The organism is Roseateles sp. GW823-FHT07B05 (assembly GCF_058794515.1).
Genome location: NZ_JBXAGX010000005.1, coordinates 1 through 441,216, shown reverse-complemented (window position 1 = coordinate 441,216; position 441,216 = coordinate 1). Strand labels below are relative to the sequence as shown.

Genomic DNA, 441,216 nt, shown 5'->3' with positions numbered 1-441,216 from the left:
GCAGTCCTCTTGCGAGGGCGGCGCCGTCGCGCCGCGGGACCAACTGTGCATAACTGCGTGCTGTGCATAACGCTGCTGAGCTGCCGTTCGCATGAGGGCAAAACCAGCGCCTTGGTCAATGCTGGCCAGCGCCCACAGTCAGGCCTTCACGCCGCCAGCCTTGGTGGCTGCGATCGCCTTGCTCTCCTTGCGAAGCTTCGTCGACACCGGGCAGACCTGCTGAACGAAGCTGGTGAGGGTGTTGGCGAGGCTGTCCTTCTGCAGGCTGTAGAACACGAAGCTGCCGCGCTTGTCCGCCTTGACCAAGCCTGCGGCTTCAAGAATCTTCAGGTGCTTTGACAGCGACGGCTTGGTCATGTCGAAGCGGCTCGCGATGTCGCCGGCCGACAGCTCGGTCTCGGAGAGGTACGCCAGGATCTTGCGCCGCGGCGTTGAGGCGAGCGCTTCGAAGATCTTTTCCATGGCGTGATGGTAGCAGGTGGATGTCGTCTTTTGCTAATTCGCCATTTCGCTATTTAGCTAATGCCGATGCACAATCGGGCTGAAGCCTCTGGGAGCCTGCGTGTCCGACACATTGCCACCCGTTGTTCATCAGCCAGCCGACAAGTCGGCGCCGAAACCTCACGTCGTCTACTACAACAGCGCCTGTCCGGTCTGCGACGCGGGCGTGTGTGCCATGCGTGATCGCATCGCCGAACAGGACGTGGAGTGGGTCGATGTGCACCGCAATCCGGAGCGCCTCACCCCCTTGGGGCTCGATCTGGAAGACGTGAGAGAGCGCTTGCACGTTGTCGGTCCGAGCGGCCAACTTCAAGTCGGAGCGCCGGCGCTGTTGACCACGTGGTCGCTTCAGCCTCGTTGGGGCTGGCTGCTCAAGCCGCTCGGCTGGCCCGGCATTCGCCGAGTGACATCTTGGGCTTACGTCGTGTTTGCCCGCCAGCTTTACCGCTGGAACCGCCGCCAGGGTCACTGGTGATCCACCCACAGAAGGAAGTCCATGGTCACGCATACCAACTTCGATGCCGCCGAGCTCGCCAAGTTTCAGGCGCTTGCCTCACGCTGGTGGGATCCCACGTCGGAGTTCTGGCCGCTCCACGCCATCAACCCGCGCCGCCTGGAATGGATCGACAGCCTGGCCTCGTTGCGCGGGAAGCGGGTGCTGGACGTTGGCTGCGGCGGCGGCATCCTTGCGGAGTCGATGGCACATCGCGGCGCCGACGTGCTGGGCATTGATCTGGCGGACAAAGGGCTGAAGGTGGCAGCGCTGCATGCGGCCGGCAGCAAGGCTTCGGTGACGTACCGGCATATCGCCGCGGAGGAGCTTGCGGGCGAGATGCCTGGTTCGTTCGACGTCGTGACCTGCATGGAGATGCTTGAGCACGTGCCCGATCCGGCACAAGTCGTGGCTGCATGCTCAACTTTGGTCAAGCCGGGCGGCTGGGTCCTTTTCTCGACGATCAACCGCTCCCCGTTGAGCTGGCTGGTCGCCGTCTTCGGCGCTGAACGCGTGCTCAAGGTGCTTCCGCGCGGTACGCACGACTACGCAAAGTTCATCAAGCCGGCGGAACTGAAGGCGACGGCTGCCAGCTTTGGGCTGACGCTTTGCGATGAGAAAGGTCTGCGCTACAACCCCATCAGCAAGTCCTTCGGGCTCGGCCGCTGGATGGGCGTCAACTACCTGCTTGCGATGAGAAGGGCCCAGGCTGGCAGCCTTCGCGCTACTCGCTGAGCCGCTGCTTGGCTAACGCCGCTTCCATCCATTGAACTACGGGGTAGACGGCGAAGACTGTCATCAAATGTCCAGATGAGCCGGAAGGGTTGGAGGCCGCTGGTCTACGCGTCGAACCATGAACTGCGTTCGCGGGACCAACTTGAACCCCAACTGGGCGTAGTAGCGCCGCAACTTGGCACGCGCCTGTGTGTGGTGCGTCGGGAAGCTGCTCAACGCCATCAGATCGGGCTCGTCACTCCTGCGGCTGCTGGCCTCAGACTGCAATGGAAACGGCTTCATCACAACCAAGCCGGCGCCGGCCTGGAACCAATGCATCATGCCAATCAATGCTTGAAGGCCATAGCCCCGGCGCCGATACGCTGGAAGGATCTCAAGACGGTCGAGGATGAGCAGGTTGGGCTCGTACAGCCAGTCAGTCTGGTGGCATGAGAGCGTCTGCAGTGGGGGCGCAGCGCGCTTGCTGCCTCAAAATGGCCGAACCACTCGGCATGAGCAGGGCAAAAAGGCGTCTGTTCAAACAGGTAAGGCGTCCGCGCGAAGCAGCGTCGAAATCGCCTACTTGATCAGCGTTGCCCTAAGTCTTCGTTTTCACACGGCCTCTGCCCGAAGCAGACGTCGGCTTGGCGGCCACTGCCATCTCATGCGCCCGGCCACGATCGGCTGCTTCACAGCGTCACGCCGACCTGGTAATAGTGGAATATGTCGCCATGCTCGACCGGAAAGACGACTCCGGAGCGTTGGAGTAGCCTGAAATAGCCGCCGAGGTGCTCAAGATGCTCGGCAAAGCCTACGCCCAGCCGTCGGTAAACCGTCCTGGCGTGGACGACGAATCCGCGGCTCTTCAGTGCGGCGGCGACATCATCCGCGATAGATGTCTGTTCGCTCACCGCGTAGAGCGCCTTCAGCGGAACGGTTCTCACCTTCCGCACTGCCATCATCGCCGCGCCGATGTCGGTAAGCGCGGTGGACTGCTTGTCCAGCGCTGCGCGGGTGTACGGCGCCATGGCGTTTGCCAGCGTCAAAAAGTGAATCAGATACTCCTTCTCATGCCAGCGATGATCAAGCAACACAGCGAACGAGTTCTTGAGTTCTGCCGTTCGGTGCCGTCGCTCCTCCGCCTGCATGACGTGTACTAGGCGATTCCGCGCACGAGCTGAAATGTGCCGGGACACAGTGCGGAGTACGACGTCCGCCAGGGGGGCTTCATAGCTCGCATCGTCCAGGTGCATCATGCCCCTGGCAAAGAACCGAAACATCTCGAACTCGCATAAAGACCCTGCGCGAAGGGTCACCTCGACGGTCGGGGCGACTTCGGCACTCGTGGTGCTGAACTTTGCTGCAGGGACGATGCCGCTCGCAGCAAGCCAGGCAAAGATGTCGAGCGGGGCGTCCGGAAAGTCGATCGCCATTGATCGCTCCAGCAGACGATGGCGTACGGTGGCTGGAGCAGAGCGGTATCCGTCGAGCAAGGATAGAGCGAGTGTCAGAGCCGCCTCGCCATCGCCAAGGTCATTGCCCGTGTCGGCAAAGGCGACGAGCAGGGCAGCTACCAGATTCTGCCTGTATTGGTACACCTTCCTATAGAGGCCTGGGTCAATGCTTGCATGCATCGACCACTTGCCATCGGGCATCCACGCAACTAAGTCATCAAAGCTGTCCGCGAGGTAGACCTCCAGTAGGCAAAGCACCCTGTGGTGCATTCGCGTTGCCCTGGCGCCGGTCAAGCCGTAGTTGGCGATGGCGGCGCAGATGTCCGAAGAGATACGTCGCAACCACAACCGGTCGTCGTCGTCCATGACGAGGTGGACGAGGATCTGGTTTCGATAGAGGCGGTCTAGCAAGTCCATGCCGGCCGCCTTCGCATGCGTGGTTCTAGCCATCTTTGCTATGCCGCCATCCTATGGCTCAACATTCCCCCGCGGTAGTTTCGCCCCGCTTGGCATCTCCACGCTTTTGGGCCGGCGTGCGGTCGTTGCCCTTGTTATAGCGGTGGTCATGAGAACCGTCCGACTTATTGCGGCCGTATGGCATTACGCCGACCGTCGCAAGGGGAAGTGGCGTGCCCTGCGGGAGACGGAGAAACTGCGCCAGTGCCTTCATTTGGCGACCTCGGTGGAGCCGGAGGGGCGGCCGGAGGCGGCCGAATCGCAACGGTCGGTCGCGACGTCGTAGATGTCCGACGCGACGCGAGCCGCCACCGTCGTCACGACGACGGTGCCGACCAATTCAAGGATGGCTGTGATGGCCGAAGGAACAAAGAAGAACGGGATCATTTGAGGTCCTAGGTTGAGCAGCCGGGAATCCGACTGGACTATGGAATAGATCCTAGGACGCCCCCCAATGCGGCGTCATTGGTCGTGTTTGATGTACCGATTCGTACACAAAACTGGGAAAACGGCGAAGCGGCCTTGCATCCGTTGCCAAGTGCCTTCGACGGTCGCCTGCCGTGAGTGCTAGGAACGCACCTTCCGCTTTCGGCACAACGCTGCCACTCGCGGCGAAGCGTCGAACCGGGGAAGCTGGGCGGTAGCTTCGACGACCCCTGGTACCACCATAGCAGCCGTCGCAGGCGGCCGATCCGCCCTGGCCAGAATCGGCCGCCGGCTGCTTCTCAAATCTCCGTCTACTCCGAAATCTCTAGCGCGTCATCTACCTCGATGCCAAGGTACCTGTACGCGAGGCCGCTTGGATGCAATGCGCTTGCGTGAGCGCTTGCCGCAGTAGTTGCAGATCACCTTGCGATCAGCGGCCCGCGGCGGTGGCGGCCCGACAGGCCGCCCCTCGGCCTCGCGGATCCGTTTCAGGCATGCCAACAGGCTGGTCATACTGATGCCACTGGCAGGACCATCCGGGCCGTCGACCACCGTCTGCCAAGCCTGCGTGCCTGGCCAGAAGTCGACCCGGTCATCCATCCGCAGGCGCTTGCCACCGTCAAGCGACACGACGTTCCCCGCACCGAGTCCGCCAAGCCCGGCCTGGCTGGCGGCAGCTTGCTTGTACTTGCCCATCCCGCGCCTGCGCTGCCTGCCTACGCGGCCTGCCGGTGCTCGTAGAACGCCGGCGTCCGGTCATCGAAGATGTCGTAAAGCGCCTTGAGGTTGCTCGGATCCGGGTTCAGCCAAGCATCGACATGCTCAGGTCTGATGCGGACGATCATGCGATCGTGGCCAGCGGCTGCGACCTCTGGCGGTGGCTCATCCGTGATCGCAGCAAACGACAGCAGGTCTGGCTCGCCGTCCTTCTTCCAGTGCGACCACAGGCAGGCGATGTACATCAGCTCCGGCGGGTTGGGGTTGAACTGCAGGACCACGTTCTCCGGCTTCTCGTCCGGCGCCAGCGGCCGGTGCTCCATGTCGTGGCGCTTGACGTTCTCGAAGAAGGTGTCGACGAGCAGGATGCCGTGCGTGTGGCCGAACTGGCCCCGCCAGAACCCCTCGAGGTTGTCCCTGCGGGCGTTGTAAGTGCCGGGGAACTTGACGTCGTAGTCGGCAGGCTTCCCGGCCGGCCGGCATTGATAGCGCATGGGCAGCACGACGCGTTGGCCGTCACGCACGACCATCACCGGCGCGTAGACGCCTGGGAAGATGCGCGAGTCGCGGTCCAGCAGTTCGGTCCGGCGCAGGTCGTCCAGGTCGAGCCGAGCCTTGGAAATCTTCGACGGCGCGATGCGCAGGCTGTCCAGCGCGGCCTTCGTCTGCTTGGTCTGCAAGGACCGCTCGGCGTCGGCCAGGCGCTTGCGCTGGGCAAACAGCTCCTGCTCCAGCGCCATGGCCCGGTCCGCCTTGTAAGCATCGATTAGCTCCTTGATCTCCAGTTCCTCTGGCGTCGTGGCGTCCCGCTCGAACGCCTCTTCCAGGGCCTTGGGGATCTTGAGCTTGGCCACCTGGCGGCCGTAGAAGACCCGCACGAATTCCTTGATGCTGAGATGGGCGCCGAACAGGCGCGTGTAGTCCCGGTAGTCGGCACGGATCTGGGCGGAGTAGCACATGGGCGAACGTCCCTGCGAGTCGATGGGCCAGTTATCGCACGCCGGCGCACACAACTCCAGCGGCCGCCAACTCCTCCCGCAAGTCAGCGTCATGCCCGACTAGACGCCGAACACGGCTGCATATACTGTATGCACATACAGTATTTTGCCTACTCCGATGTTGCCCGTCTCCGCCGGGCTGGACGGGGCGTCGCCGCCTCACAGCCTGCCCTCTCCCACTCAAAACGCCGGCGTCACTGCGCCTGGGTCGCTCCCTCACGATGTCGAGGCGGCGCTGTGGCGCGGCGATCAGCTGGGCGGGCCGGTGGCAGAGGTGCTGCCGACTGGATTTGCAACGCTGGACGTCGAGCTCCCCGGGGGCGGCTGGCCTTGCGGATCGTTGACCGAGGTGCTGGTTCGCCAGTTCTCCATCGTTGAGCTGCGCCTGCTGTCGCATGCCATCGCGCAGCAAACCTCCGCCGGCCGGAGCGTCGCGCTGGTGGGCCCGCCGCTCGCGCCGCATGCCCCTGGACTGCGCCACGAGGGTATCGACGAGCGCCAGCTCGTCTGGATCGACGTGGACGCGCCGCGCGACCGACTGTGGGCCACCGATCAGCTCGTCAAGGGTGGCAGCTTCGGCGCCGTCATTGCCTGGTTGCCCCTGGTGCGCGCCGAGCAGATCCGGCGCCTCCAGGTCCTGGCCAGTCGCTGCAAGGGGCCGGTCTTCCTGTGCCGCCCCGAAGTCGTCGCGCAAGACGCCTCTGCGGCACCACTCCGTGTTCTGGTGCGCGTGGACACGGACTGGCAGATCACCGTCGACGTGCTCAAGCGCAAGGGCGTGCCGCTGGAGCAGACGCTGCGCCTGACCTCCATGCCCGGTGGCCTCAGCAAGATCATGACCCCGAGGCTGCGCTACCCCAGCCGCCTCATGCCCATCGAGCCCAGCCATGTTGTGGTCAGCCCTGCTGTTGCCGCCGTGCGCCAACGACCCGAGTTCGCCGAGTCCTCCAAGCCCTGACGCCCTCCAGGCCGTGGCCACCTGGGCGTTGCAGTTCACGCCCCGTGTCGCCATCGTCGAGGATGCCGTCTTGATGGAGGTCGAAAGCAGCACACGCCTGTTCGGTGGCAAGCGTGCGCTACGTGACCGTGTGGTCGCCGAAGCCGCCGAGCTCTCGGTACAGAAAGTTGCCTGGGCGCCCACGAGCCTGGCCGCCCTGGCGCTGGCGCGCAACAACCGGGAGGACGGCATCCGCCGGCCGCTCCAGGACATCCTGGACGCACTGCCCATGGAAAGCCTGAGTGCGATCTGCCCGCACGCGACGACGCTGGCGCAGACCGGCTGTCGCACGCTGGGCCAGGTGCGCGCCCTGCCGCGCGCCGGCCTGGCCCGGCGCTTCGGCAAGGAGCTGCGTCAGGCGCTGGACCGCGCCTACGGGTACGAGCCCGACGGCTATGCGTGGGAGGTGCTGCCCGAGCAGTTCAAAGGCCGGCTGGAGCTGCCCTTCCGCGTCGAGCATGCTCCGGCGCTGCTGCAGGGCGCACGACGACTGCTGGTGCAGATGTGCGGCTGGCTGGCAGCCCGGCATGCCGGAGCGACCGCGTTGACGCTGCATTGGTGGCACGACACGATGCGATCCCGCGAAGCCGGCACGGGCGGCCAGCTCACGATCGGGACGGCCGAACCGAGCCGTGACGTCGAGCATCTGTGCCGGCTGCTCGCCGAGCACCTGGCCAAGGTCGAACTCCTCGCGCCGGTCGGCGACCTTGAGCTGACCGCGAACGAAGTCCACGAACAGGCGGGCAGCAATGGCTCCCTGCTGCTGGACGACACCGACGTCACCGAGTCACCGCAGCTGGTGCTGGAGCGCATGGCAGCGAGGCTGGGGCCCGAGGCGGTGCGTCGCTGTGTCGTGCATGCCGACCACCGCCAGGAATGGATGGCGCACTGGCAGCCCGCCGCCGAGCCCCTGCCGCGCCAGGCCGAGGTCAGCACCGAACTCCCTCAACCCACCTGGACGCTTCGCGAGCCGCTGAAGCTTGCTGTGCGCAACAACCGGCCGGTCTACCAGGGCGAGCTGCAGCTGCTCGCGGGACCGCAATGCGTTGAAGGCGGCTGGTGGGACCGCGACGAGGTGGCTGGCTCCGGGCGACTCGTGATGCGGGACTACTGGCTAGCCGAATCCCGGCATGCCGGTCTGCTGTGGATCTTCCAGGCCAAGCTCGACGACGGCACTGGCTGGTTCTTGCACGGCATCTTCGGTTGAGGCGCCACCGTGATTCCGCCCTATGCCGAGCTGCGCTGCGTATCGAACTTCACGTTCCTGCGCGGCGCCAGCAAACCTGAAGAGCTGGTGCAGCGCGCCAAGGCGCTGGGCTACAGCGCCATCGCGATCGCCGACGAATGCAGCATGGCCGGCATCGTGCGAGCGCACACGGCCGCCAAAGAGGTGGGTATCAAGCTGCTGGTCGGGTCGCAGTTCGAGGTTCGCTCGGACACACCGTTCAGCTTCGTCGTGCTGGCCACCAACCGCAACGGCTACGGCAACCTCTGCGAGTTCATCACTCACCTGCGCCGGCGCTCCGAGAAGGGCAGCTACTTCCTGGACCTGGACGAGATCGACAGCAGGACGCTGGCCGACTGCGTCGTCATTGCGGTGCCGGACCGCCGCTGCGACCAGGCACAGATGGAGGTCATCGCGCGGTGGTTGCTGCGGCACTGGACCGGCTGTTGCTGGCTCGGTTGGGAGCAGCTGCGCCGCCTGGACGACGAGGTGCAGCTCCACAAGCTGCGCGAATGCAGCGAACTGACGGCCGTGCCCATCGTTGCGGTCGGCGACGTCCACATGCACGTGCGCTCTCGCAAGCCGCTGCAGGACGTGCTGACGGCAACGCGGCTGCGCATGCCCATCACGGCATGCGGCCTGAAGCTGCGCCAGAACGCCGAGCAGCACCTGCGCACACGACGGCGCATTGCCGAGCGCTGCCCGCCCGAGCTGATGCTGGAGACGCAACGCGTCGCCAACCGCTGCGACTTCAGCCTCGACGAGCTGAAGTACCAGTACCCCGACGAAGTAGTGCCGGCGGGCGAGACACCGCAGAGCTATCTGCGTCGCATCGTCTACGAGGGTGCAGGCCGGCGCTGGCCGACCGGCATTCCCGCGGAGGCCCAGACCCAGATCGAGCATGAACTGTCCCTGATCGCCGAGCTGCGCTACGAGCACTACTTCCTGACGGTCTACGACATCGTCGCGTTTGCGCGCAGCAAAGGCATCCTGTGCCAGGGCCGGGGTTCAGCCGCGAACTCCGTCGTCTGCTACTGCACCGGCGTCACCGAAGTTGACCCACTGCGCAGCTCCATGCTGTTCGAGCGTTTCATCAGCAAGGAGCGCGGCGAGCCGCCGGACATCGACGTGGATTTCGAGCACGAGCGGCGTGAGGAGGTTATCCAGTACCTGTACGGCAAGTACGGCCGGGACCGTGCCGCGCTGACGTCCACCGTCGCGAGCTATCGCCCTCGCAGCACGCTGCGCGACGTGGGCAAAGCGCTGGGTATCTCGGATGAAGCTATGGAGGTGCTGCGCAAGGGCACCAGCGCCTGGGAGCTGGCGCTGACGGACGAGCTGGTTGCGGAGGCTGGCCTCGACAAAGACAGTCTGCTTGTGCGCCAACTGCGCGACCTGACGGGCCAGCTGCTGTCGTTCCCCAGACACCTGGGCCAGCACACCGGCGGCTTCGTGCTGACCAGCGGACCGCTCAGCCGCCTAGTGCCCATCGAAAACGCGGCCATGCCAGACCGCAGCATCATCCAGTGGGACAAGGACGATCTGGACCTGATGGGCTTGCTGAAGGTCGACGTGCTGGCTCTGGGCGCGCTGACGATGCTGCGCAAGGCGCTAGACCTGATCGGCGAGCGCCGCGGTCACGTGATGGAGATGCAGGACATCCCGCCCGAAGACCCGGCCACCTACGACATGGTCTGCAGGGCCGACACCGTAGGCACCTTCCAGGTGGAGAGCCGCGCTCAGATGAGCATGCTGCCGCGCCACCTGCCACGGCGCTTCTACGACCTCGTGGTCCAGGTGGCCATCGTCCGGCCGGGCCCGATCCAGGGCGGCTCTGTTCATCCTTACCTGGACCGCCGCAGTGGGCGTGTTGCCGTGACCTACCCCAGTCCGGAGATCGAGAAGGCATTGGGACGCACGCTGGGGGTGCCACTGTTCCAGGAGCAGTGCATGCAGCTCGCCATCCTGTGTGCGGGGTTCACACCGGGCGAGGCAGATGGCTTGCGTCGCGCCATGGCGGCCTGGCGGCGCACCGGCAGCCTGGACAAGTACGAACCCAAGATCATCGGCGGCATGATGGCCAGCGGCTACACCGAGGCCTTCGCTCGCAACGTGTTCGAGCAGATGAAGGGCTTTAGTAGCTACGGGTTCCCCGAGAGCCATGCGGCCAGTTTCGCCATCATCGTGTACGCCACCTGCTGGGTGAAGTGCCACTATCCGGCCGAGTTCTTGTGCGCGATCCTGAACTCGCAACCCATGGGCTTCTATTCGCCGAGCCAGCTCGTGCAGGACGCCAAGCGCCATGGTGTCGACGTGCGCCCGATCGACGTGCTGCACAGCGACTGGGACTGCACGCTGGAGAACATCGAACACGAGCCGGCGGTGCGGCTGGGCCTGCGCCTCGTGAAGGGCTTCAAGGAAACCTCAGCACAGCGCATCAAGGCAGCGCGCGCCAGCACCTACTTCGAGAGTGCGGAGGAGCTGGCACGGTTGGCGAGGCTGGAGCACCTGGACATGCAGCAGCTCGCGGCAAGCGATGCGCTGCGCAGTCTCAGCGGTCACCGGCGACAGCAAGTGTGGGACGCTGCTGCACTTCGCAGGCTACCCGAGTTGCTGCGCGACGCGCCTGTGAACGAGCCTGTGCTGGAACTTCCAGCAGCCGCCGAGGGCGAAGAAGTGATCTGGGACTACCGCACCTTTGGACTGACGCTGCGAAGCCACCCGCTGCAGTTGCTCCGCCCGAAGCTCGACGAGCGTCGGTTCGCCACCGCCAAGGAACTGATGAACACGGACGACGGTCAGGCCGTGGAGTACTGCGGGATCGTGACGCTGCGACAGCAGCCGGAAACCGCGAAGGGTGTGGTCTTCGTCAGCCTGGAGGACGAGACTGGCAACGTGCAGGTCATCGTGTGGCCCAGCGTTCGCGAAGCGCAACCTCAGGAACTGCTGCAGTCGCGATTGCTGGGCGTCAAGGGACGCTGGCAAAGGCAAGGCGACGCTTGCAGCCTGATCGCGAGGCACATCGAGGATCTCACCTCATTGCTCGGCGAACTGGAGACGAGCAGCAGGGATTTTCGTTAGTCCCGGATTTCGGTGGCGCTCTGGGGGCGCCGTACAGGTGCGACGCCGGCGCCTTCAGTAGTCACGGATCGCCGCATGCCAGGCCAGACTAGCGGCCTCTGCGGCAACCTTCTCCAACAGCACGGCCAGGGGAATTGACGTACAGGCGCGCCGATGCCGTCATCGCACCCTTGAATACGTGCTCGGCTGGAGGCGCTGAGTCAGCAAGATGCCGCTGCCCACCTGTTCCCGCACCACCTTGGTTCTGTTTGAATGTGTCACAGCAAATCACCAAAGCCCATGCGAATCCTGTTCTCCGCCAATGTCTTGCTGCTTTCGCTGCTTGCGTCGTCCTCCGCTCACGCCTGGGGCGCGGAGGGACACCGCCTCATCGGCGAGATGGCTGAAGCCCAACTGACGCCAGCGGCCCGCGCCGAGGTCACTCGGCTGCTTGCTGCCGAGCCCGGCGCCACCATGGCGTCGGTTTCCACCTGGGCCGACCAGATCCGGTCGCCTGAGACGGCCCCGTGGCACTACGTCAATCCGCCGCCGGGTGACTGCTCTTACGAACGCGGTCGCGACTGTGAAGACGGTCAATGCGCAGTCGAAGCTGTCCGCGAGCAAGTCACCATACTTAAGTCCGGGGCTTCAGATGCGCAGCGTCTGACCGCGCTCAAGTGGATCATCCACCTTGCCGGCGACATCCACCAACCGCTGCATGCCGGGTTTAAGGGAGACAAGGGTGGCAACCTGTACCAAGTCCAAGCCTTCGGCAGGGGCACTAACCTGCACTCGCTCTGGGACGGCGCGCTGATCCGCAATCGTGCCGGTGGCATCGACGCGCTGCGCGTAGATGCATCAACTTATGGCGCCGCAGCGCCGGCCGCCCCCCAACCTGCCGCGTGGGCCATCGAGTCCTGCAAGGTCGTCAGCAGTCCGGGCTTCTACCCAGGCGGACGCTTCATCGAGCAGAGCTACATCGACCAGTGGGATCCCGTCCTGGTGGCCCGGCTAAAGAGCGCCGCGCAGCGCCTGGCCGCCACGCTCAACGACGCCCTGCGTTGACGCCTACCGCATTCGCCCATCAGTCATAGTCGGCTGTAGGCTGGGTGCAGTCATGCGCCGGTCGGTCCCTGATCGACCGCTCGTCGAGCAAGCGGTCATTGGCTTCGGTGCCGCAGCCAACCTCGCGCGAGGGTTAGGGCTACGCTGAATAAGCGGGCGATTTCGACGCGGTTTCGTGCCGACTTTTTGCTTGCTCGAATCGACGTCGTTTTGCCCGCCCCACGCCGAGTTCTTCGGCCCTTTTGAGGCAGTAGGCGCGTCGCGCGCGCACTGCGGACGCACTCATGCCGCCAGGCGCTTGCGCGCCAGGTAGATGTTGGCCAAACCCAGCGCCACAAAGGCTCGCGTGGCATTCTTGGCCAGCCCTTTGTAGCGAACCTTGGCGAAGCCGAACTGGCGCTTCACGACTGCAAACACGTGCTCCACCCGCGAGCGCGTCTTGGACTTGATGCGGTTGACGATGCGCTCCAAGTCAGCCACATGCCCCGTGCCCCGGACCCTCTGATTCGTTCGGTCCGTGGCCTTCGGTACCTTGGCCGCGATCAACTCCTGCTGGGAGGCGTAGGCGCTGTCGCCGAAGACTTCCAGCTCCTCGCCGTGCAGCAGCTTGGGCAACGGGTGCTTGTCATGCACGTTGGCCGCCGTCACCACCGCGCTGTGCGCAAGGCCCGTCTCGCTGTCCACGCCGATGTGCAGCTTCATGCCGAAGAAGTACTGCTGCCCCTTCTTGGTCTGGTGCATCTCCGGATCGCGCGCGCCCTTGTCGTTCTTGGTCGAGCTCGGCGCCGCGATGATGGTGGCATCCACGATGGTGCCTGTGCCGACCTTCATGCCCTTGCTCTGCAGCACTTCACCGACCCTGGCGAACAGGGCAGCACCCAGCTTGTGCTTGTCGTCCTCCAGCAAGCGGCGGAACTTCAGCAAGGTGGTGCCGTCGGGCACGCGCTCTCGGCCCAGGTCGATCCCCACGAAGCGGCGCAGCGCCGTGCTGTCCAGCAGCGCTTCTTCGCAGGCCTCGTCGGCGAGGTTGAACCAGTGCTGCACGAAGTACATGCGCAGCATGCGCTCCAGTCCGATGGGCGGTCGCCCCTTGCCGGCCTTCGGGTAGTGGGGCTCGATGACCGTGCACAGCTCGGCCCACGGCACGATGGTGTCCATCGTTTGCAGGAACACGTCGCGCCGGGTCGGCCGGCGAAACCGCTCGAATTCCGCCCCCTGATCGGCAGCCGCTGCGAGTGTTGCTTGCTTCATGCGAGCATCATCCCCGCGCAGCGCTCGCCTTGCCACCTGAGCAACCCGCAAGGCGAAACTTAATCAGCGTAGCCTTAGACCGCAGCTACTGCGCTCGACGGACGGGCGAACCATCGACGTTGATGCATTTGAATGTCGTCAGCGTTGCCCTCGCGTTGACGTACATCCCGCAAGCGCAACGTCCTAGCGATTACCAACGCCAGAACTAAGACGACGGCAGAAGCGTGGCCACGACTCTCGCCTCGATCGCTGCGGCGGCAGGGATGCCGCAACGCACCAGTGTGTCCACCATCGCCGTAAAGTGGGCCGCGAGGTGCGCAACGTGTGCGCCTTCGACTTTATCGAGTGACCGATCGATCCAAGTGCAGGCGCGCGTGCCGATACCGTGGTCGATCCAGAACTCGGTGCCTGATCCATGCTTGTCCCACCAGGCAGAGATTGCACGCGCCAGGAACGCGACTGGGCCGGCGCGCGGCTCGAGATCGATCAGGTTCATGAACGCCAGCGCAACGAACGTTGAGCCCGCAGCCTGTTCCGCAAGTTCGGTGAGCATTGGCATCACTGGATCAGTTGCCAGCGCCCTCTCAGAAGGTACATAGCATCTCGGGCCTCGGCCCCAGTCATGGCGAGCAACGAAGAACGCCGCGACTGCGCCAGCCAAGTGGATTTCGGTGCTCGCCGAGGGTCTCGATACGAGGCGCATCCAAGCTCGAGTGGTGACCAGGCGCTCTGCCAGTTGCTCCCGGACCGCGACCACGGTCGTCGGTGAAACCGCGGCGTCGTCCAGCCACAGCACGTCAAGCTTGCGCAGGGCCGATCCGGTGGCGTCGAAGAAACGCTCCTCTGGTAGCTGTGCGAGTGGCTGGAAGAGGAACTCGGTCAGTCCGTCGTCATTGCCCTTTGAGATTGCCGCAACAACCGAGGCACCAAAGTACGCCTCGTTCCACTCGGAAGGCCGCTCGCCGGGTTCCTCATCAGGGTCGGCGCCGACGCCGTTGGCACCGGCCGTCCAGGTCCAGTAGTGACGCAGCATTGCGCCGAGCAGGTCGGCGTGGGCCTTGCCCCACTGCATCTCGGCCAGCGACACCCAAGCCGCAGCGCCTCCCGAGTCAAAGCAGCGCGTCGATGCGGGCGGCCGCGGACGTGCCTCGTCGGGAGACTCCATCTCCCCCAGAACGATCCGATGTCCAGGCTTGGGCGGGGGCGGCGAAGGGAGGTCGGGCCACTTGGGCTCCTCTGCGCCGTATAGCAACCATGCAAGCTCGAGGGCGACCGCGGCCTGACGCCTCGCCAACTCGTCCGCCTTGCGCGCGTCTTCGCGAGCCTGATGGCGCGCCTTAAAGTCCACTGCGCTGCCCCCGAAGCCATCGTCGTCGTACGAGAGCCGGGTGTATGTGCAGGCAACCATGCCTAGCCGCGCCAGGGACCGGACAAGTTCGCTGCGTACTTGGCGACCTGCATCCAACTCCCGGCGCAGGACCGATGCCATGACGCTGTCGGGGCGAGCACCGAGTTCCAGGAGTCGCGGAAGCTCTCCCTGCCCGGGATCGTCGCGAAGCGACGCGAGCAAGCCCATGGCGGCGATCGCGGCAGGGTTGTAGTGCAGCTGTTTGTAGGGCTCGCCACGTTCCCGTACTGCTTCGCTTGCCACCTGAAGCTGCCGGTGAGCCCACGCGCGATGTGCAGCCTTCAACTCGACGCTGCCGTCGCGAAGTAGCAACGTGGCCACGGAGAAGCGTGTGAGGTCGTCCCACTTGGTGTCGTCCGTTTCGGCTTCCATGGCAGCTGGGCTCTCGACCGCCCATGCCAAGCCTCGGGCAAGCAACTCCTGCGAGCACGCTGCTTGGTCCAGCGCTTGGGAAACCTGGCCTCGCAAAACGATCGCCTCGCTCCCCCGAGCGGCTTTCGCTTGCATCGTCGCCACGAGTTGCCTTTCGGCCTCTGGCATGACGTACTCGATCACGCTTCGACCATCGCCGTCCGTGCTTTCGCGGTAGTTCGCTAGATCGAGACAATTCAGGGCGCTCATCGCGGCAAGCCGGGGATCCGTATAGCCTTGCGAATCATCGTCTGGCTGCCCGATGCGCCCAGCCTCGGCTCGGAGCGCTTGCTGCATTGCAGCGCGTACCTCGGAAGGGCCGCGGTACCCGTACTCGTTAAGCACCCTATCCAGCGAGATACCGCGCGAGGGTCGTCGGCGTAGGCTGTCCAGAGTCGCTGTGCCCTTGGGCTCCGGGTGAACCCATGCGGCCGGAGTCCTCAAGTTCACTAGGTCGAATCCGTGGCGCTGTCGGTCAAGCGCGAGCAGCTTCGCGGAAGCGGCGAAGGGCCAGAGCGAGTCGCGCGACTTCGGCCAATGCGACAGCATGACGTCGATTGCAACAAGCAAGAACGCCGCGGGGGCAGGTGCTGGTCCCAAAACATCCGCGACAACGGCGACCATCGCTTCGCCACGCTCGATGCGTTGATGTGCCCAGGCTTCGAGGGCCATGAGAGCCGAGCCTGCGACGTGGCTGTCCTGATCTCGAGCCCAGGTGTAGGACCGCAGCCACGGAAACTCGCGCGGGCCGTCAGGAAAGGGGACCGCGACTTGGTCGTCGCCAGGATTGCGGCCACGACTTCGCCACCTGACCGCGTGCGCAACGACACCGCGCACGAGCCGCAGTCCATGCTCGGGGTTTGCCGAGAGCAGGTCCAAGAAGGGCCCGCGTGCAGGCGACGCCGGGAAATAGTCCAGGTGCCATTGCGAGAAGGGTTCGCGCGCTGAATCTCTATGCCGATCGTCGCCCTCAGGCAGCGCGTCCAGAAACAGGTCAGCAAGGGCCGCTGGTGCAGCCTGAGCTGCGGTGCCGACGAACGACAGCAGCTCACGGAACAACATGTGCCGATGCCGGTGGGCGCGAACCGCATTCAGGTAGGCCTCCGCGAGACTGGGGCGCAGCCTGCACCAGGCCAAAAATACAATGCGAAGGTCGCTCTCCTGCGATCCGGTCATGGGCAGGTTCGACTCCTGCTGAGCAGCCTGCCACGCCTCGGCAAGTCCGGAGACCTCTGGATGGTTGTTCGCCTCGACTTTACGGAGCCATGCATAGAGCTGCTCGACCACCTGTCCGGACAGCGGCGCGTTCCCCAGGAAGGCAAAACACCAGCGACCGTAGAGGTCCACCAGCTGCGGCACTGCACCAGCGGGCACTTGGGCCGCCCTCTCGAGCGACCAGTCGATGAGATTGCCCCATGAAGGCTCGCTCGGCGCGACGACGTTGCCGGGCAACTGGTCGGCGTGCAATCCCATGGCACGCCATAGCGGTGCCGCCGGCTGAGAGTCGACGGCGATGGCGGTGCGAACGAGCTCGCCCAGCATGGCCCCATCACTGGCGAACAGTACCGCCATGTGTGCATCAAGGAGGCTGTGAGCACGCTCGGAGCGGGCGAGGGCAAGGAGGACGCTGCGCCGCCACGAGCCGTGCACGTCGGCTGCGCTGACTTGTTCGAGCAGCGATCTCCAGGCATCTGCCTGGCCGGCGTCCTCCGCGAGGAGCCGCGCGGCCATTTCAAGGCCGCGAACCAGGCGCGCAGGAGCTGGCGCGCGAAGCGGCAATGCGGCTAGATGCGTTCGTTCGTCTTGAAGCAGGGATCCGATCGCCCAATCCCGCAGGACGTCATGAGCGAACTCAACATGGACTGCGGTCACCTCGCGCAGCGCGCCGCTAGTGATCAGCGCATCGACTGTCTCACCCGGCGTTTCGCCGATGTCCAACCGCGAAGTGGACGTCAAGGACTGGATGGCAAGCGACCGCAGAAGGCGCCGGCGATCGCGGCGGCCGGCCTCTGGCCCGTCACCACTGCGCCACCACTGCGCCGCCATCTGTGCTTCGCTGTGCGGCGAGACCGCATCTGCGCCTTCCAATCGCGCCAACCGATCAAGCCGGTACAGGTTCCGCACGAGCTTCTCGGCAGGGTGCCCCGGCCGCAGCAGCACCGCCAACGCAGGGTCGGTAGCCCGCAATTCCGAGACTTCGTCGTCGACAAGGTCGGTGATCACCAGCGGGGGAGCTTGGCCGAGCGCATCCAACGCCTCCTGCGGCAACCAATCTCGCGCTTCAGTTGTGAAATCGATGCGCGCGGTGGCCACGACCCGGAAGCCCTTCACGGCGGCCGCGGCGCGCAGCAGGTCCAACACCGTTGCGCGCTGGTCCGGACTTTCGAAGCGGTCGATCCCGTCGATGAAGAGAGTCCCCCCGCCGTCACCGGCAAGGTCGGCTAGAAGCTCAGATGCACTGGCGTCGCAGCCCAGCAAGCTCTGCAGCGCTACCCAGCCGCCGCCTGGCAGGCGACTTTGCGAGACAACGATGACGCGCGACTCGGTGGCGATGCGCTGGGCGATGTCCTTCAGCACCCCAGACTTGCCAACGCCGGGTGCACCAAGAATCTCCAGGTACCGGCCATGTCCGAGCGCTGCGTCGGCAGCCTCGGCATATCCGCTGCGATCGAGTGACACGCCGCACACATCGAGCTTGATCCCCGACAGAACCCCATCGGCCATTGCAGCCAAGCGCTCTCGCGCAACGTGCATACGCCTGTCGCCTGAAAGCCGAAAGTCGCGCTCGCTGGTGAGCTTGACGCGCAGCGTGCTCGCATCGATGTCGCCTCCGGCCGCGTCGACCTCCAGCGCGATCTGCTGCAGCGCGTCCCACAGCTCGCTCGCGCGGCTGCGTTGCAGCGGGACGAGCAGTGCGGCGCTGCGCTCGCGCGCGTAGAGCGCGCACATGGATCCCGCTTGCTCGAAATCAAAGGCCAGGACCTGGAAACGCCGCAAGAGCCGCCAGACCGCACGGTCATCGGTGGGCTCGTCAACCTTAGCCATGTTGCCGCGGAAGGCCTCGACGAACTCCCGCATCGAGCGGTGCGAGACCCGGGGCAGGTTCAGTCGCGCAAAGAACTCAGCCGGGTCCTGATAGTCGCGGGCCCACTTCAGCACCTCCTGGATGTGCTGGTCGATCTTGGCGGTGGTGCGGGCGATCGCGACCGCCAGCTCGTAGCGCTGGGTGTCGAAGGCAGCCTTGCGAGCCGCACGGACTGCGAAGGCGACGACGTCGGTGAACACCGCGTCGCTGGCCGTGAAGTCAATGGTGCGCTTTGCCTGAACCTCCAGGGCGGCCGGCTGGCCGCCGGAGTCGATGCCGGTGACGATGACGTCGTCCATAGGGTGATCGAGTGCCGCACGCTGGAAGGCCACACGCGTGACGACAACACCGGGGAGGCCGCGGGCCTCGCCTCCTGACAACAGCGGCAGCAGGTACTGCGCGCCCACGTGCGACTCCAGCCGCGCGCCTGCAGGGCCAGCGGCAGCGGGGCTTGCCGGTGCTGGTTCAGAACCCGGATCGCGGCGCTGACGCGACTGCTTGGCGGTCGCTGCCTTGGGTCTGCTGGACGGTGCCCCGGTGGGGCTAGATCGTGCGCTCTTACGCGAAGTTGCCATGGTTATCGCCAGTGCGGTTTTTTGCCGCCAGTTCAAGTTCTTGGCTGCACGACTGCTAAGGGCATTATTGGGGTTGAAGGGCAGCACAAGACGGAAGCTGATGCCGATTCCCCTCCGCTAGCTGACGGCGAGTCAGACTGATGGCGGTACCTCGGCAGCCTGCCCCAGGCTGATGGGCAGTGACCCAAGCCGGATGACCGTTAGCCTCCGTTTGGTGTGAGGACAGCAGCCAGCACCGAAGGTCGGAAGACCCTGCATCTGGGTGGCTAGGTCAAGTCGGCGCGTCTGCGACGGCAATAGACCGTTGAGCGGTCGTCGAGCAGGCCGACGCGACGGACTGCAACCGCTGCAGAGCTAGGGGGCACCTCGTCGCTGGCAACGCTAGCGCATCGCGATAACGTCGCGCCCCGACGGAGCAGCCAAGGACCGACGAATACATGCCGCCCATTTCGATAAACGCGCTCGCAGACCTGCGCGGTCGCAGTCTCGAAGTGCTCTGGTACGCCGATGCCCGCGTCTATGCTGGCCAGGGGAAGCCGCGTTCGGCCGTCGGCGTTGCCCTGCGGTTGGGAGATGGTGTTGGGAGTCGATTGGTACGGTACGTCCCCGCCGCCATGATGACGTTCGTGAGGCTCGGCGATGTCTGGCTGGGCGGCAAGCGTGTCGGATCGGTGCCGCTTGACCAGGCTGTCTTCAACAGACTATCCGTCACCGATGAGACGACAGCCATCGCCCCCGCAGGGGCATCGTCGTCGATCCCTGGAGGGGCGCCGTCCTTCGACCTAGCCTTTGACAAGTTCGATGCGCATCGAGGTCATACCAAGTCCTGGGTGGTTCGTGTCGATATCGACGAATCGACCTCTCTTGTCGTGCCATGCATGGAGTTGTTCCGCTTCTATTTCGCCGCCAGTGGCTCACTAGCTGCCCAACTGCTGTCAGGGGTGAACGCCGCCGACAAGCTGTTCGTCGAATGGCATCTATCTGCGAAGACTGGCATAGCCAACATCACTCTGGGCAAGGACATCCATGGCTTTGCTGCAGCGACGGTTGCACGGATCGCCAGTGGTGGTCCCGCTCGGCGGGCCGTCAGGGACCTGGTGAAGTCCGGAGTCTCCGCCTATTCAGATCGCAGACCCTGGTATCCGCGCCTTGGATTTCCGTTCGTGGGCCTCACTGACCTCACCGCGGAGGGTGTGTGGCTGGATCACCCTGAGAAACGGGTGTTTGTCGTGCACCGAATCCTGCAATGCACTCATCCCTTCCCATTCAGGCAGCTCTTCTACCGGCTGTTCGACGGCACCCAGGGCAACACCCGATCCGTCGGCATCACGCAGCCAGCCGCGGCTAGCGACGCACCAAAGGTTCCATCCAATGCACCTGCTCCGCCGGATCTCACATCGAGCGAGGCACGGGATGCCCACAAGGGCACGTACGAAGTACCCACTGGACAAACTGAGTTCGAAGCATTCCCGGACCTTGCCAGCAAAAAGCTCGTGAAGGTCACCAGACCAGCATTACGTGCAGCAGCCGCTCGCAATAGTGACGAGGCGCCTGGCGAGACCACCGAAGTAGCTCCTGTCGGCTCAGATGGAGGCGAACTCTCGGGCATCGAGCCAGTTCCCGAAGCGAGGCACGGACACGAGCGCGAGCCCGGCGCCCTGACATTGCTCAGTCAAAAGATCCTCACCGCAGCTGGCGCAGGCTCGCGTGTGCGCTCCCCCCTGGGCGGCTCGACGCCACTGCGCTTGCTGGTTCCAGACCCAGACTCTGATGATTCAGAGGGGCTGACGCCTGTTTGGCTGATGGTCGCCTGCATGGACACCGGCATCTCGCAAAACAGTTTTGAGGATCAGGTATTGATCTCCTACAGCGACACAAATGCCGACGGTCCCGGCTTCAGCTTCAGGCTCATGGCGATCCATCACGGCGGCGCACTCACCGCCGGATTCTGCGAAACCGTTGCCAACGATCACGTTTTTGCCGGCGCTGTGCACGACCCGCTCTACGGCCATTCGCTCCTCGAAGCTCGGTCGGGGCAGCTTGACGACGTCGGCGACGTCATAGAGTCGCTATCTCAGTCAGTTGCGGTCGTCCTCTCCACGACATGATTCTCGTGCCCAGACGATCGAGCAGATCGCTTGAAGATTCGCTGACCTCAGACACGCTCAGCTGACCAACGCGCTAGCGTTCTAAGCCGACCTGAAGTTGCGAGAACGAGCACTTCGGCCCATCTGGTATTGCGACGAGTACATGGACTCAAGGTGCGTCGAAAACCAGCTAGGCAGCCTTTGCTGATCAACGGCAAACCGGCATGGAGCAGTTCCAGATTCTCGGACCGCACGTTCAAATCGGCCTGGCCAGTCCATCAGCAGCCACACTGCCATGCCAAACAACAAGTGCCGCTCCCGAACACTACGCCGCTCGTAGGACAGACGGCCTGGCGTCAGTTCCGTCGCCGTGCGCGGGAAGACGGCTTCGGAGACCAAGTCCAAGAGGCCCCGCCCAAATCTTTCGTTCGACAGCACCTTCACAACAGCCCGCAGGGCAAGGAACAGCTCGTACGCCGGCGTATGCAAGCGGCCTTCAAGCGGTGCGCATCCGAGATCAATCGTGGCCTGCAGAGTGCGTACCGCGACGGTCAGCTGCCAGTCCGCCCATTCAATCCTCGCGACGCGGGCGTATGCCAAGTCGAAGCCACATTCAGTGCAGATCGACAATGCCGGCGGGTTCACCTTGAATCGCGAGCCCAACTCGCCGCGGAAGAATGCAAACGGGGCACTGCACTTGGGACAGCGGTCCTGCATCAGCGTGTGGTGCACCTCGCACTCGGTGTAGAACGCCAGCCGCCACGACCGCCGAACGTATGGCCTGCGATCCGTACGCAGACATATGGGGCAAAACTGAAGACCGTATGCGGTGCGCTTTCTATGCCAGATGCCAAGCGGCAGCAGCCACGTGGCATTGCCGTTGGGATGGTGGTCAATGTCAATCTGCTGTGCAACGTTCTTCAGCGTTGTTCGCTCGATTCGCTCAAAGGCGATACCGGTCAGATCGACCAACTCTCTGATCACCACCTCCGGCGCCATACGATCGACGTCGCGGTTCCAGACATTGTTGCAATTGCCGCCAAAGCTCTGGCAAAGGGTATGGACCTTCGTGCGGTTCGCACGGGCCAGTGCAACGATCCAACCGCTCAGGATCTCGTCGTACAGGAGCTGTGGATGCGATGGCAGCGTTTTGGGTCCCATGCCTCTCGGACGCATGCCAACTCCCTCAATCCTCGCTGGTCTTCGTGGCGCCGCCGGACTTCTCGCCCGCTCTTGGCGCCTTAGCGGGGGCGCCACGCTCCTTCGGCTTGGCTGTTTTCTTTGCAGGCGCTGCTTTGCCAGACTTCGCCGCGGCGTCATCCAGGCTCTTCAGGGCCTTGGTCAGTCCCGCGCTCTCGATGCCACCCTCGTGAAGAAGCGTGATGTGCCGGATCAAGCCCTTGTAAGTCAAGCGCTCTTCCCCGGTCTCAATGGCATCCACAGCCATCTCTTGAAGGTGCCAAATCAGATCGCCCGTGTTCTGCGCATGAAGCTTCTTGAATAGTTCGAAGAAGTCCTTCCCGATCTCGCTCTTTCGACGCAGAGGCTGAAGGTAGATCCACCCCGTGACGAGTTGACCGAGATCATCTCCTTGAGGCATCTTCAACCTGATTCTGATGAACCTGTTCTTGATCTGCTCGTCATGTTGAATCGCCTGGTAGGCCTCCTCCGTCACTCCCAACACGACCGGCCGCTTGTGCTCGTTCATGATGAACTTGATCTGATTCATGCTCGTAGCTTTGGCCGGCGCCCGCCGGGTCAGGACATTGGCGATCTCGTCGATCACCAGGACCTTCATGTCGACGCGGTCGATCACGTCCATCGTCGCGGCCCGTAGCTGGTAGGGCGTCGGCTTGTTCGGCGTCTTGACAATCAGAGTCCGACAGATTTCCCCGTAGACGCCCTCGCCGCCGGAATCAGGAAACTGGATCACCAGTACCGGAACTTTCGCATGCTCCCCTTCCACGTTGTCGTCGGCAGGGAACTCTCGGTGAAATTCCGAGATCAACGCCGACTTTCCCATCTGGGAGTTGCCGATCAGCACGATGCCCTTGGGGCTACCGCGGTTGGGCGTCTTCACCAAGGTGCGCATGCGCGCCAGGATTGTGGGAAGTTTGCCGAACGGGATGAACTGGTCCGAACGCACATAGGCGATGCGATCCTGGGCCTCCTCATGCAATCGAGCTCTGGAGCCTTCATGCACATGGTCGTCGGTCCAATCTTGCTTGTCAGGATCCGACATTCGCCTATCTCGGCTTCAAGCTGGCAAGGAACTTCGGGTCCGGCGTGTAGCTCGTGATGCTGTCTTCTTTGGTGGGCTTGGGCTTCTTCTTTGGGATGACCGCATGCCCGTCTTGTCGAGCAGCTTCCTCCTTCCGCTTGCGCTGCGCCTTGGTCTTCTTGGCGGTGGCGTCACTGATGGTCGCGGCGATGCGCCCCCGACTTTCCACACGAGCTGTCTCGTCTTCATCCATGGGCTGGTGCAAACGCCTGCGGTACTCAAGCAGTTCCCACAGGGACCGATCCTCCCAATCCTTCTCCTGTACCTTGGCCTGCAAGTATTTCTTCGTTTGCGGCACGTGAACCCAGATATAGGTGAGGTTGTTTGGGTCGAAGTGAATCTGGAACTTCCTGGTCTCCTTGCCGTGGGCGGCAGAGTAGGACGGCAGCGTCGCGCTCAACTTCTCAAGTTCGATGCTGTAGTAGGTCAGCGTCTTGATACCGATGGTGCCCTGATTGACCGTCCTGTACTCGATGGGCAGCAGCGATATCCGCAGGTCCTCAGGATGCCGAGGGACGGGGGGCAGCCCGATTGGCAGGATGTCCTTGCCACCGACGAGCACGCCGTCATGCCAGGCCCGCAGCGGAGTACGGCGCTCCATACCGACGCCGGAGTGCGGGCTGCGGTGATACTGATTCACAAGCCACTCAGTGAAGCAGGCTTCGAACTCCCTGATCGACAGCACTGCGTTGCCTTCAGAGTCGTACTCTCCTTTGAAGAACGGGTTGCTGAACTTTGTCCCAGGCAGCGTGTTCGCGAACTGCTTCATGTAGGTTGAAAAAGCACTTTCCACGTGCCCCCCAAACTGCGGCTGCCCTCTTGGACGGTTGCGCAAATTGAAGCGGCGCGTCCGCTTCACAGCATGCATGAAATGACCGTTCATGTCGGTGCCGCCGTCGACGTGGATGATGCCGGGGATGCCATAGCAAGGCCATTCGCCCGGAACGCCCAACTTCTTTAGAAAGTCAGCTTTAGGGAGGAAGGCGCGTCCCATGAGCAAACCGACAGTTGCAGCCGATGGCGCATTGAAAGACAGGACGAAAGCCAACACCATGCGGGTGCACGAATCGATCATGATCGACAGGTGGGCATCGCCGATCGGTTGCCGGTGTTCCTCGTCAACCAACACCACCTGAGTCGGCGTATGGTCGATCTGGACTATTCGAAGCGGCGCATTGGCGCCCGGAAGGTGCCCAACCTTCGGACGAAACTCATTTCGCGCCTGATCCTTCCGGCCGCGAGCCTCCAACACTTCCTGCGGCGTCTTCAAGGACGCAGCGAACTTCCGCAGCGTCCCCTCCGATACCGTCGGTTCGTTCATGCGCCTGAGTTCCATGTTGATGTCCTCGCAGATCACGCGAAACGGAGACGGGGTGGCTATGAACCTCTTCTGGTCCAAATGCCTGACGACGACCGCTTGCTTCGACTCGCTGAAACGGAACTTGCCTTTGTCAGATCTCTCAGCGTGCTCAAGCGCCGCAACCGTGCCGGATATCTGCAGTTCCTTCAGATGCGTGTAGACCGTGGATATCCCGAAGTCAAACCGATTCGCATACGCCTCTATCGCCGTCTTCTTGTCGGCCCCGCGGGGGAGCTTGAGGATCAGGGTGAGCGCTTCGAATCTTTCGGACCGCTCGACAGTTCGCGAAGCCTCCTTGATTCGCGGATTACCTGCCGCGTCGTCCTTCGAAATTTCGATGCCGCGAAGGCGACGCCCCGCCAGCTTCCGCGTCCAACGTCCGGGCCCGTCATCTTCAACGTCGGCGTCTTCGCCCACTCTTTGGTCAGTCGGAGGCGGCGGCTCGCCTATCTGGTCGACCGTCAGGAACTCGCGCCGACCAGTGGCGACGTTGCGCACCAAGACACGATTCGCGTCTTCCTGCTTTTCGATGATCCAAGCTTCGCCGCCGTGACCGATGCGCGAGCCCACGTCCAGCGATATTTCGTCAGAGAGTTCCATGCTCGAGTCGTAGCATCGATTCGAAATGCAGAAGCTGATCAAGCTCAGCGTGGATACGGCGTTTGGCGATCAAGTAGTAGCAACTGCGCAGGATCTCGGCCCGACGCGCCAAAGTGTCAGCCAGCGTGTTGGCCAACTGGCGCAGGGTGATGGGGCCTGATCGCTCGAGGACGTTAAGCACCAGATTGACCTCCTTCTGCGGTGGCCGCTCCTCGGGACGCTCGATAAAGGGAAGCAGCAAGAGCGCGTTTTGGAGGCGCGGAGTGCGAATCTGAGACTCCCTGTGTACCTCGAACCTCTTCCCCGATCGACGAAGGTGCGTCTCCGCCGCCTTCCACATGATGTCCTCGTGCGGCTGAGGCTTTCTCGGAAGGTTGGCCGTCCGATTGAAGGGGTCTGGGTCTTCCTCGAAGTCAGGCTTGACCTCGACAACAAGCGGTTCGGGGGTCCTACCTGTCGCGTCCGGATGGAACTCCACCTCAAAGTCAGGGGTGTAGGTGCGTTCAATCCCGTCTGGGTCGGTCCACTTGATCGGACCTACGAACCGCCTGTAGGCCTTGACCCTGTGATCGAAGCGCACCAAGAAGAGAAAGTCTTCTTCGAGCACCGACTCGAACATAACGTCGTCCGGCGTCGAGCCGACGATCTTGACCGCACTCGACTTGATTTCACGCGGGATCATTCCAGCCAATGATACCGATTTTCTCATTTAACGATACTCTGCCCAGCGGGGGCTCGCCGCCGCGGCCCGGCGAGATCTCGCTGGCGCAGCATGGAGTCCTGTTCCTGGACGAGCTCCCGGAGTTTCCAAGGGCCGCCCTCGAAGCGCTGCGCGAGCCGCTGGAGACCGGCCGCATCCTGATCTCGCGCGCCGCGCGGCAGGCCGAGTTCCCGGCGCGCTTCCAGCTCGTCGCGGCGATGAACCCCTGCCCCTGCGGCCACCTCGGCAATCCGCTGAAGGCCTGCCGCTGCACGCCGGACCAGGTGTCGCGCTACCAGGGCCGGCTCAGCGGCCCCTTCCTGGACCGCATCGACCTGCTCGTCGAAGTGCCCGTCATCCCGCCGCGCGAACTGCAGGACCTGGCGGCTGGCGAAGCCAGTGCCGTCGTCGCCGGCCGCGTGGCCGTGGCGCGCGAACGCGCGCTGGCGCGACAGGGGGTCGCCAACGCGCAGCTGCAGGCGCAGGACCTGAGCGGCCATGCCGCGCTGGACACGGCCGCGAAGGCGCTGCTGGAGCGCTCGGCCGAGAAGCTGGGCTGGTCGGCCCGCAGCTTCCACCGCGTGCTGCGCGTGGCGCGCACGGTGGCCGACCTGGCCGCCGCCGACGCCATCGCGCCGGCGCATGTGGCGGAGGCCATCCAGCTGCGCCGGGCGCTGCCCGGCTGAGCGGCGACCTCAGGCCGAGGGACGCCGGCGGATGCCCCGAAACACCACGTAAGCCGCCAGCATCACGAGCGGCAGCGCCGCCAGCAACGCCGGGGTCTGCCAGTCGGACGCGCGCCGGTGCTGGTCGAGCACTTCGACCCAGGTGAAGGGCCCGCAGGTCCTGGCGCACCAGCGGGCATAGGACCAGCGCTGCAGCGCCTGCCAGGCGAAGCCGCCCGTCCAGGCAGCGGCCATCATCAACACGACGAGACGGGCTGGGACTGGCATGGCCGCGAGTATGCGGCCGGCCCGCGTCGCGTCAGCTGCGGGTGAAGCCGTTCTCCGTCAGGCGCACTTCGTCGCCGACGCGCAGGCCCGGGTCGGTGCGGCGCTCGAAGCGGCGGGTGCGGCCGTCGCGCTCCTCGATCTGCACCACCCAGACGGTGTAGCCCTTCTGGTTCTTCTCGATCTCGTTGCCGGCGTAGCCGCCGCCCACGGCGCCGGCCACGGTGGCCAGCTTCTTGCCGTTGCCGCCGCCCACCATGTTGCCCAGCAGGCCGCCCACGACGGCGCCACCCACCGCGCCCACGCCGCTGGACTCGCCGCGGCGCGCCTCGGTGTGCACGTCGGTCACGCGGCCACAGCCCTGGCACAGCGCCGGTGCCGTCACAGGCTTCACCACGGCCGGTCGCACCGCCTCGCGAGGCGCCTCACGCGGCGTGTCGGCAGCGGCCAGGCGCTGCGGCTCCACGCGGGCCGGCTCCACGGCCGCGTCCATGGGCGGCGGGCTGCTGGGGGTTTGCGAGCGGCCCACCGCATAGGCGCCGCCGAGCAGCGCCAGCACGACGGCGACGCCGGCAACGATCTGGGTGGACTTGACGCTGGGGGTGGTGGACATGGGGAACTCCGTCATTGTTGTTGGACACCCCATGTTCACGCGCCCGACGGGCCGCCGCTTGTAGGACAAGCGGCTGACCGCGCGCCGGCGTCGTATCCAAACGTTGCGTTCGTATCAGCCCAGCAGCGGCGCCAGCGCGCGGCGCGCGTCGGTCTCGCTGAGGCCGCAGCGGGCGGCCCAGTCGGCCAGCTGGTCGTCGCCGATGCGGCCGACGTTGAAATACGCCGCGTCGGGGTGGGCCAGGTAAAAGCCGCTGACGCTGGCAGCCGGCGTCATGGCCATGCTGTCGGTCAGGCCCATGCCGATCTCGTCGGGGGCCAGCACCTTGAACAGGTCGGCCTTGGCGAGGTGGTCCGGGCAGGCCGGGTAGCCCGGCGCGGGGCGGATGCCGCTGTACTTCTCGGCCACCAGCTCCTCGTTGCTCAGCGCCTCGTCCGCGGCATAGCCCCAGAACTCGCGGCGCACACGCTCATGCAGCCATTCGGCGGCGGCCTCGGCCAGGCGGTCGGCCAGCGCCTTCAGCATGATGGCCGAGTAGTCGTCGTGCGTGGCGAGGAACTCGGCCTCCTTCTTGTCGACGCCCAGGCCGGCCGTCACGGCGAACAGGCCGATGTGGTCGCCCTGCGGAGCGACGAAGTCGGACAGGCAGCGGTTGGGGCGCTTCACGCCGTCGACGACGGGGCGCTCGCTCTGCATGCGCAGGCCGTGCCACGTCATCGGCGGCTCGCTGTGGATGGCGATGTCGTCGTAGACGCGCGCGGCCGGGTACAGGCCGAACACGGCGTGCGCCTGCAGCCAGCGGCCGTCGATGATCTTCTTCAGCATGGCCTGCGCGTCGGCAAACACCTTGCGCGCCTCGGTGCCCACCACCTCGTCGTCGAGGATGGCGGGGTAGGGGCCGGCCAGGTCCCAGGTTTGGAAGAACGGGCCCCAGTCGATGTACTTCGCCAGCTCGGCCAGGTCCAGGTTCTTCAGCACGCGGCGGCCGGTGAACTTGGGCGCGGGCGGCACGCGGGCCAGGTCCAGCGGCGCGGCGTTGGCGCGCGCGGCGGCCAGCGTCACCAGCGGCGTCTGCTTCTTGCTGGCATGCAGCGCGCGGGTCTTCTCGATGTCGGCCTTCAGGTCCGCGATGTAGGCGGCGGCGCGCTCGTCGCTGAGCAGCTCGGAGCACACGCCCACGGCGCGCGACGCGTCGGGCACGTAGACGACCGGGCCTTCGTAGTGCGGCGAGATCTTCACGGCCGTGTGCACGCGGCTGGTGGTGGCGCCGCCGATCAGCAGCGGCATGTGGCGCGATGCGAAGTAGTCGTCGCGCTGCATCTCGGCCGCGACGTGCTGCATCTCTTCCAGCGACGGCGTGATGAGGCCGGACAGGCCGATGATGTCCGCGCCCTCCTCCTTGGCCTTCTTGAGGATCTCCTGGGCCGGCACCATGACGCCCATGTTGACGACCTCGTAGTTGTTGCACTGCAGGACCACCGTGACGATGTTCTTGCCGATGTCGTGCACGTCGCCCTTGACGGTGGCCATGACGATCTTGCCCTTGGGCTTGACGTCGCCACCGGCGGCCTCCAGCTGGCGTTTCTCTTCCTCGATGTAGGGCACGAGGTGAGCCACGGCACTCTTCATGACGCGAGCGCTCTTCACCACCTGCGGCAGGAACATCTTGCCCTGGCCGAACAGGTCGCCGACGACGTTCATGCCGGCCATCAGCGGGCCTTCGATGACATGCAGCGGCCGGCCGCCGCCGGCCGAGATGGCCTGCCAGGCCTCTTCCGTGTCCTCGACGATGAAGTCGGTGATGCCGTGCACCAGCGCGTGGCTCAGCCGCTGGTTGACGTCGCCGGCCCGCCAGGCCAGGCGCGCCGAGTCGTCCTTGCCGGCGCTCTTGGCGCGGTCGGCGATCTCGATGAGGCGCTCACCCGCATCGGGCCGGCGGTTCAGCACCACGTCCTCGACGCGCTCGCGCAGCTCGGCGTCGAGGTCGTCGTAGACGCCCACCATGCCGGCGTTGACGATGCCCATGTCCATGCCCGCCTGGATGGCGTGGTACAGGAACACGGTGTGGATGGCCTCGCGCACCGGCTCGTTGCCGCGGAAGCTGAACGACACGTTGCTCACGCCGCCCGACACCTTGGCGCCGGGCAGGTTCTGCTTGATCCAGCGCGTGGCCTCGATGAAGTCCACCGCGTAGTTGTCATGCTCCTCGATGCCCGTCGCGATCGCGAAGATGTTGGGGTCGAAGATGATGTCCTCGGGCGGGAAGTCCACCTCGTCCACCAGCATGCGGTAGGCGCGCGTGCAGATCTCGGTCTTGCGCGCGAAGGTGTCGGCCTGGCCTTGTTCGTCGAAGGCCATGACGACCGCCGCGGCGCCGTAGCGCTTCACGAGCCGCGCCTGGCGCTTGAACTCCGCCTCGCCTTCCTTCAGCGAGATGGAGTTGACGATGCCCTTGCCCTGGATGCACTTCAGGCCGGCCTCGATGACGCTCCACTTGGACGAGTCGATCATCACCGGCACGCGGGCGATCTCGGGTTCGCCGGCCATCAGGTTCAGGAAGCGCACCATGGCGGCCTGGCTGTCCAGCATGGCCTCGTCCATGTTCACGTCGATGACCTGGGCGCCGTTCTCGACCTGCTGGCGAGCCACGGCCAGCGCCTGCTCGAACTGGCCGGCCAGGATCATGCGGGCGAAGGCCTTGGAGCCGGTCACGTTGGTGCGCTCGCCGATGTTGACGAACAGCGTGCCGGCGCCGATGGCGACGGGCTCCAGGCCGGAGAGCTTCAGGGGGGGCGGGGCGATGGTCATCGACGGACTCGTGCAGAGGTTCGATGAGCGCCGTTGGAGAGGAATCCGAGCCTGGCAGGTGAGACCCCGTCGCAGCGCTCCTCGGATGAAGGCGGGAATTCTACGCAGCCACCCCTTCGCCGTGGCTCAAGATCGGCTTGCACCTGCCGAAGCCCCTTCAGAATTCCGCGCTTCATGGCCCTCGACCTCATTCCCCTCCCCGCGCGCACGCTGCGCGTGGGCATGACGCTGCCCTACGACCTGTACGACGCCGGCGGCCAGCTGCTGTTCGCGCGCGGGCAGACGCTGCGCGACTCGCCGCAGGTGCGTGGCCTCGTCGACGGCGGCGCGTGGGTCAACTCGGCCGACACGATGGCCTACCAGCGCGCCCGCGCGCACCGGCTGGACACGCTGGTCATGCAGGACGTGCCACTGGCCGACATCGCCAAGGCCGATGCCAGCTTCCGGCTCGACCCGTCCGCCCCCGCCAAGGTGGAGCTGGGGCCGCGCGAGGCCTGGTCGGACCTGCTGCTGCACACCCACACGCTGCTGCGCGAGGCCGCCCCGGCGGACCTGCCCGGCCGCGTGGCCCAGCTGCGCGACGCCGCCTTGAAGCGGCTGCATGCCCAGCCCGACGCGACGCTGATGCTGCTGGTGTTCGAGAGCAGCCAGGCCTTCGAGGACTACAGCGCCCGCCATGCGCTGCTGACGCTGCTGCTGTGCGACCTGGTGGCCCAGCAGCTGCAGCTGCCGGCACCGCTGCGCGAGGCGCTGCAAGGCGCCGCGCTGACGATGAACTACGGCGCCAGCGACGTGCACGACCGCATGGCCAACCAGACCGGCCCGGCCAGCCCGGCGCAGCGCCAGTCCCTGCAGGCCCATGGCGACCGCGCCGCGGCCCGGCTGGTCCAGGCCGGCGTCATCGACGACGCCTGGCTGACCGCCGTGCGGCTGCACCACGACGCCGGCCCCGGCCCGCTGGCGCCGCGCGGCGACGGCGAGAAGCTGGCGCGGCTGCTGCGCCGCATCGACATCTTCGGCGCCCGGCTGTCGCCGCGCCGCAGCCGCCAGGCCATGAGCGGCGCCGCCGCCGCGCGGGCCGTGTTCCTGGACGAGCTGGGCCAGCCCGACGAGGCCGGCGCCGCCCTCATCAAGGCCGTGGGCCTGTACCCGCCCGGCAGCCTCGTGCGGCTGGCCAACGGCGAGGTGGGCATGGTCGTGAAGCGGGGCTTCAGCGCCAACGAGCCGCTGGTGGCGGCGCTGATCGGCAAGAGCGGCAACCCGCTGTCCAACCCGGTGCCGCGCGACACGCGGCTGGCCTCGCAGGCCATTGCCGCCAGCCTGGCACCGGCGGAGCTGAAGCTGCGCATCAACCTGGACGCGCTGCTGAGGCTCTGAGCGGGCGACACCCACACGAACAGGCGGCCTGAGGGCCGCCCTTGTCATTCGGCACTTGCACGCCGCCGACTGTGCATATATTCTGTGTATATACATTATGCACAGCAGTCTTTTCATCTCGCAGACCGACGCGCGGCCGATGTATCTGCAGATCGTCGAGCAGATCCGCCAGCGCGTCGCCGCCGGGGACTGGCCGGCGGGGCAGGAGCTGCCGTCCATCCGCGCGCTGGCGGCGGACCTGCGCGTCAGCGTCATCACGGTGAAGCGCGCCTACCAGGAGCTGGAATCGGAGGGCGTCATCGTGACCCGCCATGGCAAGGGCTCCTTCATTGCCGACGCGCAGGAAGCCGCCCAGGCCGTGCACCGCGCAGCGCTGGACGCGCACCTCGCCGCCGCCGGCCGCATCGCCCGCACGCTGGGCATCGCGGAACCCGAACTGGTTGAACGCCTGCGCAACGCGCTGAACGACAAGGAGGCCGCCGAATGAAGGCCATCGAAATGAACGGCGTGCGCAAGGCGTTCCGCTTCTTCACGCTGGAAGACGTGTCGCTGGAGCTGGCGCCCGGCCAGATCATGGGTCTCGTGGGGCCCAACGGCGCCGGCAAGAGCACCACCATCCGGCTGCTGATGGGCCTGCTGACGCCCGACGCCGGCCGCATCCGCCTGCTGGGCCACGACATGCCGCGCGACCAGGCCGCCGCCAAGGCCGATGTCGGCTTCGTCAGCGACGACATGAAGCTGCTGCCGCAGGCCACGCTGGCCTGGCACATGGACTTCGTCGCCGCCATCTACCCCGGCTGGGACGCCGCCTACGCCGCGACGCTGCTGAAGCGCTTCGGCCTGCACGCGGGGCAGGCGGCCAGGAGCCTGTCCAGCGGCGAACAGGCCAAGGCGCTGCTGCTGCTGGCGCTGGCCCGCCGCCCGCGCCTGCTGGTGCTGGACGAACCCACGTCGGGCATGGACCCCGTCGCCCGCCACGAGCTGCTGGCCGAGTTCATGGACGTGCTGCGCGACGACGAGCGCGCCATCCTGTTCTCGTCGCACAACACGCTGGACGTGGAGCGCATCTCCGACCGGCTGACCTTCATCGACCGCGGCCGCGTCGTCGCGGCCAGCGACAAGGAAGACTTCCTGGAGCGCTGGCGGCGCGTGCAGCTGCGGATGCCGGAACCCGCACAGGCGCTGCCCGACCTGCCCGAGATCGTCGGCTGCGAGCGCGACGGCGCGCAGGCCACGCTGACCGTCGACGGTTTCTCGGACGACTTCGTCGCCCGCCTGGGCCTGCCGCTGCAGGCCACGCACCGCATGAACCTGGAGGAGATCTTCGTCGCCACCGTCATGCACAGCCGGCGCGTGCAGGAGGCCCGTCCGTCATGAACCTGCTCACACGCAAGCTCGTCGCCAAGGAGCTCCACGTCTACCGCTGGCTGATGGCCGGCGCCACCGCCGCCGGCTTCGCGGGCCTGCTGGCCGCGGGCACCGGCGAGGTGGGCTTCAACATCGGCTTCATCGTCTGGCTGACGGCCGTCATCGCGCTGGGCGTCATGCTGGCCATCTTCGGCGTGTCGCAGGAGCGCAAGGAACGCTCGCTGCTGTTCCTGCTCAGCCTGCCGCTGTCGCCGGCCGACTACGTGCGCGCCAAGCTGCTGGGGCTGCTCGCCTGCTTCCTGCTGCCGTGGGCGCTGCTGAGCGCCGGCGCGCTGGGGCTCATTGCCGCCACGCCCGGCATCGCCGACGGCCTGCTGCCCTACGGTGTGCTGCTGTGCGGCTTCCTGCTGCTGAACTTCTCGCTGGTGCTGTGCGGCGCGCTGCACATCACGTCGGAAGCCGGTGTCGGCGGTCTCATCATCCTGACGAACATGTCGGTCTCGCTCTTCATGATGGGCGTGGGCCGCATGCCGGGGCTGGGCGAACACATGCTCAAGCCCGAACCGGTCTGGAGCACGCCGTTCTGGTGGCTGCTGGCCGCCGAACTGGCCGCCACGCTGCTGGCGCTGTGCCTGCCCCTGCTCTTCGCCGCGCGACGGCGAGACGTTCTGTGAGAAGGCATGAACGAACTCCTCACACCCGCTCGTTCCGCCGCAACGCCGCCACTCGGCGTTGCAAATGCTCGCCGTGGGAACCACCACGGCTCCGCTTTGCGCCTTGATTGGCGCCGCCGCGACGGCCCGCTCGGCTGCGCGGAGTCCGTCCACGCCTTCTAGGAGACCCCCATGTCCACGCAACCCAACGGCGAGAGGCTGCACGCCCTCGACGCAGTGCGGAGCTTTGCCCTGTTGCTGGGCGTGGCCTTCCACGCGGCGCTGTCCTTCATCCCCGGCATGCCGCCGGGCCTGTGGGCGATGAACGACCACTCCCCCAGCCCGTTCCTCGCGGACACGAGCTTCGTCGTGCACAGCTTCCGCATGACGCTGTTCTTCTTCATCGCCGGCTACTTCGCGCGGCAGTTGCACCAGCGGCTGGGCACGCGCGGCTTCTGGGCCAACCGCGGCCAGCGCATCGCGGTGCCGCTGGTCGTTGGCTGGCTGCTGCTGTTCCCCGCCATCGCGTTCGTCTGGCACCTGGGCCTGCAGAAGGTCTTCCACGGCGCGCCGCCGGCGATGCCCGAGATGCCCAAGGCGGCCGGCGCATTCCCGCTGACGCACCTGTGGTTCCTGTACCAGCTGCTGTGGCTGTACGCCGTCGCGCTGCTGCTGCGCGGCGCCGTGGCGCGGTTGGACCGGGGCCAGGTGTTGCGTGGCCTCGTCGACCGCTTAGCGACCGGCGCCGTGCGCTGGCCGGCCGGCGCGCTGACGTTGGGCCTGCCGCTGGCGGCCGTGCTGCTGGCCAGGCCGGCATGGTTCCCGCCGGGCGGCATCCCGACGCCCGACCAGTCGCTGCTGCCGCAGCTGCCCGCCACCGTCGGCTTCGGCACGGCGTTCGCGTTCGGCTGGCTGCTGCAGCGCGCGCCGGATGCGCTGGCCGCGCTGCGCGCCCGCTGGCTGCTGCACGGGCTGCTGGCCATCGCGTCGTCCGCCACCTGCCTGTACGTGCTGAAGACGCAGCCGCCGTTCGGCATGCCCGAGACGCCCAAGCTGATGTTCACGCTGGCCCTTGTCGCGTCCGCCTGGTGCTGGACGTTCGCCATCACCGGCGGGGCGCTGCGCTTCCTGGCGGGGCACCACCCGGCCATCCGCTACGTGGCCGATGCGTCGTACTGGATCTACCTCGTGCACCTGCCGCTGGTGTGCGCGCTGCAGGTGTGGGTCGGCGACTGGCCGCTGCACTGGGGCCTGAAGTACCCGTTCATCGTCGCGGCGAGCCTGGCGCTGCTGTTCCTCAGCTACCACTGGCTGGTGCGCCCGACGCCGATCGGCCGGCTGCTCAACGGCCGCACCTACCCGCGCCGCGGGACCGCCACACCGGCCACGCCGGCCGAGGAGCCCGCCCGCAACGACGACGTCGTCGCCTCGCTGTGCGGCGTGTCCAGGCGCTACGGCTCGCTGCAGGCGCTGAGCAATGTCGACCTGCAGCTCAAGCGCGGAGAGCTGCTCGCACTGCTCGGCCCCAACGGCGCCGGCAAGTCCACGGCCATCGCGCTGTGGCTAGGGCTGCAGGATGCCGACGCCGGCACCGTGACGCTGCTGGGCGGCTCGCCGCAGGACATCGAAAGGCGCCAGGGGCTGGGCGTCATGATGCAGGACGTCGAGCTGCCGAAGGACCTCAAGGTCCACGAGCTGGTGGCCCTGTCCTGCAGCTACTACCCGCAGCCGCTGACCGTGCAGCAGACGCTGGAGCGCGCCGGCATCGTCGCGCTGGCCCACCGCCCCTACGGCCAGCTCTCCGGCGGGCAGAAGCGCCAGGTGCAGTTCGCGCTGGCCCTCTGCGGCCGGCCGCAGCTGCTGTTCCTGGACGAGCCCACCGTGGGCCTGGACCTGCAGGCGCGCGAGGCCATGTGGGCCCACATCCGCACGCTGCTGCACGAGGGCTGCTCCATCCTGCTGACCACGCACTACCTCGAAGAAGCCGAGGCGCTGGCCACGCGCGTGGCCGTGCTGGCCAAGGGCCGCGTCATCGCGCAGGGCAGCGTGGGCGAGATGCGCGCGCTGGTGTCGCGCCGGCACATCCGCTGCGCGACGACGCTGCCCGGCGTCGAGGTACGGCGCTGGCCCGGCGTGCTGGACGTGAGCGGCGACCACGACCAGCTCGCCATCGTCGCCACCGACGCCGAATCGGTGGTGCGCCGGCTGCTCGCCGCCGACCCGCAGCTCTCGCGCCTGGAAGTGAAGCAGGCCGGGCTCAACGACGCGTTCCACGAACTGACACGGGAGGCCGCATGAACACACGGACCCACACCCTCGCGGCGCCCGCCCGCCGCGCGTCGCCCTATGCCGTCGAGATGCGGCTGGAGCTCGTGCGCCTGCTGCGCACGCCTGCCTTCGCGCTGCCGATGTTCCTGCTGCCGGTGGCGCTGTACGCACTGTTCGCGTTCGCCGTGGCCGGCGAGATGACGGCCCGCGACCCCGACGCCGCGCGCTTCATGTTCGCCGGCTTCTCGCTGCTGGCGGTGACGATGTCGGCCGTGTTCGCCACCTGCCCGTCGCTGGCGCTGGAGCGCGAGCAAGGGCTGCTGACGCTCAAGCGCGCCCAGCCCGCGCCGCCCGGCGCCTGGCTGCTGGCCAAGATCGTGGCGGGCGTGGTGTGCGGCCTGTTGGCCTACCTGCCCCTCCTGCTGCTCACCGCCGCGGGCGGCCAGACCCAGCTGAGCCCCGCCCAGCTCGCAGCGATGAGCGCGGTGCTGGTGGCCGGCGCCATCCCGTTCTGCGCGCTGGGGCTGATGGTGGGGTCGCTGGCCAGCGGCTCGGCGGCACCGGCCTACGCCAACCTGCTGTACCTGCCGGGCATGTACCTGTCGGGCCTGTTCTTCCCGCTGCCGCCGTCGCTGCATTTCCAGGCCCCGTTCTGGCCGCAGTTCCATCTGAACCAGCTCGTCTTCGCCGCCGGCGGCGTCGCCAAGTTCCGCTGGATCTCCGTGGAGATGGCATTCGCGGTGCTGCTGGGCTTCACGGTGCTGTGCAGCGGCGTGACGCTGTGGCGGCTCAGGCGCCGGGGCTGACTCAGCACGCCACCGCGGCCGCTGCGGCACCCACGGCCAGCAGCGCAGCGTTCACCAGCACCGTGCAGACACGCGCCCGGTTCCACACCACGTCGGCCAGCGCCGCGATGGCCGCGGCCAGCCACGGCGCGTAGGCCCAGCCGACGTAGTCGCTGAGCAGCACCGTCTGCAGCCAGTTCTGCGAGAACAGATAGCCGCAGGCCACCAACACCGCCGCGCCCAGCAACACGAGGGTGGGGGCCAGCAGCTGCAGCGTGGCGCGCCGACGCATGAAGGCGACGACGCCCAGCAGCGCGAACACCGCCGCGTTGCAGGCCGAGAAGATGCGCAGCTCGCGCAGCAGCGCGGCGGACACCTCGGCGTACTTGGCCTGCGCCAGCTGACGCAGCTTCTCGGTGACGCTGCCCAGCCGGGCTATCCGATCCTCCAGCGCGCCGCGCGTGAACTCCCGCAGCTTGCGGCGGCAGGGGCAGTCAGGGTCCTGCATCTCGGCCACGGTCAGCGCCACCAGCGCACGGCGGGCGCGGTCCACCTCCTCGGCGTGCTCGCGCAGCTGCCGCTCGGCGGCCTGCAGCAGCGCCGGCTGCTGCAGGCTCTGCCAGCGCGCCTCGACCCGGCGCTGCACGTCGTGCTCGATGGCTTCGCGCGCCCAGCGCTCCACCTGCAGCGGCGCGAACCACGACAGCGCCAGCAGCCCGGCACACAGCGCGAAGCCCAGGGCGGAGACGGCAAGGATCAGCGTTCGCATGCGGCCGATGTTGCAGGCCGCCCGCCGGCCTGCCAAAAGACAGGGCGGCCCGCAGGCCGCCCGGTTCGGTCGATGCGCGAAGGGATCAGCGCTTGGCCGTGCCGTTGGCCGACGCGTCCAGCGCCACGGCGTTGTCGGTGCGCGATGCCTTGGCCGTCGCGCTGCCCGCGGCCTGGCTGTTGCGACCGGCGGTCTGGCCGCTGACGTTGGTGCCGACGCCCTGCTTGCTGGCACTGCCGCCGGCCGTGCCGCCCAGCGTCAGCGGCGCGGGCTGAGCCGGCGTGGCGGACGTCGTCGGCGTGGCCGGTGCGGCGGGTGTCGCCGGGGCCGCGGCGGTCGGCGTTGCCGGAGCCGCCGGGGTGATCAGCATGGCGCCCTGGCTGAGCGCACCGCTGACGCTGCCGTCGGCGCTGCCCGAGGCGTTGGCGGCGGTGCTACCGACCTGGTCCTTCACGCCCTGGGCCGTGGTCTTCACGTCGCCGAGCTGGTTGGTGGCGGAGGTCTTCACGTCAGCGGCGGCGGACCTGGCGGCGTCGGCCTGGCCTTGCACGGCGGTCTTCACGTCGCCGACCTTGCCGGTGGTCGTGTCCTTCACGCCGCCGACGGCGCCTTTGGTCTTGTCCAACGTGCCCTTGACGAGCGAGCCGTCGGCGCTGGCCGAGCCGTTCGCGCTGCCGGTCAGCGCGCCGGTGGCGCTGAGCGGGCGGGACAGCGTGCCGTTCAGGCCACCCGTGAGGCCGCCACCGGCACCGCCGCCGAGCAGGCCGGCGGCGTGGACGTTGGCGGCCAGCAAGCCGGCGGCGATGGCAGCGGCGTTACAGGCGGTGCGGAGGGTGCGGCGGGTTGCAAACATGATGGATCTCCAGGGTGGTTGTCTTGGAAGAGCCAGCCTTTCCGGCCCTTTCACCGAGTACAACGACCGCCGGTTCGAGATCCTTCCCGGCGCAGATGCAACCTTGTGTTTCAACCCGGCGTCATCACCGTTGGCGCGCCTGCAGCTGCTCGGGCAGCACGCGCAGGTCCTCGGCGACGAGGCCGCGGCCGTAGACCGGGTCGCGGCCCGGCGCGCCCAGGTCCACGGCCGATCCCGCCAGCGTCTCCACGGCCGCCGCCGCAGCGGCCACATCGGGCTCGCGCAGCTGGGCGGCCAGCAGGCCCGCCACCAGCGGCGCCGCGAACGACGTACCGCGCGCCACGCCGTAGCCACTGCCGCTGCGCGCGACGGCCATGTCGGCGCCGGGGGCGGCCCACATCACCTGCGGCCCCTGCGCCGCCTCGGGCAGCACGCGGCGCGACGCGTTCACGCCGGTCACGCCGATGACGCCGGCATAGGCCGCCGGGTACAGCGGCGGCGCCGCCGGGCCGTCGTTGCCCACGGCCGCCACGAGCAGGTGCCCGCGCTTCACGAGCGCCGCCACGCCCTGCGCCAGCAGCCGGTTGGGCGGCCCGACGAGGCTGACGTTGACGACGGCCACGCGCTCGCGCGCCATCCACGCCAGTGCACGCACGACCTCTTCGGCCGAGCCGCCATCGGGCTGGTCGCAGTAGACGTCGGCGGCGAACAGCTCGGCCTTCTGCGCCGCGCCGGCAAAGCCGCGGTCGCGCCCCACCAGCAGCGACGCGACCGCCGTGCCGTGCTCGCTGGGCACCACGCTGCCGCCGCAACCGAAGCTGCCACCCGCCGCGTGCCGCAGCGCGGCATGCCGGCGGTCCACGCCGCCATCGATGAGGCCCACGCGGACGGCGCCGGTCGGCCGGGCCGCCGCCGCGCCGGCGCCGGCTGCCACATCGCCGCTGCGCGAGTAGAGATGGTTGAAGTCCGCCTGCAGGTCGGGCTGGGCGGCGCGCAGTTTCTCCAGCGCGTCGGCCGTGCCAAGACCCGCGGGCACGCGCAGCACGACGTGGCGCAGGTCCAGCTCGGGCCAGGCCTCCTCGCGCAGCGTGACGAGGCCCAGACCGGCGGCAGCGGCAAGTGCCGCGTCACTGGGCGACACCAGCAGCAGTTCGCGGCGGCGGATGAGCTCGCCGCGCGGGTCGACCTCGACGACGTCGGGGTGGCGGCGCAGCAGGTCGCGCACCATCGTCACGCGCAGATCCACCAGTGGCGTCGTCGACGACAGCAGCTCGGGCAGCGGTTGCACCACGCGGTCCACCACGCGGTCGACGACACCCGGCAGACGCTGCACGCCAGGCAGCTGCGGCAGGCGCAGCTGGGCGTGGGCGGTCGCCGCGACGGCGGCCAACAGGGACAGGACGAGGACAGGTTTCATGGTTCTCAAGGCGCTTTTATGAGGATAACGAGCGAGGCAGGGAAGAAAATCCGCGCCTCGCCCGTTGTCCGTGCATCGATGCCTGAAACGCCTTCCGAACTTCGCCAGGAGATCGCCGCCCTGCTGCCGCGGCTGCGCCGCTTCGGCCGCACGCTGGCGCGCTCCCCCGAGGACGCCGACGACCTCGTGCAGGTCGCCATCGAGAAGGCGCTGAACCGCACCGACCAGTGGGCGCCTGGAACGCGCCTGGACAGCTGGATGTTTCGCATCATGCAGAACGCGTGGATCGATGAACTGCGGGCCCGCGAGCGGCGCGGCCAGACCTTCCTGCCCGAGGAGGACGGCGAGCACGTCGGCGATGGCGCCGCATCGGGCGCCCCGCTGGACGCCATCCTCGTGCGCAAGGCCGTGGCGAAACTGAGCGAGGAGCACCGCGTGGTGGTGGGCCTCGTGCTCGTCGAAGGCCTGAGCTACCAGGAGGCCGCGGACACGCTGGGCGTGCCGGTGGGCACCGTCACCAGCCGCGTGGCGCGCGCCCGCGAGGCGTTGCAGGAGTTGCTGGGGGAATGGCCATGAACCTGAATGAAGACCAGCTGAGGGCGGAGCGCCGCCGGCTGTCCGCCGCGTTTGATGGCGTGCTGGACGAGCCGGTGCCCGACCGATTCAAGGCGCTGCTGGCCGAGCCGGCACCGCAGGTCGTGGACCTCGGCGCGGTGCGGGCGCAGCGCCGGGCGATGCCGAGCTGGGCCGCCTGGGGCGGCATGGCGGCGACGCTGGTGCTGGGCACGCTGATCGGCACGCGGCTGGCGCCGTCGGGTGGCGACGACCGGCTGGTGGCGCGCGGCGAGATCGCCCGCGCGCTGGACACGCAGCTCGCCAGCGCGCCGGCGGGTGCGGTGGCCGTGCAAATCAGCTTCAAGGCCCGGGACGGCCGCTGGTGCCGCAGCTTCTCGACGGCGGCCTCGGCGGGCCTGGCCTGCCGCGAGGCGGACGGCGCCTGGGCGCTGCAGCAGCTCGCGGCCCTCACCGCGTCAGGCCCGGGCATGCGCCAGGCCGCCAGCAGCCTGCCGCCGTCGGTGCTGGCCGCGGTGGACGCGGCGATGGCCGGCGAGGCGCTGAACGCCGATCAGGAAAAGGCGGCGCGCGACGCGGGTTGGCGCTGAGCGGTCAGGCGACGGTCTGGAAGTGCTCCACCACCGGCGGGCCGGCGAAGAAGCTGCCGATGTGGCTGCGCCAGACGGCGAACAGCGGGCCGTTGCGGAAACCCTCCGTGTGGTCCTCCAGCGTCTGCCACTCGATGAGCAGCACGTAGCGCTCGGGCGACTCGATGCCGTGCTGCACGCTGATGCGCAGGAAGCCCGGCGACTTCGACAACGCGTTGGCAATGCCCTCGCGCAGCGCGGCTTCAAAGGCGGCCTGCTGGCCGGGCTGGATGCGGAGGTCGGCAATTTCGAGAATCATGGTCGCGACTCTGCCACGCGACGCGTGCCCTCGCGGCCCGCAGGGCTTGCGCCGGCTCAGTCCTTGATCGGGCTGATCTGCACGCTGACGATCTTCCACGCGCCGCCGCGCTTCACGTAGACGTCGATGTAGCGGTAGTGCGTGCTGAACGGCTTGCCGGCGTAGCGGCCGGTCATGCGCGTGCGGCCGCTGAGCAGCGCCGTGTCGCCGTAGACGCGCACCTCGAAGTCCTCGACGGTGTACGGGTCCAGCGCGAGGTCGGGCGTGACGAGGCCGTCGATGAAGCTGGCCTTGCTCTCGACGTTGCCGTGCGCGTCGATCTGCCGGAAGTCGTCGGCCATGTTGGCCGCGATGGCCGCGCGGTCCTTGGCGACGATGGCGCGGTCCCAGGCGTCGGCCTGGGCCTTCAGGCGCGCCACGAGCGGGTCGGGTGCCGCGTGCGCTGCACCGCCGGCGGCCAGGGCCACCGCCAGCAGCAGCGCCCGGCGCCTCACTCGGCCACCTTCAGGCTGCGCCAGATGAGGTCGGTGATGAGCCGGCGGGCGCGGTCGAAATCGTCGTCGTCCAGCTGCGGCTTGCCCATGTAGAGCGAGAACTGCGGGCCCAGGTCGGCGTAGGCCTGCGTGGACGACCAGATCAGGAACATCAGGTGCGTGAAGTCCAGCCGGCGGATCAGGCCCTGGTCGGCCCAGTGCTCGAAGCGCTCCACGTCGGCGTGCAGCAGCGGCATGACCTGGGCCTTCAGCACGTCTTCATAGCGCGGCGCGCCGGCCATGATCTCGCGCGTGAACACGGCGTTGCCACTGGGCCGCTCGCGGCTGAAGCGCAGCTTCACGTCCACGTAGGTGTGGATGGCGGCCTCGGGCTCGTCGGCGTCGGCGATGGCCGACATGTTGGCCATCCACTCGCCCATGACGCTGTCCAGCACGGCGCGGTAGAGCTCCTCCTTGCTGGGCCAGTGGTACAGCAGGTTCTGCCGTGACAGGTCCAGCGCGGCGGCGATGCTGTCGAGGCTGACGCCTTCAAATCCGAATCGGGCAAATTGGCGTTCGGCTTCGGTGAGGATGGCCTCCTGCTTGCGCAGGGTGGCGGCACGCGGCGTGCGCGTCGCGGGAACAGTCACGGTCATGCACCGGATTTTGACGTTACGCACCAAGCGCTTGCTGCGGGTTTTTACGCCTGCGTCAATTTTTACGGGGTAGTAATGTTTGGCGGTTTTCCCCTCGGAGATTCCCGTGGACCCTGCCGATCTGAAGCCCGGCCGCCTGGCCGCTGACGACTACGCGCGCAACTTCGCCGATGCGCATCCGCCGCTGAACCGCACGCAAGCCTTGATCGAGGCCGAGCGCTGCTACTACTGCTACGCCGCGCCCTGCCAGACGGCCTGCCCCACGGGCATCGACATCCCGGCGTTCATCCAGCGCGTGGCGCAGGACAACGTGCGTGGCGCGGCCGAGGCCATCCTGACGGCCAACCCGCTGGGCGGCCTATGCGCCCGTGTCTGCCCGACCGAGGTGCTGTGCGAACAGGCCTGCGTGCGCAACACCAACGAGAGCAAGCCGGTGGAGATCGGGCTGCTGCAGCGCTTCGCGGTTGAGGGTCACTTCGCCACTCCCGGAGCCCGGCCGCTGTTCGAGCGCGGCCAGCCGACCGGCAAACGGGTCGCCGTCGTCGGTGCCGGCCCCGCCGGGCTGGCCGCGGCGCATGGCCTGGCGTGGCGCGGACACGACGTTGTGCTGTTCGACGCCGCACCAAAGCTGGGCGGCCTCAACGAATACGGCCTCGCGACCTACAAGGTCGCCGGCGGTTTTGCACAGCGCGAGATCGACTGGCTGCTGTCCATCGGCGGCATCACGCCGCGGCTGAACTGCCGGCTGGGCCGCGACATCACGCTGGACGGCCTGCTGGCCGAGTACGACGCGGTGTTCCTGGGCCTGGGCCTGGCGGGCGTCAACGCGCTGGGCATCGCCGAACCCGAACTGCCAGGCCTTCGTGATGCGGTGGACTTCATCGCCGAGCTGCGCCAGAGCGACCCGGCCCAGGTGCCGGTGGGCCGCAAGGTGGTCGTCATCGGCGGCGGCATGACGGCCGTGGACGCGGCCGTGCAGAGCAAGCTGCTGGGTGCCGAGCAGGTGACGATGGTCTACCGCCGCGGGCCGGACGGCCTGTCGGCCTCGACGCACGAGCAGCACTGGGCGCAGACGCATGGCGTGACGATCCGCTGCTGGGCCCGGCCGCTGGCCGTGGAGGCCGAAAGCGGCCGCCTGCGCGGCATGCGCTTCGCGGCCACCCGGCTGGAAGGCGGCAAGCTCGTCGACACCGGCGAACAGTTCGTCATCGAGGCCGACCTGGTGCTGCGCGCCATCGGCCAGACCTTCGACGCCCAACCCCTCGGCGCCGCCATCGAACTGCAGGGCGGTCGCATCAGGACCGACGCCGACGGCAAGACCAGCCTGGCCCGCGTGTGGGCCGGCGGCGACTGCCGCGCGGGTGGGCGAGACCTGACCGTGGAGGCCGTGGAGCACGGCAAGCGCGCCGCCGCCAGCATCGACCACGCGCTGCAGCACGCCAGCGCCCGCCATCTCGACAAGGAGGCCGCCCATGGCTGACCTGAGCACCGACTTCCTCGGCATCAAGAGCCCCAACCCGTTCTGGCTCGCGTCCGCGCCGCCGACCGACAAGGAGATCAACGTGCGCCGCGCCTTCGAGGCGGGCTGGGGCGGCGTCGTCTGGAAGACGCTGGGCGAGGACCCGCCGGTCGTCAACGTCAACGGCCCACGCTACGCGACGCTGTGGAGCCAGGACCGCCGCGTGATCGGCTTCAACAACATCGAGCTCATCTCTGACCGGCCGCTGCAGACCAACCTCGACGAGATCGCCCGCGTGAAGCGCGACTTCCCGGACCGGGCGATGGTGGTGAGCCTGATGGTGCCGGTCAACGAGCTGGCCTGGCGCAACATCCTCGCGCGCGTGGCCGACACCGGCGCCGACGGCGTGGAGCTGAACTTCGGCTGCCCGCACGGCATGAGCGAGCGCGGCATGGGCTCGGCCGTGGGCCAGGTGCCGGAGTACATCCAGCAGGTCACCGAGTGGTGCAAGAAGCACACGAAGATGCCCGTCATCGTGAAGCTCACGCCCAACATCACCGACGTGCGCCACCCGGCGCGCGCGGCCAAGGCGGGCGGCGCCGATGCGGTGAGCCTCATCAACACGATCAACTCGGTCATGGGTGTGGACCTGGACCGCATGACCATGAGCCCCGTCACCGACGGCTGGGGCTCGCACGGCGGCTACTGCGGCCCGGCCGTCAAGCCCATCGCGCTGAACATGGTGGCCGAGATCGCGCGCGACGCGGCCACGGCCGGCATGCCGCTGAGCGGCATCGGCGGCATCAGCACCTGGCGCGACGCGGCCGAGTTCATCGCGATGGGCTGCGGCACCGTGCAGGTCTGCACGGCGGCCATGGTCTACGGCTTCAAGATCGTGCAGGACATGTGCTCGGGCCTGTCCAACTTCATGGACGAGAAGGGCTACCGCACGCTGGACGACTTCCGCGGCCGGGCGGTGCCCACCGTGAAGAACTGGAACCAGCTCAACCTGAATTACGTCGAGAAAGCCGTCATAGCCCAGGACAGCTGCATCCAGTGCGGCCGCTGCCATGTCGTCTGCGAGGACACCTCGCACCAGGCCATCTGGGCCACCAAGGACGGCCAACGCCACTTCCACGTCAACGACGCCGAATGCGTCGGCTGCAACTTGTGCGTGTCGATCTGCCCCGTCCCTGGCACCATCTCGATGCGCAAGTTGCAAGTCGGCGAGACCGATGCCCGCACCGGTCGCGTCATCGACGGCAGCTCCCTGAACTGGACCGAGCACCCCAACAACCCCATGGCATCGAGCCCGGGGGCCGGGTGCGCCTGAAGGATTCGTCATGAGCCACTACGAAGTCGGCCACTGGATTGCCGGCGCCGCCCATCGCGGCAGCGGTGAACGCCAGCAAGCCATCCACAACCCCGCCACCGGACAGGTGCAAGGCCAGCTGCTGCTGGGCAGCGTGGCCGACCTGGACGCCGCCGTGGCCAGCGCCACGCAGGCCGCCAGGAGCTGGAGCCAGACGCCGCCGCTGGCCCGCGCCCGCGTGCTGTTCAAGTTCCTCACGCTGCTGCAGGACCGCAAGGAGTTGCTGGCCGAAGCCATCGTGCGCGAACACGGCAAGACGCTGCCCGACGCGCTGGGCGAGGTGGCGCGCGGCATCGAGGTGGTGGAGTTCGCCACCGCCATGCCGCAGCTGCTGAAGGGCGAGTACACCGAGCAGATCGCGCGCGGCATGGACGCCTGGAGCCTGCGCCAGCCGCTGGGCGTGGTGGCCGGCATCACGCCGTTCAACTTCCCGGCGATGGTGCCGATGTGGATGTACCCCATCGCCATCGGCTGCGGCAACGCCTTCATCCTGAAGCCCAGCGAACGCGACCCGTCGTCGTCGCTGCTGATGGCCCAGTGGCTGAAGGAAGCCGGCCTGCCGGACGGCGTGTTCAGCGTCGTGCAGGGTGACAAGGACATCGTGGACGCCATCCTGGCCCACCCCGGCATCGCGGCGGTCAGCTTCGTCGGCTCCACGCCGGTGGCAGAGCACATCTACAAGGTCGGCTGCGCCCACGGCAAGCGGGTGCAGGCGCTCGGCGGTGCGAAGAACCACATGGTCGTCATGCCCGACGCCGACCTCGACGGCGCCGTGGACGCGCTGATGGGTGCGGCCTACGGTTCGGCCGGCGAGCGCTGCATGGCGATCTCGGTCTGCGTGGCCGTGGGCGACGTGGGCGACAAGCTCGTCGCGGCCCTCGCGCCCAAGGTGCAGGCGCTGAAGATCGGCGAAGGCCACCAGGCCGGCGCCGAGATGGGCCCGCTGATCACGCGGGCGTCTCAGCAGCGCGTGGAGCGGCTGATCGGCGAAGGCGTGGCGGCCGGCGCGCAGGCCGTCGTCGACGGCCGCGGCCTGCGCGTGCCGGGGCACGAGGACGGCTTCTTCGTCGGCGGCACCCTCCTCGACGGCGTCAGCGCCGACATGAGCTGCTACACGGAGGAGATCTTCGGCCCCGTGCTGTGCGTCGTGCGCGTGCCGGACCTGGCTGCAGCCATCGCGCTCATCGAGGCCAACGAGTACGCCAACGGCGTGGCCATCTTCACGCGCGACGGCCATGTGGCGCGCGAGTTCGTGCACCACATCCAGGTCGGCATGGTGGGCGTCAACGTGCCGCTGCCGGTGCCCATGGCCTTCAACAGCTTCGGCGGCTGGAAGCGCAGCCTGTTCGGCGACCACCATGCCTACGGGCCGGAGGCGGTTCGGTTCTACACGAAGCACAAGGCCGTCATGCAGCGCTGGCCGGACTCGACCCCCAAGGGCCCGCAATTTGCTTTCCCGCAGAACACCTGACTTCCACGGAAACGCCCATGACTGACCCGACGCTGAGCAACCACGATCTCGTACCGACGACGGCGGCTCAGCGAACGTGGCGCTGGCAGGACTTCGCGGCGCTGTGGGTGGGCATGGTGGTGTGCGTGCCAACCTACACGATGGCCAGCTCCATGCTGGACCAGGGCTTCAGCTGGCAACAGGCGGTCGGGCTCGTGCTGCTGGCCAACCTCATCGTGCTGGTGCCGATGATCCTCATCGGCCGCGTCGGCCCCAAGCACGGCATCCCGTTCCCGGTGCTGGCGCGCGCATCCTTCGGCGTGAAGGGCGCCAGCCTGCCGGCCGTGCTGCGCGGGCTGGTGGCCTGCGGCTGGTTCTCCATCAACTGCTACTTCGGCGCGCTGGCGCTGCACAGCTTCCTGAACGTGCTGGGCCTGGGCCTCGCCGCGCCTGCACCGGGCGAGACCATCAGCAGCTCGCAGCTCGCCTGCTTCATCGCGTTCTGGGCGGTGCACATCGTCTTCATCTGGAAGGGCACCGAGTCCATCCGGCTGCTGGAGGTCATCGCGGCGCCGCTGATGATCGGTGCGTCGATCGCGCTGGTCGTGGCCCTCGTGATGATGGTGCCCAGCGCACAGCTCTTCGGCCTGCCGGCCAAGGAGGTGCCGGGTGGCCCCAAGGTCTGGGCGGCGCTGACCGGCCTCGTCGGCTTCTGGGCCACGCTGGCGCTGAACATCCCCGACTTCACCCGCTTCGCCCGCAGCCAGCGCGACCAGACCGTGGGCCAGGCCCTGGGCCTGCCGCTGCCGATGGCGCTGTTCTCGATGGTGGGCGTCATCGGCTTCTCGGCCAGTGCCATCCTGTACGGCAAGGCCGAGCTGTTCCCCGACGCGCTGCTGGCCAAGATGGGCCCCGTCGCCGCAGGCCTCGGCCTGCTCGTCATCCTGCTGGCCAACCTGACCACCAACGTGGCGGCCAATCTCGTGTCGCCCAGCTACGACTTCTCGCAGCTCGCGCCCGCCAAGATCAGCTTCCGCATGGGCGGGCTGATCGCGGCCGTCATTGGCCTGCTGTTCATGCCGTGGAAGCTGCTCGCCACCTCCGGCGGCTACCTCTTCACCTGGCTGGGCGGCTACGGCACGCTGCTGGGCGCCATCGCCGGCATCCTGCTCAGCGACTACTACCTGCTGCGCCGCACCGAGCTGCGCCACGACGACCTCTACCGCCGCGGCGGCGCCTACGAGTACAGCAACGGCTGGAACCTGCGCGCCATCGTGGCGCTTCTGGTCGGCGTGCTGCCCTGTCTGCCGGGCTATCTCGCCGTGTCCGGCGTCGTCGACAAGGCCTCGGTGCCTGGCGGCCTCGTCACGCTGTTCGACTTCGGCTGGTTCTTCAGCCTCGCCGTGGCCGGCACCGTCTACATCCTCAGCATGCCGCGCCGGTCCGCGGCCCAAGGAGTTCCTGCATGATCGCCCCCCTCCTGATCCGCGGCGCCGTCGTCGTCAACGCCGACGCTGAAAGCCGCACCGATGTGCTGTGCATCGACGGCCGCATTGCCGCCCTCGGCGAGCGCGCCGTGAAGGAAGCGCCCGCCGGCACCACCACGCTCGACGGCACCGGCCAGTACCTGCTGCCCGGCGGCATCGACCCGCACACGCACATGCAGCTGCCCTTCATGGGCACGGTGACGCAGGACGACTTCTTCACCGGCACCGCTGCCGCGCTGGCCGGCGGCACGACCAGCATCATCGACTTCGTCATCCCCAACCCGCAGCAGCCGCTGATGGACGCCTACCGCACCTGGCGCGGCTGGGCCGAGAAAGCCGCGGGCGACTACGCCTTCCATGTGGCCGTGACCTGGTGGGACCAGTCCGTCAGCGAGGACATGGGCACGCTGGTGCGCGACGAAGGCGTGAACAGCTTCAAGCACTTCATGGCCTACAAGAACGCCATCATGTGCGACGACGAGACGCTGGTGAACAGCTTCAAGCGTGCGCTCGAACTGGGCGCCATGCCGACCGTGCACGCCGAGAACGGCGAGCTGGTCTACCTGCTGCAGGCCGAGGTCGCCAAGATGGGCATCACCGGCCCCGAGGGCCACCCGATGAGCCGCCCGCCCATGGTGGAGGGCGAGGCCGCCAACCGCGCCATTGCCATTGCCGACGTGCTGGGTGTGCCCATCTACATCGTGCACGTGAGCTGCATCGAAAGCGCCGAGGCCATCGCCCGCGCGCGGGCCCGCGGCCAGCGCGTCTACGGCGAGGTGCTGGCGGGCCATCTGCTGATCGACGACAGCGTCTACCGCGACCCCGACTTCGCCACCGCCGCGGCCTACGTGATGAGCCCGCCGTTCCGGCCCAAGATCCACCAGGAGTTCCTATGGCGCGGCCTGCAGAGCGGCCAGCTGCACACGACCGCCACCGACCACTGCACGTTCTGCGCGAGCCAGAAGGCCGCAGGCATCGACAACTTCGCCAAGATCCCCAACGGCTGCGGCGGCGTCGAGGAACGCATGGCCGTGCTGTGGGATGCCGGCGTGAACTCCGGGCGCCTGACGCCCAGCGAGTTCGTCGCCATCACGTCGGCCAACGCGGCCAAGCTGTTCAACATGTACCCGCGCAAGGGCGTCATCACGGAGGGCGCCGACGCCGACCTCGTGCTGTGGGACCCGGCCGGCATCAAGACGCTGAGCGCCAGGACACAGTTCTCGAAGAACGACTTCAACATCTTCGAGGGCCGCACCGTGCGCGGCATTCCCAGCCACACGATCGCGCAGGGCCGCGTCGTGTTCGCCCGCGGCGACCTGCGCGCCGAGCCCGGCACCGGCCGCTACCTGAAGCGCCCGCCGTTCGGCCCGCAGTTCGATGCGGCCATCAAGCGCGCCGCCGACCTGCAGCCGACCGCCGTCGCCCGCTGAAAGGACCCGCCATGGACATGCCCACCAAGACCGTCGACACGAAGAACCTCCGCATCAACGGCCAGCGCCTCTGGGACTCGCTGATGGAACTGGCCCGGATCGGCGCCACCGACAAGGGCGGCGTCTGCCGCCTGACGCTGACCGACCTGGACAAGCAGGGCCGCGACCTCGTCACGCGCTGGGCGCGCGAGGCCGGCATGACGGTGACGATCGACAAGATCGGCAACGGCTTCATGCGCCGCCCGGGCCGCAACAACAGCCTGCCGCCCGTCATGACCGGCAGCCACATCGATACCCAGCCCACCGGCGGCAAGTTCGATGGCAACTACGGCGTGCTGGCCGGCATCGAGGTCGTGCGCACGCTGAACGACCATGGCATAGCGACCGAAGCGCCCATCGAGGTCGCGTTCTGGACCAACGAGGAAGGCTCGCGCTTCGTGCCCGTCATGATGGGCTCCGGCGTGTTCGCGAAGGCCTTCACGCTGGAGCACGCCTACGCGGCCACCGACACGGCAGGCTTGACGGTCAAGGGCGAGCTGGAACGCATCGGCTACATCGGCGACCAGGAGCCCGGCGACCACCCCATCGGTGCCTACTTCGAGACGCACATCGAGCAAGGCCCGGTGCTGGAGGATCACGACAAGACCATCGGCGTCGTCACCGGCGTGCTGGGCATCCGCTGGTACGACTGCGTCGTCACCGGCATGGAGGCCCACGCCGGCCCCACGCCGATGGCGCTGCGCAAGGACGCGCTGCAGGTGGCCACGAAGCTGATGCAGGAGGTGGTGGCCTGCGCCCACCGCCACCCGCCGCACGGGCGCGGCACGGTCGGCATGGTGCAGGTGCACCCCAACAGCCGCAACGTCATCCCGGGTCGCGTGAAATTCAGCATCGACCTGCGCAACGCGACCGATGCGCTGTGCGACGCGATGGACGCCGACATCCGCGGCGTGGCTGCCAAGCTCGCGGCCGACTCGGGGCTGAACATCGAGATCACGCCGGTCAGCAACTACCCCGCGCAGCCCTTCCACCCGGACTGCATCGCCGCCGTGCAGAAGGCCGCCGACGCGCTGGGCTACTCCAACATGCCCGCCGTCTCCGGCGCCGGCCACGACGCCGTCTACATGGCCCGCCTGGCGCCGGCCGGCATGATCTTCATCCCCTGCAAGGACGGCATCAGCCACAACGAGATCGAGGACGCCAAGCCCGAGCACATCGAGGCCGGCTGCAACGTGCTGCTGCAGGCGATGCTGGGCGTCGCCGGCACGGCGGCCTGACGCAAGGGCCAGGCACGCCGCGCGGCCCCGGCCGCCGAATGTCCGATCCATACCAGCGCGCCCGGCGGTTTGTCGCCACGCTGGCGGCTCCCGACAAACCGGAGCGCACCATGCACGACACCCCGACCTCCGCCGCCACCCTCGTCCCCGCCGGCCATAGCCATGCCGGCCCGCCGCTGCAGGTCGGGCCGGACCGATGGATGCTCAACGTGCCCGGCGCCGCCACGGGCGAGGCCCTCAGCGTCATGAGCTGGCAGGGCCACGCCCCCGGCGGGCCGCCGCTGCACCTGCACCCGGACCAGGACGAGGTCTTCCTCGTCGAGGACGGCGAGTACCGCTTCCAGTGCGACGGCGAGCAGTTCCTGCTGCGCGCCGGCGACAGCCTGTTCCTGCCGCGCGGCCTGCCGCACACCTTCCGCCAGCTCAGCCCCACCGGCCGGCTGCGCTTTCTCTACACGCCGGCCGGCCGCATGGAGGACTTCTTCGCCGCGCTGGCGCGGCTGGATGGCCCGCCGACGCCCGAAGCGGCGCACACTCTGTTCGCGGCCCACGGCATGCGTGTCGTCGGCCCGCCGCTGGCGTCCTGACCCCTGCCCTGCCCGCATGACCCCGGTCTTCCAGTTCCTTCCACCGACGCCGGCCCTGCGGGGCTGGGTGCGGCAGCACCAGGTGATCCGCCTGCGCTTCGACGCGGGCACACCCGTGCCGGTCAAGCCCTACTGGCCCCGCCCGGCAGCGGCGCTGGCCTTCTACCTGCGCGACGCCGAGCAGGTCGCCGCCGCGCCCGGCGCCCCGGCGCAACGCAAGCCCCGCGCCGCGCTGATCGGCCAGCCCACGGTGGCCACGCTGCGCCAGGGCGGGCTGGACTTCTCGGTCTACCAGATCGAGTTCGAGCCCGGCGCGCTGTACCGGCTGACCGGCCTGCCGCTGGACGAACTGACCGACGCCTGGGTGGATGCCGAGCAGGTGTTCCCGCCCGGCTTCCGCGCGCTGGTGGACCGCCTGGCCCAGCACGACGACCCCGCCGCGCTGATCGCGCTGGCCGAGGCCTGGCTGCTGCCGCAGACGCTGGCCCCGCACCGGGCCGCCGCCGCGGCCGACCGCATCGCCCGGCTGCTGCTGGCCGATGCCGGCGGCGCTGGGCTGGAGGCGCTCGCGCTGACGCATGGGCTGGACGTGCGCCAACTGCGCCGCCAGTTCGCCACGCGCACCGGCGTGAACCCGCGCCTGTTCGGCCGCGTGGCCCGCTTCGACCGCCTGGTGCGCCTGGCCAACCTCAGCCCGCAGGCCCGCTGGCTGGACCTGGCGCTGGACGCCGGCTATCACGACCACCAGCACCTGGCGCGGGACTTCCGCGAGTTCACCGGCATGGCGCCATCGGCCTTCCGCGCGCTGGAGCTGCAGGCGCCGGAGCGCCGGTTCGGCTTCCAGGAGTGAGGGGCGGCCCGCGGCGCAGCGTCAGCGCCGGTACTCGGCCAGCAGCGCGGCCGCGGCGCTCGCCGGCACCGCGTAGCTGATGCCCGTCGGCGCGCTCAGCGCCGCCTCCTTGGTGCCCTTGATGACACCGCCCTGCAGCACGCCCACGACCTCACCGGTCTCGATGTCCAGCACCGGGCCGCCGCTGTTGCCGGGGTAGGCGATGGCGTCCAGCTGCATGACCCTGAAGGCGCCGTCGCGCAGCTGGCGCACGGTGCGCGCATTCAGGCCAGCCGGGCTGCCGGCCGGCGTGGCGATGGCCGTCCAGGCCGACACGATGCCGCGGTGCGTGGCGTGCACCTGGCCCAGCGCATTGCCGATGGGAAAGCCCATCAGCGCAATCGCCGTGCCCTCCGGCGCGTCCTGCGCCGCCAACTTCAGGGCCGGCACGGCCGGCCCGTCGATGGCCAGCAGCGCGAGGTCGTTGCGCAGGTCCCGGCCCAGCAGCGTCGCGCTGCGCAGCTGCCACTGGTCGTCGCCCAGCCACACCTGCACCGCAATGCTGCGGTCGATGCGCTCCGGTGTTTCCTCGGGCACGACATGCGCGTTGGTCAGCACATGCAGGCCGTCGCCGACGGCGAAGCCCGCCGCGCGAAAGCCAAAGCGCGGCGTGTCCATCAGCCCGTAGCTGCCCACCGCGACAACGGAGCGCTTGACCCGCGCGATCAGTGCCGGCAGGGGCTCGGCGACGGCCGCCGAGCTGCCCGCCAGCAGGCCCGCCGCCATCGCCAACAGGTGGCGCCGCGACGACTGGCAGGAGGACGGGTCGGGCAGGGTGCGCGGCGCGACATGCATGGTGGAAAGGCCGAGACAACAACAGGTGGGCGAGCCTACTGCAAGTGCTGCCGCCCGGCGGCTGCCCGCCTGGGGGTGCGCCCCTGCAACACCCCACCCCGCGCCTGCGGGGTGGGGCATGCCGGCCTTCGGCATGGCGGCGCTTACCCTCGCGCCCCTGCCCAATCTCCCCTGCTCTACAGCCATGACGTTTACCAAGAAGGCCGCCGCGCTGAGCGCGCTGCTCCTGATCGCCGGCCACGCCGCCGCAGCGGGCCTGACGGCCACCATGTCCAACCTGCAGATCCAGGTGTTCGACCTGACACCGGACGACGGCATCGCCGCCAGCTTCACGCTGGTGGGGCCACAGATCGGCTCGGCCACCACCTACACGGCATCGGGCCTGCTCGACAGCCTGGGCGGCCTGACAGCCCAGGCCTCGCTGAGCGGCGCGGGCTTGTCGGCCCTGGCCTCGGTGTCCGGCGTCGCCGGCTCGCCCACCAGCTTCAGCCTGATGGCCAGCCTGAACAGCGCCCTGCCCTCACCCTACGGCGACGCCGGCGCGCAGGCCCTGGCGGGCTTCAGCGTCCTCGTCAGCCCAGGCACGCTGATCCTGATGAGCGCCAACACGCACGTGGCCGTCAACGGCAGCGACATCGTGGACAACACCGACCTGATGAGCCAGGCCAGCCTGCGCTTCCTGCAAACCACGGACGGGGCGAGTGTGGGCAGCACCGGCACGCGCCAGGCCTTTGCCAGCTTCGGCGCCGGCACCCTGACGCCCAGCTCCTCGGGCCTGCTGTCGGCCAGCTTCGCCAACTACAGCGCCGAGACCACCCAGCTGCAGGCACGCCTGTCCGTGTCCACGGGCCTGGCCACGCCCATCGCCGCCGTGCCCGAGCCCAACTCGCTGGCCCTGCTGGCCGCCGGCGGCGCGCTGGTGTTCGGCGCCGCTCGCCGCCGCAAGGCCGCCTGAGCAGCCGCGCCTGCGCCATGAAAAAGCCGCCCCTCGGGGCGGCTTTTTGCTGCCTGGCGCCAGCGCGCGAGGTCAGCCTTCCAGCTGGCCCAGGTCGCGCACGGCGCCCTTGTTGGCGGACGTCGCCAGCAGCGCATAGGCCTTGAGCGCAGCGCTGACCTTGCGCGGACGCGCCTCGACCGGCTTCCAGCCCTTGGCGTCCTGCTCGGCGCGGCGCTTGGCCAGCTCTTCGTCGCTGACCAGCACGTCGATCGTGCGGTTGGGGATGTCGATGCGGATGCGGTCGCCGTTGCGCACCAGGCCGATCGCGCCGCCGGCCGCCGCCTCGGGCGAGCAGTGGCCGATGGACAGGCCCGAGGTGCCGCCGGAGAAACGGCCGTCGGTCAGCAGCGCGCAGGCCTTGCCCAGGCCCTTGCTCTTGATGTAGCTGGTCGGGTAGAGCATTTCCTGCATGCCCGGGCCGCCCTTGGGGCCCTCGTAGCGCACCACCACGACATCGCCCGCCTTGACCTTGTCGTCCAGGATGTTGGCCACGGCTTCGTCCTGGCTCTCGACGACGTGCGCCGGGCCTTCGAACACCATCAGGCTGTCGTCCACACCGGCCGTCTTCACGACGCAACCGTCCAGCGCGATGTTGCCGCGCAGCACGGCCAGGCCGCCTTCCTTGCTGAAGGCGTGGTCGTAGGAGCGGATGCAGCCCTCGGCGCGGTCGGTGTCCAGGCTGGGCCAGCGGGTGTTCTGGCTGAAGGCCGTCTGCGTCGGGATGCCGGCCGGGCCGGCCATGTAGAAGGTCTTCACCGCGTCGCTGGGGTTGCGGGCGATGTCCCACTGGTCCAGCGCATCCTTCATCGTCTTGGCGTGCACGGTGGGCGCGCCGGTGTGCAGCTTGCCGGCACGGTCCAGCTCACCCAGGATGGCCATGATGCCGCCGGCGCGGTGCACGTCCTCGATGTGGTACTTGTTGGTGTTGGGTGCCACCTTGCACAGCTGCGGCACGTCGCGCGACAGGCGGTCGATGTCCGTCATGTCGAAGGCGATGCCGGCCTCCTGCGCCGCGGCCAGGATGTGCAGGATGGTGTTGGTGGAGCCGCCCATCGCGATGTCCAGCGTCATCGCGTTCTCGAAGGCCGGCTTGCCGATGGCGCGCGGCAGCACGCTCGCGTCATCCTGCTCGTAGAAGCGGCGGCACAGCTCGACGACCGTGCGGCCGGCCTGCTTGAACAGCTCTTCGCGGTCAGCGTGCGTGGCCACCACGGTGCCGTTGCCCGGCAGCGAAAGGCCGAGCGCCTCGGTCAGGCAGTTCATCGAGTTGGCGGTGAACATGCCCGAGCAGCTGCCGCAGGTGGGGCAGGCCGAGCGCTCGACTTCCGCCAGGTCGGCATCGCTGACCTTGCTGTCGGCGGCCATGACCATCGCGTCGATGAGGTCCAGCTTCTTGATCTCGATCTTGGCCGTGCCGGGCACCGCCAGGCGCACCTTGCCGGCTTCCATCGGGCCGCCGGAGACGAAGACGACGGGGATGTTGAGCCGCATCGCGGCCATCAGCATGCCGGGGGTGATCTTGTCGCAGTTGGAGATGCACACCAGCGCGTCGGCGCAGTGGGCGTTGACCATGTACTCCACCGAGTCGGCAATGATGTCGCGGCTGGGCAGCGAATACAGCATGCCGTCGTGGCCCATCGCGATGCCGTCGTCCACGGCGATGGTGTTGAACTCCTTGGCCACGCCGCCCACGCGCTCGATCTCGCGGGCCACCAGCTGGCCCAGGTCCTTCAGGTGCACGTGGCCGGGCACGAACTGGGTGAAGGAATTCGCGATGGCGATGATGGGCTTCGCGAAGTCGTCGTCCTTCATGCCGGTGGCGCGCCACAGCGAACGGGCACCCGCCATGTTGCGGCCGGCGGTGGAGGTCTTGGAACGGTAGGGGGTGGGCATGGCGGGGCGTTCGAAGCGGATGCGGGAAACCGCGATTGTCCGGCGGAGCCGGCGCCAGGGTTATTCCGAAACCCCGCCGAAAGCTCGGTTGCCCCTTGCCGAATGCTCCGCGCCGGCGACGCGCCAGGCCTGCACCACCGCCCAGCTCGCCTCGGGCAGCAGGAACAGCAGCAGCACCGGCTCGCCCGTCTGCGACCAGGCCCAGGCCATCCACAGGCTGAACAGCGCGCGCGCCGCCGCGTCGTGGCGGCCCAGCAGCGTCGTCGGCCCGCGCAGCCGCAGCACGCTCCACACCATCACCACGCTGCCCATCAGCAGCGCGAACAGCATCTGCAGTGGGGCGAAGCCGGGCAGCGGCTGCCCGCCCAGCGCCTGGTTGGCGGCGCTGAGGTGGCCGAAGGCGATGGCGAAGGTCCACGGCGTGGCGAACGGCGCGGTGACGACGAGGTCGTAGGCGGCGCTGGCCTGCACGACGCGGCGGAACTGGGCGGGGCTGAATGACGGCATGGGCGCTGGTCGAAGTGACGAAGCTGCGCAGCGTCGACCCTGGACTACGCTCCAGGGTCAAGCAATTTCGGCACACCATGCAGATCGGCACCCTGAGCGAACGCACCGGCCTCACCCGCGACAGCCTGCGCTTCTACGAGAAGCGCGGCCTGCTGCAGGCGCGCCGCAGCGCCAACGGCTACCGCGACTACCCCGAGGAAGCCGTGCAATGGCTGGGCTATGTGCGCACCGCGCAGCAGCTGGGCTTCACGCTGGCCGAGATCGCCGCCGACCTGCCGCTGCTCACGCAGGGCGAGGACGCCGGCCCCGCGCTGCGGGCCACGCTGGCACGCAAGCTGGCCGACATCGACGCCCGCATCGCCGCGCTGCAGGGGCTGCGCGGCGAACTGGCCACGCGGCTGGCCGAGACACCCCAGACCGGCGCGAGCTGCCCGCTGCGACCGGTGGGCTGAGATCAGGCCACGGCGCTGCGCACCGCTTCGCGCACCAGGCCGTCGAGCCGGCCGGTGATGCTGGTCAGCTCGCCGGACACGACCGCGAACTCGCGGCCCGACGTGCCGGCCCGCGCCGCCACCACCTGCGCGTTGAACGACACGATGCGCGCGTGCTTGGCGATCTGCTCGATGTCGCCCATGACGCTGGTGAGCTGCCGCTTGGCGGCCGCGGCGTGCTGGCGCGCCAGGTCCTCGTAGAGCTGCGTGAGCCGGTTCAGCGTCGCCAGCAACGGCGTGGCGGCTTCCACCAGCTCCTCCAGCAGCGTCGCGGCGTTGAAGGCACCGGCCGCGATGGCGTCCAGCGTGCGGCGGGCCTGGTCAATGAAGGCCGTGATGCGCTCGTTGGCGCGCTCGGCGCCGAAGTAGGCCTCGGTCAGCGCCGCGCCCAGCGCCTGCGGCGCCAGCTCGCCGGCCAGCAGCGCGCCGTGGGCCTCGCCGAAGGTCGCCAGCGCCTCGCGGGCCGTGGCCAGCGCGCCGTCGCGGCCCTGCGCAGCCAGCACGGCGTACAGCACCACGCGCTGCGACGTGAAGCGGCGCCGGCCGGACAGGTTGATGGTCTTGCCGAACAGCTCGCCGGCCGTCTGCGCGCGGGCGGCAGGCAACGCTCGCTTTGGTGCATCGGCGGGGGCACGCGACTGGTGCAGCATGGTGGGTCTCCGTGATCTGGTTCACGACTGGCGACAGCCCCGCAAGGCCCGCCGCCGTCTTGTGATCAGGGTTAGCACGGGGCATGCCAGCGAGCCGGCCCCGCGGCCGCGGCGCTGCAGCTGGTGCCCCCCGTCGTGCAGCGCGTCGCAACCCGCTCGCCGTCGGCCCCGGGCCGCCGCAGCATCGCGCCCCACGCCCTCTTCTCCTGGAGACCCCATGCTGTCCCTGCTTCTGGCCGCCCTGGCTGCCGCGGCGCCCGCCCCGCCGCTGGACGCGCTGCCGCAGACCACGCTAGCCCCCGAGCTGCGCTGCCTGCTCGGCGCCTACGCACTGCCTGGCGGCCGGGTACTGACCATCACCGGCGACGACGGCCGCCCCCGCGCGCTGCGCTACACGGCGGCGGACGGCCGTTTCGGCGCGCTGCAGGAGGGGCCCGACGGCCGGTTCCGAGGCGATGACGTCGAGATCCGCTTCGCCGCGTGCGCGGACGGCCGGCTGACGCTGGGCCGCGGCGAGCACGCCTTGACCGGCACGCGCCTCGACACGGTCGAGCAGGAGACCGACTTCGTCAGCGACGGCCTGCGCCTGCACGGCAAGCTGGTGCTGCCGCCGGGCGGCCGGCCGCGTGCGCTGGCGGTGTGGATCGAAGGCTCCAACAACGACCCGTCCACGGACGACAGCGTCTGGCCCCACGAACTCGCGCGCCGCGGCGTGGCGGTGTTCGCGTACGACAAGCGCGGCACCGGTCGCTCGGCCGGGGCGCCGTCGTCGGACTTTCACGTTCGCGCGCGCGACACGCTGGCCGCGCTGCAGGCCGCCCGGCGGCTGGTGCAGGGGCAGCCACGGCTGGGGGTCATCGGCGCCAGCCAGGGCGGCTGGGTGGCGCCCATCGTCGCGTCGCAAGCGCCGCTGGACTTCGTCGTCGCGGCGTTCGCGATGGCCGAGGGGCCCATCGCGCAGGACCGCGAACTGGTCGACCAGCAGCTCCGCAACGCCGGCTTCGATGACGCTGCCCGGCAGCAGGCCCGCACGCTCACCGCGCTGACCGAGCGCATCGTGCGCTCCGGGTTGCAGGACGGTTATGCGGAGCTGGACGCGTTCAAGGCCGCGCATGCCGGCGCGCCGTGGCTGGCGGCACTGCAGCCGCGCTCCTACACCGGCGTGTTCCTGAAGTTCAACAGCGACGAGCTGCGCCAGCATGGCGCCGCGATGGCGCAGGGGCTGAGCTTCGAGCACGACCCGCGGCCGCTGCTCGCATCGCTGCGCACACGCCAGTTGTGGCTGCTGGGCGGCAGCGACCGCCAGGCACCCAACGCCGGCACGCAAGACGTGCTGCGCGGGCTGCAGCGCCAGGGCCGCGACGTGTCGGTCGTCGTCTTCCCGCGGGCCGACCACGGCCTCATCGAGCCCCTGCCGCTGCCCGACGGCCGCCGCGTGCCCGCTTACTCGCCCGGCCTGTTCGACATCACGGCCGACTGGCTGCTGCACGGCCGCATGCCGGGCAGCGGTACGTTCGTGGTCCTGCCCTAGCCGAGCCGGGACAACCGGCGCGCGGCCTCGGCCAGCGTCTCGTCGCGCTTCGCGAAGCAGAAGCGCACATGCCGGCGCTCCTGCGGCTGCTGGTAGAAGACCGACAGCGGGATGGCCGCGACGCCGATCTCGGTGGTCAGCCAGCGGGCGAAGTCCAGCTCGCTCAGGTCCGACACGGCGCTGTAGTCCACCGTCTGGAAGTACGTGCCCTCGCAGGGCAGCAGCTTCAGCGGCGTGGCCACCAGCGCCGCGCGGAAGGCGTCGCGCTTGGCCTGGTAGAAGCCGCTCAAGCCCTGCCACGGCGCCGGGTCGGCCAGGTAGGCCGCCAGTGCGTGCTGCGTCGGCGTGTGCACCGTGAACACGGTGTACTGGTGCAGCCGGCGGAAGGCGGCGGACAGCGCCGGCGGCGCGGCGACGAAGCCGACCTTCCAGCCCGTCACATGGAAGGTCTTGCCGAAGCTGCTGACGAGGAAGCTGCGCTCGCGCAACGCCGGGTGGCGCGCCACGCTCTCGTGCGGCGCGCCGTCGAACACCATGTGCTCGTAGACCTCGTCGCTGATGACGAACAGGTCGTGCGCTTCGGCGATGCGTTCCAGTTCCTGCAGGTCCTCGCGCGTGGCGACGCGGCCGCTGGGGTTGTGCGGCGTGTTGATGACGATGGCCCGCGTGCGCGCCGTGACGGCGGCGCGCACGGCGGCCCAGTCGATGCGGTAGTCCACCGTCATCGGCACGCCCACCGGCACGGCGCCGGCCAGGCGGATGGCGGGGTCATAGCTGTCGTAGGCCGGCTCGATGATAAGGACTTCGTCACCCGCACCAACGCAGGCGTGCAGCGCGGTGATCAGGCCCTGCGTGCCGCCGGCGGTGATGGTGATGTCGCTGCCGGCGTCGTAGGCGGCGCCGTACAGCGTGTCGAGCTTGGCGGCCACGGCCTCGCGCAGCGCCGGCACGCCGGTCATCGGCGGGTACTGGTTGTGGCCCGCGGCCATCGCGTTGGTGACGGCCTGCAGCAGCGCCGGATCGGCACCGAAGTCCGGGAAGCCCTGGCCGAGGTTGACGGCACCATGCTCGGCGGCCAGCGCCGACATGACGGTGAAGATGGTGGTGCCGGTGTTGGGCAGCTTCGGTGGCAGTGCGGGCATGGACGGGCGCGGGCATCAACGCGAGTAAGCCCCCGATTGTGGCGGGGGCCTTCGTGTCGTGCCGCGGTCAGGCCCGCTGCTGCAGACGCGCGATGCGCGCCTCCATCGGCGGGTGGCTGGAGAACCAGGCCATCCAGCCGTTCGGCCGGGCGCTGATGCCCATGGCCTTCAGCGCCTGCGGCATCTCGCCGGGGTCCAGGCCGTGCAGGCGGGCCAGCGCGTTGATCATGGGCTGCGTGCGCCCCATGAGCCGGGCAGCATCGGCATCGGCACGGAACTCGCGCTGGCGCGAGAACCAGGCCACCACCATTGCCGCCACCACGCCCAGCAGCAGGTCCAGCACCACGGTCGTCACGTAGTAGCCGACACCGGGGCCGTCCTGGTTGTTGCGCAGCACCAGCTTGTCCACGACGTAGCCGATGACGCGAGACAGGAACACGACGAAGGTGTTCATGACGCCCTGGATCAGCGCCAGCGTCACCATGTCGCCATTGGCCACGTGGGCCACCTCGTGGCCGATGACGGCCTCCACCTCCTCGCGGCTCATGGACTGCAGCAGGCCGGTGGAGACGGCCACCAGCGCCGAGTCCTTGAACGCGCCCGTGGCGAAGGCGTTGGGCGGACCGTCGTAGATGCCGACCTCCGGCGCGCGGATGCCGGCCGCCGCCGAGAAGCGCGCGACGGTGGCCACCAGCCAGCGGTGGGTCGGGTCCGGCGAGCCGTCGATGACCTGCACGCCGGTGGTCCACTTGGCCATGGGCTTGCTGATCAGCAACGAGATGAACGCGCCACCAAAGCCCATCACCGCGGCAAAGGTGAGCAGCCCGCCCACGCTCAGGCCGTTGGCGGTGAGGAACTGGTTCAGCCCCAGCAGGTGCACGGCGAGACCCAGCACCAGCATGACGCCGAGGTTGGTGAGGAGGAACAGCAGCACGCGTTTCATGGACTGACCTTTCTATGCGGGACGGGTAGCGGTGCGGCTCAGTCGAAGATGTCGCTGAGCCAGGATTTGCGGCGATAGCCCGGGTGGCGGCCGTAGTCCGAGTCGACGAAATCGGGTCGGCGCTGGCCGTGTGCAGCGGGCGGCGGTGCGGCCACCGGGGCCGCCTGCACGGTGGAGCGCTCGATCAGCTTGTCCAGCTCGCCGCGGTCCAGCCAGACGCCGCGGCAGCTGGGGCAGTAGTCGATCTCGACGCCCTGACGCTCGGTCATGACCAGCGTGGCATCGGGGCAGGTGGGGCATTTCATGGAGAACCTCGTTCAGCGGATCAGGGGGTTGGCAGGCGTCAGGTATCGGCCACCAGGCGGCGCAGCGGCGTGGCGCGGCGGGAGTCCCGGTGCAGCAGGCGCGCCAGCAGGTGCAGGGCGCGGCTGAGCGCCTCGTCGAAGGCGGTGCGCCAGCGCGGCGCCACGGCGCTGACGATGACCGTGCCGGCCCCAGCGGTGTGCAGGGTCAGCTGGCAGCGCTTGTCCACGCCGCCCCTCGGGCCGTTGACGTCGGACAGCTGGACGGTGACGCGGGGCACGCGCGGCGACAGGCGCTGCAGCGCCGCCTTCAGCCGGGACTGGGCCAACTCACGAACATCACCGGCATGCGGCGCACGACTCTTGAAAAGGACTTGCATCACGGAACTCCAGCGGTTGAAGGAGCCCGTAACTTAATGGCGCGCCCCCGCAGCTCACAGCAAGCAATCCGTGAACGTCCCTTCCAAGGCTTGGAAGCTGAGGGCTCTGCCCGCCGGCACCGCCGGCGACGGGGTCAGGCGGGCCTGGCGAGTCCCTCGCCGCCGAACTGTTCAAAGGCATCCAGCGCGCGCGCCGCATACATCAGCGATGGCCCGCCGCCCATGTAGACGCAGACGGCCAGCGCCTCCTCCAGCTCGGCGCGCGTGCAGCCCAGTTTGACGAGCGCCTGCGCGTGGAAGGCCAGGCAGGCGTCGCAGTGCGCGGCCACGCCCAGCGCCATGGCGATCAGCTCCTTGGCCTTGGCGTCCAGCACGCCGGGGCGCATGGCCGCCTGCGACAGCGCGCCGAAGCCACGCATCACATCGGGCACGTCGGCCCGCAACTGCGCCAGCGTGGAGGAAGTGTCGGCGGCCAGGGCGCGGTATCCGGTGCTCATGCGGAGCTCCATCGAAACGTGTGATGGCGCCATCGTGGCGCTCCGGGCTGCGCCTCGCCTTGACCTGCCGCAAGCCGCGGTGGCGACCTACAGGAATCGTTCCAGCAGCCGCTTGGAGGCCTTGTCCAGCGCCCAGCGGTCGGGCACCTGCAGCTGCACGCCGTGCGTGGACGTGATGAGCAGCCGCCCGTCCTCCAGCCGGCGGATGTCTTCCTCGCTCTTCAGCACGAAGTCCACCTCGCCGCGGTCGGTCTCGACGCGCCAGGTGCTGGGCGTGGCGAAGGTGTTCACCGAGATCAGCCGCTTGAGCACGGGGTGGAACTCGCGGGCCGCCAGCTCGGCCTCCAGCACGCGGCGATGCGCGTCGGGCAGCGCGGACAGGCGGGGCACCCAGGCCAGCTCGTGGCCGTGCACGCCGATGAGCGACACGCCCTCGTCCGGCGCCGAGATAGGGTGGGCGCGCACCGGCGTCACGCCGCCATGTTCTGCGCCGTTCAGGTCGGTCAGCACGAGGCGGCCCAGTTCGTCCAGCCGCAGGTCGCGGAAAGGCAGTGTGCTCATGCGTTCACCGTGTGTGCGTTCGGGTTGGGCGCAACGACCATCAGGCCGGCATCGTCGGCCTCCTCGGCATCGACACGCCGGGCCTGCGCCTCCCACAGCCGCCAGTAATGGCCCTGCTTGGCGATCAGCTCGTCATGCGGGCCCAGCTCGACGATCTCGCCGCGGTCCATGACGACGAGGCGGTCGGCCTTGCGCAGCGTGGACAGCCGGTGGGCGATGGCGATGGTGGTGCGGCCCTTGACGAGGTTGTCCAGCGCGCGCTGGATTTCCTTCTCGGTCTCGGTGTCGACCGCGCTGGTGGCCTCGTCGAGGATGAGGATGGCTGGGTCGATCAGCAGCGCGCGCGCGATGGAGATGCGCTGGCGCTCGCCGCCGGACAGGCCCTGGCCGCGCTCGCCGACGAGGCTGTCGTAGCCGTGCGGCAGGCGCAGGATGAACTCGTGCGCATGGGCCGCGCGGGCGGCGGCGACGATCTCGTCGCGCGTCGCGTCGGGTTTGCCGTAGGCGATGTTCTCCGCGATGGTGCCGAAGAACAGGAAGGGTTCCTGCAGCACCAGGCCGATGTGGCTGCGGTAGTCGGCCACCTTGATGCGGCGCAGGTCCACGCCGTCCACCTTGATGGCGCCCTCGGTCACGTCGTAGAAGCGGCAGATCAGGTTCACCAGCGTGCTCTTGCCCGAGCCGCTGTGGCCCACCAGGCCCACCATCTCGCCGGGGCGGATGTCCAGGTTCAGCGTGCGGATGACCGAACGCGAGCCGTAGCGGAAGTTGACGCCCTGCATGGCGATGGCGCCGGTGACGTTCTCGAACGGCTGCGGATTGACCGGGTCGGGCACGTTCGACACATGGTCCAGGATGTCGAAGATGCGCTTGGCACCGGCCGCGGCCTTCTGCGTGACCGACACGATGCGGCTCATCGAGTCCAGCCGTGCGTAGAAGCGGCCGATGTAGGCCAGGAAGGCCGTCAGCACGCCGACCGTGATGCTCTGGTGGGCAATCAGCCAGATGCCGATGCCCCAGACGACGAGCAGGCCCATCTCGGTCAGCAGCGCGACGGTGGGCGTGAACAGGCTCCAGGTCTTGTTCAGCCGGTCGTTGACCTGCAGGTTCTTCGCATTGGCTTCCTTGAAGCGCGACGCCTCGCGCCGCTCCTGCGCGAAGGCCTTGACGACGCGGATGCCGGGGATGGTGTCGGCCAGGATGTTGGTGACCTCGCCCCAGACGCGGTCGATCTTCTCGAAGCCGGTGCGCAGCCGGTCGCGCACGAGGTGGATCAGCCACGCGATGAAGGGCAGCGGCACCAGCGTCGCCAACGCCAGGCCGGGGTGGATGCTGAACAGGATCACCGACGTCATGCCCAGCATCAGCACGTCGGTGATGAAGTCCAGCGCGTGCAGGCTGAGGAACACGCTGATGCGGTCGGTCTCGGAGCCGATGCGGGCCATCAGATCACCGGTGCGCTTGCTGCCGAAGTACTCCAGCGACAGCCCCAGCAGGTGCTCGAAGGTGGCCGTGCGCAGGTCGGCCGCGATGCGCTCGGACACCAGCGACAGCAGGTAGGTCTTGGCCCAGCCCAGCGCCCACGACACCAGCGCCGCGCCCAGCAGGCCGCTGAGCAGCAGCATCACCAGGTGCGGGTCGATGGCCTGGCCGTTCTGGAACGGGATCAGCACCCGGTCCATCAGCGGCATCGTCAGGTAGGGCGACACCAGCGTCGCCCCCGTGGCGCCCAGCATCAGCGCGAAGCCGAGCAGCAGCTGGCCCTGGTAGGGCCGCGCGAAGCGCCACAGCCGCAGCAGCACCCAGGTGCTGGGCGGCGCGCTGGACTCGCCGAAGTCGAAGTCGTCGACCTCCTCTTCCGGCTCCGGCGCCGGCCGGCCGGCCAGGCGCTGCAGCTCGCGGTCGAAGGCGTCCACCAGCTTCACGGCGGCCGGGTTGCTGGCCAGCGTGAAGCGCCAGCGCGCGATGCGGCGCCGGGCGTCGAACAGCTCCAGGAAGGCCAGGCCGCCGTGATCGCTGAGCTTGAGCGTCTGGCCCGGCGACAGCGCGTGCTCGCTCCAGGCCCCGCTGGCCGGCTCGAAGGCGCGCAGGTGTGAATTCGTCAACGCCACCAGGCCCTGGGCGAAGCGACCCTGGGCGTCCAGGTCAACCTCCAGCGTGGCCACCACGTTCTCGCCAGCAAGGAGTCGCCCCTGCAGGGCGGCCGTTTGAGGATGAGGTGATGGGACGGGAGTTGGATCTGACATGTTGTTCTTCGCTCTTGAAGGCCGAGGAGATTCTCCCCGATGACTTCGGCGCACAATTCCAAGCGCAAGCCGCACCTGCCCTCTACCCCATGACCCAAAAAGAAGACATTCGCCTGCTGCGCGTCAACTACCTGCGCGGGCCCAACATGTGGACCTACCGGCCGGTGCTGGAAGTCTGGCTGGACCTGGGCGAGCTGGAAGACTTCCCGTCCAACCTGCTGCCCGGCTTCAACGACCGCCTGACGGCCGCGCTGCCCGCCCTCATCGAGCACCACTGCGGCGTCGGTGAGCGCGGCGGCTTCATCGAGCGGCTGCGCGAAGGCACCTGGTGCGGCCACGTGCTGGAGCACATCGTCATCGAACTGCTGAACCTGGCCGGCATGCCCACCGGCTTCGGCCAGACGCGCAGCACCAGCCAGCGCGGCGTCTACCGCATGGTGTTCCGGGCGCGTGACGAGCAGGTCGCCCGCGCGGCGCTGGCCGAGGGCCATGCGCTCATCATGGCCATGATCAACGACACGCCGTTCGACGTGCCCGCCGCCGTGGCCCGCGTGCGCGACAAGCTGGACGACTGCTACCTGGGCCCGTCCACCGCGGCCATCGTCGCCGCGGCCACCGACCGCCGCATCCCGCACATCCGCCTGAACGACGGCAACCTCGTGCAGCTGGGCCATGGCGCGCGCCAGCGCCGCATCTGGACGGCCGAGACCGACATGACCAGCGCCATCGCCGAAGGCATCGCCGGCGACAAGGACCTGACCAAGACGCTGCTGAAGGCCGTGGGCGTGCCGGTGCCGGCCGGCGAGGAGGTCAAGACGGCCGCCGCCGCCTGGGCGGCCGCGCAGGACATCGGCCTGCCGGTCGTCATCAAGCCCAGCGACGGCAACCATGGCCGCGGCGTCACGCTGGACATCGCCAACGAGGCCGACTGCGAGGCCGCCTTCAAGCTGGCCGACGCCGAAGGCTCCTCGGTGCTCGTGGAGAGCTACATCCGCGGCAACGAGCACCGCGTGCTGGTCGTCGGCGGCCAGGTGGTGGCCGCCGCGCGTGGCGAGGCCGCCTGGGTTCACGGTGACGGCAAGCAGACCATCGCCGAACTCATCGACAGCCAGATCAACACCGACCCGCGCCGCGGCCTGACCGAGGACTTCCCGCTCAACCGCATCACGCTGGGCGAAGACCCCGTCGTGCTGCTGGACCTGCAGCGCCAGGGCTTCGCGCCCGACGCCGTGCCGCCCGCCGGCAAGGGTGTGCTGATCCAGCGCAACGGCAACGTCGCCATCGACTGCACGGCCGAGGTGCACCCCGAGGTGGCGCATGCCGTGTCGCTGGCCGCGCGCACCGTGGGGCTGGACATCGCCGGCGTGGACCTCGTCACCGAGGACATCTCCAAGCCGCTGTCGCAGACCGGCGGCGCCATCGTCGAGGTGAACGCCGGCCCCGGCCTGCTGATGCACCTGAAGCCCGCCGGCGGCGCACCGCAGCCCGTGGGTCAGGCCATCATCGACCACCTCTTTGCCGAGGACGAGTCCGGCCGCATCCCCATCGTCGGCGTGGCCGGCTCGGTGGGCGGGCGCCAGATCACGCGCCTCGTCGCCTGGCTGCTGCACCTGAACGGCCGCCACGTGGGCCTGGCCTGCAAAGACGGCCTGTTCCTGGGCACGCGCCGCGTCGAGAAGCGCGACAGCGCCCGCTGGGACGCCGCGCACCGCCTGCTGATGAACCGCGGCGTCAACGCCGTCGTCGTCGAGAACAGCCCCGCCTCCATCCTGCGCGACGGCCTGGCCTACGACCGCGCCACGGTCGGCGTCGTCACCGACATGGACGGCATCGAGGCGCTCGCCGAGTTCGACGTGCAGGACGGCGACCAGCTCTACAAGGTGCTGCGCACGCAGGTCGACGTGGTGCTCAGCGACGGCGCCAGCGTGCTGCACGCCGCGCACCCGCGCCTCGTGGACATGGCCGAGCTCAGCGACGGCGAGGTCGTGTTCTACGCCGAGGACGGCGGCCTGGACGCCATCCGGCACCACCGCGAGCGCGGTGGCCGCGCCGTCTTCCTGCGCGGCGGTGCCGCCGTGCTGGCGCAAGGCCCGGCCGAAACGCCCGGCGCCAACATCGACGCGCTGCTGCGCCGCTTCGGCAGCGAGACGACCGACGCCGCGACGCTGCTGGCCGCCGTCGCCGCGGCGTGGGCGCTGGGCATCTCGCCCGAACTGATCGCCGCCGGCCTGGACACCTTCGTCCCCGAACTCCACCTCGCCTGAAGCCATGAATCAACCTACTGCGCGGACGCATGGCGGGCCTGTGCTGCTCGCCGTACGGGTGTACGGCTGTGCTGCTCGACCCACCCTGCGCCCGCTCGCTACGGTTGCTTCACGGCTTCAGTGGGTCTAAACACCGAAACAAAGATCGCCACACGACCATGGACGTTTCCCGCACCCGCGCGCTGCGCGGCCCCAACATGTGGAGCCGCCACACGACCATCGAGGCCGTCGTGCATTGCAGCGAGGCCGAGCGCTCGCTGGAGCGCCTGCCTGGCTTCGAGCCGCGCCTGCGCCAGCTCTTCCCCACCATCGGCGAGCTGCGCGCCGACGCGTCGCTGGCCCAGGTGCTGGAGCAGGCCACGCTGGCGCTGCAGGCCCAGGCCGGCTGCCCGGTCACCTTCAGCCAGACCCACGTGACCCCCGAGGCGGGCACGTACCAGATCGTCATCGAGTACAGCGAGGAGGACGTCGGCCGCCTCGCCTTCGAGCAGGCGGTCAAGCTGGTCACCGCCGCGCTGGAGGGGGGTGAGTTCGACGCCGACGCCGTGCTCGGCGCCTTGCGCGAGCTGGACGAGGACATCCGCCTCGGCCCCTCCACCGGCTCCATCGTCAACGCGGCCATCGCCCGCGGCATCCCCTTCCGCCGCCTGACGCAGGGCAGCCTGGTGCAGTTCGGCTGGGGCGCCAAGCAGCGCCGCATCTGGGCCGCCGAGGTCGACGCGACCAGCGCCGTCAGCGAATCCATCGCGCAGGACAAGGACCTCTGCAAGCGCCTGCTGCAGGCCGCCGGCGTGCCGGTGCCCATCGGCCGCCCAGTCGAGTCCGTGGACGACGCCTGGGCCGTGGCCCAGGAGATCGGCCTGCCGGTCGTCGTCAAGCCGCAGGACGGCAACCAGGGCAAGGGCGTCACCGTCAACGTGACCACCCGCGAAGGCATCGAGGCCGCCTACAAGGCTGCCGACGAGATCGGCCAGGTCATGGTCGAGAAGTTCCTGCCCGGCGGCGACTACCGGCTGCTCGTCATCGGCGACAAGCTGATTGCCGCCGCCCGCCGCGACCCGCCGCACGTCATCGGCGACGGTGTGCACACCGTCAAGCAGCTGGTCGACAAGGTCAACGCCGACCCGCGCCGCGGCGACGGCCATGCCACGTCGCTCACCAAGATCCGCTTCGACGACATCGCCGTCGCGCGGCTCACGCAGCAGGGCCTCACGCCCGAGTCGGTGCCCGAGAAGGGCCAGCGCGTCATCCTGCGCAACAACGCCAACCTGTCCACCGGCGGCACCGCCACCGACGTGACGGACGACGTGCACCCCGAGGTGGCCGCGCGCGCCATCGCGGCGGCGCAGGTCGTGGGCCTGCACGTGTGCGGCGTGGACGTGGTGGCCGAGAGCGTGCTGCGGCCGCTGGAGGAGATCAACGGCGGCATCGTCGAGGTCAACGCCGCGCCGGGCCTGCGCATGCACCTGAGCCCCAGCTTCGGCAAGGGCCGCAACGTCGGCGAGGCCATCATCGGCCACCTGTTCGGCACGGGGAACAAGGCCGAGGACGGCCGCATCCCCGTCGTCGCCGTCACCGGCACGAACGGCAAGACCACCGTCACGCGCCTGATCGCGCACATGTTCGCCAGCTGCGGCCTGAAGGTGGGCATGACGAACACCGACGGCGTCTACGTCGACGGCCGCCAGATCGACAGCGGCGACTGCTCTGGCCCCAAGAGTGCCCGCAACGTGCTGATGCACCCCGACGTGGAAGCCGCCGTGCTGGAGACCGCCCGCGGCGGCATCCTGCGCGAAGGCCTGGGTTTCGACCGCTGCCAGGTGGCCGTCGTCACCAACGTCGGCGCGGGCGACCACCTGGGCATGAACTTCCTGCACACGGCGGAAGACCTGGTGCTGGTCAAGCGCGTCATCGTGCAGAACGTGGCGCCCACCGGCTACGCGGTGCTGAACGCGACCGACCCGCTGACCGCGCAGATGGCAGCCATCTGCCCCGGCCAGGTCATCTACTTCGCCGCCGACCGCCACCACCCGCTGATGGCGACGCACCGCGCCCAGGGCAAGCGCTGCGTCTACGTGGACGGCGACCAGCTCGTCGCCGCGCAGGGCGTGTGGCGCGAGAGCATCCCGCTGCGCGACATTCCGCTGACACGCGGCGGCGTCATCGGCTTCCAGGTCGAGAACGCGATGGCCGCCGTGGCCGCCGCCTGGGGCGTGGGGCTGGACTGGGACACCATCCGCCGCGGCGTCGGCAGCTTCGCCAACGATGCCGACAACGCCCCCGGCCGCTTCAACGTCATGGACTACCGCGGCGCCACCGTCATCGCCGACTACGGCCACAACGGCGACGCGATGAAGGCGCTTGTCGGCGCGGTCGCCGCGATGCCAGCGAACAAGCGCGTCGTCGTCATCAGCGGCGCAGGCGACCGGCGTGACGAGGACATCCGCGTGCAGACCGAGATCCTCGGCGCCGCGTTCGACGAGGTCGTGCTGTACGAAGACGCCTGCCAGCGCGGCCGCCAGGCCGGCGAGGTGGTGGCGCTGCTGCGCGCCGGCCTGGAAGGCGCGTCGCGCACGACGCACATCGAGGAGATCGTCGGCGAGTTCACGGCCATCGACCGCGCGCTATCGCGCCTGCAGCCAGGCGACCTGTGCCTGGTGCTGGTGGACCAGGTGGAAGAGGCGCTGGCCCATCTGGCCAAGCGCATCGCCGAGGGCTGAGGCGCCGCCGGCCGGCGGGCGCTAGCGGTACTTGTTGAGCAGGCGGTTCAGCTCGCCGTCGGCCACCAGCCCGCGGATGGCGGCGTTCAGCACGTCCAGCTTCACCGGGCTGGACGGTGACAGCGCGCACTGCGCCAGCACCTCCGACACCACCAGCGGCGGGTGCAGTGCCAGCTTGAACTCGCCGATGCGCTGCTGGTAGGACAGCACGCGCCGGCCGGTCAGCGCATGCTGCGTGCGGCCGCGCTCCAGCTTGCGCAGGTTGGTCACCGCGTCCGGCGCGTCGTCGCGCACGAAGCTGCCGCCCAGCAGCTGGGTCATCTCCGGGTAGACATAGCCGCGCACCGTGCCCACCGGCTGCCCGCTCAGCGCCGTCAGCATGGCCGGCGCCGGCGCCGAAGCGGCGCTGACCAGCAGCGCCTGGTCGGGCAGGAACGGGCGGCTCCACGCGAAGTCGCCGGGCAGCCAGTCGCTCTGGTAGTCGCACAGCAGGTCACCCTCGCCGCGCTGCAAGGCCTCGGCCAGCCGCTTGCGCGGCACCGGCTGCGCCACGATCTCGCGGCCCAGCCGGCGGCCCAGCGCCTGGGCCAGGTCCAGCTGCAGCCCCTCGACGACACGGTCGTCCTCGATGCGGGCATGCGGCATCAGCCCGCTGGTCTCCACCAGCAGCACCAGCGGCCGTGGCGGCTCGGCAGGCGCGTGCGCAGCCGCCAGCAGGCCACCCAGGCCGGCCAGCAGGCGCCGTATCCACCCTCTGCATCCCCATGTCATGCCGACATCATGCCGGGTCGCGGCCGGCGCGCCGCTAGACTGGCCCAATGAAGCTACTGCTCGCCATGGCATTCGTGCTGGCCGCCCCGCTGGCCGCCGCCCAGCCCGGGCCCCGCACCGTTGTGCCCGGCGCGGCGCCGCTGCCGGCCGACGACACGCTCTACCAGGCGCTGGGCGGCCGCGACGCCATCCAGGCCTTCACGAACGACTTCTACGCCAGCATGCTGGCGGACCCGCGCCTGGCGCCGTTCTTCGACGGCATCAACGTGAAGCACCTGCAGCGCGCGCTGGCCGACTACTTCTGCGTCGTGGCCGGCGGCCCCTGCGTCTACGAGGGTGTCGGCATGAAGGACGCGCACGCGCACCTGGGGCTCTCCAAGGGCGACTTCAACGCGCTGGTGGAGCACCTGCAGCGCGCGATGGACCGTGCCGGCGTGCCGTTCGCAACGCAGAACCGGCTGCTGGCACGGCTGGCACCGGCGCACCGCGACATCGTCACCCGGTGAGCCGCCCCGCCCACCACCGCAACGGCGGCTTCCAGAACAACCACGGCGACTTCGAACCCAAGTCGCTGGCCGACGTGCTGCGCTGGCGCTGGAACGCCGCGCGCCAGGGCCTGCCGCGGCGGCCGGTCGACCCCATCCCCACGCAGCCGGCGGACCTCGCCTTCGTCCATGCGAACCGAGGCGCCGCTCAGCAGCCGGCGGTGACGTGGATCGGCCACGCCACCGTGCTGGCCCAGCTGGGCGGCCTGAACCTGCTGACCGACCCGATCTTCTCGGAGCGCGCGTCACCGGTGTCGTTCGCCGGCCCGCGGCGCGAGCAGCCGCCCGGCGTCGCGCTGGCCGACCTGCCGCGCATCGACGCCGTGCTGGTGTCGCACAACCATTACGACCACCTGGACCTGGCCTCCTGCCGCGCATTGGCGGCGCAGCCCGACGGCAGCCCGCTGTTCGTCGTGCCGCTGGGGCTGGCCGACTGGTTCCGCCGCCGCGGCGTCGAGCGCGTCGTCGAGCTGGACTGGTGGCAGCAGCACACGCTGGACGGCGTGGACATCGAGCTGGTGCCGGCGCAGCACTGGTCGGCGCGCGGCCTGGCCGACCGCATGAAGACGCTGTGGGGCGGCTTCGCCGTGTTCGCGCCGGACTGCCAACTGTTCTTCGCCGGTGACACCGGCTACTCGCGCGACTTCGCCGACATCCGCGAGCGCTTCGCCGAGCGGCAGCGCGACGGCGGCTTCGACATCGCGCTGATCCCCATCGGCGCCTACGAGCCGCGCTGGTTCATGAAGGAGCAGCATGTCAACGTCGAGGAGGCGCTGAAGATCCACGCCGACCTCGGCGCCCGGCGCTCGCTGGGCGTGCACTGGGGCACCTTCGAGCTGACCGACGAGGCGCTGGACGAACCGCCGCGCCAGCTGGCCCGCCAGCGCGCCGCGCTGGGGCTGGCGGAGGACGACTTCTTTACGCTCGCCATTGGCGCCACGCGGCGCCTCCCGGCGCGCAACGGTTCTTGACACAGCTCCGGGCAAGCCGCGCGACACGTCCCGCGCAGCTTGCCCCGCTAGGCTGTCGCGATGCTCAACCGCTTCCGCCTCTCCCTGCGCCAGCTCGGCCCCGGACTCATCACCGGCGCGGCGGACGACGACCCCAGCGGCATCGCCACCTACTCGCAGGCCGGCGCGCAGTTCGGCTTCTCCATGCTGTGGAGCCTGGTGCTGACACTGCCGCTGATGACGGCCATCCAGATCGTCAGCGCCCGCATCGGCTACGTCACGGGCCAGGGGCTGGCCGCCAACTTCAAGCGCGCCTTCCCGCGACCGCTGCTGCTGGCGCTGGTGGGCCTGCTGCTGGCGGCCAACACGCTGAACATCGCCGCCGACATCGCCGCGATGGCCGAGGCCGTGAAGCTGCTGCTGGGCGGCTCGGCCCATGTCTACGCGCTGACCTTCGGCCTGGCCAGCGCCGTCATGCAGGTGTTCCTGCCCTACCAAAGCTATGTGCGCTGGCTCAAGTGGCTGACGCTGGCGCTGCTGGCCTACGTGGGCGTCATCGTCGTCATCGGGCTGGACTGGCGCGAAGTGCTGGCGCGCACGCTGCACCCCGACCTGCAATGGAATCGCGACACGCTGCTGATGCTGGTGGCCGTGTTCGGCACCACGATCAGCCCCTACCTGTTCTTCTGGCAGGCCAGCCAGGAGGTGGAGGACCGCGCCACCGGCGCCGGCGAGCCGCACACGCCGCAGGAGGTGAAGCAGCACCTGCGCCGCATCAAGATCGACACCAACATCGGCATGGGGTTCTCCAACCTCATCGCCTTCTTCATCATGCTGTCCACGGCCGCGACGCTGCATGCGGCCGGCGTCACGGACATCCAGACCTCGGCCCAGGCCGTGGAAGCGCTGCGGCCGGTGGCCGGCGAGCACGCGGCGCTGCTGTTCGCCTTGGGCATCATCGGCACCGGCCTGCTGGCCGTGCCGGTGCTGGCGGGCTCGGCCGCCTACGCGGTGGCCGAGGTGGCCGGCTGGCGCGGCTCGCTGAGCCTGAAGCTGGAGCGCGGCGAGGGCCGCGGCTTCTACGGCGTCATCGCCGCGGCCACGCTGGGCGGCGTGGTGCTCTGCTTCACACCGATGGACCCGGTCAAGGAGCTGTTCTGGTCCGCCGTGTTCAACGGCGTGACGGCCGTGCCCATCATGGTGGCGATGATGGTGCTGGCGTCGCGGCCCGACATCATGGGCGGCCATGCCATCGGACGGCGGCTGCAGCTGATGGGCTGGCTGGCCACGGCCGTCATGGCGCTGACCGTGCTGGCGCTGGCCATCGCCTGAGCCGCCCGCGCAGCCGGGGCCACAATGCCCGCATGCGCATCGGGGAACTCGCCCGCCTGACCGGCACGGCCGTCGACACCATCCGCCACTACGAGCGCGAGGGCCTGCTCGCGGCGCCACCGCGCACCGACGCCGGCTACCGCATCTACGGCCCGGCGGACGCCGAGCGGCTGCACTTCATCCGCCGCTGCCGCTCGCTGGACATGAACCTGGCCGAGGTGCGCGCGCTGCTGGCGCTGCAGGGCGGCGCGCACGGCGCTGCGGTGCATGCGCTGCTGGACGAGCACATCGGCCATGTGGCCGCCCGCATCACGGCGCTGCAGCAGTTGCAGCAGGAGCTGCTGGCCTTGAAGGCCCGCTGCCACGGCGATGGACCGGCCTGCGGCATCCTGGAGGGCTTGGCCCAGCCCCGTGCAGAAATGTCACCCCGCAGCCATGTGGGTGATAGTCACCAAGACCGCAAGACCTGACTCCACCCACAATCCGCGCCGAATCAACGGGGAGGTTTGGGATGAGATTGCTCTGCGTACTGCTCGCGGCGTTGGCGAGCCAGCATGCCGCCGCGGCAGCGTTCGACTGCTTCACGGTCGTCGACCCGAAAGGCGAGGTCGTCTACAAGTCGCACCGCACGCCGATCGACTTGTCGAAGAACATCTCAGACGCCATGGCCGCGGCCTTCCCCGGCCATCACCTGATCTGGTCGCAGACGGCGACGGTCTGCGTCGGCGTTGACAAACTGCCGTCGCGCGACCCGGCCGCCGGCGCACAGCCGGACGCGGACGCCGTCGCGAAGCCGGGCCAGAAGTCTGCGGGTGCCCGCATCAGCGCGGCACGTCGCCGCCAGGCCGCCGGCTGAGGCATGCGGCGGCCGTGAGCCGCCGCCCTGCCCGATCAGCCCACCCGGCAGACCTTCAGCATGTTCGTGCCGCCCGGGTAGCCCATCGGCTCGCCGCAGGTGATGGCATAGGTGTCGCCCGGCATCAGCACGCCGCGCTCGACGAGGATCTTCTCGGCCGCGGCCAGTGCCTCGTCGCGGTCCTCGAACTCGGGCATCAGCAGCGGCGTGACGTTGCGGTACAGCCCCATGCGGCGCTGGCTGACGAGCTGGCTGGTGAGGCCGAAGATGGGCACGTTGATGCGGTGGCGGCTCATCCACAGCGCGGTGGAGCCCGACTCGGTCAGCGCCAGGATGGCCTTGCAGCCCAGGTGGTGCGCCGTGAACAACGCGCCCATGGCGATGGACTGGTCGATGCGGCCGAACTGGCGGCCGGCGAAGTCGGTGTCCAGCGTGACGAACTCGGCGCGCTCGGCCTCCAGCGCGATGTTGGCCATCTGCTCGACGGTCTCGACCGGGTACTTACCGGCGGCCGTCTCGGCGGACAGCATGACGGCGTCGGTACCGTCCAGCACCGCGTTCGCCACGTCGCTGACCTCGGCGCGCGTGGGCACCGGGTTGACGATCATGGACTCCATCATCTGCGTGGCCGTGATGGACACCTTGTCCAGCTCGCGGGCCATCTTGATCATGCGTTTCTGAAGCGCGGGCACGGCGGCGTTGCCCACTTCCACAGCCAGGTCGCCGCGGGCGACCATGATGCCGTCGGACGCCTTCAGGATGGCTTCCAGGTGAGGGATGGCCTCGTAGCGCTCGATCTTGGCGATCATGGCCGGCTTGTGGCGGTAGGGCTCACCGGCCACGTTGGCCAGCTGGCGGGCCATTTCCATGTCGGTGGCGTTCTTCGGGAAGCTCACCGCGAGGTATTCGCACTGGAACGACATCGCGGTCTTGATGTCCTCCATGTCCTTGCCGGTCAGCGCCGGCGCGGTGAGGCCGCCGCCCTGCTTGTTGATGCCCTTGTTGTTGGACAGCTCGCCGCCCAGCTTGACGGTGGTGTGCACCTGCGCGCCGCGCACGTGGTCCACGGTCAGCACCAGCAGGCCGTCGTTCAGCAGCAGCGTGTCGCCCGGCTTCACGTCGCGCGGCAGTTCCTTGTAGTCCAGGCTGGCGATGTCCTGGTTGCCGAGTTCGGTGCGGTCGGCGTCCAGCACGAACTTCGCGCCGGGGATCAGCTCGATCTTGCCGCCATCGAACTTGCCGACGCGGATCTTGGGGCCCTGCAGGTCGGCCATGATGGCCACCGACTTGCCGACGCGCGCCGCGGCTTCGCGGACCATGGTCGCGCGGTCGATGTGGTCCTGGGCCTTGCCGTGCGAGAAGTTCAGGCGCACGACGTCGACGCCGGCGCGGATCATCTTCTCCAAGACCTCCGGCGTGTTGGATGCGGGGCCGAGGGTGGCGACGATCTTGGTGGCGCGGGTCATGGCTTGTCTCAACTTGTCAGGGGGCGCGGAATTATGGTCCGCCGGACCTGCAGGAAGTTTCGCCGTGTTTCGGTGCGCGGCGGGCTACAGCGCCCGCTCGAAGAAAACACTCAACGGGTCGAGCGCGTAGCCGCCGAACGGGCCGCGCTCGACATAGCCCAGGCGCCGGTACAACCCCAGCGCCTCGGGTTGGTGGATGCCCGTTTCCAGCCGCGCCAGGCGCACGCCGCGGCCGGTGAGCTCGGCCTCCAGCTGGGCCATCAGCTGCCTGGCGACGCCGCGGCCGCGCGCGCTGTCCAGCACGAACAGGCGCTTGATCTCGCCATAGGCCGGCTCTCCCGGCGGGGCGTGGTGCTTGACGCCGCCGCAGCCGACGAGCGTGTCGCCGAGCCACAGCCCCCAGAACGCGCCGTGCGGCGGGCGCAGGCCGTCGGCCGGCTCGAAGTGGTTGCTCTCGGCCGGGTAGAGCGCGCTCATCAGCGCCTCGGACTGCGCGATGAGCGCCTGCGCGTCGGGGTGGCCGGGGTCCAGCGGCGCCAGGCGTGGGGTCAGGTCTGAAGGCATGGTGGTTAGATACCAGTTACAGCGAAGGCACCGTCATCGCGAGCAGGTAGCGCGCCGGCCGCGCCCCCGGGTTGGCGAAGACGCTGCGACCGAGACAGCGGAAGCTGAGCGAGTCGCCGGCCGCCAGCTCGAAGGCCTGGCCCTGCAGCGTCAGCCGCAGCGCACCTTCGAGCAGGCACAGGTGGTGCTCCAGCCGCGCGACGGTGGGCTCGTCGTAGGCCAGCTCGGCGCCGGGCGCCAGCACCGCCTCGATGACCTCGGTCGCAAAGCCGGCCAGCGGCGGGCAGCGCATGCGGCGCTCGAAGCCGCTCTGCTGGTCGTGCCAGCGCGGCTGGTCCGCCGCGCGCAGCAGCCGCACGGGCAGCGCTTCGGCCTCGGCCAGCAGCCGGCTCAGCGGCAGCCCGTGCGCGCGGGCCAGGCGCGACAGCAGCGTCGCCGTGGGGCTGGTCTCGGCGCGCTCCAGCCGGCTCAGCGTCGCGCGGCTGACGCCGCTGCGCGTGGCCAGCTCGTCCAGCGACCAGCCGGCCGCCATGCGCAGCGCGGCCAGGCGCTCCGCCAACTGGCGCTCGAACTGGCCCTCTTCGCTCACTTCAGAGAATTCTTCTCTCATATGAGAAGATGCTACCGCAATGACCGACCGCCAGACCGCCCCCTTCGCCGCCGCGCTGGCCGTCGTGCTCGTTTGGGGCCTGAACTTTCCGCTGTCCAAGGCCTTGTTCCAGCAAGTCGGGCCGGCCGGCTTCCTGGGCCTGCGCTACCTGCTGGTGCCGCTGTGCGCGACCGCCCTTCTCTGCTGGCGGTTCGGCACCCGCTGGCCGCGGCTGGACCGGGGTGAGGTGTGGCCGCTGGTGCGGCTGACGCTGGTGGGCCAGGGCCTGCACCTGATGCTGTCGAACTACGGCATGCAGGGCTCCACCGCCTTCAGCGCCAGCGTGCTGCTGGCCTGCGGGCCGGTGTTCACGCTGCTGATTCTGCGGTTCAGCGGCGTGGAGCGGCTGTCGCCGGGCCAGATGGCCGGGGTCGCTGCCGCGGCGGCGGGGGCGCTACTGTTCATGGCTGACAAGCTGCTGGCCGCCGACTGGCACGCCGGCCTGGGCGACCTGATGCTGCTGGCCGCCGCGGCGCTTTTTAGCTACTACACGGTGGCCAGCAAACCACTGATCCAGCACCACGGCGGCGTCACCGTGCTGGGCTATGGCAGCCTGGTGTGCACGCTGCCCATGCTGGCCTGGTGCGCCCCGGCGCTGCTGGCGATGGACTGGGCCACACAGCCCGCCTGGGTGTGGAGCGGCACCGTCTGGCAGGTGGCCGGCGGCGGCTTCATCGGCTGGCTGGCTTGGGGCTGGGCCAACGAGCAGCGCGGCGTGGCGCGCACGGCGCCGCTGATCTACCTGATGCCGCTGGTGGCGGGGCTGGCGGCCTGGCTGTGGGGTGGCGAGCAGTTCAGCGCCCACAAGCTGCTGGGCGCTGGCGTCATCCTGGCCGGCGTGGCGCTGGCGCAGTTCAGCCCGTCGCTGCCGACCCGCCCAGCGGGGATCAAGGCGCCGCGAGGCGCTTGACCAGCCGGTACTGGAACTCCGCCCCCTCCAGCAGCGACTGCACGCGCAGCCGCTCGTTGAGGCCATGGGCGTTGGAGCCGCCCGGCGGGTGGAACAGGCCCGTGACGCCGTACGTCCAGATGCCGCTCTGGTTCAGGAAGCGGCCGTCCGTGGCGCCGGCCGTCAGGCTCAGCACCACCGGCACGCCGGGCCAGAGCTCCTCGTTGACGGCCTGGATGGCCGCCAGCAGCGGCTCTTTCATCGGCGGCATCGGCGCCTCCGTGGCCTGGCCGATGGGCGTGATGCGGATGCGCGCATCGGCCACCACGCGTTCCAGCGTCGCCTGCACCTCGTCAACGCGCTCGCCAGGCAGGATGCGGCAGTTCACCATCGCCTTGGCGCGCTGCGGTAGCGCGTTGACGGCATGCCCGGCCTCCAGCTGCGTGGCGACACAGGTGGTGCGCACGCTGGCGTTGTAGGCCGCGCTGAACTGCCACAGCCGCGCCTGCGCGTCGGGGTCGGGCGGGTCGCGCAGGATGGCGCGGATGTCGGCGGCCACCTCGGGTTTCTCGGTCTTCGACAAGTGCTCGAAGTAGGCCCGCGTCACCGGCGACAGCTTGAACGGAAAGCTGAAGCGCGCCAGCCGCGCCAGCCCGTCGGCGAGGCGGTAGATGGCGTTGTCGGGCTCGGGCACCGAGCTGTGGCCGCCCTTGTTGACGACCTCCAGCTGGAAGCTCTGGAACACCTTCTCGCCGGCCTGCACACGGTGGAACAGCGGGCGCCCCTCGGCGGTCAGCGCCCCGCCGCCGCCTTCGTTGAGCGCCAGCTCCGCGTCGATCAGCGCGCGGTGGTGCTGCAGCAGGTACTCGACGCCGTTGAAGGGCCCCGGCACCGTCTCCTCGCCGCAGGTGAGCGCGAGGATGAGGTCGCGCGCGGGCCGGAAGCCCTCCTTGCGAAAGCGCACCATGTTGGCCACGTAGATGGCCGCCATGGACTTGTCGTCCGAACTGCCGCGGGCGTAGAAGTAGCCGCCCTCCTCGACGAGCTTGAAGGGGTCGCGCGTCCAGTCCTCGCGCCGCGCCTCGACCACGTCGACATGCGCGAGCTGCAGCAGCGGCCGCTGCGCGCCGGTGCCCTTGAGCCGCGCGACGAGGTTGCCGTGCTTCTCGCCGCCCGGCGGCACGATGAGCTGCATCTCGTCATCGCGGAAGCCGCCGGCCTTGAGCCGTGCGGCCATGGCCCTGACGGCCACCGTGCAGTCGCCCGCCGACGGCGTGGTGTTGATCTCCACCAGTTCCCGGTAGACGCCGCGCAGCAGCGGCTCGTCAGCCTGGGCCCAGGCCGCGACGTGAAGCGCCGACAGCAGCGCGAGGGCGGATCGTTTCATGGGCACTCCCTGCGTGAGCAGATCGCCGGTCTGCGCCGGCGGCCCTGCATGCTGTCGCAGCGCGGGAGCGCTCGCCAGCCGGGACTACCCGCGCGCCTCGCGCACGTCCGCCACCGCCAGCGCCGTCATGTTGACGATGCGGCGCACCGTGGCCGACGGCGTCAGGATGTGCACGGGCTTGGCGGCGCCCAGCAGCATGGGGCCGATGGTGACGCCCTGGCTGGCGCTGATCTTCAGCACGTTGAACAGGATGTTGGCGGCATCCAGCGTCGGCAGCACCAGCAGGTTGGCCGCGCCGGTCAGCTTGCTGTCCGGCAGGAAGGCCCGGCGCACGCTTTCCGACAGCGCCGCGTCGCCGTGCATCTCGCCGTCGCATTCCACCTCGGGGTGGGCAGCCGAGAACAGCTCGTGCGCACGGCGCATCTTCAGCGCCGACGGCCGCGTGCTGGAGCCGAACATCGAGTGGCTGACGAACGCCAGCTTGGGCGGCAGGCCGAAACGACGCACCTCCTCGGCGGCCATTGCGGCGATGTCGGCGAGCTCCTCGGCGGTCGGGTCGTCGTTGACGAAGGTGTCGGTGATGAACAGCGTCATCTGGTCGAGGATGAGCGCGTTCATCGCGGCGAACTGGCGCGCCCCTGGTGCCAGGCCGACGAGGTCGCGCACCTGCTCCAGGTGGCGGTCGAACTTGCCGACCAGGCCGCAGATCATCGCGTCCGCGTCACCCAGCTCGATGGCCAGCGCGCCGATGGCGGTGTTGCTGCGCCGCACGGCCGACTTGGCCATCTCCGGCGTCACGCCGTTGCGCTTCATGCGCGCGTGGTACGCCTCCCAGTACTGGCGGAAGCGCGGATCGTCCTCGGGGTCGATGACGGCCACGTCGTCGCCCAGCTTCAGGCGCAGGCCGGCGCGCTGGATGCGCGCTTCCAGCACCGCGGGGCGGCCGATCAGCGTGGGCTTGGCCAGCCCCTCGTCCAGCGCCACCTGCACGGCGCGCAGCACGCGCTCGTCCTCGCCTTCGGCGTAGATAACCCGCGCTGGTGCGGCCTTGGCGGCCGAGAACACCGGCCGCATGAACATGCCAGTCTGGTAGACGAAGCGCTCCAGCGACTGGCGGTAGGCGGCCAGGTCTTGCACCGGCCTCGTGGCCACGCCATCGGCCGCGGCGGCGGCGGCCACGGCGGGCGCGATGCGCAGGATCAGCCGCGCGTCGAAGGGCTTGGGGATCAGGTAGTCGGGCCCGAATGCCAGTTCCTGGCCGGCGTAGGCAGCGGCCACTTCATCCGAGGTCTCGGCCTTGGCCAGTGCGGCGATCTCGCGCACGCAGGCCAGCTTCATGCCTTCGGTGATCTTGGTGGCGCCGCAGTCCAGCGCGCCGCGGAAGATGTACGGGAAGCACAGGACGTTGTTGACCTGGTTGGGGTAGTCCGACCGGCCGGTGGCCACGATGCAGTCCGGCCGCACGGCCTTGGCCAGCTCGGGGCGGATCTCTGGCTCGGGGTTGGCCAGCGCCAGGATGATGGGCTGCGTGCCCATGGTCTTGACCATCTCGGCGGTAAGCACACCGGCCGCCGAGCAGCCCAGGAACACGTCGGCGCCGTTGACGACGTCCGCCAGCGTGCGGGCGGTGGTGACCTGGCAGTAGCGCTGCTTGGACTCGTCCAGCTTGCCGGCCTTGGCATCTTCACGCTCGCTCTGGATGACGCCGCGCGAGTCGCAGACGAACACGTGTTCGCGCTTCACGCCCAGGCCCACCATCACGTCCAGGCAGGCGATGGCCGCAGCCCCGGCGCCCGACACGGCCACCTTGACCGCGCCGATGTCCTTGCCTACCAGCTCCAGCCCGTTCAGCAGCGCGGCCGACGAGATGATGGCCGTACCGTGCTGGTCGTCGTGGAAGACAGGGATGTTCATCCGCTTGGACAGCTCGCGCTCGATGTAGAAGCACTCGGGCGCCTTGATGTCTTCAAGGTTGATGCCGCCCAGCGTGGGCTCCATCGCGGCAATGATGTCGATGAGCTTGTCCGGGTCGCGCTCGGCCAGCTCGATGTCGAAGACGTCGATGCCGGCGAACTTCTTGAACAGGCAGCCCTTGCCTTCCATGACCGGCTTGGCGGCCAGCGGGCCGATGTCGCCCAGCCCCAGCACGGCCGTGCCGTTGGTGATGACGCCGACGAGGTTGCCGCGCGAGGTGTACTCGGCGGCCAGCGCCGGGTCTTGCTCGATGTCCAGGCAGGGATAGGCCACGCCCGGCGAGTAGGCCAGCGACAGGTCGCGCTGGTTGCTCAAGGCCTTGGTCGGGGTGACCGAGATCTTGCCGCGCGTCGGGGCGCGGTGGTACTCACGGGCGGCGTCGCGCAGCGCGGCTTCGGCAGGCGACAAGGGAGCGTTGTTCTTTTCCATGGCGGTGTGGTTCGCGGAGGGAACCCATGAGGTTACGCCGCGTTTCAGCGCCGCTTGATGCCGGTTTCTTGGCGATCTATGCCGAAGCCGATATCACCCGGTCGCGCCCGGCGTGCTTGGCGCGGTACATGGCCTGGTCGGCCTCGCGCATGGCGGCCTCCAGCCCGGCCTCGTCGCGCGCCTCGGCCACGCCCCAGCTGGCGGTCACCGCCAGGCCCGCCGGCCAGGCCGTGCGGGCCAGCACCGCACGCAGCCGCTCGGCCACGGCCACCGCCTCCTCGGCCGGCGTCTGCGGCATCACCAGCACGAACTCCTCGCCGCCCCAGCGCGCCACGAGGTCGTCGCGCGGCAGGTTGGCGCGCAGCGTCTGCGCCAGCAGCGTCAGCACCTGGTCGCCGACGTCGTGGCCATGCTCGTCGTTGATGCGCTTGAAGTGGTCCGCATCAACGAACACCACCGACATCGGGAAGCTCAGTTCACCCTGCGCGCGGGTCAGCAGCTCCAGCGCGCGGCTCAGGCCCTCACGGTTGGCCACCTGCGTCAGCGGGTCGCGCAGCGCCATCTTCTCCAGCGCCTGGGAGCGCCGCATGGAACGCCGCAGCCGCCCGCGCACCGCCCAGCTCTCCCAGACCAGGTAGCCCAGCAGGCTGAACATCCACAGCCCCACCAGCCCCAGCCGGAAGGTCTCGGGCGCCACCCAGTTGCCGATGAGCTCGGCCCGCTGCAGCCGGATGACATGCGTACCCGGCAACACCTGGCCGCCGGTGCTGAAGCTGATGGCGCGCACGCGGTCCAGCTGCGGGCCCATCAGCGGCACGGGCAGCGGGTGGGTCTGCGCCCACCAGGAACTGACCATGAACTGCGACAGCCGCAGCTCCACCGGCATGGCCAGCCCGGCCGGCGCGAAGATGACTTCGTGGGGCTTCAGGTCCTTGCCCTCCCCGTGGCCGGGATAGCCGGGGTGGAAGCTGCGCAGGAAAACGCGCAGCTGGGCCGGCGCGCCGCCCTGCTGCGGCCCGTCCACGCTGACCCACAGCCGCAGGCTGCTGAAGCGGGTCAGGTCCAGGTCGCCCTCGGCGGACTCGATCTGCAGATCGCAGAACGGCCATTCGAAGCCCGGCTTGATCTGGCAATGCAGCGTGTGCGTGCCGTCCGGCGCGGTGGTCAGCTGGGCGTGGCTGGCGCCGCCGCTGCCGCTGTCGTCCACCACCTCCAGCCGCTGGTCGGGGCCGCGCCCGTCCAGCACCAGGCGGCGGGTCATCCAGTGCTCGTTGGCAAACAGGCCCAGCAACGTCGCAGCGACGAGCAGGGCGAGCAGCCAGCGCAGAACCATCCGGCCATTGTGGCCGCCGCGCCGGCCGGGCGTCCATGCCGCGCCACCACCCGCCGGCAACTTCGTCACACGCCGGGCCGCCGGCCCGATACTGGGTGCCTCTGAGGAGAAACGCGATGGCTGAATATCGCCTTCCCGGCCCGCTGTGCACCGTGCTGGGCAGCTTCAAGATCGACACGGGCACGATGTGCCTGGGCGCCTCCAAGCCGCCCGGGCCGGCGAACAATGCGCGCCCGGTCCAGACGCCCAAGCGCAACAAGCCCCACCGCCCCAAGGTCAAGGCCCAGCCGGCCCGCAAGTCGACGCTGACGGCACAGGACTTCGAAGAGGCCGCCAAGTTGCTCAGCCCGGACATCTCCGTCGCGCTGGTGCACGCGTTCGCCGACGTAGAGTCGGGCGGCCGCAGCGGCATGGGCCCGGCGGGCCTGCCCGTCATCGCCTACGAGGGGCATGTGTTCCGCAAGCTGACGAACAAGGCCTACGACGCGGACCACCCGCTGCTGTCCTACAAGTACGTGAAGAAGGCCGGCCCCGAATGGCAGCAGAACAACAAGGACCAGGCCACCGCCTGGGCCACGCTGGAGGCCGCCATCGCGCTGGACCGCGACGCCGCGCTGCAGGCCTGCTCCTGGGGCATGTTCCAGGTCATGGGCTTCAACTTCAAGAGCTGCGGCTATGCGACGGCCGAGGCCTTCGTCGCGGCGATGAAGGCAGGCGAGAAGGGCCAGCTGATGGCCTTCGTCGGCTACTGCAAGAAGAGCCCGGGCATGGTGAAGGCCATGCTGGACAAGGACTACGCCGGCATGGCGAGCCGCTACAACGGCAAGGACTATGGTGACTACGACAAACGCATCGAGAAGGCCTACCGCAAGCATGGCGGCACCTGAGCCCGGGCGGCTGCGCCGCGGCGCGCTCGCGCTGGGGCTGGCACTGCTGCCGCTGCTGGGCGCGGCCCAGGCCGGCAAACCCGTGGCCGGCCAGTACGAAGGGCTGATGGTGGCCGTGTCGCCGCAGGGTGCGGTGACGGGGCACTACGTCGAGGAGCAGGGCGAGGGCGTCGTCAAGCGCTGCGCGTTCTCGCTCAGCGGCCAGCTGTCGGCCGGCGGCGAGGCGGCCATCCGCAGCTGGAGCAGCGTGCAGCTGCCGGGGCGGCTGAAGTTCGACAAGGAGGGCGTCACGCTGACGCTGCCCGAGGGCACGCAGCACGACGGCTGCGGGCTGGTGCTGATGCCGCAGATCGCCACCGGGCTGGTGCTGGACCTGGTGGCGCCGGCCGGCTGGACGGCGCTGCGCACCATCACCGCGGACAAGGCGCCGTTCTTCGACACGCCCCAGTCCGCCAAGCCGCGCCGCGCCTACGTCGTCAAGGGCGACGTCGTGGGCGTGCTGGCCGAGCAGGACGGCTGGGTGCGCGTGGAGTACCCGGCGAAGGGCAAGCGCGTCGCGGGCTGGCTGCAGCCCGGCACGACGGCGGCGCTGACGGCGCCGCGCTGAGCGCGGCTCGGATCAGCCAGCGGCGCGCTGGCTGAGGATCTCGAACGCCGGCAGCGTCTTGCCTTCCAGCACTTCCAGGAAGGCGCCGCCGCCAGTGGAGATGTAGCCCACGTCCTTGTCGATGCCGTACTTGGCGATGGCCGCCAGCGTGTCGCCACCGCCAGCGATGCTGAAGGCGCTGCTGTCGGCGATGGCGCGGGCCAGCGTCTCGGTGCCGTGGGCGAAGGCGTCGAACTCGAACACGCCGACCGGGCCGTTCCAGACGATGGTGCCGGCGGCCTTCAGCTGCTCGGCCAGCTTGGCGGCGGTCTTGGGGCCGATGTCCAGGATCAGGTCGTCGTCGGCCACGTCGGCGGCGCCCTTGACGGTGGCTTCGGCATCGGCGGCAAAGCGCTTGGCGGTGACGACGTCTTCAGGAATCGGCACGGCGGCGCCGCGGGCGGCCATCGCGGCGATGACGGCCTTGGCCTGGTCGATCAGGTCCGGCTCGGCCAGCGATTTGCCGATCTTCAGGCCGGCGGCCAGCATGAAGGTGTTGGCGATGCCGCCACCGACGATGAGGCCGTCCACCTTGCCGGCCAGCGCCTGCAGGATGGTCAGCTTGGTCGACACCTTGGAGCCGGCCACGATGGCCACCAGCGGGCGCTTCGGGTTGGCCAGCGCCTTGGAGATGGCGTCGATCTCGGCGGCCAGCAGCGGGCCGGCGCACGCGATCTTGGCGAACTTGGCGATGCCGTACGTCGTGGCCTCGGCGCGGTGGGCGGTGCCGAAGGCGTCGTGCACGAAGATGTCGCACAGCGCGGCCAGCTTCTTCGACAGGGCCTCGTCGCACTTCTTCTCGCCCTTGTTGACGCGGCAGTTCTCCAGCAGCACCAGCTCGCCGGGGGCCACGTCGACGCCGTCGACCCAGTTGGCCTTCAGCGGCACGGGGCGGCCCAGCAGCTCGGCCATGCGCTCGGCCACGGGGGCCAGCGAATCCTCGGGCTTGAACTCACCCTCGGTCGGGCGGCCCAGGTGGGACGTGACCATGACGGCGGCGCCGGCGTCCAACGCGGCCTTGATGGCGGGCAGCGACGCGCGGATGCGGGTGTCCTCGGTGATCTTGCCGTGGTCGTCCTGCGGCACGTTCAGGTCGGCGCGGATGAAGACGCGCTGGCCGGCCACCTTGCCGGCGGCGATCAGGTCGGAGAAGCGGATGACGTTCATGATGGGGCGGGGCAGTTGGTGAAAAACTGCCGGCATTCTCTCCGCCCCGCGTTCCGGCGCGGTTACCAGCCGAGGCCGAGCTTCAACGGCAGCATGACCGCCATGCCGACGAGGATGGTGCCGAGGATGTCGCGGCGCCAGAAGTAGTAGGCCGTCGCGGCCAGCGCGCCAGGCCAGCGGGCGTCCTGCCAGGTCGTGATGACATGGCCCTGCGACATGAAGATCTCGGGCGCCACCACTGCGACGAGCGCTGCCAGCGGGGCAACCTTCAGCAGTTCGCGCAGCCAGTCGGGGATGGGCAGCGGCTGGTCGCTGATCATGAAGAAGCCACGCGTCAGCGCCGTGATGGCGCCCAGCCCGAACAAGGCCACCCAGGTCATGGCTTCGCTCATCGGCGGCTCCTGCGGCTGTCCAGCCACCAGCCGACGGCGCCCGCCGCGACGATGGCGCACAGGATGTTCAGCTTCAGCGGCAGCGAGTACGTCGCGATCGACACGGCGCCGGCCGTGATCGCCACCCACCACAGCGACTTCTCGGTCAGCAGCGAGTACGACAGCCCCAGCAGCGCCATGACGCCGGCAAAGCCGATGCCCCACTGCGGCGGGATGCGGTCAGCCAGCAGGATGCCCGTGAAGGCGGTGAGCTGCCAGGTCGGCCAGTTGACCGCCACGCCGCCCCAGAAGTAACGCTGCTGGGCCGGCGTGGGCACCGGGTCCGGGTAGCGCTTCACGAAGTAGACGAAGTTCAGGTCGGCCGCGAAGTAGGTCGTCATCAGCCGGCGCGCGCGCGGCAGGTGGCCGAAGTAGTGGCGCCACTGCGCGCTGAAGATGACGAAGCGCAGGTTCACGCAGAACGCCGTGGCCAGCAGCACCCACAACGGCGCGCCGGACGCGATCAGCGGCAGCGCCGTCAACTGCGCGCTGCCGGCGAACACCAGCAGCGACATGCCCATGGCCAGCGGCACGCTGAGCCCGCTCTTCACCATCGTGACGCCGGTCACCAGCCCCCAGGCGGCCAACCCCAGCGACGGGGAGGCCATATCGCGCACGCCCTGCCTGAAGTCGGCATCGCCGACCAGCGCGCGCAGCTTTTCAGTCCACTGCATGCCGCCATTGTCGGCGGCTTAGGGCCTGTTCACCCGATAGCCATGGGTGAACAGGCCCTCAGTCACTTATCGAAAGTCACTTCTCGAAACGCCGGACCTTGCCGCTGCCGGCGATGGACGACGAGATCTCCGGCGAGCCGACGTACTTCACGTCGCCCGAGCCGGCGATGGACACGCTGAGCTTTCTCGTCGCGTTGACCTGCGCGTCGCCGCTGCCGGCGATGCTGACCTTGACCTCGTCGGCGGCAAAGTCCGCGGCCTTCACGTCGCCGCTGCCGGCGATGCTGACCGACGCCGTGCCGGCGCGGCCGGCCACGACGATGTCGCCGCTGCCGCTCACCTTCATGGCGAGCTTCTCCGCGTCCAGGTTCGTGAAGCGGATGTCGCCCGAGCCGGCGATGGCCGCCTCGACGCCGCCGGTCTTCATCGCCTCGACCTTGATGTTGCCGGAGCCGGCCACCGACAGCGCACGCAGCGTGGGCATCTCGATGGTGAAGCTGGGCGTCGTCGATGTGGACAGGCTGAAACCCTTCTTCGGCTGGATGCGCAGCGTGCGGCCGTCCACCTCGGTCTCGATGTAGGGCAGCAGGTTGCGGTCAGCCTTGACCTCCAGCTTGTTGCCCGAGCCCTGGCGGATCTGCACGTTGAAGTCGCCGCTGACCGACACGCCGTCGAAGCTGCCGACCGGGCGCGCCTCGGTCGTGACGTCGCCGCTGCCGGTGACCCGTTCGCCCTTGTTCCAGCTCCAGGCGTGGGCGGAGCCGCACAGCGCGGCGGCGACGAGACCCAGGGCGAAGAAACGGCGGGTGGTGACGGTGTTCATGGCGGGCTCCATCAGGGTTGCGATGGACGGCATGTTGCCCAGCCGCCCGGCCCCTGCCCTGCCCGGCGCGACGACCCGCAGGATTGACGGCCTGAGATGCGACTGCGCGCGCTGGTCAGTGCGCGGCGGCCTTGGCCTTGTCGGTCTTGTCGGCCGGCTTGGCCTCTTCCTCGTCGGCCGGCTGCGCCGGCTTGGCGCCAGGGCGCGGCACGACGGGCGCAATGCCTTCGAGCTTGTTCTCGCGCATGTACTCGTCCATCTCGCGCCAGCCGGTGTAGACGGCCGCCTTCTGCGCCTTGGGATTGAGCACGTAGCAGTCCTCGATGGCGCGCATCGCGTGCCGGCAGGCGCTGCCGATGGCCTTGCCCTCGGCCTCCTTGGCGGCGGCCACCTTGGCGGGGTCGTCGATGCCCAGCTGCTCGCAGGCACTCAGGGCGGCGAGCAGGGGCAGGGCAAGCAGAAGGCGCTTCATGAGTTCAGGTATCGGCGCGCGCGGCGGCAACTTGAGTCAGCGCCGGGCCATGGCCAGCAGCCGCGCGACGCGTTCCTCGGTGGACGGGTGCGTGGAGAACAGGCCGCGCAGGCCGCCGCCGGACAGCGGGTTCATGATCATCATCTGCGCCGTCTCGGGGTGGGCCTCGGCCGGCGCCATCGGGATACCCTGGGCGTAGCGGTGGATCTTGTCCAGCGCCGACGCCAGCGCGGCCGGGTCGCCGGAGATTTCGGCGCCGCCGCGGTCGGCCTCGAACTCGCGCGCGCGGCTGATGGCCATCTGGATCAGGCTGGCGGCCAGCGGCGCGAGGATGGCGACGGCGATGCCAGCCAGCGGGTTGGCGGGCCGGCCATGCTCGTCGCGGCCACCGAAGAAGGTCGCGAAGTTCGCCAGCATCGAGATCGCACCGGCCATCGTCGCGCTGACGGTGCTGATGAGGATGTCGCGGTGCGCCACGTGCGCCAGTTCGTGCGCCATGACGCCGCGCAGCTCGCGCTCAGACAGCACGCGCAGGATGCCCGTCGTCGCGGCGACGGCCGCGTGCTCGGGGTTGCGGCCGGTGGCGAAGGCGTTGGGCGCCGCCTCGTCGATGAGGTAGACGCGCGGCATGGGCAGGTTGGCGCGCTGCGCCAACTCCGCCACCATGCCGTAGAACTGCGGTGCCGACGCCGCGTCGACCTCGCGGGCGTTGTACATCTTCAGCACCATGTCCGCCGAGAACCAGTAGCTGAAGAAGTTCATGCCGACGGCGATGACCAGCGCGATCAGCATGCCGGTCTGGCCGCCGACCATGGCGCCGACGGCCATGAACAGCGCCGTGATGGCGGCCATCAGCACGGCGGTCTTCACGAGGTTGAACATGCAGCGGGCTCCGGGAGGGTGGGCAACGGCGTGGCAGATGGTGCCATGCCGGCCGTTTTTCAAGCGCTCAGGCGTCGAAGCGCTCGCCCACGGCGATGGGCCGGGCCTGCAGGAAGGCCGCCGCCGGGCCGCGCTTGCCACCGGCGCGCTGCAGCTCGGTCAGGCGCAGTGCACCCTCGCCGCAGGCGACCACCGGGCCCGGCGCGATGACCTCGCCCGGCGTGCCGCGGCCCTCGGCCAGCTCAGCGCGCCAGACCTTGACCGCCTCGCCGGCCAGCGTCGCCACACCGCCCGGGAAGGGGTCGAACGCCCGCAGCCGCCGCTCGATCTCGGCGGCCGGCTGCGTCCAGACGATCGCGCTCTCGGCCTTCTCGATCTTGTGTGCGTAGGTGACGCCCTCGGCCGGCTGCGGCGTGCGCGTCAGCTGGGCGGCCTGCAGCGCCTCCACGATGAGGCGACCGCCCTGCGCAGCCAGCCGGTCGTGCAGCACGGCCGTCGTGTCATCGGAACGGATGGCCTCGCGGCCGATGAGCAGCATGTCGCCCGTGTCCAGCCCGGCGTCCATCTGCATGATGGTGATGCCGGTCTCGGCGTCGCCAGCCTCGATGGCGCGATGAATGGGCGCCGCGCCGCGCCAGCGTGGCAGCAGCGACGCGTGGATGTTGAGGCACCCCTTGCGCGGCAGGTCCAAGACCCACTGCGGCAGGATCAGGCCGTAGGCGGCGACCACCATCACGTCGGCATCCGCAGCGAGCAGTACCTCGCGGGCCGCCGCCGCGTCCGCGGCGTACTTGCCGTCCAGCTTCAGGCCCTGCGGCTGCGCCACGGGGATGCCGGCCGCCACGGCGCGCTGCTTCACGGCGGAGGCCTGCAGCTTCATGCCGCGGCCAGCTGGGCGGTCGGGCTGGGTCAGCACCATCGGCACGGTGAAGCCGGCGGCGAGCAACGCGTCGAGCGCGACGGCGGCGAATTCCGGCGTGCCGGCGAAGACGACTCTCATGGATGGCGCGCCGGCGGTCAGAAGCGCGACGGGCGGCGGCGCGCCTCGGCCTCTTCCTCGCGCGTCTTCTTGATCATCTTGGTCTTGATGCGGTCGCGCTTCATCAGGCTCAGGTACTCCACGAACACCTTGCCCATCAGGTGGTCCATCTCGTGCTGCACGCACACGGCCAGCAGGCCGTCGGCGTCGAACTCGTAGACCTCGCCGTCGCGGTTGGTCGCGCGCACGGTCACCTCGGCATGGCGGGGCACCTTGTCGTAGATCTGCGGCACAGACAGGCAGCCCTCCTCGCCTTCCACCATGCGCTCGCTGGTTTTGACGATCTCGGGGTTGATCAGCACGCGCGGCGTGTCGCGCTCCTGCGACGTGTCGATGACGATGACGCGCTCGTGCACGTCCACCTGCGTGGCGGCCAGGCCCACGCCGTCGGCGGCGTACATGGTCTCCAGCATGTCGTCGACGAGCTGGCGGATGCGGGCGTCGACCTCGGCCACAGGCTTGGCGACCGTGTGCAGGCGCGGATCGGGATAGCGGAGGATGTGCAGTTGGGCCATGGCACCTTGTAAGCACTCGCAAACGAGCGCTGGCGGTTGTTGGTTGCCCCCGGGGAATGCGGGCAGAATCACCCGGATTTTCGCCGATCCGGCAATCCCTTCGGAGACCGCGCCTGATGCCCGCTGCCCGCCCCGCCCAACTCGCTGTCCTTGCGGCCTGCCTGACCCTTGCGACGAGCTCGGCGTGGGCCCAAGCCAGCCAGCTTCCCGTCACCGCCGAACAGCGCCGCGTGGCCGACCAGGTCGCCAGCGCCGGCGTGCCGCTGTCCGAGCTGGCGCCCGACGCGCCCGACAGCCACACCGTCGTCGCCGGCGACACGCTATGGGACATCTCCAAGCTGTTCCTGAAGAGCCCGTGGCGCTGGCCCGAGCTGTGGGGCATGAACCGCGATCAGGTCCGCAACCCGCACCTGATCTACCCCGGCCAGATCCTGCACCTCGTCAAGATGGACGGCCGCGCGCGGCTGCAGTTCGGCCAGCGCGTCGGCGGCGATGCGGCGGGCGACACCGTCAAGCTGCGCCCGCAGATGCGCATTTCGGCGCTGGACAGCACCCCCATCCCGACCATCCCGCTGCACCTGATCCAGCCCTTCCTGACCGACGCCGTCGTCTTCGACACCGACGTGCTGGCCACCGCGCCGCGCATCGTCGCCACGCAGGAAGGCCATGTGCTGTTGGGCAAGGGCGACACGGCCTACGCCCGCGGCGACTTCCGCGGCGCGACGGACTTCCGCATCTTCCGCACCTCGCGCGTGCTGCGCGACCCGGCCACCAACGAGATCCTGGGCTACGAGGCACCCTACGTCGGCACCGCCGACCTGGTGCGCCCGGGCGAGGACCGCAAGAGCGCCGATGGCAAGAGCACGGAGATCGTGCCCGCCACGCTGCAGGTCAGGCAGGTGAAGCAGGAAGTGGGCGTGGGCGACCGCCTGGCCCCCGCGCCGCAGCGCAACCTGGAGCGCTACGTGCCGCACGCGCCCGAGCGGCCGATGGCGGGTCAGATCGCAGCCATCTATGGCGAGGCCATCAACGCCGGCCAGAACCAGATCGTCGCGCTGAACCGCGGCAAGCGCGACGGCGTCGAGCGCGGCCATGTCTTCGCACTGTGGCGCGACGGCGTCGCGATGAAGGACAAGACGCAGGACCGCCCGCAGGACATCAAGCTGCCCGACGAGCGCCACGGCATCCTGTTCGTGTTCGAGGTCTACGAACGCGTGTCCTACGCCCTCATCATTTCCGTGAAAGAGCCCGTCAAACCGGGCGACCGCTTCACGCAGCCCTGATGCTCTCCCCGGCCGAGCTGGCCGCCTGGCTGCGGCTGACCGAAAGCGTCGGCCCCGGCGCCGCGCGGCGGCTGCTGGCCATGGCGGGCAGCGCGGAGGCCGTGTTCCAGCTGCCGGCCGCCGCGCTGGACCAGGCGCTGCCGCCCAAGCAGCGCGAAGCCCTCAACCGGCCGCCTGAACACCTGGCCGAGCTCATCCCCAAGGCCGAAGCCTGGCTGGCCGAACCGGGCCACGCGCTGCTGACGCTGGGCGACCCCGACTACCCGGCGCAACTGCTCGCCACCGCCGACCCGCCGCTGCTGCTGTGGCTGCAGGGCCGGCGCGAGCTGCTGAGCACCCCGTCGCTGGCCATCGTCGGCAGCCGCAACCCCACCGCCCAGGGCGGTGACAACGCCCGCGCCTTCGCCCGCGCGCTGGCCCGGGCCGGGTACACCATCGTGTCGGGCCTGGCGCTGGGCGTGGACGCCGCCGCGCACGAGGGCGCGCTGGACGCCGGCGGTGCCACCGTCGCGGTCGTCGGCACCGGGCTGGACCAGGTCTACCCGCGCCGCAACGAGAAGCTCGCCGCCCGGCTGCTGGCCGGCGGCGGCCTCATCGTCAGCGAGTACTCGCTGGGCACGCCGGTGCTGCCGGCCAACTTCCCCAAGCGCAACCGCATCATTGCCGGGCTCACGCGAGGCTGTCTGGTCGTGGAGGCGGCCGTGCAGTCGGGCTCGCTGATCACGGCGCGGCAGGCCGCCGAGGCCGGCCGCGAGGTGTTCGCCATCCCCGGCTCCATCCATTCGCCGCAGGCGCGCGGCTGCCATGCGCTGATCCGCCAGGGCGCCAAGCTCGTCGAGTCGGCCGAGGACGTGCTGGAGGAACTGCCGCCACTGGGAGCCCCGGTCGCCGCGGCGCCGGAGGCGGTGGAAACGCCGCACGAGCAGCAGGCGCTGCTGGATGCGATGGGCTTCGACCCCGTCAGCCTGGACGCCTTGATGGCCCGCAGCGGCTGGCCGGCGGCCGAGCTGAGCGCGGCGCTGCTGGAGCTGGAACTGGACGGCGAGATCGCCCGGCTGGCGGGCCAGCTGTTCCAGCGCCGCGGCAAGGGATAGCGAGCTTAACTGCGGACATGAGGGACCGATCCGGGGGGTTATTCGCAGCCGGACGGGCCGAAACGCTGGGCTATCATCCCCTCACGATGTTCGATGTCCTGGTTTATCTCTACGAGACCTACTGGCGTCCCGACGCCTGCCCCGACACGGCGCAACTGACGCGCAAGCTGACGGCGGTGGGTTTCGAGAACGACGAGATCCAGGAGGCGCTGAACTGGCTCGAAGGCCTGGCCGTGGCGGGCGACGCCTACCACGGCGAGCAGAGCGAGCACGCGCTGCGCGTCTACTCCGCCGCCGAGGTGGAACACCTGGGCGAAGCGTCCATCGGCTTTGTCAGCTTCCTGGAATCCGCCGGCGTGCTGCCCGGGCCCATGCGCGAGATGGTCATCGACCGCGCCATGGCCATTTCCGGCGCGCCGATGGACCTGGAAGACCTGAAGATCATCGTGCTGATGGTGTTCTGGAGCCTGGGGGAGGAGCCCGATGCGCTCATCCTCGACGAGTTGTTCGTCGCCCCCGAGGATCGGTTGATCCACTGAGAAAAAACGGCGCCCCTGGCGCCGTTTTCATTTCAGCAGCTGGTTCGGGTCGGCGTCCAGCTTGGCCAGCGCCTTGCGCGTGGCCTGCACGGTCAGCGCCTCGTCCTGAGCCGGCAGCAGCAGGCCGGCCTGCAGGAAGGCGGCCATGCGGTTCAGCGAGAACAGCACGCCGCGGCCCTTGGGCGTGACGAACAGCGCCAGCTGCTTGCGCAGGCCGCGCCAGGCCAGCTGCACCTGCTCGTTGCGGCCGCGGTAGTCCAGCATGAACCAGCCGCCCACCTGCAGCTCGCGCGCCCAGGCAACCATGGCCGGCGTCGGCGCGGAGCCACCCTCGGCGACGACTTCCATGCCGTCGGACTCGTGGCCGGACAGGTCGCGCACCAGCATCTCGTCGACGTGGCTGTCGCCTTCCAGGTCCTCGGGCAGCATGGCCTCCAGCGTTTCCAGCTGGTCCATCAACTCGTCCAGGCGCTCGCGCGGGATGGCGGCCGTCTTGGCCGTGAAGGCCGCGGCCAGCGCATTGTTGAGCTGGCGCACGTGCTCGTCCTGCTTGTCGACGGGCAGGCCGGCGTGGCTCATGCCGTCGCGCAGCGTCTTCAGCAGCGGCGGCAGGCGGCGGATGACGTCGGCGCGCTCCTCGCGGGACGACTTGGCGCTGGCGCTCCAGATCAGGTCGGCCGCGGCGCGCTTCATGGACTTGGTCACGTCGGCCTGCGCACCCGAGCGCACGGCGGTGACGGCCAGCACGTCGGCCCAGACGTGGAACAGGAAGTCGCGCACGCCGTCCTGCACCGGCACCTCGGACAGCATCTTGCGCAGCTCGATGGTGTACTGGATGGCCAGCGTCTCGCGCTGCTCGACCTGCTGGGCCAGCGACACGCCGCGCTTGGAGGCCTGGTTCTCGTTCTCGAAGTAGTGGTCGAGGAACTTCTCGAACTCGGTCAGCACGGTGGTGAACACGCGCCGGCCGGTGTCCGGGTAGGCCTCGACGACCTGCACGACGCGCTTGATCTCGCGCTCCAGCGCGTCACCGCTGGCGCGCTCGGCGCCAGGCCCGGTGTTCTGCGCGGCGTTGAAGCCCATCACGCAGGCACCCATGCGGTCGATGAGGCGGCGCGCCGGGTGGTCGGCGGCGGCGAAGAAGTCGGGCTCGGAGACGGCCACGCGCAGCACCGGCATCTGCAGCCGCGCGAACCAGACCCGCACCGAGGCCGGGATGCGCTCCTCGGTCAGGATGCTCTGGAACATCATCGCGACGATCTCGATGGTGGCGCGCTCGGCCGGCGTGTTGGCGGCCTGCTTGAGGACCTGCTTGAAGGCCTGGTTGCGGGCGCCGATCTCTTCCAGCTGGCGCGGGGCGCTCTGCGCGCTGTCGCCCATGCTGCCGGCGCCGCTGCCGCTGCCGCTGACGGCCGGGGCGGGGCGGCGCTGGAAGGAGTCCTGCGCATGCTTGATGGCGCCCATCAGCCGCGGCGAGGCGGGGTTCACCGGCGGAGCGGCGTCGGCCAGCGACGGCCTGGCGGCCGCGGCGTCGCCGGCTGCAGCGGGCATGGCAGCGCCGCCGCCCAGGCCGGCCAGGCTGGGCTTGCCGCCACCCGGGCGGGCCGGCACCTGGCTCTTGGTGACCGGGAAGCCCGGCACGTGGCGGGCCAGCACGCGCTGCAACTGGGCCATGACCTCGTCGGCCTGCGAGCTGGCGCGGCTGCGCGGCAGTTCGCCGCTACCGGAGGGCACGGTCAGCGGCGCCAGGCCCGATGCGGTCGCCGCCGGGGCGGGCGCGGGCGCCACGGCCGGCGTGCCACCTGCCGCCGCGACGGCATCCTTGGCGGCCTGGGCCGTGCGGCGGATGAAAGGCCGCAGGTCGACCTCGGGCAGCACCTTCTGCGCGATCAGCCAGCGGTTGGTCTCGTGGTAGGCCTCGCTGATGAGCTGGGCGAATTCCTCGTGCAGCTCGTGGTGCAGCAGCTGCCAGATGTTGGCGTCCAGGCCCACGCGGGTCCAGGCGTCCAGCGCGATGCGGGCAACGACGTGGGCACGCAGCAGGTCCAGCGGCTCGAGGTCGTCGTGGGCCTCCAGCGCCTGCATGCGGGTGCGCAGGTCGGTGAACTCCCAGGTGGCGCGGTCCATCATGACCAGCGCCAGCCGCGAGCTGGTGATCTCGCGCTCGATGGTCGAGTCGTCGACCAGGCTCATCTTCTGCGACTGCGCCTGCACGGTGGGCTCGTGCTCTCGCGAGTTGTCGGAGACGCCGTGCTGCGCCGCGTGGCGCAGCGCGCCGACGATGGCCATCTGCCAGTTGGGGCCCAGCTTCTGCCAGGCCTGCACCGCATCGCGGCGCGCCATCATGACGGCATGCGGCGCGCCCTGCGCCAGCAGGTTGCCGGCACCCTGACCCACCGCAGCCACCAGCGGCGTCATGCCGCGCACCAGGGCTTCGAGGTAGACGCGCCGTGCCTGCGTGGCCAGGGCCTGGTTGCGGGCGGCGGTCATGGGAGCGTCAGGGCTGCGCGGCGAGAGTGGACGTTGAAGGTCACTCTACACGACGGCCCCGGCATTCGGGTCGTTGGGGTCGTCCCGGTTTGCGGTGGCAGCCGTCTTCACCAGGTCTTCGCGCTTGACGCCCAGCCACATCGCGAGGGCCGCGGCGACGAATACCGACGAGTAGATGCCGAACAGGATGCCGATGGTCAGCGCGACGGCGAAGTAATGCAGCGTCGGGCCGCCAAACAGCAGCATGGATACCACCATCAGCTGCGTGGAGCCGTGGGTGATGATGGTGCGACTCATCGTCGACGTGATCGCGTGGTCGATGACCTCGTGCGTGTTCATCTTGCGGTACTTGCGGAAGGCCTCCCGCACCCGGTCGAAGATGACGACGGACTCGTTCACCGAGTAGCCCAGCACCGCCAGGATGGCCGCCAACACCGCCAGCGAGAACTCCCACTGGAAGAAGGCGAAGAAGCCCAGGATGATGACCACGTCGTGCAGATTGGCGATGATGCCGGCCAGCGCGAACTTCCACTCGAAGCGGATCGCCAGGTAGATGACGATGCCGACGATGGTCATGGCCAGCGCCTTGGCGGCGTCCACGGCCAGCTCGGCGCCGACGGCCGGGCCGACGACCTCGGAGCGCGACAGCGTGACCGGCTCGGCGCCGGCGGCGGTCTTGCAGATCTGCTTGCTGACCTGCTCACCCTGGGCCGTCACTTCCTGGTGCTCGCTGACCGTGCCGGCGTCCGCCTTGCACAGCTCGCCAAAGACCTTGCCGACCACCTCGGTCTGCTTCTCGCCGGGGCGCACCGGCAGGCGGATCATCACGTCGCGCGACGAGCCGAAGTTCTGCACCTGCACCTCGCCGTAGCCCATCTTCTCGATGGTGTGGCGGGTCTTCTCGATCTCGGCCGCCTGCGGGTAGGCCACCTCGATGACGGTGCCGCCGGTGAACTCGATGGAGAAATGCAGCCCGCGCGTGACCAGGAAGAACACGGCGGCGGCAAAGGTGATGAAGGAGATGACGTTGAAGATCAACGCATGCTTCATCAGCGGCAGGTCGCGCTTGATGCGAAAGAGTTCCATGGTCTAGCTTTCTCAGGCTTTCGCAGCGACGTCGGTCGTGTCGGCTTCGGGCTTCCAGATCTGCCCGATGGACACGCTCTTGAGCTTCTTCTGGCGGCCGTACCAGAGGTTCACGAGGCCGCGCGAGAACACGACGGACGAGAACATCGAGGTCAGGATGCCCAGGCAGTGCACGACGGCAAAGCCCTTGATGGGGCCGGAGCCGAACACCAGCAGCGCGACGCCGGCGATCAGCGTCGTCACGTTGGAGTCAAGGATGGTGGCGAAGGCGCGCTCGTAACCGAGGTGGATGGCCTGCTGCGGCGAGGCACCGCCGCGCAGTTCCTCGCGGATGCGCTCGTTGATCAGCACGTTGGAGTCGATGGCCATGCCCAGCGCCAGCGCCATGGCGGCGATGCCCGGCAGGCTCAGCGTGGCCTGCATCAGCGACAGCGCAGCCACCAGCAGCAGCACGTTGAAGCCCAGCGCCAGCGACGAGAACATGCCGAACAGCAGGTAGTACACGCACATGAACGCGGCCACGGCGACGAAGCCCCAGGTCACGCTGGCGATGCCCTTCTCGATGTTTTCCTTGCCGAGGCTCGGGCCGATGGTGCGCGACTCGATGATCTCCATCGGCGCGGCCAGCGAGCCGGCGCGCAGCAGCAGCGCCGTGTCGCTGGCTTCCTGCGTGGTCATCGCGCCGGAGATCTGGAAGCGGTTGCCCAGCTCGGAGTTGATCTTGGGCGCCGTGACGACCTCGCCCTTGCCCTTCTCGAACAGCAGGATGGCCATGCGCTTGCCGACGTTCTCGCGCGAGGTCTCCTTCATGATCCGCGCGCCCTTGGCGTCCACGGTCAGGTGCACGGCCGGGTTGTGGTTCTCGTCGAAGCCGGACTGCGCATCGTTCAGGCTGTCACCGGTCAGGATGACCTGGCGCTTGACGATGATGGGGCCGAAGCCGCGGTCCATGAAGCGCTCGGTGCCGAACGGCACGGGGCCATTGCCCTTGAGGGCCTCGATGGCCTCGGCGCTGTCGTCCACCATGCGCAGCTCCAGCGTGGCGGTGCGGCCGATGATGTCCTGCGCCTTGGCGGAGTCCTGCACGCCGGGCAGCTGCACGACGACGCGGTCGCGGCCCTGCTGCTGGATCACCGGCTCGGCCACGCCCAGCTCGTTGACGCGGTTGTGCAGCGTCGTGATGTTCTGCTTGATGGCGGCGTCCTGCACGGCCGTCTGCGCCTGCGGGCTCAGCGCGCCGGCCAGGCCACCGTCGGCCTGGGGCGTCCATGTGACGTCGGGCAGCTGGGTCTTCAGCACCTCGATGGCCGCCGTGCGCTGCTCGGCGTCGCGGAAGGCCACCATCACGGTGTTGCCGTCGCGGCTGATGCCGGCGTGGCGGATGTTCTTCTCGCGCAGCATGGTGCGCACATCGCCCGTCAGCGCCTCGGCCTTCTTCGTGAGGGCCGCCTTCATGTCCACCTGCATCAGGAAGTGCACGCCGCCGCGCAGGTCCAGGCCCAGGTACATGGGGTTGGCGTGCAGCGCCGTCAGCCACTGGGGCGAGCGCGACAGCAGGTTCAGCGCGACGATGTAGCCCGGCTCGCTGGGGTCGGGGTTCAAGGCCTTGTTGATCGTGTCCTTGGCCTTGAGCTGCGTGTCGGTGTCGGCGAAGCGGGCCTTGATGGAACTGCCGTCGAACTGCACATAGTCCGCCTTGACGCCGGCCTGCTGCAGCGCGGCCTCGATGCGGGACTGCAGCGCCGGGTCGACCTTGAGGGTGACCTTGGCGCTGGACACCTGCACCGCCGGCGCTTCGCCGAACAGGTTGGGCAGCGTGTAGAGGGTGCCGATCAGCAGCGCGACGAGCAGGATCGCGTACTTCCAGAGCGGATAGCGGTTCATGGGACTTCCTTGTCAGCGCCCGGACGGCGTGGTGGCCCGGGAGATGGGCACGCGGCCGTTTACTTCAAGCTGCCCTTGGGGAGAACCTGGGTGACGGCGCTGCGCTGCAGCTGCAGCTCGACGCCGCTGGCCACTTCCACGTGGATGAAGCTGTCGCCCAGCTTGGCGACCTTGCCGACGATGCCGCCGGCCGTGACCACCTCGTCGCCCTTGGCGATCGCCTCGATCATGGCCTTGTGCTCCTTCTGGCGCTTCATCTGCGGCCGGATCATGACGAAATAGAGCACCACGAACATGAGCACCAGCGGCAGCATGCCGAGGAGGCCGGATTCGGGGCTGGCGGCGGCCGGAGCGGCCTGGGCGTAGGCGTTGGAGATGAACACGATGATTTCCTTGAGGGTCGGGCGGCCGGGGCCACCGCAAAGCAACCTTGAATTCTAGTGCCGCGCCGCCCGGCGGCCCTGGCGGGCCGCGCCAGGGCTGGGCTGGCGCCCACCCGGCCTGCTAACCTGCGCCAGCGCCACCGCCCGCCCCACGCCGAGCCCTGCCCTTGATCCCGAGGACGCTGACCGACCGCCTGAGCCTGCGCAGCCTGCTGACCCTGCCGCCCCTGCTGCCGGTGCTGGCGGTGGGGCTGCTGGCGGGCACGCTGTGCTGGCAGGCTGCCCGCGACGGCGTGGACGCACTGTCCGGCCGGCTGGTGACCGAGTCGGCCGGCCGCATCGCCGTGTCGCTGGAGCGCCATGTGGGCGGCGCCGAGGCCGTGCTGGAGACGGCCATGCCCACCGGCCTGCCGGCGCCCGACGACCTCACGCGCGAGCGCGACCTGCTGCGCCAGCGCTTCTGGCTGGCCACGTCGGCGCCCCCGGTGCAGGACCGCTACGTCTACTACGGCGACCGCCGCGGCCACTTCATCGGGCTGTGGCGCTTTTCCGAGCACGAGGCCGAGCTGCGGCTGCGCTCGGCCGACGCGGGCCCGCGCACGCTCTACCGCTTCAGCGGCATCGACGGCGCGCTGCGCGCACCGCTGGCGGAGGAGCAGGCCTTCGACCCACGCGAGCGCCCCTGGTTCCGGGCCACGCTGGCGTCGCCCGCCGCGCTGGGCTGGACGCCCGTCTACGTGGACTTCAAGACCAAGGACCTCGTCGTCACGCGCACCCGGCGCGTGCTGAACGATGCCGGCGAGCCCGAGGGCGTGGCCGCCACCGACGTGCCGCTCAAGCCGCTGGGCGCGCTGCTGGCGCGCCAGACGCTCGGCCAGGACGCGGTCGCGATGGTCGTGGACGCCGATGGCGGCCTCGTGGCGGTGTCGCGCGGCGCCCACCTGAACGGCACGCAGGACCGGCTCAATGCCGCGCAGAGCGGCGACGCGCTGGTGGCGGGCAGCTTCGCCGCGGTGCGGCGGCAGGCCGCGTCGCGCACCGGCGGCACGTTCAGCTTCGAGGACGCGGACGGCCGCGTCGTGCAGGTCAGCCACGCGCAGGTCGACCCGTCGCTGGGGCTGGACTGGCGCGTCATCGTGGCCGTGCCGCGCGACGAGTTCCTCGGCGGCGTGCAGCACGGCTTCGTGCAGGCCGCCGTGCTGGCCGGCGCTGCGGCGCTGGCAGCGCTGGCGCTGGGCTGGGCGGCGCTGGGCCTGATCAACCGCGAGCTGCGCCGGCTGACCGACGCCGCCCGGCGCGTGGGCGACGGCATGCTGGACGCCGCCCCCGACACCGGCCGCCGCGACGCGCTGGGCGACCTGGCCCGCGGCCTGGCCGACATGCAGGCCCGGCTGCTGACCGACCAGCTCACCGGCCTGTGCAACCGCGGCGCCATCCTGCACCGCATCGACGACCGCATCCTGCAGCAGCGCCGCCGCGACGACCGCTGGCCGTTCGCCGTCATGCGCGTCACGCTGCGCGGCCTGGGCGACATCAACGCGCGGCTGGGCCACGCCGTGGGCGACGCCGTGCTGAAGGAGGCCGGCCAGCGGCTGCGCGCCGGCGTGCGCATCGGCGACATCGTGGCCCGCTACGGCGGCGACGAGTTCCTGCTGCTGCTGGAGTCCGTCGACAACCGCGCCGACGCCGAGGCCGCCCGCAACCACCTGGAGGCCGCGCTGCGGCTGCCGCTGCCCAGCCTGGCCGACGTGCCCGATGCCCCCGCGCCCCGCGCCGGCTTCGGCATCGCGCTGTACCCCGACGACGGCCAGGACACCCAGACCCTGCTGCGCCACGCCCACGCCGACCTGCATGCCCGCCCCCATTGACCTCGCCGCGCTGCGCCGCCATGCCGTGGCGCGCAGCCTGTTCACCCCCACCACGCTGATGAAGGCCGTCGAGCGGCTCGGCGGCTTCGTGCAGGCCGACCCGCTGCGCGCACCGGCCCGCGCGCAGGATCTGACGCTGCGCCACCGCGTCAAGGACTACCGCGCCGGCGACCTGGAGCGCCGCTACCCGCGCCTGCCGCTGCAGGAGGACTTCTTCATCAACTACGGCTTCGTGACGCCCGCGCTGCGCGCGCTGATGCACCCGCGCACGGCGCGGCGCACATGGGACAAGCCGCGCTGGAAGCTGGCCGACGCGGTGCTGGCCGAGGTCGGGCGGCTGGGCGAGGCGCACCCCGCCGACGTCGACGCGGCGCTGGGCCACGGGCCGGTGAAGAACTGGTTCGGCGGCAACAGCCGGCTGTCCACCGAGCTGCTGGACGGCCTGCACTTCCGCGGCCACCTGGACGTCGTGCGGCGCGACAGCGGCACGCGCGTCTACCGGCTCGCCCAGCCGTGGCAGGCGCACCCCGACCCGCAGGCCGCGATGGACGCGCTGGCCGACGTGGTGATCCAGAAGTACGCGCCGCTGCCGGCCGGCAGCCTGTCCACGCTGATCAGCATGCTGGCCAGCGGCGCCCGCCAGTGGCAGGACCTGCGCAAGACGACGCTTGCGCGCGCCAGGCAGCGGCTGGCCCATGCGCAGGTGGACGGCACCGACTGGTATTGGCCGGCCGACGAGGACCCCACGCGCGGCTGGCGCATCCCGGCCCAGGTGCGGCTGCTGGCGCCGTTCGACCCCGTGGTCTGGGACCGTCGCCGCTTCGAGCAGCTGTGGGGCTGGGCCTACCGCTTCGAGGCTTACACGCCTGCGCCCAAGCGCGTGCGCGGGCACTACGCGCTGCCGCTGCTGTGGCGCGACGACGTCGTCGGCTGGGCCAATGCCAGCGTGAAGAGCGGCCGGCTGCAGGTGGACTGCGGCTACGTGACCGGCCGCGCGCCGCGCGACGCGGGGTTCAAGGCGGCGCTGCAGGCGGAAGTGGACCGGCTGGCGGCGTTCCTGGGCGTCGATCCCGGCTGACCCGGCCACGACCTCGCCGGCCGGCCCATCAGCGCTACAGGGAATACAAATCGACCCACATATGCGTCAAAGATATAATCCCGGGTTGCCGTGACGATGCCTGAGACGGGCTGTCTCGCTTCGGCACGACCCCTGCCGCGCGGAGCCGCACGGCTTTTCGCAATCACCCGAGGCTGGCTGCCAGCGTGCAGACAACCCTCGCTGCGGGCTCCTCCGCAGAACCGCCAGGCCGCATCCTGCCGATGCGCCGCATCCAGAAAGGCTCGTCGATGAGCACCAAGATCTACGTGGGCAACCTGCCCTACTCCGTGACCGATTCCAGCCTGAAGAGCAACTTTGCCGAGTTCGGCAGCGTGTCTTCCGCCCGCGTCATGATGGACCGCGACACCGGCACCTCCAAGGGCTTCGGTTTCGTCGAGATGGCTTCTGCCGAAGTCGCCCAGGCCGCCATCGCCGCGCTGCACGGCGTGTCCGTCGATGGCCGCTCCATCGTCGTGACGCTGGCGCGCCCCCGCGAAGGCGGCAAGGAGGCCGGTGGCCGCGGCGCCGGTGGCGGCGGCGGCGGCGGCTACACCGCCAGCTCGCGCAAGGATGTCGGCTACGGCAACGGCGGCTTCGGTGGCGGTCGCTACTGACCCCTGCACCCCCGTGAACAACCGGCTCTGCTGAGCCGGTTTTTTTTCGCCCCGCCCCACCCATCGCGCCACGACTGCATGCGTCTCGACATCGGGCCGCTGCGCCGGGCTAGACGTTGACCGAGCCCATCTGCGCCGCCGGGTAGCGCGTGCCGGCGATGGCGTGGCGCTGCAGCAGCGCCGCGATGTGCTCGCGGCGGCCATCGTCGAGATGTACGCGCGCGGCCCGCGCGTTCTCGTCCAGCCGCCCGATGCTGCGCGTGCCGGGGATGGGCACGATGTCGTCGCCCTGGTCCAGCAGCCAGGCCAGCGCGAGCTGGGCCGGCGTGTGCCCCCAGGCCTCGGCCAGCGCGGCCAGCGAATCGGCCAGCGCGAGGTTATGGTCCAGGTTCCCGCCCTGGAAGCGCGGGTGGAGGCGGCGGCGGTCGTCCGCGGCCAGTTGGTCGGCCGAGCGGATCGCGCCGGTCAGGAAGCCGCGGCCCAGCGGGCTGTAGGGCACCAGCGCGATGCCCAGCTCGCGGCAGGTGGGCAGGATCTCGGCCTCGACGTCGCGGCTCCACATCGAGTACTCCGTCTGCACCGCGGCGATGGCGTGCACCGCATGGGCGCGGCGGATGGTGGCGGCCGAGGCCTCGGACAGCCCCAGGTGGCGCACCTTGCCGGCCTTCACCAGTTCGGCCATCGCGCCCACCGTCTCCTCGATGGGCACGGTCTTGTCGACACGATGCTGGTAGTAGAGGTCGATGTGGTCCACGCCCAGGCGCCCGAGGCTGGCGTCGCAGGCCTGGCGCACATAGGCCGCGCTGCCGTCGATGCGCGTAACGGCGCCGTCCGCGCCGCGCACGTGGCCGAACTTGGTGGCCAGCACGACCTCGCTGCGGCGCGACCGCAGCAGCGGCGACAGCAGGCGCTCGTTGGCACCGATGCCGTACATGTCGGCCGTGTCGAGAAAGTTGATGCCGATATCCAGCGCGTGGTGCAGCACAGCCAGCGACTGCGCGTCGTCCGCCGGGCCGTAGAAATCGGACATGCCCATGCAGCCCAGGCCCAGGGCCGAGACCTCGGGGCCGTTGCTGCCGAGGCGGCGGCGGGGAAAGTCGGTAAGCGTCATGACGGGGCTCCTTGAACGAATCATCAACGGGACGGCGACAGCTTAGGAAACCCGGCCACCGCCGCCCAGCACAAAGCTGGCGCGTGCTTGCCCGATCCTCCGGGCCCGGGCCTCGCCGGGCGCCGTGAGGGCCATGGCGTTTGCACAATCGCCCACATGCCACCCGATGACGACCTCCAGGCCCTGCGCCAGCGCACCGTGGCGCAGGCGCTGGCCCATGCGCCCGCCGACGGGCACCACGCCACCGCACTGCCCTGGCTGCGCGTGATCCGCGCCAGCGCGCCGGCGCTGCCGGTGCCGGCCATCTACGAACCCGGCCTCGTGCTAGTGCTGCAGGGCCGCAAGCAAGCGCGGCTGGGCGACCGCGTCGTGCACTACGACGCCCTGCACTGCCTGCTGGTGCCGGTGACGGCGCTGCCGCGCGGCCACGTCGTGGAGGCCAGCGCCGACCAGCCCTATGTCTGCCTGCGGCTGAGCTGCGAGACGCAGGCGCTGGCCGAGCTGCTGCTGGAGGGCGCCGGCTTGGACGATGCCCCGGACGCCGACGCCGGCCTGCACGTCGCGCCCGTCACCGCGCCGCTGCTGGATGCGGCGCAGCGCCTGCTGCAGCTGCTGGCCACGCCGCAGCACCTGAAGACGCTGGCGCCGCTGGTGCAGCGCGAGATCTTCTACCGCGTGCTGACCGGCCCGCTGGGCCCGCGGCTGCGCGCGCTGGCGCAGGGCGACGGCGTGGCGCGCCGGCTCAACCGCGTCATCGAGCAGCTGACGCGCCGCTTCGCCGAGCCGCTGTCCATCGACGAACTCGCCGGGCTGGCGCACATGAGCCCGTCCACGCTGCACCTGCGCTTCAAGCAGCTGACCACGCTGTCGCCGCTGCAGTTCCAGAAGTCGCTGCGGCTGCAGCACGCACGCCGCCTGATGCTGGGCGACGGGCTGGACGCCGCCAGCGCCGCCCACCGCGTCGGCTACGAGAGCCCGTCGCAGTTCAGCCGCGAATACCGGCGCCTGTTCGGTGCGCCGCCGCGGCAGGATGTCGAGCAGCTGCGCGGCGGCGTCTGATGCCCCTTGCCGCCTTGAGCGGGATCAATCCCCGCAGCCCGCCCGGCGCGCAGTATCGTCATCGTCCCGTCATGCCAAGGAGTGAAGCCGATGCCCACAACGCCCCGCGCCCGCAGCACCGGGCCTGACCAACCGGCCCCGCGACGACACGGCGCCCGGCGCGTGGCCTCCGGGGACACGCCGCCCCGGCTGGACGATGAGAGCCTGCAGAAGCACCGCGTCGCCCGGGCCACGACGCGCCGGCAGGTGGCCGGCAGCGAGACGCTGGCGGAACTGCTGCGCCGGCATCAGCAGGGCGAGAGCAGCCCGCAGGCGCTGGCCGAGGAACTGGCCACGCTGCTGGACGGCAGCTCGCCCGACGAGCGGCGCCACCTGCGCCGCGCGCTGCGCCAGCACGAGGAGGCCACCACCCCGGAAGCCGAGGTGGACGCCGACACCGCGCTGAACCCGCGCTGGCGCCAGGGCGGCTACCCCTACAAGAACCTGCTCTCGCGCAAGGCCTACGAGAAGCAGAAGTACCGCCTGCAGGTGGAGCTGCTGAAGCTGCAGGCCTGGGTGAAGGAGACCGGCGCGCGCGTCGTCATCCTGTTCGAAGGGCGCGACGCGGCCGGCAAGGGCGGCACCATCAAGCGCTTCATGGAGCATCTGAACCCGCGCGGCGCGCGCGTGGTGGCGCTGGACAAGCCCAGCGAGGTGGAGCGCGGCCAGTGGTACTTCCAGCGCTACGTGGAGCACCTGCCTACCGCAGGCGAGATCGTGATGTTCGACCGCAGCTGGTACAACCGCGCCGGCGTGGAACGCGTCATGGGCTTCTGCAGCGAAGCCGAGTACCAGGAATTCCTGCGCCAGACCCCCGAGTTCGAGCGCCAGCTGGTGCGCTCCGGCATCCACCTGTTCAAGTTCTGGTTCTCGGTCAGCCGCGCCGAGCAGCGCCGCCGCTTCAAGGAGCGCAAGCTCCATCCGCTCAAGCAGTGGAAGCTCAGCCCCATCGACATGGCCTCGCTGGACAAGTGGGATGACTACACCCGCGCCAAGGAGTCCATGTTTCTGCACTGCGACACGTCGGACGCGCCCTGGACCGTCATCAAGAGCGACTGCAAGAAGCGCGCGCGGCTGAATGCGATGCGCTTCGTGCTGAACCGGCTGCCCTACGCAGAGCGGCGGCTGGAGCGCATCGGCGCGGTCGACCCGCTCATCGTCGGCCGGCCGGCCCTCTTCTCCGCGCCCGGCGACGATTTGTTGGCAGGCGCCGGCCCGGGCTGACCGACGAAACGGCGCCGGGCGGCGCCGGGCCTCGCTAGAATCCGCAGCTTCCGAGGAGCGTTGCAACCTCAGCACCCTTGAGGCCAGGCTCGGAACAGACACCCTGCAACTGCGCTCACCCGCTGACCGATGGTCGGGGTGAGGCCTGAACTCCCCCGGCACGCGCCAGCGGCTTCATTCCCTGAAGGAGCCGTCATGACCGCCAACCTCCCCGCCCACATCGTCAAGGACCTGTCGCTGGCCGACTGGGGCCGCAAGGAAATCAAGATCGCCGAGCACGAGATGCCGGCGCTGATGGCCATCCGCAAGGAGTACGCCGCGTCGCAGCCGCTCAAGGGCGCGCGCGTCGCGGGCTCGCTGCACATGACCATCCAGACGGCCGTGCTGGTGGAGACGCTGCAGGCACTGGGCGCCGAAGTGCGCTGGGCCTCGTGCAACATCTTCTCGACGCAGGACCACGCCGCCGCCGCGCTGGCCGCCGTCGGCACGCCCGTGTTCGCCTACAAGGGCGAGACGCTGGAAGACTACTGGGACTACACCCACCGCATCTTCGAATTCGGCGGCAAGGGCGAAGCGGGCGAAGGCCCCAACATGATTCTGGACGACGGCGGCGACGCGACGCTGCTGATGCACCTGGGCCAGCGTGCCGAGAAGGACCTGTCCGTGCTGGCCAACCCCGGCAGCGAGGAAGAGCGCATCCTGTTCGCGGCCATCAAGGCCAAGATCGCCACCGACGCCACCTGGTACACCCGCAAGGCCGCCGAGATCATCGGTGTCACCGAGGAAACCACCACCGGCGTGCTGCGCCTGAACGAGATGGCGGCCAAGGGCACGCTGCAGTTCCGCGCCATCAACGTGAACGACTCCGTCACGAAGAGCAAGTTCGACAACCTCTACGGCTGCCGCGAGTCGCTGGTGGACGCCATCAAGCGCGCCACCGACGTGATGGTGGCCGGCAAGATCGCCGTCGTGGCCGGCTACGGCGACGTGGGCAAGGGCTCGGCACAGGCGCTGCGCGCACTGTCGGCCCAGGTCTGGGTGACCGAGATCGACCCCATCTGCGCGCTGCAGGCCGCGATGGAAGGCTACCGCGTCGTGACGATGGAATACGCCGCCGACAAGGCCGACATCTTCGTCACCGCCACCGGCAACAAGAACGTCATCCGCCGCGAGCACATGGAGGCGATGAAGAACAACAGCATCGTCTGCAACATCGGCCACTTCGACAACGAGATCGACGTCGCGTCCATCGAGAACTGCGGCTGGGACGAGATCAAGCCGCAGGTCGACCATGTCACCTTCCCCGACGGCAAGAAGATCATCCTGCTGGCCAAGGGCCGCCTGGTGAACCTGGGCTGCGGCACGGGCCACCCGAGCTACGTGATGAGCTCGTCGTTCGCCAACCAGACCATCGCCCAGATCGAGCTGTTCGCGCACAAGGACCGCTACGAGGCCGGCAAGGTCTACGTGCTGCCCAAGCACCTGGACGAGAAGGTCGCGCTGCTGCAGCTGACCACGCTGAACGCGCAGCTGTCGACGCTGACCGACGAGCAGGCGGCCTACATCGGCGTGGACAAGGCCGGCCCCTACAAGGCCAACACCTACCGCTACTGATCGCCTGATGCGCGCTGACCAGCTCCTCGTCGCCCAGGGCCTGGCACCGACCCGCTCGGTGGCCCAGCGCCTCATCAGCCACGGCGCTGCCGAGTGGGCCTCGCCCACCGGCTGGGCCGCGCTGAAGAAGGCCGGCGAGGACCTGCCCGAGACCGCGCAGCTGCGCGTCACCGACGACGCGGAGCTGCGCTACGTCTCGCGCGGGGGGCTCAAGCTGGAAGGCGCGCTGGACCGCGCGGGCTTCGACGTCTTGCACCACACGGTGCTGGACGTCGGCCAGAGCACCGGCGGCTTCACCGACTGCCTGCTGGCCCGCGGGGCACGCCATGTTGTCGGCGTCGATGTCGGCCATGGTCAGCTGCATGCGCAGCTCCAGCGCAACGCCCGCGTCACCGCGCTGGAAGGCGTGCATGTGCGCGAGCTGGGCGTGCTGCGCCAGCACGCGCCCACGGGCGGTTTCCCGCTGATCGTGGGCGACCTGAGCTTCATCTCCATGGTGGGCAGCCTGCCCGAGCTGCTGCCCTGGCTGGAGGCGCACGGCCACCTGCTGGTGCTGATCAAGCCGCAGTTCGAGCTGGGCCCGCAGGCGCTGGACAAGCGCGGCCTCGTCAAGGACGAGGCCGACTACCCCCGCCTGGAAGCCCGTGTGCGGCTGGCCTGCACGGCGCTGGGCCTCCAGGTGCTGGACTACTTCGACAGCCCCATCACCGGCGGTGATGGCAACCGCGAATTCTTTCTACACGCGTCCCGATGAACACGCCCGTCTCCTTCGAATTCTTCCCGCCCAACACGCCCGTGGGCGTCGAGAAGCTCAAGACCGTCGTGCAGGAGCTCGGCGCGCTCAAGCCCCAGTACTTCAGCGTCACCTACGGCGCGGGCGGCTCCACGCGCGACAAGACGCTGTCCGCGGTGATGGACATCGCCAGCGCCGGCTTCGACGCCGCACCGCACCTGAGCTGCGTGGGCTCCACGCGCGAGAACATCGCCGAGATCCTGGCCACCTACCGCGAGCGCGGCATCCGCCGCGTCGTCGCGCTGCGCGGCGACCTGCCCAGCGGCACGGCCACAGCGGGCGAGTTCCGCTACGCGTCGGAGCTGGTCAGCTTCATCCGCGAAACACAAGGCAAGGACTGGCACATCGAGGTGGCCGCCTACCCCGAGACGCACCCGCAGCAGCGCTACGCCGCGCGCGACCTGCAGCACTTCGCCGACAAGATGCGCGCCGGTGCCGACGGCGCCATCACGCAGTTCTTCTTCAACGCCGACGCCTACTTCCACTTCGTCGACGAGGCGCGGCGGCTGGGCGTCACGCAGCCCATCACGCCGGGCATCATGCCCTTCCACAACTACGGCCGCATTGCGCAGTTCGCGCAGCGCGACGGCATCGAGATCCCGCGCTGGGTGCAGATGAAGATGGAAGGCTTCATGGACGACGCGGCCAGCATCCGCGCGTTCGGCCTGGACGTCGTGACCAAGCTCTGCGAGCGCCTCGTCGCCGGTGGCGCGCCGGGCATCCACTTCTACACGCTGAACCAGAGCGCGCTGACGCTGGCGTTGTGCCAACGCCTCGGCGTCAACGCACAAGCTTGATCCACCACAAAGCCCTGCACTGAACGAGGCCTGCCCGGGAGGGCAGCTTGTGTTGCCTCAAATCGCGCCGGGCGCCCGGCGCGTTCAATGACTTCATCGGGACCCGTCCCATTCACCAGGAGTCATTGATGAAGTTCTCCCCCGCCCTCCGCCTGGCCGCCATCGCTGCCGCCGCTGTCTTCGCCCTGCAACCCGCGCAGGCCGAGGAGGGCCAGCTCATGGTTCGCGTGCGCGCACTGCACCTGGACTCGGCCAACAAGGACAGCACCGGCCTGGGCCTGTCCATGAACAACAAGACCTTCCCCGAGGTCGATTTCAGCTACTTCATCACGCCCAACATCGCGGCCGAGCTGATCCTGACCTACCCGCAGAAGCAGCGCCTGTATTCCAACGGCACCGAGATCGGCTCGCTGAAGCACCTGCCGCCCACGCTGACGCTGCAGTACCACTTCGCCCCCAACGCCACCTTCCGCCCCTACGTGGGCGCCGGCGTGAACTACACGAACTTCTCGTCCGTCGAGTTCGCGCCCGCGGTGCAGGCGGCACTGAAGCCTGGCATCAAGCACAACAGCTTCGGCCTGGCCGCCCAGATCGGCGCCGACGTGGAGATCACGAAGGGCACCTACCTGAACTTCGACCTGAAGAAGGTCACCCTGGGCACCACCGTCTACTCGGCCGGCAACTCGGTCGGCAAGTTCAAGGTCAACCCGACACTGGCCAGCGTGGGCCTGGGTTGGCGGTTCTGACCACACCGCTCGCGGGCGCTCATGTAAATGAGCGCTTTACGTGAGCAGGTGTTAATGGGCTCCGCAAGAATGCGCGCCCATGAGTCGCCTCCTCCTCGCGCTGGCCGCGCCCTGCCTCTGCGCCGTCAGCCTTCCGGGTGTGGCCCAAGCCCCGACGCCGACCCCGCCCCCCCCTGCCGCCACGCCGGCCCCACCGGCAGCGGCGCCCGCACCGGCGCCGGCGGCCCAGGGCAACAAGCTGGACCGCGTGGAGGTCAGCAGCGGCCCCAACGCCAACAGCCGCCGCCGCAACAGCACGGCCAGCAAGATCGTCATCGAGCGCGAGGACCTGGAGAAGTACGGCGACGTCGTGTTGGGCGACGTGCTGCGCCGGCTGCCGGGCGTGACGCTGGGCGGCCGCCCGGGCCGTGGCGGCGACATCCGCATGCGCGGCATGGGCGGCGGTGCCACGCAGATCCTCATCGACGAAGAGCGCCCGCCGCCGGGCTTCGCCGTCGAGGAGCTGCCGCCCGACCAGATCGAGCGCATCGAGATCTACCGCGCCCCCACCGCCGCCACCGGCACGCGGGCCATCGCCGGCACCATCAACATCGTGCTGCGCGAGCCACTGCAGAAGTCCAACCACGAGGTCCGCGTGGGCCTGGGCTGGGACCGCAACGAGCCGCAGGTCGACGCCAGCTGGACACGCAACCTCAAGTGGGGCGGCGCGAACGGCGACGAGTTCGTCGGCGCCATCTCCACGAACGGCGCGGTGCGCCGGTTCTTCAACAACGTCGACTCGGGCAACCGCAGGACCGACACCGAGACCGGCGAGGTCGTCGAGCAGAACACGCAGCTCGGCACCAGCGAGAGCCAGAACACCAGCCTGAACGGCAACGCCCGGCTGCGCTGGAAGTACAGCGACACGCTGAGCCTCAACCTGACGCCGTCGTTCTTCCTGTCGCAGAGCGACGGCAGCAGCCAGTTCAACTCCGAGGGCACGCGCTTTCGCGATGTGCACGGCGACAACGACGCGCGCAACCACAACCTGCGGCTGAACCTGTCGGGCGACTACCGGCCCAAGGTGGGCGAGAGCTTCAGCCTGCGGCTGGGCACGGGCACGTCCAAGAACGTCCGCAACAGCAGCCGCCGCGACACCATGAGCATCGCCGGCGTCACCACCGACCGCGCGCAGGACGACCACTCCTCGGTGGAGGAGGACCAGACCAGCCTCAGCGGCCGCTGGAACCTCAAGACGGCCCAGGAGCACCAGTGGGTCACCGGCGCCGAGGCCGAGCGCAGCCAGCGCACGCAGGTGGTGGACACGCTGGTCAACGGCGCGCCGCTGCCGGGCCTGGCGCGCTTCGGCAACCTGCTGGCCTCTCGCAACGAGCGCTTCGCGGCCTTCACGCAGGACGAGTGGAGCCCCAGCAAGCAGTGGGCGTTCTACGCGGGCCTGCGCTACGAGCGCATCGCCACCACGGCCGCCGCGGCGGGCATGCTGCCCGAGACGCGCAACGTCTCGCAGGTCACCTCGCCGCTGTTCCACATCCTCTGGAAGCCCGAGGCCTTCCCCAAGGACCAGGTGCGCCTGGCGCTCACGCGCAGCTACCGCGCGCCCAACCTGAACGACCTGGTGGCGCGGCCCACCATCAACACCACCTACCCCGACGGCCCCAACTACCAGACCCACGCCGACCGCGCCGGCAACCCCGACCTCAAGCCCGAGCTGGCCACCGGCGCCGACCTCAGCCTGGAACACTGGCTGCCCACCGGCGGCATCATTTCGGGCAGCGCCTTCCTGCGCGACATCAAGCAGCTGATCCGCAGCGACGTGCAGCTGGAGACGGTCAGCTGGGACAGTGCGCAGCGCTGGGTCAGCCGGCCGCGCAACATGGGCCGCGCGCAACGCATGGGGCTGGAGTTCGAGTTCAAGGCCCGCATGGACGAACTCTGGGAAGACGCACCGGCCGAGCTGCAGATGATGCTGCTGCGCTTCAACGCCGCCGTCTTCAAGAACAAGGTGCAGGGCCTGCCGGGCAACAGCAACCGCATCGACCAGCAGCCGCGCGGCAGCCTGAACTTCGGGCTGGACCACCGCTGGAAGGCCTGGGGGCTGAACTTCGGCAGCGGCTTCAACATGAACTACGTGCCCGCCAGCCGCGAGCAGGTGACCGAGACGCTGCGCCGCGACCAGACCGCCCGCCGCCAATTCGACGCCTACCTGTCCTGGAGCAGCGGTTCGGTGCGCGACGGCATCAACTGGCGGCTGTCCATGGCAAACCTGCTGCCGCGCGACGCCGAGGACAGCTCGGTGGGCACCAGCATCAACAGCGTCACCCAGCGCGAGTACCTGACCGAGAGCTGGTCGCGCAACAAGACCTTCCGCGTGATCTCGCTGCGCGCCGACATGCGGTTCTGAGCCCGCCACACGGCCTCGCTACACTGCGCGCCGGGTGCCGCCCCAGGATCTCGGGGCGGCAGGACTTCTGCGATGGTCGGGCCGCCTCGCGTATGACCTGCGGGTCCTCTCGCGAGGACCGCGAAGAAAGGCCACCATGTCCGACGCCGTCATCCAGTACACCGCGCTCGCCCTGTTCGGGCTGGCGCTGGCGCACACCTTCGCCGCCAAGCAGCTCGAGCGCCTGTCGCACCGCTTCCCGCGCCACGCGGGGCTGTTCCATCTGCTCGGCGAGGTGGAGGTGGTGTTCGGCTTCTGGGCCATCGTCCTCATCCTGGCCATGGCGCTGATGCAGGGCGGCAGCCCGGCGCTGGCCTACGCGGAATCGCGCAACTACACCGAGCCGCTGTTCGTCTTCGTCGTCATGGTGGTGGCCGCGTCGCGGCCGGTGCTGCGCACCGTCATCTGGGCGGTGGACCTGCTGGCCCGCCTGCTGCCGCTGCCCACCGCGGTGGCCAGCGCGTGGCTGGGCCTGGCCGCCGTGCCGCTGCTGGGGTCGGTGATCACCGAGCCGGCGGCCATGACCATCGCCGCGCTGATGCTGGCGCCGCAGGTGTTCCGCCCCGACGTGCCCGAGCGCATCAAGTACTTCGCGCTGGGCGTGCTGTTCGTCAACATCTCCATCGGCGGCACGCTGACCTCCTACGCCGCGCCGCCGGTGCTGATGGTGGCGGCCACGTGGCAGTGGGACAGCGCCTTCATGTTCACCCACTTCGGCTGGAAGGCCGCGCTCGCCGTGGTCGCCAATGCCACGCTGGCCACGCTGCTGCTGCGCAAACACCTCGCCGCCCCGCCGGCGGGCGGCGCGGCGCCAGCAGAGGCCCCGGTGCCGCTGCCGCTGGTGCTGGTGCACCTGGCGCTGCTGGCCGGCGTCGTGCTGCTGGCCCACCACCCGGTGGCCTTCCTCGGCCTGTTCCTGCTGTTCCTGGGTGTGGCACAGGCCTACGAGCGCCACCAGAGCCCGCTGATCCTAAAGGAGGCGCTGCTGGTGGGCTTCTTCCTGGCCGGCCTCGTGGTGTTGGGCGGCCTGCAGGCCTGGTGGCTGCAGCCCATCGTCTCCAGCCTCAAGCCGCTCGCGCTGTTCTTCGGCGCGCTGGGCCTGACCGCCGTCACCGACAACGCCGCGCTGACCTACCTCGGCTCGCTGATCGCCGGCATCTCCGACGACGCGAAGTACATGCTGGTGGCCGGCGCCGTGGCCGGCGGCGGCCTGACCGTCATCGCCAACGCGCCCAACCCGGCCGGCGTCGCACTGCTCAAGCGCGGCTTCGAGGACGAGTCCATCGGCGCCGGCGGCCTGCTGCTGGGGGCGCTGCTGCCCACCGCGCTGGCGGCGGCCGCGTTCCTGCTGCTGTGAGCGCCGCCATGCCTGCCCGCCGCCTGCTGTTCATCTGCATGGGCAACATCTGCCGCAGCCCGACGGCCGACGGCGTCATGCGCGCCAAGCTGGCCGCGGCGGGGCTGGACGTCGAGGTGGACTCGGCCGGCACACATGGCTACCACGTCGGCGCGCCGCCGGATGAACGCAGCCAGCAGCACGCGCTGCGGCGCGGCTACGACCTGAGCACGCTGCGCGCCCGCAAGCTGGAGGCGCGCGACTTCGAGCGCTTCGACCTCGTGCTGGCGATGGACGACGACAACCTCGCCAACGCACGCCGCCTGTGCCCGCCGGGCCAGCGCCACCGCCTCAAGCTGCTGATGGACTACGCGCCGCACGCCGGCAACCCGCACGTGCCCGATCCGTACTACGGCGGCGCAGCGGGGTTCGACGAGGTGCTGGACCTTGTTGAAGCGGCCTGCGACGGGCTCATCGCCGCGGAGCTGCGCCGCTAGGGAGCGGTCTGCTCAGGCGCGCGCCTGCACCTGGCTTTCCTTGGGTGCCAGCTTGTTGTTGCCCCAGCACTGCTCGTACTTCCAGCCCGTCAGCTCCTCGGCCACGGCGCGGGCCTCGGGCGGCGCGTCGGCGATGCGGCCGCCGGCCTTGATGCGGGCGATCTCCTGCAGCAGCACCGCGTGGTTCTTGCGGTCCAGCTTCATCTGGTAGGTGTAGTAGATGCCGCCCAGGCCCAGGCCGATCACGCCCAGCGTGAACACGCCGATGATGGCGTGAACGGCGCTCTCCGGCTGCGCGGCCTGGCCGGACAGGAAGCCGAACTCGCCCAGCACCCAGCCCATCGCGAAGACGATGACCGAGCGCGTGATCTTGCCAGCGAAGGTCATGGCCCCGGCGTAGATGCCCTCACGGCGGCGGCCCGTCAGCACCTCGTCCACGTCGGCGAGGAAGGTGTAGACCGTCCAGGGGATGTAGTACACGCCGCCCGTGCCCAGGCCGAACACGGCCGTCACGGCGAACAGCGCGATGGCCGTGGTCTCGCGCGACCAGCCCAGGAAGAACAGCGCCGTGTACGCCAGCACGCTGCCGCACACCACCAGCAACGCGATGCGGTAGGGGCGCGCGAAGCCGAACTTGATGCAGAAACCGATGAACAGCATCGTCGAGATCAGCTGCATCACCGAGCTGAAACTGTTCAGATACCCCACCACCGATTTGTCCTGCCCCATGCAGAAGACGATGAAATAGGTGAATATCGACGCGAACAGCCATTCCGCACCAAACCCCAGCAGATACATGCCCAGGTGCTTGCGGAAAATCTTCAGGTGGAAGGTGGACAGCATGTCCGCGCCGAGTTTCTTCAGCGCCTGCACCAGGCTGCCGGCACGCTCCTGCACCACCTCGTGGGCGGGGCGCTCCCACGAGTTCAAGTACAGCGCCACCATCGCGCCGCACATGATGAGGGCGTAGATGATGCCCATCAGCAGGAACGGCGTGGCCGATTCCTTGCTGTAGACCAGGAACAGCTGGGCCGGGATGAACGCCGCCAGGAAGTTGGCCGCCTTGCCGAACATGGCCTTGGAGCCGGTCAGCTTGGAGCGCACCGCGAAATCGGTCGTCATCTCGGTGGCCAGGGTTTCATACGGCACCATGATCGAGGTGTAGACCAGCTCGAACAGCGCGTACATGCCCAGGTAATACCAGAAGCCGAAACCCTCCACCCACATCAGCGGATACAGCAGCACCAGCGGAATGCCGATCAGGATGAAAAACCGTCGCCGCCCGAATCTGCGGCCCAGCCGGGTGTTGTAGAAGTTGTCGCTGAGATACCCCATGACGGGGTTGCTGATGGCGTCCAGGATGCTCGCGACCGAGAAGATCGTGGCGGCCTCGACGACGGTCAGCCCGCAGAACGTCGTGTAGAAGTACAGCAGCCAGGCCCCGGCGATGGCCAGCGCGCCGCTGCCCAGCAGGTTCGCGCTGCCGTAGCTCAGCGTGTGCTTCATCGAGATCGGGTGGCTCATGGCTTGCTGTCTCCTGAAAAATGGAATGCAATTCCATTTTTTGCGGCCTATCGTTCCATCAATTATCCCATGTCCCGCCGACGGGCGACCTGCCGGGAACCCTGGCCCGGCGGTCGCCCGCCGCCGCCACCCGTTCCTCCGGGTAAACCGTATTTGTTCGACACACGAACAAATGGACGATGCCGGCACTTGAACAAGAAGACGCTGGAGACATGAACCCCTTCAAACCCCTGCTGGGCGCGCTGCTGGGCGCCCAGCTCGCGCTGGCCGCCACCACGCCGGCCGCTCCGCCGCCCGACGCGGCCTACGCCTGGAAGCCCGTCGCCATCGTCGGCGGCGGCTTCGTCAGCGGCTTCGCGCTGCACCCGGCCGTGCCGGGCCTGATGTACGCCCGCACCGACATGGGCGGCGCCTACCGCCGCGACACCGCCACCGGCACCTGGACGCCGCTGCTGGACGGGCTGGCGCTGAAGGACGTGAACCTGATGGGCGTGGAGAGCCTGGCGGTGGACCCGAACGAACCCGACGTGCTGCTCCTCGCCTGCGGCACCTACACGGTCGCCGGCGTGCCCAACGGCGCGCTGCTGCGCTCGGCGGACCGCGGCAAGACCTTCCAGCGCACCGCGCTGCCCTTCCCGCTGGGCGGCAACGAAGGCGGCCGCGGCAACGGCGAGCGGCTGGCCGTGGACCCCAACGACGGCCGCGTGCTCTACCTGGCCAGCCGCACCACGGGCCTGTGGCGCAGCACCGACGCCGGCCGCAGCCTGCAGCGCGTCGAAAGCTTCCCCGACGCCGCCTGGCAGCGCAACGCCAGCGACGGCCCGCGCCCCGGCTGGGGCGGCAGCGATGGCAAGGCGACGATCAACTTCGTGCTGTTCGACCCGGCCAGCGGCGCGCGCGGCCAGCCCAGCCGCACGGTCTACGCCGGCGTGTCCGTCGTCGGCCGGCCCGGCCTGTGGCGCAGCACGGACGCCGGCGCCAGCTGGCAGCCCGTGCCCGGCGCGCCCACGCAGCACCGCCCCATGCGCGCCGCGCTGGCGGGCGACGGGCGGCTCTACCTGGCCTTCGCCAGCGAACCCGGCCCGCACCGCATGAAGGACGGCAGCGTCTGGCGACTGGACCCGCGCACCGACACCTGGGCCGACATCACGCCCGCCCGCCCCGGCGCCGCCGACCCCTTCGGCTACGCCACCGTGGCCGTGGACCCGGCGCACCCGCAGCGCCTGCTCGCCAGCACCGCCGGCCGCGGCGCGGGCGACCAGCTGTTCCGCAGCACCGACGCCGGCGCCACGTGGACCGAGCTGTTCAAGACCGCGAGCTTCGACGCGTCCGCCGCGCCCTACGTGGCCGACACCCACCTGCACTGGCTCTACGACGTCCGCATCAACCCCGCCAACCCCGACCACGCGCTGTTCACCACCGGCTACGGCGGCTGGGAGACGCTGAACCTGACGGACGCCGACCGTGGCCGGCCGACGCGCTGGCAGGTCATGTCCCGCGGCATCGAGGAGACGGTCGCGCTGGCGCTGCACAGCCCGACGCAGGGCGTGCCGCTGGTGACGGCCATCGGCGACTACTCGGGCTTCGTGCACACCGACCTGGACCGGCCCGCCGCCGGCAACCCCAAGCCGCCCTTCTTCGGCAACATGCACGACGTGACCGGCGCCGAGGCCGCGCCCGAGGTGATCGTGCGCATCGGCAAGCCGCGCGACGGCCACAAGAACCTGGGCTACTCGCTCGACGGCGGCGCCACTTGGCGCGAGCCGGCGACCGTGCCCGATCCCAAATCCAGCGACGGCTTCGTCGCCGTGTCCGCCGACGGCCGCGCCTGGGTCTGGACGCCCAAGGGCGGCACGCCCCACGTCACCCACGACCGCGGCGCAACCTGGACGCCGGTGCAAGGCCTGCCGGCCGGCACCCGCGTCGTCGCCGATCGCGTGAACCCGCAGCGCTTCCACGCGATGGCGCTGTTCGACGACCGCCTGTTCAGCAGCCGCGACGCCGGCCTCACGTTCACGGCCCGCCCGCTGGCACTGCCGGACGGCCCCGCCACGCGCACCGCGGCGGGCAGCCACAACCAGAGCAACCGCGGCGACGACCGCGGCGGCCAGGACCGGCTCTATGCCGAGCCCGGCCGCGAGGGCGCGCTGTGGCTGGCCGCCTTCCACGGCCTGTACCGTGCCGGCGACGGCGGCGCGTTCCAGCGCCTGCCCGGCGTCAGCGAGATCCACGCCTTCGGCTTCGGCCGCGCGGCGCCGCGCAGCAAGGCCCCGGCGCTGTACCTCGTCGGCACCGTGGCCGGCCGCTACGGCCTGTTCCGCTCCACCGACTCAGCCACCAGCTGGCAGCGCATCAACGACGACGCGCACCAGTGGGGCCTGATCCTGCAGGTCAGCGGCGACCCCAAGGTGTTCGGCCGCGTCTACGTCGGCACGCACGGGCGCGGCGTGCTGTACGGCGATCCGGTCGTCAGGCCGTAGCCGCGAACGCGTCGCGCGTCAGGTTCTCGGGCGGCTCTCCAGCGGCGCGGCAGGCCACGTCGTCCTCGATGCGGATGCCGCCGTAGCGCGACAGCCGCTCCACGGCTGCCCAGTCCACCTGGGCCCCCTGCGGCGACTCGCGCAGCCGGCGCAGCAGCGTGGGGATGAAGTACAGCCCCGGCTCGATGGTGACCACCATGCCGGCCTGCAGCGGCCGCGTCAGACGCAGGTAGCGGTGGCCCTCGGGCTTGTCCGCCACGCCGCCTTCCTCGCTGGCCATGAAACCGCCCACGTCGTGCACCTGCAGGCCCAGCAGGTGGCCGATGCCGTGCGGGAAGAACGGCTTGGTGACGCCCTCGGCCACCATGGCCTCGTCGCTCATGCGCACGAGACCGGCCTCGCGCAGCACGCGGGCCACGCGGCGGTGCGTGCTGAGGTGGATGTCGCGGTAGTCCACGCCCTCGCGCACCTCGTCCACCAGCGCCAGCTGCTCGCGCTCCATCGCGGCCACCAGCGCGGCGAACTCGTCGTGGCCCGGCGCCACCCAGGTGCGCGTGATGTCGCTGGCATAGCCGTTGACCTGCGCGCCGGCGTCGATGAGGAAGCTGCGCGGCTCGGCCGGCGGGCGCTCGTCCTGGTACTGGTAGTGCAGCACCGCGGCGTGCTCGTTGAGGCCGATGATGTTGGTGTACGGCAGGTCGCGGTCGGTGTGGCCGGTGGCGACGAGGTAGGCGCGGTGGATGCCCGCCTCGCTGTCGCCACGCAGGAAGGCCACGCGTGCGGCCACATGGCCCGGCACCGCCCGGCGCTGGGCGGCGCGCATCTGGGCCAGCTCGTACAGAGACTTCACGCCGCGCGCCCAGTGCAGCAGGTTCAGCAGCGGCTCGGGGTTGTTGGGCACGAGGCCAGGCAGCCCCGCGTCCGCTTCACCGATGACGGCGGTGCGCGGCGTGACTAGGTCGGCCAGCGCCTTCGCGGCGTCCTCGGGCTCGCGGATGACGACCAGCTCGACCGCATCCACCCACTCGCCGCTGGGCGCCTCGGGCGGCACATGCCAGTAGTCGTCGGGCTGGTAGTAGACGACCCGCGGCTTGCTGCCCGGCCGCACGGCGATCCACGAATGCGGATGGTTCGTCAGCGGCAGCCAGTGCTTGAAGTGCGGGTTGGGCTGGAACAGGTAGGGCCGGTCATCGAGGAAGGCGTACTTCTCGATGCCCGCGGCGATCAGCAGCGCGTCGTGCCCGGTGCGTGCCAGCGCGCTTTCGGCCTGGCGCTGCAGCGTGGCGAGGTGGTCCCGGTACAGGCTCATGGCCGCCGGCTCACTTGCGCACGTAGGTCAGCTTCTTGGTGCCGCCGTCGCAGCTGCCGATGACCTTGGCGTCGCCCACCTTGTCGTTGTCGACGGCGGCGATCTCGTAGCCCTTCACACCCTTCTCGTCGAGCTTGGCGGCGATCTCGGCCTTCAGCTCCTCGCAGGGCTTGGGGGCGGCCTGGACGGTGGAGGTCAGCAGGGCGGCGGTGGCGGCGATCAGCAGCAGGGCGGGCTTGGTCATGGCGGTGGCGCAGAAGGCGAACAAGGGCGGATGAAGCCGCCATTCTGCGCGACCGCGGCCGCTCAGGCGGCGTCCAGCATCTGGCTGAAGAACTTGTCGCCGTGCACGCGCGGCTTGTAGGCCGACACGGCCTTGGCGATGGCCGCGATGTGGTCGGGCGTGGTGCCGCAGCAGCCGCCGGCGATGTTCAGGAAGCCGGCCTGCGCGAACTCGCCCACCAGCCGCGCGGTGACGTCCGGCGTCTCGTCGAAGCCGGTGTCGCTCATCGGGTTGGGCAGGCCGGCGTTGGGGTAGCAGCTGACCGCCACGTCGCCCGCCACCTTGGCCAGCTCCTCGATGTAGGGCCGCATCAGCGTGGCACCCAGCGCGCAGTTCAGGCCGATGGCGATGGGCCGCGCATGGCGCACCGAGTGCCAGAAGGCGGTGACCGTCTGGCCCGACAGGATGCGGCCGGACGCGTCCGTCACGGTGCCCGAGATGATGACGGGCAGGCGCTCGCCGGTGTCTTCCATCAGCTGGTCCACCGCGAAGATGGCGGCCTTGGCGTTCAGCGTGTCGAAGATGGTCTCGATGAGGAACACGTCGGCGCCCCCTTCGAGCAGCCCCTTGGCCTGCTCGTAGTAGGCGTCGCGCAGCGTGTCGAAGTCGATGTTGCGGGCGCCGGGGTCGTTCACGTCCGGGCTGATGGACGCGGTGCGCGGCGTGGGGCCGAGGGCGCCGGCCACGTAGCGGGGCTTGTCGGGCGTCGAGTACTTGTCGCAGGCGGCGCGGGCGATCTGCGCGGCGACGACGTTCATTTCGTAGGCCAGCTCGGGCAGGTCGTAATCCTCCTGCGCGACGGACGTGGCGCCGAAGGTGTTGGTCTCGATGAGGTCGGCGCCGGCGGCGAGGTACTGCTCATGGATCTCGCGGATGACGTCAGGACGCGTGAACAGCAGCAGCTCGTTGTTGCCCTTCAGGTCCTTGCCGTGGTCCTTGAAGCGCTCGCCGCGGTAGTCGGCCTCGCCGAGCTTGTAGCGCTGGATCATGGTGCCCATCGCGCCGTCGAGGACGGCGATGCGTTGCTGCAGCGAGGCGGGCAGGTCTTTGGCGCGGGTGTAGGCGATCGGCTTCATGCGGCGATTTTCGCAGCCTCGGCGATGGCCTCGCCCAGCTGGGTGCAAGAGGCGCTGCCGCCCAGGTCGCCCGTCTTCGGCGCGGCGGGGTCGGCCAGCACCGTCTCGATGGCCGCCATGACGGCGTCGTGCGCGGCGCGGTGGCCGAGGAAGTCCAGCATCATGGCGCCGGCCCAGATCTGGCCGATGGGGTTGGCGATGCCCTTCCCGGCGATGTCCGGCGCCGAGCCATGCACCGGCTCGAACAGGCTGGGCCACTCGCGCGTCGGGTTCAGGTTGGCCGACGGCGCGACGGCGATGGTGCCGGTGCAGGCGGGGCCGAGGTCGGACAGGATGTCGCCGAACAGGTTGCTGGCCACCACCACGTCGAAATGCTGCGGCCGCTGCACGAAGTGGGCGCACAGGATGTCGATGTGGAACTTGTCGACGGCCACGCCCGGGTACTGCGCGGCCATGGCCTCCACGCGCTCGTCCCAGTACGGCATCGTGATGGCGATGCCGTTGCTCTTGGTGGCCGACGTCAGCCGCGCGCGCGGGCGCGAAGCCGCCAGCTCGAACGCGAAGCGCAGCACGCGGTCCACGCCGACGCGGCTCATGACCGTCTCCTGCAGCACGATCTCGCGCTCGGTGCCGGCGTACATGCGGCCGCCGACGCTGGAGTACTCGCCCTCGGTGTTCTCGCGGACGATCCACATGTCGATGTCGCCGGGCTGGCGGCCGGCCAGCGGCGAGCGCACGCCGGGCAGCAGGCGGGCCGGGCGCAGGTTCACGTACTGGTCGAACTCGCGGCGGAACTTCAGCAGCGAGCCCCACAGCGACACGTGGTCGGGCATCGTGGCGGGCCAGCCGACGGCGCCGAAGAAGATGGCGTCGTGGCCGCCGATCTGCTCTTTCCAGTCGGGCGGCAGCATGTCGCCGTGCTGCTCGTAGTGGCGCGCGTGGGCGAAGTCGAACTCGTCGAAGCGCAACGGCAAGCCGAAGCGCTCGGCCACCACGCGCAGCACGCGCAGGCCCTCGGGCATGACCTCCTGGCCGATGCCGTCCCCGGCGATCACGGCAATCTTCTGCATGTCAGTCCTCGTTGAAGAAGGTGTGGGCCTCGGCCAGCACCGCGTCGGGCGCCTCCTCGGCGATGTAGTGGCCGCTGTCGACGGCACGGCCAGTCACGTCATCGGCCGCGGCCTGCCAGAGCGTCAGCGGCTCGAAGCAGCGGCCGACGACGCCGTTGCCGCCCCACAGCACGCGCAGCGGCTGCGTGACGCGGCGGCCGGCGGCGCGGTCGGCGCGATCATGGTCCAGGTCGATGCCGGCGCCGGCGCGGTAGTCACCGCAGATGCCGGCGGCGGAGCCCGGGCGGGCGATGCAGCGTTCGTACTCGGCCCAGGCCTCGGGCGCGAAGAACGCGCCGCCACGGCGACCCATGCCGTCACGCAGATAGGCGAGCGGGTCGGCCTCGATGAGGCGCTCCGGCAGCGGCGCAGGCTGGATCAGGAAGAACCAGTGCCAGTAGGCCCGCGCGAAGGCCTCGGTCGTGCCCTCGTACATGGCCAGCGTGGGCGCGATGTCCAGCAGCATCAGCCGCGTGACGGCGGCGGGATGGTCCAGCGCCAGCCGGTGCGCCACGCGCGCGCCGCGGTCGTGCGCCAGCACGGCAAAGCGTTCGTGGCCCAGCGAGCGCATCAACGCCACCGCGTCCAGCGCCATCTCGCGCTTGGCGTAGGCCGCGCTGCCCTCGCCGGCCGGCGGGCGGCTGCTGTCGCCATAGCCGCGCAGGTCCATCAGCACGACGCGCCGCGTCTGCGCCAGCACCGGCGCGACGCGGTGCCACATCGCCATCGTCTGTGGGTGGCCGTGCAGCAGCAGCAGGGGCAGCCGGGCAGCATCCGACGGGCCGCCCTGGCGGGCAAACAGCGCGACGCCGTCGCGCTGGAAGGTGAGGGAGGAGAAACCGGTCCACATCGTGGACCGATTCTGTCAGGCGGTCCGCAGGAAGTAGAGGTTCGCGCTGCCCCGGGCCAGCAGCACGAAGCCGCGCAGCGCCGGGAAGTAGCGGAAGCGGTTGTGCACGCCGCCGCCCGGGTTGGCCGCCACCTTGACGCTGCTGCTGCCCAGCGTGAGCACGCTGATGTCCCAGACCGTCGTGTTGTTGGGCTTGACCATGTAGACCCGGCCCGCCGCCGCCTCCTGGCCGCTGTAGAACAGGAAGCAGTCGTTGACGGTGTCGTAGTCCATGCCGGCGTAGCTCGGCTTCTCGGCCAGGAACAGGTCCAGCCCGCTGCTGGCATTGAACTTGACCGTCTTCTGCACGCCGTCGGCCACGGTGACGACGCTCGCCTGCAAGGCCGCGTTGCCGTAGCCCTGACCGTCACCGTACTGCAGGCAGAACATCTGGTGGCGACGCGCGTCGTAGGCCATGGGCCAGCGCACCTGGTCGCCGTTGGATGACGTGGCCAGCGAGGTCCACTTCTGCGTGGTCGGGGACCACTTCGTCAGCCCCGTGCCGATGACGTCTCCGGTGGCGCGGATCTGCGCCGCGCCGTAGCCGCCCGGCATGTCGGGCCATGTGCCGGCCGCGTCCCAGGTGTTGGTATCCAGGTTGAAGCCGTCGACCTTGGCGAAGTCCCAGGCGGCGCCGTACACGGAGCGGGCGCCGAACATCATGAGCCGGTTGACCTGCGGCACGAAGTGCAGCGAGCTGTTGGTGTGGCGCGAGCTAGGCTTACCGTCCGCGTAGTAGGCGACGTTCTGCGCCGGCGCCGCGCTGGCGGCCATGCGCGTGACCCAGGTGGGCGCGTCGGCCATCAGGTTGAGGGAGACGACCCGGTTGTCGGAGGAATCCAGGTGGCCGCCCGCGCAGGCGATGAGCAGCTCGCTGTACAACTCGTTGACCGCCATGCCGCTGAAGGCATCGATGGCAGCACCGCCCGCCCCCGCGGTGCCGGGGATCTCGAACCACTCGTTCAGCGCCTTGCCGGACATCCAGGCCGGCGAGATCTGCGACGGCACGACCGACCACACCGGCCAGGTGTCGAAGCCCTGCCGCGTCTTGTAGAAGTTGGAGGCCTGCAGCAGGCGCAGATAGGCCGTCGCCGCGCCGCTCACGCCGTGGCGCAGGGCATAGGCCATCGCCGTCATCAGGTTGCCGCGGTAGGCACGCTCCTCGCCCTTGTCGGGCGCCAGCACGCCCTCGGTGCTGCCGAACCAGTCCGGCACGGTTGTGTAGCTCGTCTTGTAGACCGTCGCGTCATTCGGGTACCAGGGCCCCTTGCCGCCTTCGTAGTCGGGGCCGCCGACCGGCGAGATGCCGATGGTGTACGGCGTCGCATTGACGTACCAGAAGCCGTCTTTCGGACCCAATCGCATGATGGAGCTGCGCACCTTCCAGCGGAAGAACGCGTCCAGCTTGGCCGCGGAGGCCGCGGCGATGGGCAGGCCCAGGCAGGCGGAATAGCCGACAGCGGCGTTGACGAAGTCTTGCTGCCAGGGGGCACCGAAGCCGTAGTCATAGCTCTCGCCCGGCTGGATCCAGCCGAACGGATTGTTCGGCTGCGCCACGTAGACGGCATGGAAGTAGGCGATGTTGGCCTCGACGGAGGCCAGGAACTCCTTGCGCAGCGCGGTGTCGCTGTCCGCCGTGACCGTCAGCGCCTGCACCAGCGTGCGCCACTGCCAGGCGCAGGCGCGGGTCTGCCACGCGCCGAAGCAGGCCTTGACGAGGTTCTTGGACCCGTCGCGCAGCACCGGGTGGTCGCCCTTGCTGAGGAAGTCCAGCGTCGCGGCGAACTGCACCTGCTCCATGAAGTACCAGCGCCCCGTGAGCAGGTAAGCGAGGTAACCCACGGACGGACTGTGTGCGCAGTCCCACTTGAGCGACATGGTGCCGCCGGGCTTGGGCGTGTAGCTGCTTTTGGTGGAGCTGCCGAGGTCACTGACCCGGCTGTCCTGGTGCAACGTCAGGTTGGGATAGTCGGCGAAGCGCGGCGGCCGCTGCGTCTTCTCGTCGCGGTAGTGCAGCGGGTAGCGGCCGGCCGCGTAGCCGTTGCGCAGCACGGCGCCGTAGGTGGCGGTGCTGTCGCAGGTCAGGTAGAGGACATCGTGCTGCGGCAGCAACCCGATGGGCTCCTGGTAACCCGTACTGGGCATCGCATCGCCGTCGTACGTGAAGTTGGCCTGGATCAGCGGCGAATAGGCGGACACCAGCCCCAGCGCGGCGGGTCCGTTCGCCGCGACGCGGGCGCTGTAGGTCGGCACCAGCTCCGTGGCCTGCAGGTACGTCACGTCGTGGCGCGGTGTCACGCCGGGGTCGTCCCCCAGCCAGTACGACAGCGCCTCGCCCTTGATCAGCGGCGTGCGGCAGTGGTGCGGCAGGTCAAAGGCCGACGAGAAGCGCTCCGTCGTGCCGAGCTTGAAGGTGTAGGTGGCCGACTTGCTGGTCGGCCCGGCCACCATCAGGTAGCCGTTCTCCACCCACGGCAGCACCTCCACGGCGCCGCCGGCGAACAGCCGCACTTCCAGCCAGGCGACGAGGTGGGCGTCGCTGCCGAAAGGCTTGCGGAAGATCCACGACGACATCTGCGACCCGCTCGCCCACGTGGTGTGCGGCGCGTCCCAGTCGGCAGCACCGAAGCTGGCAGAGCCCAGCGAACCCGCACCGAACTCGGCGGTGACGCCGGTCTTCTTCAGGTCGGCCAGGGTCAGCGCCGCGCCGACCGCAGCCGGTGAGTCGGTGCGGTGAAGCCGAACGACCTGCAGCGTGTTGGCCGTCACATCGGCCAGGCCGGCGAGCTGGGCGAACTTCAACGACCCATCGGGCCAGGTCGACCGTGAAATGACCTGCAGGCCCGCAAGCGTGGAGCCCACGCCGCTGCCGGCCGGGATATCGCCGCGCCGGAACGCGAAGCCCATTGCGAACGGGGCCTTGCTGACCGTCTTGCTCGCCAGCAACGTGAACTGCATGGCGCCGGCAAAGATGCCCAGCGATGCACCAGCCGCCACCGGCGCCGGCGGCGGGGGGGGAGGCGGCGGGGGCGGAGGAGGAGGCGGCGGGGGGGGCGGAGGAGGCGGCGGGGGCGCCGCGGTGGCATCCGCGCCTGGCGAAGGATTGGTTGCGGTCGGCTGGGTCAGGCTCTCGGAGCCGCCACCGCAACCCACCAGGGGCAGACCACCACCCACAGTAGCGGAGTACTGGAGGAATCGGCGGCGTTGAGCATCTGTCATGACAAAGCAATCCTTTGCAACGCAGGTCATGCGTCGCGGCACTGCAATCGGGAGGGAATGGCCCGGATTCTGGTGGCTGGCGCCACGCCCTTCGTGGCCAAACGTTACAAAGCGGCAGCTTGCGGGCGGTATAAGTTTGCGTTATGCCGACGAACCGCAACGGTCCTTGCCCTGCCCCAGCCGGCTCGCAGAATGCCAACTGTTCCGCGCCGAGGCGCGCCATGATTTCTCCGATGATGAAGCCTCTCCGCCCCCTCCTGCTCGCCGCCCTTGCCGGGCTGGTCGCCCCTGCTGCCCTCGCCCAGGGCAAGCCCCTCGTCTACTGCGCCGACGCCAGCCCTGAGGGTTTCGACCCCGGCCTGTGGGACGGCGCCAGCACCAACATCGTCAACTCGCAGATGTTCGACGGGCTGCTGGGCTTCAAGCGCCCGAGCACCGAACTGGTACCCAAGCTGGCCACGAGCTGGGAGATTTCGCCGGACGCGAAGAGTTTCACCTTCAAGCTGCGCGAAGGGGTGAAGTTCCACACCACGCCGTGGTTCAAGCCCACGCGCAACCTGAACGCCGACGACGTGATCTTCACGTTCCAGCGCTTCATCGATCCAAACCACCCCTTCAACAAGGCTTTTGCAGCCAACTTCGTCTATCCGCAGAACCTGGGTCTGGCCAAGCTGATCGAAGGCATCGATCGTGTCGACGACCGTACGGTTCGTTTCAGGCTGCGTCAGCCGAATGTGACTTTCGTCGCAAACTTCGCGTTCGCCTGGGCCGGCATCCATTCCGCCGAGTACGGCGCGCAACTGCTGAAGGCAGGCAAGGCCAGCCAGATCAACGTGCAGCCGGTGGGCACCGGGCCGTTCATGTTCAAGAGCTACGCCAAGGACGACGTGCTGCGCATGACGGCCAACCCCGACTACTGGGGCGGCAAGCAGCCCACGCCCATGCTGGTGTTCAGCATCAGCCGCGAGCCCAACGTGCGGGTGCAGAAGATCGCCGCCGGCGAGTGCCATGTGACGGCGGCGCTGCGCGACGTCGACATCGCCTCGCTGGCCGGCAACCCCAACATCAGCATCGAGAAGATCCAGGCACTGAACATCTCCTACCTGGGCTTCAACCTGAAGAAGCCGCCCACCGACAAGCGCGAGGTGCGCGAGGCGCTGGACATCGCCATCGACCGCGATGCCATCTTCAAGGCGCTGTTCCCGCGCGGCGACGCGATGCAGGCCGTCAGCGCCTTCCCGCCCGCCATCCCCGGCTACAACAAGAAGCTGAAGAACGAGTTCGACCCCGCCCGGGCGAAGGCGCTGCTGGCCAAGGCCGGCTTTCCCAACGGCTTCGAGCTCGACCTGTGGGCGTTGCCGGTGCAGCGGCCGACCAACCCCAACGGCCAGCTGATGGCGCAGCTCATCCAGCAGGACTGGGCCAAGATCGGCGTCAAGGCCAGCATCAAGACCTACGAGTGGGGCGAGTACCTCAAGCGCGCCAACAACGGCGAGCACAACGTCTACATGAGCGGCTGGAGCGGCGAGACCGGCGATGCCGATGACTTCCTGACGCCCAACCTCAGCTGCGCGGCCAACAAGACCGGCATCAAGTTCTGCAACGCCGAGTTCGAGAAGCTCATCGACGACGCCCGCGCCACGCCCGACGCCACCAAGCGCAACGCGATGTACGAGAAAGCGCAGGAGATCTTCAAGCGCGAACGGCCATGGATCACGATGGCGCACTCCACCGTCTACATCCCGATCCGCAAGGACGTGGTGGGCTTCAAGATGGCGCCCAACGGGTCCGTGGACTTCGAAGGCGTCTACAGGAAATGATCGTCAGGGCCGTCGTGAACTCATGGGCCGAGCGCCGGGCCGCCCCAAGCCGGCCCTCACGGCTGGCAGCCGGGCTCCTGGCCCGGCAGTCGGCCGGCCCCCTCGGGGGGCGGACCAGCGTTTGCGCTGGGCCGGGGGCGCCATGCGCTTAAGACATATCGAAGTCTTCCACGCCATCATGCAGGCCGGCACCATCAGCGGCGCCGCGCAGCTGCTGCACATCTCGCAGCCGGCCGTCACCAAGGTGCTGCAGCACTGCGAGCTGCAGCTGGGCATGGCGCTGTTCGACCGCGTGCGCGGCAAGCTCTACCCCACGCCCGAGGCGCAGCGGCTGTTCGTCGAGATCGACAAGCTCAACCGCGACCTCGTCGGCATCCGCCGCCTGGCCGCCAACCTGAAGAGCGGCGAGACCGAGCAGGTGCGGCTGGTGGCCACACCGGCGCTGGCCACGGCCATCGTGCCGGCCGCGATGACGCCCTGGTGCAAGGCCTTCCCGCAGGCCAACTGTTCGCTGGCCACGCACCACACGCGCGAGATCGTGTCGGCGCTGCTGCTGGGCGAGGCCGACCTGGCGCTGTCGCTGCAGGACCCGCGCCACCCCGGCATCAAGGCCGAGGTCATTGCCAGCGGTGCGATGGTGGCGCTGTGCCCGCTGGCCAGCCCCGAGGCGCGCGGCGACGGGCCGCTGGACCTGGCCGACATCCGCACCGAGATCGTCGGCCTGCACAGCGACGACCCGCTCGCTGGCCTGCTGCACCATGCCGGCGAGGCGCTGGGCCAGACGCTGGCCAGCCGCATCACCGTGCAGACCTACCAGCTCGCCCGCGCGCTGGTGGAGGCCGGCGTGGGCATGACGCTGGTGGACCCGTTCACCGCCGCCAGCGCCGACACCGCCAAGGTGCGCGTGCGCGCGCTGGCGCCGCAGGTCAGCGTCAACCTCTACCTGCTCAGCGCCGCCAGCGCGCCGCTGGGCCAGGCCTCGCGCCGGCTGGTGAAGTTCATCACCGCCGCCGCCCACGAACACCTCTCCCGCCTGCCCTGATGGCCGACCCCGTCCGCATCGAAGACATCGCCAGCCACCCGCATTTCCGCCGGCTGGACACGCTGCGCCACGGCATCGCCGTGGACCTGCGCTACGCCACGGCCGACAACTTCGTCGGCCACCCCGTCTATGCCGGCATCGACTGCCACTGGCTGCGCCGCGAGGCCGCCGACGCGCTGGAACACGCTGCCGCCTGGCTGCACGCGCGCCGCCCTGGCTGGCGGCTGCTGGTGCTGGACGCGCTGCGCCCGCAGCGTGTGCAGCAGCGCCTGTGGGACGAGCTGCAGGGCACGCCGCTGACGATGTACCTGGCCCCGCCCGAGCGCGGCTCCATCCACAGCTTCGGCATGGCCGTGGACCTGACGCTGCTGGACCCGCAGGGCCGCGAGGTCGACATGGGCAGCGGCTTCGACGAGATGACGCTCACCTCCCACCCCGACCACGAGGCCGAGCACCTGGCGCTGGGCCTGCTGTCCGCGCAGCAGCTCACCGAGCGTGGCTGGCTGCGCGCGGCGATGCGCGAAGCCGGCTTTCACGGCATTGCCACCGAGTGGTGGCATTTCGACTACGGCGACCGCGTGGCGGTCAGGCGCGACCTGCCGCGGGTGCTGTGAGCAGCCGCTTCTCCATGAACACGCTCAGCGGGTCGTCCGCGTAGCCGCCGAACGGGCCGCAGCGCTCGAAGCCGCAGGCGGCGTACAGTCCCAGCGCCTCGGGCTGGTAAGGCCCCGTCTCCAGCCGCAGCACGGCACAGCCGCGCTGGCGAGCCTGCTGCTCCAGCAGCGTCACCAGCCGCTGCGCCACGCGCTGCCCCCGGGCCACCGGGCTGACGAACATGCGCTTGAGCTCGCCGCCGCCCTCCTCCAGCACGACAGCGCCGCAGCCCACCGCCTGCCCGCCCGCGTCGCGCGCGACGGCGAACAGCACATGCGGCTGCACCAGCACGCTCAGGTCCAGCGCGTAGCGGGCCTCGGGCGGGTACAGCGAGTCCTGGTAGGCGTCCAGCTCGGTGATGAGGGCGATGACGTCGGGCTGATCGGGCGATTCGAGGGCGATGTGCATGGGGTGACTATGCCCTGTGCTGCCGCGCCAGCCGGGCCGCCCACGCGGCCACCTGCGCGCGTAGCTCGGGCGGCTCCAGCGCCTGGGCCTCGGGCGCCAGCGACAGCACCAGCCGCGCCGCCTGGGCCACGCTTTCGATGGGCAGCCGCACGCGAGCCAGGCCCTGCGCGTCCACCGCCGCGGCGGCCACGGCCTGCGCCGCATAGCGGCCCTGCTCGGCCAGCCGGCGCCGGCCTTCGGCCGTGAGCTGCAGCGTCGCCACGCCCGGCCGCAGCTCGCGCTCGAAACGCTGCAGCGAGGCCTGCCACCACGTCGCCAGCTCGAAGTCATCGGGCCGCTCGAAGGTCTCATCGCCCACGGCCAGCGACTGCACGTTGGCGACCTTCAGCGTCATGGTGCGCGCGCCCGACCTGACGACGGCATACCAGGCGCCGCCCTTCAGCACCAGCCCGAGCGGCTGCGCGCGCCAGTGGCGCTCGCCCTTCCAGCTCAGGTAGACCAGCTCGACGACGTGGCACTCCAGCACCGCCTGCGCCAGCGCCGGCAGATGCGCGGCCGGCTCGCCGCCCTGGTACCAGTCCAGCGGGTCCACGTGCAGCCGCGCCTGCAGCCGGCCGGCCAGCGCGGCCGTGTCGCCTGGCAGCGCCGACTGCAGCTTCACGCGCAGCCGCTGCGACGCGCTGCCCAGCCCCAGCTCGCTGGCCGCGCCCGGCAGGCCCAGCAGCGGCAGCGCCTGCGCCTCGTCGCCCAGCAGGCCGTTGAGCCGCGTCGCGAATGCCCCCTCGCGCAGCCGGAAGCCACCGCCCCGCCCGCGCTCGGCATAGACCGGCACGCCGGCAGCCGACAGCTCGTCGATGTCGCGCAGGATGGTGCGCACCGACACCTCGAACTCGCGCGCCAGCGCCGGCGCCGTGACCTGCGGGCGCAGCTGCAGCAGGATCAGGATGGACAGCAGTCGGCTCGCTCGCATGGCGCCAGTGTGCCCAGAAAAACCTGACGCAGCCTGTCAGCTTTGAAGCCGCCGCCGAAGACGGCAAGCCGGTGCTCTACCGCAGCGTGTGGGACCGCATCACGCCCACGTCGTGCCGCTGGCAGCAGGGCGTGTCGCGCGATGGCGGCAAGACCTGGGCGCTGGACTGGGCCATGGACTGGACGCGTGTCGTGTGAGCCGGGCTAGTTCAATGCGATCAGACCGGCGACCAGCGCGACGTAGAAGACGAGCCCGATCAGCAGCAGCCCTGTTCGCGTGACGACCCGATGGCCGTCTCGCTTGAAGGAGAGCGCACCGGCCATGGCGTGCACTTTTGCTTCTTCGCCGCTCAGCAGCTCGCCTCGCCAGCGACCAACCGTGGCGAGGGAAACGACCACACGACCGGTAGAGATGAGCAGCAGTTCGACGAACAGCCACACCACAAAGCCGAGAAATTCATCCAAGCTTCGCTCTCCGTCAGTGATTCTTCAGCTCGAGTTCCAGCCGCTTCAGCACCGGCTCGATGCCCGCACCCAGGCTGATCTGCGGGTTGGAGTAGCCGTCCTTCTTGCCGGCTTCCTTCTCGCGCTGGTCGATGACGAGGCGCGCGGCGGCATGCGCCTCGGTGAAGGACCAGGTCTTGCGCAGTTCTTCGTCGTACATCGCGCGGCCGAAGAAGGTCAGCTCGGAGCGCTTGCCGCAGCCGTAGGACGTGTGCTCGGCGTCGGCCGCCGTCATCACCAGCGTGCCGTCGCCGGCCAGCGGCGCGATCCAGCTGCCCGAGTAGCAGGCCGACACCGAGATCACGCGCCAGCGCACACCGGCCTCGTCCAGCCAGCGCTTGAGCAGTTCGGGCGTCATCTCCTCGGTCTTCAGCGGCCAGGTGTCGGTGGCGAGCTTGCCGTCGGCGCCGCCGTGGGACGTGAGGTGCAGGAACAGCACGTCGCGGTCGCGGTTCATCACGGCGGCCAGGCGGGCGATGGTGGCCCGCAGGTTGGCCGGCGTGCCCCAGGGCAGCGTGTCGCTGGTGGCGCGGTTGGCCACCAGCTCCACCAGCCGGCCGTCGGCGCCGAAGCGCTCGCGCATCGTCCGCGCCACCACGGCGCTCTCGCGCATGAAGACGTCTTCCGACGCATTGGGCGCGTAGGTCGCCGCGTAGAGGTTGACGCGCCCCGACTGCGGCGGCCGCACCGCCTGCAAGGCGTCGTCCAGCAGGCGGGCCTGCCGGGCGATGCTGTCGTCGGTCAGCGGCAAGCCGGTCTCGGGCTCGGTATCCGCCGCGGCCTCGGCGCTGGCCGCGGGCGGCGTCCACCAGAACACCGGCGGCGCCAGCCAGCCGTTCAGCAGCAGCGGCACCGGCACCAGCAGCACCGCGGCCGCACACGCCAGCGCCGAACCGGCGGCCCGCCACAGCAGCACGAGCTGGGCCAGGCCCATCCAGCACAACGGCAGCAGCCAGACGGTCATCTGCAGGCCCAGCGCCCAGCTGTCGAACGGCCCCATGACGGCCTGCAGGGCCACGATCAAGCCGATGCTGATGGGCAGCATGACCAGCCCGGCGCTGGCCCCCAGCGCGAACAGCGTCGCCGCCGCGGCGACGGTGCCGGAGCGGGCCACCACCCAGCACAGCCAGGCGTTGATGGCGATGCCGGCCCAACCCGCCAGGAAGCCCCGCCAGACCAGCAGCGGCGCCCCCTCCATCAGCGCCCGCTGGGCGCCGAAGTTCAGCAGATAGCCGGCCACGACCAGCACGGCAACCGTCACCGGCCCGGCCGGCCGTGAGGGCCAGCACGGCGCACGGAATGCCAGCACTCGCGCGCCGTCACCCAACCAGGTGCGGACCGCGCCGCCCGCCGCGGCCATCACATCGCGCACATCGGGCGGCGCCCGAGGCGGCGCGGGCGGATGCGGCAGCTCCGGCACGGCGGCCGGCAACAGGGGTTCGTCAGACATGCCCGCACTATGCAGCCATGGCTCTGGGCGGCCGGGTGGCAAGAATCACCGCCCCGCCGGCGGGACAGGCCGCTCAGCCGACGCGGGCGAAGCGCGGCCGCTCGACGCCGTCGACGACCACCGTGCCGGTGAACATCGCGTGCGGCCGCACCCACCAGCCGCTGTCGTTGTACAGGGGCCGGTACACCACCACGGCCTCCAGCGTCTCGCTGTGGCGGGCGGTGGCGAGCACCTCGTACTCGCCGCCCTTGTAATGGCGGTAGCGGCCGGGGGCGATGGCGGGCAGCGGGGGCAGGTCGTCGTCACTCATCCGCGCATTGGACCAGCCCGCCGCAGGTTCAGGGCGGCAGGCGGCAGGCGCCGTCGGCACGGCTGGCGGCCGACTGCCGGCACAGCTCGCGCCACAGCCGCTGGACGAAGCCGCCGGCGCCCCCGGCGAACGCCGGCAGAGCCCCCACATGCAGGCGCCGGCGCTCGACGACGGGACCGAAGCGCTCGATCTGGCGGGCCAGCGCGGCGTCCTGGCGCAGCCGCTCGTCCAGGTAGTAGCTGTGCACCAGCAGCAGCGGCGTGCGCCCGGCCAGCAGCTTCTGCAGCGCGCTCTCGTGGTTGGGGGCGGGCTCCACCGGCCAGCCGCGCTCACGCGCCAGGGCCTCGGCACGGCTGCCTGCGGTGACGCCCACGCGCGCCTGCTGCGGCAGCGCGGGTGCCTCCTGCCCGGGCTCCTGCCGGGCCACGAGGCCGCGGCGCGAATACAGCGCGTAGTCCACCTGGCCCAGACTGAGGTCGAACTCACGGCGCGGGCCCGCCGGCGGCAGCACCAGCAACGCCGCCAGCGGCCCGCCCTCGCCCACGCCGGCCACCAGGTCCAGCTGGCCCGACTCGATCATGCTGCGCACGCGCCGCGCCGGCAGCCGCAGCAGCTCGGCGCGCTCCAGGCAGCCCAGGCGGCGCAGCGCTGCCCGCACCCAGTCGACCAGCAGGCCCGGCGGCGCCTCGAACTCGTCGCCCTGGCCGCGCAGGAAGGGTTCCGCCGGCGTGTCGGGGAAGGCGACGCGCAGGCGCTGGGGGCAGGTCTGCGCCTGGGCCGCAACGACGGCCCCCAGCGCCGCCAGGGCGCACACAATGCCGCGCAAGGTCGTCCACTTCACGCGGCCCAGTATGCGGTTGCCCCCTCATTCCCGATCCAGCATGACCGACATGAACCCGTCCCGCCGTCAACTACTGCACTTCGGCGCCGCCGCCTCGAGCCTGCTGGCCGCCACCGCGCCGGCACAGGGTGCCGGCGGGCCGCTGCGGGCGCACCGCCTGCGCCCAGGCGACACGATCGGCCTCGTCAGCCCCGCCAACGCCACCTTCGAGCGCGAGCCCTTGCGAATCGCCATCGAGTCGCTGCAGGCGCTGGGCTTCCAGGTCAAGCCGGGCCAGCACGTGGCCGCGCGGCGCGGGCCGTTCGCCGGCACCGACGCGCAGCGCGCCGCCGACGTCAACGCGATGTTCGCGGACAACGCGGTCGCCGGCATCCTGGCGCTGACCGGCGGCTCGGGCTGCAACCGCATCGTCGACCAGCTGGACTACGACCTCATCCGCCGCAAACCCAAGTTCTTCGGCGGCTTCAGCGACCTGACCAGCCTCGTCAACGCCATCCACCGCCGCACCGGCCTCGTCACCTTCCACAGCCCGGTGGCCGGCTCGGAGTGGAACGACTACTCGGTGCAGAGCTTCAAGGCGGTCGCGATGAACGCCGAGGCCGCCGTGCTGCGCAACCCGGTCGTCAAGGCCGTGGACGACGTCATCGTGCGCGACGAGCGCATCACGACGATCCGGCCGGGCAAGGCCCAGGGCCCGCTGGTGGGCGGCAACCTCACCGTGCTGGCCTCGCTGGCCGGCTCGGCCTACTTCCCCGACTGCCGCGGCGCCATCCTGTTCCTGGAAGACATCAACGAGTACATCTACCGCATCGACCGCTGCCTCTCCACGCTGCGGCTGGCCGGCGCGCTCTCGCCGCTGGCGGGCGTCGTGCTGGGCCGCTTCACCAAGTGCGAGCCGGGCGACGGCTACGGCAGCCTGACGCTGGACGAGGTGTTCGACGACTACTTCCTGCCGCTGAACATCCCCGTGTACCGCGGCGCGGCCATCGGCCACATCAAGCGCAAGCTGACCGTGCCGGTGGGCGCGCCGGCCGAGCTGGACGCCGACGCCGGCACGCTGCGGCTGCTGGCGCCCGCCGTGGCCTGAAGTGTTCAACGCCGCACAGCGCCGCTCGCAGCTCGCTTCACAAGGCGCGAACCCCGCGGCCACCACAGCGGCATGACACTGCGGGCGCCATGCCCGCCCTGTCCCGCCGCACACTGCTGATGACCACGCTCGCCCTGCCCGCCTGGCCGGCACAGGCCGGCACGCAAGACCTGGCCCGGCGCCTGGCCGCCCACTACCCCGGCAGCCCGCAGGCCTTCTACATCGACGCGCTGATCCTGTCGGCCCAGCGCCGCCTGCGGCCCGACGCCAGCCTGCCGCCGGCCAGCCGTGCCCGGCTGCTGGCGCGCCGCGACGCCGCGCCGGCGCTGGCCCCCGCCGCGTGGCCGCAGCGCGCCGGCTATGCCGCGCTGGCCGAGGCGGCCCGCCACGACGGCGACACCCGCGCCGGCGAGCTGGCGCTGCAGGCCCTGCGCGACGCCGTCGTCGACACCCCCGCCGGCCCGCAGTTCGCCGGCCTGCGGCCGTGGACGGACGACCTGTTCCTGTGCGGCCTGCTGGCTGACCGCGCGCTGCCACTGCTGCCCGCCACCGAGCAGCCGCGCGCCGCCGACGCGCTGGGCCGCACGCTGGCACCGCTGGCCGCGCGGCTGCAGCGCCCGGGCGGCCTGTTCGACCATGCCGACGGCGCGCCCATCGCCTGGGGCCGCGGCAACGGCTTTGCGGCGCTGGCGCTGGTGCAGGCGCTGGAGGGCGTGCTGCCGCCCGGCACCGCCGCCGGGCGGGACCTGCTCGCGCGACTGCAACACCAGCTGCACGCGCTGCTGCCGCTGCAGCGCCCCGACGGCCTGTGGCGCCAGGTGCTGGACGATGCCGACGCCTGGCCCGAGCTGACCGTCACGGCGATGGCGCTGACCGCGCTGGCCCGCGCACGACGGCACGGCTGGCTCAGCGGCAGCGGCGTGGACGACGCCATCGCCCGCGCGTGGGCCGGCGTGCAGGCCCGCGTGGGCGCCGACGGCGCCTTCCGCGACGTCTGCGACGGCACGCCCGCTGGTGCCGACCTCGCCTTCTACCTGGGACGCCCCGTCATCCACGGCCGCGACGACCGTGCCGCGGCCGTCGTCATGGGAGCGGCGCTGGCGCTCGAGACTTGACGCAGGCCGACGCGGGCAGCGCGTACGGCCTGAGCAGCTCGGCCGTGCGGCCGCTGTCGCACAGCCTCTGCAGCGCCTGCGCGAAGGCCTGCGCATCAGCCACCGTGACGCGCTCGCGGTTCAGGCCGAAGGCGTAGCCGAAGCTCTTCACGACGCCGGCCACGCGCAGCCCACCGAGCGCCTCGTCACGGATGAGCTGCTGCGCGACGGCCTCGTTGGCCAGCGCCAGGCCGCCCTCGCCATAGCGGCCGGCGGCGAGCTTGCGCAGCACGGTGAGGTTGTCGGCCTCGATCTCGGCGCGAGCGCCGGGCACGCCCTGGACGAGCGCGCGCAGCGCGTCCTCCGCGGCCGAGGGGCCGTAGACCCCCAGCGTGCGGCCGGCCAGCTGCCCGGCATCGCCGCTGAACTGCAGCGCATTGGCGCTGCGCGCGAACAGCACGTAGCGCGCATCGACGACCGGCGGCGACACATGGAACCGCGGCCGCGTGGCCGGCGGCGTGACGATGGCAAAGAGGCCGGGCACCTCGCCCGCCTGCGCGACGCGCAACGCGCGCCGCCACGGCAGGATCTCGACGCTGCAGTGCCACGCCAGCCGCGCGCAGGCGGCCTGCAGCACGTCCACCAGCGGCCCGGCGGCGCGGCCCTCGGCCACATGGCTGTAGGGCGGCAGCGCCTCGGTGACAAAGCGCATCTCGCGCGGCTGGGCCAGCACGGCCGCCGCGGACAGGCCCAGCGCCAGGGCTGCCATCGCTTTCATCTCGGCCCTCCTGCGGCCGAGGATAGGCCATCAGCGCTGCGCGGCCACCCAGTTGACGAGGGCGTCCAGCACCGGCCGCCCCTTGGCCGCGGCCTCGGGGTGGTTCAGCAGCGCAACGAACACCCAGGGCCGTCCCGACGCGTCCGGCACGAAGCCAGCCAGGCCCACCGCGTCGCGCAGCGTGCCGGTCTTGAGCCGCGCTCGGGCCGCGGCCGGGCCGTCCTTGAGCCGGCGCGACATCGTGCCGTCAACGCCAGCGATGGGCAGCGTGCCCAGCAGCTCGGGCGCCTGCTCGCCGCGCTGGCCCATGCGCAGCACGTCGGCCAGCTGGGCGGGGCTGATGCGTTCGGTGCGCGACAGGCCCGAGCCGTTGTCCAGCACCAGGCCGCGGTCATCGAGCTGGTGCGCGTTGAACCAGGCACGCACGGCGCGGTCGGCGGCGGCCAGCGTCGGCTCACCGGGCGATGCGGCCTGCGCGCCCAGCTGCAGGTAGACCAGGCGGCTGAGCGTGTTGTCGCTGCTCTTCATGACGCCGCGCAGCACCTCGGCCAGCGGCCGGCCGCGGTGCGTGGCCAGCACGACGGCGCCGGCCGGCGCGGCTGCCTCCACGTCACCGGCCGCGAGCGTGCCGCCCAGCTCGGCCCACAGCTGGCGCACGGCGCGCACGGTCAGCCACTGGCGGTCCACCAGCTGAAGCGCGACGCGCTGCTGGCAGCCGGCGGGGAAACCGCCCTGCAGCGCCAGCTGCCAGCCGTCGCCCGCGGGCTGAACGACGGCGGGCTGCCAGACCTCGTCCCAGTCCTTGCACAACCGCGGCGACGGCCGCATCGCGGATGCATCCAGGCCCAGACCGGGCAACGCCGGCACGCTGCGCACACGGGCGCCGCCGGGCGTGGCCTGCAGCTCCAGCGTCAGCAGGCCGCCGTTGAAATGCAGCGCGTCGGGGATGACGTTGTAGGGGAACTCGGGCGCGTCGTCGAACGGCGGCAGGCCGACGTCCAGCCGCGCCGGGTGGAACAGCGTGCGGTCGATGACCAGGCCGCCGCGGATGTCGCGCACGCCGCTCTCGCGCAGCTGGCGCAGCAGCCACCAAAGCGCCGGCCAGTCCAGGTCGGGGTCGGCGCCGCCACGCAGGATCAGCGGGCCGGGGATGACGCCATCGACCGGCGCGGTGGCGGCCAGCAGCTCGGTGCGGCCGCGGTGGTTGATGCCCAGGCGCTCCAGCGCGACGGTGGCCGTGACCAGCTTCATCGTCGAGCCGGGCGACATCGCGTCGTCGGCCCGGCGGCTGACGGCGGGCCGCGAGCCGTCCAGCGGCTGCAGCACATAGCCCAGGCTGTCGGCGGGCAGGCCGGCCTTGGCGAGCGCGGCCTGCACGGGGTCGGGCACGGGCGTCGTCGTCGCGCAGCCCGCCAGCAGCAGCGCGGCCGCGCACAGCCAGGCCCGCGTCACAGCACCCCCAGCCGGCGCGCGACGACGCGGGCCAGCGCCACGTCTTCCAGGCCGATGCCCACGCTCTTGTAGACGGCGATGTCCTGCGGGCCGCGCGGGCGCGGGGCGGCCAGCAGCTCGCCCAGCTCCGTCCAGCGCGCGGGCGGGCAGTTGACGAGGTCGCCCGCCTCCAGCTCGGCGGCGGTGCGCCATTCGACGGCGATGAGCGCCGCGCGCGCCAGCAGCGTGTCGTCCAGCTCGCGGGCCGCGCGGGTGCTGGAGCCGACCGCCGCGACAAAGACGCCGGGCTTGACGAGGCCGCCGTCGAACAGCGGCGTGGCCGAGCGCGTGGCGGTCACGAGGACATCGGCTTCGGCGGCGGCCGTGGCGGCGTCGACAACCTGCGCACCGAGTTCCGCAGCGAACGCATCGGCACCCGACCGCGCGCAGACGAGCACGCGCTCGAAGCGCCGCACCCGCACCAGCGCCTCGGCGTGCGCGCGCGCCTGGATGCCGGCGCCGAAGACGGCCAGCGTCTTCGCGTCGGGCAACGCGAGCAGGTCGGTGGCGACGGCCGTGGCCGCGGCCGTGCGCAGCCGCGTGAACTCGTTGGCCTCCAGCGTAGCCAGCGCTGCGCCGGTGGCGGCGGAGAACAGGCTGACGAGGAAGTGGTACCGGCCGTTGCGCGACGAGTAGACCTTGGTGCCCAGCACGGCCGGCAGGTCACCGTCGGCATCGAGGATGGCGCCCATCGCGCTGATGGCCAGCGATGCGCCATCCTGCGTGGCCGTGGCGCGGTGGCGAGCCAGCACCTGGGCGTGGCCGCGGCCATGCTGCAGAAAGGCCTCGCGCAGCGCCAGGCGGGCGGTGTCGGCGTCCAGCACGGTGGCGACCTGCGCTTCGGTGATGAGTTGCATGGCGGGCAATCGACGAACAGGAAAAAGGCCCCGGGCGGGGCCTTGCGAGAGGGGCCGGGCCAGCTTACTCCATGGTCCAGCGGGCGGAGATGCCCACGGTGCGGCCGCGCGGGTCGGCCACGCGCGGGTCCCAGCCGGTGCCGGCGGCGCTGTCGACGTTGTGCCAGGTGAACGGCGGCTGGATGTCGCCGATGTTGATCAGCGAGCCGGTCAGCGTGAGGCCCTTGATGCCGGTGAAGCTGCCCACGAGGTTGAACGTGCTGTAGGACGACACGCGGCGCGTGTACGGCTGGGCCGTCGTGTAGTTGGCGCCGCCGGCGGCCGTGGGGCCGCGGTTCTGGTCTTCGTAGCCGTCGCGGTAGTTGCCGGACAGGGTCACGTTCCACACGTCCGTGCGGTAGCCCAGGCTGAGGTTGAGCTTCAGCGGCACGTACAGCGTGGTGTTGCTCCACTTGCCGACGTACTCGATGAATGGCGCGTTGTCACGCGTCTGCTCCTTGTTGCTGAGCATGCGCGTGCCGGTCAGCGAGGCGGTCATGCGGCCCTGCAGCGCGTCGAACTGGTAGTTGGCGCCGAAGTCCACGCCCTTGGTCTTGCTGCCGGCGGAGTTCACCCAGCCGGCCTGCAGGTACTGCACGACGTTGGTGGCCGGATCGCGAACGAAGTTGTCCTTGTAGATGTCGTAGTTCGAGATCATCTCGGTGGTGCTGAGCTGGCGGATGCGGTCCGACAGCGTGACCTGCCAATAGTCGGCATAGGCCTGGAAGTTCGCATTCGGTGCGAACACGAGGCCGGCGCTGGCCTGGCGCGAGGTCTCGGGTTCCAGCAACGGGTTGCCGCCGGCGCGGTAGGGCAGGCTCAGGCGCGCGCATTGCGTGGGGTCGGTGGGGTTGGCCTGATCGGCGCACAGCACCGGGTCACGGAACTGGCCGGTCAGCTGCGACTCGACGACGCCCTGGCGCACCTGCTGCGGCGTCGGCGCGCGGAAGCCCGTGCTGGCCGAGGCGCGCACCAGCAGCGTGTCCAGCGGCTGGTACTTGAGGCCGATCTTGGGGTTGGTGGTGCCGCCGATGACCTGGTACTTGTCGTAGCGGGCCTGCAGCGTCACTTCCAGGTCCTTGATCGGGCGGGCCACCAGCTCGCCGAACACGGCGCCGATCTTGCGCGACAGCGACGGCGACGACGTGTTGCCCGGGCAGCCGTAGGTCAGCGTCTTGTTGTCGTAGGTGGCGAGCGTCGTGGCGGTGATGCTGTCCACGCACATGAAGCCGGTGGCGCCCGAGAACTCGTAGCTCTCCTGCCGCGCGCTGGCGCCCAGCGCGAACTCCAGCGGGCCGGCCAGGAACTCGCCGATCGGCCCGGAGATCGTCGCGTCGACCGTCTTGACGCTGGTCTTGCCGTCGTAGATCTTGCCGCGCATCTGCATGTCCTCGAAGGCCTGCTGCACGTCGGCCGTCTGCGTCTTGCCCGGCATGATGAACGGGTTGTACTTGCCGCTGGCCAGCAGGTCGACGAGCTTCTTCGTGTTGGGGAAGCCGTTGATCAGCGTGGCCGAACTCTTGGACTCGCCGTAGCCGGCGCCCACCGAGTAGTCCAGGCCCCAGATCGTGCCGTCCAGCGCCGTCTGCACGCGCAGGTTGTCGGTCTCGTTCTCGCGGATGCGCAGGCCCAGGTCGTTCAGGAAGTTGACGCGGTAGGCGATGGGCTTGGTGGGGTCGAACTGCGCGGCGTTCACGAGCGCGCGCATGTTCAGGTAGTAAGGGCTGGTGGTCTGCAGCAGCGTGTTGGACGTGGCCGTCACGCCGTTGACGGTAGCCGTCGTGTTGCCGGCGCTGATCTGGATGGGCGAGTACTCGCCGCGGTTCTTGACGGTGGAAGCCATGACCTCGACCGAGGCCTGGTGCTCGTCGTTGATCTTGAACGTGCCGCGCATCAGCCCGTTCACCGACTCCTGCGGCGACTTCAGCATGTAGTTGCGGCCGTAGTCGCGCGCGCAGCGGTAGCGGGAGTTGGCCTGCGTGTAGCCGAACAGGTCCCAGATCTGGATGTTGGGCGCCAGCGGCACCTGGTTAGGAATGGCCTCGCACTGGCCCTGGATGGCCAGCAGGTTGAGGTTGGTGTAGCGCGTCGCGTCGCCCGTGCCCACCGTCGTGCCGGCGGACGTGAGCGCCGTGTTGGCCTGGTTGATGATGTTGGCGTGGATGGCGCTGGAAGTGTCGGGCGTCAGCAGGCGGTCGGGCTGGTAGCCGGTGGCCCAGGGGCGCTCGGTGCCGCGCAGGATGTGGTTGTTGTCGACCGTCAGCGTGGCCATCACGTTGAAACGGTCGGTGGCCAGGTTGCCCCAGCCCACCGAGCCCGACAGCCGCGCCGTCTGGCCGCCGCCCGAGGCCTCGGGCATGAAGTAGCTGGCGCTCAGCGACGCGCCCTGGTAGCTGGTCTTGGTGATGAAGTTGATGACGCCGGCGATGGCGTCGGTGCCGTAGATGGCCGAGGCGCCGTCCTTCAGCGTCTCGACGCGCTCGATGGCGTCCATCGGGATGGTGTTCAGGTCCACCGCGCCGCCGCTCATGCCGTGCGTGGACACGCGGCGACCATTCAACAGCACCAGGGTGCCGGTGGGGCCCAGGCCGCGCAGGTTGGCGAAGTTGGCGCCGCCGAAGGTCTTCTCGCCGTCGCCGCCGAACACGGCGTTGTTGGTGACCTGATTGATGCTGCCGGCGTTGGCGGTCAGGTTGTCGACGATCTGGTCCACGCTGGTCAGGCCGAGCTGGCGGATCTGCGTGGCGGTGATGACCTCGATGGGCATGGACTTCTCGTCCGCCAGGCGCTTGATGCTGGAGCCGGTGATGGTGACCTTCTGCAGTTGCTGCTTGGCCGGTGCATCGGCACCAGTTTGGGCCGACAGGGCACCACTGAGGCACAGCAGCGCGGCGGCGCAGGCAATTCGGGTGGGTTTCATCGTTGTTCCTGTAAAGAAATTCGCTGTCGTCATGATTGCCGTAGCGGGGCCACGGCCACCAGAGGGCCGTGCCCGGGTCGTGGCTTCCTGGCAATCACGGTTTGGGCGCGAGGCATAACCTGCGCGAATGGACGGGGCCGGCATGCCCCGTTCTGGCGTCAGCCGCCGGCCTTCAGCAGGGCATGCACGGCCGCGCCGAGCGCCGGCAGCCGCCACGTCGTCGAGGCCTGCGGATGGGGCGCGTAGCGCGAGCCCAGGCTGGTGGTCACGGCGATCAGGTAGTGCAGCCCGCCGTCGTGCACGATGCCGGCGTCGCTGGCGTAATTCTGCGTGTTGCCGGTCTTGTGCGCGAAGTGTGTCGGGATGCCCGGCACCCAGCCGGGCAGCACGCGCAGCGACTCGCTGGACAGGATCTCGTGGCGCTGCTGCGCGTCCAGCGCGCGGCGCAGCACGGCGCGGCCGGCGGGGCTGACGAGCGGCGGCTGCGCGGGTGCGTCGGCGTCCAGCCGCCACATCAGCCGCAGCGCGTCCCAGGCCGTCATCTGGATCTGGCCCACGCCCGCGCCCGCGCCATTGCCCCAGCCGCCGTCGGGCTGCGTGTTCGCCAGGCGCAGGCCCGGCAGGCCGTGTTCGGCAAACAGGTCGTGCAGCTCGTTGTGCACCTCGCGGCCGCCCTCGCGACGGATGGCGCCGCGGTCATGCAGGTGCGCCACCAGCGCCGAGGTGGCCTCATTGCTGCTGACGGTGATCATGTCGAACAGCCAGTCCGCCACCGCGCGGGTGCCACCGCCGAAAGCGAGGGGCAGCGCCCAGTCGCTGCGGCCCTGGTCGACGAGGCGGGCCACGCCGACGGCCACCATCGTCTTCAGCAGCGATGCCGGGTAGGGCGAGACAAAGCGGGGGCCCTGGCCGAACCACGGTGGGAACGCGATGCGCGACCAGTCCGCACCGGGCAGCCACGCGAAGGAGTCGCCGGCCGCGTTACGCACATCGGCCTGGAAGGCGATGTTGTGGACGGTGCCGAACTCGCCGTCGAAGCGCGCCACCAGCCCCTGCGGATGCTCGCGCGAGAACAGCACGTTGGCGGCCACCGGCGCGGCGCCGCCGAACACGGCGACGGCCAGGTCGATGCTGGGCATGACGCCCAGCGGCGCCCCGCCCTGCAGCGCGTCGGCCGTCTGCTCGAAGCGCTGCGCCTGCACGGCGGCGCGCAGCGCCTGGGCGAGGTCGTCAGCGGTCACCGCGACAGGCCGTCCAGCGGCAGTGGGCTGGCGCGGCCCGACACCAGCTCGGCCACGATGTCCGCCGTCGCGAACGAGAACGTGAAGCCCAGCGCGCCATGGCCCACGTTGAGCCACAGGCCGGGCACGCCGCTGGCGCCCACGACCGGCGCGCCGCTGGGCGTGGCCGGGCGCAGGCCGGCCCAGGCCGTGGCGCGGTCGTAGTCGGCCGCGTGCGGGAAGGTGGCGCGCACCGAGCGCTGCAGCGACGCGAGCCGGCGCGGGTCCAGCGTCAGGTCGTCGCCGACGAGGTCCACCATGGCCGCCACGCGCAGGTCGGTGCCGATGCGGGCGTAGAGGATCTTCTTCTCGAAGTCGGTCACGCTGACCTCCGGCGCGCGGTGGCCCGGCCCGATGGGCGCCGTAAGGCTGTAGCCCTTGAGCGGGTACAGCGGCAGCGGCACGCCCACGGTGGCGGCCAGCGCGCGGCTGTGCAGGCCCGCGGCCAGCACGACGGCATCGGCCGTCACATCGCCGGCCGGGGTGCGCACGCCGAGCACGGCGCCGGCCCGGTCGGTCAGAAAGCTGTCGACCCGCGCGCCCAGCCGGCCGCGGAAGTGTTCGTGCGCGGCCAGCCGCTCATGCAGCGCGCCGCAGAAGGCGTGGCAGTCGGCCACCGCCTCGCCGGGCGTGAAGATGCCGCCGGCCAGCGTGGCCTCGGTGTCGGCCAGCGCCGGCTCCAGCGCCACGCAGTCGTCGTGCGACAGCGCCTGCTCCACGCCGCCGCTCGCGCGCGCCGCGACGCGGGCGAACTCGGTGGGCTGGCGGTAAACCACCAGCTTGCCCGGCGCGCGCAGCGCGATCACGTCGCCCAGCTGCGCCTCGTGGCACAGCCGCGCGAAGGCGTCCTGGCTGAAGGCGCCCAGCGCCAGCAGGCGCTCGGTCGCCAGCCGGTTGACCGGGCCGCGGCAGTTGCGCAGGAAGGCGGCCAGCCAAGACCACTGCGCCCGGTCGAACTCGGGCCTGAAGCGCAGCGGGCCGTCGGGGTCCAGCAGCCAGCGCAGCGCCTTCAGCGGCACGCCGGCATCGGCCAGCGGCGACACATAGCGGTAGCTCAGCTGGCCGCCGTTGGCGCGGCTGGCGCCCTGGGCCACGCCCGCCTCCTGCTCGACCAGCGTGACCGCATGGCCGCGCTGCAACAGCGCCCAGGCCGTCGTCAGGCCGACGACGCCGCCGCCGATCACCACGCAATGCTTCATCCTGACCCTGGGCTCTTGTACTGGCCGGCAGGGTAAGGACGCCGGGAAGCCGCTGCCAATGAAACCGGCAGCGGCGGCCATCACCCGGCGTTATGAGGTGCCCCCCGCCCGGCCTCGCCCCGCTGAACGCGGGCGAGGCCAGTCGGCCCCCCGAGGGGGCGGCGATGCTCGCGGCGTCAAGCCGCTCGCACATCGCCAGCGCGGGCCGGCTTGCGGGGTGGAGTCGGACACAAGCAGTCCCTGCGGACTGCTTGTGCCTACGGAACGCCATGGGCCTCCGGTCCATGGCAGGCCCGGCGCTCGGCCCGAATCTCGGCAGATTTAGGCGAGCACGGCGGCCATGGCCTCGGCGGTGGCCTCCACGTTGCGGGTGTTCAGCCCCGCCACGCACATGCGGCCCGAGCGCAGGATGTAGACGCCGAACTCGGTCTTCAGCCGCTCGGCCTGGTCGGCGGTCAGGCCGGTGTAGCTGAACATGCCGCGCTGCGTCAGGAAGTAGTTGAAGTCGCGGTTGGGCAGTTTGGCGGCCAGCACGCGGTACAGCTCCTGGCGCATGGACTGGATGCGGCCGCGCATCTCGGCCACCTCGGCCTCCCACATCGCGCGCAGCTTGGGATCGGTCAGCACCTTGGCGACGATCTGGCCGCCATGCATGGGCGGGTTGGAGTAGTTGCGGCGGATCATGAACTTCAGCTGGCCCAGCACGCGGGCGGCCTGGTCGGCGTCGGGGCAGACGACGCTGAGCGCACCGCAGCGCTCGCCGTACAGGCTCATGCTCTTGGAGAAGCTGTTGGCGATCAGGAAGCTCAGGCCCTCGTCGGCCAGCAGGCGCACGGCGAAGGCGTCTTCCTCGATGCCGTCGCCGTAGCCCTGGTAGGCCAGGTCCAGGAAGGGCAGCAGCTCACGTTCGCGGATGACGGGCACCAGCGCGCGCCACTGGTCGGCCGTCAGGTCCACACCGGTGGGGTTGTGGCAGCAGGCGTGCATCAGCACGATGCTGCGCTGCGGCAGCGTCTTGAAGAACGCCAGCAGCTCGTCGAAGCGCAGGCCACCGGTGGCGGGGTCGTAGTAGGGGTAGGTCTCGCAGACATGGCCCGAGCCCTCGAAGACGGCGCGGTGGTTGTCCCAGGTCGGGTCGGACAGGTAGACCTTGCTGTCGGGGAAGTAGCGCTTGAGCAGGTCGGCGCCCACCTTCAGGCCGCCGCTGGAGCCCACGCCCTGGATGGTGGCGATGCGGCCGGCGGCGATGGCCGGGTGGCCGGCGCCGAACAGCAGGCCCTGCACGGCGCTGCGGAAGTTGGCCGCGCCTTCCATCGGCAGGTAGGGGCGTGCACCGGCGGACTCGACGACGGCCAGCTCGGCGGCGCGCACCGACGGCAGCATGGGGATGCGGCCGTCGTTGTCGAAGTAGATGCCGATGGACAGGTTGATCTTGCCGGCGCGGGGGTCCTTCTGGAACGCCTCGTTCAGGCTCAGGATGGGATCGCCGGCGTAGGCGTCGACGTGCTGGAACATGGGGTGTCTCCTTGTGGAGGCGGGATTATCCGAGCAGGCTCTGAATGCGGCTGTCGGACGCGCCCGAGGGACGGCGCAGGCGGGTCGCTGGCCAGGCGCGACGACGACGTGGGCTCGCGCCCACGAGGAGAGGCCACGCCGCCAGCGGTTCGCCTGGGCCGGGCAGCGGGCGTGGCCGGCAGCCGAATTCAGAGCCAGAAAACCCAGCGCCCGTGCGGGTGGCTCCAGGCCAGCGGGCGCTCGGCGGCGCGACCGGCCTCGGCATGCCGCAGCGTCCACAACGTCAGCGACGACGGCGCCTCGCCCGCCGGCAGCACCGGCATCGGCGGCGGCGCGGCCCGCGCGCTCAAGGCCGGCAGGTCGCCGCAGATCCAGGCCAGCCCGTGGCTCAGCGCCAGCCGGTCGACGGTGGCGCGCAGCCGCGCGAGGTCGGCCGCGTTCAGGTAGTACAGCACCCAGCTCGTCAGCAGCACCGGCTGCACGCCGGCCGGCAGGCCCCGCAGCCACGGCTCGATGGCAGCGATGCAGTCCTCGGCCTGCGTCAGCGTCACGGGCAGGTCGGCCAGTTGCGCGGCTGCGCCGGCCAGCCGCTCGCGGCGGCGCGCATCGTGCGGCCACAGGCAGGCCTGCAGCCAGCGCAGGCGGGCCGGGTCGGTGACATCCACGGGCGCCGGGTCCAGCCCGTGGCGCAGCGCAAGGCGCCAGCCGGCCTCGGCCGGCGGCGGCGCCGCGCCCAGCCAGCGTGACTCGACCGCCACCGACGCACCGCCGCGTTCATGCCAGGCGCCATCGTCCGTGCGCCAGCGCAGCCGGTAGCGGTCCACGCCGAGGTTGAGCCCTGCGCTGCAGCCGAAGTCCAGCAGCGCGAGATGGCGCGCCCCGGTCGCCTGCGCCGCCGTCCCCAGTGCCGGCCAGATCACCGCGCAGCGGCCGATCTCGTTGGTCTGCGTCGCCCCGTGGCGCAGGTGTTGCACCAGCGCGGGCCATTCCCGGTCGAGGCAGGCCCGCAGCGCGGCGGCCAGGCCCGCATCGGGCTCGCGCTCGCCGCCGGCGCTGGGGTAGTAGCTCGCCAGCTCGGGCGCGGCGCCAGCCAGCACGCGCTCGTGCAGCGCCGCCAGCAGCAGGTTGGCCTTGCGCTGCTCGGGCGGCGCCTCGGCCAGCAGCGCCAGCGCGCGGTCGTCGTCCGCGGCCACGGCGCACAGCGCGATGTAGAGCGGTTCCTGGCTGCATTCCTCGGCACCAAAGCGGCGCAGCAGCGTCTGAAGAGCGTCAAGGTCCATGCGGCCAGCATAGGCAGCCAAGCACAGGGCTTGTGTCGGCCAGCCGACAATGCGCCATGCCCGACGACGACGCGCTGTGGCGGGTGTTCGCCGCCAATTTCCCCGGCCTGACGCTGCCCGCCGGCTTGGCCGCGCAGTTGCCGGCGCTGGTGCCATGTCGACGCCTGGGCGACGGGCGGAGCCTGTTCATGCAGGGCCAGCGCCCCGCTGCGTTCTACGCGGTGGCCGCCGGCGAGATCGAGACGCGCTTCACCGGCGCCGATGGCGGCGTGTCGGTCATCGAGAACGTCGCGCCGCCGCGGCTGTTCGGGCTTGCAGCGTTCGCGGCGGGGCAGCCGGCGGAGTACGAGGCCGTCGCCCGCGGCCCCACCGAGGTGCTGGTGTTCGGCCGCGTGCCGTACACGCGGCTGATGGACGAGGCGCCCGGCTTCGCCCGCGCGCTGCTGGCGGAGTTCGCGCGGCGCTACGACGGCACGCTGCGACTGCTGCAGGCGGCCCGCCACCAGAGCGCGGCCGAACGCTTCGCACTGGCCCTGGCCCAGCTTGCGCGAGAGCGCGGCAGGCCGGAGCACGACGGCTGGGTGAGCGTGGCCGCCACGCAGACCGAGCTGGCCCAACTGGCCCATGTGTCGCGGCAGACGGCCAACGAGCTGCTGGCGGCCGCCGAAGCCGCAGGCCGCGTGCAGCGCGGGCGGGGCCGCTGGCGGTGGCGGAGTACGGCGTGAGCCGGCGTTGCCATCGGGCAGACCGGGACACGGGCCGCATCGTCGCGGCAGCACCGGCGGGCGCAGCGGCGATCGTTCAAAGCCGTTGACCGTCGGGGTCTGGCGCCCGACCTGGGCGCCAGGTTCAGGGCTCACGGCGCGCCTCGGCCAGGCCCGCGTCGCCACCTCGCACGACGCGCAAGCTCCGATTGACAGCGCTTTCATGGCCTGCTCCTGCACTGCTGGCGACGCCTGGCGAGCGGTCCACACCGTCAAGACGGGAATGCAACCAGAAATGACAACGCTGTACACACGCCAACCGAGACGGCTCTACTCGCGCCCCAGGCAGCACTGAACCCTGCCGCCAACGCCCCGAGGAGACACCCATGCATACACTTGCAACCCAGGCCCGCCGGGCCGTCGCCGCGCTGTTGGGCGGCCTGCTGCTGGCCCAGGCCGGCCTCGCCCTGGCCGATGTGAGCCCGCTCTCCGTCAGCGGCAACAAGATCCTGGCCGGCGGCCAGCCCGCCAGCTTCGCCGGCAACAGCCTGTTCTGGAGCAACACCGGCTGGGGCGGCGAGAAGTACTACAACGCCAGCGCCGTCGCCTGGCTCAAGAACGACTGGAAGTCCCGCATCGTGCGCGTGGCCATGGGCGTGGACGAAGGCGGCGGCTACCTCCAGGACGCGGCGGGCAACAAGGCGCGCGTCAAGGCCGTGGTGGACGCCGCCATTGCCAACGACCTGTACGTCATCATCGACTGGCACAGCCACCACGCCGAGGACTACCGCACCCAGGCCGTGGCCTTCTTCGAGGAGATGGCCCGCACCTACGGCCGCAGCAACCACGTCATCTATGAGGTCTACAACGAGCCGCTTGGCGTGTCCTGGAGCGGCACCATCAAGCCCTATGCGCAGGCCGTGATCAACGCCATACGCGCCATCGACCCCGACAACCTCATCATCGTCGGCACGCCCAACTGGTCACAGGACGTGGACGTCGCGTCGCGTGACCCCCTGCAGGGCACCAACATCGCCTACACGCTGCACTTCTATGCAGGCACGCACGGCCAGGGCCTGCGCGACAAGGCGCAGACGGCGCTGAACAACGGAATCCCGCTTTTCGTCACCGAATGGGGCTCGGTCAGCGCCAGCGGCGATGGTGCCGTGGCCGAGGCCGAGACGGCGGCCTGGATGGACTTCCTGAAGACCCGCGGCATCAGCCACGCCAACTGGGCGCTGAACGACAAGTCCGAGGGCGCCTCATCGCTCGTGTCGGGCGCCTCCGCCCAGGGCGGCTGGACCGCCGGGCAGCTGACCCGCTCGGGAACCTTGGCCAAACAGATCATCAGCGGCTGGGGCGGCGCCCCCACGCCGGGCTGCAGTCGCGCCGCGCTGCCCGCCCGTGTGCAGGCCGAGGCCTACTGCAACATGGCCGGCATCCAGGTCGAGCCCACCACCGACGCCGACGGCGGCAGCAATGTCGGCTACATCGACGCCGGCGACTGGATGACCTACGACATCAACGTGCCCACCGCGGGCAGCTACGCCGTGAAGTACCGCGTCGCCAGCGTGCCGGGCGGCGGCGTCATCCAGCTGGAGCGGGCTGGTGGCGGCAGCGTGTTCGGCACCGTGAACGTGCCCGCCACCGGCGGCTGGCAGAACTGGACGACGGTGCAGCACACCGTCACCCTGCCCGCTGGCACCCAGACGCTGGCCATCCTGGCCAAGACGGGTGGCTTCAACGTGAACTGGCTGGACCTCAGCCCTGCCGGCGGCCCCACCCCGGCAGGCATCACCGTCCAGGCCGAGAGCTTCGATGCGCAATCCGGCGTGCAGACCGAAGCCACCACCGACACGGGCGGCGGCCTGAACGTGGGCTACCTGGACGCGGGCGACTGGCTGTCCTACCCCGCCATCACCCTGGCCGCCGGCGGCACCTACCTGGTTGAGTACCGCGTGGCCAGCCTGAACGGCGGCGGCAACCTGCAGCTGGAGGAAGCCGGCGGCAGCATGGTGTACGGCGCGCTGAACGTGCCGTCCACCGGCGGCTGGCAGAACTGGACGACGATCTCCCACACCGTCACGCTGCCCGCGGGCAACCGCAAGTTCGGCATCGCGGTGCGAAATGGCGGCTGGAACCTGAACTGGCTGCGCGTGACGAAGACGCCCTGACGGGACCGCTTGAAAGCGAAGGCGGCCAGGGCTGCCGCGTGCACACCCGTCAACGCGCGCACGATGCTGGCCCCTTCACCGGGAACGACGCCAAGCGCCACCCGTTGCCGGGCTCAGAGGGTGAGAGTTGTTCAGCCGCGCCCGAAAGGCGTGTCAAAACACCTTCGAACCAGGCACAAAGCGCAGGCTTGACTCGGGCGACGCCGAGCAAATGCGACGACGGGCGGTTTATTTGGGCGTGCAAGGCGGGTGGGGATGAAAGGCTCTCACCCCCTCAAGCCTTCAGCGCCGCCTCGATGTCGCCGCGCAGCTTCTCCGGCGCGTCATTCGGTGCATAGCGCTTGATGACCTGGCCGTCGCGGCCGACGAGGAACTTCGTGAAGTTCCACTTGATGGCCTCGGTGCCCAGGAAACCGGGCTTCTCGCTCTTCAGGAACTTCCACAGCGGATGGGCCTCGCTGCCGTTGACCTTGATCTTGGCCATCATCGGGAAGCTGACACCGTAGTTGAGCTCACAGAAGCTGGCGATCTGGTCGTTGCTGCCGGGGTCCTGGCCGCCGAACTCGTTGCTGGGGAAGCCGATGATGACCAGGCCCTTCGGCCCGTAGTCCTGCCACAGCTGCTCCAGCCCCTTGAACTGCGGCGTGAAGCCGCATTCGCTGGCCGTGTTGACGATGAGCAGCACCTTGCCGCGCTGGGAGGACAGCGCCGCGGGCTCGCCGCGGATGGAGGTGGCCTGGAAGTCGAAGACGCTCTCGGTCATGAACAAGCCTCCCTAGAAGAAGGCCCCCATGCTACCCGCGGCTGCCATCGAGGGTTTGTAGCATGGCGCCCGCCGCGCGGCTGGCCTTCCAATCGCGCGAACTTCGGAGCCGCCCTCTGGGTTGGCCCGGCCCACAACTAGCCCCCCGGAACTCGCCCATGTTCATGGATCACCTGGCTTGCTTCACCCCCGCCGATCTGGCCGGACGCACCCCGCCCGACCTGGCCGCGTTCCGCTGGAGGCTGCTGGCTCAGGGTGACTCCTGGTTCTCGAACTCGCGCGACAAGCTCAACGCCCACGCCAATCTGCTGCAGGAGCTGGTGTTCCGGGGCCAGACCGCCGCCGTCAACTGCGCCGGCACGGGCAACGCGCTGTCGCACATGGTGGACCTGGAGTCCAGCGCCGATTTCGTCGGGCTGCTCAGCGGCCCCGATGCGCCGGTGTGGGACGGCGTGCTGCTGTCCATGGGCGGCAATGACCTGATCGCCGCCGCGCGCACGCCGGCACACGACGCCGCCGGCGCGCCCATCCCGCTGGAGCTGCGGCTGATGCGCCGCCAGACCGAATGGGGCCCGCCGTCGGCCGGCGTCGCGCGCTACTTCTCGGAGCCCGGCTGGGCCACCTACGCCGAGTACCTGCGCGCCAACGTCAAGCACCTGCTGAGCCTGCGCGACCAGGGCCCCTCGGCCGGCAAGCCCGTCTTCATGCACTGCTACGCGGTGCCCATGCCGCGCCCGGCCGGCGCCGAGAGCAATGACGACCTGGGCGCCGCCAGCGGCCCCTGGCTGTACCCGGCCATGAAGGCCTATGGCGTGCCCGCGGCCGACTGGGCGGCGGTGAGCCGGCTGATGGTGTTCCACCTGGCGCAGCTGCTCAAGGGCATGGCCGCCGACAAGGAAGGCTTCCCCGGCCTGTTCGTGTTCGACTCGACCACCGTGCCGCTGGCACTGGCCGCGCCCGGCTCGACGGGCATCAGCGGCGACTGGCACAACGAGATCCACCTCAACCACAGCGGCTGCTTCAAGATCGCCCGCGCGTGGAGCGAACACATCGAGATGGTGCTGGAGGGCAAGCACCTGATCCCGGTGCCCACGGGGCGCAAGGGCCGCCTGAAATAGGCCCACCCCCTACGCGCTTCGCGCGCCCCCTCAAGGGGGCACTGCCAGTGGCCCGGCAAAGCCGGTTCCACGGCAGTCGCGCGAGGAGCGGCCTGGCTGCGCCGGCCTAGCGGTCGACTGGCTTGAGATCGTCGCTGCGCGCCAGGTCCAGCAGGTGCTCGACCTCTTCCTTGTGCTCGACGAGGTTGCGCTGGTGCCAGCGCCTGATCCACCACATCGTGCCGGCCACGACGACACCGAAGATGGTGATGGCGCCGAAGGCCGACAGGCCGAAGCGCGTCATGGCCGTGTAGAACGCGCCCAGACCCAGGATGCAGGCCTGTTCGTTGAAGTTCTGCACCGCGATGCTGCGGCCGGCGCCCATCAGGTTGTGGCCGCGGTGCTGCAGCAGCGCGTTCATCGGCACGACGAGGTAGCCGCCGATGCCGCCCAGCAGGATCAGGAACGGCGCCGCCACCCAGACGTTGCCGATCAGGTTCATGAAGATGACCAGCAGCCCCATCGCGATGCCCAGCGGGATGACGGTGGTGGCGCGGTCCAGCCGGCAGTACATCGACGCGACGACGGCGCCCACCGCCGTGCCGATGGCCACCACGCCCACCAGCGACGACGCCTGCTGCGTGCCATAGCCCAGCGCCGCGGCGGCCCAAGCCAGCACGATGTAGCGCAGGTTGCCGCTGACACCCCAGAACAGCGTCGTCGTGGCCAGCGAGATCTGGCCCAGCTTGTCCTGCCACAGGCGGCTGTTGCAGCTGGAGAAATCGCGCACCAGGCCCACCAGGCTGTGCGCGATGGGCTGCAGCGGCGCCTCGGTGCGCGGGATGCGCAGGTTGAACAGCGCCGCCAGCACGTACAGGCCCACCAGGCTGGCGATGGCCGCCTCGGGGCCGGTGTCGATGCCGGTGTCGATCAGCGGCAGGTCGAAGCCCAGCAGCATGTGCGAGACGCGGTCGCCGATCAGCTGCCCGCCCAGCAGCACGCCCAGGATGATGGACGCGATGGTCAGGCCCTCGATCCAGCCGTTGGCCTTGACCAGCTGCGACGGCGGCAGCAGTTCGGTCAAGATGCCGTACTTGGCTGGCGAGTAGGCCGCCGCGCCCAGCCCGACGATGGCGTAGGCCATCAGCGGGTGGGTGCCGAACAGCATCATCAGGCAGCCCACCACCTTGATGCTGTTCGAATAGAACATCACCTTGCCCTTGGGCACCGCGTCGGCGAACGCACCGACGAAGGGCGCCAGCACGACGTAGAACAGCGCAAACATGGGCACCAGCGCGGCGCGCTGCCACTCGGCGGCACCGGACGAACGCAGCAGTTCGACCGCGGCGACGAAGAGCGCGTTATCAGCCAGCGAGCTGAAGAACTGCGCCGACATGATGGTGTAGAAGCCGCGTTTCATTGACCGAAGTTCGATCCTGACTAGGGAGTCGTGAGCTGTAGAGGCCGACAAAGAACGGGCGGCGCGGGTTTATAGCACGCAGCCTGCGGCCCCTTCCCGCACCAATCTCGCGCGCAGAATGTCGGCTCCCATGATGCCCCCGCCCTGCTTCCAGCCGCCCTGCCCCACGAAGGCACCCCGGTGGCGCAGGGCGCCGAACGCGCACTGATATGCCCCGCCCCATCGAAGCCCTCGTCCACACCGACGCCCTCGCCCACAACCTTGCCCGCGCCCGCGCGCAGGCGCCCAACGCCCGGGTCTGGGCGGTCGTGAAGGCCAATGCCTACGGCCACGGCATCGAGCGCGCGTTCGACGGCCTGCGCGCCGCCGACGGCTTCGCGCTGCTGGACCTGGAGGAAGCCCAGCGGCTGCGCGCACTGGACTGGCGCGGCCCCATCCTGCTGCTGGAAGGCGTGTTCGAGCCGCGCGACCTGGAGCTGTGCTCGCGGCTGAAGCTGTGGCACGCGGTGCACTGCGAGCAGCAGATCGACTGGCTGGCCATGCACAAGACACACGAGCCGCACCGCGTGTTCCTGAAGCTGAACTCGGGCATGAACCGGCTGGGCTTCACGCCGGCCGCGTTCCGCGCCGCCTACGCGCGGCTGGACGCGCTGCCGCAGGTCGACGAGATCGGGCTGATGACGCATTTCTCCGACGCCGACAGCTTGCGGCAAGGTCAGGACGGCATCGCCCACCAGCTGGCCGCCTTCGACACGGCCACCGACGGCCTGGCCGGCGAGCGTACCGTCGCCAACAGCGCCGCCACGCTGCGCCATGCCGGCCGCACGGCCAGCGACTGGGTGCGCGCCGGCATCATGAGCTACGGCGGCGTGCCCGACTTCCCCGAGCACGACGCCGCGCACTGGGACCTGCGGCCGGCGATGACGCTGCGCTCCAAGGTCATCGGCGTGCAGCAGCTGCAGCCCGGCGACACGGTGGGCTATGGCAGCGCCTTCACGGCGGAGCAGGCCACGCGCGTGGGCATCGTCGCCTGCGGCTATGCCGACGGCTATCCGCGGCACGCCCCCACCGGCACGCCCATCCTCGTGGACGGCCACCGCACCCGCACGCTGGGCCGCGTGTCCATGGACATGCTGGCCGTGGACCTGACGGCGCTGCCCGCCAGCGGCTGGGGCAGCGAGGTGACGCTGTGGGGCGAGGGCCCGCGCCAGTCGCGTCTGCCCATCGACGAGGTCGCGCAGGCCGCCGGCACCATCGGCTACGAGCTGATGTGCGCCGTGGCCCCGCGCGTGCCCATCCGCAGTGCCTGACCTCCGCTGGACGCCGCGGCCGGACGAGCTGCAGTTCGACGCCATACGCGCGAGCGGCCCGGGCGGGCAGAACATCAACAAGGTCAGCAACGCCGTCCACCTGCGCTTCGACATCCGCGCCTCCAGCCTGCCCGAGGCGGTGAAGGCGCGCCTGCTGGGCTGGGCCGATCAGCGCATCACGGCCGACGGTGTGGTCGTCATCAAGGCGCAGGACTCGCGCAGCCTGGAACGCAACCGCGCCGACGCCGTGGCCCGCCTCATCGAGCTGGTGCAGGCCGCCGCGCACGTGCCCAAGGCGCGGCGGGCGACCAAGCCGACCTACGGCTCGCAGCAACGCCGGCTGGAGGGCAAGTCCAAGCGCAGCGACGTGAAGGCCGGGCGGCGCAGCAAGGCGGATTTCTAGGCCGCGCGCGCCCGGCGGCTGAACAGCAGCGGCAACGCCAGCAGATAGATCGCGGCGGCGGCAACCCACACACAGCCCGGCCACGAAGCTTGCGTCGCCGAGAACCCGGCCGTCACGACCAGCGGCCCGGCAATGCCGAACAGGCTCGTGAGGCTGGCCAGCGTGCCCTGCAGTTCGCCCTGGTGCTGCTCGTCCACCTGCCGCGCCAGCAGGGCTTGCAGCGCCGGCAGCGCGAGGCCGCCGATGGCGAACAACGGCAGCAGCGCGAACGGCACCCAGCCGGCCACGGCGATGCCCATGCCGACGAAGCCGAGACCATCGGCCGCCATGCCGGCCAGCAGCGCGCGCTGCTCGCCGAGCTTCTCCACCATCGGCCCGGTGACGAAGGCCTGCGAGATGGCATGCAGCCCGCCGTAGCAGGCCAGCGACAGGCCGGCCACCCAGGCCGTCCAGCCGTAGCGGTCCTGACCATAAAGAATCCACAACGACCCCGGCACCTGCGACACCAGCGCGACGACGGCGAACACGCCCACCAGCGGCAGCAGCGGCGGCCGGCCCTGCAGGCGGTGCAGCGCCGAGAACGCGTTGAACTTGGCCAGGGCCAGCCGCGGCGTGCGGTGCTGGTTGGACTCGGGCAGCGCGAACCAGGCCAGCGCGAGGTTGAGCGCATTCATCACCGCCGCCGCCACGAACGGCGCGCGCAGCGACCACTCGCCGAACGCGCCGCCGATGAGCGGCCCGACAACGAAGCCCAGCCCCATGGCCGCGCCCATCTGGCCGAAGCGCCCGGCGCGGTCAGCCTCGGGCGTGATGTCGGTGAGATAGGCCGTGCCCACGGCCATGCTGGCGCCGGTGATGCCCGACAGCACCCGGCCCACGTACAGCCAGGCCATGCTGGGCGCGCAGGCCATCAGCAGGTAGTCGGCCGCGGCGCCGGCCAGCGACACCAGCAGCACGGGGCGGCGGCCGAAGCGGTCGCTCAACGCGCCCAGCACCGGCGAGAACAGGAACTGCATCGCCGCGTAGACGGCCAGCAGCGCGCCGTAGTGATGGCTGGTGGCATCGGCGCCGGCCAGCTCGCGCAGCAGGCCCGGCAGGATGGGGAAGATCAGGCTCATGCCCACCGCGTCCAGCAGCAGCGTCATGAGGATGACGGTCAAGGCTCGGTTCAAAACAGTCTCTCTATCGTCGATAGGGAAGATTGTGCCCGAGGTTCTCTATCATTGCTAGAGATGACCACGCCCACCCCACGACTGAACCGCGACGACGTGCTGCGCGCCGCCCTCGAACTGCTGAACGAGGTGGGCATCGACGCGCTCAGCACCCGCCGCCTGGCGGACAAGCTGGGCGTGCAGTCGCCCACGCTGTACTGGCACTTCAAGAGCAAGGCCGCGCTGCTGGACGCGATGACCGAGGCCATCGTGCTGGCGCACCACACCCACGCCCAGCCCGCGCCGGGCCAGCCGTGGCAGGACTGGCTGACGGCCGACGGCCGGGGCTTCCGGCGCGCGCTGCTGTCTTACCGCGACGGTGCGCGGCTGCACGCCGGCACGCGGCCGGGCGACACGGAGCGCGCGTCCATCGAGGCGCGCCTGCGCCTGCTGTGCGACGCCGGCTTCGAGCCCGCCGCGGCCACGCTGCTGATGATGTCCGTCGGGCGCTTCGTCGTCGGCTGGGTGCTGGAGGAGCAGTCGCTGCTGCAGCCCAACCCGCCGGCGTCGTCCCGCCTGCCCGGGCCGGACGCCGCGCGCTACCCGCTGCTGGCCACCGGCTGGGCGGCCACCGTGGGCGGCGACGCCGACGCGGTGTTCGACGCCGCGCTGCGCCTGCTCATCAACGGGGCGACGCCGGCCGCGTCGCCACCCACAGGCTGACCAGGCACAACGCCATGCCGCCCACGGCCAGCGGCGTGACCTGCCAGCCCTCGAACACCGCCGAGATCACCAGCGCGATGACGGGAATCACCACGCCCGTCAGCGCCGCATGCGCCGGGCCGCGCGCCTGGGCCAGCTTGAAATACAGCACGAAGGCGATGACCGAGCCCGCCACCGCCAGGTAGGCCAGGCTCAGCACGTAGGGCCAGCGCAGGTCGAAATGCAGGCCCTGCCCACTGACGACCGACACGCCGAGCAGGAACACCGCGCCATAGCCCATGCTCCAGGCCAGCACCGGCACCAGCGGCAGGCCGCGCTTGGTGAGCGTCAGCGTCAGCACGTTGCCGATGCAGGCCACCAGCACGGCGAACAGGCCCAGCCCCAGGCCCAGCGCGGCGGTGGGCCGCGCGCCGGTGGCGGCGATCTCGGGCCAGAAGATCAGCACAACACCCAGCACGCCGCCGCTGGCCGAGGCCAGGAAGCGCCGCGTCACCGGCTGGCCGAAGAACACGCGGCCCGACAGCGCGTTGCCGTAGACCATCAGGCAGAACAGCACCGCCACCAGGCCCGACGGGATGTGCCGCTCGGCCTGGTAGACCGACAGATAGTTGCCGCTGTATTGCACGATGCCGGTGGCGAGCATCAGCAGGTGTGCGCTGCGCGGCAGCCGCAGCGACTGGCCCTGCCAACGCGCCAGCGCCGCCAGCAGCAGCGCGGCCAGCCCGAAGCGCCAGGCCACCGAGTTGAAGACCGGCACGCCGGAGTCGAGCTGGTACAGGATGACGTGCCAGGTGCTGGCCCAAATCAGCGTGGGGCCCCAGAACAGCCAGCGGCTGGGCGATGCAGTGGACATGGAAGCGACCAAGAAAAACGCCGCGGACCAGCCGCGGCGTGCGGTGACGGTGGAGAGGATCAGGTGTGGCGTTTGAAGCTGGCCAGCAGCACGCCGGCCACGACGAACAGCGAGCCGAACACGCGGTTCATGACCTTGATGTGGTGGGCGCTCTTCAGCGCGGCCAGCACGCGGGCCGCCAGCGCGGTGTAGCCGCCCATCACCACCAGATCGGTGAAGCCCAGCGTGGCGGCGATCACCAGGTACTGCGGACCCATGGGCGCATGCAGGTCCAGGAACTGCGGCACGACGGCCAGCAGGAAGACCGTGCCCTTGGGATTCACCGCGTTGATGCCCCAGCCGCGCAGCACCAGCTGGCGGCGCGTGACCTGCACGGCGCCGTCGTCCGCCGCCACCAGCGGCCGGGCCGGCGCGCGCCACTGCTGCACGCCGAGGTAGATCAGGTACGCCACGCCGGCCCACTTGATGACGGCGAACGCGGTCTCGGACGCGGCGATCAGCGCGCCCAGGCCGGCGCTGACGAACAGCACCTGGGTCAGGATGCCCAGGATGAGCCCGAAGGTCATGAAGTAGCCGCGCTTGAAGCCATGGCTCAGGCCGGCGCTCATGGCCGCCACGGCGCCGGCGCCGGGCGACAGGCTGATCGCCCAGCAGGCGGCGAAGAGGGTCAACCAGGTGGCGAATTCCATGAGGGGCTCCGGCGTGGACGGCAAAGCGGGCCAGTGTGCCCCAGCGCGGGTGGCGGCGCCGGTCGTCATGCCAAGGCCTCACGCCAGAATGGCCGCATGCGACGCGACGCCCCACCCTCCGTGCAACGCCAGATCCTCGGCACCCGCCGCTGGCTGCAGGCGCACCGCTGGCTGCGCCTGCACGTGGGCCTGATCGCGCTGTGCTGCCTGGGCTGCCTGTGGCTGAGCGGCGCACTGCTGCGCCATGCCGGCGTGGATACGCTGTCGCTGCGCTTCGGGCTGAGCCTGGCGGTCAGCTACGCCGCCTACCTGGGCCTGCTGCGGCTGTGGGCGGCCTACCTGCTGAGCCGCGAGGAGGCCGACGTTGCCGACGCGGCCGAGATTGCCTGGGACGCGGCCGACGCCGGCAGCAGCGCCGGCGGCCACGCGCTCGACGCGCTGGAGCTGGCCTCTGACGCCGACGAGGGCGCGCTGTTGCTGCTGCCCATCGCCGCCGTCATCGCGATGGTGCTGGCGCTGGCGGCGCTGCTGGGCACCGGCGTCACGCTGCTGTTCGGCGTGGAGGTGTTGATGGCGGTGTCGGTGGAAGTGGCGCTGGCGGCGTTTGCGGCCGGGCTGGCCTGGCGGCACCAGCGCCAGTTCGACCGCGGCGGCTGGCTGCGCTGCGCGCTGCGGCACACCTGGGCCGGCGCGCTGGCCTTCCTCGTCGCGGGCGTGGGCCTGGGCGCGGCGCTGGACCGCTGGATGCCCGAGGCACAGTCGCTGCCGCATGCCGTAAAGCTCTGGCGCTCGCACTGACAATGGCCGCATGGCCACCAGCAAAAGCATCTACACCTGCACCGAGTGCGGCGGCACCAACGCCAAATGGCTGGGCAAATGCCCGCACTGCGGCGCCTGGAACACGCTGACCGAGACCGCCGCCGAAGCCCAGGGCGGCGCCAAGAACCGCTACCAGTCGCTGGCCAAGAGCCAGCCGGTGGCCACGCTCAGCGAGATCGAGGCCAGCGACTATGACCGCACGCCCACAGGCCAGGAGGAACTGGACCGCGTGCTGGGCGGCGGCATCGTGGCCGGCGGCGTCGTCCTGATCGGCGGCGACCCGGGCATCGGCAAGTCCACGCTGTTGCTGCAGGCGGTGGAGTCGCTGTCCCAGACCGTCAAGGTCTTGTACGTGACGGGTGAGGAAAGCGGCGCCCAGGTCGCGATGCGCTCGCGCCGGCTGGGCCTGGCCGGCGACAAGGTGCGCGTGCTGGCCGAGATCGGCCTGGAGAAGATCCTCGCCACCATCGAGGCCGAGGAGCCCGACTTCTGCGTCATCGACTCCATCCAGACGCTGTACTCCGAGCAACTCAGCTCCGCTCCCGGCTCCGTCGCCCAGGTGCGCGAATGCGCGGCCCAGCTGACGCGCACGGCCAAGGCGCGCGGCTGCGCGATCGTGCTGGTGGGCCACGTGACGAAGGAAGGCGCGCTGGCCGGCCCGCGCGTGCTGGAGCACATCGTCGACACGGTGCTGTATTTCGAGGGCGACACGCACAGCAGCTTCCGCCTGGTGCGCGCCATCAAGAACCGCTTCGGCGCCGTCAACGAGATCGGCGTGTTCGCGATGACGGAGAAGGGCCTGAAGGGCGTGGCCAACCCGAGTGCGATCTTCCTGAGCACGCACACCGAGCCGGTGCCGGGCAGCTGCGTGCTCGTCACGCTGGAGGGCACGCGGCCGCTGCTGGTGGAGCTGCAGGCGCTGGTGGACAGCGGCGGCGTCAGCCCGCGGCGGCTGTCCGTCGGCCTGGACCGCGACCGCCTGGCCATGCTGCTGGCCGTGCTGCACCGCCATGCCGGCGTGGCCACGGGCGACCAGGACGTGTTCGTCAACGCCGTGGGCGGCGTGCGCATCACCGAGCCCGCGGCCGACCTAGCCGTGATGCTGGCGATCCAGAGCAGCCTGCGCGGCAAGGCGCTGCCCAAGGGCTTCATCGCGTTTGGCGAGGTCGGCCTGGCCGGCGAGGTGCGCCCCGCGCCGCGCGGCCAGGAGCGGCTCAAGGAGGCCGCCAAGCTGGGCTTCAGCGTCGCCATCGTGCCCAAGGCCAATGCGCCCAAGAAGCCCATCGACGGGCTGACCATCCACGCCGTCGAGCGCGTGGAGCAAGCCATCGAGGTGCTGCGCGGCCTGTTCTGACGCTGCAATCAGGGGCGCAACGGCCTGGACGGGCGCGGGATTGCCTTTGTTCTGTGCGTCGCAAAGTCTGCTTAGGATCGGGCCATCCACGCAGGAGCTATTTCATGTCCGATCCCGCCAACCTCCGGCAGCATGCCCGCACCGACTTTCTCGCTGCCCAACACGACGCCGACTCCCTGCCCGGCTGGGTCTTCAAGCCCGTGCAGTTCAGCCAGGGCCCGGCCGGCTTGGTACTGAACATGAGCGACGGCGGCCTGCAGGTGCTGACCAGTGCCACCGAGCCGCTGACGGACGACAAGTACGAAGTGGTGCTGTTGCTGGGTCGCTCCGACGTGGACAGCGACGACGAGCAGGTGTCATGGTTCAACGGTGTCGTCGAGCGCAAGTGGTCGCGCCCCGTGCCGCGCATGGGCATCCTGCACGGCATGAGCTTCACGGCGCGCAACTCCACGGCCGAGCAGTTCCTGAACGGTCACCACGAGGCGCTGGAGACCGGCCAGTGGGTGCGCTGCGTGCTGCTGAAGGTGGCCGGCTGACCTTCATGGCAGGATGCGCGCCATCATGAGCGCCCTGCCACCACCACCCTACTACGCCGTCATCTTCACCAGCCAGCGCACCGCCGTCGATGGCGGCTACGGCGACACCGCCGACCGCATGGTGGCGCTGGCCGCCGCCCAGCCCGGCTACCTCGGCGCCGAGAGCACGCGCGACACCGACGGTCTGGGCATCACCGTGTCCTACTGGCGCAGCGAGGACGACATTGCCGCCTGGCGCCGCCACGCCGAGCACCGCGTCGCCCGCGACACCGGCCGCAGCGACTGGTACGCGCACTACACGCTGCGCGTCGCCCGGGTCGAGCGGGCCTATGCGTGGCAACGCGCCGATGGCCTGAAGGACCCAGCGGCCCCGCCGGCGGACCGCGCGACGCACTCGTCGAGCGAGGGGCTGACATGAACCCGTGGCTGGGCGTAGGCCTGGCGCTGGCCGCGCTGGTGCTGGGCGGCGCGCTGCTGGGCTGGCAGGGCGTCATCTTCGCGACGACGGGCATCATCTTCTGGCTGCTGCTGCAGATCTCGCGGCTGATGCGTGTCATGAAGCAGGCTGGTGCCGCGCCGCTGGGCTCGGTGGGCAACGCCGTCATGCTCAACAGCAAGCTGCACATCGGCATGAAGCTGGTGGACCTGATCTCGCTGGCCGGCAGCCTGGGCAAGAAGCAGTCGCAGGACTGCTACGTCTGGCGCGACCCCGGCGGCGACGAGGTGGAAGTCGTGCTGAAGAAAGGCAAGCTCGCCGAGTGGCGGCTGACGCGTGCCGACGGCTCTTCGTAAAATCGCCGTTTTTCCTTCTTCAGCCTGGAGTACCCGATGGTTCCCGCCCCCCTGCACGACCGCGACGGCAAGATCTGGATGGACGGCGAGCTCGTCGACTGGCGCGACGCCAAGATCCACGTGCTGACGCACACGCTGCACTACGGCTGCGGCGCCTTCGAGGGCGTGCGCGCCTACGACACCGTCAACGGCACGGCCATCTTCCGGCTGCAGGAGCACACGCAGCGCCTGCTCAACAGCGGCAAGATCCTGCGCATGAAGGTGCCCTTCTCTGCTGAAGAGATCAACGAGGCGCAGCGCGCCGTCGTCAAGGCCAACGGCCTGAAGAGCGCCTACATCCGCCCGCTGATCTGGATCGGCTCCGAGAAGCTGGGCGTCAGCCCCAAGGGCAATCAGGTGCACCTGATGGTGGCCGCGTGGAGCTGGGGCGCCTACCTCGGCGAAGAAGGTCTGAAGCGCGGCATCCGCGTGAAGACCAGCTCCTACACCCGCCACCACGTCAACATCACGATGACGCAGGCCAAGACGGTGTCCAACTACACCAACTCCATCCTGGCCAACATGGAAGCCACCGACGACGGCTACGACGAGGCGCTGCTGCTGGACGCCTCCGGCTTCGTCTCCGAAGGCGCGGGCGAGAACCTGTTCGTCATCAAGAACGGCGTCGTCTACACGCCCGACCTGTCGGCCGGCGCGCTCAACGGCATCACCCGCAACACCATCTTCTCGATCTGCCAGGACCTGGGCCTGAAGCTGGTCGAGAAGCGCATCACGCGCGACGAGGTCTACATCTGCGACGAGGCCTTCTTCACCGGCACCGCCGCGGAAGTGACCCCCATCCGCGAGCTGGACCGCATCGAGATCGGCAGCGGCTCGCGCGGCCCCATCACCGAAAAGATCCAGTCGGCCTTCTTCGACATCGTCAACGGCCGCAACCCCAAGTACGCCGAATGGCTGACCGCGGTTTAAGCGCCGTCCAAGAGCACACAACATGAGCACCAACACCACGCCCGCCGCCACCGTCGAAGTCACGGCCAAGGACTGCAACGACAACGGCACCGTCTTCTGCCCCAACCCCAAGATGGCGCTGTGGAGCAACCATCCCAAGGTCTTCATCGACCTGACCCACGACGGCCAGGGCCAGTGCCCCTACTGCGGCACGGCCTACAAGCTGAAGGCCGGTGAGGTCGTGGGCAGCCACCACTGACTCACATGACGCCCCCACGCGCTCTCCGATCGCTGCCCCCCGAGGGGGCGCCAGTGCCCTTCGGGCGGCCGGGCGGCCACTGATGCCCCGCTCCGCCGCCCAGCAGGCCGCGCTGCTGGCCTCGCCCGACGACACCGAGGCCCAGTTCTACGAGGCCTTGCAGCACGCCGACCTCGAGCACCTGATGGCCTTGTGGGCCGACGACGAGGACGTCGCCTGCGTGCACCCGGGCGGCCCGCGCATCGTCGGCCTGCCGGCCATCCGCGCGGCCTTCGCGGCCGCGTTCGAGCGCGGCCCCGTGCGCGTGCAGCCCGAGCGCGTGCGCCGGCTGCACAGCGGCGACTGCGCCATCCACCACGTGCTGGAGCGCGTGCAGCTGCACAGCGAGGCCGGCCAGGCAGCCCCGACGGCCTGGGTCATCGCGACCAACGTCTACCTGAAGACCGCGCTGGGCTGGCGCCTGGTGCTGCACCACGCCAGCCCCGGCAACGCAGGCGACGTGCAGGAACTGGTGGCAGACGCCGGCACGCTGCACTGATGCAGTACCGCGCGCCCCGCTGGCTGCCCGGCGGGCACCTGCAGACCATCTGGCCGGCGCTGTTCAGCCGCCAGCACGACGGCCCGCCGCCTGAATGGACGCGCGAGCGCTGGGACACGCCCGACGGCGACTTCATCGACGTCGACTTCCTGGCCTCGGCGCCGGCCGGCGCCCCCCTGTTCGTGCTCTTCCACGGCCTGGAGGGCGACCGCACCAGCCACTCCAGCGTCGCCTTCGCCAGCGCCGCCCGCGCGCGCGGCTGGGCCATGGCGCTGCCGCACTTCCGCGGCTGCTCGGGCGAGCTGAACCGCGCGCCGCGCGCCTACCACTCGGGCGATTACGAAGAAGTCGGCTGGATCCTGCAGCGCCTGCGCGAGCGCCACGGTGCGCCGCTCCTCGTGGCCGGCGTGTCGCTGGGCGGCAATGCACTGATGCGCTGGGCCGAGGAAGCCGGCCACGCCGCCGCCCACGTGGCCAGTGCCGTCTGCTCCGTCTGCTCGCCCATCGACCTCGCCGCCGCCGGCGCGGCCATCGACCGCGGCTTCAACAAGCAGGTCTACGCGCGCCGCTTCCTGCGCACGATGATCCCCAAGGCGCTGCGCAAGTTGCAGCAGCACCCCGGCCTGTTCGACGGCGAACGCCTCAAGCGCGCGTCCACCATCCACGAGTTCGACAACCTCTTCACCGCGCCGCTGCACGGCTTCAGGAACACCGAGGACTACTGGGCCCGCGCCGCCGCCAAGCCGCATCTGCACCGCATCCGCATCCCGGCGCTGGTGCTGAACGCATGCAACGACCCCTTCGTGCCCGGCCACAGCCTGCCCAACGCCGCTGAAGTAGGCGCCTATGTGACACTCTGGCAGCCCGGCCACGGCGGCCATGTCGGCTTCGCGGCCGGCCGCATGCCCGGCCACCTGCTGACCATGCCCGAGCAGGTCTGCGACTGGTTGTGCAAGCACCGCTGAAGGATGGCTCGATGGATGACATCGTTCAGGCCGCACTCAAGAAGTGGCCCAACGTCCCCCACTGCTACGGCTGGCTGGCGCTCGATGCGCGCGGCGACTGGTACATGCGCGACAACCGCATCCAGCACGCCGGCCCCTTCCCGCGAGTGAAGGGCAGCCGCATCGAGCACGACAAGCTGCTCGCCTTCATCGGCCGCAACTACGACGTCGACGAGCGCGGCGCCTGGTTCTTCCAGAACGGGCCGCAACGCGTCTACGTCGAACTGGAAAGCACGCCCTGGGTGTGGCGCCTGCAGCCAGATGGCCGCGTGCTCAGCCACACCGGCCGGGAGGCCAGCGTCGAATCGACCTGGCTGGACGAGATGGGCCACCTCTACCTGGACACCGACCTCGGCTTCGGCCTCGTGCACTCGCAGGACATGGTGCTGGCCGCCGACGCCGTCGAACTGCGGCGCTGGACGCCGCAGGATTGCATCGCCGCCAAGCTGCCGGCCACCCACCACTACCAGCGTCGGCCCCACCCCTGAAATGACAGAAGCCCGCTCGCGGCGGGCTTCTATCGTGACCTGGGTCGGCTCAGTTCGCGGCCGACGCGGCGGCGGCGGGCGCCTTGGGCTCGTCGAACTTGGCGCCGCCCTGGTTGGCCATGTAGACCACCGCGCGTTGGACCTCGAAGTCGCTGAAATCGCCACCGCCCTGAGCACCCATGGCGCCCTTGCCCTTCAGCGCCGAATTCAGCAGTGCCTCGACGCCCGTCTTGATGCGCGGGCCCCAGGCCGCGGCGTCGCCCAGCTTGGGCGCACCGGCCGCGCCGGTCGCATGGCAGGCCGAGCACTGCGCCTGGAACACCTGCTCGCCCGTCTTCAGCGAGGCGGCATCGTTGGCGTCCTTGACCTCGACGTGGCCCAGCGGCGCGATGCGCGCGGCGACCGCCTCACCCTCCAGTGCGCCGGTACCGGCGGCGGGCTTGGTCGACGTGGTCACGTAGTTGGCCAGCAGGATGATCACGATGATCGGCACGACGAAGGAAAAGAACACGGCCCAGGCCAACTGCTTGGGGGTCTTGATGGGGCCGGTGTGGGCGTCGTCGTGGTCGTGATCGTGGCTGGCGCTCATGGATTCCTCTTGACTATCCTCGTCGGTGTTCTTCTGGCGCACCGGAACGGCGCGCGGCGCATAAAGCCGGCGAATTATGGCAGCACGCCCGCGGCTCTCTGGACGGTGAAAGCCCGCTGTTAGAATGCACGGCTTCGCGCCCGTAGCTCAATGGATAGAGTACTGCCCTCCGAAGGCAGGGGTTGTTGGTTCGATCCCAACCGGGCGCACCAGATGCTTCAACGACTTACGCCATCTTCGGGTGGCGTTGGCGTTTCTAGTAGGCCAAAAGTAGGCCAAACGCTTCTGCACAGAGGCCTAATTGGCCCACCCTGCGCCCTACGGTCTCAGCACCGGCAAACCGTCATAACGGCGTGTAGCGCCCGGCGAGACCGCCTGCATGGTTCTGGAGTGCATCCAGGCGATAGTTCCTTCCGGCAACCTTGCTTGAACAGCGACTCGCCGGCCTTGAGCCAACACCCGCTCAGCGCGCTTGAGAGCCGGATGCCCGGCGAGTTGATGCGGGCTGACGGCGTAGATGGCGAGCCCTCCGTCCGGCAAGGCGACCTTGACCAGGATCAGCCCGCTCGCCGCGCGAGCGCCGCTAGGTCTCTTGGGCAGCCGCAGAAGTTGAACGAGCGCCTTCCGCACCATGGTGATGCTGTGATCGGGATGCCATTCATTGAATCGGATCCCCGTCGACTTGCACGACGTGAAGGCCAGCGGGCTCATCGTCTCCTGACGCCGCTCAGGTGCCGAGCTCGCGCGTCCAGTTTGTCAGTCGCGACTTGCTTGCGCGCCGGGCGTCATCGGTCGCTTCCAGTGCATCTAGCCGGGCATCCAGCGCGTCCAACACCGGTCGCAGCGTCGCCACGGCAACGGCTGGGAACATCGACTGGTACTCCTCGCGCGCATCGCCGAAGGCCTGGCGTATGGTCTCCATAACACCGTTGACGAAGCCCTCGAAAGCCTCTCGCTCGCGGGTGTCAGTGCGGTGCGCTTCGACCAGTTGGTAACCGGCGACCGCCACCTGCACTACCGGGCCTACCGCCTTTCCCGCGGCGCCGGCCCAGCGCTCCATGGTCTTCTTGCCGATGCCCTTGAACATGTCGGGGAAAGTGCCCTTGCCGTACTGCAGGGCCATCGCGGCTCCCTTCTCGGTCCATTTCGCCCACGGCGCGTTGCGCGCATGTTCGGCGACCTCGCCCGCGAACCGTCCCTGAGTCGGTGCTTCCTTGGCCGCGGGCTCGTCCACCACGACCTCGACGTGGACGTTCTCCAACGCCTTGCCGCCCAGCGTCACTTCACTGCGCAGCAGCGTGGCCGCACGTCGCGCCACCTCGTCCGCGCGGGTGCGCTGGAGATTCAACTGCCGCTCTAGGCCAGCGGCGATGCGCGCCAGGCTCTCGTCAAACTTCTCCGTGACCATGCCGGCCACCCCGCCACCTTGCGTCGCGATCGTAGAAGCGGCGTCACGCATTCGCTTCGTCTCGCTGCGGATCAGGTCGTCGAGTTCCTCGTTCAGGCCGGCTTCCAGCTTCTGGCGCTCCGCCTCGGCCTCGTTGCGAATAGCCGCGAGCCTGGTCCCTGCGTCTCCGCCGGCCCGCGTCGACAGCGCAGCGATGGCCTCGCCGACGACGTCGCTCGCCTGCTTTAGACAGGGCGCCAGGACCTTGGCCGTCTTCGCCGCCAGGAAGTGGCGCAGGACGCCCTCGACCTGGACAATGCCACTGCTCTGCAATAACGCCCGCTTGTTCTCGAGCCGGGCCTTGAGTGCCGTGCGCGCCTTGACGTGCAGCACGTCGATCTGCTCGGGCGCGACGGAGGTGCCCAAGCGCTGAGCGGCCGCCTGCATGTTGGCGTAGATCGTGTTGCGCAACTCTGCGAAGTCCACGCTGTTAAGGTCCTGGCCACCGCGATCGTTGACCACTATCAGCACCGCCTTGTGCGCGGCGACGAAGCCGCACAAGCGCTCCCAGGTCTTCGCCTCCTCGACCGCGCCGCCGGTCGGGACGATGTAGATCACGGCATGGCAGCGGCGCTCGATGAAGTCATCAGTGACTTTCTCGTGCGCGATGGGCGCGTCGATGCCGGGCGTATCGAACAGCACGTGGCCTTCCCACTCGTAGCTATCGACGCTGGCCGTCAGCGGCACGTCGCCCATCTGCGCCAACTCCTGGCCCAGCAGGGCGTTGATGAAGGTGGACTTGCCGGCGTTGTAGTTGCCAAAGACGATTGTGTTCAGGCGTCCGTCGGCTGCGGTCGCACGCAGCGCGTCGGCCGTCGTGCTCACCCTGCCTAGCGCGGCGGGATCGGCAGCGAGGGCATGCTCGAGATCTGGGCGGATCGCCTCGAAACGATCCTTTAGAGCGACGAGCGGGTTTTGCGAGGTCATGTGTTCTCCCTTCGGTTGTCGTCGACGGCGGCCGCGGCGGTGCTCTCGTCGTGCTTGGCAATGCGTTGGTCGACATCCTCTAACAGGTCGAGCGTTTCCTTCTCCAGACGGTCGACATCACGCTGCAGCCCATCGATCCAGTCCAGGATGCTGGTGAAACATGATCGATCCAGGGACTCTATGACGATCCGTGCCGTGGCCTGCAGACGGCTGGCCAGCAGCTTGCGCGCCGCGGCGCCGACCTCGGGCGCGTTGTCCCCCACCGGGATCGTGACGAGTTCGTCGGTCTCCAAAAAGTCGCCGACGTACTTGCCTGCTGCGCCGCCGACGGCCGCCGCAGCTGCGCCGACGAGGCCTGCTACCACCAGCCCGGCGCCGCCGGTAGCCACGGTTGCGACGACTCCGAGTAGAAGCGCGCCCACGGCGGCGCCCTGCCGCGAGCGCAGTTCGCGCTTGCGCTGGTTGTGGATAAAGCGGCGTTGGAAGCCGGGAATGGCGCCTGCGACGTCGTCGAGTGCCGCCGGCAGGGTGGTCTCCATCGTGGACGCGTAGGCCTGCGTCACCTGCGTTACGAGGTCTATCGACCACTGGGCCAGCAGGTCGGCCACAGCCTTGCGGAAGGCCGTGTCTTTCATCGCTTGCTCGTGCAGCAAGGCGTCGATGCGCGGGCCTAGCGCCGCAACCAACTTTGAACACTCAGCCTCGGCCTGCGACCGGGCATAGTCGCGGGACCGTGCCACCGCCTGTGCGGACTGGCCAAGGTTGGCCTTGAGTTGGACCAGCTCGTCATCGCGGGCGCGCACGAGGAACGCGCGCAGGTTGTTCAAGGGCTGGATCTGCTTGGCGCGCACGCCGCAGCTGCGGGCCAGGCGGGCTACGCTGTGCAGCATCTGCCCCATGCCGCTGTCGGCCATGCCGGCGGCCTGTGGATGCTCCTCGGCGTAGCGGACTGAGACGGAGAAGACCTGCGCGCGCTCGAGCGTGCGCGCCACGATGCGCGATTGCTCGCTGTCCGGCCCCGAGGACGGGGCGTCTAGGCTGCTGCGCGCATAGCTGACTTGCTCAACGCGATCCTTGGACGACTTCATCGCCAGGACCTTCACCAGCTCGCCATCGACCTCATCCTCGTCGAACACGTCGCTGCCGGTGATGATCACGGATAGGTTGTGCTGCTTGCGCCCGAGGTCCCCGAGTTCGTCGAGGTCGCTGCGCTTGCATGGCGCGGTCGAGCTGGTGAGGTACAGCACCAGGTCCGCAGCATCCACGTACTGGCTGGCGAGCTCGCCATTGTCGGCGAGCTTGGAATGCAGGCCAGGTGAGTCGACCCAGGTCAAGCCGGGCAGGATGAAGCCCTGGATGGCGCTCGTCGTCTCGCCGCTACCCACCGTGAAGCTGCGACTGTGGCGGATCTGCGCGTCGTCTACGCGCTCGGTCAACGCGCGGCTATCCTCGACGAAAAATTCTGGCTGTCCCGGTGCGGGCTCCGGCAGCTCCTTGCCGGGATCGTGCCGTCCCCAGGCAACATAGTTGCCGAGCGAGGACTTGCCCGCCTTAACCTTGCCGTAGACGAAAACCAGCAGCGAATCCTGCACCTTCGCCTTGAACTTCGCCTGACGATCGCTGTCGCGCATCTTGCCGGCCCAGTGGTCGAGGATCGCGCGGATGCGGTGGGTCTGTTCCTCGATGAGCGCCCTCAACTCGTGGTGCTCCTCCAGGCGACTGTCCAACAACGGCTGCGCACATGCCGCGCTGCAGCATCGCTCGAGCGCTCCGAGGAACGTCTGTTCCTGGGCGGACGCCTCGCACTGGCGCCGCTCGAACTCTGCTGACAGCGCCCTAAAGACGAGCAGGAACTCGTCACGCGTCATAACCTCGTCGCCTCCCAAGGGCATGTCGTTCGTCATTCAAGTCTCTCCGTGAGGCTAAAGAGCTCTGCCTGCCGGGCCGCCAGCGCAGCAATCCGCCGCACCGCTGGCTGCAACTCGTCCGCGAAGCGCAGACACTCGGCCAAAGGCGCCAGCGCGTCGATTCCACGCGCTGCGGCATTGCTGCTGGCGACGTTCTTGAGATTCTCCAGGCCGATGACCGAATCCACTCTGCCCTGGACGATGTCGACATGTTCCTGCAGCAGCAGGTGCATGCCCCAGCGCGCGTTGCCGCACGCCTGCCGCGCCAAGCTCGCGCGCAACGCGCAGAAACCGTCCGGATTAGTGGCTCCCGGCTGGTCGCGGATACGGTCCACGGCCTCGCGCACTTTTTCCACGAGCTGCTCTGCCGCGAACTCGAACGAGCGGGTCCGCAGCGCGAACTCGTGCTCGAGGCGATCGAGCTCGCGCCCAGTCTCATCGGCAACTGACTGCACCCGCCTCCGCACCTCGCCTCGCTCGATGTCGCGGCGCTGGCGCGCGAACGCGAAGCGCACGTCGGCGTCCTCGGCGCAGGCGTCGATCCATCCCTTCAGCGCCAGGATGCCGCTTCGCGGCAGCATGCCCTTCTCAAACCGCCGCGCCGAGACGACGAAGGTCCTGGCCGGAGCAAAGCCGGTCACCTCGTTGAAGGCCGCCTCGATCGCGTGCTGGCGCCGCTCGTCGTCACGGCCGTCGGTATCGTCAGCTTTCGTGATGACTAGCGCCAACCGCTTGGGCGCGTCTTGCAGCTCGCGCGCGAGCCGCCGAAGCCAGGCGCGCTCCTGTTGTTGGAACTCCATCTCGGACAGCGGATGCGCGTACAGCACGCGGTCAGCGCGCAGCGTTCCTGCCAGCGCGACGGTGTCATCCTGCTGCGCTCCGTCGCTGCCAGGAGTGTCCACATACACCACCTGCCCGACGAGAAGCTCAGAGACGTCTGTGGTCACTCGCGCGGCGCCTGTGCGGAACGCTTCACCACGTCCGGCCAGGGAGTTAAGCAGAGAACTCTTGCCCGCGTTGTAGACGCCGCAGACCGCGACGCGCAACGGTTCGTCCTTATGACGGCCCTCGAGATGACGGTAGCAGTCACGCGCGAGCTCCATGTGATCCGCCAAGCAGGAAACGATCAAATCATTCATCGCTCAGGCCGCCACCCCAGCCGCGTGCTGGATCGCCCCCGCGGTGGCGGTTGCGACATGCGGCTCCACGGCCAAGCCACGCATCGCCAGGTCCGCGACCAAGCGTTCGGGCACGGGCACGGCGTCGGCCAGGCGCTCTAGTTCCCATGGGTTGGCGGACAGCAGGCGCGTCATCGACTGGTCGGCCCCCATCACCGCACCGAACCACAGCTCGCGGTCCATGACAACGCGGAACAACTTCTCGTCCTGGCAGCCTTCCACGTAGGGCAGGTAGACGCGGATCGAACGGCCGGCGCGCTCGCACTTCGCACCCAGGCGGTCGACGCGGCCGGTACGCTGCTCCAGCGAGCTCGGGTTCCAGTCGAGGTCGTGGTGGATGACGTGGCTGCAGTTCAGGTGCAGGTCCACGCCTTCGGCGGCGACGTTGCTCGCGACCAGGATCTCGGGATAAAACGGCGTGTTGAACGCGAGCAGGCGGCGCTCCTTCGTGTCGTCGTGGGTGTCGCCGTAGACCCGACCCACGTTGGGCACCAGGCGCACCTTGCGGAGCTCCGCGTCGGCGACCTCATCCGCGTCGAAGCTGGCTTCCGCGGCGCCGCCGGCGTGGATGCCCGTGCGGATGCTGTCTAGGGCGTCGAGGTAGGCTTGCTGGCTGCGGCTCTCCAGGCGCGCGAGAAAGTCCAGGAACTGGGCGACCAACATACGCAGGGATAAGCCCGAGGCATCAGGCCTGTCGAACATGTTGCGCACCCATTCGGCGACGGAGGGCTCGTCCCGACGGCCGCCGAAGCGCACCAGAAACGTCGCGGTGCGCATGAAGCGCTTGACCACAGATTTCAGCCGCTCGGGCAAGCCCTCGCCGCGCAGTGCCGGCAGTTTCTCGAGCATCGCGTCGAGCACCCCAGCGATGGCCTCGTCGGCCGGCCGGTCGTCGATCTGGCTCTGCCGCGATTCGACCTGTGCCGCGACCTCGTGCGGCGCGCAGCCGAAGGTCAGCGCTCCCTGCCGCTCGGTCGCCGCCAGCATGGCCTCCGACAGGTGGCGCAGCAAGGCGGCGCCGGTCTGCTGGTAGTGCGCGAAGATCAGCACCTTCTCGCCGCGGCTCCACAGCGACATCGCCAGCTCGACCGTGGCCTGGAGCTTGGGATGGGTGCCCAGGCCCTTCGCCTCCTCGGACAAGGCCGCCTCGCGGAGCCGCTCGTCATACCAGCGCGCGCGGCGCTGGTCGAGGCCGGCGTCCGACACGGCGCCGGTGTCGTCCGGGGACGGGTCCGCCTTGTCGCGCCGCGTGTCCAGCGCCGCCTCGTAGCTCGAGGGCAGTCCTTCGCTGAACACCTTAGAGACGTTTGGCAGTGTCGCCATGCGCGCCACGAGCAGGAACGGCAGCATGCTGTCGTCGCGCACCTTGAGGCCGCCGACGGCGACGCTCCCGGCCTCGCCCGCTGCCTGCGCCTCCTGCAGCACGGCCTCCCCGGTGATGCGAACGCGGCGCGGCACCGGGCCGCCCAGCGTCGCGAGCCACGGGCTCCGCGTGTTGCGCAGGAGCCAGGGCTGCAGGCACGCCTGCGCGGTCCGGACCGCGGACCGCGCTGCGTCGAAGGCTAAGACGACGCCGCGCACGCGCTCGTCGACGCCTTGCGCCGCGTCGGTGTGCGCTTCCCACCAGGCCTCGCCGAGCTGCTCCTGCGCCTCGGCCATGTCGGCGTGGCGCAGCCTCTTCCAGGCACGCTCGAGGCCGTCCGTAGCCAGCTGCATCGTGTCCAGCGCCCCCTGCAGCGCCGCCGTGCGCTCGCGGAAGACGGTGCGCACCATCGTCGGCGCCGCCGCGCCGTCCCAGCAGATCGCCTCGAAGCGGCGCAGCACGTTGACGAGTTCGCGATGCCCGAGCTGGAACGGCGTGGCCGTGAGGAACAGCATCCGGTCGAAGCGGTTGGCCAGCTGGCCGCCCGCTGCGTCGAGCTCCTCGTCGCGGGCGCGCAGCAACGCGGCGAGCTGGGTGCCATCGTTGCGTGCGCGGTGCGCCTCGTCCAGCACCAGCAGCGGGAACGACAGCCGGCTGTGCTGGACGGCCGCGACCCACACGTCCGCGATCGAGCCACGCTGGCCGACCGGCAGGGTTGTGTCGCCGACCTCGAGCGCCTTGCGGGCGCGCCGGATGCGCTCAACCAGCTGCTCGGAGCGGCGGCCAGGCAGACATTCCGCCAGCGTCCGGTACAACGGCGACAGGTCGACGCGTCCGAGCGCCTCGACGAAGGCTGCGGGCACCGGGTTGTCGCCATCCCGCGGTCCCTGGCCGGCCTCGGCCAGCACGGGCAGCCAGTTAGCGGGCGGCGTTTCCAGCAGGCGCAAGTAGAGGCTGAACTCGCGGTCGGGTTCGCGCGCATTCGACAAGATCATCGGCGCGAAGCGCGCCAGCCGCCGCCGCAGGTCGTCGCAACCCGGCCGGCCCTTGACGGCGGCCTGCAGCATCGCCAGCTTGACCCACTTGTCCGCCACCTTGCGGTGCAGCGCGCCGTGCGCGAGCACGATCAGCGAGGCACGGCGCTGCGGCGGGTCGTCGAGCAGCTTGAGCAGGCCGACGCCCGTCTCGGCGCAGGCGACCCGCAGGCGCGCGCGGTCCTCGCCGTCCAGGCAGCGCTCACGGAAGGTACTGGCGTCGCGCACCCACTTCTGCGCCACGTTGCCCGGCACCATAACGACCACCGGCCGCGACGGGTCAGCGACCACGCAGGCCGACGCAACCGCCAGCGCGACGAAGGTCTTGCCCATGCCGACCTCATCGCCCAGGATCACGCCAGGCTGCACGGCCAGCCGCGCCAGCAGTTCCTCGGCGGAGCGCGTCTGGCGCCGGGCGTCGGCAGGCAGCAGGTGCCCCGGCACGTGCAGGTTCAGGGACTCAGGCAGTCGCATCGTCGAGATAAGTGTTCGGTTGTCGGACGTAGCGGCGCAGGCTCGCGGAGCAGGCAGGCAGCAGGGCCTGCAGGCGCTCGCGCAGGCCGCCACGCAAGATCGCGAGGCGTTCCAGCGCGAACGTGCGCAAGGCGTCGTCGCCGCGGACGTCCAGCCGCACCAGCGCCAGCTCGCGCTCGAATTCGGCGAGCAGGAACGCCGCCTCGTCAGCCAGCATGGGCGCAGCGCCAGGGCGCAGCATGGCCTCGAGCAGCGCACGCGCGCCCACCGGCCCCTCCAGGCGCCAGGTCCAGGCCGGCCCGGACGCTAGCGGCTCCTCCAGGCGCGCGCGCAGGTGGCGCATGGCCCAGCAGGCGCGCCGCACGCGCTGCACCAGGAAACCGGAGGTGTCGACCTTGGCGTGCGGGTCGACAAGCTCGAGCGCGAGTTCCGGATCGGGATCGTCGTCGTCGGGCCGGCGTCGCAGCCAGTCACGAATGGCTTCGCGCAGGGGGCGCCCCGAGCCCAGCAGGTCCAGCAGAGCCGCCAAGGACAGGTCGCGCAGCTCATCCGGCACCGGCAGCACGTCGGCGCACTCGATGTTGATCGGCCAGTCCGCCGCCATCACGGCATCACCCGCGCGCCCGCCGTGCCACTCCACCCGCAGCGTGGATGGGGTTGGCGGCCGGCGGCGGCAGGCGCGCATCCAATGCCGCGGCTGCCCGGCGGCCAACCAGTCGACGTGACTCGCCACGACCAGGTCGCGATCACGCACGACCCAATCGGCCGGCGCCCCATCAGCCGCGAAGCGGAATCCCAGGTCGATCTCGTCGGTAGCCAGGCGCTTGAGCGACACGGCATTGAAGAACGCGGGCAGGACCGGCGCGTCGCACTCCTCGGACTCGTCTCCGAAGGCCGGGTCGAACTCATGCTGGCCGAAGACATCGACCTCGCGCCCGCAGGTCGACCGCGCCGCCAGGCTGCGCCGCAGGGGATCGCGGGCATGCGCCTTCACCCAATACAGCAGGTTGGCCTCCCAGTTCACCACCCGCGCACCCTGCGGCCCCAGGCCCGCGCAGGTGAAGTTGCTGGATCCCACCAGCAGTGCCGCCCAGTCGGTGGCCGCCAGCGCTATCGATTTCGCGTGCAGCGGCCGGCGCTCCGTATCTTCGAACGCCTCGATGGCATGCAGGCGCAGCGTGGCGCTCGCCCGCTGCAGCGCGTGGTCCTCGACGATGTGCGACGGCAGGGCCAGCCGCCATCCCTGAGCGTCGCCACGCGGCTCGCCGGCGACGTGCAAGTTGACCGCAGCCTCGCCGCGCCGGCGCATCAGCAGATCCCAGATCCCGCGGTCCGGCGCATACGACCTCCCGCCCTCTTTGTCAAAGAACGGCGACACCACGTGCGCCTCGTCCGCGCGACCAGGCAGAACCTGGGCCAACTGGTCGAATACACCGGCGCGGCCGGGGCCGACCAGCACTACGCGCCGCTGTAGCCCGCGCGCGGGCGGCGGCGCGCTCCAGTTCCGCGCAGCGACCCAGTCGACCAAGTCCAGCGCGCGATCGCGGCCTGGCCCGGCGGTCAGGTCCAGCAGCTCGCGCAGGAACGCCAGTACGGGATCGAGCAACGCGCGGTCCGCTGCGCCCTCATGGAAGTCGAGCACGCCCGCGCCTTCGCGGTTGCGGCGGTACGCCTCGCCGGTCAGGTTCGCCGACCCAATGATGACGCGCACGTGGCGCTCCCAGGCGAGCAGCGAGATCTTGGCGTGCATCACGCCGGAACGAGGCCGCGCGGCGAGCAGATCCCAGCGCAGGCTGCGTGAGCCGCCTGCGTGGTGGATATCGGCCACGACCGCGGCGCAGCGCAGCTGGGCCAGGCGCTCCTCGCGTTCGATCCGGTACAAGGCGCCGTCGCGCTGCGCGTCCGCCTCGATGGCCGCGAAGCGGCCCAGGCATTCCTCCTCGAAGAAGGCGGCGTCGAAGGTAAAGGTCGTCGCCAGGACACCGAGCGCCTCGCCCGCATCCTTCGGCGGTGTCCACGCCTGCAGTAGCGACCGGCGTTCGAGATCGTGGTTACTGGCGCGTGCCATCAATCGCCCTCCCTGGCCGCTTGATCGGCCCCCACCCGACCGAGCCATCCCGCGAAGGCCCACAGGGGCTGCAGTCGATACTGGTGCACGTAGCGCTGCGGCTGCGGCGCGAACTCAGCCAACGCATAGGCCGGGCGCACCGCGACGCGGCCGTCCGCCCAGGTGTCGAACCAGGATCGCTTGCCATTGGGCGGCTTGCTGCGCTGCACGCCCTCGTGATGCGCCAGCAGAGCCGCGGCGAACGCGGTCGGTGCTAGGCACTCGTCGGTCCAGGGCAGCACCGATTCGAACTTAGACCGCTGCGCGGGATCGAGCGCGCCCAGCCGTTCTCGCGCCTGCGCGGTGGCCTGCGGTGCGTCCCGCGCCGCGCGTCGCATTGCGGCACCGTCGGCCAGTTGTACGAGCGGGACGGGGCCGCTGCCGTGCAGGTGCGCGCGCATTTCATCGAACGCATCGGTCAGCAGGCGAAACAGTTGCTCGAGCGCGCCCACCGCGGCCAGCACCGCCCGCAGCGCCGACGAGGCTGCCCCCCACATCCACGCGTGCACGGTGGCTTCGTCGCCATCGGCCGCGAGCCAAGCAGCCTGGCCCGCCGGCGACGTCAGCAGCTCGAGGTATTCGCGCCGCAGCTCGTCCCCAAGCAGCGCCGCCCACAGCGCCCTGCCCTCCTGCTCGCCCATCTGGCGATGGTCGAGGTGGCGGCACACAAGGTCGACCAATGCGCGCCGGCCACTCACCTGCGAGCTACCCTTGTCTAGCCCCGCCTTGACGGCTTGGGCGAGCAAGCCACGCAGCTCCGCGCCGGGCCCCTCGCCGTCAAGGAAGCCGTGCAGGCCGTTGTCCGCTTCCCACCCGCGCACCACCGCGATGCCGGCTTCGCCGAGGCGACCGCCCGCGTCAAACAGCCGCGCCTTGATGCCCAGCACCTTATAGATGCCGTGGAAGCCGAACACGCCCGGCGTCTTGAGGTAGTTGGCAGTCGACAGAGCGTCCCTAGCCCTCAGGGTCGCGAGCACTTTGTCGCGGCCCGGGATGCCGAGCGCTTGCGCGGCACTGCCGCCGACACCGAGCACGCGACCGACCAAGCATTCCACAACCACCCATTCGTAGACCAGCCATGCCGGCAGGCCGGCCGCGGAGGCCTCCGCGAGCCCGGCGCGCACGCCCATGCCGACCAGCGCCAACGTCAGGAATCGCGGGTTGCGCTGGCGCTCACGCACGCCCGGCGCCAAGCGTACGCCCAGCGCGTCGGCCATTGCGTACAGGCCCAGGGGATCCAGGCTGCCTTCAGACGACTCGGCCGGATCGAACCGGCTGAGAAAAGGCAGCAACGACTCATCGCTCAAGAAGAGACTCCTGTTCGCCGACGCTCGCGCCCTCATGCGCGAAGCGCGCGTGGAAGGCTGGTGACAGGCAAGCGGCCGCGGCAGGCGGCCTGTGCTACGCGGCCAAGCGCGCGGGGCGCGCACCGACGGACCGCCTGGTAATTGCGTAGGAACGCCTCTCGACCTCCTCCTTGAACTCTTTCTGCTTGTCATCGCAATCGACATGAGCGACGCTGCATCGCGCTCGTTTCTCACGGTCGACTCACCCGCAAAGCATCGTAATACTAGCCATTGGACTGCAGGCACAGGCCGAGGCGTTCGTGCACGGGTTGTATGAGGCAGCTAGGAAGGCCGCATGAAGTGGACGCGTCACTGTCCCACTCCGGCGTGTTGGCCGATGACTGGGGCGTTGTCGCCGCGCGTCCGTTGCCGCAGATGCCAACAGCGAGCAGCTGACGCCACGATTCGACGAGGGCGCGCACTCGTGGAAATGCCCGCTGCAAAAGACGCCAGCTCCTTGGCAACCACGCGTTAACCACCACCCAAGAAAGCACACGCAAGTTAAAACGGCGCTAACCGGGCCGCTAACTTGACCAACGGGCGAAATGAAGCTAAAAAAATTTTGTGCCGGCAAATTGCTGGTGCACCAAGCTTTTGGCTCAGTCACGGGGAGTGATGCCGGCTGCCAAGCCCTGATTCAGCCCAAAACGCCAGGGACAATTAGGCTCGTGACCACCGCTGTCCAACAGAGTCCACATGGATTCCGGCAGCCTTGGCCATGAAAGGCGAAGGGCCTGGAGCGCCAACTCCAAGCCCTTCATAACCAAACCGGTGCCGGCTTGGCTGTCGCGTAGACAGCTTCGATTATGCACTTTGCTGCGTAACAAATGGCCCGGTTTCCACTTCCACTTGGAAACCTCAATGACGTTCTCCGTCGACATCACTCCCGTTCACCCCGCCGTTCTGCGCCCGTGGCAAGCTGCTGCCTACCTGAGCATCTCGCGCAGCGCCTTCTACGAGCTCACCAAGCGCAACGAGATCACGCTCATCAAGCTCGGCGGCCGTGCTTCCGGCGTCATGCGCGCAGACCTCGATTCCTGGATTGCCACCCGCCGGAAGGCCGCTTGCTGAATCGAGGAGTGCACATGAAGAACAAGACCGCCACCAAGGCCACCTACAGCCAGACCCGCGTGACCGAGGCCACGTACAAGGACTCCTTCAATGAACTCGACGCCGCGCTCGGGCCGAGCGACGCCTTCGTCGCTATCAAGAAGCTGAAGGGCAAGAACATCATCCTCACGGCCGCCCGTCACAACAAGCGCGAGATCCTGGCGGAACTGACCAACGGCCGTATCAAGCCGGCAGAGTCTCACCTGAACGAGGTGCTGTGGGGCCCTGACTCCGCCACCGAGGTTGTGGAGCGCGCCGAGGTGAAGATGCTCGCCGCCGGCATCAAGAAGCTGCGCCACGACGCCGTCCGCTGCCTGGGACTCGTCTTCTCGTTGCCTCCGGGTATCAACCTGAACATCAACAGCTACTTCTCTCGCTGCATCGACTGGGCATCCAACTGGTACGGCGGCTACGACAACATCCTGAGCGCAGACCTGCACCTCGACGAAGGCGCCCCGCACTGCCACCTCCTGATCCTGCCACTGACCGGCGGGCGCATGAACGGCTCCGCAATGGTCGGCAACAGCACCCATCTCCTGAAGGTCCGCGCCTGCTTCAACGCCTCGGTCGCAGCGCCGCACGGGCTCGTCTTGCCGCAGAAGCTGTCGATCGAGGCCAAGCGCGCGTTGGCGGCGGCCGTCTACGAGAAGGTGCGCATCGACGACGACCCGGTCGCCAGCAGCGCGCTGTGGCGGTGCGTGCGCCCCTTCATCGAAACCCACCCCCGCCGCTTCGCTGCGGCGCTGGGGCTGGCTGTCGATCCCGTCGTGCCGAAGAGGCAAAGGAGCTTCACCGACATCATGATCTCGAAGGGGAAGCGCACGACCGAGGACCGCGCGCGCTGATCGATTGCGCCGCGAAGCCTACAGAGCAGATGCTTCGCGGCGCTACCACTGCGGCGCCCTGGCCGCCCGGGAGCCTCCGCCAGGCCGCTCAACCTGCCGGAAGGTTGCGATCGTGCAAACCCTAGGCGCCTGCTGTGCAGGCGCACCTACGTGACAATGGGGAAGTCATGGCCAACGGCGATCAACTCAAAGCCTTGTTCCGCTCGTATGCGGAGGGAGACGAACGCCATTTCTACTCGGTGGCGATGCAGATGGCCGCACACGAGGCCAAGCAGGGCCACGGCAAGCTCGCCGAGGAGCTGCGCGACCTGCTCGACGCCGCTAAGTCGCGGCGGCACGCAGGTGCCGCCGATGGCGCCATCCCGCTGGCCCGCCCCAAGGGCGAACTGGCCTCGCTGCTCAGCGTGTCCTACCCGTCGAGCCGACTGTCGGACATGGTGCTGTCTCAGCCGGTGCTCGCTGGGCTGCAACGTGTCTTGAAGGAGCAGCGGCATCTGAGCAAACTGCGCAGCCACGGCCTGCACCCGCGTCGCAAGCTGCTGCTCGTCGGCCCCTCCGGCACCGGCAAGACGATGACCGCGGCGGCACTGGCAGGTGAGTTGGGGATCCCCCTGTTCGTTGTGCGCTTGGACGCCTTGATCACCAAGTTCATGGGCGAGTCGGCCGCCAAGCTGCGTCAGGTTTTCGATGCGGTGGCTTCCACCCGAGGCGTGTATTTCTTCGATGAGTTCGACGCCATCGGCAGCCAGCGCGGCATGGCGAACGATGTCGGCGAGATCCGGCGCATCCTCAACAGCTTCCTGCTGATGATTGAGCAGGACGAGTCCAGCAGCGTCATCGTCGCCGCCACCAACCACGTGGACATTCTTGACGAGGCTCTGTTCCGGCGCTTCGATGACCTGGTCGAGTACCACGTGCCATCCGCCGACGAGATTCGTGCGTTGCTGCGCATGCGCCTGGGCAGCTACCTGAAGTCGACGAAGGCGATCGCGGCGTTGACGACCGAAGCGGTCGGGCTGAGCCACGCGGAGATCACGCGCGCCGTCGGCGATGCGGTCAAAGAAGCCGTGATGCACGACCAAGTCAGCGTGCTAGTCGATGACGTCAAAGCCCTCCTGCAACAACGCCAGGCCGTGCGTCGTCGCACGCCAGTGGCGAAGGTCTGAGTGCGCATCCGCTGAATGGCTACTGACGACCAGCAGCACCGTCCGCACCTGTTCCCACAGGATACCCGCAGCGTCGAGGGCTATACCGCCAAGCAGAGCGGCGGCGGCGACAAAGCGGCGGTGCCGGCGAAGGACCGGCAGCATCATGCCGGCGCGTTGCGCGCCCAGTTGGCGCAGGTCGCCGTCGCCCAACAGCAGCGCGTGGCCGAGCAGAAGGCGGCCGGCGTACAGAGCGCGATCGGCATCCAGGTCGAGTTCGAGAGCGAGCAGGGCGTGGCCATGGCCACCGCGAGCCTCGCCCGCGACCATCGCGGCATCGAGCTGATGAACGTCCGGCACCAGGGCACGCAGATCCTGGCCACCGTGTTCGTGCCACAAGGGAAGCTGGATCATTTCGAGAAGCTGATCACCGAATACGTCGAAGGCAAGACCAACAAGAACGGCGACCCGCTGGATCACCAGGCGCTGGTAGATGCCATCAGCGCGCTGCGCGTGGCGACCTTCGATTCGCTCTGGACGGATGCAGTCGCCGCGTTGCCTGGCAACGCTGACGAGGCCATCTGGTGGGAAGCATGGCTGTCGCTCGGCGCTCATGCCGAGCGCACGATGGCCGACTTCCGCAAGGTGGCCGACATGGCAGGACTGCTGGTGAGCGACCGCGTGCTGCACTTTCCCGAGCGGATGGTTGCCCAGGTCCACGGCACCAAGAACCAGTTCCTGCAGTCGTCTCTGGTGCTGAACATGATCGCGGAGATCCGGCGTGCCAAGACGACGGCCGAGTTCTTCAACAACCTGGCGCTCGAAGAGCAGGCCCACTGGCAAGACGATCTGCTGCAGAGGCTGCTCCCGGAGCCGACCGGCAACGCGTACGTGACGCTGCTGGACACTGGCGTGAACCATGGGCACCCGCTACTCGCACCGTTCGTGGACGACAAGGACCGCCACGCCGTCGAGCCGGACTGGGGGCCGGACGACGTAAACGGCCACGGCAGCGAGCTTGCTGGCCTGGCATTGATGGGCGACCTCACGGCGGCGCTGGCCGAGGATGCGCCGCTGGTGGTTCCGCACCGGCTCGAGTCCGTGAAGGTGTTGCGCGGGCCGGGCGACAACGAGGGCGAGTCATTTGGCGCGATCACGGCGGAAGCGGTGGCTCGTGTGGAGATCACCGATGCCCAGCGCCGTCGCGTCTTCGCAATGGCGGTGTCATCCACCGACGACCGCGACCGGGGCCGGCCATCATCCTGGTCCGCCCAAGTTGACCGGCTGGCATGCGACTACGAAGGGCAGGGCGCCACGCGGCGCCTCTTCGTCCTTTCCGCGGGCAACATCAATGACAGCGCCGCGTGGGCAGCCTATCCGGACAGCTTGACCACCAGCTCTGTCCATGACCCGGGCCAGGCCTGGAACGCGCTGACGGTCGGGGCATTTTCCGAGCTGACGACCATCTCGGCGGATGCCCCCGCGTACAAACCCATCGCCAGCGCCGGCGGGTTAAGCCCCTACACGACGACATCGGCCACCTGGCAGCCCGGTTGGCCCTTCAAGCCGGACATCGTCATGGAGGGTGGCAACGCCGCCATCGACCCGTCGGGCTTCACCAGTTCCATGGACAGCCTGTCCTTGCTGACCACCGGCCATCAGCCGCATGAGCGGCTGTTCACACTCAGCTGGGCCACCAGTGCAGCCACTGGACTAGCCGCGGGCATGTGTGCGCGCATCGCAGCGGCCTACCCCAGTTTCTGGCCGGAAACCATCCGGGGCCTGATGGTGCACTCCGCACGCTGGACCCAGCCGATGCTGGATGCCTACACGCCGGGCGGCCTGCGCAACCAGACCACCATGCGCCAGTTGCTACGTCACTGCGGCTATGGCGTGCCCAGCCTGGAGCGCGTCCTGTACAGCGCTGGCAACTCGCTGACGATGATCGTGCAGGACGAGATCCAGCCGTATCACAAGATCGACAGCGCGGTGAAGACGCGCGAGATGCACCTGCACGATCTGCCGTGGCCCATCGAGGTTCTTCAAGAGCTGGGCGATCTGCCTGTCACGCTGCGGGTCACGCTCTCGCACTTCATCGAACCGAATCCGGGGGAGCGGGGAGGCATCGACAAGTACGCCTACCAGTCGCACGCGCTGCGCTTTGCCGTGCGGCGACCGTTGGAAACCGAAGCGGCCTTCCGTGGCCGGATCAACGCGCAGGCGGCCGCCGAGGAGCAGGGCTTGGCTGGCGGCGGCGGCAGTGATCCAGGCTGGGCCATAGGCGAGCGGCTGCGCACGCGCGGCTCGCTGCTGTCGGATAGTTGGACGGGGACAGCGGCGCAGTTAGCTAATCGCGGACAGCTGGCAATATTTCCGGCGATGGGCTGGTGGCGCAATCGGCCGTCTCACGGTCGCTTCGACCGCGCAGCTCGGTACAGCCTGCTGATCTCCATCGAAGCACCGACTGCCGAGCAGGATCTGTATGCGCTCGTTGCACAGCAGATTGCTGTTGCGGCCGAGATGCCTGTGGAGATCCAGGTTCTCTGACCCATCGTCTGGATCGCCTCCTCATGCGCAGTTGAGAGGCCGGTTCGAGCGCGCAGTCGAGTACTTCCGTACATAGGGAGGAGGATCAGCCGCGGGCTTGCTGATGGCCGAGCGTGGCGGCTAGGATTTCCGCCGTGCCCATCAAGATCTGCACGATGTGTGGCGAGTCCTTCACGGCGCGGCTCAGGCGAGTGCGAACATGCAGCACGACTTGTAGAAATCAACTTATCTCGCGGGAGCGTCAGCAGGCGCACCTGACACAGTCCAACTGCGTGACCTGCGGCGCCCCCTTCGCCCGCACGGCGCAACAGAAGAGCAAGCAGACGTGCTCACCACAGTGTGCTGCGCAGCTTCGAGGAACACGGACTTCGACGCGAGGCAGCCTGACTTGCACCGTGTGTCAGCAATCTTTCACTGTGCGGGCGAACGAAATCGCATCGGGGCGAAAGTACTGCTCGCGGGCGTGCATGTATGCGAGGAACACCCCGGCGATGCGGCGTGCATGCGCAGTCTGTGAAGAGTTGTTCTCGTCTCCGCCCAGCCACGCCCACGTCATGACCTGCTCGAAGGCCTGCGGTCTCCGCCACCGCAGTAGCCCCACGAAGAAGGACAAGCTACCTCGGAGCTGCCCGACCTGCCACCGGGTCTTTGTAGACCACGAGAGCCGAATCCAGCGCAGGATCTTCTGCTCTCAGAAATGCGCAAAGTTAGATCCCGCGTTCCTGGCGAGGCTGTCTGCGCGCCTGTCCGGCGCCGGGAACCCAAGCTGGAAGGGCGGTGTATGTTGAGGCTCGCAGCGAACTGACCCGGGGCGCTCGTGCAGAACTGACCCACCCCTGAAGGCTACCCGAGGGAGCCTGTGTCTGTGGATATCTCTGAGGTCTTGGGGTCTCCTTTCTTGCGTTGAGTGGATCGGGCACGTGCCGCCGCGACGGTCGTGCTGCTGTGCTTGAAGCGCCAGGACTCGTTGCCGGTCTCGACGATGTGGCAGTGGTGCGTGAGCCGGTCCAGCAGCGCCGTGGTCATCTTGGCGTCGCCGAAGACGCTGGCCCATTCGCCGAAGCTCAGGTTGGTCGTGATGACCACGCTGGTGTGTTCGTAGAGCTTGCTCAGCAGATGGAACAGCAGCGCCCCGCCGGCCTGGCTGAATGGCAGGTAGCCCAGCTCGTCCAGGATGAGCAGGTCCACGTACATCAGCCGGTGCGCGATCTGCCCGGCCTTGCCAGCCGCCTTCTCCGCCTCCAGCGCGTTGACCAGTTCCACCGTCGACTGGAAGCGCACTCGCTTGCCGTGTCGCTGGATGGCCTCGATGCCCAGCGCCGTGGCCAGATGCGTCTTGCCCGTGCCCGGCCCGCCGATCAGCACCACGTTGTGCGCGGCCTCGGTGAACTGCGTCGTGTGCAGCTTGCGCACCAATGCCTCGTCGACCGCGCTGGCGTCGAAGTCGAAGCTCGCCAAGTCCCGGTGCGCCGGGAAGCGCGCGGCCGTCATCTGGTACGCGATGGAGCGCACGTTGCGCTCGGCGCCCTCGGCGTCCAGCAGTTGTTCGATCAGCTGCTCAGGTTCCAGCGCCGCGTGGCGGCAATGCGCCACCAGTTCGGGCCAGTTGGACGCCATGCCGTGCAGCTTGAGCGCCTTCAGCCGCGTGACGATCTCCGTGCTCATGAGCGTGCCTCCTGTGGGTTGCGTAGCGCGTCATAGCGCTGCACGTCGGCGCGGGGTTCTTCCTTCAGCGCCGGTGTGGGTTGGGCCAGTTCACGGAGGGCCGTGGCGCCGTCCTTCAACCGCGCCAGCACGTTGAGGACGTGCTCGGCGCTGGGGCGTCCGGCCTCCAGAGCAATCTCTGCGGCCACCAGCACAGCCTCCAGGCCATGCACCGGCACAGCCGCCAGCACCTGTGCCATGACGCGGTCGCCACCCGCGTGGCGCAGCAGGTGGCGCTGAAGGGTCTGTATGACCTCGGGCATGGCCTTGAAGGGTGCGCCGTTGCGCAAGGCGCCGGGCTTGATCTGCACCAGCGGGATGTAGTGCTGCCAGTCGTAGAAGGTCAGGTCACGCTCGAAGCTGCGGGTGTGCCGTGCCACCTCAACACCGTCGGCCACCAGCACCAGCGTGTCTGGGTAGGCGCGCAGGCTGAGCACGGCGTTCACGTACCGCGTCGGCACGCTGTAGCGGTTGCGCTGGAAGTGCACCAGCGCCGTAGCGGAGACACGCACCGGCTGCTCGACGTAGCCGTCGAAGGGCCTCGGGTACGGCATCAGCCGGGCCTGTTCGTCCTGCAGCACCTCGGCCACCGTCAGCGCCGACCACTCGGGGTGCGTAGTCTCGGCCCAGCAGGCGCGGCAGCGCTCCGCCAGCCACGCATTGAGCGTGGCCAGGTCCGGCCAGCGCCTCTCGCTGGCCTCGCGCCAGACCTGGCGCCGGCGGTCCTGCACGTTCTTCTCGACGATGCCCTTCTCCCAGCCCGAGGCCGGGTTGCAGAACTCAGGCTCGAACAGGTAGTGCGAGCACATGGCCTGGAAGCGCGCGTTGACCGAACGCTGCTTGCCGACGCCGACCTTGTCGACCGCGGTCTTCATGTTGTCGTACACGCCTCGACGCGGCACGCCGCCCAGCGCCTGGAAGGCGCGTGCGTGAGCGTCGAACAACATCTCGTGGCTCTGCGTCGGGTAGGCCGTGAGCCAGAAGGCCCGGCTGCTGGCGAGCTTGGTGTGCGCGACTTCCAGTCGCCGGCGCAGGCCGCCGACGAAGACGTACTCGCAGCTCCAGTCGAACTGGAACGCATCACCCAGCTCGAAGCTCATCGGCACAAAGGCGGCACGCCGCGGCGCGGCGTCCTGCTCAGCGCGCCAAGCCCGCACCCAGCGGGTCACACGGGCATAGCTGCCGGCGTAGCCCAGGGCGCGTATCTGCTCGAACAGCATCTTGACCGTGCGCCGGTCGCGCACCGGCCGGTGCTGGTCGGCCTTGAGCGCCGACGCCAGATGCTCAGCCCAGGCGTCCACCGCGCTGGCAGCCTCTCGCTTGGGGTACTTGGGTTCGGTCACCCCTTCCTGGCGCAACCACTGCCGAACGGTGTTCCGGGACAACCCGGTGCGTCGACTCACCTCGCGGATGGACAGTCCATCTCGCAGGTGCATCCGTCTGATCTTGGCCAACATGCCCACGCTGATCACTCCTGCTTCCCCTGCTCATCCGTTGAGCAGGTCAGTGTGTTTTGCGTGGGTCAGTTTTGCGCGAGCGTCACCCCGTTTTGCGGGTCAGTTTTCGGCGAGCGTCAACAGGCCGCCCTTCGGTTGAGGCAGCCGGTCGAAGCGGTACTGATCCACCGCGTCCTGCACGCTCTGCGTGAAGTTGCTCTTCAGCTCCAGCGTGGCCACGGCGATGCCGTTCAGGAACAGCACCAGGTCCAGCGCATCGTTGGTCGCATTGGGCGAGTGCTTCACCTGCCGCACCACGCGCAGCCGGTTGGCGGCATAGCGAGCCTGGATGGCCGGGTTCAGCGCCAACGCGGGCTTGAACTGCGCCAGGTCCAGCGGCGCCCGCAGGCCCAGCATCTCCACGCCGCGCCGCAGCACGTCCAGTGTGCCGCGCTCGTTCAGGTTCTTGCGCACGCGCTCGGCCAGCAGCTGAGGCAAGGCGGCACCGTGCGTCTTGCTCAACCGCTCCCAAGCCTCGGGCTGCGTGGCTTGCAGCCAGGCCAGCAGGTCAGGCGTGAACAAACCCTGAGTGCGGTCGAACTGCGCCGCATCGCCCTCGGCGTAGAGCCAGCCCTGCTGGCCCAGATAAGCGCAGATCTCGGTCTCGAAGTGGACCTCTTGGTGCAGGGACGGCACTCAAACTCCCCGTTTGGTGTGATGTGCAGCGTAGCCTACACGGCAGTCTCAATCCGGCGCTTCGTCATCCAGCGCCTGGCCGTTCATGGCAAGGTGCACAGCGGCCTCAATGGCGTCCATCACCTCAGGCTGCACACGGTCAGCGTAGCGCTTGCGCCGGTTGCTCGACAGCGTGCCGCCGTTCTGGAAGATGGTCACGATCAGCGTCGCCAGATCACTGCCGCGGAGGTCGTGCCGGGCATCGATATGGCGTTTCACCCGGTCAAAGATGCCGAGGAAGGCCACCTCCTGGCGCATGTGCGTGTCCAGCGACGCTTCTGCCATGTCCAGCGTGAAGGCGGCCGCCTCGGTCAGGTCCATGCAGCGGAACCAGACGTCCGCATTAGCTGCCCACGCATAGCCGTAATGCTCGTCTCCCGCCCACGTCACCTGGCACAGCCCGCGCGCCGGCTTGCTGAAGGCGGTCAGGGCCTTCAGATAGTCGGCCTCGTGCTTCTTCATCGCCACCGAAATGGGCAGCAGGAACTGCGGCGGCAGCAGGCCTGACTGCCCCAGGCAGTGGTGAATCAGGAAGCGCGACAAGCGCCCGTTGCCATCCATGAACGGGTGGATGAACACAAAGGCAAACGACACCACCGCCGCGTGCACCAGCGCATCCAGCGTGGGTGGGCGCTGGTTGGCAAGGCGCATCAACCCGTCCATCAAGGCCACGGCCAGCTCCGGCGCCGGCGGCACGTAGGTCACGCCGGCCGCACCAGGCACGTCTTTCTGCAAGCGGTTCTGTTCGGTGCGGAACTGTGCCGCCTTGTCGAATGGGTTGGAGATGGCCGCGTTCTGCAACTCCACCAGCAGGTCTTCGGTCAGCGGGCGCTGCTCATGAGCGCGTCGTAGCAGGGCGGCAAACAGCGCGGCCTTGTCGTGCGTCGGCGCCTCGCCTTCGATGGCGAAAGAGCCCTCGGTTTCGCTGAGATAGGCCCAGGTCATGGCGCGCTCCAGCAGCGCCGGCCCCACCTCGGCGGCAAAGGCCTGGGCCTTGCCCAACACATCCTTCTGTACCCGGACCATCAGCGCCGGGGTCTTGCGCACCACCGGGCAGAAACCCAGCTCACCCAGGCCGTTGAACTCGATGCGCCAGCGGGCGTCGCGCCGGGCCGGGCCCACGAAATACTGCTCGGGGTCGAACAACGGGGCATAGGCCGAGGCAACGCTGAAGCCGTCCAGGCCCGGCAGCCGTTGCCCGTGCCAACGCTCCCACAAATGCCCCAGCTTGCGCCCGTAAACACTGTTGGGCGCCGCCTGCACCAAGGCCGCCAGTTCCTGCGGCGGCATGCGTTGCACAGCGCTCAACAGCAGCGCCAGGTTCACCCCTTCATGCTTCAGGGCAAACAGCGCCTGCTGCCCCAGGGTGGGTTCAGGCGCCAGCTTGTGCGGCACCAGCAGGCTGCCGTCCGGCTGGCGCTCAATGCGCGTCACGGAAGCCAGGCGAGCCCGCTGCGCCCCCAGGAAGTCGGGGGCGCCCACGGCATCCTGAATCCAGGCGTAGCCAATGTCGCTCATGTCAGTGGGGCGTTCTCGCGCTGAAAAAACTTCAGCTCTCAAGAATTATTGCCAGAACCAAACCTTGGAAAGACTTTTTCATCACATCACCCGCCACGAACCACGACAGCGTCGCCAGCAGCGACCGGAAAAATCACCAGCGGCACAACTTTTCTACCATTATTAGATATCGGGCGTATTTTTTTGCCAGAAATCGCATTCAAGCTTGGCCCTTGCCCCAATCAAGATGCATTCGGCCCCTCCCTCTCAATCGCCTGCCGCTTCACCGCATCCAGCGTCAGCCCGCCCTCGGTCTTCCACTCCAGCCAGCCGTTGGCCGTGCGGCCCAGCAGCGCCACGGCGGCCATGCTGGGTGAGCGGAAGAGGTGGTCGCGGGTGAACTTCACCGTGTCGCCCTCGGCCACCATCACGCCGTCGCGCAGCAGCTTGTCGCGGAAGTTGGCATCGCTCGTGCCCTGGATGGACGGCACATGCGCCAGCCGCCCGACAGAACCGGCCAGCACCACGAAACCCTCCGACGTGTAGAGCCCCCGGCCCGCGGCGCCGCCGGAGTGGCAGAAGAACAACTCGGCCGCCCGAGCCTGGGAATCCGCCTGCGGCAGCGCCGCGAACAAAGGATGGCCCAGCGTGGCCAGCAGGATCTGGCCGGTCTCGAACACCTCGCGGCAGTCCGCCTCCAGCGGGGCCGGCGTGTGCGGGCGGCTGCCGGCGTTGCCGTTGGAGTCGGCGTAGCGGCCCACACGGCGCGCAGTCTCGATGCTCAGCCACTCCAGGAACAGCGCATGCGTCTGCGTCAGCGACTGCGTGCGCGACACCAGCACCAGCGCCCGCTCCCAGAAGTCCTTCTTCTTGTCGTGATCGGCCAGCCGCGTGCGCAGGTCGCCCGTCTGGCCGATGTAGACCTGCGGCGAGCCGCCATCCTCGGGCACGGCCACCAGGTAGTAGACGGCCACCTGCGTGCTCTCCGGCATCGCAAAGAACTCCGGCAGCCGTTTGCGCGGCACGTCGATGACCTGGACGATGCGCGTGGTGATCTCCGCCACGCGGATGCCCGTGGGCTCGCCGCTGGTCAGGAAGATCTGGATGGTCTTGGGCGTGGCGACAGTCATGGCGGGCCTCAGGCGGCGGCGAATCCGCGCACATCGATCTGACCGGTGACGGCGGCGGCGATGAGGGCGGAGCGGCGTTCTTTGAGAAGCGCGACCGCAGTTTCGACCTCATGAGTAGCCGCCGAAAGCCGGCAGGTTTCAGCCTGAACGGCAGCAAGGATGTCGCCCTGCTCGTGCAACGGTGGTACAGCCACCCAGAGCGCACCGATCGAAGACATGTTCAGGCCCTCCATCGTGGTCCCCTGAGCTGCAAGCGCAAAGTAGCGCTGGCTTGACGGCGCGCTCAAGAACAACTGCATGTAGTTTGGCTGGACGAGTTCCCGATTGACTCGGTACAGAACGAGCCGAGGATTGATGATTCCTGGCTCGGCGTCGGCAGGAACAACAGCGGCTCTGCCGATGGTGCCCATCACACTGACCAGCAAGTCGCCTTCGGCGACGACATAGCGCGACATTTCAGCGAACTTTTCTTCGCTGATGTAGTAGTCGCCAACGGAGAAGTCGCCGGGGATAACCTGCTGCTGGCCGTAAACACGATAGCCCTGCGAGGTGTACATGTCCTTCGTCAGCGACGAGCCGTACGGCCCTGCAATTCCCTCCACCACCAGCTGCTTCATCCGCTTGACGGCCCAATGCGCCGGCACCTCCCCCAGCCACGGCACGCCGGAATCCTTCATGGGGGCCTGGGGGTTCAGGCCGCGGGTGACGGCGTGGGAGATGGTGGCCTGGCGCTTTTCGGCCAGCAGCGCGATGAGCTTTTCCTGCTCCGCAATCAGCCCATCGATCTTGGCGGTTTCGTGGTCGAGGAAGGCTGCGATGGCCCGCTGCTCCGGAAGTGGCATCAAGGGCAGTGGAACCTGGGCGAAGTTCGAGAACCGCAAGGCCTGCCCGTCGCGCACGAGATTCGTTGTAGCTTGGAGCGCTTGGATGTACGGACCGCTCTTGAAGAGGTGTGCAAAGAACGGCGGATAGATCGATTCGTTCGGCGTTAACGCAACGTAGGCCGAACTCATAGAACCTTGGAGGCCGCACCACTCCAACCCGCCCTGAAAGCTGCGCATGCTGATCACGAAGTCGTTCGGCTCCACATGCTTCAGGATGTCGGCGCCGAGGATCACCTGGGTGACCTTTTGTCCCTCTATTTGCATGAAGTCAGCCTGGTACAGCATGCCGCGCTTCTGAGAAGCAGTGAGCTGTCGATCTGACTCACGCGCGCGCTCGTTGCGGTCCTTGAAGTAGCGCCGGCTCTGCACGATCGCCCAATGCTGAGGAGTTGAGCCCAGCCAAGCGACGCCGCTATCTCGGTACTCCGGATACCTCGGCAGCCTCATTCCGCCAACTCCCCCAGCATCGCCAGGATGCGCCCCGACACCGCCTTCAGCTCCTCATCGATCGCCTGCAGCGAGCGCGGCGGCTCGAAGACGTAGAAGTGGCGGTTGAACGGGATCTCGTAGCCAACCTTGCTCTTGTCCTCGTCCACCCAGGCGTCGGGCGCATGAGGCAGCACTTCGCGCTGGAAGTAGGCTGCGATGTCTTCGCCCAGCGGCACGTTCTCGGTGTCGCGCAGCGCGCTGTCGGGCTGGGGCTTGCCCTTTTGCTTGCCCTTCAGGCCCAGCACGGGCTGGCCGACCTAATCGCGCAGCGGGCGCTCCACGGTGATGGTGGTGTAGCCGAAGTCTTCGTTGCGGAAGATGCGGCTGATGGGCACGCGCTTGAGGCGCCCGCCCGCGGGTGCCGTGGGCGGCGTGTCGGTGCCGGTCACCAGCACCGGCTCACCCTGGGCCTGGCCATCGGCATCCAGCACGGTGATGAACTCGGCCTCGGTGAAGTTGCCAAACAGCCGCGTGACGGTGGCGATGTGCTCGTCGCTCATCTCCTTGCGCTTGCTCCCCAGGCTCTTGCGCATCTTCTGCCAGAAGGAACTCGCGTCGATGAGCTGAACGAAGCCCTTGCGGTCGGCCGGCTTTTTGTTGGAGATGATCCAGACGTAGGTGGCGATGCCGGTGTTGTAGAACATGTCGGTGGGCAGGCCGATGATGGCCTCCACCAGGTCGTTCTCCAGCACGTAGCGGCGTATCTCGCTCTCGCCGCTGCCGGCGCCGCCGGTGAACAGCGGTGAGCCGTTGAGCACGATGCCAAAGCGGCTGCCGCCCTCGCCGTTGATGACCGGCGCCATCTTGGACACCAGGTGCAGCAGGAAGAGCATGGAGCCGTCGCTGACGCGCGGCAGGCCGGGGCCGAAGCGGCCGTTGAAGCCCCGCTTCTCGTGCTCGTCGCGCACGGCTTTCTCGACCTTCTTCCACTCCACGCCGAAGGGCGGGTTGGAGAGCATGTAGTCAAAGCGTTTGCTGGCGTGGCCGTCGTCGCTGAGCGTGTTGCCGGCGACGATGTTCTCCACCGGCTGGCCCTTGATGAGCATGTCGGCCTTGCAGATGGCGTAGGACTCGTCGTTGAGCTCCTGGCCGTACATCGTCAGCCGCGCCTGCGGGTTGTGCGCCAGCAGGTGCTCGGCCGCGACCGACAGCATGCCGCCGGTGCCGGCCGTGGGGTCGTAGATGGTGCGGACCACGGCGTTGCCGGGCGTGAGCACGTCGCCGTCCTCGATGAAGATGAGGTTCACCATCAGCCGGATGACCTCGCGCGGCGTGAAGTGCTCGCCGGCGGTCTCGTTGGAGATTTCGGCGAACTTGCGGATCAGCTCCTCGAACACGGCGCCCATGGCGGCGTTGTCCACGGCCTCGGGGTGCAGGTCGATGTTGGCGAACTTCTCGGTGACGAGGTACAGCAGCCCGGCCTTGGCCAGGCGCTCCACCTGGGTCAGGAACTCGAAGCGCTCGAAGATGTCCCGCGCCGCGGGCGAGAAGGCCTGGACGTAGGCATAGAGGTTCTGGCGGATGTTGTCCTGGTCGCCCAGCAGGCGGGGCAGCGTCAGCTCGTGCGCGTTGTAGAAGCCGATGCCGCCGGCCTTGCGCAGCAGGAAGGGCTCGGGGTTGAGGCCGGCGGCCTCCTTGGCGGCCTTCTCCTTCAGCACGGCGGGCTTGGTGGCCTCCAGCACGCAGTCCAGCCGGCGCAGCACGGTGAAGGGCAGGATGACCTTGCCGTACTCGCTCTGCTTGTAGTCGCCCCGCAGCAGGTCGGCGACCTGCCAGATGAAGGACGACAGGGCTTGGTGATTCATTCGACTCCCGATCTCGTTGCTGGCCGCGCGCTGTCCGCGCGAGCGGCGCATTCTGACCGGGAGCGCGCCGCAGCCGGGGAGCCGGGCGCCGGGAGGGCCCGCCGCCGGCCGCGCGAGCTCAGCCTCGCACGCGTCGGCGGGCAGCCGCGCCGGCCAGCAGCGCCAGCCCGGCCGCCAGCAGCGCTGCCTGCGCGGGCTCGGGCACGGCGGCGGCCTGCACCTCGGCCTGCCAGTAGCTCGGCAGGTGCAGGTAGGGGTTGCCGCTGGCCAGCGTGCCGTCGGTGATGTAGATGGCGCCCAGGCCGTTCTGCCTGGCCAGCGACATCACCTGCTGCATCTGGGCGACGCTGGCCACGCCGTGGACGATGGCGCCGGTCGAGGCGGCATCGGTGAGCTGGCCGAGGAACGGGCCGTTGACGAAGTCGCTGAACGAGCCTTCGAAGCTCATCAGCGTGCTGGTGACGGCGGCATAGCCCGCGGCGGGCGTCACGCCCGGGTTGCCAACGATCTCCCAGCCGGGATGCGCGGCGCGCAGGCCGTCGCTGACGGTCTTGTAGAACGGCAGCGTGCCGGCCTGCGAGGCCATCTCGTCGAGGAACACACCGTCCACGCCGTACCAGGCGGCGTAGCGCTGCGCGTCGGCGAGCACGTCGGCCGTCGACCGGGTGGGCGGCACCTCCGGCGTGCAGTGGCTGACGCCGTAGCAGGTGTAGACGTAGCCCAGCACCTTGCCGCCCGCGGCGCGGAAGGCGTTCACCGCGCTGACGTAGTCGCCGTTGGACGCGGTGCCGGGGCCGTTGCCCGGGTTCATGATGGCCGTGATCTGCACGCCCTGCCCAGCCACGGCGGTCATGTCCTTCCACTCGTTCAGCGACGGCATCCAGGACGGGTAGAAGTAGGCCGGCACGATGATCTCGATGGCCGACGCGAAGGGCGACGCGGCGGCCAGGGCCAGCGCGGCGAGGGTGGTCTTGAGGCGTTTCATGGTCGGGGGCTCCGGTGGGTTGGCGCGCTTCAGCGCACGGTCAGCGTGGTGCCGGCGGCGAAGGCGCCCAGCGTCGCGTTCCAGGACTGCGCGCGGGCGGCGTTGTCCGCGTTGGCGGGGCGCACGCTGTAGCGCACGTCGTTGCGCAGCGCGGCGGCGCCGTCCGGCAGCGCCAGCAGCACGTCGTAGGCGCCCGTCGGCGTGCCGGCGGGGATGGTGAAGGCCGTCGACACGGTGCTGGTGGCGTTGGGCAGCCAGGTGCGCGGGTCCACCGCCGACAGCGTGATGCGCACGACGGCGCCGCTGGTCTTGTGGCGCAGCAGCAGCACCGCGGCCCGCGGGTTGTAGGCGCGTGCCCAGCCGCTGTTGCGCACCGTCAGCAGCAGGTCGCCCGACTGCCCGGCCGCCACTTCCGCGCTGTGCCGCAGCGTGGCGAGCTCGAAGCGGTAGCCCAGGTTGCGCCTGACCTCGGCCATGCAGCCCTGCGTCTCCCATCGGGTGTGGAACACGTCGCGGTAGTAGTCGTTGTTCAGGTAGGTCAGGTTGAACTGCCGGCCCTCGTTGAGGATGTCGGCGCAGGCGGTGCGGGGCACCGCGCCGGCCTCGTCGGCAGGGTTGCAGGTCTCGCCGCCGAAGGGTGCCACGCGCGACAGCGAGGCGGTGTAGTCGCGCTGGGCCTGGCGGGTGGCCGCATCCTCGCTGTAGGTGCCGACGTCGGTGGCCGAGGCCAGGAAGCAGTCGTTGTGCACGCCGATGCGGGAGGCCGCCGAACCGTCGCGCCAGCCCGGCACCTGGGCCGCCCACTGCATCAGATAGGGCGGGTAGCGCAGCTGCAGGAAGCGCTCGGCCGGCAGCGCGTTCAGCAGCGCATCGCGGATCTGCGTGCGCGGGCTTGCATCGGTGAGGTTATTGGATGACGTGTGCCACTCACCCCAGGCGCCGATGAAGCCGGCCTGCAGGAAGGCGATGACGTCGGCATTGGCCGTCAGCACGGGCTTGAGCTGGTCGATGTGGCCCAGCACGCGCGCCAGTGGCGCGTCCTTCACGTTCTGGTACTCGGTCTCGTTGGCCGGGTAGTTGTAGAGGAAGCGCGGCACGACCTTGAGGCCGGCGCTGCGCGCCTTGGCGAAGCCGTCGGCGATCTGCGTGAGCAGGCTGGCGGGCAGCGTGGTGTTGGCATAGGCGTCCAGCCGCACGGCGGCGTAGACGACGCGGTAGCCGGCCTGGAACTGTGCGTCGGCCTGGGCCTGCGTCCACAGCAGCAGGTTGTCGGCGGCCCAGGTGTACATGCCGCGCTCGGGGTTGGCGATCTCGGCGGTGCTGACGGTGAAGCTGGTCTCCACCGGCGCCGGCCCGGCGGGCGGCGGCGGGGGCGGCGGGGTGGTCGCCGTGAAGCGCCAGGCCTGGTTCGCGTTGCTGGCGCTGCAGGTGGCGACCGAGAAGCCCACCTGCCCCACCGCGGCGGGCGCGGTCAGGCAGAGGTTGGTCGACGCCAGCTTCAGCTGCGATGTAGTGCCACCCGACAGCGGGACGGTCTCGAAGCGCTGGCGGGTCTGGCTGGCCTGGCAGGTGCCCAGCTCGACAAACGAGCCCGAGCTGGTGCCCGTCGCGACGACGCACAGGTTGGCCTGCGCGTTGCGGAGGGTGTTGAGAGGGCTGCCCGTGGCCACAGGCGTGAAGGTGAAGTCCTGCAGCGCGGCACCGGCGGCGCAGGTCGCCAGGCGGACGTCCCAGGTGTCCACCTTGGCCTCCAGGCAGGCGTTCGACGGGTTGGACACCACCGGCACGGCGGTCGCGACGGTGGGTAGCGCGGCAAGCAACACCGAGCCGACGGCACCGGCGACAGTGCGCGGCAGGGGGCAGGGACGCATGGACGGCATCAGGTTCTCCTCATGAAATCGGGCGTCAGGCCCGATAGGGATGGCACACGGCGCGCTGGGACAGGGTGAACCGGGCCGCGCCAGCGCGAGCGCGACCGGGGCACCGGCGCGACCGGTGCCATGGGCAGTGAGACGGAGGAACGTGCCGGGCGGCTACTCGATGCGGGCGTCGCCCCAGGTCACGACGACGGGGCCGGCGGGTTCGGTCCCGTGCTGGCGCGCGATCAGCTCGATCAGCTTCACGCCGCGCAGGTCGGCGCCGAGTTCGCGCGCCGGCTGATTGAACTTCATCGGCGGCGTGGCTGCGAGCCGGCGGCCGTCGCCCCAGACCTCGAAGCTGACCGCTGCGGTCTTGCCGCGCGTCGAGTCGTCCACGCCGACGCGGGCCGTGAAGCGCTGCGAACCGGGCACCACCTGCACCTGCAGCCGCGAGTCGGCCAGCACGCCGACGCCGTGGCGGAACACCTGGCGCTGCACGCTGAGGGCCTGGTCGTAGGGCGTCGAGTCGGCGCGCGGGCCGCCCCAGCCGGCGTAGGCCGGTCGGGTGCCGCCGTTGTCGGTGGTGGACCACGACGCCAGTGCGCGGTAGCCGATCGGGTCCTGCTCCGGCGCGCGGATACCGTCGCGCGCCACGTAGACGTTGCCGGGCCGCTCGGACACGAAGTAGCCACGCGGCAGCAGGTGCCGGCCGATGGCGGTGAACAGCAGCGCCTCGCGCGGCTGCAGCTCGAACTCCTTCTTGCCGGTGAACGTGCCCGCGTCGGCGCGCGCCCAGGCGTCGCGCAGCGAGATGGGCGCGGCGGCGTCCATCTTCAGGTGCTCGGCGGTCAGCGTGAACTTGGCGGGCGCGCCGGTGCGGTTGAACAGCAGCACCGCCTTGCGTCCGTCGGCGAGCGTCTTGACGAGGATCTGCCGGTCGCTGTCGGCGTAGGCAATGACGCCCTGGTGGCCAGCGGGGTCCTGGTTGATGGCGACGACCTCGGGGGCCTTCAGCACGTCAATCAGCGCGGGCGAGGCTTTGGACAGGTCGGTGCCGATCATCAGCGGCGCCGCGGCGATGGCCCACAGGCCCAGGTGGGTGCGCGCCTCCAGCAGGTGGCTGCCGTCGAACTCGCCGTTGCCGATCTCCAGCATGTCGGGGTCGTTCCAGCGTCCCGGGCCGGCGTAGAACTCGCGCGTGGCGACGGTGTCGAAGTTGTGCACCATCTGCGAGAAGCTGTTGGCGATGTCGCGGCTGGTGCGCCACATCGTGCCGTGGTCCTGCCCCCAGGAGCGGACGTTGACGGTGCCCCACAGGCACACCGACAGCACGTAGTCGCCACGCGGCCGCACCTCGCGCAGCGCATCGCGCAGGCCGGCGTAGAGCTTCCTGGTGCCGTCGACGTCGGACTGGTTGATGTTGCCTTCGACGATGGTGGGCCGGACCTCGCGGTACTGCCCCGAGGCGACGTGCGGCCGGTCGCGGCCGTAGGAGGACAGGCCGCAGCCGTCCACCTTCAGGTAGTCGAAATTCCACTCGCCAAAGAACAGCGCCACGTCCTGGCGCATGAAGCCCATCAGCCCCACCTCGCGCTCGGCGGCCGTGCCCTCGGGCAGGTTGGGGCTGTCGGCGTCGTAGGCCTGCGAGCAGGCGTTGCGGCCGATGTCGGTGTACAGGCCCGCCTTCAGGCCCATCGCGTGGATGCGGTCGGTGAAGGGCCGCAGCGAGGTGTCGGCGCCCGTGGCCGCGCTGGGGAACAACCCCGTGCGCACCTGCAGCCGGCCGTCGGCCGTGCGGCGCTTGAGCCACCAGCCGTCGTCCACGTTGATGCTGCGGTAGCCGGCAGCGGCGAGGCCCGAGTCGACGATGACGCGGGCCGAGTCCAGCACCTTCTGCTCGGTGATGTCGACGCGGAAGGCGTTCCAGCTGGACCAGCCCATCGGCGGCGTGGGCGCCGTGCCGACGGGCTGGTGCTGCCAGCGGCCAGTGGCCTCCAGCGTGGACTGGGCGTGGGCCTGGGCCGAGAACGCGACGAGCAGGGAGAGGGCGAGCAGTTTCATGCGGCGGTCTGCAGTCGGCCGAAAACGGCCGGGACGTGGAAGTCGGGCGTGGCGGTGTGCGTCGGGCTCCACGCGGAGTACACGCGGCCCGCGCCCTGCCCTTCGACGCGGAGCAGATTCAGGCGCCAGCCGTCGTCGGCGCCCGCTGCACGGGTCATGGGCACGGCCAGCTCGGCAGTCCAGACCTTGCCCGGCGCATCGACGTGCGTTCGGGCGCGGCTGTCGCCGACGATGCGCTTCTTGCCCGAGGCCTCGACGGCGATCTCCAGCAGCAAACCGTTGGGCGCCACCTGCACCTCGCGGTAGCTCTTCAGCCCCGCACGGCCCGGCGGCTGCAGGAAGACCTCGACGACGTCGCGCTCCCACAGCGGCCAGATGTCGGTGGCCGACGCTGCCCGCTCGTGAACGCCCAACGCCTCGTACTTGCAGATGAAGCGCAGGAACAGCGTGCCCGCGCTGCGCAGCAGCTGCACGCGCGTGGACTGCGGGCCGGCAAGCGCCCGGCCCCGCCAGTCGTGGCGGAAGAAGCTGGTGGGCGCATCGGCCCACTGCGACGCGAGCGGGAAGCCGTCGGCGCCCACCTGCGCCACGCGGCCGGCGAAGGCGACGGGCAGCGTGTCGGGCACCTCGGGATGCGCCTCGATCAGCAGGCTGTGCGTGAAGCGCACGGGCAGCGTGGGCTTGTCGGCACTCACCACGCCGAGTTCCTTGCCCTGCAGCGAGTCGCGCAACCGCCAGCGCCCGGCGCCCAGGCCGCGCAGCGTGACCGGGCCGTCCCAGGTGTCGGCATAGAACGCGTAGTGCAGCGCGCCGCCCTGCTCGACGACGTGGGTCTCGGGCTTGTCGAACCCCAGGTCGTACAGCTCGCCGCGGTAGCGGCCCTCGGCCAGGCGCAGCCGGCCGTACAGGTCTACCCAGCGCCGCCAGTGCTGCTCGCGCTCGGGCGTCAGCAGGAAGCTGTCCTTGGGCTTGGGGTCCACCGGCCACGTGAACTTGGTGGCCACGACGGCGCCGATGCCGACGCTGGACGCGAAGTCCTGCCCGCCAGTGCTCAGCTCCACGTGGTCGCCGGCGTAGGCTGACCACGGGCCCATCAGCGCCTTCAGCGTCTTGCCCTTGTGGCGCACCTGCCAGCTGGACAGCGGGTCCGACGCGGGCGCCTGGTCCATGAACGGCATGTTGTGGAAGGCATAGCTGGTGCCGCAGGGGCACACCTCCACCACCGCCTCCGGGTTGGCCGCGTGGGCCACGTCGTGCATGACCTTGTAGAAGGTGGACACGGCTTCCACCGATTCCTCGGGCCGCGCGTGCTTGTGCCTGGGGTTGAAGCAGGGCGCCACGCCGTTGAGGTGCTGGCCGTCGACCTTGAGGCCATCGAAGCCCCAGTCGCCGATGATCATCTGGATCGTGGCGGCCAGGCGCGCCTGCGTCTTGTCGTAGGCAGGGCACAGGTAGAAGCTGTTCCACCACGTCACGTTCTGCACCGCGCCGTCCTTGTCCAGCAGCAGCAGGTCGGTGTGGTCGTGCAGCTCGTCGCTGCCGGGCGCCACGGCCAGCGGCGCGATCCACAGCCGCGCCTTCATGCCGCGGGCGTGGATGTCGGCCACCAGCGCCTTCATGTCGTCGGCGCCGCGCGGGAACTTGGCCAGGTCGGGCGTCCAGTCACCGGTCTTGACCTGCCAGCCGTCGTCCAGCACCGCCCACTTGAAGCCCAGCTCCTGCACCTTGGGCAGCGTGGCGCGCACGTAGTCCAGCGAGAAGTCGCGCTCGTAGCCCCACGCGCACCACTGCGGCTCGTAGGCGCTGGCGGGCGCCTCGGGCGCGGCCAGGCCCTGCGCGGCCATCAGGCGGCGGTAGCGATCCAGCGGCACGAAGAAGTCGCCGCGGTGCACCGCGATGAAGGCGGGCGGGGTGGCCAGCACCTGGCCCGGCGCCAGCGTCTGCGGCGCATCGCCGCGCAGCGAGACCTCGACGGCCTCCCCCACGGCCTTCACGGGCAGCGCGACGAGCTGCGGTTGAAGCGCGAGGTGGCCGACGGCGACGCCCACGTCACGCCGCCACACGTCCACCACCGGCGTGCCGCCGCCGTAGTCGGACGCGTTCATGCCCATGAAGTTGCGCTGCTCGAAGCCGCGCTTCACGGGCTGGATCCAGTCGCGCCGGTCGGCGTGGCTGGCACCGGAGTAGGTCCAACAGCCGCCGGCATGGCGCGGCGCGGCGGCCAGGCGGTGGGCGGCGCTGGCCCAGGCGTCGATGACGATGGGCTTGTCGCCGGTGTTGGCGTAGCTGACGTCCAGCAGCGCCACGCCGGGGTGCTCGTCCAGCAGCGTGACGGTGACGCGCTTCTCCAGGCCCTCGGCGGCGCGGCCGGACAGCTGCAGGCGCTGGCCGGCGCCGAACACGGTGTCGGCGCGCGACGGCTCGGCACGCTGCAGCGCGAAGCGCCCGACCTCGCGTCCCTTGACGACGACGTATTCGCTGGCGTCGAAGCCGGTCAGCGTGACGGGCCGAGGGCCGGCCAGGCTGACGAGGCGGCAGCGCATCTGGTCGTCGAACTGCAGCGACACGGCGCTGTCCTGCACGCGCACGTGACCACGGCCCTCGGCGGCCTGCGCCAGCGGCAGCTGCGTGGCCAGCGGCGCGGCGCCCAGCCACTGCAGGAAGGCTCGGCGCGCGGTCATCGCCGGCCTCCCCACGCGGCGGGAAAGGTCCGCTCGGCGTTGCGGCGGTAGAGCTTGTCGACCACGGTCTTCGGCAGCCCCAGCCCCTGCACCGGCTGGTCGAGGTCGGCCACCTTGAAGCTATCCGTCGTGTTGAAGTAGCGCCAGTGCATGCGCCACACGCCCTCGGCTTCGCGGGCCAGCGCAGCGCCGTCCTGGTCGGGCGCCTGTGCCATGTCGCTGCCGTAGAGGATGCGGTCCTGGTACTGGATGAAGAAGCGGCGCACGCGCTCGCGGTCCTGCTGGCTCTGGTGCTGCAGCTGGCCGATGCGGGCGGCCACGTCGACGACGGCGGTGGGGAAGCGGTCCAGGAAGGCGGCCAGCTCGGCCACGTCGCGCTCCAGCGACGCGAGGTGCACGCCGACGAAGCGCAGCCCGGGATGGGCCGCCACCATGCGGTCGCGCGCGGCCATCTGCGCCTCCCAGCTGGGCATCTCGGGGTGCAGGTGCATGTGGTACTGCGGGTGGGCCTTGAAGTACTCGCGGTCATTGTTGACCGTCATCTTCTCCAGCGGCAGCCAGCAGTTGTGCGGCTCGCCCTGGTGGCCCAGCAGCGGGATGCCCTGGCGGGCGAAGTCGTCGAACAGCGGCGCGAAGCGGGCGTCGTCGATCATCACCAGCTTCTCGTCGGCGCCACGCAGGCTCATGCCGATGTTCTTCCACACCTTCACGCCCACCGCGCCGGCCTGCATGGCCGCGGCGATGCGCTGGCGCGTGGCCGGCAGCCAGGCGGGCTGGTCGGAGCCGTCCACCGAGAAGCTGGCAGCCCAGGCGACGTCGCGCGGGAACTGCTTGCGCAGCTCGACGGCCACGCGCTGCTGGTCGTCCAGCGGCGGGAAGTCAGGGTAGTCGACGTTGATCGTCAGCACCTTGAAGCTCTGGCGCCGTGCGGCCTGCATGAACGCCGGCGCGGCGTTGTGCAGGTGCAGGTGGACGTCGATCTTCGGCACGCGCGCGTAGTCAGCCATTGTGTAGCTGGGCGCATCTGCTGCGTGTGCGGAGAAAAAAGCCGCCCCGGCAAGCAGGGCGGCAACGGAGGAGACGAAAAATCGCATCGAAATCAATCCATGTTGTGCGGGCCGAGCGCCGGGCCGCTCCCAAGCCGGCCCGCGCTGGCGATGTGCTCGCGGCTCGATGCCGCGAGCATCGCCGTCACCTCGGGGGACCGACCAGACTTGCCGGCGTGCAGCCGGGCAAGGCTGGGCGAGGGGCTAAAACTTGACACTAGCGCCCAGCGTGAAGGCACGGCCGTAGCGGTAGTAGCCATTGGGCAGGCTGACGTTGCCGTTGCCCAGCTTGGGCGCCTGCACCGCATCGGTCAGGTTGTTGCCTTCCAGGCTGATGCGCAGCCACTGGTTCACCTCGTAGGCCACTTGCGCGGTCACCCAGGTCGTGGCGTTGGCGGTCTCGTTGAAGTTGGCGCCGATGACATTGGTGGCGGTGACGAAGGCATCGGTGTGGTCGGCCGTCGCGCTCATGCTCCACGGCCCCCTCTCGTACAGCACACCGAACGACGCGGTGGCCGGCGCGATGCCTTCCAGCGCCCGCTCCACGCCCCCCACCCAGCTGCGCGACTTGTTGCGCGTGTACTGCGCGCGCACGCCGAAGCCGTTGTCGAACAGGTGCTGGAAGCCGACCTCGAAGCCGCGTGCGGTGGCCTTGTCGCCGTTGATGGGGCGCTGCACGTTGAACAGCCGGGCGCCCGGCGCACCGATGTCCTGGCCCGACAGCCACAGGTTGGTGATCTGGTTCTTGATGTTCTTCTGGTAGACGGCAAAGGTCAGCGCCGAGTCCTTGGCGTAGTACCACTCCAGCGACGCGTCGACCTGGCGGGCGCTGTACGGCTTGAGCTCGGCGTTGCCGCCGAAGATCTGCGTGAAGTCGCCCCAGGAGATGCTGGCCGTCGTGTTGGTCGGCGCGAGCTTGTCCACCGCCGGGCGCGCCATCGTCTTGGCCGCGCCCAGGCGCAGCTGCAGGTCGGGCGTGAACAGCCAGGTGAAGTTGGCCGACGGCAGCGCGAAGCTGTAGGTGGCCTGCTGCTGCACGACGGACGGCGCGGCGTAGACGGCCGTGTAGTTGAAGGCGCCGTTCTCGACGATGTCGAGGATCTTCGCGTCCCAGGCCTGGGCGGTGGTCTTGGTGCGCACGAAGCGCACGCCGACGTCCGCGTTCCAGCTTTCACCGGACAGGTCGGCCTGCACGAAGGCGGTCGTCGTCTTCTCGGTGACGCGGTAGCTCTCCAGCGGGTTCCACGTCGGCGCCGACAGCGTGGAGCTGTAGACACCGCCGCCGGGGCGCGGCTTGCCGTCCCAGGACTTCAGCGCCTCGGCGTAGTTGTCGACGTCGAAGCCCAGGAAGGTGCGCGGGAAATTGCCGCTGACGCCACTGAGGAAGCCCGACGGGCTCAGCGTCTGGTTGATGACGTTGCCGCCCAGCGCGCCGACGTTGATCGCGCTGGCGCCGGAGTAGTGATCGGCGCCGCCGTTGAGCGAGTTGTTGATGAGGTCGCGCGACTTCTTGCGGTTGGTCTGGTTCAGGCCGAACTTCAGCTTGTCGATGTTGAAGCGGTCCAGCGTCCACTCGGCGTCCACCTTGGCGCCGTTGATCTTGTCGTCGATGTTGTCGCCGGCACGGCTGTAGTAGTGGGTGTTGAAGTCGCTGGCCTTGAACAGGCCCTGGGCCAGGCCGGTCTGCAGGTCACGGCCGTCGGCGAAGGTGGTCTTCACGTCGGGCACGGCGCCGCCGTTCAGCTGGATGCGCGTGACGTTGGGCTGGTTCATGCGCAGCACGACGTAGCTGTCGTTGCCGCCCGAATGGCGCTTGGACGTGGACTCGTACAGGTCGCCCACCAGCTTCAGCGTCGGCGACAGCTTCCACTCGGCGTTGGCACCGTACATCGCGGTGTCGACGACGCGGTACTCCGTCTTGTTCAGCAGCTCGGGGTTGAGCCGCATCTCCGGGTCGGTGCTGCTCAGCGTCAGGTCGGTCACCACGCCGTTGGTGATCTTCATGTTGGACCAGCGGCCCGGCGCGTACAGCGGGTAGAACGACAGCTGGTAGCCCACCTGCGGCGAGTTCAGCCGCGTCTTGAAGCCGTCCACGACGACCTTCACGTCGCTGCTGGGCCGCCACTCCACCTTGCCCGACAGCGCCAGGCGCTTCTTGTTCTCCATGATGGAGCCGAAGCGGAACTGGCCCGGGCCGATCAGCCCTTCCTCGTTGGCGTCCAGTTGGCCGTTGCCGTTGGGGTCGATGGCGCCGCCCCAGGTGTTGCCCCACTGCCAGAACTGGCTGGGGTCGCTGGGGATGGGGTTGCGGCTCCAGCCGCCGTCGTTGCCGGCCGTGTCGGTGCGCACGTCGCGCTTGGCGTACACCAGGCCCAGCAGCACGCCCACCTGGTCGCCGAAGGTGTTGCTGTAGGTGGCCGACAGCTTCTTGCCGTTCAGCTCGCTCATCTGGTTGCGGTCCGCCTCCAGGCGCAGCAGGCCGCGCTGGCCCTTCTGGTCGAACGGGCTGGCGGAGCGCAGGTTCACGAGGCCGCCGATAGCGCCCTCCATCAGCGAGGCCTGCGTGGACTTGACGACGTCGGCACCGCTGATGACGTCGGCGGGCAGCACGTCGTAAGCGAAGTAGCGGCCCGCGCTGTCGGTACCCAGCAGGCGGCTGTTGAAGGTGGTGATCGTGTACTCGGGCCCCAGGCCGCGGATGCTGACCTTCTGGCCTTCACCGCCGGCCGTGCGGCTGATGGACACGCCGGTGATGTGGCTCAGCGAATCGGCCACGTTGTTGTCGGGGAAGCGGCCCAGCTCGGTCGCGCTGATGCTGTCCTGCACGCCGGCGGCGTTGCGCTTGAGCGAGAGCGACTTCTGCAGGCTGGCGCGGGTGCCTGTCACTTCCACCCGGTCCAGCTCGGCAACGTCCTTCTCGGTCTTGGCAGGCGCGTCCTGGGCGGCCTGCTGAGCCAGGGCCGGGGCGGCTGCACCGGCAGCGGCCAGTGCCATCAGGCCGGCCAGCGTCAGGGGGTGCAGCGCGAAGCGGGTGCGGGCGTGCACCGGGGGTTGCAGGCGAGGACTCATCGAACAGTTCCTTTGATCTTGTGTGTCGGGGCTGCCGTCAGGGCAGCGCGATGTCATCTGCTGTGGATGCCGGGGCAGCTCTCCCCCGGTGCGGTGTACCGGCTCCTCGGAGACCCTCGGAACGGCTTGACGCAAGTCTACGAATTCTTTCGTTTAATTTCGTATATGGTTTTCACCGATGCCGAATGCTTTCGATGAATGATGCCACGAAAGCCTTCCACCGCGCTGACATAGAGGAAACGCCCTGAGCTATATCGGTATTCGCCCGGCACCCGCGGAAATTTGCATACGAAAGCCGCCAAGTCGTTGTGTTTTCGTTTTCGTTCGCTTATGCTTTCGCTCGAAAGTTGCCAACGACGCTTTCCAGACCTCACGAAAGATTGAATCCATGCAGAGCACCTGGCTCACCTACGCGCTGATCACGACCCTGCTGTGGGGCCTGTGGGGCGCCTTCACCGGCCTGCCGTCGGAACACGGCTTTCCCGACACGCTGATCTACGTCGTGTGGGCGCTGACCATGATCCCGCCCGCCGTCGTCGTGCTGGCGCGCGCCGGCTGGCGCATCGACCGCGACCGCCGCTCCGTCGTGCTGGGCCTGGCCGTCGGCCTGCTGGGCGCCGGCGGCCAGATGCTGCTGTTCCGCGCGGTGCAGTCGGGGCCGGCTTACCTCATCTTCCCCATCGTGTCGCTGTCGCCGGCGCTGACCATCGCGTTGTCGTTCGGCCTGCTGGGCGAACGCACCGGCAGGCTGGGCATGGCCGGCATCGCGCTGGCGCTGTGCTCGCTGCCGCTGTTCGACCTGCAGCTCGGCCAGGGCGCCCAGGGCCTCGGTGTGTGGTTCGTGCTGGCGCTGTTCGTGCTGGCCGCCTGGGGCCTGCAGGCCTACTTCATCAAGCTGGCCAACGCCGGCACCAGCGCCGAAAGCATCTTCTTCTACATGGCCCTGGGCGCACTGGCCTGCGTGCCGGTGGCGCTGGCGATGACCGACTTCTCCCAGCCCATCCCCTGGGGCTGGCAGGGCCCCGGGCTGGCCGCGGTCACGCAGATCCTCAACGCCGTGGGCGCGCTGACGCTGGTCTACGCCTTCCGCCACGGCAAGGCCATGGTGGTGTCGCCGCTGGTCAATGCCGGCGCGCCGCTGCTGACGGCCATGCTGTCCATGGCCCTCAGCGGCACCGCCCCCGGCGGAGCCAAGTTGCTGGGCGTGGCGCTGGCGCTGCTGGCCGCGCTGATGCTGGCGCTGCAGCCCGAAACCCCTTCCTCCCCCTCTTCCCAACCCGTTCAAGGAGACGCCGCATGAAGCTCATGCTCGACCTCGTGCGCCGCCACAAGCAGGCCGCCCCCGGCCACGCCGCCATCGGCATCCCGTCGGTCTGTTCCGCCCACCCCGTCGTCATCGCCGCCACGCTGCGCGAATGCGCCGCGCAGGGTCGGCCGGCCCTCATCGAGGCCACGTCCAACCAGGTCAACCAGGACGGCGGCTACACCGGCATGACGCCGCTGGACTTCCGCCGCTACGTGCAGGACATGGCCGCCGCCGAGGGCCTGGCGCCCGAGCTGCTGGTGCTGGGCGGCGACCACCTGGGCCCCAACGCCTGGCGCAAGCTGCCGGCGGCAGCCGCAATGGCCAAGGCCGAGGTCATGGTGGCGCAGTACGTGGCCGCGGGCTTCCGCAAGATCCACCTCGACTGCTCCATGAGCTGCGCTGGCGACCCCGTGCCGCTGCCCGAACCCGAGATCGCCGCCCGCGCCGTGCGCCTGTGCCTGGCGGCAGAACAAGCCTGGCGCGACGCGCCCGACCGCGGCGAGGCGCCGGTCTACGTCATCGGCACCGAAGTGCCCGTGCCGGGCGGCGCCCACGAAGACCTGACCGACCTCGCCGTCACGTCGCCGGAGGCGGCCTCCTCCACGCTGGAACTGCACCGCCACGCCTTCGCCCGCGCCGGCCTGGAGGCCGCGTGGGAGCGCGTCATCGCGATGGTCGTGCAGCCCGGCGTCGAGTTCGACCACCACAAGGTCATCGACTACCGCCCCGAGAAGGCGCGCCGCTTGAGCGCCTTCATCGAACGCCAGCCCGGCCTCGTCTTCGAAGCGCATTCCACCGACTACCAGACCCCCGAGCGCCTGGCGCAGCTGGCGCGCGACCACTTCGCCATCCTGAAGGTGGGCCCCGGCGTGACCTTCGCGCTGCGCGAGACGCTGTGGGCGCTGGCCGCCGTCGAGCGCGAGTGGGTGGGCCATGGCGACGGCCTGGTGGACACGGTGCTGGGCGTCATGCGTGCCGAGCCCGAGCACTGGCGCGGCTACTACCAGGACCCGGCGCGCCTGCACGTCGACCTCGCCTACTCCCTGAGCGACCGCATCCGCTACTACTGGGCCCACCCCGCCGTGCGCGAGGCCTGCCGGACCATGCTCGCCCGCCTCGACGCCGCACCGCCGCCGCTGACGCTGCTGAGCCAATACCTGCCGCGCCAGTACGAGGCCGTGCGCGACGGCCGCATCGACACCCGCACCGACGCCCTGCTCCGCGACGGCACCGTCCAAGCCCTGCGCCCCTACCTGCACGCCTGCAGTGCATGAGCCCCTCGCCCGGTCTCGCCCCGCTGAACGCGGGCTCGCCCAGTCGGTCTTGCAGACCGCGCTGCGGCTCGCGCCGCAGCTCTTCGGCAGGCACAACAAGTCCACAGGACTTGCCGTGTCCGGCCTTAGCCCCCGAGGGGACGGCGATGCCCGCGACTTCGAGCCGCAGGCACATCGCCTCACGCGGGCCGGCTTGGGAGCGGCCCGGCGCTCGGCCCGCAATGCAATACAGAACACCGAACTGACATGACCCTGCTCCATCTCGCCCCCTCCGACCTCACGCAACGCGGCGCGACGCACACCGCCCGCGAGATCGCCCACCAGCCCGCCGTCTGGCAGACGGTCTACGCCCAACTGCAGGCCGAGCGCCCGTCGCTGGACGCCTTCCTGCAGCCGCTGCTCGCGCTGCCCGACCTGCGCATCGTGCTGACCGGCGCCGGCAGCTCCGCCTTCATCGGCCAGTGCCTGGCGCCGGCATTGCTGAAGCTGCTGGGCCAGCGCCCCGGCATCCGCGTCGAGGCCGTGGCGACGACCGACATCGTCTCCAGCCCCGAGCAGTGCCTGCAGCCCGAGGTGCCGACGCTGCTCGTCTCCTTCGCCCGCAGCGGCAACAGCCCCGAGAGCCTGGCTGCCGTGGAGCTGGCCGACCGGCTCGTCCACCGCTGCCACCACCTCGCCGTGACCTGCGCCGCCGAGGGCGTGCTGAACCGCCGCCTCGCCGGCCGGCCGGGCTCGCACGTGCTGCTGCTGCCCGACGAGACGCACGACCGCGCGTTCGCGATGACCTCCAGCTTCACCGGCATGCTGCTGGCGGCCGCCTGGGCCTTCGGCCTGCCGCTGCAGCCCGTGACAACGCTGGCGACCGCCGCGGCAGCGCTGACGGCCGCCGAGACCGACCGCCTGCACGCGCTGGCCGAACAGCCGTTCGAGCGCGTCGTCTACCTCGGCAGCAACGCACTGCTGGGCCTGGCCCGCGAGGCCGCGCTCAAGCTGCTGGAGCTGACCGACGGCCGGCTCGTGGCACTGGCGGACTCGCCGCTGGGCTTCCGCCACGGCCCCAAGACCATCCTGAACAACCGGACGCTGGCCATCGTCTTCGTGTCCAACGACCCCTACACCCGCCAGTACGACCTGGACCTGCTGCGCGAGCTGCGCCGCCAGGGCCCGGCCCGCGTGCTCGCCGTGGGCACCTTCGGCCCCGAGGCGCCGCACGCCGACGACGTGCACCTCGCGCTGCCCGCACAGGCGCCCGACCTGGCGCTGGCGCCCGTCGCGCTGGTGTTCGCGCAATGCCTGGCGCTGCTCGCGTCGCTGCAGCGCGGCATCACGCCCGACACGCCCAGCGCCTCGGGCACCGTGACCCGCGTCGTCAGCGGTGTCACCATCCACCCCCTGCACCCCCACCAGGCCTGAGGATGAGCGCCCTGTATCTCGGCATCGACGGCGGCGGCACCAAGACCTCGTTCGTCGTCATCGACGGCGACGGCCGCCGCCTGGCCCGGCACGACGGGCCGACCAGCTACTACCTGGAGATCGGCTTCGACGCGCTGCGCGCGCTGCTGCACCGCGGCGTGCAGGCCGTGCTGCACGCCGGCGGCGCGGCCGCGGGCGACATCGCCTACGCCTTCGCCGGCCTGCCCGCGCATGGCGAGGACAGCACGCGGCTGGCGGCGTTCGACGCGCTGCTGGCCGGCGTGCTGCCGCGCAGCCGCGTCGGCAACGACATGGTCTGCAGTTGGGCCGGCTCGCTGGCCGGCGCCGACGGCATCAGCCTCGTGGCCGGCACCGGCTCCATCGCCTACGGCGAATGGCGGGGTCGCAGCGCGCGCTGCGGCGGCTGGGGCGAGATCTTCAGCGACGAGGGCTCGGCCCACTGGCTGGCACGCGAGACGCTGGCGCTGTTCTCCCGCATGGCCGACGGCCGCGCCGAACCCGGCCCGTTGCTGGGCCTGGTGCGCCAGCACTTCGGCCTGGCGGTCGACCTGGACCTGTGCGCCGCCATCAACGGCAACGCCGCGCGCAGCGAGCTGGCCCAGATCGCCCGGCTGACGACTGCCGCCGCCAGTGCCGGCGACACCCAGGCCCGCCAGCTGCTCGTGCGCGCCGGCGACGAACTGGCGCTGCTGGCCGCCGGCATCGCCCGCAACCTCGCGCTGCCGGCCGGCACGGCCGTGCCGGTGTCCTACAGCGGCGGCGTGTTCGCGGCCGGCGAGCTGGTGCTGGGGCCGCTGCAGGCGGCGCTGGCCCGCCGCCTGCCCGGTGCCACGCTGGTGCGCCCGCGCTTCGGCCCCGAGCTGGGCGCGGCGCTGTACGCCACGCGGCTGGCCGGCCGGGTGCTGTCCGACGACGCGCTGGCCCGGCTGCAGGCGTGACGCGCGAAACCGGTCGATATCATTCGAAAGTCACCCGCGACTTTCGCCCGCTCATGCCCACCTCTGCCTCGCTGCCGGCAAAAAACGAAAGCCCGCTGCTCATCGACGAGCGGCGCCGGCTGATCCGCGAGCTGGTGCAGACGCAGGGCCGCGTCACGGTGGACGAGCTGGCCGAGCGCTTCCACACCTCGGTAGTCACCATCCGCAGCGACCTCAACGCGCTGGCCGCCACCGGCGCCGTGCTGCGCACGCATGGCGGCGCGCTGGCCCAGCGCGACACCGAGGAAGTGCCCATCGGCGTGAAGCAGAAGCTGCGCCACGAGCAGAAGGTGCGCATCGCCGTCGAGGCCGCCCGGATGATCCGCGACGGCGAGACCATCCTGCTGGACTCGGGCTCGACGACCGAGGAGATCGCCAAGCAGATCCGCGGCCTGCGGCTGACGTCGCTGAACGTCATCACCAACGCGCTGAACATCGCCGCGCTGCTGGCCACCGTGCCGCACATCAACCTCATCATGCCCGGCGGCCAGCTGCGGCCCAATTCCTATTCGCTGTCCGGCCCCCAGGCCGTGGCCGCGCTGCAGGGCCTGCATGCCGACCGCCTGTTCCTCGGCGTCGACAGCCTGGACCCCGACATCGGCCTGATGACGCCGCACCTGCTCGAAGCGCAGCTCAACGCGCAGATGATGAAGATCAGCCGCCAGGTCATCGCCGTGGCGGACGCCTCCAAGCTGATGAAGCGCAACCTCTCCGTCATCGGTCCCGTGGAGCAGCTGGACATGCTGATCACCGACAGCAACGCCGACCCGGCCATCGTCGACCAGCTGCGCGGGCGGGGCATCGAGGTGGTGCTGGCCTGAGCGGTCAGCCCGCCACGTAGCGCGTCAGCCCGTCCACCAGCGCGTCGAACACCGCGCGGCAGGCGGCGTTCTGGCGCAGGTCCTCGTGCATCGCCACCCAGGTGTCCAGCGGCCACGCGAACTGCCCGGGCAACACCTGCTCCAGCACCGGCTCGCGCCGCGCCAGCGCCACCTGGCAGCCGCCGATGCCGGCGCCGGCGCGGATGAGCGCCAGCTGGGCGAGGTCGGAATCGCAGCGCAGCGCGAAGCTGTCGCGCGTCAGGCCGCCCAGCCGGCTGGCACCCGCGCGCAGGAAGGGCGTCGTCTTGTCGAAGCCGATCAGCGTGTGGCCGGCCAGGTCCGCCAGCCTGGCGGGGCGGCCGCAGCGGTCCAGGTAGGCCGGGTGGGCATGCAGGCCCAGCTCGACGGTGCCGATGTGCCGCGCGATGAGCTGGCCCTGCTCGGGCGGCGTCATGCGCACGGCGATGTCGGCCTCGCGGCGCAGCAGGTCCTGCACGCGGTTGCTCAAGCCCAGTTCCACGACCAGCCCGGGATGGCGTTCGCGCAGCGCCGCGATGAGGGGCGGCAGCACCTCCACGCCGATGATCTCGCTGGCCGTCACGCGCACGGTGCCGGCAGGCTCGGCGCCGCGCGTGGCGGCGCGCTGCAGCGCGGCGGCGGCCGTCTCCATCTGCTCGGCATGACCGCGCAGCGCCAGCGCCGCCTCGGTGGGCAGCAGGCCGGTGGGCGAGCGCGTGAACAGCACCTGGCCCAACGCGGCCTCCAGCGCCGCGATGTGCCGGCCGACCGTGGGCTGCGTCAGCCCCAGCGCGCGCGCCGCGCCCGACAGCGACCCCTCGCGCAGCACGCCCAGCAGCGTGTGCAGCAGTTCCCAGGAGGGCGTCGGAGTCATACATAAATGTATAGCTGCTCGCTCACCTTCGACAATTCCCAACCAGGCGGCCGCTTTCCAGAATGCACGCCATCAACTCTCTGGAGCGACCATGAACGGCAAGGACAGGACAGCGCTGGTGCTCGGCGCCAGCGGCGGCATCGGCGGCGAGGTGGCGCGCCAGCTGCGCGACGCGGGCTGGACAGTGAAGGCGCTCCAGCGCGGCCAGGCGGCGGCGCACGAGCGGCGCGACGGCATGCACTGGCTGCGCGGCGACGCGCTGAACGCCGCCGACGTAGCCGCCGCGGCCCGGGGCTGCGCCGTCATCGTGCACGCCGTCAACCCGCCCGGCTACCGCGACTGGGACCGCCTCGTGCTGCCGATGCTGAACAACAGCATCGCCGCCGCGCAGACCGAGGGCGCCACGCTGGTGCTGCCCGGCACGGTCTACAACTTCGGGCCCGACGCCTTCCACGCGCCGCTGCGCGAGGACGCGCCACAGCACCCCGTCACACGCAAGGGCGCCATCCGCGTGCAGATGGAGGCGCGGCTGCGCGCGGCCAGCGAGCACGGCGCGCGCGTCATCATCGTCCGCGCCGGCGACTTCTTCGGGCCGCGGGCCGGCAACAACTGGTTCTCGCAGGGCCTCGTCAAGCCGGGCCAGCCCGTCACCACCATCAGCAACCCCGCCGCGCCGGGCGCGGGCCACCAGTGGGCCTACCTGCCCGACGTGGCCCGCACCATGGTCGCGCTGCTGGCACGACGCGACACGCTGCCCGCGTTCGCCAGCTTCCACATGGCCGGCCACTGGGACGCCACCGGCCGCCAGATGGCCGAGGCCATCCAGCGCGTGGCCGCCCGCCACGGCGCCGCGCCGCGCATCGCCGCCCTGCCCTGGTGGCTGCTGAACGTGGCCGGGCTGTTCGTCACCACCTTCCGCGAGATGCGCGAGATGCGCTACCTGTGGCGGCAGCCGGTGCGCATGGACAACGCCCACCTCGTCGCCACGCTGGGCCACGAGCCGCACACGCCGCTGGACGAGGCCGTCGAGGCCGCGCTGCGCGGCCTGGGCTGCCTGCCCGCGCACCCCGCCGCCGGCATGGCCGCTGCGAACGGATAGCCCAGGATAGCGCTACCATTTGCCTTCTTTCGAGGAGACGACGGTGGCAGAAGACGGCAAGAAGGCCCCCCGGCTGCGCAGCCAGGGCTGGTTCGGCGGGCGCGACAAGATGGGCTTCGTGCACCGCGCCTGGCTGCGCAACCAGGGCTACCCGGACGACTACTTCGGCGGCAAGCCCGTCATCGGCATCTGCAACACCTGGAGCGAGCTGACGCCGTGCAACGGCCACCTGCGCGAGCTGGCCGAGTCGGTCAAGCGCGGCGTGCTGGAGGCCGGCGGCGTGCCGCTGGAGTTCCCGGTCATGTCGCTGGGCGAGACGATCATGAAGCCGACCACCATGCTGTTCCGCAACCTCGCGAGCATGGACGTCGAGGAGTCGCTGCGCGCCAACCCACTGGACGGCGTCGTGCTGATGACGGGCTGCGACAAGACGACGCCGTCGCTGCTGATGGGCGCCTGCAGCGTGGGGCTGCCCACGCTGGTGGTGCCCGGCGGGCCGATGCTGAACGGCAAGTTCCGCGGCGGCGAGATCGGCTCGGGCACGTTCAACTGGCAGGTCAAGGCCCGCATCGACAGCGGCGAGTTCACGGCCGCCGACCTGACCGAGGCCGAGGTCTGCGGCGCGCGCAGCGCTGGCCACTGCAACACCATGGGCACGGCGTCGACGATGGCCGTCATGTCGGAAGCGCTGGGCATGACACTGCCCGGCATGGCGTCCATTCCCGCCGCCGACTCGCGCAAGAAGCTGATGGCGCAGCTGAGCGGCCGGCGCATCGTCGAGATGGTCCAGGAAGACCTGACACCGGCCCAGGTGCTGACGCGCGCCGCGTTCGAGAACGCCATCGTCGTCAACGCCGCCGTGGGCGGCTCCACCAACCTCATCCTGCACCTGCTGGCCATCGCCGGGCGCATCGGCGTGCCGCTCACGCTGGACGACTTCGACCGCCACGGCAGCCAGGTCCCGCTGCTGGTCAACCTGAAGCCGTCGGGTGAGCGGCTGATGGAGGACTTCTTCTACGCCGGCGGCCTGTCCGTCGTCATGAAGGAACTGGGCGCGCTGCTGCACCGCGGCGCGCTGACGGTCAACGGCCGCACGCTGGACGACAACTACCGCGAGGCCCGCTGCTGGGACCCCGCTGTCATCCGCCCGCTGGACCAGCCGCTGCAGCCCGCCGCCGGCATCGCCGTGCTGCACGGCAACCTGTGCGAGCAGGGCGCCGTCATCAAGCCCTCGGCCGCCACGCCGGCGCTGCTGCAGCACCGCGGCCCGGCCGTCGTCTTCACGAGCATGGAGGACTACCACGCCCGCATCGACGACCCGGCGCTGCCCATCACCGCCGACAGCGTCATCGTGCTGCAGGGCGTGGGCCCGCGCGGCTACCCCGGCATGCCCGAGGTCGGCAACGTGGACCTGCCGCGCAAGCTCGTGGAGGCCGGCGTGACGGACATGGTGCGCATCTCCGACGGCCGCATGAGCGGCACGGCCTACGGCACCGTCGTGCTGCACGTGGCGCCCGAGTCGGCCGCCGGCGGCACGCTGGCGCTGGTGCGCGACGGCGACCTCATCGAGCTGGACGTGCCGGCGCGCCGGCTGCAGCTGCTGGTCGGCGACGAGGAACTGGCGCGCCGCCGCGCCGCCTGGGTGCCGCCCGCGCCGCTGGCCACGCGCGGCTACGTGAAGCTCTACGTGGACCACGTGCAGCAGGCTCACCTGGGCGCCGACCTGGATCTGCTCGTCGGCAGCTCCGGCTCGGTCGTCGAGCGCGACTCGCACTGACGGGCCCCTCGCCCAGGCTCGCCACGCTGAACGCGTGTGAGCCTGAGCGGTCCCCCTGGGGGACGGCGATGCTCGCGGCATTGAGCCGCGAGCACATCGCCATGACGGGCCGGCTTGGGAGCGGCCCGGCGCTCGGCCCGAAAGCATGAAGACGCGCAGGAGCCGCTGGCCATAATGGCCCGGTCGTATCTTGAGACCGTCCATGACCTACTGCGTCGCGATGCGCCTGCGCGCCGGCCTGCTGTTCGCCTCCGACACCCGCACCAACGCGGGCGTCGACCACATCGCCAGCTTCCGCAAGATGTACCAGTTCCAGATTCCGCACCAGCGCGAGATCGTCGTGCTGGCTGCGGGCAACCTGGCGACGACGCAGTCTGTCATGTCGCTGCTGAACCAGCGCCTGCACGGCGACGGCGAGCACCTGCTCAACGTGCCCAGCCTGTACGACGCGGCCGTGCTGCTGGGCCGCACGCTCAAGGAAGTGGTGGGCCGCGACATCGGCGACGGCCAGCACAACCAGGGCGTGGACTTCGGCGCCAACTTCCTGCTGGGCGGCCAGATCCAGGGCGAAGGCCCGCGGCTGTTCCACGTCTACCCGCAAGGCAACTTCATCGAGGCGACGGAGGACACGCCCTACTTCCAGATCGGCGAGAGCAAGTACGGCAAGCCCATCATCGACCGCGTCATCCGCTACGACACCACGGCGCTGGACGAGGCCGCCAAGTGCACGCTCGTCAGCTTCGACTCCACCATCCAGTCCAACCTGTCGGTGGGCTTGCCCATCGACATGGTGATGCTGCGCGCCAACCAGTTCGAGCAGGCCATGCAGCCGCCGCACCGCATCGAGCGCGACGACCCCTACTTCCTGTCGCTGCGCAGCGGCTGGAGCGCCGGCCTTCGCAAGGTGTTCGACGAACTGCCCAACGAGCCCTGGTTCGACGCTTGAGCCCCTCGTCCGGTCCGACGAGGGGACAGGGCTCAGACCGAACCAAGCACCCGCATCGAATAGTCGACCGCCCTGACGTCCTTGGTCAACCGGCCGATGGAGATGCGGTCCACGCCGGTGGCGGCGATCCAGCGCAACTGATCCAGCGCGACGCCGCCCGACACCTCCAGCAAGGCACGGCCCGCATTCACCGCGACGGCCTCGCGCATCTGCGCCTCGGTGAAGTTGTCCAGCAGCACGCTGACGGCGCCGGCGTCCAGCGCCTCGTGCAGCTGGGCAATGTTCTCGACCTCGATCTGGATGTCCACGCCCGCGTTCAAGGCCTGCGCCGCGCGCAGCGCCAGCGCCACGCCGCCGGCCGCGGCGATGTGGTTCTCCTTGATGAGGATGCCGGCATACAGCGCCAGCCGCTGGTTCTGCCCGCCACCCACGCGCACCGCGTATTTCTGCGCCAGGCGCAGGCCCGGCACGGTCTTGCGCGTGTCCAGGATCGCGCAGCCGTTGACGTTGGGGCTGGCGCCGGCCACCGCGTCCACATGAGCGCGCGTGATCGTCGCCGTGCCCGACAGCAGCTGCAGGAAGTTCAGCGCCGGCCGCTCGGCGCTCAGCAGCAGGCGGCCGTCGGCCTCGATGCGGCAGACGATGCTGTCCGCCGTCATGGCAGCGCCTTCGTCGTACAGCCAGTCGATGCGGCTGCTCGGGTCCAAGGCGGCGAACACGCCGTCGAACCAGTCGCGGCCGCACAGCACGGCCGCTTCGCGCACGCGCACCTGCGCCGCCACGCGCCGGCCCGCCGGCACCAGCTGGGCCGTCCAGTCGCAGCGGCCGATGTCCTCGGCCAGCGCGTCGCGGATGTTGCGTGCGCGCGCCTGCTCCAGCGTCTCTTCGGTGAACATCACTCGGGCTGCCCCACGGTCAGCGAGATGTCGCCCAGGCCCTCGACGTGCCCCGTGATGACATCGCCCGGCACCACGGCGCCGACGCCGGCCGGCGTGCCGGTGTAAATCAGGTCGCCGGGGTGCAGGTGGTACAGGTGCGACAGGTTGGAGACGATCTCGGCCTGGCTCCAGATCATGTCGGCCAGGTCGCCGCGCTGCTTCTCGACGCCGTTCACGGCCAGCGTGATGGCGCCCTTTTCCAGCAGGCCCACGTCGGACACGCGGGCGATGTCCGACAGGATGGCCGACTGGTCGAAGCCCTTGGCCGTGTCCCACGGCTTGCCGCCGGCCTTGGCCGTGGCCTGCAGGTCGCGGCGCGTCATGTCCAGGCCCGCGGCGTAGCCCCAGATGGCGGCCTTGGCGGCCTCGGGCGTGACCTTGAACACCGGCGCGCCGATGGCGATGACCAGCTCCATCTCGTAGTGGTAGTTCTTCGTCTCGGGCGGGTACGGCACCGTCGAGCCCGAGGCGGTCAGCGCGCTGGCGGGTTTGGTGAAATAGAACGGCGGCTCGCGCGTCGGGTCGGCGCCCATCTCGCGGGCATGATCGGCATAGTTGCGGCCGACGCAGAAGATGCGGCTGACCGCGTAACGTGCATCGCTGCCGCGCACGGCGGCGCTGGGAATCTCGGCCGGGGGGAAGACGAAGTTGCTCATGGCATGGCATCGACGAGGAAATGAGGGGGCAAAGCATACTGGGCCGGCCCTGGCCTTGCTGCTGCTCGCCCTGCTGACCGGCTGCGCCACCCGCACGCCCGCGCCCGCCGACCGCGACGGCCCGCAGCCCAACCCGCCGGCCGAACTGACCAAGGTGCCCGACGCCGTGCCGCGCGTGGAGCCCATCCGCGTGGGTGGCCCCAACAAGCCCTACGAGGTGCTGGGCGAGCGCTACCTGCCCCTCACCGGCGACGATCCCTACCTGGACCGCGGCCTGGCCTCCTGGTACGGCCGCAAGTTCCACGGCCGGCCCACGGCCAGCGGCGAGGTCTACAACATGTACGCGATGACGGCGGCGCACCCGACGCTGCCCATCCCCAGCTACGCCCGCGTGCGCAACCCGGCCAACGGCCGCGAGGTCATCGTGCGCGTCAACGACCGCGGGCCGTTCCACAAGGGCCGCGTCATCGACCTGAGCTACACCGCCGCGCTGAAGCTGGACCTGCTGCGCGGCGTGGCGCCGGTGGAGGTGCGGCGCATCACCTACGCCGAGATCCGCGCCGGCAGCTGGGGCAAGCCCGCCAGCGAGCCGCCCCCCGTCTTCGTGCCCGAACCGACGCCCGGCGCGCCGCAGCGCGACACCACGGCCACGCTGGCCTCCGCCGGCAGCGGCATCTGGCTGCAGTTCGGCGCCTTCGCCCGGCTGGACGGCGCCGAGGCGCTGCGCCAGAAGGTCGCCGAGGCCGACCTCAGCCTGCTGCCGCTGCTGACGATCGTGCGCGAGGCGGGCCTGCACCGGCTGCGCGCCGGCCCGTTCCCGAGCGTCGACGAGGCCCGCGCGTCGGCCGCGCGGCTGCGCGACGAAGGCGGCGTGGAGTCCACGCTGGTCGAGAAGCGCTGACCAGGGTCTGTCAACCCACCGGCTGCGGCCGTGCGGCGGCCGGCGCGCCCAGCGCCGCCTCCAGGGCGGCGATGGACACGTGGTCGCTGAGGTGGCGGCCGTAGTGCGCGATGACGACGCGGCCGTCACGGTCGATCAGGAAGTCGGCCGGCGTGCGGTCGACAGGCCCGTCGATGCGGCCGGGCAGGAAGCCAGCCGCGAACGCGCGCAGCGCCGCCGCAATCGTGGGCCAGCGCAGCATCGCGGCCCAGCCGCGCTCGACGCCGTAGCGGCGGTACAGCACCAGGCCCGGGTCTGCCACCAGCGGGAACGGCGCATCCTGCCGGCCCACGTAGCGGCCGATGCCGGCTGCATCCGACTGGAACACGCCCACCACGGCCAGCCCCAGCGCCTCCAGCGCCGGCGCCGCCTGCCGGAGGTCGCGCACCCTCAGGTTGCAGACGGGGCAGGACGCATACCGGTAGAACGACAGCAACACGGGCCGGCCACGCAGGGCCTGCAGCGACAGCGGCCGGCCGAAGACATCGGTTGTCTGCACATCGGGCGCCAGCTGGCCCACTTGAATCCGCATGACTCTTCCTTGTTTTGGACGGTCGACCAACCTTATCAGGTCGATCGTCCAAAAACAAGCCGGTTGCCGGACACACGCTGCTACGATGGCTGGCGCCATGGATGACCCGACAGCCTCCCCACCCAGCGGCCGCGACCGCATCGTCGACGCGGCGCTGCGGCTGTTCGAGGCGCGCGGCTATGCCTCGACGTCGATTGCCGACGTGGCGGCCGAGGCTGGCATGCTCAAGGGCAACCTGGCCTACTACTTCCCCACCAAGCCCGCGCTGCTGGATGCCGTGCTGCGCAGCCGTCAGGCCGAGCTGGAGCTCGCGCTGGCCGTGCCCGCCGATGCCACGCCGGCCGAGGCGATCGACCGGCTGCTGTGCTACGTCGAAGCACATGCCGCGGACGTGGCCGGCACGGGCTGCCCGGTCGGCAGCCTCGCCACGGAGCTGGGCAAGCTCGACGACCAGCTGCACCGCCCCGCGGCCGGCCTGCTGCTGGGGCTGCTGGGCTGGCTGCAGCAGCAGTTCGCTCGCGCGCTGCCGGCACCAGACGCGCAGGCCTGCGCCGAGCATTTGCTGTCGGTGCTGCAGGGTGCCGCCGTGCTGGCCCAGGCGGCGCGCGACCCGGACGTCATCCAGCGCCAGGTGGCCGCCGGCCGCGCGTGGACAGCCTCGGTGCTCGCCTACCGCCCGCCCGCCACGTCCAGCAGCGCGCCCACCGTGTAGCTGGCCGCGTCGGACAGCAGCCACACGATCGCCTCGGCGATCTCCTCGGGCCGCCCCAGGCGCTGGATGGGAATGCTGCCCGCTGCGCCGGATGCGTCCATGCCGCTGGCGGCGTGGATGTCGGTCTCGATGATGCCCGGCCGCACGCCGTTCACGCGGATGCCCTCGGCGATCAGCTCCCGGGCCAGGCCCTTGGTCAGCGTGTCCACCGCGCCCTTGGTGGCAGCGTAGTCCACGTAGATGCCGGCCGAGCCGAACTCCGCCGCGCGCGAGCTGAGGTTGACGATGGCGCCGCCCGCGCCGCCGCGCGCCGTGCTCATGCGCTGCGCAGCCTGCTGGCAGCACAGCAGCGTGCCCATCACGTTGACGTCGAACAGCCGGCGCCAGCGCGCGGGGGTCATGTCTTGCAGCCGCGCCTGCGGGGCAACGATGCCGGCGTTGTTGACCAGCCCCTTCAGCCGCCCGCCGGCCTCGTCCAGGCGCTCGAACATGCGGGCGACCTGCACCTCGTCGGCCACATCGGCCTGCAGCGTCAACACCCGCCGGCCCAGCCCGTGCAATCTGGCCGCCAAGGCCTCGGCGGCGGCGCTATCCTGCGCATAGTTGATGGCCACGTCCCAGCCGGCCTCGGCGCAGCGCCAGGCCGTGGCTGCACCGATGCCGCGCGATCCCCCGGTGATCAAGACCCAATCCGACATGGGCGGCATTGTGGACTTGACGGTGACAGCGCCGCACCCAAAACGCGAGCTGCATGGATTTCCTCGACGTCCCGACGGTCCTCAAGGTCAGTGCCCTCTTCAACCTGATGGCGGCGCTCGCCTGGCTGACGCTGGCGCAGGCGTTCCGCATCGCGCCGCGCGCGGGCCGGCTGATGGCGGCCGCGCACCTGCTGCGGCTGGCGACACAGGACTACGGCAACCACCTGGCCGGCTGGCCCGACCTGCTGCGCCAGGCCGTGCCGGAGTACGGGCTGCTGGGCGGCATGGTGCTGCTGCTGCTGGCGCTGCGCCGCATGCTGCGCAGCCGCCGGCGCCCGCACGACATCGCCTGGATCGCCGGCCTCGGCGCGCTGGCCATCGCGGCCGGCCTGGCCAGCGGCTCGGCGCTGGCACCCGAGCTGGCCGGCACGGCCGCCGCCACCGCGCTGGCGCTGCTGTCCGTGCGCGAGGTGATGCACGGCGCGGGCAGCCAGCTGTCGCGTGTCGTCGCCATCGCCACGACGACGCCCTTCGCGCTGCTGGCGCTGATGAGCCTGGCCCACGGCGCCGAGCTGCTGCTGCAGCCCGACCTGCACGGCCATCTGCTGCACGGCGAGCTGCCGTCCCCGGCGCGCGCGGTGCTGTGGTTCGTCGTCACGGCGGCCATCACGCTCAGCCTCATCGCGCTGATGATCTGGCGCGTGGTCATGCGCATCCAGCACCTGACCTACCGCGACCCGCTGACCGGCGCCCTCAACCGCCGCGCCTTCGAGCAGGCGCTCATCGACGCGCAGGCGCAGCTGCAGCGCGGCCACGGCTTCGCGCTGGCGATGATCGACATCGACCACTTCAAGCGCATCAACGACGAGCACGGCCACCCGGCCGGCGACGCGGCGCTGCAGCACTGCGTGCGCATCTGGCAGGCCGGCCTGCGCGAGGTGGACCGGCTGGGCCGGCTGGGCGGTGAGGAGTTCTGCGCGCTGCTGCCGCTGGCGCCGGCCGGTGACCTCGCCACGGCCGCCACCGTGGCCGAGCGGCTGCGCGCCAGCCTGGCGGGCCAGGCGCTGCAGTGGAACGGGCTGTCCCTGCCGCTGACGGCCAGCTTCGGCGTGGCGCTGCCGGTGGCGGGTGACGCCGAAGGCGAGATCGGCCTGGCGCGCGCCGACGCCGAGCTCTACCGCGCCAAGGCCGAGGGCCGCAACCGCGTCTGCGTCGCGACGCACCTGCAGGCCTCGCCATGATCACGCCGGCCCAGACGCTGACGCTGCTCGGCGCCATCATCCTGGCGGCAGGCATGGCCGCTCTGGTGTGGCTGTCGCTGGCGTTCATCGCGCGCATCGCGCCGCGCGCTTCCTGCATCATGGCCGGCGCCAACGTGGCCGCCGCGCTGTCGCTGACGCTGCATGCGCTGCGCGGCGCGCTGCCCGACGAGCTGACCTACCGCGCCGGCGACGTGCTGGCCCTGTCGTCCTTCGCGCTGCTGGCCGTGGCGGTGTCGGCCATCCTGGACCGCCGCCCGACCTGGAAGCCGGCCGCCGCCACCGTGCTCGCCACGGCCGGCGTGCTGGCGCTGCTGCCCTACGACGGCGACCTGCGCTGGGAGGCCCGCATCGTCAACTTCGGCGGTGCCGCGCTGACGCTGGCCGCGGCGCTGTCGACCTGGCGCCGGCTGCGGGCCGCCCACGGGCGGCGCACGCCCGCCGGGCTGGCGCTGCCGCTGTTCCTCATCGCCGCGCTGATGGCGGCGCGCGGGCTGGAGACCTTCGTCAACCCCGGCCGCACGCCGGACATGCGCCTGCCCACCGAGTTCAACCTCGCCTTCCTGTGGGCCGCGCTGGTGCTGACGCTGCTGCAGAACGCGACGCTGGCCTTCCTCGTGCTGATGCGGCTCATCCTGCGCATCGAGCGGCTGCTGGAGCGCGACCCGCTGACCGACACGCTGAACCGCCGCGCGTTCGACCAGGCGCTGGACCACGCCCACGCCTGGCTCCGGCGCGGCCGCGGCTACGCGCTGGTCATGATCGACATGGACCGCTTCAAGCAGCTCAACGACACGCTGGGCCACGCCGCCGGCGACGCGGCGCTGCGCCAGATGGTGCGCGAACTGCAGCCCTGCCTGCGCGAGGTGGACCGGCTGGGCCGCCTGGGCGGCGAGGAGTTCTGCGTGCTGCTGCCCGACACCGACATCGCCGGCGCCGCGCTGGTGGCCGAGCGCATGCGCGCGCTGGTGCACGCCACGCCGCTGCGCTGGCTGGAGCAGGACTGGCCGCTGAGCGCCAGCTTCGGCATTGCCGAGGCCGAGCGCGGCGATGCCGACGGCGCCGCCTTGCTGGCCCGCGCCGACCAGGCCCTCTACCGCGCCAAGCACCAGGGGCGCAACGTCGTCCAGGCCTGAAATGGCACAGCCCCTCGTCCAGTCCCGCACCGCTGAACGCGGGCCGGCTTGGGAGCGGCCCGGCGCTCGGCCCAAACACCACCACCGCCGCCGACATGACAGCCACCGACACCACGCAGACGCTGCTCGACTTCCTCACCGGCATCGGCATCGCCGTGCGCGAGGGCCCCGTGCCGGCCGGCAGCTTCCTGCCCGGCATCCGGCTGGAGGCCGGCACGCTGGTGGTGGACCGCGCCGCGCTGCGCTGGCCGGGCGACCTGCTGCACGAGGCCGGCCACATCGCGACGACGCCGGCCGCGCTGCGGGCGGCGCTGGACGACCGCATCGAGGACGACCCCGGCGTTCCCCACCGCGGCGAGGCCGAGGCCACCGCCTGGGCCTGGGCCGCGCTCGTGCACCTGGGGCTGCCGGCCGGGCTGCTGTTCCACGGTGGCGGCTACCAGGGCCACTCGGCGGGGCTGGCGCTGACCTATTCCCTGGGCGTCTACCCCGGCGCCGCCGGCCTCACACGGGCCGGGCTGGCGGCACCGGGCGAGTACCCGCGGCTGCTGCGCTGGCTGAGAAACTAGGCCCATGAACGACACCTTGCTGCTGCTGATCCCCATTGCCGCCGACCACAAGCCCCTGCTGCTGGAACGCTTTCGCGTCATCGAAGCGCCGGACGCGGCCACGCGCGCGGCCGCCGTCACCCGGCACGCGGCGGACATCGACTTCGTGCTGACCAACGGCGCGGTGGGCTTCACCGCCGCCGAGATCGCCACCCTGCCCCGCCTCAAGCTGGTGGCCGCGCTGGGCGCCGGCTTCGAGAACCTGGATGTCGCGGCGGCCAGGGAACGCGGCGTGGCCGTCTGCAACGGCGCCGGCACCAATGACGACTGCGTGGCCGACCACGCACTGGCGCTGCTGCTGGGCAGCCTGCGCGCGCTGCCACAGCAGGGCGCCGCGCTGCGGGCCGGCGTGTGGCGCGACGCGCTGCCGCTGTACCCCGACTGCATGGGCCGTCGGCTCGGCGTCATCGGCCTGGGCGCCATCGGCCGCAAGATCGCGACACGCGCCGCGGCCTTCGGCATGACGCTGGGCTATCACAACCGCCGCCCGCGCGACGACGCCGGCGATGCGCGCTGGTTCGACAGCCCCGCGGCGCTGGCCGCCTGGGCCGACGATCTCGTCGTCGCGACGCCCGGCGGCGCGGGCACGCGGCACATCGTCGACGCCGCTGTGCTGGCCGCGCTGGGCGCCGGCGGGCATGTGGTGAACATCGCGCGCGGCAGCTGCGTGGACACGGCCGCGCTGGCTGCGGCGCTGCGCAGCGGGCAGATCGCCGGCGCGGCGCTGGACGTCTACGACAGCGAGCCCCGCCCGCCGCAGGAGCTGGTGGACCTGCCCAACGTCATCCTGACGCCGCATGTGGCGGGTTGGTCGCCGCAGTCGGTGCGCGCGTCGGTGCGGAACTTCATCGCCAACGTGGACGCGCTGCAGCGCGGCGAGCCGCTGCCCACGCCGCTGTGAGCGTCAGCGGCGGCGCGGCCGCTCGATGATCTCGGCTTCCGCCATCGGGCCGTAGACGCGGTGACTGCCCTCTTCCAGCGCCTTCTCGACGAAACGGCGCGGCAGCGGCTGGGTCACGTCCGCGGGCAGCGGCGGCAGTTGGTCGAACTGGAGCATGGGCTCGGCCGCCCGCTCGACGGGGCGGCGCCGCGCGGCCAGCGCATCCAGCAGGCGCAAGGGCGTAAGCAGTGTCTTCATGACGGTCAGCGTTGAAGGGGGCTTAAGGCAACAGACGCCATTGATGCCGGTACAGCGACAGGCTGGCGGCGCGTCGAGTTTGTCGCGCCCGCCGCGCGCCGGCAAGCGGAGTTGCCCCCTCGCCCCGGGGTGGTGCACTCACCCGCGCACGTAGCCCGCCAGGTGCTGGCCGGTCAGCGTCTTCTGCCTGGCCTTCACCAGCGCCGCCGGCGTGCCCTCGAAGACGACCCGGCCACCGTCGTGCCCGGCGCCGGGGCCCAGGTCGATGAGCCAGTCGGCATGGGCCATGACGGCCTGGTGGTGCTCGACGACGATGACGGACTTGCCGGCGTCCACCAGCCGGTCCAGCAGCGCCAGCAGCTGCGCCACGTCGGCCAGGTGCAGGCCGGTGGTGGGCTCGTCCAGCACGTAGACGTCGCCCTTCTCGGCCATCTGCGTGGCGAGCTTGAGGCGCTGGCGCTCGCCGCCCGACAGCGTCGTCAGCGGCTGGCCCAGGCGCAGGTAGCCCAGGCCCACGTCGGCCAGCCGGGCCAGGATGGCCTGCGCTGCCGGCACCCTGGCCTGCGCGAAGAACGCCGTGGCTTCGCTGACCGGCATCGCCAGCACCTCGGCGATGTCGCGGCCGGCCAGCTTGTGGGCCAGCACGGCGGGCTGGAAGCGCTTGCCCTCGCAGTCCTCGCAGGGCGTCGCGACGCTGGCCAGCGGGCCCAGGTCCGTGAAGATGACGCCCGCGCCGTTGCAGGCCGGGCAGGCGCCTTCGGAGTTGGCGCTGAACAGCGCCGGCTTCACGCCGTTGGCCTTGGCGAAAGCGCTGCGGATGGGATCGAGGAGGCCGGAGTAGGTGGCCGGGTTGCTGCGCCGCGAGCCGCGGATGGCGGCCTGGTCGATGGTGACGACGCCGGGCTGCTTCGCGACCGAACCGTGGACCAGCGAGCTCTTGCCCGAGCCCGCCACACCGGTGACGACGACGAGCACGCCCAGCGGGATGTCGACATCGACGGACTGCAGGTTGTGCGTGCTGGCACCGCGCACCTCCAGTGCACCGGTGGGCTTGCGCACATCGGTCTTCAGCGCTGCGCGGTCGTCCAGGTGCCGGCCGGTCAGCGTGCGGCCCTTGCGCAACCCGGCCACATCGCCCTCGTAGACGATCTGGCCGCCCGCCGAACCGGCGCCGGGGCCGAGGTCGATGACGTGGTCGGCAATGGCGATGACCTCGGGCTTGTGCTCGACGACCAGCACCGTGTTGCCCTTGTCACGCAGCCGCAGCAGCAGCTCGTTCATGCGCTGGATGTCGTGCGGGTGCAGGCCGATGGTGGGCTCGTCGAACACATAGGTCACGTCGGTCAGCGGCGAGCCGAGGTGGCGGATCATCTTGGTGCGCTGCGCCTCGCCGCCGCTCAGCGTGCCCGACGGCCGATCGAGCGACAGATAGCCCAGGCCGATCTCGACAAACGCATCCAGCAGGTGCTGCAGCGCCTTCAGCAGCGGCGCCACGGACGGCTCCTTCAGCGTGCGAACCCAGCCGGCAAGGTCACTGATCTGCAGCGCGCAGGCGTCGGCAATGCTGAGCTTGCCGACCTTGCTGGAACGCGCCGCTTCGGACAGCCGCGTGCCGCCGCAGTCGGGGCAGGTGGTGAACGTGATGGCACGTTCGACGAAGGCGCGGACGTGCGGCTGCAGCGCGTCCACGTCCTTGGACAGGAAGGATTTCTGGATGGACGGGATCAGCCCCTGGTAGGTGAGGTTGATGCCGTCGACCTTGATCTTGGTGGCCTCCTTGTGCAGCAGGTCATGCAGTTCGCGCTTGGTGAACCTGGCGATGGGCTTGTCGGCGTCGAAGAAGCCGCAGCCGCGGAAGATGCGGCCGTACCAGCCGTCCATGCTGTAGCCGGGGATGGTGACGGCGCCGTCGTTGAGGGACTTGCTGGCGTCGAACAGCTGCGTCAGGTCGAAGTCGCTGACGGCGCCCATGCCCTCGCAGCGCGGGCACATGCCGCCCAGGCGGTTGAAGGTCTGCCTGACGGCCTGGCTGGCGTCACCCTTGTCGACGGTGATGACGCCGGTGGCCTGGACCGACGGCACGTTGAACGCGAATGCGCTGGGCGGCCCGATGTGCGGCCGGCCCAGGCGGCTGAACAGGATGCGCAGCATCGCGTTGGCGTCCGTCACGGTACCGACGGTGGAGCGCGCGTTGGCGCCCAGGCGCTCCTGGTCCACGAGGATGGCCGTGGTGATGCCGTCCAGCACATCCACGTCGGGCCGCGCCAGCGTGGGCATGAAGCCCTGCACGAAGGCGCTGTAGGTCTCGTTGATGAGCCGCTGCGACTCGGCCGCGATGGTGCCGAACACCAGCGAACTCTTGCCCGACCCCGACACGCCGGTGAACACCGTGAGCCGCCGCTTGGGGATGTCGACGCTGACGTCCTGAAGGTTGTTCTCGCGCGCGCCCTGCACGCGGATGAGGTCGTGGCTGTCGGCCGGAGCCGGAGTCGTCTTCTTCGTTGCCATCGTGTCAGTCTTCAGGTTGCTGCGTGCGTTAAACGCGGACCGGCGCCGGGCCGCCCCAAGCCGGCCCGCAGGCGATGTGCGTTCGGCTCCATGCCGAACGCATCGCCGTCCCCTCGGGGGACCGGCTGGGCTTGCCCGCGTTCAGCGAGGCAAGACCAGACGAGGGGTCAACGTCACTGCTGTTGGATCCGGATCAAGTTGCCCGCCGGGTCGCGCACGGCGCAATCCCGCACGCCGTAGGGCTGGTCGGTGGGCTCCTGCACGATGTCGGCGTCAGACGCCTGCAGCTTGTCGAACGTGGCGGCCAGGTCGGGCGTGGCGAACAGGATCATGCCGAACGTGCCCTTGGCCATCATCTCGGCAATGGTGCGCTGCTCGTCGTCGGTGATGCCGGGCGTGGCCTGCGGCGGGTACAGCACGATGGACGTGCCGGGCTGGCCCTTGGGGCCCACGGTGAGCCAGCGCATGCCGCCGTAGCCCACGTCCTTGCGCAGCTCGAAACCGAGTACGTCGCGGCAGAAGGCCAGCGAGGTCTCGGCATCGCTGTGGGGCAGGAAGGTGGCGTGGATGCTGAGGTCCATGGTCTGCGTCCTTGAGGCTTGGCGGAAGTGCTGGAAGCCAGTCTAGGTTTGGGCCACCGGCCGCGCTTCTTGATTCCTGATCGATTGCCGTTCATCCGCGGATGGGCCGCATCACCTGCTTGTAGACACAGGACGGCAGCCCCTCGGCATCGCCGGCGTTGTCGCGCCTGTAGACGCTGGGCGGCACGCCCACCAGCTCGGTGAAGCGGGTGCTGAACGTGCCCAGCGACGCGCAGCCCACCTCGAAGCAGACCTCGGTGACGCTCAGGTCACCGCGCCGCAGCAGGGCCATCGCGCGCTCGATGCGGCGCGTCATCAGGTACGCGTAGACCGACTCGCCATAGGCCGCGCGGAACTGCCGGCTCAGATGGCCGGCCGACATGCCGATGAACTGCGCCAACGCCTCCACGTCCAGCGGCTTGGCGTAGTCGCGGTCGATGCGGTCGCGCACGCGGCGCAGGCGGGCGAGGTCGCGCAGATGGGTGTCGGGCGTGGCCATGCCGGCAGGATAGCCAGCACCACGCCCCCCGTTAAGACAACGCAAAGACAGCCTCCCTATGCTGCGCGCAACCCGGGAGGCGAGGCAGCATGGACAGGCGATGGACGAGGTGGGCGGCGCTGGCGCTGATGGCGACGAGCGGCGCGGCGATGGCCGCCGAGACGACCGAGGCGGTGCGCGCCCGCATGCAGCCGATGGCGGCGGCGTCGGCCGCCGAGCTGACGGATGCGCAGCTGCAGGCCTTCGGCGACGCGGTGGGCAACGCGCGCGTCGTCGCGTTGGGCGAGCAGACGCACGGCGGGCTGCAGGAGTTCCAGGTGCGCCAGCGGCTGCTGCGCTATCTGCACGAGAAGAAGGGCTTCGACGTGCTGCTCATCGAGAGCGGCATCTTCGACACCGCCCTGCTGCAGGACGCGCTGCGGCGCGGCGACAAGCTGGACACGCTGTCGCCGGGCAACATCTTTTACATGTACGCCAGGACCGACGCCGGCCGCGAGCTGATGCGCTACGTGGACGACGCCCAGGCCGGCCCGCGGCCGCTGCGGCTGTCGGGCATCGACAGCCAGCTCAGCGGGGCCTACAGCCGCACGCAGTTGCTGCCGCGGCTGCGCGCGCAGCTGACGGGCGACACGGCGGACTGGCCGCTCTTCGAGCGCCTGGCCGGCCGCCTCATGCAGATGGACCGCACCGCGCCGCCGCCGGCCGAGCAGCGGGCGTTCGACACCACCGCCGCACGGCTGCGCCAGGCCCTGCGCGCACCGGACGCGGACAACGACCGCGGCCTGCTGTGCCGCAGCCTGGACGGCCTGCAGGCCCAGGCCGCCGGCTTCTGGCGCGGCGACTACCAGCGCGACCGCGCGATGGCCGACAACGTGCTGTGGCAGCTCAGGCACGAGCACCCCGGCCGCAAGGTGGTGCTGTGGGGGCACATCATCCACCTGGCGCGCGGCGTGAAGTTCGATGACACGCACCGCTTCGCCGGCGACATCCTCGGCGAGACGCTGGGGCGCGACTACTTCGTCGTCAACATGACGGCGCTGCAGGGCAGCTACCTCGACTTCGTGACGGGCGAGCCGCAGCCCATCGCCGCGGCCTACCCCAACAGCCTGGAGCTGGCCTTCGCCAGCCACAACGCACCGTTCGCCTTCCTGCATGCACCCAAGCGCATGGACGCGGGCTTCTCTGCGCGCAGCACCGAGTTCAGCTTCGGTCTGCCGCTGGGCGGCGGCGTGGGCCTGGGCGCACAGTGGGACGGCACCTTCTACGTGCGCGACATGGCGCCGGTGAAGCTGGTGCGTTGATCAGGTCTCGTTGAGCCACAGCCGCTGGAACAGCGGCGAGCGGCAGGACAGCCGGCCGTCGACATGCGCCATGCCTTCGCGCTCGATCAGCGTGGGGCTGCGGTCTTCGGCCAGCAGCGACACGCCCAGGCCCAGCCGGTGCTGCGGCGCCCAGCGCAGCCCGATGGCCTCGGCCAGCGTGGGCAACACGTCGACATGCGTGAACTCGCGCCGCTGGTCGTCGCCGGGCAGCCGGCGGCCATCGGCGTCATAACGCTCCAGCGCATGGAAGACGGTGCGGCCGCCAGCCGCGGGCTGCAGGTCGGCGCCCAGCAGCGGCGCCGGGTTCAGGTGGTCGCCCATGATCCACACGACCTTGGGCCGGCCGTCGCGCTGTGCGACGAAGCGTTGCACCAGATGCGTGACGACACGGTCGGTGCAGCGCAGCGACCCGCGCATCAGCTCGACGGGCACGTCGTCCTCATCCTCGTCGGCAGCACGCGCGGCGCCGGTGTCGCAGCCGGGGTCGCGCGCACCGGCGGGGCCGTGCGTGTCGACCGTCAGCAGCAGGCTCGCCCGCGCCTCGCCCGGCGCGCGCGGGCGCTGCATGTCCGCCCACGCCTGCTCGGCAAGGCCGCTGTCCAGCAGCCCCCAGCCACGCGCGGGCACCGGCACGCCCGCGGCGCGCCACTGCTCCGCACCGAAGCGTCGCGTGACGCCATGCTCCTGCAGGAAGTGCCCCTTGCCGGCGAACTTCAGCGACGCGCCGCCGTAGAAGCTCACCTCCCAGCCCTGCCCGGCCAGCACGTCCGTCAGGCACTGCCCGCCCGCGTAGAAGTGGGACGCGTAGTCGTACGCGTGGCGGCTGATGACGCCCACCGGCTGCAGCGGCACGCCGCACAGCGCACTGAACAGGCCGCCCAGCGTCCAGCTCGCGCCGCTGAGGTTGTGCAGCCGGCCCAGCGTCTGCGCGTCGTCCTGCAGCCGCGTCAGCTGCGGCAGCAGCGGCGCCTGGCCGTCGCGGGGGCGGGTGTAGCCCTCATCCAGCGATTCGATGAACACGACGAGCACGTCCGGCTTGACGGCCGGCGCCTGCCAGCCGACCTTGCCGGGGTCCACGTAATGCCGGGCCAGGTAGTCACCGCCGTCGGCCTCGGGCACACAGGGGTCGGCCACCGTCGCATGCACCGACAGCACCGCTCCCGTGCCCAGCGCCGCCAGCAGCGGCAGCCGGTGCGCGCGGCGCAGCCGCCCCAGCAGCAGCAGGCTGAGCAGCGTCAGCGCGACGACGCCGGCCAGGCAGCGCAGGGCGCGCCAGTACAGCCGCGAATCCGCCTCGCCGAGGCCGCCGTGCTGCAGGTGGAACAGCACCTGGTCGGGCGTCACCAGCCCGAAGTAGTGGCGCATGAACCAGCTGGTGCCGACGACGATCCAGAGCGTGAAGACCAGCGCCGCCAGCAGCGTGGCGCGCGGCGGCGCGAGGCGGGAGAAACGGGGGGCGCGGAGGCGGGCGGCGGGCATGGCCGGCGAGTCTGCCGCCGCCGTTTTGCCGCTCCGTCGTCAACACATTGCTGAGTGTTGGCGCCCTGCAAAGGACTGTGAGCGCCCCCGCGCCAGGGCGCTCAGGGCGCCTTGGCCGGCGCCGCCGCCGTGCAGGCCTTGGCCACCGACAGGCCGCGCAGGAAGCCGCGCCGCACGCCGCCGGCCGTGATGGCCGCGTTGACCTGCCTGGCGTAGCGCTCGGCGCCGCTGAGCTTGCGTATCCAGCCGCGGAATGGCACGACGCCCTCGGCCGTGCGCTGCAGCGCGCCGGTGGCGGCGTCCTCGCCGCGCTCCAGCAGGCCGGTGCCGCCCTTGCCGGCCGGCACATCGAGGTCGGGGCCCAGCACCTCGTCCAGCGCATGGATGCCGGCGGCCAGCGCCGGGCAGCTGGTGTCGGCCGGCGCCGCATAGGGCGCGGCCGCGGCGGCCTTCAGCACATCGGGGATGTCGGCACGGACGACGTTGAGGTCACTCAGCGGCGTCGTGGCCGCGTTGGCCACCTTGTCCTGGCTGGAGCTGGCGCAGGCGGTCAGGGCGAGGATGGCGGTGAGCGTGAGGGCGAGGTGGTGTGGGCGCATGGCGGACCGGATCATCTCAGGCCGGCGTTGATTTTTGCGAGCGCTGCGGCGCCGGGGCACAGGTCTTTTTCACCCAGCGCATTCAACGCGCCGGCGGCAGTGCGCTGTACGGCGTGCCAGTCCCTGGCGGTCGGGTCGACGTAGAGCAGCCCGGTCGCGATCTCGCCGGCCGCCGCGCGCAGCTGCATCGCGGCCATCGCCGCGAGGCGGTCTGTCGGGTCGTGGCCGGCGTCCATCTTGCGCAGACGCAGCACCGTGCCGTCGGCCTGCGGCACGTCGATGAGGTAGGGCGAGTCGACGACGACCTGCTCCTCGGCAAGGTCGATGAAGTCGATGCGGTTCAGCGCCTCGTTGTGCGCGCGGACGTGGTCGTAGCTGCGCGTGGAACCGGCATGGTTGTTGAACGCCACGCAGGGACTGATGACGTCGATGAAGGCCGCGCCACCGTGGCGGATGGCGGCCTCGATGAGCGGCACGAGCTGGGCCTTGTCGCCCGAGAAGCTGCGCGCGACGAAGGTGGCGCCCAGCTGCAGCGCCAGCGCGGCGAGGTCGATGGCGGCGTCGTTGTTGGTGGCGCCCTTCTTGGCCACCGAGCCCTTGTCCGCCGTGGCGCTGAACTGGCCTTTCGTCAGGCCGTAGACGCCGTTGTTCTCGACGAGGTAGACCATGCGCACGCCACGCCGCATCGCGTGCGCGAACTGGCCCAGGCCGATGGAGGCGGAGTCGCCATCGCCCGACACGCCGAGGTACAGCAACTCGCGGTTGGCGAGGTAGGCGCCGGTCAGCACGCTGGGCATGCGGCCATGCACGGTGTTGAAGCCGTGGCTGGCGCCGAGGAAGTAGTCGGGCGTCTTGCTGGAGCAGCCGATGCCCGACAGCTTGGCGACGCGGTGCGGTTCGATGTCCAGCTGCCAGCAGGCCTGCACGATGGCGCCGGAGATGGCGTCGTGGCCGCAGCCCGCGCACAGCGTGGAGACCTTGCCTTCGTAGTCGCGGCGCGTGTAGCCGACGGCGTTCTTCGTCAGGCTGGGGTGGTGCAGCTTCGGTTTCGCCAGGTAGGTCATGTCGTGCTCCTGGGGGCAGTGGCGAGCGCGTGCACGTGGCGCGTGATCGTGTCGGCGATGAAGCGGGCCGTGATGGGCGTGCCGTCGAAATGCAGCACCTTGATGAGCTGGCTGGGCGCCACCTCCAGCTCGTTGACGAGCAGGCGGCGCATCTGCGCGTCGCGGTTCTGCTCGACGACGAAAACAGCGTCGTGCGCCGCGATGAACTCGGCGACGCTGGGCGCGAACGGATAGGCGCGCAGCCGCATCGCGTCGAGGTGGATGCCTGTCGCGGACAACGCCGCCAGCGCTTCGTCCATGGCCGGCGCGGTCGAGCCGAAGTAGAGGACGCCCAGCCGCGTCTTCTGCGCCGCCGCGCGCACCAGCGGCTGCGGCGCGATCAGCGCGGCGGTGGCGAACTTCCGCTTCAGGCGCTCGACGTTGCGCACGTAGTCGTCGCCGCGCTCGGAGTAGATGGCCTGCTCGTTCCTCGTCGTGCCGCGCGTGAAGTAGGCGCCACGGCTCGCATGCGTGCCGGGCAGCGTGCGCCACGGAATGCCGTCGCCGTCGACGTCCTGGTAGCGCGCGAACGGCGTGCCGGCGTCGAGCTGCGCGGCCGTCATGACCTTGCCGCGGTCGTAGCGGCGCGCGTCGTCCCAAGCCAGCGGCGCACACAGGCGCTGGTTCATGCCGATGTCCAGGTCACTCATCAGGAACACGGGCGTCTGCAGCCGCTCGGCCAGGTCCAGCGCGTCGGCGGCGAATTCGAAGCATTCGCGCGGGTCCTCGGGCAGCAGCAGCACGTGCTGCGTGTCGCCATGCGACGCGTAGGCACTGGCGAGCAGGTCGGCCTGCTGCGTGCGCGTGGGCATGCCGGTGCTGGGGCCGCCGCGCTGCACGTCGATGACGACCAAGGGGATCTCGGCGAAGTAGGCCAGGCCCAGGAACTCGGTCATCAGCGACACGCCGGGGCCGGACGTGGCCGTGAACGCGCGTGCGCCGTTCCAGCCGGCGCCAGTGATGATGCCGATGGACGCGATCTCGTCCTCGGCCTGCACGATGGCGTAGCGCTTCTCTCCGGTGGCCGGGTCGGTGCGGAACTTGACCGCGTACTTCTCGAACGCCTCGGCGACGGACGACGACGGCGTGATCGGGTACCAGGCGCAGACCGTGGCGCCGCCGTACACGCAGCCCAGCGCCGTCGCCGCATTGCCCTCCAGAAAGACCTTGTCGCCCACCGCATCGGCGCGCCGCACCTTCAGGCCGAAGGGCTGCACCGCGAGGTGGTCCCGCGCGAACTCGCGGCCCGCGTGCAGCGCGCGCACGTTGGAGTCCAGCAGCCGCTCCTTGCCCTTGTACTGCTCGGCGAACAGGGTCTCGATGACGGCGGCCTCGATGCCCATCAGCTCGCTCAGCGCCCCCAGCACGAGGATGTTCTTGAACAGCGTGCGCTCGCGCGGCACGTCGTAGGTGGCGTTGCAGATGGCCGTGGCCGGCATGCCGATGACGTGGATGTCGTCGCGGAAGGCACTGCGGGGTAGCGGCTTCGTCGAGTCGTGGAACAGGTAGCCGCCGGGCTGGATCTCGGCCACGTCCTGGGCCCAGGTCTGCGGGTTCATCGCCACCATCAGGTCCACACCGCCGCGCCGGCCCAGCCAGCCGGCCTCGCAGACGCGCACCTCGTACCAGGTCGGCAGGCCCTGGATGTTGCTGGGGAAGATGTTGCGCGGGCTGACCGGCACGCCCATGCGCAGGATGGCGCGCGCGAACAGCTCGTTGGCGGATGCCGAGCCCGAGCCGTTGACGTTGGCGAACTTGACGACGAAGTCGTTGACCGCTTCTATCCGGCTCATGCGGCCTCCTTCCGAGTGCCGTGGTCGCGACATGCAGCCCCGGCCTTGGCCGTGACGAGCATGAACTTCTGCATGTCCCACGCGCCGGTCGGACAGCGCTCGGCGCACAGCCCGCAGTGCAGGCAGACGTCCTCGTCCTTGGCCATGATGCGGCCGGTCTTGAGGCCGCCTTCGACGTAGACGTCCTGCATCAGGTTCAGCGCCGGTGCGTTCAACCGCTCGCGCAGGCCGGGGCCGTCCGCGGTGAACGTGATGCAGTCCATCGGGCAGATGTCCACGCAGGCATCGCACTCGATGCACAGCTTGGGCGCGAACACCGTCTGCACGTCGCAGTTCAGGCAGCGCTGCGCCTCCTTCAGCGCGGTGGCGGCGTCGAAGCCCAGCTCCACCTCGACCTTGATGCTGGCCAGCGCTTCTGCAGCCGCCGCCCACGGCACCTTGCTGCGCAGGTCCAGCGTGATGGCGTTGTCGTAGCTCCACTCGTGGATGCCCATCTTCTGCGACACGAGGTTGACGTGTGGCGGCGGGCGCTGCGTGACCGGCTCGCCATGCAGCAGCCGGTCGATGCTGACGGCCGCCTCGTGGCCGTGCGCCACGGCGGTGATGATGTTCTTGGGCCCGAAGGCTGCATCGCCGCCGAAGAACACCTGGGGCAGCGTGGACTGGAAACTGACGCCGTCCAGCACCGGCAGCCCGTCGTCGCCGAACACGATGCCGACATCGCGCTCGATCCACGGGAAGGCGTTTTCCTGGCCCACGGCGATCAACACCTCGTCGCAGGGGATGACGACTTCCTCGCCGGTCTGCGCTCTCCTGAAGCGCATGCCGGTCAACCGGCCGTCCGCGTGCTCGAAGGCCAGCGGCACGTGAAAGTCCAGGATGGGGATGCCCTCGTGCTCGGCGTCCTCCTTCTCCCACGGACTCGCCCTCATCTGCGCGTAGCCGCTGCGCACGGCCACCGTCACCGACGCCGCGCCCAGCCGCCGCGCCGAGCGGCAGCAGTCCATCGCCGTGTTGCCGCCGCCCAGCACGATGACGCGCGGCTGTACCGCCGTGACATGGCCGAAGCTGACGCTGGACAGCCAGTCGATGCCAATGTGGATCTGCGCGGCCGCCTCCTGCCGCCCGGGCAGCGGCAGGTCGCGCCCGCGCGGCGCGCCGCAGCCGACGAAGACGGCGTCCCAGCCCTCGGCCAGCAGCGCCTTCATCGAATCGATGCGCTCGCCGGATCGCCACTCCACCCCCAGCCCGAGGATGTAGCCGCACTCCTCGTCGATGACCCGCTCCGGCAGCCGGAAGCGCGGGATCTGCGTGCGGATGAAGCCGCCGGGCTTGCGCTCGCCGTCGAACACCGTGACGGCGTAGCCCTCCAGCGCCAGGTCCCGCGCCACCGCCAGCGACGCCGGCCCGGCGCCCACGCAGGCCACGCGCCGGCCATGGCGCGCGGCGGGCTTGGGGATCAGCGCACGGAACTCGTCCGTCTTGTTGTCCGCCGCCACGCGCTTCAGGCGGCAGATGGCGACCGGCTCCGGCTTGGCAGCCTGCTTCTCTTCCACGCGCCCCCGCCGGCAAGCCGGCTCGCAGGGCCGGTCGCAGGTTCGCCCCAGCACGCCGGGGAACACGTTGCTGACCCAGTTGACCCAGTAGGCCTCGTCATGCCGCCCCTGGGCGATGAGCCGGATGTACTCCGGCACGGGGGTGTGCGCCGGGCAGGCCCACTGGCAGTCGACGACCTTGTGAAAGGTCGCCGGGTTCGCGGTATCGGTCCACTGCACGGTGTCTCCTCCGTGGTGCGTCGGCCCTGGCGGGCCCGAGCCAGTCTAGGACTGCGCACCAGACGGGAGCACTGTGGAAACCCTCTCAACCCGGCCGGCGCCGGGCAACCGCCTCAGGCGGCCCGGGCGCGCGGGCGGATGGCCATCAGGGCCACCGTCAACGCCCAGCAGATCCAGGCCGTCCACATCGTGTGGCTGGGGTAGTGCGCGCCGCGCAGCATCTGGCCAGCGCCGTAGACCACACCCAGCCCGATGACGGTGGCCACCCAGGCCCGGCCGAGGCGCGGATAGGCCCGCGCCAGCACCCAGCCGCCGCTCAGGAAGGCGAAGGCCGCGCTCGCATGGCCCGACGGGAAGCAATGCCCACCGCCGCCGTCGTGCCGGCCCAGGGCCCAGTGCGACACGTACTGCGCCGCGCCGCCAAACTCGGCCAGGTCCCAGGGGCAGCTCGTCAGGCTGACACGCTTGATGAGCGACACCACCAGCAGGCACACCACCGTGACGGCCAGCCACTGCACGCGCTCGCGCCGCGTCAGCCGCGGCAGCAAGCGGCCCGGCAGCAGGTTGGCCAGCACGATGAAGGCCATGACGACCCAGGACAGCAGGCGCCCGCCCTGGTGGATGAGGCTGGCCGTGAACCAGCTGTCGCGCCACGCAAAGCCGGCCGCGCTGCCCACCTGGCGCATCACCCACAGGTCCGCCCCGCTGGCGTCCCAGGCCAGCAAGGCCAGCAGGCCGCACAGCACGGCCCACACGCCCGCGGGCAGGAAGACGGCACGCGCCGGGTGGGTCGAAACGCTGGTTTGCATGGCGGGAGATTGTCGGAAGCCGGCAGCCCATTGGCTTGCATCTGGCTGGCATCTCGCCTCGGTACAGACCCGGATGCGCGTGCAAAACGCCAACAAGTCACACCCGGGCCGCCACCCGGCGCCTTGTCTACACTGCCCGCATGAGTTCTCCCGTCTTTGCCGCCGAGCAGGCCATCCGCATCGGCCGCCAGGCGCTGGAGGTCGAGGCCCGCGCCTTGGCCGACCTGGCGCCCCGCCTGGGCGACGCCTTCGCCCGGGCCGTGCAGGCCGTGCTCGCCTGCCAGGGCCGCGTGGCCGTCATGGGCATGGGCAAGAGCGGCCATGTGGGCCGCAAGATCGCCGCCACGCTGGCCTCCACCGGCACGCCGGCGCTGTTCGTGCACCCCGCCGAGGCGGCGCACGGCGACCTGGGCATGGTCACCGGCGGCGACATCGTGCTGGCGCTGTCCAACTCCGGCGAGAGCGATGAGCTCAACGCCATCCTGCCCGTGCTGAAGCGCCTGGGCGTGCCCGTCGTTGCAGTCACCGGTCGGGCCGAATCCAGCCTGGCCGCCCATGCCGACGTCGTGCTGGACAGCGCCGTCGCCGAGGAGGCCTGCCCGCTGCAGCTGGCGCCCACGGCCAGCACCACCGCGCAGATGGCGCTGGGCGATGCGCTGGCCGTCGCGCTGCTGGACGCCCGCGGCTTCAAGGCCGAGGACTTCGCCCGCTCCCACCCCGGCGGCGCGCTGGGCCGCAAGTTGCTGACCCATGTGCGCGACCTGATGCGCCACGGCGACGCGCTGCCCCGCGTGGCGGCCGACACGCCGTTCACCGAGCTGATGCGCGAGATGAGCGCGAAGGCGCTGGGCATGGCGGTGATCGTCGACGCCGACGACCGCGTGCAGGGCATCTTCACCGACGGCGACCTGCGCCGCCTCGTCGAACAGGGCCGCGACCTGCGCGCGCTGACCGCCGCCCAGGTGGCCCACCCCAAGCCGCGCACCGTCGGCGCCGACGCGCTGGCCGTGGACGCCGCCGACCTGATGGAAGCCGCGCGCATCACCGTCGTGCTGGTGGTGGATGCCGACCGGCGCCTGCTCGGCGCCATCAGCATCAACGACCTGATGCGGGCCAAGGTGATCTGAGGTGGCGGCGCTGGACTTCCCGCCCGAACTGCTCGTCAAGGCCCAGGGCACCGGCCTGGCCGTCAAACTGGCCCTGTTCAGCGTGGACGGCGTGCTGACCGACGGCCGCCTCCACCTCGACGGCAGCGGCGAGACGATGACGACGTTCTCGCTGCAGGACGGCCTGGGCCTGGCGCTGCTGCCGCAGGCCGGCATCACGCCGGTGCTGCTGTGCCGCCGCGACAGCCCCGGCCTGCGCCGCCTCGCGGCTGACCTGGGCGTGGCCCGCGTGCTGTACGGCGTGAAGGACACGCTGGCCGCCGCCACGCCGCTGCTGGCCGAGTGCGGTGCCCGGTGGGGCGAGGTTGCCGCCATCGGCAGCGACTGGCCCGACCTGCCGCTGCTGTCCCGCGCCGGCTTTGCCTGCGCCCCCCCGGGCGCCCATGCCGAGGTGAGGGCCGTCGCCCACCACGTCACGCGCGCACCAGCCGGCCATGGCGCCGCTCGCGAGTTCTGCGACCTGCTGCTCAGCGCCGCCGGCCACTACGAGCGCCTGCTGCACGCTCACCACGAGACACCGGACGGAGGCCACCCGTGAACGCCCCCACGCTGCCCGCGCCCACCCCGCGCCGCCGGCCCGTCCAGCCCTGGCTGTGGCGCGCGCAGAGCCTGGTGTCCAGCTACCTGCCGCTGCTGCTGATGGCCGTGCTGGCCAGCGGCACCTGGTGGCTGGTGAAGAACACGCCGCTGCTGGGCGAACCCGGCGAGCTGGCGCCGCCGCGCCACGTGCCCGACTACCGCATGAACAATTTCGAGCTGCAGCGCATCGGCGCGGACGGCCGGCTCAACGTGCAGATCGCCGGCGCCGAACTGCGCCACTACCCCGACACCGACACCATCGAGATCGACCAGGTGCGCGTGCGTGCCGTCGCGCCCGACGGCATGCTGGCCATCGCGGAGGCCAAGCGTGCCGTCAGCAACGGCGACGGCAGCGACCTGCAGCTGATGGGCGACGTGCGGCTGCGCCGCCTGCCCGCCGGCGCCCGCGAGGACGCGCCGGCCCAGATGGAAGTGCGCGGCGAGTTCCTGCAGGCGCTGGCCAACAGCGAGATCCTGCGCTCGCACCTGCCGGTCACCATCCGCCAGGGCGGCACCACGCTGAACGCGCAGAACTTCGAGTACCGGCACCTGACCGGCCAGGTCAGCTTCACCGGCAAGGCCCAGGGGCAGATCGCGCCGCGGCCCACGAAGAAATGAGTGAACTCGTCTTCATCACCGGCGCCTCCAGCGGCATCGGCCAGGCCCTGGCGCTGCGCTACTACCGCGACGGCGCGCGCCTTGCGCTGGTGGCGCGCCGCACCGCCGAAGTCGAGCGCTGGGCCGCCGAGCAGCGGCTGGACCCGGCGCGCTTCCAGGTCTACGGCGCCGACGTGTCCGACGACGAGGCCATGGCCCGCACCGGGCACGACTGCATTGCACGCCAGGGCCTGCCCGACGTCGTCATCGCCAACGCCGGCATCAGCATCGGCATGGACACGACGCAGTTCGCCGACCTGGACGTCATGCGCCGCGTGTTCGCCACCAACAACGTGGGCCTGGCCGCCACCTTCCACCCCTTCGTCGCCGCGATGAACGCGCGCGGCTCGGGCACGCTGGTGGGCGTGGCCAGCGTCGCCGCCATCCGCGGTCTGCCGGGCCACGGCGCCTACTCGGCCAGCAAGGCCGCCGTCGTCGCCTACTGCGAGAGCCTGCGCGGCGAGTGCCGGCCCTTCGGCGTCAAGGTCGTCACGCTGCTGCCGGGCTACATCGACACGCCGCTGACGCGCGGCAACCGCTACTCCATGCCCTTCCTGATGCCGGTGGACGACTTCGCCGACCAGGCCGTGCAGGCCATCCGCGCACAGGTCAGCTACCGCGTCATCCCGTGGCAGATGGGCGTGCTCGCCAAGGTGCTGCGCATGCTGCCCAACTGGCTGTACGACCGCGCGCTGGCCAGCCGGCCGCGCAAGGCACGCGCGAGCGAATAACCGCGCAGCTACACTGCGCGCCTCGCATCGATTGCCGCCGCACCGAGCGGCCGAGGAGGGCACCATGCTGAAGGTTCTTCACCCCTGCTGACGACGGCGCGCTGACGTCCATCCAGCGCGCTCGCCTCTCGCAGCCCCTACCGGGCTCCTTGCATTGCGCCGCCGCCCGACCCGGGCCCGCGGCACCCTCGGTTCGTTCCACCATGACATTCCGCCTCCTCGGCCTGGGCCTGCTCGCCCTGGCCCTGCCCGCCTGGGCCCACAACCCCACGGCGCTGCGCCTCGCGCCCGACACCGCCGCACCGCAGATCGACGGCCGCCTCGATGACGCAGCCTGGCAGCGCGCGCCGGTCTACGAGCGCTTCGTGCAGTTCCTGCCCGCCGACAAGCAGCCGGCTCGCTGGCGCACCACCGTGCAGGTGCTGGTCACCGGCGACGCGCTGGTCTTCGGCATCCGCGCCTGGGACCCCGAGCCGGGCCGCATCCGCGCGCCGCTGGCCCGGCGCGACCAGGTCAAGGCCGACCAGGACTTCGTCTCCGTCTTCATCGACCCCGTGGGCCACCGCCGCACCGCGCAGTACGTGCGCGTCAGCGCCGCCGGCGCGCTGGAGGACGGCCAGTTCTCCGCCGAGGACGACGCCGAGGACACCGCGCCCGACTTCGACGTCGAGGCCGCGGCGGCCCGGCTGCCCGACGGCTACAGCGTCGAGCTGCGCTGGCCGCTGGCCGCGCTGCGGTTCCCGCATGCCGACGGTCTGCCCTGGCGCATGCTGGTGGTGCGCAACATCCCGCGCGAAGACCGCACGCTGGACGTCAGCGCGCCGGCCATGACCAAGGACGCGCTCAGCTTCATCGCCGAGCTGCAGCCGCTGGACGGCCTGGGCGACCTGGTGGAGCAGGTGCGCGAGCGCAGCTTCATCGCCTTCCGCCCCGAGCTGACGCTGCGCTCGACGAGCGACCGCGACGAGGCCGGCCAGGTTCGGCGCACGCGCAAGGCCTCGCTGGGCGCCGAGTTCAAGTGGCGGCCGCGCGCCGACTGGGTCATCGACGCGACGCTGAACCCCGACTTCTCCCAGGTGGAGCTGGACGAGCCCCAGCTCGCCGGCAACACCCGCTTCGCGCTCAGCGTGCCGGAGAAGCGGCCGTTCTTCCTGGAGAGCGCCGACGTCGTCGGCCCCACGCAGGCCGACGAATCCGGCGAGAACCGCAGCCTCGCGGCCTTCTACACCCGCGCCATCACCGACCCCGACTGGGGCCTGCGCGCCACCTGGCGCGGCGCCAGTGCCGAGGCCACCGCGCTGCATCTGCGCGACGCCGGCGGCGGCACCGTACTGCGCGCCGGCGCGTTCGCCACCCGCACCGGCCTGCAGCCGCGTGACTCCGAGGCCAGCTTCGCCCGCGGCCGCCTGCAGCTGGGCGGCGTCGGGCTGGCCGGGCTGGTGTCGGCGCGCGACTTCGGCCACGGCCTGGCCACGCACGTCGTCGGCAGCGACGGCGTCTGGCGTGCCGGCGACAGCGACCAGTGGCGCGGCCACCTGCTGCTGTCCAGCACGACGCTGGGGCTGGACGAGGACGGCCAGGTGCAGCGCGTGTCCCGCGAGCGCGGCCACCGCGCGTGGCTGGGCTGGCGCCACCGCGACGCCGACTGGGTCGCCAACGTCAACGTCGAGGAGATCAGCCCGCGCTTCGCCAACGACAACGGCTTCGTCAGCCAGAGCGGCATCCGCCGCGCATCGGCCTTCGGCTACCTGCGGCTGGGCCCGCGCGAGCTGGCCGGCGTCGACCTGCACGACAGCGAATTCCAGCTCACGATGCAGGAGACGCGCACCGTGGCCGACCCGCTGCTGGGCGTCGCGGCGGGCCAGGTCGTCGGCCGCCTGCTGCAGCCCGGCTTCTGGTTCGCCGCGGCGCGCAACACCGGCATCTGGGGCCATGTCGGCCTGGACAGCCACCGCGCGAAGAGCGGCGGCCGGCTGCACGACACCCGCACGCTGCTGCTGGGCTTCGAGTCCAACCCCGGCGAGCTGCTGAGTTTCCTGATGGCCGAGGTCGAGTGGGGCCGCCGCCTGGACGTGGAAGCCGACCGCGTCGGCCTGGGCCTGCAGGCCCAGCTGGAGGCCAAGCTGCGCACGCCGCTGGCGGGCGGCTGGTGGCTGGAGTTCGAGCAGCGGCTGGGCCTGGGCACCGTGGACGCGCCCGACGGCCGGCGCGCGTTCACGGACCGCAGCGCACAGAGCCTGGTCGTGCTGCACCTCAGCCCGCGCGACTCGCTGCGCGTCATCCACCAGCAGACCCGCTTCACGCGCCGGGCCGACGCCAGCGTGGCGCTGGCGGACGAGGACAGCCGGCAGCGCCAGCTGGCCGTCATGTTCCAGCACCGCGTGGGCCTGTCGCGCATCGTCAGCCTGGGCCTGAACCGCGCCAGCGAACGCCCGGGCCTGGCGCGCAGCCGCGAGCTGTTCGCGAAGCTGACGCTGGGGTATTGAGGCCCGTCGCCCGGTCTCGCCACGCTGAACGCGGGCGAGCCGGGCCGATCGGCCGGCCCGGCGCTCGGCCCGCAAACACCGCGTGAGGCCTTCCTGGCGCGACAGCCAAAAGAAAAGGCGCCCGAAGGCGCCTTTTGTTCATTGTGCTGGGGTCAGCAGCAGGGCTCAGTAGCCGCCGCCGCCGTAGCCGCCGCCACCACCGGAGCGACCGCCACCACCGTAGCCGCCGCCGCCCGAGCGGCCACCGCCGCCGTAGCCGCCGCCACCACCGCCGTAGCCACCACCGCCGCCGCCATAGCCGCCGCCACCGCCGGAACGGCCACCGCCGCCACCGCCGTAGCCGCCGCCACCGCCGGAACGGCCACCGCCGCCACCGCCGTAGCCGCCGCCACCACCGTAGCTGCCGCCACCGCCGCCGCCGAAGCCGCCACGGCCACCGCCGCCGCCGAAGCCGCCCGGACGCTCTTCACGAGGACGAGCCTCGTTCACGACGATGGCGCGGCCTTCGAGGGCCTGGCCGTTCATGCCGTTGATGGCGGCTTGCGCCTCTGCGTCGGAGCCCATTTCGACGAAACCGAAGCCCTTGGAACGGCCCGTTTCACGATCCATCATGACCTTTGCGGAGGTCACGGTACCGAACTGACCGAACGCCTCTTGCAGCGATTCGTCACGCACGCTGTAGGCCAGATTGCCCACATAAAGCTTGTTTCCCATGGGGAAGCCCTTCTCTAACTCAAAAATCAAAAAACCATGTGGAGCTTCAACCCATCGTGAACCATTCAAGCGAAGGTGCGGCGTCCAGACACAGGCAAATCATTATGGTGGCGAGGTCAAGAAATGCACGATGGCGCTCTTACAAGTGTTGTTTTTCAGAGCTAGCACAAACCCTGTCGGGTCCCGTTTCTCATGGCTGTGTCATCGCTACGATCGCTGCCCGATGCCTTTTTCACCGCTTTCCGCCCTCGCCCGCGTCCTGTACAGCATCGACGCGCCCCGCAACCTGCGTGCGCTTTACGCCCTGCTGGCGGGCTTCTGCGTCGCCGGCCTGCTGCTGGCGATGGCGCAGTCGTCCCTCGCCCGCAACCAGGAGACGCTGGGCGCGCTGTGGCTGGGGCTGGCGCTGGCTGTCGCCTTTTTTGGCGTCAACACGACCGGCCTGATGCTGATGGACCAGGCCCGCGGCCTGCCCGTGCGCGACCCGCAGGATGCGCTGGCCGACGCGCTGCGCAGCGGCCACCGGGTGCTGCTGGCGCTGCTGGTCTGCCTGGCGCTGGCCGCCGTGGGCGTGGCCGCGCTGGCCGCGCTGCTGTGGGCCACACGGTGGCCCTGGGTGGGCGCGCCGCTGATGGCCGTGGTGCTGCCGGTGGGCGTGCTGCTGCTGGGCGGGCTGGCGTTCGTGCTGGTCATCCTGGTGGGGCCGCTGGCCGGGCCGGCGGTCTGGGCCGGCCAGCGCAGCGGCGGCGTGCTGCGCTTCGTGCGCGGGCGGCTGCGCCATGGGCTGCCGGAGACGGCGCTGCTGATGTCGGCCGTCTACCTGCTGGTGGCGCTGAGCACGGCGGCGGTCAGCTTCGTCGTCGTGACAGGCGGCAAGCTGCTGGCCGGGCTGGCCATCCTGGGCGCGGGCATCGAGCTGCCGGCGCGCCAGCTGCTGGCCGGCGTGGCGGGCCTGGGCCCGCGGGGCCTGGGCGCCAGCGGCGTGGCGCTGGAGGGCGGCAACCTGGGGCTGGCCGCGCTGATTGGCGGCGGCGTGGTGTTCGCGCTGGCGCTGGTGCTGCCAACGCTGGTGTGGCTGCGCGGCTGCTGTGCCGTGTACCTGGCATTGACCGAGGACGAATGACGCTGCGCATCGCGTCATTGGTGCCGAGCGCCACGGAGACGCTGGTGGCGCTGGGCCTGGGGCCTCACCTCGTCGCCCGCACGGGGTTCTGCATCCACCCGGCCGACGCGGTGCGGGACGTGCCCAAGGTCGGCGGCACCAAGGACGTGAATCTTGCCAAGCTGAAACGGTTGGCACCGTCACATGTGGTCGTGAACGTCGACGAGAACCGGCGCGAGACGGCCGAGGCGCTGCGGGAATTCGTGCCCCACGTCATCGTCACGCACCCGCAGCGGCCCGAGGACAACCTGGCGCTGTTCGAGCAGCTGCGCGCCGCGTTCGCCGGCCAGCCGGGCGTCGACGAGCGCGCGGCGGCGCTGTCGGCCGGGTTCTCCGCCGCGCTGGCGCGTTGCCGCGACCTGCCCCGGCCGGTAGAGAAGGTGCTCTACCTGATCTGGCGCGACCCGTGGATGACCGTGGCGCGCGACACCTACATCTCGACGCTGCTGGTCGAGATCGGCTGGCGCAGCTGGCCCGACGTGCAGGGCGGCGAGCACGGCGCCGGCCGCTACCCGGCGCTGGCGGGCAACGAGCCCTGGCTGCGCGACATCGACCGCGTGCTGCTCAGCTCCGAGCCCTATCGCTTCAACGAGACGCACAAGGCCGAGGCCCAGGCGCTGTGCCCGCAGGCCCGCGTGCAGTTGGTGGACGGCGAGCTGCTGAGCTGGTGGGGCTCGCGCGGCGCGGCGGGGCTGGACTACCTGTGCCAGCTCAGCGGGCCCAGTCAATGCGATCGAGCAGCTTCTTGAGTTTTTGCGCCCTGGCGGCGTTGAGCTGAGCCGCCCAGGCCACACGGCCCTGCAGGTGCCCGCGCCAGTCAGCGTGACCGTCGCGGTTCTGCGCGGAAGGGCCGTCGATGACGCAGCGGTGCAGCACGGCCTTCAGGCGGTCGAACTCATCGCGCGGCAGGTTGGGCCGCGCGTTGACGACGATGCCGCAGACCGACTGGCGCTGCCCGACGCCCAGCGCGCGCGTCTTGCGCGGGTTGATGACGAAGCCCTCGTCGGCGGCGATGGCGGCCACCCAGGCCGAGATCGCCCGCACCGGCAGCGTGGCCGGGCCGGAGATGACGAGGTCGTCCGCGTAGCGGCTGTAGCGCGCGCCGAAGGCCTCGGCCAGGCCCGTGAGCCGCGCGTCCAGCCCGAAGGCGCACAGGTTGGCCAGCGCGGGCGACGTGGGCGCGCCCTGCGGCAGGTGCGGGTCGCACAGGCGCTGGCGCTGCGGCCAGGCCAGCCGAGGTTCGCCGCGCAGCCAGGCCTCGGGCGCGGCGGTCGTGCCCAGCGCGGTCAGCGCGCGGGCGACGGCGGTGCTGTAGCCCAGCGCCTTGAACAGCGCGTGCACACGAGACGCGCGCACCGTGGAGAAAAAGTCGGCCAGATCGAAGCGCAAGACCCGGCCCTGGCCGGCATGCTGCGCCGCGTGCTGCACCACCGAGCGGCCCGGCGTGAAGCCGAACGCGGCCGGGTGCGGCGGCAGGCCGTTCAGCAGCTGGGTCAGCAGGCGGCGCTGCACGGCGCGCAGGTGCGGCTCGGGCACCTCCAGCAGCCGCCAGCCCGCGCCGTCGCCACGCTTGGGCACCAGCTGCTGGCGGTAATGCTGCTGCGCCAGCGGCCGGCGGCGCTGCCAGTCGGTGGGCAGCGTCAGCCGCCACAGGCCGGCCGGCGTCAGGCCCAGGCCGCGGGCCAGCGCGCCGACGGTGGGCCAGTGCGGGCGGTCCAGCCCGGCCGGCGCGGACGGCAGGTCCTCGGGCGGACGCAGCAGCCAGTGGCGGGCCTGCGGGCGGGCGTCGCCGGCCCAGGCCTCGGCAAAGCCGTCGTCATCGAGCACACGCTCGCCCAGCGTCTGCACGTCCAGCCGGCGCCAGACCTCGCCCGGCACGCGGGCCATGGCGTGCGCCAGCCGGGCCAGCCACGGCGGTCGCGCCTGCAGGCAGACGGCCATGCGCGCCGCCAGCCCGTCCACGTCATGCGGGCCGGCCAGCATCGCGCGGGCCAGTGCCCGGGCGGTCATCGTGCGGGCCGTGTCCACCCGTCGGGTCTCCCTGAAAAAGGTGCGGCACGCCGCCCGAGCGACGGGTGATGCGTGAGGTGTCGGGCGCTGGGGCGCCCCGCGCTTCACGCCCTGCAGGGCATGACATCGAGAACCCCCGGGGGTGCCCCGGAGTGCTTGCCGGTGAAGGCAGGCGAAGACCTCGGGCGACGGCCGCGCGGCGATGGTAGCCTCGCCGGCATGGACATCTACAAGCCTCTGGTCGCGCTGCTGGCCATCGTGAACCCCGTGGGCGTGGTGCCCTTCTTCATCCACTTCACGGCGGGCCTGACGCGCGTGCAGCGGCGCAAGACCATCCTCGTCAGCGCCAGCACGGCGGGCATCGTCATCGCGCTGTCGGCGCTGTTCGGGCTGAAGATCATCGAGTTCTTCGGCATCTCGCTGGCCAGCTTCCAGGTGGGCGGCGGCTGCCTGCTGCTGATCAGCTCGCTGCAGATGCTGAACGCGCAGCCAGCCGAGGCGCGCAAGGAGGACGTCTCCGAGGGCAACAGCAAGGCCGACGCCGGCGCCAGCATCGCCGTCGTGCCGCTGGCCATCCCGCTGCTGACGGGGCCGGCCACGATCTCGACGATGGTCATCTACGCCGACAAGACGCGTGTCTGGTGGGAGCTGGCCATCCTGTGCGGCTACGGCGTCGTCGTGGCGCTGGTGACCTTCGTGACCTTCTCGGCCAGCAGCAAGATCGCCAAGGTGCTGGGCCAGACCGGCATCAACATCATGACGCGGCTGATGGGCCTGATCCTCGCCGCGCTGGCCGTCGAACTGCTGGCGGACGGCCTGATGAAGCTGTTCCCGGTGCTGGCGGGGCGCTGATGAGCCTGTTCGACCTACCGCCCGTGTGGATGGCGCCCATGGCCGGCGAGGCGGCCAGCGCGGCGCTCGTTGCGGCCGTCAGCGCGGGCGGCGGGGTCGGCCAGCTGGGCGCGGCCTACCTGGCGCCGGCGCGCATCGGCGAGATCGCCGCCGACATCCGCGCGCGCACCGACCGGCCCTTCGGCATCAACCTGTTCTGCCCCCAGCCCTGGCTGCGCGACGACGACGCGCTGGACGACTACCTCGCGCGGCTCGCGCCCTGGCACGGCGAGCTGGGCCTGCCCGCGCCGGTGCGGCCCGAGCGTTTCGAGGAAGACTTCGAGGCGCAGCTGGAAGCGACGGTGGCGGCGCGGCCTGCCGTCATCAGCTTCGTCATGGGCGACCCCGGCGTGGCGCGCGTGGCGGCACTGAAGGCGCAGGGCTTCATCGTGCTGGGCACGGCCACGCAGGTGGCCGAGGGGCTGCTGCTGCAGGCCAGCGGCGTGGACGCCGTCATCGCCCAGGGTTACGAGGGCGGCGGCCATCGGGGAGGCTTCCTGGGCTCGCCCGAGGGCGCGCTGATCGGCACGATGGCCCTCGTGCCGCAGCTGGTGGATGCGCTGGACATTCCCGTCATCGCTGCCGGCGGCATCGCCGATGCACGCGGCGTGGCGGCCGCGCAGGCACTGGGCGCCAGCGCCGTGACGGTGGGCACGGCCTTCCTGCTGGTGGACGAGTGCCCGCTGTCACCGGCCTACCGCGCCGCGCTGCTGGCCGCGCGCGATGCCGACTCGACGCTGACCCGCGCGTTCTCCGGCCGTGCCGCGCGCGGCGTGGCCAACCGCGTGACGCGCGAGCTGGACGGCGTGGCGCTGCCCGCCTTCCCGCAGCCCAACGCGGCCAGCCGGCCGCTGCGCCAGGCCGCGGCCAAGGCCGGCAACGCCGACTTCATCAGCCTGTGGGCGGGCCAGGCGCTGCCGGTCAACCGCGCACCCGGCACCGCGGCCGACCTGGTGGCGGCGCTCGCCCGGGGCTGGCGCACGTGATCCTGCTGCTGGAGGACGACCCCGCGATCGCGGACACGGTGCAGTTCGCGCTGCGGCGCGAGGGCTTCACGGTGGAGCACCGCGGCTGGCTGGCCGAGGCGCGCGAGCGGCTGCGCCAGGCGCCGGCGCCCGAGCTGCTCATCCTGGACATCGGCCTGCCCGACGGCCATGGGCTGGACCTGTGCCGCGAGCTGCGCGCCGGGCCACTGAAGCACCTGCCCGTCATCGTGCTGAGTGCCCGCAGCGACGAGATGGACCGCGTGCTGGGGCTGGAGCTGGGCGCCGACGACTACCTTGCCAAGCCCTTCAGCCCGCGTGAGCTGGTGGCACGCGTGCGCGCGCTGCTGCGCCGCGCCCAGGCGGTGCCGGCTGCCAGCCCGGGCTTCACCGTCGACGGCTCGCGCGTGTGGCTGGACGGCACGCTGCTGAACCTCACCAAGCTGGAGCTGGGCCTGCTGCTGAAGCTGCTGGCCGCGCCGCAGCGCATCCACTCGCGCGACACGCTGCTGGACGCCGTCTGGGGCAGCAGCGCCGACAGCGGAGACCGCACGGTGGACACGCACATCAAGACGCTGCGCGCCAAGCTGCGCGAGGCGGCGCCGGCGCGCGACCCGATCAAGACGCACCGCGGCATGGGCTACTCGCTGGAACCCTGATGCGCCTGGGCCTGCGCGTCTTCTTCGGCTTCTTCCTCATCGCCGGCCTCAGCGCCGTGCTGCTGCTGAAGGTGTTCCTGGCCGAGGTGAAGCCCAGCGTGCGCGAGGTCATGGAAGACCTGATGGTGGACACCGCCCACCTGCTGGCCGAGGTGGCCGCCGACGAGCTGGCCAACGGCCCGCCGCGCGCCGACGGGCCGCTGGCCACGCAGCTGCAGCGCTACACGCGCCGCGAGGTGGACGCGCTGATCTGGGGGCTGCGCAAGCAGACGCTGGACCTGCGCGTCTACGTGACGGACGCCAGCGGCCGCGTCGTGCTGGACTCCGGCACGCCGTCGGCCGTGGGCCAGGACTACTCGCAGTGGAACGACGTGGTGCTGACGCTGCGCGGCGACTACGGCGCCCGCGCCAGCCCCTACGGCCGCGGCGACAGCACCGTGCTGGTCGTCGCCGCGCCGGTGCTGAAGGACGGGCGCACGCTGGGCGTCGTCAGCGTGGCCAAGTCGGTGGCCAGCGTGCAGCGCTTCATCGACCGCGCCGAACGGCGCGTGTTCTGGGCCGGCGCCGCGCTGCTGGCGGCCAGCCTCATCGTCGGCGTGGCCGTCACGCTGTGGCTGGTGGCCACCGTGCGGCGGCTGCGCCGCTACGCGCAGCAGGTGCAGGCCGGCCAGAACCTCGCGCCGCCCGACGTGCCCGGCGAGCTGGGCGACCTGGCCCACGCGATGGACGACATGCGCCGCCGGCTGGAAGGCCGCGAGCAACTGGAGCACGACGTGCGTGCGCTGACCCACGAGCTGAAGAGCCCGCTGGCCGCGCTGCGCGCCAGCGGCGAGCTGCTGCAGGACGAGCTGCCCGCCGCCGACCGCCAGCGCTTCGCGGCACAGGTGCTGGACCAGACCGCCCGGCTGCAGACGCTGGTGGAGCGCGTGCTGGCGCTGTCGCAGCTGGAGGCTCAGCTGGGGCTGGGCGAGCGGCGGCGCGTGGCGCTGCCGGGCTGGGTCGACGAGCAGCTGGAGCGGCAGGCGCCCCGCCTGGCCCAGCAAGGCCTGCGCCTGGCGTGGTCGGCGCGGGACGACGCGACGGTGGATGTGGACGCCGCGCTGCTGGAGCTGGCCTTCGGCAACCTGCTGGTGAATGCCATCGACTTCGCGCCGCCAGGCTCGGCGCTGGAGCTGGCCGTCAGCGCGCTGCCGGCCGAGGTGCGCATCACGCTGCGCGACCACGGCCCCGGCGTGCCGGCGGCGGGCTTCGCGCAGCTGGGCAAGCGCTTTTTCTCGACGGCCCGGCCCGGCAGCCTCGTCAAGGGCTCGGGCCTGGGGCTGGCGATCGCGCGGCGCGTGGCGGAGCTGCATGGCGGGCGGCTCGCATTCGAGGCGGCGGCGCCGGGGCTGCGGGTGACGATCATCCTGCCGCGCTGACTTCACGCCGGCTTCACGCAGCACGTGAAGGCCTCACTGCCGCTGGCGATGCTGGGCGGCATGAACCAAGCCCTCTTCATCAAGCTGGCCATCCTGGCCGCCGTGTCCCTGCTGCTGTGTGTCGTGCTTGCCCAGATCGGCGGCCTCGTCGGCGAGCGCCGAATGCGCCAGAACGAGGCCGAGCAGAGCGTCGAGCAATCCCAGGCCGGCCCGCAGCTGCTGCTGGGCCCGCTGCTGACCCGCAGCTGCAAGGAGACCTGGGCGCCGTACAAGGACGGCGTGCAGAGCCGCAGCTTCGCGGTGGTGCTGCCACCGTCGCACCTGCAGGTCGGCGGGCGCGTCAGCCCCGACCCGCGCTACCGCGGCCTCTTCAAGATCAACAGCTACGCCAGCAAGCTGACGCTGCTGGCGCGCTGGGATGACTTCGACGCGCTGAACCCGCCCGCGGAGAACGCCGGCGGCCGGATCGACTGCGGCGACGTCGTCGCGATGTTCTCGGCCAGCGACGCGCGCGGCCTGCGCGACGTCGAGCTCAAGCGCGACGGCCGCGTGCTGCCCGTGAAGCCCGGCACCACGCACGGCGTGTACCCGTCGGGGCTGCACACCGTGCTGCCGATGCCGCGCAGCGGCGAGACGCTGGAGCTGAACCTGAGCGTGGACCTCGTCGGCACGCGCAGCCTGGCCATCGTCCCTGCCGCCGCCAGCACGGCCGTCAGCCTGCAGTCCAGCTGGCCGCACCCGAGCTTCGCCGGGCGCTTTCTGCCGGCCGAACGCGACGTCACTGAGGCCGGCTTCTCGGCCCGCTGGCAGGTGTCCGAGCTGGCCAGCAGCGCGGCCGCCGATGTCGCCGCCGGCAAGAAGGAACTGGACACGCTGGCCGTTGAACTCATGGACCCCGTGAACCCCTACGTCATGAGCGACCGCGCCATCAAGTACGGCCTGATATTCATCGCGCTGACCTTCGTCATCGTGGGCCTCACCGAGCTGCTGACGGGCCGGCGCGTGCACCCGGTGCAGTACCTGCTCGTCGGCCTGGCGCTGAGCCTGTTCTTCCTGCTGCTGCTGAGCCTGTCGGAGCACCTGCCCTTCCTGCTGGCCTACGTCATCGCGGCGGCCGCGGCGGCGGTCGTGCTGACGCAGTACGCCGCGGCCATGCTGGGCGGCTGGTGGCGAGGCCTCGCGTTCGGCGGCGGCATCGCGCTGCTGTACGGCGCGCTGTACGTGCTGCTGAGCCGTGAGCAGACGGCGCTGGTCATCGGCGCGGTGCTGCTGTTCACCGTGCTGGCCGTGGTGATGACGCTGACGCGCCGGCTGGACTGGTACCGCCTGGGCAGCGAAAGGCTGGGCCAAGCCGAGTGAATTACGCTCGGCCCATGTCCAAAGAAGGCTTCGACTACATCATCGTGGGCGCCGGCACGGCCGGCTGCCTGCTGGCCAACCGGCTCAGCGCCGACCCGACCAAGCGCGTGCTGCTCATCGAGGCCGGCGGCAAGGACGACTACCACTGGGTGCACATCCCCGTCGGCTACCTGCACTGCATCGGCAACCCGCGCACCGACTGGTGCTTCCAGACCGAGGCCGAACCGGGCCTGAACGGCCGCCGGCTGCGCTACCCGCGCGGCAAGGTGCTGGGCGGCAGCTCCAGCATCAACGGCATGATCTACATGCGCGGCCAGAGCCGCGACTACGACAACTGGGCCCAGGCCACCGGCGACGACACCTGGCGCTGGGAGCGCGTGCTGCGTGCCTTCCGCCGCCACGAGCACCACTGGCGGCTGGACGACCCCAAGACCGCGCCCGACGGCTTTGCCGAGATGCACGGCCACCGCGGCGAATGGCGGGTGGAGCAGCAGCGGCTGCGCTGGCCCATCCTGGACGCCTTTGCCGCCGCCGCGCAGCAGGCGGGCATCCCCGCCACCAGCGACTTCAACGCCGGCACCAACGAGGGCGTGGGCTATTTCGAGGTCAACCAGAAGAAGGGCCTGCGCTGGAACACGGCCAAGGCCTTCCTGCGGCCCACCTGCTTCGGCCGCCCGAACTTCGAGATGTGGACCGGCGCGCAGGTGCGCAAGCTGCGCCTGATGCACGACGACGCCGGCCCGCGCTGCGGCGGCGTGGAGGTGCTGACGCCGCACGGCGTGGAGCAGCCGTGGCTGAACGCGGGGGGCGAGGTCATCCTGTGCGCCGGCGCCATCGGCTCGCCGCAGATCCTGCAGCTGTCGGGCCTGGGGCCGGCGCCGCTGCTGCAGGGGCTGGGCCTCAAGGTGGCGCTGGACCTGCCGGGCGTGGGCGCCAACCTGCAGGACCACCTGCAGATCCGCGCCGTCTACAAGGTGCGCGGCGCGCGCACGCTGAACACGCGGGCCGCGTCGCTGGTGGGCAAGGCGTTGATCGGCCTGGAGTACGCGCTGCGCCGCAGCGGGCCCATGAGCATGGCGCCATCGCAGCTGGGCGCGTTCACGCGCAGCAGCCCCGACCGCCTGTGGCCCGACCTGGAGTACCACGTGCAGCCACTGTCGCTGGACGCCTTCGGCGAGCCGCTGCACGGCTTCGATGCGTTCACGGCCAGCGTCTGCAACCTCAACCCCACCAGCCGCGGCACGGTGCACATCACGTCGCCCGATGCGGCCGCGGCGCCGGCCATCCAGCCGCGCTACCTGTCCACCGACGAGGACCGCCGCGTGGCCGCCGAGAGCCTGAAGCTGACGCGCCGCATCGTCGCCCAGCCGGCGCTGGCGGCCTTTCAGCCCGAGGAATACCGGCCCGGCCCGCAGTTCCAGACCGACGAGGAGCTGGCCCGGCTGGCCGGCGACATCGGCACGACGATCTTCCACCCGGTGGGCACCTGCCGCATGGGCCGCAAGGACGATCCCGGCGCCGTCGTCGACTCCCGCCTGCGCGTGCGCGGCGTGACCGGGCTGCGCGTGGCGGATGCGAGCGTGATGCCGACGATCACGAGTGGCAACACGGCGTCGCCGACGTTGATGATTGCGGAGAAGTTGGCGGGGTGGTTGGCGGGGTGAGCCCCGCTGCCGCGACGTCAGGCGCGCAGCTGCCGGCCGTCGCTTCCACGAATAGCGGAGAGCACTCCTTGGGCACATCCCTTGCCATTGCCTGGTTCACCCTTTTGGCGGTGCCGCCCACGGCGGTCATCGCGTTCCTTGTCGCGAACAAGTCCAGGCCCGCGCTGATCAAGCGCTTGGCCATCGGCTGCGCGGTTCTCATCGTCGGTGTCGTCGGCAGCGCACGGCTGGATATATCCCTCATGTCCAACGCCGCCAACCTCGTCTGCCTTTCTGCCGCCTATCTGGCCTATGCCTTTCTGGCGACCTGCCTCTGGCGGGTTCGATCGTTGTTCTTGAGGGTGCCGGCTCTGCTCATCGCCGCGGCCCCGATCGCCGGGGGATACGTGATGGGCACCATGGGTTTTCTTGGTCTGGCGTTCATCCTGGCCGATTTCGCTAACCCACCCCTGCAGACGGTCCGGATGGCCGCCGGCCTGGAATGCCGCATCCAGGCCTGGGGCAACGCCATCTCCGACACGGGATACACCGTGTACCTGTATCGGCAGTGGCCTCTGGTGCCCTTTGTCGAAAGAGAGGTTTCCAAGGTGCGGGTGAACGAGACGAATCCAGGAACGGGGCCTACCGCCGCGTCGTGCAAGGACGCATTGGCCGCCATGCGCTGACAAGCGCCGCGCGGCCATTCCATCGTCCGAATCTCTGCGGCACGGCAGCCGCCGACAATCGCGCCAATGCAATCCCCGGCGCCATCCCCCCGCGTGCTCGCCGTCATCCCCCCGATGACGCAGCTGAACACGCCCTACCCGTCCACCGCCTACCTGACCGGCTTCCTGCGCTCGCGGCAGATCGCCGCGCAGCAGGAGGACCTGGCGCTGGCGCTGGTGCTGGAGCTGTTCTCGCCCGCAGGGCTCGCGCAGATCCGCGAGGCTGTCCAGGCCCTGCCTGAAGCCCAGCGCACGCCGCAGACCGCATGGTTCGCCGCTGAGTTCCCGGCCATCGCCGCCGCCGCGCCGCGCGTGATCGCCTTCCTGCAGGGGCGCGACCCGACCGTGGCGCACCGCATCAACACGCGCAGCTTCCTGCCCGAGGGTGCGCGCTTCGCGTCGCTGGACCACTACATCGGCGAAGAAGGCGAAGACCCGTTGGCCTGGGCGTTCGGCGCTTTGGGCCTGCAGGACCGCGCCCGCCACCTCGCCACGCTGTTCCTGAACGACCTGGCCGACGTGCTGCGCGACGCGGTGGACCCGCGCTTCGAGTTCGTGCGCTATGCCGAATCGCTGGCCGCCGCGCAGGCGCATTTCGACCCGCTGGCCGATGCGCTCGCCGCGCCGCTGAACCTCGTCGACGAGACGCTGAAGCGGCTCTCGCTGGACGCGCTGGAACAGCACAACCCCGACGTCGTGCTGCTGTCCGTGCCCTTCCCGGGCTCGGTCTACGCGGCGCTGCGCATCGCGCAGGCGATCAAGGCGGCGCGGCCCGAGGTGGTGTGTGTGCTGGGCGGCGGCTATGTCAACACCGAGCTGCGCGAGCTGGCCGAGCCGCGGCTGTTCGACTTCGTCGACTACGTGACGCTGGACGCCGGTGAACGGCCACTGCTGGCGCTGCTGGAGCACGTGGCGGGCAAGCGCTCGAAGACGCGCCTGGTGCGGACGTTCTGGCGCGATGAAGGCACGGTCAGGTACACGAACTTCGTCGAGCCCGACGTGCCGTTCGACGATGTCGGCACGCCGACCTGGGACGGGCTGCCGCTGGACCGCTACCTGTCGCTGCTGGACATGCTCAACCCGATGAACCGGCTGTGGAGCGACGGGCGCTGGAACAAGCTGACCGTGGCGCATGGCTGCTACTGGAAGAAGTGCAGCTTTTGCGACGTGAGCCTGGACTACATCTCGCGCTACGAGGCGGCCTCCGCCGAGGTGCTGGTGGACCGCATCGAGGCCATCGTCAGGGAGACGGGGCAGACGGGCTTTCACTTCGTCGACGAGGCCGCGCCGCCCAAGGCGCTGAAGGCACTGGCCGAGGAACTGATCCGCCGCGGCGTGGCCATCTCGTGGTGGGGCAACATCCGCTTTGAAAAGACCTTCACGCCCGAGCTGTGCCAGCTGCTGGCCGACAGCGGCTGCATCGCGATCTCGGGCGGGCTGGAGGTGGCGTCGGACCGGCTGCTGAAGCTGATGAAGAAGGGCGTCAGCGTGGAACAGGTGGCGCGCGTGACCAAGGCGTTTGCCGACGCCGGCGTGCTCGTCCACGCCTACCTGATGTACGGCTTCCCGACGCAGACGACGCAGGACACCGTGGACGCGCTGGAGTACGTGCGCCAGCTGTTCGAGCACGGCTGCATCCACAGCGGCTTCTTCCACCGCTTTGCGTGCACCGTGCATTCACCCGTGGGCATGAACCCGGCCGAGTACGGCGTCACGCTGCAGCCGCTGCCGGCGGATGGCCGCTTCGCGAAGAACGACATCGCCTTCATCGACCCTACGCCGACGGACCACGACGGCCTCGGCCAGGGGCTGAAGAAGGGCCTCTACAACTTCATGCACGGCATCGGCATCGACAGCGACATCCGCAGCTGGTTCCCCGTGCGCGTGCCCAAGACCACGGTGCCGCGCCGCTTCGTCGAGCGCGCACTCTCGACGCTCAGCTGATGTTCACATCCACCTTCACCTTTGCTCCCGGCGCCTACGACGACGAGTTCCACGCGCTCGATGCGCGCATCGCCGACATGGCCCGCGCCATCCCCGGCTACCTGGGCGAGGAGACCTGGGAGAACGCCGCGACCGGGCTGGTCTCCAACGTCTACTACTGGGACTCGATGGCCGCGCTGCAGCAGCTGATGGGCGACGCCGGCCACCGCGAGGCCAAGCAGGCGCAGGCCCGGTGGCTGAAGGGCTACCAGGTCGTCATCGCCGAGGTGGTGCGCAGCTATGGCGACGGCGGCATCCCTCATCCGCTGAAGGACCGGCCCGCCCGCTGACTTTTGTGCAGTGCACAATCGCTCAATCCAACAGGAGGTGAGCGATGCGGCGGGTCGTGTTCAACCAGAAGGGTGGCGTGGGCAAGTCCACGATCACCAGCAACCTGGCGGCGATTGCCGCGGCGGCGGGCCGGCGCGTGCTGGTCATCGACCTGGACTGCCAGGGCAACACCACGCGCTACCTGCTGGGCGACGCGGCCGACGAGGAGCTTGCCGGTTCAGCCGACTTCTTCGGCCTGACGCTGAAGTTCAGCGTGCGCGACAGCGACGGCAGCGAGTTCATCAGCGAAACGCCGTGGGACGGCCTGCACGTGATGGCCGCCAGCCCCGAGCTGGACGAGCTGCACGGCAAGCTGGAGAGCCGCTACAAGATCTACAAGCTGCGCGACGCGCTGCTGAAGCTGGAGAAGCAGTACGACGAGATCTGGATCGACACGCCGCCGGCGCTGAACTTCTACACGCGCTCGGCGCTGATCGCGGCGCAGGGCTGCCTGATCCCGTTCGACTGCGACGACTTCTCACGCCGCGCGCTGTACGGGCTGCTGGAAGCGGTGCAGGAGATCCAGGCCGACCATGCGCCCGAGCTGCACGTGGAGGGCATCGTCGTCAACCAGTTCCAGGCCCGCGCCTCGCTGCCGCAGCGCGTGGTGCAGGAGCTGCTGGACGAGGGGCTGCCGGTGCTGCAGCCCTACCTGTCGGCCAGCGTGAAGGTCAAGGAGTCGCACGAGCTGAGCCGGCCCATGATCCACCTCGACCCGCGCCACAAGCTCACGCAGGAGCTGGTGGCGCTGTACGAGTCACTCCCCGGCTGACAGCGGCGTGACGGGCCGGCGGCCCAGCGCCTCCAGCTGCGGCAGCACCTTGGCCTGGTCGCCCACGGCGATGACGATGAGGCGCGCCGGGTCCAGGTGCTGCTGCGCCGCCTTCAACGCGCTGGCCGACGTGACGGCGGCGTACTTCGCGGGCAGCTCGGTGATGGCCGACAGCGGCTGGCCGGTGGACCAGTTGCCGGCATAGCCGCCGACGACGGCGCCGTTGGTGTCGAACAGCCCCGGCAGGCTCAGCAGCTGCGCGTTGCGCACGCGGTTCAGCTCGGCCGCGCCCATGGGCTTGGCGCGCATGCCGGCAATCTCCTTCCACATGTCCACCAGCGCCGCGCCGGTCACGTCGGTGCGCACGCTGCCACGGATGCCGAACTGGCCGCGCTCGCGGCCCAGCGTGTAGCCGGAGTAGATGCCGTAGGTGTAGCCCTTCACCTCGCGCAGCTGGTTGTTGATGCGCGACGTGAACAGGCCGCCCAACGCGGCGTTCATGACCTTCAGCGAGGCCACGTCCGGCACGGCCGCGGTGGGCCCCGGCGCGACGACGGCCAGCGCCGTCTGCGGCGCGCCGGGCTTGTCCACCAGCACGGTGCGGGCCGCGATGGGCCGGGCCGGCGGCAGCGGTGCCACCACGGGGGCCGCACCCTGGCCCTGCCACGCGCCGAACAGCGGCTCGACGAGCGCGCGCAGCTCGGCCTCGGTCAGGTCGCCGGCCACCACCAGCGCCGCGCGCTCGGGCCGGTAGTGCGCCTGCCAGAAGCCGCGCAGCGCGGCTGCGTCCACGGCCTGGAGGCTGGCCTCGGTGCCCAGCGCGTTGGCGGCCAGCGGATGGCCTTCGCCGTAGACGGCGCGGTTGCCCACCACGCTGGCCAGCAGGTCCGCCTGCTCGCGCTGCTGCGCCAGCGCGGCCAGGCGCTGCGCCTTCACGCGCTCGATGTCGGGCGCGGCAAAGGCCGGGTTCAGCGTCACATCGGCCAGCAGGGCCAGGCCGTCGCGGGCGGCGGCCTTGCGGCCGGAGAAGTCCAGCCGCGCGTCCTCGGCGCCGCCCTGGGCCGTCAGCGTGGCGCCCAGCGCGGCCAGGCTTTCGGCGATCTGCTGTGCGCTGCGCGTGGTGCTGCCCTCGGGCAGCATGGCCGCCACGAAGCCGGCCAGGCCGGGCTTGTCGGCCGGGTTCACGGCCTGGCCGGCGCGCAGCACCAGGCTGGCGCTGACCAGCGGCAGGCCCGGCTTGGGCGAGTGGATGACCGTCAGCCCGTTGGCCAGCGTGAAGCTCTGCGCGGCCGGCAGCGCCAGCGGCTTGGCCTTGCCGGCGGCGGGCGGTTTGTTCCGCCAGGGCTCGGCGGCGTTCATGGCCTCGCGTTCGCCCTTGGCCGCCTTCGTCGGCATGGGCGGCGTGGGCACCTCGGGTGCCAGCACCTGTTCGCCCGGCAGCGCCTGCAGCGCGACGCGGCGGTTCTTGCCCAGCCAATGCGCCACGGCGGCGCTGACGGCTGCAGGCGACAGCGCGGCATAGCGGGCCAGATCCTGGCCCAGGTAGCCGGGATCGCCGGCCATCTGGTTGTAGTGGTTGACGAGGTCGGCCAGCGACGTGACCTTCTCCATGCGCTGCAGCACCTGCGTCTCGATGACGGCGCGGGCCTGGGCGATCTCGGCGGCCGTGGGCGGCTCGGCCGCGAGGCGCGCCAGCTCGGCATCCACCAGCGTCTCGATCTCGTCCAGCGACGCGCCGGGCCGCGCCACCACCTCGATGTCGAACACCGAGCTCAGCGACTGCGAGTCCTGCCCCACGTGCACGCTCTGCGCCAGCTGCTTGTCGCGCACCAGCAGGCCGTACAGCCGGCTGGCCTTGCCGCCGCCCAGCACATGGGCGGCCACGTCCAGCTCGGCGTCGCCCGCCTGGTACATGGCCGGCGTGTGCCAGGCCAGGTTGAGGCGGCTCAGCTCGATGCGGTCCCGCACGACGAGCCGGCGCTCCTTCGTGATCTCGGGCATGGCGACCTTCACCTCCGGCGGCTTGGGGCCGGCCTTCAGCGTGCCGAAGTACTTCTGCACCAGCGCCTTGGCCTGCACGGGGTCGAAGTCGCCGGCCAGCACCAGCGTCGCGTTGTTGGGCCGGTAGTAGGTGCGGGCGAAGGCCTTCACGTCCTGCAGCCGGATGCTCTGGATGTCGGCATGCGAGCCGATGACGGCCGCGCGGTACGGGTGGCCCTCGGGGTACAGCGCGTGGTACTTGGCCTCCTCGACGATGCCGTAAGGCTGGTTCTCGGTGGTCTGGCGGCGCTCGTTGCGCACCACGTCCTGCTGGTTGGCCAGCGCCACCGAGTCCACCTCGTCGATCATCCAGCCCAGCATGTCGGCCTTCAGCCACAGGCCCTTCTCCAGCTGGTTGGAAGGCAGCGTGAAGAAGTAGTTGGTGCGGTCGAAGTTGGTGGAGCCATTGGCATCGGTGCCGCCGGCGGCGTCGACGTACTTGTCGTAATCGCCGCGCGGCACGTGGCGGCTGCCCGCGAACATCAGGTGCTCGAACAGGTGGGCGAAGCCGGTCTGCCCCTTGGCCTCGTTGCGCGGGCCGGCATGCACCCACAGGTTGAAGGCCACCAGCGGCAGACGGTGGTCTTCCACCAGGATGACCTCGAAGCCGTTGGCCAGTGTGACCTTCTCGTGGCGGATGGCGAGGCGGCCGGCCTCGGTGCTGACGGCGCCTGCGGGCGCCGCCGCCGGCGCGCTCCAGGCGGGCAGCGACAGCGCACCGGCCAGCGCCAGCAGCGCGGCAAGACGGCGGGGAGCGGGAGTGTTCATGCCGATGGGTCCTTGAATCTTGATGCGGGGATTGGACGGCGGCGCGGGACGGCGCCGGAAGTGACGATGGTCACCACGGCGACAGCCAGGCGAGCACGGCCAGCCACAGCGGCGCGGTGGCCACGTAGAGCACGGTGGAGACGACGGTGGCGGCCGTCACCTCGGCCTCCAGCGCGCGGTAGCGCTGCGCGAAGATCAGCGCGTTGGAGCCCGTGGGCAGCGCCGCGATCATGACGATGACGGCCAGCGGCATGCCGGTCAGGCCCAGCAGCCAGTGGCCCACCGCCAGCACGACGGCCGGCATCAGCAGCAGCTTGGCGGCCACCAGCCCGACGAGGCCGTTCCAGGTGCGCGGCCAGCCGTAGTAGGCCAGCGACATGCCGATCAGCGTCAGGCACAGCGGCACGACGGCCGTGCCCAGCGACTGCAGCGCCTCGTCGGCCACGGCCGGCAGCGGCAGGTCGGTCGCGTTCCACGCCAGGCCGGCCAGCACCGGCAGCACGACCGGGTGGATGACGGTGTTGCGCACGGTCTGCAGCAGCGTGTCGACGAGATTGCCCGACGCGCGCTCGCGCGCCAGGTCCAGCTCCACCAGCGTCGTCAGCAGCGTCAGGATGCACAGCGCATGCAGGCTGACGACGGCGATGTGCAGCGCCAGCCCCTTCTCGCCGAACACGCCGGCCGCCACCGGCAGGCCCACCTGCAACGTGTTGCCGAAGCCCGCCGTGATGGCCTTGACGCTGGGCGTGACGACGTTCTGGCCCGGCGCCAGGCGCCAGCGGTACAGCCCGTAGGCCAGCGCGATGAGCACCAGCATCGGCACGAAGAACGCGCCCAGGAAGGCCCAGGGCAGCGCCTGCGTGTCCAGCCGCGCCGTGGTGCGGAACAGCAGCGCCGGCACGAAGATGTAGAACGCCGCGTTGGCCAGCACGCGGGCGGGGTCACCCTCTTCCCCGGGCTGGCTGCCCGCCTTCCCGCCGCCCAGCCAGCGCATGAGGCCGACGACCCAGCCGATGGCAACCGCCACCAGGATCGCCATCAGCTTCGCCGCGATCGCCCAGGTCATTCAGGACCCTCGTCCGGTCTTGCCACGCTGAACGCGGGCAAGCCGGGCCGGTCTTGCAGACCGCGCTGCGGACGGTGCCGCAGCTCTTCGGCAGGCACATGCCGCGCACTGCGCGCCCTGTGTCCGGCCGAAGCCCCCGAGGGGACGCCGATGCAGGCGGCATTGAGCCGCAAGCATCGACCTGGCGGGCCGGCTTGGGGCGGCCCGGCGCTCGGCCCGCAAGACGAACTCAACCGTCATGCCAGAGGCAACCTCAGCTCGAACGAAAAACTGCTGCCCTGCCCCGCCGTGCTCTGCGCCAGGATCTGGCTGCCCATCAGCCGCACCAGCTGCTGGCTGATGGACAGACCCAGCCCCGTGCCGCCCAGGTGGCGCGAGGCCTCGGAGACCTGCTCGAAGGCCTGGAACAACCGCGCCTGCTGGGCCGGCGTCATGCCGATGCCGCTGTCCGTCACGCCGAAACGCAGCCGCACCTGGCCGGCCTTCGCCGGCTCCACGACGGCGGCCGTCAGGCTGACGGTGCCGCTGTCGGTGAACTTCACCGCGTTGGACAGCAGGTTCAGCAGCACCTGGCGCAGCCGCTGGCCGTCCACCAGCACCTGCGCCGGCAGGCGCGGGTCCACGTCCAGCGCGAAGCTCAGGTTCTTCTGCTCGGCGCGCAGGCGCACGCTGTCGCAGGCCATGTCCAGCAGCGCGCGCAGGTCCACCGGCGTGGGCTTGAGGCTGACCTTGCCGGCCTCGATGCTGGCCATGTCCAGCACGTCGTTGATGAGCTCCAGCAGGTGCAGGCCCGAGTCGCGCATCAGCTGCAGCCGGCCCTGCTGCGGCGCCGGCACGCCCGGGTCCATCTGCATCAGCTGCGTGAAGCCCAGGATGGCATTCAACGGCGTGCGGAACTCGTGGCTCATCGTCGCCAGGAAACGGCCCTTGGCCTGGTTGGCCGCCTCGGCGCGCAACTTGGCCTCGCTGAGCTCGGCGGTGCGCTCGGCGACGAGCTCCTCGAGGTGGTCGCGGTGGCGCGTCAGCTCGGCCTCGGCCTGGCGGCGCAACGAGATGTCGATGACCATGCCCTCGATGCGCCGCTGGCCGCCCTCGGCCTCCACCCAGTGCGCACTCAGCTCCACCCACAGCGGCCGGTCGGCCTGCGTGCGCAGCTGCAGTTGGGCCTGCTGCACATGGCCCTGCTCGTTCAGGATGGCCGCCACGCGCAGCATCTCGTGGCGGCGCAGGCCGGTGAGCTCGCGCAGCCGCCGGCCCACGGGGCTCTGCCCGGTCAGGCCCAGCATCTGCAGGAACGCGCGGTTCATGCTCAGCACGCGGCCGTCGGCATCGGCCTGGAAGATGCCCTCGGTCGCGTTCTCGAACAGGCTGCGGTAGCGCGCCTCGCTGACGCGCAGCCCCTGCGCCGTGAGCTGCACCTGGTCGGCCGCGCTGCGCAGCTTCAGGCTCATCGCGTTGAAGCGCATCGTCAGCTCGCCGATCTCGTCATGCCGCTCCACCGCCTCCTGCGCGCCGAGGTCGCCGGCGGCCACGCGCTGCGCCAGCGCGCCCAGCCGCGCGACGGGGCGGCGCACCAGCCAGTGCACCAACAGCGAGCTGGCGATGACGATGCCCACGACGACGACGCCCAGCAGCTCCACGACGAACAAGCGTGTGCGACGGATCTGCTCGTCCACGCGGTCGCGCGTGAAGGTCAGCACGGCGGACGCCACCTGCGCGCCGGGCGCGTCTGCCGCGGGCTGGTAGTTGATGGCGAATTCGCGCTTGAGCGGCCCGCTGGCCGGGTGGTCACGCTCGCGGCGGGCCTGGCCGCCGCGCAGGCCCAGGCCCTGCAACTCGATGGCATGCACCTCAGGGTCGGCCATCACGGCATCGAGCAGGTTCTCAATGGCGACATGGTCCAGGTTCCAGATCGGCCCGGCGAAGCCGCGCTCGATGAGGCCGGCCATGCGCGCCTCGCGCTGATGCAGGCCCTGCATCAGCTCGGCCTCCTCGTGCGAGGTCCAGGTCCAGCCGACGGCCAGCACCAGCAGACTGGCCACCAACGCAATGCCGGCGGTCAGGCGCGTCTGTATGCCGATGCTCAATGGCGTCAACGCCATCTTTTCCTCCCAGCCCGTACGTGCGTGCCGTGGGGTGGGAGCATAGGGTCAATCAGGCCTTAGCGGCAGCCTTCTTCGCGGGCGCCTTCTTGGCCGGCGGCGCCTTGCCCGCGCGCGGTTCGAACTCGAAGACGACCTTGCCTTCCTTCTTGTCGTAGGCCAGGAAGGCCTTGAACTTGCGGCGCGTCTTGTTGGAGACGAAGTTCTCCAGCAGGTCGGTCTTGCCCTCGGCCAGCAGCTTGTGCACCTGCGGCGGCTCGATGGGCTGGGTCAGGATGACCTTGCCGGTCTTGAAGTCGCAGGTGACCTTCTCGCCAACCGAGTGCTCGCAGACGTAGTTGGCGCCGTGCTCGTAGACATGGCCCTGGCACTTGGGACAGGCGCCCAGGCTCTGCTGGCCGGAGAAGTCCACCGGCTCGCCGTCGTTCTCGGCCTTCTTGGCGTCCTCGCCGAAGTCGAACTCCAGCTTCCAGTTGGCGATCTCGTCGTCATAGACCAGCGCCAGCTCGGCCGTGAACGGCCAGCCCGCCTTGGAGCGGAAGCCCTCCAGCGGGCCGATTTTCTTGTTGGTCAGGAAGGTCTCGACCTCGGCCAGCTCGAAGCTGCGGCCGCCGGGGATCTTGCCGATGGAGAAGCCGCAGGCGTCGTCGCCCGTACCGCTCTTGCCGTTGCAGGTGAAGCGGCGGTAGTTCTCCCGCACGATGCCGCCGCACTTGGGGCACGGGGCTTGCAGCGTCGCGTAGTCGCCGGGGATGGTGTCGCGGTCATAGCCCTTGGCCTTGGCGACCATCTTTTCGGTCATCGCCGCGATCTCGGCCATGAAGACCTCGCGGCTGAGCTTGCCCTTCTCCATCGCGGCCAGCTTGGATTCCCAGTCGCCGGTCAGCTCGGGCTTGGTCAGGTCTTCCACCTCCAGGCCGCGCAGCAGCGTCATCAGCTGGAAGGCCTTGGCCGTCGGGATCAGCTCGCGGCCCTCGCGCAGCATGTACTTCTCGGTGATCAGGCCTTCGATGGTGGCCGCGCGCGTGGCCGGCGTGCCCAGGCCCTTCTCGGCCATGGCCTCGCGCAGCTCGTCGTCGTCGATGAGCTTGCCGGCGCCTTCCATCGCGGAGAGCAGCGTGGCTTCGGTGTAGCGGGCCGGCGGCTTGGTCTGCAGCGCCTTCACGTCCACGCTCTCGGTGCGCACGACCTCGCCGGTGTTCACCGGCACGAGGTTGGCGTCCTCGTCGTCCACGTCCTTGCCGTAGACGGCCAACCAGCCCGGCTTCACCAGCACCTTGCCGTTGGTCTGGAAGTGATGCTTGTCCAGCACCTTGCTGATGCGCGTCGTGACCAGGAACTCGGCCGGCGGGAAGAACACCGCCAGGAAGCGCTTGACGACCATGTCGTACAGCTTGGCCTCCACCTCGGTCAGCGCCTTGGGCGCCTGCAGCGTCGGGATGATGGCGAAGTGATCCGACACCTTGGCGTTGTCGAACACCTTCTTGGTGGGCTTGATGTAGCCCTCCTTCAGCGACTTGGCGGCGTGCTGCGACAGCGCGGCCAGCGGACCCGGCAGGTCTTCGGTGGCCAGCATCTTGGCCGTGTCCTTGGCGACGGCCAGGTAGTCCTCGGGCAGGAAGCGCGAGTCCGTCCGCGGGTAGGTCAGCACCTTGTGCTTTTCATACAGCGCCTGGGCGATGGACAGCGTCGTCTTGGCCGAGAAGCCGAAGCGCGAGTTGGCCTCGCGCTGCAGCGTCGTCAGGTCGTACAGGCCGCCGCAGCTGGTGGTGCTGGGCTTGCTTTCTTCCGTCACCGTGGCGGGCTGGCCCAGCACCGCCTTGGCGATGGCCTCGGCGTCGGCCGCGTTCCACATCCGGTCGGCGCGACGCTCGACGTCGTCGTTCTTCTTCCAGGCGGGGTCGAACCACTTGCCCTCGTACTGGCCAGCCTGCGCGTCGAAGCTGGCGCGCAGCTCCCAGTAGTCGCGGGCGACGTGCTTGCGGATCTTCTCCTCGCGCTCGACGACGACCGACAGCGTCGGCGTCTGCACGCGGCCCACCGTCGTCAGGAAGAAGCCGCCGTCGCGCGAGTTGAACGCCGTCATGGCCCGCGTGCCGTTGATGCCCACCAGCCAGTCGGCCTCGGAGCGGCAGCGCGCGGCGTCGGCCAGCGGCAGCATCTGCGCGTCGCTGCGCAGCTTCTCGAAGCCCTCGCGGATGGCCGCCGGCGTCATGGACTGCAGCCACAGCCGCTTGATGGGCTTGTTCAGCGGGCCCTTGGCCGGCGTGGCGTACTGCTCGATGAGCCGGAAGATCAGTTCGCCCTCGCGGCCCGCGTCGCAGGCGTTGATGAGCGCCGTCACGTCCTTGCGGCGGATCAGCTTGGTCAGCGCGTTGAGCCGGCCCTTGTTCTTGTCGATGGGGTTCAGGTCGAAGTGCGGCGGGATCACCGGCAGGTTGGCGAAGCTCCACTTGCCACGCTTGACGTCGAACTCCTCGGGCGCCGCGATCTCCACCAGGTGGCCCACGGCGGAGCTGACGACGTACTGCTCGTTCTCGAAATGGTCGTCGTGCTTGTCGAACTTGCCCGCCACAGGGGTCAGCGCGCGGACGATGTCCTGCGCGACGCTGGGCTTCTCGGCAATGATCAGTGTCTTGCTCATCGGTCGTTCAATCGCTCGTTCAGTCAGTTGGTGCTCGTCTTCGGGCCGAGCGCCGGGCCGCCCCAAGCCGGCCCGCTTGGGCGATGTGCACGCGGCTCAATGCCGCGTGTATCGCCGTCCCCTCGGGGGACCGTCCAAGGTACTCCTTGGGCGAGGGGCCTCACTCTCGGTGCCTACAATCCGGGCCTCGCGCGCACGTACACGTGTGCGCACCCATGAAATCACCGTACCACAGCGCCGATGACCGCCAAAACCCCACGCCGCAAGATCCAGGTTCGTGATTCCGGCGTGCACGGCCGCGGCGTCTACGCGACGGCCCCCATCTCGGCGGGCGCGAAGATCATCGAGTACACGGGCGAGCGCATCACGTGGGACGAGGCGGTTGACCGCCACCCGCACGACCCGGCGCAGCCCAACCACACCTTCTACTTCCACCTCGACGGCGGCCTTGTCATCGACGCGCTGTACGGCGGCAACGATGCGCGCTGGATCAACCACGCGTGCGAGCCCAACTGCGAGGCCGACGAGGCCGACGGCCGCGTCTTCATCAAGGCGCTGCGAGACATCGAGCCTGGCGAGGAGCTGTTCTACGACTACGGCCTGGTGCTGGACCAGCGCCACACGGCCAAGGTCAAGAAGCAGTTCGCCTGCTGGTGCGGCGCGCTCACGTGCCGCGGCACCATGCTGGCCCCGAAGGGCCGCTGAGCGCATGGAGCGGCGCCACCTCGCCGAATGCGGCTCGACGAACACTGAAGCGCTGAACCATCTGCGCGCGGGCGGCGGGCCGCTGATCGTGTCGGCCGACCGGCAGACCGCCGGCCGTGGCCGGCTGGGCCGGGCCTGGCACAGCGATGGCGCGGCGCTGACGTTCTCCGTCGCCGTCTCGATGCCCGCCGAGCTGGACCTGTCCGGCCTGTCGCTGGCCGTCGGCTGCACCGTCGCCGACGTGCTGGACCAGGCCGGCGACCGCATCCGGCTCAAGTGGCCCAACGACCTGTTCCTGGACGGCGCCAAGCTGGGCGGCATCCTCATCGAAGCCGTGCCACTGCCCCATGAAAAGCGCGGCGTCGTCATCGGCATCGGCCTGAACCTGCAGCCGCTGCCGGCCGACGCCGACCGCAGCGCCTTTGCCAGCGGCCACGCGGCGCTGCAGACGCTGGCCCCCGCCGCCACGGCCGGCGCGACGCTGGACCGCCTGGCGCCGGCGCTGCGCGGCCTGCTGGCCGACTTCGAGACGCTGGGCTTCGGCCCCTGGCAGCTGGCGTTCTCGCGCCGCGACCTGACCGCCGGCCGCACCGTGCGCGTGGGCGAACAGACCGGTGTCGCGCGCGGCGTGTCCACCCGCGGCGAGTTGCTGCTGGACACGGACACCGGCCTGTGCCCCATCAGCGCCGGCGAACTGAGCCTGAGATTGGAGACCTCCCCGTGATGCGTGTCGTGGTGATCGTGCTGCTGGCGGTCAACGCCCTGTTCTTCATCTGGTCGCGCGGCTGGCTGGACGCCGTCACCGGCCTGCCCGCCGAGGGTGGCCGCGAGCCGCAGCGCGTGGCCGCGCAGCAGCATCCCGAGCGCATAACGCCGCTGGCCGCCAGCGCCGTCGCTGCACTGGCGCAGCGGAGCTGCCTGGAGCTGGGCCCGCTGGACGGCGACGCCGCGCTGGCCGCCGCGCAAGCCGCGCTGAAGACCGCCGGCGCCCCCGTGGCCGAACTGCAGGTGCGCACGAGCGAGCAGGCCGGCGTGTGGGGCGTGACCACCATCAAGCTGGCCGACCCCGAGTTCCGCGCCCGCAAGGAAGCCACCTACAAGCAGCTGCGCCTGAGCTACGAGCAGCTGGAAGGCCTGCCCGCCGAGCAGCCGGCCTTCGTGCTGAGCCGCCACGCCAGCCAGGCGGACGCATCGGCCGAACTGGCCGCGCTGGACAAGCGCGGCCTCAAGGGCCTGCGCGTGCTGGCGCTGAAGGCCGCGGCCTCGCGGCACACGCTGGTCATCCCGCAGGCTGACGGCCTGCTCGCCGGCCGGCTCAAGGCCAGCCGCGACCCTGCACTGGCCGCCGGCTTCAGGGCTTGCAGCGCAGCGGCTGCGGCTTCGGCCGCTTCCGCAGGCTGAACGCCGCCAGCAGCAGCGATGCCAGCCAGGCCAGGCTGGCCGATCCACCGCCGCCGCCACTGCCGGTGCCGCCCGAGGTGCCGGGCGGCGTGACGACCGGTGCCGCGGCCACGGTGATGGTGGCCGTCTGGCTGTGCACAAACCCGTCGCTGTCGGTCGCGTCGACCTGCATGGTGAAGGTGCCGGCGGCCGCGGGGGTCATCGTCACCGTGGGGGTGAGGCCGCCGGCGAAGCTGCTCACGACGCTGCTGCCGCTCAGCAGCGTCCACTGCGTCAAGGTCACGATCTTGCCGCTGGCCAGGCCGGTGATCGCGGCCGTCAGCGAGCCCGACTGGGCGACCGTGAACGTGGGGGTCGACGGCGTGATCGTGACGGTCACGTTGTTCAGCGCCTTGGTCGCCGCGACGGCAGCCGGTGCGTCCACCATGCCGGCACCACAGGTGCTCGTGGTGCAGTAGCACTCCTGCTGCGTCGCGCTGCCGGGTGACGCGCAGGCGGCGATGCCCGCGGAGCCGCCGCTGGTGGGAAAGGCGCGGGCGGTCATCTTGAGCACGGCCGTCGCCTCGGCCGACGTCAGCGCCGGCCGCACCGCCGCCATCAGTCCCACGATGCCGCTGACGACAGGCGCAGAGAAGCTGGTGCCGACGGACGCGTTGCCGTTGGTGTAGGCCTCGTCGTTGGCGATGGGCGTCGTAGTGCCGCGGTTGGTCGTGCTGACCATCGGGTAGAGGCAGGGATAGCCGGTCGCCAGATTGACGCAGTTGCCGCCCGGCGCCGCGATGGCGATTTCCGCCCCCACACTCGAAAAGCCGACCTTGGTGCCGACCTGACGAACCGCAGCCACCGCGACCACGCCCGGGCAGTTGCCCGGCAGGCCCACGGCCTGGCCGACGGAGTTCCCGGCGGCGGCGACGATGGTGGCGCCGGTGGCGTTGACTTCCGTGATCGCGTCGCGATACAGGCGGCCGGTGCCCGTGATGCCGCAGCTGCCGCTGCCGCCGAGGCTGAGGTTGAGCACCTTGGCCTTGTTGGGGTTGGCGGCAATGCCCGGCACGTCCAGGCCCGCGGCCCACTTCATGCCGGCGATGATGTCGCTGTCGTAGCCGCCGCACTTGCCCAGCACGCGCACGGGCAACACCTTCAGCAGGCTGCCTTGACCGCTGCCGCTCCAGCCCAGCCCGGCCAGGCCCTGGCCGTTGTTGGCCTTCGCGGCGATGAGGCCCGACACGCGCGTGCCGTGCCAGCTGCTGTTGTTCGTGCTGGTGCAACTGGTGCCCAACGTGCCGCCGGCCACATCGGCAGAGCTCACCCAGTCGCCCGGGTCGGAAGGATCGCTGTCATGCCCACCGCCGTCGTTGGCGATGGCCGTGGACTGGGCGCCCGGGCTGCCGTAGCCGATCATGTCGTAGCCGGGCAGGAACTGGCCCGCGAGGTCCGCGTGGTCCAGCCGCACACCGGTGTCCAGCACGGCCACGACGGTGGTGTTGGTCAGGCTGGCCGTGAGGTCCCACGCCGCAGGCGCGTTGACGCTGGACACCACCTGCCCCGGCGTGCTGCTCGGCGCCTTGAGGTACCACTGGTCGATGGTGCGGCTGTAGGTGTCCTGCAGGGCGCCATCGCTGTCGGGGAAACGGCCGATGAAACTGATGGGCGCGGGGGTCGCGCCGCCGAACAGCGGGTCGTTGGGCACCGCCAGGGCCTGGCGGCGGCCGTCGATGGCGACCAGTTCCACCTCGGCGTCTGCCGACAGCTGCCTGACGAGCTGCGCCGCCGTCATGCCGCGGGCCGTGACGACGTGGGTGCGCTCGTCCAGGCTCAGCCCGGCGCGCAGCGCGTGGCCCGTGCGCATGCCCAGCGCGGTGGCGCGGGTCTGCGCGATCTCGCGCGCCTCCCCCCGCGTGGCACGCAGGCTCAGGCGCTTGGCGCGCACGCTGTCGGCCTGGGGTTTGAAGCGCACGATGACGCGGGCTTCGGCATCGGCCGGAGTCTGGGCGGCCACCGGCACGACCAGCGCGGCGGCGGCAAGGGCAAACAGCAACGGGCGCAGGGGCGTCATGGCGGCAGGGGGCAGCAATGGATCGAACCAGTTTAGGCGCGCCCACCCGCGCCGAGGCGCTACAAACAGGGTGCCCGGCCCGTCGCCGCGTGCCGGATTTCCGCGCTCAGCCCTTGGCGCGGTTGGCGGCCAGCGAGGCTTCCTGGTCGGCTTTGCGGTCGGCGGACACCTTCTGCGGATGCGGACGCTCGCCGATCAGCTTGGCGTAGGGCTTCCAGTCCACGCCGCCGGCAGCCAGCAGGTCCTCACCGTAGATGGCCTTGGTGGCCATGGCCACCAGCGGCAGGCTGACCCAGCCGGCGCAGTCGGCCATCGTGAACGTGTCACCCGCCAGGTAGGGGCCGAACTTCGCCAGCCGCTTGAAGGCCGCGATGTTCTCGGGCAGCACGCGGGCGACGCGCTGCTTGGTGCCGTCGCTGACCTTGCCGCCGAAGAAGGCCTCGGCGTACAGCTCGCGTGCCACCAGCTCCAGGTGCAGCTCCACGTAGGTGATGAGCTCGCGCACCTTGGCGGCTTCGAACGGGTCGGCCGGCACGAGGCGCGGCGTGTCGGGGTAGGCGGCTTCCAGGTAGTCGGTGATCACCTGGCTCTCGCACAGCGCGCCCTGCGGCGTGCGGATGAACGGCACCTTGCCCAGCGGCGACGCGCTCAGCACGGCCTCGTCGTGGGAATGCGTCTTCACGTAGGCCTCGTCGAAGGGGATGCCCTTCTCCAGCAAGGCCAGCTTGACCTTGTTGTAGTAGTTCGAGAGCGGGATGCCGCACAGCGTGATCATGGGGAGGTCTCCTGGGTGTGAGCCCGGCAGTCTAGGCAGCGCGGCGGGCCCGGCCTGCCGCCGGGGCGACATTCAGCGGTTGACGAGCACGATGCCGGCCGCCAGCGCAGCCAGCGCCGCCGGCAGCCGCACGCTGATGCCCTCACCCAGCAGCAGCGCGCCGGCCAGCAGCCCGAACAGCGGCGTGCTGAGCGTGAACACGGCGAGCTTGGTGGCCGCGTAGTGGCGGATGAGCCAGAACCAGGCCAGGTAGCTGGCGAACGACACGATGACGGCCTGGAAGCCGAACAGGCCGACGAGCCGCGGCGACCAGGCCAGCGGCAGCGGCTCGCCCGCGGCCACCGCGGCGGCGCACAGCGCCAGCGCCGACACGCCGAGCTGGTACAGCAGCGTCTTCTCGGCCGGCGCGGCGGCCAGCTTCGTCGCGCGGATGGCCAGCGTCGTGCCGCCCCACAGCACGGCGGCGGCCACGCCCAGCGCGTCGCCCCACCACTGGCGCGGGCTGTGCGGCGCGGTCAGCCCTTCCGCGAACGCGAACGCGACGGCGCCGAATGCCAGCACCAGGCCGGCCCACTGGCGGCCCGACAGCTTCTCGCCATGCGCGATGAACGGCATGCCCAGCGCGACGACGAACGGCGACAGGTAGATGAACACCACCATGCGCGACGCGCTGGTGTACTGCAGCCCCACGAAGATGCAGGCGAACTCGGCCGCGAACAGCGCGCCGGCCAGCAGGCCGCCCGGGCCGCTGCCGTCGCGCTCGAACAGCCGCGCGCCGCGCGCGGCGGACCACAGCCCCACCAGCGCCCCCGCCACGACCGAGCGCAGCCCCGCCTGCCACAGCGGCCCGATCTCCGTCAGCGCGGCCTTGGCGGCCACCTGGTTGATGCCCCACAGCGCGCAGCACAACAGCAGCAGCGCCAGCGCGCGCGGGCCGAGGTGGGTCTGGCGCACGCGGCTACTTGCGCACGTAGCGGGTCGCCGTCAGCGTGTCCGACACCGCGCTGGTCTTGTTGTCCACGTAGCCGCGGCCGCGCAGTTCCATGCGGATCTCGGCGTCGGACGGGAAGGCGTCGCGGCCCTTCTGGTGCACCACCCAGACCGTCTTGCAGAGCATGGTGGCGTGGAAGTCGGCCATGCGCTCCAGCTCGCCCGGCTTGCTGATGACGGCCACCAGCATGCGCGCTTCCTTGAGGTTGCCGGTCAGGCCGTGCGACAGCGCCTCGGCCAGCGCCGGGTCCAGCGTGCCGACGGTGGGGCCGATCAGCAGCGCCGGGTTGTCGGGGCTGACGCCCAGCTTGGCGGCCAGCGTGGGCGGCGGCGTCTGCAGCTTGGTCAGCCACTTGCCGGCTTCCTTCTCGCCCAGCGCCAGCGTGACCGCCTCGCCGTCCACGTCGAACAGCAGGTCCTCGCCGGCCACGCGCAGGTTCTGCAGCGCGGCGATGGCCCACTTGCGCTTGAGCGCGCCGCGCAGCACGACGGTGGTCGATTCGAGCAGGGCCGTGACCTCGGCGGTCTCGTTGCCCACGCGGGCGTTGCAAAGGGCTTCACGTCCCATGGTGTTCTCACTTTTCCAATTCAAAACTGCCGTGCAGCGCGGCGAGCACGAGTTGCAGCCGCGCAGCGTCGGTGCGGTACATCCAGAAACGGCCTCGCACCTCCAGCGTCAGCAGGCCGGTCTTGCGCAGCACCTTGAGGTGCTCCGACACGCTGGCCAGCGCCAGCGACGAGATGTCGGCCAGCTCGCCGGCTGCGCATTCTCGGTCCAGGCACTCGCGCAGGAACAACCGGCGCTCCACATGGGCCAGCGCGCGCAGCGCTTCGTCCAGTTCGGCGCCGGTCACTGCTCGATGAGCGTCAGCAGGTTGCCGGCCGGGTCGCGCACCTGGGCCTTGCGCACCCAGCCGTTGTCGGTGGCCGGCATCTCGACGCGGCCGCCCGCCGCCGTGGCCTGGGCCAGCGCCCGGGCCAGGTCGGGCACGACGATGCCCAGCGTGAGGGCCGCGCCGGGCTGCTCGACGAGCGCGCCGTCGGGGCTGCCCGCGGGCGTGCGCAGCTGCGCGTAGCCCGGGCCGCGCGGGTCGACCTGCCAGCCGAACACGCCGGCATAGAAGTCGCCCAGCCGGGCGAGGTCGGGGCCCGCCACGTCGAAGTGGCCGATGGCGAAGGCGGTGGGGGTGGCGTGGCTCATCGTGGTCTCCTGGAAGGAGCGCCGATTATTTCGCATTTGTCCGAAACGTCAACAGCCAGGCCAGCGCGCCGGCGGCGGCGCCGGTCAGGTGGGCGAAGGGCGCCACCGCGAAATCGAAGCCGGGCGTGGTGCGCAGCGCGGGGCCCAGTGGGTGCTCCAGCACCAGCTTGACGACCAGGCCCAGCACGATGGCGGCGCCGACGAGGTGGTCGCGGTTGCGCCGCATGAGCAGCGTCAGCGCGGCAATGGCCACCAGCGCGTGCAGCACGCCGGACAGGCCGGCGTAGCGCAGCAGGTCGGGGCGCAGCAGCAGCGCCAGCTGCGTCAGCGGCAGCGCGATGAGGGCGGCCATCGCTTCGCGCTTTCCCAGCGCGGCGCGGTGGCCCAGCAGCGCCAGCACGGCGCAGCCGGCGAGGTTGGCGGCGAGGTGCAGCGGCGTCAGGTGCACGAAGGCGGCAGTGATGGCGCGCCAGGGCTGGGTGGCGAGCAGCGCAGGCTGCCAGTCCAGCGCGTCACGCGGCAGCGGCCAGGCGAGCAGCGACAGCGCGGCCAGCGCCGCGCAGAGCGTCAACCAAAGACGGCTTGCCACAACGCCCGCACGGCCTCACGGTGCGCCGCCAGCGGCGCCGCGGCTGCCGCATCCAGCGCCGTCGACTGCTCATCCAGCCTCGCCTTGTGCTGCACGCGGCGCAGCTCGCGGTAGGCCGTTGCTGCGGCCACGCCGACGCCGGCCGGCAGCAGGTCCAGCGTCTCGGCCAGCAGCAGCAGCGCGATGTTGCCCAGGTCGTCCTGCAGCTCCGGGTGCGCCGCCGAATGCGCGAGCACCAGCACCTGCACGGCGAACTCGGCGTCCATCATGCCGCCCTCGCTGTGCTTCACGTCGAACAGCTCCGGCTTCACCGGTCGCGCCGCGCGCACCTTCTCGCGCATGGCCTGCACCTCGCGCTTGAGCGCCTCCGCATCGCGCGGCGCCGTCAGCACCTGGCGGCGCACGCCCTCGCAGCGCTCGGCCAGGTCGGGGTGGCCAGCGCAGAAGCGCGCCCGCGTGATGGCCTGGTGCTCCCAGGTCCAGGCGGTGTTGCTGCCGCGGCCGGTCTGGTAGGCCTCGAAATGCGCCAGCGACGTGACCAGCAGCCCCGAGTTGCCGTTGGGGCGCAGCGCGGTGTCGATGTCGAACAGCTCGCCGGCGGACGTGCGCAGCGTCAGCCAGGTGATGAGCCGGCGCACGAAGGCGCCGTAGATCTCGCTGGCGTTCTCGTCGTCGTCGTCGAAGACGAACACCACGTCCAGATCGCCGCCGTAGCCCAGCTCCTTGCCGCCGAGCTTGCCGTAGGCGATGACGGCCAGCCGCGGGTCGGGCCGGTGGGCCTGCAGCCGGCCGCCGGGCCGCCCCAAGGCCGGCGACGCCCCCTCGGGGGGCAGCCCAGGCTGCGCCTGGGCATGGGGGCGCTGAGGCATGCGCGCCCAAGCCCATTCGATGGCGATCTGCAGCACCGCATCGGCCAGCAGCGACAGGTCGTCGGCCACCTGCTCGACGGTGATGCGGCCCTCGACGTCGCGCACCAGCGTGCGGAACACCTCGGCATGGTGGGCGCGGCGCAGCGTGTCCAGCAGCGCTTCCTCGTCGGCCTGGCCGCTGCGGGCCCAGCCCTGCTCGCGATCGCGCAGGTCGGCGAGGAAGGCGTCGCGGTCGAAGCGGGCCTGCAGCAGCAGCGGGTCGGCCAGCTCGTCGATGACGCCGGGGTGCTGCATCAGGTAGCGCATGGGCCAGCGCGCCAGGCCCAGCAGCCGCAGCAGGCGCTGCTGCACGGCCGGGCGTTCCACCAGCAGCGCGAGATAACTCTCGCGGCGCAGCAGCGGCTCCACCCAGTCGACGAAACGCACCGCGGCGTCCAGCGAGCACTCGTCCGCCTCGACGGCCTGCGCCGCGCGGTAGAACAGCTTGGCCAGCCGCTGCCGCGACTCCTCGCGCAGGCCCTGCACACGCGGCGTCTCGGCCAGCGCGCGCACCGCCCGGGCCAGCGCCTCGGGCAGGCGCTGCAGGAAGTCCTCGCCGTCGACGGTGGGCTTCGGGCCGCCGCAATTGCCGCCCGTGCAGCCACCGGACTGCTGGGGCGCGCCATGCAGCAGCGCGTCGAACTCGGTGGCCACCAGCTCGCGCACCTCGCCCAGTTGCTCGAACAGCTCGCAGGTTTCCCGCGAGCAGGTGAGGCCCATGGACGCGGCGATCCACGCCAGGTCGGCATCGGCCTGCGGCAGGCAGTGGGTCTGCTGGTCGTCCAGGAACTGGATGCGGTGCTCCACGCGGCGCAGGAAGACGTAGGCGTCGGCCAGCTTCGCGGCCGTCTCGGGCTTCATCAGCCCGCGCTCGGCCACGCGGCCCAGCGCCTTCACGGTGGAACGGGTGCGGATCTCGGGGAACTGGCCGCCGCGCACCACCTGCAGCAGCTGCACGATGAACTCGATCTCGCGGATGCCGCCACGCGACAGCTTCACGTCGTTGGCGCGCTCGGGGCGGCCGGCGGCACGGGCCTTGGCCTCGCTGCGGATCTTGCCGTGCAGCTGGCGCAGGCCTTCGAAGACGCCGTAGTCCAGGTAGCGGCGGTAGACGAACGGCGTGACCAGGTCGCGCAGCGCCAGCGTGCGCGGGTCGGCCGGCGCGCCCAGGCCCGACAGCGGCGCGACGACTCGGCTCTTCAGCCACGCGAAGCGTTCCCACTCGCGGCCCTGTACGAGGAAGTACTCCTCCAGCATGCCCAGGCTGACGACCGGCGGGCCGCTCTTGCCGTTGGGGCGCAGCGCCAGGTCGACGCGGAACACCTGGCCGTCGTCGGTCACGTCGCCGATCAGCGCGTAGAGCTTCTTGGCGACGTTGGCGAAATACTCGTGCGCGCTGATGGGCCGCCCGCCGTGCGTCTCGCCGTCGTCCTCGTAGACGTAGATGAGGTCGATGTCGGACGACACGTTCAGCTCGCGCGCGCCCAGCTTGCCCATGCCGATGACCCAGAACGCGATGTCGCTGCCCTCGGCGGTGCGCGGCGCGCCGTGCACGGCATCCAGCTCGGCGCGGGCGGCGACCAGCGCCTTGTCCAGCGTCACCTCGGCCAGGTGCGTCATGGCCAGCGTGACGTCGGCCACGGTGGCGCCCTGCTCGATGTCCAGCACCGCCAGCCGCTCCATGACGAGGTGGCGGGCCACGCGCAGCGCGCTGGCCAGCGGCCGCACGGGGCTGCCCGCGAGCAAGGTCTCGATCAGCGCGGCGATGACGGCACGGTCCGGCAGGCCGGGCTGCAGCAGCGGCAACTCGGCCGCGTAGCGGCGCCGGATGCGCTGCACATAGCGGCTGTGTTCAGCAATAACGGGAAACGTCTGGCTCATGTCCCTGTGCTAGATTGGCTGACGGCCGGTTTTTCTCCACGTGCCCGAGACAACGTGTCTGACCTCTTTTCGGCCGCCCTCCACCATTGCTCCCGCGCCGCTGGCTGGCCTTTGCGCCTGTGCTGGCGGCTGCTGCGTTGGGCACTGCTGGCGCTGGCCCTTGTGTGGGGCCTGGGCGTGGTGGCTTGGGCGGTGTTGCACTGGGCCATTCTCCCGCACGCCAACGAGTGGCGTCCCTGGCTGGAAAAGGAAGCCTCAAAGGCGCTGGGGGTAGAGCTGCGCATCGGCCGCATCACGGTCGAGTCCGGCGGCTGGATGCCGCGCATGGAACTGGGCGACGTGCGCGTGCTGGACGCCACCGGCCGCCCGGCGCTGACGCTGCCGCGCGTGTCGGCCGTGCTGTCGGCGCATTCGCTGGTGGTGCTGCAGCCGCGCTTCTCGCAGCTGCTGGTGGACGCGCCCGAGCTCGTCATCCGCCGCGACGCGACGGGCCGCATCTTCATCGGCGGCCTGGGGCTGGACGACACCCAGCGCGCCGACACCGGCACCACCGACGCCGGGCTGGACTGGCTGTTCAGCCAGCCCGAGCTGGCCATCATGGCGGGCCGCGTGCGCTGGATCGACGAGAAGCGCGCCGACGCCCGGCCGCTGGAGCTGTCGGACCTGAACTTCATCCTGCGCAACAGCCTGCGCCGCCACCAGCTGCGCCTGGACGCGACGCCGCCGGCCGACTGGGGCCAGCGCTTCTCGCTGCGCGGCAGGTTCACGCAGAGCCTGCTGAAGCGCCCCGGCGAGTTCGCCCACTGGAGCGGCGAGCTGTACGCCGAGCTGCCGCGCGCCGACCTGCGCCAGCTGCGCCGCCACGTGGAGCTGCCGTTCCAGCTCAGCGAGGGTGACGGCGCCGTGCGCGCCTGGGGCCAGATCAAGGACGGCGAGCCGACCAGCGCGACGCTGGACCTGGCGCTGCGCGCCGTGCGGCTGAAGCTGCTGGACTCGGCGCCCGAGCTGGACCTGGACCACATCGAAGGCCGGCTGGACCTGGCCCGCTCGAAGGACCGGCTCAGCCTGCAGGCGCACCAGCTGGGCTTCGTCAGCGGCGACGGCGTCGCCTGGCCACGCTCGGACTGGGGCGTCAGCCTGCAGCTCGGCAAGAACGACGAGGTGCTGGGCGGCGAGGTCAACGCGCAGCGGCTGGATTTCGCGCTGATGGCGCAGATCGCCCAGCGGCTGCCGCTGGGCCAGCGCGCCCACCAGCTGCTGGGCGAGCTGGAGCCGCGCGGCGTGCTGACGGCGCTGGACGGCCAGTGGCAGGGCGCGCTGGACGCGCCGCGCAGCTACCGCGTCAAGGCGCAGCTGGACGGCCTGGCGCTGGCCGCCAAGCCCGCCGAGCAGGACGGCCAGCTGGGCCGCCCGGGGCTGAGCGGCGCCAGCCTGGCGCTGGACGCCAGCGAGCGCGGCGGCTCGGCCCGGCTGGCCGTGCACAACGGCGAGGTCGAGCTGCCCGGGCTGCTGGAAGACCCGCGGCTGCCGATCACGCGACTGGCCACGCAGCTGACCTGGCAGCTGCCCCAGCGCGGCGCCAGGACACCCGGCGACGTCGAGGTCAGGCTGCGCGACCTGCAGCTGCAGACGCCCGACCTCAGCGGCGAGTTCGATGTCACCTGGCGGCGCCCCGCCGGCGCCACGACGGCCGGCTTCCTGGACCTGACGGGCCGCGCGCCGCGCGCCGACGCCACCCGCGTGGCGCGCTACATCCCGCAGCGCCTGCCCGCCACGCGCAGCTACGTGAGCCGCGCACTGCTGGGCGGCGAGGCGCGCAACATCCACGTCAGGATCAAGGGCGAGCTGGCGGACTTCCCGTTCGACCAGCCCCGCTCGCCAGGCCAGTTCCGCGTCTCCATGCAGGCCCAGGGCGTGACGCTGGCCTATGTGCCGCCCAGCGACGTCGGCACCAACTGGCCCGTCATGGAGGGCGTGGACGCCGAAGTCGTCTTCGAGCGCGGCGGCCTGCAGATCAAGGACGGCCGCACCCGGGTGCTGGGCTATGAGCTCGTCAACGTCAACGGCGGCATCAAGGACCTGCACCACGGCCGCGTGCTGCAGCTGGACGGCACCGGCCGCGGCCAGGGCGCCGACCTGCTGCACTTCGTGCGCGGCTCGCCGCTGGACGAATGGCTGGGGCGCTCGCTGAGCACGGCCTCGGCGCTGGGGCCGGTGGGCCTCAAGCTGGGCCTTGCCATCCCGCTGGATGACACCAGCCAGACCACGCTGAAGGGCCAGCTGCAGCTGGGCGGCGTGGACCTGAAGCTGCGCCCCGAGCTGCCCTCGCTGGGCGGCACGCGCGGCCGCATCGACTTCGACCGCCGCGGCCTGCAACTGGCCGGCATGACGGCCCGACTGCTGGGCGGAGATGCCGGCCTGGAGGGCGGCACGCAGCGCGACGGCAGCCTGCGCTTCGCCGTGCAGGGCCAGGCCACCGCCGACGGCCTGCGCCGCGCCGCCGAGCTGGGCGCCGTGACGCGGCTGGCCCAGGCCGCCAGCGGCCAGACGGCCTACCGCTTCCAGCTCGCCGTGCCCAAGGACGGCCAGCCCGAGCTCAGCGTGTCCAGCACGCTGCAGGGCATGGCGCTGGACCTGCCCGCCCCGGCGCGCAAGGAGGCCGACGCGGCGCTGCCGCTGCGCCTGCTGATCTCGCCGACGGGCACGGGCCGCGACGAGATCCGGCTGGAGGTGGGCACGGCCGGCGCACCGCTGCTGCAGGCGCAGCTGCAGCGCGACGTGTCGGGTGCAAGCTCGCAGGTGCTGCGCGGCGCGCTGGCCGTGCAGGACAAGCTGCCCGCCCTGCCCGCCACGGGCGTGCTGCTGCAGGCCAACGTCGCCACGCTGGACCTGGACGCCTGGCAGCAACGCCTCGCCGCGCTGGGCGGCGCGCCCGGCGACGGCGAAGGCGGTGACGGCGGCCTGCTGCCCAGCCAGATCGGGCTGCGCAGCCAGGCGCTGAAGGTGGGCGGCCGCCAGCTGGGCCGCGTGGCGGCCACGGTGGCGCGCGACGGCGCCACCTGGCGGCTCAATGTCGACGCCGAGCAGCTGACCGGCCGCATCGAGCTCAAGGGCGTGCGCGGCAGCCAGGTGGACGCCGTGCAGGCGCGGCTGTCGCGGCTGTCGCTGCCACGCTCCGAGGCCGAGACCGTCAGCGAGCTGATGGACCCCGGCAAGGCCAGCGCGCTGCCGTCGCTGGACATCGAGGTGGACGACTTCGAGCTGCGTGGCAAGCGCCTGGGCCGCCTCGAAGTGCTGGCGCAGGCACCCGCCGCGGCGCGTGACTGGAAGCTGGAGAAGCTGCAGATGCGCTCGCCCGACGCGACGCTGACGGCCAGCGGCCGCTGGGGCGGCACCGGCATCGACCCCGGCACCGGCCACCGCCGCACGCAGCTGGACTGGCAGCTGGACATCGCCGACGCCGGCAAGCTGCTGGAGCGGCTGGGCCAGGGCCAGGCCTTGCGCGGCGGCAAGGGCCAGCTGGCCGGCCAGGTGGGCTGGGACGGCTCGCCGCTGGCGCCGCACTACGCCAGCATGGCCGGCGCGTTCAACATCCAGCTCGACACCGGTACCTTCTTGAAGGCCGAGCCCGGCGTCGGGCGGCTGCTGGGCGTGCTCAGCCTGCAGTCGCTGCCGCGCCGGCTGCTGCTGGACTTCCGCGACGTGTTCGCCGAGGGCTTCACCTTCGACGGCGTGACCGGCGACGTGAAGATAGCCGGCGGCATCGCCCGCAGCGACAACATTCGCATCCGCGGCCTGCAGGCCGCCGTGCTGGTGGAGGGCAGCACCGACCTGGCGGCCGAGACGCAGAAGCTGCGCGTCGTCGTCGTGCCGGAGGTGTCGGCCGGCGGCGCGTCGCTGGCCTACGCGGCCATCAACCCGGCCGTGGCGTTGGGCGCCTTCCTGGCGCAGATGATCCTGAGCCGGCCCATGTCCGCGGCCAGCACGCGCGAGTTCCACATCACCGGCACGTGGGACGACCCCAAGGTCGAGAAGGTGGAAGGCCCGGCGGCCAAGGCTGCCAGCGCCCCGTAGCCCCCGCTCAGCGCGGCGCGGCCTCCAGCGGGCGCAGAGGCAGCCGCAGCCCGGTGTAGCCGCGCAGCTGCGCCAGCGCAGCCTTGAGCCCCGGCTCGGCCGTGAACAGCGCGTCGAAGCTGCCATCGGCCGCGGCGAGCTGCAGCCCGCGAAGCAGCCGCGCGGCCAGCTGCGGGCGCTCACGCGAGACGAAGAAGTACAGCGGCTGGCGGTACTGCAGCGCCACGCCCGGCAGCTCGGCGAAGCCCAGCTCGCGGTGCCGGCCCAGCTCGAAGTCGATCTCCTCGCGGGTGCGCGGGATGAAGTCGAAGCGGCCGGCCTTGAGCATGAGGAACAGCGCCTCGAACTTGGTCGTCGTCTCTACCGCGAAGCCGTTGGCGCGCAGGATCTGGGTGTCGCTCCAGAACGTGCCGGCACCGGCGCGCAGCTGGCGCAGTCCGGCCAGCGAGCGCAGCCCGCGCAGCCGCGGCAGGTCGGCCGCGCGCACGAGCAGGAAGCGCAGCTCGTTGGTGCCCTTGAGCAGGTTGAAGCGCACCGGCAGCGCCGCGGCTTCGCGCTCCGGCGTCGTGGTGCTCCACAGCAGGTCCAGCTGGCCGTCCTGCAGCATCTGGCGCAGCCGCTCACGCGGCAGGTCCGGCGGCGCGAGCACCAGCGTGGGCGGCGGCTCGCCGTCGGCCGTGCGGGCCAGCGCCAGCTTCAGCACCTCGATGAAGAACTGCCCATGCCCGCTGTAGGTCTGGGCATGCGGCAGGCGCAGTGTCAGCGGCGCGCCCGCCGCACCGGCCGGCGCCAGCGCGGTGGCCAGGGGGAGCGCCAGGAGCTGGCGCCGCAGGCGGGAGGGGCACGACATCTCCGTCCGATTTTCGGTCGGCGCCCGCGGCAGCCGCGTGACATCCTTCTCGCACCGCGAGGCGCGGGCGCTAGCATCGACCCTATGAAGATCGCCGCCCTCCAGATGGTCTCCGGCCCCGACCTGGCCGCCAACCTCGCCACCGCCCGCCGGCTGCTCGAATCCGCTGCCGCCCAAGGGGCGGCGCTGGCCGCGCTGCCCGAGTATTTCTGCCTGATGGGCCACCAGGACACCGACAAGCTGGCCGTCGCCGAGACGCCCGGCCGCGGCCCCATCCAGGCCATGCTGGCCGGCGCCGCGCGCGAGCTCGGGCTGTGGATCATCGGCGGCACGCTGCCGATGCAGGCCGCCACGACGGACCGCGTGCGCAACACGACGCTGGTGTACTCGCCCGCCGGCGAGGTGGCGGCGCGCTACGACAAGATCCACCTGTTCGCCTACGACAACGGCCGCGAGAGCTACGACGAGGCGCGCGTGCTGGAGCCGGGCAGCCAGCCCACCGTCTTCGACGCCGGCGGGCTGCGCACCGGGCTGTCGGTCTGCTACGACCTGCGCTTCCCCGAGCTGTTCCGCAGCTACAACCCCTGCGACCTGATCGCCGTGCCGGCCGCGTTCACGTACACGACCGGCGAGAAGCACTGGGAGCTGCTGCTGCGCGCCCGCGCGGTGGAGAACCAGGCTTATGTCATCGCGCCGGCCCAGGGCGGCCGCCACGAGAACGGCCGCCGCACCTGGGGCCACAGCATGGTGGTGGACCCCTGGGGCGAGGTGCTGGCCGTGGTACCGGAGGGCGAGGGCATCGCGCTCGCCGACGCCGACCCGGCCCGCCTGGCCCAGGTACGCCAGCAGTTGCCCGCGCTCGCGCACCGCAAGCTGTGACCGCGACGGCGCAGCCGCCGCGCGGCACGGCCTGGCTCATCGGCGCGTTGGTCGCGCTGGCGCTGTTCGGCAACTACTACGTCTACGACTCCATCGGCCCGGTGGCCGACCTGCTGCAGAGCCAGCGCGGGTTCAGCGACAGCCAGGTGGGCCTGCTGAACGCGATCTACAGCCTGCCCAACGTCGTGCTCATCCTCGTCGGCGGCGTGCTGGTGGACCGCTTCGGCGCTGCGCGCATGACGCTGTGGACGGCGCTGGTCTGCCTGGCCGGCGCGGCGCTGACGGCATTCAGCCCCGACTTCTTCGGCATGGCCGCGGGCCGGCTGCTGTTCGGCATCGGCGCCGAGACCTTCAGCATCGCGACGCTGGCCGCCATCGCCGACTACTTCGGCGGCCGCAGCCTGGCCTTCGCGATGGGGCTGGCGCTGGCCATCGGCCGGCTGGGCTCGTTCGGCGCCGACATGTCGCCGACGTGGTTCGCTGGCGCCTACGCGCAGGGCTGGCAACCACCGCTGGCCATCGCGGCGGGCGTCGCGGCGACGTCGCTGCTCGCATCGCTGGCCTATTGGTGGCTGGACCGCGGCCCGCGCCGCGCCGGCCTGCTGCCCACCGGCGCCAAGGCCGAGAAGTTCGTCTGGCGCGACCTGCTGCACTTCGGCCGCGCCTACTGGTACCTGCTGGCGCTGTGCGTGCTGTGGTATTCGGTGATCCTGGCGTTTCGCAGCACCTACTCGATCAAGTACTTCCAGCATGTGCACGGGCTGGACCTGGCCGCCGCCGGCCAGATGAACAGCTACGTGTTCCTGGCCGCCGTGTTCGCGACGCCGGCCTTCGGCTGGCTGTGCGACCGCCTGCGCCGCTACGCGCCCTTCCTGGCGTTCGGCGCGCTGCTGCTGCCCATCGCGCTGGCCGTCATGGCCCTGGCGCCGTGGAGCCTGTGGGTGTCCACGGCGCTGATCGGCGTCAGCTTCTCGCTGGTGCCGGCCGTCATGTGGCCGCTGGCCAGCCGGCTGGTGGTGCCCAGCCGCTTCGGCACCGCCATCGGGCTGATGTGGGTGGCGCAGAACGCCGGCATCAGTGGCGCCAACCTCGTGGCCGGCTGGCTCAACGACCAGGCCGGCGCCAGCGCAGCCAACCCGGCCGGCTATGGGCCGATGATGGCGTTCTTTGGCACCGCCAGCCTGCTGGGCTTTGCCTGCGCGCTGCTGCTGTGGTTCACGGCGGGGCGCCGCCACCACGAGCAGGAGCAGGCGTCTAGGGACGCAGCGTGACCAGGTCGCGCAGCAGCAGGCCGATGTTGGCCCGCAGCGTGCGCTCGTTGGCGATGCGCAGCCGCTCGGACGGCGACACGACGGCCTCGGTGAAGCCGGCTTCCTCGGCGTTGGCGATGCGGCGCTGGTACACGACCCGGCCGCTGGCCGTGTCCACCAGCGTGTAGCGCACGGCCGCGCCGACGGTCACGGCCAGCGCCGGCACGGTGGGTTGCGCCAGTTCCAGCAGTTCGGCACGCAGCTCGAAGCGCGCCGGCGGCTCGGGCGACGGCGGGCGCATGCCCACCGCGTACAGCGATTCCTCCAGCGCCTGCTGCAGCGCCGTGGCGCTGACCTTGGAACCCCACCAGCGGCCGGTCTCCAGGCCGCCCTGCACGGGCGCCAGCGCGACCTGGGCCTTCAGCGCGTCCGGCACCCAGCCGCGCACCTGCAGCGCCTCGGCCGGCGTGACGACCATCGGCAGCGGCTGGCTGGGCGTGCCGCAGCCGGCCAGCAGGGCGGCCAGCAGCACGGCGGGAATCAGGGCACGGCGGAACATGGGTGCCCGCATGCTAGGCCCGCGCGGCCCCGGCATGGCCGCGAAAAGCAGCGGCCGGGCGGGGCTTTTCAGCGCTCGAGCGCTCCGAGCGCCGCGATCGCCTCCAGCACGCCCCGCACCTTGAAGGGCTTGAGCAGCAGCCGGGTGACGTCCAGTTCCTTCAGCCGCAACGCCAGCTCCACGTCGCAGGCGCTGGCCATCGCCACGACGGGCAAGCCGGTGGGCTGGGGCCACTGGCCGGTGCGCAGGCCCTGCAGCAACAGCAGCGCCGCGCCGTCGTCGTCCAGCGCAATCAGCAGGCCGTCGAAGCGCTGCTCACCCAGCAGGCGGCCCGCCAGCGCCGTCGTCGCGGCTTCCTGCACCTCGGCCAGGCCCATCTGGCGCGCCATCGTCGACACGGTGCGGCGCAGCACGAACTGGGGCTCGACGATCAGCAGCCGCCCGCTGGCGGCGCGGTCGTTCACGCCGCCTCTCCGCGCCCCAGCAGTTCCGCCACGGCCAGGTCGCGCAGCGTGCCGAGGACGGCGTGGTCCATCGCATCCAGCTCGCGCGGCCGCGTGTCGATGAGGCACAACGTGCCGACGCGCGCGCCGCCTGGCAGCACCAGCGGCGCGCCGAGGTAGAAGCGGATGTGCGGCGCGCCGAGCACCAGCGGGTTGTCGGCAAAGCGCGGGTCCAGCGCGGCGTCCACGATCTCGAACAACGCGTCCTGCTGGATGGCATGGCCGCAGAAGGAGATGTCGCGCGCGGTCTCGCAGGCGTCCATGCCGACACGAGCCTTGAACCACTGGCGCTGCCCGTCCACCAGCGTGATGAGGGCTATGGGCACGTCGAACTCGCCGGCCGCGAACTGCACGAGGCGGTCAAAACGCTCCTCGGGCGGCGTGTCCAGGATGAGCAGCCCGCGAAGGGCCTGCAGGCGCGCGGCGTCGTCGGCAGGGATGGGGGCGGGCAGCATGGGTGTCGTCGCTCTCCGTCGTGCGAGCGGTCAGTGTAGGCACGCGGGCAGATTTGTCACGGGCAGAATGGGCCGATGAACACCCCCGTGCGCCTGGTCGGCGCCAGCATCCAGACCGAGCTGCCCGTCGTCATCGCCGAGCTAGGCCCCATCGCCGACCGCCTGCAGCTTGCGCGCGAGGCGATTGACGAGCTGCGCACCAGCCACCCGCAGTCGCCCGACTCCAACGTCAAGGCGACCTACATGAGCCCGTGGAAGAGCCACCTGCTCAACGCCAAGTTGCTGCCGCTCTGCGCCAGCGTCGTGGAGATCGCGCGCGCCGCGGCGCCGGCGGCCTGGTCGGGCGACCTCACCGCGCTGGGGCTGGACATGCTCGTCACGCACTGCTGGGGCGCCATCTACGAGCAGGCGGACTACACGGCCCCGCACAACCACTGGCCGGCCGACCTGAGCTGCGTCGTCTACCTGGAGGCCGAACCGGGCTGCGCGCCGCTGGTGTTCTCCAAGACCAGCGCCTACCAACCGCAGCCGGGCACGCTGGTGATGTTCCCCGGCATCGCGATGCACGAGGTGCCGGCAACGCCGGGCCGGCGTGTGGTGGTCGCGATGAACCTGTTCAAGCAGCTGGCGACGGGTCCTGCGGCGGCAGCGGCAGGCTGAGCCGCGCGCGCAGGCCCGGCCCGCCATGGGCGTCCAGCAGCACCAGCTGGCCGCCATGGCGAGTTGCGATGTCGGCCGCGATGGCCAGGCCCAGGCCGCTGCCGGCGCCGCTGGCCTTGTCGCCGCGGCGGAAGCGCTGCATGGCCGCCGGCCGGTCGGCCGGCGCGATGCCGGGGCCGTTGTCCTCCACCTCCAGCCAGGGGCCGTCGGCGTCAGTGCCGCAGCGCACCGTGATGCGCGCGCCCGCGCCGGCGTAGCTGACGGCGTTGTGGATGAGGTTCTCCAGCGCCTCGCGCAGCAGGAAGGCGTGGCCCAGCGCCGGTGCCTCGGCCAGCTCGAAGCCCAGGTCAACGCCCGACGGCAGGCTGCGGTGGGCCCAGTCCTGGCCGCTCTCGGTGGCGATGTCGCGCAGGTCGATGCGCTGGCCCACGTCCACACTACGGTCCTCGGCGCGCGCCAGTGACAGCAGCTGCTGCGCCAGCCGCGCGCTGCGCACGACGCGCAGGCGCAGCCGCTCCAGCAACGGGTCCACGCGCTGGTCATGCGGCTCCAGCATGGCCAGTTCGATCTCGGTCTGCAGCGAGGTCAGCGGCGTGCGCAGCTGGTGGGCCGCATCGGCCAGGAACTCGCGCTGCGCACCGGCCGCGCGCGACAGGCGCTCGAACAGCCGGTTGAAGGCCGACTGCAGCGGCACCAGCTCGCGCGGCAACCGCGCCGTCAGCGGCGTGAGGCGGTGCAGGTCGCGCCGCTCCAGCTCGGCACTTAGCACCGTCAGCGGTGTCAGTCCCTGGCGCACGGCCCACCAGCTGGCCAGCGCCAGCAGCACGGCCAGCGCACCGCCGTTCAGCGCGACGTAGGTGGCGATCTCGCGCTGCAGCGCGTCGCGCTTGTGCAGCGTCTCGGCCACCAGCACCTGGCAGGCGCCGTCGCCACAGTCGCGCCCCAGCTGCACCAGGCGCAGCTCGCGGTCGCGCAGCCGCACATCGCCGTAGTAAGCGCTGCCCGCTGCCTGCGGCAGCGGCCGCGGCTGCAGCTCCGCCAGCCCCGCATCGCCCTGCAGCAGTTCGCCACGCGGGCCCAGCACCAGGTAGAACACGTCGTCCTGACGGTCGAAGCGCAGCGCGCGGTCCATCGTGGCGCTGATGTCGATGCTGGGCGCGCCGCTGCGCAGGTCGATCTGGCCGGCCAGCGTCAGCGCGGTGTCCTCCAGGCCTTCGTCCAGCCAGCTCTGCGCGCTCTGCTGCACCTGCTGGTACAGCGCCGCGCCCAGCGCCGGCAGCACCACCAGCAGCGGCAGCATCAACCAGACGAACAGCCGGCGCTGCAGGCTGGAGCGCGGCCGGTCAGCCACGGTCACCCTATTTCTTCGAGGAGGTATCCCAGGCCACGCACGGTGCGCAGCTGCACGCCGCCCGGCTCGATCTTGGCGCGCAGGCGCGACAGGCAGACCTCGATGGCGTTGTCGCTGACGCCCTGGTCCCACGCGTTGCTGGCCAGCGCGATGTGCTCCTTGGGCACCACCTTGCCGGCGCGCGCCATCAGGAAGCCCAGCACGTCCCACTCGCGGGCGGACAGCGCCAGCGGCTCGTCCTCGATGTAGGCGCGGCGCGCCTCCTGGTCGATGCGCAGGCGGGCCAGCTGCAGCTGGTTGCTGGTGCGGGCCTGGCTGCGGCGTACCAGCGCGCGGGCGCGGGCCACCAGCTCGGTCAGCGCGAAGGGCTTGACGAGGTAGTCGTCCGCCCCGCCCTCCAGGCCGCGCACGCGGTCCTCGACGGCGTCGCGCGCGGTCAGGATCAGCACCGGCACGGCCAGCCCCTCGGCGCGCACGCGGCGCAGCGTCTCGAAGCCGTCGATGCCGGCCAGGCCGATGTCCAGGATCAGCAGGTCGTAGGCGTCCTCGCGCAGCGAGCGTGGCACGGGCTCGCCACGGGCCGTGCAGTCCACCACCCAGCCCTGCGAACGCAGCGCGCGGGCAGTGGTTTCGACAAGTTGTTCGTCGTCTTCAACGAGCAGGATGCGCATGGCGGCAAGTATGGCGCGAGACGCCGGCAGGCGCTGACGCCGGGCTGTCGGCCGCCGACAGCCCGCGGCAAGCCACGCCGCCACCACGCCGTCAGCCGGCCTAACGCGCCGCTATGCTGGTGCCACCCCCTGCTGCTTCCCGCCCATCGGTCCTGCCATGCACCTGCCTTCGCGCCTTGCCCTGATCACCCTGTGGCTGCCCCTGCTGGCGGCGGCCGCGCCCGCCGCGCCGCAGGCGCCCGTGCGCGAGGCGGAAGGCGTGCAGGAGTACCGGCTGCCCAACGGGCTGCAGGTGCTGCTGATCCCCGACGCCACCAAGCCGACGATGACGGTCAACGTGACCTACCGCGTCGGCAGCCGCCACGAGGGCAGCGGCGAGACCGGCATGGCCCACCTGCTGGAGCACCTGGCCTTCAAGACCACGCGCCAGCACGCCAACGTCGGTGCCGAGCTGTCCAAGCGCGGCATGCAGTTCAACGGCACCACGAACGTCGACCGCACCAACTACTACGAGACCTTCCCGGCCGACCCGGCGACGCTGCGCTGGGCGCTGGCGATCGAGGCCGACCGCATGACCGGCGCCCAGGTGCTCAAGCGCGACCTGGACACCGAGATGACCGTCGTGCGCAACGAGATGGAGGCCGGCGAGAACAGCGCGATGGGCATCCTCGTGCAGCGAACGCACGCCGCGGCCTACCAGTGGCATGCCTACGGCCGCAGCACCATCGGCGCGCGGTCCGACGTCGAGAACGTCGACATCCCGCGCCTGCAAGCCTTCTACAAGCGCTACTACCAGCCCGACAACGCGACGCTCATCGTCGCCGGCGCGTTCGACCCGCAACGCACGCTGGCCGACGTGCGGCGGCTGTTCGGCGCGCTGCCCCGGCCCACGCGCCCGCTGTCGCCCACCTACACCGTGGAGCCGGTGCAGGAGGGTGAGCGCCTGGTCACGCTGCGCCGCGTCAGCGCCCAGCAGGGCGTGCTGGCGAGCTATCACATCCCGGCGCTGGCCAGCCCCGACTACGCCGCGTTCGAGGTCGCGGTGACGGCGCTGTCCGACACGCCCACCGGCCGGCTGCACCGGCGCGCCGTCGAGCCCGGCCTGGCGGCCCAGGCCTTCGGCTGGGCCGGCCGCACGGCCGAGCCGGGCCTGCTGAACCTGGGCCTGGCGCTGAAGTCGGACAACGACGTGGACCGCGCGCAGCAACTGCTGGTCGACACCGTGGAGGGGCTGTTGAAGGACCCGATCACCGCCGAAGAGCTGCAGCGCGCGCAGACCCAGTGGGCCAAGAGCTTCGACGAGCTGCTGGCCAACCCGCAGCAGCTGTGCGTGGAGCTGTCCGAGGCCATCGCGGCCGGCGACTGGCGTCTGCTGTTCCAGCTGCGCAACCGCGTCGAGGCGGCCACGGTGGACGGCGTCAACGCGACGCTGCGGCAGTGGCTGCTGCCGAGCAATCGCACGCTGGGCCGGCTGTACGCCACCGCCACACCCGAACGTACGCCGCTGGCCCTGCCCGTGCCGGCCGCCGAGGCGCTGAAGGATTACGTGCCCAAGACCGCCGTCAGTGCCGGCGAGGCGTTCGACGCCAGTCCCGCCAACCTGGACCGCCGCACCGAGCGGCTGCAGCTGGCCAACGGGCTGCGGGTGGCGCTGCTGCCCAAGCGCTCGCGCGGCCAGACGGTGGAGCTGTCGCTGGCGCTGCACTACGGCACGCTGGACGGCTTGCGCGGCAAGCGCACGGAGGCGGCGCTGCTGGGCGAGGCGCTGCCGCTGGGCACGGCGCAGCGCACCCGCGCGCAGCTCAGCGACCGGCTGGACCAGCTCAAGACCCGCCTGGCCGTCAGCAGCGACGCGACGCGCGGCCTCAACGTGACGCTCAGCAGCCGCCGGCCCCAGCTCGTGGAGGCGCTGACGCTGATGGCCGAGGTGCTGCGCGAACCCAGCTTCCCGCCGGCCGAGGTGGAGCAGCTGGTGCGGCAGAAGCAGGCCAGCCTGGAGGAATCGGCCCAGCAGCCGCAGGCGGTGGCGTCGCAGCGGCTGCGGCAGGCGCTGAGCGCGGACCTGCCCGCCGACGACCCGCGCCGGGCGCGTAGCTTTGCCGAGGCCATCACCGCGTTGAAGGCGCTGCGGCCCGAGCAGTTGCAGGCCTTCCACCGCGCGCTGGTGGGCGCCAGCGACGGCGAGCTGGCGCTGGTGGGTGACTTCGACCCGGCCGAGGTCAAGCCGCTGCTGGCGCGGCTGTTCGGCGGCTGGGCCTCGCCCCAACCCTACGAACGGCTGCCCGACCCGCTGCCCAAGGCGCAGGGCCTGGTGCTGAACGAGGCGCTGAAGGACAAGGCCAACGCCATGGTCTTCGCCGGCCTGAAGCTGCCGCTCAGCGACGGTGACGCCGACTTCCCGGCACTGCGCATCGCGGCGCATGTGCTGGGCGCCAGCGGCTTCGACTCGCGGCTGCTGACCCGGCTGCGCCAGAAGGACGGCCTGTCCTACGGTGTGGCCGCCTGGTTGAACGCCTCCAGCTTCGAGGCCCACGGCGAGCTGGGCTGGGCCGCGATCTTCGCGCCCGAGAACCGCGCACGCGTGCAGGCGGCGCTGGACGAGGAGCTGGCCCGCCTGGTGCGCGACGGCATCACGCCGGCCGAGCTGGAGACGGCCAAGCGCGCCATGAAGGCCGAGAACGACACCTGGCGCGCGGAGGACAACGCCGTCGCCGGCGCACTGACCGACCAGCTGCAGCGCGGCCGCCAGTTCGCCTGGGATGCCGAGCACGAGGCCCGCCTCGCGGCGACGACGCTGGCGCAGGTGAATGCGGCCATCCGCCGCTGGATCGCGCCGGGCCAGGCCAACTGGTCGTGGGCCGGCGACTTCGACAGGAAACCGGCCGCGAAGTGACGCGAGGCGTCAGCCGCCGCTGCCGAACTCCTTCAGCAGCAGGCGCAGCCGCTTGCGCCCGTCGCTGTTGGTGGTGCGGTAGGTCTTCAACGCCAGCGCCAGGAACTGCTGCTCGGCCGGCGTGAGGCCGGTGGGCTCGCGCTCCTCGTCGATCCAGCCGGCCGGCTTGTCGCAGTGGTGCTCGATCTGGCGCGCCAGCTTGTCGCCGATGGGCCGCGCGCCGCTCTTGGCCATGGACCACGTCGCCCCGCTGACGCCGATGCGCGCCGCCCACGCGGCCTCCAGGCCCTTGGGCGGATCACCCGCGGTGATGCGGGCCTCGGCAAAGGTCTGGAACAACGCGAGCGCGTTGAGCCGGCGAATGGTGGCGGGGCTGGACACGGCTTGAGGTGGAAGGCGGAGTGTTGTGAAAACACTTCACACTCATTCTAGGTGGTCGACTGCGCTTGACCGCGGCGTGAACATTTTTAACAATGCATGGATTCGCTCAAAGCACTTGAGCGCCCACGATCAACCCCAACCGACGACCGAACCGCTTTCGCCCTCCGCCATGAACCGCCCTCTCGTCACCGTCATTGCATTCACAGGCTCGCAGAGCCTGTGCGGCGACGCACGCATGGCGCAGGCGCAGGGATGGCAGCTGGCGGGCAAATTCGCCCCGGTCGCCTATGCGCATGACTCCGGTCGTGAGAGCCATGACATCCATCCATCGGGTGAAGGACCCGGCTGACGCCGACCTTCCACGCTCATTCGAGGCCCGGTTTCCGCAAGGAACCGGGCCTTTGTTTTTCCGGCCGATCAACGGCCACAGCGACGGGGCTGCCCCGTTGCCGCTGCGCATGCGCAGCGCCTGCTCTTTCACAACTCGCATCGATGGCAGCGCCGGCACTACGGCCAGCACTGCGATCAACAACTGGCAGGCGCCGAGTCATGCACTCGGCTGCCCTGCCCCATCTCGGGTGTGCCCACGCACAAGCACCGGCCGGCCCGGTGTGCATGTGCGCTCGGGCGGCCGCCTGTCGCGTGCAGCGACGCATCTCCGGCTTGCGCAGGCCGGCCGCGTCGCGTGTGGACACAGCCGAGATGGTTTTCCATGGCCCCGTTGGACTTCCGGTGAGGTCCTCAGCCCTTCAAGCTGAAGAGGCGGGTTCAACTCCCGCACGGGGCACCAATCCCCTTGGTCATTGGCGCAACTGGCAGCGCTGCGGTTTCCAAACCCGAAGGTTGCAGGTTCGAGTCCTGCATGGCCAGCCAATCAACGAAGCCCCTTGGCGAACTCACGCTTCGAGGGGCGCAAACCGGCCGCAACGATTGGGCGGCGTCGGAACCCGTCACCGACAACCTTTTCATCCACCGTGCCCAGCCCAAGGAAAGGAGGCCGCCATGCACGACGTCTTGCAACTGGACATCACCGGCCAGCCCCAGGCCTGGATCTCGGTGGAGCACGCGGCCTGCCTGGTTGCCACCGGCGCCGTGGTCTGGTTCGCCGGCGACCGGCCGCTGGCCGTGCTGCGCGGTGGATTCAACAGCGCCACGGGCCGCCAGTCGAGGCTGGAGGTGCCGGCCATCGTCGCGCTGCGCGGCGCGTCTCGCGTCAACCTGTTCGAGCTGACGCCGGTCTACGGCAAGGCCAAGGTGCTCAAGCGCGACCGCTGCACCTGCGCCTACTGCGGCCAGCGCTTCGAGGCGCGCGTGCTGACGGTGGACCACATCGTGCCGGCCAGCCGGGGCGGCGCGCTGAGCTGGATGAACACGGTCGCGGCCTGCCGCGCCTGCAATGCGCGCAAGGCCGCCCGCACGCCGGACGAGGCCCGCATGCCGCTGCTGTTCGCGCCGTTCGTGCCGAGCCGCTTCGAGGACTTCCTCCTCAAGGGCCGGCACATCCGCGCCGACGTGCACGACTGGCTGGCCGCGCGCCTGCCGAAAGGATCTCGCCTCAGCTGAGGCGGCAACGAATCTGCCGAGGAAGGCGAAGCGCTCACAGGTCGGGGTTCCCACGCCTCACCGGTGCGCCGGGACCGGGTCCGCCCGTCGTCCGGGCGTATGCCGCGCCCGCCGGAATCGCGGATAGCCCGTGAAGCAGGGTTGGGCCGCAAGGCCTTGGGTTCGATTCCCATCTTCACGACCACTTGGATAGCTCAAGCGGTAGAGCAACGAACTCGTAATTCGTGTGTCGTGGGTTCGACTCCCACTCCAAAACCTTGCATTTCCCATGCAGGAAGCAACGGTCGCAAGACCACCCCGCCGAACGTGCGCCCCGGCCCCGGCCGGATCGCGCATCAGCGGCCCGCGCTCGCGCGCCGGGCAAGCGGGGCCCCGTATCCACGGCCAGCCGGGAGCACCTTCAGGGAGGAGGCGCTCGACGCGCACCGTGGCCCCCGGGGCCCAGGCATCCGGCGTCCGCACGGGTCGCTGTAACGGCACCCTATGGAAACGCAGACCCAGCCCTGCCGCACGCATCGCATCCCCGCTTTGGGCGAGCCGCGGCGTTGCGAATCCTCGCCATGGCACACGCCATGGCTGCGGTTCGCGCCTTGCGGCCCTTCCCAAATCGGGGCGCGCTGCATGGCGGCAGGACCGAGTCTGCATTTCCCCAACACGCGTCACCACAAGGAGAACACCATGACGATCAAGCGTGTGACTGTGAAGAAGAACGAGCGCGGCCTGCTGCTGCGCAATGGCGATTTCGAGCGCGTGCTGCAGCCCGGCACGCACTGGCTGTTCGCCGGCCTGGACACGCTGACCGTCGAGCGCTTCAACCTCGGCGCGCCGGTCTTCGTGCACCCGCTGACCGACTACCTGATGGCCAGCGAGCCGGCCGTCGTCGACGCGCACTTCCTGCGCGTCGAGCTGGGCGAGCACGAAGCCGGCCTGCGCGCCGAGAACGGCGTGCTGGTCGAGGTGCTGCCGCCCGCCACGCGGCGCCTGTACTGGCGCGGCCTGGTGGACGTGCAGGTCGACGTGATCGACCTGCGTGCGTCCGCCGAGCTGCCGGCCGACGTTGCGGCGCGCTTGGCGCAGCCGCAACTGCGGCCGCGCGCGGTGACCGGCCTGGCCGGCGTGCTGCAGGTCGAGGTGCCGGAAGCCGGCGCCGGCCTGCTGCGCGTGGACGGCCAGTTGGTGCGGCTGCTCGAACCCGGCGCGCATGCGTTCTGGAAGTTCGGCCGCAACGTCGCGGTGGATCTGGTGGACCTGCGGCTGCAGGCGCTCGAAGTCACGGGCCAGGAAATCCTGACCCGCGACAAGGTCGCGCTGCGGCTCAACCTCTCGGCGACCTGGCGCTACACCGACGTGCTGCGCGCGTTCGAGCAGCTGGCCAAGCCGGCGGACCACCTCTACCGCGAGCTTCAGTTCGGGCTGCGGGCGGCGGTGGGCACCCGCACGCTGGACGAGCTGCTGGAGAACAAGTCGGTCATCGACGAGGTCGTGACCGCTCACGTCAGCCCTAAGCTGGCGGGCCTGGGCCTGCAGCTGGACGGCGTGGGTGTGAAGGACATCGTGCTGCCGGGCGAGATGAAAACCATCCTGGCCCAGGTGGTGGAGGCCGGCAAGGCCGCTGAAGCCAACGTGATCCGCCGCCGCGAGGAAACCGCGGCGACGCGTGCCCTGCTCAACACGGCCAAGGTGATGGAGGACAACCCCGTCGCGCTGCGCCTGAAGGAGCTGGAAACGCTGGAACGCGTCGCCGAGCGCATCGACAAGATCTCCGTGTTCGGAGGTCTGGACCAGGTGCTCAACGGGCTGGTGAAGCTGCGTTGAGTGCCGCCCCTGCCGGTTCGCCGGCAGGGGCTCTCAACCCAAGGAGACATCATGACTACGCCTGCATTGCACGCCGCAGTCGAACGCGCCTACGAGGTGTTTAAAGCCAGCAAGGCGCCTTGCGGACCTCTCAACGTCTGTACGTCCTGCTGCATGCCCGACGAACTCGAACGAGAGATGCGGGCGCTGCCTCTGCGCAAGATCAGCACACGCCACTTCTACGAATACTGCAATGGCGCCATGGGCGATCTGGTGCAGCCGGCAGAAGAAATCAAATACCTTCTGCCGCGTTGGCTGGAACTCCTGGCCGCCGGCGAGGAAACGCATCTTTCGCCTGAGCTGGCCCTGGACCGCGTGGGCCGCTGCCCCGCAGGTTCGTTCAGCTCAGAAGAGAACGACGTCCTCGACGCATTCATGCTCGCGTACTTCGATCACCAGCTGAACGGTGGCGGCTTCTGGGGCTGGTCGTCCGATCCGCTGTCGCTGCTGATCATGGCGGACGCAGGCGAGCGCGCCGTGCAACCACTGCTTCAACATTGGTTGGCGCATCAGAGCCCTGTATCGACGGCGCAGTTCGTTCGTAGCACGTACTGGGATTTCTGGCCGAAGTTCCGGCTCAGTAGTGCGTTTGCGGAGGACCGTCCGGCGCTGCAGGCGACTTTCAAGACCTGGATCCTGGCGCCCAACACCCAAGCGGCCTTCATCGAGAAGCTGCATCACCCTGAATTCATTGCCCAAGTCGATCAAGTCCCCGCACAGGGATGCATGCCGTTTTCACTGATGGTGGACGCGGTGCTCGACAACCTGTGGCACAACTGAAAGAACAAACCATGGACCCCCAACACATCCACGAAGACGTCCCCGGCGGCGTGCCGCTGAAGATGTGGACGCAGGGCGTGCCCGTCGAGCAGTCGGCCAGGCGCCAGCTGCAGAACGCGGCCCGCCTGCCCATCGTCTTCAAGCACATCGCCGCGATGCCGGACGTTCACTTCGGCATCGGCGCCACCGTCGGCTCCGTCATTCCCACCGTCAAGGCCATCATCCCGGCCGCCGTCGGTGTGGACATCGGCTGCGGCATGATGGCCTGCAAGACCACGTTGACGGCCGAGGACCTGCCCGACAACCTCGGCCAGCTGCGCGCGGCCATCGAGCGCGCCGTGCCGCACGGCCGCGCGCCCGGCAACCGCGACCCGGGCGCCTGGCAGAAGCCGCCCGGCTCGGTCAACACGGCCTGGGCGCAGCTGGAGCCCGAGTTCACCGAGCTGTGCCGCGACTACCCGAAGATCGCCAAGACCAACCACATCCAGCACCTCGGCACGCTGGGCTCGGGCAACCACTTCATCGAGGTCTGCCTGGATGAAGCGGGCGCGGTGTGGTTCATGCTGCACTCGGGCTCGCGCGGCGTGGGCAACTTCATCGGCACGATGTTCATCGAGCTGGCCAAGCAGGACGCGCTGCGCCACCAGGCCAACCTGCCGGACCGCGATCTCGCCTACTTCGAGGAAGGCAGCCGCTACTTCGGCGACTACGTGCGCGCGGTCGGCTGGGCGCAGAAGTTCGCGGCCATCAACCGCGAGCTGATGATGAAGCGCGTCATCGAAGCGGCCAAGACCGTCATCCACAAGAACTTCCAGAGCCACATCGAGGCGGTGAACTGCCACCACAACTATGTGCAGAAGGAAACGCACTTCGGCCAGGAGGTCTACCTGACCCGCAAGGGTGCGGTGAGCGCCAAACAGGGGCAGCTCGGCATCATCCCGGGCAGCATGGGCGCGCGCAGCTACATCGTGCGCGGCAAGGGCCACCCCGATTCGTTCGAGAGCTGCTCGCACGGCGCCGGCCGCGTGATGAGCCGCGGCGACGCCAAGCGCCACTTCACGCTGGCCGACCACCGCGCCGCCACTGAAGGCGTCGAGTGCCGCAAGGACAAGGACGTCATCGACGAGACGCCCGCCGCCTACAAGGACATCGATGCCGTCATGGCCGCCCAGCGCGAGCTGGTGGACGTGGTGCACACGCTCAAGCAGGTGGTGTGCGTGAAGGGTTGATGACACCGCGCCATCCCAGGGCGCCCGACGCGAGTCGGGCGCCCTTTTTTTCGCCCCTTTTCTTGGGGACCTGCCCGCCAGCCGCCGCCGCCCAGCCACTACCATTCGGCCCCTGGCCCGGCAAGCCCCACAACGACAGCAACACCCCGCCGCCCGAGGTCCCCATGAAACTGCTCGCCAAATTCAACCTGGTCTACCTGCTCGTCATGAGCCTGGGCATCGCGCTGAGCGGCTACATCGCGCGTCAGCTGCTGCAGGACAACGCCAAGCAGGAAACCATCGCCAGCGCGCAGATGCTGATGGAGAAGGCGCTGGCCGTGCGCAGCTACACCAACACGCAGATCAAGCCGCTGCTGGTGGCGCAGATGACGGAGAAGTTCCTGCCGCAGACGGTGCCCAGCTTCTCCGCCACCGAGGTGCTGGGCACGCTGCTGGCCAAGCACCCCGAGTTCGCCTACAAGGAGGCGACGCTGAACCCCACCAACCCGCGTGACAAGGCGACGAGCTGGGAGGCCGACATCGTGGGCCAGTTCCGCAGCGCCGCCGACCTGAAGGAAACCTCCGGCACGCGCGACACACCAGCCGGCCCGTCGCTGTACATCGCCCGCCCGCTGCGCATCACCGACCCCGCGTGCCTGGCCTGCCACAGCAGCGTGGAGGCCGCACCCGCCACCATGGTGGCCCAGTACGGCCCGGCCAACGGCTTCGGCTGGCAGCTCAACGAGGTCATCGGCGCGCAGATCGTCTCCGTGCCGCTGGGCGTGCCCATGCAGCGGGCGGACAACGTGTTCAAGGTCTTCCTCGCGTCGCTGGTGGGCGTGTTCGTCGCCGCGGGCATCGTGCTGAACCTGATGATCTGGCTGCTGGTGGTGCGCCCCGTCACGCGGCTGTCGGCGCTGGCCGACCGCGTCAGCCAGGGCGACCTGGACGCCCCCGAGTTCAAGGCCGCCGGCCGCGACGAGATCGCCACGCTGTCCGACTCGTTCTCGCGCATGCGCGCCTCGGTCGTGCAGGCCATGAAGTTGCTCGATGCCTGATGAACTCGCCTTGTTGAACCGGGGCATTCGGGCCGAGCGCCGGGCCGCTCCCAAGCCGGCCCCTCTGGCGATGTGCTTGCCGGTCGACCCGGCAAGCATCGCCGTCCCCTCGGGGGACCGGTCCGCGCACGCGCGGGACGAGGGGCTCACATGAAGCATCCCGCGCAGCTGGGCAAGTACCGCATCACCGACGTGCTCGGTGAAGGCGCGATGGGCGTCGTCTACAAGGGCTTCGACCCCGACATCCAGCGCACCGTCGCGCTGAAGACCATCCGCACCGGGCTGGACGCTGAGGACGACAGCCCCGGCGCGCCCGCCTCGCGCTTTCGCAACGAGGCGCAGGCCGCCGGGCGGCTGGGCCATCCGGGCATCGTGGCCGTCTACGACTTCGGGCGCGACCAGCAGGTGGCCTACATCGCGATGGAGTTCGTCGAGGGCCGCTCGCTGGCGAGCTACCTGACGGCCAAGGTGCGCTTCACCGACACCGACATCGTCGGCATCATGAGCCAGCTGCTGGACGCGCTGGGCCATGCGCATGAGAAGGGCGTCTGGCACCGCGACGTGAAGCCGGCCAACATCATCCTGATGGCCAACGGCCGGCTCAAGGTGGCGGACTTCGGCATCGCCCGCATCGAGACCCAGCACCTCACGCAGACGCACTACATGGTGGGCACGCCCAGCCACATGGCGCCCGAGCAGTTCCTCGGCAAGCCCATGGACCGGCGCGTGGACATCTACGGCGCCGGCGTCGTGCTGTACCAGCTGCTGACCGGCCGCGCACCATTCGCCGGCACGACCGAGGCGCTCATGTACAAGGTCGTCAACGACGCGCCGGAGCCGCCGTCCATCGTCGAGGGCGCCGAGCGCCCCGGCTGGTTCGACGCCATCGTCGCCCGCGCGCTGGCCAAGCGGCCCACCGACCGCTTCGCGACGACGTTCGAGTTCAAGCAGGCGCTGGCCGGCGCCATCGGCCGCAGCGTCGACGACTCGGCCTGGGAGCAGACGCTGCTGATGGCGCCGCCCCGCCCCGCCCGCTCGCCGCTGACGCCCACGCTGGCACCACCGTCGGTCTCCAGCGCGTCCAGCGGCGCACCGCCGCCGTCGCACTGGGACAAGGCCCAGCTGACGCAGGCCGAGCAGACGCTGGCCCGGCACGTGGGCCCGCTGGCCAGCGTGCTGGTGCGCCGCGCGGCGCGCGAGTGCAGTGACCTGCACGAGCTGTACGCCCGGCTGGCCGAACAGGTGGCCGACCCGCGTGCCCGCGACGCCTTCCTGGGCCAGGCCAGCCAGGTCACCGGCGGCAGCGGCCGCACGGCCGGCGGCACCAGCGGCGCGCCGTCGTCGCCCGGCACCCGCAGCACGGCCGGCTCCGCCGGTTCGGCCGGCGGCACGACGCTGGGCGGGCCCGTCAACGATGCGCTGCTGGACCGCGCCGTGCCGCTGCTGGCCCAGCACGTGGGGCCCATCGCCAAGGTGCTGGTCAAGCGCGCCGCGACCGGCACGGACAGCCGTGCGGTGTTCTTCAACCGGCTGGCCGAGGCGGTCAGCGACCCGGCGGCACGCGAGAAGCTGCTGAAGGCGCTGGCACAGCTGCCCTGAGCGGGCCACGCAGCGACTGGCCGCCCTGCTTCAACACGGCGGCAACGACGCGGCCACCGGCATCACGCTCGAACGCCACGACGGCCCCGACCGCCGGCACCTCGATGCGGTCGGTACCAGCCACGGTCGCCACGATCGCCGGCTGGCCGCTGCCCTGCACCATCAGCTGGCCGTCACGCTCGAACACTTTCAGGCTGAACTGCGGCGCCAGCTCGAACTCGCCGGCCCAGTCGCGCCAGGCGGGGTTGCTGATGCTGGGCGGCGCCTCCACGAGGCCCATGCGGCGCGCCGGTGTCACGCCGCCCAGCTGATGCCAGGTGAAGCGCGCGACGGGCTGGCCGGGTGCCGGCGGCTCGGGCCGCAGCAGCGCGGGCAGGCCCAGCGGGTAGAAGTCGCCCCGGCTGTCGCGGCGCAGCTCGAACGCCGGCTGGCCCGGTGCCTGCACCGTCAGCCGGCCGTCGGCGTCGCGGATGGTCAGCGTCATCGCGCCCAGCGCATAGTCGCCCGCCAGCGCCTGGCGCAGCGCGGGCGGCGTGTCGACGGCCCGGCGCGGCTGCAGCGGCACCGGCAGGCCAAGCAGCGCGGCCCCCAGGTCGCCCAGCCCGCCGAGGTCGGTCAGCGACGTGTCGGCCAGCAGCACGACGGCGCGCTGGCTCGCCGGCTCCAGCATCACGGCCGACGAGAAGCCGCCGGTGCCGCCCTCGTGCAGCACCCAGGCGCGGCCCTGCGTCTGCTGCAGCAGCCAGTTCATGCCGAAGCCATGCGCCAGCGGCTGCTGCGTGCGCCGCAGCCGCGCCACCAGCGCCGGCGGGCCGTCGCCGAGCTGGGCGCGCGCATAGCGCACCATGTCGTCCAGCGTGGCCTTGACCATGCCGACGCCGGCCAGGTTGGTCGCGATGGTCCAGGCCGGCGCGGGCGACCCGTCGGGCAGATGGCCGGTGGCGGGTGCAGCGCGCCCGGGCTTCGCGATGTAGGCCGTGGCCATGCCCAGCGGCTGAAACAGCTGCTCGCGCAGCGCGGCCTCCAGGTCGCCGCCCAGGCTGCGCGCCACCGCCAGCGACAGCACCATCGTGCCGAAGTTGGAGTACTCGGCCTGGCTGCCGATGGCGCGGGTGAGCCGGGTCTTGCCCAGCGACGCGAGCAGGCCGGCCTCGGTCAGCCGGGCGTAGGGGTCGGCCTGCGTGCCGCCCTGCATGTCGGCCGGCAGCACGGGCAGGCCGCTGGCATGCGTGAGCAGGTCCCGCACGAGGATCTGGCGCTCGCCCTGGCGCGGTACGTCGGTGCCGGCAGGAAGGTGGCGGGCGATGGGGTCGTCCAGCGACCAGCGGCCGCTGTCCACCAGCCCGGCCACCAGCGCGGCGACCATCGTCTTGCTGACGGAGCCGATCTCGAAGGCCGCGTCCGCCGCCGGCGGGCTGTCGGCGCGCGTGCCGGCGCAGCGGCGGGCGCGCCAGACCTGGCCCGGCTCGATGACGGCGGCCTGCACGCAGGCACCGGTGCGGTCGCCGTCCAGCCGCGCGGCCAGCAGCCGGTCGACATCGGCATCGCTGCCGGGCACGGCGGCCTGCAGGCACATCGGCAGCGCCAGCGCGGCGGCAAGAGTCAGGGGTTTCATCGGATCTCCTCGCGGGTCAGGGTGTCCAGGTCATCGATCTCGCGCTGCAGCCGATTCGCCGCGCGCCGGTTGATCCACACGATGGCGGCCAGCACCGCCACCGTGGCGACGAACACGCCCGGCCGCCACTGCCCGTTCTCGATCTGCCGCCCGCACAGGAACAGCACCAGCCCCGGCACCAGCGGCGCCACGTACCAGCGCCAGGCTGACCGCAGCGCGTCCCGCTGCCGGGCCAGCTCGGCGCGTTGGAACTGCAGCAGCGAGGCGGCCAGCGCCTCGGGCAGCGGCTGCGCCGAGGCACGGCGGCGCAACTGCCACAGCATGACGCCCACGCCCGCCACGGTGAGCAGCGCGCCCAGTTTCGTCAGCCAGTGCGGAAAGAGCCAGGCATAAGCCAGGAACACCACGGCCACCAGCGCGGCGGCCACGGTCTCGCGGCGGTTGCGCCGGCCCACGATGCGCTGCAGCCGGCGGGCCTGCGCCGCCAGCGCGTCGGCCGGCAGCGGTTGCAACGCGGGTGCGGCCTGCTCGCGCCACAGCAGGCGCGCGTCTTCATCGATGCTCATCGGGGGCTCCCGGGTGCGGCGAGCTGGCGGGCCAGCAGCGTCTTGATGCGGTGGATCTTGGTGGCGACGTTGCGGGCCGACAGGCCGGTGATGTCGGCCATGCCGGCGGCGTCCAGGCCTTCCAGGTAGAGCAGCATCAGCTCGCGGTCCAGCGGCGCGAGCCGGTGCACCAGCGCCATCACGCGCTGCAGGTCCAGCCGGCGCTCGGTGTGGCCGGGGTCCAGCCGCTCGTCGGGCAGGTGCTCGATCTCGTCCAGCGCCAGCATCGGGCCCTTGCCCGCGTGCTGCTGCACGTGGCGCGCGCCGACGTTGTGGGCGACGCGGTAGACCCAGGTGCGCAGCGAGCAGTCGCCGCGAAAGCCTTTCAGGCTCTGCCACAGCGCCAGGTGCAGCTCCTGCTGCAGCTCCTGGCGCAACGCCGCGTCGCGCTCGTAGCCGTGGCAGCAACGCGCCAGCTCGGCGCCATGGGCGGCGAGGGCCTGGCGGTACAGCGCGTCCTGCGAGGAATCAGCGGTCATGCAGCAGGTAGTGACGGCGCTGCGGGATTTCTTACAGCCGGCACGTCCGAGTTCAAGGGCCGATCTCTGGTGGCGGCACCCAACCTGGGCCAGCGACCACGATGTAGGACGCGTTGAACATCAGCGTGGCCGTCGGCTGCCATCTCGCGCTAGCCACCTTGCCACCGACGAACTGCACCTCCAGCACGGGGAATCCGCCATTCGCGGTCGATCTGAGCGGGATCGCCCAGCGGCGGCCGCTGGTGACGCGGCGGTCGTCGCACCGGGTCTCGGGCAACGCGCTGCTCTTGTACTGCCGCAGCGCCTGCAGCACCGTGGCTTCGTCGGTATGCGCGGACAGGGAGAACAGTAGGCGGGCCACTGTCGCGTTCTCGGTCTCGAACAGCGGCTGCGCCGCCCCCTCGTGCTGCCGGCACGTTTGGCGTCCCTCCCCTGCGTTCTCCAGCTCACACGCCACGATCTGCGCCGGCCGTTGCTCCTCGATGTGCAGGACGCCGCAAGCCAGGGCTGCCGCTGCGGACAGGACTGTCAGCATGGCAGGCCGCGGGGGTCACGGTAGGCCACGACCTTCAAGCCACGGTCCGGCGACACGTCGGCGAACACCGCCGGATTGGCCACGCGCCCAACAAACTGCAGTTCGGGCGCGCTCTGCTCGACGGCATCGCGCAGGAAGGCCTCGCCCAGCTCCGGCGCGTTCAGGCACAGCAGCGCCTGGCCGCCCGGCGCCAGCAGCGTGGGCAGGCGCTTGGCCAGCCGCGCGTAGTCCTTGGTGGCGACGAAGCTGCCCTTCTGGAAGCTGGGCGGGTCGCAGATGACGAGGTCGTAGGGGCCGCCGCGCGTCAGCTTGCCCCAGGAGTTGAAGATGTCGTGGGCCAGGAACTTGGCGCCCGTCTTCACGCCATTGAGTTCATGGTTGGTGCGCCCGGTGGCCAGCGCGCCCGACGCCATGTCCACGTTGACCACCTCGGCGGCGCCGGCCTGCAGCGCGACGACCGAGAACGCGCAGCTGTAGGCGAACAGGTTCAGCACCTTGGCGCCGGGCTTCACGTGCTCGCGCACCCAGCGCCGGCCCTCGGCCATGTCCAGGAACAGGCCGTGGTTCTGGCCGCGCAGCAGGTGCACGAGGTAGCGCGTGCCGGCCTCGGTGACGACGTGCGGCTCGGGCACCGTGCCGGCCATCAGCCGCGTCTCGGCGCCCTCGCCGCGGCATTGGTAGACCCAGTTCAGCGCGGCGCCGAAGCGCGCGGCCAGCGCAGCGCCGACGGCGGCCAGCGCCGCGTCGTCCAACGGCTTGAACGACGTCAGCAGCAGCACGGGAGGAAAGGCATCCAGCGCGAGGTGTTCGCAGCCGGGGAAGCGCCCGCCGCGGCCGTGGAACAGCCGGCAGGCATCGGTGGGCAGGTCGGGGGCGGCGGCAATGGCGTCGAGCAGGGCTTGCATGGGCGTCATTGTCCCGGCGACAGAATCGGCCCCATGAACTTCCAGCTCGTGCTCGACCAGATCAACGCCGAACTGCGCCCGCTGCTGGGCCAGGAAGGCCAGGTGGCCCGCTACATCCCGGCGCTGGCGCGGGTGTCGCCACATCAGTTCGGCATCGCGCTGCGCACCTGCGCGGGCGAGGTGGCGCAGGCCGGCGACAGCGCCGTGCCGTTCTCCATCCAGAGCGTGTCCAAGGTGTTCTCGCTGACGCTGGCCATCAAGGCGCTGGGCGAGGCGCTTTGGGACCGCATCGGCCGCGAGCCGTCGGGCACGCCGTTCAACTCGCTGGTGCAGCTGGAGACGGAGCGCGGCATCCCGCGCAACCCCTTCATCAACGCCGGCGCAATTGCCGTGGCGGACCGGCTGGTCAGCCTGGGTGACGGCAAGGCCGAGCTGCTGGCGCTGCTGGGGCGGCTGTGCGGCGAGCCGGTGCAGATCGACGCCGAGGTCGCGCGGTCCGAGGCCGAGACGGGCTTTCGCAACACCGCGCTGGCCAACTTCATGAAGGGCTTCGGCACGCTGGACAACGACATCGCCACCGTGCTGGACGTCTACTTCAACCAGTGCGCGATTGCGATGACGTGCGAGCAGCTGGCCTGCGCCGCCGGCTACCTGTGCCGCGACGGCCGCCACCCGCTGGCCGGCACGCCGGTGCTGAGCCCTGCGCAGACGCGGCGCGTGAACGCGCTGATGCTGACCTGCGGCACCTACGACGCGGCCGGCGAGTTCGCCTTCCGCATCGGCCTGCCCTGCAAGAGCGGCGTGGGCGGCGGCATCGTCGCCGTCGTGCCGGACCACCTGACGCTGTGCGTGTGGTCTCCCGCGCTGGACGCCACCGGCAACTCGCTGCTGGGGCGCCAGGCGCTGGAGCTGTTCGTCGCGAAGACGGGGCTGTCGGTGTTCTAGGCAATGCTGGGGATGCCGGTACTGCCGCCCCCCCGGACACTGCCGCGCACCGACATTCGACAGGACACCCCGATGCTCGTCGTCACCAACCGCCACGTCACGGACAACGGCGGCAGCCCCGGCTTCAGCGCTGCCTTCTCGCCCGCGCAGACCGCGCTGAGCATCGCCCAGGCCACGCCCGGCGCGCCGGGCGGCTGGTCGTTGCAGCAGGTCGTCAGCCAGGCCGGCGACGCCGAGATCGGCACAGCCCTGCTGCAGGTGTTCACGGGCCCACGGCCCGTGCTGCTCTACATCCACGGCAACAACAACACGCCCGCCCGCTGCTTCGACCGCTGCGCCACGCTGGAGCAGCTGTACGGCGTGGCGGTGATCGGGTTCTCCTGGCCGTCGGAGGGGCAGTTGCCCAACGGCGGGGACCTGCCCGACACGCACAACGACAACCCGGGCGATGACGACGACCTCGCCGGCGTGAGCGCCTCCAACCGCACGGACAGCAAGATCGTCCAGAAGGCGCAGCGCTACCGGCAGGCCAAGAACAACGCACAGGACTCCGTGGACGCGCTGGCCCGCTTCCTGCGGCTCATGGCGATGGCCCGGCTGCAGGCTGGGGCACAGCCTTTCAGCGTCGCGGCGCACAGCCTGGGCAACCACTATCTGCAGTACACGCTGGAGATCGCGGCCGCCCGCGAGGCGCTGGGCGCAGCGCAGAACATCGCCCTGGTGGCACCCTGCGTGCGCGCGGCCGGCCATGCCGACTGGGTGAGCCGGCTGCGCCCCCGGGGCCAGGTCTTCGTGACCTACAACGAGGGCGACTCGGTGCTGTTCGGCGCTTACATCGTCGACGGCCAGCAGACCAAGCTGGGCACCGACCCCGGAAGCGCCCTGGTGCGCAACGGCATCGTGCGCTACGTGTGCTTCACGCGCTCGCCGGTGGGGCTGGGCGGTCATGGCTACTTCGTCTACGGCAAGCTGGCCAAGAAGACCCGCCTGGCATTCAAGCGCATGTTCGGCTCCGAGGCCGACATCCAGGGGCAGGAGTACCCGCGCCAGGTCTACGTGGCCGGGTGCGATGCAGACGGCGCCGTCTGCTACGTCGGCGTTCCGCCGGGCACCGATGGCGATTGACGCTCGGCCACCGGGCCGGCTGGCAGCACTGGCGCTGTCGGCCCTGCTGTCGGCATGTGCCGCGCCGGTGCCGGCGACCGACAGCGCCCCACCGACGGACGCCGTATGCGTGCAGGGCGGGCGCCTGCCGGTCGGGCAGACCTGCCAGGTGCGCGTCGAGGCCGCACGGCGCGAGACGCCGCTGCCGCTCGCGCTGGCGGCGGGCGACCGCTATCGCATCGACGTGCCGGGTGGCCAGCAGTGGAACGACTGGCATCGCCTTCCTGTCGACCCGCTGGCCGGCGACGACGGCAAAGACAGCCTGCCGATGAAGCTGGGGGCCACCTTCAAGCGCATGCCGGACGAGCCCTACATGACGCTGGGCGTGGCCCTGCTCACCGACGGTGCCTGCCGCAGCATGCGCGTCGGCCCGCAGGGGCAGGTGCTGGCACTGCAGGACGCCGGCAAGGTCGCGCTGTTCGCCAACGACATCCCGCTGCTGAACTGGAACAACAGCGGCAGCGTCTGGGTGACGGTGCAGCGGCTGCCGGCCGAGTGAGCGCCTGCCGCCGTCAGCTGGCGTACTTCACCGAGCAGCCGTACGGCCGCGTCGACGCCTTCTCCACCTTGCGGCCGGCGGCCACGTCGGCCAGGGCCAGCTTCACGTAGGGATCGGCCTTGGCGATGTCCTCGACCTTGGCGCTGGGAATGCTGTCGATGCCACCCTTGTAGGCCAGCGTGCCGTCGCCCTTGATGACGTAGACGTGCGGCGTGGTCTGCGCGCCGTACAGGCGGCCCAGCTCGCCCCTGGGGTCCAGCAGCGTCGCGGTGGGCGCGGCGCCGCGGTCGGCGTTGAGCTTCTTCGCGGTCGCGCCGTCGACGAAGCCCTGCTGGCCCGGCGCCGACGAGATCACCTGCAGCCAGACGACGCCCTGGCCGGTGGCGTCCTTCTGCTGGCTCTGCATGTTGCCGCTGCCGTAGTGCTTCTTCACGTAGGGGCAGTCATGGTTGGTCCACTCCAGCACCACGGTCCTGCCCTTGTAGTCGGCCAGGTTGACGGTCTTGCCGTCGGCGGTGGTCGCCGTGAACGCGGGCGCGGGCGCCTCCACGTTGGCGTTGGCGACAGCCAGCAGCGGCGCGGCCAGCACGGCGGCGAACAGGGCACGGCGAACAGGATTCATCGTCATGGCGAACTCCGGGGGGCGGGGGTGGAAGCAATGGCCTCGATGACGAGGCCGGGGGTGAGGATCTGCGGCAGCACCTGCGCCTCGGCGGCGCCCGGCGCGTAGAAGAGATACAGCGGCACGCCGGAGCGGCCGTGGGCCTTGAGCACGGCGGTGATGGCGGGGTCCTCGCGGGTCCAGTCGCCCTTGAGGTAGGCGATGCCGGCCTTGGCGAAGGCGTCCTTGACCTCCGGGCGGGACAGCGCCACGCGCTCGTTGACGAGGCAGGAGATGCACCACGACGCCGTCATGTTGACGAACACCGGCTTGTTCTGGGCGCGCAGCTCGGCCAGGCGCTCGGCGCTGTAGGCCTCGTGGGTGGCGGCTGCAGCCGGCGTGGCCGCGTCGACCGGCTTGATCGCCGTCGACAGCCCCAGCGCCAGCACGACGCCGGCAACCGCCGCGGTGGTGCCCACGGCACTCGCGCCGCTGGCATTGCGCCACCACAGGCCGAAGGCCATGACCACCAGCCCGCCCAGCGCCAGCGCCACGCCGTCCGGCCCGGCCTGCTGCGCCAGCACCCACAGCAGCCAGACGACGGCGGCATACATCGGGAAGGCCAGCGCCTGCTTGAAGGTGTCCATCCACGCGCCGGGCCGCGGCAGCCAGCGCTGCGCCGCCGGCCAGAAGGCCAGCACCAGGAACGGCAGCGCCAGCCCCAGGCCCAGCGCCAGGAACACCGCCAGCATGACCACGGCCGGCTGCGCCAGCGCGAACGCCAGCGCCGCGCCCATGAACGGCGCCGTGCACGGCGTGGCCACCACCGCTGCCAGCACGCCGGTGAAGAAGCTGCCCGCCAGGCCCTGCCGGGACGCCAGCCCGGAGCCGATGCCGGTGAAGCTGCCGCCCACGTCGAAGAAGCCCGACAGGTTCAGGCCCACCAGGAACAGCAGGTAGGCCACCACCAGCACGAACACCGGCGAATGGAACTGAAAGCCCCAGCCCACCTGCTGGCCGCCGGCGCGCAGCGCCAGCAGCACGCCGGCCAGCGCGGCGAAGCTCAGCAGCACGCCGGCCGTGTAGGCCAGGCCTTCGGCCTTGTGGTCGCCGTGCCGGACCAGCGCCAGCGCCTTGATGGACAGCACCGGGAACACGCAGGGCATCAGGTTCAGGATCAGCCCGCCCACCAGCGCCAGCGCCAGCGCGGGCAGCAGGCCCAGGTCCGACTCGGCCGCGGGTGCTGTGGGGGCTGCGGGGGCCGCGGCCGGGGCACTCAGGTCGGCCGGGCCGGGGCCCTTGCCGGCGCCTTCCGGCATGGGCGCGGAGACCGTCCAGGCCTGCTCGCCGGCCGCCGTGGTCAGCACGACGACGCCGGACAGCGGCTGGCCCGGCTTCACCGGGTCGTCGCCCGCGGGCAGGTCCAGCGCCCAGCCACCGCCCTCGGCCTTCAGCGCCTGCGGCGCGCTGTGCGCGACGGCGCCCCAGGTGTCGGCGAAGAAGTACGCCTTCGTGACCCCCGCCGCCGGCCCGCTCAGCCGCACGCCCTGCGGCGCCGCCTTGAGTTGCACCGCGAACGGCGCCGGCTGCGGAATGGCGCGGCGCCATTCGTCGATCTGCGCCGCATCCGGACCGGCCTTGGGCTGGGCGGCCACCGGCAGGTCCAGGCCCAGGCTGACCTGTTCGGGGATACAGACGTCCTTGCAGACCAGCCAACGCACCTCGGCGCCGGGCTGGAAGCGGCCACCCGGCTTCGCGTCGGCCGGCACGGTCAGCTCCACCAGCAGCGCGGGGCGGCCCTCGTAGCCGTAGTTGACGAGCGGGCCGATGGCCTGCACCGACGGCGTGGGCCACTGGATGGGGCCGGCCTGGGTGCCGGTCCAGTCGATGGTGGTGGCCTGCCCTGAGTCGCCCGGGTTCAGCCAGTAGGTGTGCCAGTGCGCCTTGATGTTCTGTTCCAGCGCCACCGTGAAGCGCTGGCCCGGCGCCACGGCAGCCTGGCTGGACACGAGGCGGGCCTGCACATGCTCGGTCGCGGCCTCGGGCGGCGCGGCCCAGGCCAGCAACGGGGCGGCCAGCAGGGCCAGGGAAACGGGGCGCAGGAACGAGAACATCCCGAAATCCTAGGTCAAACCCGTTTCACCCCGTCGTGACAGGGCCGCATGAACAAATGCGTCGAATGCTGTCCACAGCGGCGCGAAGCGCTCCGCCCCGCCCTCCAGCAGCGCCAGCGCATGCAGGCCGGCCTCCAGCGTCGACAGCTGGCCCGGCCGGTGCGCGCGGCGGATGGCGTAGCGGCCGGGCAGCGCCGGCAGGCTCACGCGCGGCAGCGTGGCCAGCCACGGGTTGGCGGCCAGCAGGCGGCGGCTCTGGCGCCAGCTGCCGTCCAGCAGGATCAGGCGGCGCACGTCGGCCGCCGCGCCAGGGGCGCCCTCGCCGGGGTACAGCAGCGCCGTGCCGGGAGTGGCCAGCGCGGCATCGAACACCTCGCCACGCAGCAGCCGGGCGTGCTGCAGCCCCAGCGTCAGCAGCAGCGCGGTGTTCTTCGCATGGCCGGCCTCGGCCGGGTGCTGCAGGATCAGCAGCTCCGTGCGGTGCGCCAGCGGCGGCACCGGCAGCGTGGCGCACAGGCAGGTCGCGGCCGGCCGCTCGCAGCGCGCGCAGGTCGGCCGGCTCAATGCGGCGGCGGCACCGTGTGCGGCCCCACCGTCGACACGGTGGAGTCGTGCTCCAGCGTCGGCTCGGCGTCCTTGGACCGGCGGCGCGAGCGCGTGCTGGGCAGGCTCAGCTGCTTGCGCCGGGCCAGCGCGCCGGCCACCCACACGCCGCCGAGGACGCCGAAGATGTTCAGCGCGCCGAACAGCGGCGCGGCGTTGGACGACAGCAGCATGGTCTGCAGCGGCGCCGAGTAGGCCCGCGGCTTCACGGCGAAGCTGAAGGCGCCGAAGATCAGCCATCCCGCCCAGGCCAGGCCGACGCCGGCCATCATCCAGGCCACGTAGGGGCGGTGGCGGCGCCGCGCCGGGCGCAGCGTCAGGTAGCCCCACACCACGGCAACGGCGAACAGCACCAGCGCGATGGCCACCGCCTCGGCTCCCATGACCTGCGGGCTGTTGCGCCCGCCGAACTGCGCGTAGATATAGCGCGGCAGGCCAATCGCCGCGTACTGCATGGCGGCACCCGCACCGGTGCAGAACAGCAGGGCGCCGGAGGCGAAGGCGATGGAGCGGCGGGCGGCTTTCATGGCGCGCATTCTCGACGCAGCCGGCGGCACGGCCCTGCGCAAAAACCGTGCAGCACTGGGCAAAACAAAGCCCGCCGTCCGGTCAACCGGAGGGCGGGCTGGGGGTGCGAGGCGCCGGGTGGCGGCTCAGCGCTTGCGGTCGAAGCGCATCGCGCGGGCCAGGCCGCGGCGCTCGCCGCTGTAGAAACCGGTGTCGAAGGCCTCGTGCTTGCGGCCCTTTTCGACCGATTCTTCCGTGTTCCACGCCTGGCCCATTTCGGGCACGGGCAGACGGCGCGGGGCATGTTCTTGGCGGGTATGGATCTTCATGGTGCTGGTCTGGCCCGTTTTTGCGGGCCGTCTCGCGGTGGGTTGCTGCGCGATTGAGGGCACAACGCCGGTCCGCGCCGCGCGGTTGACAGGCCGCACACACTTCTTTGCAATCGTGCCGATCCGACACGAGCCGACACAATGGCTGCCTCGAATCCCCGGAGCTGACCGATGACCGTCAAGCTGAAGAAATCCCCCCCGGCCAAGGCCACCCCCGTCACCGTCGTCGACCGCGCCGCCTTCCAGGCGCTGGCGCCCACCCTGCCCGAGGCCACCCGCGCCTGGCTGGCCACCGTCGGCTTCGTCGGCGCGGCCGACAGCCATGCCTTGGTGCCCGGCGCCGACGGCCGGCTGGCCCAGGTGTTTGCCGGCGTCGCGCACGCCGCCCACCCGTTCGCGCTGAGCCACCTGCCGCTGGCGCTGCCGGCTGGTGAGTACCGGCTGGACGACGCCGGCCTGGCGCTGCAGCCGGAGGCCGCGGCGATGTCCTGGGAGCTCGGCGGCTACCGCTTCGACCTCTACAAGCCTGCCAAGCGCGAGCCGGCGACGCTGTGGCTCAAGCCCGGTGCCGACGCCGAACGCGGCCTGGCGCTGGCCACCGCCATCGCGGCCACGCGCGACCTCGTCAACACGCCGGCCGAGCACATGGGCCCGGCCGAGTTGGCCGCCGCCGCCAAGACGCTGGCCAAGCAGTACGACGCCAAGTTCGCCGACATCGTCGGCGACGCGCTGCTGAAGAAGAACTTTCCCAGCATCCATGCGGTTGGCCGCGCGAGCACGCGCTCACCTCGGCTGATCGAGGTGACCTGGGGCAACCCCAAGCATCCGACGCTGGCGCTGGTCGGCAAGGGCGTCTGCTTCGACACCGGCGGGCTGAACATCAAGGGCGGCGAGGGCATGCGCCAGATGAAGAAGGACATGGGCGGCGCCGCCAACGCGCTGGCGCTGGCCGGGCTCATCATGGCCTTCAAGCTGCCGGTGCGGCTGCAGCTGCTGATCCCGGCCGTGGAGAACTCGATTGCCGGCAACGCCTACCGGCCCGGCGACATCATCAAGACCCGCAAAGGCCTGCACATCGAGATCGGCAACACCGACGCCGAGGGCCGCGTCATCCTGTGCGACGCGCTGGCCTACGCGGCCGAGGGCGAGCCGGACCTCGTCATCGACCTCGCCACGCTGACCGGCGCGGCCCGCGTGGCGCTCGGCGCCCAGTTGCCGGCGCTGTTCGCCAAGCACATGGACACGGCGCGCGACCTCGTCGACCTGGGCCTGAAGCTGGACGACCCGCTGTGGCACATGCCGCTGTGGGCGCCATACCACGCGGGCATCGAGAGCTCGCTGGGCGACATCGTCAACACAGGCAAGAGCGCGCTGGCCGGCGCCATCAACGCGGCGCTGTTCCTGGAAGACTTCCTGCCGCCGCAGCAGGACTGGCTGCACGTGGACCTGTTCGCATGGAACGACGCGCCGCGCCCCGGCCGCCCGGTGGGCGGCGAGGCGCAGACCATCCGCACGCTGCTCGCCTACCTGGAGCAGCGCTACGCGGCGGGCTGATCACACGGGCTGATTACTCGGCCTGGTCCTTGGGCGGCTGCGGGTCAGCCGCCGGCTCGGCCTTGGCGGCGCGGGCGGCCTGCAGGGCCTGGGCCATCTGGGACTGCACCGGCTGCTCGGCCTGCTGAGGCGCAGGCTGGCGGCCCGGCTGCTGCGGGCGGCCACCTTCACCGCGCGGCGGGCGGTCCCCCCGCGGCGGGCGATCGCCACGCGACGCGTCGCGCCGGCCTTCCGGACGCTGATCCGGGCGACGCGGGCCGCGGCCTTCGGGCCGGCCGCCACCGGGGCGGCGGTCGTCGCGGCGGGGTTCGCGCGGCGGTGCCGGCGGCGCCTCGGCGCGCTCCTTGCGGGCCAGCTCCAGCAGGCGCGGCAGTTCCTCGGGCGTCGTGCCCTTGAGCACGCAGAAGTTGGCCTCGGTCAGCGTCGTGCGCTCGAAGTCCCACAGCAGCTGCGCGCGGTTGCGGCGCTGCTGGGCCTCCAGTTGGTGGCGCTGCTGCTCGGTCTGCTCGCGCTCCTGGCGCACGCCCTTGCGGCGGGTCAGTTCCTCCTTGGCGGCGGCGAGGTGCTCCTCGCTGATCTCGCCGGCGGGGTTGCCGTCCAGGTCGAAGCGGGTCTTGCTCTGCGTCAGCGCGATCAGGTAGCCCGTGCTGCCGGTGTGGCGGCGCAGAAAGGCGCTGAGCTGGGCCTTGCTGAACTTGCCGGGCGCACGCTCCTGGATGTCGGCCTGCACGCGCAGCTTGACGGGCTTGGGCTTGCCGGTGAACAGCGCAGGGAACAAGGCCTTCAGCTCGGCGGTCGCGTCGGCCGCAGGCGCCGCGGGTGCGGCGGCTTCGGCAACGGGCTCGGCCGTGGGCTGAGCTTCGGGCTGAACCTCGAGCTGGGCTTCGGGCGCGGGCGCCACGGCGGCTGCGGCCGGTTCTTCGGACGGGGTCACGGGATCGGGAAGATCGGAATTCATCGCAAAGCCGACTCGGCGGCAGCAAACAGGCAAGGGGCGGAATTGTCGGCCATCGGGCACCCCTGCACACCATCCCCCGAAAAGCAGCCGGTCACAGCCCCCCGAACACCTTCTTCAGGATGGCGCTGCCGGTGCCCACCGGGTCGCGGCGGATCTTCTTTTCCTCCTCGCCGATGATGCGGAACAGCCCGTCCAGCGCCTTGCCGGTCACGTACTGCTGGATGTTGGCCTCGTCGCCGCGCACCAGACCGAAGCCGGATGCCTTCCTGGCGACGGCGTTGTACTTGTCGGCCAGCGCCACGCGCTCGGTGGCCCGGGTCACGATGGGCAGGAACTGCTGGCCCAGCGGCTCGCGGGTCTTGTCGGCGAAGAAGGTGGTCACGGAGTCGTCGCCGCCCTTCAGGATCTTCAGCCCGTCCTCCACGCTCATGTCCCGCACGGCCTTGACCAGCAGCGGCTTGGCCGCGGGCACGGCGGCCTCGGCGGCGCGGTTCATCGCGGTGACGAGTTCATCCAGCTTCGCGCCCTGGCCGGTGGCCTTGAGCAGCTTGGCCGCATCCTTCAGGTAGCCCGGCAGCTCGATCTTGACGAGCGGGTTGCCGAGGAAGCCATCGGGCCGGCCCAGCAGCGCGACGGCCGCGTTGGCGCCGCGCTCCAGCGCGGTGCGGATGCCGGCGTTGGCATCGCCCTCGGTCAGGTTCAGCGCCCAGGCGGGGCGCAGCAGCAGGAGCGCGGGGGCGCTGGCGATGACGAGGCGGCGGCGTTGCATGGCGGGCTCCGGTGCGGCGGGGCCTGCATCTTCCCACCGGGCGGGCCGCGCGCCCGGCCTCAGGCTGCGAAGTGCGGCAGGCCGCGCTTGTGGTGGTACATGCGCTGGTCGGCCAGCTCGATGAGGCGGGCCACGTCGCTGCCGTCCTCCGGGAAGCGCGCCGCGCCCATGCTGGCGCCCACCAGCAGCTGCCGGCCCTCGAACTCGAAGCTGCCGTTGATCTGCCCGGCCAGCCGGCGCATCGTGGCCTCCAGCCCGCCTTCGGCGGCCAGCGGCCGCAGCAGCACGCCGAACTCGTCGCCACCCAGCCGCGCCGCGGTGTCGGACTGGCGCACGCCGCCCGTCAGCCGGCGCGCGAACTCCAGCAGTGCGGCGTCGCCGGCGCGGTGGCCGTGGTGGTCGTTGATGGGCTTGAGGCCGTTCATGTCCAGCATCATGACGGCCAGCGGCTGGCCGTCGCGCACGGCCTGGGCCAGCGAGCCGTGCAGGCGGTCCAGGAACAGCGCGCGGTTGGGCAGGTCGGTCAGGCTGTCGTGCGTGGCCTTGTGGAACAGCTCGCCGGGCGCGTAGCGCGTCGCGAAGTACATGGCGGCGGCCACCAGGTCGGACACCAGGCCCAGCACGGCGCGGTCCTTCTCGCCGAAATGGCCCACGCGGCGCGACATCACCTTCAGCACACCGATGGTCACGCCGTGGTGCCGCAGCGGCACGACCACCAGCGAGCGCAGCCCCAGCCGCGCGCAGGCGGCACGGTCGGCGCGCGGGTCCTGCAGCGCATCGTCACAGTGCAGCGGATGGCCCTGGTCCACGCACAGGCCCGACAGGCTCTGGTTGCGCTTGAGCCGCAGCCCCAGGCTGCCCTCGGCCATGCCGGCCGCGGCGCGGTAGACCATCTCGTCACCCTCGGCCATCTCGACCGCGGCGCCATCAGCCTCCACCAGGCTCAGGGAGCGCCTGGCCACCAGCTCCAGCAAACGGCCCAGATCGAGATCCAGCCCCAGCCCCGCCAACTCCGTCTGTATCGCGATGACCTCCAGCAGTTTTTCCCTGCTCGGCATCGGCTTTCTCCTCGCTCTTCGTCTCGTGGCGACGCGCCCCTTGAAGCCTGGGCACTGGCACCTTCCCTGGAAAACAAAGTGTCTCACGCAGGCATAAATGATGTCGACACCCATAACTCGCCCCGGCCATGCGCCGCTTGCCCTGGGTCAAGGCGAAGTCAGCGCGGCTGCCTAGGATGGCGGGCGGGCGCTGATCGGCGCCGACTAGAGTTCCCCGAATGGACGACCATTTCCTGACCCCGCTGTTCATGCCCCGTTCGGTCGTGGTGTTTGCCGGCCCGCCGGACGAGCCCGAGCGCCAGACGCGCCAGGCCCGCGTGTTGCGTGCCGCGCTGGCCGCCGCGCCGGGGCCGCACCCGCCGCAGTTCCTGCATGGCGACACCACCGGCACGCTGGGCGAGCTGGCGCGCTCGCGGGCCGACCTGGCCGTCATCGCACTGCCGGCCGACGAGATCGCCGCGTCGCTGGAAGTGGCCGGGCGCATCGCCTGCCGCTCGGCGCTCATCGTCAGCGACGGCATCGCGCCCGAGCAGGCCGCGCAGCTCAAGCGCATCGCCCGCCGCGAGGGCGTGCACCTGCTGGGCCCCAACTGCCTGGGCTTCCAGCGACCGCACCTGAACCTCAACGCCAGCGCCGCCGGGCCGCTGGCCGCCGAGGGGTCGCTGGCGCTGGTGTCGCAGTCCGGCGCGCTGACGTCGGCCATGCTGGACTGGGCGCGGCAGAACGGCGTGGGCTTCAGCCAGGTCGTGTCGCTGGGGCCGAACGCCGCGGTGGACCTGGCGCAGGTGCTGGACTTCCTCGCCGCCGACACGCGTACGCAGAGCATCGTCGTCTACCTGGAAGGCATCTCCAGCGCGCGCCGCTTCATGAGCGCGCTGCGCTCGGCCGCGCATGCCAAGCCGGTCGTCGTGCTGAAGGCCGGCCGCCGCAGCGCCGGCAACGAGGCGGCGCTGACGCACAGCCGCGCCATCGTCGGCAGCGACGACGTGTTCGACGCCGCGCTGCGCCGCGCCGGCGCGGTGCGCGTGCGCAGCTTCGTCGAGCTGTTCTCGGCCGCCAAATGCCTGGCCGCGCGCTACCGCCCGGTGGGCAAGCGGCTGGCCATCATCACCAACGGCGGCGGCCCCGGCGTGCTGGCGGCCGACTGGGTCAGCGAGATCGGCCTGCAGCTGGCCCGGCTGTCGCCCGACACCGCCCGCGCGCTGGCCCCGAAGCTGGCCGACCTGGCCTCGCTGGCCGACCTGATCGACCTCTCTGCCGCGGCCACGCCCGAGCATTTCCACGCCGCCGTGCAGGCCGCCGCGCAGGACCCGGCCGTGGACGGCCTGCTGGTGGTCTACGCGCCACAGATCGGCTCCGACGCGACCGAGACGGCCCGCGCCGTCGTCACGGCCAAGGCCGCCACGGCCAAGCCGCTGCTGGGCTGCTGGATGGGCGACGCCTCGGTGCTGGACGCGCGCCGCGTGCTGAATGACGCGGCCATCGCCAACTTCCGCACCCCCGAGGCCGCCGTCGGCGCCTTCGGCAACATCGCATCGTTCTACGCCAACCAGCAACTGCTGCTGCAGACGCCGCCGCCCATGTCCAGCCTCGCGCAGCCCGATGTGGAGGCAGCCCGGCTGCTCATCGAGAGCGTGCTGGCCGAACGCCGCCGCACGCTGACCGAGATGGAGAGCAAGGCGCTGCTGGCGGCCTTCCACATCCCGGTCACGCAGACGGTGCTGGCCCGCAGCGCCAACGAAGCCATGATGCTGGCCACGCAGATGGGCTTCCCCGTCGCGCTGAAGATCGACTCCCCCGACATCGCGCACAAGAGCGACGTGCAGGGCGTGGCGCTGAACATCCAGAGCGGCGCGGCCGCGCGCGACACCTTCAACGAGATGGTGGCGCGCGTGAAGCGGCTGCAGCCGCAGGCGCGCATCAACGGCGTGACGGTGCAGAAGATGGCCCGCGCCCGGCGAGGCCAGGAGGTCTGCGTGGGCCTGGTGACGGACGAGGCCCTGGGCCCCGCCATCGTCTTCGGTGCCGGCGGCACGATGATCGAACTCATCGCCGACCGCGCGATGGAACTGCCGCCGCTGAACCAGTTCCTGGCCCGCCGCCTCATCGAGCGGGCCCGCGTGTACGAGGGGCTGGCCGAGGGCCGCGGCGGCGGCGCGCCGGCCGACCTGGAGGCGCTGGAGCGCGTGCTGCTGCGCGTCAGCGAGATGGTGTGCGAGTTCCCGCAGCTGCGCGAGATGGACATCAACCCGCTCATCGTCGACGAGCACGGCGCCGTGGCGGTGGACGCCCGCATCGTGCTGCAGCCCGGCCCGCAGACCGGCCTGCAGCGCGCGTTCGATTACCCGCACCTGGCCATCCTGCCCTACCCGGCGCGCTTCGAGCAGGTCTGGCCGCTGGCCGGTGGCGGCGAGGTGACGGTGCGACCCGTGCGCCCGGACGACGCGCAGATGCTGCAGGACCTGGTGCGCGGGCTGAAGCCCGAGAGCCGCTACTTCCGCTTCGCCAGCGCCATCCGCGAGCTGCCGCCGGGGCTGCTGGCGCGCCTCACGCTGATCGACTACGACCGCGAGATGGCCCTGGTGGCCGTCTACTGCGAGCGCACCGCGCGTGACGATGGCGGCTTCGACGAGTGCGAGCGCATCGTCGGCGTGAGCCGCATCATCACCAACCCCGACCAGACCAGCTGCGAGTTCAGCCTGCTGGTGGCGGACGACTTTGGCGGCAAGGGCCTGGGCTCGCGGCTGATGGAGGGCATCACCGACGCGGCCCGCGAGAAGGGCCTGTCGGACATCGAAGGCCTGGTGCTGACGAACAACGCCGACATGCTCAAGCTGATGCGCGGCCTGGGCTTCACGATCAAACCCCACCCCGAAGAGCCGGAGTTCAAGCTCGTGACCAAAGGACTGTGAGCGCCTCGCCCATCCCGAGGGGCCCGCTCGGGAGCGGCCCGGCGCCCGGCCCGAAAGATCAGCCGAGCCGCGCCAGCCGGTCCGTCAGCAGCGCGAAGAAGCCATCCGCGTCCGCGTGCCGCAGCACCTGGGCGTTGGCGGGCATGCCGGTGACGGCCCACCAGTCGATGACGGTCATGCCGCGCGTCAGCTCGCTCTGCGTCTCGATGCGCACATTGCAGTCGCGGCTGGTGAAGAGTTCGGGCCGCAGCAGCCAGGCGATGACGCAGGGGTCGTGCAGCGGGCCGCCGTCCTGGCCGTACTTTTCCTCGTCGTAGCGCTCGAAGAATTCCATCCAGGCCGCCACCACGGCGCCCACGCGGTTGGGCAGCGCGCGGATCGCGTCGATGCGCTTGGCGGTCGTCAGCACCTCGTGCGTGACGTCCAGCGGCGCCATCGTGATGGGCACGCCGCTCGTGAACACCTCGTGCGCCGCCTGCGGGTCGACGTAGATGTTGAACTCGGCCGCCGGCGTCACGTTGCCGCCCTCGAAGAAGCCGCCGCCCATCAGCACGATGCGGCGGATGCGCGCCGCGATGTCGGGCGCCCGGCGCAGCGCCAGCGCGATGTTGGTCAGCGGGCCCAGCGGGCACAGCGTGACGGTACCGGCCTCGCGCTCGCGCAGCGTCTGCACGATGAAGTCGACCGCGTGCCGCGGGTCCAGCGGCAGCGCCGGCTCGGGCAGGTCGACGCCGTTCAGGCCGGTGTCACCGTGCACATGCTCGGCGGTCACCAACGGCACGTCCAGCGGCCGGTCGGCGCCGGCGCAGACGGGCACGTCCGTGCGGCCGGCCAGCTCCAGCACCTTGCGCGCGTTCAGCGTCGTCAGCGCCAGCGGCACGTTGCCGGCCACGGTGGTCACGCCCAGCACGTCCAGCTCGGGGCTGGCGGCGGCCAGCAGCAGCGCGATGGCGTCGTCCTGGCCGGGGTCGGTGTCGATGATGATGGGCAGGCGGTTCATGGGGTGAGGTCCGGGGGCGCGATGTCGAGGTCGATGGCGCCGAACAGGCTGCTGCCCTCGGCGGTCTTGAGGTCCAGCAGCAGGCTGTCGCCGGCGGCGAGCTGCTGATCGGGCAGGTCCAGCGCGCCGAGCGCCGCACCGACGACCTGCCCGGCCCGCAGCGCCCGCAGCCGGGCCACGCGGGCCAGCGCGGCGCCGGGGTGGGCGTCGATGTCGCGGACGGGCTGCTTGCTGCCGTTGTGCAGCAGGTGCAGGCAGGCCTGCACGCGGCCGTTGCGCCAGGCGCTGCCGAGTTCATCGGGCGTGACCGCCAGCGGCGCGGCCTGAGTGGCGATGAGTTCGTCGTCCAGGCGCCAGTCCACGGCGAGGGTCAGCAGGCGCAGCGCGTCCAGCGCAGCGGCCGTGTCGCTGGCGGCGCCCAGGTCGCCGGTGATGGCCGCCAGCGCCACCTCGCCCTCGGCCGGCGCGCGCAGCGGCTGGTGCGCGGCGGCGAACTGGCCGGCATCGCGGCGCACGGCGCCATCCGCGCCGACGACGGCCCAGCCACTGGCGCGCGGCAGCGGCGCCAGGCACTTGTCGGCGTCGAACGGGAAGGCATGGCGCAGCTTGCCGTGGTTGAGCTGCACGGCCAGGTCTTCCAGCTGCGGCGCGAGGAAGGCCCAGTCGTCGAGCACCTGCTGCAGGCGGGTGGCGATGCCGGTGGCGTAATGGGCCTGGGTCAGGTCGCGCGAGACGACGACGAGGTGGCCGTCGCGCGAGCCGTCGGCGTAGCTGGCGAGTTTCATGGGGATCTCATGGGTGGTGGCAGCATTGTGCGATGCGCGACCGCCCTGCCCTGCCCCGCGCCGCCTGGATCGCGCTGGCGGCCAGCCTGCTCGCCCATGCGTCGCTGCTGGGAGGCGGGCGTGTGCGTGAGGACGCGGCGCGGCCGGCGCGGGCCGTCAGCGTCGCGCTGCGGCAGCCGCCCACGGTGCCGGTGGCCCTGCCCGAGCCGGCACCGCCCGCCCCGCCGCGAGCCACGGCGCGGTCCACGCAACCCGGCAGCCAGCCGCCCGCGCCGGCCGTCGACGCCCCCGCCGCCGCGCCGGACGCGCCGCCGCTGCGCCTGGCCGGCCCGGCCGCCTGGCGCTACCGGCTGCGCCAGGCCGGGCAGGACGGCGAAGCGCTGCTGGACTGGCAGCCGCAGGCCGACGGCCGCTACAGCCTGCGCCTGACGCGGCGCGTCGGCGAGCGCGCGCTGCCGGCGCTGGAAAGCCTGGGCCGCACCGGCAGCGCCGGCCTGGCGCCCGAGCGCTTCGCGCTACAACGCGGCGGCCAGGACCGCCAGGCCGTCAACTTCGACGCGGAGGACCGGCGCGTCAGCTTCTCGGCCAGTCCGGTCCAGCACGAGCTGCCCGAGGGCACGCAGGACCGGCTGTCCTGGTGGCTGCAGCTGGCCGCGCTGGTGCAGGCCGCGCCGATGCCGGGCGGCCGCTGGCGCGTCTGGGTGGCGGGGCTGCGTGGCGAGCTGCGCGAGTGGACCTTCGAGGCCGTCGACGCCGAGCCGGGCGACGCCGGCACGCTGCACCTGCGCCGGCTGCCGCTGGGGCCGCACGACCCTGGCGTGGAGCTGTGGCTGGACCCGGCGCGCGGCTACTGGCCCGTACGGCTGCGCCAGGGCGACCCCGAGACAAGGGGTTACGAAATCACCTTGGCCGACGTGAACTCCTGACGCTTCCTACACGTTGTCGGCCTGCGGGATGACCCGAATAGACCCCCGTTCTGCCAGTATCTGAACCGAGCGGGGCTTGAAACCTCCAGCCCCACCCGCAGCTGAAGCCACGAGGAGAACTCCATGCACATGCTCTACAACTCCGACAGCTTCATCGTCGTCCAGTTCGAGGTGCCGCTCGTCGAAGCCGAGACGGGACCGCAGCTGAACCGCGGCGGATTCGAGATCGTCGACAAGTTCGCCCGCAAGGAAATCTTCATCGAGGGCGCGCTGGCGGAGTCCTTCTCGCAGGGCGTGCAGGCGCTCATCGAGGACGGCCAGCCCTCCGAGGACGAACTGGACGCCTTCATCGAGCAATACGCCGTGATGGGCCAGCAGCCCGTCGTGATGCACTGAACGTTTAGGGACACGGCCACGCATTGATTCGCCGAGAACCCTGATACAAGATGGGCCAACGCCGGCCGCTGCAGGCCGGGCAAGGAGCCCATCGATGGTGAAGCGAACCGCCGCAGAGACTGCCCCCCGGGCCGCCGCTGCCCGCGTGCTGCCTTCGCCCGGCCTGGACAGCGCCCCGGTGCTGGACCGCATGTGTTCGCAGTTCGTGCTGACGCTGACCGTCAAGCACGCCAACCGCTTCAACCTGCGGCGCGACTTCAACGGCCTGCTGTCCTTCACCGGCCGCCACCTCGTCTGGCCCACGCGCGTGCTGCAACGCCTGCGCGTCTACCTGGCGCAGCGCTGCGCCGGCAACGAGCTGTGGCGCGGCCACGAGGCACTGTCCGACGAAGCCTTCCTGGACCGATTCGGCCAGTGGAGCGGGCCGTTCTCCGAAGGCACCCTCTTCTTCTACCTCGACGAGTACGTCAAGGACGCGCCCAAGGACATGATGGCCTTGCTGGCCACCACCTGCGAGCACCTGGACCGCCAGCTCAAGCGCGAGTCCACGCTGGTCGAGAAGAACATCGACGCGCTGGGCCAGCTGCTGCAGCTGAACCCGGCCGAGCGCGCCATCCTGCTGTACGGCACGCTGGCCCGCTACCAGCGCGAGCTGCGTGGGGCGCTCGTCGAGTTCAAGGTCAACACGGCGCAGGAGGCCTTCGCCGCCATCGCCGCCGTGGCCGGCGTGGACGAGCGCGAGGTGGCCGAGGCGCTGCGCGCCGGCTCGCGGCTGGAACGCATCGGCATGGTGGAGAACCTGATCTCCGAGCACAACATCACCGACCTGGCAGACCTGATGAAGGTCAGCGACCAGTTGCCGCCGGTGCTGATGCGCGAGTACCAGGGCCCGCACGACCTGATGGCGGTGTTCACGCGGCCCGCCACCGCGAGCATGCTCGCGCCGGCCGACTTCCAGTTCGTCAACGACGACCTCGACCTGCTCAAGGGCCTGCTGCGCCAGGCCGTCGCCACGCATGCCACCGGCGTCAACGTGCTGCTGTACGGCCCGCCGGGCACCGGCAAGACGGAGCTGGCCAAGGTGGCCGCCGCGGCCGCCGGGCTGGACCTGTACGAGGTGGAGTACGCCGACCGTGACGGCAACTCGCTGTCCGGCCGCGACCGCTACCGCTCGCTGCAGATCAGCCAGGTGTTCCTGAAGGCCAGCGCCAACGTCGCGCTGCTGTTCGACGAGGTGGAGGACGTGTTCCCGCCGCTGTCCAGCGACACCGCGTCGCTGCTGAGCCGGCTGGACGCCAGCGTGGACGGCGGCGCCGGCAACTCCGTCAGCGGCAAGGCCTGGGTCAACCAGATCCTGGAGACCAACCCGGTGCCCGTCATCTGGGTCACCAACCGCATCGAGCAGATCGACCCGGCGTTCCGGCGCCGCTTCCAGTACCACCTGGAGCTGAAGTCGCCGCCACCCGGTGCGCGGCGCGGGCTGGTGGCCAAGGCGCTGGGCGAGGTGGCCGTCAGCGACGGCTTCGTCGCCAAGCTGGCCGAACGGCCGGGCCTGACGCCAGCGCAGATCCGCACCGCGGTGCGCTTCGCGCAGCTGGCCGGCTCGGCAGGCGATGCCGAAAAGCTCATCGAGCGCCAGCTGCAGAACGCCGACAAGGCACTGGGCCGCGACGATGGCAGCAGCCTGGCGCGGCCCTGCGTCACGCAGTACGCGCTGGACCTGCTGAACTGCGAGAGCCGCTTCGAGATCCCGCGCATCGTCGAAGCCCTGCGCCGCACCGGCCGCGGCCAGCTGTGCTTCTACGGCCCGCCGGGCAGCGGCAAGACGGCGCTGGCCGAACACATCGCGCAGGCGCTGGGCCGGCCGCTGATGGTCAGGCGCGCCAGCGACATCGCCAGCAAGTTCGTCGGCGAGACCGAACAGAACATGGCGCGCATGTTCGAGATGGCGCAGAGCGAAGGCGCCGTGCTGCTGCTGGACGAGGCCGACAGCTTCCTGCGCAGCCGTAAGCACGCGGAGCGCAACTACGAGGTGTCCGAGGTCAACGAGATGCTGGCCGGCATGGAGCGCTTCAACGGGCTGTTCATCTGCACCACCAACCTGTTCGACGACCTCGACGAGGCCGCGCTGCGGCGCTTCGCGTTCAAGATCCGCTTCAAGGCGCTGAGGCCTGAGCAGCGGCTGGCGATGTTCGAGCGCGAGGCCGGTGCGGCGCCCACCGATGAGCAGCGCTCACGGCTGGTGGCGATGGACTGCCTCGCTCATGGCGACTTCGCGGCCGTGCGGCATCAGGTCGAGATCCTCGGCGAAGCCTTCACGCCGGACGAGTTCCTGGCGCAGCTGGAGGCGGAGCATCGGGCGAAGCCGGAGGTGAGGGAACGGCGGGGGATGGGGTTCAGAGCGGCTTGAAGCAATAGGTCGTCGAACAGAGAGGCCCATCCGGCATCAGCGCGTAGTTCGGGATGTCTCCCGCGCGCTGCCACCCCAGCCGCTCATAGACCCGCGACGCATCACTGCCCGTGACGGTGTCCAGCACCAGCGTCGTCTTGCCCAGCTCACGCGCCTTGGCCTCCAGCGCCTTCAGCAGCCGCTCAGCCACGCCCTGCCGGCGCGCGCGGCGGTGCACCAGCATCTTGGACACATCGGCGCGGTGCGGCTGGTTGTCGGGCATGTCGATGACCAGCGACACCGTGCCGCAGAGGCAGCCCGTCTCGTCTTCGGCGACGAACAGGTGGCGCTCGCCCGCCGCGACGCCCTCGGCCACGCGGCGCCAGAAGGCCTCGGGCCGGCCCTCGGCCAGCGGCAACATGAAGCCCACCGACGCACCGCCCTCCACGCAGTCGCGCAGCACCTCGGCCAGTTCGGCCACGCGGGCCAGCGCCTCGACGCCGTCGAGTTCACGGATGTTCATGGCCGGGCTCCGGTCAATGCCACAAGGTAGCGGGCCAGCCGGGTGCCGGGGTTGAAGAAGCGGATGGGCGCGTTCAGCTGCACCGCCAGGCAGTCGCCGGCGGCCAGCTGCCATTGCGTATCGCCGTGGGTGATGTCCATGGCGCCGTCGATCATCCAGATGAGCTGGTGGATGTCGCTGTCGCGCTCGGCAGTCTCGAAGGCGACGCGCTGGCCGGGCGGGAAGACGACGTCCACCAGCTGCAACGGCGACGCGCCCGGCGGCGACACATTGCGGCGCACATAGCCCGACGCCGGGTCGCGCCACACCGGCTGGTCGGCCACGCGCGCCAGCGGCGACGGTACGGCCGGCGCCTCGCCAGCCTCGAACAGCGAGGCGACGCTGACGCCCAGCGCCGACGACAGCTTGTCCAGCACCACGGCCGTGGGGCTGCTCTGGCCGCGCTCGATCAGTGAGATGTTGGAACGGCTGACGCCGCTCTTGTGGGCCAGCGCGTCCAGCGACAGGCCGGCGGCGGCGCGCAGCTCGTGCAGGCGGCGGCCGATGCGTTGGGAGATGTCCATGCGTCCAGCATACTGGAATCTCCCATCCATCAAAGTGGAATTGCACGTTCCACGGCGCGGCGCCAGGCGGGGTCGGGCCAGCGCCGACCCAGGCGCCAGGCGGCGTGCGTGAGCTTGATGACGTGCGCGTCGTCCTGTTCGCAGGCCGCGGCGATGAGCGCCGGCCAGGGGCGGCAGGGTGGGTGGTCCAGCGCGAGGGCCGGCACGGCGCCGGCGGCGAGCAGGCCGGCTGCAGCGGCGACGCTGAAGCCGCGCGGCAGCTCGGGCGCGGGCCACCAGGGCTGCAGCACGCTCATCGCGTGGCTGGCGGTCAGCAGGTGCAGCACGGTGAAGTTGCCGGTGGCCGCGTAGGTGCGGGCGGCCAGCAGCGCGAGGTCGCGCAGCGTGTCGGGCCCGTGCTGCAGCCGCCCGGCGATGGCCGCGAAGCCGGGCGTGTCGCCCCAGGCCCGCATGCGGTCGGTGATGAAGCTGCCGGCCGGGTAGGCGGGGCGGGGCAGCGACGTCAGCGCCTGCAGCCAGTCGGCCAGCGCCAGCGGCGCCTCATCGGTGATGGGCAGCGGCATGAAGTGCGACGCCCAGTGCGCCAGCCCCGCAGCCAGCTCGCCGTCGTGCCCCGCCAGCACGGCGTGGCCCGTGCGGATCAGGCCGTGGAAGGCGATCGCACCGGCGCCCGGCTGCAGCAACGCCAACGCCTCGCGCAGCGCGGCGGGCGAGCCGAGCGTGGCGATGCGGCCGGCAAAGTGCGCGCGCCAGGCGGCGTCGCTGTCCGGCCGGCCGAGATCGCGTGCGACGTCGATGCGCGCCGGCCGCGCGTGAGCCTGCGGTTCGAGATGCACCTCCTCCGCCTCGGTCACGGCCTGCAGCCGCCCGGCCGAAGCGCCCAGCTCCAGCAGCGCCTGCTGGGCCATCGGCAGGTGGTTGCTCATCCGGCCGCGGTAGGTGGCAGACCACGCCTGGCCGGCATCGAGCAGGTGGTGCAGCTGGGCCAGCGTGGCGGGCGTTTCACGCGCGGGCGGAACGGTCTTCATCAGCATGTGCAACTCCGTTCGTGGGAACATGGCCGCCATGCTCGAAGTTGAAGTGGACTTGAAGTCAAGCGATCCGTCGCCGAACGCGCCGCTGACCATCGGCCAGCTGGCCAGGCGCGCGGGTGTCGCGACGAGTGCGTTGCGCTTCTACGAAGCCGAGGGGCTGCTGGCCGGCACGCGCAGCGCGGGCGGCCACCGCCAGTACCCGCGCCATGCGCTGCGCCGCGTGGCCTTCATCCGCGCGGCGCAGACGGTGGGGCTGAGCTTGCCGCAGATCAAGGCGGCGCTGGCCACGCTGCCCGACAGTCGGACACCGACCAAGGCCGACTGGGCGCGCCTGTCCGCCAGCTGGGCGCCGCTGCTGGATGCCCGCATCGCCGCACTGCAGGCGCTGCGCCAGAAGCTCACCGGCTGCATCGGCTGCGGCTGCCTGTCGCTGAAGGCCTGTGCGCTCTACAACCCGGCGGACAAGGTCAGCGACGACGGCGCCGGCGCGAGGCTTCTGCGCATAGAAACACCCCGTTGACCCTTAGGCGACGACCGAATATCACTTCCGGGAGAAAATCCCGGGGTTAACCCCGTCCAGAACACCGCCCCCATGAGTGCCTTCCACGAAGAGACCGTCCTGACCGTCCATCACTGGACCGACCGCCTGTTCAGCTTCACGACGACGCGCGACCAGGCGCTGCGCTTCTCCAATGGCCACTTCACGATGATCGGCCTCAAGGGCGACAACGGGAAGCCGCTGCTGCGCGCGTACTCCATCGTCAGCGCCAACTACGAAGAGAACCTGGAGTTCCTCAGCATCAAGGTGCCGGACGGCCCGCTGACCTCCAAGCTGCAGCACATCAAGCCGGGCGACAAGATCATCGTCGGCCGCAAGCCCACGGGCACGCTGCTGATCGACTACCTGCTGCCGGGCAAGAACCTGTACCTGCTGGGCAGCGGCACGGGCCTGGCGCCGTTCATCAGCATCGTGCGCGACCCCGAGACCTACGAGCGCTTCGAGAAGGTCGTCATCGTGCACGGCGTGCGCGAGGTGGCCGAACTGGCCTATCACGACCACCTGACCGTGGACCTGCCCAAGCACGAGTTCCTGGGCGAGTTCGCCAGCGAGCAGCTGCTGTACTACCCCACCGTCACGCGCGAGCCCTACAAGAACATGGGCCGCATCACCGACCTGATCCAGACCGGCAAGCTGCAGGCCGACCTGGGCCTGCCGGCGCTGGACCCCGAGAACGACCGCATCATGCTGTGCGGCAGCCCCGCGCTGCTGAAGGACATGCAGGAGATGCTGGAGATCCGTGGCTTCAAGGAAGGCAGCACGACGACGCCGGGCGACTACGTCATCGAGCGCGCATTCGTCGAGAAGTGACCGCCACGGCTGCCGCGCGCGCGGCGGCCTGGCAAGCGCGTCCCGCATGAGGGACGCTCAGGCGGCGCCTCAGGTGATTCCTGACGTCGCCTGACTTTTGGCTGTGCCCCGGGAGGCGGCACACTCCGCACCTGTCGACATGGCAGGAGGCGAGAAAAGCCAGATGAACAACCCCAAGCGCATCGCCGGCACGCTGGTCGTGCTGGCTGTGTTCGGCAGCGCGCTGTTCTGGGCGCTGCGCAGCAACCAGCAGACCCAGGCGCTCGAGCACGAGCAGACCGTCATCGCGCAGACCGCGCCGCTGAAGGGCCTGATCGCCGTGGACGTGGAGCCGTTCTTCAAGGACGAGCGCGTCACCCGGCTGCTGGCCGGCCAGCGCCTGCCGGTGCAGGCAGTGCGCGTGGGCAGCCGCGACATGGCGGGCAAACTGGACGAGGCGCCGGACTTCTTCCTGGCCAGCGGCGTCGTCGCCGCCAACATGATCCTGGACGCGGCGCGCAAGGCCAACAAGCCGGCCACGCAGAGCTCGCCCTTCCACACGCCGCTGGTCGTCGCGTCGTGGGAGCCGGTGGCCAAGATCCTCGTCGCCAACCAGATGGCCCGGCCCATCGCGCCCAAGGTCTACGGCCTGGACATGGAGAAGCTCACCGAGGCGATGCTGGCCAAGAAGCGCTGGCGCGACCTGAAGGACAGCGGCGACTACGCCGTGTCGCGCAGCGTGCTGGTCTCGACGACGGACATCCGCCGCAGCAACTCGGCGGCCATGTACCTGGCGCTGACGTCGCAGGCGCTGAACGGCGAGGTCGTCAGCGACCGCGCGCAGGGCCAGGCGCTGGCGCTGAAGCTGGCGGAGCTGTTCAAGCGCCAGGGCTTCCAGGAGAACTACGTCAACGGTGCGTTCGACGACTACCTCGCCATCGGCATGGGCAAGACGCCGCTGGCCTTCATCTACGAGAACCAGATGCTGGCGCAGGCGCAGAAGGCCGGCGGCGGGCTGCGGCCCGAGATGGTGCTGCTGTACCCGCAGCCCACCATCGTCAACAAGCTGGTTGTCGTGGCGATGACCGAGCGCGGCAAGAAGCTGGCCGAGCTGCTGGCAACCGACAAGGCGCTGCAGGCCATCGCGCTGGAGCAGGGTTTCCGCACCGGCGACCCGGCCGCCTTCGCCGCCACCGCCAAGCAGGCCGGCCTGGCCGTGGACACGCAGCTGCGCCAGGTGGTGGACCCGCCGGGGTTCGACCTGATGTTCGACATGATCGACACCGTCAGCCGGGAGATGAATCAATGATGCGACGCCTCGCCCTCGTCCTGCTGGCCGCCGCGGCACTGACCGCCTGCGGCAAGCGCGACGACCCCGCCCCCGCGCAGACCCCGCCCGCCGCGACTAAGGCGACGCTGCAGGTGCTGGCCACCAGCGACCTGAAGGACATCGAGCCGCTGGCCGCACAGATCGAGGCGGCCACCGGTGTGTCCGTGAAGTTCCGCTTCGGCGGCACGATGGAGAGCACGCAGGAGGTGCTGAGCGGCTCGACCGCCGACGCCGCCTGGTTCGCCAATGCCAAGTACCTGCTCAGCGACGCCGCCGGCCAGGGCCGCGTGAAGCTGCAGGAAAAGATCATGCTGTCACCCATTGCCGTGGGCGTCAGCGAGAGCGACGCGGCACGCTTCGGCTGGAACAAGCCCGACGCGCGGCTCACCTGGGCCGACATCACCAGGGCCGCCAAGCGCGGCGAGCTGCGCTACGCGCTCAGCAACCCGGCGACGAGCAACCAGGGCTTCATGGCGCTGCTGGGCGTCGTGGCGGCCGCGGGCGGCAAGGGCGAGGCGCTGACGGCCGCCGACGTGGACCGCCAGGCCATTGCCGACTTCCTGACCGGCTACAAGATCGTGGGCGACAACTCCACGTACCTCGCCGAGCAGTTCGCCAGGCAACAGGGCACGCGCGCCAACGCCTTCATCAACTACGAGAGCTGGCTGCTCAGCCTGAACGCCAGCGGCAAGCTGCGCGAGAAGCTGCACCTGATCTACCCGTTCGAGGGCGTGTCCACGGCGGACTACCCGTTCATGCTGCTGAACGACGCCAGGCGCGCCGACTACCTGAAGGTCGTCGAGTACCTGAAGGGCGACGCCGCCCAGCTGTGGCTGGCGCGCCAGACGCTGCGCCGGCCGATGAAGGCCGAGCTGGCGGCCCAGGTGGCCGACATCCTGCCCGCGCGCGGCGTGCAGGTGGAGCTGCCGTTCTCGCCCGACCGGCAGCTGGCCGACGGCCTCATCGACGCCTACCTGAACGAGTTCCGCAAGCCCATCGCGAGCACCTTCGTGCTGGACACCAGCGGCAGCATGCAGGGCCAGCGGCGCGAGCAGCTGGTGGAGGCCATCCACTACCTGGCCGGCGCCGACGTGTCGCTGACCGGCCGCGTCGCCAAGCTCACCAACCGCGAGAAGCTGTGGTTCCTGCCGTTCAGCGACCGGCCGCGCGAGCCGGTGCTGTTCGAGATCCCGGCCGGCACGCGCGTCGCCAAGGGCGTGGCGCCGCAGGCCGACACCGACGCCAAGAAGGCCGAGCTGCAACGCGTGCGCGACGCCGCCGACGCGCTGCGCATGAACGGCGGCACGGCGCTGTACGACTCGGTGCTGGCCGCGCTCAACCACATGCTGGAGCAGCGCAAGCTCCACCCGGACTACCAGTACTCGGTGGTCGCCTTCACCGACGGCAAGAACACGGTGGGCCGCAACCTGGAGGCCTTCAAGCAGGCCTACGAGCAGCTGCCGGAGGACGTGCGCGGCATCCCCGTTTTCATGGTGCTGTACGGCGACGCGGCCGAAGGCGACCTGAAGCAGCTCGTGGGCATCACCGGCGGCCGCGTGTTCGATGCGCGCAAGACGCCGCTGTACGCGGTGTTCAAGGACATCCGGTCTTACCAATGAGCGCCCTGTTTCGATGGCTCAACGCACCGGCCAACTGGTGCGGCCTGCTTGCCGCCACCGGCGTGCTGGTGCTGAAGGCGCTGGGCTTGCTGGGCGGCCTGGGCCTCGGCGTGGCTGTGCTGGGCTACGCGGGCGGCCTCGTCGTCGGCGCGCTGTGGTGGGGCTGGCCCAGCTTCAAGGAAGCCGAGTGGGAGGCGCTGCAGTTCAAGGACGAGGGCGACGCCCGCGAGGCGATGGGCCGGGCGCTGTCCGGCGTGCGCCGCCTCACCGAGCACAACCCCGGCAACCGCATCCCGGGCCCGCTGGCCACGCGCATCCAGCACCTGTGCGCCAAGCTCGAAGGCCTGCTGGACCAGTGGGAGCGCAGCCAGGGCCAGTTGCCGCTGCAGGAGAGCTTCCACGCGCGCCACATCGCCATCAGCTACCTGCCCGATGCGCTGAACACCTACCTCAGCATCCCGCCGCAGTTCGCGACGAAGAAGCTGCTCAGCAACGGCATGACGGCGCAGGCCACCTTCGAGGGCGTGCTGACGGAGCTGGAGGCCAAGGTCGAGCAGCTGGGCGACGACCTGGCCGGGCAGGACGCCCAGGCCTTCCTGCGCCACAGCGAATTCCTCAAACAGAAGTTCGGAGCCAAGCAACCATGAGCGACACCACGACGACCACCCAACCCGCCTTCACGCTGACGCCGCCGGAGGTCATCACCCCGGTCGAGGCGCTGCAGGCCGTCGAGGCCGTGCCGCTGAAGCCCGAACTCGCCACGCAGGTGGACGAGCAGGTGCGCCGCTTCATCGACGCGCTGGAGAAGGAAGACCTGCACAGCGAGCCGTTCAAGGCCAAGCTCGACAGCGCCTTCCAGCTCGGCCGCCAGGAGATCAGCCTCGCCGCCAGCCTGATGCAGGGCAGCCTGATGCAGCGCAACTTCGTCGGCGCGACGGACACGCCGGCCTACCAGGCCATCAACGCCATCCGCGCGCAGCTGGACGAGCTGAACCCCGGCAAGGACGGCGACCTGCTGCAGCCGCGCAAGCTGCTGGGGCTGATCCCGTTCGGCAACAAGCTGGAGGCCTACTTCCGCAAGTTCGAGAGCGCCGCCAGCCAGCTGCAGACCAGCATGACGCAGCTCTACGCGGCCAAGGACGGCATCCAGAAGGACGTCATCGACATCGAGGCCACGCGCACCAAGCTGTGGGACGCGATGCAGTCCCTCGCCGCCGCCGCGCGCTTCGCCCGCACACTGGACACGCGGCTGGCCGAGCGCGTCGACCAGCTCAAGCCGACGGACCATTTGCGCGCCAAGGCGCTGGAGCAGGAGGTGCTGTTCTACGCCCGCCAGAACCTCGCCGACATCCAGACCCAGCAGGCCGTCTGCGTGAATGGCTACCTGGCGCTGGACGTGCTGAAGAAGACCGGCCGCGAAATGATGATCGGCTGCGACCGCGTCGCCACCACCGGCATGAGCGCGCTGGCCGTGGCGCAGACGGTGGCGCGCGCGACGGGCAACCAGATCGAGGTCATGAAGATGCTGCAAGGCGTCAACGCGACCATCGGCAACCTCATCAACCAGACCGGCCAGGCGCTGAACCAGCACGTCGACCAGACCGCCGAGTTCGCGTCCAACCCCATGCTGGGCATCGAGCAGATCCAGTCCATGTTCGACCAGACCTTCCAGGCCATGGACGCGATGGACAACTTCCGCTCGAAGGCGATTGCGACGATGGGCGCCAACAACAAGCTCATCGAGGCACAGCTGCAGCGGGCCGACAGCTATGTGGACCGGACGCGGCAGCAGCAGGCGCGAGAGGCGGTGGCGGGTGGGGGTGTGGCGGGGCCGGTGAGACTGTAGAGATCAAGCCACGCTTTGGAGGTCGCTGATGAGCTTTCCCGAGCCAAGTATTGCCCGCCAAGCACTCCTCGACGTTGCCGGGCCAGCCGGATACAAGAGGTTTCTTGCAGAGCTGAATGGCCGCTGCCAATCAAAGAAGCGGCTTTTCTATTGGCAAGAATCTCTGTGGGATCAAGTCCAAACGCGACTTGGCAGGCAGATTACGGACTTCGAAACCATCGCTGGACTGTTTAGGCAGTGCCACGTGCACACATCGGAGCTTGAACGCCAAGTCGTTCCCGTTGTGTACGGCACGTTTCAGCTGACCGGATCGCATATCGAGGCGATGGAAGCGTCCTTTCCTTACGCCAACGAAGTGTTCTTAGGTCCGTGCTGGCATGAGCCGCCAACTCACCGCGAAATCTTCTATTGCCCCGATTGCCGCACCGCAAAGCAGCGCTGGGAGGCGCTCAAGTTCACCTAGTGCGGCAGGTTGGGGTGAACGCCGTGATCCCCAACAAATCCATCCCGCGACCTTTGATTCGCCCGCTCATCGCGCTCATGTGAACCCGACGAGTCCAGCGCGAGAGACTTCGGGGTTCGCAAGCTCACCCCAACTCACGATGCGTCAGGCCTGCCCGGCGACCTGCGTCAACCTCAGGGCACGAGCGCCAGGAACAGGAAGGCCGCGAAGATGACGAGGTGGACCGCCCCCTGCATGGCGTGCGTGCGACCCAGGCCCAGCGTCAGCGTCGAGACGAGGAAGGTCAGCAGCATCAGCACCAGTTCCTTGGGGTCGGCGCCCAGCACCAGCGGCAGGTCGAACACCAGCGACGCGGCGGCCACGGCCGGGATGGTCAGGCCGATGCTGGCCAGCGCCGACCCGTAGGCCAGGTTGAGGCTGGTCTGCAGCCGGTTGGCGCGCGCGGCGAGCACGGCCGCCAGCGTCTCGGGCAGCAGCACCAGCATCGCAATGGCGATGCCCAGCACGGCAGGCGGCGCCCCCGCATCCGCCAGCACGCCCTCGATGCGCGGTGACAGCACCTTGGCCAGGCCCACCACCGACACCAGCGCCACCAGCAGCAGGCCCACGCTCAGCCAGGTCTGGCCCGCGCTCGGCGGCTCGGCATGGGTGTCCTCGCTGCTGGCCGCGGCGGCGGGCAGGAAGTAGTCGCGGTGGCGCACCGTCTGCACGAAGATGAACAGCACCCACAGCAGCAGCGCCATCGAGGCCGCGAAGGCCAGCTGCGACGGCGAGTAGGTGGGCGTCAGCGTGCTGGTGGTGAAGCCCGGCAGCACCAGCGTCAGCGCCGACAGCGCCATCAAGGTGGCGAGGCTGACGCTGGCGCCTTCGACGCGGAACACCTGCTCCCGGTGCCGCAGCCCGCCGATCAGCACGCACAGGCCGACGACGCCGTTGCAGATGATCATCAGCGTGGAGAAGATGGTGTCGCGCGGCAGCGTGGCCTTGTCGGGCCCGCCGGCCAGCATCATCGACAGGATCAGCGCCACCTCGATCACCGTGACGGCCAGCGCCAGCACCAGCGTGCCGAAGGGCTCGCCCAGCCGGTGGGCGATGACCTCGGCATGGTGCACCGCCGACAGCACGGCCGCCACCAGCCCCAAGGCGCACAGCAGGGCCAGCCCGTTGCCAGGCGGCAGCACGAGGGCAGCGCCCAGCAGGGTCATCGCCCCCAGCGGGGCGGCAAGCGTGAGCATCGACATGGCTGCGAGTCTAGGGCCGGCGTGAACGCCGTCGGTGCCTGCGGGCTCAACCCAACTGGGCCACCCCGTGCGCCTCCCGCGCATACCGCCGCGCGATCGACGCGCAGACCATCAGCTGCAGCTGGTGAAAGATCATCAACGGCAACACCAGCAGGCCCACGGCCTGGCCGGCGAACAGGATCTGCGCCATCGGCACGCCGCTGGCCAGCGTCTTCTTCGAGCCGCAGAAGACGATGGCGATCTCGTCCTCGCGGGAGAAGCCCAGAGCCCGGCTCAGCCACGTCAGCAGCGGCATGACGATGGCCAGCAGCAGCGCGCAGATGCCCAGCAGCGCCGCCAGCGTGGCCGGCGGCAGGTGCTGGTAGAGCCCCTGCACCGTGGCCGCGCTGAAGGCGCCGTAGACGACCAGCAGGATGGTGCTCTGGTCGCTGACGCGCACCCAGGCCTTGTGCGCGGCGACCCACGGGCCCGTCCAGCGCTGCAGCGCCTGGCCGGCGACGAAGGGCAGCAGCAGCGTGGTGACGATGCCCTCGAACGTGTGCCACGACAGCTGCGCCGCGCCCGAGCCGGCCTGCGCGCCGACCCAGTGGCCGAGTGCCGCCATCAACAGCGGCGTCAACGCCATGCCGAGGATGTTGGACGTGGACGCGCTGCACATCGCCGCGGCCACATTGCCGCGCGCCAGCGACGTGAAGGCGATGGACGACTGCACGGTGGATGGCAGCGCGCAGATGAACAGCACGCCCAGGTACAGCGTCGGCCCCACCAGCGGCTCCAGCCACGGCCGCAGCGCCAGGCCCAGCAGCGGGAACAGCACGAAGGTGGCCGCGAACACGAGGGCATGCAGCCGCCAGTGCAGCAGCCCTTCCCACACCGCGCGGCGCGACAGCTTGCTGCCCTGCAGGAAGAACAGCAGCGCGACGGCCGCCTGCGTCAGCACGTCCAGCACCGCGACGCCGCGGCCGTGCACCGGCAGCAGCGTGGCCAGCACGACCACGGCGATGAGCAGCAGGACGAGGTTGTCGGGGAGCCAGCCGGGACGTTTCATGGCTGCGGATTGGAGCGAAGCCGGCCCCTTCTGTGAAATGGATAGATCGGATGATTTAATCCATCCAGCCAATCAATCGCCGAGGCACTATGCCCGCCCCTCACGTCACGCTGCGCCAGTTGCGCGTGCTGCTGGCCGTTGCCGAGCACGGCGGCTTCGCGCGGGCGGGCGACGACATCGGCCTGTCGCAGCCGGCCGTCAGCCAGGCCGTGCGCAGCCTGGAGGCGGAGCTGGGCGTGAAGCTGCTGGACCGCACGACGCGCGAGGTGGTGCTGACGGCGGCCGGCCAGTCGCTCGTCGCGCCGCTGAAGCGCGTGCTGGGCGAGCTGGACGGCGTGCTCGACGAAGCGCGCGGCCTGGGCGCGGCGGCGCGCGGCATCGTCCACGTGGCCAGCGCGCCGACGATCTCCGGCGGGCTGATGCCGCAGGTGCTGGCCGCCGCGCGCCAGCGCTACCCGGAGCTGCAGGTGCGCTTGAGCGATCAGGCCCAGCAGCTCGCCATCGAGGGCGTGCGCAGCGGCGCGGTGGACTTCGCCGTGCTCGTCGGCATGGACGAGGCCGACCCGCTGATCGAGCAGCAGCCGCTGGTGAACGAGCGCTTCGTGCTGGTCTGCCCTGCTGGCCACGCACTGGCCGCGAAGAAGGAGCTGAAGCTGGCCGACCTGGCCGGCCAGCCGCTGGTGCTGCTGGACCACAGCTCCGGCAGCCGCCCGCTGATCGACCGCGCGTTCGCGCGCGCCGGCGTCACGCCGCAGGTGGCCATCGATGTGGGCCACCCGGCCACGGCGTTCCGGATGGTGCAGGCGGGGCTGGGCGTATCGGTGCTGCCGGCACTGTCGCTGCCGCTGCCGGACGCGAAGGCACTGCGCGCGGTGCCGCTGGAGGCCGCGCTGAGCCGGCAGGTGGTGCTGGCGCGGCGCCGGCAGCGCTCGCTGTCCCCGGCCGCACAGCGGCTGTGGGACCTCGTCGCGCGTCTGGCTACATCCCCTTGAACAGGTGCGTGTAGCTGCGGCTGACTTCGAGTTTCTCGGTCAGGCCCTTCACGCCCACCAGCTGGCGGCCGCGGAAGTCTCGCGTGATGCCGTCGATGGCGCGCGCGTTGACGAGCGTGGAGCGATGAATCTGCCAGAACAGCTGCGGGTCCAGCTCGTCCACCAGCTCCTTGATGGGCTTGCGGATCAGCGCCTCGACCTTGGCGGTCTGCACACGGGTGTACTTCTCGTCGCTGATGAAGAACAGCACGTCCTCCACCGGGATCATCTGGATGGCCTGGCCCACGGTGGCCTGGATCCACTGCAGGTACTGCGGCTTCGCGGCGGCCGGGCCCATGCCGGCGGACAGCTTGTGCAGCAGCTGCTGCAGCGGCACCGGCGCGCTGTCGCTGAAGTCGGGGGACGGCGCGTCGCGCTGGGCCAGGCGCTTCTTGATGCGCGCCACGGTCAGCTGCAGGCGCTCGCGCTCGGCGGGCTTCAGCACGTAGTCGGCCACACCCTGCTCGAACGCCTCCACCGCGTACTGGTCGTAGGCGGTGATGAAGACGATCTCGGGCACCAGCCAGTCGTCATCGTCGGGCAGCTGCGCGATCTGGCGGGCGGCCTCCACGCCGGTGAGGCCGGGCATGCGGATGTCCAGGAACACGAGGTCGGGCCGGTGTTCCTTCACCAGCTCGACGGCCTCCAGCCCGTTCTTGCCTTCGGCCACGATGTCCAGCTCGGGCCAGACCTCGGTGAGCCGGGCGCGCAGTTGCTCGCGCATCAGTCGTTCGTCGTCGGCCAGAACGGCGCGGATGGATGTGTTGCTCATGGCCGGCGATGCTACTGGCTCAAACGGGTTCGGTGCGCGTTGCGGCGGCGGCTGCGTTGGCGCGGCTGCGGTTGCGCAGCACGACGAACAGCAGCAGGCCCAGCAGGATCAGCGGCGAGCCCAGCACGGCACCGGCGCCCAGCAGCGCGGCGAGGATGACCGCCACGACACCGCCAACGATGAGCAGCGGCAGCGCCACGCCCAGCAGCAGCACCAGCGGCACGACGAACAGGCACACGATGCCGGCGATGAACAGGCCCAGCGACGCGCCCAGCCAGTCGCCCAGGCCGTTGCCGAGGAAGAACTCGCCGTCGTCCAGCACGATGTGCATGTCGGGGCCGTGGTGGTTCAGCAGCGCGAAGCCGCCGATCATGGCCAGCAGGACCATCAGCGCACTGCCGATGAACAGGATCTTGAACAAGGTCTTCATGCTGCGACTCCTTCGTCGTTGCGGCTGCGGTAAGGCACGGTGATGGTGACCACGGTGCCCGAGGGTTGGTTCTCGGTGACGGTGACGCTGGCCTTGCTGCCGTGCAGCAGCTGCAGGCGTTCGCGGATGTTGGCCAGGCCCACGCCGGTGCCGCTGGTGGCGGCGCGGCCGAAGCCGAGGCCGGTGTCGGCGACCGTGACGGCGAGCTTGCCGTGCAGGATCTCGGCCTTGACCTTCAGCAGGCCGCCCTCGGCCTTGGGCTCCAGGCCGTGCTTGATGGCGTTCTCGACGAGGCCCTGGATCATCATGGGCGGGAACTCGGCGGACATCAGGCCCTCGGGCACGTCGATCTCGGTCTGCAGGCGCTCTTCCATGCGCATCTTCAGGATCTCGAGGTAGGGCCGGATGACGGCCAGCTCGCGGCCCAGGTCGCGCACGGCGCCGCTGGCGTTGGCCTCGCGCATGGTGGGCATGGAGGCCCGCAGCAGCGCGATGAGGTTCTTCTGCATCTTGCTGGCGGTGGGCGGGTCGACCTCGATGAGGTGGTCGATGCTGGCCAGCGTGTTGAACAGGAAGTGCGGCTCGACCTGCGCCTGCATGGCGGCCATGCGGGCCTCGACGACCTGGCGCTTCAGCGCCTCGGCCTCGGCGTTCTCGGTGGCCTGCGCAGCCTTGACCTCGGCCTGGATGCGGCCCTTGTACATGGCCTTGATGACGGCCGAGGCCAGGATCCACAGGATGGCGAAGTCCACCAGCGAGTCGCCCAGGCGCACGACGGTGACGCGCCGGTGGCTCTGGGCGTCCTTGGTCTCCTCGATGGCCTCCTTCAGCGCGGCCTGGGCCTCGGCGGCGGCCTCCTGGGCCTCCTTGACCTCCTGCGCCTGCTCGCGCAGCTGGCCCAGCTGCTCCTTGGCCTGCTCGACGGCGGCGCGGATGTCCTCGGGGCGGGTGCTCTTGGGGAAGTCCAGCGAGATGGACGGCGCCGACGCGGCCGCATCAGCCGGGGCGATGGGCTCGCCGCTCTCGTCGCGGGCGTCGCTGGCGGCAGAGGCCGCCGGGCGCACCGGCTGCAGCCGCACGCCGCGCTCGTCGATCTTGATCTCGTACTTCAGGCCGGTGTCGACGGGCTGGTTGCGGCCCATGTCCTTCTCGGCGGCCTTGCGGGCGCGTTCGGCGGCCTTCTTGGCGTCGGCCTCGGCCTTGGCCTGGCGGCGCTGGGCGGCGCCGACGTCCTGCTCCTCGAACTCCTGGCTGATGCGCCACGTGAACGGCGGCAGGTTCTTCATCACGTTGACGCCGATCAGCAGCGCCAGCGCCAGCAGCACGAAGCGCTTCCAGCTGATGCCCACCAGCCAGCCGGCGTAGAGGTGGAAGTAGCGCACCACGCTGGCGGAAAAGCGCTGCCAGCGCTCGAACCAGAGCTTCTGCTGGGGGCTGGGGGTGAAGGAGGGAGTCATGGCCGCTTTGTCGTCGTTGGTGCCACTGTACGCAGCGGGTTCGGGGCGCGTGGTGCCGGCACGACGCGCCGGCTCGCGGGGATGACGAACTGCATGGGTGCGCGACAGGCCGTCAGGCCCGGCGTGACAGGCCCGTGAAGCCGCCGTGAATCCGTCACGGACAGACGGCAAAAAGCCCGCCGGAGGGCGGGCTTTTCCTTGGGGGCGGCAGCGCTTACTGCTTGATCGCCTCGACCTGCACCAGCAGGCGGATGGCGTCCGGCGTGACAACCGGCATCGCGTAGGTGATGCCCCACTGGCTGCGCTGGATGGTGGTCTCGAAGTCGCCGCCGCAGACCTCGCGCTTCAGGCGCGGGTTGTCGTAGCAGCCGAAGCCGGTGGCCGTCAGCGTGACGGGCTTGGTCACGCCGCGCAGCGTCAGTTCGCCGGTGACGCTGGCGACCTTGTCGCCGTTGAACGTGAACTTGTCGCCGACGAACTTGGCGGTGGGGAACTCCTCCACGGCGAAGAAGTCCTTGCTCTTCAGGTGGCCGTCGAACGGGCCGGTGCCGGTGGAGATGGAGGCCATGTCGATGGTGAACTCGACCTTGCCGGTCTTGGCGGCCTTGTCCAGCGTGACGGTGCCTTCCTTCTTGTCCCAGCGGCCGCGCAGCGTGCTGGTGCCGAAGTGCTTGGCCTCGAACGTGACCGCGGTGTGGGTCGGGTCGATGGCGTAGGTGGCGCTCTGGGCCTGGGCGGTACCAATGGCGGCGAACAGGGCGGCGAGCAGCAGGGCTTTCTTCATTGCAGGGATCTCCGGGGGTGGGGGAAGGAAAAGGGTTACAGGCCGGCGAACGACAGCTTGAACTTGACGACGACGTCGTTGGCGACGACCGAGGTGTCGGCCCATTCACCGTCGCCGATCTTGAAGTCCAGGCGCTTGATGGGCACGGCCCCTTGCGCCACGCCGCCCGTCAGCGTGATGGGCACGACGACGTCGCGCACGGCACCCTTGATGGTCAGCTTGCCGGCCACGTCGTACTTGGCCGGACCGGTGGGCTTGATGGCGGTGGACACGAACGTGGCCTTGCCGTTGCGCTTGGTGTCGAACCAGGGCACCTTGGCCAGTTCGGCGTCGAAGCTGGCGTCGCCCAGCGATACGCTGCCCAGGTCCACCGTGAAGGCGATCTTGCCGGCCTCGGGCTTCTTGGGGTCGAAGTCCAGCTGGGCGTCGAACTTCTTGAACTTGCCGTCGCTGGACACGCCCATCTGCTTGAACGTGAAGCTGAGGTCGCTCTTGTCGGCCTGCAGCGTGGCGGCCTGGGCCGGCAGCAGCGAGGCGGCCAACAGCAGGGCGGAGAGAAGCTTGGTCATGGGGTGTTCCTGTTCAGGGGCGGCGCAGCGACATGCGGGCCAGCAGACCGTCGCGGTCGATGAAATGGTGTTTGAGCGCGCCGCCCAGGTGGGCCAGCACCAGCGCGGCCAGGCCCCAGGCCAGCGCGCCGTGCACTTCTTCCAGCAGCTCGCCCAGGTCATGGTCCTTGGGCACGAAGTCGGGCAGCGGCAGCACGCCGAACCAGACGATGGGGAAGCCCTTGGCCGAGCTCATGGCCCAGCCGGTCAGCGGCACGGCGAAGAACGCGGCGTACAGCAGCCAGTGCACGGCATGGGCGGCACGGGCCTGCCAGGCGGACATCGGCGGGTCGGCCGGCGGGCGATGCGTGAGGCGCCACAGCAGCCGCAGCGCGGCCAGCGCCAGGATGGTGACGCCGGCCCACTTGTGCCAGTTGTAGAGCTTGACCCGCGTCAGCGAGAACGGCAGGTCGCTCATGTAGAGGCCCACGCCGAAGGCGCCGACGATGGCCAGGGCCATCAGCCAGTGCAGCACGATGGCGACAGGGGTGTAGCGGGTGGCAGGGGTCATCATGGGTTGGCAGTGTGTTCCTCGCAGGGAGGCGGGAGGTTCATGCGCCTTGACGCCATTGTTCAGCGATTTTGAAGGTTGCGCGCTCGCCGGGCGCGGGCCGTGGGTTTGACCCAGTTGCGCCCCGCCGGGCCGCGGCCAGACAGTCGGGCACGGCGGCCGGGCGCCCAGGCCGCAGGTTCTGTTCGAGGCGCAGTCAAAACACATCCATTTGGAGACAGCCCATGACCCAGAAACCCACCGCGCGCCGCCGCTTCATGAAGCGCGCCGCAGCCACCACCGTCGGCGCCGGCGCGCTCGCGGCACCGATGATCTCGACGGCACAGACGACCAGCCTGCGCTTCCAGTCGACCTGGCCCGCGAAAGACATCTTCCACGAGTACGCGCTGGACTTCGCCAAGAAGGTCAACGACATGGCGGGGGGCCGGCTCAAGATCGAGGTGCTGCCGGCCGGCAGCGTGGTGCCGGCCTTCCAGCTGCTGGAAGCCGTCAACAAGGGCACGCTGGACGGCGGCCACGGCGTGGTGGCCTACCACTACGGCAAGAACTCGGCGCTGGCGCTGTGGGGCTCGGGCCCGGGCTTCGGCATGGACCCGAACATGCTGCTGTCCTGGCACAACTACGGCGGCGGCGAGGCGCTGCTGGAGGAGATCTACAAGGCCACGGGCATGGACGTGGTGTCGTTCCTGTACGGCCCCATGCCGACGCAGCCCTACGGCTGGTTCAAGAAGCCGGTGGCCAACCTGGAGCAGATGAAGGGCGTCAAGTTCCGCACCGTGGGCCTGGCGGTGGACCTCTACACCGAGCAGGGCGCGGCCGTGAACCCGCTGCCGGGCGGCGAGATCGTCGCGGCGCTGGACCGCGGCCTCATCGACGCGGCCGAGTTCAACAACGCCACCAGCGACCGCATCCTCGGCTTCCCCGACGTGGCCAAGAACTGCATGCTGCAGAGCTTCCACCAAAGCACCGAGCAGTTCGAGATCCTGTTCAACAAGGCCAAGTACAACGCGCTGCCCAACGAGCTGAAGAAGATCATCGACTACGCGGTGCAGGCGTCCAGCGCCGACATGAGCTGGAAGGCCATCGACCGCAACTCCAAGGACTACGCCGAGATGAAGAAGGCCGGCGTGGCCTTCTACAAGACGCCTGACGCCATCCTGCGCAACCAGCTGGAGTCGTGGGACAAGGTCATCGCGAAGAAGTCCGCCGAGAACCCGCTGTTCAAGAAGGTGCTGGACAGCCAGCGCGCCTTCGCGCAGCGCGCCGGCCAGTGGCAGAACGACTATCTCGTCGACTTCAAGATGGCCTGGAACCATTACTTCAAAAGAGGCTGATCCTTCCCTGCCGTCCGCCCCGCCCGCCGCGGCGGGGTGCCCTCACTGCGGCCAGGAAGGCTCATGGGCATTCAGAAAATTCTGCACACGGCCGACGGCATCAGCACGTGGGTCGGCAAGGCGTTCGCGTGGCTGATCGTCGCGCTGATGCTGCTGGTGGTGGCTGAGGTGTTCAAGCGCTACGCGCTGAACATGCCCACGGCCTGGGTGTTCGACGCCAGCAACATGCTGTACGGCACGCTGTTCATGATGGGCGGCGCCTACGCGCTGGCGCACGACGGCCATGTGCGCGGCGACTTCCTGTACGGCCGCCTTCAGCCGCGCACGCAGGCCGCACTGGATCTCGCGCTCTACCTGCTGTTCTTCCTGCCCGGCATCGGCGCGCTGACGTGGAGCGGCTGGACCTACTTCGGCGACTCGCTGCGCATCCGCGAGACGACGTTCAACGCGACGCCGCTGCCGGTCTACCCGTTCAAGGCCATCATCCCCATCGCCGGCGCGCTGGTCATGCTGCAGGGCCTGGCGGAGATGCTGCGCTGCGTCGTCTGCCTGCGCACCGGCGAATGGACGCCGCGGCTCAGGGACGCCGAGGAGATCGACGTCGTCGAGCAGCAGTTGGCGGCCAGCCTGCATGTGGACGCTGACGCGGCCCGCGAGGCCATCGCCCGCACGAAGGACATCGACGAGGTGGCGCGCCAGCGCAGCAGCGGAGGTGCACAGCATGAGTAACCCCGCCCTCGGCATGCTGATGCTGTCGCTGATCGTCGTCGTCATCCTGCTGGGCTTCCCGACGGCGTTCACGCTGATGGGCCTGGGCATGATGTTCGGCTTCGTCGCCTTCTACGACCCCGGCCAGCCGTGGCTGGACAACCGAATCTTCGACCTGATGGTGCAGCGCGCCTACGGCGCGATGAACAACGACACGCTGCTGTCGATCCCGCTGTTCGTGCTGATGGGCTACATCATGGAACGCGGCGCGCTGGTGGACCGCATGTTCCACAGCGTGCAGCTCGCGTTCCGGCGCCTGCCGGGCTCGCTGGCCGTCACGACGCTGGTGATCTGCACCTTCTGGGGCATCGCCAGCGGGCTGGTCGGCGCAGTCGTCGTGCTGATGGGCGTCATCGCGATGCGACCGATGCTGAAGGCCGGCTACGACACGCGGCTGGCCGCGGGCGTCATCACGGCCGGCGGCACGCTGGGCATCCTGATCCCGCCGTCCGTGATGATCATCGTCTATGCGGCCGTGGCGGGGCAGTCGGTCGTCAAGCTCTACGCGGCGGCGATGTTCCCGGGCTTCTTCCTGGCCTTCCTGTACCTCGTCTACGTGATCGGCTGGGCGCTGCTGGACCCCAAGGTCGCGCCGCAGCTGCCGCCGGAGCAGCAGCGCGCGCCCATCTCGCCGGCCGTGGCGCGGCTGGCGTCGCACTACTCGCCGCGGCTGCTGTGGGCTCTGGTGAAGGCCGTTGCCGCGCCCGCCGCCGCGGCGATGAGCTGGCCGCGCCTGGTGCTGAACCTGCTGCGCGCGCTGGTGCCGGTGTGGCTGGCGCTGGTGTGCCTGGGCACGACGTGGTGGTACGTCACCATCTACACGCAGAAAACCGAGGCCAGCGCGCCGGCGCCGACCGAGCTGTCGGCGCCGCCGGCGTCCAGCGGCGGCCTGGCCGAGCCGCCCGGTTCCAGCAGCAGCGGTCTGGCCGAACCTCCTGGCGCGAGCGGCGGGCTGTCCGAACCGCCTGGCGCCAGCGGCGGCCTCAGCGAGCCCCCCGGCGCGCTGAAGGAGCCCGGTGCCCCCGCCGACGAAGGCCTGCAGCGCATGGGCGGCTCCAGCGGCGAGGCCCCGCACGCCGAGGCCGTGCCGCAGAACTTCTACACCGGCTTCGCCGTCGTCTGCGTGCTGACGGCGCTGCTGCTGGCCTGGTACTACTGGCGCTTCGACGCCGAGCAGTACGAGATCCTGACGATGCTGGTGTCGTCCGTGATGCCGCTGGGCATCCTGACGCTGGTGGTGCTGGGCGTCATTCTGTTCGGCATCACGACGGCCACCGAGTCGGCCGCTGTCGGCGCGGCCGGTGCCTTCCTGATGGCCTGGCAGGCCGGCACGCTGAGCTTCAAGAAGACGCGCGAGGCCGTCTTCCTGACGGCCAAGACCACGTCCATGGTCTGCTGGCTGTTCGTCGGCTCGGCGCTGTTCTCGGCCGTGTTTGCCATCCTGGGCGGACAGGCGCTGGTGGAGCGCTGGGTGCTGTCGATGGACCTGACGCCGCTGCAGTTCATGCTGCTGTCGCAGGCCATCATCTTCGTGCTGGGCTGGCCGCTGGAATGGACCGAGATCATCGTCATCTTCGTGCCCATCTTCCTGCCGCTGCTGGCGCACTTCCAGATCGACCCGCTGCTGTGGGGCGTGCTGGTGTTCGTGAACCTGCAGGCCGCGTTCCTGAGCCCGCCGGTGGCGATGTCGGCCTTCTACCTGAAGGGCGTGAGCCCCCCGCACGTGACGCTGAATCAGATCTTCGCGGGCATGATGCCCTACATGCTCATCGTCATCCTGTGCATGGTGTTCATGTACCTGTGGCCTTCACTGACGCTGTGGCTGCCGGGCTACCTGTACGGCCGGTGACTGTTGGCCCATCGCCCAGCCTCGCCCGCGCTGAACGCGCGTGAGGCTGGGCGGTCCCACGAGGGGACGGCGATGCCCGCGGCGTCGAGCCGCGAGCACATCGCCTGACGGGCCGGCTCGGGAGCGGCCCGGCGCTCGGCCCGAAGACCGCTAACGGCGACTGACGAGGAACACGCCGGACATCACCAGCGCCGTGCCCAGCAGGATCCACGCATTCATCGGCTCGTCGAGCAGGAAGACGCCCATCAGGATGGTGCTCATGGGCCCCACCATGCCCACCTGCGACGACAGCGGTGCGCCGATGCGGGCGATGGCCAGCATCACCATCAGCACCGGCGCCACCGTGCAGGCCGTCGCGTTCAGCAGCGACAGCCACATCACCGGCTCCGGAACGACGAAGGCCGACAGCGGCCGCAGCACGGCGAACTGCGCGATGCACAGCACGCAGGCCACGCTGCTGGCCAGGCCCGCCAGGCGCATGGAGCCGAGCCGCTGCACGACCTTGCCGGACAGCGCCAGGTAGACCGCATAGCTGACGGCGCTGCCGAACACCAGCGCGGCGCCGATGGCGGTGTTGCGGCCTTCGAAGCTGAGCTCGTGCGCGAACACCGCCACCACGCCGGCGTAGCTGATCGCCAGCGCCAGCACCTGGCGTGCCTGCAGCTTGTGGTGGAAGAAGATCACCGACAGCAGCAGCACCAGCGTCGGGTTGAGATACAGGATGAGCCGCTCCAGGCTGGCCGAGATGTAGGCCAGGCCGGCGAAGTCCAGGTAGCTGGCCAGGTAGTAGCCGGTGAAGCCCAACACGGCGATGTCGCGCCAGTCCTGCCGGGTCAGCGCCGGCTTGCCCCGGCCGGCCCACCAGGCCATCGCGAGGAAGAACGGCAGCGCCAGCAGCATGCGCCACATCAGCAGCGTGACGGCATCGACACCGTGCCGGTACGCCAGCTTGACGATGATGGCCTTGCCCGAGAAGCCAATGGCGCCCAGCACCGCCAGCAGCAGGCCCAGGCCTTGCTGCCGCACGAGGCGGGCCGCCGGCGCCGTGTGAGGGGGTTGCATGGCGAGGCAGTCTAGGGCGGCCGCTTCCTGCCGCAGCTCACACCTCGTGAAGTCAGGCTTGCCCGGGCGCCCGCTCCGTCAACGCTGGCACTCCGGCAGCACCCGTGGCGGGCTCTGGCGATGGAACAGCTCGGCCTGCTGGCGCTGCAGGCGCTGCAGCTCGGCCGGGTAGTCCGGCCGCAGCAGGTAGCTGGCGGCCTTCGGCAGGGCCTCCAGCGCCGGCGAGCGCCGCGACATGTGCAGGTACAGCGGCGCCTCGCCCAGCCCGCGCGGAAGCACGCGCACCTGCGCGTTGCAACCCAGCGCCTGCAGCAGCTGCTCGCCGGCCTCGCGCGCCGTCGCCACGGCGTCCAGCCGGCCCAGCAGCAGCTTGCGCATGTTCAGCTCCTCGGTGAGCGCGTTGTCTACCGACGCATGGCGGGCGAGCTGCTGGTCCACCTCTGCACCCAGGCTGACGCCGTGGCCCACGCCGACGCGCAGGCCGGCGAGGTCGTTCCAGCCCTCGAACTTCAGCGCGCTGTCACGGCGCACGAACAGCGCGCCCTCGTTGCGGGCCAGCGCGGGCTCCATGGCCACCGCGTACTGGCGGCGGCGCGGGTTGTCGAACGCGCAGACGATGACGTCGACCTGCCCTTGCTCCACCATCGCCTGGCAGCGCGACCACGGGCCGACGGCCTCCGTGCGCAGCACCCAGCCCGCCGCGGCGAAGGCGCGCCGCGCCATCTCGACGCAGACGCCATGCATCTCGCCCCGGTACTCCCAGCTCATGGGCTGGGCGGCCGGGTGGGCACAGGCCCGCAGCACCGGCTGCGCCAGCGCCACACCGGCCACCAGCAATAGCGGCAGGCCCAGCAAGCTCGACCAACGGACTCGGCCCATGCACGCTCCCCGAACGGCAGTCCTGCGGAGCGCCCATCCTAGGGCCTGATCAGGGCCAGACGCGAGGTCAGCAGCGGGCCAGTAAGGCCTGCCACCTGGCACGCGCCGCGTGCTCGTGGCGGGCCTTCACGTGGCCGTAGCCGCGGATCTCCTCCGGCACGCGCGCCAGCTCCACGGCGGTGGGCAACGACTCGGCGCTCAAGCCGGCCAGCGCCTTGTCGATGCCGGCGCGGTAGTCGGCGATCCAACGGCGCTCCATGCGGCGCTCCTCGGTGTAGCCGAACGCGTCCAGCGCCGTGCCACGCAGGCCCTTCATCTTCGCCAGCAGACCGAAGGCCGGGCGCACCCAGCCGCCGAACGGCTGCTTCACGAGCTCGCCCTTGCTGTTCTTCTTCGCCAGCAGCGGCGGCGCGAGGTGGTGCACCAATTTGTAGTCGCCTTCGAACATGCCGACGACCTTGGCCGTGAACGCCGCGTCGGTGTGCAGGCGCGCCACCTCGTACTCGTCCTTGTAGGCCATCAGCTTGAACAGGTAGCGGGCCACGGCCTCGGTCAGCGTCGTCTTGGCTCCCAGCTTGGCCTCGGCGGCACGCACCTTGTCGACGAAGGCCTTGTACTCGGCCGCGTAGGCGGCGTTCTGGTAGCCGGTCAGGAAGTCCACGCGCTTGGCGACGATCTCGTCCAGGCTCTGGCGCTTGACGAGCTGGATGACGGCCTGCGCGGCGTACAGCGCCTGCACGGCCTTCAGGTCGTGCGCGCAGCGGCGGCCCCATTCGAACGCGGCCTTGTTGTTGTCGACCTGCACACCGTTCAACTCGATGGCGCGCATCAGCGCGTCATAGCTCAGCGGGATGCGGCCCTGCTGCCACGCGTAGCCCAGCATCAGCGGGTTGGTATAGAGCGAGTCGCCCACCAGCTTGACGGCCACTTCCTCGGCATCGAACGAGCCGAAGTGGCTGGCACCCACGGCGCTGGCCACGGCCTGCTCGCAGGCGGCGCCGGGGAAGCTCCAATTGGCGTCGTTCACGAGCGTCGCCGTCGGCGAGCCGTGTGTGTTCAGCGCGACAAAGGTGCGGCCTTCGCGCATGACGGCCAGCGTCGCCTTGTTGGCGGCCACGATGGCGTCGCAGGCGATGACCAGGCGCGCCTCGGCGGTGCCGACCTTGGTGCAGTGGATGGCCTCGGGTGAGTTGGCGATCTGGATGTGGCTCCAGGTCGCGCCGCCCTTCTGGGCCAGACCGGCGGCGTCCTGCGTGATGACGCCCTTGCCTTCCAGGTGCGCGGCCATGCCCAGCAGCTGGCCGATGGTGATGACACCCGTGCCGCCCACGCCGGCAACGACGATGCCCCAGGCTTCTTCCGCGTTCGGGATGACCGGCAGCGGCAGCACGCCCAGTGCCGTGTCGAACGGGCTCTTGCGGCCTTCCTTCTTGGGCTTCTTCAGCTCGCCGCCCTCGACGGTGACGAAGCTGGGGCAGAAGCCCTTCACGCAGGAGTAGTCCTTGTTGCAGGTGTTCTGGTTGATCTGGCGCTTGCGGCCGAAGTCGGTCTCCAGCGGCTCGATGGACAGGCAGTTGGACTGCACCGAGCAGTCACCGCAGCCTTCGCAGACCAGCTCGTTGATGACGACGCGCTTGGCCGGGTCCACCATCTTGCCGCGCTTGCGGCGGCGGCGCTTCTCGGTGGCGCAGGTCTGGTCGTAGATGATGGCCGTGACGCCTTCGATCTCGCGGAACTGGCGCTGGATGTCGTCCAGCTCGTCGCGGTGGTGCACGGTCACGCCGGGCGCCAGCGCCACGCCTTCGTACTTGGCCGGGTCGTCGGTGACGATGACCAGCTTCTTCACGCCCTCCGAGATCACGCTGTTCATGATCTGCAGGACCGTGTGGCCCTCGGGGCGCTCGCCGACCTGCTGGCCGCCGGTCATGGCGACGGCGTCGTTGTAGAGGATCTTGTAGGTGATGTTCACACCCGCGGCGATGCTCTGGCGGATGGCCAGGCTGCCGCTGTGGAAGTAGGTGCCGTCACCCAGGTTGCTGAAGATGTGCTTCTCGTTCGTGAACGGCGCCTGGCCCACCCAGGGCACGCCCTCGCCGCCCATCTGCGTGAACGTGGCCGTGTTGCGGCCGGGCATCCACGTCACCATGTAGTGGCAGCCGATGCCGCCCACGGCGCGCGAGCCCTCGGGCACGCGCGTGCTGGTGTTGTGCGGGCAGCCCGAGCAGAACCACGGCGTGCGGTCGGCGCCGCCGGCGGTCTTTTCCTCGGCCTTGAGGGATGCTTCCTTGGCGTCGATGACCGCCATGCGCGCATCCAGGCGGGCGACGATGTCGCTGTCCACGCCCAGCTTCTTCAGCCGCTTGGTGATGGCGCGGGCAATGATGGCCGGCGTCAGGTCCGCCTGCGGGCGCAGCAACCAGTGGTCGCTGGGGTTGGGCACGCTCCATTCGCCGCCCTCGCCGCCATCACCGGCGTCGAACTTGCCGAGCACGTTGGGCCGCACGTCCGAGCGCCAGTTGTAGAGCTCTTCCTTGACCTGGTACTCGATGATCTGGCGCTTCTCCTCGACGACGAGGATCTCCTGCAGGCCCTTGGCGAACTCGCGCGCCACCTGGGCTTCGAGCGGCCACACCACGTTGACCTTGTGCAGCCGGATGCCGATGCGGCGGCAGGTGTCGTCGTCCAGGCCCAGGTCGTGCAGCGCCTGGCGGGTGTCGTTGAAGGCCTTGCCGCTGGTGATGAGGCCGAAGCGGTCGTTCGGCCCCTCGATGACGTTGTAGTTCAGGCGGTTGGCGCGGATGTAGGCCAGCGCGGCGTACCACTTGAAGTTCATCATCCGCGCTTCCTGCTCCAGCGGTGGGTCGGGCCAGCGGATGTGCAGGCCGCCCGGCGGGACGACGAAGTCCTCGGGCAGGATGATGTTGACGCGGTCGGGGTCCACGCTGACGGAGGCCGACGATTCGACGATCTCCTGGATGGTCTTCATGCCCGCCCACAGGCCGGAGAAGCGGCTCATCGCGAACGCATGCAGGCCCATGTCCAGGATGTCCTGCACGCTGCTCGGGAAGAAGGTCGGGAAGCCGACGGCCTTGAAGACGTGGTCGCTCTGGTGGGCGGCGGTCGAACTCTTGGCGATGTGGTCGTCACCCGCGATGGCGATGACGCCGCCGTGCTTGGACGTGCCGGCCATGTTGGCGTGCTTGAAGACGTCGATGCAGCGGTCCACGCCCGGGCCCTTGCCGTACCAGAGGCCGAACACGCCGTCGAACTTGGCCTTCTCGGGGAAGAGATCGAGCTGCTGCGTGCCCCAGACGGCCGTGGCGCCCAGTTCCTCGTTGACACCCGGCTGGAACACGATGTTCTGCTTGGCCAGGTGCTTCTTGGCCTGCCACAGCGCCTGGTCATACGTGCCCAGTGGCGAGCCGCGGTAGCCGCTGATGAAGCCGGCGGTGTTCAGCCCGGCCATCGCGTCGCGCGTGCGCTGCAGCATGGGCAGGCGCACCAGGGCCTGCACGCCGCTCATGAAGGCGCGGCCTGAATCGAGCGCGTATTTGTCGTCGAGGGTGACGGTCTGCAGGGCGCGCAGGATGTGATCGGGCAGCGGGGCGTTCATCGGGTGGGGCTCCTGAGTGGCGACCCGTGCGGCAGGCCCTTGTGAGGCGATCGAGCGGGTCTCTGGCCAGTATGGCCGGACCGGTCAGTGTAGGGAAAGGGGGGCGCCGGTTGCTTTCCAATTTGCGCCCGCCAGCGACCTCTTCAGCAACATCCTTGCTCATTCTGAGAAAATTCGTTCAATCCATATCGAAAACACGCCGACAAGGGCAAACCATGAGTTCCGACGCGCTCGACCGGTACCACATCGCCATCCTGGCCGAGCTGCAGCGCGACGCCCGCCAGTCCAACGCCGAGCTGGCCCAGCGTGTGGGCCTGTCGGCGGCGCCCACGTGGCGGCGCGTGAAGTGGCTGGAGGAGCAGGGCTACATCACCGGCTACCGCGCCGAGCTGGACCGCCGCAAGATCGGCCTGGGCGTGCTGGCGTTCGTGCGCGTGGACACCGAGCGCAGCGCCGCCACGGCCACCAAGGCGCTGGAGGACGAGATCCGCCGCCTGCCCGAGGTCATCGCCTGCCACTACATCTCGGGCGCCGGCACCTTCGAGCTGCAGGTCATGGCGACGGACCTGGACGCCTTCTCGCGCTTCTCCATCAACACGCTGCTGAAGCTGCCCAACGTGAAGGACATCCACACCAGCTTCTCGCTGGGCGAGGTGAAGGCCGGCGGCGCGCTGCCGCTGGCGCATCTGGCGGGCTGACGACAGCCTGGGGCGGTGGTGCGGGCATAGACTGGGCCGCTCGCCGCCGCTGCAAAGGCCCGCCATGATCCCGAGCGACACCCCCAAGATGCAAATGCCCAGCCTGCTCAGCAAGCTGGGCAAGATGACCTCCATCCGCGACACCGCGCTGCTGGAGCAGAGCCTGCTGAAGACGCTGTGCCCGATGCTGGGCGTGCTCGACTCGTCGCTGTACCGCATCGACGACCTCACGTCCGCCGTGCGCGTGCTGCACCACCACCATTCGCGCGTCGTCGAGTCCGACGGCATGGCGCGCCTGGTGGAGCGCAACGAGGAGGTGTTCAACGACGCCAACATCGAGCCCGACGTGCGCGCGCTGCTGGACAACGTGCGGCTGCTGGGCAAGCCCTGCACGCGCAAGCGCGCCCAGGCGCAGGACCTGCTCGTCGCCTACCCGCTGTTCGGCGGCCGCGAGATCTGCGGCTACTTCGTCTTCACGCGCGACCGCGAGGTCACGCTGACCGAGGACGCCATCATCAAGGGCGTGCTGGAGGTCTATGCGAACTACTACGACCTGCTGGACGTCAGCCAGCGCGACCGGCTGACCGGGCTGCTCAACCGCCAGGCGCTGGAGAACAGCTTCGACCGCATCTGGAGCATCCTGTCGCGCAGCGAGCAGCCCGGCGCGGCACCGGACGGGCGGCGCATGCACGCCCCGTCGTCGCACTGGATCGCCGTCGTCGACGTGGACCACTTCAAGCGGGTCAACGACACCTACGGCCACGTCGTCGGCGACGAGGTGCTGCTGCTCATCTCGCGGCTGATGATGTCGGCGCTGCGCGCGTCGGACCTGCTGTTCCGCTACGGCGGCGAGGAGTTCGTGCTGCTGTTCTCGGCCAAGGACTCCCAGGACGCGCTGGCCATCCTCGAACGCCTGCGGCAGACCGTGGAACAGCACATCTTCCCGCAGGTGGGCCGCGCCACCATCAGCATCGGGCTCAGCCACGCCGACCCCAACGACCTGCCGCAGGAAGTGCTGGCCTGGGCCGACCGCGCGCTCTACCAGGCCAAGGAGACCGGCCGCAACCGCGTCTGCGACTACCAGGCGCTGGTGCGCCAGGGCGAGGTTGAGGCTCCCAGCTACGGCGGCTCCGAGCTGTTCTGACGCCCCGCCGGCAAGGCCCGGCACCGCGTCGCGACGCGTTAGGCTAGGGGCCATGGCGATGTCGTTCCTCAGACGGCTGGGCACACTCTGGCTGGGCACCGACGCCGACCAGCGGCTGCGGCTTCGCCAGACCTCGCTGGCGATGCTGCTCATGGTGATCAGCGTGTCGGTGCTGCACTACGCGGTCAGGCTGTCCGGCAGCCAGGCCGACTCCCTGCTGTGGGCTTGGTCGGCGTGCTCGCTGGGTGGCATGGTCGTGTTCTACACGGCCATCCGCAGCGGCTGGTCGCGCCGGCTGGACGACCCGTCGATGACGCGCGAGCAGATCGCCTTCGCCCTCACCGCCGCCGCGCTGGGCTATGCGCAGGCCGGGCCGCTGCGCGGCGCCTGCTTCCCTGTGCTCAACCTGATCCTGATGTTCGGAATGTTCCAACTGCGCGCCAGCCATGCCTACGGGCTGTGCCTGTTCGCGCTGGCGCTGTTCGGCGGCGTCATGGCCACGATGGCCGTGCGCCAGCCCGCGGCCTACCCGCCGGAGGTGGAGGTGGGCCATTTCCTGATGCTGGCCTTCATGCTGCCGGCCGTGGCCGTGCTGACGGCGCGGCTGAGCCGCATCCGGCGCCGGCTGTCGCACCAGCGCGCCGAGCTGGCCCGCGCACTGGCCCAGCTGCAGGCCATTGCCACGCGCGACGAACTCACCGGCCTGCCCAACCGCCGCCAGATGCAGGCGCTGATGGACCAGGAGCAGCTGCGCTCCGAACGCCACCACCACGACTTCTGCATCGCCATCGCGGACTTCGACCACTTCAAGCACGTCAACGACACCCACGGGCACGCGGCCGGCGACACGGTGCTGCGCACCTTCGCCCGGGCCGGCCAGGCCGCACTGCGCGCCACCGACGTGCTGTCGCGCTGGGGCGGCGAGGAGTTCCTCGTGCTGCTGCCCGAGACGCCGCTGCCGCTGGCCCGCGCCGGCATGGAGCGGCTGCGCCAGCAGGTGGCCGCGCTGCGCATCGACATCGGCGAGGCGCAGCCCGTCAGCATCACCGTGTCCATCGGCGTGACCGGCCACCGCCCTGGCGAGCCGCTGACCGAGACGCTGGAGCGCGCCGACCGGCTGCTGTACCAGGCCAAGTCCGAAGGCCGCGACCGCGTCTGCACGGATGCATGAGCTCCGCTGGGGGGCGGGCGGCGCCCGGCCCGCACAATGGCTGACTCCATGACCCCATCGCCCCTGCTACCCCTGCGCCACCTGCTGCTTGCCCTCGCCGTCGTGGCCATCTGGGGCAGCAACTTCGTCGTCATCAAGTACGCGCTGGCCGTCATGCCGCCCATGACGCTGGCCGTGCTGCGCTTCGCCATCGCGTTCGTGCCGGCCTGCTTCTTCCTGCCGCGGCCGGCCGTGGGCTGGCGCAACCTGGCGGGCTACGGGCTGTTCGTCGGCATGGGCCAGTTCGGGCTGCTGTACCTGGCCATGCGCAGCGAGATCTCGCCGGGCCTGGCCTCGCTGGTCATCCAGACACAGGTGTTCTTCACGCTGCTGCTGGCCATGCGGCTGAGCGGCGAACGCATACAGGTGAACACCTGGCTCGGCCTGGCATTGGCCGTCGCGGGCATCGCCGTCATCGTGGCGCACACCGACGGCAGCACCACGCCGCTGGGCTTGGGGCTGGTGCTGGCCGCGGCGTTCTCGTGGGCCTGCGGCAACCTCGTCGGCAAGCGGGCCGGCGGCGTCAACATGCTGGCCTACGTCGTCTGGAGCAGCGCGTTCGCGGTGCCGCCGCTGCTGGTGCTGGCGCTGCTGGTGGACGGCCCCGATCGCATCGCACCGGCACTGGCCGCGGCCGGCGCCGGCACCTGGGCCGCCGTGCTGTGGCAGAGCTTCGCGAACACGCTGTTCGGCTACGGCTGCTGGGCCTGGCTGCTGGCCCGGCACCCGGCCGCGCGCATCGTGCCGATGGCGCTGCTGGTGCCGGTGTTCGGCATGGGCGCCGCCGCCTTGCTGCTGGGCGAGCCGCTGCCGGGCTGGAAGCTGCTGGCGGCGGCGCTGGTCATGGCCGGTCTGGCGATCAATCTGTTCGGGCCGCGGCTTTTGGCGACACGCCCCCGGCCGGCACGGGACTAAGCTCGGGGGCATGAAGCGCCGCCCCCTGTTCCTGCTGATGCTGATGCCCCTGCTCGCGAACGCCGCGCCGCCGGAGGTGCAGCTGCTCGTCGAACTGCGCTGGGTGGACACGCTCTTGCCGCCGTCGGCCCAGGCCGGCGTGCGCGACGGCGCCACCGTCGTCGGCACGGCCGGCGCCGTGTCGCCGCGCGGCCCGGGCGTCGTCACGTCCACCGCCCCCGCGGTGTCGCTGCCGACGCAGCGCCTGCTGGTGCAGAACGGCCAGCGCGCCGACGTACGGCTGACGACCCGCGAACCGCTGCAATGGGTGGACACCACCGTGGAGCTGGACGCCAGCCACGCGACCCGGCGCGTCTACGCCAGGCCGGCCACGCAGGAGCGCGCCGTCACGCACAGCTTCATGGTCACGCCCACCTGGGCGGGCGGTGCCGCACCCGTGCGCGTCGTGTTCGACGTGCAGGAGGGCGACAACGCCTTCCGCTCGACGCTGGACCTGCCGATGGAGCGCTGGCACACCGCGGCGCGCATCGGCGGCGCCACACCGGCCGCGCCGCGCGGCACCGTCAGCAGCCGCGACGCCGCGGGCCAGCCCGAGCGCGAGCTGCAGCTGCGGGTGTCGATTCAGCTCTGAGCGGCGCCGAGCGCCGCGTTGATCTGCGGATAGGGCGCCGCGCCGTCGAACAGGTCGTCGCAGGCGCCGTGCTGCAGGAAGCCCGCCGCCGCCCGCTGCGCCCGCCCCCAGGCGGCCTCGGCGATGGCGCTGCCGGCACTGACGCGGCGCACGCCTAGGCGCTGCAGCTCGTCCAGGCCCGGCATCGCGGGCCGCGCCATCACATTCAGCGGCAGCGGCTGGCCGGCCACCAGCGCGGCGATGTCGCCCGCCGCCGTCACGCCAGCCGCGAACAGCCCGTCGGCGCCGGCTGCCGCGTAGTCGCGGGCACGCAGCAGCGTCTCCTCCACCGCGCGACCCGGCGCCAGGTTCTTCAGCCAGACATCGCAGCGCGCGTTGATGAACAGGTCCACGCCGGCGCGGGCCACGGCCGCCTTGATGGCCTCGACCTTGCGGCACAGCAGCGCCGGCGCGCCGGCACCGTCCTCCAGGTTGATGCCCACGGCGCCCGCGTCGGCCAGGCGCATGACGTTGTCGGCCACGGTGGCCGGGTCGTCGCTGTAGCCGGCCTCGCTGTCGGCCGACAGCGGCACGCGCGTGACGCGGGCGATGCGGCGCAGCGCGGCCGCATGCTCCTCGACGGGCAGCTGGTTGCCGTCGGCATAGCCCAGCGCCCAGGCCAGCCCGGCGCTGGTGGTGGCGATGGCGGGCACGCCCAGCGCCTGCACCAGCACGGCGCTGCCGGCGTCCCAGACGTTGGCGATCTTCAGGAGCGCGGGGCCCTGGTGCAGCTGGCGGAAGTTCATGGCGGTCTTGGTGCAGAGGTTGAAGGGTTGCCATGCTGCCTGGACCTGCTGCCAGCGCATGGCAGCGGCGTGGCGTCGACAGCTGTCGCCCGCCGCAGCGAAGTGAGCGATACCAGGCAGGCGGCCGAACTGCCAAGTTCTTCGCACTGAGCGACGCGGACTGCGTGTAACGTGACTGCTTTTGAACAGCAGCCACGCCCGATGAGACTCGCCTTGATCGCCCACGACGGCAAGAAGGACGCCATGATCGCCCTCGCCGCCGAGTTCCTGCCGCTGCTGCGCGGCTGCTCGCTGCTGGCCACCGGCACCACCGGCGCCCGCCTCGCCGAGGCCCACGGCCTGACGGTGGAGCGCATGCTCAGCGGCCCCTGGGGCGGCGACCTGCAGATCGGCGCGCGGCTGGCGGTGGGCGAGCTGGACGGCGTCGTCTTCCTGCGCGACCCGATGACGCCGCAGCCGCACGAACCCGACATCAACGCGCTGGTGCGCGCCTGCGACGTGCACGACGTGCCCTGCGCCACCAACGTGGCCACCGCGCGGCTGCTGCTGCAGCGCTGGAGCCAGGCGTGACGCCACGCGGCCGGAGCACCCGCCAGTGACCCTGGGTGCACGGCCGCCAACCCGCCTGTCGAGGCGGCTGCGCATCCGCACCCGGCTGGGCCTGGCCTTCGGGCTGCTGCTGCTGCTGTTGATGGGCCTGGCGGCACTGTCGGTGGTGCGGCTGGCGGGGCTGTCTGATGCGCTGAACCAGATCGTCGACGAGCAGGCCGCCATCCGCGACGCCGTCAACGAGATCAACCGCAACGCCGAAGCCGCCGCGCGCAAGCTGCTGGTGCTGATGAGCCCGGACGACGAGCTGCGTCTGGCCGCCTACCCTGAGATCACCGCCGCCAACGCGCGGCTGGACGACGCGATGCAGCGCCTGGCGCTGATGCTGCCGCCCGGGCCGCGCAGCGAGCGGCTGGCCGAGGTGCGCCAGAGCCTGGCTGAGTACCGCGCCGCCTACGTCGCGGTGCGCGACCTCATCGAGTACGACGACTTCCTGGCCGCCCGCGCGCAGCTGGGCGGTAACACCGAGGAGGCGCTGTCGCTGTTCGTCGGCGCCATTTTCCAGCTGGCCGCCAGCGAGGAGCGCACCGGCACGGCCAAGGCCCGCGAGCTGCGCGAGCAGATCGACCGCGACCGCACAGGCGTGCTGGCGCTGTGCGTGGGTGCGCTGGTGGCCGGCGCGCTGCTGGCCGTCAGCGTCACTCGCTCCATCGTGCGGCCGCTCAAGCGCGCCGAGGACGGCGCCGAGCTCATCGCGCAGGGCCAGTACGGCCACCGCATCGAGGTGGACTCCGCCGACGAGCTGGGCCACATGGCCGCCGCGATGAACACCATGGCCATCGCCGTCGGCGAACGCGAGGCCGAGCTGCGCCGCCTGGCCGACGTGGACCTGCTGACCGGCCTGCCGCAGCGCGCCCGCTTCATCGCCGACGGCGACCGGCTGCTGGCCGACCTGAAGGACCGCCAGCAGCTGGCCGCACTGATCTGCCTGGACGTGGACCGGCTCAAGGCCGTCAACGGCGTGCTGGGCTTCGACGCCGGTGACGCGCTGCTGCGCGGCGCGGCCACCAAGCTCGCGTCGCTGTTCGACGACGGCGCCGCCGCCTACGGCCGGCTGGCCGGCGGCACCTTCGCGGCGCTGGCGCCGGTGGCGCGGCTGGAGCACGGCGCCGCGCTCGCCGCTCAGCTGCGCGAGGAGGTGGAGCACAAGCTGTCGTGGCAGGGACAGTCGCTGGACCTGTCCGTGTCGCTGGGCGTGGCCCACTGGCCCGAGCATGCCGACGACACCGAGACGCTGCTGCGCCGCGCCGAGCAGGCCATGTTCGAGGCCAAGCGGCTGCGCCAGCCGGTGTCCGTCTACAACCCCAGCGCCGAGGCCGCACGAGCGCTGCACCTGAGCCTGCTGTCCGACCTGCACACCGCCATCCAGCAGGACCAGCTGCGCCAGTACCTGCAGCCCAAGCGCGACCTGGCCAACGGCCGCATCGTCGGCGCCGAGGCGCTGGTGCGCTGGCAGCACCCGCAACGCGGCTGGCTGCCGCCGTGCGACTTCATCCCCTTCGCCGAGCGCAGCGGCCGCATCCGCCAGATCACCGACTGGATGCTGGCCCGCGCCGTGCGCACGCTGGCCGAGCGCGAGGCGGCCGGCCTGGCGCCGCTGTACATCGCCGTCAACATCTCCACGCTGGACATCCAGGACCAGACGCTGCCCGCCCGCCTCGCCGCGATGCTGGCCGAGTACCGCGTGGACCCCGGGCAGTTGCAGCTAGAAGTGACCGAGACCGGCCTGATGTCCAGCGGCACCGACCCCATCGCCGTGCTGCACGCGCTGAAGAGCTGGGGGGTGCGCCTGGCCATCGACGACTTCGGCACCGGGCAATCCTCGCTGGCCTACCTGCAGCACCTGCCAGTGGACGAGCTGAAGATCGACCGCAGCTTCGTGCAGGACGTGCACACCGACCCGCGCCGCGAGGCGCTGCTGAAATCCATCGTCGGCGTGGGCCAGGGCCTGGGCCTGACGGTGACGGCCGAGGGCGTGGAGAACGCGGCCGAGCTGACCGTCGTCACACGCTGCGGCTGCAACCTGCTGCAGGGCTATCTGCTGGCCAAACCCATGGACCTGCCGGCCCTGGAAGACTGGCTGCGCACAACAGGCTAAAATCCGCGCCTTTCGTCGCTGTTTTGCGATTCAGCCCCTGCTGAGGGCTTGTTTTACTGGAGAGCCATTCATGGGCAACAAGATCGTTACCGAAGCGGACCGCCGCGCCACCCCCCGTCCCGCCGCCCCCAAGGGCGTCACCTTCACGGCCGGCAAGGGCCAGCTGAGCAGCCTGGAGCGCGGCGCGCACACCCGCTCGAAGAAGAACCCGGGCAAGCGCCCGCATTCGGGCTGATTCTTCGGGCCACGCGCCTGGAGATCCCCCACACACAGGCCCCGCGGGGCCTGTTTGTTTTTGTCGGCTAACTATCGACCAAGCAACATGATCCGCATCACCGAACTCCGCCTGCCGCTCAACCATGCCGAGGACGCGCTGCGCCCGGCCGTGCTGGCCCGCCTGAAGCTGGCCGACACCGAGCTGGCCGCCGTCCACGTCTTCCGCCGCGGCTACGACGCGCGCAAGCGCAGCGACATCCAGCTCGTCTACACGCTGGACTGCACGCTGAGCCAGGGCGTCGACGAGGCCGCCGTGCTGGCCCGCTTCGCCGGCGACCACCACATCCGCCCCACGCCCGACACCGGCTACCACTTCCTCGCCCAGGTCGGCGAGCACACCGGCCCGCGCCCGGTCGTCGTCGGCTTCGGGCCCTGCGGGCTGTTCGCCGCGCTGATCCTGGCGCAGATGGGCCTGCGCCCCATCGTGCTGGAGCGCGGCAAAGCCGTGCGCGAGCGCACGCAGGACACCTGGGGCCTGTGGCGCGAGCAGAAGCTGCACCCCGAGAGCAACGTGCAGTTCGGCGAGGGCGGCGCCGGCACCTTCTCCGACGGCAAGCTGTGGAGCCAGATCAGCGACCCGCGCCACCTCAGCCGCAAGGTGCTGACCGAGTTCGTCAAGGCCGGCGCGCCGGAGGAGATCCTCTACGTCAGCAAGCCGCACATCGGCACCTTCCGCCTCGTCAGCATGATCATCAAGATGCGGGCCGAGATCGAGGCGCTGGGCGGCGAGATCCGCTTCCAGCAGAAGGTGACCGACCTGCACATCGAGAACGGCGCCGTGCGCGGGTTGACGCTCGAATCCGGCGAGCAGATTGCCGCCACCCACGTCGTCATTGCGCTGGGCCACAGCGCGCGCGACACCTTCCAGATGCTGCATGCGCGTGGCGTGCACATGGAGGCCAAGCCCTTCTCCATCGGCTACCGCATCGAGCATCCGCAGTCGCTCATCGACGCGGCACGCTTCGGGCCCAGCGCCGGCAACCCCATCCTCGGCGCGGCCGACTACAAGCTGGTGCACCACGCCAAGAACGGCCGCGCCGTCTACAGCTTCTGCATGTGCCCGGGCGGCACCGTCGTGGCCGCGACGAGCGAGGAACGCCGCGTCGTCACCAACGGCATGAGCCAGTACTCGCGCAACGAGCGCAACGCGAATGCCGGCATCGTCGTGGGCCTGACGCCCGAGGACTACCGCCAGGACGGCAAGCGCGACGGCAGCCCGGTGAACCCTCTCGACGGCATGGCCTTCCAGCGCCTCTGGGAAAGCCGCGCCTACGAACTGGGCGGCGGCGGCTACCTGGCGCCGGGCTCGCTGGTGGGCGACTTCATCAAGCGCCAGGTCAGCAAGGAATTCGGCGACGTGGCGCCCAGCTACAAGCCCGGTGTGACGCTGACCAACCTGCAGGAAAAAGGCCGCGGCTCGCTGCCGACCTACGCGCTGGAAGCCATCCGCGAAGCCCTGCCCGCCTTCGCCCGCCAGATCCGCGGCTTCGACCGGCCGGACGCGGTGCTGACCGGCGTGGAGACGCGCACCTCATCCCCGCTGCGCATCAACCGCGGACGGGACTACCAGAGCCTCAACGTGCGCGGGCTGTTCCCGGCCGGCGAAGGCGCCGGCTATGCGGGCGGGATCATGTCGGCCGGTGTCGATGGCATCGAAGTGGCCGAGGCACTGGCGGCGGATCTGCTGGGCATGCCCGACGCGCCGGTGCTGCAGGGCAAGGGGGCGAAGGCGGGTGGGCAGGTGTGAGGTGATCGCGACTTGAGGCCGGCCAGACTAAACGTTGAGCGGAGGCGACCACCGCAGATTGGCACCTGGGCCACGTGACGGATGATGAACCACAAGGGGTCGCGGCCCAAGTTCGAAGCCGTGGGACTCACCTCAAGCAAAGGGCTGTTCGTCACTACAGCAAGTTTGCTAGCGCCGGCAAGAACGGGCCGATGACGCTGGCGTGATTGGCTGCCGCCTGGATGAACTCCTTGTAGCGATCGAGAAAGGTCGACTTGTTGACAGCTGATTCGAGCGCGTCAACTCGAGCCAATAGCAGCCCTTGTTCGTCGCTGCCGACACCCGCGGCTATGGATTCACGCAGACTCTGAAACAGTTGAGTCGATGCACTGTGTGAGGCAACGTTTGTTGATTGATCGTGCGACCCGATATTCACGCGACTGTTCGGCCCGGTGACGTTGATGCTCAATCCAGGAGCTGTAGGGGAGTCAGACGGTTCGTTGGTCATGGACATGAGCTCCAAGCACATAGTTGCGGCGACGGCTGCCGGGCGATTGATTGAGCCTGACGAGACCCAGCCAACATTCTTCCCTTTGTCATCTTTTAGGTGACCGAACAGCCCATGCTGAAAATGAGGCGAATTGAACGCTAGCCGGCGATACCAGCGAATGAGGTCTGTTGCTTCAGAGAAGATTTCAGGTGGCTGGCACGGGGTTTCAAGCAACTTGCGACCAGCCAAAGCCGCAATTGCTTCGAACCTGGATCGTGCAATGCCATCTGTTAGGCCAGCGATTCGCCAGTGCTCGCCGTCCGTTCCGGATTGACGGTCGAGGCGTGCGAACTGCATGGCTGGCTCCAGCGCATGAAACCTCGACTCAAGATCTGACCAAGTGGGCATGATGGTAGTCGTGACGCCTGACGTTCTACAGCGACAGCCGCTGCTGCAAAAAACAGAAGCCGCTGTCGCAAGTGTTTGATGTCCAAGCACTATGCCAATGAAACATCGGCAAAAGCGGCGCGATCCGACAAATGCGAGACGGTCCGGGCACCGGAAATGGCGGCTCACGCATCAACGCTGCACCCTGGCAATGCCACCCTTCCTGTACGCCGCCTGCTCATGGAACAGGTCGAACAGGAATTGCTCCAGTTCGTCGTCCACGACGAACTCCGGGATGACGAACATGGCTGGCGCACGCTTGCCGTCGTTGCCGACCTGCAGCACCGACCAGCCGGCATTGCGGCGCTCGATGTCGAACAGGCGGCCGAAGACGTTGAAGCGTTGGGCGGGCATCGCGGGCCATCCTTCAGGCGGGTGAAGCGTGCATCCGAGTCTAGGCGCCCGCCTCGTCAACGCTGCTGCGCCGCCAGGTACGCCAGCAGGTCCGCCACCTTGCGCTCGTCGATGCCGACGCCCCAGTAGCGCATCTTGGTGCCAGGCACCGTGCCGCCAGGGTCACGCAGAAAGGCGGTCAGCGTGGCCTCGTTCCACACCAGGCCCGACGCCTTCATGCCGGGCGAATAGGCGAAGCCCGGCAGGCTGCCGGCCTTGCGGCCCAGCAGGCCGTTGAGCTGCGGGCCGAAGCCGTGGCGGGCCGACAGGCCCACCGCGTGGCAGTTGGCGCAGGACGCGAACAGCCGGCGGCCGGCAGCTGGGTCGCCCGCGGCACCGGCCAGCAGCGGCGCGAGCAGCAACGCCACGGCCAGCGCTTTCACGGTGCGTCGCCCTCGGCCGGGGGCAGCAGGTCGATCAGTTCCTTCGCGAACGCGAGCGCCTCCTCGGGCAGCTCGAAGTGCATCTCGTTGTTGAGCTCGACGACCTCGCCGTCCGGCCCCTTGTGCACGACGGACCAGCCGCCCGCGCCGCCGTCGACGGCCAGCACGCCGAACTGGCCCGGCGCCAGGTCGCGGGCGCTGCCGCCGGTGATGACGATGTCGCGTCCGAGGTGGGAGTGGTAGCGTTTCATCGAATCCATTTTCAAGGAGACCCGCATGAAGGCAGTCTGGAACGGCATCACCCTGGCCGAAAGCGACGACACGGTCGTCGTCGAAGGCAACCACTATTTCCCCGCCGAGTCGCTGAACACCCAGTACACGACGTTCAGCAACCACGTGAGCCGCTGCGCCTGGAAGGGCGAGGCCAAGTACCTGAGCCTGCTGGTGAACGGCGAGATGAACCCGGACGCGGTCTGGTACTACCCCGACCCGCTGCCGGCCGCGGCCGAGATCAAGGGCCGTTACGCGTTCTGGAAGGGCGTCAAGGTTTCGGAATAGTCAGGGCCTCATGCCCTCGGGCAGCAGCGCCCACAGCCGCAGCGGCTGCTTCGTGCGGCCGGCCTGCAGCGCGGCGTCGTCACCCCAGCCCCAGAACAGGTCCGCCCGCACGGCGCCCTGGATGGCGCCGCCGGTGTCCTGCGCCATCACGAGGCGGCGCATGGGCGTGCTGGACAGCGGCTCGGTGCTGTCCAGCCACAGCGGCGTGCCCAGACCGATGAAGGCCTTGTCGACGGCGACCGAGCGGCCCGGCGTCAGCGGCACGCCCTGGGCGCCGCGCGGGCCCTGGGCCGCGTCGGCCAGCGCCTCCTCGCGGAAGTAGACGACGCGCGGGTTCACGGCCAGCGCGTCGCGCACCTTGGCCGGGTTGCTGCGGGCCCAGTCGCTCAGCCCCTTCCAGCTCGCATCGCGCACCTCGCCGCGCGCCAGCAGCGCCTTGGCGATGGACTCGAACGGCTGGTCGTTGTGCCCCGCAAACGCGACGCGGCTGATGCGCTCGGCGCCGCCGGCGTCGCGCGTGACGAGGCGGCCCGAGCCCTGGATCTGCAGCTGCAGCAGCGCGAACGGATCGTCCAGCCAGGCCAGCGCCAGCGCGGCGAAGCGCGGGTGGGCGTCGATGTCGCGGCGCGGCAGGCGGCGCAGCGCGGGGTCGGCCGGCAGCGCGTGCAGCGGCCACTGGAACGCGCCCTGGCGCGTGCGGCTGGCGGCCAGCTGCGGCTCGAAGTAGCCGGTCAGCAGGCCGGTGTCGCCGCCCTCGCCTGCCAGCCGCCACGGGCGCAGGTGCTTCATCAGCAGCAGCGTCGCCTCGAAGCCGTCGGCGGGCGACTGCAGCGCGGCGCGGGCGCAGAACTCGGCCCAGCCCGGCGCCGGGCGCTGGCAGCCGGCCAGCAGCGCGGGCCAGGCGGCGGGCAGGTCATCGCTGCCCCAGCCGGGCAGCTCCTGCCAGTCGGCAGCCACCCAGCGCGCGGCCGACGGAGCGGCCGGCACCGCCGCCGGCGGGCCCGGCCGCGGCGCGACCGGTGCGGGCGGCTGCGTGGAGCAGGCAGCCAGGCTTCCTAGAATCGCCGCCAGCCCACCACGCGCCCACCACGCCATGCTGCTCCTCGCCCTCGAAGCCCTCGGCGCGCTGCTGATCTTTGTCTTCATCATCTGGTGGACCATGTTCGCCGGCCGCAACAAGGGCGAGCGTCGCGACGACCACTGACCGCGGGCCGAGCGCCGGGCCGCTCCCAAGCCGGCCCGCTCAGGCGATGTGCTTGCGGCTCGAAGCCGCAAGCATCGCCGCCCCCCCGGGGGGCCGGCCAAGGTACTCCTTGGACGGGGGGCCTCACTTCGGAGGGATCAGGAAGCTGAGAGGCTCGCTGCGCAGCCGCTGCCGGATGGCGGCGTAGACGCGCCTGCGGTCAGCCAGCCGCACGCCGCGCGAGCGCAGCGCCACCTTGAACGCACACAGGAAGCTGACGCCGACGTTGAGCAGGCCAATGCCGGCGATGCACAGCACGCAGGACCAGAACGCCCAGGTCTGCATGACTCCCACGCCCAGGGCGCCCACCGCGGCGGCCAGCTGGCCGGTGGACAGCGTCACGTGCCGCACCTCGATGCCCAGCCCGACGAAGCCCAGCAGCGCCGGCACCAGCCCCAGCATCAGGCCCAGGCTGGTATTGGCCGCCAGGCCCGAGATGTTGGCCCGCCACCAGCGCGACCAGCGCTGCGCGCGCGTGGCCCCCAGCAGCGTGACGAGGCGCGGGTTCCACGCGATGGCGCTGTCCAGCCGGTGGAAGACGAACCAGTTCTCCACCCAGCCGGCGATGAGGCTGGACGCGAACAGCAGCGTGCCCGTGAACGCGGCGAACAGCAGCGACGGGCCGCCCAGGCTAAGCGAGTGCAGCACGTAGTGCGCATCGCGCTCGCCCACCAGCGGCGCGCCGAACGCCAGCCAGCACAGCCCCTGCACGGCCAGCACCACCGGCGCGGCCAGCGCGAGGTTGCCGACGATGCCGGCGACCTGGGAACGCGTCAGGTGCGTGACCTCGTCGACGAAGCCCTGCAGGCCGTCGTCACGGTCCACGCCCTGCAGCTTGTGGGCCAGCGCCGGCGCCGTCATGGCGGGCTGCTTGGTGGCCACGGTCCAGTGCAGCAGGTGGATGACGACGAAGCTGAGCGCGTAGTTCACGCCGGCCCAGAAGCCGCCCCAGAAGGCGGTGAACCCCAGCATCGCGATGATGAACTTGAGGAAGGTGGTGCCGGCGATGATGGCGCCGCCGCCGGCCGCACGGGCCAGCATGTCGCGGTACTCGGCGCGGTTGCGGGTGATGTAGTGCTCGCCCGTCTCGGCGCTGCGCTCGGCCACCTTGCGGGCCAGCAGCGAGTAGTGGCGCGCGAACAGCGTGCGCAGGCTGCGCCGCTCGTGCACGACCCGCACCAGGCCCGCCACCAGCCGCAGCAGCTCGCGCTGCGGTTGCGCGGACAGCAGGCAGGCCAGCAGCGCCTCGATGCGGTCCAGCCGCGCAGTCAGCTGCTCCACCGAGAACATCAGGTCCACCGACACGCCGTGCGCCTCCAGGTGCTCGGGCACCGTCAGCGCGGCGCTGCGGCAGCGGTCCAGCAGCACGCGCAGCAGTTGCAGCGCCGGCGCGAGCGCGGCAGTGTCGTGCGGCGCCAGCGCGCGCTCCACCGCCTCCCAGGCGGCGGGCAGCTGGTGGAAGGGCTTGTCCTGCAGCAGCTGCGTGTCCATGCGCACGCGCAGCGGCCCGGCCAGGCCCGCGGCATGCACGCTGCTGACCAGCACCGTGACGGCGGCCTGCATCTCCACGCGCCAGCCCTCGTCGGGCGCCGCGGCGAACAGCAGGCTCAGCCGGGCCAGCAACTCGTCGTCGATGGCGGCGATCCAGTCCTCGTCGCGCTCGTCGCCGAACAGCAGCTCGAACAGCTCGGCCAGGTCGCGCGTGTCGGTGGTGGCGGGCAGCAGCCGGCGGCGCAGCCGGCCCAGGAACTCGTGCCACAGCGCCATGCGTGGCGCGAAGCCCACCTCGGCGAACAGGCTGACGGCGTCCACGTCGTTCCAGACGCCGGCGATGACGGCGGCGAACTTGTGCGCATGCTCGGGGTGGCGCTCCAGCACGTTGAGCAGGTGCTTGAGCCGCACGATGGGCAGCGGCGTGCCGGGCGCCATCGCGTCGCGCGGCGCGTGGCGCAGCCACTCCAGCAGCCGCACCAGCCACAGGTTGCGCTCGGCGAGCTGCGCCTGCGGGTCGGCGGCGTTCAGCAGGGCGGTGAGGTCCCAGCTCAATGCAGGCTCGCCGAATCCGCCAGCAGGAATTCGGCCACGTCGGCGTGGAAGATCTCGCAGCCCTCGGTCACGCACAGGAAGCGCCCGTGCATGCTGCCCTGCGGCGTGGAGATCTGCGCCCAGGAGCTGTACTGGAAGCTCTGGCCCGGCGCCAGCACCGGCTGGTGGCCCACGACGGCCAGGCCGTCGACGACCTGCACCTGCCCGCGGGCGTCGGTGATCTCCCAGTGCCGGCCGATCAGCTGGGCCAGCACGTCGCCGGTGTTCTCGATGGTGACGGTGTAGCTGTAGGCGTACAGGCCCTGCTCGAGGTGGGTCTGCTCGGGCAGCGCGTGCACGGCGACGCTGCAACTGAATCGGGGGTTGGCCATCGGGTGATTGTGCCGGCCGGGCGCTATGCTCAGCCCATGTCGATCAGGATGCGTGATCCTAAGTGCTCCACCGGCTCTGGCTGCTGATCGCGCTGCTGGGCCCGTGTGCCCACGCGCAGGAGCTGACGTTGCGCACGGCCCAGCAGAGTGGGTCGATGGTGAAGTACGACCCCGACAACAAGCTGCGGCCGGGGCTGTGCCTGGAGATCCTGCGCGCCGTGGAGCGCGTCGACCCGGGCCTGCACTTCACGGGGCTGGAGCAGCACGTGCCGCTCAAGCGTGTGGAACGGCTGCTGGCGGAGAGTCTCGTCGACGCCTTCTTCTGCCTGCTCAAGTCGCCCGAGCGCGAGCGGCAGTGGCATTACGCCCCGGTGCCGCTGTACACCATCCGCCACGTCGTCGTGCAGCGCGCCGACGATGCGCGCCAGATCGACACGCTGGAGCAGCTGGCCCAGGCCAGCCACCGCAAGCGCGTGCTGGTCATGCGCGGCACGGCCATCGCACGCCACCTCGTGAACGCCAGCGTGGCCATCGCCGAGGTGGCGTCGGAGCGCGAGGCGCTGCAGATGCTGAAGATGGGCCGGGCCGACATCATCTACGGGCAAGACATCAACCTGCAGCGCCACATCGCCGAGACGCGGCTGGGCGAGCAGCTCAAGCTGGGCCGCACGGTGTTCCAGGAAGAGCCGCAGTTCCTGGCGCTGCGCCCCGACCTGCCGGCCGCGCACGAGGAACGGCTGACGCAGGCGCTGCGCAAGCTGGAACGAGACGGCGTGCTGCGGCAGCTGACCGAAAAATACCGATGAGCCCCAAACCCCTGTACCTGCCGCCCGACGGCCGGCCGCGCTGCGCCTGGTGCGCGGCCGCGCCCGGCGACGCCGCCTATCTGCGCTATCACGACGACGAGTGGGGCCGCCCGGTGGCGGACGACTTCCGGCTGTTCGAGAAGCTGTGCCTGGAAGGCTTCCAGAGCGGCCTGTCGTGGCGGACCATCCTGAACAAGCGCGAGGCCTTCCGCGCGGCGTTCGCTGGCTTCGACTTCCACGCGGTGGCGAAGTTCGGCGAGGCGGACGTGCAACGCCTGCTGGCCGACGCCGGCATCGTGCGCCACCGCGGCAAGATCGAGGCGGCCATCCACAACGCCGGGCGCTGCGTGGAGCTGGTGTCAGCGGAAGGCTCGCTGGCCGCCTACCTGTGGCGCTTCGAGCCGCCGCAGAACTCGGTGGCGCACAACCTGGCGACGTCGGCGCCGTCCGAAGCGCTGTCGAAAGACTTGAAGAAACGCGGCTGGAAGTTCGTCGGCCCGACGACCATGCATGCGCTGATGCAGGCCATGGGCCTCATCAACGACCACCAGCCCGGCTGTCATCACTGGGCCGAGGCGCAAGCGGCGCGCGAGGCCTTCATCCGGCCGCGTTGACTTCGGGCCGAGCGCCGGGCCGCTCCCAAGCCGGCCCGTCGGGGGGCCGGCCAGCCGCGCCCGCGTTCAGCGAGGCGCGGCTGGCCGAGGGGCCTCACTTCGGCAGCACCACCGAATCAATGACGTGGATGACGCCGTTGTCCGCGGCGATGTCGGTGGCCGTGACCTTGGCGTTGTCCACCGTCACGCCGCCCATGGTGCCGATGGTCAGCTCGCTGCCCTGCACCGTCTTGACCTTGCCAGCCTTGACGTCCTTGGCCATGACCTTGCCCGGCACGACGTGGTAGGTCAGCACCGCGGTGAGCTTGGCCTTGTCCTTCAGCAGCGCGTCCAGATCGGCCTTGGGAATCTTGGCGAAGGCGGCGTCGGTGGGCGCGAACACCGTGAACGGGCCGGGGCCCTTCAAGGTATCGACCAGGCCGGCCGCCTGCAGGGCGGTGGCCAGCGTCTTGAAGTTGCCGGCGGCAACGGCGGTGTCGACGATGTCCTTGGCCTGGGCGGCCGCCGACAGCAGGGACAGGGCACAGATGGCGAGATAGCGCTTCATCGAAAACTCCTAGGAAATGCCGGGGGGCGGGGAGGAACAGGCCCGGAACGGGCCGGGATGGAAACACTCAGGGGCGCGGCAGGATCACCGTGTCGATCACATGGATGACGCCGTTGCGGGCCAGCACGTCGGTGGCGGTGATGGCCGCCTTGCGGGCGCGCTGGTCGGTGATGGCCAGGCTGGCGTCCACCGTGAAGGTCTGGCCCTGCGCGGTCGTGATCGCGCTGCCCACCGGCACGTCGGCCTTCAGCACGCGGGCCGGCAGCACGTGGTAGGTCAGCACCTGGGTCAGCAGCGCCTTGTCGGCCAGCAGCTGGGCCTTGGTGACGCCCAGCTCGGTCAGCAGCTTGGCGAAGGCGGCATTGGTGGGCGCGAACACGGTGAACGGGCCGGTGCCGTTGAGCGTGTCCACCAGGCCAGCGGCGACGACGGCTTCCACCAGGATGCTGAAGTCCGGCGTGGCCTGCGCGGTGGCGACGATGGTCTTGTCGGCCGGCAGCAGCACGCGGTCGACGACATGGATGACACCGTTGCGCGTCTGCAGGTCCGTCGCGGTGATGCGGGCGGTGCGGTTGCGGCCGTCGGTGATGACGAGGTCGCTGCCGCGCGAGTCCACCTTGAAGATGCCGCCTGCCAGCGGCGTGATGGCCTTGCCCAGTGGCACGCCGGCCTTGAGCACCTGGCTGGACAGCACGTGGTACTGCAGCACCTGCGTCAGCAGCGCCTTGTCGGCCAGCAGCTGGGCCTTGGTGACGCCCAGCTCGGTCAGCAGCGCGGCGAAGGCGTCGTTGGTGGGCGCGAACACCGTGAACGGGCCGGGGCCGGACAGCGTGTCCGCCAGGCCTGCCGCCTGCACCGCCTCCACCAGCGTGCTGAAGCGGGCGTCGGCCTGGGCCGTCTCGACGATGTTGGGCTCGGGGTCACCCCCTCCGCAGGCGGTCAGGCCGCTGAACATCAGCGCCAGGCCGAGACGCTTCAACCAGTTCGTTCCGAGCATGGAGATCTCCTTGAGACTTGTTGGGATGAGCGGGGCCACGACGCCCCACGCGAGGCGCCGCAACAACCAGGGATGGAAAGGGCTCAGAGTCCGGAGGGACGCCTTGGACGGCAAGCGCGCGAGTGACAGGACGACATGGCTGCACCATTCAAGACTGAGTGGTTCAGAATGTGAACTATTCAGTTCTCCATGTCAACACAGCAGTCCAATTTTGGAATTGAAAGTTTTGTAAGCGACTGGAAAGTTCATCCGGGAACCGCCCCGACTAGAATCGCCGGCATGGCCAGACCCAGCTTCAAGGAACAAGTGCTCCAGGCCCGTGAGGAGGCCATCGTCGCGTCGGTGAACCGGCTGCTGGCCGAGAAGGGTTTCGACGCGATGACGGTGGACGAGGTCGTCGCCGACGTGGGCATCGGCAAGGCCAGCCTCTACAAGCACTTCACGTCCAAGGAAGAGCTGGCCGCCGCCGCCATGGTGCGCGTGCTGGACCGGGCGCTGGACGAGGTGGCCCGGCTGCGCAGCATGGACCTGGACGCCGTGGGCCGGCTGAAGGCGCTGGCGCGCTGGGCCTACGAGCAGCAGATTGCCGGCCAGATGCCGGCCCTGCCCTCGCAGAGTTCGTCGCTGCGCGGCGCGCTGATGGGCGACAAGGGCTACATGGACCGGCTGATGCAGCTGTCCGACGAGCTGGGCGGCTGGATCACCGAGGCCCAGGCCGCCGGCAAGCTGGACACCACCGTGCCACCCGAGCTGGTGCTGTATCAGCTGTACGCCCGTGCCTGTGACCCCGTGCTGGGCGCGCTGCGGGCGAGCGGCGCCCACAGCGACGAGCAGGTGGTCACCTGGCTGGTGGAGCACTGCTTCCGCGGCCTCGGCGCTTAGGGCCTGTTAACCCTACGGGAGTAGGCCGCGAAGGCCCGCCGCCACAGGCCAATCAAGGCGCAACGCGCAGCCCGCATTGATATGCGGGCCAGCGGTGCAACGCGGAGTGGCCTGTGGCGGCGGGCCTTCCCTTCGGGTTGTGGTCAGAAAGCCCGCGCACGGCGTTGCAAATCCTCGCCGGGTATCGAACCCGGCTGCGGTTTGCGCCTTGTTCACGGGCTTTCTGACCACAACGCGGCCTGCTTCCGTAGGGTTAACAGGCCCTAACAGCAGCGGCAAGGCCCCCGCACGGCGCCTCCCTAGAATGGCGGCCATGCCTGCTGCACGCTCCCATCTGATCGCCCCCAGCCTGTTGTCCGCCGACTTTGCCCGCCTGGGCGACGAGGTGAAGGCCGTGCTGGCCGCCGGCGCCGACTGGATCCACTTCGACGTGATGGACAACCATTACGTGCCCAACCTGACCTTCGGGCCCATGATCTGCGAGGCGCTGCGCAAGCACGCGGTCAAGCCCGACGGCACGCCGGCCGTGCTGGACGTGCACCTGATGGTGCAGCCCGTCGACAGCCTGGCCCAGGCCTTCTGCCGCGCCGGTGCCGACGTGGTGACCTTCCACCCCGACGCCAGCACGCACGTGGACCGCACGCTGCAGCTCATCCGCGGCGAGGGCAAGCAGGCCGGCCTGGTCTTCAACCCCGCCACGCCACTGGACGTGCTGGAGTGGGTCATCGACAAGGTGGACGTCATCATGCTGATGAGCGTGAACCCGGGCTTCGGCGGCCAGAGCTTCATCCCGTCGTCGCTGGCCAAGCTGCGGCGCGTGCGCGAGATCATCGACGCCAGCGGCCGAGACATCCGGCTGGAGATCGACGGCGGCGTGAAGGTGGACAACATCCGCGAGATCGCCGACGCGGGCGCCGACACCTTCGTCGCCGGCTCGGCCATCTTCGGCAAGCCCGACTACAAGGCCGTCATCGACGCGATGCGCCAACAGCTCGCAGCACCGTGAGCCCCTCGTCCAAGGCGCACCTTGGCCGATCCCCCGAGGGGATGGCGATGCTTGCCGGCTCGACCGGCAAGCACATCGCCAGAACGGGCCGGCTTGGGAGCGGCCCGGCGCTCGTCCCGCACAACTGAATCATGCCTATGGCCGCCGTCCTGCTCGTCTGCACCGCCAACATCTGCCGCTCGCCGATGGCCGAGGCCATCTTCAAGGCGAAGCTGGGCGACGTGTTCAAGACCATCGAGTCGGCCGGCGTGCACGCCGACCCGCGCGGCGGCCCGGTGGATGCGCGTGCCGCGGCGGCGCTGGCGCGGCACAACTACAGCCTGGCGCGCAAGTGGCGCTCGCGCCGCGCGGAGCCGGAGGACCTGGGCCGCTACGACCTCGTGCTGGCCATGGAGGCCGAGCACGTCGAGGCACTGCGCAAGAAGGCCGCGCCGGAACTGCAGTCCCGCATCCTGCTGCTGACCGACTTCCTGCCCGACATGGCCGGTCAGGACATCCCCGACCCCTACTTCGGCCCCGTCGCCGGCTTCGACGCCGTCATCGCCATGATCGAACGCGCAGCCCAGCGGCTGCTCGCGGAGAGCCGCGAGGGGCGGCTCAAGCTGGGCTGATCTTCAGACCTTGCTGGTGGCCTCGGCCACCTCGCGCATGTCCGGCCCCGTGCCGCTGAACCGGTCCAGTGCCAGGTAGATGACCGGCGTGATGTAGAGCGTCACCGCCTGCGACAGGATCAGCCCACCCACCACGGCCAGGCCCAGCGGCTGGCGCAGCTCGGCGCCAGCGCCCAGGCCCAGCGCGATGGGCAGCGCGCCCATCAGCGCGGCCAGTGTCGTCATCATGATGGGCCGGAAGCGCAGGATGCAGGCCTGGCGGATGGCCACCGCCGGCGCCAGGCCCTGGCTGCGCTGCACGTCCAGCGCGAAGTCGATCATCATGATCGCGTTCTTCTTGACGATGCCGATCAGCATGACGATGCCGATGGTGGCGATGATCGTCAGCTCCATGCCGAACAGCTGCAGCGTGATGAGCGCCCCCACCGCCGCGGACGGCAGGCCGGCCAGGATGGTCAGCGGGTGGATGTAGCTCTCATAGAGCACGCCCAGCAGCACGTAGATGACGGCCACGGCCAGGCCGATCAGCAGCAGCTGACCGCTCTGTGAGTCCTGGAACACCGCCGCGTCGCCGCCATAGCTCGTGATGATGCTGGGCGGCAGCTTGATCTCCTGCGTGAAGGCGCTGATCTGCTTGGTCGCATCGCCCAGCGGCACGTTGGGTGCGAGGTTGAAGCTGATCGTGACGGCCTGCAGCTGGCCCTGGTGGTTGACGGCCGTGGGGCCCAGCGTGCGCTGCACGGTGGCGAAGGCCGTCAGCGGCACCTGGGCATTGTTGTTGCCGCGCAGGTAGATCTTGTCGAACGCGGTCTCGCTGCTGCGGTCGTCGTCGCCCGCCTCCATGATGACCTGATAGGTATTGCTCTCGGCGTAGATGCTGGACACCTGGCGCTCGCCGAACGCACCGTACAGCGCGTTGCGCAGCTCGCCCATGTCCACGCCCAGCAGCGAGGCGCGCTCGCGGTCGATGACGAGGCTGGCCTGCAGGCCGCGCATCTGCGAGTCGCTGGTGATGTCGCGGAAGCGCTCATCGGTGCGCAGCTTGTCCTGCAGCTTGGTCGCCCAGGTGTTGAGCTCGCCGGCCGAGACGGACTGCAGCGTGTACTGGTAGCGGCTCTTGCTCTGGCGGCCGCCGAGCTGCAGGTTCTGCACCGGGCTCAGGTAGACCTGGATGCCGGGCACTGCGCGCAGTTTCTTGCGCAGGCCTTCGACCACCTCCTTCATCGCCTGGCGCTCGCCGCGCGGCTTCAGGTTGATGAACATGCGGCCGGTGTTGGTGCCCCCGCCGCCACCGCCGCCGCCCACCGCGGAGCTCAGCGCGGCGACGTTGGGGTCGTTGCGGACGATCTCCGCGACCCGGTCCTGCAGCAGCGTCATGGCGGCGAAGGAGGTGTCGTCGGGCGCTTCGGTGCTGGCCCGCAGCTGCCCGATGTCCTCCTCGGGGAAGAAGCCCTTGGGGATGGTCGCGTAGAACCAGCCGGTGGCCGCAAAGCTCAGCAGCGCCACGCCCAGCACCCAGTTGCGATGGCGCAGCGCCAGGTCCAGCGTGCGGGTGTAGGCGTCCAGCGTCCACGTGAAGCCACGCTCGAAGAGGCGGCCCATGGGCCCGTCCTCATGGTGCTCGTCGGCCTTCAGCAGGCGGCTGCACAGCATGGGCACCAGCGTCAGCGACACGACGGCCGACACCAGGATGGCCAGGCCGACGACGACCGCGAACTCGTGGAACAGCAGCCCGATGACGCCCGGCATGAAGAAGATCGGGATCAGCACCGCCACCAGCGACACCGAGATCGACAGGATGGTGAACGCCATCTCGCGCGCGCCGCGCACGGCGGCGTCGAAGGGCTTCATGCCGTCCTCGACGTGACGGACGATGTTCTCCAGCATGACGATGGCGTCGTCCACCACCAGGCCCACGGCCAGCGTGATGCCTAGCAGCGAGATGTTGTCCAGCGAGTAGCCGAGCGCGAACAGGAGGGTGAGCGCGCCGATCAGCGAGATCGGCAGCGAGGCCGTCGGGATCAGCGTGGCTACCGCGCGGCGCAGGAAGATGAAGATGACGAGCACCACCAGGCCCACCGTCAGCGCCAGCGTCACGTAGACGTCGTGCAGCGATTCGCGGATGGACACCGAGCGGTCGTTCAGCGTGCTCATCTGCACCGAGGCCGGCATCTGCGCGGCGTAGCGCGGCAGCAGCGCCTTGACCTTGTCGACCACCTGCACGGTGTTGGCGTCGGGCTGGCGCTGGATGGCCAGCGTGATGGAGCGCTCGCCCTGGTAGGTGGCGTAGGTCTTGCTGGTCTCGACGCTGTCCTGCACCTCGGCCACGTCGCGCAGCATCACCGGCGCGCCGTTGCGCGAGGCGACGACGACGCGACCGAACTCGGCGGCGTTCTTCAGCTGCTTGTTGGCCTGGATGGTCAGCGTCTGGCGCGAGCCGTCCAGCACGCCCACCGGCGTGTTGGCGTTGGCGGCGCGCACGGCGGTCTGCAACTCGTCCAGCGTGATGTTGCGCTGGTTCAGCAGCTCGGTGCGCACCTTGATGCGCACCGCATACCGCTTCTGGCCGTAGATGGACACCTGGGCCACGCCGTCGATGGTCGACAGGCCCGGCGACAGCAGGTTCTCGGCGTAGTCGTTCAGCTCCGTCAGGTCCATGGACGGCGACGTCAGCGCCACCATCAGCACCGGCGCATCGGCCGGGTTGACCTTGCGGTAGTTGGGTGGCGACGTCATCTCCGTCGGCAGCGCGCGCAAGCTGCGGAACAGCGCCGCCTGCACGTCCACGGCGGCCGCGTCGATGTTGCGCGACGGATCGAACTCCAGCGTCAGCGACGTGTTGCCCAGCGTGTTCGTCGACGAGATCGTCTGCAGGCCGGGGATGGTGGAGAACTGCTTCTCCAGCGGCAGCGCGACGGACGAGGCCATCGTCTCGGGCGACGCGCCCGGCAGCGACGCGCCGACGTTGATGATGGGCGTGTTGTACGACGGCAGCGCGGCGACCGGGATCTTGCTCCACGCGGCCAGGCCGGCGATGACCAGCGACAGGTTCAGCAGCACGGTCATGACCGGCCGCCGGATGAACGCTTCGGTGATTCTCATAGCCCCTCGCTCGATGAGTACATCGATCGATCCCCCGAGGGGATAACGGCCCGGCTTGGGGCGGCCCTACGCTCGGTCCGCCTCATTTGCTGGCGCCCGAAGCCGGCTTGGCGGCTGCCGCCGCCGGCGCCTGGATGCGCAGCGGCGTGCCCGGCCGCAGGTTCTGCTTGCCGTCCAGCACGACCTGCGCCGTCGCGTCCAGCCCGTCGACGACGACCTGCTCGCCCATCGCCTGGCGCAGCTGCACCGGTACCAGCTTGGCCGTGTTGCCCGGCCCCACGACGTACACCGAACGGTCGTTGCCGCGCATGATGATGGCGGCCTGCGGCACGACGGTGGCGCCCTTCAGCGTGCGCAGCGTGACGCGCACGCGCTGGTACTGGCCCGGCCACAGCGCCTGGGTCTTGTTGTCGAACTCGGCCTTGACCTTGATGGTGCCGGTCGTCGTGTCGACGAGGTTGTCCACCGCCGTCACGCGGCCCTTGATGGCGGCGGCACCCTTGGGCGCACCCGGTGGCGGCGGCGCCTCCACGTCCAGCTCGCCGGCACGCGTGGCGGCCAGCAGCGACGCCAGCTGCGTCTCGGGCACCGTGAAGGTGATGGCGATGGGGTCCAGCTGCGCGATGTTGACGAGCGCCGCCGCCGTCGCGTTGGCCTGCACCAGGCTGCCGGGGTAGACGCTGACGATGCCGGCACGGCCGCTGATGGGCGCGCGCAGCTCGTTGTAGCCGGCCGTCACCTGCGCGGCCTGCACGGCGGCCTCGTCGCTGCGCACCAGCGCCTGGCCGGCGTCGAAGTTGGCCTGCGCGGTGTCGACGGCGCTGGGCGCGATGAAGTTCTGCGCACGCAGCTCCCTGGCGCGGTTGAGCTGGCGCTCCAGGTCGCTGAGGCTGGCGCGGTCACGCGCAAGCTGGGCGCGGGCCTTCTCCAGCGCGGCGCGGTCGGCGCGGTCGTCGAAGCGGAACAGCAACTGGCCCTTCGTGACCGTCTGCCCGTCCTTTACCAGCACCTGCGCGACGGTGGACGTCGTCTGCGCGCGCAGGTCCACGCTCTGCAGCGCGGTGACGGTGCCGCTGGCCTCCACGGTGATGGGCACGTCGGCCTGCCTGACCTGCACCACCGTGACGTTCTGCGGCGGCGGCGCGCTGGCCGCACCGGCCGGGGCAGGCGCGCCGGACGCGGGCGCGCCGGCAACGTCATCCTTGCGCCCGCAGCCGGCCAGAAGCGCCAGCACGAGGCCGCAGAGGATCAAGGGAGGGGTCGCGCGCATGCAAGCCTGCCGAAAGGTAAAGGGGATTGACTGTAATGACAGCCAAGCCTACCGGCCCAGTTTTGCTCGCTGATTGCTGGCCGGTAGCGGCTTGCGCGTTTTTCGTGCCCGGTTATGCAGCCAGCGCGCGCGCCAGCCGCGCGCCGACGGCGGCGTTGTGCTTCACCAGCGCGATGTTGGTGGCCAGGCTGCGGCCGCCCGTCAGCGCCTTGATGCGCGCCAGCAGGAAGGGCGTGATGGCCTTGCCCTGGATGCCCTGCTGCGCCGCCTCGGCCAGCGCCTGGGTCGTGATGGCGTCGATCTCCTCGCGCGGCATGGCCTGCGCGGCCGGCACCGGGTTGCTCAACACGACGCCGCCCGACAGCCCCAGCGCCCACTTGGCGCGGATGAAGCGCGCCTGGCTCTGGGCGTCGTCCATGCGGAAGTCGGCCTTCAGGCCGCTGTCGGGCGTGAAGAACGCGGCGAAGTTGTCCTGCCCCACCGACAGCACCGGCACGCCATGCGTCTCCAGGTACTCCAGCGTCAGGCCCAGGTCGAGAATGGACTTGGCACCGGCGCAGACGACCGCCACCGGCGTGCGCGCCAGCTCCTGCAGGTCGGCCGAGATGTCGAAGCTCTCGTGCCCGCCGCGATGCACGCCGCCGATGCCGCCGGTCACGAACACCTCGATGCCGGCCAGGTGTGCGCAGATCATCGTGGCGGCCACCGTCGTCGCGCCCAGCCGGCCGGTAGCAATGGCGAACGGCAGGTCGCGGCGGCTGAGCTTCATCGCGTCGGGCGCCTGGGCGAGCTGCGTCAGCTCGTCGTCCGTCAGGCCGATGCGGATGCGCCCGCCGATGACGGCGATGGTGGCCGGCACGGCGCCCTCGGCGCGGATGACGTCCTCCACCTCGCGGGCCGTGTCCAGGTTCTGCGGCCAGGGCATGCCGTGGGCAATGATGGTGGATTCGAGCGCCACGACGGCGCGGCCCTCGGCACGGGCGGCGGCCACTTCGGGCGAGAGCTGGATCAGGTCGTTCATCGTTCTTCCAGGAAATGGGGGGTCAGCTCGGGGTGCACGCTGTCCTCGGTGCGCAGCGTCAGCGCGGCCAGGTCCAGGCCCAGGCGGGCGGCGGCGTCGAAGTCGTTCGGGTCGCGCAGCAGCCCGGCGCAGACGCCGGCCGACAGCGCATCGCCCGCGCCGGTCACGTCGACGACGCGCACCTGCGGTGCGGCCCAGTGGCGCGGCTCGCAGCCGGGCTGGCTCAGCAGCAGGCCGTCACCGCCGTGCGACACCAGCACGCAGCCCACGCCACGCGCATGCAGCCGCGCCAGCGCCGCGGCGGGCTCGTCGGCCACGGTGGACAGCTCGCCGGCGTTCAGGATCAGCAGGTGCAGGCCGTGCAGGTCGTCGGGCAGGCGCTCCATCTTGGCTTCCGACACGGCCACGCCCACCAGCGGGATGCCGCTGGCGCGCGCCTCGGCCAGCAGCAGCGGCCAGGCATCGGTGGGCAGGTTGCCGTCGGCCACCACCAGCGCAGCGCCAGCGCGCACATCCCGGCTGGCCGCCAGCGCCCAGGGGTTCAGGCGCTCCACCAGCGGCATCGCCGCCAGGCCCAGGTGCAGCTCGCCATCGGGCGCCAGCACGGCCGTGTAGCTGTCGCTGACCTGCCGGCGCAGCTTCAGCACGGCGTCGGTGTTGATACCCACACGCGCGGCCTGCTCCATCAGCATGCGGCCGCCGGCGTCGTCGCCCACGGCCGCGATCAGCGCGACAGGCAGGCCCAGCCGCGCCAGGTTCTCGGCGACGTTGCGCACGACGCCGCCCGGCGTCTCGTGCGCCTCGCAGGGGTTGGACGATCCGCCCAGGGCCTGCGCGAGCAGGCGCAGCTTGCGGTCGATGTTGAGGCCGCCGATGCAGACGATGGGGGCGGCGGAGGAATTCATCGCGTGATTCTAGGAAGCCAGGCCGCGACGGCCTCCGCGAGCGCCTGCACGACCTGCGCGTCGTTGCGGCCGCTGCGCGCACGCACATGGAAGGCGTGGTCGGCGTCGTCCTCGACATGCAGCGTGGCGATGTCGCCCAGTTCATCGACAACGCCGCGCAGCAGCGCCAGCTCGGCCAGCTCGTCGCGCGTGCCCTGCAGGAACAGCATCGGTACGCGCACGCCGGCAAGATGGGTCGCCCGCTCCAGGCCCGGCTTGCCCGCCGGGTGCAGCGGGAAGCCGACGAACACGAGGCCGCGCACGCCCGGCATGGCCTCGGCCGCCTGGGCCTGCGACGTCATGCGCCCGCCGAAGGACTTGCCGCCAGCCAGCAACGGCACGCCGGGCAGGCGCTCGTGCGCGGACGCCACCGCGGCGCGCACGGCGGCATGGGCCACGGCCGGCGAGTCGGGCCGCTTCGAGCCGCGCTCCATGAACGGGAACTGGTAGCGCAGCGTCGCGATGGACTGCTCGAACAAGGCCTGCGACAGGGCCGCCATGAAAGGGTGCTGCATGCCGGCACCCGCGCCATGGGCGAACACGTAGGCGGCGCGCGGCCGGGACGGCTGCAGCCACAGCGCGGACACGGTGATCGCGTCATCGACGGTCAGCATGAGATTCATGCCGCCAGCTTAGGGCCTGTCAACACTACGGGAGCATGCCGCGTTGTGGCCAGCAAGCCCGCGAGCAAGGCGCAAACCGGAGCCGGGCTTAATACCCGGCGAGGATTTGCAACGCTGCGCGCGGGCTTGCTGGCCACAACCCGAAGGGAAGGCCCGCCGCCAGGGGCCACTCCGCGTTGCACCGCTTGCCCGCATATCAATGCGGGCGGCGCGCTGCGCCTTGATTGGCCCCTGGCGGCGGGCCTTCGCGGCTTACTCCCGTAGTGTTGACAGGCCCTGGCTGCGCTAGAGTCGGCCTCGGCGCGGCGCCAAGCCGCCCACGTCGCTCGGACGGTTCCGGGCGCTCACGTACACAGCCATGACCTCTTCGTCTTCCGCTTCCGGCGGCAAGCGCCGCTTCGCGCGCATCGACCGCCTCCCGCCCTACGTCTTCAACATCACGGCCGAGCTCAAGCTCGCCGCCCGCCGGCGTGGCGAGGACATCATCGACATGAGCATGGGCAACCCCGACGGGGCCACGCCGCCGCACATCGTCGCCAAGCTCGCCGAGGTCGCGCAGCGGCCCGACACCCACGGCTACTCCGCCAGCAAGGGCATCCCGCGGCTGCGCCGCGCGATATCGCACTGGTACCAGCGCCGCTACGGCGTGGACATCAACCCCGACAGCGAAGCCATCGTCACCATCGGGTCCAAAGAAGGCCTGGCCCACTTGATGCTGGCGACGCTCGACCGCGGCGACACCGTGCTGGTGCCCGACCCCAGCTACCCCATCCACATCTACGGCGCCGTCATCGCCGGTGCCGACATCCGCGCCATCCCGGTCAGCAGCGAGGTGGACTTCTTCGCCGAGCTGGAGAAGACCATCCGCGGCAGCTACCCCAAGCCCAAGATGATGGTGTTCGGCTTCCCGTCCAACCCGACGGCGCAGTGCGTGGAGCTGAGCTTCTTCGAGCGCGTGGTGGCGCTCGCAAAGAAGCACGACATCCTCGTCGTGCACGACCTGGCGTACGCCGACATCGTGTTCGACGGCTTTGTGGCGCCGTCCATCATGCAGGTGCCCGGCGCCAAGGACGTGGCGGTGGAGTTCTTCACGCTCAGCAAGAGCTACAACATGGCCGGCTGGCGGGTGGGCTTCATGGTGGGCAACCCCGACCTCGTCGCCGCGCTCGCCCGCATCAAGAGCTATCACGACTACGGCACGTTCACGCCCCTGCAGGTGGCGGCCATCGCCGCGCTGGAGGGTGACCAGCAGTGCGTGAAAGACATAGCCGCCAGCTACCAGCGCCGCCGCGACGTGCTCTACAAGGGCCTGACCGAGGCCGGCTGGGCGGTGGACTGCCCCAAGGCCAGCATGTACATCTGGGCGCGCATCCCCGAGCCCTACCGCGAGCTGGGCTCGCTGGAGTTCGCGCGCCAGCTGCTGGAGAAGGCCAAGGTCTGCGTGTCGCCCGGCATCGGCTTCGGCGACCACGGCGACGGCCATGTGCGCTTCGCCCTCATCGAGAACGAGTCGCGCATCCGCCAGGCGGTGCGGGGCATCAAGGCCATGTTCAAGGCGGACGGGGTGCTGAAGGCATGACACCGCAAGCCCTCATCCTCGACCTCGACGGCACCCTGGTCGACACCCTGGGCGACTTCGTCGCGGTGCTGGGCCTGACGCTTGCCGACGTGGGCCTGCCTGCGGTGGACCGGGCGTTTGTGGAGCGCACCATCGGCCGCGGTGGCGAGCACCTCGTGCGCCAGACGCTGGCTCACGTGGGTGCCAAGCCGGGGCTGTTCGACCACGCGTGGTCTCTGTACCAGCACCACTACGCCGCCGTGAACGGCGCGCACGCGGCCGTCTATCCCGGCGTCGTCGAAGGGCTGGAGGCGCTGCGCGCGGCCGGCCTGCCGCTGGCCGTGCTGACCAACAAGCCCGCCGCGCCGGCGCGCGAGCTGCTGAAGCACAAAGGCCTGGACGGGTTCTTCAGCCACGTCTTCGGCGGCGACAGTTTCGAGCGCAAGAAGCCCGACCCGCTGCCGCTGCGCAAGACCTGCGAGGCGCTGGGCACGCTGCCGTCAGCGACGTGGATGATCGGCGACTCACGCAACGACGCCGAGGCGGCCCGCGGCGCGGGCTGCCCGGTGGTGCTGGTGACCTATGGCTACAACCACGGCGAGGACATCCGCGCCGTGCCGGCCCTGGCGCACCTGGGCCGGCTGGACGAGCTCCGGCTCAGCGGCGCGACGAGCGCTTGACGCCGAGCAGCGCGTCCTTGAGCGAATCGTCGGCCGGCTTGTCGCCCAGCCAGATGCGCAGCAGGGCCGAGAAGAATTCGGGCTCCTTGATCGGCTCGGGCATCACGCTCTTGCCGTTGAGCAGCAAGGTCGCGCCCACGCCCGGCAGGTAATCAACCGAGAAGCTGTCGCCTGAGTTGAGCTGCTTGCGGCTCGCGAAGACCTCGCTGAGCTTGAGCACGCCGTTGATGCACTTGGCGAACTCCTCGCGCGGCGCATTGGCCTCCATGCCCTTGGTGAACAGCTTGCCGAGCTCGTTGCCGTCGATGTCGCGCAGCATCTGGATGTGGATGCGCTTGGGGCCGGGGGCGCTCAGCACTTCGGGCGTGGTGCTGGCCTTGTGGGTCAGGTACAGCCCCGCGGTGTAGACCTTGACGACGAACTTGTAGCGGATGCCGGCGCCGTTGAGCTGCAGCTTCTGCCCAGCCAGGTCCACCGCCGTCTCGTACTTGACGTTGGCCACCTCGACCGTTTCGCCCCACGCCACTCCCCCACTCAGGCTGCCGGCGGCCAGCAGGGCCGCTACGACGAATGCGCGCATGTCTCGCTCCATTGTTCTGCCGCGATGGCGGCGTCTCCGTGAGCCGAAGTATGGCCCGACAGCGCGAAAGACCCGCTGATACACTGGCCCGACCATGTTCATCACGCGCAAGCACATCACGGGGTCGAGCGACCGGGGAGCCTGGCCCTGGCGTCCCTGGGCCACCGCTGTCTGATGCCGCTTGGCGCGCCCTGACGCGCTCTTCATCGCGTTGCCCGTTCTCCCCCGGGCTGCACGCCAAGCCCTGAAACTGTCTTTTCAAGGTTTGACGTCGTGATCACCGAAATCGAATTCCAGAGCCTGGCCGCCGAGGGCTACAACCGCATTCCGCTCATCAGCGAGGCCTTTGCGGACCTCGAAACCCCGCTGTCCCTCTACCTCAAGCTGTGCTCGGGCGCAGGCCATGCGCGCAACAGCTTCCTGCTGGAGAGCGTCGTCGGCGGCGAGCGCTTCGGGCGCTACTCCTTCATCGGCCTGCCCGCGCGCACGCTGATCCGCGCCACCGGCAACCACTGCGAGGTGCTGACCGACGGCCAGATCGTCGAGACGCACGACGGCAACCCGCTGGACTTCATCGCGGCCTACCAGGACCGCATCAAGCCCAGGATCCCCGCCGGCCTGCCGCGCTTCTGCGGCGGCCTGGCCGGCTACTTCGGCTACGAGGCCGTGCGCGCCATCGAGAAGAAGCTGGACCGCGAACACAAGGGCGAAGGCCTGGGCACGCCGGACATCGTGCTGCTGCTGTCGGAAGAGATCGCCGTCATCGACAACCTGTCGGGCCGGCTCTACCTCATCGTCTGGGCCGACCCGCGCCAGCCCGAGGCCTACTTCCGCGCCAAGAAGCGGCTGTCGGCGCTGCGCGACAAGCTGACCTACTCCGTCAGCGTGCCGCGCGTGCAGCGCAGCGAGTCGCACGCGCCGACGCGCGGCTTCGCCAAGGCCGACTACCTGGCCGCCGTGCAGAAAGCCAAGGACTACATCGCCGCCGGCGACCTGATGCAGGTGCAGGTGGGCCAGCGCATCGCCAAGCCGTACAAGGCCGAACCCATCGCGCTGTACCGCGCGCTGCGGGCGCTGAACCCCAGCCCCTACATGTACTTCTATGACCTGGGCGACTTCCAGATCGTCGGCGCCAGCCCCGAGATCCTGGTGCGCGAGGAGCACGCCAGCGACGGCTCGCGCAAGGTCACGATCAGGCCGCTCGCCGGCACCCGCCCGCGCGGCGCGACACCCGAGCGCGACCTGGAACTCGAAGCCGAACTGCAGGCCGACCCCAAGGAGCGCGCCGAGCACCTGATGCTGATCGACCTGGCGCGCAACGACATCGGCCGCATCGCCCGCACCGGCAGCGTCAAGGTCACGCAGGCCTTCGTCGTCGAGCGCTACTCGCACGTGATGCACATCGTGTCCAACGTCGAAGGCGTGTTGCGCCCCGAGGTGGGCCAGCTGGACGTGCTGAAGGCCACCTTCCCCGCCGGCACACTGACCGGCGCGCCCAAGGTGCGCGCGATGGAGCTGATCGACGAGCTGGAGCCCGTGCAGCGCGGCATCTACGGCGGCGCCTGCGGCTACCTGAGCTTTGCCGGCGACATGGACCTGGCGATCGCGATCCGCACCGGCATCATCAAGAACGGCACGTTGTACGTGCAGGCGGCGGCCGGTGTCGTCGCCGACTCGGTCCCCGAGCTGGAGTGGCAAGAGACGGAAGCCAAAGCCCGCGCCCTGCTGCGCGCCGCCGAACTGGTTGAGGAGGGCTTCTAAATGCTCTTGATGATCGACAACTACGACAGCTTCACGTTCAACATCGTCCAGTACTTCGGTGAACTGGGCGCCGACGTGAAGGTCGTGCGCAACGACGAGATCACCGTCGCCGAGATGGCCGCGCTGAACCCCGACCACATCGTCTTCTCGCCCGGCCCCTGCACGCCGACCGAGGCGGGCGTGTGCGTGGAAGCCATCCAGCATTTCATCGGCAAGAAGCCGCTGCTGGGCGTGTGCCTGGGCCACCAGGCCATGGGCCAGGCGCTGGGCGGCAAGATCATCCGCGCGCAGCGCCAGATGCACGGCAAGGCCAGCACGATCACGACCGACCAGCGCGGCGTCTACACCGGCCTGCCCAAGGACTTCAGCGTCATCCGCTACCACTCCCTCGTCATCGAGGAAGCGACCTGCCCGGCGGTGCTGGAGATCACGTCGCGGAGCGACGATGGCGAGATCATGGGCGTGCGCCACCGCGAGCTGGCCGGCACGGCCACGCCGGTGGAGGGCGTGCAGTTCCACCCCGAGTCCATCCTCAGCGAGCATGGCCACGCGATGCTGCGCAACTTCCTGGAGCTGAAGCCGTGACTGACTACGCCCCGTCTTCTGGCGGTGGCGGAACAGCCACTGTCGACCTGCGCAGCGACACCGTCACCAAGCCGACGGCAGCGATGCGCGAAGCGATCGCCGCCGCGCAGGTCGGCGACGACGTCTTCGGCGACGACCCCACCGTCAATGCGCTGCAGGAGCGCGTCGCCGCGCTGCTGGGCAAGGAAGCCGCCCTCTTCATGGCCAGCGGCACGCAGAGCAACCTCTGCGGCCTGCTGGCCCATTGCGGCCGTGGCGACGAGTACATCGTCGGCCAGCTGGCCCACACCTACCGCTACGAAGGCGGCGGCGCGGCCGTGCTGGGCAGCATCCAGCCGCAGCCGCTCCCCAACCAGCCGGACGGCACGCTGAAGCTGGACGACATCGCCGCGGCCATCAAGCCCGACGACCCGCACTTCGCACGCACGCGGCTGCTGGCGCTGGAGAACACTTGGAGCGGCCACGTGCTGCCGGCCAGCTACGTGGCCGACGCCTGCGAGCTGGCCCATGCGCGCGGGCTGGCGACGCACCTGGACGGCGCGCGGCTGTTCAACGCCGCGGTCGCGTCCGGCCGCACGGTGGCGGAGCTCGCGCGGCACTTCGACTCCGTCTCCATCTGCTTCAGCAAGGGGCTGGGCGCGCCCATCGGCTCCATGCTGGTGGGCTCGCGCGAACTGATCCAGCGTGCCCACCGCGTGCGCAAGATGGTGGGCGGCGGCCTGCGCCAGGTGGGCCTGCTGGCCGCCGCGGCGGACCACGCGCTGACCCACCACGTCGACCGCCTCGCCGACGACCACGCACTGGCCAAGCGGCTGGCACAGGGCCTGGCGGCGCTGCCGGGTGTCACGGTCACGCCACCGCAGACGAATATCGTCTTCGCCCAGGTCAGCGACGGCCGCACGCCGGCGCTGCTGGAGCACCTGAAGTCGCGCGGCGTGCTGGCCACCGGGCTGATCGGCCTGCGCTTCGTGACGCACCTGGACGTCGACACCGCCGGCGTCGACCACGCCATCGCGGCGGCCCGCGAGTTCCTGACGAAGGATTGAGCATGTCGACATCCACGCTGCTGATCTCGCTGTACGAGCAGAAGGCTGCCATCGACCGCGAGTTCCTCACCGCGCTGGCCGAGGCACCCCTGTCCCCCGACAACCGCCACATCGCCATCCGCACGCTGAACCACATCCACACGGTAGACCGCATCTTTGCCGCCCACCTGCGCGGCGAGCCGCACGGCCTGGCGGCCAGCAACACCGAGGCCACACCGACACTCGATGAGCTGCGTGCGTCGGTCGAGCAGGTGGACGGCTGGTACGTCGACTACGTGCGCGGCCTGGCGCCCGAGCGGTTCGAGGAAGTGCTGAGCTTTCGCTTCACCGACGGCGACGCTGGCCGCATGAGCCGGGAGGAAATCCTGGCCCACGTCATCCACCACGGCAGCCACCACCGCGGCAACGTCGGCATGCTGATGAAGCTGGTCGACACACCGCCGCCGCGCGACCTGTTCACGCGTTTTTTGCACCAAACCGAACCCGCGCGCCGGGAGCTTTGACATGCCCATCACCGACAACGAAGCCCTGACCCGCGTCATCGAACACCGGGAGATCTTCCACGACGAGATGCTGACGCTGATGCGCCGCATCATGGCCGGCGAGATGTCGCCCGTCATCGCCGCGGCCCTCATCACCGGCCTGCGCGTGAAGAAGGAAACCATCGGCGAGATCACCGCCGCCGCGCAGGTCATGCGCGAGCTCTCCAACAAGGTGCCACTGGGCCCGCAGCCGCATCTCGTCGACGTCGTCGGCACCGGTGGCGACGGTGCGCACAGCTTCAACATCTCCACCTGCTCGATGTTCGTCGCCGCCGCCGCGGGCGCGCAGGTCGCCAAGCACGGCAACCGCAGCGTCAGCAGCAAGACCGGCAGCGCCGACGTGCTGGAGGCGCTGGGCGCCAACATCCAGCTGACGCCGCGCCAGGTGGCGGCCAGCGTCGCCGAGTGCGACATCGGCTTCATGTTCGCGCCCAACCACCACCCGGCGATGAAGAACATCGCGCCGGTGCGCCGCGAACTGGGCGTGCGCACCATCTTCAACATCCTGGGCCCGCTGACCAACCCGGCCGGCGCGCCCAACATCCTGATGGGCGTGTTCCACCCCGACCTCGTCGGCATCCAGGTGCGCGTGCTGCAGCGCCTGGGCGCGGAACACGCGCTGGTCGTCTACGGCAAGGACGGCATGGACGAGATCTCGCTCGGCGCGACGACGCTGGTGGGCGAGTTGAAGGACGGCGCCGTGCGCGAGTACGAGGTGCACCCCGAGGACTTCGGCTTCCAGATGGCCAGCAACCGCAGCCTGAAGGTGGAAGGCCCCGAGCAGTCGCGCGAGATGCTGCTGGGCGTGCTGGACGGCCAGACCGGCCCGGCACGCGACATCGTGCTGCTGAACGCCGGCGCGACGCTGTACGCGGCCAACGTGGCTTCGACCATCGCCGACGGCATCGCCCGCGCCCGCCAGGCGCTGGACAGCGGCGCGGCGCGCGCCAAGCTGGATGCCTTCGTCAAGGTGACGCAGAACCTGGGGGCGAACTGATGGCGGACATCCTGAAGAAGATCGTCGAGGTCAAGTGGGAGGAGATCGCGGCGGCCAAGGCGAAGCGCTCGCTGGCCTCGCAGCGTGAGGAGGCCGAGGGCCGCAAAGGCGAGCAGCGCGGCTTCGAGCGTGCACTGCGCGCCAAGGTCGCGGCAGGCCGGGCCGGCGTCATCGCCGAGATCAAGAAGGCCAGCCCCAGCAAGGGTGTCATCCGCGCGGACTTCCAGCCCGCGGCCATCGCCGAGAGCTACGCCCGCCACGGCGCGGCCTGCCTGTCCGTGCTGACTGACGAGCGCTTCTTCCAGGGCTCGGTGGCCTATCTGCAGGCCGCGCGCGCCGCCTGCGAGCTGCCCGTCATCCGCAAGGACTTCATCGTCGACGAGTACCAGGTCATGGAAGCCGGCGCGATGGGTGCGGACTGCATCCTGCTCATCGCCGCCTGCCTGGCCGATTCGCAGATGGCCGACCTCGAATCCGCCGCCCATGCCATCGGCCTGGACGTGCTGGTGGAGGTGCACGACGGCGACGAGCTAGACCGCGCGCTGGCGCTCAAGACGCCGCTGCTGGGCATCAACAACCGCAACCTGCGCACCTTCGACGTGACGCTGGACACCACGCTGGGCCTGCTGCCGCGCGTGCCGGCCGATCGGTTGCTGGTGACCGAGAGCGGCATCCTCGGCGCAGCGGACGTGCAGCGCATGCGCGACGCCAACGTGCACGCCTTCCTGGTGGGTGAGGCCTTCATGCGCGCGCCGGACCCGGGTGCAGCGCTGGCGACGCTGTTCGCATGAACTTCCCGCTGACCCTGCCGGACACCGACTGGCGCCCCGTCGTCGACGCCTGGGCCGCCAGCCCCGCCGGCCAGAAGCTGCTGGCCTACCTGGCCGAGCGCCATGCGGCAGGCGCCACCATCTACCCGCCCGAGCCGCTGCGCGCGTTGACGCTGACGCCGCTGTCGCAGACGCGCGTCGTCATCCTCGGCCAGGACCCGTACCACGGCCCCGGCCAGGCCGAGGGGCTGAGCTTCAGCGTGCCCGAGGGCGTGCCCTTCCCGCCCAGCCTGCGCAACATCTTCAAGGAGATCCAGCGCGACCTGGGCAAGCCGTTCCCGCCCACCGGCAGCCTGGTGCGCTGGGCCGAGGGCGGCACGCTGCTGCTGAACGCGGTGCTGACGGTGGAAGACGGCCAGGCCGCCAGCCACGCCAACCGCGGCTGGGAGCCGCTGACCGACGCCCTCATCAAGACGGCGGCCGAAGACCCGGCGCCCAAGGTCTTCATGCTGTGGGGCGCCTATGCGCAAGCCAAGGCGCCGCTGATCGAGGCGGCACGCCAGGATCACCTGGTGCTGAAGGCCAACCACCCGTCGCCGCTGTCCGCGCTGAAGCCGCCGCGGCCCTTCATCGGCTGCGGGCATTTCTCGACGGCCAAGGCCTGGCTGGATGAGCGCGGGCGGGGCGCGCCCAAGAAGGCCTGATCAGCCGCCCGGCTTGCGGGCCGTGTGGATGGCCACGATGCCCAGCGACAGGCGCTCGAAGCCCACGTCCTCGAAGCCTCGCTCGCTGAGTTCCTGCGCCAAGGCCTCGGCCGCCGGGAAATCACGAATGCCGTGCAGCAGGTATTTGTAGGCCGACGCGTCGCCCCCGGTGGCCAGCCAGCCCAGTATCGGCATGCACAGCGACATATAGAGCAGATAGGCCTTGTGCAACGGTGCCCAGCGGATGTTGGACGCCTCCAGCACGATGAGCCGGCCGCCTGGCCGGAGCACACGCCAGGCCTCGCTCATCGCCCGCCCCCGATCGCAGATCTTCAGCCCCAGCGAGATGGAATAGGCATCGACGCTGTTGTCGGGCATGGCCGGCATGCACTCGGCGTCCAATTCTCGGAACGACACGGCGCTGCCGTGCGCAACCAGACGCCGCTCGGCCATGGCCAGCATCCTGGGGCTGATGTCCGACGCGATGATGTGGCGCTGCTGCCCCGCCACACCGGGCAGCACCCGCAGCAGGACGTCACCCGTGCCCGTGGCGCCATCCAGCAGCGTGCCCCAGGGCTCGCGTGCGATGGCCTGCGCCACACGCTGCTTCCAGGTCCGGTGAATGCCCAGGCTGAACAGGTCGCAAAGCCTGTCATAGCGATCGGCGATGCGGCCGAAGACGTCGTCGCGCTGCCAGGCGAACTCGGCGGCATTGCCCTGCGAGGGCCCAATTTCTCGTTGCTGCATGGACAACCTCCCTGCCCGCGATTGTTCCGCCAGCAGCAACTCGCCGTTCTATTCCAGCGGCTTTTTCCCACGGGCCGCAACTCATACAGTGACAACCATCGGCACACACCCCACTCAAGAGGTGGCCGACAGGAGAGTCACCATGAACAACACCCGTTCCATCTTCACGCTGATCACCGCCGCGACGGCCGTCACGGCGTTGGCGGCGGGCATGTTGCTCGCGATCAGCGCGCCGGCGCCCAGCGCCGAGGACTTCGGCCACGCGACGCAGGTCGCCAGCAGCGACGGCGAGGCCTGACGGCCCTCAGGCCGTCGTGCAGCGCAGCTTCAGCCCGCCCATCGCCTCGCGGCCGATCAGCTCCACCACCCAGTCCACGAACACCCGCAGCTTGCTGCTGAGGTGGCGGTTGGGCGGGTAGACCACGTAGACCGGCACCGGCTCGGCGTCCCAGTCTTCCAGCACCCGCACCAGCTCGCCGCGCTTGAGCAGCGGCCCGGCCATGAAACAGGTCAGCTGCACCACGCCCAGGTGGGCCAGGCCGGCGTTCAGGTAGGCATTCGCGTCGTTGACCGCCAGGATGTGGTTGCCGGCCACCTCCACCGTTTCCTCGCCGCGCCGGAAGGTGTCGGCCATGACCTTGCCCGTGCGCGCCGAGAAATAACCCACCATGCGGTGCGGCGGCTGCGTCAGCTCCAGCGGATGCGCCGGCGTGCCGTGGCGGCGCAGGTACTCGGGCGTGGCGCAGGTGATGAAGCGGAACTCGCCGATGCGCCGCGCCACCAGGCTCTGGTCGGTCAGCTCGCCGCCACGGATCACGCAGTCGATGTTGTCGCTGATGAGGTCCACCGTGCGGTCGCTGACGCCCAGCTCGATCTGGATGTCGGGGTACTTGGCATAGAACTCCGGCAGGTGCGGAATGATCATCTCGCGGCCCACCACGCCCGGCACGTCGATGCGGATGCGGCCGCGTGGCGTCACGCGCGCCTGGTTCATGCTGCCTTCCAGCTCCTCCAGGTCCGACAGCAGCCGCATCGCGCGCTCGTAGTAGGCGGCGCCGTCGGGCGTCACCGTCACGCGCCGCGTCGTGCGGTTCAGCAGCTTGGTGCGCAGGTGCGTCTCCAGCGTCTGGATCAGCCGCGTGACCGTGGCCTTGGGCAGGTCCAGCGAGTCGGCCGCCTTGGTGAAGGTGCCGGCCTCGACGACACGGACATAGGCTTGCATCGCAGTGAGACGGTCCATAAACGGCTTCGCTGTTGAGTGGCCGGCAGTTTGCTGCCCAGATTGGCGCAGATTGTTCCATGTGAAGGAAAAGTGAGTCACGGCCAAGGCCGTTTATCTATGGGACACCAATCTCTATCTTTCGGGCCATGGATAACAAGCTCGCCACACCCACCTCGCTGCGCCTGGGCCCCGCGCCCGGCTGGGCGGCGGAGGTCTACGCGGCTCGCCGGCCTCTGGCCGGCGGCGGGCGCGCGCTGCTGCTGTGGCTGCACGGCGGCGGCTTCACCGGCGACGCCCCGGCAGACACGCCCCACCGCGCCGAGCTGCTCGCCAGCGCCGGCGCTGACGTCGTCACGCTGGACTACCCGGTCGCCCACCCCTTCCCGACCGCACTGGCCGCCGCGTTCGAGGCGCTGCAGGCGCTCGCCGTCCGCCCCGGCCAGCTGACCGGCACGCAGCACACCGCGCTGTTCGTGGCCGGCGAGGAGGCCGGCGGCAACCTGGCTGCCGCGCTGGCGATGATGGCGCGCGACCAGCAGGCCCCGCAGATCGCCGGCCAGCTGCTCATCACGCCCATGCTGGACCCGGCGCTGGGCAGCGCCTCCATGCGCGACGGCGAATGCGGCGGCTGCGAGTGCATGTACGCCAAGGGCTGGCAGGTCTATCTCGGCGACAGCACGCGCGCCGACCACCCCTACGCCGCGCCACTGAACGCCACCCGCCTTGGGGGCCTGGCGCCGGCCCTGGTGGTGGGCGTGCAGGGCCACCCGCTGAACGACGAGGCGCGCCGCTACGCCGCCGCGCTGCGCGCCCACGGCGGCTGCGCCAGCGACCTGACGCTGGCCTCGCTGAACCCCTGCGACGCGCTGGCGCCGCTGCACGACTTCCTCGCCCAGACCACGCGCCGGGCGCTGTCCACGAATCCTGCTTGACCCTCGGAAAGAAATAGAAATGCAGTCCACCCTTCTCCCTCTCAACCGTCGCGTCGGCCTGATCGCCGGCGCCGCCGCCGTCGTCGCGCTGGGCGCCATCGGCTTCGCGCAGTTCGGCGCGGGCGTCGCGCAAGCCGATGCCGCCCCCGCGGCACCACCGGCCACGCCGGTGTCGGTCGCCCAGGTCGTCAGCCAGGACGTGGCCGCCTGGAACGAGTTCTCCGGCCGCCTGGAGGCCGTGGAGCGCGTGGACGTGCGGGCCCGCGTGTCGGGCGCCGTGCAGGCCGTGCACTTCCGCGAGGGCAGCCTCGTGAAGGCCGGTGACCTGCTCGTCACCATCGACCCCGCGCCCTACCAGGCCGAAGTCGCGCGCGTCGAAGCCCAGGTGGCCGCCGCGCAGGCCCGCGTGACCTACTCGCAGAGCGAGGCGCAGCGCGCCAAGTCGCTGTGGGACGACCGCGCCGTCGCCAAGCGCGAGTTCGACGAGAAGGACAACGCCGCCCGCGAGGCCGCCGCCAACCTGCGCGCCGCGCAGGCCGCGCTGCAGTCGGCCCAGCTGAACCTGGGCTACACGCAGGTGCGCGCACCGGTGGCCGGCCGCGTCGGCAAGGTCGAGGTGACGACGGGCAACCTCGTCGCCGCGGGCGCGGGCGCGCCGGTGCTGACGACGCTGGTGTCGGTGAGCCCCATCTACGCCAGCTTCGACGCCGACGAGAAGGTCGTGCGCGACGCGCTGGCCTCGCTGCCTGGCGGCGCTGCGGAGCGTCGCGGCCTGGAGCGCATCCCCGTCGAGATGCAGACCGGCGGCGACAAGGCCACGACCGGCCGCCTGCAGCTGGTGGACAACCAGGTGGACGCCAAGAGCGGCACGCTGCGCGTGCGCGCCCAGTTCGACAACAAGGACGGCGCACTGATCCCCGGCCAGTTCGCCAAGCTGCGCATGGGCCAGGCGCGCAACGAGGCGGCGCTGCTCGTCAACGAGCGCGCCGTCGGCACCGACCAGGACAAGCGTTATGTCATCGTCGTCGGCGCCGGCAACCAGGCCGAGTGGCGGCCCGTGACGCTGGGTGCCAGCGTGAACGGCCTGCGCGTCGTGACCTCGGGCCTGAAGGGCGGCGAGCGCATCGTCGTCGGCGGCGTGCAACGCGTGCGGCCGGGCTCGGTGCTCGCGCCCAAGGACGTGGCCATGGACGCCAAACCGGAACTGAGCGCCCAGCAAGCGGCGGCCAAGACCTCCTGACCTAAGAAGCCCAACCCCACCCGCGAGCGCTGTCTGCGGGCCGGCAAAACCGGCCCGCGGGGGGCGTGTTGTCGCCTGAAACCGCAACGCTCGCGCCAGGAGCCCTCATGAATCTCTCCAAATTCTTCATCGACCGCCCGATCTTTGCGGGCGTGCTGTCGTTGCTGATCTTCATCGGCGGCCTGCTGTCGATCCGCGCGCTGCCGATCTCGGAATACCCCGACGTCGTGCCGCCGTCGGTCGTCGTGCGCGCCCAGTACCCCGGCGCCAACCCCAAGGTCATCGCCGAGACGGTGGCCACACCGCTCGAAGAGGCCATCAACGGCGTCGAGGACATGCTCTACATGAGCAGCCAGGCGACGACGGACGGCCTGATGACGCTGACCGTCAGCTTCAAGCTCGGCACCGACCCCGACAAGGCCCAGCAGCTGGTGCAGAACCGCGTCAGCCAGGCCGAGGCGCGGCTGCCCGAGGAGGTCAAGCGGCTGGGCGTGACGACGGTCAAGAGCAGCCCCGACCTGACCATGGTCGTGCACCTGACCTCGCCCAACGAGCGCTACGACATGACCTACCTGCGCAACTACGCGCTGCTCAACGTCAAGGACCGCCTCGCGCGCATCCAGGGCGTCGGCCAAGTGCAGTTGTTCGGTGCGGGCGACTACTCGATGCGCGTCTGGCTGGACCCGCAGAAGGTGGCCGAGCACGGCCTGTCGGCCAGCGACGTCGTCACCGCCATCCGCGGCCAGAACGTGCAGGCCGCGGCTGGCGTCGTCGGCGCCTCGCCGGGCCTGGCGGGCGTGGACCTGCAGCTGTCGGTCAACGCGCAGGGCCGGCTGCAGTCGGTCGAGGAGTTCGGCGACATCATCGTGAAGACCGGTGCGAATGGCGCCGTCACGCGGCTGCGTGACCTGGGCCGGCTGGAGCTGGGCGCGTCCGAGTACGCGCTGCGCTCGCTGCTGGACAACAAGTCCGCCGTCGCCGTGCCGATCTTCCAGGCCCCGGGCGGCAACGCGCTGGACATCTCGGCCAACGTGCGCGCCACGATGGCCGATCTGAAGGCCGCGATGCCCGAGGGCGTGGACTACACCATCGTCTACGACCCGACGCAGTTCGTCCGCGCCTCCATCGAGTCCGTCATCCACACGCTGCTGGAAGCCGTCGCGCTGGTGGTGCTGGTCGTCATCCTGTTCCTGCAGACCTGGCGCGCGTCCATCATCCCGCTGCTGGCCGTGCCGGTGTCCATCATCGGCACCTTCGCGGTGATGCACGGCTTCGGCTTCTCGATCAACGCGCTGAGCCTGTTCGGGCTGGTGCTGGCCATCGGCATCGTCGTCGACGACGCCATCGTGGTGGTCGAGAACGTGGAGCGCAACATCGCCAACGGCCTGAGCCCGCGCGATGCCACCTACCAGGCGATGCGCGAGGTCTCCGGCCCCATCATCGCCATCGCGCTGACGCTGATCTCGGTGTTCGTGCCGCTGGCCTTCATCACCGGCCTGACGGGCCAGTTCTACAAGCAGTTCGCGCTGACCATCGCGATCTCGACGGTGATCTCGGCGATCAACTCGCTCACCCTCTCGCCCGCGCTGGCCGCGATGCTGCTGAAGGACCACCACGCCCCCAAAGACGCGCTGACCCGCGGCATGGACCGCGTGCTGGGCGGCTTCTTCGGCCGCTTCAACCGCCTGTTCACGCGCAGCTCCGAGAAGTACGGCGGCGGCGTGAAGACGCTGATGTCGCGCAAGGCGGTCATGATGGTCGTCTACCTCGTGCTGGTGGCCGCGACGGCCGGCCTGTTCAAGGCCGTGCCCGGCGGCTTCGTGCCGGGGCAGGACAAGCAGTACCTGATCGGCTTCGCGCAGCTGCCGGACGGCGCCACGCTGGACCGCACCGAGGACGTCATCCGCCGCATGACCGACATCACGCTCAAGACCCCGGGCGTGGAGCATGCGGTGGCCTTCCCCGGCCTGTCGATCAACGGCTTCACCAACAGCGCCAGCTCGGGCATCGTGTTCGCCACGCTGAAGCCTTTCGACGAGCGCAAGACCAAGGACCTGTCCGCCGGTGCCATCGCCGGCAAGCTGAACGCGCAGTACGGCGCGATCGAGGACGCCTTCATCGTCATGTTCCCGCCGCCGCCCGTGCAGGGCCTGGGCACCACCGGCGGCTTCAAGCTGCAGCTGCAGGACCGCGGCGGCCTCGGCTACGAGGCGCTGGACCAGGCGCTCAAGGCCTTCATGGCCAAGGCCTACAAGACGCCTGAACTCGCCGGCCTGTTCTCCAGCTACCAGGTCAACGTGCCGCAGCTGTTCGCCGACCTCGACCGCACCCGCGCCCGCCAGCTGGGCGTGGCCGTGACGGACGTGTTCGACACGATGCAGATCTACCTCGGCAGCCTGTACGTGAACGACTTCAACAAGTTCGGCCGCACGTACTCGGTCCGCGTGCAGGCGGATGCCGCCTACCGCGCCCGTGCCGAGGACATCGGCGCGCTGAAGGTGCGCTCGTCGTCGGGCGAGATGGTGCCGCTGTCCGCGCTGATGAAGGTGCAGCCCAGCTTCGGCCCCGAACGCGCCATGCGCTACAACGGCTTCCTGGCCGCCGACATCAACGGCGGCGCCGCGCCCGGCTTCTCGTCGGGCCAGGCGCAGGCCGCCGTGGAGCGCCTTGCCGCCGAGACGCTGCCCCCGGGCATCGGCTACGAGTGGACCGACCTGACCTACCAGGAAAAGATCGCCGGCAACTCCGCTGCGTGGGTGTTCCCGCTGGCCATCCTGCTGGTGTTCCTGGTGCTGGCCGCGCAGTACGAGAGCCTGACGCTGCCCATCGCCATCCTGCTCATCGTGCCCATGGGCCTGCTGGCGGCGATGACCGGCGTGTGGTTGAGCCATGGCGACAACAACGTGTTCACGCAGATCGGGCTCATCGTGCTCGTCGGTCTGAGCGCGAAGAACGCGATCCTGATCGTCGAGTTCGCGCGCGAGCTTGAGTTTGCTGGCCGCACGCCGGTGCAGGCAGCCCTGGAAGCGGCACGGCTGCGGCTGCGGCCCATCCTGATGACGTCGATGGCCTTCGTCATGGGCGTGCTGCCGCTGGTGCTCAGCACCGGCGCCGGCGCCGAGATGCGCCAGGCCATGGGCGTGGCGGTGTTCGCCGGAATGATCGGCGTGACGCTGTTCGGCCTGTTCCTGACGCCGCTGTTCTACGTCATCGTCCGCCGCCTCACCGGCAACGCACCGCTGCGCCACCACGGTGGCCAGGTCGCTGCGCCGGCGGCACCGGCGGCCCCCGAGTCCCCCGCGCAGCCCGTCATCGACGCCCTGCCGCAACGAGGCAAGTGATCATCATGAAATTGAACCTGACCCCACTTTTCGCAGCACTGCTGCTGGCGGGTTGCGCGTCGGTCGGCTCGGTGGACCCCGCCCAGCTGCCGCAGGCACCTGCTGCCTACAAGACCGCCGCCGCGAACGCCGCGCCTGCGCTGACCGCCAGCTGGTGGCAGCCGTTTGCCGACCCCGTGCTGGACGACCTCGTCGGCCGCGCGATGGCGGCCAACACCAGCGTGCAGCTGGCCGCCAACCGGCTCGCGCAGGCCCGGGCCGCGCTGGGCTCGGCGCAGGCGTCGCGGCTGCCGCAGCTGGGCGCCTCCGCTGGCGCCGGCCGCAACACACCCACGCCGGGCGCGCCAGGCGCCACGCAGTACAGCGCCGGCCTCAACCTGGCCTACGAGCTGGACCTGGGCGGCCGCCTGCTGCACGAGCGCGACGCCGCCGCGCTGGACGTGCAGGCCCGCGAGCAGCTGCTGGCCGATGCGCGGCTGCTGGTGCAGGCCAACGTCGCCCGCGGGTATCTCGCGCTGCGCGCGCTGGATGCCGAGCGCGACATCGTGCAGGGCACCGTCGCGGCCTACGCCGAGACGCTGTCGCTGACCGAGAAGCGCGCCCGCGCCGGCGACGTCGCCGACCTGGACCTGGCCCGCGTGCGCGCCGAACTCGCCGCCAACGAGGCCGAGGCGCTGGCGCTGGACCGCCGCCGCGTCGAGCTGGAGACCGCGCTGGCCGTGCTGCTGGGCGAGCCGGCCTCCAACTTCCGACTCGCGCCGACGACGTGGGCCACCGCGCTGCCCGCCGTGCCCGCCGGCCTGCCCTCCGAGCTGCTGCAGCGCCGCCCCGACCTCGCCGCTGCGCGCAGCCAGCTGCAGGCAGCACAGGCCCGCGTCGGCGTGGCGCAGGCCGCCTGGTGGCCCAGCCTGTCGCTGACGGCCCAGGGCGGCGGCGTGTCCAGCGAACTGTCCGACCTGCTGAAGAGCGGCGCCAGCACCTGGGGCGTGGGCCTGCTGGCCGCGCTGCCGATCTTCGACGGCGGCCGCCGCGAGGCCAGCGTCAACGCCGCGAAGGCGCAGCTGGACGGCTCGGCCATCGTGTTCCGCGAGCAGTTCCTGCTGGCGCTCAAAGACGTGGAAGACCAGCTCGGCGCGCTGTCGCTGCTGCAGGCCCAGGGTGAGGCCAGCGCCCGCGCCGTGGCGGCGGCGGGCCAAGCGCTGAAGCTGTCGGACACGCGCTACCGCAACGGCCTGGTCAGCCAGCTGGAGCTGCTGGATGCCCGCCGCAGCGAGCTCGCCAACCGACGCGCCGCACTGCAGGTGCGCTCGGCGCAGTACCAGGCCACCGTCGGCCTGATCCGCGCGCTGGGCGGCGGCTGGACAGGCGCCTGAAGCGCGACAAACCCGGCACTCTCGGCCTTGGAACTTGCGGGCCGAGCGCCGGGCCGCTCCCAAGCCGGCCCGCGTTGGGCGATGTGCTTGCGGCTCGATGCCGCAAGCATCGCCGTCCCCTCGGGGGACCGATCAGGCTCGCCCGCGTTCAGCGCAGCGAGACTGAGCGAGGGGCTTCAGTTCAAACACCGAGCAGTGCCTTGGCGCGCAGCAGCAAGCGGCGGCGGTCGTCGATGCCGTTGAGGCCGCCGTTGACCCGCTTGGTCAGCGAGGTCAGGTCGTCGACATCGGCCAGGTTGTTCAGGTTCTTCTTGGCCCAGAACCAGCCGGCCACGTCCACGCACAGGTCGGGGTCGGTCTCCACCAGCTCCGGCGTGGCCAGCAGCTCCGCCTCGCGGCCGATGGCCCGGCCGTACTCGCCGTAGTTGGCGCGGCCCGTCAGCTGGATCAGGCCTCGGCCCTTGAACCTGCGCCCGTCACCGGGCTGCAGGTTGCCCAGGTCCACGCGGCCCTGGTAGGCCTCGCCGTTGGCGATCTCGGCGCGGAAGCGGAACTCGCCCGACTCGTGCCCCACCTGCGCGAGAAAGTGCGCCTGCCGCAGCGGCGTGTCGATGTGCCGGTTGGCCATCACCTGCTGAAGCCGGGATGAGAAGTCGGCCACGTCCTCGTCCCGGGCGCGCAGGTAGAGCAGGCTCAGCCACGGCGGCGCCAGCACGTCGGGCAGCGATTCGCACAGGCTCAGCAGCGTGGCGCCGTTGGCATCGACGCGCCCGTCCGGCTCGCCCTGGCCCAGCGCGCTGCGCTGGAACGCCATGATGGCGTCCAGCGTCTTCTGGCCGAAGGCACCGTCGGGCTTCAGCGGCGCGGGCAACACCACGCGGCCGGCAGCGCTGCAGAGGTTGAGCAGCTGCTGCACGCTCTCCACGTCGTCCCGGGCGTTGCTGCATTGCGCGCCGACGGCGCCCGTCGTCAGGCCGCGGCCGCGCGTGCCGGCAGCGGCCGGCACCACCGCGGCCGAAGGCCCGGGCATCGGGGCGCTGGCGGCCACCTCGCGCCGCTCGAAATGCGGCGTGTCCTTGAAGGTGGTCCAGTTTCCGCCCCAGCGGTTGGCGGCGTCCAGCCCCTCCCAGAACTGGCCGATGGGGCGCAGCGTCTCCACGTCGGACACCAGCAGCGGCCGGCCGTCCGGCGCGTCGCGGAAGAAGTTCAGGTCGATGGCCAGGCGCTTCAGGTGCTGGCTGGCCATCGTCGTGCTGCGGCCGTTGCGGACATGCAGCGCCTGCTGCTCCGGCGTGCGGTACAGCTCACCGGCGGACGCCGAGAAGCCCAGCTCGCCGGCCTTCCTGACCAGCTCGCACACATGCAGCAGGAAGACGGATTGCTCGCGCACCAGGTCGCTCATGGCCGGCCTCCGTGGTCACCATCCTGGTCCTGCATGGCGACGCTCTGCGCACGGATGGCCTCGCCCAGCTGGCCGATCTTCTCGTCCTTGGCCTTGCTGCCGGCGCTGGACCCGAAGAAGTACTGGATGATGGCCGACAGCGTCACGCCCAACAGGAAGCCCAGCACCGTGTCGATGACGCGGGCGCGCGGGTCGTCAGACTTGTAGGCGGGCCCGAAGGCGGCGAAGAAGATGAAGACGAACGTCAGCAGCGTCAGCACACTGGCGTAGATGTAGATGAAGCGCCGCACCCAGGGGTCGGTGCTGGCGATGGCGGCCTCCTGCATGTGCCGCGCGCTGGCGCGGTCGGCGGCAGCGATGCGCTCGTACTCCAGCTGGTTGGCGTCGCTCTTCTGGCGGTACTCCAGCAGCTTGCCCTGGTACTCGAACTCGAACTGCTTGAGCTGCGCCCACTGCGTCTCGGTGAGCTTGTTGTCGGCGACATCGTTGATGTCGATGCCGGTCTTCTGCTGGATCAGGTCGGCGATCTCGGCCGTGCCCTTGTTGACCGCGCCGCGGAACACGCCGCTGAGCAGGTCCAGCCCTTTTTGAGCGAGCTGCGGCGCGATCGCCGACAGCGCCGCCGCGATCAGTGGAATGGGCATCTGCTGCTCCCGGTCTGGTGCGACCGGGCCAGCTTAGGCGGGCGGCCGACGCCGCCTCATCCGTCGTCCTGTGGACGTCTACGGAACTAGGGAAGCGTCTTGCAATTGGGCTTGCAAACGACCTCGTTGCGACCTAACAGCCGGATGGACTGCAGGCTGGCCGGCGAGCGGTGCTTGCCGCACTTGAAGCAGGAGCGGGTGTGGCCGCTGCCGAGGAAGGGCGAACCGCCCACTTTCGACTGGTAGCGCAGGCCATCTTGGCGGACCGCGGTCACGGTGTCTTTGCTCATCTTCGTGCAGGTCAGGACGAAGGGTCCATTGATCCACACGAATGATGACAACGCCACCTCGCAAGCCCGCAGTTAGCCACCAAACCACGGGCTTACCCCACCCTCCAAGCGCGGGGTCGGGCGCCAGGGACAATGCGGCACTGCTTTGAACGACCCATGGCCAAGCTATTTTTCAGATATGCCGCGATGAACGCCGGCAAGTCCACCGCCCTGCTGCAGGTGGCGCACAACTACGAGGAGCGCGGCCACCGGGTGCGCATCTTCACCGCGCGGCTGGACGACCGCTACGGCCACGGCTTCGTCACGTCGCGGCTGGGGCCGCAGCGCCAGGTCGAGCAGTTCGATGGCGCAACCGACTTCATCGCGCTGATGAACGACGCGCCGGGCATCGCCTGCATCCTCATCGACGAGGCGCAGTTCCTGTCCAAGCACCAGGTGCAGCAGCTGCACGAGATGGCGCACCTGCGCAACCTGCCGGCCATCTGCTACGGCCTGCGCACCGACTTCCAGGGCGAGCTGTTCCCCGGCTCGGCCACGCTGCTGGCGCTGGCCGACGAGATGGACGAGATGAAGACCATCTGCGACTGCGGCCGCAAGGCGACGATGAACATGCGCGTGGACGCCAGCAACCGCAAGGTCACCGAGGGCGCGCAGGTGGAGATCGGCGGCAACGCGCGCTACCGCTCGGTCTGCGGGCGCTGCTTCAGGCAGGGCTAGCGACGCCAACGCCGGCCAAGGAGCACCTGGGCCGGCAGGCTCTGCAGAGCGTCTCTAACGCAGCCCCAGCGCGTCGCGCACGGCGGCGGCGGCCTCGTCGCCCTTGGCCTTCTGCACGCGCTCCACGAGCTGCAGTGCCAGCGCCTGCAGCTCGCCCAGGCTGCCGCAGCGCTCCACTTCGAGTGCGAAGGCGTAGCCCTTGAACGGGCCCAGCAGCTTGGTGGCCTGGCCGCTCATGTAGGTGTAGAGCGCCGCGCGGTCCAGCAGCGGCGAGCCGCCGGCAGGTGCGGGCGCTGCAGCCGGAGCAGCCGGAGCAGCCGGAGCAGCAGGTGCCGCGGCCTGCGCTGGCGCAGCAAGGGGCGCCGGTTGTGTCACCCCGGGCAGGGCCGGGCCGCCAAGGGGCACGATGAGCCCCTGCTGGCGCAGCGCCTCGAGGTCCGCCTCGGTGGCGCCGGCCACCAGGCGCAGCCAGTCGCCGGCGGGCTTGGTGGCGTCCAGCACCAGCAGCAGGTTGCGCGCCGCGCGGGACAGCGGCAGGGCGCGCGCACGAATCTCGGCGCGCCCGGCATCGGTTTTGGAATGCAGCTGATCGAGCACGGTGGAAGCCTCGCCCGCGGCGGCTGTCGCCGCCGGCGGGTCTCGTCACAAAAGATAGGCGATCAGGTCTTGTCCCGCAGTTCGCGGCGCAGGATCTTGCCCACGGGGGTCTTGGGCAGCTCGGTGCGGAACTCGACGATCTTGGGCCGTTTGTAGCCGGTCAGGTTGAGTTCGCAGTACGACCGTACATCGGCCTCGGTGATATTCGGGTCTTTCTTCACGATGACCACCTTCACCGCCTCGCCGGCCTTGGCGTCGGGCACGCCGACGGCGGCGCACTCCAGCACGCCGGGCATCTGCGTGAGGACGTCCTCGACCTCGTTCGGATACACATTGAAACCGCTGACGAGGATCATGTCCTTCTTGCGGTCGACGATTCTGAAGTAACCGCGCTCATCGACGGTACCGATGTCGCCGGTGCGGAAGAAGTTGTCGGCCGTCATGACCTTGGCCGTCTCGTCCGGGCGCTGCCAGTAGCCGGCCATGACCTGGGGGCCGCGGATGGCGATCTCGCCGGGCTGGCCCATCGGCACCTCGTTGCCGTCGTCGTCCAGCAGCTTGAGCTCGGTCAGCGGCATGGGCAGGCCGATGGTGCCGCTGTAGGCGGTGCTGTCGGTCGGGTTGCAGGTGGCCGACGGCGAGGTCTCGGACAGGCCGTAGCCCTCGACGATGGGGCAGCCCGTCTTCTCCAGCCACAGCTTGGCCGTGGCCTGCTGCACGGCCATGCCGCCGCCGACCGAGATGACCAGCTTGCTCCAGTCCACGGTGCCGAAGTCCGCGTGGTTGGCCATGGCCATGAACAGCGTGTTGACGGCCGGGAAGCTGTGGAAGCTGTGCTGCGACAGCTCCTTGAACATGGCCGGCAGGTCACGCGGGTTCGGGATCAGCACGTTGGCGCCACCCATGTGCATGGACAGCATCATGTTCGTGTTGAAACCGAAGATGTGATACAGCGGCAGCGCACAGATGGTGACGACCTGCTGGCCGGCGGGGATCTTCTTCAGCGCGGGCTGGTACCAGGCTTCGGACTGCAGGATGTTGGCGACCAGGTTGCGGTGCTTGAGCACGGCGCCCTTGGACACGCCGGTGGTGCCGCCGGTGTACTGCAGTACGGCGATGTCGTCCGGGCCCAGCTTGGGCGCCTTGTAGGTGAGGCCACGGCCCTTGGCCAGTGCGTCGTTGAAGCGCACGGCGCCCGGCAGCTCGAAGGCCGGCACCATCTTCTTCACCTTGCGCACGACGTAGTTGACGATGCTGCCCTTGAGCAGGCCCAACATGTCGCCCATGGCCGCGAGGACGACGTGCTTGGTGGGCACGTTCTTGATGACCTGCTGCAGCACCGAGGCGAAGTTCTCGATGATGACGATGGCCTTGGCGCCGGAGTCCTTGAGCTGGTGCTCCAGCTCGCGCGGCGTGTACAGCGGGTTCACGTTGACGACCACATAACCCGCCCGCAGCACGGCGGCCACGGCCACCGGGTACTGGAACAGGTTGGGCATCATGAGGGCGACGCGGTCGCCCTTTTCCAGGCCCAGGCTCTGCAGATAGGCGGCGAAGGCACGCGAGGCTTCATCCACCTGCGCGAAGCTGACGCTCTTGCCCATCATCAAGTAGGCGGGCTTGCCGGCATTCTTCTTGAACGACGTGTCGAGCAGGTCGACCAGGCTCGGATAGAGCGAGACATTGACGTCGCGCGGCACCTCGGCCGGGTAGTGCTTCAGCCAGATCGGCTCCATGCCTTGTCTCCTTGTTGGTTGCGCCGATTCTGACCGAAGGCTGACAGGGCCCAGGTCAGGGGATTCGATAGCGCGATGCAACGGCGGGAGAACGCGCTGTTCAGAGCCGGATCAGGGCTGCTCGCCCGCGGCGCAACAGGACACGGTCGCTGGCCAGCAACTGTTCCAGGCCGGCGACGCAGGCCTTGGCATGGTCTGACGGCACGAACAGGTACTCGACGCGTCGGGTACGCAGCCAGTCAACGTCGAGCCGCTTGCACACATGCTCGTCATAGTTTGCGTAGGTGAAATCGGCATCCCCCTTGCCGTAGAAGAACGCCAGCGGTGCATCCAGGTGGATGGGCAGTGCACGGGCGAAGCCGACGGGCAGCAGCCAGCGCTCGCGCCAGATGTCCAGTTGGCGGTTGGGCACGAGGATGCGCGGAGATGGCTTGCCAGCGGCAGCACGAAGCAGGCCTCGGCCGTCCTCGATCAGGCGGATGTCGTCGCCGAAGTCGCAGGGCGTGTCGCCGCACCAGTTCACGCGCGACTTCATGTAGATCTCGGTAGGCAGCCGCTCCCGCACCGCGCTGAGCGGCATGATGGCCAGCAGCAGCGCGATCAGAACAGCGCAGCGCCAGCGGGAGTTCAGCCGGAACCACGTCAGCAAGGCGACCAGCGCGAACAGCAGCAACGCGAACAACCACACATAGGCGGCACGCGAGATGGCGTCGGCCAGATAGGGTTCGAGCAGGTACATGTCGCCGCGATGGCGCAGCACGTGGAAGACCGGCAGCAGCAGCAGACCCAACAGCGTGCAGCCCAACGGCACGCCCAACATCACGACGGCGGCCGGACGACGCCAATCGCGGGGTACGGTGACAAGCGCGGCCAGACCTGCCGCCAGGATGCCCAGCGCGATGACGGCGTGCGCCAGGTAGGGAATCAGGAACCAGGGCCTGAGCCAGGCCAGCGAGGTGAGATGCTTGCGCAGGTACTGCAGGTATTCAGCGACGGGCGGCGCGATGGGCTCGGGCTGAAAGCCTGGCGGAACATCCAACGCCTTGGGTGCAGAGCTGAGCAGGAACCGGTTGAGGTAGTACGGGTCCGACATCAACACCATCGTGAACAGGACGCCGCCAACCAGCACCAGCAGCACCGTCGGCTGCCGGGACCGCCAGCGCAACACAGCCAGCACCAACAGGCTGGTCGCCAGAGGCAGCAGCAACGTCACCGGATTCACCAAGGCCGTCAGGCCCAGCAGCAGCGCGCACGCGCAAAGCGCTGCGCGCCGGCTGCGCGCCGATGTCGTCAGCCAAGCTTCGAGCAGCAGTGCAGCCAACAGTACCAGCAGCAGCAGCGAACTCAGGCTGCCGGTCTTCTCCAACCCCTTGGATGACGCAAGCATCGAGAACGGCAAGATCGAGAAGAACAGCGCGCTGGCGAGGACAGCCCCGAGCAGCGCCGCATCTCCCAGCCGCCAGCCCTCTGACTGAACCGCCGCGGCCTCCCGCCGCTGCCCGAACCAGATGCCCAGCGCAGCCACGGCCAACAAGGATTGCACCAGCGGCTGGACCATGACGGCCTCGACCGCATTCACCGCGCCTCCCAGCATCCAGACGCGAGCCAGCAAGGCCAAGCCGGCGGGGTACTGGAAGTCCAGCGGGCCCCACTCGCCCTGCCGCCAGGGAATCTGGCCCAACCGGTACAGCTGCTGGGTGAAGAAGGCATGCTGGTCCGGGTCACTCGTCGGGGCGACCTGACGAGGCAGTTCGCACAGCGCCACGACGGCCACGCCAGCCAGCACGAAGAATGGCAAGGCACTGCCGGCACGGCTGCCAGATGCCGCGACCTTCTGCCGCCGCCAGACCGAGAGACCGATCACCAACAATCCAAAGCCGACCAGTTCGACGTCATGACAACCGGGCAGCGCAATACCCAGCCCCTCTACCCCTCGGGCAAGCAGCGAACGCCACGCGAACCATGTCATCAGCACGCACTGCCCCAAGCCGATGCACAACGCAGGGTTTCCGCGCGTCAATTGCCATCCCATCAACGCACCGGTCGCCGCGCCAAGGCAACCCAGCAAGGCGGCCACCGCGACAAAACCACCGCTGGCTACAAGCGCGCTCCCGAGGCCCGTGCGCTGGGTGACGACCAACACCATCCAGATCAGGATGCCGCCCAGCAGCAGGCCAAACCCGGCGTCGGCAACTTTCATGAGGCGTGGATTCATGGAAGGGGGCTGAAAAGTTAACCGGCGATGATGCCCGCCGGGCCGTGTCAATCTCGCGGCGCTCCACCCCTCAACCAAGGGTCGGGCCATCGCAGGCGGTGCACCACGCATTCAATGCCGCCGATGATGGCTGCTGAATCGGCTGCCCAGCGACACGCCGCCAATACACGCATGAACGCCACACCACCCGTCATCACTTTCGCCATCCCGTTCTACGGCAGCACCGAGTACCTGCAACGCTGTCTGCAGAGCGTACAGGCCCAGGACCGGGACGATTGGGAGGCCATCGTCGTCGACGACTGCAGCCCGACCGACGGTGCAGCCGCCATCGTCGCGGCCTGCAACGACAGCCGCATCCGCTACGAACGCAACACGGCCAATCTGGGGCTGGCAGGCAACTGGAACCGTTGCACGCAGGTGGGCAGCGCGGCACTGGTGACGCTGCTGCACGGCGACGATGAGCTGCTGCCGAACTACGCCCAGCTGATGGTGGACAGCCACGCCCGGCATCCTGACGCGTCCGCCATCTTCTGCGATGCGGAAATCATCGACGCGCAAAGCCTGCCGCAGCGCTCGTTCCGCGACTACGTGAAGACCTGGCTGGTACCCCGCAAGCAGCAGGCGTTCGACGTGGCCGGCGAGGCTGGCTATGCGGCGCTGCTGCGGGGCAACTTCATCATGTGCCCGACGCTGTGCTACCGGCGCAGCGTCTTCCAGCAGTTCAGCTTCTCGACGCGCTGGCGCATGGTGCTGGACGTCGAGTTCTACCTGCAGTTGCTGGCCGCCGGGCACACCTTGCACGGCGTGCGCCAGCTGGCCTACCGCTACCGGCGCCATGACGAGCAGGTGACCGTCGAGTGCGAGCGCAACCTGCGTCTGTTCGAAGAGGAGGCCCGCCTGTGGCGCCAGGCCTCCGCGCAGGCCACGGCCCTGAACTGGCCGCAGGCAGCGCAGGTCGGACGGGCGATGCGCTTCGTCCGCATGCACCTGCTGTTCTACGTCGCCACCGACCTGATGCGTGGGCAGTGGCGTGCCGCGCGGGACAAATGGGCGCTGCTGGGCAGGCTGGACGCAGTGGCCGGCTGAAACACCGGCCGTCGCGCTCAGATCTTCTTGACGTGCAGGATGTAGCCGCCGGCCAGCACCGGGAAGGCCCATTCGATGGCGTTGACCACTTTCTCCATGGCCTGCACCACCAGCCGCTTGAGGCCGCGTGAATTCAGGATCATCTCGCCGTAGCTCACGTAGTAGGGCCGGATCTCCCACGCCTCGAACCCTGCGCGCAGGCACAAGGTGTTCAGCGTCTTGAAGGAATAGATCTGGATGTGGTCGGGATGGCAGGATTCCCGCGCGATCAGCCCCAGCCCCGCATTCGTGAACGACGTGGCGTTGGGCGTCGTGGCAATCAGCTCCCTGCCCGGAAACTGCCGCTTGATGCCGGCGAAGAAGTCGGAGGTGTTGGGCAGATGCTCGATGATTTCTCCGGCCACGAGCAGGTCCGCCGCGCCGGTGAGCGGGGTCATCGCCGCCAGCTGCATGACATCGCCGGGATGGATGCTGCTGTTGGCCCCCGTGCGCAGGCCGTCGGCCGGCACCTTGGGTGAGCTGTCGATGCCCGTGACCGATTGCGCCCCCCTGGCCATTTCCTCGTGCAGCCAGACCCCGCTGCCGCGCTTGTGCAGCGCGGTTTCGTCATAGCAGCCCAGGTCCAGCACCCGCCGCCCGACGGCCTGCTGCGCGATCCAGCGAACGCGCTGGACCGGCCGCACCAGGGAGATTCTTTCGAAAGGCGTATAGGTCAGAGAAGCCATATCAGGGGCACCAAGGGATGAGATCGAGTCAGGACGAGCGCGCCAATTCCTGCGCATTGTGGGTGTCGCGCGGCAGCGCATGGTGCAGCGCCACCCAGGCCGCCGCCAGCAAGGCATTCACCACGCGCGCCGCCAGGACCGCCGTGATGGTCAACCCCGTGGCATAGCCGTAGCTCTTGAGCGCAACCGCGAAAACGCCCTCCGTGAGCCCGATGCCGCCCACCGTGACCGGCACGAGGTTGGTCAGGATGGCCAGCGCGGTGATGGCCGCCAGATCGAGCAAGGGCACATGGATGTCGAATGCGGCCAGCAGCATGGCATTGCCCAGCACGGAGGCTCCATAGCGCAGGCCCATCAGGGCCACATGCCAGCACAGCCGCCGCCCCCGGTGCACCAGCATGGACCGCGAGGCGGCAAAAAAGCCTTCCAGCCGGGCACCAAGGCCGAACCATCCCCGCCGCCCGCTTCCTTGCCGCAACATGAGGAACAGGAGGGCGCCGCACGTGCCGCTGACGAGCAGCGACGCCGCCCACAGGTACGCCGGCGGCACCCACTGGCCGGCGCCAACCAGCGCCAGCAGCACGATGATCAGCAGCGCCGAAATCCGCTGAATTACCAGCGCCGCGGTGATTTCAGCACCGGCGTAGCGCCCACGGCCCGCGACATAAGGCAGCGCCAGTTCGCCCAACTGCGCCGGTGTGAACTGCGCGATGCCCTGCACGTACAGATAGTCCGCCAGGAAACGCAGCCGCCAGGCGTGTCGACGGGAAAAGTCGAACAGCACCAGCAAGGCAGCGGCGCCCAACAGCGAGGCCGCCACGCTGAAGCCGCCATACGCCGCCAGCAGGCCCAGCGAGGCGGCCTGCATGGCCGCCCAGACCTGATCGGGCCGGCAGAAATACGCCAGCGCCCCGATCAAGACCGCCGTCAGCAAGTACCTCAGGTACTTCAATACCACCTGCTTGGTCACGGCATCAATCCATTGCCGCGGCACCAGGCCCGATTCGCGCCGCCCGTGCAGTCACGGATCAGCCCGGCAGTTTCATCATGAACCGCGAGCGTTGCCGGGGTGTCCGGGGGACGGCGGCAATGTCGTAGGCCAGAAACGCCAGCACGAACTGCAGGCCCATCATCATGGGCAACGCGGCCAGCATGACGGTACCCGCCGTCGTCGGCATGCCCAGCTGCGCGGCCCGCCACCAGCTGAACAGGCCGAATGACGTGCCCCCCAGCAGCAGCAGCAGGCCGAGGGGCAGTTCCAGCGACGCGATGGAAATATCCCGGAGGTAGTAGTTGTAGAAGATTCTCTTCAAGCCATTCCGGAAATGCTTGAACATGAATTCGCCGACGATCTTCGAGATCTTCAGATTGCTGACCTCGTCGCCATAGCGGGCGTGCATGGGCACGTCCACGACGACCGCGCGCAGGGTGTTCAGCCGGAACAACAGGTCCGTTTCGAAGAAGTAGCGCTTGCTGATCCGTTCATAGGGCAGTTGGCGTGCCACCTCGGCATGGATGGCGGTGTAGCCATTGGTCGGATCGAACAGGTCCCAGTACCCCGTGGACATCTTGGCCATCAGCGACAGCACCGCATTGCCGAAGATGCGCAAGCCGGGCATCGCGCGGATCTGCTCCAGGTCGTAGAACCGGTTGCCCTTGGCGTAGTCGGCATTGCCGGCCAGCAACGGCGCCACGAACAGACCGATCAGCGCGGGGTCCATCTGGCCGTCGCCATCCACCTTGACGATGATGTCCGCGCCGTCGGCGATAGCCGCCCGATAGCCGGCCATCACGGCACCGCCCACGCCCTGGTTCTGTTCAAGCCGCAGAACGGTGACGCGCGGGTCGCGGCAGTTCTGCGACACGAATGCACCGCTGCCCTCGGGGCAGCAGTCGTCGACCACATAGATGTTCGAGACCTCGGGGCCGATCTCCTGGATCACCGACAGCACATGGCGATGAACCTTGTAGCTGGGAATGACGACCGCGATGCGGGACTCTGGATTCATGGAGCGGGGCAAGCGATGACGAGCAGGTTCGGCTGCGCGCAGCCAAACCGCCATCATCGGCGGTGTTCAGGCGGATTGCCACCCCGAGGCCCCGCCTGTTGAGGGGGGCCCGCCCGGGCGGATGTCACTCTACTGCCTTGAGCATGTCCTCCACGACCTTCTTCGCGTCGCCGAACACCATCATGGTCTTGTCCATGTAGAAGAGTTCGTTGTCCAGGCCCGCGTAGCCCGCGGCCATGGAGCGCTTGTTGACGATGACGGTCTTGGCCTTGTGGGCCTCCAGGATGGGCATGCCGTAGATGGGGCTGCCCTTCACGTGCGCGGCCGGGTTCACGACGTCGTTGGCGCCCAGGATGATGGCCACGTCGGCCTGCGCGAACTCGGCGTTGATGTCTTCCATCTCGAAGACCTGGTCGTACGGCACCTCGGCCTCGGCCAGCAGCACGTTCATGTGGCCCGGCATGCGGCCGGCCACCGGGTGGATGGCGTACTTCACCGTCACGCCCTTCTCGGTCAGCTTGGCGGCCAGCTCCTTCACCGCGTGCTGGGCGCGCGCGACGGCCAGACCGTAGCCCGGCACGATGATGACCGTCTCGGCGTTGCCCATGACGAAGGCGGCGTCGTCGGCGCTGCCGCTCTTGACGTTGCGCTGCGCCGCGCCGCCCGACACCGCGGCGGTGGCATCTCCGCCGAAGCCGCCCAGGATCACGTTGAAGAACGAGCGGTTCATCGCCTTGCACATGATGTAGCTCAGGATGGCGCCCGAGCTGCCCACCAGCGAGCCGGAAATGATCAGCATCGGGTTGTTCAGCGAGAAACCGATGCCCGCCGCCGCCCAGCCGGAGTAGCTGTTCAGCATGCTCACCACCACCGGCATGTCGGCGCCGCCGATGGGGATGATCAGCGTCACGCCCAGCACGAAGCCCAGCGCGACGACGATCCAGAACGCATGCGCGTAGCCGGCCAGGCAGAACACCGCGCAGCCCCACAGCGCCAGCAGGCCCAGCAGCAGGTTCAGCCAGTGCTGGCCCTTGAACACCACCGGCGTGCCCTGGAACAGGCGGAACTTGCTGCCGCCCGACAGCTTGCCCCAGGCGATGACGGAGCCGGTGAAGGTGATGGCGCCGATGAAGGCGCCCAGCGCCAGCTCCAGCCGGTTGCCCATGGGGATGGGCGCGAGCGCACGGGCGGCGGAGCCATCCTCGGCCGCGATGCCGGCCAGCGCCGCGTCCAGCGGCGGCGTGATGCCGAAGGCGGCCGGCTCGTAGACCGCGGCCACCGCGATCGCCACGGCCGCCAGGCCGATCATGCTGTGGAAGAAGGCCACCAGCTCGGGCATCTTGGTCATCTCGACCGTCTTGGCCTTCCAGGCACCAAAGCCGCCACCGACGACCAGGCCCAGCAGCACCCAGCCCAGCCCCGTGGCCGAACCGGCCAGCTTCACGATGAGGGCGGCCGTCGTGAACGCGGCGATGGCCATGCCCACCATGCCGAACACATTGCCGCGGATGGACGTCGTCGGATGCGACAGCCCTTTCAGCGACTGGATGAAGCAGACGCTGGCGATGAGATACAGCAGCGTGACCAGGTTCATGCTCATGGCTTGCCCTCCGCAGTCATGCGTTTGCTCTTGCTCGACAACCGCTCGCCCCAGACGGCGCCGGCGACCGCCCCCACGCCGCAGGGCGCGATATAGACGACGGCCCAGGACGCACCGATCGCGTCAAACAGCGGTTTGATCCACTCGACCCGGTCCAGCACGGCCCAGCCAAGCATGAGGCCGGCGATGCCGCCCGCGAAGGCCAGCGCGTACTGGTGCACGGGACTGCGTTGATCGGTGCTGCTCATGGCTTGGCCTCCGCCACCGGCGCTTTCTTGTCCTTCTTCTTGAACATCTCCAGCATCCGCCGCGTGACGAGGAAGCCGCCGAAGATGTTGACCGCCGCCAGCGCGACGGCGATGACGCCCATCGTCTTGGCAAACGGCGTCTCGGTCAGCGCCGCGGCCAGCATGGCGCCGACGATGACGATGGCCGAGATCGCGTTGGTCACCGCCATCAGCGGCGTGTGCAGCGCTGGCGTCACCGTCCAGACGACGTGGTAGCCCACGTAGATGGCCAGCACGAAGATGATGAGATTGATGATGGTGTGGTCGACAAGTTCCATGTTCAGCTCCTCGTGACCTGGCCGTCTTGCGTGACGCGGCAGGCCGCGACGATGTCGTCATCCAGCGGCACGGTCAGCGTGCCCTCCTTGGTGATGACGAGCTTCAGGAAGTCCAGCACGTTGCGCGCGTACAGCGCCGACGCATCGGCCGCGACGAGCGCCGGCAGGTTGGTCTCGCCGACGATGACGACGCCGTGCTTCACGACGGTCTTGCCGGGCTCCGTCAGCGGGCAGTTGCCACCGGCCGGGGCGGCGATGTCGACGATGACCGAGCCCGGCTTCATCGCCTTGACCATGTCCTCGGTCACGAGCACCGGTGCCGCACGACCGGGAATCAGCGCCGTGGTGATGACGACATCGGCCTGCGCCACGCGCTTGGCCACCTCCACCTTCTGCCGCTCCAGCCAGCTCGGCGGCATGGGCCGCGCGTAGCCGCCCACCCCCTCGGCGGCTTCCTTCTCCTCGGCCGTCTCGTAGGGCACGTCGATGAACTTGCCACCCAGCGATTCGACCTGCTCCTTCACCGACGGCCGCACGTCGCTGGCCTCGATGACGGCGCCCAGCCGCTTGGCCGTCGCAATGGCCTGCAGGCCCGCCACGCCGACGCCCAGGATGACGACGCGCGCCGCCTTCACGGTGCCGGCGGCCGTCATCAGCATCGGGAAGAAGCGCTGGTAGCGGTCGGCCGCGATCATGACGGCCTTGTAGCCGGCGATGTTGGCCTGGCTGGACAGCACGTCCATGCTCTGTGCGCGTGTCGTGCGCGGCGCGGCTTCGAGCGCAAAGCTGGTCAGCCCGGCAGCGGCGATGGCCGCGAGGCCGTCGCGGTCGAAGGGGTTCAGCATGCCGACGAGCGCCGTGCCCGGCTTCATCAGCGCCAGCTCCTCGGCGCCCGGTGCGCGCACCTTCAGCACCAGCTCGGCGCCCAGCGCCGCGGCCTGGTCGACGATCTCGCAGCCCGCCGCCTCGTAGGCCGCATCGGTGACGCTGGCGGCCACGCCGGCGCCGCTTTCGATGCGCAGCACATGGCCGGCGGCCTTCAGCTTCTTGGCCGTCTCGGGCGTGACGGCCACGCGGGTCTCTCCGGCCGCGCGTTCGCGCGGGACGCCGATCTGCATGGAGGCTCCTGTCGGGGACTGGGGTGCGGGGCAGCTTACACAATGCCCGGGTCCGCCCGGAGCGGGAATTCGCGAGGAAGTTTCATGGTTGCCACAGAGAGATTCCGCCCCAGCGTCACGGTCGCGGCGGTCATCGAGCGCGACGGGCGCTACCTGCTCGTCGAGGAAGAGACGCCCGAAGGGCTGATGCTGAACAACCCCGCAGGCCATGTGGAGCTGGGCGAAAGCCCGATCGAGGCCGTCGTGCGCGAGGCGCTGGAGGAGACCGCGCGGGCCTTCACGCCGCAGCATTTCCTCGGTGTCTACCTCGCCCGTTTCGTGCGCCCGGCGCGATTAGAGGATGTGACCTATGTGCGGCTGGCGTTCAGCGGTGATGTGGGCGAGGAAATCGCCGGCCGCACGCTGGACGAAGGCATCCACCGCACGCTGTGGCTGACCGAGGCCGAGCTGGCCGCCTGCGCCGAGCGCCACCGCAGCCCGCTGGTGCTGCAGTGCGTGCAGGACCATGCCGCCGGGCGGCGGCTGCCGCTGGCGGCCGTGTTCTCGCACGCCTCGCTGGCGCAGCCCTGGGTCAAGGGGTGAGCCCCGGGGTCGCGCGGTGACGCGCGGCCGGCAGAATGCGCCGCTTCCCGACGCCACACGTGCCATGAGAACCCTGATCCTCTTCCTCATCCTGGTTGCCACGGCCGGGTGGTGGTACTTCGTCGGCGGCCGCCGGCTCGACGATGACCTGGTGCGCGACTACTACCTGCAGTCCCAGCAGGCCACGCTGCACCACGACCACGAGGCGCTGTGCGGCATGCTCAGCAACGACTTCGCGTCGACCAGCCAGGTCTCGATGGGGCCGCAGCGGGTGCGCACCGACGACAGCGCGGACAAGGCCAAGACCTGCGAAAGCTGGCGCGACCTCTTCGCCAGCTGGCAGCGGCTCGGCGAGAAGATGGGCGGCGAACTGCAGCTGGACGCGGGCCACGAGATCCACAGCATCACGCTGGCCGCCGACCGCAAGTCGGCCGTGGTGGACATCAGCACGCAGCTGGACGTGGCGGGCACCATCATGAACATCCGCACCCACACGCGGGACCAGCTGATCCGCCGCAACGGCCGCGTGCTGCTGGTGCGGTCGGACGGCAGCGCCTCCGTCACATCGGGCGGCTGACGGCCGGAGGCGCGCGCATGTCCGGGGTCGATTTCATCGAGGTCTACGACGGCGCGCTCAGCGCCGACGCCTGCCGTGCGCTGATCGAGCGCTTCCACGCCAGCCCGCATGTGCAGCGCGGCGCCACCGGCAGCGGCGTGGACGTGGCGCTGAAGGACAGCTGGGACATCGCCATCAGTCGCCACCCCGAGTGGGCCGACGCCTGCGCGCAGCTCAACGACGCCGTCATCCAGGGCTTCAAGCAGTACCTGCGCCGCTACGCGCACCTGGCGCTGGCGCCGCTGAAGCTGCAGATGAACCGCCCCGACGGCAGCACGGCGCTGCTGGACGCCGACACCGTCGCCACGCTGCCGGACGACGCGCTGATGGGCCTGATCTCCAAGGTCTTCCGCCCCGGCGCCATCAACCTGCAGCGCTACGTCGCCGGCCAGGGCGGCTACCCCTACTGGCACTGCGAGCAATACCCCAAGCTGGACCAGGGCGAGGCGCTGCACCGCGCGGTGCTGTGGACGATCTACCTGAACGACGACTTCGCCGACGGCGAGACCGAGTTCCTCTACCAGGGCCGCAAGATCGCGCCGCGCACCGGCAGCCTGCTGATCGCACCGGGCGGCTTCACGCACACGCACCGCGGCAACCGGCCGACGGGTGGCGACAAGGTCATCGCCACGAGCTGGGTGCTTTACCAGCGCGCGGAAAGCCTGTTCGCGCCGGGCTGATGGGCCCGTTTGGGACAATCGGCGGCATGAGTTCCGACAAAAAACATCGAGTCGTCGTCGGCCTGTCCGGCGGCGTGGACTCGGCCGTGACCGCCCACCTGCTGAAAGCACAGGGCCACGAGGTCATCGGCATCTTCATGAAGAACTGGGAAGACGACGACGACGACGAGTACTGCTCGACGCGCCAGGACTTCCTGGACGCCGCCTCGGTGGCCGACGTGCTGGGCATCGAGATCGAGCACGTCAACTTCGCGGCCGAGTACAAGGACCGCGTGTTCGAGAGCTTCCTGCGCGAGTACCAGGCCGGCCGCACGCCCAACCCCGACGTGCTGTGCAACGCCGAGATCAAGTTCAAGGCCTTCCTGGACCACGCGATGCGGCTGGGCGCCGAGAAGATCGCCACCGGTCACTACGCCCGCGTGCGTGAGGTCGACGGCGAGTTCCAGCTGCTCAAGGGGCTGGACCCGCTGAAGGACCAGAGCTACTTCCTGCACCGCCTGTCGCAGGCGCAGATCAGCAAGGCGATGTTCCCGGTGGGCCACCTGGAGAAGACCGAGGTGCGCCGCATCGCCGCCGAGATCGGCCTGCCGAACGCGAAGAAGAAGGACTCCACCGGCATCTGCTTCATCGGCGAGCGGCCGTTCCGCGAGTTTCTGAACAAGTACCTGTCGCACCAGCCCGGCCCCATCAAGGACGAGCGCGGCCGCAAGCTCGGCGAGCACGTGGGCCTGTCCTTCTACACGCTGGGCCAGCGCCAGGGCCTGGGCATCGGCGGCGTGAAGGACAAGAAGGCCGCGCGCGGCGGCGGCGAGCACGAGCCCTGGTTCGTGGCCGCCAAGGACATCCCCACCAACACGCTGATCGCCGTGCAGGGCCACGGCCACCCGCTGCTGCAAAGCCCGGCGCTGCTGGCCGACGACCTGAGCTGGATCGCCGGCCGCGCACCCGCCGCCGGCCTGGCCGCCGCCAAGACGCGCTACCGCCAGGCGGACGCGCCTTGCAGCGTGGGCTACGACGACGCCGGCCGGCTGCTGCTGCGCTTCCCCGAGCCGCAGTGGGCCGTCACGCCGGGGCAGAGCGCGGTCGTCTACGACGGCGACGTGTGCCTGGGCGGCGGCGTCATCTCGCAAGCGCTGGCCGCATGAGGCCCGCGCGCCGGGCCGCACCGCGCGAGGGGCCCCAATGACCCGCTTCGACCGGCTGCTGGCCCGCCTGGCCGAGCCCGGCACCGTGCTGCGGCTGGCCGCGCTGGTGGTCTGCGCGATGGAGCTGGTCAGCGCCGGTGCGGCGCTGCTGGGCGTGCGCACCGAGCCGTATGACGGGCTGGTGGCCCGCGTCTGGCGCGCGGCCGGCGGCGGCGCCGACGACCGCGGCCTGCTGCTGCTGTGCGTGGGCCTGCTGCTGGCCTTCGTCGCGCTGATGTGGCGGCTGGCGAGCCAGGGCGGCAGCGTCGTCGCGGTGAACCGGCGCCTGGCCTGGCTGCTGCTGGTGGACCTGCTGGCCTTCGGCGTCACGCCGGGCCTGCCCTTCCTCGTCACGGCGCTGGCCGCCGTGCTGCTGCCGGCGCGGCTGGCGCTGGGCTTCGGCTTCGCGCAGGTGCTGCTGAACACCGCCATCTACGCCGCGCCGCAGGCCACCGCGTGGCTGGACCAGTTCGGCCTGCTGTCCTCCATGCTGGCGCTGCACGGCCTGGCCTTCGGCCTCGGCCGCATGGCCGCCGCCGAGGCCGAGAAGCGCCGCTGGCTGCAGGCCGTGCTGGCCGAGCAGCTGTCCGGCGAACACCTGCTGGCCGAGCAGATGCGCTACAGCGAGCGCATGCAGATCGCCCGCGAGCTGCACGACCTGATGGGCCACCACCTGACCGCGCTGAACCTGCAGCTGCAGCTGGGCGGCGCGCTGCTGGCGCGCAGCGACACCGGCGGCGCCGGCCAGGCGCTGGCGCGTGCCGAGGGCGTGGCCGCGCAGCTGCTGGCCGACGTGCGCGAGTCCGTGTCGCAGCAACGCAGCTCGCAGCGCATCGACCTGTCCGCCGCGCTGCAGGCACTGGCCGAGGGCATTGCCAGCACGCGCATCGAGCTGGCGCTGGACGACGCCGCCCGCGACCTCGGCCCGCGCACCGCCCACGCGCTGCTGCGCTGCGTGCAGGAGGGCGTCACCAACAGCGTGCGCCATGCCGGCGCGCGGCGCGTGCGCGTCGAGCTGCGCGGCGATGGGGATGAAGTCGCGGTCAGCATCGACGATGATGGGCGCGGCGCGCCGGGCTGGCACGAGGGCCGGTCGGGCAACGGCCTCTCGGGCATGGCCGAGCGCATGGCCGAACTGGGGGGGCAGATGCGCGTCACGCGCACCGGTCCGGGTTTTCGAATCGAGCTGAGATGTCCGCAATGGATGTGATCAAGATCCTGCTGGTGGAAGACCAGCAACTGGTGCGCGAGGGCCTCAAGGGCCTGCTGGCACTGCACGACGACCTGCAGGTCGTCGGTGAGGCCAGCGACGGCGCCGAGGCGCTGGAGTGGCTGGCGGCCGCACCGGCCGAGGTCATGCCCGACGTCATCCTGTCCGACATGCGCATGCCGCGGCTGGACGGGCTGGGCCTGATCCGCGCGCTGGCCGCGCGCGCGCTGCGCGTGCCGGTGCTGCTGTTGACGACCTTCGACGACACCGCCGCCTTCGACGAGGCCGTGCGCGCCGGCGCCAAGGGCTTCCTGCTGAAGGCCATCAGCCCCGACACGCTGCGCCAGGCGCTGCGCGACGTGCACGGCGGCGGCACGGCGCTGCGGCCGTCGCTGACCACCCGCATGGAAGCCAAGGGCGGCGAGCGCGCCTTCACCGCCGCCGACCAGCCCGACCCGCTGAGCCCCAAGGAACTGCAGGTGCTGCGCCTGGTGGCCAGCGGCCGCAGCAACACCGAGATCGCCAGCCTGCTGGGCAACAGCGAGGGCGTCATCAAGAACCACTGCTCCGCCATCTTCTCGAAGATGGGCGTGCGCGACCGCACGCAGGCGGTGCTGCGCGCCATCGATCTCGGCTGGATTTAGCGCGGGCCGAGCGCCGGGCCGCCCCAAGCCGGCCCGCCTTGGGCGACGCGCTTGCCGGGCGGTCCGGCAAGCGTCGCCGTCCCCTCGGGGGACCGACTGGGCGAGCCCGCGTTCAGCGCGGCTCGACCGGGCGAGGGGCCGCAGATGCTGCGGGGCCTGCGGGGGCCGCAAGCTGCAGCACCCAGTAGCGCTGCAGCCGCCCCGGGCCGGCCACGCAGGCCAGGCCGAACTCCTCGAAGTCGGCCACCATCAGGTTCTCGCAATGCGCCGGGCTGGCCAGCCACTGGGCCAGCGCCTCGTCCAGCGTCTCCGGCCCGCCGGCGAGGTTCTCGCCGGACACCCGCATCGCATAGCCCACCTCGCGCAGCCGCGTGCGCAGCGTCGCGCCGTGGGCGCCGACATGGTCCAGCCGGTCCAGCGTGGCCAGCTCCACGGCGTAGCGCCGTGCCGATTCGGCCAGCGCCGGATGCCCGCGCAGCGGCTGCGCTGCCGGCCACCGCTGCGTGCCGCAGGTCCGCGCCTGCGCGCGCAACGCGTTCAGCGTGCGCTGCGCCGACTCGACGTCGGCCGGACAGTCCTCCAGCGCCCGGGCGGGCACGGCGGCAAGCAGGCACAGCAGCAGGAACGGCCGGAAACGATGCACGGATACATCCTAGTTGTTGCCAAGCGGCGAGCCCCGGCCCAGCATTGCGGCCATGAAGCGCCATCACCTCTTCGCCGCCGCCCTCGCCTGCACCGCCCTCGCCGCCTGCGCGCAGACGCCACCCGAGCCTGAATCCGCTCGGCTGGCGCGCGAGCTGCGCACGCTGATCGGCCCGGCCTCGTGCAGCGCCGACGCGCAGTGCCGCACCGTGCCCGTCGGCGCCAAGGCCTGCGGCGGGCCGGCGGGCTACTGGGCCTGGTCCACCCAGGGCACAGATGCCGACGCCGTGGCCGCGCTGGCCAGGCGCCAGGCCGAGGCGCAGAAGCGCGAGGTGGAGGCCAGCGGCATGCGCTCCAACTGCGCGATGGTCAGCGACCCCGGCGCGGCCTGCGTGGCCGGGCGCTGCCAGCCGCAGACACCTGCGTCAGCCCGCTAGCACCGGCAAAAAGAAAGGCCGCACGCCCTCTCAGGCATGCGGCCTCGGCGCGGCGGGGGACCCGCCGCGCGATGCGTTGACGCTCAGTCCTGGCGCGCGCGGATCTTGCTGCGCACGGTGTCGCCCGCCTCGGTGATCGTCGGCACGCTGGGCTCCACGCGCACGATGGTGGTCGCCTGCGGGGTGCTGGTGTTGTCCAGCCATTGCGCGGCGCCGACATAGCGCTTGCCTGCCGTCAGGCCCGACCAGCTCACGCCCACGGTGGCGCTGCTGCCGGCGTAGACCTGGCTGGGGGTCAGCACGTTCAGCGTGCCGGCGGCATCGCCCACGCCGACGATCCAGCTCGACAGCGCATGCGTCATCTGCGGCTGACCGTCCCAGGCATGCACGCAGACGCGGTAGGCGCCGGCCGCCGGGGTGGTGAGCTGCACCGCCTCGTTGGTGCCGCCCGCGCCGGAGTAGCGCTCCAGGCCATCCGGGCCCAGCACGACGAGGTCGTTGTCGTCGATGGGGCTGCTGGTATCGGCCTGGCGCAGCGCGAAGCGCGCCACCATGGTGTTGGCCGGCACCGTGAAGTTGTAGACCTTGAAGTCCGGCGCGTCGTCACCGGCACGGCAGGCCTCGATCATGCCCACGTCGTCCAGGCCACGGTCCGGCACCAGCGTCGCCGCGGGCGACATGGTCACGTCCTTCACGCCCTTGCGCGCCGTCATGCGGCCCGCGAAACCGGTCTTGACGGTCAGAGTGCGCGAGCCTGACGGCGTGATGGCACTCACGGCCGCCGGCGCGCTGATGGGCACGCCGCGGCGCGCCTGCACGGGGCTGCGCACGATGCGCGTGCCACCGTCCTCGGCCCACACCAGTTCGCCGAAGTACCAGGCATTCACGCCCGCGCCGGCGCCCGGCGTCAGCTTGACGGTGAAGCTCTTGGTCTCGCCCGGGTTCAGCGTCAGCGAGTTCGGCGTGACCAGGGTCGTGAAGTTGGGAACGCTGGCCGTGGCCTTGTAGGTCGCCGTGGTCGGGCCGACGTTGGTGACGCGCCGCGTCACCGTCACGCCGGTGCTGAAGATGCCGCCGGCGGTGATGGACGGCAGGTTGAGGTTGTAGGTCTCGTCCAGCGTGCCGTACGTGGTGCAGTCGCTGGCCGGCACGGCGGCACGGTTGACCTTGCACTGGTACCTGACCCAGTCGGCCTTGCCGGCGTCGTACACCAGGCCGGGATCGACAGCCTTCTGCGGCGCCACGTGGCCGGCGCCCTGGGCCCAGGGCAGCAGACCGTTCTGAGCGCCGGTCAGACCGTCGTTCAGCGTGGAGAAGCCGGTCGTCATCAGCGCGGACTTGATGGCCGCGGGCGACCACGTCGGCTTGGCCTGGCGCAGCAGCAGCGCGAGGCCCGCCACGTGCGGGCTGGACATGGAGGTGCCGGAGATCGTCGTCCATGCGGGCGGCGGCACCAGCGTGTTGGCGGCCACCTGGTCACGCTCGGCCTGGGTGATGCCGGGCGTGCCCTGGGCAATGATGTCCACGCCCGGCGCGGTCAGGTCGGGCTTGAGGATGTTGGCGTCGCCGCCGTTGGGGCCGCGCGACGAGAAGCCCGCCATGATGGGCGCGGGCGTCGTGCCGACGTAGAACTGGCTGAGGCCCGCGGTGCCGGCACCGCCGACCGCGTAGGTCTTGATGAGGGCACCGTCGGCAGCCGTCACGTGCACGGTGGGCACGGAGTGCGGCTCGGCGACGAGGCCGCCGCCGTTGTCCACCATCACCATGCCGATGCCGCCCGCGTTGGCGACGGCCAGGCTCTTGTCGACGCGGGCGTTGTTGCCGCGCGTGCAGATGACGACCTTGCCGGCCACCTTGGCGGGGTCCAGCAGCACCTGGTTGAAACCGGCCGCGGCGGCCGCGTCGCTGAAGCACAGGTTGGCGGCGCCGCCACCCAGGCCGGCATCCTCGGCGCGAACCAGCGCCGAGCCGTTGATGACAGGCGACTGCGCCATCGATGCGCCGGTGTACTTGGCGGCGTTGCCCAGCGTCACGTCACCGAGGAAGGCGCGATCGTGCGTGGACGCGGCCACCGTGCTGATCCACGGGCTGATGTGCGCCACGGCCTGGCCGGGGCCGTCGTTGCCGGCCGAGGCCGCGACGAACACGTTGGCCAGCGCGGCGCGGTAGAAGGCCTGCTCGACGGGGTCGTTGACGCTGGTCTGCGAGCCGCTGATCGAGAAGTTGATGACGTTGACGCCATCCTTCACGGCCTGGTCGATCGCCGACACCGAGTCGGACGTGTAGCAGGTGTTCTGGCTGCCGGTGCCGTCGGTGGCAGCGGCGTTCACGAAGGTCCAGCAGACCTTGTAGCTGGCGACGCGGGCGCGCGGCGCCATGCCGCTGGCGACGCCCAGCGCCTGGCCGTTGACGATGGCCGTGGCGCCGTCGTTGCCGGCAGCCGTCGACGCGGTGTGGTCGCCGTGGCTGCCGTGGCCGGTGGGGCCGGCCACCGAGTCACGGCCGGAGTCAGGGAAGTCGGTCCAGTGCAGCGTGCGGCCCGAGGCCTTGAAGGTCGCGTTGAAGTGCTTGATGCCGACCAGCTTGTTGTTGCAATGGTCCAGCTTGATGCCGGGGCCGGGCACGCAGCCGCCCGTGAAGGACGCGGGCGCCGGGCCGTAGGCCAGCGTGTCCGTGGCCTTGTTGCTGGGCACGCCGTTGGCGTCGACGCGGTCGAAGAAGGCCGGGTTCTCGGGCCAGACGCCGCCGTCGATGACGCCGATGACGAGGTTCTCGCCCTTGATGGCACTGCCGTTGATGGACTGCGACCACAGACCGCCGGCAGCGCTCAGGCCCAGGAACTTGGTCGTCGTGATGGTGTCGAGCTGGCGCGGCTCGTCCTCGAACAGGTCGACCACTTCTGCGCTGTTGCGCAGCGCCAGCGCCTCGGCCTCGGTCAGGTGTGCCGAGAAGCCGTTGAAGACGGTGTTGTAGGTGGCCAGCACGCGGCTGCGGTCGATCAGCGACAGCACCTGGTCCTGGCGCTGGCTCAGGTAACCCAGGTAGGCCTGCACGCGCGTGGAGCCGGACTGGAAGGCCTCACCGGGCGCGGGCTGCGTGGCGGCGTAGCCGGACACGGTGCCCTGGTAGGAGGCGGCGGGCTCGTCCTTGAGCTGGACGATGTAGGTCTTGCGGCTCTGGGCCAGCGAGCTCGTGGCCACGCCGGACAGCAGCACCAGCGCCGCCAGTGCGGCGGGCTTGAGAATCATCTTCATCGAAGGTCCTTTCGAGGCAGAGGAGGCGGTTCAGGCCGGGCGGCGGCGGCGGGCACCCACGGCGGCCAGGCCGGCGAGGCTGACCAGCGCCAGGCTGGCGGGCTCGGGCACGTGCTCGATGACGATGTCGTCGATGGCGAACTGGCCACGGTCGCTGGAGAACGCCTGGCAGCCGGTGCCGTTGCCGGTCAGGCAGGGCAGCGCGTAGGCCAGCACGTAGTCGAACTCCATGGCGGCGAAGGCACCGGTGGTCATGTAGGTGCCGAAGTTCAGATTGCCCAGTGCGTCCGGGCCATTGAGCACGGCGAGGAAGTCGGTGCCGACGCCGTTGAGCACGCCCGTCATGCGCAGCGCGGCGGGGATGGCGAAGGTCGGGTCGCCGTTGCCGATGAACGAGGCCTTGAAGCTCTTCACCGAGAAGCGGTAGCCGTCGAGGCTCTCGATGGCCAGCACGCCGTCGTTGTAGATGTTGAGGAAGTTGCTGGCGTTGTTGACCGGGCACGCGATACCGAAACAGGAGCCGGAACCCGCACCGGCGATCAGCTCACCCACGAGGTCGCCGACCTGGCTCAGCGGGGAGTTGGAGAACGGCGTGACGAGGATGTCGTGGTTGCTGATGCCAGGCAGCAGGAACTGGTCGCCGTGCGTGAGGTAGGGCAGCTGCTGCGCGTAGGTCGAGTCGATGGGCGACTCGAAGTCGATGACGGCGCGCATCACGCCGGCCTGGGCGCCCGCGGACAGGGCCAGTGCCGAGATGGCCAGCGCCATCGAGCTCAAAAGCTTCTTCATCCAAATACCCTCTTTCCTTGCTGAGTTGATCGTGCAGTGCGGGGGCGCGCTGCCGGGTGGGCTGACGCGCAGCCCGCCAAAGGGTTGAGAACAGGCGGGCTCCCCGGGGCAGGCAGACCTGCGGGGCTGCCGATTCTGGTGAAGTCGGGGCGAGGGCTATATCCCCAGTTACACGCCCCGGATTCAGGGGGCGGGAAATGCCCCAGGTTGCTCGCGCAACGCCGGCCGGCGTGGTACGCGAGCCAGCTCAGCGCGACGCGGCCGACCCCGCCGCGGACGCCGCGCTGGCCGGCGCCGCGCTCTCGGTGGCACGGGCCGAGAACAGCAGGTCGCGCGCCTGCTTCACGACGCTGCCGTCAGCTGCGAACTCGCGCATCAGCGCCTGCTCGGAGCGGCTGCGCACCGCGCTGAAGGCCCCGGGCTGGCCGGGCTCGGGCACCAGCTCCCAGTCGGGCAGGCCGGTGAAGGGGTCGGCGTAGAGCCGGCGCAGATGGTGGCGGGGCTTGAAGCTGCGCTCGTCGGACAGCAGGTCCTCCAGCCGCTTGGGGTATTGCGGCGGCGGGTTGGGCGTGGCGCGGGAATAGGCCGCGATGGCGCGGGCGATCTCGCCGCCACGGAATTCCAGCTCACGCTCCTTCTCGCGCTGCGCGGCCGTCTGCCAGGCCTGGCCCAGCGCGGCCAGGGCGGCGGCCGTCAGCGCGACGAGAAACAGGACGGCGAGATAGCTGTAGCCGTGCTGGCGAGCCACGCCCGCCGCCGGGCCGCCCCAAGGTGGGCGAGCCCCCTCGGGGAGCAGGAGGCGTACCCGCCGACGTGGGCGCACCATCACCTACCAGTCGGCATACAGCCTGCCGTCGGCCGAGCGCCCTGCAGCGCCGCTGCGGACGTCCCACACGCGGCCGCTGGCCTGCATGTCGGCGGGCGGCGGCAGTTCCACCCAGCTGTCGCGGCTGCCGGTCAGCGGGTCCTCGGGCACCTCGCGCAGGTAGCGCCCGTCGGCCAGCTCCTGCAGCGATTCCGGGTAGCGGCCCTTGTCGGCGGCGAACTGGTCCACCGCGTCGCGCATGACGGTCAGCGACTGCAGCAGCGCCGTCTCCTTGCTCTTCTGCAGCGAGTTGAAGTAGCGCGGCGCGGCGATCGACGCGAGCAACGCCACGATGGCCATGACGACGATGAGCTCGATGAGCGTGAAGCCGCGCGGACGGGAAGTCAGCATCGCGTCACCAGTCCTTCAGCTTCGTACCGTCGAGCGCGGTGCGCCCGGAGCGCGAGAACACGTCGAACACGTCACGCCCCGCGCGCGGCTCGTCGGGCGCGCTGTCGTAGGCGCGCAGGCCCCAGGTGTCGGCGGCGGGCTGATCAGCCGGCGCGAACGGGTCGCGCGGCAGCCGGCGCAGGAAGTACAGCTTGCGGCCGTTGGGGGACCTGGCGTCCGGCACGCCGTCCACCAGCGCCTGCAGGCTGGGCGGGTAGCCGCTGTCCTCGGGGCTTTGCGTGATGCTGCCGGCCTCGACGGTGCGCTTGTAGGTGTCGATCGCCTCGCGCAGCGTGCGCAGCGACTGGCGCAGCTCATGCTCGCGGCTGCGCTGCACCGACAGCTCCAGCAGTGGCCGCGCCGCGGACGCAAGCACGCCCAGCATGGCCAGCACGACCAGCATCTCGATGAGCGTGAAGCCTCGCCCCTTGCCACGGGACGAGCGCCAGGCCGCGCCCAAGCCTTGCCCCAGGGGGACCGACCAGGTTCGCTCGCGTTCAGCGACGCGAAGCTGGGCGAGGGGCATATTCATCTCGCCGCTTCGACCGTGAACATGCCGCTGCCGTCGATGCGCACCGGCGCCGACTCGCCATTCAGCCCGCTGGCCGACAGGCCGCCCAGGCCGATGTTGAGCACCTGCCCCGCGGCCTGCGGCAGCACACGCAGCGCGACGACGCGCTCGCCACGCGGCGGCAGTTCGAACGGCGCGCGGCCGGCCGACACATTGGCCGGCGGCTGCGCGAGCTGCAGCTTGGTGGCGTCGAACTCCAGCTCGCCCTTGAGCTGCAGGCCGCTGTCGTTCTTCAGCGCCACCGACACGACACCGCCGGCCGCCACCTGCGGCGTCACGTCCAGCTTCAGCACAGCCTCGGTGGGCGCGGCCGGCGTGGCCGTGGCCGCAGGCGCCGCAGCGCCGCCGCTGCTGGGGCCCACGCCCACGCGCGCCTCGCGGCGCAGCAGGCTGGAGAAGGCACCGGGGCTGGCGTCGGTGCCGCTGGCCAGGCGCGTCAGCGACGCGTCCGGCACGGCCAGGTTGCGCACCACGCGCGGCGTGATGAGCAGCACCACCTCGGTCTTGTTGCGCGTGTCGGTCTGCGTGCCGAACAGCCGGCCCAGCAGCGGGATGCGCGACAGGCCCGGCACGCCGGCCGCGCTCTTGCGGTCCTCGTCGTTGATGAGGCCGGCCAGCACCTGCGTCTCGCCATCGGCCAGGCGCAGCACGGTGGCGGTGTTGCGCGTGCCGATCTCGTAGGCCGTCGTGCCGCCCGGGCCGGTGACCTGGCGGATCAGGTTGCTGACCTCCAGGCCAATCTTGATGACGACGTCGTTGTCCAGCTGCACCGTGGGCTCCACGTCCAGCTTGAGGCCGATGTCCAGGTAGCTGACGGACGCGGCCACCGACGTGGAGCCGGTGAAGTTGGTCGTGGTCGTGAAGACGGGCAGCTTCTGGCCGATGTGGACCTTGGCCTTGTCGCGATTGCGCACGCGGATCTTGGGGTTGGCCAGGATGTTGTTGTTGCCGGCCGTGCCGCGCAGCGTCGCGACGATGGCCGGGTTGGCAATGCTGCCGCGGAACTGGTTGCGCTCGCTGAGCAGCACCTGGCCGCTCACGTTGGGCAGGCCGAACTGCACGGTGTCGGGCCAGTCCAGGCCCAGCGCGTCGACCTGGTCGGTGGCCAGCTCCATGACCTCCACCTCCAGCATCACCTCGGGCTCGGGCAGGTCCACCGACGCAATGAGCTTCTCGACGAAGCGCAGCACCTCGGGCGTGTCGCGCACGATGAGCAGGTTCAGCCGCTCGTCGATGTGGATGTCGCGCACCTTGGCGATGGTGCGCACCATGGCCTGCACCTGCTTCACGTCGGCGTTGGTCAGGTACAGCGTGCGGGTGATGAGCTCCTGGTGCTCGCGCTGCTTGGCCGCGGTGTTGGGGAAGATCAGCACCGAGCTGTCGTTCAGCAGCTTGCGGTCCAGCTGCTGGGTGCCCAGCACGACGCGCATCGCCTCGTCCAGCGTCACGCCGCGCAGGAACACGGTCACGCGCGCGTCGGCGCGCACATCCTTGTCGAACACGAAGTTGATGCCGCTGCTGCGCGCCAGCGCCTCGAAGACCTGGCGCAGCGGCGCGTCGCGGAACTCCAGCGTCACCGGCTTCTGGAAGCCCGGGCCCAGCTCGCCCACCGCCGTCTCCAGCGGCCGGGCCTGCGCCACTTGGCTAGCCAGCAGCCGCGCGCCGGGGTGCTGCGGTGCCTCCGCCAGGATCTCGCGGGCCACCGCGTCGGCGCGCTCGATGCGGCCCTCCTTCAGCGCGGCGCGGCCCGTGGCCAGCAGCTTCTCGTGGCGGCGGCCGCGCTCGATGTCCACCGTCAGCGCGGCCAGGCGCGGGTGGCGGGCGTCGGCCAGCGCCAGCTGGCTGAGCAGTGCCTGAGCCTCGTCCCAGCGGCCGGCGCCGCGCAGCGCCTCGATCTGCAGGATGAGCCGCGCCGTGGCCTGCTCGCGGGCGCGCACCTGGGCGGCGCGCAGCTGCGGGTCGGTGGGGTCCTTGGCGAGGGCATCGTCCAGCACGCGCAGCGCGGCTGGCCACTGGTTGGTACGGCCCAGGTCTTCGGCCTGGCGCAGCGCCGGGTTGGCGCAGGCCGTCAAAAGCGTGGCGGTAACGAGGGCAAGCAGGAGCTGCTTCATGGCACAGCCTTGAAAACGATGTTCTGGGGAAGCCTGGCGGGCAGCCAGGTCAGGCTGACGCCGCTGGGCGACACCTGCTCGACGCGCCACTGGCCGTCGATGACGTCACCACGCTTGACGCTGAGCGCCTTGGTGGGACCGGCCAGCAGCGCGACCTCGACCGCCTTGGCGCCCTCGCCTTCGACGACGCGGCCGATCATCTGGTACGGCATGGGCGGCGCCATCGGCGGCGGCGGGGGCGCGGCCGCCGCGGGTGGCGGCGCGGGCGGGGCCGGCGGTGGGGGCGGCGGCTGCCAGGCGGCGAGCTGCGCGGGCGGGGCTTCGGCCCAGGGCTGGCGGGCGCCAGGCGCCGGCGCAGCAGTGGGGCTGGACGCAGCCACTGCAGCGGCGCGACGCACCGGCACGGCGGCCACGGGCCCGGCCGCGTCGTCGGGCCGCGTGGCCACCCACGCGGTGGCGGCCAGCGTCACCACGAGCGCGCCGCCAAGGGCGAGGTGGCGGCGGTTCATGGCGCCCTCCCGTGCAGCGACCACTGCAGCTCGGCGTCCACGTCGGCACTCAGCGGGCTGACGCGGCGCAGCTTGATCGCGTCCAGGCTCAACGCCGGGTCATGTTCCAGCGCGGTGCCGATGAAGCGGCGCAGCTGCGCGTAGCTGCCGGTGACGGGCATGGTCACGCGCAGCCGCTCCAGGCCCTCGGTGGTGGCCAGCCGGTGTTCGGTGCGGGCGCCGTTGAGTTCGAGGCGGATGCTGAGCTCCAGCAGGTCGGCCAGCCGCTGCTGGCGCTCGCTGGCAGCGGGCAGCGCGGCCTGCCACTGCTGCACGCTGACGGGCGCAGCCGCGGCCACCGCGGGCCGCGCCTTGGCACGCAGCGCGTGCGCCTCGGCCTGCAGCGCGGCGGCCTGTGCGTCCCAGCGCTGGCCGAGCACGACGGCAAACACCGCCACCAGCAGCGCGGCAACGCCCGCGATGCCAGGCCAACCCAGGGCTTTGAGCAGGCGATGGTTCACGAGCCGCCCCCCGTCGCCACGCGGGCGTTGATCTCGAAGCGCTGGCCGGTCAGCCCCGTCTCGGCGGCCGAGAAGCGCGACAGCACGACCTGGCGCCAGCCCGGCGTGGTGCCCAGCTGCTCGGCCAGTTGCAGCGCCAGCAGCTTGTCGGGTGTCAGCCCTTCCAGCCGCAGCTCGCCGCGGCCGGCGCTGGCGTCCAGCCCCAGCCACGCAATGGTCTTGGCCTCGGCGCCCACGGTCTCCACGCGCGTCAGCAGCGGCTCCCACGGCATGGCCAGCAGCGCGCGGGCTTCGAGCGCCGAACGGTTCTCCGCCGGCTCGGCGCGGCGCGCGGCGGGCTTGGGCGCGGCCGTCGGGCGCAGCGTGGCGACGCGGTCGCGCGCGGCCTGGGCGACGTCCAGCGCGCGGTGGCTCTCGACGGCGCTCCACGCTGCCGTGGCCAGCACCAGCGCACCCGTGGCCGCCAGCGGCCAGGCCAGCGGCGAGCGGCCGGAGCGCGGCAGGAAGTCGGGCTCCGGCGTGGCGGGGCCGGGCTGCGGCGCCAGCGCATCGGCCGGCGTGCCGACCGCCAGCGGCGCGTCGGCCCCCAGGTCGGCCAGCGTGTTCACGCGGCGCGACTGCAGCGCCGTCACACGGCCACGGTCCAGCTGGATGACGACGGCCACCGAACCCTCGTGCCAGACGGCACGGCCAGAGCCGGCGCGCATGGCGGCCGGCAGCGACGCCAGCCACGCGGTCCAAGCCGGGCGCACGGCGGCGAGGCGAACACCGGCCGCGTCGGCCTGCGCACGCAGCGCCGTCAGGTCCAGCCCGTGCACCGCCGACGCGCCCGCCGCCTCGCCCAGCTGCCACGGCGCGACGGCGAAGCGCTGCGCGGCGGCGCCGAAATAGTGAGCGAACTGCTGCTGCGCGTAGGCCTGCACGGCGTCCAGGTCGGCCAGCGGCAGGCCGGGCTCAGCCACCAGCTCGTGCAGCGCGCGCGCCGACACGACCAGCTCGACGGCCGTGCCGGGCATGTCGCGGCACCAGGCCGCGAACTCGTCGCCGCCGGGCGTGACGAACACGCGCCGCGGCTTGGCCAGGCGCGCGCTGAGCTGCTGGCGCAGGCGCTCACTCATCGAGCGTGACACGTTCCAGCTCCTCGAAAGTCGTCTCGCCACGGCACACGGCGGCCAGCGCCATGTCGCGCAGCGACTTCATGCCGCGCGCCTTCGCCGCGGCCTTGATCTCGGACATCGGCGCCCGCGCCGCGATCAGGTCGCGCAGGCCGTCGTCCAGCTTCAGCAGCTCCGCCACCGCGCGCCGGCCCTTGTAGCCGGTACCGCGACAGTGGCCGCAGCCCTCGCCCTTCAAAAAGTTGCCGTTGATGACACCGTGGCGTGTCAGCGTCGCAGCGTCCGGCGTGAACGGCTTCGCGCAGTGCTTGCACGTCAGTCGCACCAGCCGCTGCGCGAGCACCGCGTTCAGCGCGGAGACAACGTTGTAGAGGTCCAGTCCCATGTGCATGAAGCGGCCGATGACGTCGAACGCGTTGTTCGCATGCACCGTGCTGAAGACGAGGTGCCCAGTCAGCGCAGCCTGCACCGCAATTTGCGCGGTCTCTGCATCGCGGATCTCACCGACCATGACGCGGTCCGGGTCATGCCGCAGGATGGAGCGCAGGCCGCGCGAGAAGGTCAGGCCCTTCTTCTCGTTGACGGGGATCTGCACGACGCCGCTGAGCTGGTACTCGACCGGGTCTTCGATGGTGATGATCTTGTCGGCGCCGGTGTGGATCTCGGCCAGTGTGGCGTACAGCGTCGTCGTCTTGCCGGAGCCGGTCGGGCCGGTCACCAGCAGCATGCCGTGCGGCTGGCGCGCCTGGTGGCGGATGGCGGCGCGCTCGTCGTCGCCAAAGCCTAAAGCGTCCAGCGTCAGCGTACCGGCGCGCGCGATGGCCGCGCGGTCGAGGATACGAATCACCGCGTCCTCGCCGAACACGCTGGGCATCACGCTCAGGCGGAAGTCGATCTCGCGGCCCTGCACGCGCAGCTTGAAGCGGCCGTCCTGCGGCAGGCGGCGCTCGCCGATGTCCAGCTCGGCCATGACCTTGAGGCGCGACACCAGCTGCTCGGCCACCTGCGGGCTCTCGACCTGGCGCACGACGGCCATCACGCCGTCGACGCGGAAGCGGATCGCCGCGCCGCGAGCCGTGCACTCGATGTGGATGTCGGAGGCCGTGTCCTGCAGCGCGTCGTAGATCGTCGCGTTCAACAGCCGCACGACCGGGCTGGCCTGCTCGCTGAGCGCGAGGGCCGACAACTCCTCGGTGTGATCCTCGATCGTCGTCAGCGCTTCTTCGACGTCTGACAGCGCACGGAAGTCCGCCTCGCCGGCGCCGAGGAAGTGGGTCACCGCGTCGGCCGATGCCCGCTGCCAGCCGACGGGCGCGTTCAGGCGCGCCTCGACGCTCTGCAGCAGCATCGCGTCCTCGTCGCGCTCGGCGAGCAGCACGCGGCGGTCGTTGGCACCGACGGCCAGCACCGCGCGCCAGCGCTGGGCTTGCGCCTGCGGCCATTGCTCGAAGTCGAGATGCCAGGGGCCTTGCTCGGCGGGGAGCCAGTCGGTCAGCGACGTCGTCATTGCACCTGCTCCACCAACTGAAAGATCGGCAGGTACATCAACACGATGATCCCGCCGATCAGCACGCCCATGATGAGCATCAGCGCCGGGTTCACAAGCCGCGACAGCAGGTCGGTCAGCCGCGCAGCCTCTTCGTCGTGAAAGGCCGCCGCGCGCTCCAGCATGGCGGCCACTTCGCCGCTGCGCTCGCCCACGCGCAGCATGCGGCGCGCCACCGGCGTGGCCAGGTCCTGCGCGTCGAACGCGGCGGACAGGCGCTCGCCGCGCTCGATCTGCGCCGCCGCCGCCTGCACCGCGGCACGCCACGGCGCCGCCACGACGTCGACGACGATCTTCAGCGCTGCCAGCGCCGGCACGCCCGACGCCAGCAGCATGGCCAGCGAGCGATACAGCCGCGCCAGCGCCAGCACGCGCAGCCGCGGGCCCAGGCCCGGCAGCGTCCACAAAGCGGCCTGCGCGCGCTGGCGCACGGCCGGCTGGCGCAGCAGCGAGAAGATGGCGAAGCCCACCGCCGCGATGCCGCCGATGACGAGACCCGGATGCGCGCCGGCGGTCTGCCCGAACTCGATCAGCACGCGCGACGCCCACGGCAGGTCGGCGCTGGTCTGCTGCAGGATGCCCGAGAAGCGCGGCAGCACGTACAGCAGCAGGAACAGGATGACCGCGCCGCCCACGCCCAGCAGCATCAGCGGGTAGACCAGCGCCGCCACGAGCCGCGAGCGCAGCGCATCCACCCAGGCCAGGTAGCGCGCGTGCTGGGCCAGCGCGGTGGACAGCTGGCCGGTCTTCTCGTTGGCCGCGACGATGGCGCAGATCAGCTCGTCGAACGCCTGCGGCTGCTGGCGCAGCGCGACGGACAGCGGCTGGCCCTGCTCGATCTGCGCGACGACGCCGTCCAGCGCCGCGCGCACGCCGGGCTGGCCCTCCTTCTCGCGCAGCGTCTGCAGCGCCTCCAGCAGCGCGATGCCGGCGTCCAGCAGCACGGCCAGCTCCTGGCTGAACAGCTGCAGCGGGAAGCCGGCATTGCGGCGCCACGGCTTGGCACGCTCGGTGGCCACGATCTCGCGCGCTTCCAGCACATGCTGCGGCGCCACGCCCAGCACCGCGGCGACGGCGGCGCGGTCGGGCGCCTCCACACGCTCGGCGCTGACGGCGCCGGCGCGCAGCACGCGGGTCTGGAACACGGGCATCAGCGAGCCGTCACCAGCTGGTGAGGTCGGCGTCCTCACCCTCGCCGCCGGGGCGGCCGTCCTTGCCCAGGCTCAGCAGGTCGTACTCGCCGTGCTCGCCCGGCGCGCGGTACTGGTAGTCGTTGCCCCAGGGGTCCTTGGGCACGGCCTTGGAGAGATACGGCCCCTGCCACTTGGGCTCGTCCGCCGGCTTCGTCACCAGCACGGCCAGGCCCTGCTCGGTGCTGGGGTAGCGGCCCACGTCGAGCCGGTACTGGTCCAGCGACTTCTGCAGCGCATCGATCTGCGCGCGCGCCGCCTTGACCTCGCTCTTGCCGATCTGGCCGAAGAACTTCGGGCCCACGTAGCCGGCCAGCAGGCCGATGATGACCATGACGACCAACAGTTCGAGCAGCGTGAAGCCGCGGGCACGGGCGCAAGGGGAACGGAGCATGACGGTGTGGGACTGCGGGGGACAGCGACTGTTCGTCGCCCGGCCGCGTCAGGCAATCAGGATTTGACCGACCCGCATTCTGAGGGCTGGCCGTGACGGTTCACGGCGACTGGGCCAGCGTGCAGGCGTTGGCGGCGTTGTCCGGGCAAGGCCCTTGCCAGCGGATCTGCACGGCCGCCGCCGGCGGCAGCGGCGAGCGGCCGTCCAGCACCTGCCCGCGCTGGCCGGTGAAGCTGGCCAGCGTCGTCCACGCCGTGCTGCCGTTGAGCCGGTATTGCAGCGCGTAGCGGCTGCCGGGGCGCAGGGCGCGCGTCTTGATCTGGTATTCGCCCGCCACGATGGCGAAGCTGGGCGTGTCGCGGAAGGGCTGGGCCAGCGGCTCGCCGACGAACAGGCCCTGCCCCGGCCACTGCACGGCCTTCCAGTAGGCCTCGATGGCGGTCCCGCCGCGCCAGTAGTGGTCGATCAGCACCGACGCGCGCGAGAACTTCTGGGGGTGGTTGCAGGGCTCCTCCACCGTGCCGTAGCTGGCCGTCGCGCCGGCCGCCAGCCAGTTGGTGATGGGCATCTGGCCATTGCCGCTGGGCAGCACGCCCCCGACGGACGTCAGCGTGTCGGCCAGCGCGCCGGGGCGGAACTGCAGCGTCGACAGGTTGGCCACGTTGGCGAGCCCGGTCAGGTAGAACAGCACGTCGGTCTTGCCCGACAGCGAGTTGGCACTGGCCGCGCCGGCGCTGTTGTCCACGTAGTTGAGCTTCAGCGCGCTGCCCCAGGCGGCCGGCAGCGGCTGGAAGTCGCTCCAGCGCACGCTGCGATCCGCGTCCGTCGTGCGCACCAGCCAGCCCTCGCCGGCCGGCAGCGTCGCATCGGCGGCCACGCCCCGCGCGATGAGGGCCTGGGCCGCGGCCAGCGTGCTGGTGCCCAGCAGCATGGACGGCCGCAGCTGCAGGTCAGCCTGCGGCCGGCGCGACTCGCTGTCGTACAGCGGCGACGCTGCCGTCGTGGCACAGGCATCGGTGGTCGGCGCGCTATTGCAATAGCGAGTGTCATAGCCCAGAGCCATGGCGCTCGTGATGCCCATGCTGCAGGCGCCCGACACGCGGCTGGGCGCGGCCCAGGCCAGTAGCGTGGCCTGCACAGACGCGGGCAGCCGCGCGTCGATGTCTGATTTAAGCAACGCGAAATCGGCCGCCGAGATGGAGGGGGTGGCGGTGTTGACCTTCACCTTGATGAGGTTGGCAGCCGGCACGCCGCGGGCCGCCAGATAGGCCGCGCCCATGGCCTCGCTGACCGCATCGCCCTCGGCCACGACGACCGCCAGATCGGCCGGCGACAGCCCCGCCGCGGGCAGCGTCAACGTGAGCGTCTGCCCTATGCCAGAGCCCCCGGAATCAACCCCGCCGGTGCTGCCGCCGGCGGCCCCGCCACCGCCGCCGCCACAGGCGGTCAACAGGCTCGCGGCGAGTGGCAACAAGGGGTGGAGCAGGCGACGCATGGCGCCATTCTCCCGCGGTCTCGCGCCACCTCATTGCACAACAATGGTGCACAAATGCCCGTTCGCGCCCCACGAACCCGGGCTTACCCCAGTTTCATGCACCGAGGCGGGGCAATACATTCTCGTCACTCGACGCGGTTCGGGGCTCTAAGTCCAGGGCCGCCGGGCGGGTTGTGAGGAGACAAGACAGCAAGATTGCTTCGACACCCCGAAGACAATCCCACCGGCCACCAAGGCACCCCTTGGTGGCCGTTTTATTTTGTCTGCCCCTCGCCCGGTCTTGCGCCGCTGGACGCGGGCAAGCCCGGTCGGTCCCCCGAGGGGACGGCGATGCTCGCGGGGCGTGCCCCGCTAGCACATCGCCAGACGGGCCGGCTTGGGAGCGGCCCGGCGCTCGGCCCGCCCGGGGCACTACGGCCGCGGTCGTTGATGGAATTCATGGACATGCTCGATCTGCTCGTCGTCGCCCTCGCCTCGCTGCTGGCTGGTTTCATTGATGCGGTGGCCGGCGGCGGCGGGTTGATCCTGACGCCGGCGCTGTTCAGCACCTTCCCGAACGCGGCGCCGGCCACGCTGATGGGGTCCAACAAGGGCGCGGCGATCTGGGGCACGGCGTGGGCGACGGCGCAGTACGTGAAGCGGGTGTCGCTGCCGTGGAAGAGACTGCTGCCGGCCGCGGTGCTGGCGGGCGCGGGCAGCTTCACCGGCGCGTGGGTGCTGACGCTCGTCAGCCCCGACGGGCTGCGCAAGGCGCTGCCGCTGGTGCTGCTGGTGGTGTTTCTCTACACGCTGGCCAAGAAGGACCTGGGGCGCGAGCACAAGCCGCGCTTCGCCGGCCGCGCGGAGGCGGCCGTGGCCGGTGCCATCGCGCTGGCGGTGGGCTTCTACGACGGCTTCTTCGGCCCCGGCACGGGCAGCTTCTTCGTGTTCCTGTTCGTGCGGGTGCTCGGTTATGACTTCCTCCATGCGTCGGCCACGGCCAAACTGATGAACCTGCTGACGAACGCGTTCGCGATCTCGCTGTTCGTCAGCAAGGGCCACATCTGGTGGCATGTGGCCGCGGTGATGGCCGTCACCAACGTCATCGGCAGCCTGGCCGGCACGCGCCTGGCGCTGAAGCACGGCGCCGGTTTTGTGCGGGGCGTTTTCGTCACGGTCGTGGGCGCGCTCATCCTCAAAACAGCCTGGGACGCCTTCTTCCGCTGATCTACGATCAGGCATTCCCCCGGTCCCCCGAAAAACGCCATGCCCGTCGATCCTCAACTGCGCAACCTGGACATCGAGATCCCGACCCAGCCGGAGGTCCTGGTCAAGCTCTCGCTGCTCATGGCGGCCGAGGACATCGACCTGCAGGCCATGTCCGCGCTGGTGGAGACCGACATGGCCCTGGCGGCCGCCGTCATGAAGGCGGTCAACTCGTCGCTGTACGGCCTGCGCGGCCGCGTGCAGACGGTGCACCAGGCGCTGACCTATCTCGGCATGCGCGAGGTGGCGGCCATCACGTTCGAGATGGGTCTGCGTGCCGCCTTCCCGGCCGCGGCGGAGCTGGAATCCGTGTGGGCGCGCGCGTCGCAGCGCGGCCTGCTGATGGGCCGCATGGGCCAGATGCTGGGCGTGGACCCGTGGGCCGCACACTCGGCCGGCCTGTTCGAGGAATGCGGCAAGGCGGTGCTGTACCGCCACGCGCCGACGCACTACCCCGCCATGCTGCGCGCCGCCACGCGCGACGCCGAGCTGGTGGAGCTGGAGAAGACGGCCTTCGGCGTCAGCCACGACGCACTGGGCGCGGCGCTGTGCGAGAGCTGGGGCCTGGCGCCCGCGGCCGTCGCGAGCGTGCGCCACCACGTCGAGATCCAGTCCTCGCTGACCATGCCCGAAAGCCTGGCCCGCCGCAGCGTGGCCGCCATCTCGACGGTGGCCTGGGCGCTGCTGAACCACCAGGACCAGCTGGACGACATCGCCAGCCAGATCGCACCGCAGGCGCAGCTGGACGAGACGCTGGTGCTGCGCGCGGCACGGCGCGTCAACGAGCAGCTGCTGGCCGCACAGGAACATGGCCGCTGACCCGCGCTGCTGAACGCAGGCACATCGACACGGAGGCTCAGGCCTCCGTTTTGTTTTCAGGCCGCCAAACTCAATCTGTCCCGGCCGGCATGCTTGGCGATGTAGAGCGCCTCGTCGGCCGCCTGCATCAGCGCCTGGGCGCTCAGGTAGGGGTGGGCCGGGCTGGCGGCGGCCAGGCCCACGCTCAGCGTCAGGTCCCCCTCGCCATCGGGCAGGCGCAACGCGCGCAGGTCGTCGCGCAACTGCTCCAGCACGCCCTGCGCCTCGGCCATGCCGACCCCGGGCAGCAGCGCAACGAACTCCTCGCCACCCAGGCGGGCGACGACGTCGGTGTCGCGCTTGAAGCGCTCGTTCAGCAGGCCGGCCACGCGCTGCAGCGCGGCGTCGCCAACGGCGGTGCCGTGGCGCTGGTTGAACTGCTTGAACTCGTCCAGGTCCAGCACGGCCAGCGCCAGCAGGCCGCGCTGGCGCTGAGCGCGCTTGAACTCGCGGCGCAGCGCCTCGTCGAAGGCGCGCTGGTTGTCCAGCCCCGTCAGCGCGTCGGTGCGGGCCAGGCTGGCCAGCTCGCGCTGGTTGGCCTCCAGCGCCAGCTGGGCCTGCTCCAGCAGCAGGCGCTGCTGCGTCAGCTCGCGGCGCAGCTCGCGGGCATGCAGGTCCTGCTGCCACAGCGAGCCGCGCGCGCGGCGCATCGCGTGGCCGATGCGGTCCAGCTCGGCGGCCAGGCCGGGGGCCGGCGCAGCCTCCTCGGGCGTCGGCGGCACGGGGGCAGACTCCATCGCCTCGCAGCCGGCCGCCAGCCGGCGCAGCGGCCGCAGCATCAGCATCTCGACGAGCAGCAGCTGCGCCGCGCTGAGCAGCAGCACCAGCCAGGCGGTGCGCGCCAGGCCCTCGGCCGGCACGACGAAGCCGCCCAGGCTCCACTCGAAGATGGCCACGATGGCGCAGGTCAGCAGCGGCACGCCCAGGCCCAGCCGCAACCGCAGCGACCCCAGCCGGCGCGGCATGGCGTCGTCGTCGTGCAGGGGAGGTGCGGCGGAATCGGTGGTCATGGGAAATGCAACTGCGCGACAAATTGTCACGGCCGCACCGCCCGTTGTGCGCTGTGGTGGGCTCGGGGTTTGTCAGGGGGTGGGGGGGCCGCCGCGGCGCGCCTAGAGTGCGCGGCATGAAGCTGTACCGCATGTGCCTGCTGGCGGCGTGGGCCGCCCCGGCACTGGCCGACCCCGGCTACTACGTCGTCACGCCGTACGACCAGGCCGACCGCATCGGCGCCGAGCTGCGCTACTGGACGGTCAAGCCGCCCGACGAGGAAGCGCAGTTGTGGCCGGAGCTGGGCCTCAGCTGGGGCCTGAGCACGCGCTGGACGACGCGGGTGCTGGCGAGCTGGATCGGCTACGGCGCGTCCGACCAGGTGCTGTCCAGCCTGAACTGGCAGAACGTCGTGCTGCTGACCCAGGGCGAGAAGCCGTACGACCTGGCCCTGCATGCGCAGCTGATACGCAACGTGGGCCAGAGCCATGCGTTGGAGCTGGGCCCGGCCTGGCAGACCGACCTCGGGCGGCTCAAGCTCAATGCCAACGTGTTCTGGGAGTACGACAGCCGCCGGCACGACACGCGGCTGAAGCTGCAGTGGCGCGGCCTCTACCGCGTGGCGCCGGGCTGGCGGCTGGGCCTGCAGGGCTTCAGCGAGGTGGGGCAATGGAACGACTGGGCGCCGCGCCGGCGCCAGTCCCACCGCGCCGGGCCGGCGCTGCTGGCCACGCTGTGGGACGACGGCCGCGACACGGTGACGCTGAACACGGCCTTCCTGTGGGGCAAGACCTACGGCAGCCGCGGCGACATGTTCACGATGCAGCTGCTCTGGCTGAAGTGAGCCCCTCGCCCGGTCTTGCGCCGCTGAACGCGGGCAAGCCCAGTCGGTCCCCCAAGGGGACGGCGATGCTCGCGGGGCGTGCCCCGCTCGCACATCGCCAGACGGGCCGGCTTGGGAGCGGCCCGGCGCTCGGCCCGCAATACAGGGCCGCGGCCGTCAGGCCGCTTCACCCGCCGTATCGGCAATCGTGCGGTTGCGCCCGGCCCGCTTGGCCTCGTAGAGCGCGCGGTCGGCGGCATTCAGCAGGTCGGCAAAGCTGGTGGCCTCGGCCGGCAGCATGGCCAGGCCGACGGACAGCGTGGCGCCGAGCGTGCCGCCGTCGGGCGTGACGAACGGCGCCTCCTGCACCATCTGCCGGATGCGCTCGGCCACCTCGCGGGCGCCGGCCAGGTCGGTGCGCGGCAGCAGCACGACGAACTCCTCGCCGCCGTAGCGCGCGGCCAGGTCGCCGGTGCGCAGCGAGCGCTGGATCAACCCGCCCACCTGGCGCAGCACCTCGTCACCCGCGGGGTGGCCGTGGCCGTCGTTGATGGCCTTGAAGTGGTCGATGTCCAGGAACAGGCAGGCCAGCGGGTAGCGGTGGCGCACGGCCTGGCTGAACTCGATGAGGCTGCGGTGGTCGAAGTAGCGGCGGTTGTGCACGCCGGTCAGGCCGTCGGTCATGCCGGCGCGGCGCAGCCGCTCGCGGTTGAGCATGCTCTCGATGGCGATGGCGGCGATGGCGGCGAGCCGGTCCAGGAACTTGGTGCCCGAGGCGGCGTCGTAGCGCTCGGCATCGCGCGCACCGAAGTGCAGGCTGCCGATCAGCAGACCTTGCCGGATCAGCGGCAGCAGCGCCGCCGAGCGCACCGGCGTGCCGGCACCGAAGGCCGTGGCCAGCAGTGCCTCGTCATGGCCGGGGCCGATGAGGCGCGTGGTGCGCACCGCGCCGAAGATGTCCTTCAGCGGCCCGTGGCCCTCCAGCAGCTGTGGCGCCTTGCTCATCGGCAGGCTGGGCAGCGCGCGGCGCAGCTCGCCATCGGGGTCCAGCAGCCACAGCTCGGCCGCGTCCAGCCCGAAGTCCGCCCGGCAGTCCACCAGCAGCAGGTTGACCAGCTCCTCCATGGAGCCCACCGACATGAGGCGGCGCTCCAGCGCGTCGAAGCGGTCCAGCTTGCGCTCGTTGGCCGTGGCGGCTTCGAGCAGCGTCTGCAGCTGGCGGCGCAGTTCCTGGACTTGGGCTTGGGGGTCGGCGGTCATCGGGACGGCATTGTCGCGGTGCCACGTGAAAAGTACCGTCGCGCGCCCGTCACCGGGTCCGTGAACGCGATTTCGCGCGCCACCAGCTGCAGCGGCGCGTCGAAGCGCGGCGGGTTCTCGTGCGGCTGCAGCACCGGGTAGATGCGGTCGCCGACGATGGGCAGGCCCAGCGCGTTCATCTGCACGCGCAGCTGGTGGCGCTGGCCGGTGTGCGGGCACAGCTCGTAGCGGGCCAGGCCGTCGGCGAGCCGTTCGACCAGGTCAATGCGCGTCTCGGCGTTGGGCTCGCCGGGCACGACCTGCATCTGCATGAAGTCGTCGCCGTCGGGCTCGGCCAGCCGGTGGCGCACGACGCGCGGCCAGGGGCCCTCGCCGGCCGGCGCGACGGCCTCGTAGACCTTGTCGACCGTGCGCTCGCGGAACAGCCGGTGGTAGGCATCGCGGTCCTGCGGCCGCACGGCGAAGACGACCAGCCCGGCGGTCTCGCGGTCCAGCCGGTGGATGGGGATGAGGTCGGCCAGGCCGGTCGCATGGCGCAGCCGCGCCATCAGCGTCTGGCGGGCGTAGAGGCCGCTGGGCGTGACGGGCAGGAAGTGCGGCTTGTCGGCCACCAGCAGGTGCTCGTCCTGGAAGACGATGCGGGCCTCGAAGGGCACTGCGGGCTCGTCGGCCAGGTAGCGCCAGTAATAGACGCGGCGGTTGGGCTGGTAGGCCGCGGTGACGGGCTGGCCGTCGTCGTCGACGACGTCGCCGCGCGCCAGCCGCTCGGGCCAGTCGTCGACGCGCGGCAGGCGTTCGGCGAGGAAGGCGGCCGTTGTCGCCCACGGCCCGGGCGGGCAGAACACGGCGCTGGCGGCCACGCCGTCGCGCAGCGGCAGGGCAGGCTTCGGCGGACGGGCCACGACGCCGGCGCCTACTCGATGCGCGGCCCGCCGCGGGCGCGCTCGTCCATGTAGGCGTTCAGGCGCTTCATGTCCTGCGGCGTGGCGCGGTCGCCGCGCCAGTCGCGCACCCAGGCGTCGCGGTCCGGCTCGCGGGCCAGCGCCCGCACGGCCGCGTCGATGGCCTCGATGTGGCGGCGCCCCTCCGGCGTGCGGCTGCAGGACACGGTGGCCAGCAGCGTGCTGCGGCCCTCGGCCACCGGCAGCGCGACGAGGGCGCCGGGATCGCCGATGCGTTTGAGGTGGTCCTGCATGACGGCCGGGTAGTCCAGCGTGTAGTCCATGCGGCCGGCGCGCAGCATGTCCAGCAACTGGCTGCTGAGCTGGGCGCCCACGGCCAGGCGCGGCACCGCGTGGCGGCCCAGCAGCGGGTCGATCTGCGGGCCAAAGGCGCGGTCGCGCGCCAGCAGCAGCCGCAGCTCGGGGCGCTGCAGCAGGTCGGCCAGCACGATGCGGCCGTCTGCCGGCGCGCCCTGCATGACGCGCGCCAGCGCGTCGCGACGCACGATGACGTGGATCTCGCGCGACACCAGCGGCGGGTACAGGTGCGAGAAGTACAGCCACTCCAGCCGTTCCGCCGTGCGCACGTGCAGCGTGGAGCACAGCGTCTGGCCGCTGCGCGACAGCGCCTCGTAGCGCGCCGTGCTGGCCTCGACGAACTCGTGCCGGAAGCCGGCCATGCGCGGCAGCAGCACGCGCATGAAGCCGTCCACCTCGCCCCGCCCCAGCTCGGCCACGCTGCGCGGCGCGTGGCCATCCTGGAAGTTGAAATGCGGCGGCACGTCCTGCGCCACCCAGCGGAGGGTGTCGGCGTGGACTGCTGCTGCGGCCAGCAAGGCTGCCGCAGCCCAGAGCCCGCGCATGGTCAGTCGCCTTCCACCCACTCGATGCGCGCGCCCAGCTCGCAGATGTGCTCGACGAAGTTGGGGTGCGCGCGCCGGATGGGCGTCGCGTTGCGGATCACGCTCTTGCCGGGCACGCTGGCGGCCACCATCAGCAGCGCGATGGCGACGCGGATGATGTAGGGGCTCTCCACCTCGGCCGGGCTCAGCGGCTTGCCGCCGAAGGTGATCATGCGGTGCGGGTCGGAAAGGAACGCGTGCGCACCGAACTTGGCCAGCTCGCTGGTCCAGCCCATCGCGCCGTCGTAGATCTTGTTCCAGAACATCACGCTGCCCTCGGCCTTGACGCCCAGGGCCACGAAGATGGGCAGCAGGTCCACCGGCACATAGGGCCAGGGCGCGGCTTCGACCTTCTGCAGGATGTTGCGCGTGAAGGGTTCCTTGACCTTCAGCGGGCCGTCCACGACGCAGCGGCTCCAGCCGTCCTCGTGGACGATCTGCACGCCGAACTTCGCGAAGGTGCGGTCCAGCAGCGGGAACATCTCCGGCGCGCCGTTCTTGACCTGCACGTTGCCGCCCGTGATGGCGCCCAACGCGAGGAAGGTGACGATCTCGTGGAAGTCCTCGGTGAAGGTGTAGTCGGCGCCGCCCAGCTCCTGCACGCCGGTGATCTTCAGCTTGGACGTGCCGTGGCCCTCGATCTTGGCGCCCAGCAGCGACATGAAGTTGCAGAACTCCTGCACATGCGGCTCGCTGGCGGCGTTGGTCAGCGTGGACGTGCCCTCGGCCAGCGCCGCGCACAGCACGAAGTTCTCGGTCGTCGTGACGGAGGCGTAGTCGGTCCAGTGGTCGTTGGCCTTGAGCGGGCGATCCACGCGAAGCACCAGGCCGTCGGGCAGGCGCTCGACATCGGCGCCGAAGCGCTGGAACACCTCCACGTGCGGGTCGATCTCGCGTGCGCCCAGCGTGCAGCCCTTGACGTCGTCCTCGATGCGCGCGGCGCCGAAGCGCGCCATCAGGCCGGGCACCAGCATGATGGACGAGCGCATTTCCTCGGGCAGGCGGTCGGTGGCCGCGTCGAAATGCGTGTCGCGGTGGTGCACGTCCAGGATGCCGGTCTTGAAGTCCAGCTCCACCTGGGAGCCCAGCTTGCGGAAGACCTCGACGATCTTCTTCACGTCGGTGATCTCGGGCACGCCGCGCAGGCGCACGGGCTGCTTGGTCAGCAGCGTCGCGCACAGGATGGGCAGGACGGCGTTCTTGTTGGCCGAGGGAATGATGCGGCCCGAGAGGGGCGTGCCGCCGTGGACGATCAGGTGGGACATCGAATGAGGGATTTCGGGGCGCGCAAGCGGCGCGCGGAGCGGATTGTCGGGGTTTGCGGCGGCCCGCATGCAGCGCGGCCCGGAAGGTTTGCTCCGCGCCGGGGGAATCAATCCTCCGCGCCGGGGTCCAGCCGCCGGGCGCGGTTCAGCCGCCAGGCGTCGGCCGGGTCGGTGAACACCTGCTCGGCCGTCGTGCCCGTCTCGCGGCCGGCGGCGTCGATGGCGATGCGCTTGTCGAACACGTAGCACTCGCCTTCCCAGTCCCGCGCGGCGTCTGGGAAGGCCTCCAGGAAGTTCAGGATGCCGCCGTCCAGCTGCGCCACCTTCAGGCCCTGGGCCTGCATCCACGCCGCAGTCTTCTCGCAGCGGATGCCGCCGGTGCAGTACATGGCCACCGTCCTGCCCTGCCACTCGTCGCGGTGCGCCTGAACGTAGGCCGGGAAGTCGCGGAAGTGCGCCACGCCGGGGTCGATGGCGCCGCGGAAGCGGCCAAGCTTGAACTCGAACGTGTTGCGGTTGTCGAGAACCACCGTGTCCGGGTCGTCCAGCAGCTCGCGCCAGCGCTGCGGGCTGACATGGGTGTCGGTGGCCTCGCCGCCGCTGACGCCGCCTGTCACCCCGGGCACGCCAAAGGCGACGATCTCGCGCTTGACGGACACCTTGAGCAGACTGAACGGCGAGCGCTCGCAGACGTTGTGCTTGAAGTGCAGGCCCGCGAAGCCGGGCTGCTGCTGCAGCGCGGCCTCGAAGCGCGCCAGCACGTCGGCCGGGCCGGCGACGGCGGCGCTCAGACCCTCGGTGGCCACCAGCACAACGCCGCCCAGCCCCGACGCGGCCTCGCGCAGCCAGGCGGCAAAGGCGGTCGGGTCGGCAATCGGTGTGAAACGGTAAAAGGAGCTGTGAACCAGGGACATCGCCCCGCATTGTCCGCGCTGACCCTAGGCCTGTCGCCCGAGGGGCGCTCCTAGAATCCGCGACCCTTCACGGCCCCGATGCCATGTCTGATCGCCTCAAAGTCCTGCCGCAGTACCTGATGCCCAAGCTGGCGATGACCCGCCTGGCCGGGCACTACGCGTCCAAGCCGCTGGGAGGCATCACCACGGCCACCATCCGCCGCTTCGTGGCGCGCTACGGCGTCAACATGGCCGAGGCGGCGCAGCCGGACATCGCCGCCTACGCGACGTTCAACGACTTCTTCACGCGGGCGCTGACGCCCGGCGCCCGGCCGCTGGCCAGCGCGCCGCTGATCTGCCCCGTGGATGGCGCGATCAGCCAGGTGGGCTGCATCCAGGGCGACCAGGTCTACCAGGCCAAGGGCCAGGCGTTCTCGACGACGGCGCTGGTGGGCGGTGACGCCGAGCTGGCCGCGCGCTTCCAGGACGGGCTGTTCGCCAACCTCTACCTGAGCCCCAAGGACTACCACCGCATCCACATGCCGACGGCCGGCCGGCTGGTGCGCATGGTGCATGTGCCGGGCGAGCTGTTCTCGGTGAACCCGGTGACGGCGCGTGGCGTGCCGGGGCTGTTCGCGCGCAACGAGCGCGTGGTGTGCGTGTTCGATGACGACGCTTTAGGCCGCTGGGTGCTGGTGCTGGTGGGCGCCACCATCGTGGGCAGCATGGCCACGGTCTGGCACGGCCAGATCAAGCGCGGCGGCACCGTGAAGGCCTGGGACTACGCGCCCGGCCAGGTCACGCTGGCACAGGGCGACGAGATGGGCCGCTTCCTGCTGGGCTCCACGGTCGTCATGCTGTTCGAGAAGAGCGGCCTGCAGTTCAACCCGGCGTGGCAGCCCGGCGGCGCGATCCGCATGGGCGAGTGGATGGCGCGCTAGGTGTTGAGTTCCAGTAGGTTGTTCATGGCCGGGATGCGGCTCATGGGTGGCTGGCGGTTGAGTGCGGAGTGTGGCCGA

General features: G+C 70.3%; 399 protein-coding genes, 3 tRNA genes, 3 pseudogenes and 2 riboswitches. Of the genes and pseudogenes, 190 read left to right on the top strand and 215 right to left on the bottom strand.

Translation table 11 applies throughout. From position 1 onward, the window contains the following. Positions 1-138 precede the first annotated feature (138 nt). Positions 139-462, bottom strand: a complete 324-nt coding sequence (locus tag AC1Q7O_RS14380) for a metalloregulator ArsR/SmtB family transcription factor (RefSeq protein ID WP_492660851.1) — start codon at positions 460-462, stop codon at positions 139-141. Positions 463-562: 100 nt separating this feature from the next. On the opposite strand from AC1Q7O_RS14380, the gene AC1Q7O_RS14375 reads away from it, so the two are divergent. Together AC1Q7O_RS14375 and ubiG are read left to right on the top strand one after the other, a co-directional pair. Continuing rightward, positions 563-976 (top strand): thiol-disulfide oxidoreductase DCC family protein, encoded by a 414-nt coding sequence (locus AC1Q7O_RS14375; RefSeq protein WP_492660850.1) that lies wholly within the window; start codon positions 563-565, stop codon positions 974-976. A gap of 21 nt (positions 977-997) precedes the next feature. Next, positions 998-1,729 (top strand): bifunctional 2-polyprenyl-6-hydroxyphenol methylase/3-demethylubiquinol 3-O-methyltransferase UbiG, encoded by a 732-nt coding sequence (gene ubiG, locus AC1Q7O_RS14370; RefSeq protein WP_492660849.1) that lies wholly within the window; start codon positions 998-1,000, stop codon positions 1,727-1,729. A 668-nt stretch (positions 1,730-2,397) separates the two neighbouring features. Here the strand turns inward: ubiG and AC1Q7O_RS14365 are convergent. From AC1Q7O_RS14365 to AC1Q7O_RS14350, 4 genes are all read right to left on the bottom strand, one after another. Continuing rightward, positions 2,398-3,579, bottom strand: coding sequence for a hypothetical protein (locus AC1Q7O_RS14365; protein ID WP_492660848.1), 1,182 nt, complete (start codon positions 3,577-3,579; stop codon positions 2,398-2,400). 249 nt (positions 3,580-3,828) lie between these two features. Beyond that, positions 3,829-4,005 carry a hypothetical protein gene (locus AC1Q7O_RS14360; RefSeq protein ID WP_492660847.1) on the bottom strand — a complete coding sequence of 59 codons (177 nt, stop codon included), beginning with the start codon at positions 4,003-4,005 and terminating at the stop codon, positions 3,829-3,831. A 372-nt stretch (positions 4,006-4,377) separates the two neighbouring features. Then, the gene (locus AC1Q7O_RS14355; protein WP_492660846.1) at positions 4,378-4,740 is read right to left on the bottom strand and encodes a hypothetical protein; all 363 of its coding nucleotides are present in this window, start codon (positions 4,738-4,740) and stop codon (positions 4,378-4,380) included. 20 nt (positions 4,741-4,760) lie between these two features. Further along, the gene (locus tag AC1Q7O_RS14350; protein WP_492660845.1) at positions 4,761-5,720 is read right to left on the bottom strand and encodes an SOS response-associated peptidase family protein; all 960 of its coding nucleotides are present in this window, start codon (positions 5,718-5,720) and stop codon (positions 4,761-4,763) included. A 157-nt stretch (positions 5,721-5,877) separates the two neighbouring features. Here AC1Q7O_RS14350 and imuA point away from each other — a divergent pair, with 157 nt between their 5' ends. The 4 genes from imuA to AC1Q7O_RS14330 all read left to right on the top strand — a co-directional run bounded on the left by imuA (position 5,878) and on the right by AC1Q7O_RS14330 (position 12,106). Further along, positions 5,878-6,717, top strand: a complete 840-nt coding sequence (gene imuA, locus AC1Q7O_RS14345; RefSeq protein WP_492660844.1) for a translesion DNA synthesis-associated protein ImuA — start codon at positions 5,878-5,880, stop codon at positions 6,715-6,717. Then, positions 6,647-7,963, top strand: a complete 1,317-nt coding sequence (locus tag AC1Q7O_RS14340; protein ID WP_492660843.1) for a Y-family DNA polymerase — start codon at positions 6,647-6,649, stop codon at positions 7,961-7,963. Before imuA ends, AC1Q7O_RS14340 begins: the two co-directional genes overlap by 71 nt. A gap of 9 nt (positions 7,964-7,972) precedes the next feature. Then, positions 7,973-11,062 (top strand): error-prone DNA polymerase, encoded by a 3,090-nt coding sequence (locus AC1Q7O_RS14335; RefSeq protein ID WP_492660842.1) that lies wholly within the window; start codon positions 7,973-7,975, stop codon positions 11,060-11,062. Positions 11,063-11,341: 279 nt separating this feature from the next. Continuing rightward, positions 11,342-12,106: a S1/P1 nuclease gene (locus AC1Q7O_RS14330; protein WP_492660841.1), complete on the top strand. Its 765-nt coding sequence runs from the start codon at positions 11,342-11,344 to the stop codon at positions 12,104-12,106. Positions 12,107-12,388: 282 nt separating this feature from the next. Here AC1Q7O_RS14330 and AC1Q7O_RS14325 read toward each other — a convergent pair whose 3' ends face one another. Together AC1Q7O_RS14325 and AC1Q7O_RS14320 are read right to left on the bottom strand one after the other, a co-directional pair. After that, positions 12,389-13,357, bottom strand: a complete 969-nt coding sequence (locus AC1Q7O_RS14325; RefSeq protein ID WP_492660852.1) for an IS5 family transposase — start codon at positions 13,355-13,357, stop codon at positions 12,389-12,391. A gap of 205 nt (positions 13,358-13,562) precedes the next feature. Continuing rightward, positions 13,563-18,668 carry a hypothetical protein gene (locus AC1Q7O_RS14320; protein ID WP_492660840.1) on the bottom strand — a complete coding sequence of 1,702 codons (5,106 nt, stop codon included), beginning with the start codon at positions 18,666-18,668 and terminating at the stop codon, positions 13,563-13,565. A gap of 605 nt (positions 18,669-19,273) precedes the next feature. On the opposite strand from AC1Q7O_RS14320, the gene AC1Q7O_RS14315 reads away from it, so the two are divergent. Beyond that, a complete protein-coding gene (locus AC1Q7O_RS14315; RefSeq protein ID WP_492660839.1) occupies positions 19,274-20,944 on the top strand; it encodes a hypothetical protein in 1,671 nt (556 codons plus the stop codon). Positions 20,945-21,025: 81 nt separating this feature from the next. On the opposite strand, the gene AC1Q7O_RS14310 is transcribed toward AC1Q7O_RS14315, so the two are convergent. From AC1Q7O_RS14310 to AC1Q7O_RS14295, 4 genes are read right to left on the bottom strand one after another with little or no spacing between them, the layout of a single operon-like run. Next, positions 21,026-22,084, bottom strand: coding sequence for a TniQ family protein (locus AC1Q7O_RS14310; protein ID WP_492660838.1), 1,059 nt, complete (start codon positions 22,082-22,084; stop codon positions 21,026-21,028). A 25-nt stretch (positions 22,085-22,109) separates the two neighbouring features. Continuing rightward, positions 22,110-23,165, bottom strand: coding sequence for a TniB family NTP-binding protein (locus AC1Q7O_RS14305; protein WP_492660837.1), 1,056 nt, complete (start codon positions 23,163-23,165; stop codon positions 22,110-22,112). 4 nt (positions 23,166-23,169) lie between these two features. After that, positions 23,170-25,164: a TnsB C-terminal domain-containing protein gene (locus tag AC1Q7O_RS14300; protein ID WP_492660836.1), complete on the bottom strand. Its 1,995-nt coding sequence runs from the start codon at positions 25,162-25,164 to the stop codon at positions 23,170-23,172. After that, positions 25,151-25,846 carry a hypothetical protein gene (locus tag AC1Q7O_RS14295; RefSeq protein ID WP_492660835.1) on the bottom strand — a complete coding sequence of 232 codons (696 nt, stop codon included), beginning with the start codon at positions 25,844-25,846 and terminating at the stop codon, positions 25,151-25,153. Before AC1Q7O_RS14295 ends, AC1Q7O_RS14300 begins: the two co-directional genes overlap by 14 nt. 38 nt (positions 25,847-25,884) lie before the next feature. Here AC1Q7O_RS14295 and AC1Q7O_RS14290 point away from each other — a divergent pair. Continuing rightward, positions 25,885-26,550 (top strand): annotated as a pseudogene (locus AC1Q7O_RS14290) (ATP-binding protein); the annotation flags it as partial. A 9-nt stretch (positions 26,551-26,559) separates the two neighbouring features. On the opposite strand, the gene AC1Q7O_RS14285 reads toward AC1Q7O_RS14290, so the two are convergent. The 3 genes from AC1Q7O_RS14285 to metH all read right to left on the bottom strand — a co-directional run bounded on the left by AC1Q7O_RS14285 (position 26,560) and on the right by metH (position 30,235). After that, positions 26,560-26,817, bottom strand: a complete 258-nt coding sequence (locus AC1Q7O_RS14285) for a hypothetical protein (protein ID WP_492660834.1) — start codon at positions 26,815-26,817, stop codon at positions 26,560-26,562. A 31-nt stretch (positions 26,818-26,848) separates the two neighbouring features. Beyond that, a complete protein-coding gene (locus AC1Q7O_RS14280; RefSeq protein WP_492660833.1) occupies positions 26,849-27,427 on the bottom strand; it encodes a glycine zipper 2TM domain-containing protein in 579 nt (192 codons plus the stop codon). 114 nt (positions 27,428-27,541) lie between these two features. Further along, a complete protein-coding gene (gene metH / locus AC1Q7O_RS14275; RefSeq protein ID WP_492660832.1) occupies positions 27,542-30,235 on the bottom strand; it encodes a methionine synthase in 2,694 nt (897 codons plus the stop codon). Between the two features lie 18 nt (positions 30,236-30,253). Further along, positions 30,254-30,324, bottom strand: a riboswitch (S-adenosyl-L-homocysteine riboswitch). Positions 30,325-30,409: 85 nt separating this feature from the next. Between metH and AC1Q7O_RS14270 the strand changes: the two genes are divergently transcribed. From AC1Q7O_RS14270 to AC1Q7O_RS14245, 6 genes are all read left to right on the top strand, one after another. Then, the gene (locus AC1Q7O_RS14270) at positions 30,410-31,612 is read left to right on the top strand and encodes an HD-GYP domain-containing protein (RefSeq protein ID WP_492660831.1); all 1,203 of its coding nucleotides are present in this window, start codon (positions 30,410-30,412) and stop codon (positions 31,610-31,612) included. Between the two features lie 97 nt (positions 31,613-31,709). Then, positions 31,710-32,099: a GntR family transcriptional regulator gene (locus tag AC1Q7O_RS14265; RefSeq protein ID WP_492660830.1), complete on the top strand. Its 390-nt coding sequence runs from the start codon at positions 31,710-31,712 to the stop codon at positions 32,097-32,099. After that, a complete protein-coding gene (locus tag AC1Q7O_RS14260; RefSeq protein ID WP_492660829.1) occupies positions 32,096-32,989 on the top strand; it encodes an ABC transporter ATP-binding protein in 894 nt (297 codons plus the stop codon). Before AC1Q7O_RS14265 ends, AC1Q7O_RS14260 begins: the two co-directional genes overlap by 4 nt. Then, positions 32,986-33,654: a hypothetical protein gene (locus AC1Q7O_RS14255; RefSeq protein WP_492660828.1), complete on the top strand. Its 669-nt coding sequence runs from the start codon at positions 32,986-32,988 to the stop codon at positions 33,652-33,654. Before AC1Q7O_RS14260 ends, AC1Q7O_RS14255 begins: the two co-directional genes overlap by 4 nt. A 171-nt stretch (positions 33,655-33,825) precedes the next feature. Next, the gene (locus AC1Q7O_RS14250) at positions 33,826-35,931 is read left to right on the top strand and encodes an ATP-binding cassette domain-containing protein (RefSeq protein WP_492660827.1); all 2,106 of its coding nucleotides are present in this window, start codon (positions 33,826-33,828) and stop codon (positions 35,929-35,931) included. Further along, a complete protein-coding gene (locus AC1Q7O_RS14245; protein ID WP_492660826.1) occupies positions 35,928-36,707 on the top strand; it encodes an ABC transporter permease in 780 nt (259 codons plus the stop codon). The genes AC1Q7O_RS14250 and AC1Q7O_RS14245 overlap by 4 nt, the downstream gene beginning before the upstream one ends. Position 36,708: 1 nt before the next feature. Here the strand turns inward: AC1Q7O_RS14245 and AC1Q7O_RS14240 are convergent, their stop codons facing one another. The 3 genes from AC1Q7O_RS14240 to AC1Q7O_RS14230 all read right to left on the bottom strand — a co-directional run bounded on the left by AC1Q7O_RS14240 (position 36,709) and on the right by AC1Q7O_RS14230 (position 39,725). Beyond that, complete coding sequence (locus AC1Q7O_RS14240) at positions 36,709-37,455, bottom strand: hypothetical protein (RefSeq protein ID WP_492660825.1); 747 nt, start codon at positions 37,453-37,455, stop codon at positions 36,709-36,711. Between the two features lie 85 nt (positions 37,456-37,540). Then, positions 37,541-38,308 carry a hypothetical protein gene (locus tag AC1Q7O_RS14235; RefSeq protein ID WP_492660824.1) on the bottom strand — a complete coding sequence of 256 codons (768 nt, stop codon included), beginning with the start codon at positions 38,306-38,308 and terminating at the stop codon, positions 37,541-37,543. Between the two features lie 124 nt (positions 38,309-38,432). Next, positions 38,433-39,725 (bottom strand): S8 family serine peptidase, encoded by a 1,293-nt coding sequence (locus tag AC1Q7O_RS14230; RefSeq protein WP_492660823.1) that lies wholly within the window; start codon positions 39,723-39,725, stop codon positions 38,433-38,435. A 78-nt stretch (positions 39,726-39,803) separates the two neighbouring features. Between AC1Q7O_RS14230 and AC1Q7O_RS14225 the strand changes: the two genes are divergently transcribed. Then, positions 39,804-40,301, top strand: a complete 498-nt coding sequence (locus tag AC1Q7O_RS14225) for a sigma-70 family RNA polymerase sigma factor (RefSeq protein ID WP_492660822.1) — start codon at positions 39,804-39,806, stop codon at positions 40,299-40,301. After that, positions 40,298-40,888, top strand: coding sequence for a NepR family anti-sigma factor (locus AC1Q7O_RS14220; protein WP_492660821.1), 591 nt, complete (start codon positions 40,298-40,300; stop codon positions 40,886-40,888). Before AC1Q7O_RS14225 ends, AC1Q7O_RS14220 begins: the two co-directional genes overlap by 4 nt. 4 nt (positions 40,889-40,892) lie before the next feature. Here AC1Q7O_RS14220 and AC1Q7O_RS14215 read toward each other — a convergent pair whose 3' ends face one another. Genes AC1Q7O_RS14215 through AC1Q7O_RS14205 form a run of 3 tightly spaced genes read right to left on the bottom strand, consistent with a single transcriptional unit; the run spans position 40,893 to position 42,315 of the window. Next, positions 40,893-41,186 carry an antibiotic biosynthesis monooxygenase family protein gene (locus tag AC1Q7O_RS14215; protein ID WP_492660820.1) on the bottom strand — a complete coding sequence of 98 codons (294 nt, stop codon included), beginning with the start codon at positions 41,184-41,186 and terminating at the stop codon, positions 40,893-40,895. A gap of 56 nt (positions 41,187-41,242) precedes the next feature. Next, the gene (locus AC1Q7O_RS14210; RefSeq protein ID WP_492660819.1) at positions 41,243-41,680 is read right to left on the bottom strand and encodes a nuclear transport factor 2 family protein; all 438 of its coding nucleotides are present in this window, start codon (positions 41,678-41,680) and stop codon (positions 41,243-41,245) included. Next, positions 41,677-42,315, bottom strand: coding sequence for a TetR family transcriptional regulator C-terminal domain-containing protein (locus tag AC1Q7O_RS14205; protein WP_492660818.1), 639 nt, complete (start codon positions 42,313-42,315; stop codon positions 41,677-41,679). The genes AC1Q7O_RS14210 and AC1Q7O_RS14205 overlap by 4 nt, the downstream gene beginning before the upstream one ends. Before the next feature lie 106 nt (positions 42,316-42,421). Between AC1Q7O_RS14205 and AC1Q7O_RS14200 the strand changes: the two genes are divergently transcribed. From AC1Q7O_RS14200 to AC1Q7O_RS14165, 8 genes are all read left to right on the top strand, one after another. Further along, entirely contained in the window at positions 42,422-43,795 is a 1,374-nt protein-coding gene (locus AC1Q7O_RS14200; protein WP_492660817.1) for an NAD(P)-dependent oxidoreductase, read from the top strand. Beyond that, positions 43,788-45,107 carry an NAD-dependent dihydropyrimidine dehydrogenase subunit PreA gene (gene preA, locus AC1Q7O_RS14195; RefSeq protein ID WP_492660816.1) on the top strand — a complete coding sequence of 440 codons (1,320 nt, stop codon included), beginning with the start codon at positions 43,788-43,790 and terminating at the stop codon, positions 45,105-45,107. Before AC1Q7O_RS14200 ends, preA begins: the two co-directional genes overlap by 8 nt. Before the next feature lie 10 nt (positions 45,108-45,117). Then, on the top strand, positions 45,118-46,617 hold the full coding sequence (locus tag AC1Q7O_RS14190) for a CoA-acylating methylmalonate-semialdehyde dehydrogenase (protein ID WP_492660815.1): 1,500 nt from the start codon (positions 45,118-45,120) through the stop codon (positions 46,615-46,617). Positions 46,618-46,634: 17 nt separating this feature from the next. After that, positions 46,635-48,065, top strand: coding sequence for an NCS1 family nucleobase:cation symporter-1 (locus tag AC1Q7O_RS14185; RefSeq protein WP_492660814.1), 1,431 nt, complete (start codon positions 46,635-46,637; stop codon positions 48,063-48,065). Further along, positions 48,062-49,513 (top strand): dihydropyrimidinase, encoded by a 1,452-nt coding sequence (gene hydA / locus AC1Q7O_RS14180; RefSeq protein WP_492660813.1) that lies wholly within the window; start codon positions 48,062-48,064, stop codon positions 49,511-49,513. Before AC1Q7O_RS14185 ends, hydA begins: the two co-directional genes overlap by 4 nt. 11 nt (positions 49,514-49,524) lie before the next feature. Beyond that, positions 49,525-50,790 carry a Zn-dependent hydrolase gene (locus AC1Q7O_RS14175; RefSeq protein ID WP_492660812.1) on the top strand — a complete coding sequence of 422 codons (1,266 nt, stop codon included), beginning with the start codon at positions 49,525-49,527 and terminating at the stop codon, positions 50,788-50,790. A 110-nt stretch (positions 50,791-50,900) separates the two neighbouring features. Continuing rightward, positions 50,901-51,377, top strand: coding sequence for a cupin domain-containing protein (locus tag AC1Q7O_RS14170; RefSeq protein ID WP_492660811.1), 477 nt, complete (start codon positions 50,901-50,903; stop codon positions 51,375-51,377). Between the two features lie 16 nt (positions 51,378-51,393). After that, complete coding sequence (locus tag AC1Q7O_RS14165; RefSeq protein ID WP_492660810.1) at positions 51,394-52,227, top strand: helix-turn-helix domain-containing protein; 834 nt, start codon at positions 51,394-51,396, stop codon at positions 52,225-52,227. Positions 52,228-52,248: 21 nt separating this feature from the next. Here the strand turns inward: AC1Q7O_RS14165 and AC1Q7O_RS14160 are convergent, their stop codons facing one another. Continuing rightward, positions 52,249-53,061, bottom strand: coding sequence for a S1C family serine protease (locus tag AC1Q7O_RS14160; RefSeq protein ID WP_492660809.1), 813 nt, complete (start codon positions 53,059-53,061; stop codon positions 52,249-52,251). 184 nt (positions 53,062-53,245) lie between these two features. On the opposite strand from AC1Q7O_RS14160, the gene AC1Q7O_RS14155 reads away from it, so the two are divergent. Further along, positions 53,246-54,016: a PEP-CTERM sorting domain-containing protein gene (locus AC1Q7O_RS14155; protein ID WP_492660808.1), complete on the top strand. Its 771-nt coding sequence runs from the start codon at positions 53,246-53,248 to the stop codon at positions 54,014-54,016. 72 nt (positions 54,017-54,088) lie between these two features. Here AC1Q7O_RS14155 and ilvD read toward each other — a convergent pair whose 3' ends face one another. Both ilvD and AC1Q7O_RS14145 read right to left on the bottom strand, forming a co-directional pair. Next, positions 54,089-55,951, bottom strand: coding sequence for a dihydroxy-acid dehydratase (ilvD, locus tag AC1Q7O_RS14150; RefSeq protein ID WP_492660807.1), 1,863 nt, complete (start codon positions 55,949-55,951; stop codon positions 54,089-54,091). Between the two features lie 60 nt (positions 55,952-56,011). Beyond that, the gene (locus tag AC1Q7O_RS14145) at positions 56,012-56,458 is read right to left on the bottom strand and encodes a hypothetical protein (RefSeq protein ID WP_492660806.1); all 447 of its coding nucleotides are present in this window, start codon (positions 56,456-56,458) and stop codon (positions 56,012-56,014) included. A gap of 77 nt (positions 56,459-56,535) precedes the next feature. Between AC1Q7O_RS14145 and AC1Q7O_RS14140 the strand changes: the two genes are divergently transcribed. Then, positions 56,536-56,910, top strand: coding sequence for a MerR family transcriptional regulator (locus AC1Q7O_RS14140; protein WP_492660805.1), 375 nt, complete (start codon positions 56,536-56,538; stop codon positions 56,908-56,910). A 2-nt stretch (positions 56,911-56,912) separates the two neighbouring features. Here AC1Q7O_RS14140 and AC1Q7O_RS14135 read toward each other — a convergent pair whose 3' ends face one another. Then, positions 56,913-57,599, bottom strand: a complete 687-nt coding sequence (locus AC1Q7O_RS14135; RefSeq protein ID WP_492660804.1) for a type IV pili methyl-accepting chemotaxis transducer N-terminal domain-containing protein — start codon at positions 57,597-57,599, stop codon at positions 56,913-56,915. 217 nt (positions 57,600-57,816) lie between these two features. Here AC1Q7O_RS14135 and AC1Q7O_RS14130 point away from each other — a divergent pair, with 217 nt between their 5' ends. Then, positions 57,817-59,130: an alpha/beta hydrolase family protein gene (locus tag AC1Q7O_RS14130; RefSeq protein ID WP_492660803.1), complete on the top strand. Its 1,314-nt coding sequence runs from the start codon at positions 57,817-57,819 to the stop codon at positions 59,128-59,130. On the opposite strand, the gene AC1Q7O_RS14125 is transcribed toward AC1Q7O_RS14130, so the two are convergent. From AC1Q7O_RS14125 to AC1Q7O_RS14095, 7 genes are all read right to left on the bottom strand, one after another. Next, positions 59,127-60,272: a methionine aminotransferase gene (locus AC1Q7O_RS14125; protein WP_492660802.1), complete on the bottom strand. Its 1,146-nt coding sequence runs from the start codon at positions 60,270-60,272 to the stop codon at positions 59,127-59,129. The two genes, AC1Q7O_RS14130 and AC1Q7O_RS14125, sit on opposite strands and share 4 nt — an antisense overlap. A gap of 67 nt (positions 60,273-60,339) precedes the next feature. Further along, positions 60,340-61,215 carry a protease HtpX gene (gene htpX / locus AC1Q7O_RS14120; RefSeq protein WP_492660801.1) on the bottom strand — a complete coding sequence of 292 codons (876 nt, stop codon included), beginning with the start codon at positions 61,213-61,215 and terminating at the stop codon, positions 60,340-60,342. 38 nt (positions 61,216-61,253) lie between these two features. Beyond that, positions 61,254-61,520: a TFIIB-type zinc ribbon-containing protein gene (locus AC1Q7O_RS14115; protein ID WP_492660800.1), complete on the bottom strand. Its 267-nt coding sequence runs from the start codon at positions 61,518-61,520 to the stop codon at positions 61,254-61,256. Positions 61,521-61,558: 38 nt separating this feature from the next. Beyond that, positions 61,559-61,897, bottom strand: coding sequence for an HPF/RaiA family ribosome-associated protein (locus tag AC1Q7O_RS14110; RefSeq protein ID WP_492660799.1), 339 nt, complete (start codon positions 61,895-61,897; stop codon positions 61,559-61,561). A 134-nt stretch (positions 61,898-62,031) separates the two neighbouring features. Continuing rightward, positions 62,032-62,394 (bottom strand): carboxymuconolactone decarboxylase family protein, encoded by a 363-nt coding sequence (locus tag AC1Q7O_RS14105; protein ID WP_492660798.1) that lies wholly within the window; start codon positions 62,392-62,394, stop codon positions 62,032-62,034. Positions 62,395-62,481: 87 nt separating this feature from the next. Beyond that, positions 62,482-62,955, bottom strand: a complete 474-nt coding sequence (locus tag AC1Q7O_RS14100; protein WP_492660797.1) for a cyanophycin metabolism-associated DUF1854 family protein — start codon at positions 62,953-62,955, stop codon at positions 62,482-62,484. Then, positions 62,952-65,201 (bottom strand): cyanophycin metabolism-associated ABC transporter, encoded by a 2,250-nt coding sequence (locus AC1Q7O_RS14095; protein ID WP_492660796.1) that lies wholly within the window; start codon positions 65,199-65,201, stop codon positions 62,952-62,954. The genes AC1Q7O_RS14100 and AC1Q7O_RS14095 overlap by 4 nt, the downstream gene beginning before the upstream one ends. Before the next feature lie 89 nt (positions 65,202-65,290). Between AC1Q7O_RS14095 and AC1Q7O_RS14090 the strand changes: the two genes are divergently transcribed. Both AC1Q7O_RS14090 and cphA read left to right on the top strand, forming a co-directional pair. Continuing rightward, a complete protein-coding gene (locus AC1Q7O_RS14090) occupies positions 65,291-67,465 on the top strand; it encodes a cyanophycin synthetase (RefSeq protein ID WP_492660795.1) in 2,175 nt (724 codons plus the stop codon). 158 nt (positions 67,466-67,623) lie between these two features. Continuing rightward, a complete protein-coding gene (gene cphA, locus AC1Q7O_RS14085) occupies positions 67,624-70,185 on the top strand; it encodes a cyanophycin synthetase (protein ID WP_492660794.1) in 2,562 nt (853 codons plus the stop codon). Positions 70,186-70,206: 21 nt separating this feature from the next. Here the strand turns inward: cphA and AC1Q7O_RS14080 are convergent, their stop codons facing one another. Then, positions 70,207-70,956 carry a substrate-binding periplasmic protein gene (locus AC1Q7O_RS14080; RefSeq protein ID WP_492660793.1) on the bottom strand — a complete coding sequence of 250 codons (750 nt, stop codon included), beginning with the start codon at positions 70,954-70,956 and terminating at the stop codon, positions 70,207-70,209. 47 nt (positions 70,957-71,003) lie between these two features. Between AC1Q7O_RS14080 and AC1Q7O_RS14075 the strand changes: the two genes are divergently transcribed. Genes AC1Q7O_RS14075 through AC1Q7O_RS14055 form a run of 5 tightly spaced genes read left to right on the top strand, consistent with a single transcriptional unit; the run spans position 71,004 to position 74,639 of the window. Next, a complete protein-coding gene (locus AC1Q7O_RS14075) occupies positions 71,004-71,462 on the top strand; it encodes a group I truncated hemoglobin (protein WP_492660792.1) in 459 nt (152 codons plus the stop codon). Beyond that, the gene (locus AC1Q7O_RS14070; protein ID WP_492660791.1) at positions 71,459-72,472 is read left to right on the top strand and encodes an MBL fold metallo-hydrolase; all 1,014 of its coding nucleotides are present in this window, start codon (positions 71,459-71,461) and stop codon (positions 72,470-72,472) included. Before AC1Q7O_RS14075 ends, AC1Q7O_RS14070 begins: the two co-directional genes overlap by 4 nt. A 60-nt stretch (positions 72,473-72,532) precedes the next feature. After that, a complete protein-coding gene (locus tag AC1Q7O_RS14065; protein ID WP_492660790.1) occupies positions 72,533-73,783 on the top strand; it encodes an Nramp family divalent metal transporter in 1,251 nt (416 codons plus the stop codon). 32 nt (positions 73,784-73,815) lie between these two features. Beyond that, positions 73,816-74,253 carry a MerR family transcriptional regulator gene (locus tag AC1Q7O_RS14060; protein ID WP_492660789.1) on the top strand — a complete coding sequence of 146 codons (438 nt, stop codon included), beginning with the start codon at positions 73,816-73,818 and terminating at the stop codon, positions 74,251-74,253. Between the two features lie 47 nt (positions 74,254-74,300). After that, entirely contained in the window at positions 74,301-74,639 is a 339-nt protein-coding gene (locus AC1Q7O_RS14055) for a hypothetical protein (RefSeq protein ID WP_492660788.1), read from the top strand. Positions 74,640-74,674: 35 nt separating this feature from the next. Here AC1Q7O_RS14055 and pyk read toward each other — a convergent pair whose 3' ends face one another. The 3 genes from pyk to AC1Q7O_RS14040 form a co-directional block, all read right to left on the bottom strand. Then, positions 74,675-76,105 carry a pyruvate kinase gene (gene pyk, locus AC1Q7O_RS14050; protein WP_492660787.1) on the bottom strand — a complete coding sequence of 477 codons (1,431 nt, stop codon included), beginning with the start codon at positions 76,103-76,105 and terminating at the stop codon, positions 74,675-74,677. Between the two features lie 84 nt (positions 76,106-76,189). Then, a complete protein-coding gene (locus tag AC1Q7O_RS14045) occupies positions 76,190-76,669 on the bottom strand; it encodes a GNAT family N-acetyltransferase (RefSeq protein WP_492660786.1) in 480 nt (159 codons plus the stop codon). Positions 76,670-76,685: 16 nt separating this feature from the next. Beyond that, the gene (locus AC1Q7O_RS14040) at positions 76,686-77,258 is read right to left on the bottom strand and encodes a helix-turn-helix domain-containing protein (protein ID WP_492660785.1); all 573 of its coding nucleotides are present in this window, start codon (positions 77,256-77,258) and stop codon (positions 76,686-76,688) included. A 40-nt stretch (positions 77,259-77,298) separates the two neighbouring features. On the opposite strand from AC1Q7O_RS14040, the gene AC1Q7O_RS14035 reads away from it, so the two are divergent. After that, positions 77,299-78,228, top strand: a complete 930-nt coding sequence (locus AC1Q7O_RS14035) for a DMT family transporter (protein WP_492660784.1) — start codon at positions 77,299-77,301, stop codon at positions 78,226-78,228. Here AC1Q7O_RS14035 and AC1Q7O_RS14030 read toward each other — a convergent pair. The 3 genes from AC1Q7O_RS14030 to AC1Q7O_RS14020 form a co-directional block, all read right to left on the bottom strand. Then, positions 78,206-79,594, bottom strand: coding sequence for a M20/M25/M40 family metallo-hydrolase (locus AC1Q7O_RS14030; RefSeq protein ID WP_492660783.1), 1,389 nt, complete (start codon positions 79,592-79,594; stop codon positions 78,206-78,208). The genes AC1Q7O_RS14035 and AC1Q7O_RS14030 overlap by 23 nt on opposite strands. An 84-nt stretch (positions 79,595-79,678) precedes the next feature. Continuing rightward, complete coding sequence (locus tag AC1Q7O_RS14025) at positions 79,679-81,997, bottom strand: NADP-dependent malic enzyme (protein WP_492660782.1); 2,319 nt, start codon at positions 81,995-81,997, stop codon at positions 79,679-79,681. Positions 81,998-82,073: 76 nt separating this feature from the next. Beyond that, a complete protein-coding gene (locus AC1Q7O_RS14020) occupies positions 82,074-83,330 on the bottom strand; it encodes a GGDEF domain-containing protein (RefSeq protein ID WP_492660781.1) in 1,257 nt (418 codons plus the stop codon). Between the two features lie 116 nt (positions 83,331-83,446). Here AC1Q7O_RS14020 and AC1Q7O_RS14015 point away from each other — a divergent pair, with 116 nt between their 5' ends. Together AC1Q7O_RS14015 and AC1Q7O_RS14010 are read left to right on the top strand one after the other, a co-directional pair. Then, complete coding sequence (locus AC1Q7O_RS14015) at positions 83,447-84,217, top strand: N-acetylmuramidase family protein (RefSeq protein WP_492660780.1); 771 nt, start codon at positions 83,447-83,449, stop codon at positions 84,215-84,217. Beyond that, on the top strand, positions 84,204-84,824 hold the full coding sequence (locus AC1Q7O_RS14010; RefSeq protein ID WP_492660779.1) for a hypothetical protein: 621 nt from the start codon (positions 84,204-84,206) through the stop codon (positions 84,822-84,824). The genes AC1Q7O_RS14015 and AC1Q7O_RS14010 overlap by 14 nt, the downstream gene beginning before the upstream one ends. Positions 84,825-84,836: 12 nt before the next feature. Here the strand turns inward: AC1Q7O_RS14010 and AC1Q7O_RS14005 are convergent, their stop codons facing one another. The 8 genes from AC1Q7O_RS14005 to def all read right to left on the bottom strand — a co-directional run bounded on the left by AC1Q7O_RS14005 (position 84,837) and on the right by def (position 90,866). Then, positions 84,837-86,030: a phosphoglycerate kinase gene (locus AC1Q7O_RS14005; protein WP_492660778.1), complete on the bottom strand. Its 1,194-nt coding sequence runs from the start codon at positions 86,028-86,030 to the stop codon at positions 84,837-84,839. A gap of 62 nt (positions 86,031-86,092) precedes the next feature. Beyond that, a complete protein-coding gene (locus AC1Q7O_RS14000; protein ID WP_492660777.1) occupies positions 86,093-86,422 on the bottom strand; it encodes an AzlD domain-containing protein in 330 nt (109 codons plus the stop codon). Beyond that, the gene (locus AC1Q7O_RS13995; protein WP_492660776.1) at positions 86,419-87,135 is read right to left on the bottom strand and encodes an AzlC family ABC transporter permease; all 717 of its coding nucleotides are present in this window, start codon (positions 87,133-87,135) and stop codon (positions 86,419-86,421) included. The genes AC1Q7O_RS14000 and AC1Q7O_RS13995 overlap by 4 nt, the downstream gene beginning before the upstream one ends. 76 nt (positions 87,136-87,211) lie before the next feature. Continuing rightward, positions 87,212-87,958, bottom strand: coding sequence for a head GIN domain-containing protein (locus tag AC1Q7O_RS13990; RefSeq protein WP_492660775.1), 747 nt, complete (start codon positions 87,956-87,958; stop codon positions 87,212-87,214). A 115-nt stretch (positions 87,959-88,073) separates the two neighbouring features. Continuing rightward, on the bottom strand, positions 88,074-88,430 hold the full coding sequence (locus tag AC1Q7O_RS13985) for a hypothetical protein (RefSeq protein WP_492660774.1): 357 nt from the start codon (positions 88,428-88,430) through the stop codon (positions 88,074-88,076). Between the two features lie 36 nt (positions 88,431-88,466). Beyond that, complete coding sequence (htpX, locus tag AC1Q7O_RS13980; RefSeq protein ID WP_492660773.1) at positions 88,467-89,312, bottom strand: zinc metalloprotease HtpX; 846 nt, start codon at positions 89,310-89,312, stop codon at positions 88,467-88,469. A gap of 67 nt (positions 89,313-89,379) precedes the next feature. Then, positions 89,380-90,312, bottom strand: a complete 933-nt coding sequence (gene fmt, locus AC1Q7O_RS13975; RefSeq protein WP_492660772.1) for a methionyl-tRNA formyltransferase — start codon at positions 90,310-90,312, stop codon at positions 89,380-89,382. A 17-nt stretch (positions 90,313-90,329) separates the two neighbouring features. Next, positions 90,330-90,866 (bottom strand): peptide deformylase, encoded by a 537-nt coding sequence (gene def, locus AC1Q7O_RS13970; protein WP_492660771.1) that lies wholly within the window; start codon positions 90,864-90,866, stop codon positions 90,330-90,332. Positions 90,867-90,982: 116 nt separating this feature from the next. On the opposite strand from def, the gene AC1Q7O_RS13965 reads away from it, so the two are divergent. From AC1Q7O_RS13965 to AC1Q7O_RS13955, 3 genes are all read left to right on the top strand, one after another. Next, positions 90,983-92,149 carry a LysM peptidoglycan-binding domain-containing protein gene (locus tag AC1Q7O_RS13965; RefSeq protein WP_492660770.1) on the top strand — a complete coding sequence of 389 codons (1,167 nt, stop codon included), beginning with the start codon at positions 90,983-90,985 and terminating at the stop codon, positions 92,147-92,149. Next, positions 92,149-93,243, top strand: coding sequence for a DNA-processing protein DprA (dprA, locus tag AC1Q7O_RS13960; RefSeq protein ID WP_492660769.1), 1,095 nt, complete (start codon positions 92,149-92,151; stop codon positions 93,241-93,243). Before AC1Q7O_RS13965 ends, dprA begins: the two co-directional genes overlap by 1 nt. Before the next feature lie 86 nt (positions 93,244-93,329). After that, a complete protein-coding gene (locus tag AC1Q7O_RS13955; RefSeq protein ID WP_492660768.1) occupies positions 93,330-93,782 on the top strand; it encodes a Smg family protein in 453 nt (150 codons plus the stop codon). A gap of 27 nt (positions 93,783-93,809) precedes the next feature. Here the strand turns inward: AC1Q7O_RS13955 and AC1Q7O_RS13950 are convergent, their stop codons facing one another. The 4 genes from AC1Q7O_RS13950 to yajC are packed head-to-tail and all read right to left on the bottom strand — an operon-like array spanning position 93,810 to position 99,625. Then, complete coding sequence (locus AC1Q7O_RS13950) at positions 93,810-96,272, bottom strand: DUF1631 family protein (RefSeq protein ID WP_492660767.1); 2,463 nt, start codon at positions 96,270-96,272, stop codon at positions 93,810-93,812. Positions 96,273-96,317: 45 nt separating this feature from the next. Next, the gene (secF, locus tag AC1Q7O_RS13945; RefSeq protein WP_492660766.1) at positions 96,318-97,358 is read right to left on the bottom strand and encodes a protein translocase subunit SecF; all 1,041 of its coding nucleotides are present in this window, start codon (positions 97,356-97,358) and stop codon (positions 96,318-96,320) included. Between the two features lie 12 nt (positions 97,359-97,370). After that, positions 97,371-99,242, bottom strand: a complete 1,872-nt coding sequence (gene secD, locus AC1Q7O_RS13940) for a protein translocase subunit SecD (RefSeq protein WP_492660765.1) — start codon at positions 99,240-99,242, stop codon at positions 97,371-97,373. A gap of 59 nt (positions 99,243-99,301) precedes the next feature. Continuing rightward, positions 99,302-99,625, bottom strand: a complete 324-nt coding sequence (gene yajC, locus AC1Q7O_RS13935; RefSeq protein ID WP_492660764.1) for a preprotein translocase subunit YajC — start codon at positions 99,623-99,625, stop codon at positions 99,302-99,304. 167 nt (positions 99,626-99,792) lie between these two features. Here yajC and AC1Q7O_RS13930 point away from each other — a divergent pair, with 167 nt between their 5' ends. The 3 genes from AC1Q7O_RS13930 to rbp (AC1Q7O_RS13920) all read left to right on the top strand — a co-directional run bounded on the left by AC1Q7O_RS13930 (position 99,793) and on the right by rbp (AC1Q7O_RS13920) (position 103,206). Continuing rightward, the gene (locus tag AC1Q7O_RS13930) at positions 99,793-101,493 is read left to right on the top strand and encodes a diguanylate cyclase domain-containing protein (RefSeq protein WP_492660763.1); all 1,701 of its coding nucleotides are present in this window, start codon (positions 99,793-99,795) and stop codon (positions 101,491-101,493) included. Continuing rightward, positions 101,477-102,571, top strand: a complete 1,095-nt coding sequence (locus AC1Q7O_RS13925; protein WP_492660762.1) for a DNA glycosylase AlkZ-like family protein — start codon at positions 101,477-101,479, stop codon at positions 102,569-102,571. The genes AC1Q7O_RS13930 and AC1Q7O_RS13925 overlap by 17 nt, the downstream gene beginning before the upstream one ends. Before the next feature lie 269 nt (positions 102,572-102,840). Further along, positions 102,841-103,206 carry an RNA-binding regulator gene (gene rbp / locus AC1Q7O_RS13920; protein ID WP_492660761.1) on the top strand — a complete coding sequence of 122 codons (366 nt, stop codon included), beginning with the start codon at positions 102,841-102,843 and terminating at the stop codon, positions 103,204-103,206. A 109-nt stretch (positions 103,207-103,315) separates the two neighbouring features. Here rbp (AC1Q7O_RS13920) and AC1Q7O_RS13915 read toward each other — a convergent pair whose 3' ends face one another. Then, positions 103,316-104,317, bottom strand: coding sequence for an aldo/keto reductase (locus AC1Q7O_RS13915; RefSeq protein WP_492660760.1), 1,002 nt, complete (start codon positions 104,315-104,317; stop codon positions 103,316-103,318). 156 nt (positions 104,318-104,473) lie between these two features. On the opposite strand from AC1Q7O_RS13915, the gene AC1Q7O_RS13910 reads away from it, so the two are divergent. The 9 genes from AC1Q7O_RS13910 (at position 104,474) to AC1Q7O_RS13870 (ending at position 114,862) form a co-directional block, all read left to right on the top strand. Then, a complete protein-coding gene (locus AC1Q7O_RS13910) occupies positions 104,474-105,376 on the top strand; it encodes an AraC family transcriptional regulator (protein WP_492660759.1) in 903 nt (300 codons plus the stop codon). A gap of 162 nt (positions 105,377-105,538) precedes the next feature. After that, complete coding sequence (gene ppk2, locus AC1Q7O_RS13905) at positions 105,539-106,639, top strand: polyphosphate kinase 2 (protein ID WP_492660758.1); 1,101 nt, start codon at positions 105,539-105,541, stop codon at positions 106,637-106,639. A gap of 46 nt (positions 106,640-106,685) precedes the next feature. Further along, positions 106,686-106,763, top strand: a riboswitch (S-adenosyl-L-homocysteine riboswitch). A gap of 71 nt (positions 106,764-106,834) precedes the next feature. After that, on the top strand, positions 106,835-108,253 hold the full coding sequence (gene ahcY, locus AC1Q7O_RS13900; protein ID WP_492660757.1) for an adenosylhomocysteinase: 1,419 nt from the start codon (positions 106,835-106,837) through the stop codon (positions 108,251-108,253). A 7-nt stretch (positions 108,254-108,260) separates the two neighbouring features. Further along, a complete protein-coding gene (locus tag AC1Q7O_RS13895; RefSeq protein ID WP_492660756.1) occupies positions 108,261-109,007 on the top strand; it encodes a TlyA family RNA methyltransferase in 747 nt (248 codons plus the stop codon). Further along, on the top strand, positions 109,004-109,843 hold the full coding sequence (metF, locus tag AC1Q7O_RS13890) for a methylenetetrahydrofolate reductase [NAD(P)H] (protein WP_492660755.1): 840 nt from the start codon (positions 109,004-109,006) through the stop codon (positions 109,841-109,843). Before AC1Q7O_RS13895 ends, metF begins: the two co-directional genes overlap by 4 nt. Before the next feature lie 128 nt (positions 109,844-109,971). Further along, complete coding sequence (locus tag AC1Q7O_RS13885; protein ID WP_492660754.1) at positions 109,972-110,589, top strand: OmpW/AlkL family protein; 618 nt, start codon at positions 109,972-109,974, stop codon at positions 110,587-110,589. A 79-nt stretch (positions 110,590-110,668) separates the two neighbouring features. Then, on the top strand, positions 110,669-112,990 hold the full coding sequence (locus AC1Q7O_RS13880; RefSeq protein WP_492660753.1) for a TonB-dependent receptor plug domain-containing protein: 2,322 nt from the start codon (positions 110,669-110,671) through the stop codon (positions 112,988-112,990). A gap of 136 nt (positions 112,991-113,126) precedes the next feature. Continuing rightward, on the top strand, positions 113,127-114,386 hold the full coding sequence (locus tag AC1Q7O_RS13875; protein WP_492660752.1) for a putative Na+/H+ antiporter: 1,260 nt from the start codon (positions 113,127-113,129) through the stop codon (positions 114,384-114,386). 8 nt (positions 114,387-114,394) lie between these two features. Beyond that, a complete protein-coding gene (locus AC1Q7O_RS13870; protein WP_492660751.1) occupies positions 114,395-114,862 on the top strand; it encodes a low molecular weight protein-tyrosine-phosphatase in 468 nt (155 codons plus the stop codon). Positions 114,863-114,874: 12 nt separating this feature from the next. On the opposite strand, the gene AC1Q7O_RS13865 is transcribed toward AC1Q7O_RS13870, so the two are convergent. Continuing rightward, positions 114,875-116,386 carry an MFS transporter gene (locus tag AC1Q7O_RS13865; RefSeq protein ID WP_492660750.1) on the bottom strand — a complete coding sequence of 504 codons (1,512 nt, stop codon included), beginning with the start codon at positions 116,384-116,386 and terminating at the stop codon, positions 114,875-114,877. A gap of 212 nt (positions 116,387-116,598) precedes the next feature. On the opposite strand from AC1Q7O_RS13865, the gene AC1Q7O_RS13860 reads away from it, so the two are divergent. Continuing rightward, complete coding sequence (locus AC1Q7O_RS13860; RefSeq protein WP_492660749.1) at positions 116,599-118,866, top strand: hypothetical protein; 2,268 nt, start codon at positions 116,599-116,601, stop codon at positions 118,864-118,866. Here the strand turns inward: AC1Q7O_RS13860 and pepQ are convergent. The 6 genes from pepQ to AC1Q7O_RS13830 all read right to left on the bottom strand — a co-directional run bounded on the left by pepQ (position 118,856) and on the right by AC1Q7O_RS13830 (position 126,529). Continuing rightward, positions 118,856-120,175, bottom strand: coding sequence for a Xaa-Pro dipeptidase (gene pepQ, locus AC1Q7O_RS13855; RefSeq protein ID WP_492660748.1), 1,320 nt, complete (start codon positions 120,173-120,175; stop codon positions 118,856-118,858). The genes AC1Q7O_RS13860 and pepQ overlap by 11 nt on opposite strands. Before the next feature lie 10 nt (positions 120,176-120,185). Continuing rightward, on the bottom strand, positions 120,186-120,419 hold the full coding sequence (locus AC1Q7O_RS13850; RefSeq protein WP_492660747.1) for a DUF1161 domain-containing protein: 234 nt from the start codon (positions 120,417-120,419) through the stop codon (positions 120,186-120,188). 62 nt (positions 120,420-120,481) lie between these two features. After that, positions 120,482-121,534 (bottom strand): homocysteine S-methyltransferase family protein, encoded by a 1,053-nt coding sequence (locus AC1Q7O_RS13845; RefSeq protein WP_492660746.1) that lies wholly within the window; start codon positions 121,532-121,534, stop codon positions 120,482-120,484. Further along, positions 121,531-122,604 carry a tartrate dehydrogenase gene (locus AC1Q7O_RS13840; RefSeq protein WP_492660745.1) on the bottom strand — a complete coding sequence of 358 codons (1,074 nt, stop codon included), beginning with the start codon at positions 122,602-122,604 and terminating at the stop codon, positions 121,531-121,533. The genes AC1Q7O_RS13845 and AC1Q7O_RS13840 overlap by 4 nt, the downstream gene beginning before the upstream one ends. A gap of 1 nt (position 122,605) precedes the next feature. Continuing rightward, positions 122,606-123,493: an alpha/beta fold hydrolase gene (locus tag AC1Q7O_RS13835; protein WP_492660744.1), complete on the bottom strand. Its 888-nt coding sequence runs from the start codon at positions 123,491-123,493 to the stop codon at positions 122,606-122,608. Positions 123,494-123,508: 15 nt separating this feature from the next. Continuing rightward, entirely contained in the window at positions 123,509-126,529 is a 3,021-nt protein-coding gene (locus tag AC1Q7O_RS13830; RefSeq protein ID WP_492662714.1) for a hypothetical protein, read from the bottom strand. Between the two features lie 455 nt (positions 126,530-126,984). Between AC1Q7O_RS13830 and AC1Q7O_RS13825 the strand changes: the two genes are divergently transcribed. The 3 genes from AC1Q7O_RS13825 (at position 126,985) to AC1Q7O_RS13815 (ending at position 130,227) form a co-directional block, all read left to right on the top strand. Next, positions 126,985-128,571, top strand: coding sequence for an ABC transporter substrate-binding protein (locus AC1Q7O_RS13825; RefSeq protein ID WP_492660742.1), 1,587 nt, complete (start codon positions 126,985-126,987; stop codon positions 128,569-128,571). Positions 128,572-128,713: 142 nt separating this feature from the next. Next, positions 128,714-129,613, top strand: coding sequence for a LysR family transcriptional regulator (locus tag AC1Q7O_RS13820; protein WP_492660741.1), 900 nt, complete (start codon positions 128,714-128,716; stop codon positions 129,611-129,613). Continuing rightward, on the top strand, positions 129,613-130,227 hold the full coding sequence (locus AC1Q7O_RS13815) for a M15 family metallopeptidase (protein WP_492660740.1): 615 nt from the start codon (positions 129,613-129,615) through the stop codon (positions 130,225-130,227). Before AC1Q7O_RS13820 ends, AC1Q7O_RS13815 begins: the two co-directional genes overlap by 1 nt. On the opposite strand, the gene AC1Q7O_RS13810 is transcribed toward AC1Q7O_RS13815, so the two are convergent. Both AC1Q7O_RS13810 and AC1Q7O_RS13805 read right to left on the bottom strand, forming a co-directional pair. Continuing rightward, the gene (locus AC1Q7O_RS13810) at positions 130,199-130,675 is read right to left on the bottom strand and encodes a GNAT family N-acetyltransferase (RefSeq protein ID WP_492660739.1); all 477 of its coding nucleotides are present in this window, start codon (positions 130,673-130,675) and stop codon (positions 130,199-130,201) included. The genes AC1Q7O_RS13815 and AC1Q7O_RS13810 overlap by 29 nt on opposite strands. A gap of 7 nt (positions 130,676-130,682) precedes the next feature. After that, complete coding sequence (locus AC1Q7O_RS13805; protein ID WP_492660738.1) at positions 130,683-131,645, bottom strand: helix-turn-helix transcriptional regulator; 963 nt, start codon at positions 131,643-131,645, stop codon at positions 130,683-130,685. Positions 131,646-131,716: 71 nt separating this feature from the next. Here AC1Q7O_RS13805 and AC1Q7O_RS13800 point away from each other — a divergent pair, with 71 nt between their 5' ends. After that, on the top strand, positions 131,717-131,842 hold the full coding sequence (locus AC1Q7O_RS13800; protein ID WP_492660737.1) for a hypothetical protein: 126 nt from the start codon (positions 131,717-131,719) through the stop codon (positions 131,840-131,842). Positions 131,843-131,848: 6 nt separating this feature from the next. Here the strand turns inward: AC1Q7O_RS13800 and AC1Q7O_RS13795 are convergent, their stop codons facing one another. The 4 genes from AC1Q7O_RS13795 to AC1Q7O_RS13780 form a co-directional block, all read right to left on the bottom strand. Further along, positions 131,849-132,109, bottom strand: a complete 261-nt coding sequence (locus AC1Q7O_RS13795) for a hypothetical protein (RefSeq protein WP_492660736.1) — start codon at positions 132,107-132,109, stop codon at positions 131,849-131,851. Between the two features lie 13 nt (positions 132,110-132,122). Beyond that, positions 132,123-133,598, bottom strand: a complete 1,476-nt coding sequence (locus AC1Q7O_RS13790) for a C13 family peptidase (protein ID WP_492660735.1) — start codon at positions 133,596-133,598, stop codon at positions 132,123-132,125. Positions 133,599-133,671: 73 nt separating this feature from the next. Next, positions 133,672-133,908, bottom strand: a complete 237-nt coding sequence (locus tag AC1Q7O_RS13785; RefSeq protein WP_492660734.1) for a DUF1653 domain-containing protein — start codon at positions 133,906-133,908, stop codon at positions 133,672-133,674. A gap of 28 nt (positions 133,909-133,936) precedes the next feature. Further along, entirely contained in the window at positions 133,937-134,749 is an 813-nt protein-coding gene (locus AC1Q7O_RS13780) for a hypothetical protein (protein ID WP_492660733.1), read from the bottom strand. Positions 134,750-134,798: 49 nt separating this feature from the next. Between AC1Q7O_RS13780 and AC1Q7O_RS13775 the strand changes: the two genes are divergently transcribed. Together AC1Q7O_RS13775 and AC1Q7O_RS13770 are read left to right on the top strand one after the other, a co-directional pair. Continuing rightward, a complete protein-coding gene (locus AC1Q7O_RS13775; RefSeq protein ID WP_492660732.1) occupies positions 134,799-135,836 on the top strand; it encodes a S66 peptidase family protein in 1,038 nt (345 codons plus the stop codon). 89 nt (positions 135,837-135,925) lie between these two features. Beyond that, complete coding sequence (locus tag AC1Q7O_RS13770; RefSeq protein ID WP_492662713.1) at positions 135,926-136,951, top strand: glycoside hydrolase family 88 protein; 1,026 nt, start codon at positions 135,926-135,928, stop codon at positions 136,949-136,951. Here AC1Q7O_RS13770 and AC1Q7O_RS13765 read toward each other — a convergent pair. The 8 genes from AC1Q7O_RS13765 to AC1Q7O_RS13730 form a co-directional block, all read right to left on the bottom strand. Then, complete coding sequence (locus tag AC1Q7O_RS13765) at positions 136,920-137,708, bottom strand: substrate-binding periplasmic protein (protein WP_492659539.1); 789 nt, start codon at positions 137,706-137,708, stop codon at positions 136,920-136,922. The genes AC1Q7O_RS13770 and AC1Q7O_RS13765 overlap by 32 nt on opposite strands. 30 nt (positions 137,709-137,738) lie before the next feature. Then, on the bottom strand, positions 137,739-139,160 hold the full coding sequence (gene dacB / locus AC1Q7O_RS13760; RefSeq protein WP_492659540.1) for a D-alanyl-D-alanine carboxypeptidase/D-alanyl-D-alanine endopeptidase: 1,422 nt from the start codon (positions 139,158-139,160) through the stop codon (positions 137,739-137,741). Continuing rightward, a complete protein-coding gene (locus AC1Q7O_RS13755) occupies positions 139,157-140,056 on the bottom strand; it encodes an ornithine cyclodeaminase family protein (protein WP_492659541.1) in 900 nt (299 codons plus the stop codon). The genes dacB and AC1Q7O_RS13755 overlap by 4 nt, the downstream gene beginning before the upstream one ends. 64 nt (positions 140,057-140,120) lie before the next feature. Then, entirely contained in the window at positions 140,121-143,015 is a 2,895-nt protein-coding gene (locus AC1Q7O_RS13750) for a TonB-dependent receptor domain-containing protein (protein ID WP_492659542.1), read from the bottom strand. Between the two features lie 158 nt (positions 143,016-143,173). After that, the gene (locus AC1Q7O_RS13745) at positions 143,174-144,256 is read right to left on the bottom strand and encodes a serine hydrolase (protein WP_492659543.1); all 1,083 of its coding nucleotides are present in this window, start codon (positions 144,254-144,256) and stop codon (positions 143,174-143,176) included. Continuing rightward, positions 144,253-145,494: a D-amino acid dehydrogenase gene (locus AC1Q7O_RS13740; RefSeq protein ID WP_492659544.1), complete on the bottom strand. Its 1,242-nt coding sequence runs from the start codon at positions 145,492-145,494 to the stop codon at positions 144,253-144,255. The genes AC1Q7O_RS13745 and AC1Q7O_RS13740 overlap by 4 nt, the downstream gene beginning before the upstream one ends. A 321-nt stretch (positions 145,495-145,815) precedes the next feature. Further along, on the bottom strand, positions 145,816-147,009 hold the full coding sequence (locus AC1Q7O_RS13735; RefSeq protein ID WP_492659545.1) for an amino acid aminotransferase: 1,194 nt from the start codon (positions 147,007-147,009) through the stop codon (positions 145,816-145,818). A 188-nt stretch (positions 147,010-147,197) separates the two neighbouring features. Further along, positions 147,198-148,289, bottom strand: a complete 1,092-nt coding sequence (locus AC1Q7O_RS13730) for a DUF2332 domain-containing protein (RefSeq protein ID WP_492659546.1) — start codon at positions 148,287-148,289, stop codon at positions 147,198-147,200. A gap of 56 nt (positions 148,290-148,345) precedes the next feature. On the opposite strand from AC1Q7O_RS13730, the gene AC1Q7O_RS13725 reads away from it, so the two are divergent. Beyond that, positions 148,346-149,014 (top strand): Crp/Fnr family transcriptional regulator, encoded by a 669-nt coding sequence (locus AC1Q7O_RS13725; protein ID WP_492659547.1) that lies wholly within the window; start codon positions 148,346-148,348, stop codon positions 149,012-149,014. Between the two features lie 365 nt (positions 149,015-149,379). Beyond that, positions 149,380-151,167 (top strand): carbohydrate-binding protein, encoded by a 1,788-nt coding sequence (locus AC1Q7O_RS13720; protein ID WP_492659548.1) that lies wholly within the window; start codon positions 149,380-149,382, stop codon positions 151,165-151,167. Positions 151,168-151,441: 274 nt separating this feature from the next. Here the strand turns inward: AC1Q7O_RS13720 and AC1Q7O_RS13715 are convergent, their stop codons facing one another. After that, entirely contained in the window at positions 151,442-151,930 is a 489-nt protein-coding gene (locus AC1Q7O_RS13715) for a glutathione peroxidase (RefSeq protein WP_492659549.1), read from the bottom strand. Between the two features lie 158 nt (positions 151,931-152,088). On the opposite strand from AC1Q7O_RS13715, the gene AC1Q7O_RS13710 reads away from it, so the two are divergent. Next, positions 152,089-153,048 (top strand): hypothetical protein, encoded by a 960-nt coding sequence (locus AC1Q7O_RS13710; protein ID WP_492662712.1) that lies wholly within the window; start codon positions 152,089-152,091, stop codon positions 153,046-153,048. Between the two features lie 106 nt (positions 153,049-153,154). Here the strand turns inward: AC1Q7O_RS13710 and lplT are convergent, their stop codons facing one another. Continuing rightward, positions 153,155-154,447: a lysophospholipid transporter LplT gene (lplT, locus tag AC1Q7O_RS13705; protein WP_492659551.1), complete on the bottom strand. Its 1,293-nt coding sequence runs from the start codon at positions 154,445-154,447 to the stop codon at positions 153,155-153,157. Between the two features lie 209 nt (positions 154,448-154,656). On the opposite strand from lplT, the gene alr reads away from it, so the two are divergent. Together alr and arfB are read left to right on the top strand one after the other, a co-directional pair. Continuing rightward, positions 154,657-155,757, top strand: coding sequence for an alanine racemase (gene alr, locus AC1Q7O_RS13700; RefSeq protein ID WP_492659552.1), 1,101 nt, complete (start codon positions 154,657-154,659; stop codon positions 155,755-155,757). Continuing rightward, a complete protein-coding gene (gene arfB, locus AC1Q7O_RS13695) occupies positions 155,750-156,160 on the top strand; it encodes an alternative ribosome rescue aminoacyl-tRNA hydrolase ArfB (protein WP_492659553.1) in 411 nt (136 codons plus the stop codon). The genes alr and arfB overlap by 8 nt, the downstream gene beginning before the upstream one ends. Here arfB and tet read toward each other — a convergent pair. Then, entirely contained in the window at positions 156,157-157,332 is a 1,176-nt protein-coding gene (gene tet / locus AC1Q7O_RS13690; RefSeq protein WP_492659554.1) for a Tet(A)/Tet(B)/Tet(C) family tetracycline efflux MFS transporter, read from the bottom strand. The genes arfB and tet overlap by 4 nt on opposite strands. 60 nt (positions 157,333-157,392) lie before the next feature. Between tet and AC1Q7O_RS13685 the strand changes: the two genes are divergently transcribed. Then, complete coding sequence (locus AC1Q7O_RS13685; RefSeq protein WP_492659555.1) at positions 157,393-158,034, top strand: TetR/AcrR family transcriptional regulator C-terminal domain-containing protein; 642 nt, start codon at positions 157,393-157,395, stop codon at positions 158,032-158,034. Here AC1Q7O_RS13685 and AC1Q7O_RS13680 read toward each other — a convergent pair. Next, complete coding sequence (locus AC1Q7O_RS13680) at positions 157,994-158,887, bottom strand: DMT family transporter (RefSeq protein WP_492659556.1); 894 nt, start codon at positions 158,885-158,887, stop codon at positions 157,994-157,996. The two genes, AC1Q7O_RS13685 and AC1Q7O_RS13680, sit on opposite strands and share 41 nt — an antisense overlap. A gap of 59 nt (positions 158,888-158,946) precedes the next feature. Then, on the bottom strand, positions 158,947-159,576 hold the full coding sequence (locus AC1Q7O_RS13675) for a LysE family transporter (RefSeq protein WP_492659557.1): 630 nt from the start codon (positions 159,574-159,576) through the stop codon (positions 158,947-158,949). Between the two features lie 96 nt (positions 159,577-159,672). Here AC1Q7O_RS13675 and AC1Q7O_RS13670 point away from each other — a divergent pair, with 96 nt between their 5' ends. The 10 genes from AC1Q7O_RS13670 to AC1Q7O_RS13625 all read left to right on the top strand — a co-directional run bounded on the left by AC1Q7O_RS13670 (position 159,673) and on the right by AC1Q7O_RS13625 (position 166,314). Beyond that, a complete protein-coding gene (locus AC1Q7O_RS13670; protein ID WP_492659558.1) occupies positions 159,673-160,374 on the top strand; it encodes a hypothetical protein in 702 nt (233 codons plus the stop codon). A 10-nt stretch (positions 160,375-160,384) separates the two neighbouring features. Next, on the top strand, positions 160,385-161,749 hold the full coding sequence (gene radA, locus AC1Q7O_RS13665) for a DNA repair protein RadA (protein ID WP_492659559.1): 1,365 nt from the start codon (positions 160,385-160,387) through the stop codon (positions 161,747-161,749). Between the two features lie 104 nt (positions 161,750-161,853). After that, the gene (locus AC1Q7O_RS13660) at positions 161,854-162,285 is read left to right on the top strand and encodes a hypothetical protein (RefSeq protein WP_492659560.1); all 432 of its coding nucleotides are present in this window, start codon (positions 161,854-161,856) and stop codon (positions 162,283-162,285) included. Between the two features lie 25 nt (positions 162,286-162,310). Then, positions 162,311-162,703: an antibiotic biosynthesis monooxygenase family protein gene (locus AC1Q7O_RS13655; protein WP_492659561.1), complete on the top strand. Its 393-nt coding sequence runs from the start codon at positions 162,311-162,313 to the stop codon at positions 162,701-162,703. Continuing rightward, positions 162,700-163,077, top strand: coding sequence for a hypothetical protein (locus tag AC1Q7O_RS13650; protein WP_492659562.1), 378 nt, complete (start codon positions 162,700-162,702; stop codon positions 163,075-163,077). Before AC1Q7O_RS13655 ends, AC1Q7O_RS13650 begins: the two co-directional genes overlap by 4 nt. A gap of 36 nt (positions 163,078-163,113) precedes the next feature. Continuing rightward, on the top strand, positions 163,114-164,046 hold the full coding sequence (locus tag AC1Q7O_RS13645) for a branched-chain amino acid transaminase (protein WP_492659563.1): 933 nt from the start codon (positions 163,114-163,116) through the stop codon (positions 164,044-164,046). A gap of 22 nt (positions 164,047-164,068) precedes the next feature. Further along, entirely contained in the window at positions 164,069-164,284 is a 216-nt protein-coding gene (locus AC1Q7O_RS13640; protein ID WP_394513661.1) for a zinc-finger domain-containing protein, read from the top strand. An 82-nt stretch (positions 164,285-164,366) separates the two neighbouring features. Continuing rightward, complete coding sequence (locus AC1Q7O_RS13635) at positions 164,367-164,822, top strand: YybH family protein (RefSeq protein ID WP_492659564.1); 456 nt, start codon at positions 164,367-164,369, stop codon at positions 164,820-164,822. Then, the gene (locus tag AC1Q7O_RS13630; protein WP_492659565.1) at positions 164,822-165,787 is read left to right on the top strand and encodes a YheT family hydrolase; all 966 of its coding nucleotides are present in this window, start codon (positions 164,822-164,824) and stop codon (positions 165,785-165,787) included. Before AC1Q7O_RS13635 ends, AC1Q7O_RS13630 begins: the two co-directional genes overlap by 1 nt. An 11-nt stretch (positions 165,788-165,798) precedes the next feature. Further along, positions 165,799-166,314: a DUF2946 family protein gene (locus tag AC1Q7O_RS13625; RefSeq protein ID WP_492659566.1), complete on the top strand. Its 516-nt coding sequence runs from the start codon at positions 165,799-165,801 to the stop codon at positions 166,312-166,314. A 49-nt stretch (positions 166,315-166,363) separates the two neighbouring features. Here AC1Q7O_RS13625 and AC1Q7O_RS13620 read toward each other — a convergent pair whose 3' ends face one another. After that, positions 166,364-166,903, bottom strand: coding sequence for a c-type cytochrome (locus AC1Q7O_RS13620; protein ID WP_492659567.1), 540 nt, complete (start codon positions 166,901-166,903; stop codon positions 166,364-166,366). 136 nt (positions 166,904-167,039) lie between these two features. Here AC1Q7O_RS13620 and AC1Q7O_RS13615 point away from each other — a divergent pair. Beyond that, positions 167,040-167,115 (top strand) — tRNA-Arg (locus tag AC1Q7O_RS13615). A gap of 106 nt (positions 167,116-167,221) precedes the next feature. Here the strand turns inward: AC1Q7O_RS13615 and AC1Q7O_RS13610 are convergent. From AC1Q7O_RS13610 to AC1Q7O_RS13580, 7 genes are read right to left on the bottom strand one after another with little or no spacing between them, the layout of a single operon-like run. Further along, entirely contained in the window at positions 167,222-167,614 is a 393-nt protein-coding gene (locus AC1Q7O_RS13610; protein ID WP_492659568.1) for a hypothetical protein, read from the bottom strand. Positions 167,615-167,630: 16 nt separating this feature from the next. Continuing rightward, positions 167,631-169,277 carry a dynamin family protein gene (locus AC1Q7O_RS13605; RefSeq protein ID WP_492659569.1) on the bottom strand — a complete coding sequence of 549 codons (1,647 nt, stop codon included), beginning with the start codon at positions 169,275-169,277 and terminating at the stop codon, positions 167,631-167,633. Continuing rightward, positions 169,274-171,181: a dynamin family protein gene (locus tag AC1Q7O_RS13600; protein WP_492659570.1), complete on the bottom strand. Its 1,908-nt coding sequence runs from the start codon at positions 171,179-171,181 to the stop codon at positions 169,274-169,276. The genes AC1Q7O_RS13605 and AC1Q7O_RS13600 overlap by 4 nt, the downstream gene beginning before the upstream one ends. Next, the gene (locus AC1Q7O_RS13595) at positions 171,178-172,323 is read right to left on the bottom strand and encodes a GTPase (RefSeq protein WP_492659571.1); all 1,146 of its coding nucleotides are present in this window, start codon (positions 172,321-172,323) and stop codon (positions 171,178-171,180) included. Before AC1Q7O_RS13595 ends, AC1Q7O_RS13600 begins: the two co-directional genes overlap by 4 nt. 3 nt (positions 172,324-172,326) lie before the next feature. Further along, positions 172,327-175,233, bottom strand: a complete 2,907-nt coding sequence (locus AC1Q7O_RS13590; RefSeq protein WP_492659572.1) for a C-terminal helicase domain-containing protein — start codon at positions 175,231-175,233, stop codon at positions 172,327-172,329. Then, positions 175,220-177,301 carry a phospholipase D family protein gene (locus AC1Q7O_RS13585; RefSeq protein WP_492659573.1) on the bottom strand — a complete coding sequence of 694 codons (2,082 nt, stop codon included), beginning with the start codon at positions 177,299-177,301 and terminating at the stop codon, positions 175,220-175,222. Before AC1Q7O_RS13585 ends, AC1Q7O_RS13590 begins: the two co-directional genes overlap by 14 nt. Next, positions 177,301-178,647: a hypothetical protein gene (locus tag AC1Q7O_RS13580; protein WP_492659574.1), complete on the bottom strand. Its 1,347-nt coding sequence runs from the start codon at positions 178,645-178,647 to the stop codon at positions 177,301-177,303. Before AC1Q7O_RS13580 ends, AC1Q7O_RS13585 begins: the two co-directional genes overlap by 1 nt. A 900-nt stretch (positions 178,648-179,547) precedes the next feature. Here AC1Q7O_RS13580 and AC1Q7O_RS13575 point away from each other — a divergent pair. From AC1Q7O_RS13575 to AC1Q7O_RS13560, 4 genes are all read left to right on the top strand, one after another. Then, on the top strand, positions 179,548-179,757 hold the full coding sequence (locus AC1Q7O_RS13575) for a helix-turn-helix transcriptional regulator (RefSeq protein WP_492659575.1): 210 nt from the start codon (positions 179,548-179,550) through the stop codon (positions 179,755-179,757). A gap of 14 nt (positions 179,758-179,771) precedes the next feature. Next, the gene (locus tag AC1Q7O_RS13570) at positions 179,772-180,641 is read left to right on the top strand and encodes a plasmid recombination protein (protein ID WP_492659576.1); all 870 of its coding nucleotides are present in this window, start codon (positions 179,772-179,774) and stop codon (positions 180,639-180,641) included. Between the two features lie 167 nt (positions 180,642-180,808). Next, a complete protein-coding gene (locus tag AC1Q7O_RS13565; RefSeq protein WP_492659577.1) occupies positions 180,809-181,807 on the top strand; it encodes an AAA family ATPase in 999 nt (332 codons plus the stop codon). Between the two features lie 15 nt (positions 181,808-181,822). Then, positions 181,823-184,333 carry a S8 family peptidase gene (locus AC1Q7O_RS13560; protein ID WP_492659578.1) on the top strand — a complete coding sequence of 837 codons (2,511 nt, stop codon included), beginning with the start codon at positions 181,823-181,825 and terminating at the stop codon, positions 184,331-184,333. 400 nt (positions 184,334-184,733) lie between these two features. Here AC1Q7O_RS13560 and AC1Q7O_RS13555 read toward each other — a convergent pair whose 3' ends face one another. The 14 genes and pseudogenes from AC1Q7O_RS13555 to AC1Q7O_RS13490 form a co-directional block, all read right to left on the bottom strand. After that, positions 184,734-184,946, bottom strand: coding sequence for a hypothetical protein (locus AC1Q7O_RS13555; protein ID WP_492659579.1), 213 nt, complete (start codon positions 184,944-184,946; stop codon positions 184,734-184,736). Between the two features lie 230 nt (positions 184,947-185,176). Then, complete coding sequence (gene istB / locus AC1Q7O_RS13550; RefSeq protein WP_492659580.1) at positions 185,177-185,998, bottom strand: IS21-like element helper ATPase IstB; 822 nt, start codon at positions 185,996-185,998, stop codon at positions 185,177-185,179. Next, on the bottom strand, positions 185,995-187,494 hold the full coding sequence (istA, locus tag AC1Q7O_RS13545) for an IS21 family transposase (protein ID WP_492659581.1): 1,500 nt from the start codon (positions 187,492-187,494) through the stop codon (positions 185,995-185,997). Before istA ends, istB begins: the two co-directional genes overlap by 4 nt. 123 nt (positions 187,495-187,617) lie before the next feature. Beyond that, a pseudogene (locus AC1Q7O_RS13540) lies at positions 187,618-188,169 on the bottom strand (type I restriction endonuclease); the annotation flags it as partial. A gap of 48 nt (positions 188,170-188,217) precedes the next feature. After that, complete coding sequence (locus AC1Q7O_RS13535; protein ID WP_492659582.1) at positions 188,218-189,726, bottom strand: Fic family protein; 1,509 nt, start codon at positions 189,724-189,726, stop codon at positions 188,218-188,220. Positions 189,727-189,947: 221 nt separating this feature from the next. Beyond that, positions 189,948-190,835, bottom strand: a complete 888-nt coding sequence (locus AC1Q7O_RS13530) for a GIY-YIG nuclease family protein (RefSeq protein ID WP_492659583.1) — start codon at positions 190,833-190,835, stop codon at positions 189,948-189,950. Positions 190,836-190,843: 8 nt separating this feature from the next. After that, entirely contained in the window at positions 190,844-192,004 is a 1,161-nt protein-coding gene (locus AC1Q7O_RS13525) for a restriction endonuclease subunit S domain-containing protein (protein WP_492659584.1), read from the bottom strand. Positions 192,005-192,162: 158 nt separating this feature from the next. Beyond that, positions 192,163-194,013: pseudogene (locus AC1Q7O_RS13520) on the bottom strand (type I restriction-modification system subunit M). A 118-nt stretch (positions 194,014-194,131) separates the two neighbouring features. Further along, entirely contained in the window at positions 194,132-194,998 is an 867-nt protein-coding gene (locus AC1Q7O_RS13515; RefSeq protein ID WP_492659585.1) for a spherulation-specific family 4 protein, read from the bottom strand. Positions 194,999-195,027: 29 nt separating this feature from the next. Then, positions 195,028-196,878, bottom strand: coding sequence for a DUF4832 domain-containing protein (locus AC1Q7O_RS13510; RefSeq protein ID WP_492659586.1), 1,851 nt, complete (start codon positions 196,876-196,878; stop codon positions 195,028-195,030). A gap of 153 nt (positions 196,879-197,031) precedes the next feature. Then, positions 197,032-198,918 carry an NPCBM/NEW2 domain-containing protein gene (locus AC1Q7O_RS13505; protein ID WP_492659587.1) on the bottom strand — a complete coding sequence of 629 codons (1,887 nt, stop codon included), beginning with the start codon at positions 198,916-198,918 and terminating at the stop codon, positions 197,032-197,034. Then, positions 198,915-201,599, bottom strand: a complete 2,685-nt coding sequence (locus AC1Q7O_RS13500) for an alpha-galactosidase (protein ID WP_492659588.1) — start codon at positions 201,597-201,599, stop codon at positions 198,915-198,917. Before AC1Q7O_RS13500 ends, AC1Q7O_RS13505 begins: the two co-directional genes overlap by 4 nt. After that, complete coding sequence (locus AC1Q7O_RS13495) at positions 201,596-202,606, bottom strand: amidohydrolase family protein (RefSeq protein ID WP_492659589.1); 1,011 nt, start codon at positions 202,604-202,606, stop codon at positions 201,596-201,598. The genes AC1Q7O_RS13500 and AC1Q7O_RS13495 overlap by 4 nt, the downstream gene beginning before the upstream one ends. Positions 202,607-202,849: 243 nt before the next feature. Continuing rightward, complete coding sequence (locus AC1Q7O_RS13490) at positions 202,850-205,714, bottom strand: TonB-dependent receptor (protein ID WP_492659590.1); 2,865 nt, start codon at positions 205,712-205,714, stop codon at positions 202,850-202,852. 388 nt (positions 205,715-206,102) lie between these two features. On the opposite strand from AC1Q7O_RS13490, the gene AC1Q7O_RS13485 reads away from it, so the two are divergent. The 5 genes from AC1Q7O_RS13485 (at position 206,103) to AC1Q7O_RS13465 (ending at position 211,526) form a co-directional block, all read left to right on the top strand. Then, positions 206,103-207,014: an EamA family transporter gene (locus tag AC1Q7O_RS13485; RefSeq protein ID WP_492659591.1), complete on the top strand. Its 912-nt coding sequence runs from the start codon at positions 206,103-206,105 to the stop codon at positions 207,012-207,014. Further along, complete coding sequence (locus AC1Q7O_RS13480) at positions 207,011-208,294, top strand: D-tagatose-bisphosphate aldolase, class II, non-catalytic subunit (protein WP_492659592.1); 1,284 nt, start codon at positions 207,011-207,013, stop codon at positions 208,292-208,294. Before AC1Q7O_RS13485 ends, AC1Q7O_RS13480 begins: the two co-directional genes overlap by 4 nt. 246 nt (positions 208,295-208,540) lie before the next feature. Then, the gene (locus AC1Q7O_RS13475) at positions 208,541-209,707 is read left to right on the top strand and encodes an SIS domain-containing protein (RefSeq protein ID WP_492659593.1); all 1,167 of its coding nucleotides are present in this window, start codon (positions 208,541-208,543) and stop codon (positions 209,705-209,707) included. Positions 209,708-209,709: 2 nt separating this feature from the next. Beyond that, complete coding sequence (locus AC1Q7O_RS13470; RefSeq protein ID WP_492659594.1) at positions 209,710-210,666, top strand: N-acetylglucosamine kinase; 957 nt, start codon at positions 209,710-209,712, stop codon at positions 210,664-210,666. A gap of 53 nt (positions 210,667-210,719) precedes the next feature. Next, a complete protein-coding gene (locus tag AC1Q7O_RS13465; RefSeq protein WP_492659595.1) occupies positions 210,720-211,526 on the top strand; it encodes a DeoR/GlpR family DNA-binding transcription regulator in 807 nt (268 codons plus the stop codon). A gap of 4 nt (positions 211,527-211,530) precedes the next feature. Here the strand turns inward: AC1Q7O_RS13465 and AC1Q7O_RS13460 are convergent, their stop codons facing one another. After that, positions 211,531-212,418, bottom strand: coding sequence for a LysR family transcriptional regulator (locus tag AC1Q7O_RS13460; RefSeq protein WP_492659596.1), 888 nt, complete (start codon positions 212,416-212,418; stop codon positions 211,531-211,533). A gap of 91 nt (positions 212,419-212,509) precedes the next feature. On the opposite strand from AC1Q7O_RS13460, the gene AC1Q7O_RS13455 reads away from it, so the two are divergent. The 3 genes from AC1Q7O_RS13455 (at position 212,510) to AC1Q7O_RS13445 (ending at position 216,240) form a co-directional block, all read left to right on the top strand. Further along, positions 212,510-213,517, top strand: a complete 1,008-nt coding sequence (locus AC1Q7O_RS13455; protein WP_492659597.1) for an NAD-dependent epimerase/dehydratase family protein — start codon at positions 212,510-212,512, stop codon at positions 213,515-213,517. A gap of 43 nt (positions 213,518-213,560) precedes the next feature. After that, positions 213,561-215,294: an IlvD/Edd family dehydratase gene (locus AC1Q7O_RS13450; RefSeq protein WP_492659598.1), complete on the top strand. Its 1,734-nt coding sequence runs from the start codon at positions 213,561-213,563 to the stop codon at positions 215,292-215,294. 202 nt (positions 215,295-215,496) lie between these two features. Beyond that, complete coding sequence (locus tag AC1Q7O_RS13445) at positions 215,497-216,240, top strand: proteasome-type protease (RefSeq protein WP_492659599.1); 744 nt, start codon at positions 215,497-215,499, stop codon at positions 216,238-216,240. A 32-nt stretch (positions 216,241-216,272) separates the two neighbouring features. Here AC1Q7O_RS13445 and nadC read toward each other — a convergent pair whose 3' ends face one another. Both nadC and AC1Q7O_RS13435 read right to left on the bottom strand, forming a co-directional pair. Further along, positions 216,273-217,136: a carboxylating nicotinate-nucleotide diphosphorylase gene (gene nadC / locus AC1Q7O_RS13440; RefSeq protein WP_492659600.1), complete on the bottom strand. Its 864-nt coding sequence runs from the start codon at positions 217,134-217,136 to the stop codon at positions 216,273-216,275. Continuing rightward, complete coding sequence (locus AC1Q7O_RS13435) at positions 217,136-217,834, bottom strand: fumarylacetoacetate hydrolase family protein (protein ID WP_492659601.1); 699 nt, start codon at positions 217,832-217,834, stop codon at positions 217,136-217,138. Before AC1Q7O_RS13435 ends, nadC begins: the two co-directional genes overlap by 1 nt. 55 nt (positions 217,835-217,889) lie before the next feature. Here AC1Q7O_RS13435 and AC1Q7O_RS13430 point away from each other — a divergent pair, with 55 nt between their 5' ends. Beyond that, positions 217,890-218,735: a septal ring lytic transglycosylase RlpA family protein gene (locus AC1Q7O_RS13430; protein ID WP_492659602.1), complete on the top strand. Its 846-nt coding sequence runs from the start codon at positions 217,890-217,892 to the stop codon at positions 218,733-218,735. A gap of 10 nt (positions 218,736-218,745) precedes the next feature. Here the strand turns inward: AC1Q7O_RS13430 and AC1Q7O_RS13425 are convergent, their stop codons facing one another. Beyond that, a complete protein-coding gene (locus AC1Q7O_RS13425) occupies positions 218,746-219,306 on the bottom strand; it encodes a peroxiredoxin-like family protein (protein ID WP_492659603.1) in 561 nt (186 codons plus the stop codon). A 97-nt stretch (positions 219,307-219,403) separates the two neighbouring features. Here AC1Q7O_RS13425 and AC1Q7O_RS13420 point away from each other — a divergent pair, with 97 nt between their 5' ends. Then, on the top strand, positions 219,404-220,018 hold the full coding sequence (locus AC1Q7O_RS13420; RefSeq protein WP_492659604.1) for a TetR/AcrR family transcriptional regulator: 615 nt from the start codon (positions 219,404-219,406) through the stop codon (positions 220,016-220,018). Here AC1Q7O_RS13420 and AC1Q7O_RS13415 read toward each other — a convergent pair. Then, positions 219,976-220,725 carry an SDR family oxidoreductase gene (locus tag AC1Q7O_RS13415; protein ID WP_492659605.1) on the bottom strand — a complete coding sequence of 250 codons (750 nt, stop codon included), beginning with the start codon at positions 220,723-220,725 and terminating at the stop codon, positions 219,976-219,978. The genes AC1Q7O_RS13420 and AC1Q7O_RS13415 overlap by 43 nt on opposite strands. 44 nt (positions 220,726-220,769) lie before the next feature. Here AC1Q7O_RS13415 and AC1Q7O_RS13410 point away from each other — a divergent pair, with 44 nt between their 5' ends. The 4 genes from AC1Q7O_RS13410 to AC1Q7O_RS13395 all read left to right on the top strand — a co-directional run bounded on the left by AC1Q7O_RS13410 (position 220,770) and on the right by AC1Q7O_RS13395 (position 224,620). Continuing rightward, positions 220,770-221,957 carry a GGDEF domain-containing protein gene (locus AC1Q7O_RS13410; RefSeq protein ID WP_492659606.1) on the top strand — a complete coding sequence of 396 codons (1,188 nt, stop codon included), beginning with the start codon at positions 220,770-220,772 and terminating at the stop codon, positions 221,955-221,957. Then, a complete protein-coding gene (locus AC1Q7O_RS13405; RefSeq protein ID WP_492659607.1) occupies positions 221,954-223,111 on the top strand; it encodes a GGDEF domain-containing protein in 1,158 nt (385 codons plus the stop codon). Before AC1Q7O_RS13410 ends, AC1Q7O_RS13405 begins: the two co-directional genes overlap by 4 nt. 95 nt (positions 223,112-223,206) lie before the next feature. Then, positions 223,207-223,680 carry a hypothetical protein gene (locus tag AC1Q7O_RS13400; protein ID WP_492659608.1) on the top strand — a complete coding sequence of 158 codons (474 nt, stop codon included), beginning with the start codon at positions 223,207-223,209 and terminating at the stop codon, positions 223,678-223,680. A gap of 4 nt (positions 223,681-223,684) precedes the next feature. Then, positions 223,685-224,620: an NAD(P)-dependent oxidoreductase gene (locus AC1Q7O_RS13395; protein WP_492659609.1), complete on the top strand. Its 936-nt coding sequence runs from the start codon at positions 223,685-223,687 to the stop codon at positions 224,618-224,620. Between the two features lie 3 nt (positions 224,621-224,623). Here the strand turns inward: AC1Q7O_RS13395 and AC1Q7O_RS13390 are convergent, their stop codons facing one another. The 4 genes from AC1Q7O_RS13390 to AC1Q7O_RS13375 form a co-directional block, all read right to left on the bottom strand. After that, positions 224,624-224,857: a hypothetical protein gene (locus AC1Q7O_RS13390; protein WP_492659610.1), complete on the bottom strand. Its 234-nt coding sequence runs from the start codon at positions 224,855-224,857 to the stop codon at positions 224,624-224,626. A gap of 138 nt (positions 224,858-224,995) precedes the next feature. Continuing rightward, entirely contained in the window at positions 224,996-227,365 is a 2,370-nt protein-coding gene (locus AC1Q7O_RS13385; protein WP_492659611.1) for an ATP-binding cassette domain-containing protein, read from the bottom strand. Positions 227,366-227,538: 173 nt separating this feature from the next. Next, on the bottom strand, positions 227,539-227,946 hold the full coding sequence (locus tag AC1Q7O_RS13380) for a VOC family protein (protein ID WP_492659612.1): 408 nt from the start codon (positions 227,944-227,946) through the stop codon (positions 227,539-227,541). A gap of 91 nt (positions 227,947-228,037) precedes the next feature. Next, a complete protein-coding gene (locus AC1Q7O_RS13375) occupies positions 228,038-228,445 on the bottom strand; it encodes a helix-turn-helix transcriptional regulator (RefSeq protein WP_492659613.1) in 408 nt (135 codons plus the stop codon). Positions 228,446-228,534: 89 nt separating this feature from the next. On the opposite strand from AC1Q7O_RS13375, the gene AC1Q7O_RS13370 reads away from it, so the two are divergent. After that, positions 228,535-229,746, top strand: a complete 1,212-nt coding sequence (locus AC1Q7O_RS13370) for an erythromycin esterase family protein (RefSeq protein WP_492659614.1) — start codon at positions 228,535-228,537, stop codon at positions 229,744-229,746. On the opposite strand, the gene AC1Q7O_RS13365 is transcribed toward AC1Q7O_RS13370, so the two are convergent. From AC1Q7O_RS13365 to AC1Q7O_RS13340, 6 genes are all read right to left on the bottom strand, one after another. After that, positions 229,747-231,246 carry a sulfatase-like hydrolase/transferase gene (locus tag AC1Q7O_RS13365; protein WP_492659615.1) on the bottom strand — a complete coding sequence of 500 codons (1,500 nt, stop codon included), beginning with the start codon at positions 231,244-231,246 and terminating at the stop codon, positions 229,747-229,749. It lies immediately after the preceding gene. 101 nt (positions 231,247-231,347) lie between these two features. Continuing rightward, positions 231,348-231,845, bottom strand: coding sequence for a hypothetical protein (locus tag AC1Q7O_RS13360; protein ID WP_492659616.1), 498 nt, complete (start codon positions 231,843-231,845; stop codon positions 231,348-231,350). An 11-nt stretch (positions 231,846-231,856) separates the two neighbouring features. Next, a complete protein-coding gene (locus AC1Q7O_RS13355) occupies positions 231,857-232,909 on the bottom strand; it encodes a 2-oxoacid:ferredoxin oxidoreductase subunit beta (protein WP_492659617.1) in 1,053 nt (350 codons plus the stop codon). Then, positions 232,906-234,741: a 2-oxoacid:acceptor oxidoreductase subunit alpha gene (locus tag AC1Q7O_RS13350; protein ID WP_492659618.1), complete on the bottom strand. Its 1,836-nt coding sequence runs from the start codon at positions 234,739-234,741 to the stop codon at positions 232,906-232,908. Before AC1Q7O_RS13350 ends, AC1Q7O_RS13355 begins: the two co-directional genes overlap by 4 nt. After that, positions 234,738-236,516 carry an FAD-dependent oxidoreductase gene (locus tag AC1Q7O_RS13345; protein WP_492659619.1) on the bottom strand — a complete coding sequence of 593 codons (1,779 nt, stop codon included), beginning with the start codon at positions 236,514-236,516 and terminating at the stop codon, positions 234,738-234,740. The genes AC1Q7O_RS13350 and AC1Q7O_RS13345 overlap by 4 nt, the downstream gene beginning before the upstream one ends. A 113-nt stretch (positions 236,517-236,629) precedes the next feature. Beyond that, complete coding sequence (locus AC1Q7O_RS13340; RefSeq protein ID WP_492659620.1) at positions 236,630-237,325, bottom strand: phosphatase PAP2 family protein; 696 nt, start codon at positions 237,323-237,325, stop codon at positions 236,630-236,632. A gap of 140 nt (positions 237,326-237,465) precedes the next feature. Here AC1Q7O_RS13340 and AC1Q7O_RS13335 point away from each other — a divergent pair, with 140 nt between their 5' ends. The 5 genes from AC1Q7O_RS13335 to AC1Q7O_RS13315 all read left to right on the top strand — a co-directional run bounded on the left by AC1Q7O_RS13335 (position 237,466) and on the right by AC1Q7O_RS13315 (position 242,944). Then, positions 237,466-238,452 carry a KpsF/GutQ family sugar-phosphate isomerase gene (locus AC1Q7O_RS13335; RefSeq protein WP_492659621.1) on the top strand — a complete coding sequence of 329 codons (987 nt, stop codon included), beginning with the start codon at positions 237,466-237,468 and terminating at the stop codon, positions 238,450-238,452. Position 238,453: 1 nt separating this feature from the next. After that, a complete protein-coding gene (locus tag AC1Q7O_RS13330; protein WP_492659622.1) occupies positions 238,454-239,029 on the top strand; it encodes a KdsC family phosphatase in 576 nt (191 codons plus the stop codon). Then, positions 239,026-239,688 carry an LPS export ABC transporter periplasmic protein LptC gene (gene lptC / locus AC1Q7O_RS13325; protein WP_492659623.1) on the top strand — a complete coding sequence of 221 codons (663 nt, stop codon included), beginning with the start codon at positions 239,026-239,028 and terminating at the stop codon, positions 239,686-239,688. Before AC1Q7O_RS13330 ends, lptC begins: the two co-directional genes overlap by 4 nt. Continuing rightward, entirely contained in the window at positions 239,685-240,458 is a 774-nt protein-coding gene (locus tag AC1Q7O_RS13320) for an SDR family oxidoreductase (RefSeq protein ID WP_492659624.1), read from the top strand. The genes lptC and AC1Q7O_RS13320 overlap by 4 nt, the downstream gene beginning before the upstream one ends. 203 nt (positions 240,459-240,661) lie before the next feature. Further along, complete coding sequence (locus AC1Q7O_RS13315) at positions 240,662-242,944, top strand: carbohydrate binding family 9 domain-containing protein (protein WP_492659625.1); 2,283 nt, start codon at positions 240,662-240,664, stop codon at positions 242,942-242,944. A 165-nt stretch (positions 242,945-243,109) separates the two neighbouring features. Here AC1Q7O_RS13315 and rbp (AC1Q7O_RS13310) read toward each other — a convergent pair whose 3' ends face one another. Then, positions 243,110-243,658 (bottom strand): RNA-binding regulator, encoded by a 549-nt coding sequence (rbp, locus tag AC1Q7O_RS13310; RefSeq protein ID WP_492659626.1) that lies wholly within the window; start codon positions 243,656-243,658, stop codon positions 243,110-243,112. A 223-nt stretch (positions 243,659-243,881) separates the two neighbouring features. On the opposite strand from rbp (AC1Q7O_RS13310), the gene AC1Q7O_RS13305 reads away from it, so the two are divergent. Together AC1Q7O_RS13305 and AC1Q7O_RS13300 are read left to right on the top strand one after the other, a co-directional pair. Next, the gene (locus tag AC1Q7O_RS13305; RefSeq protein WP_492659627.1) at positions 243,882-244,781 is read left to right on the top strand and encodes a hypothetical protein; all 900 of its coding nucleotides are present in this window, start codon (positions 243,882-243,884) and stop codon (positions 244,779-244,781) included. Next, complete coding sequence (locus AC1Q7O_RS13300; RefSeq protein WP_492659628.1) at positions 244,778-245,569, top strand: helical backbone metal receptor; 792 nt, start codon at positions 244,778-244,780, stop codon at positions 245,567-245,569. Before AC1Q7O_RS13305 ends, AC1Q7O_RS13300 begins: the two co-directional genes overlap by 4 nt. Here the strand turns inward: AC1Q7O_RS13300 and AC1Q7O_RS13295 are convergent. After that, positions 245,532-246,848, bottom strand: coding sequence for a reverse transcriptase family protein (locus AC1Q7O_RS13295; RefSeq protein ID WP_492659629.1), 1,317 nt, complete (start codon positions 246,846-246,848; stop codon positions 245,532-245,534). The genes AC1Q7O_RS13300 and AC1Q7O_RS13295 overlap by 38 nt on opposite strands. A gap of 201 nt (positions 246,849-247,049) precedes the next feature. Here AC1Q7O_RS13295 and AC1Q7O_RS13290 point away from each other — a divergent pair, with 201 nt between their 5' ends. The 10 genes from AC1Q7O_RS13290 (at position 247,050) to AC1Q7O_RS13245 (ending at position 257,593) form a co-directional block, all read left to right on the top strand. Then, the gene (locus AC1Q7O_RS13290; protein ID WP_492659630.1) at positions 247,050-247,682 is read left to right on the top strand and encodes a MarC family protein; all 633 of its coding nucleotides are present in this window, start codon (positions 247,050-247,052) and stop codon (positions 247,680-247,682) included. Then, positions 247,682-248,707: an NAD(P)H-dependent flavin oxidoreductase gene (locus AC1Q7O_RS13285; RefSeq protein WP_492659631.1), complete on the top strand. Its 1,026-nt coding sequence runs from the start codon at positions 247,682-247,684 to the stop codon at positions 248,705-248,707. Before AC1Q7O_RS13290 ends, AC1Q7O_RS13285 begins: the two co-directional genes overlap by 1 nt. Further along, complete coding sequence (gene creB, locus AC1Q7O_RS13280; RefSeq protein ID WP_492659692.1) at positions 248,695-249,363, top strand: two-component system response regulator CreB; 669 nt, start codon at positions 248,695-248,697, stop codon at positions 249,361-249,363. The genes AC1Q7O_RS13285 and creB overlap by 13 nt, the downstream gene beginning before the upstream one ends. Further along, a complete protein-coding gene (creC, locus tag AC1Q7O_RS13275; protein WP_492659632.1) occupies positions 249,363-250,781 on the top strand; it encodes a two-component system sensor histidine kinase CreC in 1,419 nt (472 codons plus the stop codon). Before creB ends, creC begins: the two co-directional genes overlap by 1 nt. A 60-nt stretch (positions 250,782-250,841) precedes the next feature. Then, a complete protein-coding gene (gene creD, locus AC1Q7O_RS13270; protein WP_492662711.1) occupies positions 250,842-252,140 on the top strand; it encodes a cell envelope integrity protein CreD in 1,299 nt (432 codons plus the stop codon). Positions 252,141-252,154: 14 nt separating this feature from the next. Next, the gene (locus tag AC1Q7O_RS13265) at positions 252,155-253,804 is read left to right on the top strand and encodes a GMC family oxidoreductase (RefSeq protein WP_492659634.1); all 1,650 of its coding nucleotides are present in this window, start codon (positions 252,155-252,157) and stop codon (positions 253,802-253,804) included. Between the two features lie 68 nt (positions 253,805-253,872). Next, positions 253,873-254,469: a hypothetical protein gene (locus tag AC1Q7O_RS13260; protein ID WP_492659635.1), complete on the top strand. Its 597-nt coding sequence runs from the start codon at positions 253,873-253,875 to the stop codon at positions 254,467-254,469. A gap of 66 nt (positions 254,470-254,535) precedes the next feature. Next, positions 254,536-256,452, top strand: a complete 1,917-nt coding sequence (locus AC1Q7O_RS13255) for a B12-binding domain-containing radical SAM protein (protein ID WP_492662710.1) — start codon at positions 254,536-254,538, stop codon at positions 256,450-256,452. Then, on the top strand, positions 256,452-256,781 hold the full coding sequence (locus AC1Q7O_RS13250; protein WP_492659637.1) for an antibiotic biosynthesis monooxygenase family protein: 330 nt from the start codon (positions 256,452-256,454) through the stop codon (positions 256,779-256,781). Before AC1Q7O_RS13255 ends, AC1Q7O_RS13250 begins: the two co-directional genes overlap by 1 nt. 44 nt (positions 256,782-256,825) lie before the next feature. After that, positions 256,826-257,593: a ParA family protein gene (locus AC1Q7O_RS13245; RefSeq protein WP_492659638.1), complete on the top strand. Its 768-nt coding sequence runs from the start codon at positions 256,826-256,828 to the stop codon at positions 257,591-257,593. Here AC1Q7O_RS13245 and AC1Q7O_RS13240 read toward each other — a convergent pair. The 4 genes from AC1Q7O_RS13240 to AC1Q7O_RS13225 all read right to left on the bottom strand — a co-directional run bounded on the left by AC1Q7O_RS13240 (position 257,579) and on the right by AC1Q7O_RS13225 (position 266,213). Beyond that, positions 257,579-260,401: a M16 family metallopeptidase gene (locus AC1Q7O_RS13240; RefSeq protein WP_492659639.1), complete on the bottom strand. Its 2,823-nt coding sequence runs from the start codon at positions 260,399-260,401 to the stop codon at positions 257,579-257,581. The two genes, AC1Q7O_RS13245 and AC1Q7O_RS13240, sit on opposite strands and share 15 nt — an antisense overlap. 70 nt (positions 260,402-260,471) lie before the next feature. Then, positions 260,472-261,467, bottom strand: a complete 996-nt coding sequence (locus AC1Q7O_RS13235) for an AEC family transporter (protein WP_492659640.1) — start codon at positions 261,465-261,467, stop codon at positions 260,472-260,474. A gap of 236 nt (positions 261,468-261,703) precedes the next feature. Beyond that, positions 261,704-263,569 carry an ATP-binding protein gene (locus tag AC1Q7O_RS13230; protein ID WP_492659641.1) on the bottom strand — a complete coding sequence of 622 codons (1,866 nt, stop codon included), beginning with the start codon at positions 263,567-263,569 and terminating at the stop codon, positions 261,704-261,706. Between the two features lie 52 nt (positions 263,570-263,621). Next, the gene (locus tag AC1Q7O_RS13225; RefSeq protein ID WP_492659642.1) at positions 263,622-266,213 is read right to left on the bottom strand and encodes a DNA topoisomerase III; all 2,592 of its coding nucleotides are present in this window, start codon (positions 266,211-266,213) and stop codon (positions 263,622-263,624) included. A gap of 240 nt (positions 266,214-266,453) precedes the next feature. Here AC1Q7O_RS13225 and AC1Q7O_RS13220 point away from each other — a divergent pair, with 240 nt between their 5' ends. Genes AC1Q7O_RS13220 through AC1Q7O_RS13210 form a run of 3 tightly spaced genes read left to right on the top strand, consistent with a single transcriptional unit; the run spans position 266,454 to position 268,319 of the window. Next, positions 266,454-266,918 carry an SET domain-containing protein gene (locus AC1Q7O_RS13220; protein ID WP_492659643.1) on the top strand — a complete coding sequence of 155 codons (465 nt, stop codon included), beginning with the start codon at positions 266,454-266,456 and terminating at the stop codon, positions 266,916-266,918. 4 nt (positions 266,919-266,922) lie between these two features. Next, positions 266,923-267,642 (top strand): biotin--[acetyl-CoA-carboxylase] ligase, encoded by a 720-nt coding sequence (locus AC1Q7O_RS13215; RefSeq protein WP_492659644.1) that lies wholly within the window; start codon positions 266,923-266,925, stop codon positions 267,640-267,642. Beyond that, the gene (locus AC1Q7O_RS13210; RefSeq protein WP_492662709.1) at positions 267,642-268,319 is read left to right on the top strand and encodes a hypothetical protein; all 678 of its coding nucleotides are present in this window, start codon (positions 267,642-267,644) and stop codon (positions 268,317-268,319) included. The genes AC1Q7O_RS13215 and AC1Q7O_RS13210 overlap by 1 nt, the downstream gene beginning before the upstream one ends. Here AC1Q7O_RS13210 and AC1Q7O_RS13205 read toward each other — a convergent pair. The 8 genes from AC1Q7O_RS13205 to glnE all read right to left on the bottom strand — a co-directional run bounded on the left by AC1Q7O_RS13205 (position 268,270) and on the right by glnE (position 276,719). Next, complete coding sequence (locus AC1Q7O_RS13205; RefSeq protein ID WP_492659646.1) at positions 268,270-270,375, bottom strand: S8 family serine peptidase; 2,106 nt, start codon at positions 270,373-270,375, stop codon at positions 268,270-268,272. The two genes, AC1Q7O_RS13210 and AC1Q7O_RS13205, sit on opposite strands and share 50 nt — an antisense overlap. Positions 270,376-270,481: 106 nt before the next feature. Beyond that, positions 270,482-271,150, bottom strand: a complete 669-nt coding sequence (locus tag AC1Q7O_RS13200; protein WP_492659647.1) for a glutathione S-transferase — start codon at positions 271,148-271,150, stop codon at positions 270,482-270,484. 72 nt (positions 271,151-271,222) lie between these two features. Then, positions 271,223-272,104 (bottom strand): DMT family transporter, encoded by an 882-nt coding sequence (locus AC1Q7O_RS13195; protein WP_492659648.1) that lies wholly within the window; start codon positions 272,102-272,104, stop codon positions 271,223-271,225. 4 nt (positions 272,105-272,108) lie between these two features. Next, the gene (locus AC1Q7O_RS13190; protein WP_492659649.1) at positions 272,109-272,708 is read right to left on the bottom strand and encodes a hypothetical protein; all 600 of its coding nucleotides are present in this window, start codon (positions 272,706-272,708) and stop codon (positions 272,109-272,111) included. Positions 272,709-272,715: 7 nt separating this feature from the next. Next, positions 272,716-272,994, bottom strand: a complete 279-nt coding sequence (locus tag AC1Q7O_RS13185) for an ArsR/SmtB family transcription factor (protein WP_492659650.1) — start codon at positions 272,992-272,994, stop codon at positions 272,716-272,718. Further along, on the bottom strand, positions 272,991-273,341 hold the full coding sequence (locus tag AC1Q7O_RS13180) for a VOC family protein (RefSeq protein WP_492659651.1): 351 nt from the start codon (positions 273,339-273,341) through the stop codon (positions 272,991-272,993). The genes AC1Q7O_RS13185 and AC1Q7O_RS13180 overlap by 4 nt, the downstream gene beginning before the upstream one ends. 25 nt (positions 273,342-273,366) lie before the next feature. After that, entirely contained in the window at positions 273,367-273,912 is a 546-nt protein-coding gene (gene rrtA, locus AC1Q7O_RS13175) for a rhombosortase (RefSeq protein ID WP_492659652.1), read from the bottom strand. After that, entirely contained in the window at positions 273,909-276,719 is a 2,811-nt protein-coding gene (gene glnE, locus AC1Q7O_RS13170) for a bifunctional [glutamate--ammonia ligase]-adenylyl-L-tyrosine phosphorylase/[glutamate--ammonia-ligase] adenylyltransferase (protein WP_492659653.1), read from the bottom strand. Before glnE ends, rrtA begins: the two co-directional genes overlap by 4 nt. A 54-nt stretch (positions 276,720-276,773) precedes the next feature. On the opposite strand from glnE, the gene AC1Q7O_RS13165 reads away from it, so the two are divergent. Continuing rightward, positions 276,774-280,793, top strand: a complete 4,020-nt coding sequence (locus AC1Q7O_RS13165; RefSeq protein ID WP_492659654.1) for a YhdP family protein — start codon at positions 276,774-276,776, stop codon at positions 280,791-280,793. 7 nt (positions 280,794-280,800) lie between these two features. Here the strand turns inward: AC1Q7O_RS13165 and AC1Q7O_RS13160 are convergent, their stop codons facing one another. Beyond that, the gene (locus AC1Q7O_RS13160; protein ID WP_492659655.1) at positions 280,801-281,643 is read right to left on the bottom strand and encodes a substrate-binding periplasmic protein; all 843 of its coding nucleotides are present in this window, start codon (positions 281,641-281,643) and stop codon (positions 280,801-280,803) included. Positions 281,644-281,727: 84 nt separating this feature from the next. Here AC1Q7O_RS13160 and AC1Q7O_RS13155 point away from each other — a divergent pair, with 84 nt between their 5' ends. Together AC1Q7O_RS13155 and AC1Q7O_RS13150 are read left to right on the top strand one after the other, a co-directional pair. Continuing rightward, entirely contained in the window at positions 281,728-282,522 is a 795-nt protein-coding gene (locus AC1Q7O_RS13155) for a carbon-nitrogen hydrolase family protein (protein ID WP_492659656.1), read from the top strand. Then, a complete protein-coding gene (locus AC1Q7O_RS13150) occupies positions 282,519-283,793 on the top strand; it encodes an MFS transporter (protein WP_492659657.1) in 1,275 nt (424 codons plus the stop codon). The genes AC1Q7O_RS13155 and AC1Q7O_RS13150 overlap by 4 nt, the downstream gene beginning before the upstream one ends. Here AC1Q7O_RS13150 and AC1Q7O_RS13145 read toward each other — a convergent pair. The 3 genes from AC1Q7O_RS13145 to AC1Q7O_RS13135 form a co-directional block, all read right to left on the bottom strand. After that, on the bottom strand, positions 283,777-284,331 hold the full coding sequence (locus AC1Q7O_RS13145) for a hypothetical protein (RefSeq protein ID WP_492659658.1): 555 nt from the start codon (positions 284,329-284,331) through the stop codon (positions 283,777-283,779). The two genes, AC1Q7O_RS13150 and AC1Q7O_RS13145, sit on opposite strands and share 17 nt — an antisense overlap. 68 nt (positions 284,332-284,399) lie before the next feature. Further along, positions 284,400-284,795: an ANTAR domain-containing protein gene (locus AC1Q7O_RS13140; RefSeq protein WP_492659659.1), complete on the bottom strand. Its 396-nt coding sequence runs from the start codon at positions 284,793-284,795 to the stop codon at positions 284,400-284,402. Beyond that, positions 284,792-285,289: a GAF domain-containing protein gene (locus AC1Q7O_RS13135; RefSeq protein ID WP_492659660.1), complete on the bottom strand. Its 498-nt coding sequence runs from the start codon at positions 285,287-285,289 to the stop codon at positions 284,792-284,794. Before AC1Q7O_RS13135 ends, AC1Q7O_RS13140 begins: the two co-directional genes overlap by 4 nt. 75 nt (positions 285,290-285,364) lie before the next feature. Here AC1Q7O_RS13135 and AC1Q7O_RS13130 point away from each other — a divergent pair, with 75 nt between their 5' ends. Further along, positions 285,365-285,949, top strand: a complete 585-nt coding sequence (locus AC1Q7O_RS13130) for a 2OG-Fe(II) oxygenase family protein (RefSeq protein ID WP_492659661.1) — start codon at positions 285,365-285,367, stop codon at positions 285,947-285,949. On the opposite strand, the gene AC1Q7O_RS13125 is transcribed toward AC1Q7O_RS13130, so the two are convergent. Next, positions 285,906-287,306, bottom strand: coding sequence for a sensor histidine kinase (locus AC1Q7O_RS13125; protein WP_492662708.1), 1,401 nt, complete (start codon positions 287,304-287,306; stop codon positions 285,906-285,908). The two genes, AC1Q7O_RS13130 and AC1Q7O_RS13125, sit on opposite strands and share 44 nt — an antisense overlap. Then, a complete protein-coding gene (locus tag AC1Q7O_RS13120) occupies positions 287,303-287,971 on the bottom strand; it encodes a response regulator (protein WP_394514023.1) in 669 nt (222 codons plus the stop codon). The genes AC1Q7O_RS13125 and AC1Q7O_RS13120 overlap by 4 nt, the downstream gene beginning before the upstream one ends. 157 nt (positions 287,972-288,128) lie before the next feature. Here AC1Q7O_RS13120 and AC1Q7O_RS13115 point away from each other — a divergent pair, with 157 nt between their 5' ends. Next, positions 288,129-290,864: a M16 family metallopeptidase gene (locus tag AC1Q7O_RS13115; RefSeq protein WP_492659663.1), complete on the top strand. Its 2,736-nt coding sequence runs from the start codon at positions 288,129-288,131 to the stop codon at positions 290,862-290,864. A gap of 9 nt (positions 290,865-290,873) precedes the next feature. Here the strand turns inward: AC1Q7O_RS13115 and AC1Q7O_RS13110 are convergent, their stop codons facing one another. Further along, positions 290,874-291,245 carry a hypothetical protein gene (locus AC1Q7O_RS13110; protein ID WP_492659664.1) on the bottom strand — a complete coding sequence of 124 codons (372 nt, stop codon included), beginning with the start codon at positions 291,243-291,245 and terminating at the stop codon, positions 290,874-290,876. A gap of 169 nt (positions 291,246-291,414) precedes the next feature. On the opposite strand from AC1Q7O_RS13110, the gene AC1Q7O_RS13105 reads away from it, so the two are divergent. The 9 genes from AC1Q7O_RS13105 to AC1Q7O_RS13065 all read left to right on the top strand — a co-directional run bounded on the left by AC1Q7O_RS13105 (position 291,415) and on the right by AC1Q7O_RS13065 (position 299,307). Continuing rightward, entirely contained in the window at positions 291,415-291,594 is a 180-nt protein-coding gene (locus AC1Q7O_RS13105) for a hypothetical protein (protein WP_492659665.1), read from the top strand. Between the two features lie 366 nt (positions 291,595-291,960). Further along, positions 291,961-292,035 (top strand) — tRNA-Glu (locus tag AC1Q7O_RS13100). A gap of 7 nt (positions 292,036-292,042) precedes the next feature. Next, positions 292,043-292,118 (top strand) — tRNA-Trp (locus AC1Q7O_RS13095). Between the two features lie 129 nt (positions 292,119-292,247). After that, a complete protein-coding gene (locus AC1Q7O_RS13090) occupies positions 292,248-292,808 on the top strand; it encodes an HNH endonuclease (protein ID WP_492659666.1) in 561 nt (186 codons plus the stop codon). Positions 292,809-293,486: 678 nt separating this feature from the next. Next, a complete protein-coding gene (locus tag AC1Q7O_RS13085) occupies positions 293,487-294,623 on the top strand; it encodes a slipin family protein (RefSeq protein ID WP_492659667.1) in 1,137 nt (378 codons plus the stop codon). A gap of 51 nt (positions 294,624-294,674) precedes the next feature. Next, positions 294,675-295,442 (top strand): hypothetical protein, encoded by a 768-nt coding sequence (locus AC1Q7O_RS13080; RefSeq protein ID WP_492659668.1) that lies wholly within the window; start codon positions 294,675-294,677, stop codon positions 295,440-295,442. Positions 295,443-295,453: 11 nt separating this feature from the next. Continuing rightward, entirely contained in the window at positions 295,454-296,671 is a 1,218-nt protein-coding gene (locus AC1Q7O_RS13075) for an RtcB family protein (RefSeq protein ID WP_492659669.1), read from the top strand. A 164-nt stretch (positions 296,672-296,835) separates the two neighbouring features. Further along, entirely contained in the window at positions 296,836-297,708 is an 873-nt protein-coding gene (locus AC1Q7O_RS13070; protein ID WP_492659670.1) for a Tll0287-like domain-containing protein, read from the top strand. Between the two features lie 150 nt (positions 297,709-297,858). Beyond that, positions 297,859-299,307, top strand: coding sequence for a serine/threonine-protein kinase (locus tag AC1Q7O_RS13065; protein ID WP_492659671.1), 1,449 nt, complete (start codon positions 297,859-297,861; stop codon positions 299,305-299,307). On the opposite strand, the gene AC1Q7O_RS13060 is transcribed toward AC1Q7O_RS13065, so the two are convergent. From AC1Q7O_RS13060 to AC1Q7O_RS13040, 5 genes are read right to left on the bottom strand one after another with little or no spacing between them, the layout of a single operon-like run. Then, positions 299,252-300,922: a serine hydrolase domain-containing protein gene (locus AC1Q7O_RS13060; protein WP_492659672.1), complete on the bottom strand. Its 1,671-nt coding sequence runs from the start codon at positions 300,920-300,922 to the stop codon at positions 299,252-299,254. The two genes, AC1Q7O_RS13065 and AC1Q7O_RS13060, sit on opposite strands and share 56 nt — an antisense overlap. Further along, entirely contained in the window at positions 300,919-301,488 is a 570-nt protein-coding gene (locus tag AC1Q7O_RS13055; RefSeq protein ID WP_492659673.1) for a hypothetical protein, read from the bottom strand. Before AC1Q7O_RS13055 ends, AC1Q7O_RS13060 begins: the two co-directional genes overlap by 4 nt. Next, positions 301,485-302,006, bottom strand: a complete 522-nt coding sequence (locus tag AC1Q7O_RS13050; RefSeq protein WP_492659674.1) for an RNA polymerase sigma factor — start codon at positions 302,004-302,006, stop codon at positions 301,485-301,487. The genes AC1Q7O_RS13055 and AC1Q7O_RS13050 overlap by 4 nt, the downstream gene beginning before the upstream one ends. 52 nt (positions 302,007-302,058) lie before the next feature. Further along, positions 302,059-302,541, bottom strand: a complete 483-nt coding sequence (locus AC1Q7O_RS13045) for a hypothetical protein (protein WP_492659675.1) — start codon at positions 302,539-302,541, stop codon at positions 302,059-302,061. Further along, positions 302,535-303,446, bottom strand: coding sequence for a class I SAM-dependent methyltransferase (locus AC1Q7O_RS13040; RefSeq protein WP_492659676.1), 912 nt, complete (start codon positions 303,444-303,446; stop codon positions 302,535-302,537). The genes AC1Q7O_RS13045 and AC1Q7O_RS13040 overlap by 7 nt, the downstream gene beginning before the upstream one ends. Positions 303,447-303,479: 33 nt before the next feature. Here AC1Q7O_RS13040 and AC1Q7O_RS13035 point away from each other — a divergent pair, with 33 nt between their 5' ends. The 3 genes from AC1Q7O_RS13035 to AC1Q7O_RS13025 all read left to right on the top strand — a co-directional run bounded on the left by AC1Q7O_RS13035 (position 303,480) and on the right by AC1Q7O_RS13025 (position 306,054). Next, positions 303,480-304,391 (top strand): glutaminase, encoded by a 912-nt coding sequence (locus AC1Q7O_RS13035; protein WP_492659677.1) that lies wholly within the window; start codon positions 303,480-303,482, stop codon positions 304,389-304,391. A 72-nt stretch (positions 304,392-304,463) separates the two neighbouring features. Beyond that, the gene (locus AC1Q7O_RS13030) at positions 304,464-305,516 is read left to right on the top strand and encodes an alpha/beta hydrolase (RefSeq protein WP_492659678.1); all 1,053 of its coding nucleotides are present in this window, start codon (positions 304,464-304,466) and stop codon (positions 305,514-305,516) included. Continuing rightward, positions 305,506-306,054, top strand: coding sequence for a hypothetical protein (locus AC1Q7O_RS13025; RefSeq protein ID WP_492659679.1), 549 nt, complete (start codon positions 305,506-305,508; stop codon positions 306,052-306,054). The genes AC1Q7O_RS13030 and AC1Q7O_RS13025 overlap by 11 nt, the downstream gene beginning before the upstream one ends. Positions 306,055-306,067: 13 nt before the next feature. On the opposite strand, the gene AC1Q7O_RS13020 is transcribed toward AC1Q7O_RS13025, so the two are convergent. From AC1Q7O_RS13020 to AC1Q7O_RS13000, 5 genes are all read right to left on the bottom strand, one after another. After that, a complete protein-coding gene (locus AC1Q7O_RS13020; RefSeq protein ID WP_492659680.1) occupies positions 306,068-306,682 on the bottom strand; it encodes a redoxin domain-containing protein in 615 nt (204 codons plus the stop codon). Beyond that, positions 306,679-308,769 (bottom strand): protein-disulfide reductase DsbD family protein, encoded by a 2,091-nt coding sequence (locus AC1Q7O_RS13015; protein ID WP_492659681.1) that lies wholly within the window; start codon positions 308,767-308,769, stop codon positions 306,679-306,681. The genes AC1Q7O_RS13020 and AC1Q7O_RS13015 overlap by 4 nt, the downstream gene beginning before the upstream one ends. A gap of 9 nt (positions 308,770-308,778) precedes the next feature. Continuing rightward, entirely contained in the window at positions 308,779-309,333 is a 555-nt protein-coding gene (locus AC1Q7O_RS13010) for a tRNA-uridine aminocarboxypropyltransferase (RefSeq protein WP_492659682.1), read from the bottom strand. Further along, a complete protein-coding gene (locus tag AC1Q7O_RS13005; protein ID WP_492659683.1) occupies positions 309,330-309,899 on the bottom strand; it encodes a hypothetical protein in 570 nt (189 codons plus the stop codon). The genes AC1Q7O_RS13010 and AC1Q7O_RS13005 overlap by 4 nt, the downstream gene beginning before the upstream one ends. Positions 309,900-310,025: 126 nt before the next feature. After that, the gene (locus AC1Q7O_RS13000; RefSeq protein WP_492659684.1) at positions 310,026-310,208 is read right to left on the bottom strand and encodes a hypothetical protein; all 183 of its coding nucleotides are present in this window, start codon (positions 310,206-310,208) and stop codon (positions 310,026-310,028) included. Between the two features lie 171 nt (positions 310,209-310,379). Here AC1Q7O_RS13000 and AC1Q7O_RS12995 point away from each other — a divergent pair, with 171 nt between their 5' ends. Continuing rightward, positions 310,380-311,762 carry a leucyl aminopeptidase family protein gene (locus tag AC1Q7O_RS12995; RefSeq protein WP_492659685.1) on the top strand — a complete coding sequence of 461 codons (1,383 nt, stop codon included), beginning with the start codon at positions 310,380-310,382 and terminating at the stop codon, positions 311,760-311,762. Positions 311,763-311,775: 13 nt separating this feature from the next. On the opposite strand, the gene AC1Q7O_RS12990 is transcribed toward AC1Q7O_RS12995, so the two are convergent. From AC1Q7O_RS12990 to AC1Q7O_RS12980, 3 genes are all read right to left on the bottom strand, one after another. Next, a complete protein-coding gene (locus tag AC1Q7O_RS12990) occupies positions 311,776-312,696 on the bottom strand; it encodes a ProQ/FINO family protein (protein ID WP_492659686.1) in 921 nt (306 codons plus the stop codon). Positions 312,697-312,811: 115 nt separating this feature from the next. Beyond that, positions 312,812-313,489 (bottom strand): DUF4197 domain-containing protein, encoded by a 678-nt coding sequence (locus tag AC1Q7O_RS12985; RefSeq protein ID WP_492659687.1) that lies wholly within the window; start codon positions 313,487-313,489, stop codon positions 312,812-312,814. A 59-nt stretch (positions 313,490-313,548) separates the two neighbouring features. Next, positions 313,549-314,547 (bottom strand): diguanylate cyclase domain-containing protein, encoded by a 999-nt coding sequence (locus AC1Q7O_RS12980; RefSeq protein WP_492659688.1) that lies wholly within the window; start codon positions 314,545-314,547, stop codon positions 313,549-313,551. Positions 314,548-314,765: 218 nt separating this feature from the next. On the opposite strand from AC1Q7O_RS12980, the gene AC1Q7O_RS12975 reads away from it, so the two are divergent. Further along, on the top strand, positions 314,766-317,459 hold the full coding sequence (locus AC1Q7O_RS12975; protein ID WP_492659689.1) for a bifunctional acetate--CoA ligase family protein/GNAT family N-acetyltransferase: 2,694 nt from the start codon (positions 314,766-314,768) through the stop codon (positions 317,457-317,459). A 58-nt stretch (positions 317,460-317,517) separates the two neighbouring features. Here AC1Q7O_RS12975 and AC1Q7O_RS12970 read toward each other — a convergent pair whose 3' ends face one another. Continuing rightward, positions 317,518-318,459, bottom strand: a complete 942-nt coding sequence (locus AC1Q7O_RS12970) for a nucleoside hydrolase (protein ID WP_492659690.1) — start codon at positions 318,457-318,459, stop codon at positions 317,518-317,520. Then, positions 318,456-319,244, bottom strand: coding sequence for a fumarylacetoacetate hydrolase family protein (locus tag AC1Q7O_RS12965; RefSeq protein ID WP_492659691.1), 789 nt, complete (start codon positions 319,242-319,244; stop codon positions 318,456-318,458). The genes AC1Q7O_RS12970 and AC1Q7O_RS12965 overlap by 4 nt, the downstream gene beginning before the upstream one ends. Before the next feature lie 32 nt (positions 319,245-319,276). Between AC1Q7O_RS12965 and AC1Q7O_RS12960 the strand changes: the two genes are divergently transcribed. The 3 genes from AC1Q7O_RS12960 (at position 319,277) to AC1Q7O_RS12950 (ending at position 322,976) form a co-directional block, all read left to right on the top strand. Further along, complete coding sequence (locus AC1Q7O_RS12960) at positions 319,277-320,170, top strand: hypothetical protein (RefSeq protein WP_492662707.1); 894 nt, start codon at positions 319,277-319,279, stop codon at positions 320,168-320,170. Between the two features lie 123 nt (positions 320,171-320,293). Continuing rightward, the gene (locus tag AC1Q7O_RS12955; RefSeq protein WP_492661308.1) at positions 320,294-320,566 is read left to right on the top strand and encodes a BTH_I0359 family protein; all 273 of its coding nucleotides are present in this window, start codon (positions 320,294-320,296) and stop codon (positions 320,564-320,566) included. 94 nt (positions 320,567-320,660) lie between these two features. Beyond that, positions 320,661-322,976 (top strand): AAA family ATPase, encoded by a 2,316-nt coding sequence (locus tag AC1Q7O_RS12950; RefSeq protein ID WP_492661309.1) that lies wholly within the window; start codon positions 320,661-320,663, stop codon positions 322,974-322,976. Here the strand turns inward: AC1Q7O_RS12950 and AC1Q7O_RS12945 are convergent. Genes AC1Q7O_RS12945 through AC1Q7O_RS12935 form a run of 3 tightly spaced genes read right to left on the bottom strand, consistent with a single transcriptional unit; the run spans position 322,963 to position 325,075 of the window. Next, positions 322,963-323,478, bottom strand: coding sequence for a GNAT family N-acetyltransferase (locus tag AC1Q7O_RS12945; RefSeq protein WP_492661310.1), 516 nt, complete (start codon positions 323,476-323,478; stop codon positions 322,963-322,965). The two genes, AC1Q7O_RS12950 and AC1Q7O_RS12945, sit on opposite strands and share 14 nt — an antisense overlap. Then, complete coding sequence (locus AC1Q7O_RS12940; RefSeq protein ID WP_492661311.1) at positions 323,475-324,041, bottom strand: helix-turn-helix domain-containing protein; 567 nt, start codon at positions 324,039-324,041, stop codon at positions 323,475-323,477. The genes AC1Q7O_RS12945 and AC1Q7O_RS12940 overlap by 4 nt, the downstream gene beginning before the upstream one ends. 29 nt (positions 324,042-324,070) lie before the next feature. Continuing rightward, positions 324,071-325,075 (bottom strand): questin oxidase family protein, encoded by a 1,005-nt coding sequence (locus tag AC1Q7O_RS12935; protein ID WP_492661312.1) that lies wholly within the window; start codon positions 325,073-325,075, stop codon positions 324,071-324,073. Between the two features lie 31 nt (positions 325,076-325,106). Here AC1Q7O_RS12935 and soxR point away from each other — a divergent pair, with 31 nt between their 5' ends. From soxR to AC1Q7O_RS12900, 7 genes are all read left to right on the top strand, one after another. After that, the gene (gene soxR / locus AC1Q7O_RS12930) at positions 325,107-325,595 is read left to right on the top strand and encodes a redox-sensitive transcriptional activator SoxR (RefSeq protein WP_492661313.1); all 489 of its coding nucleotides are present in this window, start codon (positions 325,107-325,109) and stop codon (positions 325,593-325,595) included. Between the two features lie 72 nt (positions 325,596-325,667). Next, a complete protein-coding gene (locus AC1Q7O_RS12925) occupies positions 325,668-326,444 on the top strand; it encodes a ferredoxin--NADP reductase (protein WP_492661314.1) in 777 nt (258 codons plus the stop codon). A 163-nt stretch (positions 326,445-326,607) separates the two neighbouring features. After that, a complete protein-coding gene (locus tag AC1Q7O_RS12920) occupies positions 326,608-327,732 on the top strand; it encodes a hypothetical protein (RefSeq protein WP_492661315.1) in 1,125 nt (374 codons plus the stop codon). Next, on the top strand, positions 327,729-329,372 hold the full coding sequence (locus tag AC1Q7O_RS12915; protein WP_492661316.1) for a substrate-binding and vWA domain-containing protein: 1,644 nt from the start codon (positions 327,729-327,731) through the stop codon (positions 329,370-329,372). The genes AC1Q7O_RS12920 and AC1Q7O_RS12915 overlap by 4 nt, the downstream gene beginning before the upstream one ends. Beyond that, complete coding sequence (locus AC1Q7O_RS12910; protein WP_492661317.1) at positions 329,369-330,019, top strand: hypothetical protein; 651 nt, start codon at positions 329,369-329,371, stop codon at positions 330,017-330,019. Before AC1Q7O_RS12915 ends, AC1Q7O_RS12910 begins: the two co-directional genes overlap by 4 nt. Continuing rightward, the gene (locus AC1Q7O_RS12905) at positions 330,016-331,218 is read left to right on the top strand and encodes a toxic anion resistance protein (protein ID WP_492661318.1); all 1,203 of its coding nucleotides are present in this window, start codon (positions 330,016-330,018) and stop codon (positions 331,216-331,218) included. Before AC1Q7O_RS12910 ends, AC1Q7O_RS12905 begins: the two co-directional genes overlap by 4 nt. A 28-nt stretch (positions 331,219-331,246) precedes the next feature. Further along, complete coding sequence (locus AC1Q7O_RS12900) at positions 331,247-331,681, top strand: hypothetical protein (protein WP_492661319.1); 435 nt, start codon at positions 331,247-331,249, stop codon at positions 331,679-331,681. 173 nt (positions 331,682-331,854) lie between these two features. On the opposite strand, the gene AC1Q7O_RS12895 is transcribed toward AC1Q7O_RS12900, so the two are convergent. Together AC1Q7O_RS12895 and AC1Q7O_RS12890 are read right to left on the bottom strand one after the other, a co-directional pair. Beyond that, positions 331,855-332,922 (bottom strand): calcium:cation antiporter, encoded by a 1,068-nt coding sequence (locus AC1Q7O_RS12895; RefSeq protein ID WP_492661320.1) that lies wholly within the window; start codon positions 332,920-332,922, stop codon positions 331,855-331,857. A gap of 46 nt (positions 332,923-332,968) precedes the next feature. Next, positions 332,969-333,970, bottom strand: a complete 1,002-nt coding sequence (locus tag AC1Q7O_RS12890) for a bile acid:sodium symporter family protein (protein WP_492661321.1) — start codon at positions 333,968-333,970, stop codon at positions 332,969-332,971. An 89-nt stretch (positions 333,971-334,059) separates the two neighbouring features. Here AC1Q7O_RS12890 and AC1Q7O_RS12885 point away from each other — a divergent pair, with 89 nt between their 5' ends. Next, positions 334,060-334,962 carry a LysR family transcriptional regulator gene (locus AC1Q7O_RS12885; RefSeq protein WP_492661322.1) on the top strand — a complete coding sequence of 301 codons (903 nt, stop codon included), beginning with the start codon at positions 334,060-334,062 and terminating at the stop codon, positions 334,960-334,962. Here the strand turns inward: AC1Q7O_RS12885 and AC1Q7O_RS12880 are convergent. The 6 genes from AC1Q7O_RS12880 to AC1Q7O_RS12855 form a co-directional block, all read right to left on the bottom strand. Then, the gene (locus tag AC1Q7O_RS12880) at positions 334,949-335,773 is read right to left on the bottom strand and encodes a LytR/AlgR family response regulator transcription factor (protein WP_492661323.1); all 825 of its coding nucleotides are present in this window, start codon (positions 335,771-335,773) and stop codon (positions 334,949-334,951) included. The genes AC1Q7O_RS12885 and AC1Q7O_RS12880 overlap by 14 nt on opposite strands. A 19-nt stretch (positions 335,774-335,792) precedes the next feature. After that, positions 335,793-336,203, bottom strand: a complete 411-nt coding sequence (locus AC1Q7O_RS12875) for a hypothetical protein (RefSeq protein WP_492661324.1) — start codon at positions 336,201-336,203, stop codon at positions 335,793-335,795. Next, on the bottom strand, positions 336,200-337,660 hold the full coding sequence (locus AC1Q7O_RS12870) for a sensor histidine kinase (RefSeq protein ID WP_492661325.1): 1,461 nt from the start codon (positions 337,658-337,660) through the stop codon (positions 336,200-336,202). The genes AC1Q7O_RS12875 and AC1Q7O_RS12870 overlap by 4 nt, the downstream gene beginning before the upstream one ends. Before the next feature lie 214 nt (positions 337,661-337,874). Continuing rightward, on the bottom strand, positions 337,875-338,444 hold the full coding sequence (locus AC1Q7O_RS12865; RefSeq protein WP_492661326.1) for a YceI family protein: 570 nt from the start codon (positions 338,442-338,444) through the stop codon (positions 337,875-337,877). A 35-nt stretch (positions 338,445-338,479) separates the two neighbouring features. Further along, positions 338,480-339,013: a YceI family protein gene (locus AC1Q7O_RS12860; protein ID WP_492661327.1), complete on the bottom strand. Its 534-nt coding sequence runs from the start codon at positions 339,011-339,013 to the stop codon at positions 338,480-338,482. A gap of 13 nt (positions 339,014-339,026) precedes the next feature. Further along, the gene (locus tag AC1Q7O_RS12855; protein ID WP_492661407.1) at positions 339,027-339,563 is read right to left on the bottom strand and encodes a cytochrome b; all 537 of its coding nucleotides are present in this window, start codon (positions 339,561-339,563) and stop codon (positions 339,027-339,029) included. A 224-nt stretch (positions 339,564-339,787) separates the two neighbouring features. On the opposite strand from AC1Q7O_RS12855, the gene AC1Q7O_RS12850 reads away from it, so the two are divergent. The 3 genes from AC1Q7O_RS12850 to AC1Q7O_RS12840 all read left to right on the top strand — a co-directional run bounded on the left by AC1Q7O_RS12850 (position 339,788) and on the right by AC1Q7O_RS12840 (position 343,514). Next, a complete protein-coding gene (locus AC1Q7O_RS12850; RefSeq protein WP_492661328.1) occupies positions 339,788-340,897 on the top strand; it encodes a TRAP transporter substrate-binding protein in 1,110 nt (369 codons plus the stop codon). Positions 340,898-340,960: 63 nt separating this feature from the next. Then, positions 340,961-341,626 carry a TRAP transporter small permease subunit gene (locus AC1Q7O_RS12845; protein ID WP_492661329.1) on the top strand — a complete coding sequence of 222 codons (666 nt, stop codon included), beginning with the start codon at positions 340,961-340,963 and terminating at the stop codon, positions 341,624-341,626. Beyond that, positions 341,619-343,514 (top strand): TRAP transporter large permease, encoded by a 1,896-nt coding sequence (locus tag AC1Q7O_RS12840; RefSeq protein ID WP_492661330.1) that lies wholly within the window; start codon positions 341,619-341,621, stop codon positions 343,512-343,514. The genes AC1Q7O_RS12845 and AC1Q7O_RS12840 overlap by 8 nt, the downstream gene beginning before the upstream one ends. 150 nt (positions 343,515-343,664) lie before the next feature. On the opposite strand, the gene AC1Q7O_RS12835 is transcribed toward AC1Q7O_RS12840, so the two are convergent. The 3 genes from AC1Q7O_RS12835 to AC1Q7O_RS12825 all read right to left on the bottom strand — a co-directional run bounded on the left by AC1Q7O_RS12835 (position 343,665) and on the right by AC1Q7O_RS12825 (position 349,068). After that, positions 343,665-344,576, bottom strand: a complete 912-nt coding sequence (locus AC1Q7O_RS12835; protein ID WP_492661331.1) for a DMT family transporter — start codon at positions 344,574-344,576, stop codon at positions 343,665-343,667. A gap of 78 nt (positions 344,577-344,654) precedes the next feature. Further along, the gene (locus tag AC1Q7O_RS12830) at positions 344,655-345,455 is read right to left on the bottom strand and encodes a substrate-binding periplasmic protein (RefSeq protein WP_492661332.1); all 801 of its coding nucleotides are present in this window, start codon (positions 345,453-345,455) and stop codon (positions 344,655-344,657) included. A gap of 67 nt (positions 345,456-345,522) precedes the next feature. Beyond that, on the bottom strand, positions 345,523-349,068 hold the full coding sequence (locus AC1Q7O_RS12825) for an indolepyruvate ferredoxin oxidoreductase family protein (RefSeq protein WP_492661333.1): 3,546 nt from the start codon (positions 349,066-349,068) through the stop codon (positions 345,523-345,525). Between the two features lie 215 nt (positions 349,069-349,283). On the opposite strand from AC1Q7O_RS12825, the gene AC1Q7O_RS12820 reads away from it, so the two are divergent. The 5 genes from AC1Q7O_RS12820 to AC1Q7O_RS12800 all read left to right on the top strand — a co-directional run bounded on the left by AC1Q7O_RS12820 (position 349,284) and on the right by AC1Q7O_RS12800 (position 353,666). Continuing rightward, positions 349,284-349,766, top strand: coding sequence for an Lrp/AsnC family transcriptional regulator (locus AC1Q7O_RS12820; RefSeq protein WP_492661334.1), 483 nt, complete (start codon positions 349,284-349,286; stop codon positions 349,764-349,766). Positions 349,767-349,830: 64 nt separating this feature from the next. Further along, positions 349,831-350,910 carry a GGDEF domain-containing protein gene (locus AC1Q7O_RS12815; protein WP_492662706.1) on the top strand — a complete coding sequence of 360 codons (1,080 nt, stop codon included), beginning with the start codon at positions 349,831-349,833 and terminating at the stop codon, positions 350,908-350,910. Between the two features lie 52 nt (positions 350,911-350,962). Continuing rightward, positions 350,963-352,081: a diguanylate cyclase gene (locus tag AC1Q7O_RS12810; protein WP_492661336.1), complete on the top strand. Its 1,119-nt coding sequence runs from the start codon at positions 350,963-350,965 to the stop codon at positions 352,079-352,081. A gap of 48 nt (positions 352,082-352,129) precedes the next feature. Further along, positions 352,130-353,035 carry an EamA family transporter gene (locus AC1Q7O_RS12805; protein ID WP_492661337.1) on the top strand — a complete coding sequence of 302 codons (906 nt, stop codon included), beginning with the start codon at positions 352,130-352,132 and terminating at the stop codon, positions 353,033-353,035. Positions 353,036-353,045: 10 nt separating this feature from the next. Continuing rightward, a complete protein-coding gene (locus tag AC1Q7O_RS12800; RefSeq protein WP_492661338.1) occupies positions 353,046-353,666 on the top strand; it encodes a hypothetical protein in 621 nt (206 codons plus the stop codon). On the opposite strand, the gene AC1Q7O_RS12795 is transcribed toward AC1Q7O_RS12800, so the two are convergent. Continuing rightward, the gene (locus AC1Q7O_RS12795) at positions 353,657-354,451 is read right to left on the bottom strand and encodes an isocitrate lyase/PEP mutase family protein (RefSeq protein WP_492661339.1); all 795 of its coding nucleotides are present in this window, start codon (positions 354,449-354,451) and stop codon (positions 353,657-353,659) included. The two genes, AC1Q7O_RS12800 and AC1Q7O_RS12795, sit on opposite strands and share 10 nt — an antisense overlap. Before the next feature lie 201 nt (positions 354,452-354,652). Between AC1Q7O_RS12795 and AC1Q7O_RS12790 the strand changes: the two genes are divergently transcribed. From AC1Q7O_RS12790 to AC1Q7O_RS12775, 4 genes are all read left to right on the top strand, one after another. After that, positions 354,653-355,021: a methylglyoxal synthase gene (locus AC1Q7O_RS12790; RefSeq protein ID WP_394513959.1), complete on the top strand. Its 369-nt coding sequence runs from the start codon at positions 354,653-354,655 to the stop codon at positions 355,019-355,021. A 25-nt stretch (positions 355,022-355,046) separates the two neighbouring features. Beyond that, the gene (locus AC1Q7O_RS12785) at positions 355,047-357,158 is read left to right on the top strand and encodes a putative bifunctional diguanylate cyclase/phosphodiesterase (RefSeq protein WP_492661340.1); all 2,112 of its coding nucleotides are present in this window, start codon (positions 355,047-355,049) and stop codon (positions 357,156-357,158) included. A gap of 70 nt (positions 357,159-357,228) precedes the next feature. Beyond that, the gene (locus tag AC1Q7O_RS12780; protein ID WP_492661341.1) at positions 357,229-357,393 is read left to right on the top strand and encodes a hypothetical protein; all 165 of its coding nucleotides are present in this window, start codon (positions 357,229-357,231) and stop codon (positions 357,391-357,393) included. Positions 357,394-357,480: 87 nt separating this feature from the next. After that, the gene (locus AC1Q7O_RS12775; RefSeq protein WP_492661342.1) at positions 357,481-359,181 is read left to right on the top strand and encodes an NAD(P)/FAD-dependent oxidoreductase; all 1,701 of its coding nucleotides are present in this window, start codon (positions 357,481-357,483) and stop codon (positions 359,179-359,181) included. A gap of 154 nt (positions 359,182-359,335) precedes the next feature. Here the strand turns inward: AC1Q7O_RS12775 and AC1Q7O_RS12770 are convergent, their stop codons facing one another. From AC1Q7O_RS12770 to AC1Q7O_RS12755, 4 genes are all read right to left on the bottom strand, one after another. Further along, positions 359,336-360,007, bottom strand: a complete 672-nt coding sequence (locus AC1Q7O_RS12770; protein ID WP_492661343.1) for a hypothetical protein — start codon at positions 360,005-360,007, stop codon at positions 359,336-359,338. A 222-nt stretch (positions 360,008-360,229) separates the two neighbouring features. After that, positions 360,230-360,451, bottom strand: coding sequence for a DUF7661 family protein (locus AC1Q7O_RS12765; protein ID WP_492661344.1), 222 nt, complete (start codon positions 360,449-360,451; stop codon positions 360,230-360,232). 56 nt (positions 360,452-360,507) lie between these two features. Beyond that, positions 360,508-360,873, bottom strand: a complete 366-nt coding sequence (locus tag AC1Q7O_RS12760; protein ID WP_492661345.1) for a c-type cytochrome — start codon at positions 360,871-360,873, stop codon at positions 360,508-360,510. Next, positions 360,870-361,124, bottom strand: a complete 255-nt coding sequence (locus tag AC1Q7O_RS12755; RefSeq protein WP_492661346.1) for a hypothetical protein — start codon at positions 361,122-361,124, stop codon at positions 360,870-360,872. Before AC1Q7O_RS12755 ends, AC1Q7O_RS12760 begins: the two co-directional genes overlap by 4 nt. Positions 361,125-361,149: 25 nt before the next feature. Between AC1Q7O_RS12755 and AC1Q7O_RS12750 the strand changes: the two genes are divergently transcribed. Then, complete coding sequence (locus AC1Q7O_RS12750) at positions 361,150-361,431, top strand: DUF427 domain-containing protein (RefSeq protein ID WP_492661347.1); 282 nt, start codon at positions 361,150-361,152, stop codon at positions 361,429-361,431. Here the strand turns inward: AC1Q7O_RS12750 and mltA are convergent, their stop codons facing one another. From mltA to apaG, 3 genes are all read right to left on the bottom strand, one after another. Further along, a complete protein-coding gene (mltA, locus tag AC1Q7O_RS12745) occupies positions 361,432-362,526 on the bottom strand; it encodes a murein transglycosylase A (RefSeq protein WP_492661348.1) in 1,095 nt (364 codons plus the stop codon). Between the two features lie 232 nt (positions 362,527-362,758). Further along, positions 362,759-364,720 carry a site-specific recombinase gene (locus AC1Q7O_RS12740; protein ID WP_492661349.1) on the bottom strand — a complete coding sequence of 654 codons (1,962 nt, stop codon included), beginning with the start codon at positions 364,718-364,720 and terminating at the stop codon, positions 362,759-362,761. Then, positions 364,717-365,091: a Co2+/Mg2+ efflux protein ApaG gene (gene apaG, locus AC1Q7O_RS12735; protein WP_492661350.1), complete on the bottom strand. Its 375-nt coding sequence runs from the start codon at positions 365,089-365,091 to the stop codon at positions 364,717-364,719. Before apaG ends, AC1Q7O_RS12740 begins: the two co-directional genes overlap by 4 nt. A gap of 62 nt (positions 365,092-365,153) precedes the next feature. On the opposite strand from apaG, the gene AC1Q7O_RS12730 reads away from it, so the two are divergent. Both AC1Q7O_RS12730 and AC1Q7O_RS12725 read left to right on the top strand, forming a co-directional pair. Further along, complete coding sequence (locus tag AC1Q7O_RS12730) at positions 365,154-365,897, top strand: substrate-binding periplasmic protein (RefSeq protein WP_492661351.1); 744 nt, start codon at positions 365,154-365,156, stop codon at positions 365,895-365,897. Beyond that, entirely contained in the window at positions 365,894-366,511 is a 618-nt protein-coding gene (locus AC1Q7O_RS12725) for a DNA-3-methyladenine glycosylase I (protein WP_492661352.1), read from the top strand. The genes AC1Q7O_RS12730 and AC1Q7O_RS12725 overlap by 4 nt, the downstream gene beginning before the upstream one ends. 94 nt (positions 366,512-366,605) lie before the next feature. Here the strand turns inward: AC1Q7O_RS12725 and AC1Q7O_RS12720 are convergent, their stop codons facing one another. Both AC1Q7O_RS12720 and AC1Q7O_RS12715 read right to left on the bottom strand, forming a co-directional pair. Beyond that, positions 366,606-367,058, bottom strand: coding sequence for a fasciclin domain-containing protein (locus AC1Q7O_RS12720; protein WP_492661353.1), 453 nt, complete (start codon positions 367,056-367,058; stop codon positions 366,606-366,608). Between the two features lie 67 nt (positions 367,059-367,125). Beyond that, positions 367,126-368,055, bottom strand: coding sequence for a fasciclin domain-containing protein (locus AC1Q7O_RS12715; RefSeq protein WP_492661354.1), 930 nt, complete (start codon positions 368,053-368,055; stop codon positions 367,126-367,128). A gap of 279 nt (positions 368,056-368,334) precedes the next feature. On the opposite strand from AC1Q7O_RS12715, the gene AC1Q7O_RS12710 reads away from it, so the two are divergent. The 3 genes from AC1Q7O_RS12710 to AC1Q7O_RS12700 all read left to right on the top strand — a co-directional run bounded on the left by AC1Q7O_RS12710 (position 368,335) and on the right by AC1Q7O_RS12700 (position 370,554). Next, on the top strand, positions 368,335-368,937 hold the full coding sequence (locus AC1Q7O_RS12710) for a TetR/AcrR family transcriptional regulator (protein WP_492661355.1): 603 nt from the start codon (positions 368,335-368,337) through the stop codon (positions 368,935-368,937). A gap of 313 nt (positions 368,938-369,250) precedes the next feature. Next, positions 369,251-369,943, top strand: a complete 693-nt coding sequence (gene rpe, locus AC1Q7O_RS12705; protein WP_492661356.1) for a ribulose-phosphate 3-epimerase — start codon at positions 369,251-369,253, stop codon at positions 369,941-369,943. A 137-nt stretch (positions 369,944-370,080) separates the two neighbouring features. Continuing rightward, complete coding sequence (locus AC1Q7O_RS12700; protein WP_492661357.1) at positions 370,081-370,554, top strand: low molecular weight protein-tyrosine-phosphatase; 474 nt, start codon at positions 370,081-370,083, stop codon at positions 370,552-370,554. Between the two features lie 3 nt (positions 370,555-370,557). Here AC1Q7O_RS12700 and AC1Q7O_RS12695 read toward each other — a convergent pair whose 3' ends face one another. The 5 genes from AC1Q7O_RS12695 to AC1Q7O_RS12675 all read right to left on the bottom strand — a co-directional run bounded on the left by AC1Q7O_RS12695 (position 370,558) and on the right by AC1Q7O_RS12675 (position 377,514). Continuing rightward, positions 370,558-373,656 (bottom strand): efflux RND transporter permease subunit, encoded by a 3,099-nt coding sequence (locus AC1Q7O_RS12695; protein ID WP_492661358.1) that lies wholly within the window; start codon positions 373,654-373,656, stop codon positions 370,558-370,560. 82 nt (positions 373,657-373,738) lie between these two features. Next, a complete protein-coding gene (locus AC1Q7O_RS12690) occupies positions 373,739-374,926 on the bottom strand; it encodes an efflux RND transporter periplasmic adaptor subunit (protein WP_492661359.1) in 1,188 nt (395 codons plus the stop codon). A gap of 112 nt (positions 374,927-375,038) precedes the next feature. Further along, the gene (locus AC1Q7O_RS12685) at positions 375,039-375,947 is read right to left on the bottom strand and encodes a pseudouridine-5'-phosphate glycosidase (protein ID WP_492661360.1); all 909 of its coding nucleotides are present in this window, start codon (positions 375,945-375,947) and stop codon (positions 375,039-375,041) included. Beyond that, the gene (locus AC1Q7O_RS12680) at positions 375,944-376,852 is read right to left on the bottom strand and encodes a carbohydrate kinase family protein (RefSeq protein WP_492661361.1); all 909 of its coding nucleotides are present in this window, start codon (positions 376,850-376,852) and stop codon (positions 375,944-375,946) included. The genes AC1Q7O_RS12685 and AC1Q7O_RS12680 overlap by 4 nt, the downstream gene beginning before the upstream one ends. Continuing rightward, complete coding sequence (locus AC1Q7O_RS12675) at positions 376,849-377,514, bottom strand: alpha/beta hydrolase family protein (RefSeq protein ID WP_492661362.1); 666 nt, start codon at positions 377,512-377,514, stop codon at positions 376,849-376,851. Before AC1Q7O_RS12675 ends, AC1Q7O_RS12680 begins: the two co-directional genes overlap by 4 nt. 358 nt (positions 377,515-377,872) lie before the next feature. Between AC1Q7O_RS12675 and alaC the strand changes: the two genes are divergently transcribed. Next, a complete protein-coding gene (gene alaC, locus AC1Q7O_RS12670; RefSeq protein WP_492661363.1) occupies positions 377,873-379,093 on the top strand; it encodes an alanine transaminase in 1,221 nt (406 codons plus the stop codon). Then, positions 379,090-379,752 (top strand): phosphoglycolate phosphatase, encoded by a 663-nt coding sequence (gene gph / locus AC1Q7O_RS12665; RefSeq protein ID WP_492661364.1) that lies wholly within the window; start codon positions 379,090-379,092, stop codon positions 379,750-379,752. Before alaC ends, gph begins: the two co-directional genes overlap by 4 nt. Here gph and AC1Q7O_RS12660 read toward each other — a convergent pair. Next, on the bottom strand, positions 379,730-380,332 hold the full coding sequence (locus AC1Q7O_RS12660; protein ID WP_492661365.1) for a chalcone isomerase family protein: 603 nt from the start codon (positions 380,330-380,332) through the stop codon (positions 379,730-379,732). The two genes, gph and AC1Q7O_RS12660, sit on opposite strands and share 23 nt — an antisense overlap. Before the next feature lie 273 nt (positions 380,333-380,605). On the opposite strand from AC1Q7O_RS12660, the gene trpE reads away from it, so the two are divergent. The 7 genes from trpE to AC1Q7O_RS12625 all read left to right on the top strand — a co-directional run bounded on the left by trpE (position 380,606) and on the right by AC1Q7O_RS12625 (position 386,737). Further along, positions 380,606-382,093, top strand: coding sequence for an anthranilate synthase component I (gene trpE, locus AC1Q7O_RS12655; protein ID WP_492661366.1), 1,488 nt, complete (start codon positions 380,606-380,608; stop codon positions 382,091-382,093). Next, positions 382,094-382,678, top strand: a complete 585-nt coding sequence (locus AC1Q7O_RS12650) for an anthranilate synthase component II (protein ID WP_492661367.1) — start codon at positions 382,094-382,096, stop codon at positions 382,676-382,678. A gap of 83 nt (positions 382,679-382,761) precedes the next feature. Beyond that, entirely contained in the window at positions 382,762-383,724 is a 963-nt protein-coding gene (gene ltaE, locus AC1Q7O_RS12645) for a low-specificity L-threonine aldolase (protein WP_492661408.1), read from the top strand. A 2-nt stretch (positions 383,725-383,726) separates the two neighbouring features. Continuing rightward, entirely contained in the window at positions 383,727-384,227 is a 501-nt protein-coding gene (locus AC1Q7O_RS12640) for a DinB family protein (protein ID WP_492661368.1), read from the top strand. A gap of 1 nt (position 384,228) precedes the next feature. Next, positions 384,229-385,263, top strand: coding sequence for an anthranilate phosphoribosyltransferase (gene trpD / locus AC1Q7O_RS12635; RefSeq protein ID WP_492661369.1), 1,035 nt, complete (start codon positions 384,229-384,231; stop codon positions 385,261-385,263). Beyond that, positions 385,263-386,054 carry an indole-3-glycerol phosphate synthase TrpC gene (gene trpC / locus AC1Q7O_RS12630; RefSeq protein ID WP_492661370.1) on the top strand — a complete coding sequence of 264 codons (792 nt, stop codon included), beginning with the start codon at positions 385,263-385,265 and terminating at the stop codon, positions 386,052-386,054. Before trpD ends, trpC begins: the two co-directional genes overlap by 1 nt. Then, the gene (locus tag AC1Q7O_RS12625; RefSeq protein ID WP_492661371.1) at positions 386,051-386,737 is read left to right on the top strand and encodes a uracil-DNA glycosylase; all 687 of its coding nucleotides are present in this window, start codon (positions 386,051-386,053) and stop codon (positions 386,735-386,737) included. The genes trpC and AC1Q7O_RS12625 overlap by 4 nt, the downstream gene beginning before the upstream one ends. Here the strand turns inward: AC1Q7O_RS12625 and AC1Q7O_RS12620 are convergent, their stop codons facing one another. Further along, positions 386,738-387,523, bottom strand: a complete 786-nt coding sequence (locus AC1Q7O_RS12620; protein ID WP_492661372.1) for a ubiquinone/menaquinone biosynthesis methyltransferase — start codon at positions 387,521-387,523, stop codon at positions 386,738-386,740. A 103-nt stretch (positions 387,524-387,626) separates the two neighbouring features. Between AC1Q7O_RS12620 and AC1Q7O_RS12615 the strand changes: the two genes are divergently transcribed. Continuing rightward, complete coding sequence (locus tag AC1Q7O_RS12615) at positions 387,627-387,782, top strand: hypothetical protein (RefSeq protein ID WP_492661373.1); 156 nt, start codon at positions 387,627-387,629, stop codon at positions 387,780-387,782. Positions 387,783-387,788: 6 nt separating this feature from the next. Here AC1Q7O_RS12615 and AC1Q7O_RS12610 read toward each other — a convergent pair whose 3' ends face one another. After that, positions 387,789-388,724, bottom strand: coding sequence for a LysR family transcriptional regulator (locus tag AC1Q7O_RS12610; RefSeq protein WP_492661374.1), 936 nt, complete (start codon positions 388,722-388,724; stop codon positions 387,789-387,791). A 128-nt stretch (positions 388,725-388,852) separates the two neighbouring features. Here AC1Q7O_RS12610 and AC1Q7O_RS12605 point away from each other — a divergent pair, with 128 nt between their 5' ends. The 4 genes from AC1Q7O_RS12605 to AC1Q7O_RS12590 all read left to right on the top strand — a co-directional run bounded on the left by AC1Q7O_RS12605 (position 388,853) and on the right by AC1Q7O_RS12590 (position 395,592). Continuing rightward, positions 388,853-389,638 carry an alpha/beta hydrolase fold domain-containing protein gene (locus AC1Q7O_RS12605; protein ID WP_492661375.1) on the top strand — a complete coding sequence of 262 codons (786 nt, stop codon included), beginning with the start codon at positions 388,853-388,855 and terminating at the stop codon, positions 389,636-389,638. Positions 389,639-389,657: 19 nt separating this feature from the next. Continuing rightward, a complete protein-coding gene (locus tag AC1Q7O_RS12600) occupies positions 389,658-390,878 on the top strand; it encodes an efflux RND transporter periplasmic adaptor subunit (protein ID WP_492661376.1) in 1,221 nt (406 codons plus the stop codon). A 107-nt stretch (positions 390,879-390,985) separates the two neighbouring features. Then, a complete protein-coding gene (locus AC1Q7O_RS12595; protein WP_492661377.1) occupies positions 390,986-394,219 on the top strand; it encodes an efflux RND transporter permease subunit in 3,234 nt (1,077 codons plus the stop codon). 5 nt (positions 394,220-394,224) lie between these two features. Continuing rightward, positions 394,225-395,592 (top strand): efflux transporter outer membrane subunit, encoded by a 1,368-nt coding sequence (locus tag AC1Q7O_RS12590; RefSeq protein ID WP_492661378.1) that lies wholly within the window; start codon positions 394,225-394,227, stop codon positions 395,590-395,592. 181 nt (positions 395,593-395,773) lie between these two features. On the opposite strand, the gene AC1Q7O_RS12585 is transcribed toward AC1Q7O_RS12590, so the two are convergent. The 3 genes from AC1Q7O_RS12585 to AC1Q7O_RS12575 form a co-directional block, all read right to left on the bottom strand. Continuing rightward, on the bottom strand, positions 395,774-396,994 hold the full coding sequence (locus AC1Q7O_RS12585) for a glycoside hydrolase family 19 protein (RefSeq protein ID WP_492661379.1): 1,221 nt from the start codon (positions 396,992-396,994) through the stop codon (positions 395,774-395,776). Next, positions 396,991-397,638 carry a hypothetical protein gene (locus AC1Q7O_RS12580; RefSeq protein WP_492661380.1) on the bottom strand — a complete coding sequence of 216 codons (648 nt, stop codon included), beginning with the start codon at positions 397,636-397,638 and terminating at the stop codon, positions 396,991-396,993. The genes AC1Q7O_RS12585 and AC1Q7O_RS12580 overlap by 4 nt, the downstream gene beginning before the upstream one ends. Positions 397,639-397,724: 86 nt before the next feature. Then, on the bottom strand, positions 397,725-397,928 hold the full coding sequence (locus AC1Q7O_RS12575) for a hypothetical protein (RefSeq protein ID WP_394513912.1): 204 nt from the start codon (positions 397,926-397,928) through the stop codon (positions 397,725-397,727). A gap of 156 nt (positions 397,929-398,084) precedes the next feature. On the opposite strand from AC1Q7O_RS12575, the gene AC1Q7O_RS12570 reads away from it, so the two are divergent. Beyond that, positions 398,085-398,645 (top strand): thymidine kinase, encoded by a 561-nt coding sequence (locus AC1Q7O_RS12570; protein ID WP_492661381.1) that lies wholly within the window; start codon positions 398,085-398,087, stop codon positions 398,643-398,645. A gap of 54 nt (positions 398,646-398,699) precedes the next feature. Here the strand turns inward: AC1Q7O_RS12570 and AC1Q7O_RS12565 are convergent, their stop codons facing one another. From AC1Q7O_RS12565 to AC1Q7O_RS12555, 3 genes are all read right to left on the bottom strand, one after another. After that, positions 398,700-399,242: a hypothetical protein gene (locus tag AC1Q7O_RS12565; protein WP_492661382.1), complete on the bottom strand. Its 543-nt coding sequence runs from the start codon at positions 399,240-399,242 to the stop codon at positions 398,700-398,702. Between the two features lie 62 nt (positions 399,243-399,304). Beyond that, a complete protein-coding gene (locus AC1Q7O_RS12560) occupies positions 399,305-400,978 on the bottom strand; it encodes a long-chain-fatty-acid--CoA ligase (protein ID WP_492661383.1) in 1,674 nt (557 codons plus the stop codon). 100 nt (positions 400,979-401,078) lie between these two features. Next, complete coding sequence (locus AC1Q7O_RS12555; protein ID WP_492661384.1) at positions 401,079-403,178, bottom strand: hypothetical protein; 2,100 nt, start codon at positions 403,176-403,178, stop codon at positions 401,079-401,081. Positions 403,179-403,364: 186 nt separating this feature from the next. Between AC1Q7O_RS12555 and AC1Q7O_RS12550 the strand changes: the two genes are divergently transcribed. Then, positions 403,365-404,279: a glycosyltransferase family 2 protein gene (locus tag AC1Q7O_RS12550; protein WP_492661385.1), complete on the top strand. Its 915-nt coding sequence runs from the start codon at positions 403,365-403,367 to the stop codon at positions 404,277-404,279. Positions 404,280-404,296: 17 nt separating this feature from the next. On the opposite strand, the gene AC1Q7O_RS12545 is transcribed toward AC1Q7O_RS12550, so the two are convergent. From AC1Q7O_RS12545 to AC1Q7O_RS12515, 7 genes are all read right to left on the bottom strand, one after another. Then, positions 404,297-405,004, bottom strand: coding sequence for a class I SAM-dependent methyltransferase (locus AC1Q7O_RS12545; protein ID WP_492661386.1), 708 nt, complete (start codon positions 405,002-405,004; stop codon positions 404,297-404,299). A gap of 28 nt (positions 405,005-405,032) precedes the next feature. Then, entirely contained in the window at positions 405,033-405,974 is a 942-nt protein-coding gene (locus AC1Q7O_RS12540; RefSeq protein ID WP_492661387.1) for a lysylphosphatidylglycerol synthase domain-containing protein, read from the bottom strand. A 58-nt stretch (positions 405,975-406,032) separates the two neighbouring features. Beyond that, complete coding sequence (locus AC1Q7O_RS12535) at positions 406,033-407,013, bottom strand: glycosyltransferase family 2 protein (protein WP_492661388.1); 981 nt, start codon at positions 407,011-407,013, stop codon at positions 406,033-406,035. 124 nt (positions 407,014-407,137) lie between these two features. After that, a complete protein-coding gene (locus tag AC1Q7O_RS12530) occupies positions 407,138-408,613 on the bottom strand; it encodes an NAD(P)(+) transhydrogenase (Re/Si-specific) subunit beta (protein WP_492661389.1) in 1,476 nt (491 codons plus the stop codon). Continuing rightward, positions 408,610-408,861 (bottom strand): hypothetical protein, encoded by a 252-nt coding sequence (locus AC1Q7O_RS12525; RefSeq protein WP_492661390.1) that lies wholly within the window; start codon positions 408,859-408,861, stop codon positions 408,610-408,612. The genes AC1Q7O_RS12530 and AC1Q7O_RS12525 overlap by 4 nt, the downstream gene beginning before the upstream one ends. Further along, positions 408,858-409,178: an NAD(P) transhydrogenase subunit alpha part 2 gene (locus AC1Q7O_RS12520; RefSeq protein ID WP_492661391.1), complete on the bottom strand. Its 321-nt coding sequence runs from the start codon at positions 409,176-409,178 to the stop codon at positions 408,858-408,860. The genes AC1Q7O_RS12525 and AC1Q7O_RS12520 overlap by 4 nt, the downstream gene beginning before the upstream one ends. A gap of 2 nt (positions 409,179-409,180) precedes the next feature. Then, positions 409,181-410,296: a Re/Si-specific NAD(P)(+) transhydrogenase subunit alpha gene (locus tag AC1Q7O_RS12515; RefSeq protein ID WP_492661392.1), complete on the bottom strand. Its 1,116-nt coding sequence runs from the start codon at positions 410,294-410,296 to the stop codon at positions 409,181-409,183. A gap of 84 nt (positions 410,297-410,380) precedes the next feature. Here AC1Q7O_RS12515 and AC1Q7O_RS12510 point away from each other — a divergent pair, with 84 nt between their 5' ends. The 6 genes from AC1Q7O_RS12510 to AC1Q7O_RS12485 all read left to right on the top strand — a co-directional run bounded on the left by AC1Q7O_RS12510 (position 410,381) and on the right by AC1Q7O_RS12485 (position 415,212). Then, positions 410,381-410,878 carry an NUDIX hydrolase gene (locus AC1Q7O_RS12510; protein WP_492661393.1) on the top strand — a complete coding sequence of 166 codons (498 nt, stop codon included), beginning with the start codon at positions 410,381-410,383 and terminating at the stop codon, positions 410,876-410,878. Between the two features lie 64 nt (positions 410,879-410,942). Next, positions 410,943-411,455: a hypothetical protein gene (locus AC1Q7O_RS12505; RefSeq protein WP_492661394.1), complete on the top strand. Its 513-nt coding sequence runs from the start codon at positions 410,943-410,945 to the stop codon at positions 411,453-411,455. A gap of 17 nt (positions 411,456-411,472) precedes the next feature. Next, complete coding sequence (locus AC1Q7O_RS12500; protein ID WP_492661395.1) at positions 411,473-412,174, top strand: 2OG-Fe(II) oxygenase; 702 nt, start codon at positions 411,473-411,475, stop codon at positions 412,172-412,174. 26 nt (positions 412,175-412,200) lie between these two features. Next, positions 412,201-413,319 (top strand): tRNA 2-thiouridine(34) synthase MnmA, encoded by a 1,119-nt coding sequence (gene mnmA / locus AC1Q7O_RS12495; RefSeq protein ID WP_492661396.1) that lies wholly within the window; start codon positions 412,201-412,203, stop codon positions 413,317-413,319. 37 nt (positions 413,320-413,356) lie between these two features. Continuing rightward, positions 413,357-414,568 (top strand): sensor histidine kinase, encoded by a 1,212-nt coding sequence (locus AC1Q7O_RS12490; RefSeq protein ID WP_492661397.1) that lies wholly within the window; start codon positions 413,357-413,359, stop codon positions 414,566-414,568. After that, the gene (locus tag AC1Q7O_RS12485; RefSeq protein ID WP_492661398.1) at positions 414,559-415,212 is read left to right on the top strand and encodes a response regulator; all 654 of its coding nucleotides are present in this window, start codon (positions 414,559-414,561) and stop codon (positions 415,210-415,212) included. Before AC1Q7O_RS12490 ends, AC1Q7O_RS12485 begins: the two co-directional genes overlap by 10 nt. Positions 415,213-415,324: 112 nt before the next feature. On the opposite strand, the gene AC1Q7O_RS12480 is transcribed toward AC1Q7O_RS12485, so the two are convergent. Then, positions 415,325-415,855 (bottom strand): CAP domain-containing protein, encoded by a 531-nt coding sequence (locus AC1Q7O_RS12480; RefSeq protein ID WP_492661399.1) that lies wholly within the window; start codon positions 415,853-415,855, stop codon positions 415,325-415,327. A gap of 52 nt (positions 415,856-415,907) precedes the next feature. Here AC1Q7O_RS12480 and AC1Q7O_RS12475 point away from each other — a divergent pair, with 52 nt between their 5' ends. Then, a complete protein-coding gene (locus tag AC1Q7O_RS12475; RefSeq protein WP_492661400.1) occupies positions 415,908-416,291 on the top strand; it encodes a hypothetical protein in 384 nt (127 codons plus the stop codon). An 83-nt stretch (positions 416,292-416,374) separates the two neighbouring features. Here AC1Q7O_RS12475 and AC1Q7O_RS12470 read toward each other — a convergent pair whose 3' ends face one another. From AC1Q7O_RS12470 to AC1Q7O_RS12410, 13 genes are all read right to left on the bottom strand, one after another. Continuing rightward, the gene (locus AC1Q7O_RS12470; protein WP_492661401.1) at positions 416,375-419,545 is read right to left on the bottom strand and encodes a S8 family peptidase; all 3,171 of its coding nucleotides are present in this window, start codon (positions 419,543-419,545) and stop codon (positions 416,375-416,377) included. A gap of 30 nt (positions 419,546-419,575) precedes the next feature. Then, complete coding sequence (locus AC1Q7O_RS12465; protein WP_492661402.1) at positions 419,576-420,334, bottom strand: NF038120 family PEP-CTERM protein; 759 nt, start codon at positions 420,332-420,334, stop codon at positions 419,576-419,578. Positions 420,335-420,581: 247 nt separating this feature from the next. Beyond that, positions 420,582-421,082, bottom strand: a complete 501-nt coding sequence (locus tag AC1Q7O_RS12460; RefSeq protein WP_492661403.1) for a type II secretion system protein — start codon at positions 421,080-421,082, stop codon at positions 420,582-420,584. A gap of 81 nt (positions 421,083-421,163) precedes the next feature. Then, complete coding sequence (locus tag AC1Q7O_RS12455) at positions 421,164-421,550, bottom strand: type II secretion system protein (protein ID WP_492661404.1); 387 nt, start codon at positions 421,548-421,550, stop codon at positions 421,164-421,166. Between the two features lie 4 nt (positions 421,551-421,554). Continuing rightward, the gene (locus AC1Q7O_RS12450) at positions 421,555-422,121 is read right to left on the bottom strand and encodes a type II secretion system protein (protein ID WP_492661405.1); all 567 of its coding nucleotides are present in this window, start codon (positions 422,119-422,121) and stop codon (positions 421,555-421,557) included. Then, positions 422,118-424,271 carry a secretin GspD/PilQ domain-containing protein gene (locus AC1Q7O_RS12445; protein WP_492661406.1) on the bottom strand — a complete coding sequence of 718 codons (2,154 nt, stop codon included), beginning with the start codon at positions 424,269-424,271 and terminating at the stop codon, positions 422,118-422,120. Before AC1Q7O_RS12445 ends, AC1Q7O_RS12450 begins: the two co-directional genes overlap by 4 nt. Then, the gene (locus AC1Q7O_RS12440; protein ID WP_492662705.1) at positions 424,268-424,780 is read right to left on the bottom strand and encodes a hypothetical protein; all 513 of its coding nucleotides are present in this window, start codon (positions 424,778-424,780) and stop codon (positions 424,268-424,270) included. The genes AC1Q7O_RS12445 and AC1Q7O_RS12440 overlap by 4 nt, the downstream gene beginning before the upstream one ends. Further along, positions 424,777-425,280, bottom strand: coding sequence for a hypothetical protein (locus AC1Q7O_RS12435; RefSeq protein WP_492662564.1), 504 nt, complete (start codon positions 425,278-425,280; stop codon positions 424,777-424,779). Before AC1Q7O_RS12435 ends, AC1Q7O_RS12440 begins: the two co-directional genes overlap by 4 nt. Next, the gene (locus AC1Q7O_RS12430; protein ID WP_492662565.1) at positions 425,277-426,398 is read right to left on the bottom strand and encodes a hypothetical protein; all 1,122 of its coding nucleotides are present in this window, start codon (positions 426,396-426,398) and stop codon (positions 425,277-425,279) included. Before AC1Q7O_RS12430 ends, AC1Q7O_RS12435 begins: the two co-directional genes overlap by 4 nt. Beyond that, the gene (locus AC1Q7O_RS12425) at positions 426,391-427,902 is read right to left on the bottom strand and encodes a GspE/PulE family protein (protein WP_492662566.1); all 1,512 of its coding nucleotides are present in this window, start codon (positions 427,900-427,902) and stop codon (positions 426,391-426,393) included. The genes AC1Q7O_RS12430 and AC1Q7O_RS12425 overlap by 8 nt, the downstream gene beginning before the upstream one ends. After that, positions 427,899-429,086, bottom strand: a complete 1,188-nt coding sequence (locus tag AC1Q7O_RS12420) for a type II secretion system F family protein (protein ID WP_492662704.1) — start codon at positions 429,084-429,086, stop codon at positions 427,899-427,901. Before AC1Q7O_RS12420 ends, AC1Q7O_RS12425 begins: the two co-directional genes overlap by 4 nt. A gap of 16 nt (positions 429,087-429,102) precedes the next feature. Then, complete coding sequence (gene gspG, locus AC1Q7O_RS12415) at positions 429,103-429,525, bottom strand: type II secretion system major pseudopilin GspG (protein WP_492662568.1); 423 nt, start codon at positions 429,523-429,525, stop codon at positions 429,103-429,105. A 100-nt stretch (positions 429,526-429,625) separates the two neighbouring features. Then, positions 429,626-431,020 carry a TIGR03790 family protein gene (locus AC1Q7O_RS12410; RefSeq protein ID WP_492662569.1) on the bottom strand — a complete coding sequence of 465 codons (1,395 nt, stop codon included), beginning with the start codon at positions 431,018-431,020 and terminating at the stop codon, positions 429,626-429,628. A 444-nt stretch (positions 431,021-431,464) separates the two neighbouring features. Between AC1Q7O_RS12410 and AC1Q7O_RS12405 the strand changes: the two genes are divergently transcribed. Further along, the gene (locus AC1Q7O_RS12405) at positions 431,465-432,226 is read left to right on the top strand and encodes a sulfite exporter TauE/SafE family protein (RefSeq protein ID WP_492662579.1); all 762 of its coding nucleotides are present in this window, start codon (positions 431,465-431,467) and stop codon (positions 432,224-432,226) included. Positions 432,227-432,265: 39 nt separating this feature from the next. Next, on the top strand, positions 432,266-433,084 hold the full coding sequence (locus AC1Q7O_RS12400; RefSeq protein ID WP_492662570.1) for an HDOD domain-containing protein: 819 nt from the start codon (positions 432,266-432,268) through the stop codon (positions 433,082-433,084). Between the two features lie 56 nt (positions 433,085-433,140). Here the strand turns inward: AC1Q7O_RS12400 and AC1Q7O_RS12395 are convergent, their stop codons facing one another. Further along, positions 433,141-434,133, bottom strand: a complete 993-nt coding sequence (locus tag AC1Q7O_RS12395; RefSeq protein WP_492662571.1) for a GGDEF domain-containing protein — start codon at positions 434,131-434,133, stop codon at positions 433,141-433,143. Positions 434,134-434,249: 116 nt separating this feature from the next. On the opposite strand from AC1Q7O_RS12395, the gene AC1Q7O_RS12390 reads away from it, so the two are divergent. Beyond that, the gene (locus AC1Q7O_RS12390) at positions 434,250-434,957 is read left to right on the top strand and encodes a hypothetical protein (protein WP_492662572.1); all 708 of its coding nucleotides are present in this window, start codon (positions 434,250-434,252) and stop codon (positions 434,955-434,957) included. A gap of 156 nt (positions 434,958-435,113) precedes the next feature. Here the strand turns inward: AC1Q7O_RS12390 and AC1Q7O_RS12385 are convergent, their stop codons facing one another. The 5 genes from AC1Q7O_RS12385 to trhO form a co-directional block, all read right to left on the bottom strand. Next, positions 435,114-436,196 (bottom strand): GGDEF domain-containing protein, encoded by a 1,083-nt coding sequence (locus tag AC1Q7O_RS12385; RefSeq protein WP_492662573.1) that lies wholly within the window; start codon positions 436,194-436,196, stop codon positions 435,114-435,116. Continuing rightward, positions 436,193-437,098, bottom strand: coding sequence for a pseudouridine synthase (locus AC1Q7O_RS12380; protein ID WP_492662574.1), 906 nt, complete (start codon positions 437,096-437,098; stop codon positions 436,193-436,195). Before AC1Q7O_RS12380 ends, AC1Q7O_RS12385 begins: the two co-directional genes overlap by 4 nt. An 11-nt stretch (positions 437,099-437,109) precedes the next feature. Further along, positions 437,110-438,000, bottom strand: coding sequence for a hypothetical protein (locus AC1Q7O_RS12375; RefSeq protein WP_492662575.1), 891 nt, complete (start codon positions 437,998-438,000; stop codon positions 437,110-437,112). 2 nt (positions 438,001-438,002) lie between these two features. After that, the gene (locus AC1Q7O_RS12370) at positions 438,003-439,304 is read right to left on the bottom strand and encodes a UDP-N-acetylglucosamine 1-carboxyvinyltransferase (protein ID WP_492662576.1); all 1,302 of its coding nucleotides are present in this window, start codon (positions 439,302-439,304) and stop codon (positions 438,003-438,005) included. Between the two features lie 107 nt (positions 439,305-439,411). Next, positions 439,412-440,218, bottom strand: coding sequence for an oxygen-dependent tRNA uridine(34) hydroxylase TrhO (trhO, locus tag AC1Q7O_RS12365; protein WP_492662577.1), 807 nt, complete (start codon positions 440,216-440,218; stop codon positions 439,412-439,414). A gap of 83 nt (positions 440,219-440,301) precedes the next feature. Between trhO and asd the strand changes: the two genes are divergently transcribed. Further along, on the top strand, positions 440,302-441,138 hold the full coding sequence (gene asd, locus AC1Q7O_RS12360) for an archaetidylserine decarboxylase (protein WP_492662578.1): 837 nt from the start codon (positions 440,302-440,304) through the stop codon (positions 441,136-441,138). Positions 441,139-441,216 lie beyond the last annotated feature (78 nt).

What these genes read in the sequence shown, in the direction of transcription:
- AC1Q7O_RS14380 (WP_492660851.1), bottom strand. Translation starts at nt 462, where the DNA reads ATGGAAAAGATCTTCGAAGCGCTCGCCTCAACGCCGCGGCGCAAGATC.
- ubiG (WP_492660849.1), top strand. Translation starts at nt 998, where the DNA reads ATGGTCACGCATACCAACTTCGATGCCGCCGAGCTCGCCAAGTTTCAG.
- AC1Q7O_RS14365 (WP_492660848.1), bottom strand. Translation starts at nt 3,579, where the DNA reads ATGGACTTGCTAGACCGCCTCTATCGAAACCAGATCCTCGTCCACCTC.
- AC1Q7O_RS14360 (WP_492660847.1), bottom strand. Translation starts at nt 4,005, where the DNA reads ATGATCCCGTTCTTCTTTGTTCCTTCGGCCATCACAGCCATCCTTGAA.
- AC1Q7O_RS14355 (WP_492660846.1), bottom strand. Translation starts at nt 4,740, where the DNA reads ATGGGCAAGTACAAGCAAGCTGCCGCCAGCCAGGCCGGGCTTGGCGGA.
- AC1Q7O_RS14350 (WP_492660845.1), bottom strand. Translation starts at nt 5,720, where the DNA reads ATGTGCTACTCCGCCCAGATCCGTGCCGACTACCGGGACTACACGCGC.
- imuA (WP_492660844.1), top strand. Translation starts at nt 5,878, where the DNA reads ATGTTGCCCGTCTCCGCCGGGCTGGACGGGGCGTCGCCGCCTCACAGC.
- AC1Q7O_RS14340 (WP_492660843.1), top strand. Translation starts at nt 6,647, where the DNA reads ATGTTGTGGTCAGCCCTGCTGTTGCCGCCGTGCGCCAACGACCCGAGT.
- AC1Q7O_RS14330 (WP_492660841.1), top strand. Translation starts at nt 11,342, where the DNA reads ATGCGAATCCTGTTCTCCGCCAATGTCTTGCTGCTTTCGCTGCTTGCG.
- AC1Q7O_RS14325 (WP_492660852.1), bottom strand. Translation starts at nt 13,357, where the DNA reads ATGAAGCAAGCAACACTCGCAGCGGCTGCCGATCAGGGGGCGGAATTC.
- AC1Q7O_RS14315 (WP_492660839.1), top strand. Translation starts at nt 19,274, where the DNA reads ATGCCGCCCATTTCGATAAACGCGCTCGCAGACCTGCGCGGTCGCAGT.
- AC1Q7O_RS14310 (WP_492660838.1), bottom strand. Translation starts at nt 22,084, where the DNA reads ATGGGACCCAAAACGCTGCCATCGCATCCACAGCTCCTGTACGACGAG.
- AC1Q7O_RS14305 (WP_492660837.1), bottom strand. Translation starts at nt 23,165, where the DNA reads ATGTCGGATCCTGACAAGCAAGATTGGACCGACGACCATGTGCATGAA.
- AC1Q7O_RS14300 (WP_492660836.1), bottom strand. Translation starts at nt 25,164, where the DNA reads ATGGAACTCTCTGACGAAATATCGCTGGACGTGGGCTCGCGCATCGGT.
- AC1Q7O_RS14295 (WP_492660835.1), bottom strand. Translation starts at nt 25,846, where the DNA reads ATGATCCCGCGTGAAATCAAGTCGAGTGCGGTCAAGATCGTCGGCTCG.
- AC1Q7O_RS14285 (WP_492660834.1), bottom strand. Translation starts at nt 26,817, where the DNA reads ATGCCAGTCCCAGCCCGTCTCGTCGTGTTGATGATGGCCGCTGCCTGG.
- AC1Q7O_RS14280 (WP_492660833.1), bottom strand. Translation starts at nt 27,427, where the DNA reads ATGTCCACCACCCCCAGCGTCAAGTCCACCCAGATCGTTGCCGGCGTC.
- metH (WP_492660832.1), bottom strand. Translation starts at nt 30,235, where the DNA reads ATGACCATCGCCCCGCCCCCCCTGAAGCTCTCCGGCCTGGAGCCCGTC.
- AC1Q7O_RS14270 (WP_492660831.1), top strand. Translation starts at nt 30,410, where the DNA reads ATGGCCCTCGACCTCATTCCCCTCCCCGCGCGCACGCTGCGCGTGGGC.
- AC1Q7O_RS14265 (WP_492660830.1), top strand. Translation starts at nt 31,710, where the DNA reads ATGCACAGCAGTCTTTTCATCTCGCAGACCGACGCGCGGCCGATGTAT.
- AC1Q7O_RS14260 (WP_492660829.1), top strand. Translation starts at nt 32,096, where the DNA reads ATGAAGGCCATCGAAATGAACGGCGTGCGCAAGGCGTTCCGCTTCTTC.
- AC1Q7O_RS14255 (WP_492660828.1), top strand. Translation starts at nt 32,986, where the DNA reads ATGAACCTGCTCACACGCAAGCTCGTCGCCAAGGAGCTCCACGTCTAC.
- AC1Q7O_RS14250 (WP_492660827.1), top strand. Translation starts at nt 33,826, where the DNA reads ATGTCCACGCAACCCAACGGCGAGAGGCTGCACGCCCTCGACGCAGTG.
- AC1Q7O_RS14245 (WP_492660826.1), top strand. Translation starts at nt 35,928, where the DNA reads ATGAACACACGGACCCACACCCTCGCGGCGCCCGCCCGCCGCGCGTCG.
- AC1Q7O_RS14240 (WP_492660825.1), bottom strand. Translation starts at nt 37,455, where the DNA reads ATGCGAACGCTGATCCTTGCCGTCTCCGCCCTGGGCTTCGCGCTGTGT.
- AC1Q7O_RS14235 (WP_492660824.1), bottom strand. Translation starts at nt 38,308, where the DNA reads ATGTTTGCAACCCGCCGCACCCTCCGCACCGCCTGTAACGCCGCTGCC.
- AC1Q7O_RS14230 (WP_492660823.1), bottom strand. Translation starts at nt 39,725, where the DNA reads ATGAAACCTGTCCTCGTCCTGTCCCTGTTGGCCGCCGTCGCGGCGACC.
- AC1Q7O_RS14225 (WP_492660822.1), top strand. Translation starts at nt 39,804, where the DNA reads ATGCCTGAAACGCCTTCCGAACTTCGCCAGGAGATCGCCGCCCTGCTG.
- AC1Q7O_RS14220 (WP_492660821.1), top strand. Translation starts at nt 40,298, where the DNA reads ATGAACCTGAATGAAGACCAGCTGAGGGCGGAGCGCCGCCGGCTGTCC.
- AC1Q7O_RS14215 (WP_492660820.1), bottom strand. Translation starts at nt 41,186, where the DNA reads ATGATTCTCGAAATTGCCGACCTCCGCATCCAGCCCGGCCAGCAGGCC.
- AC1Q7O_RS14205 (WP_492660818.1), bottom strand. Translation starts at nt 42,315, where the DNA reads ATGACCGTGACTGTTCCCGCGACGCGCACGCCGCGTGCCGCCACCCTG.
- preA (WP_492660816.1), top strand. Translation starts at nt 43,788, where the DNA reads ATGGCTGACCTGAGCACCGACTTCCTCGGCATCAAGAGCCCCAACCCG.
- AC1Q7O_RS14190 (WP_492660815.1), top strand. Translation starts at nt 45,118, where the DNA reads ATGAGCCACTACGAAGTCGGCCACTGGATTGCCGGCGCCGCCCATCGC.
- AC1Q7O_RS14185 (WP_492660814.1), top strand. Translation starts at nt 46,635, where the DNA reads ATGACTGACCCGACGCTGAGCAACCACGATCTCGTACCGACGACGGCG.
- hydA (WP_492660813.1), top strand. Translation starts at nt 48,062, where the DNA reads ATGATCGCCCCCCTCCTGATCCGCGGCGCCGTCGTCGTCAACGCCGAC.
- AC1Q7O_RS14175 (WP_492660812.1), top strand. Translation starts at nt 49,525, where the DNA reads ATGGACATGCCCACCAAGACCGTCGACACGAAGAACCTCCGCATCAAC.
- AC1Q7O_RS14170 (WP_492660811.1), top strand. Translation starts at nt 50,901, where the DNA reads ATGCACGACACCCCGACCTCCGCCGCCACCCTCGTCCCCGCCGGCCAT.
- AC1Q7O_RS14165 (WP_492660810.1), top strand. Translation starts at nt 51,394, where the DNA reads ATGACCCCGGTCTTCCAGTTCCTTCCACCGACGCCGGCCCTGCGGGGC.
- AC1Q7O_RS14160 (WP_492660809.1), bottom strand. Translation starts at nt 53,061, where the DNA reads ATGCATGTCGCGCCGCGCACCCTGCCCGACCCGTCCTCCTGCCAGTCG.
- AC1Q7O_RS14155 (WP_492660808.1), top strand. Translation starts at nt 53,246, where the DNA reads ATGACGTTTACCAAGAAGGCCGCCGCGCTGAGCGCGCTGCTCCTGATC.
- ilvD (WP_492660807.1), bottom strand. Translation starts at nt 55,951, where the DNA reads ATGCCCACCCCCTACCGTTCCAAGACCTCCACCGCCGGCCGCAACATG.
- AC1Q7O_RS14145 (WP_492660806.1), bottom strand. Translation starts at nt 56,458, where the DNA reads ATGCCGTCATTCAGCCCCGCCCAGTTCCGCCGCGTCGTGCAGGCCAGC.
- AC1Q7O_RS14140 (WP_492660805.1), top strand. Translation starts at nt 56,536, where the DNA reads ATGCAGATCGGCACCCTGAGCGAACGCACCGGCCTCACCCGCGACAGC.
- AC1Q7O_RS14135 (WP_492660804.1), bottom strand. Translation starts at nt 57,599, where the DNA reads ATGCTGCACCAGTCGCGTGCCCCCGCCGATGCACCAAAGCGAGCGTTG.
- AC1Q7O_RS14130 (WP_492660803.1), top strand. Translation starts at nt 57,817, where the DNA reads ATGCTGTCCCTGCTTCTGGCCGCCCTGGCTGCCGCGGCGCCCGCCCCG.
- AC1Q7O_RS14125 (WP_492660802.1), bottom strand. Translation starts at nt 60,272, where the DNA reads ATGCCCGCACTGCCACCGAAGCTGCCCAACACCGGCACCACCATCTTC.
- htpX (WP_492660801.1), bottom strand. Translation starts at nt 61,215, where the DNA reads ATGAAACGCGTGCTGCTGTTCCTCCTCACCAACCTCGGCGTCATGCTG.
- AC1Q7O_RS14115 (WP_492660800.1), bottom strand. Translation starts at nt 61,520, where the DNA reads ATGAAATGCCCCACCTGCCCCGATGCCACGCTGGTCATGACCGAGCGT.
- AC1Q7O_RS14110 (WP_492660799.1), bottom strand. Translation starts at nt 61,897, where the DNA reads ATGCAAGTCCTTTTCAAGAGTCGTGCGCCGCATGCCGGTGATGTTCGT.
- AC1Q7O_RS14105 (WP_492660798.1), bottom strand. Translation starts at nt 62,394, where the DNA reads ATGAGCACCGGATACCGCGCCCTGGCCGCCGACACTTCCTCCACGCTG.
- AC1Q7O_RS14100 (WP_492660797.1), bottom strand. Translation starts at nt 62,955, where the DNA reads ATGAGCACACTGCCTTTCCGCGACCTGCGGCTGGACGAACTGGGCCGC.
- AC1Q7O_RS14095 (WP_492660796.1), bottom strand. Translation starts at nt 65,201, where the DNA reads ATGTCAGATCCAACTCCCGTCCCATCACCTCATCCTCAAACGGCCGCC.
- AC1Q7O_RS14090 (WP_492660795.1), top strand. Translation starts at nt 65,291, where the DNA reads ATGACCCAAAAAGAAGACATTCGCCTGCTGCGCGTCAACTACCTGCGC.
- cphA (WP_492660794.1), top strand. Translation starts at nt 67,624, where the DNA reads ATGGACGTTTCCCGCACCCGCGCGCTGCGCGGCCCCAACATGTGGAGC.
- AC1Q7O_RS14080 (WP_492660793.1), bottom strand. Translation starts at nt 70,956, where the DNA reads ATGACATGGGGATGCAGAGGGTGGATACGGCGCCTGCTGGCCGGCCTG.
- AC1Q7O_RS14075 (WP_492660792.1), top strand. Translation starts at nt 71,004, where the DNA reads ATGAAGCTACTGCTCGCCATGGCATTCGTGCTGGCCGCCCCGCTGGCC.
- AC1Q7O_RS14065 (WP_492660790.1), top strand. Translation starts at nt 72,533, where the DNA reads ATGCTCAACCGCTTCCGCCTCTCCCTGCGCCAGCTCGGCCCCGGACTC.
- AC1Q7O_RS14060 (WP_492660789.1), top strand. Translation starts at nt 73,816, where the DNA reads ATGCGCATCGGGGAACTCGCCCGCCTGACCGGCACGGCCGTCGACACC.
- pyk (WP_492660787.1), bottom strand. Translation starts at nt 76,105, where the DNA reads ATGACCCGCGCCACCAAGATCGTCGCCACCCTCGGCCCCGCATCCAAC.
- AC1Q7O_RS14045 (WP_492660786.1), bottom strand. Translation starts at nt 76,669, where the DNA reads ATGCCTTCAGACCTGACCCCACGCCTGGCGCCGCTGGACCCCGGCCAC.
- AC1Q7O_RS14035 (WP_492660784.1), top strand. Translation starts at nt 77,299, where the DNA reads ATGACCGACCGCCAGACCGCCCCCTTCGCCGCCGCGCTGGCCGTCGTG.
- AC1Q7O_RS14030 (WP_492660783.1), bottom strand. Translation starts at nt 79,594, where the DNA reads ATGAAACGATCCGCCCTCGCGCTGCTGTCGGCGCTTCACGTCGCGGCC.
- AC1Q7O_RS14025 (WP_492660782.1), bottom strand. Translation starts at nt 81,997, where the DNA reads ATGGAAAAGAACAACGCTCCCTTGTCGCCTGCCGAAGCCGCGCTGCGC.
- AC1Q7O_RS14020 (WP_492660781.1), bottom strand. Translation starts at nt 83,330, where the DNA reads ATGGTTCTGCGCTGGCTGCTCGCCCTGCTCGTCGCTGCGACGTTGCTG.
- AC1Q7O_RS14015 (WP_492660780.1), top strand. Translation starts at nt 83,447, where the DNA reads ATGGCTGAATATCGCCTTCCCGGCCCGCTGTGCACCGTGCTGGGCAGC.
- AC1Q7O_RS14010 (WP_492660779.1), top strand. Translation starts at nt 84,204, where the DNA reads ATGGCGGCACCTGAGCCCGGGCGGCTGCGCCGCGGCGCGCTCGCGCTG.
- AC1Q7O_RS14005 (WP_492660778.1), bottom strand. Translation starts at nt 86,030, where the DNA reads ATGAACGTCATCCGCTTCTCCGACCTGATCGCCGCCGGCAAGGTGGCC.
- AC1Q7O_RS14000 (WP_492660777.1), bottom strand. Translation starts at nt 86,422, where the DNA reads ATGAGCGAAGCCATGACCTGGGTGGCCTTGTTCGGGCTGGGCGCCATC.
- AC1Q7O_RS13995 (WP_492660776.1), bottom strand. Translation starts at nt 87,135, where the DNA reads ATGCAGTGGACTGAAAAGCTGCGCGCGCTGGTCGGCGATGCCGACTTC.
- AC1Q7O_RS13990 (WP_492660775.1), bottom strand. Translation starts at nt 87,958, where the DNA reads ATGAACACCGTCACCACCCGCCGTTTCTTCGCCCTGGGTCTCGTCGCC.
- AC1Q7O_RS13985 (WP_492660774.1), bottom strand. Translation starts at nt 88,430, where the DNA reads ATGAAGCGCCTTCTGCTTGCCCTGCCCCTGCTCGCCGCCCTGAGTGCC.
- htpX (WP_492660773.1), bottom strand. Translation starts at nt 89,312, where the DNA reads ATGTTCAACCTCGTGAAGACCGCCGTGCTGATGGCCGCCATCACGGCG.
- fmt (WP_492660772.1), bottom strand. Translation starts at nt 90,312, where the DNA reads ATGAGAGTCGTCTTCGCCGGCACGCCGGAATTCGCCGCCGTCGCGCTC.
- def (WP_492660771.1), bottom strand. Translation starts at nt 90,866, where the DNA reads ATGGCCCAACTGCACATCCTCCGCTATCCCGATCCGCGCCTGCACACG.
- AC1Q7O_RS13965 (WP_492660770.1), top strand. Translation starts at nt 90,983, where the DNA reads ATGCCCGCTGCCCGCCCCGCCCAACTCGCTGTCCTTGCGGCCTGCCTG.
- dprA (WP_492660769.1), top strand. Translation starts at nt 92,149, where the DNA reads ATGCTCTCCCCGGCCGAGCTGGCCGCCTGGCTGCGGCTGACCGAAAGC.
- AC1Q7O_RS13955 (WP_492660768.1), top strand. Translation starts at nt 93,330, where the DNA reads ATGTTCGATGTCCTGGTTTATCTCTACGAGACCTACTGGCGTCCCGAC.
- AC1Q7O_RS13950 (WP_492660767.1), bottom strand. Translation starts at nt 96,272, where the DNA reads ATGACCGCCGCCCGCAACCAGGCCCTGGCCACGCAGGCACGGCGCGTC.
- secF (WP_492660766.1), bottom strand. Translation starts at nt 97,358, where the DNA reads ATGGAACTCTTTCGCATCAAGCGCGACCTGCCGCTGATGAAGCATGCG.
- secD (WP_492660765.1), bottom strand. Translation starts at nt 99,242, where the DNA reads ATGAACCGCTATCCGCTCTGGAAGTACGCGATCCTGCTCGTCGCGCTG.
- AC1Q7O_RS13925 (WP_492660762.1), top strand. Translation starts at nt 101,477, where the DNA reads ATGCCCGCCCCCATTGACCTCGCCGCGCTGCGCCGCCATGCCGTGGCG.
- rbp (WP_492660761.1), top strand. Translation starts at nt 102,841, where the DNA reads ATGAGCACCAAGATCTACGTGGGCAACCTGCCCTACTCCGTGACCGAT.
- AC1Q7O_RS13915 (WP_492660760.1), bottom strand. Translation starts at nt 104,317, where the DNA reads ATGACGCTTACCGACTTTCCCCGCCGCCGCCTCGGCAGCAACGGCCCC.
- AC1Q7O_RS13910 (WP_492660759.1), top strand. Translation starts at nt 104,474, where the DNA reads ATGCCACCCGATGACGACCTCCAGGCCCTGCGCCAGCGCACCGTGGCG.
- ahcY (WP_492660757.1), top strand. Translation starts at nt 106,835, where the DNA reads ATGACCGCCAACCTCCCCGCCCACATCGTCAAGGACCTGTCGCTGGCC.
- AC1Q7O_RS13895 (WP_492660756.1), top strand. Translation starts at nt 108,261, where the DNA reads ATGCGCGCTGACCAGCTCCTCGTCGCCCAGGGCCTGGCACCGACCCGC.
- metF (WP_492660755.1), top strand. Translation starts at nt 109,004, where the DNA reads ATGAACACGCCCGTCTCCTTCGAATTCTTCCCGCCCAACACGCCCGTG.
- AC1Q7O_RS13885 (WP_492660754.1), top strand. Translation starts at nt 109,972, where the DNA reads ATGAAGTTCTCCCCCGCCCTCCGCCTGGCCGCCATCGCTGCCGCCGCT.
- AC1Q7O_RS13880 (WP_492660753.1), top strand. Translation starts at nt 110,669, where the DNA reads ATGAGTCGCCTCCTCCTCGCGCTGGCCGCGCCCTGCCTCTGCGCCGTC.
- AC1Q7O_RS13875 (WP_492660752.1), top strand. Translation starts at nt 113,127, where the DNA reads ATGTCCGACGCCGTCATCCAGTACACCGCGCTCGCCCTGTTCGGGCTG.
- AC1Q7O_RS13870 (WP_492660751.1), top strand. Translation starts at nt 114,395, where the DNA reads ATGCCTGCCCGCCGCCTGCTGTTCATCTGCATGGGCAACATCTGCCGC.
- AC1Q7O_RS13865 (WP_492660750.1), bottom strand. Translation starts at nt 116,386, where the DNA reads ATGAGCCACCCGATCTCGATGAAGCACACGCTGAGCTACGGCAGCGCG.
- AC1Q7O_RS13860 (WP_492660749.1), top strand. Translation starts at nt 116,599, where the DNA reads ATGAACCCCTTCAAACCCCTGCTGGGCGCGCTGCTGGGCGCCCAGCTC.
- pepQ (WP_492660748.1), bottom strand. Translation starts at nt 120,175, where the DNA reads ATGAGCCTGTACCGGGACCACCTCGCCACGCTGCAGCGCCAGGCCGAA.
- AC1Q7O_RS13850 (WP_492660747.1), bottom strand. Translation starts at nt 120,419, where the DNA reads ATGACCAAGCCCGCCCTGCTGCTGATCGCCGCCACCGCCGCCCTGCTG.
- AC1Q7O_RS13845 (WP_492660746.1), bottom strand. Translation starts at nt 121,534, where the DNA reads ATGAAGCCGATCGCCTACACCCGCGCCAAAGACCTGCCCGCCTCGCTG.
- AC1Q7O_RS13840 (WP_492660745.1), bottom strand. Translation starts at nt 122,604, where the DNA reads ATGCAGAAGATTGCCGTGATCGCCGGGGACGGCATCGGCCAGGAGGTC.
- AC1Q7O_RS13835 (WP_492660744.1), bottom strand. Translation starts at nt 123,493, where the DNA reads ATGTGGACCGGTTTCTCCTCCCTCACCTTCCAGCGCGACGGCGTCGCG.
- AC1Q7O_RS13825 (WP_492660742.1), top strand. Translation starts at nt 126,985, where the DNA reads ATGATGAAGCCTCTCCGCCCCCTCCTGCTCGCCGCCCTTGCCGGGCTG.
- AC1Q7O_RS13820 (WP_492660741.1), top strand. Translation starts at nt 128,714, where the DNA reads ATGCGCTTAAGACATATCGAAGTCTTCCACGCCATCATGCAGGCCGGC.
- AC1Q7O_RS13815 (WP_492660740.1), top strand. Translation starts at nt 129,613, where the DNA reads ATGGCCGACCCCGTCCGCATCGAAGACATCGCCAGCCACCCGCATTTC.
- AC1Q7O_RS13810 (WP_492660739.1), bottom strand. Translation starts at nt 130,675, where the DNA reads ATGCACATCGCCCTCGAATCGCCCGATCAGCCCGACGTCATCGCCCTC.
- AC1Q7O_RS13805 (WP_492660738.1), bottom strand. Translation starts at nt 131,645, where the DNA reads ATGCGAGCGAGCCGACTGCTGTCCATCCTGATCCTGCTGCAGCTGCGC.
- AC1Q7O_RS13790 (WP_492660735.1), bottom strand. Translation starts at nt 133,598, where the DNA reads ATGTCTGACGAACCCCTGTTGCCGGCCGCCGTGCCGGAGCTGCCGCAT.
- AC1Q7O_RS13785 (WP_492660734.1), bottom strand. Translation starts at nt 133,908, where the DNA reads ATGAGTGACGACGACCTGCCCCCGCTGCCCGCCATCGCCCCCGGCCGC.
- AC1Q7O_RS13775 (WP_492660732.1), top strand. Translation starts at nt 134,799, where the DNA reads ATGAACCCGTCCCGCCGTCAACTACTGCACTTCGGCGCCGCCGCCTCG.
- AC1Q7O_RS13770 (WP_492662713.1), top strand. Translation starts at nt 135,926, where the DNA reads ATGCCCGCCCTGTCCCGCCGCACACTGCTGATGACCACGCTCGCCCTG.
- AC1Q7O_RS13765 (WP_492659539.1), bottom strand. Translation starts at nt 137,708, where the DNA reads ATGAAAGCGATGGCAGCCCTGGCGCTGGGCCTGTCCGCGGCGGCCGTG.
- AC1Q7O_RS13755 (WP_492659541.1), bottom strand. Translation starts at nt 140,056, where the DNA reads ATGCAACTCATCACCGAAGCGCAGGTCGCCACCGTGCTGGACGCCGAC.
- AC1Q7O_RS13750 (WP_492659542.1), bottom strand. Translation starts at nt 143,015, where the DNA reads ATGAAACCCACCCGAATTGCCTGCGCCGCCGCGCTGCTGTGCCTCAGT.
- AC1Q7O_RS13740 (WP_492659544.1), bottom strand. Translation starts at nt 145,494, where the DNA reads ATGAAGCATTGCGTGGTGATCGGCGGCGGCGTCGTCGGCCTGACGACG.
- AC1Q7O_RS13735 (WP_492659545.1), bottom strand. Translation starts at nt 147,009, where the DNA reads ATGTTCCAGCACGTCGACGCCTACGCCGGCGATCCCATCCTGAGCCTG.
- AC1Q7O_RS13730 (WP_492659546.1), bottom strand. Translation starts at nt 148,289, where the DNA reads ATGGACCTTGACGCTCTTCAGACGCTGCTGCGCCGCTTTGGTGCCGAG.
- AC1Q7O_RS13725 (WP_492659547.1), top strand. Translation starts at nt 148,346, where the DNA reads ATGCCCGACGACGACGCGCTGTGGCGGGTGTTCGCCGCCAATTTCCCC.
- AC1Q7O_RS13720 (WP_492659548.1), top strand. Translation starts at nt 149,380, where the DNA reads ATGCATACACTTGCAACCCAGGCCCGCCGGGCCGTCGCCGCGCTGTTG.
- AC1Q7O_RS13715 (WP_492659549.1), bottom strand. Translation starts at nt 151,930, where the DNA reads ATGACCGAGAGCGTCTTCGACTTCCAGGCCACCTCCATCCGCGGCGAG.
- AC1Q7O_RS13710 (WP_492662712.1), top strand. Translation starts at nt 152,089, where the DNA reads ATGTTCATGGATCACCTGGCTTGCTTCACCCCCGCCGATCTGGCCGGA.
- lplT (WP_492659551.1), bottom strand. Translation starts at nt 154,447, where the DNA reads ATGAAACGCGGCTTCTACACCATCATGTCGGCGCAGTTCTTCAGCTCG.
- alr (WP_492659552.1), top strand. Translation starts at nt 154,657, where the DNA reads ATGCCCCGCCCCATCGAAGCCCTCGTCCACACCGACGCCCTCGCCCAC.
- AC1Q7O_RS13685 (WP_492659555.1), top strand. Translation starts at nt 157,393, where the DNA reads ATGACCACGCCCACCCCACGACTGAACCGCGACGACGTGCTGCGCGCC.
- AC1Q7O_RS13680 (WP_492659556.1), bottom strand. Translation starts at nt 158,887, where the DNA reads ATGTCCACTGCATCGCCCAGCCGCTGGCTGTTCTGGGGCCCCACGCTG.
- AC1Q7O_RS13675 (WP_492659557.1), bottom strand. Translation starts at nt 159,576, where the DNA reads ATGGAATTCGCCACCTGGTTGACCCTCTTCGCCGCCTGCTGGGCGATC.
- AC1Q7O_RS13670 (WP_492659558.1), top strand. Translation starts at nt 159,673, where the DNA reads ATGCGACGCGACGCCCCACCCTCCGTGCAACGCCAGATCCTCGGCACC.
- radA (WP_492659559.1), top strand. Translation starts at nt 160,385, where the DNA reads ATGGCCACCAGCAAAAGCATCTACACCTGCACCGAGTGCGGCGGCACC.
- AC1Q7O_RS13660 (WP_492659560.1), top strand. Translation starts at nt 161,854, where the DNA reads ATGTCCGATCCCGCCAACCTCCGGCAGCATGCCCGCACCGACTTTCTC.
- AC1Q7O_RS13655 (WP_492659561.1), top strand. Translation starts at nt 162,311, where the DNA reads ATGAGCGCCCTGCCACCACCACCCTACTACGCCGTCATCTTCACCAGC.
- AC1Q7O_RS13650 (WP_492659562.1), top strand. Translation starts at nt 162,700, where the DNA reads ATGAACCCGTGGCTGGGCGTAGGCCTGGCGCTGGCCGCGCTGGTGCTG.
- AC1Q7O_RS13645 (WP_492659563.1), top strand. Translation starts at nt 163,114, where the DNA reads ATGGTTCCCGCCCCCCTGCACGACCGCGACGGCAAGATCTGGATGGAC.
- AC1Q7O_RS13640 (WP_394513661.1), top strand. Translation starts at nt 164,069, where the DNA reads ATGAGCACCAACACCACGCCCGCCGCCACCGTCGAAGTCACGGCCAAG.
- AC1Q7O_RS13635 (WP_492659564.1), top strand. Translation starts at nt 164,367, where the DNA reads ATGCCCCGCTCCGCCGCCCAGCAGGCCGCGCTGCTGGCCTCGCCCGAC.
- AC1Q7O_RS13630 (WP_492659565.1), top strand. Translation starts at nt 164,822, where the DNA reads ATGCAGTACCGCGCGCCCCGCTGGCTGCCCGGCGGGCACCTGCAGACC.
- AC1Q7O_RS13625 (WP_492659566.1), top strand. Translation starts at nt 165,799, where the DNA reads ATGGATGACATCGTTCAGGCCGCACTCAAGAAGTGGCCCAACGTCCCC.
- AC1Q7O_RS13620 (WP_492659567.1), bottom strand. Translation starts at nt 166,903, where the DNA reads ATGAGCGCCAGCCACGATCACGACCACGACGACGCCCACACCGGCCCC.
- AC1Q7O_RS13610 (WP_492659568.1), bottom strand. Translation starts at nt 167,614, where the DNA reads ATGAGCCCGCTGGCCTTCACGTCGTGCAAGTCGACGGGGATCCGATTC.
- AC1Q7O_RS13605 (WP_492659569.1), bottom strand. Translation starts at nt 169,277, where the DNA reads ATGACCTCGCAAAACCCGCTCGTCGCTCTAAAGGATCGTTTCGAGGCG.
- AC1Q7O_RS13600 (WP_492659570.1), bottom strand. Translation starts at nt 171,181, where the DNA reads ATGACGAACGACATGCCCTTGGGAGGCGACGAGGTTATGACGCGTGAC.
- AC1Q7O_RS13595 (WP_492659571.1), bottom strand. Translation starts at nt 172,323, where the DNA reads ATGAATGATTTGATCGTTTCCTGCTTGGCGGATCACATGGAGCTCGCG.
- AC1Q7O_RS13590 (WP_492659572.1), bottom strand. Translation starts at nt 175,233, where the DNA reads ATGCGACTGCCTGAGTCCCTGAACCTGCACGTGCCGGGGCACCTGCTG.
- AC1Q7O_RS13585 (WP_492659573.1), bottom strand. Translation starts at nt 177,301, where the DNA reads ATGGCACGCGCCAGTAACCACGATCTCGAACGCCGGTCGCTACTGCAG.
- AC1Q7O_RS13575 (WP_492659575.1), top strand. Translation starts at nt 179,548, where the DNA reads ATGACGTTCTCCGTCGACATCACTCCCGTTCACCCCGCCGTTCTGCGC.
- AC1Q7O_RS13570 (WP_492659576.1), top strand. Translation starts at nt 179,772, where the DNA reads ATGAAGAACAAGACCGCCACCAAGGCCACCTACAGCCAGACCCGCGTG.
- AC1Q7O_RS13565 (WP_492659577.1), top strand. Translation starts at nt 180,809, where the DNA reads ATGGCCAACGGCGATCAACTCAAAGCCTTGTTCCGCTCGTATGCGGAG.
- AC1Q7O_RS13560 (WP_492659578.1), top strand. Translation starts at nt 181,823, where the DNA reads ATGGCTACTGACGACCAGCAGCACCGTCCGCACCTGTTCCCACAGGAT.
- istB (WP_492659580.1), bottom strand. Translation starts at nt 185,998, where the DNA reads ATGAGCACGGAGATCGTCACGCGGCTGAAGGCGCTCAAGCTGCACGGC.
- istA (WP_492659581.1), bottom strand. Translation starts at nt 187,494, where the DNA reads ATGTTGGCCAAGATCAGACGGATGCACCTGCGAGATGGACTGTCCATC.
- AC1Q7O_RS13535 (WP_492659582.1), bottom strand. Translation starts at nt 189,726, where the DNA reads ATGAGCGACATTGGCTACGCCTGGATTCAGGATGCCGTGGGCGCCCCC.
- AC1Q7O_RS13530 (WP_492659583.1), bottom strand. Translation starts at nt 190,835, where the DNA reads ATGACTGTCGCCACGCCCAAGACCATCCAGATCTTCCTGACCAGCGGC.
- AC1Q7O_RS13525 (WP_492659584.1), bottom strand. Translation starts at nt 192,004, where the DNA reads ATGCTGTACCAGGCTGACTTCATGCAAATAGAGGGACAAAAGGTCACC.
- AC1Q7O_RS13515 (WP_492659585.1), bottom strand. Translation starts at nt 194,998, where the DNA reads ATGAAACGCCTCAAGACCACCCTCGCCGCGCTGGCCCTGGCCGCCGCG.
- AC1Q7O_RS13510 (WP_492659586.1), bottom strand. Translation starts at nt 196,878, where the DNA reads ATGCCGTCCATGCGTCCCTGCCCCCTGCCGCGCACTGTCGCCGGTGCC.
- AC1Q7O_RS13505 (WP_492659587.1), bottom strand. Translation starts at nt 198,918, where the DNA reads ATGAAACTGCTCGCCCTCTCCCTGCTCGTCGCGTTCTCGGCCCAGGCC.
- AC1Q7O_RS13500 (WP_492659588.1), bottom strand. Translation starts at nt 201,599, where the DNA reads ATGACCGCGCGCCGAGCCTTCCTGCAGTGGCTGGGCGCCGCGCCGCTG.
- AC1Q7O_RS13495 (WP_492659589.1), bottom strand. Translation starts at nt 202,606, where the DNA reads ATGGCTGACTACGCGCGCGTGCCGAAGATCGACGTCCACCTGCACCTG.
- AC1Q7O_RS13490 (WP_492659590.1), bottom strand. Translation starts at nt 205,714, where the DNA reads ATGAGTCCTCGCCTGCAACCCCCGGTGCACGCCCGCACCCGCTTCGCG.
- AC1Q7O_RS13485 (WP_492659591.1), top strand. Translation starts at nt 206,103, where the DNA reads ATGCAGAGCACCTGGCTCACCTACGCGCTGATCACGACCCTGCTGTGG.
- AC1Q7O_RS13480 (WP_492659592.1), top strand. Translation starts at nt 207,011, where the DNA reads ATGAAGCTCATGCTCGACCTCGTGCGCCGCCACAAGCAGGCCGCCCCC.
- AC1Q7O_RS13475 (WP_492659593.1), top strand. Translation starts at nt 208,541, where the DNA reads ATGACCCTGCTCCATCTCGCCCCCTCCGACCTCACGCAACGCGGCGCG.
- AC1Q7O_RS13470 (WP_492659594.1), top strand. Translation starts at nt 209,710, where the DNA reads ATGAGCGCCCTGTATCTCGGCATCGACGGCGGCGGCACCAAGACCTCG.
- AC1Q7O_RS13465 (WP_492659595.1), top strand. Translation starts at nt 210,720, where the DNA reads ATGCCCACCTCTGCCTCGCTGCCGGCAAAAAACGAAAGCCCGCTGCTC.
- AC1Q7O_RS13460 (WP_492659596.1), bottom strand. Translation starts at nt 212,418, where the DNA reads ATGACTCCGACGCCCTCCTGGGAACTGCTGCACACGCTGCTGGGCGTG.
- AC1Q7O_RS13455 (WP_492659597.1), top strand. Translation starts at nt 212,510, where the DNA reads ATGAACGGCAAGGACAGGACAGCGCTGGTGCTCGGCGCCAGCGGCGGC.
- AC1Q7O_RS13445 (WP_492659599.1), top strand. Translation starts at nt 215,497, where the DNA reads ATGACCTACTGCGTCGCGATGCGCCTGCGCGCCGGCCTGCTGTTCGCC.
- nadC (WP_492659600.1), bottom strand. Translation starts at nt 217,136, where the DNA reads ATGTTCACCGAAGAGACGCTGGAGCAGGCGCGCGCACGCAACATCCGC.
- AC1Q7O_RS13435 (WP_492659601.1), bottom strand. Translation starts at nt 217,834, where the DNA reads ATGAGCAACTTCGTCTTCCCCCCGGCCGAGATTCCCAGCGCCGCCGTG.
- AC1Q7O_RS13425 (WP_492659603.1), bottom strand. Translation starts at nt 219,306, where the DNA reads ATGCGGATTCAAGTGGGCCAGCTGGCGCCCGATGTGCAGACAACCGAT.
- AC1Q7O_RS13420 (WP_492659604.1), top strand. Translation starts at nt 219,404, where the DNA reads ATGGATGACCCGACAGCCTCCCCACCCAGCGGCCGCGACCGCATCGTC.
- AC1Q7O_RS13415 (WP_492659605.1), bottom strand. Translation starts at nt 220,725, where the DNA reads ATGCCGCCCATGTCGGATTGGGTCTTGATCACCGGGGGATCGCGCGGC.
- AC1Q7O_RS13410 (WP_492659606.1), top strand. Translation starts at nt 220,770, where the DNA reads ATGGATTTCCTCGACGTCCCGACGGTCCTCAAGGTCAGTGCCCTCTTC.
- AC1Q7O_RS13405 (WP_492659607.1), top strand. Translation starts at nt 221,954, where the DNA reads ATGATCACGCCGGCCCAGACGCTGACGCTGCTCGGCGCCATCATCCTG.
- AC1Q7O_RS13400 (WP_492659608.1), top strand. Translation starts at nt 223,207, where the DNA reads ATGACAGCCACCGACACCACGCAGACGCTGCTCGACTTCCTCACCGGC.
- AC1Q7O_RS13395 (WP_492659609.1), top strand. Translation starts at nt 223,685, where the DNA reads ATGAACGACACCTTGCTGCTGCTGATCCCCATTGCCGCCGACCACAAG.
- AC1Q7O_RS13390 (WP_492659610.1), bottom strand. Translation starts at nt 224,857, where the DNA reads ATGAAGACACTGCTTACGCCCTTGCGCCTGCTGGATGCGCTGGCCGCG.
- AC1Q7O_RS13385 (WP_492659611.1), bottom strand. Translation starts at nt 227,365, where the DNA reads ATGGCAACGAAGAAGACGACTCCGGCTCCGGCCGACAGCCACGACCTC.
- AC1Q7O_RS13380 (WP_492659612.1), bottom strand. Translation starts at nt 227,946, where the DNA reads ATGGACCTCAGCATCCACGCCACCTTCCTGCCCCACAGCGATGCCGAG.
- AC1Q7O_RS13375 (WP_492659613.1), bottom strand. Translation starts at nt 228,445, where the DNA reads ATGGCCACGCCCGACACCCATCTGCGCGACCTCGCCCGCCTGCGCCGC.
- AC1Q7O_RS13370 (WP_492659614.1), top strand. Translation starts at nt 228,535, where the DNA reads ATGGACAGGCGATGGACGAGGTGGGCGGCGCTGGCGCTGATGGCGACG.
- AC1Q7O_RS13365 (WP_492659615.1), bottom strand. Translation starts at nt 231,246, where the DNA reads ATGCCCGCCGCCCGCCTCCGCGCCCCCCGTTTCTCCCGCCTCGCGCCG.
- AC1Q7O_RS13360 (WP_492659616.1), bottom strand. Translation starts at nt 231,845, where the DNA reads ATGCGCCCACACCACCTCGCCCTCACGCTCACCGCCATCCTCGCCCTG.
- AC1Q7O_RS13355 (WP_492659617.1), bottom strand. Translation starts at nt 232,909, where the DNA reads ATGACCTACCTGGCGAAACCGAAGCTGCACCACCCCAGCCTGACGAAG.
- AC1Q7O_RS13350 (WP_492659618.1), bottom strand. Translation starts at nt 234,741, where the DNA reads ATGAGCCGGATAGAAGCGGTCAACGACTTCGTCGTCAAGTTCGCCAAC.
- AC1Q7O_RS13340 (WP_492659620.1), bottom strand. Translation starts at nt 237,325, where the DNA reads ATGCAAACCAGCGTTTCGACCCACCCGGCGCGTGCCGTCTTCCTGCCC.
- AC1Q7O_RS13335 (WP_492659621.1), top strand. Translation starts at nt 237,466, where the DNA reads ATGAGTTCTCCCGTCTTTGCCGCCGAGCAGGCCATCCGCATCGGCCGC.
- AC1Q7O_RS13320 (WP_492659624.1), top strand. Translation starts at nt 239,685, where the DNA reads ATGAGTGAACTCGTCTTCATCACCGGCGCCTCCAGCGGCATCGGCCAG.
- AC1Q7O_RS13315 (WP_492659625.1), top strand. Translation starts at nt 240,662, where the DNA reads ATGACATTCCGCCTCCTCGGCCTGGGCCTGCTCGCCCTGGCCCTGCCC.
- rbp (WP_492659626.1), bottom strand. Translation starts at nt 243,658, where the DNA reads ATGGGAAACAAGCTTTATGTGGGCAATCTGGCCTACAGCGTGCGTGAC.
- AC1Q7O_RS13305 (WP_492659627.1), top strand. Translation starts at nt 243,882, where the DNA reads ATGCCTTTTTCACCGCTTTCCGCCCTCGCCCGCGTCCTGTACAGCATC.
- AC1Q7O_RS13300 (WP_492659628.1), top strand. Translation starts at nt 244,778, where the DNA reads ATGACGCTGCGCATCGCGTCATTGGTGCCGAGCGCCACGGAGACGCTG.
- AC1Q7O_RS13290 (WP_492659630.1), top strand. Translation starts at nt 247,050, where the DNA reads ATGGACATCTACAAGCCTCTGGTCGCGCTGCTGGCCATCGTGAACCCC.
- AC1Q7O_RS13285 (WP_492659631.1), top strand. Translation starts at nt 247,682, where the DNA reads ATGAGCCTGTTCGACCTACCGCCCGTGTGGATGGCGCCCATGGCCGGC.
- creC (WP_492659632.1), top strand. Translation starts at nt 249,363, where the DNA reads ATGCGCCTGGGCCTGCGCGTCTTCTTCGGCTTCTTCCTCATCGCCGGC.
- creD (WP_492662711.1), top strand. Translation starts at nt 250,842, where the DNA reads ATGAACCAAGCCCTCTTCATCAAGCTGGCCATCCTGGCCGCCGTGTCC.
- AC1Q7O_RS13265 (WP_492659634.1), top strand. Translation starts at nt 252,155, where the DNA reads ATGTCCAAAGAAGGCTTCGACTACATCATCGTGGGCGCCGGCACGGCC.
- AC1Q7O_RS13255 (WP_492662710.1), top strand. Translation starts at nt 254,536, where the DNA reads ATGCAATCCCCGGCGCCATCCCCCCGCGTGCTCGCCGTCATCCCCCCG.
- AC1Q7O_RS13250 (WP_492659637.1), top strand. Translation starts at nt 256,452, where the DNA reads ATGTTCACATCCACCTTCACCTTTGCTCCCGGCGCCTACGACGACGAG.
- AC1Q7O_RS13245 (WP_492659638.1), top strand. Translation starts at nt 256,826, where the DNA reads ATGCGGCGGGTCGTGTTCAACCAGAAGGGTGGCGTGGGCAAGTCCACG.
- AC1Q7O_RS13240 (WP_492659639.1), bottom strand. Translation starts at nt 260,401, where the DNA reads ATGAACACTCCCGCTCCCCGCCGTCTTGCCGCGCTGCTGGCGCTGGCC.
- AC1Q7O_RS13235 (WP_492659640.1), bottom strand. Translation starts at nt 261,467, where the DNA reads ATGACCTGGGCGATCGCGGCGAAGCTGATGGCGATCCTGGTGGCGGTT.
- AC1Q7O_RS13230 (WP_492659641.1), bottom strand. Translation starts at nt 263,569, where the DNA reads ATGGCGTTGACGCCATTGAGCATCGGCATACAGACGCGCCTGACCGCC.
- AC1Q7O_RS13225 (WP_492659642.1), bottom strand. Translation starts at nt 266,213, where the DNA reads ATGAGCAAGACACTGATCATTGCCGAGAAGCCCAGCGTCGCGCAGGAC.
- AC1Q7O_RS13220 (WP_492659643.1), top strand. Translation starts at nt 266,454, where the DNA reads ATGACCGCCAAAACCCCACGCCGCAAGATCCAGGTTCGTGATTCCGGC.
- AC1Q7O_RS13215 (WP_492659644.1), top strand. Translation starts at nt 266,923, where the DNA reads ATGGAGCGGCGCCACCTCGCCGAATGCGGCTCGACGAACACTGAAGCG.
- AC1Q7O_RS13210 (WP_492662709.1), top strand. Translation starts at nt 267,642, where the DNA reads ATGCGTGTCGTGGTGATCGTGCTGCTGGCGGTCAACGCCCTGTTCTTC.
- AC1Q7O_RS13205 (WP_492659646.1), bottom strand. Translation starts at nt 270,375, where the DNA reads ATGACGCCCCTGCGCCCGTTGCTGTTTGCCCTTGCCGCCGCCGCGCTG.
- AC1Q7O_RS13200 (WP_492659647.1), bottom strand. Translation starts at nt 271,150, where the DNA reads ATGATCACGCTGTGCGGCATCCCGCTCTCGAACTACTACAACAAGGTC.
- AC1Q7O_RS13190 (WP_492659649.1), bottom strand. Translation starts at nt 272,708, where the DNA reads ATGGGACGTGAAGCCCTTTGCAACGCCCGCGTGGGCAACGAGACCGCC.
- AC1Q7O_RS13180 (WP_492659651.1), bottom strand. Translation starts at nt 273,341, where the DNA reads ATGAGCCACGCCACCCCCACCGCCTTCGCCATCGGCCACTTCGACGTG.
- glnE (WP_492659653.1), bottom strand. Translation starts at nt 276,719, where the DNA reads ATGAGCCAGACGTTTCCCGTTATTGCTGAACACAGCCGCTATGTGCAG.
- AC1Q7O_RS13160 (WP_492659655.1), bottom strand. Translation starts at nt 281,643, where the DNA reads ATGTCGTGCCCCTCCCGCCTGCGGCGCCAGCTCCTGGCGCTCCCCCTG.
- AC1Q7O_RS13155 (WP_492659656.1), top strand. Translation starts at nt 281,728, where the DNA reads ATGAAGATCGCCGCCCTCCAGATGGTCTCCGGCCCCGACCTGGCCGCC.
- AC1Q7O_RS13145 (WP_492659658.1), bottom strand. Translation starts at nt 284,331, where the DNA reads ATGTTCCGCCGTGCCCTGATTCCCGCCGTGCTGCTGGCCGCCCTGCTG.
- AC1Q7O_RS13135 (WP_492659660.1), bottom strand. Translation starts at nt 285,289, where the DNA reads ATGCTGCCCGCCCCCATCCCTGCCGACGACGCCGCGCGCCTGCAGGCC.
- AC1Q7O_RS13130 (WP_492659661.1), top strand. Translation starts at nt 285,365, where the DNA reads ATGAACACCCCCGTGCGCCTGGTCGGCGCCAGCATCCAGACCGAGCTG.
- AC1Q7O_RS13120 (WP_394514023.1), bottom strand. Translation starts at nt 287,971, where the DNA reads ATGCGCATCCTGCTCGTTGAAGACGACGAACAACTTGTCGAAACCACT.
- AC1Q7O_RS13115 (WP_492659663.1), top strand. Translation starts at nt 288,129, where the DNA reads ATGCACCTGCCTTCGCGCCTTGCCCTGATCACCCTGTGGCTGCCCCTG.
- AC1Q7O_RS13105 (WP_492659665.1), top strand. Translation starts at nt 291,415, where the DNA reads ATGAACCGCCCTCTCGTCACCGTCATTGCATTCACAGGCTCGCAGAGC.
- AC1Q7O_RS13090 (WP_492659666.1), top strand. Translation starts at nt 292,248, where the DNA reads ATGCACGACGTCTTGCAACTGGACATCACCGGCCAGCCCCAGGCCTGG.
- AC1Q7O_RS13085 (WP_492659667.1), top strand. Translation starts at nt 293,487, where the DNA reads ATGACGATCAAGCGTGTGACTGTGAAGAAGAACGAGCGCGGCCTGCTG.
- AC1Q7O_RS13080 (WP_492659668.1), top strand. Translation starts at nt 294,675, where the DNA reads ATGACTACGCCTGCATTGCACGCCGCAGTCGAACGCGCCTACGAGGTG.
- AC1Q7O_RS13075 (WP_492659669.1), top strand. Translation starts at nt 295,454, where the DNA reads ATGGACCCCCAACACATCCACGAAGACGTCCCCGGCGGCGTGCCGCTG.
- AC1Q7O_RS13070 (WP_492659670.1), top strand. Translation starts at nt 296,836, where the DNA reads ATGAAACTGCTCGCCAAATTCAACCTGGTCTACCTGCTCGTCATGAGC.
- AC1Q7O_RS13065 (WP_492659671.1), top strand. Translation starts at nt 297,859, where the DNA reads ATGAAGCATCCCGCGCAGCTGGGCAAGTACCGCATCACCGACGTGCTC.
- AC1Q7O_RS13060 (WP_492659672.1), bottom strand. Translation starts at nt 300,922, where the DNA reads ATGAAACCCCTGACTCTTGCCGCCGCGCTGGCGCTGCCGATGTGCCTG.
- AC1Q7O_RS13055 (WP_492659673.1), bottom strand. Translation starts at nt 301,488, where the DNA reads ATGAGCATCGATGAAGACGCGCGCCTGCTGTGGCGCGAGCAGGCCGCA.
- AC1Q7O_RS13050 (WP_492659674.1), bottom strand. Translation starts at nt 302,006, where the DNA reads ATGACCGCTGATTCCTCGCAGGACGCGCTGTACCGCCAGGCCCTCGCC.
- AC1Q7O_RS13045 (WP_492659675.1), bottom strand. Translation starts at nt 302,541, where the DNA reads ATGCTGACAGTCCTGTCCGCAGCGGCAGCCCTGGCTTGCGGCGTCCTG.
- AC1Q7O_RS13040 (WP_492659676.1), bottom strand. Translation starts at nt 303,446, where the DNA reads ATGCAAGCCCTGCTCGACGCCATTGCCGCCGCCCCCGACCTGCCCACC.
- AC1Q7O_RS13035 (WP_492659677.1), top strand. Translation starts at nt 303,480, where the DNA reads ATGAACTTCCAGCTCGTGCTCGACCAGATCAACGCCGAACTGCGCCCG.
- AC1Q7O_RS13030 (WP_492659678.1), top strand. Translation starts at nt 304,464, where the DNA reads ATGCTCGTCGTCACCAACCGCCACGTCACGGACAACGGCGGCAGCCCC.
- AC1Q7O_RS13025 (WP_492659679.1), top strand. Translation starts at nt 305,506, where the DNA reads ATGGCGATTGACGCTCGGCCACCGGGCCGGCTGGCAGCACTGGCGCTG.
- AC1Q7O_RS13020 (WP_492659680.1), bottom strand. Translation starts at nt 306,682, where the DNA reads ATGACGATGAATCCTGTTCGCCGTGCCCTGTTCGCCGCCGTGCTGGCC.
- AC1Q7O_RS13015 (WP_492659681.1), bottom strand. Translation starts at nt 308,769, where the DNA reads ATGTTCTCGTTCCTGCGCCCCGTTTCCCTGGCCCTGCTGGCCGCCCCG.
- AC1Q7O_RS13005 (WP_492659683.1), bottom strand. Translation starts at nt 309,899, where the DNA reads ATGAAAGCCGCCCGCCGCTCCATCGCCTTCGCCTCCGGCGCCCTGCTG.
- AC1Q7O_RS13000 (WP_492659684.1), bottom strand. Translation starts at nt 310,208, where the DNA reads ATGAAGATCCATACCCGCCAAGAACATGCCCCGCGCCGTCTGCCCGTG.
- AC1Q7O_RS12995 (WP_492659685.1), top strand. Translation starts at nt 310,380, where the DNA reads ATGACCGTCAAGCTGAAGAAATCCCCCCCGGCCAAGGCCACCCCCGTC.
- AC1Q7O_RS12985 (WP_492659687.1), bottom strand. Translation starts at nt 313,489, where the DNA reads ATGCAACGCCGCCGCCTCGTCATCGCCAGCGCCCCCGCGCTCCTGCTG.
- AC1Q7O_RS12980 (WP_492659688.1), bottom strand. Translation starts at nt 314,547, where the DNA reads ATGCCGAGCAGGGAAAAACTGCTGGAGGTCATCGCGATACAGACGGAG.
- AC1Q7O_RS12975 (WP_492659689.1), top strand. Translation starts at nt 314,766, where the DNA reads ATGGACGACCATTTCCTGACCCCGCTGTTCATGCCCCGTTCGGTCGTG.
- AC1Q7O_RS12970 (WP_492659690.1), bottom strand. Translation starts at nt 318,459, where the DNA reads ATGAACCGCCTGCCCATCATCATCGACACCGACCCCGGCCAGGACGAC.
- AC1Q7O_RS12965 (WP_492659691.1), bottom strand. Translation starts at nt 319,244, where the DNA reads ATGAAACTCGCCAGCTACGCCGACGGCTCGCGCGACGGCCACCTCGTC.
- AC1Q7O_RS12960 (WP_492662707.1), top strand. Translation starts at nt 319,277, where the DNA reads ATGCGCGACCGCCCTGCCCTGCCCCGCGCCGCCTGGATCGCGCTGGCG.
- AC1Q7O_RS12955 (WP_492661308.1), top strand. Translation starts at nt 320,294, where the DNA reads ATGCACATGCTCTACAACTCCGACAGCTTCATCGTCGTCCAGTTCGAG.
- AC1Q7O_RS12950 (WP_492661309.1), top strand. Translation starts at nt 320,661, where the DNA reads ATGGTGAAGCGAACCGCCGCAGAGACTGCCCCCCGGGCCGCCGCTGCC.
- AC1Q7O_RS12945 (WP_492661310.1), bottom strand. Translation starts at nt 323,478, where the DNA reads ATGAACATCCGTGAACTCGACGGCGTCGAGGCGCTGGCCCGCGTGGCC.
- AC1Q7O_RS12940 (WP_492661311.1), bottom strand. Translation starts at nt 324,041, where the DNA reads ATGGACATCTCCCAACGCATCGGCCGCCGCCTGCACGAGCTGCGCGCC.
- AC1Q7O_RS12935 (WP_492661312.1), bottom strand. Translation starts at nt 325,075, where the DNA reads ATGCTGATGAAGACCGTTCCGCCCGCGCGTGAAACGCCCGCCACGCTG.
- soxR (WP_492661313.1), top strand. Translation starts at nt 325,107, where the DNA reads ATGCTCGAAGTTGAAGTGGACTTGAAGTCAAGCGATCCGTCGCCGAAC.
- AC1Q7O_RS12925 (WP_492661314.1), top strand. Translation starts at nt 325,668, where the DNA reads ATGAGTGCCTTCCACGAAGAGACCGTCCTGACCGTCCATCACTGGACC.
- AC1Q7O_RS12920 (WP_492661315.1), top strand. Translation starts at nt 326,608, where the DNA reads ATGAACAACCCCAAGCGCATCGCCGGCACGCTGGTCGTGCTGGCTGTG.
- AC1Q7O_RS12915 (WP_492661316.1), top strand. Translation starts at nt 327,729, where the DNA reads ATGATGCGACGCCTCGCCCTCGTCCTGCTGGCCGCCGCGGCACTGACC.
- AC1Q7O_RS12910 (WP_492661317.1), top strand. Translation starts at nt 329,369, where the DNA reads ATGAGCGCCCTGTTTCGATGGCTCAACGCACCGGCCAACTGGTGCGGC.
- AC1Q7O_RS12905 (WP_492661318.1), top strand. Translation starts at nt 330,016, where the DNA reads ATGAGCGACACCACGACGACCACCCAACCCGCCTTCACGCTGACGCCG.
- AC1Q7O_RS12900 (WP_492661319.1), top strand. Translation starts at nt 331,247, where the DNA reads ATGAGCTTTCCCGAGCCAAGTATTGCCCGCCAAGCACTCCTCGACGTT.
- AC1Q7O_RS12895 (WP_492661320.1), bottom strand. Translation starts at nt 332,922, where the DNA reads ATGTCGATGCTCACGCTTGCCGCCCCGCTGGGGGCGATGACCCTGCTG.
- AC1Q7O_RS12890 (WP_492661321.1), bottom strand. Translation starts at nt 333,970, where the DNA reads ATGAAACGTCCCGGCTGGCTCCCCGACAACCTCGTCCTGCTGCTCATC.
- AC1Q7O_RS12885 (WP_492661322.1), top strand. Translation starts at nt 334,060, where the DNA reads ATGCCCGCCCCTCACGTCACGCTGCGCCAGTTGCGCGTGCTGCTGGCC.
- AC1Q7O_RS12880 (WP_492661323.1), bottom strand. Translation starts at nt 335,773, where the DNA reads ATGAGCAACACATCCATCCGCGCCGTTCTGGCCGACGACGAACGACTG.
- AC1Q7O_RS12875 (WP_492661324.1), bottom strand. Translation starts at nt 336,203, where the DNA reads ATGAAGACCTTGTTCAAGATCCTGTTCATCGGCAGTGCGCTGATGGTC.
- AC1Q7O_RS12870 (WP_492661325.1), bottom strand. Translation starts at nt 337,660, where the DNA reads ATGACTCCCTCCTTCACCCCCAGCCCCCAGCAGAAGCTCTGGTTCGAG.
- AC1Q7O_RS12865 (WP_492661326.1), bottom strand. Translation starts at nt 338,444, where the DNA reads ATGAAGAAAGCCCTGCTGCTCGCCGCCCTGTTCGCCGCCATTGGTACC.
- AC1Q7O_RS12860 (WP_492661327.1), bottom strand. Translation starts at nt 339,013, where the DNA reads ATGACCAAGCTTCTCTCCGCCCTGCTGTTGGCCGCCTCGCTGCTGCCG.
- AC1Q7O_RS12855 (WP_492661407.1), bottom strand. Translation starts at nt 339,563, where the DNA reads ATGACCCCTGCCACCCGCTACACCCCTGTCGCCATCGTGCTGCACTGG.
- AC1Q7O_RS12850 (WP_492661328.1), top strand. Translation starts at nt 339,788, where the DNA reads ATGACCCAGAAACCCACCGCGCGCCGCCGCTTCATGAAGCGCGCCGCA.
- AC1Q7O_RS12845 (WP_492661329.1), top strand. Translation starts at nt 340,961, where the DNA reads ATGGGCATTCAGAAAATTCTGCACACGGCCGACGGCATCAGCACGTGG.
- AC1Q7O_RS12840 (WP_492661330.1), top strand. Translation starts at nt 341,619, where the DNA reads ATGAGTAACCCCGCCCTCGGCATGCTGATGCTGTCGCTGATCGTCGTC.
- AC1Q7O_RS12835 (WP_492661331.1), bottom strand. Translation starts at nt 344,576, where the DNA reads ATGCAACCCCCTCACACGGCGCCGGCGGCCCGCCTCGTGCGGCAGCAA.
- AC1Q7O_RS12830 (WP_492661332.1), bottom strand. Translation starts at nt 345,455, where the DNA reads ATGGGCCGAGTCCGTTGGTCGAGCTTGCTGGGCCTGCCGCTATTGCTG.
- AC1Q7O_RS12825 (WP_492661333.1), bottom strand. Translation starts at nt 349,068, where the DNA reads ATGAACGCCCCGCTGCCCGATCACATCCTGCGCGCCCTGCAGACCGTC.
- AC1Q7O_RS12820 (WP_492661334.1), top strand. Translation starts at nt 349,284, where the DNA reads ATGAGTTCCGACGCGCTCGACCGGTACCACATCGCCATCCTGGCCGAG.
- AC1Q7O_RS12815 (WP_492662706.1), top strand. Translation starts at nt 349,831, where the DNA reads ATGATCCCGAGCGACACCCCCAAGATGCAAATGCCCAGCCTGCTCAGC.
- AC1Q7O_RS12810 (WP_492661336.1), top strand. Translation starts at nt 350,963, where the DNA reads ATGGCGATGTCGTTCCTCAGACGGCTGGGCACACTCTGGCTGGGCACC.
- AC1Q7O_RS12805 (WP_492661337.1), top strand. Translation starts at nt 352,130, where the DNA reads ATGACCCCATCGCCCCTGCTACCCCTGCGCCACCTGCTGCTTGCCCTC.
- AC1Q7O_RS12800 (WP_492661338.1), top strand. Translation starts at nt 353,046, where the DNA reads ATGAAGCGCCGCCCCCTGTTCCTGCTGATGCTGATGCCCCTGCTCGCG.
- AC1Q7O_RS12795 (WP_492661339.1), bottom strand. Translation starts at nt 354,451, where the DNA reads ATGAACTTCCGCCAGCTGCACCAGGGCCCCGCGCTCCTGAAGATCGCC.
- AC1Q7O_RS12790 (WP_394513959.1), top strand. Translation starts at nt 354,653, where the DNA reads ATGAGACTCGCCTTGATCGCCCACGACGGCAAGAAGGACGCCATGATC.
- AC1Q7O_RS12780 (WP_492661341.1), top strand. Translation starts at nt 357,229, where the DNA reads ATGGGCAACAAGATCGTTACCGAAGCGGACCGCCGCGCCACCCCCCGT.
- AC1Q7O_RS12775 (WP_492661342.1), top strand. Translation starts at nt 357,481, where the DNA reads ATGATCCGCATCACCGAACTCCGCCTGCCGCTCAACCATGCCGAGGAC.
- AC1Q7O_RS12770 (WP_492661343.1), bottom strand. Translation starts at nt 360,007, where the DNA reads ATGCAGTTCGCACGCCTCGACCGTCAATCCGGAACGGACGGCGAGCAC.
- AC1Q7O_RS12765 (WP_492661344.1), bottom strand. Translation starts at nt 360,451, where the DNA reads ATGCCCGCCCAACGCTTCAACGTCTTCGGCCGCCTGTTCGACATCGAG.
- AC1Q7O_RS12755 (WP_492661346.1), bottom strand. Translation starts at nt 361,124, where the DNA reads ATGAAACGCTACCACTCCCACCTCGGACGCGACATCGTCATCACCGGC.
- AC1Q7O_RS12750 (WP_492661347.1), top strand. Translation starts at nt 361,150, where the DNA reads ATGAAGGCAGTCTGGAACGGCATCACCCTGGCCGAAAGCGACGACACG.
- mltA (WP_492661348.1), bottom strand. Translation starts at nt 362,526, where the DNA reads ATGGCGTGGTGGGCGCGTGGTGGGCTGGCGGCGATTCTAGGAAGCCTG.
- apaG (WP_492661350.1), bottom strand. Translation starts at nt 365,091, where the DNA reads ATGGCCAACCCCCGATTCAGTTGCAGCGTCGCCGTGCACGCGCTGCCC.
- AC1Q7O_RS12725 (WP_492661352.1), top strand. Translation starts at nt 365,894, where the DNA reads ATGAGCCCCAAACCCCTGTACCTGCCGCCCGACGGCCGGCCGCGCTGC.
- AC1Q7O_RS12720 (WP_492661353.1), bottom strand. Translation starts at nt 367,058, where the DNA reads ATGAAGCGCTATCTCGCCATCTGTGCCCTGTCCCTGCTGTCGGCGGCC.
- AC1Q7O_RS12715 (WP_492661354.1), bottom strand. Translation starts at nt 368,055, where the DNA reads ATGCTCGGAACGAACTGGTTGAAGCGTCTCGGCCTGGCGCTGATGTTC.
- AC1Q7O_RS12710 (WP_492661355.1), top strand. Translation starts at nt 368,335, where the DNA reads ATGGCCAGACCCAGCTTCAAGGAACAAGTGCTCCAGGCCCGTGAGGAG.
- rpe (WP_492661356.1), top strand. Translation starts at nt 369,251, where the DNA reads ATGCCTGCTGCACGCTCCCATCTGATCGCCCCCAGCCTGTTGTCCGCC.
- AC1Q7O_RS12700 (WP_492661357.1), top strand. Translation starts at nt 370,081, where the DNA reads ATGGCCGCCGTCCTGCTCGTCTGCACCGCCAACATCTGCCGCTCGCCG.
- AC1Q7O_RS12695 (WP_492661358.1), bottom strand. Translation starts at nt 373,656, where the DNA reads ATGAGAATCACCGAAGCGTTCATCCGGCGGCCGGTCATGACCGTGCTG.
- AC1Q7O_RS12690 (WP_492661359.1), bottom strand. Translation starts at nt 374,926, where the DNA reads ATGCGCGCGACCCCTCCCTTGATCCTCTGCGGCCTCGTGCTGGCGCTT.
- AC1Q7O_RS12685 (WP_492661360.1), bottom strand. Translation starts at nt 375,947, where the DNA reads ATGAACGACCTGATCCAGCTCTCGCCCGAAGTGGCCGCCGCCCGTGCC.
- AC1Q7O_RS12680 (WP_492661361.1), bottom strand. Translation starts at nt 376,852, where the DNA reads ATGAATTCCTCCGCCGCCCCCATCGTCTGCATCGGCGGCCTCAACATC.
- AC1Q7O_RS12675 (WP_492661362.1), bottom strand. Translation starts at nt 377,514, where the DNA reads ATGAATCTCATGCTGACCGTCGATGACGCGATCACCGTGTCCGCGCTG.
- alaC (WP_492661363.1), top strand. Translation starts at nt 377,873, where the DNA reads ATGACCTCTTCGTCTTCCGCTTCCGGCGGCAAGCGCCGCTTCGCGCGC.
- gph (WP_492661364.1), top strand. Translation starts at nt 379,090, where the DNA reads ATGACACCGCAAGCCCTCATCCTCGACCTCGACGGCACCCTGGTCGAC.
- AC1Q7O_RS12660 (WP_492661365.1), bottom strand. Translation starts at nt 380,332, where the DNA reads ATGCGCGCATTCGTCGTAGCGGCCCTGCTGGCCGCCGGCAGCCTGAGT.
- AC1Q7O_RS12650 (WP_492661367.1), top strand. Translation starts at nt 382,094, where the DNA reads ATGCTCTTGATGATCGACAACTACGACAGCTTCACGTTCAACATCGTC.
- ltaE (WP_492661408.1), top strand. Translation starts at nt 382,762, where the DNA reads ATGCGCGAAGCGATCGCCGCCGCGCAGGTCGGCGACGACGTCTTCGGC.
- AC1Q7O_RS12640 (WP_492661368.1), top strand. Translation starts at nt 383,727, where the DNA reads ATGTCGACATCCACGCTGCTGATCTCGCTGTACGAGCAGAAGGCTGCC.
- trpD (WP_492661369.1), top strand. Translation starts at nt 384,229, where the DNA reads ATGCCCATCACCGACAACGAAGCCCTGACCCGCGTCATCGAACACCGG.
- trpC (WP_492661370.1), top strand. Translation starts at nt 385,263, where the DNA reads ATGGCGGACATCCTGAAGAAGATCGTCGAGGTCAAGTGGGAGGAGATC.
- AC1Q7O_RS12625 (WP_492661371.1), top strand. Translation starts at nt 386,051, where the DNA reads ATGAACTTCCCGCTGACCCTGCCGGACACCGACTGGCGCCCCGTCGTC.
- AC1Q7O_RS12615 (WP_492661373.1), top strand. Translation starts at nt 387,627, where the DNA reads ATGAACAACACCCGTTCCATCTTCACGCTGATCACCGCCGCGACGGCC.
- AC1Q7O_RS12610 (WP_492661374.1), bottom strand. Translation starts at nt 388,724, where the DNA reads ATGGACCGTCTCACTGCGATGCAAGCCTATGTCCGTGTCGTCGAGGCC.
- AC1Q7O_RS12605 (WP_492661375.1), top strand. Translation starts at nt 388,853, where the DNA reads ATGGATAACAAGCTCGCCACACCCACCTCGCTGCGCCTGGGCCCCGCG.
- AC1Q7O_RS12600 (WP_492661376.1), top strand. Translation starts at nt 389,658, where the DNA reads ATGCAGTCCACCCTTCTCCCTCTCAACCGTCGCGTCGGCCTGATCGCC.
- AC1Q7O_RS12595 (WP_492661377.1), top strand. Translation starts at nt 390,986, where the DNA reads ATGAATCTCTCCAAATTCTTCATCGACCGCCCGATCTTTGCGGGCGTG.
- AC1Q7O_RS12590 (WP_492661378.1), top strand. Translation starts at nt 394,225, where the DNA reads ATGAAATTGAACCTGACCCCACTTTTCGCAGCACTGCTGCTGGCGGGT.
- AC1Q7O_RS12585 (WP_492661379.1), bottom strand. Translation starts at nt 396,994, where the DNA reads ATGAGCGACCTGGTGCGCGAGCAATCCGTCTTCCTGCTGCATGTGTGC.
- AC1Q7O_RS12580 (WP_492661380.1), bottom strand. Translation starts at nt 397,638, where the DNA reads ATGCCCATTCCACTGATCGCGGCGGCGCTGTCGGCGATCGCGCCGCAG.
- AC1Q7O_RS12575 (WP_394513912.1), bottom strand. Translation starts at nt 397,928, where the DNA reads ATGAGCAAAGACACCGTGACCGCGGTCCGCCAAGATGGCCTGCGCTAC.
- AC1Q7O_RS12570 (WP_492661381.1), top strand. Translation starts at nt 398,085, where the DNA reads ATGGCCAAGCTATTTTTCAGATATGCCGCGATGAACGCCGGCAAGTCC.
- AC1Q7O_RS12560 (WP_492661383.1), bottom strand. Translation starts at nt 400,978, where the DNA reads ATGGAGCCGATCTGGCTGAAGCACTACCCGGCCGAGGTGCCGCGCGAC.
- AC1Q7O_RS12555 (WP_492661384.1), bottom strand. Translation starts at nt 403,178, where the DNA reads ATGAAAGTTGCCGACGCCGGGTTTGGCCTGCTGCTGGGCGGCATCCTG.
- AC1Q7O_RS12550 (WP_492661385.1), top strand. Translation starts at nt 403,365, where the DNA reads ATGAACGCCACACCACCCGTCATCACTTTCGCCATCCCGTTCTACGGC.
- AC1Q7O_RS12545 (WP_492661386.1), bottom strand. Translation starts at nt 405,004, where the DNA reads ATGGCTTCTCTGACCTATACGCCTTTCGAAAGAATCTCCCTGGTGCGG.
- AC1Q7O_RS12535 (WP_492661388.1), bottom strand. Translation starts at nt 407,013, where the DNA reads ATGAATCCAGAGTCCCGCATCGCGGTCGTCATTCCCAGCTACAAGGTT.
- AC1Q7O_RS12530 (WP_492661389.1), bottom strand. Translation starts at nt 408,613, where the DNA reads ATGAGCATGAACCTGGTCACGCTGCTGTATCTCATCGCCAGCGTCTGC.
- AC1Q7O_RS12525 (WP_492661390.1), bottom strand. Translation starts at nt 408,861, where the DNA reads ATGAGCAGCACCGATCAACGCAGTCCCGTGCACCAGTACGCGCTGGCC.
- AC1Q7O_RS12520 (WP_492661391.1), bottom strand. Translation starts at nt 409,178, where the DNA reads ATGGAACTTGTCGACCACACCATCATCAATCTCATCATCTTCGTGCTG.
- AC1Q7O_RS12515 (WP_492661392.1), bottom strand. Translation starts at nt 410,296, where the DNA reads ATGCAGATCGGCGTCCCGCGCGAACGCGCGGCCGGAGAGACCCGCGTG.
- AC1Q7O_RS12510 (WP_492661393.1), top strand. Translation starts at nt 410,381, where the DNA reads ATGGTTGCCACAGAGAGATTCCGCCCCAGCGTCACGGTCGCGGCGGTC.
- AC1Q7O_RS12505 (WP_492661394.1), top strand. Translation starts at nt 410,943, where the DNA reads ATGAGAACCCTGATCCTCTTCCTCATCCTGGTTGCCACGGCCGGGTGG.
- AC1Q7O_RS12500 (WP_492661395.1), top strand. Translation starts at nt 411,473, where the DNA reads ATGTCCGGGGTCGATTTCATCGAGGTCTACGACGGCGCGCTCAGCGCC.
- mnmA (WP_492661396.1), top strand. Translation starts at nt 412,201, where the DNA reads ATGAGTTCCGACAAAAAACATCGAGTCGTCGTCGGCCTGTCCGGCGGC.
- AC1Q7O_RS12490 (WP_492661397.1), top strand. Translation starts at nt 413,357, where the DNA reads ATGACCCGCTTCGACCGGCTGCTGGCCCGCCTGGCCGAGCCCGGCACC.
- AC1Q7O_RS12485 (WP_492661398.1), top strand. Translation starts at nt 414,559, where the DNA reads ATGGATGTGATCAAGATCCTGCTGGTGGAAGACCAGCAACTGGTGCGC.
- AC1Q7O_RS12475 (WP_492661400.1), top strand. Translation starts at nt 415,908, where the DNA reads ATGAAGCGCCATCACCTCTTCGCCGCCGCCCTCGCCTGCACCGCCCTC.
- AC1Q7O_RS12470 (WP_492661401.1), bottom strand. Translation starts at nt 419,545, where the DNA reads ATGAAGATGATTCTCAAGCCCGCCGCACTGGCGGCGCTGGTGCTGCTG.
- AC1Q7O_RS12465 (WP_492661402.1), bottom strand. Translation starts at nt 420,334, where the DNA reads ATGAAGAAGCTTTTGAGCTCGATGGCGCTGGCCATCTCGGCACTGGCC.
- AC1Q7O_RS12455 (WP_492661404.1), bottom strand. Translation starts at nt 421,550, where the DNA reads ATGCTGACTTCCCGTCCGCGCGGCTTCACGCTCATCGAGCTCATCGTC.
- AC1Q7O_RS12450 (WP_492661405.1), bottom strand. Translation starts at nt 422,121, where the DNA reads ATGAATATGCCCCTCGCCCAGCTTCGCGTCGCTGAACGCGAGCGAACC.
- AC1Q7O_RS12445 (WP_492661406.1), bottom strand. Translation starts at nt 424,271, where the DNA reads ATGAAGCAGCTCCTGCTTGCCCTCGTTACCGCCACGCTTTTGACGGCC.
- AC1Q7O_RS12440 (WP_492662705.1), bottom strand. Translation starts at nt 424,780, where the DNA reads ATGAACCGCCGCCACCTCGCCCTTGGCGGCGCGCTCGTGGTGACGCTG.
- AC1Q7O_RS12430 (WP_492662565.1), bottom strand. Translation starts at nt 426,398, where the DNA reads ATGAGTGAGCGCCTGCGCCAGCAGCTCAGCGCGCGCCTGGCCAAGCCG.
- AC1Q7O_RS12425 (WP_492662566.1), bottom strand. Translation starts at nt 427,902, where the DNA reads ATGACGACGTCGCTGACCGACTGGCTCCCCGCCGAGCAAGGCCCCTGG.
- gspG (WP_492662568.1), bottom strand. Translation starts at nt 429,525, where the DNA reads ATGCTCCGTTCCCCTTGCGCCCGTGCCCGCGGCTTCACGCTGCTCGAA.
- AC1Q7O_RS12410 (WP_492662569.1), bottom strand. Translation starts at nt 431,020, where the DNA reads ATGCGTCGCCTGCTCCACCCCTTGTTGCCACTCGCCGCGAGCCTGTTG.
- AC1Q7O_RS12405 (WP_492662579.1), top strand. Translation starts at nt 431,465, where the DNA reads ATGCTCGATCTGCTCGTCGTCGCCCTCGCCTCGCTGCTGGCTGGTTTC.
- AC1Q7O_RS12400 (WP_492662570.1), top strand. Translation starts at nt 432,266, where the DNA reads ATGCCCGTCGATCCTCAACTGCGCAACCTGGACATCGAGATCCCGACC.
- AC1Q7O_RS12395 (WP_492662571.1), bottom strand. Translation starts at nt 434,133, where the DNA reads ATGACCACCGATTCCGCCGCACCTCCCCTGCACGACGACGACGCCATG.
- AC1Q7O_RS12390 (WP_492662572.1), top strand. Translation starts at nt 434,250, where the DNA reads ATGAAGCTGTACCGCATGTGCCTGCTGGCGGCGTGGGCCGCCCCGGCA.
- AC1Q7O_RS12385 (WP_492662573.1), bottom strand. Translation starts at nt 436,196, where the DNA reads ATGACCGCCGACCCCCAAGCCCAAGTCCAGGAACTGCGCCGCCAGCTG.
- AC1Q7O_RS12375 (WP_492662575.1), bottom strand. Translation starts at nt 438,000, where the DNA reads ATGCGCGGGCTCTGGGCTGCGGCAGCCTTGCTGGCCGCAGCAGCAGTC.
- AC1Q7O_RS12370 (WP_492662576.1), bottom strand. Translation starts at nt 439,304, where the DNA reads ATGTCCCACCTGATCGTCCACGGCGGCACGCCCCTCTCGGGCCGCATC.
- trhO (WP_492662577.1), bottom strand. Translation starts at nt 440,218, where the DNA reads ATGTCCCTGGTTCACAGCTCCTTTTACCGTTTCACACCGATTGCCGAC.
- asd (WP_492662578.1), top strand. Translation starts at nt 440,302, where the DNA reads ATGTCTGATCGCCTCAAAGTCCTGCCGCAGTACCTGATGCCCAAGCTG.